The sequence below is a fragment of the Enterobacter cloacae complex sp. HYC033_NIDB genome, from assembly GCF_056673335.1.
Genome location: NZ_CP115123.1, coordinates 2,809,938 through 3,271,310, shown reverse-complemented (window position 1 = coordinate 3,271,310; position 461,373 = coordinate 2,809,938). Strand labels below are relative to the sequence as shown.

Below are 461,373 nucleotides of genomic sequence, written 5' to 3'. Positions count from 1 at the left end.
TCCTGGGAAGGGGATGCCTTTATCCGCAATAAAGAGAGCGGACAGTTCTTTGATGCGTCGAAACTGCATACTCTTGATCACCACGGTGATTTCTTCCAGGTTTCCGGCCCGCTGAATATTGGCCGCACGCCGCAGGGACGTCCGATTGTCTTTCAGGCTGGCGCGTCCGACGACGGTAAAAAGCTGGCGGCAAAACACGCTGACGCCATCTTTACCCACCATGACACGCGGGAAGAAGCCCTGGCTTTTTACCGCGATGTTAAACAGCAGCTGGAAAGTCACGGCCGCCGCGCAGAGGATTTACATATATTCCAGGGCGTCAGCGTGATTATTGGAAACGACGCCGATGACGTAGAAAACCAGTATCAAACTACGGCGGCACTGGTCTCCATTAATGATGCGCTGAATTACCTCGGACGATATTTCGAGCATCACGACTTCAGCCAGTATCCCCTCGACGCGCCGTTCCCGGATATTGGCGATTTGGGCAAAAACAGCTTCCGCAGCACCACCGATGAAATCAAGCGTAACGCCCGTGAGCGCAACTTAACTCTGCGTCAGGTCGCGCTGGAAGCCGCATCGCCGCGCCCGCGTTTTTCCGGCACACCGGAGCAGGTGGCCGATGGTTTACAGGCCTGGTTCGAAGAGAAGGCGGCGGATGGCTTCATCATTCAGGGCGGCACGCCGGACACCTTCCCGCGCTTTGTTGACCAGGTGGTGCCCGTTTTACAGGCGCGCGGCCTGTTCCGCACCGACTATCCCGGCACCACGCTGCGCGAAAGTCTGGGCTTAGACGAGCCCAAAAATCAGTTCACACAACAATAAAAGAGAAAAACGCTATGCAGAAATCATCGCTTATTCTGGCGCTTGCGCTGGCCTTTACCCCTGCCGTCTGGGCAGAGAACGTCAATATTAACGGCACCGGCGTGAGCATTGAGGCCAATAAAACGCCGATCAATACCGCCAAAAACAGCGATGCGATCGCGCAACTGCCGAAAGACTATCGTTTTGCCGTGCCGGGGAAATTTACCGTGGCGGTGGCGGGACTGAATCAACCGCCACTGACGGTCTTTTCCGACGACAACAAAACTCTGCTGGGAAGTGAGGTCGACATCGCGCGTCTGGTAGCGGACAGCCTCGGACTGGAGCTGAACGTGGTGCCCACCTCCTGGGAGGATTGGCCGCTGGGGGTTGCCTCCGGGAAATACGACGCGGCTATCAGCAACATCACCGTCACTAAAGCGCGCAAAGAGAAGTTCGACTTCGCCACCTACCGCAAGGATTCACTTGGCTTCTACGTGAAATCCACCAGTCCGATCAACTCGCTTGTGAAGGCAGAGGATATCGCCGGGCTGCGCATCATCGTGGGTTCCGGCACCAACCAGGAGGCCATTCTGCTGGCATGGAACGAAGAGAATATCAAAAAAGGGCTTAAACCCTTTACGCCGATCTACACCAAAGACGACGCGGCCCAAACGCTGGCGCTTCAGTCCGGACGCGCGGACGCCTACTTTGGTCCGAACGTGATCGGCGCCTGGAAAGCGGCGCTTAACGGTAAAACCAAACTGGTCGGCAGCGTCGACGGCGGCTGGCCGAAGGCGGCGCATATCGCGGTGACGCTGAAAAAAGGCAGCGGCCTGGTCGAGCCGGTTCAAACCGCGCTGAACGGCGCGATCAAGAACGGAGATTACGACAAAGTGCTGAACCGCTGGGGGGAAGGCGTGGAGCGTATCCCCAGTTCCGAAGTTAACCCGGCGGGTCTGGGCGATTAAGGAGGCGCTATGCGCGAACAATTTCGTGACGTTTCGCCGGAAGATGCCGATCTTCAGCCCATTATCGAGGGGCTTTTCGGTGAGTACGCCGCTCGTTACGGCGACTACTTTTCAAAGGATGCGGAAGTCGAGCTGACAGAGTGGTACCTGGCGCCGCAGGGGCTGTTTATCGTCCTGGAGCGCGATGGCGAGATCATCGCCACCGGTGCGTACAAGCCCTTCGACGAACATACCGCAGAGATCAAACGCATCTGGACGAATAAAACGCTGCGCCAGCAGGGGCTGGCCGCGCGCGTGGTACAGGAGCTGGAGCGCCGGGCGGTGCTGGCGGGCTACAGCCGCATCTACCTGACCACGGGGTTTCGCCAGCCGGAGGCGGTGCGGCTCTATCTCAGTCAGGGGTATCAGCCGCAGTTCGATCTTAACCGCGATCCGGAAGAGTATAGCCAGCCGCCGTTCGACGGTCGGCTGCGTTTCACCAAGACGCTGATCCGCGAAGCGCTCAGCAAAACCGCATAAGGAGCGACGATGAGCAACGTTGAAACCATAAAAGTGGTCCCGGCACGTTATCCGCTGCGCGCTGCTGGCGCCGTGGTGGCGCTGTTTGTACTGGCGGTCGTGATCCAGTCCGTGGCCTTTAATCCGCGCTGGGAATGGGCGGTATTTGCCCGCTGGTTCTTCGACCCGGTGATCCTCGAAGGCGTCGGCCAGACGCTGCTGCTGACGTTAATAAGCACCGTACTGAGCGTGGTTATTGGCGGCATGCTGGCGCTGGCGCGGCTCTCGTCATCATGGCTGTTGAGCAGCCTGGCGTGGGGTTACATCTGGCTGTTCCGTTCCCTGCCGCTGATCGTGGTGCTGATTATCCTCTATAACTTCTCTTATCTCTACGACACGCTCTCTCTCGGCGTGCCTTTTACCGGCATTACCTGGGGCAGCTTTGAAACCATCAACGTTCTCGGGCAATTTTCTACCGCCATCGTGGGGCTGACGCTGGTGCAGAGCGCCTATACTGCGGAGATCATTCGCGGGGGCTTCCTTGGGGTCGACCACGGTCAGTATGAGGCGGCCGCTGCGCTGGGTCTGCCGGCGTGGCGTCGCACGGTGCGCATAATTCTCCCGCAGGCGCTGCGCACCATCCTGCCGTCCGGGTTTAACGAAATCATCAGTCTCGCCAAAGGGACGGCGATGGTTTACGTGCTGGCGATGCCGGAACTGTTCTACACGATCCAGATGATCTACAACCGCACCCAGGAGGTGATCCCGCTGTTGATGGTGGGGGCCGTCTGGTATCTGGTGATCACCACCGTACTGTCTGCCATCCAGCATGTTATTGAGCGTGGACTCGCCCGCAGCGAGCGCCGCTCCGCCGTAAACCAGAACCGGGCGACCAGTCGCGCGCGTTCCGTCACCACTTCGCCAGCACAGGAGCCTGTTCATGCAAGCCTCTCCTGAAGGACACATTTCCATTACCGGCGTCAGTAAGTTTTTTGGCCGACATAAAGCGCTCGATAACGTCACGCTTGAGATCCCGCCGGGCTCCGTGACGGTGATCCTTGGCCCCTCTGGATCGGGAAAATCGACGCTGCTGCGCACCATTAACCATCTGGAGCGCGTAGACGAAGGCTTTATTCAGATTGACGGGGATTACATCGGCTATCGCCGTCAGGGTGACAAACTCTACGAGCTAAAAGAGAAAGAGATCCTCAAACAGCGCGTCAACGTTGGGTACGTGTTTCAGAACTTCAATCTTTTTCCGCATCTCACGGTGCTGGAAAACCTGATTGAAGCACCCATCGCGCATAAAAAGTTCAGTAAAAAAGAGGCTGTTGAAAACGCCTACAGCCTTCTGGATGTGGTAGGTCTGCGCGATAAAGCCGATGCCTGGTCGCGTCACCTCTCCGGCGGCCAACAGCAGCGTATCGCCATTGCCCGCGCGCTGGCGCTGCGCCCGCGCGTGATGCTGTTTGATGAACCCACCTCGGCGCTGGATCCGGAACTGGTTGGCGAAGTGCTGGACGTGATTAAAAAGCTCGCCCGTTCCGGCACGACGCTGGTGGTGGTCACCCATGAGATCGGCTTTGCCCGGGAAGTGGCGGACCAGGTGGTATTTATGGTCGACGGTAAAATTGTGGAGCAGGGCAGCAGCGACGACGTGTTAAACCGACCGTCGCATCCGCGAACGCGCCAGTTCCTCTCAAAAGTGCTGTAAGGAGCGCAGATGAAATATGGACTCCTGGCGGGGCTGGTCTTCACGACGGCGAGCCACGCCAGCATTGATTTAAAGGCCAACGAACAGCCGCTGCCGGTGACGGTTGATCAACAGGCAGTGGCGAAAATCCCGGCGAACTATAAATTTGTTGAGCCGGGTACCCTCACGGTGGCGATTTCAGCCCTGAATTCTCCGCCGCTGGCGCTGCTGGCCAGTGATAACCGCACCCGTATTGGCAGCGACCCGGATATCGCCCGGTTGCTGGCGGGCAGTCTGGGGCTGAAGCTGAAGCTGGTGCCAACGGCGTGGGAAGACTGGCCGCTGGGGATCACTTCCGGGCGTTATGACGTGGCGTTGGTGAATATCGCCGTCACCGAGCAACGTAAGGCGAAGTTCGATTTTGCGACCTATCGCGTCGATTCCCTCGCCTTCTCGGTGAAATCCACCAGCAACGTACAGTCGATCACCCGTGCGAAAGATCTGGCCGGTAAAAAGGTGATTGTCGGGTCAGGCACCAATCAGGAACGTATTCTGCTGGGCTGGAACGAAGAGAATAAAAAGGCCGGGCGCGAGCCTGCGTTGCCGGTTTATCTGACCGACGACGCCTCAGGCAATCTTTATATTCAGTCCGGCAGGGCGGATGTCTTCTTTGGACCGCAGTCCGTTTCTGCCTATAAAGCCGCGTTAACCGGCAAAACCCGCGTCGTGGGATTAGGACCGAAGAAAGCCTATGTCGCCACCACAACCAAAAAAGGCAATGGGCTGGTGTATGCGTTGCAGGCTGCGCTGGACGGTGCGATTAAGCGCGGGGAGTATCAAAAGGTGCTGGCGCGCTGGGGGGAGGCGGGCGAAGCGGTGACGTCTTCAGATGTTAATCCGCCCGGGATAACCTACTAATGGTGCTCTACACTTAGGGTTTTCATCCCTGAGGGGGCAACATGATCAAACTCTATGGCGTACCCGGCTGGGGATCGGCAATCAGTGAAGTGATGCTGACTCTGGCAGACATCCCGTATCAGTTCGTCAACGTGGACGGGTTTGACCAGCCCGGCCCGCAACGCGAATTGCTGTTAAAACTGAACCCGCTGTGCCAGGTGCCGACGCTGGAACTGGAAAACGGGGCGATCGTGACGGAAACCGCGGCGATCGCCCTGATGGTGCTCGACAGACGTCCCGACCTCGCGCCGCCCGTAGGGCAGGCCGAGCGCCAGCAGTTTCAGCGCCTGCTCATCTGGTTTGTGGCGAACGTCTATCCCACCTTTACGTATGCAGATTACCCGGAACGCTGGGTTCCTGATGCCCCGGAACAGCTGAAGAAAAATTGCATTGAGTACCGAAAATCGCTCTATCTGTGGTTCGACAGCCAGCTCAGCGCCTCGCCGTTTGCGTTTGGCAAACAGCTGACGCTGCTTGACGTCTATATTGCCGTTGCGCGTACCTGGGGGCCACGTCATGAGTGGTTTGCCACTAACACGCCTAATATTACCGTCGTCGCGGATGCCGTCTGCGCGCTGCCGGAACTGCACAAGGTGCTAAAAGCTAACGATATAATCTGATAACGTGGAACGCTCACCTATAAAAGGAGCCCTGCCCATGCCACACGTTGATATCAAATGTTTTCCACGCGATCTGACTGACGAACAAAAAACGGCCCTGGCGGCGGATATCGCCGAAGCGATCGCCCGTCATCTGAACAGCAAAGATCGCTCAATCTCCGTGGCGCTTCAGGAGGTTCAGGAAGCTGACTGGAAGGCGCAGGTCTGGGATACCGAGATCGGCCCGAAACTGGATGAACTGATTAAGAAGCCCGGTTATTCGATGTAACTTGCCTGCCGGGTGGTGCAATATCACCCGGCGCTCCTCGCTTTTATTCCCTTTCGCAAAAATCGATAATAAAAACCATAACGATTCCGCTACAATTCATCCTTCCGAACAATATTCGTTAAAGCAGCAGGTAAGCACTGCAACTGCACCAGATTAAGTACAAATTAGTAAAAGGATAATTTTTCCATGACAAAATTACCTCAGTTTTCACTCGCCTTTATTCATCCTCGTTACTGGCTCAGCTGGGCAGGCATTGCCGCGCTCTGGTGCACGGTTCAGCTTCCGTACCCGCTGCTGTTGAAAACAGGTCACGGGCTTGGGCGTCTGGCTATGCGCCTGCTTCCACGCCGCGTGGAGATCGCCAGACGAAATCTTGAGCTTTGCTTTCCTGATATGAAAGAGGACGAGCGCGAGCGTTTACTTGAGCGTAATTTTGAATCGGTTGGAATGGGCGTCATCGAAACGGGGATAGCGTGGTTCTGGCCAGACTGGCGCGTACGGAAACACTTCAGCGTGACCGGCTACGAACATATGGAACAGGCGCGGGCGCAAGGAAGGGGCGTGGTGCTCATTGGCATGCATTTTCTCACGCTGGAATTAGGCGCACGCATCTTTGGCATGCTCAACGCGGGTATTGGTGTGTATCGTCCCAACAATAATGCGTTGCTCGACTGGCTGCAAACGCGCGGTCGTCTGCGTTCCAATAAAACCATGCTTGACCGCTATGACCTGAAGGGCATGATCCGCGCGCTGAAGCAAAACGAGATCCTGTGGTATGCCCCGGACCACGATTATGGCAAAACGAATAGCGTGTTTGTGCCGTTTTTTGCCGTCCCGGACGCCGCGACAACTGCCGGGAGCTACATGCTGGTGAAAAGTGCCAGACCGGCCGTGATCCCGTTTGTACCGCGCAGAAAAGCAGATGGCACAGGGTATGAGCTGATTATTCTGGAAGATATTAGCGATACCTTGCAGGGAGGCGACAAAGCGTCGGTGGCCACGCAAATGAACAGAGCGATTGAGCGCGCCGTGATGATGGCGCCTGAGCAATATATGTGGCTGCATCGCCGGTTCAAAACCCGCCCTGAAGGCCAGCCGGACCGGTATAAACGCAAAAAACAGGTCGCGTCTACTGCAAGAACCTTTTCTGCCAGCGATATTTCGGACCGGTCGAGTATCCAGCAGTAGCCCGGCAGGGCGGATGCCGGTGCGCTCCGCCCTTTATAAATCCTGCCGCGCTGGATAGAATTACCGCATCCATATTGACGGGATGCCCCACATGACCGGAAGAGTCGATTATCATCTAGAAAAATACCTCCTCACCGAAGCCGGCGAGCCGGAACGTCTGACGCGCCAGTGGGCCGAGGTGATGCGCGAATGTCATGACCAGAAATCCGGGGCAGAAGAGCGGCTGCGTCTCGCGCTGCTGAATGTGGATTATGTGACCAGCTTTGAGCTTCCCTTCCGGTTACTTCTTACCCGTGCACCGCAGCTGATTGATAGCATCAGAAATGAGTTTCAGCTCAGTCAAAAAAATGTCCTGTTCAATGGGAAGCGGTTTGGCTGCGTCTACAGCCTTAAACGGGATTTGAACGGCATTCCCGATGAATTTACCTACCACCTGAAGACCCGTATTCAGCGGATCGATGCGTCCGGCGGTTCGGAAGTGCCTTACCGGCAAATCGCTCAGCAGGTGAAAGCCCCCCGCGAGCGCCTCCAGCTGGCGCTGGAACAGGGGCTTGCGGTCACCGCGCTTGACGGGCTTTTCTGGTTTGGCCTCCAGCGCATAGCCGCCGAGGTGCAGCGGTTAAGGAAGACCGGGATGAGAATAGTGACGTCCGATACGGAGGTGTTCGACACCCTTACCGGAACAACACGGCGCATTCCGGTTTATCGTCTTGAGGACGCTGCCGCTACTTAGCCTGGAGCAGGATCGCCAGCAGCCCAGGAAAGCGGGCGTCCAGATCCTCTCTTCTCAGTGAGATCATATTCTCGCGCCCCTGCGGGCGCTGCCAGATCACGCCGCTGTCGCGCAGCACGCGCCAGTGGTGAGTCATAGTGGATTTCACCACCTCTTCCGGGCGCAGCGCGTTACAGCTCAGTTCGCTGCCGTCGGCCAGCCTGCGGATAATCGCTAATCGCAGCGGGTTGCCGAGGGCGAACAGCACATTTTCCAACACTATTTGTTCAGGTTCCGGGTGGTTTGGGATCATCGTTTTCCTGCGTCTCGCGTGAGATTGAGCTATATCAACAATAGGTCAACCGTTAAAAAATAGTTCGATAATACTCGTACAATAGGACTATTATAACAAACGAACGAACACGCGACCATCCCGGTCGTCACAAACCATTCATGAAGACTTAAGGAAATATCATGCCCCGACCCATTCCACTCGAACGTTATCGCAACATCGGTATCTCCGCGCATATCGATGCGGGCAAAACAACCACCACTGAGCGCATCCTGTTTTACACCGGGATGAGCCACAAGCTGGGTGAAGTACACGATGGCGCGGCAACCACCGACTGGATGGCGCAGGAGCAGGAGCGCGGGATCACCATTACGTCGGCGGCGGTAAGCTGTTTCTGGCCCGGTATGGACAGAGGCTTTGAACCGCACCGCATCAATATTATCGACACCCCCGGGCACGTGGATTTCACCATTGAGGTGGAACGTTCCATGCGTGTGCTCGACGGCGCGGTAATGGTCTATGACTCCGTCGGCGGCGTGCAGCCGCAGTCGGAGACTGTCTGGCGTCAGGCGAATAAATATCACGTTCCGCGTCTGGCGTTCGTCAATAAAATGGACCGCCCGGGTGCGGATTTCTTCCGCGTGGTGCGGATGATGCAGGAGCGGCTGAAAGCCAATCCGGTCCCGATTGTGATCCCCGTGGGGGCAGAAGAACACTTCACCGGCGTGGTGGATCTCATCAGGATGCGCACTATTCTTTGGGATGATGCGACGCAGGGCATGGCGTTTAGCTATGCGCCAGTGCCTGACGATCTGCTGAGCACCGCCCAGGCGTGGCGAGAAAAAATGGTTTCGGCTGCGGCAGAAGCCAGCGATGAGCTTATGGATAAGTACCTTGAGACGGGCGAACTGGATGAAGCGGAAATCATCAAAGGGCTGCGGATCCGGACTATCTCCGGCGAAATACAGCCCATGCTGTGCGGCAGCGCCTTCAAGAACAAGGGCGTGCAGCGCATGCTCGACGCGGTGATTGAATTGATGCCGTCTCCACTGGACGTGCCCGCTATTGATGGGGTAGACGAATACGGACAGCATGCTGAGCGCCACCCAAGCGATGATGAACCGTTCTCGGCGCTGGCCTTCAAGCTGATGAGCGATCCGTACGTTGGCCAGCTGACCTTTATCCGCGTCTATTCCGGCATACTGCGCAAAGGCGACGCGGTGTACAACCCGGTGAAGGGCAAGAAAGAGCGTATCGGGCGCATCGTACTGATGCATGCCAACGATCGCCATGAGGTGGACGAGCTGCGCGCAGGGGATATCGCAGCCTGTGTCGGGCTGAAAGACGTTACCACCGGTGACACGCTGACCGACCCGAATGCGGTGATCACCCTTGAACGGATGGAGTTCCCGGATCCGGTTATTTCGCTGGCGATTGAGCCGAAAACCAAGGCCGATCAGGAGAAAATGGGGATCGCCCTACAGCGCCTGGCGGCGGAAGATCCGTCGTTCCGCCTGCACACGGACGAAGAGTCCGGTCAGACGATTATCTCCGGGATGGGCGAGCTGCATCTGGAGATCATCGTTGACCGCATGAAGCGCGAGTTTGGCGTTGAGGCGAACATTGGTCGTCCGCAGGTCACCTACCGTGAAACCCTGCGTAAAGCGGTGAAGGATATTGAAGGTAAATTTGTCCGACAGTCCGGCGGGAAAGGGCAGTACGGTCATGTGGTCCTGAGCCTTGAGCCGTTAGCCGCCGGGAGTGGTTTTGTGTTTGAAGATGCCACCAAAGGCGGGGTGGTGCCGCGGGAGTACATCCCGTCGGTGGAAAAAGGCTTGCGAGAAGCCATGAATACGGGAGTGCTGGCGGGCTATCCGGTGGTGGATGTGAAAGCGACCCTGACGTTTGGTTCCTACCATGACGTTGACTCCTCGGAGATGGCCTTCCGCATGGCGGCGATCCTCGGCTTCAAAGAGGGCGCACGGCGGGCGGATCCGGTTATTCTTGAGCCGGTGATGCACGTTGAGGTGGAAACGCCGGAAGAGTACGCCGGGAACATTATGGGCGATCTCTCCTCCCGTCGCGGCCTGGTGCAGGGGATGGCAGAGCAGTACGGCAGTCAGATTATTCGCGCTGACGTCCCGCTGGCTGAGATGTTTGGCTACGCCACCACGCTGCGCTCGATGTCCCAGGGGCGCGCGACGTATACGATGGAGTTCCATCATTTTGCGGAAGCTCCACGGAATGTGGCGGATGAGATTATTGCGAAGCGTGTGAAGTAATAAAAAGCCCTCTTCCTCAGGAAGAGGGCTTTTCTTTTTTGAGGTGCGTTAATCCAGCGCCTTCACCATTTTCCCGCTCGCGACAAACGTGCCCGCTCCCAGATGATGCAGCGTATTCAGTTTATCCCCGTCAAACTGCCAGCGTCCGGCGACAAAGGCGCGTTCATCCGCCGCGGCGGAAACCACTTCGCCAAACAGAGTGTCATATTTCTCTGCCGCAGAGGTTACAGGTAATAACCGGCACTCCATCCACGCCAGACATTTCTCTTCTATAACCGGCAGGCCAAGCTCAGGGCCATAAATAACCGGGATCCCGTAGCAGTTAAATTTATCCTCGTCGCGCCCGCTGACGCTGCCGACCGCCCAGGTCCAGTTGGCTGCCGCCACGCCGGGGATCACAATGCCGAATTTCCCGCTGCGTTCGATCAACTCCCGTGACCACGCGCTTTTGTCTACCACAATCGCGATACGTGGGGGGTCAAATTCCACCGGCATAGACCATGCGGCGGCCATGACATTGCGACGATCGATGGTCTCATCCCGGCTGGTGATGAGCACGGTTGGACCGTGATTCAGAAGGCGGCTGGCGTGACGTAATTCAACAGGGCGAAAGTGGCTCATAGGATCTCCTCATGTACACGATGAGTATGACGAAAAAGCACTTTTACGCATATGCATAAGTGAAAATAGTTTATAAACAGGGGATATCACATCCTGGAGCAAATCATGTCCCCATTTCTGAGTGCTTATTTCGCCCGCACGGGCTGGCAGCAGCCCGTACAGGTTGATATCGATACCCTGCGGGGGCTGCATTTACACCATAACTGCGCGATCCCTTTCGAAAATATTGATGTCGTTTTGCCGCGTGAAATCCATCTGGACGACGGGTGTCTGGTGGATAAACTGGTCACCGCACGTCGGGGGGGGTATTGCTTCGAGCAAAACGGCCTGTTTGAGCGGGTGTTGCGCGAAGTCGGTTTTACGGTGCGCAGCGTGCTGGGGCGGGTTGTGCTGGCTAATCCGTCGCAGATGCCGCCGCGTACGCACCGGTTGCTGCTGGTTGAGCTGAACGGCGAGCGCTGGATCGCCGATGTGGGATTTGGCGGACAAACGCTGACGGCGCCGATTCGTTTGATCGCCAACGAGGAACAGGAAACCCCGCACGGGCGTTATCGTTTGCTGAGCGAGGGTAACGACTGGGTACTGCAATTCCGCCATCACGAGCACTGGCAGTCAATGTACCACTTCGACCTGGCGACCCAGTACTTCAACGATTACGTGATGGGAAACTTCTGGTCGGCGCACTGGCCGCAGTCCCATTTCCGTCATCACCTGCTGATGTGTCGCCACCTGCCGGACGGGGGCAAGCTGACGCTGACCAACTTTAATTTTACCCACTGGCAGAACGGGCATGTGGAGGAGCAGATCCATTTGCCGGATGCGGAGGCGCTGTATAAGCTGATGCAGGCGCGGTTTGGCCTGGGCGTTGATGACCCGAAGCACGGCTTTACCCTGGCCGAGCTGACGGCCGTGATGGCGGGGTTTGATACGCATCCACAGGCAGGGAAATAGCCCGGTGGCGGCTACGCCTTACCGGGCCTACAGCGGCTTGAAACGTAGGTCGGGTAAGGCGAAGCCGCCACCCGACAAAATCAACGGCGCGATCTCACTACCTGATAGCGACGGGTGAAGTACTCAAACGGCGCACTCCACACGTGCACCAGACGGGTGAACGGGAAGATAAGGAAGATCGTCATCCCCAGCACCAGATGCACGCGGAAGATCGGTGCGACGCCGCTCAGCATTTCTGACGAGCCTCCCTTAAACGTCACGATCCCCTGCGCCCAGCCGACCAGCTTCATCATCTCGCTTCCGTCAGGATACTGGGCGGAGAAAGGAATGGTCGACAGCCCAAGGATGCACTGAAGCAGCAGGATACTCATGATGATAATATCCGGCGTGGTGGACGTGGCACGCACCCGCTGGTTGAACAGGCGGCGGATCAGCAGCATCGACCCGCCAATCAGCGTCAGCACCCCGCAAATCCCCCCCGCAATCATGGCTAACTGCTGTTTAACCGCGACGGGTAAAAACCAGGCGTACATCCAGTGCGGGGTTAACATGCCGAACAAATGCCCGAAGAAGATCCCCAGAATGCCAATATGAAACAGGTTAGAGCCCCAGTTCATCCCGCGCTTGCTGAGCATCTGGCTTGACGAGGCGCGCCAGGTGTACTGCCCGTAGTCGTAGCGCAACCAGCTACCGAGGAAAAAGACGGTGGCGCAGATGTACGGATAAATGTCATAGAAAAACACGTTCAGGTAATGTGTCATTTTGGGCCTCCGGCGCTGACGTCCACGTACTGCGGCGCGACGTCCTGGCTAAAGCGTCGTTGATATTGCTGCATCGGCGAGCTGTCGCACGATGTGGCGTTGTCTTCAATAAACTTCACCTGTTCCTCTTCCCACACCGCGTCCAGCGCCTGACGGGTATCATCCCGTTTTTCACCGGACACCTGTTTCGCCACGCTGTCGCTGGAAAGCCGCGTTTCCGCCAGCGTCAGCAGGGCGTCAAACAGCTGGTAATGCGCCACGCCGCGCTGTTTCAGGCGGCCGCCAATCAGCGCCAGGATCGGCGCGACGTTTTGCAGCCCTTCGCGCGCTTCGTCGTCGGTAACGATGCTAAGGTACTCCAGATAGAGCGGCAGATAGTCCGGCAGCTCGCGGCAGTCAAGCTGAAGGCCGGCTTTCTCATACTGGCTCATCAGGTCGACCATCGCCTGACCGCGATCGCGGGACTCGGCGTGAACGTGTTCGAACAGCAGTAGCGAGGTTGCGCGCCCGCGTTCAAACACTTCGCACCATTCGGCCTGCTTATCCAGCAGCGGGGCGCTCAGGTGCTGCTGCGCAAACGGCAGCAGCATGGGCGCGTCCTGTTCCACCAGGGAAAGCGCTTCGTCACGGTTTTCCCACAGCAACTCATCGGGATACTCAATGAGCAGCGCGATGATTTTGAGGATCTGCATTATTCTCCCTCCCCGTGTTCACGCACCTCGGTGATGTTGATCGCGTCAATGCGGCTGCTGTTGAAGAGGTTGAATTTGGTGTCGGAACCGTGGCAGCCGTCGCCAAAGGTGAAGCCGCAGCCGTTTTTCTCCGGGAAGGCGTCGCGCGCCATTTCGCGGTGGCTGGTCGGGATCACGAAGCGGTCTTCGTAGTTGGCAATCGCCAGGTAGCGATACATCTCTTCTACCTGTTCTTCCGTCAGGCCGACCTCTTCGATGGCGCGGGTGTCGGTCACGCCTTCCACGGTCTGGGAACGCTTGTAGTGACGCATTGCCATCATGCGCTTCAGGGCGCGCAGCACCGGCCCGGTATCGCCCGCGCTGAGCATGTTTGCCAGGTACTGGACCGGGATGCGCAGGCTTTCGACCGCAGGCAGCACGCCGTCGCTCTGCGGCAGACCACCCGCGTCCGCGTAGGACTGAATCGGTGACAGCGGCGGCACATACCAGACCATCGGCAGGGTGCGGTATTCCGGATGCAGCGGCAGGGCAAGCTTCCAGTCCATCGCCATTTTGTAAACCGGGGAACGCTGTGCCGCGTCGATGACGTTCTGCGGAATACCCTGTTTCAGCGCTTCCTCAATCACCGCCGGATCGTTCGGGTTCAGGAACACGTCGCACTGACGCTCGTACAGGTCGGTCTCATGCTCGGTGCTCGCCGCCTCTTCAATGCGGTCCGCGTCATACAGCAGCACGCCAAGGTAGCGGATGCGCCCGACGCAGGTTTCCGAGCAGACGGTCGGCTGACCGGACTCAATGCGCGGATAGCAGAAGATGCACTTCTCTGACTTGCCGCTCTTCCAGTTGAAATAGATTTTCTTGTACGGGCAGCCGCTGATGCACAGACGCCAGCCGCGGCATTTGTCCTGGTCGATCAGCACAATGCCGTCCTCTTCGCGCTTGTAAATCGCACCGCTCGGGCAGGTGGCGACGCAACTGGGGTTCAGACAGTGCTCGCACAGGCGCGGCAGGTACATCATGAAGGTGTTTTCAAACTGGCCGTACATCTCCTTCTGGATCTTCTGGAAATTGCGGTCGCGGGCACGTTTTTCGAACTCGCCGCCCAGCAGCTCTTCCCAGTTGGGCCCCCATTTGATTTTATCCATTCGCTTGCCGTCAATCAGCGAGCGCGGGCGGGCGGTAGGGAGGTGATCGCCCTCTGGCGCGCGGTGCAGATCCTGGTAATCGAAGGTGAAGGGTTCATAGTAATCGTCAATCTGCGGCAGGACGGGGTTAGCGAAAATCTTCGACAGCACGCCCATTTTGCCGCCGAGGCGCGGGGTCAGCTTGCCGTGAATACCGCGGATCCAGCCGCCTTGCCACTCATCCTGATCTTCCCAGTTTTTCGGATAGCCGATACCCGGTTTGGTTTCGACGTTATTAAACCACGCGTACTCCATCCCTTCGCGCCCGGTCCAGACGTTCTTACAGGTGACCGAGCAGGTGTGGCAGCCAATGCATTTATCGAGATTCAGAACCATGCCAACCTGTGAGCGTATTTTCATTTTTTCGCCTCCTGTACCTGATCCCGACCTTCGCCGTCCAGCCAGTTAATGTTTTTCATTTTACGGATCATGATGAACTCGTCGCGGTTCGAGCCGACGGTGCCGTAATAGTTGAAGCTGTACGCCAGCTGCGCGTAGCCGCCGATCATGTGGGTCGGTTTCGGGCAGACGCGGGTGACCGAGTTGTGGATCCCGCCGCGCCGTCCGGTTACTTCTGACCCCGGAATGTTCAGGATGCGCTCCTGAGCGTGGTACATCATGGTCATGCCCGGCGGCACGCGCTGGCTGACCACCGCGCGGGCGGTGAGGGCGCCGTTGGCGTTAAAGGCTTCGATCCAGTCGTTGTCCTCAATGCCCAGCTCGCGCGCGTCGGTTTCGCTGATCCAGACGATTGGCCCCCCGCGCGACAGGGTTTGCATCAGCAGGTTTTCGCTGTAGGTGGAGTGAATGCCCCATTTCTGGTGCGGCGTCAGGAAGTTAAGCGCTTTTTCCGGGAATCCGTTCGGCGGGATTTCGCGCATATGGGTAACGCTGCGGGTGTCAATCGGTGGACGATAGGCCACCAGACTCTCCCCGAAGGCGCGCATCCAGGCATGATCCTGATACAGCTGCTGGCGGCCCGAAATCGTGCGCCACGGGATCAGCTCGTGAACGTTGGTATAGCCTGCGTTATAGGAGACGTGCTCGCTCTCAAGGCCGGACCACGTCGGGCTGGAGATGATTTTGCGCGGCTGCGCCTGAATATCGCGGAAGCGGATTTTCTCATCTTCTTTGTTCAGCGCCAGATGAGTGTGATCGCGTCCGGTCAGTTCGCCGAGGGCTTCCCAGGCTTTGACCGCGACCTGACCGTTAGTTTCCGGCGCAAGGGCGAGGATCACCTCTGAAGCGTCAATGGCGGTCTCGATGCGCGGACGACCTTTCGCCGGGCCGACAGGCTTGACGTAGTTGAGCTTGCCGAGGAAATCGACCTCATTCTGGGTGTTCCACGATATGCCTTTTCCGCCGTTGCCGAGCTTGTCCAGCAGCGGCCCAAGGGCCGTGAAGCGCTCGTAGGTTTCCGGATAGTTGCGCTCGACGACTGCAATGTTTGGCGCGGTTTTGCCGGGGATTAGATCGCACTCGCCTTTGCGCCAGTCCAGAATATCAAAAGGCTGCGACAGCTCCCCCGGGGAGTCATGCTGAAGCGGCTGTAGCACCACGTCAGTTTCGGTGCCGAGATGTCCGACGCACACCTCAGAGAAGACTTTGGCGATGCCCTTGTAAATCTCCCAGTCGCTGCGGGACTCCCACGCCGGGTCAACGGCTGCGGAAAGCGGGTGAATAAACGGATGCATGTCCGAGGTATTCATGTCGTCTTTTTCATACCAGGTGGCGGTGGGCAGGACGATATCCGAGAACAGGCAGGTGCTGGACATACGGAAATCGAGCGTCACCAGCAGATCCAGCTTGCCCTCAATGGCGGCGGTTTGCCATTCCACCTCTTCAGGTTTCACGTCGTCCGTTGAGCCTAAATCCTCACCCTGGATACCGCTCTCGGTGCCAAGCAGATATTTCAGCATGTATTCATGGCCTTTCCCGGACGAGCCAAGCAGGTTAGAACGCCAGACAAACAGGTTGCGCGGGTGGTTCTTACCGTTATCCGGCTGTTCGCATGCGAAGCGAATATCACCCGATTTTAACGCCTGCACGGTGTAATCCTGCGGCGACATCCCGGCGGCGTCGGCGCGAGCTTTCACGTGCAGCGGGTTGAGGTTGAGCTGCGGCGCGGAAGGGAGCCAGCCCATGCGCTCGGCGCGGACGTTGAAATCAATCAGGTGACCGGTAAACTTCGATGCGTCTGCAAGGGGAGAAAGCAACTCCTGGGCGGTGAGCTTCTCATAGCGCCACTGGCTGGCGTGGTTGTAGAAGTACGATGTGCTGTTCATCTGGCGCGGCGGACGGTTCCAGTCCAGCGCGAAGGCCAGCGGCAGCCAGCCGGTTTGCGGGCGCAGCTTCTCCTGGCCCACGTAGTGCGACCAGCCGCCGCCGCTCTGCCCGACGCAGCCGCAGAAGACCAGCATGTTGATCATCCCGCGGTAGTTCATGTCCATGTGGTACCAGTGGTTCACACCGGCCCCGAGAATGATCATCGAACGACCGTGAGTTTTGTGCGCCGTGTCGGCAAATTCACGGGCGATTTTTTCTATCAGATAAGCGGGGACGCCGGTAATTTGTTCGCCCCAGGCCGGGGTGTAGGCTTTTATCTCGGCGTAGTTTGTCGCCGCGTTACTGTCTTCCAGACCGCGATCGAGGCCGTAGTTTGCCAGCACCAGATCGTACACGCTAACCACGCGTCTCTGGCTGCCGTCGGCCAGCGTCAGGGTTTTACTCGGTACGCGGCGCGTCAGCACCGGCTCCTGCTTCACGCTGCGGAAATGCGGATTCTCGTTGCCCCCGAAGTAAGGGAAGGCCACGTCTGCCACGCTGTCGTGGGTGATGAGCAGGGAAAGCGTCAGCTCGGTTTCCTGTCCCGCAGCCAGCGACGCCAGGTTCCATTTGCCTTTTTCACCCCAGCGGAAGCCGATGGAACCATTCGGCGCCACCAGATTTCCGGCCACGTCAAAGGCGATGGTTTTCCACTCCGGATTATTGGTTTCACCCAGCCCGTCGGCCAGATCCGACGCGCGCAGCATGCGGCCCGGCACCACGCGACCGTCAGCCTGTTCATCCAGCAGGACCAGCATCGGCATGTCGGTGTAGCGGCGGCAATAGTTGAGGAAGTACTCGCTCGGGTTATCGAGGTGGAACTCTTTAAGGATCACATGGCCCATCGCCATGGCAAGGGCGCTGTCGGTACCCTGTTTGGGGGCCAGCCACTGGTCGCTGAGCTTCGCCACCTCCGAGAAGTCCGGCGTAATGGCGACGGTCTTGGTGCCCTTGTAACGCACTTCGGTAAAGAAGTGGGCGTCCGGGGTGCGCGTCTGCGGCACGTTCGAGCCCCAGGCAATGATATAGCTGGAGTTGTACCAGTCCGCCGATTCCGGCACGTCAGTCTGTTCGCCCCAGGTCATCGGCGACGCCGGAGGCAGATCGCAATACCAGTCATAGAAGCTCAGGCAGGTGCCGCCGAGCAGGGAGAGATAGCGCGTACCGGCGGCATAAGAGACCATCGACATGGCCGGGATGGGGGAAAAACCGGCTACCCGATCCGGGCCGTAGTTTTTGATGGTCCAGACGTTGGCGGCAGCAATCAGCTGGTTAAGCTCTTTCCAGTTTGAGCGGATAAAACCGCCTTTTCCGCGCGCTTTCCTGTAGCTCTGCGCTTTCTGCGGATCGTTTTGAATGGCATCCCAGGCCAGCACCGGATCGGTATGCTGCGCCAGCGCCTCGCGCCAGAGTTCGATCAGCCTGCGGCGTACCAGCGGGTACTTGAGACGGTTGGCGCTGTAGAGATACCAGGAGTAGCTTGCGCCACGCGGGCAGCCGCGCGGTTCGTGGTTAGGCAGGTCAGGGCGGGTGCGCGGATAGTCGGTCTGCTGGGTTTCCCAGGTCACCAGGCCATTTTTGACATAAATCTTCCAGCTACAGGAGCCGGTGCAGTTAACGCCGTGGGTGGATCGCACAATCTTGTCGAACTGCCAGCGCTGACGGTAGCTGTCCTCCCAGTCGCGGTTGGTGTGGTACACCTGACCGTGCCCATCGGCGAAACTGTCGCCTTTTGTTTTGAAGTAACGGAAGCGGTCCAACAGTTTGCTCATGACATTTCTCCTGCTTCGATAGCATGGCCGGAGGGTGAGACATCACGCTCCGGCGAAGAGGTAGTTATTATTTTTGTGAGGATTTGCGGCCGTACACCAGCCAGGTGACGAGCACGCAGACGATGTAAAACACGAGGAAGACTTTCATGGCGCCCACCGGGGAACCGGTCATCGCCAGGGATGTGCCAAAGGCTTTGGGAATAAAGAACCCGCCTACCGCACCGATGGCAGAGATAAAGCCCAGCGCGGCAGCCGTTTCGGTCACCGCTTCATGCTGTGCCTGTTCGTCGCTCCCGCCCTGTTTTTTCACGCGGTCGAGGGTGATTTGGCGAAAGATAATCGCGATCATCTGGAAGGTCGAGCCGCTGCCCAGGCCTGCGGTGAGGAACAGGCCCATAAAGACCAGATAGAAGGCGATAAAACTGCCTGAACCAGACCCGGGGAGCGTCAGGAAAATCAGGGCGCTAAAGATGGCCATAAAGACGAAGTTGATCAGCGTCACCCGTACGCCGCCCAGCCTGTCTGAAATCATTCCGCCAGCCGAACGCGCCAGAGCGCCGATCAGCGGGCCAAAGAAGGCGAGGTGGAGGATATTTACGTCCGGAAACTGGGTTTTCGACAGCATAGCAAAGCCTGCCGAGAAACCGATAAACGAGCCGAAGGTGGCCAGATAAAGCAGGCTCAGCAGCCAGAGGTGAAAGCGCTTAAGCACCGGAAGCTGGCTGGCAATGGACGCTTTCGAGCTGGCGATGTCGTTCATGCCAAAAAACGCCGCAAGGGTAGCAAGAATCAGCAGCGGCGCCCAGATCCACGCCGCGTTCGCCAGCCACATCGTCGAGCCATCCTCCTGGGGGACGCCGTGAACGCCGAGGAAGGTAAACATCGGCAGGAAAATCACCAGCGGCGCAACCAGCTGCATCACGCTCACGCCCAGGTTACCCAGCCCGCCGTTAATGCCCAGCGCGCTGCCCTGTCTGGCTTTCGGGAAGAAGAAGCTGATGTTTCCCATGCTGGAAGCGAAGTTGGCGCCGGCAAAACCGCACAGCAGTGCGATGATGATAAAGACCCAGTAAGGCGTGGCGGTATTCTGGATGGCGATCCCAAGCCAGACACAGGGTACGACCAGGATAACGGTACTTAACACGGTCCAGTAACGTCCGCCAAATATCGGCACCATAAAAGAGTAGGGGACACGCAATATCGCGCCGGAAAGAGAAGGTAATGCCGTTAGCATAAAAAGCTGATCGGTGCTGAAATTAAATCCGACCTTATTAAGATTTACCGCAATAGCGCTAAACAACATCCATACACAAAACGCGAGAAGCAAACACGCCACGGAAATCCACAGGTTTCTACGTGCGATATGTTTCCCTTTATTCTCCCAAAATTGCGCGTTTTCCGGTTTCCAGTTACTCAACAGATGCTGATTACTCTTCTCGCTTTGATGTGACATATCACCCTCTTGCTTACCCAAATGGAGAGAAAAAAGAAGTGAAAACAGAAAGATACCTTTCGGCAGTTTGTAGAAATTTTTGGATGTTATGGGATACATCTGAAAGGATAGATAAAAAAGCGAATCCCTGAGTTTGGAATGGGAATCAGGGTTCGCTTTATGTGTTACTAATTGTAACTATTTGCGGAAATTAATACCCCGATGGGAGTATTAAAACAATTCGAGGGAAATAAGCTTATCCAGATGCTTATTAAATGCCGCGTCGTCCATTTCAGGCATATTTAATACGTATATGCCATCCAGGCCACATACCAGACCAATTAAACGCCAGGCGATATTTTCCGGCTGGTCAGCAAGCGTAAAGGCGTTGGCCTCCGCCCCGGCGCGGATAATCGCGACCGTTTCCTGGTGCCACATCTCCATGGTCAAAACGTAGGCGCCTTTGATATCGCTATCCCGGCTGGCGAGAATTTGCGCCTCCCGCCACAGTCGAATGTAGGGCTCAAACCCGCCGTCATCGCTGCCGAGCATGGCATGCAGGCGCTCACGCCAGCCGGCGTTTTCGCCAACGATTTCAGCATCCAGCAAATCGCGGATCAGCCGGACAAACGCCAGCGACTTAAGCTCGCCCGCCGACGCAAAGTGGTGATGCACCTGCCCGGTGGCGACGCCCGCTTCGGTGGCGATGCGGCGCACGGTCATCGCAGCGAATCCTTCGGTCAGCGCCACGCGCATCGCGGCCTGGAGGATCTCTTCCCGCCGCTCGTCCTTGCTCAGATAACGCATAATTTCTCACTCTCAATGGCAACGAAACGAGTGTAACAAAGAGCTGGACAAGTGTTCAACTTTACGTAGGATCGCATTCTGGACATGTGTCCAGTTTTTAACTGAAAAGGAAATTTATGTTTCGTCAGTGGTTAGCGTTAGTGATTATCGTGCTGGTGTATATCCCGGTGGCGATTGACGCGACGGTGCTGCACGTAGCGGCGCCAACATTGAGCATGACGCTGGGTGCCAGCGGCAACGAATTGCTGTGGATTATTGATATTTACTCGCTGGTGATGGCGGGAATGGTGCTGCCGATGGGCGCGCTGGGCGATCGCATAGGTTTTAAGCGCCTGCTGATGATCGGCAGCGTGCTGTTTGGCCTGTCATCGTTAGCGGCGGCTTTTGCGCCGTCCGCGGGCTGGCTGATTGCCGCCCGCGCGTCGCTGGCGATTGGCGCGGCGATGATCATTCCGGCTACGCTTGCAGGGATCCGCACCCTGTTTATTGACGTGCGGCACCGTAATATCGCCCTCGGCGTCTGGGCTGCCGTTGGGTCGGGCGGCGCGGCGTTTGGCCCGCTGATTGGCGGCATGCTGCTGGAGCACTTTTACTGGGGGTCGGTGTTCCTGATTAACGTGCCGATCGTGCTGATCGTGGTTTCGCTTGCTGCGCGCCTGGTGCCTGCTCAGCAGGGGCGGCCCGAACAGCCGCTCAATATCAGCCATGCCATTATGCTGATTGTGGCGATTTTACTGCTGGTCTATAGTGCCAAAACCGCCCTGAAAGGGGTGCTGTCGCCGTGGATGGTGGCCTGTACGCTGCTTACCGGAGCGGTAATGCTGTTTATCTTCGTCCGTATCCAGCTACGCGCGCGCGTGCCGATGATCGACATGCGCCTGTTTTGCCATCGCATTATTTTAAGCGGCGTGGTCATGGCGATGACCGCCATGATTGCGCTGGTGGGCTTTGAACTGCTGATGGCGCAGGAGTTGCAGTTCGTGCATGGTTTTACGCCGTTTGAAGCAGGGATATTTATGCTGCCGGTGATGGTGGCGAGCGGATTTAGCGGGCCGATCGCGGGTGTGCTGGTTGGGCGTCTGGGGCTGCGCATTGTCGCGGCCGGAGGCATGGGGCTTAGCGCGGTCAGTTTTATCGGCCTGTCGACGCTCGATTTCAGCACCCAACAGTGGCAGGCGTGGAGCCTGATGGTGCTGCTGGGCTTCAGTGCCGCCAGCGCACTGCTGGCATCGACGTCAGCGATCATGGCTGCGGCGCCGAAAGAGAAAGCGGCCGCCGCAGGCGCGATCGAAACCATGTCCTACGAGCTGGGTGCTGGTCTGGGGATCGCCATTTTCGGTCTGCTGTTAACCCGCAGCTTTTCGGCGTCTATTGTACTGCCGCAGGGGCTGAGCGCGTCGCTGACCGATAAAGCCTCGTCGTCCATCGGTGAAGCGATGAAGGTGGCGCAGGAGCTGACGCCGTCGCTGGCCGAGCCGGTGATGACGGCGGCGAAAACTGCGTTCATCACCTCGCACAGCGTGGCCCTGGGCAGTGCGGGAGGCATGCTGCTGATTCTGGCGGTCGGGATCTGGTTTAGTCTGGCGAAGGTCGGAGGGCAGCAGTAATAAAAAAGGCCAGCCGCGAGGGCTGGCCTTTTGAACTAACAGATCTTAGAACTGGTAGGTCAGACCTACAGCTACGATGTTGTCGGTAGCCACTTTGGCATCTTTGGTGAACTGGCTGTCATCCACGAGGTTGATTTTGTAATCAACATAGGTGGACATGTTTTTGTTGAAGTAGTAGCTCGCGCCAACGTCAACGTATTCAACCAGGTCCTGGTCGCCATAAGAACCGATGTCTTTACCTTTGGATTTCAGGTAAGCGATGGACGGACGCAGACCGAAGTCGAACTGGTACTGAGCCACAACTTCGAAGTTCTGCGCTTTGTTGGCAACGTGACCGTTACCGAACGCCGTCATGTTGCGGGTTTCAGAGTAGGTGGTTGCCAGGTAGATGTTGTTCGCATCGTACTTCAGGCCAGCAGCCCAGACTTCTGCGTTTTCGCCACCGGCGTTCAGGTTGCTTGCAGCACGAACCTGACGGTCGGTACGGTCAGATTTCGCGTAGGTCGCACCCACACCGAAGCCGTCGAATTCATAGGTAGAAGAGAGACCCCAGCCGTCACCGTTGGATTCGGTGATCTCTGAACGGTCGTTTTTACCCTGGTACTGAGCAGCCACGTTCAGGCCGTCAACCAGACCAAAGAAGTCGGTGTTACGGTAGGTTGCAACGCCAGTGGTACGGCCGGTCATGAAGCCGTCAGTCTGCGTCCAGGTATCGCCACCGAACTCTGGCAGAACGTCAGTCCACGCGCCGATGTCATAAGCCACACCGTAGTTACGACCGTAGTCGAAGGAACCGAATTCATCGAATTTCAGACCAGCGTACGCCAGACGGGTTTTGTTGCCGTCGGAACCTTGAGCTTCAGAGCGATTGCCCTTGAACTCATATTCCCACTGGCCGTATCCGGTCAGCTGATCGTTGATCTGAGTTTCACCTTTGAAGCCCAGACGAACATACGTTTTGTCGCCGTCGCTACCAGCATCATCAGAAAAATAGTGCAGACCAGTAACTTTGCCGTACAGATCCAGTTTGTTACCGTCTTTGTTAAAAACTTCAGCCGCGTTAACAACGCCAGCTGCCAACATGGAAGTCACTGCCACTGCAACTAATTTAAGTTTCATCTTAAATAATCCTTATAATTTTATTTAGGTATTTCCTAAGCCACCTGAGCGATTTTTAAACGAGGCTTATCGTCAATGGCAGACTATTTTTAAAATTCCGTAGACTGCTTTCAATAATAAGTTTCAAAATATTAAAGATAATTTCAATTAGTGTGATCCTGATCGGATAAATTGCCCTTAAATCGGCCAGTCAGGTTAATATATAGACATAAAGTGATTATTAACCAATCAAGATAATATGGCTGTGAATAGTTGCCGGACGTTTTAGTTTTTTGGTGGGATTAAAAGGGTTTGGCAGGGAATGTCAAAGCATGTGTCAGGATAACCTTTTTTAAAACAGTTGATTATAAATTTCTCGGGAAACCAGAACCTGTTTTTTAAGAGAAATATTCAGAAATAAACTATTGCACTTTGTGCTATATAGCGCGGGAATATTGGCGCTGAATTAATTACCTGCGTTGTCAGTTTATGTCAATTTCCACAACAACTCTGGCTTTCTGACAGCACTCTATACAGAAATTTAATTACTCTCTAATGTTACGAATTATATTCGAGGGTGTGATCACATATTAAAATATTGTTAATATTTTGCCGGGCATATTCGGTACCCGGCAAAAATAAAAATGCTATTTGCGGGTGGCATACCAGCACAGTAACGATCCGGCGCACACCATCAATGCCCCTTGCCAGAATGAGAGTGAAAGCGGAGAACTCAGCAGAATAGCCGCCAGTGCGGCGGAAAGAACTGGCGTGAAATAAGAGACAGCCGCAAGCACCGTGACGTTACCGTGAAGAATACCGATATTCCAGGCGGCGTAGCCAAAGCCAAGCGCAACCCCACACATCAATAGCTTTACCACAATCGGGACGCTGAACACCATTTCGGGCTGATCGCTGACGGCATATTTGACCCACAGGCTCAGGGCGGTCAGCAGGACGAAAAGGGTAATGCCATTTTGCCCTTTGGCATACTTGCTGGTGACGGTGCAGTAGGCGGCCCAGATAAAAGCGCCAGCAAACGCCAGCCCATAACTTAGCGGACTGGAAACGACGTTCTGCATGATGTCATTCAGTTGCAGACCGTTTTCGCCACCTAAAACCCAGCACACACCCAACAGCGAGATGAGAAGCCCAGGGATCACCCACAGGGTGGTTTTTTGCCCGTTGAACAAAATCGCGAACGCAATCGTCAGGCTTGGCCACAGATAATTGACCATACCGACTTCAATCGCCTGTGAGCGCGTCGCGGCATACCCCAGCGACAGGGCCAGGCACATCTCATAGCTGACAAACAGGATGCTGCCCGCAATGAGATAGCGCATGGAAAAACGCCGAAGATCGGGAAAACCCACCGTCACCAGACACAACAGCCCGCTGACGGTGTAAATCATCGCCGCGCCGCCCACCGGGCCCAGTCCTTCACTGACGCTGCGGATGAGACCCACCATGGTGCTCCACAACAATATGGCCGCCAGGCCTGTCAGCGTTGCTCTTTTTCTGTCCATTACCCTGCCAGTCTTCTAAAAATCAAAGGGAAAACTTATAGCATCTATTTGCTACACCTGGCGAATTTTCAAAGAGCCTGTTAACCCGAAAGGATTAGCAAATCGTACCGGCAGTGACTATTAAGGGGGCGAAGTCTGACGACCTTGATTTGACGCAAAAAAAACAGGGGCTTTGCTGTTAGTTTGCGGCGCGAAGTCTTATCAGATAACGAGGACAGCAATGGACGTCAGCCGCAGACAATTTTTTAAAATCTGCGCGGGCGGTATGGCCGGAACAACAGCCGCAATGCTGGGATTCGCTCCCAAAATGGCGCTGGCTCAGGCACGCAACTATAAACTGCTGCGCGCGAAAGAGATCCGTAACACCTGCACATACTGCTCCGTGGGTTGTGGGCTATTAATGTATAGCCTGGGTGATGGCGCAAAGAACGCCAAAGAAGCGATTTATCATATTGAAGGGGACCCGGACCATCCGGTGAGCCGCGGGGCGCTTTGCCCGAAAGGGGCGGGGCTGCTGGACTACGTCCACAGTGAAAACCGTCTGCGCTACCCGGAATATCGTGCGCCGGGCTCTGACAAATGGCAGCGTATCTCCTGGGACGAAGCCTTCTCCCGAATTGCAAAACTGATGAAAGCGGATCGCGACGCCAACTTTATTGAGAAGAACGAGCAGGGTATCACGGTAAACCGCTGGACCTCCACCGGGATGCTGTGTGCCTCTGCGGCAAGTAATGAGACCGGCATGCTGACGCAAAAATTTGTGCGCTCCCTCGGCATGCTGGCGGTTGATAACCAGGCGCGCGTCTGACACGGACCAACGGTAGCAAGTCTTGCTCCAACATTTGGTCGCGGTGCGATGACCAACCACTGGGTTGATATCAAAAACGCTAACGTCGTGGTGGTAATGGGCGGTAACGCCGCTGAGGCCCATCCGGTGGGATTCCGCTGGGCGATGGAAGCGAAAAACAACAACGATGCGACGCTGATCGTCGTCGATCCACGCTTTACGCGTACGGCATCGGTGGCTGATATCTATGCGCCGATCCGCTCCGGTACGGACATCACGTTCCTTTCCGGCGTGCTGTTGTACCTGATCGAAAATAACAAAATTAACGCGGAATACGTTAAGCATTACACCAATGCCGGCCTGCTGGTACGGGAAGATTTCGCCTTCGAAGATGGCCTCTTCAGCGGCTATGACGCCGGGAAACGTCAGTACGATAAATCGTCCTGGAACTATCAGTTCGACGAAAACGGCTACGCGAAACGCGATGAGACCCTGAGCGATCCGCGCTGCGTGTGGAACTTGCTGAAACAGCACGTTTCCCGCTATACGCCGGACGTGGTGGAAAACATCTGCGGTACGCCGAAAGCGGACTTCCTGAAAGTATGTGAAGTGCTGGCTTCCACCAGTGCCGCCGACAGAACCACTACATTCCTGTACGCGCTGGGCTGGACGCAGCATACCGTGGGCGCGCAGAACATCCGTACCATGGCGATGATCCAGCTGCTGCTCGGCAACATGGGGATGGCCGGTGGCGGCGTGAACGCCCTGCGCGGGCACTCTAACATTCAGGGCTTAACCGACCTCGGCCTGCTGTCGACCAGCCTGCCGGGTTACCTGACCCTGCCGTCCGAGAAGCAGACCGACTGGCAAAGCTGGCTTGACGCCAACACGCCAAAAGCGACGCGTCCGGACCAGGTGAACTACTGGAGTAACTATCCGAAGTTTGCCGTCAGTCTGATGAAATCGTTCTACGGCGACGCGGCGCAGAAAGAGAATGACTGGGGCTTTGAGTGGTTGCCGAAATGGGACCAGGCTTACGATGTCATCAAGTATTTCAATATGATGGATAAGGGTGACGTCACGGGGTATATCTGCCAGGGCTTTAACCCGGTAGCGTCATTCCCGGATAAAAACAAAGTCGTTCGCAGCCTGAGCAAGCTGAAGTACATGGTGGTTATCGATCCGCTGGTCACCGAAACGTCTACGTTCTGGCAGAACCACGGTGAATCAAACGATGTCGATCCGGCAGCGATTCAGACCGAGGTGTTCCGCCTGCCGTCGACCTGCTTTGCGGAAGAGGACGGTTCTATTGCCAACTCTGGCCGCTGGCTACAGTGGCACTGGAAAGGTCAGGATGCGCCCGGCGAAGCGCGTAATGACGGCGAAATTCTGGCCGGGATTTACCATCGTCTGCGCGAGATGTACCGCGCCGAAGGCGGCAAAGGCGCTGAGCCGCTGCTGAAGATGAGCTGGAACTACAAGCAGCCGGATCATCCTGAGTCCGAAGAGGTGGCAAAAGAGAACAACGGCGTGGCGCTGGCCGACCTGTACGATGCCAACGGCAATCTGGTGGCGAAGAAAGGCGAGTTGCTCAATAGCTTCGCGCTGTTGCGTGACGACGGTACCACGGCTTCGTCCTGCTGGATCTACACCGGCAGCTGGACGGAGCAGGGTAACCAGATGGCCAATCGCGATAACGCCGATCCGTCAGGCCTGGGCAATACCCTGGGCTGGGCATGGGCGTGGCCGTTGAACCGCCGCGTACTGTACAACCGTGCCTCCGCAGACGTGAACGGTAAGCCGTGGGATCCGAAACGCATGCTGATCGAGTGGAACGGCACGAACTGGACGGGGAACGATATCCCGGACTTCAACACCGCCGCGCCGGGCAGCAACACCGGGCCGTTTATCATGCAGCCGGAAGGGCTGGGACGTCTGTTTGCTATCGACAAACTGGCGGAAGGGCCGTTCCCGGAACACTACGAGCCGATGGAAACGCCGCTCGGCACTAACCCGCTGCACCCGAATGTGGTCTCCAGTCCGGTGGTACGCATCTATGAAGACGACGTGCTGCGTTTAGGTAAAAAGGACAAGTTCCCTTATGTCGGCACCACCTACCGCCTGACCGAGCATTTCCATACCTGGACCAAGCACGCGCGGCTTAACGCCATCGCGCAGCCGGAACAGTTTGTGGAGATAAGCGAAACGCTGGCGCAGGCGAAAGGCATTGCCAACGGCGATCGCGTGAAGGTCAGCAGCAAGCGCGGCTTTATTCGCGCGGTGGCGGTGGTCACCCGTCGTCTGCAAACGCTGAACGTGCATGGCCAGCAGGTGGAAACCGTCGGTATACCACTGCACTGGGGCTTTGAAGGGGTAGCGCAGAAAGGCTACATCGCCAATACCCTGACGCCAAACGTCGGCGATTCCAACTCGCAAACGCCGGAGTATAAAGCGTTTCTGGTCAACATCGAGAAAGCGTAAGGAGCGATTAAATGGCGATGGAAACACAAGACATTATTAAACGCTCCGCGACCAACCCGATAACGCCCGCGCCTCGTGCGCGGGATTACAAGGCAGAAGTCGCCAAGCTGATCGATGTCTCCTCCTGCGTGGGCTGTAAGGCCTGCCAGGTGGCCTGCTCGGAGTGGAACGATATTCGCGACGAGGTGGGGCACTGCGTTGGGGTCTATGACAATCCTGCTGATCTGAGCGCCAAGTCCTGGACGGTGATGCGCTTTAGCGAAACCGACCAGAACGGCAAGCTGGAGTGGCTGATCCGTAAAGACGGCTGTATGCACTGTGAAGATCCCGGCTGCCTGAAGGCATGCCCGTCTGCCGGGGCAATCATTCAGTACGCCAACGGGATCGTCGACTTCCAGCAGGATAACTGCATCGGCTGCGGTTACTGTATTGCGGGCTGTCCGTTTAATATCCCGCGCCTCAATAAAGAGGATAACCGGGTCTATAAATGCACGCTGTGCGTCGATCGCGTCAGCGTCGGCCAGGAGCCTGCCTGCGTGAAGACCTGTCCTACCGGGGCGATCCACTTCGGTACCAAAAAAGAGATGCTGGACGTGGCACAGCAGCGGGTGGATAAGCTCAAAGCGCGCGGCTATGACAAGGCCGGGATTTATAACCCGCAGGGTGTCGGCGGTACGCACGTCATGTATGTTCTGCACCACAATGACCAGCCGGAGCTGTATCACAATCTGCCGAAAGATCCGGCGATAGATACCTCGATCAATCTCTGGAAAGGGGCGCTTAAGCCGCTCTCAGCGGCGGGCTTTATCGCCACCTTTGCCGGGCTGATTTATCACTACATCGGTATCGGGCCGAATAAAGAGGTGGATGACGACGAGGAGGAGCATCATGAATAAGTCGAAAATGATAGTGCGCACAAAATTTGTCGATCGCGCCTGTCACTGGACGGTGGTCATCTGCTTCTTCCTGGTGGCGGTATCCGGCATTTCGTTCTTTTTCCCGACGCTACAGTGGCTCACGGAAACCTTCGGGACACCGCAGATGGGGCGCATTCTGCATCCGTTCTTCGGCGTGCTGATTTTCGTGGTGCTGATGTTTATGTTCGTGCGTTTCGTTCATCACAACATCCCTGACAAGCAGGATATTCCCTGGATTAAAGGGATTGTTGAGGTTCTGAAAGGCAACGAGCATAAAGTCGCGAAGGTGGGCAAATACAACGCCGGGCAGAAGATGATGTTCTGGACCATCATGAGCATGATTTTCGTGCTGCTGGTAACCGGAGTGATTATCTGGCGTCCGTATTTTGCCCAATATTTCCCGATCCAGGTGGTGCGCTACGCACTGCTGATCCACGCGACCTCGGCCATTATTCTGATCCACGCCATCCTGATCCATATGTATATGGCCTTCTGGGTGAAAGGATCGATTAAAGGCATGATTGAAGGGAAGGTGAGCCGCCGCTGGGCGCTAAAACACCATCCGCGCTGGTATCGGGACGTCGAGCGTCTTGAAGCGCAAAAAGAGAGTTCGGAAGGGTTGAAGTAAACCTTGCGCCGTCGGCATTGTCCGGCGGCGCTGCACTTGCGCGGGCAGGAATAACTGACTGGCAGGCTGGCGTCATGTGTTAGTCAATAAGCGATCAATTGCTGCTATAACATCCTGACGAGCGTTACGTAAATTACAAACAAAGTCTTTTGGATTAATTTTCTGGTTATTAATATTGGTTATCATTGGCGAATAAATCAGAAAGGTTTCAAATTCAATATTTACTCCTGGAGCCAGCTGGCTCTGCCATAGCGGTAGCCTGTTATTTCTCGCGAGGGGTACAATGACGCGAGTGGGGAGATCGTCATAATAATCATCCTGGATAAGCATATAATAAGGAAGCTGGTCCCGCGTTGCCGCAGACGTATTACGATAAACATTAAATTGTCTCAGCATTAAAGCACCCTGAAAAACTCATCATCAGTGATAGTTCCATGTTTCTCCACAAACTCATTCATTGCTCGTATAAATGCACGATCCGCTGCTGATAGCTGATGTGATGGTGTCGAGCCTGGCTTAGCATGGGTTGTAGGCTTTGTTGCTGCTTTAGGTCTGGAAGGGGTCGATTCTGCCGTGCGTTTCATCGGTTTCTCCTTTGTTGGTGCGGTCATTATCAACCGCAGCCAACAAAAAACAATACTGTTTCCCCTGGTAATCTACATTATGCGAGCCGTCTTCCAGTAATATCAAAATTGCTCTGCAATATACCGGAAGGGATATTTTGTAGGCTTCACTTTGCCGATCTTGCGTTTCGGTAAATCCACCTTGTCTACGTGAATTTCTTTATAGGGGATCTGGGAAAGCAGATGCGAAATAATATTCAGCCGCACCCGTTTTTTATCTTCTGAGCGCGCCACAAACCACGGCGCCCAGGCGGTGTCTGTCGCTTTAAACATCGCGTCGCGGGCGAGGGTATATTCATCCCACAGATTGAAAGATTTAATGTCCATTGGAGACAGCTTCCAGATCTTGCGACCATCATTAATGCGATCGCGCAGGCGGCGCTCCTGCTCTTTTGGCGTTACTTCAAGCCAGTATTTCAACAATATGATCCCGGCATCGACCATCGCTTTTTCCATTACCGGCGTTCCATCAAGAAATTTTTCGGCCTGCTCTTCGGTACAGAAACCCATGACTCTTTCCACGCCCGCACGGTTGTACCAGCTGCGGTCAAAAATAACGATTTCCCCGGCAGAGGGCAGATGGGGAACGTAACGCTGAAAATAGAGCTGACTTTTCTCTTTATCGGTGGGGGCCGGTAACGCAACAACGCGAAACACCCGGGGACTGACGCGTTCGGTGATGGCTTTGATGACGCCGCCTTTACCGGCGCCGTCTCGCCCTTCAAAAACAATACAGACCTTTAACCCTTTGGCGACCACCCATTGCTGGAGCTTAACCAGTTCAACATGGAGGCGGCGAAGCTCTTGCTCGTACGCTTTAGTTTTGAGCGGCGCGTTTTTAACGACATCATCAACAACATGGGTTTTCTTCTTACTGACCATGGTGGGTCTCCCTTTGTATCCGGTCGCGGGATCGAGGCCGTACTAAGAGTGTAATCGGCCTGAATGAATGGATTAATGTGTCAGAAATCTGATTTGAACTGGTTCACCATACAAGTTTAATCAATAATGCACGCTGCATTTTTTTAACAGTGGTCGCGGTATGAAAAAGACAATTTTTTCGTTAGCACTGGGTACCTTTGGCCTGGGGATGGCTGAGTTTGGCATTATGGGCGTGCTGACCGAGCTGGCTCATGATACGGGCATTTCGATTCCCTCCGCCGGAAATATGATTTCGTTTTACGCTTTTGGCGTGGTGATCGGCGCGCCGATTGTGGCGCTGTTCTCCAGCAAATTTTCGCTGAAAACAACGCTGCTGTTTCTGGTGGCGATGTGCGTCGTCGGTAACGCGCTCTTTACCTTCTCTGACTCCTACGTGGGACTGGCGGCGGGGCGCTTAATCTCTGGTTTCCCGCATGGCGCGATTTTCGGAGTGGGGGCGATAATCCTGTCAAAAATCGCGCCGCCGGGTAAAGTGACGGTCGCTGTGGCCGGGATGATTGCCGGGATGACCGTTGCCAACCTGCTTGGCGTGCCGCTCGGGACGTGGCTGGGACATGAATTTAACTGGCGTTACACCTTCTTTTTGATTGCGGTCTTTGACGCGCTGGTGATCCTGTCTGTTCTGCTGTGGGTGCCTGACATTCACGACACGACAACCACCCGGCTGGCAGAACAATTCCACTTCCTGAAGAAACCGGAACCGTGGCTGATTTTTGCCGCTACGATGTTTGGCAATGCCGGGGTGTTTGCCTGGTTTAGCTTCGTGAAGCCGTTTATGGTCAACGTGTCAGGCTTTTCTGAGGGCGTCATGACCGTGATCATGATGCTGATGGGGCTGGGCATGGTGCTGGGAAATGTCTTCAGCGGCAAGCTGTCGTCACGCTTTAGCCCGCTGCGCATTGCTGCCACCACCGACCTGGTGATTGTGGCTTCGCTGCTGGCGTTGTTTGCCTTTGGCGAGCTTAAAACAGCTTCACTGGTCATGGGATTTGTCTGCTGCGCCGGGCTGTTTGCGCTCTCTGCGCCGCTGCAAATTCTGCTGCTGCAAAATGCGAAAGGCGGCGAGATGCTGGGGGCCGCAGGCGGGCAAATGGCGTTTAACCTCGGCAGCGCAATTGGCGCCTATTTCGGTGGATTGATGATTACGCTCGGCTTTAGCTGGAGCTATGTCACGCTGCCGGCCGCGATTTTATCCTTCTCTGCGATGACCTCTCTGCTGATGTATGGTTATTTATGTGCCAAAAAGCGTCAGGCCAACGCAGGTGCGCTGGCCTGATTACACACTTTGCCCGCTGGTCGCGGGCGCAGAAGGGGACTAAACGAATTTCGCCAGCGGGTCAGCGGCGGCAAAAGCGACCGCTTTGTCTGCTGCTGGCGGGTAAATCAGTTCGTTGGTGATGGCGACTTTGATCTTTTTGCCTTCCTCGCGCACGGATTTAACGCGCTGTTCCCAGCCCTCGGTGTATACCGCGCCCCAGCCACCCAAATCCAGACAGGTGACGTAGTTCACCTGACGGTAAGGGTACGGCTCCAGATTTAACAGGCTGGCCGCCGCGTTGTGTCCGGCGAATTTCCCCAGCTGGATCGCGTGCTGGCAGGTCATCAGCGCCGTGTTGCCCGCATCGTCCGTTTTGGCGTGCGCCATATCACCCGTCGCGTAAACCTCCGGATGCGCAGGAACCTGCAACGTGTCGTTGACGATCAGCCGTCCCTGAGTATCGCGTTCCCCGTCAATTTGCAGGCTGAGGAGGTTAGCTTCTACCCCTGCCGTCCACACTACAGTGGCGCTGGCAATGCGCTCTCCGTTTTTCAGCGTTACGCCGCTGGCATCGATGGCTTCAATTTCACTGTTTAAACGCCATTCAACGCCGAGCGCGTTGCTTGCTTCTTCAATTGTGTTACGCAGCGCCTCGCTATAACGCCCGCCGATGGTTGCACCTCTTTCAACTACGATTACTTTAGTCTTTGTATCAGCGCCGAAGCGAGTACGGAGTCGGGCAGGGAGTTCCGTTGCCAGTTCGATGCCGGTAAAGCCGCCGCCACACACGACCACGGTATTACGCTCCGGGGTGGAGGGGCGCGAAACCAGCGAATCAAGATGCTGCTCGAATAATCTGGCGGAGTCGAGTTGGTCGATATCAAAGGCGTATTCAGCCAGACCGGCAACAGGAGGACGTTTAGTCTGGCTACCGGTTGCGAGGATCAGACGTTCCCAGGCGACGTCAGCAATCGCGCCGTTTGAATCGCGATACAAAACGGTTTTAGACGAGGTATCAATACGTTGTGCTTCGCCCGCAATAAAGGCGATACCCAGCTCAGCAAACAGTTCGGTCAGCGGCGCGACCATCGTCGACACGTTCTCTTCATAAAAGCGTGGGCGAACGCGCAGCTCCGCAACAGGGGCCAGCACGGCAATGCTGAGGCTATTGTTACCCGCCAGAGCAGAAAGGCGCGCGGCGCTGACCGCAGCCCACATACCGGAAAACCCACTACCCACAATTAAAATCTGCTTTTTCATACTCGATCCTTTAGTGCGTCAGGCTGTATGTCTGACATAACTGCCACTATACTTGTCGGAGTTAACTGCGACAACTTCTTTCTGAGTTAAAAATCGTTATAATGCAGCGAACAATGACCCGGAGTGAGCCATGGCATTTTACAGTTCTGGTGTGGAATATGGCATTCATAGCCTGATGTGTATGGTGGATGCAAAAGGCAATGAACGTGAGATGAGCGTCCGGGAGATGGCGGCCTTGCAGGGCGTGCCGTACGACTATCTTGGAAAAATCTTCACCCGTTTATCACGCGCGGGGCTGGTCATCAGCACCGAAGGCAAAGGGGGAGGCTTCCGGCTGGCGCGTCCGGCCGAGCTGATCAGCGTGCTGGACGTGGCGCATGCCATTGACGGCGAGAAGAATATGTTTGAGTGTCGGGAAGTGCGTCAGCGCCTGGCGGTGTTTGATGAAACGCCACCTGCCTGGGTCTGTGACGGCCCGTGTGGGGTGCGCTCGGTCATGGACAGCGCGCAGCAGCGGATGGAAGAGGAGTTAGGACGCCATACCATCCTGGATCTGGCGCGGAAGATGTATCGAAAAGCGCCGGACACGTTCCAGATCGAGGTTCAGGAATGGATTTCCGATCGCCGTTCGTCCACGTGAAAAGCCGGGCAGGGCAGAGCCGCTACCCGGCCACCGCGGTTAAGAACGTAAATCAATCACCATACGGCCACGGATCTGGCCCTGTTCCATTTCTTTGAAGATGGCGTTGATATCTTCCAGTGGGCGCATTGTAACTTTCGGTTTCACCTTACCTTCAGCCGCAAACTGGAAGGCTTCGAGCAGATCCTGACGGGTACCCACCAGGGAACCCACTACCTGAATCCCATCGAGGACCAGACGTGGAATATCCAGGCTCATCGCTTCCGGCGGCAGGCCAACAGCCACCACGCGGCCACCGGCGCGAACTGCGTCAACGGCAGAGTTGAAGGCCGCTTTCGCCACCGCCGTCACCACCGCCGCATGCGCACCGCCGGTTTTCTCCTGAATCACTTTTGCCGCATCTTCACTGCGGGAGTTCACGGTTAAGTCTGCGCCCATGCTGGCAGCGAGCTTCAGCTGCTCGTCATTCACGTCAATGGCGATAACTTTCGCATTGAAGACATTTTTGGCGTATTGCAGCGCGAGGTTGCCCAGACCGCCCAGGCCATAGATCGCAATCCACTGGCCGGGTTTGATGTCAGAGACTTTTACCGCTTTGTAGGTGGTGACCCCGGCGCAGGTGATGCTGCTGGCCGCCGCAGAGTCCAGTCCGTCCGGAACTTTAACCGCGTAATCCGCGGTGACGATGCACTCTTCCGCCATGCCGCCGTCAACGGAGTAACCCGCGTTTTTCACGTCACGGCACAGCGTTTCGTTGCCGGTATTACAATATTCACAGTGGCCACAGCCTTCGAAGAACCACGCCACGCTTGCACGATCGCCTACTTTTAGCGACGTGACGCCAGGACCAATCTCTTTGACGATACCAATCCCTTCGTGGCCGAGGATCACCCCGGTTTTGTCGCCAAAATCGCCATTCTTAACATGGAGATCGGTATGGCAAACGCCACAGCACTCCATCTTCAGCAGCGCTTCACCATGTTTGAGCGCGCGTAAGGTTTTTTCTGTGACATTAACCTGATGATCCTGAGTGACAACAGCAGCCTTCATGTGTTTCTCCTTTCATGACGAGTATCTGCATAGCAGGTCTGATTACCCATTAAGGATTAATACTTTGGCGCTGTAATGCAAGGCAACCGCAACATAATGTCATTATTTGATGCATTTTCGGATTAAGAAAAGGCTGTACCCCTCATAAATTGGGGTGAAAAACACTGGCCCGGCGACGCCACCGCCGGGCTAAGATTTACAGTTGCGCTTCTATTACCTCAATCTCTTTTCGCCATTGCGCCTGTAACTGCGGTTTTTGATGTTTTGGCTTACGCGCCAAATCCTCTTCCAGCAGCGTTTCCAGGGCAACCAGGCGTTCGAGCAGATCGTCAGACGCTGAAGAGGGTGCCTTCGATGCGGCCTTCGACGCTTCAGGTACAACCGGACCGGTGTCCTCACGCAGACGCTCAAACACCGCCTCCGCATCGTGCCATTCGCTCAGCCTGCCGTCCTCAATCAGCCAGAAGCGGTTACAGCTCTGGCTAATTAACTGACGATCGTGGCTCACCAGCAGCACTCCGCCTTCAAACTGTTGCAGCGTTTCCGCCAGCGCCTCTTTGCCTTCCATGTCCAGGTGGTTGGTCGGTTCATCCAGCATCAGCAGGCTATAACGGGCAAGCGTCAGGCCGACGAACAGCAGGCGCGAACGTTCCCCGCCGCTCAGCGTACTGACTTTTTGCCCGTGACGCGCCCACGGGAACCCGGCACTGATGAGCGCCATTTTACGGGTCTGCGGATCTGGCGCGAAAGGCTCCAGCGCATCAAGCAGCGTCGCATCATCTGGCAACTGGTGCAGCGTCTGGTCGTAGTAGCCGGGTGAGACGCGCGGATGACGCTTAAGCCGCTCGTCCGCGATCTCGTCGCGAAAATGTCGCCAGATAAGCTTCAGCAGCGACGATTTTCCGCAGCCGTTACGACCCACAATCGCCACGCGATCGCCGCTCTTCAGCCGCGCGCTGTCGAGAGTAAACAGGTCTGGCAGACCCGGCGCCGGGGGGACGCCGAGGTGAGTCATTTCCAGCAGGCGGTCGGCCCGAAGCGCGTCCCCGCGCAGGGTTAAGGTCCACGGGCTTCCCGCCGTCAGTTCCGTCTGGGTCTCTTTCAGGCGTTCGACCTGTTTTTCCATCTGCTTAGCCTTACGGGAGAGATCTTCGTTGTCATAGACCTTGCCCCAGTTCGCGAGACGCCGTGCGCTGGCCGTGACGCGGTCGATCTCTTTTTGCTCTGCCTTATGGCGCAACGCATCGCTTTCGTCTTTTGCGTCGAGCGCCAGACGGGCGGCAGTGCAGGGAAGGGCAAAGGCGTGCAGCGTTTTATCGCGCAGGATCCAGCTGCCGTTGGTTACCGCGTCCAGCAGTTGCCTGTCGTGTGAGACCAGCACAAAGCTGCCGGACCAGTTTTGTAGAAACTGCTCCAGCCACAGCAGGGTCGGCAGGTCAAGGTGGTTGCTCGGTTCGTCCAGAAGCAGCAGATCCGGATCGCTTATCAACGCTCGTGCCAGCAGCAACCGCGTATGCTGGCCGCCGCTCAGCGTGGCGGAGGTTAACGCCGTTTCCTGCGTCGTGAAGCCCATTCCGGCCAGCAGCGACTCGGCTTTCCAGCGCAAACTGTCGCGCTCACCGATCGGCAGCTGCGCCAGCACCGCATCCAGCATGGTCAGGGGATCAAGAGTCTCCGGCAGATGTTGTTCCACGCGCGCCAGCAGGCAATGCCCCGCCAGTGAAACGGTTCCGGCAGCAGGGGACTGCGTTCCGTCGAGGATTTTCAGCAGCGTACTTTTTCCGCAGCCGTTATCACCCAGCAGGCCGATGCGATCGCCTTTTTTCAACGTAAAGGAGAGAGAGTCGAAGAGCGTGCCGAACGCCGTATCAACGCGTAAAGAATGTGCAGTGAGTAAAGTGCTCATTGTTGCTTACCCAGGAGTTACAGGCATGTTTATGCCTCGTCAAACATCGCTGACGATAACTCAGTAAGCCCGAGAGAAGGGATTTCAGGGGTTGGTGTCTTCGCTCAAGCGGAAGTTATCGCAGCACGATACCGATAACGCTTGAGCTGGTGCGATCACCAAATGTATGTGAAACATTGAAAATTTCACAGTACAGCATAATTGGCCTCCTTATATATTCAGTAGGTTAATGGATGAAGGGAGTGTAGCGGGGGAAAATGGGTTTGGCTAGTGGGAGGTGCCGTATATTCCCCTCACCCTAACCCTCCTCCCCTTTGGGGAGAGGGCTGGGTGAGGGGCAATGCTTAAATAGAAGTACGACGATAGCTACGGTATTCCGGCATCCAGAAGTTATCGTCAATCGCTTGCTGCAACGCATCGGCAGAGGTTTTCACCGCGACGCCTTGCTGCTGCGCCATTTTGCCTACCGCGAAGGCAATTGCGCGGGACACTTTATGAATGTCTTTCAGCTCCGGCAGTACCAGGCCTTCACCGTTATTCACCAGCGGTGAGTGACCTGCCAGCGTTTCGCTCGCGGACATCAGCATTTCGTCGGTGATGCGTGACGCGCCGGAGGCGATAACCCCCAGACCAATACCCGGGAAGATATAGGAGTTATTGCACTGTGCGATGGGATAGAGTTTGTCCTTCCACAGCACCGGATCAAACGGGCTGCCGGTCGCGACCAGTGCCTTACCTTCTGTCCAGGCGATGATATCCTGCGGCGTTGCCTCCACGCGTGAAGTCGGGTTAGACAGCGGCATCACGATAGGGCGTTCGCAGTGCTTGTGCATCTCGCGAATAATCTCTTCCGTGAAGAGGCCGGTCTGCCCGGATACGCCGATCAGAATGTCCGGCTTCACGTTGCGCACCACGTCAAGAAGCGAGAGCACTTCGTTATCCGTATCCCAGTTTTTCAGGTTTTCACGCTTCTGCACCAGTTTGGTCTGGAACGGGAGCAGGTTTGGCATACCGTCGGTCAGCAGGCCAAAACGGTCCACCATAAAGACGCGGGAGCGAGCCAGCTCTTCGCTTAAGCCTTCGCGCTGGGTCTGGGCAATAATTTGCTCGGCGATGCCGCAGCCCGCGGAGCCTGCACCCAGGAAGACAATTTTCTGATAGCTGAGCTGGCTGCCTGCCGCACGGCTCGCGGCAATCAGCGTCCCCACGGTCACTGCCGCAGTGCCCTGAATGTCGTCGTTGAACGAGCAGATCTCATCGCGGTAGCGGTTCAGCAGCGGCATGGCGTTTTTCTGCGCGAAGTCTTCGAACTGCAACAGCACGTCCGGCCAGCGGTGCTTCACGGCCTGGATGAAATCATCAACAAACTGATAGTACTCGTCGTCGGTAATGCGCGGATGACGCCAGCCCATGTACAGCGGATCGTTCAACAGCTGTTGGTTGTTGGTCCCTACGTCCAGCACCACCGGCAGGGTGTAGGCCGGACTGATCCCGCCGCAGGCGGTATACAGCGAGAGCTTACCGATGGGGATCCCCATCCCGCCAATGCCCTGGTCGCCAAGGCCCAGAATACGTTCGCCATCGGTTACCACGATCACCTTGATGTTGTGATTAGGCACGTTTTGCAGAATGTCGTCCATGTTGTGACGGTTCTGATAGGAGATGAACACGCCGCGGGAACGTCGGTAGATCTCTGAGAAGCGTTCACACGCCGCGCCGACGGTTGGGGTGTAAATGACGGGCATCATCTCTTCGAGATGGTTCTGCACCAGGCGGTAGAAGAGGGTTTCGTTGGTGTCCTGGATATTACGCAGGTAGATGTGCTTATCGATTTCGGTTTTAAAGCCCTGATACTGGATCCAGGCGCGTTCCGCCTGTTCTTCAATGGTTTCAACCACTTCAGGCAGCAGGCCCAGCAGGTTAAAGCTGCTGCGCTCTTCCATGCTAAAGGCGCTGCCTTTGTTCAGAAGGGGAAACTCCAGTAAAACCGGACCGGCGTAAGGAATATAAAGGGAACGATGTTTTTTCAGTTTGTTGTCCATGTCACTCACTCTTTTTAAGAAGATCCGTCCCTGACACTGCTGTTTGTCATCTTTCTGGCCTGTGCTACGGGGTGCGGTCGGGCGGTATTATAAAGGAGCTAAATATTAATTACCGCAACACATAAACAAAAACACCACCGGGGTGACCGATGGTGTTGTGGATTTCGTACTGGAACTTACTTGCCTGCCTGACGTTTCCTGCCGGTGGCGTGGGTCACTTGCGTTTCGCTCCCCTCTTCAATAACCACTTTGCGCTGGTTTGAGAGCTTGTAGTTCAGTCCCAGAATGTGGCGTGCCTGACGGTTCGATTTCATATTAACTCCTCAATCCCGTTGATAGTTTTAAGGACAAGTTTGCTCACGCAAACGAAATGTAACCCCTTAGGTTGCAGATCCAGCTTAGCAGGTTTTTACAAAGGTGCATTTTGCCCGCTGACCACATAGTTGATGGTTTGCTGGTAGATGTCACTGAGGATGTCATTGTCTGTGGCTTCCACCCACCTGGTCAGTTCCATCAAAATGTCATCTTCGGTAACAACACCGTGCTCCGCCTGAAGACCCTGCGCAATCGCGTTAACGAGTTCGGGTTGTGCTGCTGTGGTATGTGCCGGGTAATAAGTAAACATGCTGCCTCCGTGTCGTTGTCTGTTTAATGTTACGGCGTGCAAAATCGTAATTCGCATTCAGATTGGCAAATATTTTTGCCGTTGTGGTTCAGATTCGTCCTGGAAATAAAAATATCATCTCCCGTAGCACAGAAATAAAATTCAGGGTTTCCAGCGGCGTAAATTTGTCGTTTTTTCATAAGGCATGGGCGTCGGCCAGCAGATCAATTCCACAATGCTGCCCCAGGGTGTTTGCCCATAGCAGAAAGCATTCCCTTCACCTTTTTCATCCGGAAATGTAAGCGGCTTTGGCGCGGTAAACATCTCCCCGCCAGCAGCGGTGAAAGCGGCTATCGCCTTATCAAAATCATCAACATAGACAGCAAAATGCTGGAGGCCAAAGTCGCTGGCGCGGGCGGGCATTCCCTGTTCAGGACCATGCATTTCGAAAAGTTCTATGCCGGGTCCATGGGGCATAACAAGCATGCGGATGGCGTGAATTTTTGTGCCGGGAAATAATTTTAAGGTGTGCTGCTGGGCGGGCTGATCAATATTATCGGTTTGCGCATCGACAGAATGATATAAAACCTGGGCGTCGAAAGCGCGTTCAAAAAATAGGGTGGCTTTTTCAATGTCGGGCACCGTAATACCGATATGGTCGATGCCCCTTACTGAAGATGGCATAGTTAACTCCTGCTATAAAAAATTTAAATATAGCAGGAGATAATCAGGCTATTACCACTTCATTTCGCCGGTATTCACTTTGGCACTCAGTTCCAGCGAACTGGCTTCCGCCAGATTCGGCCACTGTTTTTTCATTGTGTTGATGACGCCGGTTGACGCTTTATCTGCCGTGAGGGCCTGTTCAAACTGCTGTAGATAGCGACGGGTAAAGTCGATAGCGCCGGTACCTGCTGGCGGTGTCCCCAGGTAGTGGCCCGGAATAACGTGTTCGGGCTTAAGGGCTGCCATGCTATCCAGCGTCTGCTGCCACTGTTTGCGGCTTTCCGGCGTTTGGGTATCTGCCGTCCAGACGTGAATGCCCCATGAGACGCCCGTGCCGCCGAGGATGGTTTTTGCGGATGGGATCCAGACATACGCCGCATAGCTCTCAGGCTCTTCAATATTCACTCTCTCACCGTCAATCATAAAGGTGGTTGAGGCAAGCACTTGCGGCACGTAGAGCTGCGTCGGCGCGCCGTCTTTCATCTGTGGCCCCCAGAAGGCGAGCTTCGCGTCTTTTGTGGCCTTGATATGGTCCACCACCTGTTGCGTGGCGACAACTTTGGCATTAGGGAAGGCTTTCACCAGCGGTTGCAGGCCGAAATAGAAATCCGGATCGCCGGAAGTGATCACGATTTTGTTCAGCGTTTTACCGCTGTGGCGAATTTTTTCTACCAGCGCTTCGCCATCTTTCACGCTGAACTGGGCGTCAAACAGTACCGCCTCTTTCGGGCCAGACACCAGGGTGGAAGAAACGGCAAAAATGCCTTTTTCCTGCGGGTTGTACGTATCAACGGTCAACGGCGCGGCAAAGACGGCCGGAGTGAAAAGGGTTGTCAGCAAAGCAAGGCGGGCGATGGTCATGGTCATCTCTCTGTTCTTCAGGAAAGTCTCTATTGTACGGATCTCTTCATTTGCCAGAATTCCTGAAACAGGAGATGCTTAGTTTCATAAATCGAGCAAATGGAGGTCAAAATGGATCGCGTTATTGCCGCCCAGGTGTACAACCGCATCTGTGAGCTGGGGAGTTTAAGCGCGGCGGCGCGGGCGCTGGGGATCTCCCGTCCGATGGTGAGCCGTTATCTGGAGCAGATGGAGAAGTGGGCCGGGGCGCGGCTGGTGAACCGCTCCACCCGCAAGCTGACGCTGACGGCGGCGGGAGAGAAGGTCCTGCAAAAGACGCGTACGCTCTCGCAAATTTCTCAGGAAATTGAAGATCAGTCAGTGAAGGATTTACCCTCAGGCACGCTTCGCGTCGCCTGCGCGCATTTCACTGCGATGCAGATTATCGCTCCGGTGCTGCCCGATCTGTTGCAGCGTTACCCTCAGCTGCGCATTGAGCTGGATGTTAATAACCATCCGGTAAGCCTGGTGGGCGAGCGAATTGACGTGGCGATCCGCATCACCGATAACCCCGAACCGGGCATGATCGCCCGCCGACTGGGAGAGTGTCGGTCCGTACTTTGCGCTTCGCCGCACTACCTTGCCAGCCGGGGCGTTCCAGAGCAGCTGGAGGACTTAGCACGGCACAACTGCCTGCATTACAGCTTTTTTGCCGGTCAGTCGTGGCGTTTTTTGACGCCCGAAGGGGAGCCGATCACGACGGCGGTCAGCGGCAATCTCAGCGCCAGCATCTCGTCACTGCTGATGGAGGCGGCGATAAACCACTGTGGTATTGCCATGCTGCCCGAGCGCGAGGCCGACGCGGCGCTAAGGCAGGGCAGCCTGGTGCCGGTGCTCAGCGCCTTTACGCCAAAACCAATCGGTATTTTTGGTATTTATCAGTCGCGAGACTATCAGCCTGCGGCGCAGCGTGTGTTCCTCGACGCGCTGGCAAACCACCTTGCCACGCGCTCGGACTAATCTGTCTTCCCTGCAAAATGGATTATGCGTCCTATACTTATCCCTTTGTAAGCCAAAAGGAGAGCAAGAATGACGATTCATAAGCACGGTTCAGCACACTGGTCTGGCGACATCAAACGCGGCAAAGGGACGGTCTCAACAGAAAGTGGCGTCCTTAACCAGCAACCTTACGGCTTTAACACCCGCTTCGAGGGCGAAAAAGGGACCAACCCGGAAGAGCTGATTGGCGCAGCGCACGCGGCCTGTTTCTCTATGGCCCTGTCGCTAATGTTGGGCGAAGCGGGTTATACCGCCGACTCCATCGATACCACGGCGGATGTCTCGCTGGATAAAACCGACAGTGGTTTTGCCATCAGCAAAGTGGCGCTGCAAAGCAAGGTGACGGTACCGGGTATCGATCCGCAGCAGTTCGACGGCATTATTCAGAAAGCGAAGGCGGGTTGTCCGGTGTCGCAGCTGTTGAAAGCCGAAATCACGCTGGATTACAAACTGAACTGATATCTGGCCGGGCAAATGCCCGGCTAACCTTTCACCGCCGCAGGGAAGACCTCGGCAAGCCACGCAATAAACACTCTCAGGCGATGTGTTAAATGCCGACTCTGTGGATAGACCACGTGAAAAGGATACGCCTTAGGACGCCAGTCGCTCAGGATCTCTACCAGCGCGCCCGTTTCCAGATGCGCTCTCGCAGCATAGCCAAACGTCTGAATAATCCCTAAACCCGCCAGCGCCGCGGCCAGGTGTGCGTTGCTTTCATTGACTCCAAGATGGTGCGGAACGCTGATCTCCAGCGGTTCATCCCGATCGAGAAACCGAAACGGGAATGCGCGTCCGGTAACGGGGGAAAGGTAGCTAATCAGCTTATGGCCGTTGCGCAGCTCCTGCGGATAGGCAGGGATGCCGTGAGTCTTAAGATAGCCCGGCGTCGCGCAGGCTATCATCCGGGCGTCACCGATATGCCGGGCGATAAGCGAAGAGTCATCCAGCGGGCCGCCGCGGATCACGCAGTCTACGTTTCCACTGATTAAGTCTACCGGACGGTCGGCTACCCCCAGGTTGATGCGCAGGTCCGGGTAGCGCTGAAAAAAATCCGGCAGCAGGGGGATCAACACGTCCCGGGCGGTTGACCCCCCCACGTCGATACGCAAATGGCCTTTAGGCGTGCAGCACGATGCGCGAAAGGCGGTATCAATGTCCTCTATATCAATTAATACCCGCAGCGCTTTCTCGTAGTATTCCATGCCTTCTGCCGTCGTGACCACCCGGCGCGTAGTACGATGCAGCAGCCGTGTTTCCAGGTGCGCTTCAAGTGATTTTACCAGCTTACTCAGCGTAGCTATCGGCATGTTCAGGGAGTCTGCCGCTCGGGTAAAGCTTCTGGATTCAACCACCCGCGTAAAGGCGCGCATTGCCATTAGCTGATCCACACAGATCTCCTCTGATTATTTCCTGCTGTGAAAATTCATTTTCATTTTTGCCCGTTTATCACGAATCCTGCAAGATCTAAAGTCTGCCTGACGCGGGCAAACGCTCCTCTTTTACATCACAACAGAAGGTTATGAGTATGAATACAACGCTTGCAGGAAAAATCGCTCTGGTGACCGGCGGCAGCACCGGTATTGGTCTCGCAACGGCACAGGAGCTGGCGGCGCAGGGAGCGAAGGTCTATATCACCGGACGTCGTCAGGCCGAACTGGATGCTGCGCGGGCAGACATTGGCGCCGCGGCGGTAGCTATCCGCGCGGACGTCTCCAGAATGGCCGATCTGGATGAGGTTTACGCGCAGATTGCTAAAGAAGAGGGACGACTCGATATTCTGTTCGCCAACGCCGGGGGCGGCGACATGCTGCCGCTGGGCGCCATCACCGAGGAGCAGTTTGACCGGATTTTTGCCACCAACGTGCGCGGCGTGCTGTTTACCGTCCAGAAAGCGCTGCCGCTGCTCTCCTCTGGTTCATCCATTATCCTCACCGGATCGACGGTTTCAATTAAGGGGACGGCGAATTTTAGCGTCTACAGCGCCAGTAAAGCCGCCGTGCGTAACTTTGCCCGCTCCTGGGCGCTGGACTTACAGGGCCGCGGGATACGCGTCAACGTCGTCAGCCCTGGCCCCGTGAAAACGCCCGGTCTTGGCGATCTGGTTCCCGAAGAACAGCGTCAGGGATTATACGATGCGCTGGCGGCCCAGGTGCCGCTGGGTCGCCTGGGCGCGCCGGGCGAAGTCGGAAAAGCCGTGGCGTTTCTGGCGTCCGATGCCGCCAGCTTTATAAACGCCACGGAGCTGTTTGTCGATGGCGGGATGGCGCAAATCTAGCGGTTACGCCAGCAGCGTACGCTTCGGTCTCCGGCTGCGGGCTGAAGCGGCTGCGGCCGTTCGCATCCTTCAGCTGCCAGCGGGCAGCGGTCGCGGAAGTAGCAGCCATCGGGCAGGCGGCGATTACCGGGGAGATCGGTTTTGCGTAATGCCAGATCTTCGTCCAGCGGTTCTCCGGTACGGGGAACGGAGTCAAGCAGCAGCTGCGTATACGGATGCCGTGGCTTGCCCAACACCTGGTCCGCCGGACCCAGCTCCACGATCTGCCCCAGATACATTACCGCCACCCGGTCGCTCATGTGCCGGACCACCGAGACGTTGTGCGAGATCAGCACGTAGGTCAGATTTCGCTGCTGTTGCAGGGCAACCAGCAAATTGAGGATCTGCGCCTGGACGGAAATATCCAGCGCGCTGGTGGGTTCATCCAGCACGATTATGTCCGGATCCGAAGAGAGCGCCCGGGCAATAGCGATGCGCTGGCGCTGTCCACCCGAAAACGCATGCGGCAGGCGGTCAAGATATTCCGCCCGAATGCCCACCTGCTGCGCCAGCGTCTCAGCCAGCTGACGACGCTCCCGTTCGCTGCGGCGTTGCTGTATCCACACCGGCTCGGTAATGATGCGCCAGACGGGTAAACGCGGGTCGAGGGACGAGAGCGGGTCCTGAAATACCATCTGCATACCGCCTGCCGCATTCGCGCGCTGACAGGCACCGGTACTCGGTTTGAGCATGCCCATCAGCAGCTGCGCCAGCGTGCTCTTTCCGCAACCAGATTCCCCCACAACGCCCAGCGTTTCGCCGCGATGGATCCGGAGATCCATGCCGTTGAGGGCGTGTACCTGCTCCGTCACGCGCCCCAGCCAGTTTTTGCGCGCAGGAAAATTCACATGCACGCTATCCAGTTCCAGCAGTACCTCAGACATGGCGTGTCTCCTGTTGTGGGTACCAGCAGGCAGCCTGCTGGCCTTCTGCGCCCGTGGAAATTAAGCGCGGCGTTTCGCTGCATTTCGCTCCGGCAGCAAAACAGCGCTCGCGAAAAGCACATCCGCGCGGGAGGTGGCTGAGGTTAGGCACCGTGCCGGGAATGGCCGGAAGGATCTCGCGCGGTTCACCATTTTCCGGGGCACACCGCAGCAGGCCAATCGAATAGGGGTGTACAGGATGGTGGATCAAAGTCTGCGTGCTGCCGCTTTCGATCACGCTGCCCGCGTACATAACGTACATCCGGTCACAAAGCTGCGATACCACCGCCATATCGTGACTGATAAACAGCACCGACGTCCCGCTGGCGCGCGCTTTGTGTTTCAGCAGACGCAGCACCTGACGCTGAACGGTCACGTCCAGCGCGGTGGTCGGCTCATCGGCAATGATCAGCTCCGGCTCGCAGGAGAAGGCAAGGGCGATCATCACCCGCTGGCGCATGCCGCCGGAAAGCTCAAACGGATAGCGATCCATCACCTGTGCCGCATCCGGGATTTGCATCTCGCCCAGCAGGGCGATCGCCTTCTGCTGCGCGTCGCGGCGGGAAAGCGACTGATGCTGGCGGATCACCTCCACCATCTGCCTGCCAATCCGGCGCGTGGGGTTGAGCGCCGTCATCGGCTCCTGAAAAATCATCGCCACCCTGGCGCCGCGCCACTGACGAAGCTGTTTTTCCGACGCGTTCAGGACATCTTCACCGAGCAGCGTGACCCGTCCATGGTGAATATGGTAACTGCCTTCCGGCAGCAGGCGCATCGCCAGCATCGCGGTAACCGATTTTCCCGAGCCGGATTCGCCCACCACGCCGACAATTTCACCCCGGCCAATCTCCAGCGAGACGTGGTTGAGCGCGTGGACGTCACCGCGAAAAATGGGGAAGCTCAGGTGCAAATCTTCAATTGATAATACGGAATCACTCATGACTGCTTCCCTCCTGATTTGGGATCCAGCAGGTCGCGAAGACCATCGCCAAACAGATTAAACCCAACTGCCGTGATCAGAATTGCCGCCCCCGGAAACGCGCAGTACCACCACTGGTCAAGCACGTAGTTACGCCCCACGGCCACCATCGCGCCCCATTCGGCGGTGGGTTGCTGCGCGCCTAATCCAATAAAGCCCAGCGTGGCGGCCATCAGAATGGCGCTGCCGATATCCAGCGATGCCTGAACGATCAGCGGCGGCAGGGCGTTACGCAGGATATGCCAGCTGATCAGGTGCCAGCGCGATGCGCCAAAGGTGCGGGCGGCCTGTACGTAGGTAAACTGGCGCACCACCAGCGTTTGCCCGCGTGCCAGCCGCACGTAAAACGGAATGCGTACAATCGCAATCGCCAGCATTGCGTTAAACAGGCTTGGGCCGAGCGCGGCGGCTAGCGCCATCGTCAGCACCAGCGAGGGGATGGAGAGCATAATGTCCATGATACGCATAATGATGGCGTCGCCGCGCCCGCCGAGTACGCCGGACAAACAGCCGAGCAGAGAACCGATGCCGCCCGCAATCACCACCACCGCCAGCCCCGCCGTGATGGACTGCTGGCTGCCTACCAGCACGCGACTGAACAGATCCCGGCCTACCTCATCGGTGCCAAACCAGTGCTGGGCTGAAGGCGCCTGCAATCGCGCGGTCAGATCCAGCGCGTTCGGATCGTGCGGGACTATCCACGGCGAGACCACCATCATCAGCAGCATCACGATCATAATCACCCCGCCGATCAGCGTGAGCGGGCTTTTGCGTAACATCCAGAACAGCTTTGCCCAGTTGATGCGCTGTTTGGCGGTGCTGACGGAGACGGGCGTTTCCTGAGTTAACATCATTCGGCACCTCCGCGCCCGATTCGCGGGTCGATCCACAGATACAGCAGATCCACCACCAGATTGACGAAGACATAGGCCAGCGATACCACGACCGCGAAGCCCATGACGGCAGGGAAGTCCAGCGCCTGAATGGAGGTCACCACCCAGGCACCCATTCCCGGCCAGGCAAACACGGTTTCGGTAAGGACTGCCCCATACAGCAGATCGCCCAGCGCCAGCCCGAGCACGGTAATGGAGGGGATCATGGCGTTGGGTAAGGCGTAGCGCAGCACGATGTACCAGCCCGGCAACCCGCTCGCGCGGGCGGTACGAATATAATCCTCGCTCAGTTGCTCCAGCATCGCGGAACGCACCTGACGCGCCACAATACCCAGATGCACAAAGGCCAGGGTCAGGGAGGGTAGAATCAGGTGCTGTAGGGCGTTGAAAAACACCTCGCCGTTGCCTTCCAGCAGGGCGTCCAGCAGATAAAAGCCGGTAACGTGGGCAGGCGGATCGAGCCAGTCGTCCAGCCTGCCGCCGCCGGGCAGAATTTGCAGTTGCCCGTAGAACAGAACGATTACCCCCAGTCCCAGCCAGAAGGCAGGCGTCGAGATGCCCGTCATCGCCATCAGTCGCACCAGGTGATCCAGCCAGCGGTTACGGTACACCGCCGATAAAATGCCCAGCGGTACGCCAATCACCAGAGCCAGCAGCAAAGAGCAGAAGGCCAGTTCCAGCGTGGCGGGGAAAAAGGCTTTCAAATCTTCCGCAACGGGGCGACCGGTGCGAATGGAGGTGCCCAGATCGCCGTGCGCCAGCGCCTCTACATAGCGGCCAAACTGAATATAGAGCGGTTGATCCAGCCCCAACTGCTGGCGGATGCCGTGCACGATTTCATCGCTGGCGCGGTCACCGGCCAGCAGGCGGGCCGGATCGCCGGGGATCAGGTGTGAAATAATAAAAGTAATAATACAGACACCGGCCACCACCAGGATTAACCCCCAGCAGCGCTGGCGCACGATGCTCCAGAACGTCATACACTTCCCCCCGGCGTGGGCCGTTACTTACTCATGGTGGCGATGTTAAAGACCTGCTCAAGCATCGGATTAAAGGTGAAGCCTTTGACCTCTTTGTTCATCGCCAGCTGGTAGTTCTTCTGGAACAGATAAACGTAAGCCGCCTCGTCAATCACCACTTTCTGCGCCTGCTGGTAATCTTTGGTGCGTTCCGCCTGATCGGTGGTTTTCAGTGCCGCCTGCAACAATGCATCGACCTCTTTGTTCTCATAGAATGAGCGGTTACCCGGCAGCCCTTTTTTGTCCGATTCGAACCAGTAGTTCATGAACATGTACGGGTCAGCGAAGTCCGGGCTCCAGTTACCAATCGCAATGTCATAATCACCTTTGCCGACGCGGTCGCGCATGGTGGCGTTCGCCAGTTTCTCGAGCTTGACGTTAATCCCCAGCTTGCCCAGGCTCGCCTGCGTGGAGAGGGCGATAGGCTCCCAGTTCGGGTCGTTATCGGAGTAGAGGAACGTCAGGCTGGCCGGTTTATCGTTGACTTTCTCCAGCGCCGCTTTGGCCTTAGCCTCGTCAAAGCTGTACTGCATGGCGTTCGCATCGAAGCCCCACATGCCCTCCGGGATCGGGCCGCGCATCTGCTTGCCGTTCCCGCTGAGAATGCCTTTCACCATCCCCTGATAATCGGTGGCCCAGGAGACCGCGCGGCGCAAATCCACCTGATTCATCGGAGGCTTACTGTTGTTCAGATAGAGGTAGGTCACCCGCAGGGACGGGTATTCCGCCACGGCCACTTTGCCTTCCTGCTTCAGAGCGGCAAGCTGATCCACCGGCAGGGCATCGGCGATATCCAGATCGCCACGGGAAAGTTGCAGGCGACGCGAGGCGCTTTCACCGATAATCTTCACCGAGACGCGCTTGAAGTACGGCTTTTCACCCGGCCAGTGTGGGTTGGGCACCATCACCAGCTGCTGACCTTTCCGCCAGCTTTTCAGCATAAACGGTCCGGAACCCGCGGTGTTTTGCGCCAGGAAACCGCGCGCGTCGTCGGCGGCATTGGCTTTCAGCACCACCGGGTTGACGATCGACGCGCCGTCATTGGCCAGCGTGTAGAGGAACGGGGCGAACGGCTGGCTGAGGGTGAATTTCACCGTATGTTCATCCACCGCGTCCACTTTCAAATCTTTCGGGAACGCTTCGGAAGGTCCCTGATTAATTTTCAGCAGACGTTCAAACGACAGCTTGACCGCTTCGGCGGTCACCGGCGTGCCGTCGGAGAATTTTGCATTATCTGCCAGGGTGAACGTCCACTCTTTCTGGTCGTCAGACGCCTTCCAGCCCGTCGACAGATCGCCTTCCACCTCCGTGGTGCCAGGCTTGTATTTCACCAGACGCTGGTACGAGGGGTAGGTCACCGTCCAGTCGTTGTTATCGATAGTGACCGCCGGATCCAGCGTTTGCGGATCGGCAGCTTTCCCAATCACCAGCATATCTTTTGGCACCGCCGCCAGCGCGAGAGGGGCGCTCAGGGCGAGCGTAGCGGCAATCAGGGTTGTAAGCAGCGTAGTTTTCATGGCCGGGCTCCAGAATTAGAGTGAGTGTGTGGTCGGATAACAGGCGAACTGGTCATCTAACAGCGGGTAGCTGGCGGCGTTCGGCAGTTCGAAATGCCACCACTCGCTGCTGATGCCCACAAAACCTCCGCCGTACATCACGGCGTTCAGGAGCAGACGATTTCGCTGCGCCTCGGGCGGAACGGAAGGGTGCCAGGCATGAGAACGGTCGTGCATTTCGTCAAACCCGGCGCCCATATCCAGCACGTTGTCGTGTTCATCCATCAGCGTGACGTCAATGGCGGTGCCCCGGCTGTGGTTAGAGCCAATTGCGACATCCACCACGTATTCCGGATTGGGGCAGGCATCCCAGAGTTGCGCCTGCGCCTGCTGGGGGCGGTAGGCGTCGTAAACCACCAGCTTCAGACCGGCCAGCGCGGCGATGCTGATCGCTTTCGCCAGCGCGGTGGCGGCATCCGTATGCAGCAGGCACGCGGCGTGCTGGTAGATCGGGCGGCCGGTGATGTTATCGGCGGTCGCGTATTTCAGATCGATATGCAGCGTGGGAAAGGTTTTCGCCACATCAATCAGTTGACTCTCTTCAGGCATAGCTCCGCTCCTTTAGCGTTCAAATTGACCAAACTCTTGTTGTAGTTGTCGGTTGATTGCCAGACGTTCCGGCAGCGCATCGCCCAGCGCCTCCACAACGCCCGACAGCAGCAGGTTGAAGAGACAGCTCACCGGCGCCAGCGAATCCCAGAAATGGCCGGTATCGGTCTTCACCTGGAGTAAATCAATCGGATAATCCCGCGCCCACGGGCACCAGATATCGGTGATCAGCGCCATCGCCAGGCCTTTTTCGCTCGCCACGCGGCAGTACTGGCGGGCAATGGCGGAGTAGGCGCGGGTATCCGTCAGCACGATATACGGGTTCGCAAAGCCGGAGTTAAGAGACTCCACCCAGCTACCGGAGAGCCCTTCGGAATAGCTCACACGCGGGCGCAGATACTCCAGATGGCTGAAGAACGCATTGGCGATCCCGCGCGTGGACTGGATCCCCAGCACGAAGACGGCGTCGGCATGGGTAAGTTGCTGGACCACCTGCCTGAACGTTTCGCTTTGCGCCAGCTGGTAGACATGGGCAATGGCGTCCACCTCCAGCGACAGGGAGTGCTGAAGGCGACCCGACAGCGGCTGTTGCTGCTTCCAGGAGTCGAGACGCTCGTTAATGCCCCAGGGCTGGTGGGGATCGCGCAGGCTTTTTTTGGCGTCGTCCAGGTTGCGATAGCCCAGCTTGCGCAGAAAGCGTCCGACGGTGATCCCGCTGGTTGCCGTGGCCAGTGCCACGCTCTCTGCCGTTTCAAAGGGGATCTGCCCGACGTGCGCCAGCATCCAGCTTGCCACCCGCTTTTCGCTCGGGGTGAGCTGGCTAAAGGTCGCTTCGATACGGCTCAACACCTCAGGTTTGGTCGTCATACCGCCTCGCTGTTAACTGGCTGTCAAAGGCCGGGATTCTGTTACCGGATTAACAATGCAGGACGCGTGCCATGTTCACATTGCGGCGAAAACGCGCTGTGCAGCAAAGTTAATGCAATATTTGTTTAACAGGTGCTCAACATTTGTGCAGCGTAGTTCACTTTTGGTGCAGTGTCCGGCCTGAGCGGTATCTATTTGGTGAATACGTCAGCCTCTTCACATTTTTTGGTAAGATGAACGCTCTGGGAATAAGAGAGGGAGCCTAACATGGCGAATTTGCCCTGGCGGGTCAGCGTGCGCCTGATGGTTCTCGCAAAAAAAATAGCGATGGTCATCGGGATCATTGTGCTCGTGCTGCTGGCGGTGCGGGTTTATCTTTCGCAGCAGGGGCCGGCTCTGCATCACTGGCACACCTGGCGGGCTGATGAAATGTCCGTGCAGGAGATGGATAACGCGACCTTCGCAGCGTATGTCGCGCGGGAAAACGCCATCTTCACCGCTCTCGACGCTGAGGTGACGGCGAAAGTCACCCCCGCAGAGCGCACGCCGCTGAACCGTTATTACCGTCAAAGCCTGGTATGGCCAGGACACTTTTCCCCGGATGCAAACCGGTCGTTCGTGCTGATGCCTGCCGGAAAGCCACGCGGGGCGGTGGTATTGCTGCACGGTCTGACGGACTCGCCCTACAGCGTCAGGCATCTGGCAGAGAATTATCAAAAGCACGGCTTTGTGGCCGTAGTGCCTCGTTTGCCCGGACACGGCACGGCGCCGGGCGCGCTGACAGACGTTGACTGGGAGGCGTGGCTGGCGGCAACGCGCCTTGCGGTTCGTGAAGCAACACGCCTGACGGGGAACGATCTCCCCCTGCATCTGGTGGGCTACTCCAACGGTGGGGCGCTGGCGATGAAATACGCCCTCGACGCCCTTGATGCGCCTGAACTGCGTAAACCTCAGCAGATCGTGTTGCTCTCCCCGATGATTGGCGTCACGGCGTTTGCGCGCTTTGCCGGATTCGCCGGGCTACCGGCCATGTTACCGGCGTTTGCCAAAGCCGCGTGGCTCAACATTTCGCCGGAATATAATCCTTATAAATATAATTCGTTCCCGGTGAATGCAGCACGTCAGTCCTGGCTGCTTACCCAGGCGCTGCATGAGCAGATAAACCGCGATGTTCATGATCACAAACTGGCGCAGTTTCCGCCGGTACTGGCGTTTCAGTCGGTCATGGATTCAACGGTCAGTACCCGCGCCGTGGTTAGCGGGCTGTTTGACCAGCTTCCGGCAAACGGCAGCGAACTGGTAGTTTTTGATATCAACCAGGCCGGGAGTTTCCGTCCACTGTTCAGGCCATCGTCCTGGACGGCGGTGGCTGACATGCTGCCCAAGGCAAAAAGACGTTACAGCGTCACAATTGTGACCAATGCCAGCCCCGACAGGTTTGATATGGTGACAAAGACGACGCCAGCGGGTAGCACCCGGGAAACGGTGATGCCGCTGTCGGTCGCGTATCCGCAGGAGGTTTATTCCCTGTCGCATGTTGCTATTCCGTTCCCGCCTGATGACGATCTGTATGGCCGCCATCCTGAGGTGAAAAACCACTACGGTATCAGCCTGGGGACGATAGCCCTGTGGGGAGAAACATCGGTTCTGAGCGTTGGCAAAGATGCGCTGATGCGCGTGACGTCGAATCCGTTCTACGATTATATGCAGACGCGGATCGACAGCCGTATCGGGGAGAATTAAGCCCAACGTGGAATAGATTAGGTCACACCGGGGAACTGTGTTAAACAGTACCGTTCAGGCGTATACCCCATACCGGACCCCGTTTCTGTGCTGACAACTCTTATTTATCGAAGCCAGCTGAGCTTAACCTGCACCTCCGCAGCGTTAAGCGCGCTGGTTGAACAGGCCAGGATCCGTAATACGGAGCAGGGCATCTCAGGCATTCTTCTCTCCCGTGGACGTGACGTTCTGCAAATTCTCGAAGGCACGGAACAGAGCGTCATCGCGCTTTTTAACACCATCCGTGCGGATGACCGGCATACCGGCGTGGTGGAGCTGATGCGCGATTACGGCCCGCGCAGACGTTTCGAAGACGTGGGAATGCTGCTGTTTGACCTGGATGTTCAGACCCCGAAAGCGGTTCTGGCGTCGGTTCTGCATTACAGCAAGCTGGAAAGCTATCTGACTTCTGAGGATCGGGTCTTCAAATTTATTCAGACCTTTATCACCGGCAAAACCGCTATCCCACCCGCTTCGGACTATGAGCCTGATAAATGGACGCTTTCGCGAGAGCGCGCGCCGTTTGGTAAAGGGTTAGGTCTGCTGGCGGGACAGCCCTGCCAGTTTGCGCTGCAACCCATTGTCGAGCCGTCCGAAGGCAAAATCAGTTCTCTCGAAGCGCTTATACGCGGAAACGACGGCGGCAGCCCGGAGCATTTCTTCCGTAGTCTCGATCGTGAACAGATTTACGAAGTCGACCTGCAAACCAAAGCCTGGACCTTTGCGCTGGCGCAAAAGCTCGGCATCGGCAGCCACAAACTGGCGGTGAACCTGCTGCCAATGTCGCTGGTTAACGTGCCGGGCGCGGTAGAGTTCCTGGTAACGCAGATCAAAAAGCACAATCTACAGCCAGAGCAGGTGATCATTGAAGTCACTGAGAGCGAGATGATCTCTGGCTTCAACCAGTTTAACAGCGCCATTAAACAGCTGCGCGCGGAAGGGGTTGGGCTGGCGATAGATGATTTTGGTTCCGGCTATGCTGGTCTTTCACTGCTCACCCGGTTTCAACCGGATAAGCTCAAAATCGACAGAGAGATCGTCAGCGATATCCACCTGAGCGGGCCCAAGCAGGCGATTGTGAAGTCGATAATCAGCTGCTGCACCGATCTGGAGATTACGCTGGTCGCAGAAGGCATTGAGAAGATAGAAGAGTGGTGCTGGCTTGAATCCGCCGGTATTCGCCGCTTCCAGGGCTTTTTGTTCGCCCGCCCGCAGCTCAATGGCGTAGGTGATATCCACTGGCCCCATCGGGTGGGTTAAGCAAATTTTCCCTCGCCATATTTCCCCGACACCCTGCCTGTGCTTAAATAGCTAAACCGGTTTAACATGATTTAGCTAAGAAGGTGATATGGAGACGATCTGGGTACTTGGCGATGCCGTGGTGGATCTGTTGCCCGACGGAGAGGGCAAACTGCTGCAATGTCCTGGCGGCGCACCGGCCAATGTCGCGGTAGGGGTTGCGCGTCTGGGCGGCAGAAGCGCCTTTATAGGCCGGGTGGGCGACGACCCCTTCGGGCGTTTTATGCAAAAAACGCTTGCGGATGAGCAGGTTAATACAGAATGGCTGCGCCTGGACCCGCAGCATCGCACCTCCACGGTGGTGGTGGATCTCGATAACGACGGTGAACGTTCCTTTACCTTTATGGTTCGACCGAGCGCTGATTTATTCCTCGACTCTGCCGATCTCCCGCCATTCCGCGCCGGGGAGTGGCTGCACGTCTGCTCTATCGCGCTCAGCGCCGAACCCAGCCGTTCCGCGACGTTTCAGGCGATGTCCGCTATCAGACTGGCGGGGGGATTCGTCAGCTTTGACCCCAATATCCGCGCCGATCTCTGGCACGATGAAGTCGAGCTGCGTCAGTGCCTTGAGCGGGCATTAGCCTGTGCAGATGTGGTGAAAATCTCGGTGGAAGAACTGGCGTTCTTAACCGGAAATGCGCAGGTCCATGAGGGGCTGGCGGCGCTGATGCGCACCTGTCCGGCCAGGCTGGTGCTGGTGACACAGGGAAAAGAGGGCGTCACCGCCTGGCAGAAAGGCGCGTTGACGCACTATCCTGCATCACCCGTGGAATGCATTGATACCACCGGCGCGGGGGATGCTTTCGTCGCCGGGCTGCTGTTCGGTCTGGCTCGTGATGGCCAGGCCCGTCTTTCAGAGGTCATCACGCTGGCGCAGCGCTGTGGGGCGCTGGCGACAACCGCAAAAGGGGCAATGACCGCGCTGCCTTATCATCACGAACTGTAATTCACCTCTCCAGGCCTCCGGTCGGCGGCCTGAATTGTCGCCTCGATCACACTTACTAAAACGGTTTAGCAAAAAACGTTGCCGATCCAAAATTCAACGGTTTAGTATCATCAGCCTAAACCGGTTTAGCAATTTAGCACTTTCACCGATAGTTATTAGGGATGCGACAAAATGTATAAAAAACGCAGACTTGCCGTGATGATAGGCATGCTGGCCGGGAGTACCTCTGTTTTTGCCCAGACGGATATGACACGTATCGAAGCGCGCCTGGCGGCGCTGGAGCAGCGTTTGCAGGAGGCGGAAACCCGCGCGCAGGTTGCTGAAAAGCGCGCAACGGCAGCGGAACAGAAAACACAGCAGCTGGTGGCTGCGCAGCAGGAAGCGCAAACCTCCACACAGGCGGTGGCGCAACGTACCACGGTGCTGGAAGAAAAAGCCGACCGGACAGGCGGTTTTGAATTTCACGGTTACGCCCGTTCCGGCCTGCTGATGAACGACGCGGCCTCCAGCAGCAAAAGCGGCCCTTATCTGACGCCCGCCGGGGAAACGGGCGGGGCCATCGGGCGTCTGGGGAACGAAGCGGATACCTACGTTGAGCTGAATGTTGAGCACAAACAGACGCTGGAGAATGGTGCGACGACGCGCTTTAAGGCGATGCTGGCCGACGGCCAGAAAACCTATAACGACTGGTCGGCAGACAGCAGCGACCTGAACATTCGTCAGGCCTTTGCCGAGCTGGGCAATTTGCCTGACTTTACCGGTGCGCTGAAGGGCAGTACCTTCTGGGCGGGTAAGCGTTTTGACCGCGACAACTTCGACATTCACTGGCTGGATTCCGACGTGGTGTTTCTCGCCGGGACCGGCGGCGGCGTCTACGACGTGAAGTGGAACGATACGCTGCGCAGTAACTTCTCCCTTTATGGCCGTAACTTCGGCAGCGAAGAGGAGATCGACAACAACGTTCAGAACTACATCCTCAGCATGAATCACTTCGCCGGGCCGGTGCAGATGATGGTCAGCGGCTTACGGGCAAAAGATAATGACGACCGTAAGGACAGCAACGGCGATCCGATTAAAACCGACGCGGCCAATAACGGGGTACATGCGCTGGTTGGTCTGCATAACGAGAGCTTCTACGGCCTGCGGGAAGGTTCCGCCAAAACGGCGCTGCTTTACGGCCACGGTCTGGGCGCCGAGGTGAAAAGCATTGGTTCAGACGGCGCGCTGCTGTCAGAAGCCGATACCTGGCGTTTTGCAAGTTACGGTGTCACGCCGCTGGGCGGTGGCTGGCACATTGCGCCCGCCGTGCTGGCGCAAAGCAGTAAGGACCGCTACGTGAAGGGCGACAGCTATGAGTGGGTCACGCTCAATACGCGTCTGATCAAAGAGGTGACCCAGAATTTCGCCCTCGCGTTCGAAGGCAGCTATCAGTACATGGATTTAAGCCCGGAAGGCTACAAGGATCGCAATGCGGTTAACGGTAGCTTCTACAAGCTGACCTTCGCCCCGACGTTAAAGGCGGGCAAAATTGGCGATTTCTTCAGCCGTCCGGAGCTGCGCCTGTTCGCCACCTGGATGGACTGGAGCAGCAAGCTGGATAACTACGCCAGCGATGACGCCTTTGGCAGCAGCGGCTTCAACGCGGGCGGGGAATGGAACTTTGGGGTGCAGATGGAAACCTGGTTTTAACCCTTCACGCTCCCGCATCGCGGGGGCGTTTCGAACACCATAAAAAGAGGTCAGGAAGAGGTATCTATGGATTTTAATCATATTGCGCGCGAGCTTATTCCGCTGCTCGGTGGCAAAGAGAACATTGCCAGCGCGGCACATTGCGCCACGCGCCTTCGTCTGGTGCTGGTCGATGATGCGCTTGCCGACCAGCAGGCTATCGGCAAGGTTGAAGGCGTGAAAGGCTGTTTTCGAAACGCCGGGCAGATGCAGGTGATCTTCGGCACCGGGGTGGTGAATAAGGTTTACGCCGCGTTTATTCAGGCGGCAGGGATTAGCGAGTCCAGTAAATCGGAAGCGGCGGATATTGCGGCCCGCAAGCTGAACCCGTTCCAGCGTATCGCGCGTCTGCTCTCCAACATCTTCGTGCCGATTATCCCGGCGATCGTGGCCTCGGGTCTGCTGATGGGCCTGCTGGGGATGGTTAAAACCTACGGCTGGGTTAATCCGGATAACGCGCTCTATATCATGCTGGATATGTGCAGCTCGGCGGCGTTTATTATTCTGCCGATCCTGATTGGCTTCACCGCCGCGCGGGAGTTTGGCGGCAACCCGTATCTGGGGGCAACGCTCGGCGGCATCCTGACTCATCCGGCGCTGACCAACGCCTGGGGCGTAGCATCCGGCTTCCACACCATGAACTTCTTCGGTCTTGAAATCGCCATGATTGGCTATCAGGGAACCGTCTTCCCGGTGCTGCTGGCGGTGTGGTTTATGAGCATTGTGGAAAAACAGCTGCGCCGGGCGATCCCGGATGCGTTAGATCTGATCCTGACGCCGTTCCTGACCGTCATTATCTCCGGCTTCATTGCGCTATTGATTATTGGCCCGGCGGGACGCGCGCTGGGCGACGGGATCTCCTTCATTCTTAGCACCCTGATTGCCCACGCGGGCTGGCTGGCCGGGCTGCTGTTTGGTGGGCTCTATTCGGTGATTGTCATTACCGGCATTCACCACAGCTTCCACGCCATTGAGGCCGGGCTGCTGGGTAATCCGTCGATTGGCGTTAACTTCCTGCTGCCGATCTGGGCGATGGCGAACGTGGCGCAGGGCGGGGCGTGTCTGGCGGTGTGGTTCAAAACCCGCGATGCCAAAATCAAAGCCATTACCTTACCGTCGGCGTTTTCCGCGATGCTGGGCATCACCGAAGCGGCAATTTTTGGCATCAACCTGCGTTTTGTGAAGCCGTTTATCGCGGCGCTGATCGGTGGTGCGGCGGGCGGTGCCTGGGTGGTGTCGGTGCATGTCTACATGACCGCCGTTGGCCTGACGGCGCTTCCCGGCATGGCGATTGTCCAGGCCAGCTCGCTGCTCAACTATATAATCGGCATGGTGATTGCCTTTGGCGTGGCGTTCACCGTCTCTCTGCTGCTGAAATATAAAACGGACTCTGAATAATGACCTTATCTTCCCGCTGGCCTGCCGTGTTGCAGGCCGTTATGCAAGGCCAGCCGCGTGCGCTGGCGGACAGCCACTATCCGCAGTGGCATCCCGCACCGGTGACAGGGCTGATGAACGATCCGAACGGATTTATCTGGTTTGCCGGGCGCTACCATCTGTTTTATCAGTGGAACCCGCTGGGCTGCGATCATCGCTACAAGTGTTGGGGGCACTGGAGCTCAGCAGATCTGGTGCACTGGCAGCACGAGCCAATGGCGCTGATGCCTGACGAAGAGTATGACCGCAATGGCTGTTACTCCGGCAGCGCCGTGGATAACAACGGCGTGCTGACCCTGTGCTATACCGGCAACGTTAAGTTTGACGATGGCGGCCGCACCGCCTGGCAGTGTCTGGCGGTGCAAAATGACGATGGCACGTTTGCCAAACTGGGACCTGTGTTGCCCCTGCCGGACGGGTACACCGGGCACGTCCGCGATCCGAAAGTATGGTGGCATGACGGGCTGTGGTACATGGTGCTCGGCGCGCAGGATCGACAGCAGCGCGGCAAGGTGCTGCTGTTTACGTCAGCCGATTTACACATCTGGGCGTCCTGCGGCGAAATCGCCGGTCACGGCGTCAACGGACTCACGGACGCGGGCTATATGTGGGAGTGCCCGGATCTGTTTGAGCTTGATGGCACACACGTCTTGATCTGCTGCCCGCAGGGGCTGGCGCGCGAACCGCATCGCTATCTCAACACCTATCCGGCCGTCTGGATGAGTGGGGCATTTGATTATCAAACGCCTGCATTTGCGCACGGCGAGCTGCATGAGCTTGACGCCGGTTTCGAATTTTACGCGCCGCAAACCACGGTGGCAGAAGATGGCCGCCGCATCCTCATCGGCTGGATGGGCGTGCCGGACGGCGAAGAGATGCTCCAGCCTACGCGGGCGCACGGCTGGATCCACCAGATGACCTGTCCTCGCGAGCTGCGCTACCGCGACGGTAAGCTCTGGCAAACCCCCGTCCGTGAGCTGGAAACGCTGCGCGAGGATGAACATCTCTGGCAGGGACGCGCCAGCGATGCCCCGGTGCTGGCGGGAGCGCGTCTTGAGTTCGAACTGAGCGCATCGAGCGTGAACGTGGATTTTGCCGGCGCGTTGCGGCTGATTGTGGATGATGAGGGGATCCGTCTGGAACGCGCCAGTCTGAAAACCACAGACACGCTGACCCGCTACTGGCAGGGCAATGTTCATCATTTACGCGTGCTGTGCGACTGTTCCAGCGTCGAAATTTTCATCAATCACGGTGAAGGCGTCATGAGCAGCCGCTATTTTCCTGACCATCCGGCCCAGGTACGCTTCGAAGGTGCGTCCGATATCACATTACGCTACTGGTCGCTGCGCAGCTGCATGATAGAATAGAGGTTTTGGCAGCCGGATCTAAGTCGTTGTGAGAAAAACAAAACGCGTCACCATTAAAGATATCGCGGAGCTCGCGGGGGTATCAAAAGCCACCGCCAGCCTGGTTCTGAACGGCCGCAGCAAAGAGCTTCGGGTGGCGGAGGAGACACGCGAGCGTGTGCTGGCGATTGCCAAAGAACATCATTATCAGCCCAGCATTCACGCCCGTTCGCTGCGGGACAACCGCAGCCACACCATTGGTCTGGTGGTGCCGGAAATCACCAACTACGGGTTTGCCGTTTTTTCTCATGAGCTGGAGACCCTCTGCCGCGAGGCGGGTGTTCAGCTGCTGATCTCCTGTAGCGATGAAAATCCGGGCCAGGAGACGGTGGTGGTCAATAACATGGTGGCCCGCCAGGTGGACGGGCTGATTGTCGCCTCCAGCATGCTCAACGACGCGGACTATCAAAAGCTGAGCGAACAGCTGCCCGTTGTGCTTTTTGACCGTCATATGAACGACAGTTCTTTGCCGCTGGTTCTCACCGATTCAATTACCCCAACCGCCACGCTGGTGGCCGACATCGCGCGCCAGCATCCGGATGAGTTCTACTTCCTCGGCGGTCAGCCGCGGCTTTCCCCGACGCGTGACCGTCTTGAAGGGTTTAAGCAGGGGCTGCGTGACGCTGGCGTCGAGTTACGTCCGGAGTGGATCATTCATGGTAATTACCATCCGAGCTCCGGCTACGAAATGTTTGCCGAGCTTTGCGCACGCCTGGGCCGCCCGCCAAAAGCCCTTTTTACCGCCGCCTGCGGTCTGCTGGAAGGGGTGTTGCGCTATATGGGGCAACATAATCTGCTGCAAAGCGATATGCGTCTGGCCAGCTTTGACGATCACTATCTCTATGATTCTCTGACCATTCCTGTCGATACCGTTCGTCAGGATAACCGCCAGCTCGCCTGGCACTGCTTTGATCTGATTGGCAAACTGATTGAAGGGGAAACGCCGGAGCCGATCCAGCGTAAGCTGGATGCCACCCTGCAACGGCGATACAAGTCCGTGGAGTGACAGGGTAACGTCTTAGGGTGACATCAATAACTTTAATTAATTAAAGATTGGATTCAGCCGATAACCAAAGGGAAATTATATCCCTGAGGTGTGTTATGTCGTTGAAAAAATCATCCCTGATTATCCTGTTTTCCCTGCTTTTCTTCTTTGTGGCCAGCACTATCACCAGCGTTGGGCTCATCATTAAAAGTAATACTTCGCTGGATAATGTGAACAAAGAAATTCAGGTGGTTCTGTCCATTATTGATCCCATTAACCACAGCCGAACCCTGCGCGTCAGGGTTATGGAGTATGTGAAAATGGTGGAAGCGGGGGACGCCACCGATCTGTCTGCGAAACTGGCCTCGGTTAAAGAGGCGCTGACCAAAGCCGATAGTGCATTTTCGGCGTTTATGGCCTCGCCGCGTTTGCCGGACGAAGCCCCGCTGGTCACTGCCTACCAGGAGGCGTGGCAAAACTACCGTAACCAGGGACTGGCGCCTCTCATCGCCGCTGCCGCCGCTCACGATGTGTCGCGGTTCAACGCTCTTATTCCCGTGGTGTCTCAACTCGATCGCCAATATGAAATTGTGCTCGATCAGGTTCTCTCCGTTCACCAGAAGTACGCCAAAACGCTGAACGAGGATGCGAGCCATAATTTCGTGTCGGGTCTGGTTATTATCGCCTGCATTGCGGTGCTGTTCGTGGTGGTGATCTTCGCCGTCAGCCTGCTGATGAAACGCGTGGTCTTTGCGCCGGTGAACCTGGCGCGCGAGCACTGTCGCCAGATTGCGGCCGGGAAGCTGGACGTACCGGTACCGATCAAGCGTGATTCCGGGAATGAAATCGATCACCTGATGTCCTCGATGGAGCAGATGCGCCAGGCGCTGCTCTCCACCATTTCTCAGGTGCGCGACGCCAGCCACACCGTGACGCATGCGGCGCAGGAAATTGCCTCCGGCAATATCGACCTGGCCTCCCGTACCGAGCAACAGGCTTCGGCCCTGACCCAGACGGCCGCCAGCATGGAAGAGCTGAGCGCGACGGTGGCGAATAACACCGACAACGTTTTCCAGGCCGGTAAGCTGGTGCAGGATGCCGTGAAAAATGCCCATACCGGTGAAGCGGTAACCCGTGAAGTCATCGAAACGATGAATACTATCGCGTCCAATTCGAAGCGTATTGAAGACATCACCAGCGTCATCAACAGCATTGCTTTCCAGACTAATATTCTGGCGCTAAACGCGGCCGTTGAAGCGGCGCGTGCTGGCGCGCAGGGGCGAGGATTTGCCGTGGTAGCAAGTGAAGTGCGCACCCTGGCACAAAAAAGCGCGGTGGCGGCGAAAGATATCGAAAGCCTTATCGCCCAGTCTGTTTCCAGCGTGAAAAACGGTGCACAACTGGTGAATCGTTCGGGAGAGGTGATTGATTCTATTATCAGCTCTGTGAATAAAGTGCATACGCTGATGGAACAGATTTCGGTTGCCTCAGAAGAGCAGAGCCGCGGGATTGGTCAGGTTGGGCAGGCCGTAACGGAGATGGACGGTGTGACCCAGCAGAACGCGGCGCTGGTGCAGCAATCCGCCGCCGCCGCGGCCTCGCTGGAGGAGCAGGCGCAGCAGCTGTCCCAGAGTATCTCGAGCTTTAGTTTGCCTGCTACGGCGTGATGTTCAGAGAGGCTCCTGAGGGAGCCTTTTTAATGTCTGCATGTAGCCGCTGCACAATCTCCTTCAGCCATTACTGTTATCCGTACAAAGCCGCTATCACATAAATTTTATCTTTCCCCGGCAATATTTCTGTTCCTCATCCGTCTACCTCATCAGAGACCATAATCATTCAACATAAACGAGGTACACATGAGAAATTTTGATATGCACGGAAAAGGTCACGGGCGTGGTTTGGGCCGCCATCGTATGGGTAAGGGCATCGTGATTGGCGCAGTCCTGTTCGTGGTGCTTGGCCTGCTGGTCATGTCCCTGTGGAACGCGTTGCTCCCGGCCATCCTGGGGGTTAAAGCCATTGGCTTCTGGCAGGCGCTGGGGATCCTGCTGCTGAGCCGCATTCTTTTCGGTGGGCTGGGTTTCCGTCCTGGTATGTTCGGTGCGCACCGCCGTATGCACGAACAATGGATGAATATGAGCCCCGAACAACGTGAGGCCTTCATTCAGCAGCGTCGGGCGGGATTTGGGCGCCACGGTCATTGCCGGTGGCACGATGGCCGGGATGAAAAGCGAGACGATAACGGTGCGAAAGCGCCGGAAGCCGAGTGAGCGATATGAAAGCCGGTGAGGCGGGGGAATCATTACTGATCTCGGCACTCAATGCCTGCCGCGCGCGGCTAAAAGCCTTCATTCGCGGACGGACTGCGGTTCGTGATGATGTCGATGATATTCTTCAGGAAGTGACCTGGCAGTTGATGAAAGTGGAACAGCCGGTCGAGAACGTCGCCGCCTGGCTGTTTCGCGCCGCACGAAATGAAATGATCGACCGGGCGCGAAAAAAGCACGAGGTTTCACTGCCGGGGTACCTGACAGCAGATGACGAGGACTTTCCGGAGCAGGAGATTGCAGAAACCTTATTCGGCGTACCGCAAACGCCGGAGGAGGAGTATCTCAACATGCTGCTATGGGAAGAGTTGGGGCAAGCCCTGTCGGAACTGCCGCCACCTCAGCGCGAGGTGTTTGAAAAAACGGAATTTGAGGGCTACAGCATGAAGGTACTGGCAGAGGAAACAGGCGACAGTGTGCAGGCGTTATTATCCCGCAAACACAAAGCCGTGCGATTTTTGCGTAGTCGCCTCAAGGATATTTATGAAGCGTTGACAGGGCATTAAACTTCGACCACTCTGAAAAACAATATCTTAGAGGGGGCGTTATGCTTCAACGGTTAGCAAAGAAAAAGGTGCTGTTACTCTCTGCTCTGATGATTTCAGGGCTGGTCAGGGCAGAGGAGCCGCTTCCGGATGTGGTGAAGCACTTCAGTGAACAGCAGGACATCAAAATCATCAAGAAAATTGACGCCCCCGGCGGCGCGCCAGCGTGGCTGGGACAATATCAGGACATGGGCGTGACGCTCTTTCTGACCCCTGACGGAAAGCACGTCGTGTCTGGCTATCTGTATGATGAGAAGGGAACCAACCTCAGCGAAGCCTTTTTCCAGAAAGAGATCTACGCCCCGATGGGCCGCGAGATGTGGAAAAAGCTCAATGCCGCGCATCCCCTGAAAGAGGGCGCGGAGAGTGCCCCGCGCAAAGTCTTCGTCTTTGCCGACCCGTTCTGCCCGTACTGCAAGCAGTTCTGGGCTGAAGCGCAGCCGTGGGTGAAGGCCGGGAAGGTTCAGCTCAACACGCTGCTGGTTGCGTTTCTTAACCCGAACAGCGGGCGTAACGCCTCCGCGATCCTGAATGCGAAAGATCCGGTGTCGGCCTGGAAAGCGTACGAGCTGTCCGGCGGTAAAAAGCTGCCGAAACCTGAAGGAGCGGCGTCCCGGGAAACCGTTGAGATCCTGCAAAATCACCAGACGCTCATGGACAGTCTCGGCGCGAATGCCACACCGGCTATTTATTACCTGAATGAGCAAAACGAACTGCAACAGGTCGTGGGTATGCCAGACGCAAAACAGCTTGAGGCGATGTTCGGACCGAAGCCGTAAAAAGAAAGGCAGAAACAGGACGTTTCTGCCTTTTTTCAGTCAACTACCCCAGCGTCCCCGGAGGTAATTAACTGCCTCCTGCGTCTGAGGCTGGTTAAGATAGTCTTCACGGAACAGGATGGTGCCCTTAACGTCTGGCAGTGAATCGTTGAGGTCGAGCTGTTTTTTCAGCTCCGGTACGCCGCCGTTTATCGTCCAGTCCGGTTCGTTTCTGGAAGGCGCGCCCACTTTGTAGAATGCGATCCCGATATACAGGCGGGTATGGGTCGGTTTCACCACGTCAGCCCACCATTTTGTCAGCACATCGTAACGTGCCGCGTCGCGGGCGAAGGGCCAGTAGATCTGCGGCGCAATGTAATCCAGTAACCCCTGCTGTACCCATTTGCGCGTGTCAGCGTAGGACTCATCGTAGGCTGCGGCGCCGCGCGTGTCCGAGCCTGCCGGGTCGAAGGAGCGATTGCGCCAGACCCCCGCCGGGCTAACGCCAAATTCGACCTCAGGTTTAGCCTGTTTGATCGCCCTGGAGACCTGCACAATTAACTGCTGCGTATTGTGTCGACGCCAGTCCGCTTTTGACGCAAATCCCTCGCCATAGCGCCTGAAGGTCCAGGCATCATTCAGGGGGGAACCCGGCGTCTCGGTGTAAAAATAGTCATCGAACTGAACGCCGTCGACAGGGTAGTGATTCACCACTTCCATCACTACCTGGGTTATCCAGTCCCGCACCTCGGGAATGCCCGGGTCGAGAACAAAACGATCCCCCGAGGTGCGGATCCACTCCGGATGCTGGATGTACACGCTGGAAGGATGAAGCGACGAGGTGCGGTTAAGCGCGGCGATGGTCGACGGCTTCGTGTTGGTGGAAACGCGGTACGGGTTAAACCACGCGTGAACCTTCATCCCGCGCTTGTGCGCTTCATCCAGCATAAACTGGAGCGGGTCGTAACCGGGATCTTCCCCGATAGTCCCCGTCAGGGTATCTGACCACGGCAGGATTTTAGAGGCCCACAGCGCCGTACTGTCCGGTTTTACCTGAAAGAAGACGGTGTTGATCCCAAGTTTTTTCAGCTTATCGAGTTTGTCCGTCAGCGCCTTCTGTTGCTGGGCGATACGCTGGTCCGCGCTACGGCCATTCACCGATGACACGGGAGGCCAGTCGAGACGGGAGACGGTCGCCAGCCAGATCCCGCGCATGGGTTCGTTGGTCTGCTGTACAGGTTTCGCCTGCGGCAGCGGGGTAACGAGTGATTTGGGTGGTTTGGAAGTGCAACTTACCAGTAAAAGCGCGCAGCCAAGCAGCGCGCCAGTCCGTTTTACGTGTCGCATCATTTGCGTGTTAGCTCCTGGGTGTCCGGCTATCCGTCCAGGGATTAAACGCCGGTTCGTCCTGTTCCCCGTTACCGTCATCGTGAAGGGAGTCGAGGTAGAGGGCTTCAACTTCCGCCCGCGCCCATGGGGTGCGGCGCAGGAACTTCAGACTCGATTTAACACTCGGGTCCTTGCGAAAACAGTTGATTTTGATTCGGTTGCCCAGTTCATTCCAGCCATATCGCGCAACCAGCGCGTTTACCTGCATTTCGAGGGTGACGCCATGCAAAGGATCGTTGGAAATATGTGCTGTCATAGGCGTCCGGTAGTCTCATTTTTTATGGGGATGTGATAAACGCTCAAAGGTTACAAGAAAGCAGGGGACGCGGCAATTTCAGCGTGAGGTTCTTCACCCGTGAAGGGTGAAGAAGATTTTCCGGTTAACGCTATTTTTTAAACAGTTCAGGCGCCCATGGCGTCGGGTCTACCTCCATAAAGGGCGCACGCTCAAAGCGGGACTTAAGCGCCCAGGGCACCGTACAGTCGAAAATCGTTTTGCAGGTGATCCCGTTGCCACGAATGGAGGGGCTGTAGTCCGGGGCCTGAGACGGATCGAGCTGGTGTCCGCGGATCCCCGGCAGATGGGTGATGCTGACATCGCCCTGCATACGGGTGGTCATCGCCCACAGGATGTCGTCGCTGTCGAAAATATCCACATCTTCGTCGACGAGAATAATGTTTTTAAGCTCGGAATAGGTGGCTAACGCAATGAGTGCCGCCTGACCCTGACGCCCTTCGTCAGAGGGCTGGCGTTTTTTCACCTGCAATACGCCAAGAAACTTGCCGCCGCCAGCGGTATGCGCATAGACGTTTTGCAGAAAACCGGGGATGGCTTCTTCGACCGCATTACGGATACTGGCCTCCGTTGGCAAACCGGCCAGCGTGGTGTGCTCCTCGCCCGGTCCTACCAGGGTTTGCAGGATCGCCTGATGACGCATCGTGACGGCCTTCACTTTGATTACCGGTAAGGAGGGGTTAGCTTCCCCGCAGTAGCCGGGAAATTCCGGCATCGCGTGCCCGGTGTGGGTATGCTGATCTTCTTCTACACGCACGCCCGGCAGCAGTTCGCCTTCGATGATAATTTCCGCACGCGCTATCGCTTTTTCATTTACGGCCACACCCTGCACCAGCTCTACGGGGGTCTGACGTAACGCGCCGGCGACACCCAGCTCGTTGTAGCCGAAGGGCGTGGTAGGGGCTTCGAAACAGGCGCCAATATAGATAGCGGGATCGAGACCCATATTGATCGTGACCGGCAACGGTTTGCCCGCCTCCTCGGCTTTCTTACGGAACACTTCAATATGGCGGCCTGCGGCAAGGAACATGGAGAGCTCATCGCGCTCCTGCACGCAGAGACGGTGAATAGTGACATCGGTCAGTGAGGCATCTTCCGGATCGCTTGCCAGCACCAGCCCCAGACAGAAGAACGGACCGGCATCTATCGGCGTGTTGGTCGGTGCCGGAAGTAATTTACGCAGATCGAAGTCCGGATCGTCGGCATAAAATACCTGTTCCTGACACGGCGCCTGTGCCGCCGGAACCACAACGGGAGCAATCGGGTTTTTCACGGCCTGGCCGACATGTTTTGCCAGTTCAGAGGGCTCGCAGCCCAACAGGAGCGCCGCCCGCTCGCGGCTGGCGTGCATTCCGACCAGAATACGGGAGTCGGGATATCCCTTAATAGCGTTAAACATCATCGCCGGGCCAATGCGCGTCGGACGTTTTACCGTGCCGCCAGCACCAATATGCCGGTACACACCCGCCAGCTCCGCGTCAGGATCGACCGGATGGCTGGTTTCAAGGTATTGACCTTCATGGCGTTTGAGCAGTTCGATAGCACTTCTGAGATCGTTGATGTGGTTTTTCATATTTCCCTCCTCGGATGAAGGCTTCCATTCTTAACCGGACGAAGAGGGCTATCAATTGCATCATTTATGCTATTTTAATATGAATTTTATTATCAATAATAAAGGCATGGTATGCAGTTTCGACTGATGCGCAATTTCATCGTGGTGGCGGAAGAGCTTCACATGCATCGGGCGGCGGAGCGCCTTAACATGGCGCAGCCAGCGCTGAGCCAGCAGATAAAAACGCTTGAAGATCGTCTTGGGGTCTTGCTCTTTAGCCGGGCGAATCGTCGCCTGACGCTGACGCCAGCCGGTGAGGCATTTCTCAGTAAAGCCAGAGTCGCGATTTTAATGACCGATCAGGCGATTCTGGATGCCAGACAGACGGCCAGAGGGGAACAGGGCGTGCTGAATCTCGGATGTGTTTCAAGTGCGATATTCGACAGTAAGCTGCCCGCCGCGCTGCGGCTTTTACATGAGAAATGGCCCGCCATCAGCCTTTCCATGATGACGGGTAACGTGCAAACCCTTTATACCGGCGTGCAAAGCAACCAACTGGATGTGGCCATTATTCGTGCCCCGTTACCGCTATTGCCTGACGATCTGCAAAGCCGTCCATTTACAACGGAAAAGGCCGTGCTGGCCTTACCTCGTCAACATAGCCTGGCGGGCTCCGCCGCGCTGACGCTTGCGTCGGTGAAAGAGGAGAAGTGGATCGCCCTGCGCGACCCGGAGGGGATGGGGCTGGAGCAATATTTCTATGATGCCTGCCACAGCGCGGGCATACAGCCTGACGTTGTGCAAAATGCCACCGATGTCCCCACGGTGATAAGTCTCGTCTCGGCAGGGTTTGGCATCGCCATGCTGCCGGCTTCAGCGAAGGCGATATGCGTACAAAACGTCGTTTTTGTGGATATTCTTGACCGACTCCGGGAGAGCGAGCTGACGCTGGTTTGCCACCGGATTATTCGCTCTGAGGTCCTGAAAAAATTGATGAGCATCCTCGATCATACCTGACGTCCGGCGGCCTGAAGAAGCTGTTCTCGCAGCCAGCGGTTAGCCGGATCCTGGCTGTTTTTCGGGTGCCAGTACATACCGATGACGATCGGAGGGAGATCCAGCGGCGGCGGAAAAATATCAAGCGTTTGCGTGAACCGTAGCAACATGCGTCTGGGTAGGGTGCAGAGCAAATCGGTACCGGCAACAATCGCAGGCGCCATCGCATAGCTTTGCGTCGACATCACCACGTTACGCTGGTGGCCAAGCCCCGCCAGATGCTGATCGACAAAGCCTGCGAACGGGTCGCCCTCGGATGAAACCACCAGGTGGGAAAGGCTACAATAGCTTTCCAGATCCATCGGTCCCGTACCGCGCGGATGGCCTTTTCGCTGGGCTGTGGCATATTCATCGTCAAACAGTTTGCGTCTGACCCATGCATCGTGCGCCCCCGCATTAACGCCGACATAAATATCCACATCGTCATTTTCCATCTGCGCTGGCAGCAGCGGGGTTTCCGGGAGCGCAAAACGCAGGCGGATGCCTGGTGCTGCGCTGCTAATCTGATTCTGCAACTCTGCCCCCAGCATCAGCGCCGGGTTCTCGTGCAGGGCAATCACAAAGGTGCGGTTGCTGTTCTGCGCGTTGAACGTGGTGGGTTCAAGCATCGCCGATATACCCTGCAAAACCGTCGCGACCTGCGGCCTTAACGCCTCGGCGCGCGGCGTAGGTAACACCCCACGTCCGTGTGGGGAAGGGATAAACAGCGGCTCATCGAACAGGACGCGCAGGCGCGCAAGGCGGGCAGACATCGCCGGCTGGCTGATGCCCAGCCGCGCGGCCGCATGGGTGATATTCTGATCCCTGAGTAACGCATCCAGCGTCAGGATCAGGTCCATATCCATATCGGAGGAGGGCATCTTATTGTGCGTCATAGCTTGCTGCCGTTGTTCAACAGGGAAGGTTAGCCATTGCCAGAAAAGCAGTCACTGCATTACCTGGCTCCTGCATGCGGCTGATCATGACCAGATTTGCGGTCAGCACCTGAGCATTCAGGTTGCGGTAAATCAGTCCGGGTATTTGCACCTGTTGCAGGGGGGCGGGAACCAGCGCCAGACCGAGCCCGGCTGCGGCAAATGCCAGAACGCTTAGCGTACTGTTTGAACGATGTGCCACGCAAAAACCATCCCCGAGCTGCTGCGCCAGCAGCACAGTCAGATTTTCATTGGCGTCATGCGCGTCGTACAGGACCAGGGGATGACCGGCGAGCATTTCAACGGAGAGGTGCGGATGGATGGCTAAGGGATGATCGTCACACATTGCGATTATCATCTCCCAGTTTCCGGTTTTCTGCACCCTGATCTGCGGATCGGCTGTCGTACTGTTATCCGGTGTATAACCGACATCAATATGCCCTGCGAGGATCGCAGCTACCTGTTTCTGGGGAGCGATTTCCTGAATGGTGACTTCTGCATCCGGATGGGTTTTACGGAAGCGACGTACATCGGTAATCATTTTGCCACTAAAAATGGCGTTACCGGCAAAACCGACCCGTACACGCCCTGTCTCTCCCCGTATCGCACGCTGGACTGCCAGACGCGTGTGTTCCATTTGTTCCAGCATCAGTCTGGCTTCGCTGAGAAGAAGCGATCCGGCCTCAGTAAGTTCCACACGACGGCTGGTGCGGATAAACAGCGGACCGCCTAACTCAGTTTCAAGGGCTTTAATCTGCATGCTGAGCGCAGGCTGAACAATATGGAGTCGCTCAGCCGCGCGTCCAAAATGCTCTTCTTCAGCAACAGCCAAAAAATAGCGTAAGTGCCGGAGTTCCATTGCCACCCTGACTCATCATTAAAAATGATTGTTTAGTAAAATATATATATTTGAGTATAAACCGCTTCACGGCCAAACTGAACGCATCAACTCAAACAGGAACCAAACAATGCAAACTCACCAACTGCAAGACCGTCAGGATCTTAACGACCTCATGAATGGCTGGATGCACCGCGACCTGGGCGAATGGGAGCAGCTGCGTAATCTTTTTCATCCGGACGGCACAATCGAAATTACGTGGTTCGAAGGGCTCGCGAGCGATTTTGTCGAGGGTTCCATGCGTATGGGCGCTTCAGATTTGCGCACAAAACATATGATTGGCTCGCCCGTCGTCACTTTTAACGACCGCGGCGACAAAGCGATTCTTGAAACCAATGCGATGATCATCGCTGAAAATATAAAACTTAATATTGGATGCGAATGCCACAATCGTTTCTACGATCTGGCAGAAAAGAGAGAGGGCGTATGGAAGCTGTTCCATCGCCAGAGCATCTACGACATGGGTATTTTCACCTTTCCGCTGGGCCCGGTTGAGATTGATTCAAAAATTGCTGCCAACTATCCGCGGGAATATGCCGCGCTAGCTTATCTGCTGGAACAAAGCGGTTTTCCCCTCGGCCGCGTATTTGCCACGCGTGACAGTGAACTAGAAGCGAATATGAAAGCGAACGCAAAAAAATGGCTGGCTGTCTGACAGGTTGAGCACAGGCCGAACAGATTTCGCCGGCTGGTTAATACCCGGCCGCGGGGCCCTGGGCGTGAGATAGCGGTCCCAGGCTGAAATATTTAGCCTGGGACGCAGAGACTCTCTTATTGGGCGTCCCGGTTGGTATAGGTCACCGGAACCCACGCGTAGCCTTCCCGCTCACCTTTCTTCACATACCCGATCCCGGGGAAAGGCAGATGTGGCGCCGCAATCAGATCTTTGTTTTTCACAAACTCAGCGAACGCTGCGTTGCGTACCCGGGCGGCTCCGTCCTGATCCTCATCGTAAGCAATCGTCACGTTGGGCTGTGGGAACTGAACCGCGGCAACGTGAATGATGTCGCCGACAAAGGTAATTTTTTCACCTTTGCTCTCCAGCGTGTAGAACGCGGACCCTGGGGTGTGGCCCGGGTGAACCGTACCGCTGATGCCCGGCAGAAGCTGTTCCGTCCCGGAGAAAGTCTTCACTTTTCCGGCATCCAGATAGGGCTTTAAGGTCTTGTGCGCGACGTCGAAGTAGTTCTGGTCATAGCCAGATTTTTTCTGGTTCTCGTCGTTAAAGAAGAAATCGATATCCGGTTTGCCGACATACACCTGTGCGCGGGTAAATACGCGCTGACCGTCTTTGACCAGGCCGCCTGCATGATCGGAGTGCGCGTGGGTGATCAGGATATCGGTGATGTCCTGCGGCCTGATACCCTGCGTCGCCAGGCTTTCAATCAGCCGCCCGCCTTTGCCGGGGCCAAAGAGCTGACCGGAGCCGGTGTCCACCAGAATTTTGTGGCCGGGCATAGCGATATAGAACGCGTTAATCGATGCTTCCACCGGATTGGCCTGGAAGTTTTTGGCCAGTAACGCATCGGTATTTTCCGCCGTCGTCCGGCGCAGTAAGGCGTGCAGGTCCTGCGGCACGCTGCCGTCCGTAAAGGCGGTGACAATCGTATCGCCAACCTGAACGCTGTAGCCGCCGGCCTGCTGTTTCACCACATGCTGCGGAACGCTGGCCACCGCGTGGATCGCGGGAAAGAATAAAACCGAACCGGTCAACAGGGTTGATAACGCAAGTTTTTTCACAGTAAACATGATGGGCTCCTCAATAGTAAGTTCATCATAGTTCAACTGAGATTTTTGAGAACAACAGGGAAGTGAATGTGACCTATCCATGGAATGGATAGGTCTGAGAGGATGTTTTACAGTACGCCAGTACCGCCGTCAGAGCACCACACTTGCCCGGAGGCGTATGAGCAGGTATCGGAGGCAAACAGTACATACAGCGGTGCGATTTCAACCGGCTGGCCCGGTCTGCCCAGGGGCGTATCTTCCCCGAACTTCTGAACTTTGGACTGCGGCTGGCCGCCGCTGGACTGAAGAGGCGTCCAGTATGGGCCTGGCGCGACGGCATTCACCCGAATGCCACGCGGTCCCAGCTGCTGGGCAAGAGACTTGGTAAAGGCCACGTTACAGGCTTTGGTCTGCGCATAGTCCACCAGTATCGCGCTCGGTTTAAACGCCTGAACGGAAGTGGTGTTGATGATCACGGCGCCTTCCTGCAAATGGCGCAGCGCAGCTTTGGTGATCCAGAAGGGGGCATAGACGTTGGTCTTAAACGTCGCGTCAAAATCTGCCGTGGTGAGATCGTCGATCGATTCGCAGTACTGCTGGCGTCCGGCATTGTTCACCAGGATATCCAGGCCACCCAGTTCCGCGACGGCTTTTTCCACCAGCGTATCGCAGAACGACTCAACGCGAATGTCGCCCGGAATGGCGACCGCCTTACGGCCTTCAGCCTGAATCAGCGCAATGACCGATGCCGCATCGGACTCCTCTTCCGGCAAATAGCCAATAGCGACATCTGCACCTTCTCGGGCATAGGCGATCGCTACCGCACGACCAATTCCGGAATCACCGCCGGTAATCAGCGCTTTTTTTCCTGCCAGTTTTCCAGACCCGATATAACTTGTTTCACCATGATCCGGTATTGGCTTCATTTCCGATGCCAGCCCGGGGGCCCTTTGCGGTTGTTCAGCAAACGGTGGACGAGGGTAATGCAGCGTGTGATTATTTCCTGTAGACATACCGGCCTCCTTAATAGTGAATTCCAAGATTAGTCGTTAATTAAACGTAAGCGGGCAAAATTGACAAATTCAGACAAATCTATCTTCCGGTAGCGGATATAAAATATTTTCTCAAGCCAGCATGTAATACCAGAAAAGGGCGACCTCATCTTTTTCCGGCAGGGCGTTGTAAAGATAGCGATCGTAACCGCCCAGAATAAATCCATAGTGACGATAGAACAGACAGGCAGAAACATTAACGTTTTGCGTCTCCAGCCGTAACCCGGGCGCATTGAGGCTTCGCGCCCAGACGTGGGTGGCGGACATCAGCTTGTGCGCCGCGCCCGTACGGCGTTTTGAACGCTCCACGGCAATGTAATCCACCGAAATAAATTTATTCCAGTTGCAGGACGCGGTAATAAAACCGGCGATTTCACCGTCATCCGTTTCGGCGATAAGAAATATTGAATCCGGATTAACACAATGATTTTCCAGCGTCTGGAGATCAAGTTCATAGGTTTTTAGATAAGGTTCGGTCAGCGCCTCGATATGCAAATCACCATTGAGAAATGGCTCTCTGGCAATCTCCTCAACCGTGAAAGAAAAATCACAACATTCAAGACGGGCGAGGTCGGTACTTAATCCTTTTCGAATATGCATAGTATTCCTTAAGTGGGAGTAATAAATAGATAATAGACGAAGCGGCATACCCTGCTGGCATAACACTCTGTAGATCCTGGTCTAAGCTTGTATTTCGTTCCGCGTAGAATGTGGTCATTCGAGGACAATGAATGGAATTCAGAACATGTCGCAGGCACTGGGGTGCTGAGTTTATTTCCGATGACGTTGTACGTTTTCGCGTCTGGGCAGAAGGGCAAAAAGATCTTACGTTGCGTTTAACCGATACCGACATTCCCATGGCGGCGGTGGGCGACGGCTGGTTTCAGATTGATGTGCCCGGCGTCAGGCACGGTACGACATATCAGTTTGTTTTACAGGATGGAATGGCGGTGCCGGACCCGGCCTCGCGCGCGCAGCAGTCTGACGTCAACGGCCCGTCGGTGGTGATCGACCCGCGTCGCAGCCTGCCCACTCAGCGGGAATGGCAAGGACGACCGTGGGAAGAGACGGTGATCTACGAGCTGCATATCGGCACCTTCACCGGGGAAGGAACCTTCAGGGCGGCCATCGACAAACTGCCTTATCTGGCCGAACTGGGTATTACGCAACTGGAAGTGATGCCCGTGTCCCAGTTCGGGGGCGCGCGCGGGTGGGGGTATGACGGCGTGCTGCTGTATGCCCCGCACTCGGCTTATGGCACACCGGATGATTTTCATGCCTTCATCAATGCCGCCCACGCGCTCGGGCTTTCCGTGGTGCTGGATATCGTACTCAACCACTTTGGCCCGGAAGGGAACTACCTGCCGTTGCTCTCACCGGCGTTTTTCCATCAGGATCGTATGACCCCGTGGGGCAACGGTATTGCCTATGAGGTTGAGGCCGTCCGGCAATACATCGCTGAGGCGCCGTTATTCTGGCTCTCGGAGTATCATCTTGACGGTCTGCGCTTCGACGCCATCGACCAGATCCATGACGACGCTGAGACCCATATTCTTCCCGAGATAGCGCAACGGATCCGCGACGCATTTCCGGATCGGCATATCCATCTGACCACCGAAGACAGTCGCAACGTGATTTTTCTGCATCCGCGCGATGAACATGGTCAGACGCCGCTTTTCACCGCCGAATGGAATGATGATTTTCACAACGCCGCGCATGTCTTCGCGACCGGGGAATCACACGCCTACTATCAGGATTTTGCCTTTGAGCCGGAGAAAAAACTGGCGCGGGCGCTGGCAGAGGGCTTTGTCTACCAGGGGGAAATCTCGCTTCAGACCGGAAAATCGCGCGGGGTAGAGTGTCGCGAGCAACCTCCTCAGTTTTTTGTCGATTTTATTCAGAATCACGACCAGGTCGGCAACCGTGCCCAGGGGGAGAGGCTTATCTCTCTGGCAGGCGCGGATAAAACGCGTGTGCTGTTTGCGGCGCTGCTTCTGTCGCCCCATATTCCGCTGCTGTTTATGGGCGAGGAGTATGGCGAAACGCATCCGTTCCTCTTTTTCACCGACTTCCACGGCGACCTGGCGAAAGCCGTGCGGGAAGGGCGCGCGAAAGAGTTTACCGGCCATGCCGGGCACGATGAAACCGTACCGGACCCCAATGACGTAAATACCTTTATGCGGTCGAAGCTTGACTGGAACAAGGCAGACACGGAGGAAGGCAGGGCGTGGCTGCACGCTACGCGCGAACTGATTGCGCTGCGTCAGCGCTTTATCGTCCCGCTACTGAAACAGCGGGGCGCCGTGGAGGGTAACGTCCTGCAAACGGCGCTCGGCATGGTTGCCGTGAGCTGGCGTTTCCCGTCCGGTACGCTGTCGCTGGCGCTGAATATCGGCAAAAAGCCGCTCGCCTTACCGAACCTGCCCGGAAAAACGATCTTTAGCTGGCCGGAGGCAGTCGATAACCTGCCGCCAAACAGCATTATTGTTCGCTTAGCTGATGGAGAAGCAGCGCTATGATCCCTTCCTCTACTTACCGAATTCAGTTTCGCAACGGCATGACCTTCGATCGCGTGGTGGACCTGATTCCGTATATGAAAGACCTTGGAATTAGCCATCTTTACGCGTCGCCTGTTTTCACCGCAACCACGGATTCCACCCACGGCTATGACGTGACCGACCCCAACGAAATCGACCCGGCGATTGGCGGGCGGGAAGGGTTTGACCGCATGGCGGCAGCGCTGAAACAGGCGGGGATGGGGCTGATTCTGGATATCGTTCCTAACCATATGTCGACCTCGCTGGAAAACCGCTGGTGGCGCGATGTTATAGAACAAGGCAGGCAGAGCCGCTATGCGGCATATTTTGATATCGACTGGTCCCGACCGCTGACGTTGCCGTTTCTTGGCGACACCTTTGTAGCCGAGCTAGAGCGGGGGGCTTTCACCTTAAAACGTGACAGTGTCACCAACAGCGCAGCGCTGGTTTACTATGATACCGCCTATCCGCTTAATCCCGGCACGTATGCCGAAGGCAAGAGCATCGCTGAGATCCACGAGGCGCAAAGCTGGCGGCTGATGTCCTGGCGGGAAGCGCCGAAACAGCTTTCATGGCGGCGCTTTTTTGAAATCACCGGGCTGGTCGGCGTGCGGGTAGAGGATGAGGCGGTCTTCGCAGACACGCACCGCCTGATCCTTGAGCTTGTTCACGCCGGGGTTGTCGACGGCCTGCGCATTGACCATGTGGACGGGCTTGCCGATCCGCTGGGCTATTTGCAGCGCCTGCGTGCGGCGACCGGACCGGATTGCTACATCACGGTAGAGAAGATCCTCGCCAAAGGGGAACAGCTTCCTCCGGAGTGGCCGGTCTCGGGTACTACGGGCTATGAGTTTATTGCCTCGCTGGCGGAAGTGCTGGTGGATGATACCAACCTCTCGCGACTGGAGACGCTCTACGACGAGACGCTGGGTACGACCGTGGACAGGCAGGCGGAACTTCGCAAAGCCAAAGGGCTGATGACCGATCGTAATTTTGAAGGTGAATTTACCACGCTGCTCAAAATCGCCAGCGAGCTGGCCGGGCATAACGGCGCCGAAGTGGAGCATGAGGATATCCGCCATGCCCTGCGCGAGCTGCTTATCGCGTTTCCGGTGTATCGCACCTACGGCACCGGAGAGGGGCTGACGCCACCGGATGTGGCGCTGCTCAGTCGCGTGGTCGCCAGCGTCAACGCCTCTGAACCCGCTCTCAGCCTGATCGTGCGTATTCTTACCGGCGATCTGCCTGAGGATGACCACGCGCTGGCCTCGCTTTTCCGCACCCGTTTTCAGCAACTGACCGGGCCGCTGATGGCGAAATCGGTAGAGGATACGCTGTTCTTCCGCCATAACCTGGAGCTGGCCCTGAACGAAGTCGGCGCTGACCCGACGCCGCGCGCATTTTCACTTTCCCGTTTTCATCAGGAGATGCGCATTCGTCTTGCCCGCCAGCCCGATGCGCTGCTGGGAACCTCCACCCACGACACCAAACGCGGCGAGGATGCGCGAGCGCGACTATACACGCTGACGGAAGCGCCAGATCTGTGGGGGGAAAACCTGGCGCGCTGGCGGCAGATGAACCAGACGCAGGTCCGATTCCTCAACGACGGCACCGCGCCGAACGCCGCCGACACCTGGATGATCTTCCAGGCGCTGGCGGGCGTCTGGCCAGCCACGCTGTCGCCAGACGATCGTGATGGTCTTAAGTCACTGGAAGAGCGTTTCCTCGGCTTTATTGAGAAAGCCCTGCGCGAGGCCAAGCAGCGTACCGACTGGATCGACAGCAACGAAGGGTACGAGAGCGTGGTGCTGGACTACGTGCGCCATCTGCTCTCCCCGGATAACACCCTGTTCCTGCGTGATTTCAGTGCCGCACTCCAGCCGTTTATTCGGGCTGGGTTAATGAACAGCCTGAGCCAGACGGTGATCAAGCTGACTGCGCCAGGCGTACCGGACATCTACCAGGGCAGCGAAGGGCTTAACTTCAGCCTGGTCGACCCGGATAACCGCCGCGAACCGGATTTCACCGCGCTGGCGGAAAACCTCAGCGTAGCGGATGGAACCATTTTTAACGATGCGCAACGCTGGCGAGAGGGCAGCGTGAAGCAGTACGTCACCGCCACGCTGTTACGGCTGCGGCCGCATTACCCCGCGCTTTTCCGCTACGGCGACTGGCTGCCGCTGAAGGTGACCGGCGAGCGGGAAGAGAATCTGATCGTTTATGCCCGCATAAAAGATGACGAGGCGCTGATCGTCGCCGTGCCGCGTCTGGTGTTTGACGTCACCGACAATGCGATGCTGTGGGCCAATACTACGGTGGCCATACCCCAGGAGCTGGCCGGGAAGCACTACCGGGATCTGTTTACCGGTGAGCGCCGCCTTCTGCCAGAGACGCTGGATTTAACGTCTGAAAAGGGATGTTTGTTGGTTCTGCTTACCTGCGACTAATCGAGGAGAACAAAAATGCCAAAGGATACAACGTTTGAAATTCGGGCCGGTCATGGCCAGCAGTTGGGCGCAAATTATGACGGGAAAGGGGTGAACTTCGCTCTGTTTTCCGCCCACGCGGAGCGGGTAGAGCTGTGTCTGTTTGATCCTTCGGGAAAAACAGAAATAGCCCGCCTGGAACTGCCGGAATATACCCATGAGGTCTGGCACGGCTATGTGCCGGATCTGAAACCGGGGGCGCTGTATGGTTACCGTGTGTATGGCCCTTACGATCCGGAGAACGGTCACCGCTTCAATCCCAATAAGCTGCTTATTGACCCCTATGCCCGTGAACTGGTGGGTGACATTGAGTGGAACGATGCCCACTTCGGCTATGAGCTGGGACACGATGAGCTGGATCTCAGCTTTGATACGCGAGACAGCGCGCCGTTTACGCCCAAATGTAAGGTCATCGACCCCAATGCCGTCGACTGGCAAGACTCCCGCCGACCCGATATCCCGTGGCCGCATACCGTGGTTTATGAGAGCCACGTAAAAGGCTTTACCCAGCTTAACCCGGCTATTCCGCCTGAACTGCGCGGTACGTTTGAGGGGATGGGGCATAAAGCGTCGGTGGAGTACATCAAAAGCCTCGGGATTACCTCGGTCGAGCTGCTGCCGGTTCACTGGTTCCCTGACGATCAGCACCTGCTCGATCGCGGCCTGAAAAACTTCTGGGGCTATAACTCGCTCGGTTTCTTTGCGCCAGCGTCCCGCTATTACGGCCCGGCGGGGATCCAGGGTTTCCGCGACATGGTGCGTGCCTATCATGACGCGGGCATCGAGGTGATCCTCGACGTGGTCTATAACCACACGGCGGAGGGCAACGAGCTGGGGCCAACCCTGTCGTTTAAGGGAATTGATAACTTCTGTTATTACCGCACCATGCCGGATCAGCACCGGTATTACATCAACGACACCGGCACCGGGAACACCGTTAATACTTCACACCCGCGCGTATTGCAGATGGTCATGGACTCCCTGCGTTACTGGGCAGAATCGATGCAGATTGACGGTTTCCGCTTTGACCTCGGGACCATTCTCGGACGTGAGCCGGAGGGGTTCGATCCGCGCGGCGGCTTCTTTGATGCCGTGACCCAGGATCCGGTGCTGTCGAAGCTGAAGCTCATCGGTGAGCCGTGGGATATCGGCCCCGGCGGGTATCAGGTGGGGGGCTTCCCGCCAGGCTGGGGTGAGTGGAACGATAAATACCGCGATACGGTGCGTGAATACTGGAAGGGGGATAACGTCTCTAACGATTTTGCCGCCCGTCTGTTAGGGTCCGGTGATTTGTACGATCTGCGCGGGCGTCGTCCGTGGGCCAGCGTCAATTTTATTACCGCGCATGACGGCTTCACGCTGAACGACCTGGTGTCGTACAACGAGAAACATAACGCCGATAATGGGGAAGATAATAACGACGGACATAACGATAACCGGTCGTATAACTACGGTGAAGAAGGGCCGACGGAGAACCCGGATATCATCGCCACCCGCGAGCGGCAAAAGCGCAACTTCCTCACCACGCTCTTCTTCTCCCACGGCACGCCGATGCTGCTGGCAGGCGATGAGTTTGGCCGGACGCAAAAGGGCAATAATAACGGCTATTGTCAGGACAGCGAAATCTCCTGGGTAAACTGGGAAGGACTCACTGAGAACGACGAGAAGCTGCGCGACTTTACCCGTCGGTTGATTGCCCTGCGCGCGACGCAGCCGCTGCTGCGACGTGAGAACTGGCGCGACGGGCTGGAGATCCGCTGGTTTAACGCCGGTGGCGGACCGCAGCAGTCGGAACAATGGGACGAGGGTTCCACCCTTGGTCTTGCCATCAGCCGTCCCGATCTTGAGCAGGAAGAGGGCGTCTGGCACGACGTGCTGATGCTGTTTAACCCGTTTGAAGGTACGGTGCCATTCCAGATCCCGCAGTTTGGCGAAGGGGGTTGGGTGCTGGAGCTTTCGACGGCGGATGAGGCCCCCACAGGGGAAATCATTACGGAATCCGTCGATTATGAACTGGCCGGGCGGAGTATGACGCTTTTCCGCCGTCCTTAAAGCGAGGCCGCCGCGCGTGCGGCGGTATCATACAGGGAGGAGATCGCGCGGAGTAACTGCGCGGTCTCGCCAATTGATGCTCCCGGAATGCCGCTTTCCGCATGAATGTTGATCAGGCAGGCCTCCCGCACCTCCCGGTACTTCATGCACAGCGCTTTTCCCTCCTCCGTGGTGGAGAAAAAAAGCTCTTTTCCGGCTTTCTCGCTGGTGACATATCCCGCCTTGACCAGCTTTTTCAGCGCATACGTTACCACGTGGGTATCTTCCACGTTCAGCACAAAGCAGATGTCGGCCAGCTTTTTCTTGCGGTTGCGGTGATTCACGTGGTGCAGAAGCGAAACGTCAAAGGCCCCCATATCCGGTTCACCCGCTGCGGTCATGCAGCGCACCATCCATTTGTTAAACGCATTGCTGGTCATGATCAGCGCATATTCCAGCTCTGATAATTCAGCACACCGCTCTGAGACGAGATGACGGGAGGAGACGATTCGCCCGTCCGCAATATCGTCGTGGTTTAACGCCGTCGTCTTTTTGTTTACTGTCATAACGATCCTTCCCCCGAAATGTAAACCCGTCGATAAAATAAGAACATTTTATTGATAAATTGTTTACATGTTTTTGACGTTCAGATATAGCTTTTTAGTGCAGGTTCTGTGGAGCCTGACGCAAAACACAACATCGCGCGCCGTAATGCACCGGCTTCGCTCTGCTGCGAAGTATAAAAAATAGCCGTCGGCGCGCAACGCTCACTTTGGATAGGGTAACGTTTATGGACAGTTCTACACTGTTGCCACTTATCGGGATTCCGGTGGTGGTTATTGGTTTTGCACTGCGTTTCAACCCGCTGCTGGTTGTCGTGGTGGCGGGGCTGGCGACGGGCCTGCTGGTTGGCATGGATTTCGGTATGCTGCTGGAAACCTTTGGCGAAAAGTTCGTGAATAGCCGATCGCTTGCCACCTTCATTCTGATCCTGCCGGTGATTGGCCTGCTGGAGTATTACGGGCTGAAAGAGCGCGCCCAGGCCTGGGTCGCGAAGATCGCCAGCGCCACCTCGGCGCGTATCCTGATGCTCTACTTTGTCGCCCGCGAAGGGACGGCTGCGCTGGGCCTGATGTCCCTTGGCGGCCACGCGCAAACGGTGCGTCCGCTGCTGGCGCCGATGGCGGAAGGGGCGGCCCTGAATGAATACGGCGAACTGCCGCAGCCTATCCGCGACAAAATCAAAGCCCATGCCGCCGCGTGTGACAATATCGCGGTTTTCTTTGGGGAAGATATCTTTATCGCCTTTGGCGCGGTACTGCTGATTGATGCGTTCCTGAAAGAGAACGGGATCGAGGGGATCGAACCGCTGCATATCGGCCTGTGGGCCATTCCGACCGCTATTGCGGCACTGATCATCCATATGACGCGTCTGCTGCGCCTCGACGCCAGCATTCGTCGCGACGTGATGGCCTGGAAAGCAGAGCAGGGTACGCAGGAGATCGCACCATGATGACCCTCATCACCATTAACCGCGTGTATTACCTGATCGGCTTCGTCGTGATGCTGCTGGTTGTGATGACCCTTCGCGACCGCGCTAACCCGAAACGCTATACCACGGCGCTGTTCTGGTTTCTGTTCGGCGGGATCTTCCTGTTTGGCGATCTGATGGTGCAGGAGCTGGGTAAGTCGCTGGCGTATCGCATTATTGGCGGCGCCGTTATCGTGATTGCGCTGCTGGCCGGTTTCGGGCTGGTCGGGAAGGGGCACTATAAAATGTCCACCGAGGAGGAGCGTGTTGCCTCGTCGAACCGGCTGAAAAACTGGCTGTTTTTACCGGCACTGATGATCCCCGTGGTAACGGTCATCGGGACGCTGTTTCTGAAAGGCGTGTCGATTGGCGGCGTTTATCTGCTCGACCAGAAACAGCTTACGCTGGCGGCGCTGTGCGTGGCCTGCGTGGCGGCTATCCTTACCGGCTGGTGGCTAACAAAAGGTACGCCGCTGCATGCGGTGCGTCAGTCGCGTCGGCTGGTCGATACCATTGGCTGGGCGGTGATCCTGCCGCAGATGCTCGCCATGCTCGGCGGGGTGTTTGTGGTGGCGAATACCGGCGAATCGGTACAAAAGGTGGTCAGCCTGTTTGTGAACCCGGACAGCCGCTTCATGCTGGTGGTGATTTACTGCGTGGGGATGGCGCTGTTTACCATGATCATGGGTAATGCCTTCGCAGCCTTCCCGGTGTTAAGCGCCGGTATCGCTCTGCCATTCCTGATTAACGTCCATCACGGTAACCCGGCGCCGCTGCTGGCTATCGGTATGTATGCAGGCTATTGCGGCACGCTGATGACGCCGATGGCCGCCAACTTCAACATTGTGCCCGCCGCGCTGCTGGAGCTAAAAGACAAATATCAGGTTATCAAGATCCAGATCCCGACCGCGTTAACCCTGCTGGTGGTGAACGTGTTCTTAATGTATTTCCTCGTGTTTCGCTAAGGAGCTGCAATGGAATTAACGCAACATCAGGCTGACGCCTTCGCCAGAATGCCGTTGACCTATTTACGTCAGGAATACCCGAACCACATTATGCATCTGCTCAACGATGACGGCGACGTTCTGCCGCCTCGCGAGCTGCACCCGATCTTTTACGGCTGTTTTGACTGGCACTCTGCGGTGCACGGCTACTGGCTGCTGCTGCGCTGCCTGCGTCTCTGGCCCGAACTGCCGTGCCGGGAAGAGATCATCACTCTGTTCGAAGAACACCTGATCGACGAGAAGGTGGCGAAGGAGCTGGCCTATTTTACCGCGCCGTTCCGCGCGTCGTTTGAGCGGCCTTATGGCTACGGCTGGCTGCTGGCGCTGGCGCAGGAGCTGAAACAGTCGTCACTGCCACAGGCGGAGCGCTGGTACCAGACGCTGCAACCGTTAACGCGGGATATTCGCCAGCGGCTGGTGGATTACCTCAGCAAGCTCACCTATCCCATCCGCGTCGGAACACATTACAACACGGCGTTTGCGCTCGCGCTGGGGCTGGATTATGCCCGGGCGGTGACGGATGACGGGCTTGAACAGGCGATCCTGGACGCGGCGACGCGCTTTTATCATACGGACACGCAATATCCGGCGCATTATGAGCCGGGCGGCGACGAGTATATCTCCGGGGCGCTGACCGAGGCGTTACTGATGAGTAAGGTGGTAGAGAATTTCCCGGCCTGGTTCGATGCGTTTCTGCCTGAAGTGGGTGCCGTTTCAGCGCTGATGAACCCGGCTGAGGTAAGCGACCGCACCGACCCGAAAATCGCACATCTGGACGGGCTTAACCTCAGCCGCGCGTGGTGTATGAAGCACATTGCCCGCGCTTTGCCGGAAAACCACCCGGCGCAACAGGCGTTACAGGATGCCGTTGCGCGCCATCTCTCGGCAAGCGTGGAACATGTTGTCGGCAGTCACTACAGCGGCGGCCACTGGCTGGCGAGTTTTGCGCTGCTGGCGCTGGAGTAGCGCTTAGTTATATTTTCGTGCTCATCCTGTTTCCGCAGGATGAGTGATTTTACGCAACCGGCTCGCGCTGACGACGACCGCTACCGCAGAAGCTGCGGCGGCGACCCACAGCGCAACATGAATTGACCTTTCATCTGCGGCCAGCAGAACGGCCACGGCGGCGGCGCCAAGACACTGCCCGAACGTGCGCATAATGGATAAAACACCGGATGCATAGCTCGCATGCTCACGAATAACGTTGGAGAGCATTTCCCGGTTATTGGGACTCTGAAAGCAGCCAAACCCCACTCCGCACACCAGACTCCGCAGGCAGATATCCCACACTGAAGGGCGGTCGGGTAATGTTGCCAGCAGGATCAAACCGACGACAAAAATCATCAGCCCCAGGGTGGATATCGCCGGGGCTGAAATCGTGTCTGCCCACCGGCCTGCATGCGGCGCAATCAGTACGATCCCTAGCGGCCACGGCGTAAACAGCAGGGCAGACAACACCGGGCTGTAGCCGTATTCGCTCTGAAACAGGAAGGGCAGCGCAATAAAGGTGATCCCCTGGCTGACAAAAGCAATCATCGACGTGAAGGCCGCGAGGGTAAAACGTTCATTTTTAAACATCATCGGCGGCAGTAAGGGGTTATCCGCGCGGCGGATCTGCCAGATAAACGCCATGCCGCTCAGCGCAGCGAGCATTGTCCAGCAAAGGCTACCGGGATGATAGTCCTGGAGGCTGTTCGCCGCCATGATCGTCGACCCCAACAGCAGCGCCGACAATATCGCGCCCGGGGTGTCGAAAGGCGCTTGCTTTCGAACCGCATCCCGCGGCAGCGCTTTGACCGCCAGCTGTAAGGCGAGGGTGCCGGGAACAACGTTTATCGCAAACAGCCATTGCCAGCTCAGGGTGTGAAGGATCGTCCCGCCCAATACCGGGCCGATAGCGGAGCTGGAGGCGATGAGCAGGGCGTGCAACCCCAGAATGCGGCCAAGCAATCGCCCGGGAAATACGGACCGCAGGATTGCGGGGGCAATACTCAGCGTCGCCGCGCCGCCGATCCCCTGAAGCACGCGCATACCGATAAGCACTTCGGGTGTATTCGCCAGCGCGCAACCCAGTGATGTCAGGGTAAAGGTCGTCAGACCTGCCAGAAATACGGGGCGATAACCCAGGCGGGCCGCAAGCGCCGCGAATATCGCCAGCGTCATCGCAGCCGCCAGCAGATACCCGTTGGCGAACCAGACGGCAATACTGGCAGGTACCTGCATCTCCTGAGCCATGGAGGGCAGGGCAATGTTGATCATGGTGCCATCAAACACGCCCATTAAGGTGGTGGTCATAATTGCGGCCATCACCCGTGCGCGCGCCGGGCCGGGAAGTCCTTCGTCGCCGGGTTGACTGGAAAAGAGCGTCATTATGTTGTCCTCTGAGAAGAGTGTATGGATGACAAAACTATAAAGATGGCTTTTACAGGGCGGAAGGCGCACCATTTGCACTATATCGTTGCACGAAACGCCTTATCTGAATGTACAGGAATGAGCGCTATGACCGATCCTGATTTTAATTTACTGATTGCACTAGACATATTGCTGAGCGAAGCGAGTGTCGCAGGTGCAGCACGTCGTCTGAACCTCAGCACCTCGGCCATGAGCCGGACATTAAGCAGGTTACGCGACGTTACAGGCGACCCGATCCTGGTGCGCGCCGGGCGTAGCATGGTACTGACCCCGTGGGCCGAAGCGACCCGGGATCGCGCCAGGCGTGCAGTGCACGAGGCGAGGGCGGTATTGCAGCCCTCAACTGAAACGTTCAGCGCGCAAAGTCTGGCGCGTCTTTTTACCATCAGGGCAAACGATGGTTTTGTGGTGGCGTTTGGGCCTGCGCTCATAGCGGCTGTGGCCGACGCCGCGCCGGACGTCTGTATACGCTTCGCGCCTAAGCCGGAAAAAACGTCGCGCTATCTTCGGGAAGGGCTGGTTGATCTGGAGATTGGCGTCCAGAGCAATATGGGGCCTGAAATACGGCTGCAACGGTTGTTTGAGGATCGGTTTGTGGGCGTCGTGCGTAAGGGACACCCGCTGGCTAAGCAGGCAGAAATAGGCGTGAAGGATTATGTCGCCTGGGGCCATGTGGTAGCGTCACCCGAGGGCGCGTTGCACGGTTCCGTTGACGATGCGCTGGCCGAACTGGGGACAAAACGTAAAATCGCGAGCGTCGTACCGGGATTTCCGACGGCGCTGTCCGTGGCGCTGGAATCGGATCTTATCACCATGATACCCGCGCTCTATTTACTCAATCAGCAGGTAACGGACCAGGTACATCTGTTCGAGCTGCCGTTCAAAAGCCGTCGTATTACGGTATCGCAGATGTGGCACCCAAGAATGGAACGCGACCCTGGTCACCGCTGGCTGAGAGAGCAAATTCTTGCGATATGCGGTGTGGAGAGGTCAGACATGATTAAGGGTTCTGTATAGCGATTGCTATACACAGCGCTTATGCTATGCTTGTAAAGCAATTGCTATACAAGAGGTATACCTATGAAATCAGATGTTCAACTCAATCTCAGAGCCAAAGAATCCCAGCGGGCGCTTATCGATGCCGCCGCAGAGATCCTCCATAAATCACGCACGGACTTCATTCTGGAGATGGCCTGTCAGGCAGCCGAGAATGTGATCCTCGATCGACGTGTATTCAATTTTAACGATGAACAGTACGCAGAGTTCATTGACATGCTCGATGCCCCGGTCGCGGACGATCCTGCCATAGAAAAACTGCTGGCAAGGAAACCACAGTGGGACGTGTAACAGCACCAGAGCCCTTATCCAGCGTCCATCAACTGGCGGAGTTCGTCAGCGGAGAGGCCGTGCTTGACGAATGGCTAAAACAAAGAGGTCTGAAAAACCAGGCGCTCGGCGCAGCCCGAACGTTTGTCGTTTGTAAAACGGGCACGAAGCAGGTCGCGGGATTTTACTCTCTGGCTACCGGCAGCGTTAACCATACGCAAGCGACAGGTAATCTGCGGCGTAACATGCCGGATCCCATTCCCGTGATTATACTTGCCCGTCTGGCTGTGGATGTCTCGTTACGCGGAAACGGGTTGGGAGCCGATTTACTCCACGATGCGGTTTTACGCTGTTATCGTGTAGCAGAGAATATCGGGGTGCGGGCGATTATGGTTCATGCACTCACTGAGGAAGCCAAAGCGTTTTATATCCACCATGGTTTCAAAGCATCGCAGACTCAGGAACGGACACTGTTTCTCCGGCTTCCCCAGTAGCGATAGTCGGATCGCCGCACGTAGCGGCGGGATTTTAATGGAATGAATGTTTAGCGCGTCTGGCTGATAAGCTTGCGCCAGACTCTGTTATGCAAAGTAAATAGCAGCATCTTATAGAAAGCGGTAGAGAGGATACAGATACCGCTAAGCCCAAGCATGACAATACTTACCAGCGCCGCGGTCAGACTGACGCCCGGAGAAGAATTACCGCTCAGCGCGGCCAGCAGATAGGCTGCCGTTAATACCAGGCTTAGCACCGCCAGCGTAAGATGTAACCGCACGGCACGCATGCTACCTTTGCCAATCATAAACATCGTCACTCCGTTGATGCCAGCGAAGAGCAGGGCGATCAGCACGACCCACACGAATACGCGCTCTGCTGGCTGGCCGAGTGCGGCGAGTACGCCATACCCCAGCCACAGTTGCGGAATGGCGAAACTGACAATCACCCCGAGCGTACTGACCGCCGCCGGAATACCCATGGTATGTAGTCCCACAGGCTTAACCATATCTTCAGCCAACTGCGTCTTAAGCTGCTGCAACTGTGTCGGGGCGGCATTTTTTATACTGGCGGACACCTCGTTACAATATTGCAGGCGACGGGTTAAAACTTTAAACATTTATATACTCAGCGTTTAGTTAGGTAAAAATGACTGCAGCACACCAACTACATAACGCCCTGACTGGACGGTATTTTGTGGGTTGCGGATAGTCCCTGTGAGTGAACTCCCCACAAAGGCCGATGCGTTGTTGACCGCACTCATTAACTCGCGCTGCAGTGATTTTTGTAACGATTCGCTGGGGAAACGTTTCGGATAAACACCTGCACGGATCGCGGCCTTTACGCCAGCACTGGAGATGCCTGGATTCTGCGCTTTAATAATCTCTTCCGTGATGCGCTTACGCTCGGCACGGCTCATGCTCTGGAACCAGGCGGTAACTTTACCTGAAGATGCCGCTTTCATCAGCTTGTACGTTTCTAAAGTACCTCGTAGCGCGGTTCCTGCCGCAGTCAGCGAAATGACATCCAGAACCGTTGTGGTGGCAACGTACCAGTCCTGGCTGTCGAGCCAGGCAACATCGGAACCATGGTCGTTATGGATAGCCAGCAGACGGCCCGCGCCAATCATGCATTGTGCTCCCGTAGCCAACGAGCCGGACAGGCTAATCGCCGCAATCACGCCGGATCCGCCAGCGGTAAAAGGCACAGCCGCACCAGCACCAAACGCCATGACAAGCGTAACAATCATCGCGCCACAGGCGAAACCGGTTGAAGTGATTTCAGTCGCAAGTGACGGCGTGGTTAACGTCGCCACCACGGCTTTTTCCGCACTGGTTTCCTTAGCATCCGGAATTTTACTGATGACCACATGGCTGACGGTGCTCTGATTCACATCAGCAATGCGTCGTGACGGACGAACCAGCCAGCGTTGCTTGCCATCATCGAAAATGATGCCGACATTGTAAAAGTTACGTGTACAGTCGAGCTGCGCGGCTAGCTTTTTAAAGTCGATATCAGTACCGGCCTGTAGGCCAAGGCTTCGAGAGACATCATAAGAGGGAAGGGTGCTGTCAGGCGACTGCTGACCGGGTAGATTCATCAGAGAGCTCCTTCATCCCGTGAGGACTGTGAATTAGCAGGATAATTTATTGAAAAACTTATGATTCCAACCTTAAGACTTAGATAATAGCAGCGTTAACTCAGCGATCAAATCACAAACTCATTATCACAACAGACCTATGGAGGTTATTTAACATAATATACATTATGCGCACTAGAGATGTAATGGCTCAATAGTAATGTCCGCCTGTGGCTCAATTCAGATGTCCGCGCTATGGTAAGCTTCACTGGTCCGTTTAAACTACCGGGAGGCATATCATGAGCGCAGAAAGCTCAGGAGTGTTTACTTTGAAAGAGATCAACCGGATCAAGATTATACAGGACGTCATTGAACGTCGCATCACAACGCGCCGTGCGGCCGAGCACCTCGGTATCAGCGACAGGCAATGCCGCAGACTTCTTGCCCGTTACCGTGAAGGCGGACCGCTTGGTATGGCCAGCAGACGATGTGGCATGCGTGGTAACCGCCAGTTGCCACCCGGGCTCGCAGATCAGGCTCTGGAACTGATCAAGACGCGTTATGCTGATTTCGGTCCGACTCTGGCGCGTGAAAAGCTCGAAGAACTCCACGGACTGTTTCTTGGCAAAGAAACTGTCCGGCGCATCATGGTGCGGGCTGGCTTATGGGTTCCCCGTAAACAACGTGCCGCAAGGATCCCTCAACCACGGTACCGGCGTCCGTGTACTGGTGAGCTGATACAAATAGATGGCTGTGATCACGACTGGTTTGAAGGCCGTGGCCCGGCCTGCACCGCGCTGGTCTATGTTGATGATGCAACCAGCAAACTGATGGAACTGTTGTTTGTTAAATCGGAGTCCACGTTTTCTTACTTCGAAGCCACGCGGCGCTATATCGATAAGCATGGTAAACCGCTGGCACTGTACAGCGATAAAGCCGGTGTTTTTCGTGTTAACAATAAACACGCCACAGGCGGAGACGGGCATACTCAGTTTGGGCGAGCCATGCATGAACTGAACATCCAGACTATCTGTGCAGAAACCAGTCCCGCCAAAGGGCGTGTAGAACGAGCTCACCTCACTTTACAGGATCGTCTGGTCAAAGAGCTGCGGTTACAGGGCATTTGTTCAATGGAGGCTGCAAATGACTTCGCTGAGGCCTATATGGCTGACTATAACCGCCGTTTTGGCAAAGTACCGCGACATGATTTTGACGTACACCGTGCTGTAGAACATGATGAGGACCTGGGGCTTATTTTCACTGTTCGTGAAAAACGTAAAGTCTCAAAATCGTTGACGATACAATATGATAAAATGTTGTACCTGATTGAAGACAGCGAACTGAGTCGCCGTGCAATAGGTAAATATATCGATGTGTATCACTATCCTGATGGCAGAAAAGAGCTGCGCCTGAACGGTACGCTACTTCCCTACTCTACCTACGACCGACTGTCAGAAATCGACCAGGGCGCGATTGTCGATAACAAGCGTCTTGGCCGAACCCTGGAGTTTATCAGTCTGGTGCAGAGCAAGCGGGATAACACGCGCTCTCAGTCAATTCCCGCTGGAGATGGCCCTTCCCGACGACGGCCAAAGCAGGAAGGGAAGAAATCCCAGCGCTCACTGGATAATGATGACATGCTCGAAGCACTCAAACAGCTTCAGTCACGTTCAGAGGACATTTTTGGTAAAAGAGCCCGCTGATGGTACTCACTGGCCGGACAGTGGTTGCTCACCAGTTGATATTGTCCGGCCAGACCCATGATGTATTATTCATTTCGTTCAGCATCTTTATGTCCTGCTTTTCACGGGCATACTTACCCCATAATGAATGAAAAGAACGAACAATACTGATTAACTGCTTTTTTCTTTGCTCCGGAGATAGGCTGATAAAATAGCAGCACCTGCTGTCAATATTATCCTCAATGAAATTAAAATCAGAGTCTGATGCATATTTTACTGTTAGGGAAGGTGCGAATAAGCAGGTCATTTCTTCCCAAGCTGACTCGCTGATTAAAATTTCGCGGATCTGGGCCGATTTTTTTCCCGCAAACACATCGAATCAGCCTATTTAGGCTATTTTTTCCACCATTTCTGGCGTTATTTCCGGTTTTTACTGAGATCTCTCCCACTGACGTATCATTTGGTCCACCCGAAACAGGTTGGCCAGGGTGAATAACATCGCCAGTTGGTTATCGTTTTTCAGCAGCCCCTTGTATCTGGCTTTCACGAAGCCGAACTGCCGCTTGATGATGCGAAACGGGTGCTCCACCCTGGCACGGATGCTGGCTTTCATGTATTCGATGTTGATGGCCGTTTTGTTCTTGCGCGGATGCTGCTTCAAGGTTTTTACCTTGCCGGGACGCTCGGCGATCAGCCAGTCCACATCCACCTCGGCCAGCTCCTCGCGCTGTGGCGCTCCTTGGTAGCCGGCATCGGCTGAGACAAATTGCTCCTCTCCATGAAGCAGATTACCCAGCTGATTGAGGTCATGCTCGTTGGCCGCGGTGGTGACCAGGCTGTGGGTCAGGCCACTCTTGGCATCGACACCAATGTGGGCCTTCATGCCAAAGTGCCACTGATTGCCTTTCTTGGTCTGATGCATCTCCGGATCGCGTTGCTGCTCTTTGTTCTTGGTAGAGCTGGGTGCCTCAATGATGGTGGCATCCACCAAAGTGCCTTGGGTCATCATGACGCCTGCTTCGGCCAGCCAGCGATTGATGGTCTTGAACAATTGACGGGCCAGTTGATGCTGCTCGAGCAGGTGGCGGAAATTCATGATGGTGGTGCGATCCGGCAGGGCGCTATCCAGGGATAATCGGGCAAACAGGCGCATGGAGGCGATTTCGTACAGGGCATCTTCCATGGCACCGTCGCTCAGGTTGTACCAATGCTGCATGCAGTGAATACGCAGCATGGTCTCCAGCGGATAGGGCCGTCGGCCATTGCCCGCCTTGGGATAAAACGGCTCGATGACAGCGGTCATATTCTGCCATGGCAGAATCTGCTCCATGCGGGAGAGGAAAATCTCTTTTCGGGTCTGACGGCGCTTAGTGCTGAATTCACTATCGGCGAAGGTGAGTTGATGGCTCATGATGTCCCTCTGGGATGCGCTCCGGATGAATATGATGATCTCATATCAGGAACTTGTTCGCACCTTCCTTAGCATAATATCATTCGACGTTGTTCTCTCAGACTCTGTTAATGCTGATTCTATCAGGTATTCAAAGGCATACATGACAGACAGCTGGTTTTTGTCTGTCTGAATATAACCCATTGAGTTTCTGAGTATTGAGGACTGTACCAGGACCAGAGGCCATAAAAGCTCAACACCATAAAGCTTATATGTATCATGTTGATCATACTGATGTTGCTCAACACGACGATTACCTTCCCGTGCTTTACGAATATCATAGGCAAGGGATAACATAAATCCGTCTTTAACTTTAATCAGTGGGCTTTCATCCACGATGTAATGAATGAGTTCATGTAATTCATTCAGGGCTTCTGAATCTCCCCACAGTATAAAACCTGCATTGTTCGGCGTTAACTCGTATCGAAGCATGGGCTCAATCATCCTGTTGTTTCAGTCGGAGGAAAGTCTATCGGCTTTGTTGAATAAATCGAACTTTTGCTGAGTTGAAGGATCAGATCACGCATCTTCCCGACAACGCAGACCGTTCCGTGGCAAAGCAAAAGTTCAAAATCACCAACTGGCCCACCTACAATAAAGCCCTCATCAACCGTGGCTCCATAACTTTCTGGCTGGATGATGAAGCTATTCAGGCCTGGTATGAGTCAGCAACACCTTCTTCACGAGGCAGACCTCAGCGCTATTCTGACCTTGCCATCACGACTGTGCTGGTCATTAAACGCGTATTCAGGCTGACCCTGCGCGCTGCGCAGGGCTTTATTGATTCCATTTTTTCTCTGATGAACGTTCCGCTACGCTGCCCGGATTACAGCTGTGTCAGCAGGCGGGCAAAGTCGGTTAACGTCAGTTTCAAAACGGCTTTGTTGAATAAATCGAACTTTTGCTGAGTTGAAGGATCAGATCACGTATCTTCCCGACAACGCAGACCGTTCCGTGGCAAAGCAAAAGTTCAAAATCACCAACTGGCCCACCTACAATAAAGCCCTCATCAACCGTGGCTCCATAACTTTCTGGCTGGATGATGAAGCTATTCAGGCCTGGTATGAGTCAGCAACACCTTCTTCACGAGGCAGACCTCAGCGCTATTCTGACCTTGCCATCACGACTGTGCTGGTCATTAAACGCGTGTTCAGGCTGACCCTGCGCGCTGCGCAGGGCTTTATTGATTCCATTTTTTCTCTGATGAACGTTCCGCTACGCTGCCCGGATTACAGCTGTGTCAGCAGGCGGGCAAAGTCGGTTAATGTCAGTTTCAAAACGCCCACCCGGGGTGAAATCGCGCATCTGGTGATTGATTCCACCGGGCTGAAGGTCTTCGGTGAAGGCGAGTGGAAAGTCAAAAAGCATGGCCAGGAACGCCGCCGTATCTGGCGTAAGCTGCATCTCGCCGTTGACAGTAAAACACATGAAATCATCTGTGCAGACCTGTCGCTGAACAATGTGACGGACTCAGAAGCCTTCCCGGGTCTTATCCGGCAGACTCACAGAAAAATCAGGGCAGCATCGGCAGACGGCGCTTACGACACCCGGCTCTGTCACGATGAACTGCGGCGTAAGAAAATCAGCGCGCTTATCCCGCCCCGAAAAGGCGCGGGTTACTGGCCCGGTGAATATGCAGACCGTAACCGTGCAGTGGCTAATCAGCGAATGACCGGGAGTAATGCGCGGTGGAAATGGACAACAGATTACAACCGTCGCTCGATAGCGGAAACGGCGATGTACCGGGTAAAACAGCTGTTCGGGGGTTCACTGACGCTGCGTGACTACGATGGTCAGGTTGCGGAGGCTATGGCCCTGGTACGAGCGCTGAACAAAATGACGAAAGCAGGTATGCCTGAAAGCGTGCGTATTGCCTGAAAACACAACCCGCTACGGGGGAGACTTACCCGAAATCTGATTTATTCAACAAAGCCACGTTGTGTCTCAAAATCTCTGATGTTACATTGCACAAGATAAAAATATATCATCATGAACAATAAAACTGTCTGCTTACATAAACAGTAATACAAGGGGTGTTATGAGCCATATTCAACGGGAAACGTCTTGCTCGAGGCCGCGATTAAATTCCAACCTGGATGTTGATTTATATGGGTATAGATGGGCTCGCGATAATGTCGGGCAATCAGGTGCGACAATCTATCGATTGTATGGGAAGCCCGATGCGCCAGAGTTGTTTCTGAAACATGGCAAAGGTAGCGTTGCCAATGATGTTACAGATGAGATGGTCAGACTAAACTGGCTGACGGCATTTATGCCTCTTCCGACCATCAAGCATTTTATCCGTACTCCTGATGATGCATGGTTACTCACCACTGCGATCCCCGGGAAAACAGCATTCCAGGTATTAGAAGAATATCCTGATTCAGGTGAAAATATTGTTGATGCGCTGGCAGCGTTCCTGCGCCGGTTGCATTCGATTCCTGTTTGTAATTGTCCTTTTAACAGCGATCGCGTATTTCGTCTCGCTCAGGCGCAATCACGAATGAATAACGGTTTGGTTGATGCGAGTGATTTTGATGACGAGCGTAATGGCTGGCCTGTTGAACAAGTCTGGAAAGAAATGCATAAGCTTTTGCCATTCTCACCGGATTCAGTCGTCACTCATGGTGATTTCTCACTTGATAACCTTATTTTTGACGAGGGGAAATTAATAGGTTGTATTGATGTTGGACGAGTCGGAATCGCAGACCGATACCAGGATCTTGCCATCCTATGGAACTGCCTCGGTGAGTTTTCTCCTTCATTACAGAAACGGCTTTTTCAAAAATATGGTATTGATAATCCTGATATGAATAAATTGCAGTTTCATTTGATGCTCGATGAGTTTTTCTAATCAGAATTGGTTAATTGGTTGTAACACTGGCAGAGCATTACGCTGACTTGACGGGACGGCGCTTCCCTACCCTCATGGCCGCCTCCCAGGAATCGACCCAGGTGCTTATCGTGGACATAATCCTTTACTCATAAATTTATCTTATTCCATTATTGTACCTGTCGCGCAAAAGTTGCAGAAAAGCCATAAACGCAGGAGAATCCTGTCGGCGGTGAGGATAATAAATATGGTAGCCGTCAAAATATGGACACCACTCGGTCAGAACAGCAATCAGCTTGCCGCTTTTGATATATCCATCTGCAACATACTCGGGAATATAGGCAATCCCCAGCCCGTCTAATGCTGCATCGAGCTGATGAATCGTGCTGTTCGCAATATATTGCCCTTTGACTTTCAGACTGAATTTCTGAGCATCTTTCTCGAATTCCCAGGCGTACAATCCACTCGTATCAGAATAGCGGACGTTAATGCAGTTGTGGTTCAAAAGATCCTGCGGCTTCCTGGGCTTAGCATAACGCTTAAAATAATCTGGTGCAGCAACAACAAGCTGGCGCCAGTTCTGGCTTATTTTTGCGGCAATCATATCATTATTCAGAACATCGCCCGGACGAATCCCGGCATCAAAACGCTGATCAACAATATCTGTAAATCCATAGTCAATGCCGATTTCAATCTGAATATCTGGGTAGCGACTCAGAAAGTCCGGTAATACAGGACGGATCAAATACTGGATAACATCATCTGCCGCCGTGAGGCGTATGACGCCAGTGGGTTTTTCCCTAAGCTCACTCAACCGACTAATAGCATCATCAACCTGTTCCATTAACGGGCCAACTTCGTTAATGAGCCTTTCACCTGCTTCCGTAGTGGAGATACTGCGGGTGGTTCTGGCCAGCAGGCGGATCCCAAGCCTTTCCTCAAGAGATTTCACCGTGTGGCTGATGGCTGAGGGTGTCACACCTATTTCAGCTGCGGCTTTGGTAAAGCTTTTCAGCCTGGCCACTGTTAAAAAAACCTTTAATTCATCCACACGATTCCTCCTCCTCGGTCCCTACTGGAGACGTCAGCGTACCAGTCTGTCATTAATTATCAAATAAATTTCACAAGTAAGTGAAATTTATGTTGATTAATAAATAAAATTCAAAATGGTACTTTATATTCCACGACGTGAATATGTCCTCGTTGTAGTGACGGCTTTTAATTCTGAAAATGAGGTAATCATTATGCAAGATTTTATCTATCATAATCCGGTAAAAATTCTTTTTGGTCGCGATCAAATTTCTGCGTTAGCACAAGAAGTCCCGCAGGGTAAAAAGGTCATGATTGTCTATGGCGGGGGCAGCGTTATAAAACACGGTATATTGAAACGCGTAAAAGAGTCCCTGACAAACACCCTGGTTTATGAGTTTGGCGGTGTAGAAGCAAACCCTCATTATGAAACCCTGATGAAAGCCGTTGAGATTGTCAGAACAGAAAAAATTGATTTTCTTCTGGCCGTGGGCGGCGGTTCAGTGATCGACGGGACTAAATTTATTGCCGCCGCAGCCCTCTACGAAAATGATCCATGGGAGATCGTCAAGAGTTATGGCGGCGTGGTGAAACAAGCTCTCCCTTTTGGATGCGTGCTGACCCTGGCGGCCACGGGTTCAGAGATGAATAACACGGCGGTGATTAATCGGGTGACCACCCAGGATAAACTCTTTTTCACCTCCCCTTACGTTATGCCGAAATTTTCAGTGCTCGAACCGGAAATGACCTACACGCTGCCTGAACAACAAACCGCAAACGGGGTTGTTGATGCCTTTGTCCACGTTCTTGAGCAATACATTACTTACCCGGTTAACGCTAAGGTGCAGGATCGCCTGGCGGAAGGACTGCTGAGCACGCTGAAAGAAGAAGGCCCAGTAGCCCTTAAAAATCCACAGAACTACGACGCCAGAGCTAACATCATGTGGGCTGCGACGATGGCCCTGAATGGAATGTTGAGCGCAGGTGTCCCAACTGACTGGGCTTCTCACATGATTGGCCAGGAAATTACTGCATTATACGGAATCGACCACGCCCGTACCCTCGCTATCGTTATGCCTGCACTATGGCGCTTGTGCAAAAAGGAAAAAGCAGAAAAGCTGGCTCAGTACGGTGCGCGTGTCTGGAATATTCCTGAGTCTGATAGCGAAAAAATGGCCGATGAGGCTATCAATGCCACCGTGGAATTTTTTGAACTGATGGGCGTTAAAACCCGACTTTCTGATTATGGTCTGGGCGCGGAAGATATTTCAGCTGTTATCGGCAAGTTAAAAGAACATGGGCACATCGCATTAGGTGAACATGGAAAAATTACTGCTGAAGTGGCGGAAACAATACTGAACATGGCACTTTAATTGACTAACGATCTACTCTATTAGGCGCTAAGCCTGCGCACCTGGCAGGCTTAATTAAACATTAACGGTATTGCAAAATGCAGAAAATGAATGACACATTTCCCTATATGCCATTAATGGCTTTTGCGATGACCGGATTTATTTGCATCATGACGGAAACTATTCCAGCAGGATTATTGCCAGAAATCAGTAAGGGAATGAATATTTCGCTGGCTAGCGCAGGCCAGTGGGTCACCGTCTACGCCCTCGGGTCATTATTTGCCGCTATTCCGTTAACTATCGTTACCCGGTCGTGGAATCGGAAATATGTCTTATTAATGACCGTAGCGGGATTCTTCATTTTTAATACCATTACCGCACTTTCATCAAATGTTTACCTGACCCTGTTAGCGCGTTTGGGGGCCGGGGCGGCTGCGGGACTGGCGTGGAGCCTGCTGGCGGGGTTTTCACGCCGAATTGTTGAGCCGCTTCATCAGGGTCGGGCTATGGCGATAGCCATGGCTGGGACACCGCTGGCGCTCTCACTAGGCGTTCCGCTGGGAACCTGGCTTGGGCATTATCTTGGCTGGCGCCTGACGTTCGGTATTATGTCAGTACTTTCGCTGTTACTAATGATATGGATCCGTATCAGCGTTCCGGACTCTGCGGGGCGGCTTTGTTGAATAAATCGAACTTTTGCTGAGTTGAAGGATCAGATCACGCATCTTCCCGACAACGCAGACCGTTCCGTGGCAAAGCAAAAGTTCAAAATCACCAACTGGCCCACCTACAATAAAGCCCTCATCAACCGTGGCTCCATAACTTTCTGGCTGGATGATGAAGCTATTCAGGCCTGGTATGAGTCAGCAACACCTTCTTCACGAGGCAGACCTCAGCGCTATTCTGACCTTGCCATCACGACTGTGCTGGTCATTAAACGCGTATTCAGGCTGACCCTGCGCGCTGCGCAGGGCTTTATTGATTCCATTTTTTCTCTGATGAACGTTCCGCTACGCTGCCCGGATTACAGCTGTGTCAGCAGGCGGGCAAAGTCGGTTAACGTCAGTTTCAAAACGTTCACCCGGGGTGAAATCGCGCATCTGGTGATTGATTCCACCGGGCTGAAGGTCTTTGGTGAAGGCGAGTGGAAAGTCAAAAAGCATGGCCAGGAACGCCGTCGTATATGGCGAAAGTTGCATCTGGCAGTTGACAGCAACACACATGAAATCATCTGTGCAGACCTGTCGCTGAACAATGTGACGGACTCAGAAGCCTTCCCGGGTCTTATCCGGCAGACTCACAGAAAAATCAGGGCAGCATCGGCAGACGGCGCTTACGACACCCGGCTCTGTCACGATGAACTGCGGCGTAAGAAAATCAGCGCGCTTATCCCACCCCGAAAAGGTGCGGGTTACTGGCCCGGTGAATATGCAGACCGTAACCGTGCAGTGGCTAATCAGCGAATGACCGGGAGTAATGCGCGGTGGAAATGGACAACAGATTACAACCGTCGCTCGATAGCGGAAACGGCGATGTACCGGGTAAAACAGCTGTTCGGGGGTTCACTGACGCTGCGTGACTACGATGGTCAGGTTGCGGAGGCTATGGCCCTGGTACGAGCGCTGAACAAAATGACGAAAGCAGGTATGCCTGAAAGCGTGCGTATTGCCTGAAAACACAACCCGCTACGGGGGAGACTTACCCGAAATCTGATTTATTCAACAAAGCCAAGTCTATCAGTAAAGAGAATGAGAGATCAAAGTGGTCATTTTAATTGAGCTGGATAACGGACATTTCAATTGAGCCTTGACAAGAGACATGAGGACTCAATATTAATTTAAAACGTTATTGCCAGTCCGGGTCGCTTTAAGAATCGGAGCCCCCCGGAAACGATTAAGAGATCATATTTTTAGTTCTCGCCAGCAGGAATGCCGTAACTGAGGTGGCGTCAGTGATTTTGCCGTCACGTATTAATTGAGCAAAGGCACTAATTTTAATTTTTTTCACCTTCAGGCCGTATTCTTCCTCCTCCAGTTGCTGGCCGGTAAATGTCAGCTCCGTGGCAAGGTAAATATGATAACCCTGGGCTGAATAACCCTGTGCGAGCTTTTGATAACCGACGTACTCCATTTTCCCGGCGCTTAACCCGGTTTCTTCTTTAAGCTCGCCTCTGGCAACGTCTTCAGGTGCAGCGTCGCGAGAACATTCCCAACTTCCCTGAGGGAGTTCTGTGGTTCTCTGGCCCAGAGGGTATCGGTATTGTTCAACCAGATAGATTTCATCATTCTCAACCGGAATGATGACCACGAAATCATCTTTTTCAATGACGGAATAAAGCCCCTCGCTCCCATCGGCTCTCAGAATCCGGTCTTCCTTTAGCGACATCCAGCGGTTACGATAAATCTGTCTCGATTCCAGTGTTTTTATCTCTTTCTTCACGGTAAGCCCCTGATTTCTTTGCTTGTAGCTCTCTAACAGTAACGTTAACGCCTTCACCGTGCAATACATCAACGCTCATAACTGTCGTTACGGTCTTGCGTGTTCTCTACGGCAGTCACCTGCACATCCTTAAAGCGCAACCCATCCACACCGGAAATTTTCCCGAACTCTGACGCGTCAATCAAAATTCCGTCCAGCGTTAACCCGGTCACAGGACGCTCCGGATACCCCTCAATGAAAAATGCCCGCGAGAAATATTTGTTGTCTGAGCGACGCGCCGTCATATTTTTAATCGTCAGTCCGCTGACCGCAGTAAGACCGGCTTCGCCCTCAACACCTTCAGCCAGCTTGCGCCAGTGTTCTGGTTTATCAGATAAATTTCCCCGGTCGCCATAGCTGTACTGCGGAAACCAGTTCAGCTGGATCAGCACCGGAAAACGCACGTCCATAAGCCGTAAATTTTGGACGGTGATATCACGGATAAATCCGCCCCGGTTGCGGGCCGACTTAATGCGAAACCCGACGCCCGTACCGTTAAACGCATTATCTTCTATCAGGACGCGTTCAATGCCGCCTGAGGTTTCGCTCCCCAGCGTGATCCCGGACCCCTTATTCAGCGTACATCCGCGAACCACTATATCCCTTGCGGTACGTGCTTTTTGCGCCGCTTCGCGTCCTCGTCCTGATTTTATGCAGATATTGTCGTCATTACAGGAAACAATGCAGCGTTCAACCCGCACCTGTTCACAGGAATCGATATCAATCCCGTCGGTGCTCGGCCCCGCAGAATTGCTGATTTGCACGCCCTCAACCGTGATATGGCGCGAATAACAGAGGTGCATGTTCCAGAATCCGGACTCCCGACTGGTAAAATCACGCAGCAGAATGCTCTGGCTTTCAAAGACCAGAATATTGCGCGGGCGCTGACAGTCGTAATCAACCACCCAGCGCAATCCTCTGGCGCTGTAATCGCCGACCATGCCGCTGCGCTCGTCATCGCCCCAGAAGCGTTGCCACCAGATAACACCCTGCCCGTCTATTGTGCCTGTACCGGTAATACTGACGTTTTCACAATCGATGATATTAATAATGCCTGCCGGCCAGCGCATATCAATGCCCGCCACCCGGGTGTTTATCAGGGGATAATCAGCCAGATCCTGGCTTCCAACGAGCTGTGCGCCAGCGTCCAGGCGAAGCGAAACACCGCTTTTCAGGAACAGTGCTCCGGTCAGAAAACGGCCTTGCGGAATAACAATGACATCGTTCTGTTGAGCGGTATTTATGGCCTGCTGAATGGCAGACGTTGACAGGCGTTGCGCGGTTGGGTCCGCGCCGCACGTCAGAATGGAGACCGCTTTCATGGCTTGTCCTTAAACAGATGAAAGCCTTAGTCTAGAAATCCGCGTGAAGGATAACCTTTGTCTGTTTGACAGCCACGCGGTCAGGCTGGCAAAAAAACAGATATTTACTGGCTTGCGATCACCGCAACGCCCTTTTCTTTCAGAGCGCTCACCCAGCGTTCATCCGTTGTGTTTTCAACAACCAGCGTATTCACCAGCGACAGGTCGCCAATCACAAACGCCGAGGCCGTGTTGATCTTTTCCGGTGAGGCCAATACCACCGTTTCCGCCGCTCTGCCGGAAAATGCACGTTTGATGCACGCTTCTTCGTAATCTCCGGTGGTCAGCCCGGCCTCAGGATGGACGCCGGTGACCCCCATGAAGAACAGATCCGCATGAATATTATTGATGCCTTCAATAGCGGCCGCGCCGACCGTGACGATGGAGTGTTTATACAAACGACCACCAATCAGGATCACCTCTATGCATGGATGGTCGACCAGCCCCAAAGCGATACCCGGGCTGTGCGTCACCACGGTTATCCGTAAATCGGGTGGTAAGAACGTAATAAGTTCGGAGGTGGTCGTCCCGCCATCAATGATCACCACCTGCCCCGGTGAAATGAGCTGCGCGCCTCTCCGTGCCACGCGTTTTTTTGCATCCATTTTAACGGACTGACGCTCGGCAAAAGGCGCAATCGCTGACGATGCTGGCAGTGCGCCGCCGTGAACACGTTGCAAACGCCCTTCTGCCGCCAGTTCACGTAAATCCCGGCGGATAGTGTCCTCAGACACCGAGAAAAAGAGGCTGAGCGCAGTAGACTGGACCTGACCTTCCGCCTCCAGTTTTTCCAGAATCAACTGTTTACGCTGGCTTGTGAGCATGAATTATTCCTGTTGTTGCACGATATGCCTTGTATTTGCACGATAGTGCTGTTTATGATGCTTACTCTACGAGAGGAGAGCCAAACGTGCAATCAAAACGTGCAGATATACGCATTATCAACAGCGAAACGTTGTCCGACAACTGGTATAACCTGAAAAAATATACTTTTGACCTCCAGCGCAGCGATGGCGACTGGCAGCGACAAGAGCGTGAAGTGTATGACCGGGGGAATGGCGCGACGATCCTGCTCTATAATCGCGACAGCAAAACCGTCATTCTGACGCGTCAGTTCCGTTTCCCGGTGTTTATAAATGGTCACGAAGAGGATCTCATTGAGGCGGCCGCCGGGTTGCTCGATAACCTTGACCCGGAAAGCCGGATTAAGGCCGAAGCGGAAGAAGAAACCGGGTATAAGGTGACGCGCGTAGAGAAAATTTTTGAGGCCTATATGAGCCCGGGCTCGGTTACCGAGAAACTCTACTTCTATCTGGCGGAATATCACCCGCAGGATCGGACCAGCGCGGGCGGAGGCGTTAAAGCAGAGGGAGAAGATATCGACGTACTGGAAATGACGCTGGACGACGCGCTTCGGGGCATTGAAAATGGGCAGATTGTCGACGGAAAAACCATCATGCTGCTCTATCACCTGGCCCTCAAAGGCATTTTATAATCTCACCATTAGCCAGATACCTGCCCCGGCGCAGGTATTTGCCTGTGCTATTCTTGCTGAACACCTCAACATGGAGATGCGAAAATGGCCGACTGGGATCCCTCTCTTTATCTACAGTACAGCGCAGAACGCACACGTCCCGCCGCTGAGTTGCTCGCCCGGGTGCCGCTTGCTGACATAACCTCTGGCGTGGATTTGGGCTGCGGGCCAGGCAACAGCACCGCGCTGCTGAAACAGCGCTGGCCTTCTGCGCAGATCGCCGGCGTGGATAATTCCCCGGCCATGCTGGAGGAAGCCCGACAGGTCCTGCCAGACTGCCACTTTGTTGAGGCGGATATCCGGCACTACAAACCTGACCAGCCGCTCAGCCTGATCTACGCCAACGCCTCACTGCAATGGATCCCGGACCATTACCACCTTCTGCCACACCTGGTTTCGCTGCTCCAGTTAAACGGCGTGCTGGCGGTGCAAATGCCTGACAACTGGCTTGAGCCGACGCACGCCCTGATGCGTGAAGTTGCCTGGGAACAGGGCTACCCCGATCGTGGCCGCGAGCCATTGCCGGGTATCCATGCCTACTACGATATTCTGACGGAAGCGGGATGCGACGTGGATATCTGGCGCACCACTTACTTCCATCAGATGAGCTCTCATCAGGCGATTATTGACTGGGTCAGCGCGACAGGGTTACGCCCGTGGTTACAGGAACTCAACGAAAGCGAGCAGAAAAACTATCTGAAACGCTATCTTGAGCTGCTGGAAGAGCAGTATCCGCTCCAGGAGAACGGGCAGATACTGCTGGCTTTTCCGCGCCTGTTTTTGGTGGCTCAGCGGGTTCCGTAAGCCGGATCAGGAACGCGCTTCCTTGAGCAACTGCTGAATCACGGCCTCCTGCTTGTCATAGCTCCCCTCGCCAAACGCGGTGTAACGCAGTTGCCCTTTCGCATCGAAATAGTAATGTGCGGGCCAGTACTGATTTCCGAACGCGCTCCAGATTTTGTAGTTATTATCCGTCACTACGCGGTACGGCAGCTGCCATTTGTTGACCGCGTTTTTCACTGATGATAACGGCTTTTCCCAGGGGTATTCCGGGGTGTGGACACCAATCACCACCAGACCTTCAGACTGATATTTCTTCGCCCAGTCACGCACATGCGGAAGGGTATGCTGGCAGTTGATACAGTCCCAGGTCCAGAAATCGATAAGCACAACTTTCCCGCGCAAGACCTCAGACGTGACAGGGTCACCGTTTACCCAACCCGTACCGCCGCTTAATGACGGTAGCTGGCTGCCCGGCGTCGCGTCAGCGACCGGTTGCAGTTTCACCTGCGTGGAGGTAGGTTGCGCAAGGCTCAACAGGGCATTTTCCAGCTGGTCGGCAATACCGTTGGCGCCTTTCAGAGCTGAGGTGATCCCGCTGGCGTTGCACGCAACGGCGGCTAACATCATCACTCCCGCTCCCTGACGCAAACGTGCCATCAATGCGGATTTGGCTCTCAGAGGGGTTATCAGCTTACGGCCCCCCGCGACAAGCAGCCCCAGCATCAACGCGCACCCGCTGCCGTAAGCGGCTAACAGCGCTCCGGTTGCGATGGCCGAGTGGCCCGCAATATTAATGCTGAAGATCGCCCCGAGAATCGGTCCGGCACAGGGGGACCACAGCAGCCCAACGGCCAGCCCTGCCAGAAAAGCCGAAACCAGACCGCGTCGCTGCATGCTGTGGGTGTTGAGAACGTTTCCCGCGCTGACCGCCGGGCGGGCAATGCGCTGAGCGAACTGCGGGAAGATCAGGGCCAGGGCGGCAATGCTCAGTACCAGCAGCGCAATCCAGCGACCGATAACGGTGGCGTCAGCGATCCACTCGCTGGCAACCGTTACTACCATCGCCACCAACATGAACATCACAATCATTCCCGCCAGAAGCGCCAGAATGTGTTTGCGCTGCCCCTGAAAGCCGGCGAACAGCAGAGGAATGACGGGAAGCGTGCACGGACTGAGCAGACTAATCATGCCGCCTAAAAAAGCGATTATCATAAACATAACGACCTCACGATACGGTTGCTGCAAAGATGCAGTGAGGTCATTTCATCGTACGAATGTGTTCAGGCCGTGTTTGAAAAGCTGGATTTTGTCTGCCTGCGTATCGGCGCGGGGTGCAGATACACAGGCGTACAATTAACCGCGCGGAAGGATCACGCTTACGGCCAGCCCTCCCTCTGCCCGGTTTGCAAGATGCAATTTCCCGTCAAGCTGGGCGGTGAGCTGCGCGGCAATGGCGAGGCCTAACCCGGTGCCGCCCGTTTCCCGGTTGCGCGACGTTTCAACCCGGTAGAACGGCTGTAACACCGCCTCCAGTTCTGCCTCCGGGATGCCAGGGCCGTTATCCATAATGCGGATCGCTACCTGCCTTTCATTTTCATCAATCTCTATTACCGCGCTATCGCCAAACTTCAGCGCATTATCGAGCAGATTGGTCATTACCCTGCGCAATGCCTGGGGACGAGTGACGATCGGCAAACGCGCATTGCGTGCATGAAACTGCACGTTTTTACCAATGTCCTGATAATCACTGGCGATGCTGTTAACCCACGCATTCAGCTCCAGCTCCAGCGTGGTCTCTTCCAGAGATTCTGATGACCGGGCATAGGCAATCCCCTCCCGTACCAGGCGCGACATATTATCCAGGTCGCTCAGCAGCTTATCGCGGAGTTCGGGCTGATCCGCCATTTCGATCCGCAGCTTCATGCGCGTGATGGGCGTCTGGAGATCGTGAGAAATGGACGCCAGAATCTGCGCGCGTTCACGCAGATAGGTCTGTATCCGCGACTGCATCTCATTAAAAGCGTGCGCTGCCTGGCGCACCTCAACCGGACCTTTTTCAGTCATCGGAGAGTGGGCCGCAGGATCGAGGGAATCAACCGCGCGCGTGAATTGCAGGAAGGGCCGGACAACCTGGCGCACGGCAATCCAGGAGCAGAGCGCGACAAGTAACAGCTGAAGAACCAGCACCACGGGTAACCAGCTGGCGACAGGTGGCATGCGCGGGATCAGATCGATGGTGAGCGGTGCGCCGTCGCGGAGCGTCAGATGGGCCTGAATATGGGAAATCGGCCCTGGCACCGCCGTAAACTGAAGCTGATATTGGGCTGAAAGCGTCTCTTTCAGGGTGCGAATCGCATCCCGCGAGCGCTTGTCCGTTGGCGCGGCGCCTGCCTCGCCGGGGCCAAGGATATAGCGATAATTACCGCGACTGAGCCGTTCCAGCCACTCTGCCCGCTCTTTGGCCGGAAGCCGGTCGAGAATAGCCACGCTGGTCGCCACGTCGTTCTCAAGATTGCCCAGCATAACCGAACGCGCGCTGCGCATTCGCTCAACCATGACCAGCGTCAGGCTGAGCGCGTTAGCCAGCAAGAGTCCAAGCAGCACAATGATCAGCAGCCGGGCCAGTAAGGTGCGGGGCCACAGGGTCATTCATTGGCCTCGACGATGGTCACCGGCATGGTAAAAACGTAGCCTTCGCTGCGAACGGTTTTAATGTAGGCGGGCGTGCGGGCATCTTCATTCAGACGCTGTCGCACGCGGCTCACCAGGAGATCAATCGAACGCTCAAACAGCTCAGCATCACGTCCCTGCGTCAGGTTCAGCAGCTGGTCGCGGGTCAGCACCCGTTGAGGATGATCGAGGAATACGCGCAAAAGGCGATATTCCGCCCCGCTGAGCGCCACAACCATACCCTCGTTATCAATCAGATGACGCGCCACGGTATCCAGCTGCCATTCCCCGAACACCACCAGGCGCCCTGCCTCGGTCACCTGAAGATTAGGCGGCATAGTACGAAAACGACGCAGGATAGCTTTGATACGCGCCAGCAGTTCGCGGGCCACAAACGGTTTCACCACGTAATCATCGGCTCCCATCTCCAGCCCCAGGATCCGGTCCGTGTCCTCGTTGCGCGCGGTGAGCATCAGGATCGGCAGATCCTTATGCCTGCTGCTGCGCAGCTGTCGACACAGCGTCAGGCCATCATCGCCGGGCATCATCACGTCCAGCACCACCAGGTCGATATGCTGTTTGTCGAGCACTACGCGCATCTCTTTCCCGTTCGCCGCGCCAGAGGCGTGGTAGCCGGATTTCACGAGGTAATCGACAATCAGCTCACGAATATCCCTGTCGTCATCGACGACAAGGATGTGATCAATATGCTCCACCGCAGGCTCCCTGATTAAGAGGTAACGGATTGAAAATAGCACATATCAGAGCTTATCCGCGTCGACAACCGCGTTAACAAAGTCCTGCGGATCTTCCTGCGGCGGGTTGTGGCCAACAGTTGCGCCGAAAGTACGGTGCTCATATTTTCCGGTGAATTTCCCCGCATAGGCTGCGGGTGCACGATGTGGTGCCCCGTTGTTACCGCCCTCGATGGTGATGGTCGGCACCGTAATGTTCGGCAGCTTAGCCAGCTTTTGTTCGTAGGCGTGATATTTCTGCTCCCCCTTCTCCAGCCCCAGACGCCAGCGGTAATTACTGAGCGTGACGGCAACGTGGTCCGGGTTATCGAGGGATTTGGCGCTGGCATTGAAGGTGGCATCGCTGAATTTCCAGTCCGGCGAAGCCTGGGACCAGATCAACCGGGCAAAATCGTGCGTATTTTTAGCATAGCCTTCCGCACCGCGTGGCGTGGCGAAATAGAACTGATACCACCACTGAACCTCTGCCTTCGGCGGTAAAGGCTGTTTGCCAATCGCCTGGCTGCTGATCAGGTAGCCACTTACCGAGACCAGCGATTTCACCCGTTCCGGCCAGAGCGCCGCAACGATATCCGCCGTACGCGCCCCCCAGTCATAACCGGCAAACACCGCCTGTTTGATATTCAGAGCGTCCATCAGGTTAACGATGTCTTTTGCCATCGCCGCAGGCTGGCCGTTTCGCGGCGTTTTTTCAGAAATAAAGCGCGTGGTGCCGTACCCGCGCAGGGACGGCACAATGACACGATACCCCTTTGCGGCCAGCGCGGGGGCCACGTCTGCATAACTGTGAATGTCGTACGGCCAGCCATGCAGCAGGATCACCGGTTGCCCCTCTTTTGGCCCGATATCGACGTAACCGACGTTCAAATCGCCAGCGTTAATCTGTTTAACCTGATTAAAGGCCGACGCGTAATCCTTACCTGTCGCTTCTGCCTGACAGGACATCACGGTGCCAAGTGAAACGGTCAGGGCGACGGCTGAGTATGCGAGTTTATTAAACATGATGTTATCTCCGGGTGAGTTCAGTTGGCGGAGATATATCACCATGCGTTTGTATAAAGGATGTGTGCGGATGCGGCTTTATTGCATACCTGTGTATGTATCACAGACGCAGATACAGTGTGATACAAACCCGGTTAAGGGGTGATTCGGTACCGGACGTAATCGTCGGCTTCACCATAGTGGTCATACAGCTTACGCGCCGGATTGTGCATGCGGGTTACCCAGTAGAGTTTTGACCACCCTTCCCGCTTACCCTCATCGATCAGGGCGTCGATAAGCGCTTTACCCGCCCCTGCGCCACGTTCGGCAGCGTCAACAAATAGATCTTCCAGATAGGGGTAAGTTTGGATATCGAAAATTATGTACGTTAAGGTTAATTTTTTGCCATCACGTCATTAATATATTCACAAACAGACTCGCCATTATTGACTGTATGCTGGAGATTCAGCTCCGTTAAGTAGCCGTCTGCCAGATACAAAACCCGGTCTGCAGAGGCTATGGTTTCCGGGCGATGGGCTATCAGCAGAACAGGAAGCCCCAGTTGACGTAAGGTCTGGCTTATCCGGATTTCACTCTCAACATCAAGGTGGCTGGTCGCTTCATCCAGTAACAGGAATCCCGGTTTCTTGTACAACGCCCTTGCCAGCAGAATGCGTTGTTTTTGTCCTCCGGAAAGCCCTCCGCCGGTTTCACCAATCAGCGTCTGATACCCCATCGGCATTGCCATAACATCGCTGTCGATAAGTGCCAGTCTTGCGCACTGGATCATTCGTTCATAATTTCGGTCATCACTGAAAAAAATAATGTTATCTGCTACAGAACCTTTGAAAAGATGGTCATCCTGCAGTACGGTACCGATACGCTGACGAACCTGAAAATAATCCGGATGCGTATGCAATATGCCAAATGCCCTGATCCTGCCCTCATCAGGGATGTGGATCCCAAGGATAAGCTTCACCAGTGTCGTTTTCCCGCATCCGGATTTACCTGTAATGGCAACGACTTCTCCGGGATTGAGTGTCAGCGACACCCCGCCGATTATCGGATTTTCCCCTCCCTTGTGGCTGAAGATGATGTGCTCAAGTACTAGAGGAGCATGAGCATATTCATCCATCTCCCTGCGGGATACAGAAGGAATGTGCGAAGCGTTGTTATGCTCACGAAAAGGCTGTTGCTGAAGGCCTTCTGTCGGGGTCAGTACAATATCAGCCAGTCGTTCGTTGTAAACATCGAGCATACGCCAGGAAAAAAACTTATCAGTCAGGCTACTGATACTGGAAGAAAAACGCGTCTGATAGGATAAATAAGCAACCAGCATGCCGACGGTGAAGGTTCCATTCAATACCTCCCCGGCGCCTTTCCACAAAATGATTGCTGATACCACGCTGCCGGTAAGAGTGTGAGCAATGTCATAGCACATCAGCAGACGGCTCTGACGCAACTGCGTATTTCTGCGGGCAACGTTGAGATTCAGCCAGGCGGCCTCACGATGTGCCGTCACACCGTTAATTCTCAGGCTGAGGATCCCGTTGAGTGTTTCAAGAAAATGCCCGGACTCCTTGGCACCTGCATCCCAGGCATCTTCTGCCGACTGTCGAAGGGACGGATACCACAGTGCCCTCAACACACCATAGAAAATGGCTGCAAGTACGGCGATCAATGTCATTTCAGGACTGTACAGCAGCATCATGCAAAGCGCAGTCACCACGAGCAACACATCCAGAATACCTTCCAGCACTTGCGTAGTCAGCGCCTGCTGGATGGTATCTACCGCCTCAAAACGAGCATTAATACTCCCCTTACTGCGTGCATCAAACCAGGCCAGAGGAAGATGGACCAGATGATGGAAAACCCGTGCTGTCCACTGCATGTTAAAATTGACGGACAGTGTAATACTCGCCCACTGGCGGGCCAGTGACAGCAGCATCTGGGTCAGTGACATCAGCAGAAGCGCAATAATAATGACGGTCAACAAACTCTGGTCGGCAGCCACCAGGACTTCATCAATCACCAGCTGGTTGAGAAGCGGGCTTCCCAGTGTCAGGATTTCGAGTGCCACGGCAAAAACGATAATTCGCGACATTGCCGACAACAGACCCGGTGTTTTACCTGTCAGTTGGCGCAGATGGATTTTTTTCCTTTCATCCCGAGCGGTAAAATCACTGGCTGGCATCAGCTCCAGCGCGACGCCGGTGAAATGTTTTCCAGCATCCTGTAGGGAGAGCGTTACTTTTCCCTTTTCCGGATCATGAATAACCAGCCTGCTTCCGCGAACTTTATGTAGCACAACAAAATGATTCATGTTCCAGTGGAGAATACACGGGAGAGAAAGGGATCTTAGGTCCTCAAGCTCCAGCCGAACTGCCCGGCTGGATAATCCGATACCGGCCGCACATTCAGTCAGTCTCTGCAGGGTCATCCCTTGTGAGCTGATACTGAAACGTTCGCGCAGTGTGGGTAAGTCTGTTTGCAGACCATGCCAGCAGGCCATCATGACCAGGCATGCCAGACCACATTCCGCTGACTCTGTCTGTCGGGTGAGAGGAAGCTGTTTTCTCCCGGTCCATTTAAGTGTATCCATCACAGCTTTCCTTTCAGGCTCCAGAGCGGCTCAGTCAGCCACTCCCACAAATTGCGGGTATCCAGGCTGACATCCCCGTCAAGAACCATGCCGGGGCGCAGGGCTTCCTGTTTCCCATAAGCCAGAATAAAAGTATTTTCAGGTTCAACGATGACGCGGTAATGACCTTCATTCTCCTTCCAGGTCACAGGAGATACGGAGAGTAAATCAGAAGATGTCAGCGTTGTATGGCTTATTTCACGGATAGTCCCGTACTGCACACCAAACTTCTGATAGGGGAAGGCAGAGAACCGCAGGGCAACACGCTGCCCCGCCTGAATAAAGCCAGCATTCTGACTGGTAGCATAGAGTTCTATCTGCAAACGGGCATTGTCGGGAATGAGGGTCATGACAGGTTCAGATGCCCTGACAGACTGTCCCTGTCTGACCAGCACGGCAGCAACGGTTCCGGATACCGGTGAAGTCAGCGTGAAATTTTCCTTACCTGCCAGTTCGTCCTGCTGTTGCCTGATCACCTGCAACTGCCTGTCCATTTCAGCCTTCCGGCTTTCACCCTGAACGATGAGATGGTCAAGGTCGTCTTTAGCAGCCTCCATCGCGGTGTGCAGTTGCAGAAGCCCCTGACGCTGATCCTCAACGTTTTGCTGTGACGTTGAAACGTCAATCTGCTTCTGCTGGTATTCGATATCTGATACGTAATGCGTATCAGCAAGTTTCTTATAGCGCTCCATAACAGACACGGCCAGCGCAGCCTGATGCACGGCAAGTGACAGACGCTTTTCTGCACTTTTAACCTGAGGTTTCAGGGAAACTATTCGCTGTTGTATGGCATGCTGCTGCTGACTGTTGTCACGCAATTCCAGGGTCTGTTGAGAAGTCAGCATTGTAAACTGAGTTTGTAGGGAAAGTCTTATAGCAGCGAGTGTACCTGCCCCCTGTTCGTTGAAATGTTCACCGCTGATATGATAAAGAGTCTCACCGGCAATAATGTGTTGACCTTCTGAGGCGGTCAATTTGGTTACGTAGCCAGCATATTGAGGAGTGATTTTTACCAGCCCGGATGAGGGCATAACGATTCCGGAAAGGTGAGCCTTACGTGTATAGCTACCATAAAGAATAAAGAGTATCAGGCACAGAAATATGAATAACGTTGTGAGTGCGCTTACTGATAAACCGAATGACGCAGGTAAAACAATTTCACCATAATCAGAATCTGTTTGATGATTTAAAGCCTCTTCCCTGAAGATATTCATATCCCAAATACCCTTCAAAAATTTAACGACAAAACAAAAGCATTCATGCACGAATGAATTATAATAGGATAAAAAAGCGCTCTGCTTCTTATTCTAACTATTAATAGCAATATTGACACCAAAAAAAGAATGGATTGATCTAAAATGTTATAATACTGTCCATGCATCAGACAAAAAGACAATGAAGTCAATATACATGGGATAATATACTTTTTATTAAAAATTGAGTGGAAAACACCGAAGATACAGCCCCTGTATATAATCTCCTCATAATATGGGACTACGAAGGTGGCTATTATAAATGCTATAAAACTAATATGGGAAGGTCCATAATGATATAAATTATCCCTGTAAAGATAAACATTATACTGAACCAGCAAAATGACAAACAACACAACAATAGAAAATTTTATTGAAGTTAAATCTCTACTTGGGCGTAATTTAAAACCATCCAACTTCCTTAAGTAAAAAATATACAAGAAAAATGCAATTGAAAATTCCGCAATAAACAATAAGAAAAATGACACATCGAGAGTAAGATAGCGGAGGGTTATGGATGGCGATAACGTAATTATTATTGAGATAACAGACGCAATAAAAAGAACAATTACGTTTTTCTTACTATAAATGAATGGATAGACATGCCTAAAGATTATCATGTTCAACCTATTATTAATTCATATTTTATATAAGAATCAACAAATATGGCTATGATATCGTAATCATTTTTTGATATCATGCACTTTAACTTCAGTGAACATTTGTAATGATTCCATTCTGCAACACAACAATTTTTATCGGAGTGTACTTTATTTACTTTTAAACCTATTCATCAAGTTAACGCCCCATCGAGTTACTGCTATTAATACAATCAACGCAATAAGAAACCTTGATATAATCCCTGGCCGTGATACTTCGTCAAACTCAAGAACTTCAGCGTATTTCAAAAGGGTAAATGCGATAATGAAAAAAAATAAGTAAATTAGGAAATTTAAAAATTGTTTCATGCTTAACCCGATACTTGTGATTACATTAACTTTATCAAAAATAATAGCTCATCATGACTACTTCGAATAATCATTAAATATCGAAACACCTAGAATAACATTCAGTTATAATGAGCTTTTAAATTATTATCACACACAACTCAAATTACTTACCAACGGCATTGTCCGGGGCCGTTGTAATTATTACTTTTATCTTTACTACCACGATCTGAAAAACTATCTTTTGTGCACTGGCCAGCTATAGCTCCACCAATTACCCCAGCGGTCATACCCACTGGCCCCCCAGGAGAGCCGGCGATTAGACCACCGATGATTCCTGCGCCGCATGAGTCAACGCCCTTGTAAATAGAGCCATTGTTTCCTTTTGAATTACCAGGTTTAGAGCTGGTGTTACGACTACCGGCACCTTCATAATTACCGCTTCCATTGCCGCCACTTACTAATGCTATCTCATTAAGGCTTAATGCTCTTATATTCGACATAAATCATCTCCATTTAATTTAGTTTTGCATTTTGTGCTAAAAAAATATCTTACATTACTTAATGTAAAGAAAGTGTATTTATGTAAGCAAATGTAAATAAGCTATTGAACTTCGTAAACCGTAGCTCCATTTGGGAGCAGTTCAGCTCCTGCATGGGCAGGCCTATAACACGAAATCGACCTGGAGGTACGGTAATGTTCAGGCATCTTTTCTGACGTCCAGCGCGCAATCACTTCTGCGTCGTAACAGATTTTACAGCCATGGCGCATCGCTTCGTTACGGACGTGCCAGAGTGTTTCGGCTTCTTCGGGCCTGGCTTTTCTTGGCATTACATACTCCTTTATGGATAAATCTGAATAACAAAAGCACGACCAACTGGAATGTGATATTGATGAAATATCAGAACCCAAACAAATGATAACGCTCAAATATGGAGATCACCGGATGACGATACCCACGCTTACGACAGAACGCTTATTACTTAAACCCCTTGTTGCCGCCGATGCCGTCCAGATCCAGCAACGCTATCCGCGCTGGGAGATTGTCCGCTATATGGTGGCTTCAGTCCCCTGGCCCTACCCGGAAAACGGTGCAGAAAATTATGTCAACAACGTTGCACTGCCCGATATGGCCAAAGGGATTGCGTGGTTCTGGACGATTCGCCGTCGCGAAGCGCCTGACGAACTGATGGGGTTGATTTGCCTGTATGACGTGGAGGACAACAATCGGGGCTTCTGGCTCGCGCCGGAATTTCAGGGCCAGGGATATATGCGCGAGGCGAGTATTGCGGCCACGGATTACTGGTTCAATACGCTCAATAAACCGGTGTTACGCGCGCCGAAAGCGGCGGCCAACAGCCGCTCCCGACGTATTTCAGACAGCAGCGGCATGCGGCTCATCAGGACGGAGAAGAAAGCCTATGTCAGCGGCCTGCTGGATTCGGAGCTGTGGGAAATCACCCGCGACGAGTGGAATGCCCGTCAGGTCAGCTGATAATGCTTATCAGGCATCAGTCTTTCAGGGATATTCTCTTCATCGTTCATCTGCAACAGATCGCGCTCCATCATGTTGCAGATGGCGTCCAGCGGGAGATCGTTATCTTCTGTCCCAAACGGATCTTCCAGCTCTTCCGCCAGCGTGTCCAGCGAGATAAAGGTGTAGGAAATCAGCGCAGAGACAAAGGGCGTCATGTAATGCAGATCCACAACCAGCGCAAACGGCAGCATGATGCAGAACAGATACACCGTCCGGTGCAGGATCAGCGTATAGGCAAACGGGACTGGCGTATTGGCGATACGCTCACAGCCAGCCAGCACGATGGACATATCATTCAGGCGGTTGTTGAGGCTGTGAAACAGAATGTCTGAAAGGTGCCCGCTACGCCGCCGTACGGCCAGCCACTCCCCCATGATCAGCAGGATACGGTTCGCCGGCGAGTTGGCGTCCATCACTTTGCGTAAATCGTCTGGAGCCAGATAGCGGGACAGCTGATCGGCATTGGTTTCTCTGCGCAGGGTCATACGCAGACAGTTAGCAAACGCGATTTGCAGGCGGACAAACTCTCCAAGATGTTTATCATCCGGCAAGGTGTTTTTTACCTCGCGAAACAGCGAGCGCGCCGCTATCATCAACTGCCCCCAAAGCAGACGCGCCTCAACGTAGCGCGAATAACAGGCGTTATTGCGAAATCCCAGGAAGATGGCGATAGCCACGCCCAGAATGCTGAACGGCGCGACGGTAAACCGGATACCCAGCGAGGTGTACCACGGCAGCATGACAATCACGGCGATGGAAAGCAGGAAGTTAAGCAGCAGTCGGGTATAAATTTTGGGAAGTACCGAACCATGCCAGACAAAAATCAGTTGCAGCCAGTGCTGTTGAGGACGAACAATCATAATCAGCTTCAGAAAAGTAAAGAGCGCGGCTATTAAACGTGATCCCCCTCACGGTTGCAAGCATGTTAATAGTTCATTGCATTTTCTGACCTGTTAAGCCTCAACCGCACGGTGCTGCATGTGCTTTTTAAAAAAAGAACGTATAGTATGTTGTAACTAAAAGTAGTCTGTAAAAAACCCGGCCAACGCCGGGCATTATGATTAGCAGAGCGGTTTTACCGCATCGCGCATGCCTTTGCTTAAAATTGCATCCAGATCCAGCACAACCTTGTCTACCAGTCCGTTCACCAGAGTGAGATCCTGTTCCCAGTGCTCGCTCACGCTTAACACTGACGATACCAGTTCACGGGTAGTGACCTGTTTGTCGTGATGTTGCGTCCACAACTGCTGGTAACGTTCAAGCCAGTGCGCATCGTCCTGCACCGGATAGCGCTCACCGTTGCGCTCGGCACGGTAAAATGCAATCAGCGCCGCCAGAGCAAAGGTCAGACGTGCTGGCAGTTTGCCGGTCGCCTTCTGCCCTGCCAGCAGTTGCGGCAGAATGCGGGTGCGGTACTTGGTCATCCCGTTCAGGGCAATCGACAGCAGCTGATGCTTAATGTACGGATTTCGGAAACGCCCCGTTACGGCACTGGCGAAGGAGTGCAGCTCGTCGCGCGGCAGATCCAGGACCGGAATAATCTCCTCATAAATAGCCTTCTCTACGAACGCGCAAATTTCCGCGTCGTTCATGGCTTCCCCTACCGTATCCAGGCCGGCCTGAAAAGCGACCGGAACCAGCGCCGTGTGCGCGCCGTTGAGGATCGCCACCTTACGCTCTTTATACGGTTTGATATCGTCAACAATCAGGACGTTGAGTGGGTATTTATCCAGGCGCAGTTCAGCTGCAAGTGATTTCGGCCCCTGAATAACAAACAGATAGAAATGTTCCGCCGTGTCGAGGAAGCTGTCGTGATAGCCCAGCCCGGCTTCCAGCTCTGCCACCTCATCACGCGGATAGCCGGTAACAATGCGGTCAACCAGCGTCGAACAGAAAGTGTTAGCATCATTCAGCCACGCAATGAATGCCGCCGGCAGCGCCCACTCCTGTGCATAGCGCAGCACCAGTTCACGCAGGGCATCGCCGTTGTAGTCGATGAGTTCGCAAGGAATGATAATCCAGCCTTTATCCGCTGCCCCGTTAAAGTGGGTAAAACGCTCGAACAGCAGACGCGTCAGTTTGGCCGGATAGCTGACAGCTGGCGCATCGTCAAACTTATCCCCCGCGTGATAGCTGATCCCCGCCTCCGTGGTATTGGAGAAGACAAACCGCATGTCCGGGTTATGGGCGAGCTTCAGAAATTCATCGTACTGGCTGTAGACGCTGATTTCACGATTCACGGAACGAATAAGACGCGCATCGCTTACCGCTTCCCCCTGCTCATTCAGACCGCGAATAATCGTTGTATACAGACCATCCTGGGTGCTCAGGGACGGCGGAAAATCGCTCTGGATCGGCCGCACAATCACCACACCGGCATTGAGATTGGTATGCTCGTTTAAGAGGTCGATTTGCCAGTCAACGAACGCGCGCAGGAAGTTACCTTCGCCAAACTGGATGATACGTTCAGGATAGCGCGCACCGGGGAAATCACGACGGTTGAGTGTGTTCACAATGGAGGTCCTTTATGATTAGTCATACAGCCTGATAAGATTGGTGTGATAACTTATCAAAACTTCAGGACCATAACCCCTGTCTGGATCAACTCAGGATGCGATGGTGAAAAATAATCACAGAAATTTATAGAACACCGAGGTCGCCGTCATGTCCCCGTTCGGCATCAGGGCGTAGCGTGGGATCTCCCCCGCCTTTTGCCAGCCTGCTCTCTGGTAAAACGTCTCCGCGCCGCTGCCGGTTGAGGTATCAAGCACCAGTACCGTAAGCGCTTTTTCACGTGCAACCGCCTCCAGGGCTTCCATCAGCGCCATTGCCGCCCCTTTACGGCGCGCGTTCTCATGAACCAGCAGTTTCGCGACATCTGCACGGTGCGGCTGGTTTTCAGGCTGATCGGTGATCAGCTGGACCGTGCCAACCAGCCCCTGCTCCGCATCAAAACAGCCCAGGACTGTACGCTCGTCGCGCCCGACGCTGTCTGCGACGCCGGCCCAGAAGGTTTGGGCTTTCCCGGCAGAAAAAGGCAGCATAAAGCTGACAGAGGCGCCGCCGTTGACACAGTTGACGAGAATATCGTTCAGGGCATCGATGTGGGTGAGGATGTCCTGCCGGGAGAGAGGTTTAATCAGCATGGGAGAGTTCATTGCGCGTCCTTAGGTTGAATCTCTCCACTTTGCTATTAACATTTTTGTAACGCAATAAGCGATGACATAGGATTTCGTTATGTCATTTCTCGCCGTGGTGTTGCCGCTTCATGGCGTACATTTGCGCATCCGCGTGTTTTAGCCATGCCTGCATATCGTTGCGGTGATGATCGAACTCGCTCAGCCCCCAGGAGAACTGTAACGACCAGGGATGCAGCTGACGCGCGTTATACTTTTCCGTTTGTTCCACGAGATACTGCATGGCGATCCAGGCGCCAGGCTCATCGGTATCCGCAAACAGCACCGCGAACTCATCTCCCCCGAAACGTACCAGCAGATCGGCCTCGCGGAACGAGGAACGCATCAGGGCGGCCATAGCTTTCAGAGCTTTGTCCCCCTCCTGATGTCCGAAGCGATCGTTAATGGTTTTGAAATGGTCCAGATCCAGCCAGCCAAGGGTTAATGGTTCTGCCCGACGCTGCGAAACCGACAGTGCAAACTGCGCAAACTGGTTAAACCCGCGACGGTTAAACAGCCCCGTGAGTTCATCGGTTGTGGCCGCGCTAACGGCCGCAAATTCATCCTCTGCCAGCGCGCTGAGATCGGCCAGTACGGCGGCATCCGCCGCGGTAAACTCACGAGGCGCGTAATCAATGAGACACAACGATCCCACGCACGCCCCGTCACGTAAACGCAGCGGGAAACCGGCGTAAAAGCGCACGCCCGGATCTCCCACCACCTGCGGATTATCCGCAAAGCGTTCGTCCAGCAGCGTGTCACTCACCACCAGCGGCGCGTCACCCAGGATCGTATGACCACAAAACGAGAGATCGCGAGGCTGGGTGGCAGGTACCTGGCCGTCGGCAGACTTCACGATCGCGGCGTGGTCATCCACCAGCGTAATCATCGCCAGCGGCACCCTGAAAAAGCGTGTTGCCAGCCGCGTAAGACGATCAAACGCGGGGTAATTGTCGATCTCAAGCAGACCGGACTCGCGCAGAGCATTCATGCGCTCCGCTTCATTCACGGGAATTTGAGGTGCCTTCATAACGTCTCCTGACGCTGAGCATTAGTAAAAGCGTAGCTTAAACAGAGACATTGTCAGTTCAGGAGGCACGATTTACCTCTATGACCAGCCAATGATGGATTACGTTGACGATATACTGTTGTTGCTGCGCACTCAGCGGCACGCCCTGCGGGATAGCGTGCCACTTAGCCAGACAGCCCCGACAGCAGGTTGCCGTGGCATGCTGGGCGATAAAAACCGGATGGCCGCGCATTGGCGTCTGCTTACCGTCATTCACCGGGTGTGCAGGCGCCAGCCGCGCGGCGACAAAATCAGCAGCATGCTTATCGATAGTCTCCGCGCCCTTATCCCAGCAGTATTGCCGCTCTTTCGTCCCTAAATGAAATCGTGAACGGAACGTGGAGCGAGCCAGGCGCGCGAACAGAGGATCTAACGTGGACATCAGTATACGGACCGTCCAAGGCGTTTGGTCAGCTGTTCCAGCGCCGCCACGCCCGCCAGTGAATTTCCGGTCTCGTCCAGTTCCGGGCTCCAGACGGCAATCGCCATCTCGTGAGGGACAATCGCCACGACCCCACCGCCAACGCCGGATTTAGCCGGCAGCCCCACGCGCCAGGCAAACTCCCCGGCATTCTGATACATCCCGCTGGTTGCCATTAAGGCGTTGATCTGCCGGGCCTGCATCGGGGAGACAACGTCCTCGCCCAGATGCGGGGCATGGCCCTGATGCGCCAGAAACAGAAAAGTCTGCGCCAGTTCGACGCAGTTCATCTTCAGCGCGCAGTAATGAAAATAGTTTTGCAGCACCGTGGCGACGTCATTATGAAAGTTGCCGAAGGACTTCATCAGCCAGGCGATGGCGGCGTTACGTGCAGAGTGTTCAAACTCAGAGCGCGCTACCACCGGATCGTAGGCGATGTCCTGCACGCCGGAAAGCTGCCGCACAATCTGGAGCATCCGCTGGCGCGGCGCGCTCAGCCGGCTTTGCAGCATATCGCACACCACCAGCGCCCCGGCGTTAATAAACGGGTTACGCGGCTTACCCTGTTCGATTTCCAGTTGGAGAAGGGAGTTGAACGGCTGACCGGACGGATCTTTGCCCACCCGCTGCCAGATCTCCTGCTCGTCATACTGGCGCATGGCGGCAACGAGGCTAAGCACTTTTGAGATCGACTGAATCGAAAAGCGCTCAAGCGCGTCTCCCGCCTGAAAACGCTGACCGTCGACAGTACAAATGGCGATACCGAGCTTATTACCGCTGATCGAAGCCAGCGCGGGAATGTAATCGGCAACCTTACCCTGCCCCAGTAACGGACGAACCTGCGCCAGAATCTCGTCCAGCATCTCATTATGGATGACCGCAGCCACACTTTGCTCCTTGCCCTCAGGCTAAAACGGGCAGCGAGTATAACAGACGCTGATACGTCACGTCAGGCAGGGAGACGAAAACGCGAGACGGCCTGCAACAAAAGATCGGACTGCTGATGCAGGCGCTCAGAGGCATTTGACGCTTCGCTAACCAGCACATCTGTCCGACGCGATACCTGATTCAGCGCCTGAAGCTGACGGGTCATCTGATGAATGCTGTCCCCCTGATTCAGGGTGGCCAGCGAAATATCATTCAGCAGGCTGCTCAGATTCGCCACCAGCCCGGTGACCTGTTGCAAATTCTCTTCCAGACGGTTTACCACCTGAGAACCTTCTTCAATGCCCTGTAGCGAGTGGTTAATTAGCGCCTGGATGGTTTGCGTAGAGTGACTGCTTTTTCTGGCCAACAGCCCCACTTCCCGGGCAACCACCGCAAATCCGCGCCCCTGCTCTCCTGCATGGGCGGCTTCAATGGCAGCGTTGAGGGCGAGAATGTTGGTCTGAAACGCCACGCTGTCGATCATCGCGACGATCCCGCGCATCTCTGAGGATCGGTCGACGATCGTCTGCATCGAGCCATTCACCGCTGACATCATTTGCTCCCCACCAGCGGCAGCCTGTCGGGCTTCATCCGCGCGCGAGCGGGCGAGTTTTGCATAACCCGTGTTCCCCTCAACGTGGGTTTCGAGTTCGGCGATGTGTGCGGTCACCTCCTCCAGCTCTTTGGCCTGTCGCGTAGACTGCTGATAAAGCTTCTGATTCCCCTGCGCAAGCGATCCGATATTTTCAACCATGGAGGTAGTGGCCTCGCTGACCTGGGTCACCAGTTGCTGGAGCCCGCGCTGCATGGCGGTAATACTGCCGCTGAGCTGGCTGATTTCACGGTTAAAGCGCACAACGTCAGGCGGCGTGCCTGACAAATCCCCTGCCGCAAGCTGGTTAATCTGGATAATCAGACGGCGTAGCGGGGATATCACCCACTTCGCCATTCCGAACCAGACGGCTATGGCAATGGCCAGTAGCACCAGCGGCGCAAACAGGAACAGCCGTTGCAGACCTGAGAGTTGTTCCATGAGCGACTGACGCCCCTGTATCGTCTGCTTCTCACTCCGTTGCTGATAGCGTGCGAAATTGTCATTAAAATCGGTCTGAAACGCCTGGGCGGGTACGGCGAAAAAGAGGTCGATGCTGTTGGTTTTCACCAGCCCCTCTGCCTGCTCTCGGATGGCGTCGAAAAACAGCTGATAGCTGTTAACCAGCCCGTCGTCTTTCGGCGGATTAAGCGCGAGCCAGGCCTGCCATGCCTGCTGTGACGCCGCCAGGGATTTTTGCGCCTCGTCCATCAGGCTATGCCAGCTCCCTTCCGAGCCGGTCTCTTTATCCTGCATAAAGTACACGCCGGAGCGGTTGAGCAGATCGCTTGCGGCCAGCAGAGAAATACGGGCCTGATCCAGCCTGCTCTGCTGCTGCCAGGCCAGCTGATTGCGCTGTTCGTTACGCTGGGCTTGATTCAGGGAGGCGGTGAGCAGGAAGGAGGAAGAGAGTTGCAGGGCGGAGAAAAGGCCAATAATACAAAAGATGCCGGTCAGCAGGCCAAACTGACGAGGGATAAAGCGCGGCGCAAGACGGCGAAAAATTTGCGTTAGGTTCATAATTTTCTTCTGTAACAATACGTTAGGCGCGAGCGAGTCTACGAAACGAAAATGACAGAACCATTACGCAAAAATGACAGGAAACGTGAATTGCCGGGTAGCGGCCTGGCCTTACCCGACAACAAGACTAGACGCGATCCTTCCACACCGTCTGCACATTACAGAACTCATGCAGACCGAAATGAGAAAGCTCTCGCCCGAAGCCGCTCTTCTTCACCCCGCCAAACGCGACGCGCGCATCGCTGGCGCTGTAGCCGTTGATAAACACCCCGCCGCACTCCAGCTCACGCGCGAAGGTTTCAGCCAGCGCATCGTTAGCGGTAAAGACCGTCGCCGATAAGCCAAAATCGCTGTCGTTAGCCAGCTGCAATGCGTGCGCCGCATCGTTCGCGACGGTAATTGCGGCGACCGGGCCAAACAGTTCCTGACGGAAGGCCGTCATCTGTGGGGTGACGTCGCCGAGTACGGTTGGCGCATAATAGTTACCGCTCCCGGCAAGCTTCTCTCCGCCGAGCAGCAGGGTCGCTCCTTCCGCCAGCGTCGCCTGCACCTGCTGATGCAGTTCATCGCGAAGATCAAATCGCGCCATCGGGCCAATATAGTTATCTTCCTCATCCGGTGCGCCCATCTTCAGCGCCTTGACCGCGTCAACAAAGCGTTGGGTAAAGGCGTCCGCCACGCCCGCCTCCACAATAAAGCGTTTCGCCGCCGCGCAAACCTGCCCGGTATTCTGATAACGTCCGGCCACCGCCGCGTTGACAGCCAGATCCAGATCGGCATCGTTCAGAACGATAAACGGATCGGAACCGCCCAGCTCCAGCACGCATTTCTTCAGCGCCGCGCCCGCCTGCGCGCCTATCGCCGCTCCAGCCCGAACGCTGCCGGTTACGGTAACCGCCGCGATACGACGATCGTTAATCGCCTGGCTGACGCCGTCATTCGTCGCGTTCACCCAGCCAAAGACCCCCTCCGGGAAACCGGCATCCGCGAATACCTTCCCGATCAGCTCCGCCGAGCCCAGCACATTAGGCGCATGTTTAAGCAGATAGCTGTTCCCTGCCAGCAGGATCGGCACCGCACCGCGCAGCACCTGCCAGAGCGGGAAGTTCCACGGCATTACCGCAAGAATAGGCCCCAGCGGACGGTACTCAATCACCGCATTTTCGACCTGGGTAGATTCCGGGTGCAGCATCGCCGGGCCATGTTCAGCGTACCAGTCGCAAAGGCTGGCGGACTTAGCCACCTCCGCACGCGCCTGCACAATGGGCTTGCCCATCTCCCGGGAGATAGTCTGCGCCATCTCTTCCGCACGGCTACGCAGCGCCGTACCCAGATCGCGAAGTTTTTGCGCCCGGTGCGCCACGCTTTCGCGTCGCCACTGACGAAAACCGGTATCCGCCTGCGCAATGGCACGCTCAACGTCACCGGACGTTGCCCACGGGTAAGCAGCCAGCGTTTCGCCGGTAGCCGGGTTGACAGAGTGGGCATGGGTAGCAGATGAATAGGTCATGATGTTCTCCACGTAATAACAGTTGATTGATTGTGGCCTACTCTGCTATTTCTTAAAAATGAATAATACTCACCACCTTATTCACGAATCGAGAACGGTATGGACTTAACACAGCTTGAGATGTTTAACGCCGTCGCACTGACCGGCAGCATTACCCAGGCGGCGCAGAAGGTACACCGGGTGCCGTCAAACCTCACCACCCGCATCCGACAGCTAGAAGCGGATCTCGGCGTGGAGCTGTTTATTCGCGAGAATCAACGCCTGCGGCTTTCCCCCGCCGGGCACAATTTTTTGCGCTACAGCAAGCAGATCCTGGCGCTGGTCGACGAAGCGCGAATGGTCGTCGCCGGGGATGAACCGCAGGGATTATTCTCGCTCGGCGCGCTGGAAAGTACCGCCGCCGTGCGCATTCCGGAAAGTCTGGCGCGGTTTAACCAGCGCTACCCGCGCATTCAGTTTGCGTTGTCCACCGGACCTTCCGGTACGATGATTGACGGCGTGCTTGAGGGGACGCTCAGCGCCGCCTTTGTCGACGGGCCGCTCTCGCACCCGGAACTGGAAGGGATGCCGGTTTACCGGGAAGAGATGATGCTGGTCACCCCTGCGGGTCACGCGGAAGTGTCAAAAGCTACACAGGTGAGCGGCAGCGACGTGTATGCCTTTCGCGCCAACTGTTCTTACCGGCGTCATCTGGAGAGCTGGTTCCATGCCGACCGCGTCACGCCGGGAAGGATCCATGAGATGGAGTCCTATCACGGGATGCTCGCCTGCGTGATTGCCGGGGCAGGCATTGCGCTGATGCCCCGCTCCATGCTGGAGAGCATGCCGGGGCATCATCAGGTGGCGGCGTGGCCGCTGGCGGAAAACTGGCGCTGGCTCACTACCTGGCTGGTGTGGCGACGCGGGGCGATGACCCGCCAGCTCGAGGCTTTTATCGCGCTGCTCAACGAGCGTCAGCCACCAGCGCCCAGTTGTTAATGTTGAACGTAGTCCTGGAGTCGAAGGAAAATTTTCCCCTTCATATACAACGTGGCCTGCCCGCCAATCAGCACGCGGTCGCCTTTCAGCTCGCAGCGCAGATCCCCGCCGCGCAAGGAGACCTGGCGGGCCGACATCTGCGTTTTTCCGAGCTTTTCGCTCCAGTACGGGATCAGCATGCTGTGAGCTGATCCCGTCACCGGATCTTCCGGCACCCCTTCCCCCGGGCAGAAGAAGCGGCTGACGAAATCATACTCATCCCCCGGTGCCGTAACGCAGACCATTTTCCCGAGCGGGAGCATAGCCGCGATATCCGGCGTCAGCGCTTCCACCTGCCGCTGGCTGTCGAGCACCACCATGTAGTCACGCCCCACACGCACCTCGTCTGCTGCGTTAATGCCCAGCGCGCTGAACAGCACTGCGGGTGGAGTATCAACAACCTCGGTTGACCACGCCGGGAAATTAAGCGTCAGCCAGTCGCCGCTGCGTTGTACCGTCAGATCGCCGACAAAGCGCGTGGTGAAGGTGATTTCCGTATGCGGATAATCCAGGTATTCGAAAATAACGTGAGAAGCCGCGAGGGTTGCGTGGCCGCAGAGGTTAATTTCATCCTGCGTGGTAAACCAGCGCAGTTCAAACCCGTTATCGGTTCGGACAAAGAACGCCGTCTCTGACTGATTATGCTGCTTCGCCATCTTCAGCAGCGTCTCATCCGGCAGCCACGCTTCCAGCGGACACACCGCCGCCGCATTGCCGCCGAACGCCCTGTCGCTGAAGGCATCTACCAGATAAAAATCAATTTCCTGCATCGTTGGTTCCTCTTAGATTTGTTCAGCGCAGAAATACTGTGCCCTTCAGATACAGTGCCGCCTGCCCGCCCATCCGCACGCGGTCGCCCTTGAGTTCGCAGCGTACGTCGCCACCACGGGCAGAAACCTGGCGGGCAAACATCTGTGTTTTGCCAAGCCGTTCACTCCAGTACGGGATCAGCATGGTGTGCGCGGAGCCGGTGACAGGATCTTCCGGCACGGCCACGCCTGGCGAGAAGAAACGGCTGACAAAGTCGTATTCCCCCTCGTCCCGGGCAGTGACGGCTACTTTATGCTCGCCCGGCGTCATGGCGGAGAAATCCGGATTAAGGACTTCAACCTGCTCGCGGCTTTCCAGTACCAGCACCCAGGCGCGGCCTTTTCGCGCCTCGACGTAGTGGCTGATACCGAGTGCGGTGAGCATCTCCGGTGGCGGCGTCTGTGCCTGCGTCGGGCAGGCCGGGAAGTCCAGCGTCATCCAGTCACCTTCACGACTGACGGTCAGGCGACCAGAGGCGGTGTCAAAATGAAGGCGTGAGTCCGGATAATCCAGTTCGTGAAACAGTACATACGCCGCGGCAAGCGTCGCGTGACCACAGAGATTAACCTCGGTGAGCGTGGTGAACCAGCGCAACTCGATCCCCCCTTTGGTACACACAAAAAACGCGGTTTCTGACTGGTTATGCTGTTGTGCCATCCGCAGTAACGTCTCATCCGGTAGCCATGCGTCGAGCGGGCACACCACCGCCGGGTTGCCGCCAAAGGAGGACGCGCTGAACGCATCTACCAGATAAAAATCAATCTCCTGCATCGTGTTACCGCCTGTTTTTGTTGTGTTGTTCTTTATCTTCGATGAAAACAACCCCGTTCGCTACCGCTGCGTGAAGGTAAATTTTGTGATTCACATCACATAACGGTTGAGTTTTCGCCGTTTAAGGCTTTAAGATCGTCTCCTCATCTTTCAGGCAACGAATCCCAGATATCCCTATGACAACACACACGGTTTCCCGCAGAGTCGCGTGGCTACGCGTGGTCACGCTCGCCATCGCCGCGTTTATTTTCAACACCACGGAATTTGTTCCGGTTGGGCTGTTGTCCGACATCGCCGCCAGCTTCCATATGGAAACGGCACAGGTTGGCATTATGCTGACCATCTATGCATGGGTGGTGGCGCTGATGTCGCTGCCGTTTATGCTGCTGACCAGCCAGATGGAACGTCGTAAGCTGCTGATTGGGCTGTTTGTGGTGTTCATTGCCAGCCATGTGTTGTCATTTATGGCATGGAACTTTACCGTGCTGGTCATCAGCCGCGTCGGCATCGCGTTTGCCCATGCCGTTTTCTGGTCGATCACCGCGTCCCTCGCCATTCGTCTGGCTCCGGCGGGAAAACGCGCCCAGGCGCTGAGCCTGATTGCCACCGGAACGGCGCTGGCGATGGTGTTAGGCCTGCCGATCGGGCGCATTGTGGGACAATACTTCGGCTGGCGCACCACCTTCTTTGCCATCGGCATGGGGGCGCTGATCACCCTGGTGTGTCTGATCAAACTGCTGCCAAAACTGCCCAGCGAACACTCCGGCTCGCTGAAAAGCCTGCCGCTGCTGATGCGTCGACCGGCACTGATGAGCATCTATCTGCTGACCGTGATAGTGGTGACCGCCCATTACACGGCCTACAGCTATATTGAGCCGTTTGTTCAGGTTGTGGCGGGCTTTAGCGCTAACTTTGCCACCGTTCTGCTGCTGATCCTGGGCGGCGCGGGTATTATCGGCAGCATCCTGTTCGGGAAGCTGGGCAATAAGCACGCGTCTGCGCTGGTAAGCAGTGCGATTGGTCTGCTGCTGGCATGCCTGCTGTTACTGATGCCTGCGGCAGGCAGCGAGAGTCATCTGGCGATCCTCAGTCTGTTCTGGGGCGTGGCAATCATGATTATTGGTCTGGGAATGCAGGTCAAAGTGCTGGCCCTGGCCCCGGACGCCACGGACGTAGCGATGTCGCTCTTCTCCGGGATTTTTAATCTGGGGATTGGAGCCGGTGCGCTGGTGGGAAATCAGATCAGCCTGCATGTATCGATGTCGGCCATTGGTTATCTCGGGGCGATTCCGGCGCTGATCGCGCTGATCTGGTCGGTGCTTATCTTCCGTAAATGGCCGGTCGCGATGGAAGAACAGTCCAGCCACGGTTGACGTTTGTTATGCCGGGTGGCGGCTTCGCCTTACCCGGCCTACGAAGCATTAATATCCGTGTTCTTCATCACCGCCAAGATAACGGAATCTTTCATCTGTCATTTTGGTCTGACAATCATAGATACCGATTCTCGTTGCCAGAGGAGTGGTTGCAGAAGACGCATCGCTTTATATTCATAAGAATTATATCCATTGCGAGTAGGCCGGGTAAGGCGAAGCCGCCACCCGGCAACGTTCTCAATGATACGTCTTAACAATCTCCAGCACGCCGTTAATAATAAACTGCACGCCCATACAGACCAGCAGAAAACCCATCAGTCGGGAGATAGCTTCAATCCCCCCCTTACCCACCCAGCGCATAATCGCCCCGGAGCTGCACAATGACCCCCAGACGATAATGGCGATAAGCGCAAAAATGATCGGCGGCGCAACGGTGATAACCCAGTGCGGGAATGTCGTCCCATCACGCACCGTTGAGGCGGAACTGATGATCATCGCAATCGTCCCCGGCCCCGCCGTGCTCGGCATGGCTAACGGCACAAACGCGATGTTGGCGCTCGGTTCGCTTTCAAGCTCCTCCGATTTGCTTTTGGCTTCCGGGGATTCGTGCGCTTTATGCGCCGGGAACAGCATCCGGAAACCAATAAAGGCCACAATCAGCCCGCCAGCAATACGCAGACCGGGAATCGAAATACCAAAGGTATTCATCACCAGTTGCCCGGCATAATAAGCCACCATCATTATGGCAAAGACATAGACAGAGGCCATCATCGACTGCTGATTGCGCTCTGCGCTGTTCATGTTCCCCGCCAGCCCCAGAAAAAGCGCCACCGTCGTTAACGGGTTCGCCAGCGGCAGCAACACCACCAGTCCAAGCCCCACTGCTTTAATCAAATCCAACATAATGCACCGCAGTCCTTATCCTTATTCAACATCGCAATTATAGGGGCAAATCCTCGTCCGGAGCCATCCGACAGCGTAACCATAATTGTCTCGCGTAATTCATAACCCCAGATTATCTGTATGATTTAAAAGCGTACAGAATAAGTTCCTGAAGCGTTTTAGCATTTCGTGGCATCGGCCGATTCATTCAGTTGACTTATACTTGCCTGAGCAATAATATCTGCCGTGACTAAACTACTTGCCAGGGCAACCATTGTGAAAAGCACCAGTGACCTCTTTAACGACATAATCCCACTGGGTCGTCTTATTCATATGGTTAACCAGAAAAAAGATCGCCTGCTCAATGACTATCTGTCACCGCTGGATATCACCGCAACACAGTTCAAAGTGCTGTGTTCCATTCGCTGCGAAGTGTGTATCACGCCGGTTGAGCTGAAAAAGGTGCTCTCTGTCGATCTGGGTGCGTTAACCCGCATGCTGGATCGTCTCGTCTGTAAAGGATGGATAGAACGAAGCCCTAACCCGAATGACAAACGTGGCGTACTGGTGAAACTGACCAGCGATGGCGCGGCCATGTGTGAGCAATGTCATCAATTAGTAGGACAAACACTGCACCAGGAACTGACAAAAAACTTATCGGCAGATGAAGTGGCAACGCTTGAGCTCTTACTCAAGAAAATCCTGCCGTAAACAGAAAAAGAGGTATGACGATGTCCAGACGCAATACTGACGCTATCACCATTCATAGCATTTTGGACTGGATCGAAGATAACCTGGAATCTCCACTCTCTCTTGAGAAAGTGTCTGAGCGTTCAGGTTACTCAAAATGGCACCTGCAACGGATGTTTAAAAAAGAGACCGGCCATTCATTAGGACAATATATTCGCAGCCGCAAGCTGACGGAGATTGCCCAAAAACTGAAAGAAAGCAATGAGCCGATCCTCTATCTGGCGGAACGCTACGGATTTGAATCGCAACAGACCCTGACGCGTACGTTCAAGAACTACTTTGACGTGCCGCCTCATAAGTACCGTATTACCAGTATGCCGGGTGAATCCCGTTATCTGTATCCGCTAAAACATTGCAGTTAATCATCGCCTGTTAAGACGTAACCGAGGAAATCATGAAATTTATCGCCTCCGCCGCCCTCACCTTGCTGGTGCTGGTTTCCGGCCAGAGCTTCGCGGAGCAAACCCCCAATGCGGGGCAGCAAAATAATCGTGACACCATGATTATGCCGTCCACGCAAAACCAGTCGCCCTGGGACTTCAATCACATGGGCGCTGGCAGCGACAAATCCGACGAATTAGGCGTGCCGTATTACAACCACGACCTGTAATTCGTTTTTGCCCCGCTAATGCGGGGCTTTTTTCTGCCTTAACCCCGCACCCGCGTTGCCCGACGCACCCGCAAGCCAAAGACGTTGATATACAGCCCGGCCATAATCAGCCCTGCGCCACACAGTTGCAGCGCGCTGAGCGTTTCATCCAGCAACAGTGCGGCGCTGGCAAGCCCGACCACCGGTACCAGCAGCGATAACGGCGCCACACGCCAGGTTTCATAGCGTCCGAGCAGCGATCCCCAGATACCATAGCCAATGATTGAGGCGACTAACGCCAGGTAGATCAGCGACAAAATGGTCGTCAGGTCGATCTCCACCAGGCTTTTCAACATCGCCTGCGGACCATCCAGAATAAACGACGCGGCCATAAACGGCACGATTGGGATCAATGCGCTCCAGACCACCAGCGATAAGACCGGCGGACGGGTCTCGTGCTGCATTATCAGTTTGTTAAAGATATTGCCGCACGCCCAGCTCAGCCCCGCCGCCAGGGTGAGCATAAAGCCCAGCAGCGCGACATGCTGACCGTTGAGGCTGCCTTCAATCAGCACCAGCACGCCAAAGACCGCAAGGCTAATGCCCGCCAGCTGCTTGCCCTGCAAGCGTTCGCCGAAGACAAATGCGCCGAGAATGATGGTAAAGAACGCCTGCACCTGAAGCACCAGCGAAGCCAGGCCCGCAGGCATACCGAATTTGATGGCGCAAAAAAGAAACGCAAACTGACCAAAGCTGATGGTAAGGCCGTAGCCCAGCAGCAGCTTGAGGGGAATTATCGGGCGGGCAACGAACAGCAGCGCCGGGAAGGCCACCAGCAGGAAGCGCAGCCCCGCCAGCATCAGTGGAGGCATGTTGTGCAACCCCATTTTGATGACCACAAAATTGAGTCCCCACACCACGACAACCAGCAACGCTAACAGCCCGTCTTTCCGCGTCATTTTCCGCCCCTGAATTATTAAAATTTTGTAAACACTTCAAGGTAACAGAAAAAATAGCCTCGCGAGAAGATCATTAATTCTGGTACTGGAGAGAAGCACCTGCGGATAAATTGGGTGCTATACAAGCTGCCGATCCCATGATAATCCTGTAATAACACAACAAAAAAAGCATAAGCATTTGTCGGGCAGGAAAATGAAACCATCAATCAGGCGCTCAACCGCAGCGCTGCTGGCATCGTCATTGTTATTAACAATTGGCCGCGGGGCAACGCTGCCCTTTATGACCATATATCTCACACGCGTGTACGATATGAGCGTGGAGAATATTGGCTATGCCCTTACCGTGGCGTTGACCATCGGCGTGGTGTTTAGCCTGGGGTTTGGCATCCTGGCGGATAAGTTCGACAAAAAACGCTATATGCTGATCGCCATCGTGGCCTTTATCGCCGGGTTTGTGGCGATTCCGCTGGTGAATAACGTGACGCTGGTGGTGCTGTTCTTTGCCCTGATTAACTGCGCCTATTCCGTCTTCTCAACGGTGCTGAAAGCATGGTTTGCCGACGTGCTGACCTCCAGCGAAAAGGCGCGCGTTTTCTCACTCAACTACAGTTTCCTGAACATTGGCTGGACGATCGGGCCGCCGATCGGCACCCTGCTGGTGATGTACAGCCTGCAACTGCCGTTCTGGCTGGCCGCCTTCTGCGCCGCACTGCCGCTCGGGTTTATCCATTTCTTTGTGCAGAAAAGCATAGCCTCAGACAGCCCTGAGGAGAAAATGCCGTGGCAGCCCTCGGTGCTGCTGAAAGACCGGGCGCTGTTCTGGTACACGCTCTCCGGCCTGCTGGCGTCGTATGTGGGTGGATCGTTCGCCACCTGCATTTCCCAGTATGTCCTCGCCGCACATGCGGACAGTGATTTCGCAGAAAAGGTGGTGGCCGTTGTGCTGCCCGTCAACGCGGCGGTGGTCGTCACCCTGCAATACGCGCTTGGACGTAAGATCACCGCCAGCAATATTCGTCCGTTAATGACCGCCGCGACGCTTTTTTTCATCCTCGGGCTGGGCGGGTTTATGCTTTCCGGCGAGAACCTGATTTACTGGGGGATCGCGGCGGCGATTTTCACCCTGGGTGAAATTATTTATGCACCGGGTGAATACATGCTGATCGACAATATCGCCCCGCCGGGCATGAAGGCGAGCTATTTCTCCGCCCAGGCGCTGGGCTGGCTCGGCGCGGCGGCGAACCCGATGATCACCGGGCTCATCCTGACCCATCTGCCGTACTGGTCATTATTTATCATTATGATGGCCGCCATCATTGCGGCCTGGCTGATGATATTGCGCGGGATGCGCGTGAAAAGTGAAGATAGCGTGTCGGGTGGCGCTGCGCTTACCCGACCGACAAAACCCTAATCGTAAGCCGGGTAAGGCGAAGCCGTCACCCGGCAAAACCAACACCCTAGTGGTGCAACATCTCCTCCACCACCTGCTCTTTGTACATCTCATTCGGGTAGTAGGTCGGCCAGTTATCCATCTCTTTCAGCAGCGCCTCGTGGGAGGTGTTGCCCATAAAGATATGGAAGTGTGAAGAGGCTTTCGGCCCGATGATATGGTCGCTGAACTGCACAAACTTAGGCGCCTGGCTCGCGTTATCCTTGCACTCAAACAGGTAGCGCACGCCTTTTTTTCCCGACGCATAGGTCAGAATTTTGTAGCCGCTGTAGTCGTAGCGGCAGCTGCTCACCGTTTTGCCGCGGTGGAATTCCATCACGTTGTTTTCAATGCCGATGGCGTCCACATCCGTCGCGTACCCCTTGCGGTAGTAGGCCTTCACCTCGGCAGCGGATTTTTCTCCCTTCTGCGCTTTCTTTTCGAAAACCGGATCCAGCGAACCATCAAGCAGGAACGGATAAACGGACTGCCAGGTCCCGTCCCAGTCAGACAGCTTCCTGTCCCTGACGTCTTTATCCTCAAAGACGCCGTTTGCCGCCTTCTGTTCCGCCTCTGTCATCTGATGACCGTGCGAATGGGCAAAAAGCGAGCCGCTTACCAGCAGCGTTCCCAGAGTCAGCGCAATTTTTGCAAGTTGTGCAGCCACAGCAAAATCCTCATTCCGTTTTATAAGAATGAGGATGTTATATTATAACATTTCAGATCGCAACCAGCCCGCGAACGCCCTCCTGCTCCATGTTCTCCCCGCGCCCCTGCTGGACGATGCTGCCGCGCGACATCACCAGATAGCTGTCGGCCAGCTCTGCCGCAAAATCATAAAACTGCTCCACCAGCAGGATGGCCATATCCCCCCGGTTCGCCAGGCTGCGGATCACCTGCCCAATCTCTTTAATCACCGACGGCTGAATACCTTCCGTGGGTTCATCCAGAATCAGTAACCGTGGACGGCTCGCCAGCGCGCGACCTATCGCCAGCTGCTGCTGCTGACCACCGGAAAGATCGCCTCCGCGTCGGTGCTTCATCTCCTTCAGCACCGGGAAAAGCTGCCAAATCTCCTCCGGTACGCTCCTTGCGTTTCCCGCGGAGAAGCGTGACAGCCCCATCAGCAGGTTTTCTTCTACGGTCAGACGCGGAAAAATCTCCCGCCCCTGCGGAACATAGGCCACGCCGGACTGCACCCGCTGGTGCGGTTTACTGTGAGTGATGCTCTTTCCCTGCCAGACCACCTCCCCGCCTGTCACCGGGATCAGCCCCATCAGGCACCTCAGCAGCGTGGTTTTGCCCACCCCGTTGCGCCCCAGCAGGCAGGTAACTTCCCCGACGACCGCCTCAAAGCTCACCCCGCGCAGAATATGACTTCCGCCGTAGTACTGATTCAGTTCGCTAACCTGTAACATCACCTCTCCTTAACGTCCCAGATAGACGTCAATTACCTGTTCATTGGCCTGTACCTCGCGAAGCGAACCTTCCGCCAGTACCCGCCCCTGATGCAGCACCGTGACGTGGTCGGCGATGGTCTCGACGAAACCCATATCGTGCTCAACCACCATCAGCGAATGCTTGCCTGCCAGGGTGCGGAACAGCTCGGCAGTGTATTCCGTCTCTGCGTCAGTCATACCGGCAGCGGGTTCGTCCAGCAGTAACAGGTGCGGGTCCTGCACCAGCAGCATGCCGATCTCCAGAAACTGCTTCTGTCCGTGGGAAAGCAGCCCGGCACGGCGATCGCGCTCGCTGCCAAGCCGCAGCAAAACCAGCATCTCATCAATGCGGTCGCGCTGCTCGCCGCTGAGCGTGGCCCGCAGGCTCGCCCAGACGGACCTGTCGGCTTTCATGGCGATTTCGAGGTTTTCCCCTACGGTCAGCGCTTCAAACACGGTCGGCTTCTGGAACTTACGGCCAATGCCCTGACGGGCGATGGCCGCCGGTTCCAGGGCAGTCAGATCGATGGACTGATCGTAAATAGCTTTCCCGCTTTTTGGCCGGGTTTTGCCGGTAATCACGTCCATCAGCGTGGTTTTACCGGCGCCATTAGGGCCAATGATGCAGCGCAATTCTCCGACGCCGATGTTCAGCGAGAGATCGGTCAACGCCTGAAAACCGTCGAAACTGACGTTAATGGCCTCGAGCTGCAACACCGGATCGGTCTGTTCGCGGTAACGGTCGCCCGGTAGCTGGCGGGTAAAGAGTCCTTCAGAGGGCTGCATTAATTCTCTCCCTTACGAAACAGACCGAACACGCCGCGCGGTAAAAACAGCGTCACGGCGATGAAAATCAGCCCCAGAAACAGCTGCCAGTACTCCGGCATCGCCACGGTGAAAAAGCTCTTCGCACCGTTGACCAGCGCCGCGCCAATCACCGGGCCCACCAGAGTGCCGCGTCCACCCAGCGCTACCCAGATGGCCGCTTCAATCGAGTTGGTCGGCGACATTTCACCCGGGTTGATAATGCCCACCTGCGGAACGTACAGCGCTCCCGCCAGGCCACACAGCACGGCGGAAAGCGTCCAGACCAGCAGCTTGAAACCGCGCGGATCGTAGCCGCAGAACGTGAGACGGTTTTCCGCATCGCGCACCGCCGTTAAAATGCGGCCAAATTTACTCTTCGCCAGCGCGTAGCCTGTGCCCAGGGCCAGAAGCAGCAGCACGACCGTTGCGAGAAACAGCGCGATCCGCGTGGTGGTCGCCGTGACGGAAAACCCGAGCAGCGTGGTAAAACCGGTAAAGCCGTTATTGCCGCCAAAGCCGGTTTCGTTGCGAAAGAACAGCAGCATGCCCGCGTAGGTCAGCGCCTGGGTCATGATGGAGAAATAGACCCCTTTGATCTTCGAGCGAAAAGCAAACCAGCCGAAGACCAGCGCCAGCAGGCCGGGGATCGTCACAATTAACACCAGAGCCCAGGCAAAATGCTGCGTTCCCCACCAGAACCAGGGCAGCTCGCTCCACGAGAGAAACGACATAAACGCGGGCAGCCCGTCCCCGGCCGCCTGGCGCATCAGGTACATGCCCATCGCATAGCCGCCCAGGGCGAAGAATATGCCGTGCCCCAGTGAGAGCATACCGGCATAGCCCCAGACCAGATCGAGGGCCACGGCGACAACTGCGTAGCAGAGGATCTTGCCGATGAGCGTCAACATCCACGTAGAAACGGCCAGCGGATGCGTTGCGGGCAACAGCGCGAGAAAAGGCAGCACCAGCAGCGCCGCAACCAGCAGACTGCCGAAGATTTGCGTGGAGCGCGGTGCCCTGCGCGCCAGTGTTAAGGTCAATGGCTGGCTCATCAGTCTGTCACCCTCCCTTTAAGTGCGAATAACCCCTGCGGACGTTTCTGAATAAACAGAATGATCGCCACCAGAATCAGGATTTTGCCCAGCACGGCGCCCATCTGCGGTTCAAGAATTTTATTGAAGATCCCCAGACCAAAGGCCGCCGCGACGCTACCGGCCAGCTGGCCGACGCCGCCGAGCACCACCACCAGGAACGAATCAATGATGTATCCCTGGCCCAGCTCCGGTCCCACGTTCCCCAGTTGGGACAATGCCACGCCGCCCAGCCCGGCAATGCCGGACCCGAGGCCAAACGCCAGCATATCTACCCGTCCGGTGGGGACGCCGCAGCAGGCCGCCATGCTGCGGTTTTGCGTCACCGCCCGCACGTTCAGCCCCAGACGCGTTTTATTCAGAATGAGCCAGGTGAAGAACAGCACCATCAGCACAAACCCGAGCACCACAATGCGGTTCCACGGTAGCGTCAGGTTGGCGAAAACCTGCACCCCGCCGGACAGCCAGGCCGGGTTTGCGACCTCAAGGTTCTGGGCGCCAAAGGTCATGCGCACCAGCTGGATAAGCATCAGGCTGATCCCCCAGGTAGCGAGCAGGGTTTCCAGCGGGCGGCCATACAGATGGCGGATCACCGTGCGCTCCAGCACCATCCCGATACCTGCCGTCAGGCAAAACGCCACCGGCAGCGCCACCACCGGATAAAGCGCCAGCCACTGAGGCATCCACTGCGCCATCACCTGCTGCACCATCCAGGTGGCATACGCCCCGAGCATCAGCATTTCGCCGTGGGCCATGTTAATCACCCCCAGCAGACCATAGGTGATAGCCAGCCCGAGCGCGGCCAGCAAGAGTACCGACCCCAACGACAGGCCCATGAAGGCCTGCCCCAGCAGTTCGCCCCACATCAGCCGGTGCTGAATACGGTCCAGGCTCTCAGCGGCGGCGGCACGTACCCGTGCGTCCGGCTCGGTTTGCGCCCGGGTGAACGGCGTCAGCGTGGCCTGAACGTCCGGATCGTCAGACTGTCCCAACAGTTCAACCGCGTTGAGGCGCGTTTCCGCCTGCGGACTCGCCAGCTGAAGATTTGCCAGCGCCAGCCTCAGCGACTGTCGGGTGACGTCATCCGTTTCGCGGTTAGCCCGCTGTTGCAGAAACCCGAGCATATCCGGCTGGGCGTCACGCTGAAGTTGCCGCGCGGCATGACGCCTTTCGGTGACACTGTCACTGACAAGCTGATGCGTCGCCAGCGCCGTGACGGTTAACACGCGCAGCCGGTTGGTCAGCCGCACGGCTTTGGTCGTTCCTTCGGCGCTCTTTGCCGCGCCCAGGGCAACCATTTCGCCGTCGATGCGGGTAAAAGCCTTCTTCTGGCTGTCGGTGTAGAGGTTCTCCTGTTGCAGCGCTTTAAGCAGCGGCAAACGTGCAGGTTCCGGCGTGGCTGCCCAGCGGGTCAGCATGGCGGTCTGCTGGCTGCGGCTAGCGGCAACGAAATCATCGGCATCCGATGCCTGCACCATCCCTGGCAGCAGTCCGGTAAGCCACACAATCGCAATAATTATGCGCATGGCGTTCATGACGTCTCTCCCTGGTGGTGGCTTAGTTGCTGGCGGTTTTCATCGGCTGGTCAGGTTTTTTGTCATTCCCGGCGATAAACGGGCTCCACGGCTGAGCGCGTACCGGCTGTTCGGTTTGCCAGACGACGTTGAACTGGCCGTTGCCTTCGATTTCACCAATCATGACGGGCTTATGCAGGTGGTGGTTGGTGGCATCCATGGTCAGCGTAAAGCCGGATGGCGCGTTGAACGACTGGCCCGCCATTGCCGCGCGCACTTTGTCCACGTCGGTTGTCCCCGCTTTTTCAACCGCCTGCGCCCACATATGCAGGCCGACATAGGTCGCTTCCATCGGATCGTTGGTGACGACGGTATCGGCATTCGGCAGCTTATGGGCTTTCGCGTAGGCTTTGTAGGCCGCGACAAAAGTCTGGTTGGTCGGGTTATCGACGGATTCAAAGTAGTTCCACGCCGCCAGGTTACCCACCAGCGGTTTGGTATCAATGCCGCGCAGTTCTTCCTCGCCCACCGAGAACGCCACCACCGGCACGTCCGTGGCTTTCAGCCCCTGGTTCGCCAGCTCTTTATAGAAAGGCACGTTGGAATCACCGTTGATGGTGGAGACCACCGCCGTTTTACCCCCCGCAGAGAATTTCTTGATACTGGCGACGATGGTCTGGTAATCGCTATGACCAAACGGGGTGTAGACCTCTTCAATATCTTTATCTTCCACGCCTTTCGAGTGCAGGAAGGCGCGCAGGATCTTGTTCGTGGTACGCGGGTAAACGTAGTCCGTTCCCAGCAGGAAGAAGCGTTTCGCGCTGCCGCCGTCCTCGCTCATCAGGTACTCCACCGCCGGGATCGCCTGCTGGTTAGGCGCCGCACCGGTATAAAAGACGTTTGGTGACATCTCTTCACCTTCGTACTGCACCGGATAGAACAGCAAACCGTTCAGCTCTTCAAAAACGGGCAGAACTGATTTACGCGATACGGAGGTCCAGCAGCCAAACACTACGGCGACCTTATCCTGGCTCAGAAGCTGGCGGGCCTTTTCGGCAAACAGCGGCCAGTTGGAGGCCGGGTCAACCACCACCGGCTCCAGCTTTTTCCCGAGCACGCCGCCTTTGGCGTTAATTTCATCGATGGTCATCAGGGCGACATCTTTCAGGGGCGTTTCTGAAATGGCCATCGTGCCGGAGAGTGAGTGCATGATCCCGACTTTAATAGTCTCTGCGGCCTGGACGCCAAAACTGACGCCCATGGCGACCACGGAGGCGGACAAGGCGAACGCTTTTATAAAGGTACGACGGTGCATATTTTCACTCCTGAAAAAGAAAGCTGTGCGAAGACGTCCGTTACCGCCCGGACGCAGAAAAAGTAACGTCAGTTTCAGGAGAGCAAAAAGGGTGCCAGGTTGCAGAGGCAGGATTTAAACGGGTTCGAAGAGAGGATCTACGGGAAACGACTCAGAATGGTACAGCGCTGCACTGTAATAATGCAGCGCTGTGAACGATGTTACCAGACGTCGCTGGCGATTTGCGTCACCAGGCGAACTTTATCCCACTGCTGGGCTTCGCTCAGGCTGTTACCCTCTTCCGTGGAGGCAAATCCGCACTGTGGGCTGAGGCAAATCTGCTCTTTCGCCACGTAGCGCGCGGCCTCTTCCAGACGCGCTTTCACCCCTTCCGGGTTCTCCAGTTCACCGTGCTTGGTGGTGATTAGCCCCAGAACCACCTGCTGTTTACCCGGGCGCACAAAACGCAGTGGCGCAAAGTCGCCGCTACGGTCGTTGTCGTACTCCAGGAAGAACGCGTCGACGTTCACCGTACCGAACAGCACCTCCGCCACCGGCTCATAGCCGCCTTCGGAAATCCAGGTTGAGCGGAAGTTGCCGCGGCAGACGTGTAGCCCGATGGTCAGATCGTCCGGTTTGCCCTCCAGCGCCTTATTCAGCACCCGGGCATAGGTTCGGGCAAGTTCGTCTGCATCATCACCGCGCTCGCGGATCTGCCGGCGCTGGTCTTCTGAACAAAGGTAGGCCCAGACGGTATCATCCAGTTGCAGATAGCGGCAGCCTGCATCGTAAAAGGCCCGAATGGCATCGCGCCAGGTGGTCGCCAGATCGTCAAAGTAATCTTTCAGATCCGGGTATACCGTGGCATCAATATCCTTGCGGCCACCGCGGAAGTGCAGCACGCTCGGGCTCGGAATGGTCATCTTCGGCTGTGCGTTACCGCTGATGCTTTTGAGGTAGCGGAAATCTTCCAGCATAGGATGATCGCCGAAGCCCAGTTTGCCCGTTACGCGCACGCCATGGGCTTTGGTCTGCACCCCGTTGAACTGAATGCCCTGCTGCGAATCATAACGCTCTACGCCCTGTAGCCCGTCAAAGAAGTCAAAGTGCCACCAGGCGCGGCGGAATTCACCGTCCGTTACCACATGCAGACCGCAGGCGCACTGCTGCTCGACAACATGGCGAATGGCCTCGTCCTCAACCGCGCGAAGCTGACCGGCATCGATCTCACCGCTGGCAAATTGCAGACGGGCCTGTTTAACAGAATCCGGGCGTAAAAAACTGCCGACTACATCGGCGCGGTACGGGGCATGGTGTCGCTGCATGGAAATCTCCTCTGTCTGTCGGCGTTAATTGCCCACAGTGATAATTCATCTCTTGAATATTTAGACTTCTGGATGTCTAAACGTCCTGAAAAGATGTCATACCGGCTCTCCGCCGACAAACGAGAAAATTTCATCTGTGTTGAAATAAATTCATGTTCACAGGGCGGGTGATGAAGATCCTGCAAACGCGAACCGCTCATCTTCCCAGCCGGTCATGCCTCCGAGCATAACCTTGACCGGCAGACCCAGACGCGCCAGCTTCAGCGCCGCCCTGTCCGCCCCGTTGCAGTGCGGGCCTGCACAATAGACGACAAACAGCGTGCCCTCTGGCCACGCTTTCATCCGCTCGGCGGTGATCTGGCTCCAGGGTAAATGCAGCGCGCCGGGCAGATGCCGCCGGGCAAAATGTTCAGGTTTTCCGACAACGTGCAGCAGAACAAAGTCCTGCTCACCGCTGGATACCGCGTGATGGACATCGGCGCAGTCCGTCTCGACGCTCAGACGACGCAGAAAATGCCCCACGGCTTCCTGCGGCTCAGCAGCCGGAAATTCAGTAACATAGCTCATGAATCTTCCTCATTTGTGGTGTTTGTGTTAACACTACTCTATCCCTTACTTCAGCCCATGAATGCGTCCGCCTATGCCAGAAAACAGCAAAAAGATGACAAACTTAAGACATCCCTCGCCGCGCGCGGTCGTGCTGGCATATGACGGTTTATGTACCTTTGAGTTTGGCGTGGCGGTAGAGATCTTTGGCTTGCCGCGCCCGGAGATGGGCGAGGACTGGTATCAGTTCGCCGTGGCGAGCGTGGATGACGGCGAGCTCCGGGCAACGGGCGGGATCCGTATTCTGGCCGATGGCGATCTGGGTCTGCTGGAAACGGCGGATCTGGTTGTCGTACCCGGCTGGCGAGGGCTGGACGAACCCGTACCCGACGCGCTCTGTCAGGCGCTCCGTGCGGCGCATGCCCGGGGTTGTCAGCTACTCTCAATCTGCTCTGGCGTTTTCGTTCTGGCAGCCTCAGGCCTGCTTGACGGGCGGAAGGCAACCACCCACTGGCGCTACACGCAAGCTCTGAAAGCACGCTATCCCGCTATCACCGTGGTTGAGGATGTGCTGTACCAGGACGAAGGCGATATTCTCACTTCCGCAGGCAGCGCCGCGGGGATTGATCTGTGCCTGCACGTGGTGCGCCGGAATTACGGTATTGAAGCGGCAAACTGCGTGGCGTGTCGGCTGGTGATCCCGCCCCATCGGGACGGCTCGCAAACCCAGCAGCTTAGCCGACCGGTGGCTCAGTTGCGGGAGAGCCAGCGCCTGGGCCAGCTGTTTGATTATCTTCACCAGCATCTGGCCGTTTCCCATACCGTCGAATCGCTGGCCCTGCGGGTGGGTATGAGTCAGCGCACTTTTCTGCGCCGTTTCCAGGACGCGACCGGAACAACGCCCGCGCGCTGGTTATTAACTGCACGATTGCAGCGGGCAAAAGATTACCTCGAAAACAGTCGGCTCAGCATCGACAATATTGCGGAACAAACCGGTTTTGGACAAAGCGGCACGCTGCGCCACCATTTCCGGCAGCAATTTGCGCTTTCGCCCGCGCAATATCGCAAACGATTTTCACAGCCGGTACGATAAACGGGCAAAAAAAAACCGCCATAATCTGGCGGTAAATGCTTGCATGGATAGATTTGTATTTTGGTATCTACGCTCCGGTATTCCATACCGGGATGTGGATCATCTGCAATCTACCACTGTGAGCCTCAACGAAGCATAAACGAATCGATTAACCCGCTTTGGTATTAATTTGCAGATAACGCATCAGCCCCTGCTCTGCACTCTGGCGGGCATCATCATTAATCGCTTCGAGATAAAACGCACGAGAGACCCCATACGGCGCCTGCTCGGATGGGTAAACGGCGAACTGGAAGGTTTTGCCCCTCGCCTTATTGGTACAGCCCAGCTCCCAGCGATCTTCACTTACCTGGGTGCTATTACATTCGACACGTCCGTAATCGCTGGTTAAATACGATCCGACACGGCTTTTTGCTGACTGAATATATTCTGGTTCTTCATTTGAATAGATGCTGGCCGCAGCACCCACCGCAACCACTACGCCCAGAAGTGATAGCACGATTATTTTTTTCATTTATTCGATCCAATCCTTAGCCAGAAAAATCTTATTGTAAATGATTTCCCAATAAATCTAGCTTCTCTTTGCATACCAGAAATGGGAGTTTACAACGGCGATATTGCTTTTAAGAATAGTCTTAAGTGAGTTTTATTGCGACCACAATTTTTGACAGTCTATTTTCTCAAATTTAAACAGTCGAATAATTACTCTATGAAATTATCCCTACGATGACCGTAGCGTATTTTCAGGGGATAAAGGATGTTCAGAAAAGAATTTTCGCTACTGCTGGTGATTAGCGCCCTGTTCTCAGGGCAGATTATGGCGGAGCACAAAGGGCATGAATTTGTGTATGTGAAAAACGCCGACCATCAGCTTCGTCATGAAGCTGACAGCGACGAGTTACGCAGCGCGGCTGAGGAGTCTGCGGAGGGGTTGCGCGAGCACCATGCCTGGCAGAAATCGCGCAAACCGGATACCCACTCTGCGGGTTAGCTGCCTTTACGCTTCGGCAGGGTCTTCATCAAATCGTCAGGGCTGACGGAGGCCACAATGCTTCCCGGCGGCGGCATTTTGAAGATGTGATTCTTCATCTTGCCGATAACGTGCATTTCACACGGACGGCAGTCAAACTTCAGCGTCAGCACTTCATCGCCATTCACCAGCTGCATCGGCGTCGCTTTCCAGCTTTTAATATTGCCTTTCGCCTGTTTCGGACAAAGGTTAAAGGCAAACCGCAGGCAGTGTTTGGTGATCATCACCGGCACATCGCCCTTCTCTTCATGCGCTTCATACGCGGCGTCAATCAGCTGCACGCCGTGACGATGGTAAAACGCACGCGCTTTGTGGTTGTAAACGTTCGCGAGGAACGAGAGATGCGTGTCCGGGTAGACCGGCGCAGGCACCGTTTCGGCCTTACGGCTGCCGCGCGGATAGTTTGCCAGCCGTGCTTCATCCAGCATCTCTGCCGTTTCACGGCGGAACTGGTTCAGCAGGCTGTTCGGCACGAACAGCGCGTCCGGCAGATTCACCTCAGTATTGCGCGCGTAATAAATGGTCTGCCCCAGCTTCGCCACGCCATCCTTGAGGTTGCTAAGCGCTTTCTCCGCATTGTTCGCCACCTCGAACAGGCCGTCGAGCGTATGCGTCACGCTGATACCGTCTTCGCAGGTCATGGTCAGGATCAGCTGCTCTTCCCAGCCCCCCAGCGCGATATCCACCGCAATGCGGCGCTCGCTGGAGGTCTTGAGCAAGGCCTGCTGCCAGTTGTGATCCAGGTTACGGTTAAGCGCCGCATTAGGACGGGCTTTATAGAGATCGGCAGGCATTTCGTTCGGCCAGACGCGATAGCGATTTTCGCCGGTTTTCTCCACCGTATTGGCGCGGAAACCCACTACTTCACGTTTGATCATCACGTTGAGACCATCGCCGTTCGCCAGCGGCTCTGTAACCTGAACGTCAAGATGATCTTTCGCCACTTTCAGCACTTCACCCACCGGTAAACCGATAAACTTCGGTGAATCGAACGCGCCAATATCCCCTTTACGGGCATTCACGAAATAGTCCGTGCTGCCGCGGTGGAAGGTCTTGTCCGTCGACGGAATAAAGAAATGCTCTGTACGACCGGCGGACGCGCGCGCCAGGTCACCGCGATCGTCGATGATGGCATCCAGCATCTGACGATAATGGGCGGTGATATTTTTCACGTAGCTCATGTCCTTGTAGCGCCCTTCAATTTTGAAGGAGCGTACACCGGCATCGATCAGCGCGCCGAGGTTGGCCGTCTGATCGTTATCTTTCATCGACAGCAGGTGTTTTTCGAATGCCACCACGCGGCCCTGATCGTCTTTCAGGGTATAAGGCAGACGGCAGGCCTGAGAGCAGTCGCCCCGGTTAGCGCTGCGCCCCGTCTGGGCGTGAGAGATATTACACTGCCCGGAATACGCCACACACAGCGCACCGTGGATAAAGAATTCAATGGTCGCGTCGGTCGCCTGGTGGATATCGCGGATCTGGTTCAGGTTCAGCTCGCGCGCCAGAACAATCTGCGTAAACCCGACGTCCGAAAGAAACTTCGCCTTCTCAACGGTGCGGATATCGCACTGGGTGCTGGCATGCAGCTCAATCGACGGGATATCCAGTTCCAGAACGCCCATATCCTGAACGATCAGGGCGTCAACGCCGGTCTGGTAGAGATCGGTAATAAGACGCTGCGCGGGCTCAAGCTCATCATCATGAAGAATGGTGTTCAGGGTCACGAACACCTTCGCCCCGAAACGGTGGGCGAACGGGACCAGCTCGGCAATGTCGCGCAGGCTGTTGCTGGCGTTATGACGGGCACCGAAGCCAGGGCCGCCAATGTAGACGGCATCTGCTCCGTGAAGAATGGCTTCACGGGCAATGGCGGCGTCGCGGGCCGGGCTTAGCAGTTCAAGATGATGGGAGTGCAGGCGCATACTTCGTCGTTATCCGTTATGGTCAAAATGGCGGCTATTGTAGTCAGAAGTCTGTGCCAGTGAAACCGTTTTGCGACGCTTTAGCGGGGATAATGGATCAGAGAGTGGAAATGCACCGTCCGGGCGCTGCTGTTGCGGTACGCGTGCGGTTTATCGCCGGCAAAACGTGCGCCGGAATCAGCTTGAATCGTCCGCCAGATACCGTCGGTCTGCATGTCCAGAACACCGCTTATCACCACCACGTGTTCAATCACCCCGGCTTCGTGCGGCGTGGACTCGCTCAGCGCGCCGGGCGACAGCGTGATGGAGAAATGGTCAAACTTAAGCTGGTCGTCCCAGGGGAAAAGCGGTTTCACCACCATCGCCTGCTGCTGCGGATCGAACACCGCCTGCGGTTCGCTTTCTGGAGTGATAAACGCCGAAAAAGGTACGTTCAGCCCGGTGGCGATTTTCCACAAGGTAGAGACCGTCGGGCTGGACTCATTGCGTTCGATTTGCCCAAGCATCGCTTTCGACACGCCCGTCTCTTCCGCCAGTTTCGACAGGCTCCAGCCCCGCGCCTGACGCAGCGCTTTCAGTGTGGTTGCCAGGTGTTGAGTGATATCCATAGTTCCTCCCGTTGCGGCTAAGCATACCACTTGTACGCTATAGCGCACAGTGATACCTTATCCCGGACGTTATAACGCACAACGGAGTTTCCATGCGATCGACTGCCTCTCTCTTTCCTGCCGTGCTGGCCGGTTTTGTTGCCGTGCTGGTGGGCTATGCCAGCTCTGCCGCCATTATCTGGCAGGCGGCTGCGGCGGCTGGCGCCAGTACACAGCAAATCGCCGGATGGATGACCGCGCTGGGGCTCGGGATGGGGATCAGCACGCTGGCATTGTCGTGGTGGTATAAAGCCCCGGTGCTGACCGCCTGGTCGACGCCCGGCGCGGCGCTGCTCGCCACCAGCCTGCATGGCGTGACGCTGGCGGAAACCGTCGGGGTATTTATATTCGCGAATGCGCTGATTCTGCTGTGCGGCGTCACCGGCCTGTTTGCCCGGTTGATGAAACTGATCCCGCACTCGCTTGCCGCCGCTATGCTGGCGGGCGTGCTGTTACAGTTTGGCCTGAAGGCATTCAGCAATCTTGAGGGACACATTTTTCTTTGCGGCAGTATGCTGGCCGCCTGGCTGGTGACCAAAGCCGTAGCGCCCCGGTACGCCATTGTCGCCACGCTGCTGGTGGGCGTGTTCGTGGCATGGGCCGGAGGTGACGTTGTCACGAACAGGATGACGTTATCAGTCATCATGCCGGAATTCATTGCCCCTGCGTTCACCTTCACCAGCCTGATCAGTATCGGCTTACCCTTCTTCCTGGTGACCATGGCGTCGCAGAATGCGCCCGGCTTCGCCACCATGCAGGCATCGGGCTATCCGCTGGCGGTCTCACCGCTGATCGTTGCCACCGGCGGGCTGGCACTGCTGTTATCCCCCTTCGGCGTTTATTCTATATGCATCGCCGCCATCACTGCCGCCATCTGCCAGAGCCCGGACGCCCATCCGGATGCCAGTAAACGCTGGCTGGCCGCGGCGGCGGCAGGCGGGTTTTATCTGCTGGCGGGGGTGTTCGGCGGGTCGATTTCCGGGCTGATGGCCGCCCTGCCGCTGAGCGGCATCCAGACGCTGGCCGGGCTGGCCCTGCTCGGCACTATCAGCGGGAGTTTGTATCAGGCACTGAACCATGAAGCAGAACGCGACGCGGCGATCGTTACCTTCCTGATGACCGCCAGCGGCGTCACGCTCCTGGGAATTGGCTCCGCCTTCTGGGGACTGGTGCTGGGAGGGATCTGTTACGCCGTCTTCTCACGCCTTCGCCGCGCGTAACTGTGACGGCGTAATGCCGGTCATGCTGCGAAAACGGTTACTGAAATGGCTGGCGGAGTTAAATCCGCAGGCCAGCGCGATGTCGGTGAGCGGCGTGGTCGTGTGCTGTACCAGCGCTTTGGCCTTCTCCATGCGGCGCTGCATAACGTACTGATGCGGCGCCAGCCCCATCGACTGGCGGAACATCCGCGCAAAGTGATACTCACTGAGTGCGGCCTGGCCCGCCAGTTCCGCCAGGGTTAAGGGTTGTGCAAGGTTTTCCTCGATAAAGGCCAGCACGTTGCGCAGTACAAACGGTGATAACCCGCCGGTCACTACCGGCAGCTTCCACTGTACACTGGAATAGTGCTGGACCAAATGCGTCAGCAATAAGGTCGACGCGGTGCTCAGGGTGAGCTGATTGGCGTTTTGCTGCCAGTCGCAGCCGAGCAAAAACTGGCGATAAAGGGCGGTGATTTTCGGATCGCTGCCGAAGATTTTTTCCTCCAGCGTCAGCGATAGCGGTCGTTTATCCCAGATTTTCTCCCCCACGTCCCGCAGGTGTTCATCGGTGCAGTAGAGGTGCACAAACGACAGGTCGTCACGAATATCCCACGTGGATTCGCTCTCTTCCGGCATCAGACAAAAACGGTCCGGCCCGCCGCCATTTTTCCAGCCACACGGCGTTTTTTGATAGCTTTCATAGCCATCCGCCACGTACAGGCTAAGGGTGTGATGGTTGCTTTTCACCGTGATCGTGTCGTGCTTGTTGTACCACGCCGCCAGTTGAATGCCAGTATTGAGCGCGACGGTTTCCCGCAGCACTGCATTTTGTTGGCGTAACGTTTCAAAGGTGTCGTAAACGAGAGACATGGCCGTAAACAGGTGATTAATCAGACTGTCAGTCTAAGAAGTGTTGCAGCCTGTTACCAGCCATTGTGCGAGAAAAAAGCGCAAGAATTTGCAAGTCCGGCGCAAGACGATGAAAGCCGGCCCCCCCTTCTTTCGCCACACTGTTGTTTTTCGCGGTATGAGAAGAGAGACACCATGAACGCATTACTCTATGGGCTGGTCGTTGTGATCTGGGGCACGACCTGGATCGCCATTTTTTTACAACAGGGGCCGGTTGCAGCGCCGGTCTCCATTTTCTGGCGCTTCGCCGTGGCCAGCGCCACGATGATGATCGTCCTGGTCGCCCTTCGCCGTCTGCGCAGGCTGGCGCTGCGGGATCATCTCTACTGCATGCTTCAGGGCTGCTGCGTTTTCTGTTTCAACTTCTGGTGCTTTTACACCGCCGCCGCCCATATCAATACCGGCCTTGAGTCGGTGATTTTCTCGATGGCCGTGCTGTATAACGCCATCAACAGCTTTATCTTCTTCGGCCAGCGCCCACCCGCACGCTTCTGGACGGCGGCAGCGCTGGGGCTTATCGGGATCATTACCCTTTTCTGGAACGATCTGCTCGCCAGCGGCTGGAGCGCGTCGTTGCTTACGGGCATCGGGCTTTCCGCCCTCGGCACCTACGGCTTCTCGCTGGGGAATATGATCAGCATGCGTCATCAGCGAAACGGGCTGGAAACTATGACCACCAACGCCTGGGCGATGCTGTACGGCACCGTCGTGATGGGCCTTATCGCGCTCTTCAGGGGCGATAGCTTTATGCCGGAATGGACGGTGAGCTATATGGGGGCGCTGCTCTATCTTGCGCTGTTTGGCTCGGTGATTGCCTTCGGCGCCTACTTTACGCTGGTAGGCCGCATTGGTCCCGGTAAAGCCGCGTACAGCACCCTGCTGTTCCCGCTGGTGGCGCTGTCGATTTCAACGGTGTACGAGGGTTACGTGTGGCATCTCAACGGGATCGTCGGCCTGCTGTTGATACTGGGCGGGAATATGGTGATGTTTACGAAGCCGGAAACCTGGTTCCGCCGCCTGCGGACGGCATAAAAAAACGGCCTGCGAAAATGCAGGCCATTTTTTATTAATTTGCTGTCTGATGAACATCAAACATGGTGGCATCCGTCGCCATGTCATCCACAACCTGCTTCAGGGTGCCGAAGCCCATTGGCGTATTCTCGTTCGCCAGCTCTTTCCCTTCACCCTTACGAACAACCTTAATCACTGGTTTGTTCGTGGCCGCATCGATTAACTCACCTTCGAAGAACAGATGCGTATCCATGGTACGATGGCCCGTTGCCATCTGCGTACCCGCAACCAGCAGCGCCACAGGCACCACTTCATAGAACTGCAAACCTTCTTTGTCTGAGCTCACACCCGTGATGGCGCCGCGGAAGATCAGGCTATGTTTGCCCGGCGTCGTCACAATCGGCTTTCGCTGGCCAATCGCGGTTTTCAGTTTGGTATTGGTATAATTCAACAGCTCATCAAGCGTTTTTTGCCCAAGCTGAGTGGTCGGTTTTGGCGTCGGATAATAGGTTATCGGCGTCCAGATAATGCTGTCGTAATTCGCCTCATTATAGGACGGGTCAACCCAACGCAGGGTTGGCTTCCCGGTTGCAGATTTCATCTCCTGCAAGCCGGAGTAATCTTTTAAAAAGCCTGAATATTGATCGGGGGCTGCGACTTTTGACGCACAGCCGGAAAGGGCCAACAGACCAGAAAGCACTGCAACTTTAAAAAAAGTGTGAGTACGCATGATGGTATTCCATGTTATCTGCAAGTATGCACTTGAAGTTATAACAAAAAACCGGGCGATGTGTTGTGGCAAAAAATGACGAAGACAGCACAAATAGCGAAAAAACTGCCCGACCGAAACCGGGCAGTGAAAAATTACTCCTTCAGGTCCACTTGCCAGAACAGGTGCTTGCCGAAGGGATCGATTTCATAGCCCGTGACCTCTTTACGGACTGGCTCAAAAATCGTCGAGTGGGCAATCATTACCGCCGGCATTTGATCGTGCATCATCTGCTGCGCCTGCTTGTACAGCGCCACGCGTTTTTCGCGATCGGTTATCGATTTAGCTTCGGCAATCAGGTTATCAAACGGCTTATAGCACCATTTGGCCGAGTTCGACCCGCCGTTGGCGGACGTACAGGTAAACAGCGGGCCGAAGAAGTTATCCGGATCGCCCGTCGCCGTTGTCCAGCCCATCAGTGCGGCCTGATGCTCCCCGCCCTTCACGCGCTTCAGGTATTCGCCCCATTCGTAGGTCACGATTTTGGTCTGCACGCCCACTTTCGCCCAGTCCGCCTGGATCATCTCCGCCATACGCTTCGCGTTCGGGTTATACGGCCGCTGCACGGGCATGGCCCACAGATCGATGCTTACGCCGTTGGCAAATCCCGCCTCCTTTAGCAGCGCTGTCGCTTTTTCTGGATCGTAATCATAGTCTTTCAGCTCGCTGTCGGCACTCCAGACGCCAGGCGGCAGCAGGTTTTTCGCCGCCGTGCCGGTGCCGTGGAAGACCGCCTCAATGATGGCGGGTTTGTTAATCGCCATCGCCAGCGCCTGGCGCACTTTTACGTTATCCAGCGGCGGCTTTTGCGTGTTAAACGCCAGGAAACCGGTATTCAGACCGGCCTTGCTCATCAGGTTGATGTCTTTGTTAGCCCTCATACGCGGCAGGTCCGCCGGGTTCGGGAACGGCATCACCTGGCACTCATTCTTCTCGACTTTGGCAAAACGCACCGAGGCGTCCGGCGTGATGGTGAACACCAGACGATCCAGCTTCGATTTTCCCTACCAGTAGTCAGGGAAAGCGGTAAAGAGGATGCGGGAATCCTTCTGGTATTGCGCCAGCTTAAACGGCCCGGTGCCAATCGGCTGCATATCAACCTTTTCTGGCGTGCCCGCTTTCAGCATGGCATCCGCATACTCCGCCGACAGAATGGAGGCAAAATACCACGCCAGATCAGCGACAAACGGCGCTTCCGGGTGCGCCAGGGTGAAGCGCACGGTGTGGTCGTCAACTTTATCAATAGCGGTAATCAGGCTGCCGAACTCCAGACTTTCGAAGTTGGAATAACTGCCGTTGGAGACGTTATGGTAGGGATGATTCACATCCTTCTGGCGCATAAACGAGAAAATCACGTCATCCGCGTTGAAGTCGCGCGTCGGCGTGAACAGCTTATTACTGTGGAATTTCACCCCTTTGCGCAGGTGGAAGGTGTAGATCTTGCCATCCTCACTGACCTCCCAGCTTTCCGCCAGGCTCGGCACCAGTTCGGTAGTGCCCGGTTTGAAATCGACCAGACGGTTATAAACCGGTACGGCGCTGGCGTCCACGCTGGTCCCCGACGTATAGAGCTGAGGATTGAAATTTTCCGGCGATCCTTCGGAGCAATACACCAGCGTTTTTGCCGCGACGGTGGAACTGACCGTCAGCGCAGCAAGCGCCAGCGTTATCATTGTGAATGTGCTTTTCATCATTTATTCCTGTCTTTTTAATTCGACGGCTAATTACTTCTTTTGCCATTTCATAAATAACATTAAAGTGATGGCGCAAACACATGAAAAATAAATACAGAAGGAAACACTATGGGCTCAGAACTCTCCAGACAATTAACCCAACGCTTTTTCCGCTATCTCGCCATCACCAGCCAGAGCGACCCGAAAGTCAAAACCCTGCCCTCCACCCCGGGCCAGCACGACATGGCGCGGGAGCTGGCGAAGGAGCTGGAAACGCTGGGGTTAGACGATATTGTGATTGATGAGTTCGCCACCGTTACCGCCGTGAAAAAAGGCAATGTTCCCGGCGCGCCGCGGATTGGTTTTATTACCCATATCGACACCGTCGACGTCGGTTTATCCCCGGATATTCATCCACAAATATTAACGTTTACGGGGGATGATCTCTGCCTGAATAAAGAGAAAGATATTTGGCTGCGCGTAAATGAGCACCCGGAAATTCTGGCTTATCCTGATGAGGAGATTATTTTCAGCGACGGAACCAGCGTATTAGGCGCAGATAATAAAGCGGCCGTCACCGTGGTCATGACGGTGCTGGAAAACCTCACCGCTGAACATAAGCATGGCGATATTGTGGTGGCGTTTGTGCCCGATGAAGAGATTGGCCTGTGTGGCGCGAAAGCGCTGGATTTGAAGCGCTTCGACGTCGATTTTGCCTGGACCATCGACTGCTGCGAGCTGGGGGAGATTGTTTACGAGAACTTTAACGCGGCGGCGGCTGAAATTCGCTTTACCGGCGTCACGGCTCACCCGATGTCCGCCAAAGGGGTGCTGGTCAATCCGCTGCTGATGGCAACGGATTTCATCAGCCATTTCGATCGCCGGCAAACCCCGGAATGCACCGAGGGGCGCGAAGGTTATATCTGGTTTAACGGCATCCAGGCCGGGCAGAACGAAGCGATACTGAAAGCCAATATTCGTGATTTTGACAAAGATGGTTTCGCCGCCCGCAAGCAGCACATTGCCGATGTGGCGGCGCAAATAGCCGCGCAGCATCCCACGGCAAACGTGGAATACCGCATTGAGGATACCTACAGCAATATCAGCAATGCGATTGGCGAAGACCGCCGCGCGATCGACCTGATGTTCGAGGCGATGGAATCGCTCGGCATCACCCCAAAACCGATCCCCATGCGCGGTGGCACGGATGGAGCGGCCCTGTCAGCCAAAGGCCTGCTCACCCCGAACTTCTTCACCGGCGCCCATAACTTCCACTCGAAGTTTGAGTTTTTACCGCTGTCGTCGTTCGAGGCCTCCTGTCGCACGGCCCTGCAACTCTGTCTGCTGGCCGCGCGTTAAGCGGGCTTGCGTGCGAGCATGGTAGCGAAGCGCAGCTTGATACGGTTCCCGTTGGCATCGGTACGGTGGAGTTCCCCTACCTCTTCGTTGTACTTGATCAGCTCCCAGCCTTCGTAGTAGTTGCTCAGTTCACCGGTTTTGAAGGCAAACGGGAAGCCGACTGTGCACGGATAATCCTCCGTATCCATGGCAGCAACGATCAGGTTATAGCCGCCTGGTCTGGTGCAACGCTGCATATTGGCGATAAGACCAGGGATGGTATTCGCTTCGAGGAACATCAACACGACGGTGGAAAGAATAAAGTCGTATTCGCCGTCAAAGGTCAGGTTGTTCAGATCCTTAATCGCCGTTTCCAGATTCGCGATCCCTTCCGCCGCCTTAATGCGCTCGATGTTATCGATGCTCATCGGGTTTTTATCCCACGCCGTCACGTCATAGCCGTTGGCCGCGAGGTAGAGGCTGTTGCGGCCATTTCCGCAACCGAGATCGAGCGTTTTACCCGGCTTAACAATGTCCGCGCTGAGCAGCACCTCTGAGTGCGTGCGGGTCAGCCCATATTTCTCAGTAAAGTAGTTTTCATCGACAGTCATTATTTTTCCTCAGATTGCATAAGCAGTGCCTTATCAGCGCGCACCAGAAGTTTGCCCTGCATCAGCAAGATAAAAGTACGGACCAGCAGCATCGCGATGATGACGTTGGTGAAAATAAACAGGGGAACCGCGAGGGCATGAAAGAACCCTGACGGACTGCTCTGTCCAAGATGTAAACCGGTGGTCGCCAGCGCCGACACCCCGAACGAGAAGCTCCAGAACGACGCGTTAAACGGCTGCGACAGATACCACGGCATCAGACGCAGCATAAACAGGAGTTGCAACAGGCCATAGCCGAATAGCATTTTGGCGAAGGTGTCCGCTTCGCCGCCGTTGACGCTAAACCAGGCGCTACAGGCCACCAGGGCAGGCGCAAGCTGGATACCGAGCGAGGTACGAAGGGCAGCGGGCAGTTCGCCCGCGCTGCGCAGGCGTTGCAAAATGACCGGCTCCAGGCTCAGCCAGGAAAAGACCCCGGCGCCAAGGAACACCAGCCCCGCATCGTGGAAACCCAGCGCACCGCAGGCCATCGCGCTGATAAAATTGTTCGCTACCGTCGGCAGATACAGTCCCGGCGTCGTGGCCTCTTCCGGATGCTTGCCGCGCCACAGCCCGGCGCTTTGCCAGGCGGCATACGCAAGCTGGATCACCACGCCCACGCTAAACAACCCCAGCGCCACCGGGCGATACCACGGCACAAAGCCGATGGCCACCAGCAGCGTGGTGGCAGGAAACAGGCTGACAAAACTGCTCATTACCGGATGCCGCATCTCGGCCAGCACGCTATGTGGAAACCGTACCGCACGGGTAAGAAACGCCACGCTCAGAAGGAACCAGATCGTCACCGCCAGCGCCACCAGGATCTCGCCCGGCCAGCGCGTCACTGGCCAGATGGTGCTGGCATAACGCCAGGCGAACCCCATGCCTATGGTACCGAGGACCATACCGAAATACCTGGCGGGCAAGTTAAGAACGCGTTGGTTTTGGTTATGCATTTTTTTTAAACTTTAAAATGTATTTTAAATGCCATTTTAAGGGGTTTCCTGAGCGGACGCCAGCACTTCGAAAAACCAAAAGTTTGCTACGTTTATTGAAAGGCTTTTCAGGGATAACACGATGACAAAATATCGGCTCAGCAATGAAACGCGTCTCTGGCGCTGGCAGGACGGATCAACGCCGTGCACAACGCCTCTCAGACAAATTATTGCCGTGAAGGATTTTAACGATGTGACCAGCGGGACTAAAGGCGGTTGGGTTGAGGATGAACACGCGCTCGCCCAGGACGGGGATTGCTGGGTTTACGATGAAAACAGCGTGGTGTTTGCCGGGGCCAGGATATCCGGTAACGCCCGCCTCACCCAACCCTGCATCGTAAGCCACCGCGCACACGTTGGCGGCAACGGCTGGCTTGACGCGGCAGAGGTGAGTCACGGGTCGGTAATAAGTGACAACGTCACCATTCAGCACTCCACCGTACGCGGGGAATGCCGTATCGCGGGTGACGCGCGGGTGCTGCATAACAGCCTGGTGATTGCAGCCAAAGGGCTGACACCCGACCGTGAGCAGATCCTGCAAATCTATGACCGAGCCACGGTCAGCCAGTCGCGTATTGTGCATCAGGCGCAAATCTACGGCGATGCCATGGTGACCTGGGCCTTTGTTGAGCACCGCGCCGAGGTGTTCGATCGCGCCATTATTGAGGGCAACGCGCTGAATAACGTCTGGGTGTGCGACTGCGCCAAAGTGTACGGCAACGCCCGTCTGCTGGCCGGTCTGGAGGATGATGCCATCCCGACCGTGCGGTACAGTTCACAGGTCGCGGAAAACGCCCTCGTCGAAGGCAACTGCGTCATTAAACACCACGTATTAATAGGCGGCGAGGCGTGGTTACGCGGCGGGCCGATCCTGATTGATGACAAAGTGGTCATTCAGGGGCGGGCGCGTATCAGCGGCGATGTCCTGATTGAGCATCAGGTGGAAATAACGGACGATGCGGTTATCGAGGCGCTGGAGGGTGAAAGCATTCACGTCTGGGGAGCCAAAGTGATCAACGGCGACACGCGGATCACCCGGACGCCGCTGCTGGGGGCGCTATAGCGGGAAGATTCTGGCGTACAGGTTCACGTCATCGTAGCGACCGTTGAGCATTTCCGCTTCCCGCAAACAACCTTCCAGCGTGAAACCGTTGCGCTGCGCCACCCGGTTACTGCTCTGGTTATCCACGCGACACTTGATCACAAAACGGCGGATCTCGCCGCGCTCAACGTAATAGCGCATAAACGCCTGGAGCGCCTGAGAAAGAATACCCTGCCCCTGATGCGCCTCGTCAAGCCAGTAGCCGATATACCCGGCCTTATTCGCAGGCTCGATCGCGTTGAAGGACAGCACGCCCACCAATTCGTCATTCATAAAAATCAGGAACATTTTGGCGTAACCGCGCTGGTGCAACATCTGGTTGCTCTGCACGTTGCGGCGCGTGTCCTCTTCGCTGCCGACATGCTGCGCCCAGTCGAAGGCGGATTGCAGCCAGGTTTTGTTTTTGATTACGAGGTTATGCAGATCGGTGGTATAGCGCTCTTCGACGGCGCGAAGCTCGATTTCCTGGTTAACGGGGATGATTTCTGAAGACATGGTGCCTCTTAATTGCCGGGTGGCGCTAACGCTTACCCGGCCTACAAATGCGTCCAGAGCAGGCCGGGTCGCCGCCCGGCACAAACCCATAAGGACTAGCGCATGATCCGGTCGTCAACGTAGTTACGTTTGTCCGGCGCGGGCGGGAAGTACTGATACAGCCAGGTCTCGCTGATGGCATCGCCCTGACAGCGCAGGAACAGGCGCATATCCACCGGCTCGGTGGAGTCAGAGGTTGGATACCAGTCAAACAGAATGCGATACCCGTCGAACGGCTCGACGTAGAGGATCTCCACCTGCTTCGCTTCACCGCTGGACAGGGTGATCACCGGCTCAATGCCCTTCGGTGCGGCGGCCTTCAGATCGCCCCCGACGAAATCAATGGCAAAGCGACGGGCCCACACTTTCGGGTAATTTTCACCCGGCGCCCAGCCCTCCGGGAAGCCTCCCATACCGGTACGGGTGGCGTAGACGTTTGCCAGCGGGGAACGCACCGGCGGCTGCGCGCTCCAGTAGAGACGGTATTTGAAGTCCAGCTCATCACCCGCCTGCACCGGTTTCTCTGGCTGCCAGAAGCAGACCACGTTATCGAGCGTCTCGCCGGTTGTCGGGATCTCCATCAGGGCAATGGAACCTTTCCCCCAGTTGTTGCGCGGCTCGACCCACAGGCTTGGTCGCTTGTTATACCAGCCCATGACGTCCTGGTAATGGGAGAAGTCACGGTCAAGCTGCAACAAACCAAAGCCCTTCGGGTTTTTATCCAGGTAGGCGTTAAATTGCAGCTTTTGCGGGTTGTTCAGCGGCCGGCAGATCCACTCCCCGTTACCGCGCCACATCGCCAGGCGGTCTGAATCGTGGATCTGCGGATGAATGGTGTCGCACATGCGGCGTTCGTTGTTGCCGCAGCTAAACATGCTGGTCATTGGCGAGATGCCGAGCTGCTTGATGTCTTTGCGCGCATAGAGATGGTTTTCGACGTCCATGATCACCTGGCTCTTCTCACAGTGGATCACAAACTTATAGGCACCAGTAATGCTCGGGCTGTCCAGCAGCGCATAGACGGTAAAGGTGGTATCACCCGGCTTCACGGTTTCAAACCAGAAGGAGGTGAAATCCGGGAACTCTTCCGGGGTGTCGGTAAAGGTATCCACCGCCAGACCACGCGCGGAGAGGCCGTACTGGTAGGTATCATCCACCGCGCGGAAGTAGCTCGCGCCCAGGAACGAAACGATATCGCGTCGCGCCAGCTCCGGCGCTTTAAAGACGCGGAATCCGGCGAAGCCGAGGTCGCTCTGCCCTTCAAGCTGGCGGGTATCCACGCCCGTATCGCCGTAGCTGAACAGCTCAGGCCGGAAGTGGATCTCACGCGCCTGAGAGGTGGTTTGATCCAGCGAGAACATGCGCACGCGGCGGCGGAACCCCATCCCCATATGGAAGAACTGGGCGTCCAGCTGACGGCCTTCAATGTTGTTCCACAACGACTGTTTCTCATCGTAACGGATGGCGTTGTACGCCTGCGGCGTCATGGTGGCCAGCGTTTCCGGCAGTGGACGCGGCGCACCGCCCCACGCGGTTTTCGCCAGATCGTGCGCCATGGATTGCAGAACAGAGAAGTCAAAGCGACGGCTCTGACCGTCGGCAATGTCGGAGTCAGCAGCATACGCCGCCTGGGAAAACAGAGAAGCAAGGCCAGAAGTGCCGCTCAGGGCAGCCATTGCCAGGGAACCTTTGAGAAAACGTCTGCGATTCATGCCTGAGAAAACGTCCTTATGGTCGTGTGAATGAGTTTCGCGCGCAGCGAAATGACGGCAAGAAAGAACGCACAGCCTAAACAAAAACGGTTAAGAATCCAATTGTTGGCGGGTGATTATCTGAACAAACCGAGAAATATTTTCTGTCGACCAGAACGGCCTGAAAAAGGGGTAAAGTTATGTATAAAAGAGTCCCGGCTGGACATCAACAGCCGGGACCAACGAGGCGGTTATTTTACGCTGACATCGATACCCGGGAAGTACTTATCAGCCAGTTTAGCGATCGTGCCATCGGCACGTACTTTATCAATTGCGGCATCAAGCTGCTTTTTGGTGGCCTCATCCCCCTTACGCAGCCCAAAGCCGATCCCACTGCCGAGGATGGTGTCGTCCGACACCGGTTTGCCGATAAAGCCAAACCCTTTACCCTGCGGCTTACTGAGGAAACCTGCCTGCCCGGCCGCTGACATGACCAGCGAGGCATCGATGCGACCATTCAGCAGATCTCCCCAGGCCATATTCTGATCTTTATAAGACACCACGGTGACACCGTGCTTTTCCCAGTGCTCTTTGGCGTAAGTTTCCTGAATTGAACCCTGAAGAACGCCGATGGTTTTGCCCTTCAGCCCTTCGGGGGTAGCCTCTACCGCAGAACCGGCTTTGCCCACCAGCTGGGAGGGAATGCGATAGATGGGCTGGGTGAAATCAATGCTTTTGCGACGCTGTTCGGTGATGTTCATCGCCGAGTTTATGGCGTCGAACTTTTTCGCCACCAGACCGGGGATCAACGCATCAAACGAGGTTTCAACCCAGCTGCACTTCAGCGCGGCGGCTTTACAGATGGCATTTCCCAGCTCTACGTCAAACCCTTCCAGCTCCCCTGACGCATTGCGGCTTTCAAACGGCGGATATTCCGCTTCCAGCCCGTATCGCAACTCGGTAGCGGCAAACGACGAGAATGAACACAACAGTCCCATGCCGACAACTAACGCGCGTAATTTCATCTCAAATTCCTTAACGTGGTGTAACCCGACAAAGGGCCTGGGCACCTGCCCGTAACGTCGCCTCATCTTTCGCAAAAGAGAGACGGATTAACTTATTGTCCGTGCCATCGGCATAAAACGCCGACAGCGGAATGGTGGCAACCCCGTACTCGACAATCAGCCTTTTCACCATCTCGCTGTCGCGCTCGTCGCTAAAGCCGCTGTAATCCGCCAGCAGGAAGAACGAACCGGCACTTGGTAGCAGCCTGAACGGTGAGTCGGCGAGCAAACTTTGCAGCAGATCGCGCTTGCGCTGATAAAACGCCGCCAGCGACAGCCAGGTTTGCGGATCGGTCATGTGTTCGGCAAACGCGTACTGCATCGGCGTATCGGCCGAGAACATTAAAAATTGATGGACTTTACATATCTCATCCATCAGCTCCGCGGGTGCCACACAATAACCCACGCGCCAGCCGGTGACGTGATAGGTTTTTCCGAAAGAAGAAATAATCACGCTGCGCTCCGCCAGCTGCGGGTGCGTCGCCATTCCGTGGTGCGGTTCGCCATCAAAAACGACGTGCTCGTACACTTCGTCAGACAAAATGATGATGTCGGTGTGGCGCGTCAGCGCTGCCAGCTGGTGCAGATCGGCGGCTGAAAACACCTGTCCGCTCGGGTTGTGCGGCGTATTGACGATGATCATCCGCGTGCGCGGGGTAATAGCCGCCCGTACTTCATCCCAGTTCACGGCAAAATCCGGTACCGTCAGCTTAATGGCAATCGGCGTCGCCCCTTGTAGACGCACAATCGGCGCATAGCTGTCAAAGGAGGGCTCGAAATAGATCACCTCATCCCCAGGATGAACCAGCCCGCTGATGGCTGAGTAAAGCCCTTCGCTGGCGCTGGCGGTCACCAGCACCTCACTCGCCGGGTCATAGCGTGTGCCATAGAGCGTGGCAATTTTGTCCGCAATGCGCTCCCTGAGCGGTTGCAGCCCGGTCATGGAGGCGTACTGGTTATGCCCTGCCTCCATGGCGCGGGTCACGCCGGTGATAAGTTTTGGGTCGCAGGAAAAATTCGGCGCACCCTGAGAAAGGTTGATGGCGTTATGCCGGGCTGAAAGCTGGCCGATAACGGTAAAAATGGTGGTTCCCACATCGGGCAATTTGGATCGTGTCTGCACCGGCGTTTTCAAAGTCATCCTCTGTCCCTTCTCGTGGTGAATGCATAACTATTCAAACAACAACTTCATTGCCGGGACAATCGAATTGTTGTCATAATAGCCATGACAAAAACGCATAGCTAAGGTGAGATATGTCGCGTCGATCATTTCCGCTCAATGCCGTAGAGACGTTCATCGTGACCGCGCGTCACCTGAATCTAACCCATGCCGCCAGGGAGCTTTGTCTGACGCAGGGGGCGGTAAGCCGCAAAATCGCTTCGCTGGAAAGCTGGTTCGGCTTCCCGCTGTTCGAGCGCCATGCGCGCGGCCTGCGTCTCTCCTCTCAGGGAAGCGCCCTGCTGCCTGAGCTGCAATCTGCGTTTGAGCACCTGCTGAACGTTGCTGAACAGGCACGAACGCACCAGACCGTTATTCGTCTGAAAGCGCCTACCTGCGCGATGCGCTGGCTGGTGCCGCGGCTGCTACAGGTGGAGCGCGAACAGCCGGAACTCCAGATTGCGCTGACCACCACCACCGATCATAACGTCAATTTCAAAACCGAATCCTGTGACGCGGCGATTGTGTTTGGGACACACATGAGCGCCGGCGATCTGCTGTTCGAAGAGGCCTTAACCCCGGTGATGAGCCCGGTACGGGCCGGTTCTGCGCTGGAAACTCTCACCTTCCTTCACCCCACGCGGGACAAAACGGACTGGACGCTGTGGCTGGCGAAACAGCCGGGTCCGCCGCCAGCTATGCTCAAAAATCAACACTTCGAAACCATGGATCTGGCCATTACCGCCGCCATTCAGGGGCTGGGCATCGCCATCGCGGATGAAACGCTGGTGGAGGAGGACGTGCGCGCCGGACGGCTGATGCGGCCTTTTGACACAAGCATAAAGACGGGGGCGAGCTACCGGCTGGTATTACGCGACGCACCCTGCCCGGAAAACGGACTGGATGCGTTTCGCGCCTGTCTGCTCAGTCGAGGCTGACGTGGTGTTTCATCACCCGTTTGAAGAGGCTCATACGGGCACGCATGAAGCGGTTTTCAAGCCGAAAACCTGCATGTTTATTCACACCGATACGTAACAGCACGTCTCGCCCTTTCCGGCAGGCGGGCCAGCGCGTGGGCCCTGTCAGGCTATCGCGTGCCCCCGCATCCCGGGCGAAGCTCACCCAGTAGTCCGCCACCTGAGCGGCGAAGGCCAGATCGCGTTCATTTACATACTGCCGCGAGGGTTCCACCTGTCCAAGGGTATCGAACACGTAGGGCACTTCGTTGCCGTGCCAGGCGCCATTGATGTACGTCGCGTGCTCCGCTTCGGCCACATAATCAAACCAGTATCGCCAGCACAGGCCGCCCACCCGCTGCTGCGCCTGCATCACTACGTATCCCATGGTGGTGAAGGCCATGTCGCGGCATACCTGCCTGCCAAGTTCCTCATCGCCCTTCACGCCAGGATAAAGCAGCTTAATCAGCCCCAGGCCAAAGCGCCGCTCGCGGCGAAGCTTCTGGATCTGCCCGGCCAGATCGACCCCGAACACCGACATCACGCTGGCTTCGTCGCTGTTTGACCCAATCATCACCGGTACAGGATGCTGGCGGGCCGCGAAAAAGACGTCGAGCATGGCCTCAGGCAAAACGCAATCCCCCACGATGGGCGCAGGGGCGATATTCAGCGGCGAGGTCAGCGGCCAGAACGCCTCAGGCGGGAGCGCGCGAAGCTGTTCCGCGGTGGCATTGTGCAGGCCGAAATGGGCGGCAATCGCTTCGCCTTTATGCATGGCCTGCCCGCGTGGGGTGTCGGGCAGCGTGTACCCGCTTTGCACAATGGCTTTATGGAACAGTCCTCGCGCAAGCGGAGAGGCCATCAGCGACAGCACGCTGCGCGCGCCGGCCGACTCGCCAAATACGGTGATGTTCTCAGGATCGCCGCCGAACGCGGCGATGTTATCGCGCACCCATTCCAGGGCCTGGATCTGATCGAGCAGCGCAAAGTTATGCACCACGCGCTCTTCTTCCCCCTCCAGCGCCGGATGGGCAAAAAAGCCGAGGTGTCCGAGACGGTAATTGATCGTCACCACCACCGTGCCGCGCTTCGCCAGCGCCCTGCCGTTATACGGAGGCAGCCCGCCAGCGCCGAGGGTAAATCCTCCGCCGTGCAGCCAGACCATCACCGGAAGCGGATCGGCGCGTGCGACTGGCGACCAGACGTTAAGGTACAGGCAGTCTTCAGAGAACTGGCCGGGATCGCCGCCGCCCAGCTCCTGACAGCTTTCGCTGCTCTGCCAGCTGGAGGCGGAGAACGCCGTCGCCGGACGCACGCCATCCCAGCGCGCGGGGGGACGCGGGGAGCGCCAGCGCCACTGGCCTACGGGCGGTGCTGCATAGGGGATGCCGCACCACACGTGGGTATCGCCTTCAGTAAAACCAATCAGTGCGCCCTGGCGCGTTTCAACCACAGGGGCGGAGGGATTTTCCATACCAACCTTCTTTTTCCATCACACCCTTGCAGAGTAACGGTTTCAGAGCAAACCGCAACGCTGTTTGCTGCGCGCTTCCGCCTCCTCGTAAAGCGAAAACTCGTCGTACACCGCACAGCCGAGCGCTGCTTCGAAGGCATTGCGGCTGGCATTGCCGTGGCTGCGCGCCTGCGTTTCATTGCCAAGATTCGACTGGAAGATCCCCGCCGCACTGACGGGCAGAAAATCCTCGTAGGTGATGGGCTGTGCTACAACCCAGCCGCGTTCGATCAGCGGCTGCGGATCGTCGCCGGGACGAAACGCGTGGCGATGCGCCTCACCTGTCGGGGTCAGACGGTAGCGGAAATAAGCCAGCCGCTGACGGCGCAGGAACATTTCGCTGTCCGGGAAGGCGCTGAATATCTCGCGCAGGTGAAGCTGGTGGGTCAGGTTGTCTTTGCCGGTCCCGGCCTGGTTTAACAAGCTGTCGTACAGCTCGCGTCCTTTCGGCGTAAGCGCCACGCCGCGCTGCTCAATCTCACCGAAACGCGCGGTATGGGTGCCCCTGTGTTCTCCTGCGAAAAGCACCGGCTCCTCCAGCGCCTTAAAGCTGGTCTGGCGCAGGAGGATCGGCACCTCGCGGCGCGGCGGGCCTTCAATCAGGATTTTCGGCTCAATGCCGTACTTCGGCATCAGCTCCTGCACCCGGTCGATATCCAGCGTGCGCGGCGTGAGATGGTTGATATGGCACCCCGGGAAACAGACCACGTCGGCAATCAGGCGATGTTCGTTGCTCAGCGCCAGATAGGTTTCCTGATCGACCGTCGCATGGCGATGCCAGCGGAAGGTTTCCAGGGCTTCCTGAACAAATTCGCGCGCCTGTGCCTCGGTAAAGTGTCCCTGCGCATCATGCAGGTCGATCAGTTCCAGGCAGCGCGGCGTAAAGATGTTGCGCCGGGAGAGGATCTCCGCCGCCCTTTCGCGCAGCGCAACGTTTTCAATCAGCTCCAGGCGCAGCAGCGAGGTAAAAATGCGAAACGGATTACGGCAGAGCGCCGCATCGTCTGTCGGACGAAACGCCGTCGAGTGGACGGGCACGCCCGCCTGGGAGAGATCGTAATAGCTGACCGGATACATGCCCATAATGGCGAAGATCCGGCGCAGGGTGGAAAGCTCCTGCGCGGTGCCAACGCGGATCGCACCGTGACGTTCAACATTCAGGCGCGCCAGTTCGTCTGCGTTTGCCAGTTGTTCATGTAAAAGTGGGTTATTTTCCAGAACCGCCAGGTTAACGTCCGCCACCAGTTCCAGCAAGGTGCCGTACTGCGGAACTTCCTGCTGGTACATCGCCGACATAGCCTGCGAAAAGTGTTCCCGAATATCATCAGCCGTGATGGTGTTCGCCATGATGTCATGCCTCCAGTGAATACTACCTGGAGTGTAGAGAAGCCCGTTCCTTTCGTTGGGAAGAATTTACGAATTGTGATCCAGGCAGACGAGTGGTCAAAGCGTGGGCATTTTCGAAAAACGGTTGTAACTCAAACAGATCAAATGTTAAAAATATTTTGCTATCAGGTTATCAAATTCAAACATCTTAACTTGTCACCCGCGTCGCTCTGTTTTTAACATCGCCTATGGAAAAAAATGGTCTGTTCAGTCAGCGCATACGCTTGCGCCATTTGCATACTTTTGTGGCCGTCGCTCAACAGGGAACGCTGGGGCGAGCGGCTGAAACCCTTAACCTCAGTCAGCCTGCACTATCCAAAACGCTGAACGAACTGGAACAGCTTACCGGAACCCGCCTGTTCGATCGTGGCCGTCTGGGCGCTCAGCTTACTCTCGTGGGTGAACAGTTCCTGACGCATGCCGTTAAAGTTCTCGATGCCCTCAATACCGCCGGTCAGGCGCTCAACCGTAAAGAGGAGTCGGCCAGCGACATCGTGCGCGTGGGCGCGCTGCCAACGGCGGCGCTGGGTATACTGCCTGCGGCGATCGGCCAGTTCCACCGTCAGCAAAAGCACGCCACGCTTCAGGTCGCGACCATGAATAATACCATGCTGCTGGCGGGCCTGAAGTCAGGCGAGCTGGATCTGGGCATTGGGCGGATGTCCGATCCGGAACTGATGAGCGGCCTGAATTACGAGCTGCTGTTCCTGGAATCGCTGAAGCTGGTCGTGCGTCCGAATCATCCCCTGTTGCAGGACACCGTGACCCTGAGCCGCGTGATGGAGTGGCCGGTGGTGGTCTCACCAAAAGGAACCGTTCCGCGTCAGAATGCGGAAGCGTTGCTGCAAATGCAGGGCTGCACGCTGCCTTCCGGATGTATTGAAACGCTCTCGGCGTCGCTGTCGCGCCAGCTTACGGTGGATTACGACTACGTGTGGTTTGTGCCGTCCGGCGCGGTGAAGGACGATCTGCGACGCGGCGTGCTTACGGCGCTGCCGGTAACATCGCCCGGCGCGGGAGAACCGATTGGGATCCTGACGCGGGTAGATGCCCCGCTCTCTGAAGGTGCCCAAACGCTGTTAAGCGCCATTCGTAAATCAATGCCTCTCTGACCCTAAACGCAGAACCCGCCGCGAGGGCGGGTCTGTCTTACTCAGAACGTTTCCCAGTTATCACCTGAGACGGCCGCCGCCGGTGTTAAAGGCGCGGATTTCGCTGCGGTTGCAGGGGCTGTAGTCCGTCCAGCCCCTGCCCCGATGAGACGAAACGCGCCAACGGCCTCCGTCAGACGTGCGCCCTGCTCTTCCAGCGAGGCCGCCGCCGCAGAAGCTTCTTCCACCAGCGAGGCATTCTGCTGCGTCACCTTGTCCATCTCGGAAATCGCCTGGCTCACCTGAACAATGCCGCGGCTCTGCTCATCGGACGCCGCTGCAATCTCCAGCATAATATCGGTGACGCGTTTAACCGCCTCGACGATCTCATTCATGGTATTGCCCGCCGCAACCACTTCCCCGGAACCCTGATCGATAAGCGACACAGATTCATTAATCAGGCTTTCAATCTCTTTCGCCGCATTCGCGCTGCGGCTTGCCAGGGTGCGGACTTCACTCGCCACGACCGCAAAGCCGCGTCCCTGTTCACCCGCACGCGCCGCCTCGACCGCCGCGTTGAGCGCCAGAATATTGGTCTGGAACGCGATACTGTTAATCACGGCGGTAATTTCAGAGATCTTCTTCGAGCTGGTGGAAATATTACCCATGGTTTTCACCACGCCGGAGACCATCTGCCCCCCGCGGCTGGCCTTACCGGAGGCATCTTCTGCCAGTTTACTCGCATGATGCGCGTTATCGGCGTTCTGTTTCACCGTCGCGGTGAGCTGCTCCATGCTGGCCGCCGTCTGTTCAATCGCCGCCGCCTGCTGCTCGGTACGGGAAGAGAGATCGGTGTTACCCGCGGAGATCTCGCTGGTTCCACGATAGATCTCCTCCGCCCCTTGCCGCACGGTGCCCACGGTTGTCACCAGCGCGTGCTGCATCGTTTGCAGATCGCGCGTCAGGCGGCCAATTTCGCTGCGTCCGGTCGGTTCGTCCGGCATGGTCAAATCGCCTTTTGCGATATTTTCGATACGCGTAGCGGCTCGCTGGAGCGGGTTTATCACCGTACGGCGCAGCACCACAAAGGTGATCACCGCCAGCGCCAGCGCCAGGCCAAACGCGCCGAACATAAACATCAGCCCCAGCCGGGTGCGGGTGTGAGCCTGTGCCGTCAGCGCGTTGGCGCGTTCGGTGCGGATTTTTATCGCCTTCAGCAGCACCGCGTTATAGGCATCGTCCAGCGGACGCGCGGTCTCATTTTCGTGGTTAATAATGGCTTCAAACATGCCATTTTTGGCATATTTCAGCATCGGCTGCATACCGGCGATGTAGGCGTCATAGCGGGCTTTCAGATCGCCATCCAGCGCTTCATCAGCCGGGGTACGAACGGTGCGCTTCATATAAGCGGCAAATCCATCCTGCGACTGCCTGATGCGGATCTCAGCCTCAGCGATGTTTTGTTTCATCGCCTCCATCTCCGCGATACGGCTGGCCGCACCCGCGTGGATCATGTTGATACGGGCGGTGCGTAAATGGTTGGAACTGTTTGACAGACCGGTGCGCACCTGGATTTCTGCCGTGACATCCTGCTGATCGTTATCGGCCTGGAGCAGGAAATAGCCTGCCAGACCTGAGCTCAATGCAAACAGGAGAATAATGCCACCGAGAATGGAGGAAAACAGCGGAACCAGCCGGATGTGATGCAAGAAACTCAGCTTAGGCTGCGCCTGCATCGATGTTGTGTTGTCCATGACCGTCGACTCTCTTATAGGTAAGATGCGTAATAACACGCCTGTAAAAGAGTCATCGGCACGCCAGGGAATTAAATTACGTCTAAAAGCGCCGGACAGGTCACACTTTAGAGAAGATCAGGGAAGAAATGCCAGCGGAAAAAACCGCTGGCAGAATAATCAGTTGTCGCCGAAATGGATAACGGTGCGAATGGATTTTCCTTCGTGCATCAGATCGAAGGCTTCGTTGATCTGCTCCAGCGGCAGGCGGTGCGTAATGAACGGATCAAGCTGAATTTTACCGACCATCGCATCTTCAACCATGCCCGGCAGCTGAGTACGGCCTTTCACGCCGCCAAATGCTGACCCGCGCCATACGCGCCCTGTCACCAGCTGGAAGGGACGGGTTTTGATCTCCTGACCCGCGCCGGCCACACCGATAATGATGCTCTCGCCCCAGCCTTTGTGGCAGCACTCCAGCGCTGAGCGCATTACGTTGACGTTGCCGATACATTCGAAGCTAAAGTCCACGCCGCCGTCGGTCAGCTCAACGATCACGTCCTGAACCGGTTTGTCGTAGTCTTTCGGGTTGATAAAGTCGGTCGCCCCCATCTCACCTGCGAGCTTAAATTTCTCCGGGTTGGTGTCCACAGCAATGATACGCCCAGCTTTCGCCTGTACCGCGCCCTGGATAACCGCCAGACCGATCCCGCCCAGGCCGAACACCGCCACGGTGTCCCCCTCTTTCACTTTCGCCGTGTTATGCACCGCGCCGATACCGGTGGTGACACCGCAGCCGAGCAGACAGACTTTATCCAGCGGGGCCTGCGGATTCACTTTCGCCAGTGAGATCTCGGCGCACACCGTGTATTCGCTGAAGGTGCTGGTACCCATGTAGTGATAAATGGGCTCGCCGTTATAGGAGAAACGGGTGGTGCCGTCCGGCATAAGTCCTTTGCCCTGCGTGGCGCGCACGGCCTGGCAGAGGTTAGTTTTGCCGGATTTGCAGAACTTACACTCGCCGCACTCTGCGGTGTAGAGCGGGATCACATGGTCGCCGGGCTTCAGGCTGGTGACGCCTTCACCCACTTCCACCACCACACCGCCCCCTTCGTGGCCGAGCACCGCCGGGAATACGCCTTCCGGATCGTCACCAGACAGGGTAAACGCATCGGTATGGCAAACGCCGGTGTGGGTAATTTTGATCAGCACTTCGCCTTTCTTCGGCGGAGCAACATCAATTTCAACGATTTTCAGCGGCTGGCCTGGGCCGAACGCGACAGCTGCGCGAGATTTCATGATGTCTTTCCCTTGTTGTGAGGTGTGTGGGTTTATTTTAGATAAGAGCGCAGCAAATGGCCGACTTCCGCCATCCGCACAGCCCGCTGATCCGGGGTGGTCTCCCCCGTCACCAGCTCATCTTTGAGGTGAATTTCGACCATTTCCCCCATCAGACCATTGGCAGCGCCGCGCACGGCGGCAATTTGCTGCAAAATGGCGAGACAGGGATCGCCCGATTCCAGGGCGCGTTCAAGGGCATCAACCTGGCCCCGAATGCGGCGGACGCGGGTCAGAATACGTTTTTTATCTTCGGGTGAATGCGGCATACGCCCTCCTGATACTATAGGGGGGTATTGTATCTGTTAATACGATTTTATGTAAACATGAAGTTTAGTGTGGGTTTTAAGTAGAGCCGTAGGTAATGTGAAAAATCAGCGTCTGGAGTTAATATTGGTGACTCGCTGATATACCAGAAGTGGGCAATCAGGTGCGTCAGGAGCGAAAAGTAGATGGATAAATCCATTGCAGCCATGCACTGTCCCTTTAAAATTAACGTGTTGGTTGTTCTTGTTATTGAGTGTAATGCAAGTGTGGTACAGATGAAGTCATACAACGTCATTCTTTCTTAAAAATCCTACTTTAAAAGACTTGTGCAATCACACTAACCCCCACTAAAGAACGTAGGTATCATAAGAATACGAAAAAGAATAGACTAATACTGTTGGATATATTTATCTTTGATAACATGTAGCCTGTAGTAAACAAAATAAGTCGAGTGCAGCATGTTCGGACAGAAAACATTGCTGAAACTGGTCCTGATCCGGTTTATCCAAAAGAATTTTTATACACTCTGATAAATATTACTATCACAATTGGGTTTTACATATTGAATTCGGATCACAACGCTTCATCATTAAGGAATGACTAAGTATGAAAAGAATTGTTCTCGCCTCTTTGGTTTTATCTTTTTCGTTATCAGCTATCGCTAATCAATTAAGCATTGATGACCAAATTAATAATGCTTGTGCTAAGGCCTTAAGCGGTGACAAAGAACCTTTGGGTAACTTCCCACCAGATAGTTTTGCTGCAACAGTCAGTCCGAAAGTTAAAGAAGCTTACAACGAAGTTTTAAAATCTCGATCTTCTATTGTAAACGACCTGAGTTTACAGAATGCAACCAGTTGCGCCAACCTGGTTAGAGATAAACTGAAATCAAAAGGTGAGTACACAGAAGAAAAATAATTCCCAGGGTGGAGAAACAGCATTTTTTGTGGAACTGAACGCTTTCTCAATCAGAGTACGTTCTTAAGAAAACATCGACAAGATAGTTCCTCAGCTGTGTTTTCCACCTCTCGCTGGTCCCTCAATACCCTGACATCCCGTTGCCTGATGGCACCCTCCGCAATGACAGCGCCCGCCTAAACAGCACAGACGTTGTTGACGATATTTACGCTTTCGTCTCGTCGTGACCAACCCTATTTAGCTCGAAATGTTAAAAATCCGCACTTATATGGCACAATGTGAACAGAAATAACATTCTCGTCACCTAACATACTCGCTACAAACAAAATGGTGGTGTTAATGATTGTACTAAAGAGCTTTTTATTCTTCGTTGGCGCGGCGGCCGCTTGCGCACTTATTGTACTTTGTCTTTGGGTTGATATGCGGTTTGTCGGCCATGATATTCCGGAATTATCACTGACCGAAATTATGCAGGAAACGGTATTAGCGACTATTGTCTTTCTCCATTTTCGTCTGGCGAAAATGTACGAATCCATGCGTTACTGTAATATTCTGGTGGGCGGATTTTTCCTGACAATGCTAATTCGTGAACTGGACGCGCTTTTTGATCTCATTTCTCATGGGAGTTGGGTGTGGTTCGCGCTGATTACCGCTCTGCTGGCGCTAATTCGCCCCGTTATGCATTTTCGCGCTACCCTGGAACAGCTGGCAAAATATACCCAATCCCCCTGGTACGGTATTCTTTTAAGCGGCCTGCTGGCTGTACTGGTCTTCTCCCGCCTCTTTGGCATGCAGGTGCTGTGGCACGCCATCCTGGAGCATGGCTATATGCGTGTCGTGAAAAACGCCGTGGAGGAAGGTTCGGAATCGTTCGGCTATATGCTGTGCCTGGCTGCATCCCTTGGCTATTACGTTACCTTTCCCGCTCACGCACGACAAAAATAATCTCCTGGTGCTGCGTAGAGAGATGGCGAGGGAAATATTGATCAACGACATTCTTAGGACGTTAGGGTGGCCATGTAAGAAAGACATATCCTAAAAAGGGGCAATCAGGCGTCGATTTCAGCGAAATCTCTCTCACGCCTGAAATCAGCGTCTATCCTTAGACTATCAACAAAAGGAGGCTGGAATGTCTGATTTCGACACTGATAAAAATGCACAATACGCTGGCGATAAAGCCAAAAACAAACTTGATGAATTATCCGGCTCTGCGCAGCAGCAGTTTGGTGAATTCGTTGACTCCCCTAAACACCAGGTGAAAGGTGCAGCGAAAAAATATGCTGCCCAGGCCAGTGATGCCGTTTCGGATGTTACTGAAGCCGTCAGAAATAACCCGTTAACGGGCTTAATCGCTGCGGGTGCGGTAGGTATCGTTCTGGGACTTCTGCTGGGACGTAAATAATTTCAGGCCCTTCGGGGCCTTTCCTTTTCCCCTCTTTCCTGCTCTTTCCCCCCCTATAGTTGATAGTTTTCCTGACAAAAACACGATCCACGTGAAAAGTTGTACAATTTTAATGTACAGATTTGATCGAATAGTATAAATTCAATGCCACTGATGTTACAAAATTGTTTGTTAACGGTGGAAAATTATGCGTCGCAACCATGCTCCCTCTACAGCAGAAAGCGCTATCACCTTGTATTTTAACAAGGATAACGTCCCGACACAGCAGGAAACCCTTGGTGCCATCGTCAGTGAGATCATCAAAGAAAATGTACAACTGAGCAGAATGACAATTTGTACAAAGCTGTTGCGCAGAATTGAAGAATCAACGTTAGACGTTGAGAAAGCGCACTACAACGGTCTGATAGCCCTCTTCTTCGAGCGTTAACCTGAACACTGTTTTTTAACTTACTAAGTTAGTCATGCTGAGTGAGAATAGAGTTCCTGAATGCGATGACTAACCCCATGCTACAGCCTGCCGCGTGTAGCAGAGTGAGATTGAAGCTATGCATAGAACTAAATTTGAACGACTTAAGGATGACCTTATCGGTGAGGCCGTATTATCCATACTGAAAGAGAACGGACCTATTACCTTTGTGTCTCTTGCTAATCGCCTGCGGGCGATGGCTAACGTTGAATCAAATGATGAACGTAAAAATGCATTGATTGCCGCTGAAGATGAAGTGCGCCAGCGTGTAACCGGAGTCTCGCACGATCGGGGAAGAGTGATGGGCGATTATGACATTGGTCGCATGCGATCTCTCTTTACTCACAACACGCTTCTGACCCCAGACAAGAAACACTAATTTTAACCGAAACGGTGACCACCATGAGTAAAGCGATTATGCAGCAGACGTATAATTTTGAAGCCCTGCACGATAAAGGACTGGCGGAACATTTTCTTAATGCAGGAAAGCATCTCAGTGGTGAGGTTGAAGTGTTGGGCTCGGCAATACGCTGTATTATGCTGACCGGTGACAATCTCTCTAATAAAGAGATTATCCTGCAACTGATTCACGCCCTCGAAATTACCGAGGAGCCCGAAGCCTGCGATGTCATTCGAAATACGCTTGAAATTGTTGTCGGTTTTACGCGCGATGATATCTGATAACAGATTACTGCGCTGGTGAGTGACTGTTTTTGCTGGTGGTCGAAGAGTTTCTCTGTCGTACCACCAGCACAGTGACCCCATTAACTAAATAGCCGTACCATTCGATCCAGCTCTTCTTCTTTAACCGCCCGGGAAAGATAATATCCCTGGAAGCGTTTAACCCCTAACGCGACAAGTTTTTCAAATTTTTCTTCGCTATCGACGCCTTCCGCAACGCATTCCCTTCCTGTCATGTCGCTGTATATCTGTATCGCTTTAATAATGCTATAGTCATTGTCGTTAGCAACAAAGTGCTCAACTATATCGCGGTCAAGCTTCAGTCCATCAACATTAATCTGTCGGATGGGTAACATAGCGTAATCTCTGGAAAAGCAATCATCCAGAAACAGCCGACACCCCTCGGCGCGTAAACGCTGGAGAGTGACAGGAATATTTGGGTCCTTTGTTACGTCAATCGTTTCCGCTAATTCAAAGACAAGTTTTCCGGCCCACTGCGGCTTCAGTAACATCTCAACGGCTTTTTTCGCCATTCCCGGCAGCGCGTTCCCGGTAGCCAGCGGAGGCGGAATATTAATCGAGAAATAATATTTCCCATTATATCTGTTGATACCTGATACGGCCGCGTGGATGACTAACGCCGTCAGTTTGAGCCAGATTTCGCCATTTTTTACCCCGTCCAGAAATTGGGCTGCCTTCAGAACCTGACCGTTTTTATGCCAGCGCAGCAGAATTTCAAAGCCTACTCCTTTTTTATTACCATCGGTAATAATTTGATAAGCCGCAAAGATTTCCCGCTTATGTAACGCCTGCAAAATATCTATTTCCGCATCCGAAAATCCCTGCACCTTATTTTTTACTCTACAGACTTCTTCCCTGAAGACACGTGCATCGCTAAACCACACTCTGATAAGATATAATTTACCCAACCCCACTTTTCGATGGGTATAAATGGTTTTATCTGACAACCCTAACCTCGCAGACTGCTCTTTTATCGAAATACCCCGATAAAAATTCAGTAATACGGTTAATTCGCGCTTTGTTAAACCATGCAGGCTTTCCTTACCTTCTTTCTCAGGCCCATCACGCAATAAGCGTGACGAATCGGTATGCACGTCATAAATGTTGTCTGCACAGTCCATTACGTCTGAAATATTCGCTATCCTGATCATCGATAACGATTTGGTATTATTAACGAGACTTCTCAACGTGGCATAAAGCCATCTCTCTGGTATTGCGCCATACAGCGTCACGCTACAAATAACCGGCAGTGCATTCAGCACCGATACCAACCGCTTCAGGCTTTCAAGAAAGGCAGCGACGTCGCGACCAGGAAAAACAGAAATCTCAGGGTGTTGATTTTGCATCATTTTTTGAACATCACCTGAGCAAACTTCATCCTCTTCAAAATGGAGCCGCGTGGTGTTTACGCCACGAGACTTCAGAAGCAGGCTATACCCCTCGAAGGTGAAACCGCAGGCTGAAATAACAAACCGTTGCTTGTAGCACGTACCTTGTATAAAAGGTAAATTTTGAGACATAACCTGCTCCTGAGAATGCCAATAGTATTCTCACCTGTAATTAAAACCAATATTCCCTGTCGCGTTGAATAATTTTATCGCACCCTGCTTGGTTAAGAAACCGTTATCAATGTTATGCACATGAACATCTTTGCGTTAATCAACCGACTCATCCATATGCAGCATAAATATTACTTTCTTTTCATATAACGACAGTAAATATGCACTTCTCAAGGTATAATGAAAATTCCGAAAAAGAAGACCGGACACTTCATCTTATCGGCCCAGACAAAAAGAGAAAATGCTATGGATAATCACATCTCATCCAGGGCTTTGCTACATCGAAGGGATGTCATTAAAAACAACCCGCGATTTGGTGAAGCTATAACAGAACACTACAGAATTAATGATGCCATTTATAAAAAACAACCCTTGTTCTACAAAACGATGCTTCAGGAATCACGCTTCAACATAATACTGTCCATGTGTTGTTTTGTTTTTGGCAATCAGGCTGAGTCAGTTTCAGAGATTAAGGCGCTATGCACCCGCTATAATATCGCCAGCCCTAACAGCGTTATCGCGATCATCACCATACTTAAAACCACCGGGCGAATTAAGACCTGGCGCTGTACTGAAGATCGCCGCAAAACAAAAATCGCGCCGACGGAAAAAGGACTCGATGAGCTTAAACGCTATATGTCCGGGGCGTTTACGCCTGTCAGCATTCTTTATCCGGCATTCAACATTAATGTTAATCTTCTGGACAATGACATTCTGAGGCACAACTTTTTCCGGCGCGCCGCAGAGTACCTTTTCCGCGGATTAACATTCAGGAAAGTGCTTCCGGAGGTGGGTTTATTTATTGATAAGGATGGTGGCCGAATGATTATGCTCTATCTCTATTTGCAGGCCATTAAAAACAAAACAGCACACGGTGCCATAATAGCGTATTCAGCCAGCACGCTGGCAAAAGAATTTTTCGTCTCGCGTATTCACGTCAACCGCATTATCAAATCGGCGCAGGAGGCAGGTTATCTTAAAGATCGCGGCGATGGCCGGATGTCAATTTACCCGGCCTTTATCGAGCTGGTCGAAAATTATGCCGGATTATATTTTGCCTATGTTACACATTACATCAACGTGGTGCCAAAAGAACGACGCCATGCTGTCAACATGACGTCTACACTCTGATCTGACGGGCGTTCGGTTTGCTGAACGCCTTTTTTATCGCTCGCGCAGCGCCTCTTTCGCCTTATTCAACGGTTTCAGCAGATAATCAATGACGGATTTACTGCCGGTTTTGATATCAACCGTGGCTATCATGCCCGGGAACACCGGAAATTCCTTGCCCTGCCTGTTGGTCAGATGGTTACTGTCTGTCCGAATATAAACGCGATAATAATAAACATCCCGTTTCACCTCGTCCTGAAGGGTATCCGGGGAAATCATCGTCACCTCCCCTTCCAGCCCGCCGTAGATCGAGTAGTCATAGGCGGTGATTTTCACCAGCGCTTTTTGCCCGGGATGGATAAACGCGACATCGCGCGGCGAGATTTTCGCTTCTATCACCATCTGGTCATCAAGCGGTACCAGGCTCATCAGTTTGCCGTTCGGCGGGATCACCCCGCCCACCGTCGTCACGTCAATGTCCTTCACGATGCCACGCACCGGTGCATTAAACGTTAAGCGGGTGAGTGAATCTTCGCGCCCTTTCATGACCGAACGCTGCGCTTCCATTTCTGCGTTCGCTTTCGCCAGTTCTTCGCGGGCGCGAACGTAGTACTGGTTTTTCATCTCGGTGATTTTGCTCTCCAGCTCATTTTTTTGACGTTCAAGTCGTAAGACTTCGACCTTACTGGCTGCCCCCTGCGTCACCAGCGGGCGCGTTAATGCCAGTTCACGCTGCACGAGATCCGCTCCCTGGCGTAAACCCGCCAGCCCTTTTTCCAGGCTTTCGCGACGTGACTGATAAAGCGCCGTTTCCTGTTTGACCAGCTCAACGTCGTCATCCAGCTCTGCCGGGAAGACCAGCGCGGTGTCGTTCACCTCGGCATTCAGACGCGCGGCCGTCGCCATCGCAGCGTTTAATCGAGACTCGCTCTCCAGCACGCTGGACTCGGTTTTCGTCCGGTCCAGCTGGGCAAGCTGTTGACCACGCTCGACGATATCGCCTTCACGCACCATCAGACTGTGGATAATCCCCCCTTCCAGGGACTGGATCACCTGCTCGTGGGAGGACGGGATCACCTTGCCGCTGCCCGTCGTGACCTCATCCAGCTGGAACAGGCTGGCCCAGGTAATAAACACCACCAGCAGGGCAAACAGCGACCATGCCACCAGCGACGAACGCGGCAGGCGGGGCTCCTTCAACCGGCTGTTAAAGCGGGAGAAATCATTCATGCCACGCCCTCCGTTTTCAGTTTAACCGTGCGCTGCGGCGCCTGCTGCGGGGCCATTCCGTGCTGGCGTAAAATGGCATCACGAGGGCCATCCATCACCACTTTGCCGTTTTCCAGGACGATGATGCGGTCAACCAGGTCCAGAATCGGCAGGCGATGCGTCGCCACCACCAGCGTCCGGCGCTTACCGAGCCACTGGTGAAGATGCTGGATAAACTGCTTCTCGCTGACCTCATCCAGCCAGGCGGTGGGTTCATCCAGCAGCAGAATATTCGGCGAGGTGATCAGCGCGCGCGCCAGCAGCAGCGCCTGACGTTGCCCGCCGGAAAGCCCCGTTCCGCCCTCATTGATGATGGTATTCAGCCCCATTTTCTGCTTGCGCACAAACTCCAGCGCGCCGCTGTTGACCAGCGCCTGATGGATTTCCTCGTCTGTCGCCAGCGGATTACCCATCAGGATGTTGTCCCGTACGGAGCCGAAGAACAGCCGCGCCTGCTGGCTGAGCAGCTGCATGTCGCGGCGCACGTCGGCCGGGTCAAGATGATTGAGAGCAATATCGTCCAGCAAAATGCTGCCCTGCTGCGGCTCCTGCATTCCCGCCAGCAGATGCAGCAAGGTGCTTTTCCCCGAACCATTCCGCCCGAGCACCGCCACGCGCTCCCCGGCGCGAATGCGCAGTTTGCTGATATTCAGCACGGTGAGCTTCTCTTCTTCGTCGTAATAAAACCCGACGTCGTCCAGCCGGTAATCACCGCGCAGGTGGGCTTTATGCACTTTTTTGCCGTGCTGGGGATCGTCAATCGGGCGCTGCATCAGGTCATCCAGTCCCTTGCGGGCCACCTTTGCCGACTGCCAGCGGGAGAGCACGCCGGAAATCTGCGACAGCGGCGCAATGGTCCGGGACGCCAGAATCGAGGTGCCCACCAGCGCACCGGTGGTCATGTCGCCGCTGATAACCAGATAACACCCCACCAGCAGCACCACGGCGTAGACGATAGACTGCACCTCCTGGGTCCAGGTCAGCAGCAGCCCCGTCAGCCAGCGCTGCTTCATGCCGACGCTCGCGGCAACGTCATTGGTGTTATTCCACTGGTTCTGAAACCGCTGCTCGGCGCGCATCAGCTTGATGTCCTCAAGCCCCTGCACCGCTTCCACCAGCGTGGCGTTACGAATTGCCGATTCACGCATCCCTTCGCTGGAGAGTTTTCCCAGCGGGCGCTGCACCAGCAGGCCGGGAATGAGCAGCAGCGGTACGGCCAGCAGCACGACCAGCACCAGCGGGCCGCCAATCATCCACAGAATGAAGACGAACAGCAGGAAGAACGGCAGATCGGAGATAGCGGCAATGGTGGTGGAAGTGATCAGCTCCCGCACCGACTCCAGCTCGCGGATCTGGGCGATAAACGACCCGGTCGATTTCGACCGTGCGCCGTTTTTGATCCTCAGGGCGTGGGCAAACACGCGCTCGGAAATACGCAGGTCGGCGCGTTTCCCTACCACGTCCGAAATATGCACCCGCAGCATGCGCATGATGAATTCAAACACGATGGCGATCATCACGCCGCCAAACAGCACCCACAGCGTGGCCTCCGACTGGGACGGCACCACCCTGTCGTACACCTGCATGGAAAAGACCATGCCGGAGAGCGCCAGCACGTTGGCGACCAGCGCCACCAGCATTATGTCACTGTAACGACGCCAGTCTTTCAGCGCCAGCTGCCAGAACCAGTTTTTCTCATAGGGTTTGATGTAATCATCCACGCGCGCATCCGGCGTGGACTCCAGGGGACGCAGCACCATCAGCCCCTTTAACCGCGTACCGAGTTCGTCGCGCGTCAGCGTTGTCTCCAGCCCCCCGTCGCCGCTAAACTGCACGCTGACGTTCCCGTCGTTGTCCATACGGTTGATGACCGCAATTTGCCCGCCGGTAAACTCCGCCAGCAGCGGTAAGCGCCAGGGATCGAGCGATACGGCTTCCGCCGCCACCCAACGCATCCCCAGCCCAAGCTGGCGCGCCATCTCCTCCAGCACCAGCTGGCGTGGCGACTGGCTTTCATGGTTAATCGTGACCCGAACATGCTCCGCCGAAAAATCCAGCCGATAATATTTCGCGATGATGAGCATGCCCTGCAACCAGGGTTCGTACTGTGGATGTGTCTTCATAATCTCCGGGTTAACGCAATTCGTTAAAGAAACGCCAAAAGGCCGCGAGGATCCCTCCCCGCGGCGGTGTTTTACGCAATTAACAATTGATGATTCGCCAGCAGCGTCGCCAGATCCGTCTGCACCCCGTTCAGCGTCACCAGCGTGGTCGGCGTGAACTGACCGCCGGTGCCGTCCAGGTCAACCTGGATCTCGGTGTTGCTGCCGTTCTGCACCACGCGGATATAGTCGGCGATGTTGCCTGCGCTGCTGTCCAGCGTCGCCACGCCGTTGACGTAGCTCGCCGAACCGGTGCCGGTATAGCCGCTGTCGGAAAGCAGATCGCGCAGATCGATACGGTCCGTATCCGCCGTCCCTTCCCAGGTGCCGACGGTAAAGCCGTTCACCACATCGCTACCGTTGCCGCCCGTCGCGTCAGACGCGTTGATCAGCTTATAGAGCAACGTATCGTGACCGCCGCTGCCGATGTTGAAGGTGTCGTTCCCGCCCCGGCCTTCGAACTGGTTATCACCGCTGTTGCCGGTGATCACGTCGTCGTAGTCGGAGCCGTTGATGCCTTCAATATTCAACAACCGCGTGGTACCGAATCCGGTGTCCTGCGCCGTTGAGAGGCGCAAATCAACGGTTATCCCAGAGGTGGCATTACGGTAATCCACCACGTCCATGCCGCCGGTATTGCTCCAGGTGTCGTAGTCGGAATGGGTATTCCAGCCGCCGGAGCCGTTATAGGTATAGGTCCCATCCTCTGCGATAAAGGTGTCGTTATACCCGGTACCGGTAAGGGTTCCGCTGTGGCCGCCGGTGGCCGCTTCAGCGGTGAGAACATAACCCTCTTTGCCGTTGCCCGCGTCCAGGCCGGTCCAGGTGACGTTATCCGACACGCCGTTGGTGATCTTCACGATCTCCGCCGAGTAGGTTTCGTTCGGATCCAGCCCGTAGAAACTCACCAGCGCAGAGGTATCGTTCGAGCCAATGCCGGACTGGGCGTTGATGATCTGCGAGGCCACCAGCACGCCCGCAGCGTTATACAGATTGACCGTGTTGCCGTAGAAAGCGTTGATGCCCTCGCTATCGACAATGTGCAGATGCATCGCGGTACCGTCAGCGATCTCCGCATTGTTCTGCACCAGCACCACCTTGCCGTTCTGCTGAGACACCAGCAGATCCTGCGCGCCGTCCCAGTTGTAGTCCACCGCGGCCACACCGGTAACGTTCGCCAGGCCGGAAGCCAGCTGGCTTGAGGTCCAGGTTGAGCCGTAGCCGTTGTTGGTGAACAGGGTCGCCGTCTGTGAGCTGCCGTAGGTGCTGAGCTTGATGATGTCCATCTGCCCGTCACCGTTCCAGTCTACCGCCACCGACAGATAGCCCGCCGAGGCGTTAGAGGCTTCTACCGCGCTCTTGGTCGTAGAAAGCTGTCCTGCACCGTTGTTGTAGTAAATCACCCCGCCGGTGTTGTTGTAGCTGCTGCCCAGGTACAGATCCATGTAGCCATCGCCGTTGAAGTCCGCCCACGTCATGGAGGCCGCCGTGGTGGTATTCGCCGCGTTGGCCACAAACACGTTGGTCAGGTTCTGGCCAATGGAAAGCGTACCGTTCCCGTTGTTGGTAATCACGGTGAGCGAGTACGCCCCGCTGCGGTTGGTGTGCTGCACGATGTCCACGGTACCGTCGTTGTTCAGGTCGACGCCGGAGATTTCACGCCCGGAATCGAACTGGCCGTAGAATCCACCTTCCCCGCCGGTGCCGTCCGGCGACAGAACGCCGTTGGTGTTCACCAGGTAGGTCAGGGAGTCCATACCGGCATCGCCGTACGCCAGATCAAGATAGCCATCGCCGGTTTTGTCGTAGGCAATTACGCCGCCGTACCAGATGGTGGTTCCCATCGCCAGCTGGCTGGCGGTGTAGCTGCTGCCATCGTAGGTCCACATCACCTGCGTAGAGCCCGCGTAGGTGTTCTCCGTCGCAAAGATATCCTGCGTGCCGTTACGGTCAAAGTCAGCTGCCGTCTGGCTCACCACATAGTAGCTACGGGTGTTAGTTAACGTATTCCCGGCATAGGTTGAATCATCGCTGCTGGAATAAGACTGTCCATTAGCGATGATATTCCACAGCCCGCTGCTGTTCATGCCGAGAGTCATGGTTGAGTTGTTGCTGTTCCCCGCAGTGGTCGCCCAGTCGGTATTCACCGAGGTGGTATCGATCACCAGGCTACCGGTTGCCGTACCGGTGGTGTTACCGTTGCCCGCGCTACTCTTCACCTGCGCGGTTACGTCGTAACTCGCCACACTCAGGGCATCGCTGTCCGGGATCTGTAGATACCAGGTATTGTGATCCGGGTCGATTACCACCGCGCCGCCGGTCTGCGACGTATAGGTTTTCCCGTTCACCATCACCACCAGGTATTCCCCGTTCACCAGGTCCGCAGACACCGTGCCATTAATAATTGGCGTGGTATCCGAGGTGGTCTGGGCAGTAATCGCCGCCGTGGTGGTCGGGATGCTGGTATCGACGTTCAGCACAAAGCCATCCGATTCCGTGTAGTTACCGGCTTTGTCGGTGACGCGCAGAATGTAGGTGTGATTCCCGTCGAGCAGGCCGTTGTCCTGATAGGACCAGCTTGCGCTGCCGTTCATCGTCACCTGACCCAGCAAGATCCCGTCCCGGTAAAGCTGCACGATCTCGCCGTCTTCCGGAGCGCGGTTAAGCGTACCGTTGATCAGCGGCGAGGTATCGTCCGTCGCGACTGATGCGCCGTACGTGCCTGTACGTTCACCTTCCCCGTCGGTATAGCTGACCACCGTTCCCACCGTGTCAGGCGGCGTGGTATCAACCGTTACCACCTGCGAAGAGGTTGAGCCGACGTTGCCCGCCTGGTCGATGATCCGCACCTGGTAGGTGTAATCCCCATCTGCCAGATCGCGGGTATCCGTATAGCTCCAGCGCTGGTTAGTGACGGTAGTGTCAATCCAGGTATTACCGCCGTCGAGGCTGATCTGTACGCGCTCGTCGCTGGCCAGCGCGCTGCCCAACGAGCCGTTGATCGTCAGCGAGGTGTCCATGGTGATGAAATCACTCCCGGACTGCCCGGTATCTTCGCTGATGCTGTCAATGGTGATGCCGTACTGCGGCGCCTGGGTATCCACCGTCACGTCCTGCGTGGTGGTGGCCCCAACGTTGCCCGCCTGATCGACAACCCGCACCTGATAGCGGTAGTCGCCGTCGGCCAGGGTGCGGGTGTCGTTATAACTCCACCGGGTGCCGCTTACCGTGGCGTAAACCCAGGTGGTGCCGCCATCCATGCTCACCTGCACATACTCACCCGCCCCGAGTTCGGCCCCGAGCGTCCCGTTGAGCGTGTACGAGGTCGAACTGGTCAGGAAGTCGTTATTGTCGAAGCCGGTATCGACGGTGATGTTATCCACGGTCACCGTAATCGCCGCATCCGGCGCGACCGTATCGACCGTCACCTGCTGATGAGCGCTGGCACCCACGTTGCCCGCCGCATCCACTACGCGAACGTAGTAGTCATAGGTCTGGTTACCCAGCGTGCGGCCGTCCACGTAGTACCAGCTGTTGCCAGTGACGATCACGTTCTGCCAGGTGACCCCGCCGTCGATGCTGATCTGGGCATATTCGCCGTCGGCCAGCGTTGCGCCGAGCGAGCCGTGCAGCGTCAGGGAGGTGTCATTGGTGATAAAGTCGCTGCTGCTCAGGCCGGTATCGTCGCTGATGCTGTCGATAGCGATCGTTTTGCTGGCGTCCGGCGCGACGGTATCAATGGTCACCACCTGGCTGGTAGTGGCGCTGATATTCCCCGCGTCGTCAATCACCCGCAGCTGATAGTTGTAGTCTCCGTCGGCCAGCGTGCGGCCGTCAACGTAGGTCCAGCTCAGGCCGCTGACGCTCACGTCAGTCCAGGTTGCGCCACCGTCGAGGCTGATCTGAGCGTGGTCACCGCTGCCCAGGGCCGCGCCGAGCGTCCCTTTCAGGCTGATCTGGTTGTCGCTGGTAATAAAGTCGCTGTCGGACAGGCCGGTATCCTGCGAGACGGAATCCACGGTAATAGTCGCCGCCGCAGGCTTCGTCAGATCGATTACCACGTCCTGGCTGTCCGTTGCCCCAACGTTGCCTGCATTGTCGATCACACGCACCTGGTACTGGTACGTACCGTCGGTCAGGGTGCGACCATCGGTGTAGCGCCAGGTGGTGCCGGTGACGGTCAGGTCAATCCAGGTGGTACCGCCGTCAAGGCTGATCTGCGCCTTCTCGTTATTGCCGAGCTGCGCGGTCAGGGAACCATTCACCACCACCTGGCTGTCGCTGGTGATGAAGTCATTCGCGCTGAGGCCGGTATCGTTTTGCAGGGAATCAATGCTGATCCCCATCGACGGTGCGGTGAGATCCACGGTAACGGTATGGTTATCGCTGGCGCTGTTGCCGATGGCGTTGCTCACCTGCGCGTTAAACACGTACGAACCGCCGTCCGCCAGCGCGGACACGTCTGCGCTGCCGACCGTATAGCTCCAGGTGCCGTCATTTTGAACGGTAGCCGTGTAGGTTTTACCGTTAAGCATAATGGTCACCGTCTGGCCCGTTGGCGCATCGGTGGTGCCGCTGATAACCAGCGGCGTGCCGTGCTCGGCGGCGTTGACGATATCATCCTGCGCAAAGGTGTTAATGGCGATGGTCGGCACGTCGCCGTTCAGCGTCACGTCGTGCGTTGCGCTGCCCGGGTTACCTGCCTTATCGCTCACCGTAGCCGTAATGGTGTAATCCCCGTCGCTCAGTCCGAGGAAGTCGCGTCCCGGCACGAAGACGGACCAGGAGCCATTCGCCGCCACGGTCGCCTGATAGCTGTGGCCGTTGAAGGAAACGGTCACCGTCTGGCCCTGCTCCGCGGTGGTGGTCCCGCTGATGGTCTGTCCCGCCAGCTGCTCGGCGTTGTTGACGATATCGTCATCGGCCACGGTGCTGATGGTCACGGCTGGCGCGACGGTATCGACCGTTAAGGTATGCGTCGTCTGGCCGTTATTACCCGCCTTGTCGTTCACCGACGCGGTGACCGTCAGCGCGCCTTCGCTCAGGTTGGCAAGATCGGCGGCCGGGACGTCGAGCGTCCAGGTGCCGTCGTTTGCCACAAGCGCAGTGTAGGTTTTCCCGCCCAGCGTGACGGTCACCGTCTGGCCGGCTTCCGCGCTGGAAGAGCCGTGTACGGTGAGCGGCTGCTGGGCTTCCGCCGCATTCAGCACATCGTCGCCCGACAACGTGTTCACGCTAATCACCGGCGCGGTGGTGTCCACGCTGATGGTGTGCGTCGCCGAGGCGCTGTTCCCGGCGCTGTCCTGCGCCGAAACAGAAACCTGGTAGCTCGCGCCGTCGGCCAGGGTGCCCACGTCGGCGGCCGGTACGGTGGTTGTCCAGGAGCCATCGCTCTGGATAGTGGCCGTATAGCTCTTACCATTCAGGGTGATAGTGACCTGCGTGCCGTTAGCAAACTGCGCGCTGGAGCCGTTGATGACCAGCGACGCCCCCGCTTCTGCCGCATTGATCACGTCATCGCCGCTGAGGGTGTTGACGGTCAGCGCGACCGATGCGGTATTTACCACCACGTCATGGGTCTGGGTGCTGCTGTTTCCCGCGCTGTCGGTGATTGTCGCGCTGAGGGTCACGGTGCCGTCGGTCAGGGCAGAAATGTCGCTGGCAGGAACGCCCACGCTCCATTTGCCACTGGCGTCAACGGTGGTGGTGTACTGGTTCGAACCTATCGTGATGACCAGCTTATCGCCGACGCTGGCGCCGGTTGCGGTGCCGCTGACGACCTGCGCCTGCCCGTGCTCAACGCTGTTGATGACGTCATCGCCCGCCACGACGTTAAAGCTGACGGTCGGCGGCGTGGTATCGAGCGTAATCGCTTTGCCCGCGCTGCCCGGGTTACCCGCGGCGTCACTCACGCTCACCTGCACGGTGTAGCCGTTATCCGCCAGAGTGGACAGATCGGCGGCCGGCACGTTAATGCTCCAGACGCCGCCCTGCTGAACCTGTGCGGTATAGCTGTTTCCACCGAGGTTAACGGTTACCGTCTGACCGACTTCAGCCGTGGTGGTGCCGGAAATGGCCACGCCCGCAGCTGCTTCGCTGCCGTTGATCACGTTGTCGCCGGCTACCGTGTCAATGGTCACGGTTGGCGCCGTGGCATCCACGCTGTACTCCCGGCCCGCAGACGCGCTGTTGCCGTTCACATTGGTCACGCTCACCTGCACGCTGGCGTCGCCGTCTTTCAGACCCGCAAGATCCGAGGAAGGCACGGTGGCCGTCCAGTTGCCGTCGGCATCGACTTTGGCGGTGTAAGACTTGCCGCCAAAGGTGATGGTCACGGTCTGGTTCTCTTCCACATTGGAGGTGCTGCCGGACAGCACCAGATCCGCACCTTTCTCCGCCGCGTTAATCACGTCGTCGGTGGCGATGGCATCAATGCTGATCGCCACGGCTGCCAGATCGACGGTGACGTCGTGGCTGATAGAGACCGGATTGCCCGCCGCGCTCTGGCCTGCAACGGTCACGGTAACCGTGCCCGCAGCCAGGGCCCCGACGTCTGCTGCCGGGATCGCCGCGCTCCAGGTACCGTCTGCCAGCACGGAGGCCGCATAGGTTTTGCCATTGACGGTCACGGTGAGCGTAGTGCCTGCCGCCAGTCCGTCGCTGGAGCCGGTGACAATCAGGTTCTGTCCATGCTCGATGCTGTTAATCACATCGTCGCCCGCGACGGTATCCACGCGCAGGCCCGGCAGGCTGGCGTCGATAGTGATATCGCGCTCGCCCGTTCCCGTATTGCCATGGTCATTAGTGACGGTTGCTGACACCGTTAAATCGCCATTGCCCAGCGCGGTCAGGACGGATTCCGGCACGTTAACGGACCAGGTCAGATCGCTCTGCACCGTCGCGGTATAGGTGTTGCCGCCGATGTTCACCGTCACGGTGTTACCGATGTCCGCGTTCGCCACCTTACCGGTAATGGTCTGGCCTGCGGCCACTTCCGCCGCGTTGATGACGTTGTCCCCCGCCACGGTGTTGATGGTGACGGTTGGCAGCGCGGTATCGACAAGCAGGTTCGCCGTAGTGCTGATGCTGTTGCCCACGCCGTTGGTGGCCGTCGCGCTCAGGGTGTAGCTGGCTTCACCGAGGCCTGACAGATCCGCAGCCGGAACCGTCAGGCTCCAGGTGCCGTCTGCCGCAGTCGTCGCCGTGTAGTTTTTACCGTTCAGGGTCACGGTGACCACGGTGCCTTCCGCCAGGTTGGCGCTGGTGCCGCTGACGCTCAGATCCTGGCCTTTTTCAACGGCGTTCAGGACGTTGTCATCGCTGATGGCGTTGAAGCTGACCGACGGCAGACCGGTATCGACGGTCACATTATGCGTGCCGCTGCCGGTATTGCCCGCCGCGTCGGTGACTGACGCAGTGACGGTCACGCTGCCGTCGCTGAGGCCTGAAATCACATTCGCCGGAACGCCCACGCTCCAGTTACCCGCCGCATCCAGCACGGTGGTGTACGACTGGCCGCCGATGGTGACGGTGACAGTGTCGCCCGCCGCCGCGCCGGTGGCGGAGCCGCTGATAATTTGCGCCTGATTGTGTTCAGCCACGTTAATCACATCGTCACCTGCAACGGTGTGGATGGTCACCGCAGGTACGGTGACGTCCACCGTCAGGGTGTGGTCAACCGACGCCGGGTTACCCGCCTTGTCGCTGACTGAGGCGGTGACCGTCACGCTGCCGTCGGTTAATCCTGCCAGATCCGCCGCCGGAACGTTCAGCGTCCAGCTGCCGTTCGCGCTGACGGTTGTGGTGTAATCTTTGCCGTTCAGCGATACGGTCAGCGTCTGGCCTGCTTCGGCGGTACTGGTGCCGGAGATTGCCAGGTCTGACTGAGCTTCCGTGGCGTTCAGGATATCGTCGGTGGCAATCGTGTTGATGGTCACGGACGGCGCGGTAGCATCCACGCTGTACTCACGGCCCGCCGAGGCGCTGTTGCCGTTCACGTTGGTGACGCTCACCTGCACGCTGGCGTCGCCATCCTTCAGGCCAGCCAGATCCGCTGACGGCACGGTGTAAGTCCAGTTGCCGCTGTCGTCCACGGTGGTGGTGTAGATCCTGCCGTTCAGACTGATGGTCACGGTCTGCCCGGCTTCCACGTTGGTGGTCGCACCGGACAGCACCAGATCCGCGCCCTTCTCCGCCGCGTTAATCACGTCGTCGGTGGCAAGCGCATTGATGCTGATGGCAACGGTAGCCAGATCCACGGTCACGTCGTGGCTGATGGTGATCGGATTACCCGCCGCGCTGTCACCGGTAACGCTGATTTTTACGGTGCCTTCCGGCCACGCGCTCACGTCGGCGGACGGGATCGCCGCGCTCCAGGTGCCGTCTGCCAGTACCGTTGCCGCGTAATCTTTACCGTTGACGGTAACCGTCATCGCCGTGCCCGGCGCCAGCCCGTCGCTGGAGCCTGAAACAATCAGGTTCTGCGCGTGCTCGATGGTGTTGACCACGTCGTCACCCGCCACGGTATTCACGCGCAGGCCCGGCAGGTTAGCGTCGATAGCGATCTCGCGTTCGCCGGTGCCGGTGTTGCCGTGGCCGTTGGTGACGGTCGCCGTCACGCTCAGGCTGCCGTTGCCGAGTGCGGTCAGCACGTCAGACGGCACGTTGACGGACCAGGACAGATTATTCTGCACCGTTGCGGTGTAGCTGTGGCCGCCGATAGTCACGGTCACGGTGTTGCCCGCTTCGGCATTCGCCACGGTGCCGCTCAGTGTCTGACCTGCCGCCACTTCCGCCGCGTTGATGACGTTGTCCCCCGCCACGGTGTTGATGGTAACGGTTGGCAGCGCGGTATCGACAAGCAGGTTCGCAGAACTGCTCACGCTGTTGCCAACGCCGTTGGTGGCCGTCGCGTTCAGGGTGTAACTGGCCTGACCGAGACCGGCCAGATCCGCAGCCGGAACTGTCAGGCTCCAGGTGCCGTCTGCCGCAGTTGTCGCCGTGTAGTTTTTACCGTTCAGGGTCACGGTGACCACGGTGCCTTCCGTCAGGTTGGCGCTGGTGCCGCTGACGCTCAGATCCTGGCCTTTTTCAACGGCGTTCAGGACGTTGTCATCGCTGATGGCGTTGAAGCTGACCGACGGCAGACCGGTATCGACGGTCACATTATGCGTGCCGCTGCCAGTATTGCCCGCCGCGTCGGTGACTGACGCAGTGACGGTCACGCTGCCGTCGCTGAGGCCGGAAATGACGCTGGCCGGAACGCCCACGCTCCAGTTACCCGCCGCATCCAGCACGGTGGTATAAGTCTGGCCGCCGATCGTGACGGTGACCTTATCGCCCGCCGCCGCGCCGGTGGCGGAGCCGCTGATAATCTGCGCCTGATTGTGTTCAACCACGTTAATCACGTCGTCGCCTGCCACGGTGTGGATGGTCACTGCCGGAACGGTGACGTCCACCGTCAGGGTGTGGTCCACCGACGCCGGGTTACCCGCCTTGTCGCTGACGGCCGCGGTCACGGTGACGCTGCCGTCGGTTAATCCTGCAAGGTCAGCTGCCGGCACGTTCAGCGTCCAGCTGCCGTTCGCGCTGACGGTTGTGGTGTAATCTTTGCCGTTCAGCGATACGGTCACCGTCTGGCCTGCTTCGGCGGTGCTGGTGCCGGAGATTGCCAGGTCGGACTGCGCTTCTGAGGCGTTCAGGATATCGTCGGTGGCAATCGTGTTGATGGTCACGGACGGCGTGGTAGCATCCACGCTGTACTCGCGTCCCGCAGACGCGCTGTTGCCGTTCACGTTGGTGACGCTGACCTGCACGCTGGCGTCGCCGTCTTTCAGACCGGTCAGATCCGCAGACGGCACCGTGGCGGTCCATTTACCCTCAGCGTCCACCGTGGCGGTGTAGTTCTTGCCGCCGAAGGTGATGGTGACGATCTGGTTTTCTTCGACGTTCGAGGTGGTGCCGGAGAGCACCAGATCCGCACCCCTCTCGGCGGCGTTGATCACGTCGTCGGAAGCGATGGCGTCAATGCTGATGGAGACGTTTGCCAGATCCACCGTCACATCATGGTTGATAGTCACCGGATTGCCCGCGCTGCTCTGGCCTTCAACGTTCACGGTGACCGTGCCTGCGGCAAGGGCACTCACGTCCGCAGAAGGGATCGCCGCGCTCCAGGTGCCGTCTGCCAGCACGGTAGCCGGATAGGTTTTACCGTTTACGGTGACGGTCAGCGCCGTACCCGCCGTCAGGCCGTCGCTTGAACCCGTGATAATCAGATTCTGCCCGTGTTCGATGCTGTTAATCACGTCATCGCCCGCTACGGTGTCCACGCGCAGGCCCGGCAGATTCGCGTCGATAGTGATATCGCGCTCGCCGCTGCCGCTGTTGCCCACGCCGTTCGTGACGCTGGCGGTCACGGTCAGATCGCCATTGCCCAGCGCGGTGAGCACAGACTCCGGTACGCTGACGGACCAGGTGAGATTGTCCTGTACCGTTGCGGTGTAGCTGTGGCCGCCAACAGACACAGTCACGGTGTTGCCCGCTTCGGCATTCACCACTGTGCCGCTAATGGTCTGGCCGGTTGCCAGCTCCGCTGCGTTGATCACGTCGTCGCCCGCCACGGTGTTGATGATGACGCCAGGCAGCACGGATTCCACGTTCACGGTGTGCGAGGTGCTGGAGCTGTTGCCGACGCTGTCCGTCGCGGAGGCCGACACGGTGTAAAGCGCTTCACCCAGTTGCCCCACCTCGCTCGCCGGAACGGTTGTAGTCCATTGGCCATTGGTGTCCACCGTGGCGCTGTACGCTTTGCCGTTGAGCATCACGGTGACCACCGCGCCCGCTGCCAGCCCGGAAGCCGTACCTGTGATGGTCAGATCCTGCGTTTTCTCGCTGCTGTTGATCACATCGTCACCGGACACGGTGTCAATGGTCAGCACCGGCGCGGTGAGGTTGACTTCAACCTCGTGCGTTGTGCTGTTGCTGTTTCCGGCTTTATCGGTCAGCGCCGCGGTGATGGTGTAATCCCCGGCGGCCAGGGCACTCACGTCCGCCGCAGGCACGCCCACGCTCCACCTGCCGGAAGTGTCCAGGGTCGCGGTGTAATCTTTGTTATTGATGGTGACGGTCACCACGTCGCCCGCCGCCGCACCGGTCACGGAACCGGTGACAATCAGCGCCTGCGCATGCTCGGCGCTGTTGATCACGTCGTCGTCGGAAACGGTGTTAATGGTCAGCTGTGGCACCGTGGTATCCACCAGCACATCGCGGTCCGCCGAGGCCGGGTTACCCGCCTTATCCGCGACGGCTGCCGTGATGGTGTAATCGCCGTCGGTAATCGCGCCGATATCCGCAGACGGTACGGTGACGCTCCAGCTGCCGTTCGCCTGTACGGTGGTGGTGTAGTCCACGCCGTTCAGCGTCACGGTCACGGTCTGACCCGCTTCGGCGTTGGAGACACCGTTAACGACCAGATCCTGCTGCGCTTCGGCCGCGTTGATGATGTTGTTGTCGCTGACGATCTCGATGGACACCGTCGGCGCGGTGGCGTCCACGCTGTATTCGCGGCCCGCCGAGGCGCTGTTGCCGTTCACGTTGGTGACGCTGACCTGCACGCTGGCGTCGCCGTCTTTCAGTCCGCCCAAATCGGCAGACGGTACGGTCGCCGTCCAGTTGCCACTGGCATCCACCGTCGCAGTGTACAACTTGCCGCCGAAGGTGATGGTAACGGTCTGGTTTTCTTCCACGTTGGTGGTCGAGCCAGACAGCACCAGGTCCGCGCCTTTCTCAGCCGCGTTGATTACGTCGTCCGAGGCAATCGGATTAATGCTGATGGCGACTGCCGCCAGATCCACTTTCACGTCGTGGCTGATGGAAACCGGGTTACCCGCCGCGCTCTGGCCGTCAACGGTCACAGTGATTGTGCCTGCGCTCAGCGCGCCGACGTCCGCCGCCGGAATAGCCGCCGTCCAGGTGCCGTCCGCCAGCACGGTTGCCGCGTAGGTTTTGCCGTTGACGGTGACCGTCAGCGCCGATCCGCTCGCCAGCCCGTCGCTGGAGCCGGTGATAATCAGGTTTTGACCATGTTCGATGCTGTTGATCACATCGTCGCCTGCCACGGTATCCACGCGCAGGCCCGGCAGGCTGGCATCAATCGTGATGTCGCGTTCGCCGGTGCCGGTGTTGCCGTGGCCGTTGGTCACGCTCGCTGTTACGGTGAGATCGCCGTTACCGATAGCGGTTAAGACGTCAGACGCCACGTTAACCGACCAGCTCAGGTCGTCCTGAACCGTCGCGGTATAGATGTTGCCCCCGACACCGATCGTGACAGTGTCACCGCTCGCCGCGCCGCTCACTTTCCCGCTCAGGGTTTGTCCGGAAGCCACTTCCGCCGCGTTAATCACGTCGTCGGTGGCAACCGCATTAATGGTGACCTGCGGCAGCGCGCTGTCGACCAGCACGCTATGGCTGGTATTCGCGCTATTACCCGCGGTATCGGTCACGCTGGCCGTCACGCTGTAGCTCGCTTCGCCCAGTACCGAGACGTTTGCCGCCGGAACGGTGACGCTCCAGTTACCGCTGGCATCGGTGGTGGCGGCGTAACTGACACCGTTCAGGGTTACGGTGATGCGGGTCCCGTCCGGCTGGTTGCTGGTGCTGGAGATCAACAGGTCCTGGCCTTTTTCGGTCGCGTTGATCACGTCGTCAACCGCCAGGGTATTGATGGCAATCACCGGCGCGGTCAGGGAGACGTCAAACGCGTGCGTCGCGCTGGTGCTGTTGCCCGCTTTATCGGTGAGTGTGGCGGAGATCGTCTGATCGCCGTTAGCCAGCGCGCCCACGTCCGTCGCCGGAACGCCCACGCTCCAGTTGCCGGACGCATCCAGCATCGCGGTGTAGTCTTTGCCGTTCAGGGTCAGGGTAATCACATCGCCCGCCTGCGCGCCCGTCACCTTGCCGGTGACAATCAGCGCCTGGCCGTGCTCGGCAATATTAACAATGTCGTCGCCCGCCACAATGTTGAAGGTAATCTGCGGCACGGTAGTGTCGACCAGCACGGACGCCCCCGCGCTGGCCGGGTTGCCCGCTTTATCGGACACGGTCACCGTGACCGCCGCGCTGCCGTCGGCGATCCCCGCCAGATCCGCCGCCGGAACGTCCAGCGTCCAGCTGCCGTTCGCCTGCACCTGGGCGGTGTACTGATTGCCGTTGAAGGTCACGGTGACCGTCTGGCCTGCTTCGGCAGTAGACGTCCCGCTCAGGGTCAGATCCTGCGCCGCCTCTGCCGCATTCAGCATGTTGTCGCCGCTGATGGTGTTGATGGTGACCGCTGGCGCGGCGGTATCGACGCTGAATGCCTGCGAGGAAGAGGCCGCGTTGCCGTTCACGTTGGTGACGCTGACCTGTACGCTGGCGTCGCCGTCCTTCAGGCCGCTCAGATCGGCAGCCGGTACGGTGCAGGTCCAGTCGCCGTTGGCATCGACCATCGTGGTCCAGGTTTTACCCGCAAAGATAATGGTAACGGTCTGGCCCGCTTCAACGTTCGAGGAGGAGCCGGACAGCACCAGATCCTGGCCTTTTTCTGCCGCGTTAAGCACGTTGTCGTCCGTCACGCTGTTGATGCTTATCGCCACCGGGGCGAGATCGACATCCACAACGGTACCGATATTCACCGGGTTGCCGGAGGTATCCTGCGCGCTGGCGCTGATGGTGAGCGACCCGTCCGCCCACCGGGAGACGTCGGCAGCCGGAACCGCAGCCTGCCAGGTGCCATCCGCCAGTACCGAGGCGGAATAACTCTTGCCGTTGATGGTCACGGTGACGGTGCTACCCGCCGCCAGGTCGGTGCTGGTGCCGGAGATAACCAGGTTCTGCGCGTGTTCAATAACGTTAATAACGTCGTCACCGGCGACGGTATCAATGCGCAGGCCGGGCAGCTGGGCGTCAATGGTGACATCCAGGGAAGACGATCCGGTATTGCCGTGCGCGTTTGTCACGCTGGCCGATACGGTCAGGTCGCCGTTACCGAGCGCGGTTAACTGACTCTGGGTTAACGGCAGGCTCCAGGTGAGATCGTCCTGTACGGTGGCCGTGTATGTCTGCCCGCCGAGGATAATCGTGACGGTATCGCCCGATGCCGCGTTAGAAACCTTTCCGGTCAGGGTTTGCCCTGCGGCCACTTCCGCCGCGTTGACGATATTGTCGCCCGCGAAGTTGTTGAGGGTAACAACCGGCAGCGAGCTGTCCACCAGCACATCGTGCGTGGTAGCGGCGCTGTTGCCCACATTATCGGTGACGCTCGCCATCACGGTGTAATTGGCTTCACCCAGCGCGCTCACCGCAGAAGCGGGGACGGTAACGCTCCAGTTGCCGCTGGCGTCGGTGGTGGCGGTGTAGTTGATACCGTTCAGATTAACGGTGATGGTGGTTCCTTCCGGCTGGTTGCTGGTACCGGAAAGCAGCAGATCTTCGCCCTTCTCTGCCGCATTGATCACGTCATCCACGGCCAGCGTGTTAATACCGATAACGGGCGTCACAGTATTGACCACCACATCCACTGAACTGCTGCCGGTGTTGCCGGATTGGTCGGTCACGGAGACGTTAATGGTCCAGGTGCCGTCCGTCAGCCCCTGAACGACGGACGCAGGCAGGCCGAGGCTCCAGTTGCCTGCCGCATCCACCACGGTGGTGTAGTCCACGTTACTGATGGTGATGGTGACCAAATCGCCCGCCGCCGCGCCGGTGACGGAGCCGCTCAGGATCTGCGCCTGAGCATGGGCCAGCTGGTTAACGGTGTTGGTGTCGGTGACGAAATCGTTGATGGTCACCTGCGGCACGGTGGCATCCACCAGCCCAACGCGGTCCGCGCTGCTGCTGTTGCCCGCCACGTCACTGACGGTGGCCGTCACGGTGACATTGCCATCGGTCAGCGCGCCTACGTCGGCGGCAGGCACGTTCAGCTGCCAGCGACCGTCCGCCTGTACCGTGGTCTGGTAAGATTTACCGTTCAGCGTGACGGTGACCGTCTGGCCCGCTTCAGCGGTTGTGCTGCCGCTGAGCACCAGATCCTGCTGCGCTTCTGCCGCATTAATGATGTTGTCGTCGGTCAGGTTATCAAGCGTAATGGCTGGCGGCTGCGTATCGACGATCACCACGCGTGAGGCGTCCGCGCTGTTGCCGTTGACGTTAGTCACGCTGACGCTCACCTGCGCACGCCCGTCGATCAGCGTTTCCATCGCGCTCGCCGGAACGGTCAGGTGCCAGGAGCCGTCCTGCTGCACCTGTGCAGTAAAGGTTTGATCCGCGAATTTCACCACCACGGTCTGCCCGGCCTCCACGCCCTGCGTCTGACCAGAAAGCGTGACATCCGCACCTTTTTCCGCCGCGTTGAGCATATCGTCAGTGGTTACGGTATCGATGGTGACGGCCACCGCATTCAGGTCAAGCTCGATCGGGTGTTCAGCCGCCACGGTGTTGCCCCAGGCATCTTCCGCGCTGACGCTGACGGTCATGCCTCCCGCCGTCCATGCCTGAAGATCCGCCGCCGGCACGCCAATCTGCCAGTTGCCGCTTGCGTTAACCGTGGTGACGTATTCGACATTATTGATGGTAACGGTGATCTGTGTGCCTTCGGCCAGATGAGTGCTGGAGCCGGTTACGGCCAGATCCTGCTGCTGCTCGATGGCGTTAATCACGTCATCGCCAGAGATCGTGTTCACGCGCAGGCCCGGCAGTTCGGCGTTGATGTTGATATCACGTTCGCCGGTGCCGGTATTGCCGTGCGCATTGGTGACAGAGGCGCTGAAGGTTAAATCGCCGTCGCCAAACGCCTGGAGGTCGGCCGATGGGATCGTCACGCTCCATTTGAGGTCGCTGCCAACCGTTGCGGTGTAGCTCTTGCCGCCCACGGTGACAGAGACGGTATCGCCCGCCGCCGCGCCGGTGACGCGTCCACTGAGGGTTTGGTCAACCGCCGCTTCGGCGTTATTGACCAGGTTATCCCCGGCAAAGGTGTTGACGATCACCTGCGGCAGCACGGTGTCTACCAGCAGATTCGCCTCGGCGGAGCCGCTGTTACCCACGCTGTCGGTGCCGCTGACGCTGACGGTGTAAAGGGTATTCGCCAGATCCAGCACGTCGGAAACCGGCACCTGAACGGACCAGCGACCGTTCTCAACGGTGGCCTGATAGTTAACGTTGTTCAGCGTCACGGTGACAGCGCTGCCGTTCGGCAGATTACTGGTCCCGCTCAGGCTCAGGGGCTGCATGGCCTCCTGCGCATTCAGGACGTTATCCTGGCTGATGGGGTCAAGGGTAAATTCCGGCGGGTTGCCGCTCAGCGTAATGCCGTGCGTCGCGCTGCCGGTGTTGCCCGCCGCATCGGTCACGGAGACCGAAATGCTGTGGCTACCTTCCCCCAGCGCGCCAATGACGGAGGCAGGCACGCCGACGCTCCAGCTGCCGTCCGCCTGGACGGCACCGGTAAAGGTCTTGCCGCCAACGGTCACGGTGACAATGTCGCCCTCCGCCGCGCCGTTCGCCTGGCCGGAAATAATCTGCGCCTGCCCCTGCTCGCTGGTGTTCAGAATGTCGTCGCCCGCGACGGTGTTGATAGTGACCACTGGCGCTGCGGTATCGACCGTGAAATCGGCGGTGGTGGATGACCCGTTACCCGCTTTGTCGCTGACGTTTACCGTCAGGGTGTGCTCGCCGTTAGCCAGCGCCTGTACTTCACTGGCCGGAAGCGTAACGGACCAGCTGCCGTCGCTGCCCACGGTCGCCGTGTGATTTTTGCCGTTCAGCGTGACCGTCACAATCTGGCCCGCTTCCGCATCGGTTTTCCCGGTCAGCGTCAGCGGCTGATTATGTTCAGCCGCGTTGATGATGTTGTCCTGGGCGATCGTGTCGACAGAGATCACTGGCGAGGCGGTATCCACGCCAATCGTCTGGCTGCCGGACACGGTGTTGCCCGCCGCGTCTTTTCCGCTGACGTTGACCGTCCAGGTACCATCGCCCAGCGCCTGTGCGTCGGCAGCAGGCACCTTCACGCTCCATGCGCCGTTTGCCCCCACTTCTGCGGTATAGGTTTTACCGTTGAGCGTGACGGTAAGCGCCGTTCCCTGGGCCAGGTTTTTGCTGGTGCCGGACAGCGTAAAGCCAGCGGCCTGCTCGCTGGCGTTGATCACGTTATCGCCCGCCGTGGTGGCGAGCGTCACGCTGGTATCCGCTGTAGAAACGGTTACGGTAATACTGCCCGCAGAGGTCGATTTACTGCCGTCGATCTGTACGACGGACCAGGTATGTTCCCCGTCGGCCTGGGTCGGGAGTGTTACCGTCCAGGTGCCGTCCTTCGCGACCATGGTGCTGGCGATGGTGCTGCCGCTGCCGTCTTTAACCTGAATGGTCGCGCCCGGCTGCCCGGTACCGCTGAAGGTTGGGGTGTTGTCATCCGTGACCTCTTTTGCACTCAGCACGCCCTGCTTGTCACCCGCGTTGTCCGTCAGCAAAAATGTCGGCGTGGCGCTTTCGACTTCTTTTGTATTATCAATAACCCTGGTTTTGGTTTCGCCATCGCCGCCGTGAGCCAGCAGTGCGCCGATCGCACCGCCCCCTAACGCCGCACCGGCAATCCAGCCCCACGGCGCATCGCTTAAGACGCTTCCCTGCTCCAGGAAAGGTTCAATGCTGCTAATGGGTGCAGCCTGGGCGGTTAATTCGGTGGCGGCAACGCCTGATGCTTCCCCGGCATCGGCAAATGAAATATGCGTCAACGCCTGGTTATCGTTAAATACCAGCTCGGAATGATTATGGGTTTCCGTGTCTTCGACAAAATAATTATTGCAGCGGATCACGCTGCCATCTTTCATATAAATGAGGAGGTCATTCCCCTGGCGGACATAACGCACCACGTCCTGAGCAGAACCCTGAATTTCAATCACGCTCGGTGAGGAAATAGAGACCGAGAGATTCCCCTCTCCGGTTAATTTCGTCTTCTCTGCCGTTTTGCGAATGATGACATCAACAACTTTTGCGGTACTCATATTCTTCTCCTTGCAGGTGCGCGTATTCCTGTGGATATGTCCACCAGAGGGATGTAGCTATCCTTGGGAAAAATCACCCATTATTGTCTGACTTATTTCGCGCAGAAAGGCGCGCCTTTTTTTAACTTAAATCAGGTAATTTCGCGGCAGCGTTTTTCTCTATTCCGATAAGCGGCATGAGATTATCCACCGCAGAGGCGTAATTAATCGCCGCACTCCAGCCATCGTATTCAGCCATTATTTTCGCTGAGGTGGCAGACCAGACATCCTGCTCCACGCTGAGCAGATCGTTAATGCTGCGCTTGCTCAGGGTATATTCATTTTTGTAGACATCGCGGGCGCGCAACGCATTTTCCAGCTGACGTTTCCCGGCTTCCATTCGTCCTCGCGCCCCGGTCCAGTCGGCCTGTGCGACGGAGGCTTTTTGCAGGACATCAAAACGGGCCTGATCAACCTGGGACGATGCCATTGCCCTTGCGCCCTCGGCCTGACGGACGCGCGCCGAGACCGCGCCGCCCTGATAAAGCGGTGCGTCAATATTGAGCTGGATCTGATCATCCCAGTAGGCGCGATTATCAGACTCATAGCGGGTGCGGCCCCCTTTCAGGCTTAAGGTCGGCCAGTGCTGAGACCTGGCGGTTTCTACTCCGTACTGGGCTGAACGCTCCATGTTCTGCGCGGCCATCACCGTTGGGATCAGTGAATAATCAATCCGATTGAGAGAATCCGGCTCCACGGCCAGACCTCCCGGAACCGGTGAATAGCGTTCAGCCTGTATGCCAGTTAATACCGCCAGCCGCGCGCGGGCGCTGTTCAGAGACGCATTATACTGCTCTACCGTCGCCTGCATCCCGGCGATACGGGTGCGGGTCTGAAGCTCATCAGAGGTGGAGCTTACGCCAGCATCGGCGCGGAGTTTTGCCAGCTGCTCAACGTTTTTAAGCGCCTGCACGTTCTCTTTTGCCGCCTGCAACAGATCGCTGTAGCGTTTTACTTCCACATAGCTGAGGGCCGTTTTTTCCGCGACGGCAGACATCGTGCTCATCAGCTGGTAGCGATAGCTGTCACGCTGAGCTGAAGACTGGCTGATGCTGTTATTGGTCTTGCCAAAATCGTACACCAGCTGCGTCAGGCTCACGCCCCAGGCTGCGGAATTTCGCAACGAGCCGCTTGAATCGGTGGTCTGGCTGTGACCCGTACTCCCGTTCAGGGCTATTTGTGGCATCCAGCCACTGCGCGCTTCGTCTATTTGTGCCTGGCCGATCCCCAGTTGCGCTGCCTGCTGGCTCACCGAGGGGTCGCGATCGAGAGCGAAAAGAATACTTTCTTTCATCGTCATTGCCGCAACGGGAGATATCCCCGCCTGGCCGTTATTTGCATTAGCCGCAGTCACCACCAGCGAAATTAAGGTCAGGGAGACAGATAATCTGAGCAACCTGTTATTGCATTTCATCTTCATAATATCCCCCGACTCCAGGTGATAGCCAAATAAATACCCAGGAAGAGGTACAAATAATTCTTCAGAAATCCCTCACCTCTTCTCGATTAATTTGGGCAATAGTTCCCCAAGCCCATTTCAATTGAGATGAGAGCCGTTCAATCTCTTTTTTTCTTTTAAGAATTTACTTAAATATTTATTGATTCGCAGCATAACAAAATGTGATATGAGCAACCACACCCGCAATGTTAATGCGGTGTTACAAATAAGAAAAAAGATGGGGTTTCTGGACAAAACGTTATAAAAGGCCTTTCAGATGAAACAAATAAACCCCCTGTAATATAAAGAAAATTCTAAAATGCCCCGGTGTACATTTTTGCGTTAATTTCACCCCGAATCAGACACAAAGATTTTCAAAGAAATGTCAACTTAAGTAATACACCGAATAAAATTGAATTATTTTACTTTAAAAATAGAAACTAATAGATATATTCACTAATTTATAATTACAAATTAGCTAAACATTCTGGTTAGAGCCAATAATCCGACAGCTTAAGCCAAATTTTCAAGTAAAACATAGCGATAACAACATACCTAAAAGATACATACATGTTTTTGATGACTGATTAATGCGATATCAATAATCACATCATTAAACTGTTTTTGGATAACATCCCGCACCTGTCGCGATTCCCTTTCCTGCAAAATGCTGTAAACTGCGATTTATTGCGACATTTTGCAGGATACTGCCCCATGCATAAAACCGCCAGACAGAAATATGTGCTTGATATCATTACTGAGCAAGGCCAGGCCAGCATTACCGAGCTGGCAGAGCGATTGCAGGTTTCGGCGGACACCATCCGTCGCGATCTGACCGACCTGGAAAAACAGGGACTGGCACAAAAAAACCATGGCGGCGCCATCGCGCTGAATCTCTCGACGATGACCCGAGTAAGCAGGAATAGCTTGCTCCCTGAAATTAAGCAGCGGCTGGGTAAACAGGTTGCGCAATGCGTGCCTGCGGGCTCGACGCTTTTTCTGGACGCCGGAAGCACACTGCTGGCCGTTGCCTCTTTCCTTCAGGGGCCGCTGACCATCATCACCCCTTCTCTTGATATCGCCCAGCAGGTTAGCGATCGGGAAGATATTGACCTGATCCTGCTCGGTGGAAAGTGGGATCAGAAACAACGCCTGTTTGCCGGAAGCGCCACCCTTTCCCTGCTCTCTCGCTACCGGGCGGATATTGCCATCCTTGGCGCATGCGCCATCCATGCCGAACTCGGATTGAGCGCCAGTCAGGAGGCGGATGCCGAAGTGAAGCGTGCCATGCTGGCCGCAAGCCAGGCGCACTGGGTAGTCGCCGACCATCTAAAACTCAACCAGTGCGAACCGTATCTGGTGTCAGGGTTATCCGAGATTCATCAACTGTTTTTAGATCGTCCCTGGGCAGAGCTCGGGGACCATAGCGCCTTGCAGGTTACCGTTGGCGCGCATTAACGTGGAGAAGGTCATGAATAAAGTGAAGACAATGAATATTGCGCTGATCGGGTATGGTTTTGTAGGTAAGACGTTCCATGCCCCGCTGATCCAGTCCGTCGAAGGCCTGAAGCTGGCGGTGGTCTCATCCCGGGATGAAGAGAAAGTGAAACGCGACCTGCCGGACGTCCTCGTTGTCGCCACGCCGGAAGAGGCCATTCAGCATCCGGATATCGACCTGGTGGTTATCGCCTCCCCTAACGCGACCCATGCGCCGCTGGCCACCCTGGCGCTCAATGCCGGCAAGCATGTGGTAGTGGATAAGCCGTTTACGCTGGATATGCAGGAAGCGCGAGATCTGATTGCGCTTGCGCAAGAAAAACAGCGCCTGCTCTCGGTCTTCCATAACCGCCGCTGGGATAGCGATTTTCTCGGCATTAAGCAGGTGATTGAGCAAGGCCGTATCGGCAAGGTGAAACATTTTGAGTCGCATATCGATCGTTTCCGTCCGGAGGTTCGCGTGCGCTGGAGAGAGCAAAACGTGCCCGGCAGCGGCCTGTGGTTCGACTTAGGCCCGCACATGATTGACCAGACGCTACAGCTTTTTGGTCTGCCGCAGTCGGTACAGGGCAACATCGCCACCCTGCGTGACGGCGCGGAGATTAACGACTGGGCGCACGTGGTGCTGAATTATCCGGAACACAAAGTGGTCCTCCATTGCAGCATGCTGGTGGCGGGTGGCGTTGCCCGCTTTACCGTCCACGGCGATAAGGCCAGCGTGGTGAAAGCGCGCATCGATCAGCAGGAAGCCCAGCTGCTGGCAGGCGTCGTTCCGGGTAGCGAAAGCTGGGGTGAAGACAGCGACGCTATGGTGCTGTTTAATGCCCAGGGTGAAGCCAGCGCTATCCCTGCGCCAAAAGGCGACCAGCGGCAGTACTATATAAACGTGCGCGATGCCCTGAACGGCAAGATTGACAACCCGGTCCATCCGGTGGAAGCCCTGGCGGTGATGGCGGTGCTGGAAGCGGCGGTAAAATCTTCGGAAACGGGTTCAACTCTGGAACTTGACTTAACGGCGCAGGAGCGCGCGCAACTGCAATAAGCCGCAAAAAAATGCCCTGCGGGTTAGCAGGGCATTATCGGTTACTGACGCTTTTTCGGCATCATGCGCAGCAGCGTGTTGTCCTTCCAGAAGTAGTGATGCATCAGCGCGGCAAAGGCGTGCAAACCAATCACGAAGTACCCCAGATTCGCCAGCGTTACGTGCCACTCCTTTAGGGTATCCACCAGGTCAAAATTCCCCTCCGCCGCATGCGGCATCGTCAGGCCAAACGCAAACCAGTCATTTCCCCGGTTATACATCATCACCATACCGATCAGCGGCAGCGCAATGAACAGCAGGTAGATTACCAGATGCCCGAGATGGGACAGCCCGGTGATCATCGCTTTTGGTTTCGGTTGAATAGGCGGAGCCGGGAATTTGAGGCGGATAAGCAGGCGCGCCACCATCAGCACCAGGATGCTGATCCCGCAGGAAACGTGGATCATATTAATAAGCGGACGATCGGTTCTTGGGAACCATCCTCTGAACTCCATGGCGCAATAGGCCATAATGACTAACAGAAAAACCAGCCAGTGAATGCTGATTTGCAGACCCGTATATTTTGTGCGCATGTTGTTTCCCGATAAAGAATCATTATCGCGCCAACATAACCACCTTTCCTGAAAATGTGAACCCCCTCGCATGGAGGGGGCTCCTGATTACGACTGCAAATAGACAACCTGCGTCTGCAAATACTCATTCAGACCGTGTTTGCCATCCGCCCCGCCGATACCGGATTTACGCCAGCCTGCATGGAAGCCCTGCATCGCTTCAAAGTTTTCACGGTTAATGTAGGTCTCGCCGAACTTAAGCCCCTTAATGGCTTTCATCGCGACGTTCAGGTCCTGCGTATAAACAGACGAGGTTAAACCGTAATCGCTGTCGTTAGCCATGTTCAGCGCCTCTTCCAGGGTGTCGAAAGCCACCACCGGCAGCACCGGGCCAAAGGTCTCTTCGTGCATGATCGCCATATCCTGACGCACGTCCAGCAACAGCGTTGGGGGGTAAAAATACCCTTTGCCTTCTGCCGCTTTACCGCCAAGGACCACCTTAGCCCCCTCCTGCACCGCGCGGGCCACCTTCTGCTCCACGCGCTCCAGCGCGGCGGCGTTGATCAGCGGCCCCATGGCAATATCCGTTCGCTCAGCCGGATTGCCAAACTGGACGGCTTTCATTGCCTCGCCCAGACGATTCACAAAACGGTCGTAGATCCCCTTCTGGACATAGACACGTTCCGCGCAGTTACACACCTGCCCGGTATTGATGACGCGTGAATCCACAATGGCCTTCACGGCCAGCTCGAGGTCAGCATCCTCCATCACGATGGCCGGGGCTTTACCGCCCAGCTCCAGCCCCACTTTGGTGATGTTTTTCGCCGCCGCAGCCATGATCTTCTCGCCTGCCCCGACGCTGCCGGTCATGCTGACCATCGCCACTTTCGGGTTCCCGGCCAGCTCCTGTCCGACGGTTTCACCCCGGCCCAGCACCAGGTTAAAGACGCCTTTCGGCAGGCCAATCTCATCGACGATTTTGGCAAACGCAATGGCGTTGTTTGGGGTAAATTCGCTCGGTTTGATAACGATGGTGTTGCCGGTGATCAGCGCGGGAGCGAGCTTACGGGCAATCAGGAAGAAGGGGAAGTTCCACGGCAGAATGCCGGTGGTGACGCCCAGGGCACGCTTAAACACCAGAATATTCTCGCCCGGACGGTCACTCTGAATGATTTCCCCTTCATAGCGGCGCGCCCACTCGGCCATATAGTCGATATAGTCAGCGGTAAAGTTCACTTCCACTTCCGCCAGCTGCTGGATCTTGCCGCCTTCGGCCACAATCAGCGCGCTGATTTCACTGACGCGCTCGCGGATCCCGGCGGAAATTTTGCGTAGCCAGCTGGCGCGTTCAATAGCAGGCAGCGCCTCCCAGCCAGCCTGCGCGCGATCTGCCGCGTCAATGGCCTTGCGGGCGTCCTCGGCGCTGCCGTCGGGGATACGGGAAATGACCTCTTCCGTGGCCGGATTGATCACGTCAATCCATGCATCACCCTGCCAGGCAACAAACTGTCCATCAATATACATAGGATGTTGTACGGGTACTGTCATAACCTGCTCCTGTAATCACACTGTTTTTAACAAGTAAACTTAATGTTAAAAACTATAATTACCGGGGCAATTGCCTACTCTATGAGTCTGTTTTTATGAGATATCTCATAAAAGAAACGGGTCAGCCCGTTTCCAAAATCACAAATCGGCAACACAGGATGCCCGTTTGCGTAAAAGATGGCGCAAACGGGCAGAGCATCACAGCAGGGAACGGCTCACCAGCGCGTCGGTGAGAATGACGTCGTTTCGCAAGATCTGCCACGCGGCGTCCACATCGGCAGGGATATCGACATGGGCAATGAAATCACGTCCCGCCGGACCATAGCCGTTGATGTCGTCCCTGAGTCGCGGAAATTCACCCAGCACCAGCGACAAGTAGCGCTCTACCGGCCATAACCCCTCGACCGGGCCGCTAAACACCAGACCGTCGTCGCTGTTTTGCAGCACGGGCGTCAGGCCGGGATGACTCACCCATGCGGGCGATGCGGCCTCGTCGCGGCAAACGCGGGCAAACGTAGCCATTGTGCGACGCTGCATTGTCGGGTCCTGCACCACCAGCACCCGGGCGGCGTTCAGTCCGGATTGTTTCATCAACGCCCGGCTGAAGCGGGCGTTTTCGCCACAGTTGGTCGACTGATCCTCAACGTGAAGATGCTCGGCCGGAATGTTCCAGAATTCACGGGCGATGTCGGCCAGAATAGCCGCCTCAGCACGCCCGGTGGTGGGTATCCTGTTATAGCGGGGGTGTTTCGCAATCGCGGCGTAGAGGAAGGTCGTCGAGTGACCGATCCCGCCGCTGATGATCAGAGGAACACCCTGTTCAGCCGCGATTTTACAGGCAGCATCAATCGCGGGGATCACCGCATTACCCGCCAGAATCACCAGATCAACGGGCTGGTTGTCCTGATAGTCGTCCTGAGCAAGCCACGCCCCAACGGTATTCACGGCGTCGAGGGTTGTGCCAGGCAGACAGGGGAAAAGTGCCATTGTCATCGTTACCTCCTTACAGCATACAGAGCCTTCGATTATCCCCCTTTCTTCGCGTCATGCTATGGCATGAATGCTGAAAAAAAGGGGCCGGGATGTGCTCAAAAAGCACTCACATTTGATTAACATGAGAAAATCGTATTCACTTGAATTATGATTTGCGTCAGCCTTAGAATCATTAGCCCGCTCACAATTCAACTTTTTGAAAGGTAAACCCCGTTATGCGCCTGCCCCAACGCGACCCTTATGCTCCTCGCGAGTGGCAGCCACACGAGAAACCCGCCCTGCTGGGTTCCCCTTCCACCCCGGAACATCCAACGTCGAAACGAATCGCCTATGGCGTGGTCGGCCTGCTGGTGTGTCTGACCGGGGCGCTGGGTAACGCGGTCGTCACCGCCAATCTGCAAAATCTGCAAGGCACCTTTGGCGCCTGGTCGACTGAAATCGCCTGGTTGCCTGCCGTCTATGTCATGACCAACGTCTCCATCAACCTGCTGCTGGTAAAGTTTCGCCAGCAGTACGGTTTGCGCGCCTTTACGGAAGGCTTCCTGGTGCTGTATGTGCTGGTCACCTTTTTCCACCTGTTTGTGAACGATCTCAGCTCGGCGCTGATGGTACGTGCGGCACATGGGATGGTCGCCGCCGCGCTCAGCTCGCTCGGCATTTATTACCAGATCCAGGCCTGGCCCGCGAAGCACCGACTGAAGGCGCTGACCATCGGCATAACCGGGTCGTCGCTGGCGATCCCGCTGGCGCGGCTGTTCTCCACCGAGCTGTTACAGCTTGATGAGTGGCGCGGGCTGTACTTCTTCGAGCTGGGTCTGGCCCTGATCTCCCTGGCCTGCGTGATGGCGCTCAAGCTGCCGCCGGGCGATCGACGCAAGGTCTTCGAGAAGAAAGATTTCATCACCTTCTTTTTGCTTGCGCCCGGCATGGCGCTGCTGTGCGCGGTTCTGTCGTTAGGGCGTCTGGACTGGTGGTTTGAAGCGCCGTGGATCGGCTGGGCGCTGGCTCTCTCGCTGGTGCTGATTGTCTCCGCGATCGTGTTTGAACATAACCGCAACAACCCGCTGCTTAATACCCGTTGGCTCTCCAGCGGCAGCATCGTACGCCTGGGGCTGATCATGCTGCTGATCCGCATCGTACTGGCGGAGCAGAACACGGGCGTCATCGGCTGGCTGCAATATGTAGGCTTACAGAATGAACAGATGACCCATCTGGCGTGGGCTATTTTCGCCGGGATCGTCTGCGGTATCGTCACCAGCTGTCTGACGATTAAGCCCACTAAACTGGCCTGGCCGATTATCACCTCGCTGGCGCTGATGATCGTTGCCTCGCTGCTGGACAGCCAGTCCAACAACCTGACCCGGCCGGATCAGCTTATATTCAGCCAGTTCCTGCTGGGCTTCGGCAGCGCGTTCTTCCTTGCGCCTGCGATGCTGGCCGCCATTGGCGGGGTGATCGCCGATCCGCGCAATCTGGTGAGCTTTTCCGTGATGTTTGGCATGAGTCAGAACCTTGGGGGCCTGCTGGGTTCCGCGATCCTCGGCACCTTCCAGACCTGGCGCGAGAAGTACCATTCCAGCCTGCTGGCTGACCAGCTCACCACCCTTAACCCGCTGGTGAACGAACGGATTCAGCTTTACACCCAGATGTACAAAAGCCTGATTGGCGACAGTTCCCTGCTGGGAACTCAGGCCATTACCCAGCTCCAGACGGTGACGGCGCTTGAGGCAAACATCCTGGCTTACAACGATACTTATCTCCTGACGGCGAGCATTGCCACTGCCACGCTGGTCTGGATTTTATGGCGCTTGCTACGCCTGCGCATCACCGCCCGTATGGCCCTTAAGAACGCCACTGGCAACAAGTAATGACTATTTTTCAGGAGAAGTTATGAGTCAGCAGGATGCCGCCAAAGAGCAGGCCAACACCCGCAAAAATGTGCGCGTCGTTTCCATTTTCACCGCCGCGGCTATCGGCATTGTCGGGGTACTGGTGATCCTTTATGCCTGGCAGCTGCCCCCGTTTACGCGTCATGCCCAGTTTACCGATAACGCCTACGTGCGCGGCCAGACCACGTTCATCAGTCCGCAGGTAAACGGCTACATTACCGAGGTCCATGTTCAGGATTTCGCGCAGGTTAAAAAAGGCGAGCTGCTGTTGCAGATAGATGACCGCATCTATCGCCAGCGCGTCCATCAGGCCGAGGCGCAGCTGGCAATGAAAATTGCAGCCCTGAATAACAACCTGCAACAGCGCAAAAGCGCGGAAGCGGTGATTGCCAAAAACGAGGCGGCGCTGAAAAACGCCCGTGCCCAAAGTCTGAAAACCCAGGCGGATTTGAAACGCGTGAAAGAGCTGACCGCGGACGGCTCCCTCTCCATTCGCGAGCGCGATTCGGCACTGGCCAGCGCCGCCCAGGGGAGCGCCGATATCGACCAGGCGAAAGCAACGCTTGAGATGTCGCGTCAGGATCTACAAACGGTCATCGTCAATCGCGGTTCGCTGGAAGCGGACGTTGAGAATGCGAAAGCCGCGCTGGAGCTGGCGCAGATCGATCTGCAAAACACCCGCATTGTCGCGCCGCGTGACGGTCAGCTCGGGCAGATTGCAGTGCGTCTGGGGGCGTACGTCACCGCCGGGACGCACCTTACCACGCTGGTCCCGCCGCAGCACTGGGTGATCGCCAATATCAAAGAGACGCAGCTGGCGAATTTACGCGTCGGACAGCCGGTGAAATTTACCGTCGATGCCTTAAACGATAAAGCCTATCAGGGCCGCGTGGAGAGCATATCCCCGGCCACAGGGGTCGAGTTCAGCGCTATCACCCCGGACAACGCCACGGGCAACTTTGTTAAAATCGCCCAGCGCATCCCGGTACGCATTGAGGTACTCGGTGAGCCGGAGGCGTACCGGCTGCTGCGTCCTGGCATGTCGGTGCAGGTGACCATCGACACGCGGGAGGCGAAACAATGACGCTTCGCCCGATAGCCGGCCTGCTGATAATGACTATCCTGGCGGGATGCCAGTCGGTAGACGTTGAGCCCGCCAAATCGTCCCTGCACATACCGGCCCAGTGGCGCGCGACGTCGGGGCCAGCCAGCCCGACAGAGCAGCTCTGGTGGCGAAATTTTCACGACAGCAATCTGAATCGCTATGTGGATCAGGCGCTGAAGAATAACAGCGACGTGCTGATTGCCCGCGAGCGGATTAACGAGTACCAGGCCCGGGTGTACGCCGCTGACGGCAGCCTGTTCCCGTCGCTTGACGCGGGCGTGACCGGGACGCGCGCGCGCTCGCAGTCCGCCGCCACGGGGCTTCCGGTATACAGTACGTTGTACAAAGGCAGCCTGACCGCCAGCTATGACGTGGATATCTGGGGCGTAAACCGCAGCACCTCCCGTGCCGCTGAAGCGTCGCTGGAGGCACAAAAGGCGGCGGCTGCGGCGGCTGATCTGACCGTCGCATCCTCGGTGGCCTCCGGGTACGTCACCCTGCTGTCGCTGGACGAACAGCTGCGCGTAACCCAGTCCACACTGAAGTCGCGTGAAGAGGCGTTCAACCTCGCCAAGCGACAGTTTGAGACGGGATACAGCTCTCGCCTTGAGCTGATGCAATCGGATTCTGAGCTGCGCGCCACCCGCGCCCAGGTTCCACTGCTTCAGCACCAGATTGCGCAGCAGGAAAATGCGCTTAGCCTGCTGCTGGGCAGCAACCCGGGTGACGTTGCGCGCGGTGAAAGCTTTGATGCCCTGACGCCGCTGAAACTGCCCTCCCAGCTGCCGTCGACGCTACTGAACCGGCGCCCGGATATCGTCCAGGCTGAACGTCAGCTGATTGCGACGGACGCGACGCTGGCGGCATCGCGCGCCAGCCTGCTGCCGTCGATCAACCTCACGGCCACGGGATCGGTGCAGGATCGCACGCTGTCGGGATTGCTGGATAACCCGCTACAGCTCTGGAGCGTGGGCGGCAGTATTCTTGCGCCGCTGCTGAACCGTCAGGCGCTGAATGCGCAGGTAGATATCTCTCTGTCCCAGCGGAATCAGGCGCTGTATAGCTACGAAAAAACCGTGCGTAACGCGTTTGCTGAGGTGAATGACAGCCTTGATGCCATCACCCGCTATCAGGAACAGCTTACCGAGCTGCTGGCACAGCAGACGGTCGCGCAGGAGACGCTGAGGATTGCGCAAAACCGCTACCGCAACGGATACTCTTCTTATCTGGATGAGCTCGATGCGCAGCGCACGCTGTTCTCGGTGCAGACCAGCGTGGTACAGGTGAAAAACAACCTGCTGCTGGCGCAAATTGATTTGTATAAAGCGCTGGGCGGCGGCTGGAGCAGTGCCTGAAGACATGCCCGGAGGCGCTGCGCTTACCGGGCCTACATTTCGCACCCGACGATACCCTCCAGGGAGTCAATCTATGCAACAACAGTGGTGTTCAGTAGATACTTACATGATTTCTTCGCTTATTCCTGAGGATGAGGTTCTCCAGAGCGTGCTTGAAAACAACAAACGCGCCGGTTTGCCCGAGCACGATGTTGCCGCTAATCAGGGGCAACTGCTGGCGCTGTTTGTCCGCATGACACAGGCGCGTCGAATACTGGAAATCGGTACGCTGGGTGCGTATAGCTCAATCTGGATGGCGCGCGCCCTGCCGCCGGATGGAAAGCTGATTACGCTTGAAGCGGACCCGAAACATGCCGCTGTTGCACGCCAGAACATTCACCTTGCGGGACTCAGCGATCGTATCGAATTGATTGAAGGCCCGGCGCTAAAGTCGCTCGAGAATTTCGGTGACGTCCCTCCCTTCGACCTGATCTTTATTGATGCCGATAAGCCTAACAACCCCGGTTACCTGGAGTGGTCGCTGCACTACTCCCGCCCCGGCACGGTCATTATCGGTGACAACGTGGTACGTGACGGCGAGGTGATTAACGGGCAAAGCGACGATGCACGCGTGCAGGGAGTACGGAAGTTTATCGAGATGACTGGAGATAACCCGCGCTTAACCGCCACTGCGCTGCAAACGGTGGGCATTAAGGGATGGGATGGGTTTACGCTGGCGATGGTGAACGGGTGAACAAAAGCCGGGTGGCGGCTACGCCTTACCCGGCCTACATGTTTTACCGTAGGCCCGGTAAGCGCAGCGCCACCGGGCAACGGTTTTAGCCGGAAATCTGCTCCATCGCCTGCAAGATACGCTTATCCGAAATGGGATACGGCGTTCCCAGCTGCTGAGCGAAGAAGCTGACGCGCAGCTCCTCGATCATCCAGCGGATCTCCCGCACGTCGTCGTCATCGCGACGCGCCGGCGGCAGTTTGTTGAGCCACTGCTGCCACGCCTGCTGCACGTTTTCGACTTTCAGCATCTGCGCACGATCGCGATGCGGATCGACCGCCATTTTCTCCAGACGCTTCTCTATCGCCTGCAAATAACGCAGCGTATCGCCCAGACGCTTAAAGCCATTGCCGGTGACAAAGCCGCGATACACCAGCCCCGCCATCTGCGCCTTGACGTCCGACAGCCCCAGGGCCATGGTCATATCCACCCGCCCCTTCAGGCGCTTATTGATATTGAACACGGCGGTAAGGATCTGCTCGACCTGTTTGGCAATCTCGACCACGGTGTCGTTCAGCTCCGCGCGCACCTTTTCATGAAGCTGAGCAAAGCCCTCTTCCGTCCAGACCGGACCGCCCGCCTCGTGGATCAGCTTATCCACACCGCAGGAGATGCAGTCGTCGATCAGGTCCAGCACCTTACCGTACGGGTTAAAGTAGAGTCCCAGCTTGGCTTTGTTCGGCAGCTTCTCGTGCAGATACTTAATCGGCGACGGGATGTTAAGCAGAAGCAGTCGACGCAGCCCGCGCCACATCATCTGCTGTTGCTCCTGCGGATTGTCAAAGAGCTTAATCGCCACGCTGTCGCGCTCATCCACCAGCGCGGGCCAGGCTTTCACCTTGTAGTTCCCGCGCTTCTGCTCGTAGCTTTCCGGAAGCTGACCAAAGCTCCAGATGTGCAGCCCGCTCTGCTCAATGCCGTCATCGGCCACCGCAGAGAGCGTCTCCTGGACTTTACCTTTCAGCGCCTCTTTCAGCTCCGTCAGAGAACGGCCTTCGAGCAGCTTTTTGTTTTTATCGTCCACCACGCGGAATGTGATTTTCAGGTGATCGGGCACCTGATCCCAGTTCCAGTCGTCGCGGTCGATGGTGGTCCCGGTCATGCGGCGGAACTCACGCTCCAGGGCGTCCAGCAGCGGCAGCTCCAGCGGCGTGACGCGGCCTAAAAACGCTTCGGCGTAGTTCGGCGCCGGCACAAAGTTACGCCGCACCGGTTTAGGCAGGGATTTGATTAACGCAATGACCAGCTCGCGGCGCAGACCGGGGATCTGCCACTCAAACCCGCTCTCTTCCACCTGGTTTAACAGCGGCAGCGGAATGTGCACCGTCACACCATCGGCATCCGCGCCCGGCTCAAACTGATAGGTCAGACGCAGCTTGAGGTTGCCCTGATGCCAGAAGTTCGGGTAATCGAGCTTGCTGACCGACTCCGCGCCCTCTTTGATCAGCATGCTCTTTTCGAAGTTGAGCAGGTCCGGGGCCTCTTTGCTGGCTTTCTTCCACCAGCTGTCGAAATGGCGCGCCGAGATCACATCGTGACTGATGCGCTGATCGTAAAACTCAAACAGCGTCTCGTCGTCCACCAGAATGTCGCGACGGCGGGACTTGTGCTCAAGCTCTTCCACCTCGGCGCGCAGCTTCAGGTTTTCGCGGAAGAAGGCATGACGCGTCTGCCAGTCGCCTTCCACCAGCGCGTGGCGGATAAACAGCTCGCGACTCAACGCCGGATCGATCTGGCTGTAGTTAACCTTACGCGCGGCCACCACCGGCAGGCCGTAGACGGTGACTTTTTCCGTCGCCATCACCGCGCCCTGCCCGCGCTCCCAGTGCGGCTCGCTGTATGAGCGTTTCAGCAGGTGCTGCGCCACTGGTTCAACCCACTCCGGATCGATACGCGCGGCGATACGCCCCCACAGACGGCTGGTTTCCACCAGCTCGGCGACCATGGTCCACTTCGGCGGCTTCTTAAACAAACCGGAGCCCGGGAAGATGGAGAAACGCGCGTTGCGTGCGCCGGTATATTCCTGCTTATCCGCATCCTTCATCCCGATATGAGACAGCAGGCCAGTCAACAGGGCGATATGAATTTCGCGGTACTCCGCCGGTTCACTGTTCACCGGGATACCCAGCTCTTTCACCACCTGGCGCAGCTGGGTGTAGATATCCTGCCACTCGCGTACGCGCAGATAATTGAGGAAATCCACCCGGCACTGACGGCGGAACTGGTTCGAGGAGAGCGCTTTTTGCTGCTCGCCAAGGTAGTTCCACAGGTTCACAAAGCCGAGGAAATCGGACTCTTTATCGTGGAAGCGACGGTGTTTTTCATCCGACGCCTGCTGCTTATCCATCGGACGCTCGCGCGGATCCTGAATGGAGAGCGCCGAGGTGATGATCATCGCCTCGCGCACGCAGCCGTGTTTTTGCGCCTCCAGCACCATGCGCGCCAGACGCGGGTCGACCGGCAACTGGCTAAGCTGGCGGCCCAATGGCGTTAGCTTGTAGGCCGTCGCCTGTTCGTCGGTGGTGATGGCCCCCAGCTCTTCCAGCAGCCGCACCCCGTCCTGAATATTGCGCTTATCCGGCGCTTCCACAAACGGGAAGGCGGCGATATCGCCCAGCCCCAGCGCGGTCATTTGCAGAATAACGGATGCCAGGTTGGTCCGCAGGATCTCCGGATCGGTAAACTCAGGGCGCGACAGGAAATCGTCTTCCGAATAGAGACGAATACAGATCCCTTCCGACACGCGGCCGCAGCGGCCCTTACGCTGATTAGCCGACGCCTGCGAAACCGGCTCAATCGGCAGGCGCTGAACTTTGGTGCGGTAGCTGTAGCGGCTGATGCGCGCCGTACCCGGGTCGATCACGTATTTAATGCCCGGTACGGTCAGCGAAGTTTCGGCCACGTTGGTCGCCAGCACGATGCGGCGCCCGCTGTGCGGCTGGAACACGCGGTTCTGCTCGCTGTTCGACAGGCGCGCGTACAGCGGCAGGATCTCAGTATGGCGCAGATCGCGCTTGCTGAGCGCATCGGCGGTATCGCGGATCTCGCGCTCGCCGCTCATGAAGATCAGAATGTCGCCAGAACTCTCGTTGCCCAGCTCGTCGACGGCATCAAAGATGGCCTGAAGCTGGTCGCGCTCGGTATCGTCCGCCTCTTCCACAATCGGGCGATAGCGCACTTCCACCGGATATGTGCGTCCTGACACCTCGATAATCGGCGCATTGTTGAAATGTTTTGAGAAGCGCTCCGGGTCGATGGTCGCGGAGGTGATGATGATTTTCAGATCGGGACGCCGGGGCAGCAGCTCTTTCAGGTAGCCGAGCAGGAAGTCGATGTTCAGGCTGCGCTCGTGCGCTTCATCGATGATGATGGTGTCGTACTGCATCAGCAGACGATCCTGCTGGATTTCCGCCAGCAGGATACCGTCGGTCATCAGCTTAACCATGGTGTTATCGCTGACGTGGTCGCTGAATCGCACCTTGTAGCCGATGCAGCCGCCCGGCTCCGTTTGCAGCTCTTCCGCAATACGGTTCGCCACGGTGCGCGCCGCCAGACGACGCGGCTGGGTGTGACCGATCAGCCCTTTCACCCCGCGGCCCAGCTCCATGCAGATTTTCGGCAGCTGAGTGGTTTTACCTGAACCGGTTTCCCCCGCGACGATCACCACCTGGTGGTCGCGTACGGCCTCAAGAATGTCCTGTTTCTTCTGGCTGACGGGCAGATTTTCCGGATAGGTAATCTCCGGACGTGCGGCTTCACGCAGCACAACTTTCCCTGCCGCCTGTTCAATCTCGTTGGCCATCTCCTGGTAAATGGCCTGTTGTGCATCAGGATTTTTAACCTTCTTAACGCCGTGCAGACGGCGCGCAAACCGCTGTTTATCGCGCAGCATCAGCGAATCAAGCTTTTGCATCAGCATCGGGAAGGTCAATTTTTGGTGTTCTGTCATAGCGTTAACGGGCAGTGCACTGCCGGATAAAATCTCTTTTTAATGATTGGTATAGAGTACCACATCAGCGCTTTTCGCGCCTTATTCAAAAAATTCGAACATAGGCTTCGATATATTGCGCTATCCCTGTGGCAGGATTGTGAATAAAGTGTCAACAAGCAACGGGGCAACCCCCTCAATCAAATACAAAACAGGAATTTCCCATGAGCAAAGTATTAGTGTTGAAATCCAGTATTCTGGCAGGGTATTCACAGTCTGGTCAGCTGTCTGACTATTTCGTTGAACAGTGGCGTGAACAGCACAGCGCGGATGAAATCACCGTGCGTGACCTGGCGGCAAACCCAATTCCTGTGCTGGACGGCGAGCTGGTTGGCGCGCTGCGTCCGAGCGATGCGCCTCTTACGCCGCGTCAGCAGGAAGCCCTGGCGCTCTCCGACGAGCTGATTGCTGAGTTGCAGGCGCACGACGTTATCGTGATCAACGCCCCAATGTACAACTTCAACATTCCTACCCAGCTGAAGAACTACTTCGACCTGGTGGCACGCGCTGGCGTAACCTTCCGTTACACCGAGAACGGCCCGGAAGGTCTGGTGAAAGGTAAACGCGCTATCGTCCTGACCAGCCGCGGCGGTATTCACAAAGATACCCCTACCGACCTGGTCGCACCGTACCTGACGCTGTTCCTGGGCTTCATCGGCATTACCGACGTGAACTTCGTGTTCGCTGAAGGTATCGCTTACGGCCCGGAAGTGGCCACCAAAGCGCAGACCGACGCGAAAGCCGCTATCGACAGCCTGGTCGCTGCCTAAGTTTTCCCCCTCTCACCGCCCGGTGGGAGGGTTTTTCTTTTCCCCCGTATTTCGTTATCATCCGCACCCACTCTCCAGCCCGGCGGCCTGATGTCTGTCATTATAGATACGTTTATTGCACCACCCTGTCACGACAACATTGAGATCCTCTGGCAGGACGAGCATCTGCTGCTGATCAATAAACCTTCCGGTCTGCTCAGCCTGTCGGGGAAAAATCCGCAAAACCTCGATTCCGTCCACCACCGTCTTGTTCAAACCTTTCCCGGCTGCACGCTGGTGCATCGTCTTGATTTTGGCACTTCGGGTCTGATGGTCATTGCGCGTAACAAAGCGATCAACGCCGCGCTTTGCCACCAGTTCAGTCAGCGCGCCGTGAACAAGGTTTACACCGCCCTGCTGTGCGGACATGTGGAACAGGACGAAGGGACCGTGGATGCGCCGATTGCCAAAGATCCGGCGCTGTTTCCGCTGATGACGATCTGTGCCCGCACCGGTAAGCCCGCTCGCTCCCGCTATCGGGTGGTGGAACGTATTTACCAGGATACGACAATGCCGCTGACGCGGGTTGAGCTTACCCCGGAGACCGGGCGCACCCACCAGCTGCGCATTCACTGCCAGCAGTTAGGCCACCCTATTCTGGGGTGCGATCTGTATGGTGGTCTGGAATGGCCGGGGGCGGAAGAAACGCCCCGGCTGATGCTGCATGCAAGCGCTCTGAATTTTATTCATCCGCTGAGCGGCGAGACGATAAACGCCCGTCACGCCGCGCCGTTCTGAGCGGGGATTACCACATTAAATCGTCAGGGATTTTGAAGTCTGCGTACGGATCGTCTTCGTCCTGCTCTTCCTGACTCAGGGCGCTGTTTAGCACAATGCTGTCCGCATCGCGCTGGGCAATTTTATCCGCCACTACCGCCGGGATAATCGCGTAATCACAGTCGCCATTCGCGTTAATCACCAGTCGGGCAATCGCCAGACGGCCGTTGATCAGCTGGGTTTGCGTCTGCTTATCGACCTCGATTTTTTTGATAAGGTTGCCGTCGGTAAAGTTAAAGGTAATGTTGCCCTTCGCCACGGTGATGCGGTTCATCTCAATCAGCTGCTTCACCTGCGCCCTGAACTCTTTTGCCAGCACCGCCTGTTTTTGCTGTTCGCTCAGCTGCTTATCACGCTCCAGCTGGGCTTTCTTGTTCTCTTCAACAGCCTCTCTCGCCTCGCGAGCCTGGACGCGGGATTTTTTCGCCGTGCGCTGGACCTTCGCCATCTTTTTACTGCTGACTAAGCCCGCTTTCAGCATCTGCTCTTGTAGGGTGAGTTTTGTCATGTTCGTTTAAACCGGTTGGAAATGTCGGGGGATTATACCTGAATCGCGCAGTTCATGAAGAACCCTCATGTTGCAGTGAAATTAAGTCACTTCCCCTGCGCCAGTGGCTCAGGCATAAATTATGCATTGATAACGTTCCGGCAACATGAACTTAGGATGCATAACCAAATGAGTCAGGCTTTCACATTTACCCTTAAGCGCAGTTGCTTTGATGAAAATTATAACCCGTCAGAAAACACGCGTACCACCACCAACTTCGCCAACCTGGCGCGTGGCGAGAAGCGTCAGGAGAACCTGCGCAATACGCTGGTGATGATCAACAACCGCTTTAACGCGCTGGCGAGCTGGGATAACCCGAAAGCTGACCGCTATGCCGTCGAGCTGGAGATTATTTCAGTCGATATGAATATCGGCGGCGATTTTACTTTCCCGGCCATCGAAATTCTGCAAACGACGATCGTGGATAAAAAAACCCACGAGCGCATCGAAGGCATCGTCGGAAATAACTTCTCATCGTATGTTCGTGACTATGATTTCAGCGTCCTGCTGCTGGAGCATAATAAAGACCGGGCCCGTTTCTCCCTCCCCGAGAATTTTGGCGAGCTGCACGGCAATATTTTTAAAAGCTTCGTTCATTCTGCGGAATATCAGGCGAACTTTAAAAAAGCGCCGGTGATCTGCCTGAGCGTCTCCAGCAAAGACACCTATCGTCGTACCGGTAACCACCACCCGGTGCTGGGCTATGAGTACCAGCCGGACGGCGAGTCGCTAACGGAACAGTACTTCGCGAAGATGGGCCTGAAGGTTCGCTATTTCATGCCGGAAAACAGCGTCGCGCCATTCGCCTTCTTCTTCACCGGCGATTTACTGCGTGATTACACCAATCTGGAACTGATCGGCACCATCAGCACCATGGAGACGTTCCAGAAGATCTATCGACCAGAAATTTACAATGCCAATTCCGCTGCGGGACAGTGCTATCAGCCCGACCTGAATCAGCAGGATCACTCATTAACCAAAATCGTCTATGACCGTGAAGAGCGCAGCCGGCTGGCCATTGAACAGGGTAAATATACCGAAGAGCGGTTTATCAAACCCTATAAAACCCTTCTTGAGCAGTGGTCTCAACACTTCACGCTTTAATTTAATACGGATAAAAGGTTCTTTTATGAAAACATTGCTCCCGACATCAACGGCTGGCAGCCTGCCGAAACCCACCTGGCTTGCGCAGCCGGAAACGCTCTGGTCGCCGTGGAAACTCCAGGACGAGGAATTACTGGCAGGGAAACAGGATGCGCTGCGTTTGTCTCTGGATGAACAGATTCGCGCCGGGATTGATATCGTCAGCGACGGGGAACAAACCCGCCAGCATTTTGTCACCACCTTTATTGAACATCTCAGCGGCGTGGATTTTGAGAACCGTCAGACGGTACGCATCCGTAACCGTTACGATGCGAGCGTGCCGACCGTGGTAGACGCGGTGGCGCGCCAGAAGCCGGTGTTTGTTGACGACGCTAAATACCTGCGCCAGCTGACTGACAAGCCGATCAAGTGGGCGCTGCCCGGCCCGATGACCATGATCGACACGCTATACGATGCCCACTATAAAAGCCGCGAAAAGCTGGCCTGGGAGTTCGCTAAAATTCTCAATCAGGAGGCCCGCGAGCTGGAAGCGGCCGGCGTCGACATTATTCAGTTCGACGAACCTGCCTTTAACGTCTTTTTCGACGAGGTGAATGACTGGGGTATCGCCGCGCTGGAGCGCGCCATTGAAGGGCTGAAATGCGAAACCGCGGTACATATCTGTTACGGGTACGGCATCAAAGCCAATACGGACTGGAAAAAGACGCTCGGCTCCGAGTGGCGCCAGTATGAAGAGGCATTTCCAAAGTTACAGACCTCGAAGATCGATATCATCTCGCTGGAGTGCCACAACTCGCGCGTGCCGATGGATCTGCTGGAGCTTATCCGCGGTAAAAAAGTGATGGTCGGGGCAATTGACGTGGCCACCCAGACCATCGAAACGCCGGAAGAAGTGGCCGATACGCTGCGCAAGGCGTTGCAGTTTGTTGATGCAGACAAGCTCTATCCGTCCACCAACTGCGGTATGGCCCCCCTTTCCCGCCAGGTCGCCAACGGTAAGCTGAAGGCGTTAAGCGCCGGGGCTGACATTATCCGTCGCGAGCTTGCCCGCTAACCTTCAGGTTTGCCAGTACAGTGGCGTACCGAATCGCTCAATATAGTAATCAATCACCGCCCTGACGTTCAGGGGCGGATGACGCGCGTTCGGGTAAATCGCCGCAATCGTCAGTGGCTCCGTATTAATTGAACACTCCATTTCCGGCAGCAGTGCCACCAGCTCACCGCTTTTGAGCCGTTCGCTCACCATCCAGTCCGGGAAAAGCACAACGCCCATGCCGCCCAGCGCCGCAATCAGGAGCGTTTCCGCGTTATTGGAAGTCATCAGCGGTACAATGGGATAGTGAACCCACGCCTCGCCCGGCCGCCGGATCAGCCAGCGGTTAGGCCCGGACGAGCCGCGGTAAACCAGACAGTGGTGACGGCTGAGATCGTCCGGCCCCTCGGGCGCGCCATGTTTTTGCAGATAGTCCGGCGAGGCCGCCAGATGATAGAACTGCTGCCCGAACACCCGGGCGTGAAACGAGGAGTCCGTCAGCGCGCCGATGCGGAAGATAACGTCCGCGGCATCACGGTGCGGATCGATAAAATCGTCGGTGAGGGTCAGTTCAATGGAGAGACGAGGGTAACGCGCCAGAAGCCCCGGCAGGCCCGGCGCGATGTGCCTTTGTCCGAAAAAGACCGGGCCATTGATACGCAGCGTGCCCGACGGCTCGCGGGCGCGTTCATCCAGCTCGCGTCGCGCGTCCTCCATATTCACGGCCATCGCACGGGCATAGCGCACAAAAAGATGCCCGCTCTCTGTGGGCATAATCGCCCGCGTGTTGCGGTAGAAAAGCTGTTGCCCGAGGGCGTCCTCAAGCTGGTGGATCACGCGTGAGACCTGCGACGCAGAAATCCCTTCCCGCCTCGCCACCACGGAAAAATTCTGCGTTTCATAAACGTCGATGAAGATCAGCAGCGCGCGAATGCTGATATGTCCGGCATCCATCATTAATGCATTTCCTGCAAAGGTGTTTCCTGCATTATGGCATTTTTCTCAATGATGTTCAGACGTAATCTTCTCCGCCTGGAAAAAGGAGAAAAAGCGTTATGCACATTATTTTAATTTTACTGGTGATTGCTGGTGGCATGGGGCTGTCCGTGGAAGCCGGGCTGCTGGGGCCGCTGGGCGCAGAGGTGGGCGACCTGTGGGCGGCGTTCAGCATATTCAGCGTGGGAACGGGGCTGACGTTTCTGCTGATGCTGTTTTTCAGCCCGCGCAACAGTCCCTCATTTTTTGCGCAGCCTTCATGGCACCTGTTGGGCGGCGTGCTCGGCCCGGTTTACGTCATCATTCTCACCATTGCCACGCCTGCGATCGGCATTGCCATGACGATGATCGGCATTCTGGCAGGCCAGGTTTTTAAAAGCCTGATTATTGACCACTATGGCCTGCTGGGTACGCCGCACCGCAGGATCGATACAAAACGCATTATTGCGCTGGGATTTATAATCGCCGCGCTCATTCTCGTGGCGCAGGGGTAACGTTATGACAGTGATTATGATTATTCTGGCGGTGATTGGCGGCGCAACGCTGAGCATTCAGGCTGCCATTAACGGGCAATTAGGCAGCAGCGTGGGGGTATTTAAAAGCGCGTTTCTGACGTTTTCCGTCGGCGCGCTGGTGACCGCCATGCTGATCTTCTTTTTTGAGCCGAAACAGGCGGTCAGCCTGATGGATGTGCCCAAATGGCAGCTTCTGGGGGCCCTGTGCGGCGTGCCCTATATCGTGATTATGGTGCTCGCAGTGCAGCGCATCGGGACCGCCGTTGCCACGGTAGCGGTTATCCTGGGCCAGCTGGCCATGAGCATGCTGATTGATAACTTTGGCTGGCTGAACAATGAAGCCATTCCGTTTTCAGTGAGCCGTTTCGGGGCCGTCGTCTGCCTGAGTATTGCGCTCTTCTTCATCTACTCAAGCAGTAAACCTCAGCCCGAAGAGGATTAACCGCCCTCTTTGCGGGTAAAGAACAGCGTCACCGTGGCGAAGGTGACGCCAAATTTCTTCATCTCGGTTTTATTAAACAGACGGGTGCTGTCCTGCAAATACATCCAGTCATCAAAGTGCAGCAGCCAGGTTTTACCGTCCGCCTTCACGTTCATGCTGTAGCGCCAGTTAAGGGCATTGCCCGCCGCCTGGCCTGTCGCGACACCTTCTATGTCACCCGCCGTGCCTTCATAGCGATTCTGCCCAACGCGGCGGATATGCCAGACGCGCTGCTGCTTCTCGCCGTCATCGTAGACAAAATGTTCATTCAGGGTCAGCGTATCGCCGATAACATCCCCGGCGATCTCGACGTGAAAACGACGGATCTGCTTACCGCTGCGATCCTGCACCATCCCCCACGCCTCGGTTTTCCCCTGGAAGTAAGTAAAAATATCAAGCCGTGGCTGCTGCTGACGATACTCTGTCACCTCGGTGCTACATCCGGCCACCAGCATCGTCAGGGCAAGCGCCATTAACAGGAAACGTTTCATTGTGGTCCTCCGATTAACTGCTGACGCAGTTCAGGATACTCGCTCAGCCATGCTTCACTCTGCGGCTCCTGCTGCAAAATGCCCTGCGCCTGCCACTGGTCGCGGGTCGCCTCAACCAGGTCGTCACCATCGATGTCCCGGGCATAGGTGATAATCAGCGCATTATCGCCGTCTAACCCTGTATAGCTGCCGTCGGGCGTCAGAAGCTGAGAGGTATAAACGGTAAACGGCCCCCAGACGCTCGCCGATCAGGTAGGCCACCGGCCCGCCCAGGGTCGCCAGTACCGTCAGCAACCAGCCCGGCAAGGTGGTCGTGCGGGTCAGTTGCGTCCAGACGGTGGCAAACATTAGCCACAGCGCCACCATCCATAGCGGCATCAGGGACGCGCCCGTGAACGCAATCAGCCCCGTCAGCGCCCAGAGCGCGTCCAGTAGAGATCAAACCCGATGGCCAGCAGAAATACCTGCCCGTAGCGCTTCACACGCGTTCCGCAGTCAGCTGCACCACGCTGATGGTGCGGGCATTAAACCCGGCTTCACAGTAGCCGAGGTAGTACAGCCACATCCGGCGGAAACGGTCATCAAACCCGAGCTTTTCAATCTCCTGCCAGGCGTGAACGAACCGCTGACGCCAGTGCGCCAGCGTGCGGGCGTAGTCCGGCCCCATATCGAAGAGGTTACGCACCACAAAATCGGTATGGCGGGTCATGAGTTCATTCATGGCGGTGATGCTGGGCAAAAAGCCGCCGGGGAAGATGTAGCGCTGAATAAAATCGACGCTTTTGCTGTAGTCGCGATAGCGTTGATCCTGAATGGTGATGGCCTGAATCGCCATCCGCCCGCCTGGACGCAGACGCGCCTGGCAGGTGCGGAAAAATGTTGGCAGGTAGCGTTGACCGACGGCCTCAATCATCTCAACCGACACCAGCTTGTCGTAGACCCCGGTCAGATCGCGGTAGTCGCAGAGCAGCACCTCAACGCGATCCTGCAACCCTGCCCGGGCGATGCGCGCGGTGGCCCAGTGGTACTGCTCCTGCGACAGCGTGGTGGTGGTCACCCGGCAGCCGTAATGACGGGCGGCATATTCCGCCATCGCCCCCCAGCCAGTGCCAATCTCCAGCAGATGATCGTTTGCCGTGAGCGCCAGCTGGTCGCACAGCCTCCCCATTTTCGCCTGCTGAGCCGCGGTCAGATCCTGCTCGTCCCCGCTAAACAGCGCGCTGGAGTACAGGAGATGTTCATCAAGGAAATGGGCGTAAAAGGCGTTGCCCAGATCGTAATGGGCGGCAATATTTTCCCGCGCCTGCGCGCGGGAGTTGCGCCGCATCCAGTGCCGCAGCCGCTCCACCGGTTTCCCGAGCAGGCGAAACCCTTTTTCCAGCTTTCCGAGGATTTGGCTATTGCGCGCAATCAACTCCAGCAGCGGCGTCAGGTGGGGCGTCTCCCAGTCGCCATCCATCCACGCTTGTGCCGCGGCGAGGCTGCCCCCGGTTAAAATGCGCCAGTAGACGCCTGGAGCAAGTACCTGCACCTCAGCGTGAAGCGCGGCGGAGGCGTCGCCGAACTGGAACGTCTGCGCGCCTTCACGCAGCGTCAGCGAGCCACCGCGCAGGCCATTCAGCAGGCGGAAGAGCAACCATCGCGCGACGCGGACGTTGCGCGGGATATCGGGTTCAAGCGCAAAGACGGGATTGGTCATGAGTGTTCACTCCTGCTGAGGGGATGGTTATGCAGCGGCACGCGCTTCAGCCACAGCCTGAGCGCCTGCCAGTAAATGGCGAAAACGGTTTTGAGGGTCATCAACGGGATCCGCACCAGCAGCGCACGCAGCGCCGTGCGCGTCAGCGGCGCCCGGCGCAGCGTCAGGGTGGCATCAAACACCTTCGTCTCCTGATGGTTTTCGATATGCATGCGCAGCGTGCTGTCCGGGCTGTTGAAGCGCCAGTGGTAGATCATATCCATCGGATTAAAAGGCGAGACGTGAAACGCTTTCTCCGTCGGCGGGGCGTCCCGCCCCGCTACCGCGTAGTAATGTCGTTCATTCCACGGCGTGTTACGGACTTCGGCGAGAACCCAGCGCAGGGTGTCTTCCCCGTCATAGCAGTAGTAAAAATTGACCGGGTTGAAATGAAAACCGAAATAGCGCAGCTGAGTCAGAAGCATGACCCGCCCCGCCGGACGTTCGCCGGTCAGATTTTCCAGACGCTCAAGGACACGCGCTTTGAGCGGCGTGCCCAGCGGGTAATCCGCATCATAAAATGCCGCGGGCGCAACACGGTTACGACGCACGCCGACAGAGGGCAGCGCGTCCAGCTCATCCAGATCGAGCCAGGCCATAAACACGCTGTAGGTAAAGTGGTGCGCTTTCGGCGCAAGCCGACGATGGCGCAATGTACCGTGGTAAAGGCAGCTGTTCATCTTAGTTGCCCTCCCCGGTCGCGATAGCGTTGACCACGTCCAGCGCACTGCGTACGCCATCTTCGTGGAAGCCGTTGTACCAGTACGCGCCGCAGAACCAGCTCCGCTGGCGACCGTTTATTTCGCCGCGCCGGGCCTGTGCTTGCCAGCTTTGCGGGTTAAAAAGCGGATGCTCATAGACAAAGCGGCGCAGCACAAACCGTTCCTCCACCGGCGTTTCCGGGTTGAGGGTGACGCAAAACAGCGGGCTACCCGGCGGCAGTCCCTGCAAGATATTCATGTTGTAGGTGACGCAGGCGCTGGCCTGATCCTGCTCGCTGAGGCGGTAGTTCCAGCTCGCCCACGCGCGTTCGCGCACCGGCAGCCAGCGCGGATCGCGGTGAAGCACCACCTCGTTACGCTGCCAGCCGATATCCCCCAGCACCTCGCGTTCAGCCTGCGTTGGGCTGGCGAGCATCGCCAGCGCCTGAGCGGAGTGGCAGGCGAAGATCACCTGATCAAAAGTGTCTGTTACGCCCTCACGCGCAATATCAACCCCACGATCGTGGCGAATAACCTGCTGCACCGGCGCGTTAAGGTGCAGCGTCAGGCGATCGCCGAGCGTATCCAGCATCGCGCGGATATACTCCCTGGAGCCGCCTGGCACCACGTACCACTGCGGACGATGGGTAATGTCCAGCAGACCGTGGTTTTCAAAAAAGCGTAAAAAGAGCGGCAGCGGAAAGCGTTTCATCTCCTGTAGCGACGACGACCAGATAGCCGCCCCCATGGGCAGGATGTAGTGGCGCGCAAAAAAGGGCGTAAAACGGTGCTGGCGCAGGAACGTTTCCAGCGTGGCGGAACCATCGACTTCGCCCCGGAGCGTCTGTTTCGCCAGCCGGTTAAAGCGCACGATCTCCTTCAGCAGCGTCCAGAAAGCCGGGTTGAGCAGATTACGTCGCTGGGCGAACAGCGACGTCAGCGTGTGCCCGTTGTACTCCAGCCCGCTCTGCGGGTTGTGCACCGAAAAGCTCATCTGCGTTTTTTGCCCGCAGATGCCCAGTTCGCTGAGCAACCCCATGAAGCGCGGATAGGTGCGGTCGTTGTAGACGATAAAACCGGTATCGATGGCAAAGCTGCCCTGCGGCGTGTCGACATCCACCGTTGCGGTATGGCCGCCCGGCGTGGCCTGCGCCTCAAACAGCGTAACCTGATGATGTCCGGCGAGCCGCCAGGCACAGGTTAACCCGGCGATGCCGCTGCCGATAATTGCGATTTTCATGGTCGCACCATCCTGCGCAGCAGTGCGCGCTGAAGTACATCGGGCAGGCCGGAAAGCAGGCGCAGCGCCAGGCTGAACCCGGCGGGAAACGCGATGTGATCCTTCCCTTTTGCCAGACCGCGACGAATGGCGTGGACGGCGTCCACCACGCTGACCCGGCCCGGCATCGGGAAATCGTTTTTGCGGGTCAGCGGCGTGTCGACAAAACCGGGTGAAACGACCGTGACGGCAATCCCTTTCGGTTCCCAGTCGAGGCGCAGCGTATCGGCGAACCAGGTTAACGCCGCCTTGGAGGCGCCATACGCTTCGGCTCGCGGGAAGTGAAGCCAGTGCGCCATTGAACTGACCAGCACCACGCGGTTGCCGGATACCAGCTGCGGCTGCAACGCCGCAAGGCAGTTTACCGGCCCGATGAAATTGGTGGTCATGACCCGCGCCACCAGTTCGGCATCCACCTCGCCGCGGTCGAGATACTCGCAGGTTCCGGCGCAGAGAATCACCGTGTCGGCAGTACAGTCCGCCAGCGCCTGGCGACAGGCGTCCCTGTCTGTCATATCGAACAGGCGCACCGTAATGTTGGGGCTGTGCTGATGCACGGCTGCCAGACGTTGCGCATCGCGCCCGCAGGCAATCACCCGGTAACCATCGTCGGCAAAAGATTTCGCCAGCCCCGCCCCGATGCCCGAGCTTGCGCCGGTGATCAGAACCGTTTTCATGATTTCACTCTTCGCTTCACGCCGCGCACGGCCCAGCCGAGTATCGGGAGATGTTCGTAAATCATCTCTCCGGCATCGTAGTAATCCCGCTGGCGAACAATGCGATCGTCGCGCATGTCTACCACGGAGCAGCCCGGCAGCTGGCGCATTGCCCCCCCGGCGATACGCGGGTGCGACCAGTGCATCATCCAGGTGACCACAAAGCGATCGCCCTGCTGCAACGGTGCATCGACGGTAAAGCGACAGTGCTGGACGTTAGCCAGCAGATGGGTGAAATAGCGCTGAATCGCGAACACCCCGCTGTGTTCGCCAAAGGGATCGATAAGCGTGGCATCGGCGCGATAAATCCCCGCCAGCGCCGAAGGTGGCTGGGTATCCAGCGTGGCGTAGTAATCAACGAACCGACTTATGACGGACGGCAACGTGCTCATGGGTCACATCCTGGGTGTAAACAACGTAGCGGAATCGCATAATTTAAACTTACACAATTAACTTTATTTGTCCAAGTTTGCGCAGATATATTTTTTATTCTTATTATTTTTCAGTTACATGGAATATCACCACGCACAACCATTTTGTGAAAAATATGAATTTCGCCGCCAGGCTGCCGTTTTTTTAGGGATAACCTTAAGGCAAAGGTGCCATTTATCTTCCAGACTTATCCTTTTAATTCATAAGGATGTCACGCGATGAAACATTTACTGATGACGCTCTTTTCCAGCCCGGAATCCTTGTTGCAGGTCATGAGTCACCAGGAAATTATCGAAGCCGTAGAAGATGGCGACCGCATCATCATCGATCAGGATGGAAACGCCTCGGTTAACTACAAAAGCCACGAAGTACGGCAGGACTTTCTGCGCCATGTCAACGCGCTGAAGAGGGCCTGAAATGGGAACGGCAATATTCATGGTATTGATGGTATGCGGGTACTGGTACACCAGCCGCGACCTCTCAACACGGTTTAAAATCAAGCGATCCTTTGGCTGGGACGTCTATTTTCTTGTTGCACTGTATGGCTGTATTTTTGTTCTTCAGGGGGTGATCGCCACCGGCCTGCTGTGGCTGCTGTTGTTCGCCCTCTCCGCCGCCGATAACACGTTCCATTTCACGTCAGCAAAATATGCCGACTGGCAAATTGATTTTATGAACTGGAGCTTCCTGGGGATTCAGGCCCCGGTGGTGGTGATGCTGACCTTCGCGATCCTGTTTTGTCTCTACCGATCGAACTGGGCCGGAAGCGCGCGGCTGGACGGCGATGGCCGGAAAAAATTGTACAAGCGGCTGGCGCAGTCGAGCGGGATTGAACAGCTGCTCTATCAGTGCATGGAGGAAGGTGAACTGGCGCACGTCACGCTGAAATCGCGGCGGATCTATATTGGCATGATCCATACCGCCACGCTGGAGTATGAAAAAACGGCCAATATCGTGCTTATTCCGATGCTGAGCGGCTACCGTGACGGGAAGAACATGCAGCTCTGTATCGAACATAACTACAGCAAATGGTATGCCGAGCATGACATTACGCTCGATTCAGAGCCCAAAAGCGCCATGGATTTTCGCAAAGTGATCATGCTGGATCAGATCGAGAGTATTTCGCTGTTCGATCCGGCAAGCGCCAGCGCGCTGGCGATGCGTGAATAAAAAAATGGCGCCTTATCGCAATAAGGCGCCAGGATTAACCAGGATGAACGCTAAACTTATGGCGTCACAATATTGAACCAGAAGTCAAACTTATCCATGTAACTCAGCATCTCTTCCAGCTTCGCTCCGTCTCCGCTCACCTTCACGTCACCCTTATCCATCGCCTGCTTCAGCGTCTCTTTCTTAAGGATGATGTTGTTCAGCGTGGTGCGGTCCAGCGTGATGGTTGCGTCGGCATCCTTCGCCTGCGCGTTGGCGGTATGGTTCAGCACGCCGTTTTCCAGCTCCAGCTTGTATTTGCCGCCATCCTTACCCAGATCGATGTTAAAGACCGCTTTCGCGTTACCGGCCCGTACCCCGTTGATGTGCACGCCCAGGTAGTCGAAGAACATTTCCGGGGTCATCGCCCGCACGGTATCCGGGCTGGCGGTGTTCGGCGTCGGCAGCTTCTTCACGCCATTACGCAGTTCCTGCGCGCCGGTCAGGTAGAAGTTACGCCAGGTGCCCGCTTCCGCCTGGTAACCTAACTGCTCCAGCGCGTCGGCTTCCAGATTACGTGCCGTAGCGTTCTGCGGATCGGCGAAGACAATTTTGCTGGTCACCTGCGCCACCCAGCGGTAGTTGCCCTGCTGATAGTCAGCTTTGGCTTTCTGCATGATGGCATCGGCCCCTCCCATGTATTCCACAAACTTCTTCGCAGCCTGTTCAGGCGGCAGTTCGTCGAGGGTAGCCGGGTTGCCGTCGAACCAGCCGAGATAAAACACGTAGGTGGCTTTGACGTCGTGGCTGACGGAACCGTAATAGCCGCGGCTCGCCCACTGTTTTTCCAGCGATTCCGGCAGTGTAAATTCAGCGGCGATCTCGTCGCGGGTCAGCCCCTTGTTTGCCATACGCAGGGTCTGGTCGTTGATGTAGCGATACATATCGCGCTGGCCTTTCATCAGCTTGACGATATTCTCGTTGCCCCAGGTCGGCCAGTGGTGCTGCGCAATAATCACTTCCGCGTCCGCGCCCCAGCGCTCAATGGCGGCGTTGATGTACTTAGACCAGGCCAGCGGATCGCGGATTTTCGCGCCGCGCAGGGAGTATGTGTTGTGCAGGGTATGGGTCACGTCCTCTGCGGCTTCGATCATTTTCTTCTCTTTGACATACCACAGCATTTCGGACGGGGCTTCTGAGCCCGGCGCCATCATAAAGTCGTAGGTCAGCCCGTCAATCACTTCCTGCTGGCCGGTATGGGTAATGTAGTTGGTCGGCGGGATCAGGGTCACCGTACCCGCAGAGGTGGTGGTGCCAAGACCCGCCCCCACCTGGCCTTTTGCATCCGGCTTCAGCAGGTTGCCGTACATATAGCTCGCACGGCGGCTCATCGCATTCCCGGCCATAATGTTTTCGGAAACCGCTTCTTTCATAAAGCCTTCCGGGGCGTAGATCTTCACTTTGCCGGACTTCACGTCGGCTTCGTCAACCACACCGCGCAGGCCGCCGTAGTGGTCGACGTGACTGTGGGTGATCACCACAGCGACGACTGGTTTCTTGCCGCGGTTTGCATAGTAGAGATCCAGCGCTTCTTTCGCCGGTTCAGCGCTTAGCAGCGGGTCGATAACGGTGATGCCCTTCTCGCCTTCAATGATGGTCATGTTGGAGAGATCGAGATTGCGGATCTGATACACGCCGTCGGTGACCTTAAACAGCCCGCCAATGTTGATCAGCTGTGACTGACGCCACAGGCTCGGGTTTACCGTATCTGGGGCTTTTTCACCCTCTTTCACGAAATCATATTTCGCCGGGTTCCAGATAACGTTCCCCTGCTCGCCTTTAATCATGTTTTGTGGCAGCGGGGCGATAAAACCTTTATGGGCGTTCTCAAAGTCGGTTTTATCGGCAAACGGTAATTTGTTATACAGGGCGTTATTTGCCTGCCGGGTTGTGGCAGTGGCATCCTGCGGCTGCGCTTCCGCAAACGCGGAAAGCGACAGCGACGTTAACACACCGGCAAGCGCCAGATGTTTAGCAATTAGGGTTAATTTCATTGAATGGCCTCGTAGATTAATTGCGCCGCCTGGATATTTACTGTTGGCGGATAATTTTAATGCGAACTCATTGACGACCATTCTAATCAGAATACTTTCTCATCATAGTCCCATATGGGACTGGTTATTTATCGGTTCGTAATCCGGGGGCTATTGCTGCTATACTCGCTACCACGGCAGACGTTGCGGGGAGAGGCTTAGCGTGAATTTTCAGGATATCCATACCTATTATCAGCAACTCAATATTGGGCAATTCTTTCCGCACATGCTTTGTAAAGGCGAGGCCTTAACCGTTGCCGCAAATAAAAAATTCACCGTCGAGCCTGGCTATATCTATTTTTGCACTGAAGGGTCGCTGACAATATTAATGCCTGATGATGGCCTAAATATTGGCAATACTATCGAGTATATGCCGATAGGGTTAATGGAAAGGTATTGTCCACTGGCGAAGTATGAATATCGCAGCAGTGCGAAGGTGAAGCTGGTGAGAATAGCCTGGGCCGACTTCGACCAGCTATTTTTCGAGGGCGGGTCTGAGCGCATGCAGGCGCTGGCCACCATACTGACCTACATGTCCATTTTCACCATCGATCTGCACAATGAACGCAGGCAGGTCACCAGCTACCAGACCATCAAACCGATGCTCTATCGCTATCTCTATCGGCAGGAGACCCACACGGGAGAGAATGAGGGCCTGGCGCTTTTTATCATCAAGCGCACTAACCTGTCACGCACGCATGTCTTTCGCGTGCTGGCAGATCTTAAAGCCGGGGGCTATATCACCATGAAGCGCGGAAAGCTGGTGTCGATTGACCGCCCCCTGCCGGAAGCGTATTGAGCTCATCTTCACGCCTTGAGCAACGTGCGGGAACGAACGGCCTTATTTATCCCGGCCAGCCGACTTGGGCCGTAAATTCTCATCGAAGACCAGCCGTTTGCGTCCGGGCTCTTCTTCCCGCAGCGGCTCCACCTGATGCAGCGTCTGCTTACAGCGATCCACCAGTACCTGATACTCCCGCGTGCCCTGCTTTTTCCACTCTATTTCCTGCGCGCTTAACTCACGAATCGCTTTCGCCGGACTGCCAAGAATTAAGTGATTCGCAGGCATCTCCGCTTTGGCCTTCACAAACGCCGCCGCCCCGACGATGCTGTTTTCGCCGATCGTCGCCCCGTCCATCACGACCGCATTCATCCCCACCAGCGCATTACGGCGGATAATGCAGCCGTGCAGGATCGCGCTGTGGCCGATATGCCCGTCCTCTTCCACCACCGTGTCCTGCTCCGGAAAACCGTGCATCACGCAGTTATCCTGGATGTTCGCGCCGTCTTTCACCACGATCCGGCCAAAATCACCGCGTAGGCTGGCGTTAGGTCCCACGTAAACACCTTTTCCGAGGATCACGTCGCCAATCAGCACCGCGGTCGGGTGAACATAGCTCTCTTCAGGCACGACCGGCGTCAGACCATCAATTTGATAAACAGGCATACCCTCTCCTTATGTGATATTCAGACCACCAAAACGCTGGTGATAAAGCGTGCCGGGAGCGGGCAGCTCGCCCACGGAGGTTTCCCCCTTCTCACTGACAAACGCCAGGGCTCCCGCCGCCACGCGCTGGTAGATGTTAATACACAGCTGTCGCGCGCTCTGTCCCGCCCAGTGCGCAGGAAGTAACTCCTCCGGCAACAGCGGATCTTTCAGCACCACGCGACGATAAAAATGAATGAGTAACAGCTGGATCTGGAAGCAGCGTTCCGGAGTCAAATCCTCAGGCGGCGCCTCTTTCAGCAGCGGCAGCAGCGGACGGAACGAGTTGATAAACGTTTCGTACATCGCGTTTTGTTCGGTCAGCTGCCAGCACTCTTCCACGCGGGATCGTAACGCCGCGCGTGACAAGGCCAGCGGCGAATGGGCTTCAAAGAAAATGACGTTTTCCGCCACGCCCGCGTCATGCAGCAGAGACTGCACGTCCGCCAGGTTCTGCGACGGCGAGGCCATCAGGCTCGGCGCCAGCGTGCCGAACCCTTGCCAGATGAGCTGTTTTTTCACGTCCGCGAGCGTGGTTTTATCCAGCCCCTCGGAAAGCAGCAGCAGCCATTTACCATCCCACGCCGGCAGTTCCGCACGGTAGATTTTATTTTCCGCGCGGCGGGTCAAACGCAGACCCTTGTCGCTGAGACGGTAAAAGCTGCGACGGCCAATGCGGGAAACGTCCAGCCAGCCCTCTTTGTTGAGGCGAAACAGCGCGGTGCGCACAAAGCGCTCCCCGAAACCCATCCCTTCCAGCAGGGCCGCCAGGCTGCCGAGCCAGATCTCTCCGCCGCGATGGGAAAGCGCATCGCCATACAGCGAGGAGATAAGCGACGTTCCGCTGACGGGAACAGAGCTGACTGCGTGCTGGATAAAGGCATCAAGTTTATTCATGCGATTCATTCTGTTGTTATTTTTTTCCTGGATGAATCATAGCATACGAATCTGGGGTGTACCCTCACCCTAAACCTCTCTCAAAGGGAAAGGGAACTTCATACACCCTCTCCCTTTGGGAGAGGGCTGGGGTGAGGGAAATTCAACCGTTGGCTGCCACTTTACGCAAATCAAACACCCGGCAGGCTTTACCCTCGGAGCGCGGTATACTGCCGCAGTTCACGATCATCACGTCGGTCGAGATCCCCACCATCGATTTAATCCGATGACGCAGCTGATGGCAGACCTGACAGCGCTGTTCATGGGTCAGCGTTAAGCTGCTCTGTTTCAGCTCGACCTTCACCGAAAGTGAATCAAGATGCCCGCGGCGGTTCACCTCCAGCTGATAGTGCGGCGAAAGGTGTTCGAACTTAACGATCTCCTCTTCCAGCTGTGACGGGAAGACGTTAACCCCGCGAATGATGAGCATGTCGTCGCTGCGCCCGCTGATGCGATCCATCCGGCGCATGGTGCGTGCGGTGCCCGGCAGCAGGCGCGTCAGGTCGCGGGTGCGGTAGCGGATCACCGGCAGCGCCTCTTTGGTCAGCGTGGTGAACAGCAGCTCACCCTGCTCGCCGTCGGCCAGCGGCGTGCCGTCATTCGGGTTGACGATCTCCGGGTAGAAGTGATCTTCCCAGATGGTCGGGCCGTCAGCGGTTTCAAGACACTCCATCGCCACGCCCGGCCCCATCACTTCGGAGAGACCATAGATATCCAGCGCGGTAATGCCCAGCCGTTTTTCAATTTCGCGGCGCATCGCCTGCGTCCACGGCTCGGCGCCAAACACGCCGACGCGCAGGGAACAGGCGCTGGCATCGCCGCCCATCTGACGCTCCAGCTCTTCAATCAGGTTCAGGCAGTAAGACGGCGTCACCATGATCATATCCGGCTGGAAATCGCGGATCAGCTGCGCCTGCTTCTCCGTCTGGCCGCCGGACATCGGGATCACCGTCGCTCCCAGACGCTCGGCACCGTAGTGCGCCCCCAGCCCGCCGGTGAAGAGCCCGTAACCGTAGGCGACGTGAATTTTATCCTTCGCGCTGCCCCCGGCGGCGCGCAGGGAACGGGCGACGATATTGGCCCAGTTGTCGATATCATTCTGGGTATACCCCACCACGGTCGGCTTTCCGGTGGTGCCCGACGAGGCATGGATGCGTACCACCTGTTCCATCGGCACCGCAAAGGTATCAAACGGGTAGTTGTCGCGCAGATCCTGCTTGGTGGTGCACGGGAATTTTTGCAGGTCCGCCAGCTCGTTGAAGTCGTCAGGGTGAACGCCCGCGGCATCAAACTTGCGTTTGTACATCGGAACGTTGTTGTAGGCGTGGTGCAGCGTCCACTTCAGGCGCGCGGTCTGCAACGCCTGCAATTCATCAATGGACGCGGTTTCGATCGGATCAAGCTTTGTTGTATTTATCATCGCAGGGTACTCACATTATTGTTCGCTCAAACACGCTCAAGGATCATGGCAATGCCCTGACCCACACCGATGCACATCGTACACAGCGCGTAGCGCCCGCCGCGTCGGTGCAATTCATTGCTTGCGGCCAGCGCCAGTCTGGCACCGCTCATTCCCAGCGGATGACCTAGCGCGATCGCCCCGCCGTTCGGGTTGACATGCTCCGCGTCATCCGGCAAGCCCAGCTGACGCAGCACGCCCAGCGCCTGTGCGGCGAAGGCTTCGTTAAGCTCAATGACGTCCATATCGGTGATACTGAGTCCGGCACGCTCCAGCACCTTGCGGGTGGCGGGCACCGGGCCTAATCCCATCAGGCGCGGCTCGACGCCCGCGGTCGCCATAGCCACAATGCGGGTGCGCGGGGTTAACCCCTGGGCAAGTGCCATCGGCTCGCTGGCGATAATCAGCGCCGCCGCGCCGTCGTTAACGCCAGAGGCGTTCCCCGCCGTCACCACACCGTTCTTACGGAACGGGGCTTTCAGCGCGGCAAGCTGTTCCAGGGTGGTTCCGGCGCGCGGATGCTCGTCCACGCTCACTTCCGTTACCGCACCTTTTTTCCCGGCCACCTGTACCGGGATAATCTCCTGCGCCAGAACGCCATTCTGCTGCGCCCGCGCGGTGCGCTGCTGACTGCGCAGGGCAAATGCGTCCTGATCGGCACGGCTTATATTTAACAATTCCGCTACATTCTCTGCCGTTTCCGGCATGCTGTCAGTTCCGTATTGCTGATGCATGAGCGGATTCACAAATCGCCAGCCGATGGTGGTGTCGAAGATCTCCGCCTGACGCTGAAACGCCGCCGTGGCTTTGCCCATCACGAATGGCGCACGGGACATGGATTCGACGCCACCGGCGATCAGCAGATCGCCATCCCCGGCCCTGATGGCGCGCGCCGCAAAGCCAATGGCATCCAGACCGGAGCCGCACAGGCGGTTAATGGTGGAGCCGGATACCGTCTGCGGCAGCCCGGCCAGCAGCGCCGACATGCGCGCCACGTTGCGGTTATCCTCCCCGGCCTGATTCGCGCAGCCGAAGATCACGTCATCTATGCGCTCCAGATCGAGCTGCGGGTAACGCGACAGCAGCGCACGCAGCGGCACGGCACCTAAGTCATCGGCGCGCACGCTGGATAATCCTCCGCCGTAGCGACCAACCGGGGTACGCACACCCTCACAAATAAATGCGTTACGCATCAGGCTTCTCCTGTCACACTGCCGCCAGTGCGGTGCGATTTCCCGCGAAAAAGAGCGACGGTTTTCTGTTGTTGGTTCTGAATTTCAATGTCGTAGACGCCGGTCAGTTTGCCCTGATGCTTCACCCGCGCGGTGGCGGTGAGCTTATCTCCGGCAAAGCCCGGACGCAGAAAATCGATGGCGCAGCCTGAGGCCACCGCCGCCAGCCCCTGACTGTTGCAGGCGTAGGCAAAGGCGGTATCGGCCAGCGAGAACAGCTGTCCGCCGTGGCAGGTTTTATGCCCGTTGAGCATCTGCGGGGTGATGGTCATGGTCACCACCGCGTAGCCCTCGCCCATGTCGATAATGTCCATCCCCATCGCCTGCGCGCAGGCGTCCCGTTCATACATCGCGCGGGCGTTATGCCAGGCGTTATGACTCATAGCTACTCTCCAGAAGCGCACGCTGGCGCAGCAGTGAACAGGGGCGATAGCGTTCCTCGCCGTAGTGACGTTGCAGATTCTCCAGCAGCGTTAACAGACGCTGCCAGCCAAGGCGCTCGCCCCAGGCGATGGGCCCGCAGGGATAGTTGACCCCTAAGCGCATGGCGGTATCGATGTCTTGCTCGCTGGCGACCCCTTTTTGCAAAGCGTCCAGCGCTTCGTTGGCAATCATCGCTACCGTGCGCCAGACCAGCAGGCCGGGGTAATCGGCAATCTGTACCACCCGTTTCTCCTGATGCTGCAACCAGTAAATGGCTTTCTGCGTGGCGGCGTGCGGGTTGCCCGGTGCGGCGGCTATCACGGCCACATCCCGCTCGATGCGGTCGACCACCACTACCGGGCAGCCGTGGCGCAGCGCCAGCGACTGCGCGGTTTCACCCTGCGTTTCGATCAGCAACAGATCGTCAATTTCCGTGACACCGTCACTTCTTCGCTGTACGCGCATCGGGCTGAAGCTGTCGCTGACCGGGGCGAGCCAGCTGACGGCGGGTTTCTCCTCCAGCCAGCGGTAAACGCCCTGCCCGCTTTTCTTACCCAGACGCCCCGCCAGCACTAGCTCCTGCTGCACCAGCGACGGCAGAAAACGACGCTCCTGCCAGAAGGCGTTAAACACGGAGCAGGTCACGGCAAAGTTGACGTCCTGACCAATCATGTCCGTCAGCTCAAGCGGCCCCATCGGGAAGCCTCCGCCGTCTCGCAGGGCGGCGTCGATCACCTCGGGCGTTGCCACCTGCTCTTCCAGCGCGCGCCAGGCTTCCGAGTAGAACGGGCGCGCCACGCGGTTGACGATAAACCCCGGCGTGGACTGGCAGCGTACCGGCTGCTTTCCCCAGCTCAACGCCAGCTCGCACAGTGCATCGGCCACTTCGGGAGAGGTCGCCAGCCCGCTGACCACTTCCACCAGCTTCATCACCGGGGCAGGATTGAAGAAGTGCAGCCCGGCGACGCGTTCAGGGTGGTTTATCTCCGCCGCAATCGCGGTAACGGAAATGGACGAGGTATTGCTGGCAAGCAGCGTCTGCGGCGGGCAGATCTCTGCCAGCTGGGTAAACAGCGCTTTTTTTACCTCAAACCGCTCGGAGGCCGCCTCGATCACCAGATCGGCTTTCGCCAGAGCACTGATAGTCGTCACCGGCGTAAGGCGGGCGAGGATCTGTTCCCCGGCGTCGGCAGAGAGTTTTCCGCGCGCAACGCGAGAGGAGAGCCGCTGATGAATGCCGTCGATGGCGCGGGAAATCGCCGCTGCATCAATGTCGTACACCAGAACCGGATGACCGTGGCTGGCTGCCACTTCGGCAATACCGGCGCCCATGGTGCCGCTGCCAATGACGGCGACCGTATGGATATTCACCATCTTATTTCCCCGTAAAGTTCGGCGCGCGTTTTGCCAGGAACGCGCTGACGCCTTCCCGGTAGTCGTCGCTGCGTCCGGCCAGACGTTGATAGTCGCGCTCCAGATCAAGCTGGGCGTCGAGGGTATTGGTTTCGGCGGCGTTGATCGCCTGCTTGATCAAGCCCAGGCCAAAGGTCGGCTGCGAGGCAAAATGCAGCGCCATCTGCTGTGCGGTGGCGGAGAGCTGGTCGTCGTCCACCACCTGCCAGATCATTCCCCAGGCCTGTGCCTGCTCGGCGCTGAGCTTATCGCCCAGCAATGCCAGCCCCATGGCGCGGGCGCGTCCGGTCACGCGCGGCAGCAGCCAGGTTCCGCCGCAGTCCGGTACCAGCCCGAGCTTGCTGAAGGCCATCACAAAGCTGGCTGAACGGGCCGCAATCACCATGTCGCAGCCGAGGGCCAGCGTGGCCCCCGCGCCCGCCGCCACGCCGTTAACCGCGCAAATCACCGGCTTCGGCAGTTTTGCCAGGCGGCGCACCAGCGGGTTGTAAAAAGTCTCAACGGACATGCCCAGATCGGGCGCGGGGCCGTTCGGGTCGACGCTACGGTCGTTAAGATCCTGCCCGGCGCAGAAACCACGTCCTGCCCCGGTGATCAGCAGGCAGCGGATGGCGTCATCGCGCTCGGCCTGCTTCAGGCATTCGGAAAGCTGCTGGTGCATGACGTCGTTAAAGCTGTTCAGGCGCTCCGGGCGGTTCAGCGTAATGGTCATTACGCCCTGCTCAACATGGCTCAGAATAGATTCCACAATTAGCGTCCTTTAAAGTCTGGGGTGCGTTTTTGTAAAAAGGCGTTGATACCTTCCCGGCGATCGTCGGTGGCCGCGAGCAACGCAAACAGCTGACGCTCCTGCGCCAGCCCGGCCTGAAGCGGGACTTCCTGCGACTGGCGAAGCGCCTGCTTCGCCGCCTGTAGCGCCAGCGGCGAGTGGCGCGCCATCCGCGCCGCCTGCTTCAGGGCGTACTCCAGCGTCAGCGAGGCCGGATAGACGTCGCTGACCAGCCCGGCGCTGTGCGCCTGAACCGCCGTGATGCTTTCGCCCGTCAGCACCATTTTGCTGGCCAGCGATTTACCCACGCTGCGGATCAGCCGCTGGGTGCCGCCTGCGCCCGGCATGATCCCGAGGGTGATTTCCGGCAGGCCAAAACGGGCGTTATCGCCAGCAATCACGACATCGCAGAGCAGCGCCAGCTCACAGCCTGCCCCCAGCGCGAAGCCGTTCACGGCGGCAATCAGCGGTTTGGTGAAGGCGTTGATCCGCGCCCACAGCTGCGGGCGGATATCGTTCAGGGTGGCGGGCAGGTCTTTCTCCGCCATTTCGTTGAGATCGGCCCCGGCGGCAAAGCAGCGTTCGTTGCCGTACACCACGCAGACGGCGATCTCAGCATCCGCGGCGGCGGCCTCAAGCTGCTCCGCGATTTGCAGGAGCAGCGCATTGTTGAGCGCGTTGCGCGCCGCCGGACGGTTAAGCGTCAGCTGCAACACGCGGCCATGACGGGTGACAATCAGTTCGCTCATGCCATCCCCTTCGCATCAAAATCGACGATAACATCGGCGGTTAACGGCAGCGCCTGACAGCTCAGCACATAGCCTGCGGCCAGCTCGTCCGGCTCCAGGCTGTAGTTGGTCGCCATATCAACTTTTCCGCGCAGCACTTTGCATTTGCAGGTGGCGCATACGCCGCCCTTGCAGGCATAAGGCAGATCCGCCCCCTGACGCAGGGCCGCATCAAGAATGCTCTCGTCGTCCGCCGTCAGGGTGATCTCCCTGTCGCGCCCGTCCTGACGGACGGTGACCTTCTGCCCGTCGGCCTGCACGCTGGCTGTCCGTTTAAAGGCGGTACCCGGCGTGTTAAAGCGCTCAAGATGGATCGCTTTTTCCGGCATACCCAGCGCTTGCAGCGCCGCTTCGGCCTCATCCATCATCGCCGACGGGCCGCAGATGAAGGCTTCATCGTACTGGCGGAAATTCACCAGCGTTTTTGCCAGCGCCTGGAGTTTTTCCCCGTCAATGCGGCCATGGAGCAGATCGCTGTCGAGCGTCTCCTGGCTGAAGATGGCGATCAGCTGCAAACGCTGCGGGTATTTGTCTTTCAGGTCTGCCAGCGCCCGGCGGAACATCATGCTCTGGCTGCTGCGGTTGCCGTAAATCAGGGTGAAGTGGCTGTGGGCTTCAGTGGCCAGCGTAGCGGACATAATCGCCAGCATCGGGGTGATCCCGGACCCGGCGGCAATCGCCAGATAGTGGCCTTCGCGTTCGGCCTGCGGCTGGTAGCCAAAATGCCCCTGGGGCACCATCACCTCCAGCGCCATGCCCGGTTTGATCTCGTCCCGGGCATAGCGGGAAAAACGTCCGCCCTCGATGGCTTTGACCGCCACGCTGAGCTCACCGCACGCGGTGCTCCGGCAGATGGAGTAGCAGCGGCGCAGTTCATCCCCGCCAGGACTGGCTTTCAGGGTCAGATGCTGACCGGGACGGAAGCGGTACGCCTCCTGCAACGCCTGCGGCACCGCGAAGGTAATGGTCACCGCGTCGCGGGTTTCGGGTTCTACTTTTGCCACTGTTAATGAATGAAACGTTGTCATGGCAGCCTCAAATACATTTGAAATAGTCGAAGGGCTCACGGCAGGTATTGCAGCGATAGAGCGCTTTGCAGGCCGTAGAACCAAATTCACTGATAAGCGAGGTATCGGTGCTCGCACAGCGCGGGCAGCTCACCTCAGCGGGAACGTGGGCATGGCAGCTATGGCCGACAGGCGGGCTGATGCCATATTCACGCAGGCGCCTGCGGGCATCGTCGTTCATCCAGTCGGTGGTCCAGGCGGGCTCCAGTTGCAGCACAATATGTACCGGGCTAAAGCCGTTTTCGGTCAGGGTTTCGCGGATCGCCCCCAGCAGATGCTCCGTTGCCGGACAGCCCGAATAGGTTGGCGTGAAGCCGATGACCCAGCCTTCCCCCTGCGCCTTCACGCTGCGCACCATGCCTAAGTCGGTGATGGTCAGCACCGGCACTTCCGGGTCGGGGATCTGGCTTAACAGCGCCCAAATCTGCGGGATTTGTGCAGGCGCGATGTCGACGAGGCGTTGCATGGCGTCCTCCATTACCACTGCTGGCCGGGGTAAACGCGCTGGAGATACTGCATCTCTGCCAGCATCGGCCCGAGGTGTTCAGTATGTAGCCCCTTCTTGCCGCCCGTGCGATACGCCACCTCTTCGGGCACGCGGAGGGTGGCTTCCGCCAGGCCAGCAAACACTTCGCGCTCCCACGGGTCCCGCAGGTCGCGCGGATCAACCGCCACGCCGTCATCAATTAGCGCCAGCTCGACGTCGTCGGCGTCGAACAGTTCAGCCGTAAAGCGCCACAGGCTATCCACCGCCTGCTGCATTTTTTGTGCGGAGGTTTCTGTTCCGTCCCCCAGCCGCACCAGCCAGCCGCGGCTAAAGCGCAGGTGATAGCGCGCCTCCTTAATGGCTTTTGCCGCGATGGCGGCAAGCTGACTGTCGCTGCTATGGATCAGCCGCTCGTAGAGCGCCACGTTCCACGCATCCATCAGATACTGACGGGCAATGGTGTCAGCGAAGCTGCCGTTTGGTTGTTCCACCAGCAGCAGATTGCGGAACTGACGCTCATCGCGGCCATAGGCCAGGGTGTCTTCATCGCCCTTACCCTCCCGTTCAGCGGCGTAGGTCAGGAAATTGCGCGCCTGCCCGAGCAGATCAAGGCCGATATTGGCGAGCGCCAGGTCAATTTCCAGCTCTGGCGCGTGGCCGCACCAGGCGCCCAGACGCTGTGAGAGCACCAGACCGTTGTCGCCCAGACGCAGGGCATAAGCAGATACGTTGTTCATCCCCAACCTCACATATGCTCGATGCCATCAGGGATGGTGTAAAACGTCGGATGGCGGTAGACCTTGCTTTCCGCCGGATCGAAAAACTCCCCGCTCTCTTCCGGCTGGGAAGCGACGATTTCACTCGCCTTCACCACCCAGATGGAACAGCCTTCGCTGCGGCGGGTATAGGCATCGCGCGCGTTTTCCAGCGCCATGCGGTCGTCGGCAGCGTGAAGGCTGCCCACATGCCGGTGCGACAGCCCCTGCTTCGAACGGACAAAAACTTCGTATAACGGCCAGTAAACATTGCTCATGGTTGATTCCTCTTATGCGGCCTGGCGGGCGCGTTGTTTTTCCGCGTGGGCCAGAGCGGCTTCACGCACCCATGCGCCGTCGTCCCAGGCTTTACGTTTTGCGGCCAGACGTTCGTGGTTGCAGATCCCGCGCCCGGTGATCACCTCGTCAAATTCCTGCCAGTCGATTTCGCCGAAGCGGTAGTGGCCGCTCGCTTCATCGAAACGCAGGTCGGGGTCCGGCACGGTCATACCGAGCATCTCCACCTGAGGCACCGTGTTGTCCACGAAGCGCTGGCGAAGCTCATCGTTGCCAAAGCGTTTGATCTTCCAGGCCAGACTGCGGGCGCTGTTTGGGGAGTTGTCGTCGTTGGGTCCAAACATCATCAGCGCGGGCCACCAGAAACGGTTGATGGCGTCCTGCAACATCTGCCGCTGGGCTTCGCTGCCCTGCGCCAGCGCCATGCAGGCCTCAAAACCCTGACGCTGGTGGAAGCTCTCTTCTTTACAGATTTTCACCATCGCCCGGGCATACGGACCGTAAGACGTACGACACAGCGCCACCTGGTTCACAATGGCCGCCCCGTCCACCAGCCAGCCAATGACGCCGATATCGGCCCAGCTCAGGGTCGGATAGTTGAAGATGGAGGAGTATTTCATCTTGCCGTCGAGCATCTTTTGATAGATGTCCTCCCGGGCGCAGCCCAGCGTTTCCGCCGCGCTGTAGAGGTACAGGCCGTGTCCGGCTTCGTCCTGCACCTTCGCCAGCAGAATGGCTTTCCGGCGCAGCGTCGGCGCGCGGGTGATCCAGTTTCCTTCCGGCAGCATGCCGACAATCTCAGAATGGGCGTGCTGTCCAATCTGGCGGATCAGCGTCTTGCGGTAGGCATCCGGCATCCAGTCCTGCGGCTCGATGGCCGTCTCCTGTGCGATGCGTTGCTCAAAGCGTTGTTCTTGCGTCACATAACCACCTTTGTGATTCGTTAAATCACCACAAATAGCAAAATGGTGAATCATTTGGTTTCTTAAAAGTTACACAAAGGTTAAATATAACCCCAAGAAGCGTTTGTTTATTTTGTGACGACGCTCGCAAGCCTTTTGATGAAAGGCCGATAACGCAAGACTTTCGGGTGGTCAGGCTAAGCAATACAGATCACAACGTTAACAATTCATTAAAACTCAGCTTGATTTTTATGATTCACGATCAAACTATTGATAGTGAAATCACGAAACATCTGGAGAGAAGAAATGCAGCAGTTAGCCAGCTTCTTGTCCGGCACCTGGCAATCGGGCCGGGGCCGCGAGCGCAACATCACCCACGCCATCAGCGGGGAAACGCTATATGAAGTGACCAGCGAAGGGCTGGATATGGCGGCCGCGCGCCGTTACGCCATTGAACACGGCGGAGAAGCGCTCCGTGCAATGAGCTTTATCGAGCGCGCCGCCATGCTGAAGGCGGTGGCCAAACATCTGCTGAGCCAGAAGGATCGCTTTTATGCCCTGTCAGCCCAGACCGGCGCGACGAAGGCCGACAGCTGGGTGGATATTGAAGGCGGTATCGGCACCCTCTTCACCTACGCAAGCCTCGGCAGCCGTGAGCTGCCGGACGATACCCTGTGGCCGGAGGATGAACTGATCCCGCTGTCGAAGGAAGGCGGCTTTGCGGCACGTCACGTGTTAACGTCGAAATTCGGCGTGGCGGTGCATATCAACGCGTTCAACTTCCCGTGCTGGGGGATGCTGGAAAAGCTCGCGCCCACCTGGCTTGCCGGGATGCCCGCCATCATCAAGCCCGCCACCGCCACCGCGCAGGTGACTCAGGCGATGGTGAAAGCGATCGTCGAGAGCGGGCTGGTGCCGGACGGCGCCATCAGCCTGATCTGCGGTGGCGCGGGCGATCTGCTGAACCAGCTCGACAGCCAGGACGTGGTGACGTTTACCGGATCGGCCAGCACCGGGCAGAGTCTGCGCGTCCACCCGAATATCGTCGCGCATTCCATTCCGTTTACCATGGAAGCAGATTCTCTCAACTGCTGCGTGCTGGGTGAGGACGTGACGCCGGAACACCCGGAGTTTGCGCTGTTTATCCGAGAAGTGGTGCGCGAGATGACCGCCAAAGCCGGACAAAAATGTACCGCCATCCGCCGCATCATCGTGCCGGAAGCGCAGGTTGACGCCGTCAGCCAGGCGCTGATTGCGCGGCTGGAGAAAGTGGTCGTCGGCGATCCGGCCCAGGAAGGGGTGAAGATGGGGGCCCTCGTCAACGGTGAGCAACGTGCTGACGTGCAGGAAAAAGTCGATCATCTCCTTGCCGCGGGCTGTCAGATCCGTCTGGGTGGTAAAGCTGATTTGCAGGAAAAAGTCGATCATCTCCTTGCCGCGGGCTGTCAGATCCGTCTGGGTGGTAAAGCTGATTTGCAGGCGGCTGGCGCATTCTTCCCGCCCACCCTGCTGTTCTGCCCGCAGCCGGACGAAACCCCGGCCGTCCACGCCATCGAAGCCTTTGGCCCCGTTGCAACCCTGATGCCCTGCCGTAACACCGAACACGCCATGCAGCTGGCGCGGGCGGGCGGCGGCAGCCTGGCGGGAACGCTGGTTACGGCAGATACCCGCGTGGCGCGGCAGTTTATTGCCGGGGCAGCGCGCGCCCACGGACGTATTCAGATCCTCAACCAGGAATCCTCGAAAGAATCCACCGGCCACGGTTCACCGCTGCCGCAGCTGGTGCACGGTGGTCCGGGACGTGCGGGCGGCGGCGAAGAGCTGGGCGGCCTGCGCGCGGTGAAGCACTATCTTCAGCGCACGGCCATTCAGGGCAGCCCGTCCATGCTCGCCGCGATCGGTAAACAGTGGGTCCGTGGCGCGGAGGTGCAGGAAGATCGCGTTCATCCCTTCCGTAAATACTTCGAGGAGTTACAGCCGGGCGACAGCCTGCTGACCCCGCGTCGTACCCTGACGGAAGCGGATATCGTGAATTTTGCCTGCCTGAGCGGGGATCATTTCTACGCCCATATGGACAAAATTGGCGCGGCGGAGTCGATTTTTGGTGAGCGCGTGGTACACGGTTATTTCCTGATTTCCGCCGCGGCGGGGCTGTTTGTCGATGCCGGGGTTGGGCCGGTTATTGCCAACTACGGCATGGAAAACCTGCGCTTTATTGAGCCGGTCAAGCCGGGTGATACCATTCAGGTGCGCCTGACCTGTAAACGTAAAACGCTGAAGAAACAGCGCAATGCCGAGGAAAAACCCACCGGCGTGGTGGAATGGGCGGTGGAGATCTTCAACCAGCACCAGCAGGCCGTGGCGCTCTACTCCATCCTGACGCTGGTGGCGCGCCAGCAGGGTGACTTCTGACCCACCTCTTTCTTGCCGGGTGTCGCTCCGCTTACCCGGCCTACAACTACCTGACCGGGGTGTGATATCCCCCGGTCTTTTTTTAACCTGGCAAGACTGACAAACAACCTGGCAGATGCAGGCAAACGCTTTTCGTGCGCGCCTGTCAGGATAAGGCTGACACAACACAATAAACACAACAAGATGAGGTCTGCGATGGGAAGCAATTCTTCTTTTTCTGCCCGTAGAACGGCACTGGCCATGGCCGTTGCGCTCTGTTGCGCCTGGCAATCCCCTGTTTACGCTCACGGCAGCGAGGCGCATATGGTCCCGATGGACAAAACGCTTCAGGCGTTTGGCGCGGACGTGCAGTGGGATGATTACGCCCAGATGTTCACCATCGTCAAAGACGGTGCCTTTGTGAAGGTCAAACCCGGCGCAAATACCGCCATCGTTAACGGCAAACCGCTGACGCTCCAGGTGCCCGTGGTGATGAAGAACAATAAGGCGTTTATCCCGGAGACCTTTATCAACGATGTTTTTCAGTCCGGTCTTGATCAGACATTCCAGGTTGAAAAAAGCCCCCACCCGTTAAACGCGCTGACGGCTGATGAAATCAACCAGGCCGTAGCCATTGTGAAAGCCTCTGCGGATTTTAAACCCAATACCCGCTTTACCCAGATTGCGCTGGCTGAGCCAGAAAAGGCCAAAGTCTGGGACTTTGTGCTTAACGGCACGGCGGTGGATGCGCCCCGCCAGGCCAATATCATCATGCTTGATGGTAAACACATCATCGAAAGCCGGGTGGATCTGAAGGACAAAAAGATCCTCCGCTGGGAGCCGATCAAAGACGCGCACGGCATGGTGCTGCTGGATGACTTCAATACCGTGCAGCAGATCATCAATGAAAGCCCGGAGTTTGCCGCCGTGCTGAAAAAGCGCGGCATTACCGACCCGAAGAAAGTGATCACCACTCCGCTTACCGTCGGCTTTTTTGACGGCAAGGATGGGCTGAAACAGGAAGACCGCCTGCTGAAAGTGATCAGCTATCTCGACGTGGGCGACGGTAACTACTGGGCGCACCCGATCGAAAACCTGGTTGCGGTGGTGGATCTCGAGCAGAAGAAAATCCAGAAGATTGAGGAAGGCCCGGTCGTGCCGGTTCCGCTCACGCCGCGCCCTTATGATGGCCGCGACCGCGTTGAAACGGTGAAAAAACCGCTGGAAATTATCGAGCCGGAAGGCAAGAACTACACCATCACCGGGGATAGGGTGCACTGGCAGAACTGGGATTTTCATCTGAGCCTGGACTCACGCGTCGGCCCGATAATCTCCACCGTGACCTATAACGACAACGGCAAAAAGCGACAGGTGATGTATCAGGGATCGCTCGGCGGCATGATTGTGCCGTACGGCGACCCGGATATCGGCTGGTACTTTAAAGCCTATCTGGACTCCGGCGACTACGGCATGGGGACCCTGACCTCCCCGCTGGTGCGCGGCAAGGATGTTCCGTCTAACGCCGTGATGCTCAACGAAACCATCCCGGATTACACCGGCGCGCCAATGGAGATCCCCAGGGCGATCGCCATTTTCGAGCGTTACGCCGGGCCGGAATATAAGCATCAGGAATTAGGTAAACCCAACGTCAGCACCGAACGCCGCGAGCTGGTGGTGCGCTGGGTCAGCACCGTGGGTAACTACGATTACATCTTCGACTGGGTATTCCACGAAAACGGCACTATCGGCATTGATGCAGGGGCTACGGGCATTGAAGCGGTGAAAGGCGTGCAGACGAAAACCATGCATGATGCCACCGCGAAGGATGACACCCGATACGGAACGCTGATCGACCATAATATTGTCGGTACCACCCACCAGCACATCTACAACTTCCGTCTGGATATGGACGTGGACGGCATCAACAATAAGCTGGTGGCCATGGATCCGGACGTCAAACCGAACACCGCTGGCGGACCGCGCACCAGCACCATGCAGGTTAATCAGTATGATATTGATACCGAACAGCAGGCGGCGCAGAAGTTTGACCCGGGCACCATCCGCCTGCTGAGCAATACCAGCAAAGAGAACCGCATGGGCAACCCGGTCTCGTATCAGATCATCCCTTACGCGGGCGGCACACACCCGGTAGCGTCCGGCGCGAAGTTTGCCCCGGACGAGTGGATTTATCACCGCCTGAGCTTTATGGATAAACAGCTGTGGGTGACGCGTTACCATCCCGACGAGATGTACCCGGAGGGAAAATACCCGAACCGTTCCACGCACGATACCGGCCTCGGCCAGTACAGCAAAGATAACGAATCGCTGAACGACCAGGATAACGTCATCTGGATGACCACCGGCACCACCCATGTCGCCCGCGCCGAGGAGTGGCCGATAATGCCGACGGAATGGGTGCACACGTTACTCAAGCCGTGGAATTTCTTTGACGAGACGCCAACGCTCGGCAAGAAAAAAGAGCAGAAATAACCCACCGACCGGGCGTAATGCCCGGTTTTTCATCCGCTTACTTGCTGAATTACTCTCCCCGATTATAGTTATTGTTACCTCGCTTAATCCTTTTGCATTTCTTGACACACTTTCACCAGGATTCGAAGTCCCCACAAACAACGTCACAGTTTACTGAGAGGTTTTAGGATGAGAATCAATGAGATCGTCAGGAGTCTCGCGCTGGCGGGATGTTTTATTTCTGCCAGTTCCGCCTGGGCCGCAGAAGCACCTAAGGATGCCACCGCAGCAACGCAACAGGCCAACAACGCACTCTTCAACCAGCTTCCTTTCTCCGATAACACCGATTTTACCAACGCCCACAAAGGGTTTATTGCCCCGCTGCCTCAGGACATTATCAAAGGTGAGCAAGGCAACACCGTCTGGGATCCGCAGCAGTACGCTTTTATCAAAGAAGGCGATAAGGCGCCCGACTCGGTTAACCCGAGCTTATGGCGTCAGTCCCAGCTGATTAACATCAGCGGTCTGTTTGAAGTGACCGAAGGCGTCTACCAGATCCGTAACCTCGACCTGTCAAACATGACCATTATTGAAGGTAAAGAAGGCATTACCGTGGTCGACCCGCTGGTGTCGGCGGAAACGGCCAAAGTCGGGATGGATCTTTACTATAAAAATCGCGGTAATAAGCCTGTGGTCGCCGTTATTTACACCCACAGCCACGTTGACCACTATGGCGGCGTGCGCGGCGTGGTGGATGAAGCAGATGTGAAGTCCGGTAAGGTGAAAATCTACGCGCCCGCCGGATTTATGGAGGCCGCCGTCGCGGAGAATATCATGGCGGGTAACGTCATGAGCCGCCGCGCCAGCTATATGTACGGCAACCTGCTGAAGCCGGATGCGAAGGGCCAGGTCGGCGCGGGTCTCGGCACCACCACCTCCGCCGGGACGGTGACCCTGATCGCCCCGACCAATATCATCGAGAAAGATGGTCAGAAAGAGGTGATCGACGGCCTGACCTATGATTTTATGCTCGCGCCGGGATCGGAAGCGCCTTCTGAGATGCTCTGGTATATCGAAGAGAAAAAGCTGATCGAGTCAGCGGAAGATGTCACCCATACCCTGCACAACACCTACTCCCTGCGCGGCGCGAAAATTCGTGAGCCGTTGCCATGGTCGAAATACATCAACCAGGCGATTGTACGCTGGGGTGATAAAGCCGAAATCATTATGGCGCAGCACCACTGGCCGACATGGGGCAACGACAACGTGGTTAACCTGCTGAAAAGCCAGCGCGACCTGTATCGCTACATCAACGACCAGACCCTGCGCATGGCGAACGAAGGGCTGACCCGTGACGAGATTGCCGCCAACTTCAAACTGCCAAACTCCCTGGCCAATACCTGGGCAAACCGTGGCTATTACGGTTCTGTCAGCCATGACGTTAAAGCGACCTACGTGCTCTATTTAGGCTGGTTTGACGGCAACCCGGCGACCCTGGACGAACTGCCGCCTGAAGAAGCCGCGAAGAAATTTGTGGACTACATGGGCGGTGCGGATGCCATCCTGAGCAAAGCGAAAACCGACTTTGACCAGGGGAACTACCGCTGGGTGGCTCAGGTGGTCAGCAAAGTGGTCTTTGCCGATCCAAATAATCAGGCCGCGCGAAACCTGGAAGCGGATGCGCTGGAGCAGCTGGGTTATCAGGCTGAATCAGGCCCGTGGCGTAACTTCTACCTGACCGGCGCCCAGGAGCTGCGTAACGGCGTGGTGAAAGGACCGACCCCGAACACCGCCAGCCCGGATACCGTGCGCGCGATGACGCCAGAAATGTTCTTTGACTATCTGGCGGTGCACATTAACGGTGAAAAAGCGGCGGATGCAAAATCGGTGTTTAACATCGACCTCGGCAGCGACGGCGGTAAATACAAGCTGGAGCTGGAAAATGGCGTGCTGAACCACACGGCGAACGCCGAAGCGAAAGACGCTGACGCGACCGTGACCCTCAACCGCGATACGCTGAATAAAATCATCCTGAAAGAAGTGACGCTTAAACAGGCGCAGGATAATGGCGATATCAAAGTGACCGGCGATGCCGCAAAACTCGATGCCATGCTCGGTTACATGGATAAATTTGAATTCTGGTTTAACATTGTGACCCCATAAAGGCAGCATTCGCGGGCGGACCTTCCGCCCGCTCAAGGAAAATTTTCTTCAATGGAAAAAAGACATCCAGCCACACCCGAACCCGCGACATGGCCTACCCGTAAATCAATGGTTGTTCACGGGCTGGCCGTGAACCTGCCGTGGCTCGCCTTTGTGAATGCCAGCTTTGCCCTTATGGTCCTGCTGCGCAATTCGCTGTTCGGCCATATCGATGCCCTCCTGCACATCAGCCCCCCGCTGCGGCAGATGATTGACGCCTCCATGCTGGGCGTGGTGATCCTTTCCGTGGCGCTGGTGATCATGGCCTGGCGCCACATCCGCGGCGTCAGCGCCGTTTTGTTTATGTGCAGCCTGCTGTGGTCGATAAGTTGTTACTGGTTTATCAATGTGTTACATCTTCCGCATCCCTGGCCTATATTCGTTACCCTGCTGATGGCCGGTATGACCGCGCTCTATTTTCAGCCGGTGGCGCTGCTCTGCTTCACCGTTCCGCTATGGGTAAGCCTGCCGGTTGCCAGCATGCTGCTGAATCAAGAAATTAATTATCGCTTTGCCGGGCTGTGGGTGGTGTTCACGTTCATTCTCGTGTGCGGGCGCTATATCCTGTTGAGCTGGTTTGAAGAGGCGTGGCGCCGCAATCAGCAGAATCAGCGTTTAATTTCGCGGCTGGATGCGCTGGCCCATCAGGATCCGCTGACGAAAACGGCCAACCGCCGGGCGATGGAGCTGGTGCTGGAAAACGCCGTGGAGCAAGGCAAACGCTTCGCGGTGCTGATGCTGGATGTCGATTACTTCAAACTGTATAACGACACCTATGGTCACCAGGCGGGAGATGCCTGTCTTGCACGGGTGGCAGAGGTGCTGAACACCTCGGTGCGCACGCCAGAGGATGTGGTTTCGCGCTACGGTGGCGAGGAGTTTGTGGTGATCCTCTTTGACTGCGAAGAAAGCGTTGCTGAGAAAGTCGCCGCGCGGATCCAGGCTGGCCTGCGCACCGCAGCCATTCCACACAGCGCGTCGAAGGTGAGTGAATGTGTGACGGCGAGTATAGGCATTGCAGGCTATTCCGCAGGGCTGGCTGGCCCGGAAATCATCGCCCGCGCCGATGCGGCGCTGTACAGGGCGAAAGAGGCCGGGCGGGATCGGTGGTCGCTGTAAGTTACGCCGGGTGGCGCTGCGCTTACCCGGCCTACAAAACCAACCTTTTCCTCCATCCCGTAGGCCGGGTAAGGCGTAGCCGCCACCCGGCGTTTTTTTTAATACCGCACACACACCGACTTGGTTTCACACCAGCCGTCCAGCCAGTCGGGGCCGAAATCGCGCCCGGTGCCGGACTGCTTCATGCCGCCGAACGGCAGGTTGGCGTCTATCAGCGTGTGGCTGTTCACCCACACGGTTCCGGCCTGTAACCTGTCGGTATACGCCAGCGCTTTACTGATATTCTGCGTCCAGACGCTGGCCGTTAAGCCATATTCAGTGTCGTTCGCCAGATGAAGCGCCTCTTCCCCATCGGCCACACGAACCAGATTCACCACCGGCCCGAAGACCTCTTCACGCGTCAGTCGCAGATGATTATCCGGGTTGACCACCAGCGTTGGCGAAACGTAATAGCCTTTGCCGTCTGGCCCCCGGTTCCCGGCGATCAGCTCCGCATTGTGCGCCTTCGCCTCATCCAGGAACGCCTGGACCTTATCGCAGTGGGCGCGCGACACCAGCGGGTTGATAAACGCCTCCGGCGACATGCCCGGCCCGACGCTGAGGGATTTCACGGCCTGTTCAAACCCGCTGACCAGCGTGTCGAACAGCGGAGCCTCAATATAAATGCGCGAGCTGGCCGCGCAGACCTGCCCCTGGTTCAGGAAGCTGCCGGTCATCAGCCCTTCAATCACCCACGCCGGATCGGCATCTTTCAGCACGATGGCCGGGTTTTTGCCGCCCAGCTCCAGCGTCACGCCCGTTAGCGTGTCCGCCGCCGCGCGGGCAATCTGCTTGCCCGTCGCCGTCGAACCGGTAAAGCTCACTTTGGCAATGCGCGGGTGCGAGGTCAGCGCCGCGCCACAGACGGCGCCACTGCCGGTCACCACGTTGAACACACCCTCCGGGATCCCCGCCTCGCTCGCCAGTTCCGCCACCCGTAACAGGGTGAGCGGCGTGGTTTCCGACGGTTTGATCACGATGGAGCAACCTGCCGCCAGCGCGGGCATCACTTTCCACATGCCAATCATCAGCGGGAAGTTCCACGGCACAATCCCCGCCACGACTCCCACCGGCTCTTTACGCGTCCACGCCTGATAACGCGCGCCCTGCGGCAGTGGAATCGAGAGATCGAGGGTTTTACCGGCAATTTTGGTGGTCAGCCCTGCCGTGTAGCGCATCCAGTTCAGGGTGCAGCCCACCTCGAAGGCGCGGGAAATGTTAATCGATTTCCCCTGCTCCAGGGTTTCGAGCTGTGCCAGCTCTTCGCCATGCTGTTCCACCAGATCCGCAAACCGCAGCAGGATACGTTCCCGCTCTGCCGGCAGCCGTCCGGCCCAGCTTCGGGCGACAAAGGCGCGCCAGCCAGACATCACCGCACGATCGACATCATCGACGCTGGCATCGGCGGTAGAGGCAATAACCTCTCCGGTCGCCGGGTTGTAGACGTTCAGACGCTTTTCGCTATCGGATGCCGCCTGACGCCCTTCGATCCACAGGCCGTGCTGGCGATCTAAAAACTGCTGCACGCCCGGCAGGATGGCGACGTGTGATTCGGACATAGGATACTCCTTCGTTATGCTTCGCAGGGTGTGTATGCAGTCTAAGAGGGGATTCGCATTCCTGCTTTTGTCTGTGTGACATTCGCTTTGCCAGCTGTGACAGGGTCCGCAAATCGTGATAATTCCCGCTTATATCGCTGTAACCGTTGAGTGTTCTTTCCTATAGTCAGCCTCGTAGCCCTGACAAAATGCAACATAAATGCAACAATGCGAAAACAGTGACGGTGCAGCGAGAACATCAATGGCGTGTGCAAGCGAACAGGACAATTTTCAGCAGTGGCTGGCGCAAATTAACCAGGTTTGTGGGCATTTTGCGGCACGTCCGTTAGAGGGGGCGTTTCTCGGCGAGCTGGAAACCAGCTACACCCAAAGTCTGAAGCTGAGCACGGTGACCGCCGCAGGCGTTAACCTGTTTCGCACCCGTCAGGAGATCAAAAACGGCAACGATGCCTGGTTCTACACCGTGTTTCAGCTGGAAGGCAGCGCCGGAATCGAACAGGACGACCAGCGCGCGATGCTGAAAGCCGGGGATATCACGCTGATTGACGCCTCCCGCCCGTGCTCCATTTACTGGCAGGAGCGTTCCCGCCAGATTTCGCTGCTGCTCCCGCGACAAATCATTGAGCAACACGCGCGTTTTCAGGAAGTGAGGTGCGCGCTGCCCCTCTCCCGCAGTCTGCCTACCGTACAGCTGAGCTACCGTCTGCTACAGGAGAGCATGGGCAATGCCGATCTCAGCGCCAGTGAAAGCGAAGCGGCGCTTGAGGCGATGGTGTGTCTGCTGCGTCCGGCCTTCCAGCAGCGTGACGAGGTGCTGCCGCGCAAGGAGCGTCAGTTCCGCCACGTTCTGTCCCTGATTGATGATCATATTCAGTCGGAGGCGTTAAGACCGGAGTGGATAGCTTCAGAGAGCGGCATGTCCGTGCGTAGCTTGTACCGCATGTTTGCCGGGAAAGGGCTGGTGGTAGCGCAGTATATTAAGAACCGTCGCCTCGATTTATGCGCTCAGGCGCTGCGTTCCATCAGCGATGACGAAAAGCTGGCGGGGATTGGCTACAGCTGGGGTTTCACAGACCATAGCCATTTTTCCACCGCCTTTAAGCAGCGTTTCGGGGTTTCGCCGGGCGAATACCGCAGGCGTTATCGCTAGCTATTTTTTCAGCCACTTGCCGTTAATTCCCTTCACGTACTCACCCGGCTGCGCGCGGGCCACCAGCTTTTGTCCCGCCATTTTCGCCACCTCGTCGACGGGTAAATTATTACTGTCAGCCAGCTGCTGGTAACTTTCCGTGCGTGCGGCGTTGATACGGTTCACCAGCGCCAGGGTTTCAGCGTCGTGCTGAACGGGCGCAAGATAGCCGCTCAGGGTTTCCCCTACGCGCCCCTGGGCACGCGCATCGTTGAGCGTAAGCGTGGCGGCGTGAACGTTCATCCCCAGCGCCAGTAACATCAGAGCTAATCGTTTCATGACATCCTCAGAACAGATCGCTGCGGGATTTCAGCAGGGCTTCAACGTCTTTATCCACCTTGATATGGATTTCATGCTCGATTTTCACGTTCATGTTGATGGTGATCGGCTCTTTGGGCGCCGCCACTTCAATGCGCGGCGTGCAGCCTGACAGCAGCGCGACGACGGCCACGGTGAGTACACCAGCCCTCTTTTTCATTGTTGTTCCTCACTTTCCTTGCCTGTCGAACCGCGGAGAAGGGGTATCGCCGCATGTTGCTCAAACCATGTTTGCAGATTGTCCCCAAAGCGCAGGCTGCGCCAGAGGGTAAAAATGTTCTCTTCATGGGTGTAATTCAGGTTTACGAAACTGCTTTTGCCTTCGACGCGGCTGGTGCCTTTAATGGCCGCCTGCATGGTTAACACACCCAGATTATCCACATTGAGTTTTGTCCACGACTGCGAAATTTCCATATAGCGGAGCCAGTTGATCGCCGCCCCGGCAACCATGTTGTCTTTCACAATGGCATCCGCCGTGTCCTGGTCGATGCGCAGCGTCATCGGCCCCGGGTTGGTCAGCCAGCCATCTTTAATGATCCATTTTTCATTGTCCAGCCAGAACGGCAGCGCGCCGCTCACCGGGCCGGACATGGCAAACTGCTTCGGATTCACCGCGCTTATCAGTTCGCTGGAGGAAATATTATCCACGCGCAGTAAAGCCGGATCGTGCTGCGGCATTCTCAACTGCTGCATGGTGATTTTCCCGCCGAGCGCTTCCACCTTCACGTTGGTGAGCAGGAGCGGGTTCGCTTCGGTCCAGGGATAATCGCCCTGGAGATCCGCGGTGATATTTCGGGCTGTGACCAGGTTTTTCACCTCGTCGATTCGTAACGTTACCGGCCCGCGCGTGCCCAGCGACCAGGTACCCTGGCTTAAGCGGAACGGAAGAACAAAATCCACGCCGTTGATCTCGTTATCCGGCATCCACGCGCTGCCCGCTTTCAGCACCCCGTGCCCCCCGGCCTCAAACCCCTGATCGGGGGCCGCGGAGAAAGCCACCTGCGCGTACATTTCGCCGCCGCGCAGGGTCATTTTCCAGTCTGGCGGGATCAGCGGCTGAAACACCGTAAGAGACTGTTTTGGCCACCAGGCCTGACCGCGAAGGCGTTCGCCGTCCCAGCGTCCATTCACCTGGACCGGGCCGATGTCGTCCGCATGCAGGTTCCCTTTAAACTGGAACACCGTCGGGTCTGTCCCGTCAACGCTGAAGGTCAAAACGGACGGCGGCAGCACGCTTCCGCCTGAAAAGCTTGTTTGCCCGGCGTTAAGCGCGAGCGCGCCGCTAAAGGTGGGGTTATCCGGGTCCCGCGACCAGCGCACCGGGTGATCCAGCACCAGGCGTGGCTTGCTGACCAGCATCGTGCCGTACTGCAATTTGTCGAAACCCGTAGAAAGATCGGTCAGTTCGATAACGTTGTCGCGCCACTCCCCGGTTCCCCGGACATCCCAGCGCGCGTTCATCGGCGTGAAGTTGCCTTTACCCCAGTAACGCCACTGCCACACACCGTTGTCCGGTAAAAAGTCGTTAGCCTGGCCGTCCAGATGCAGCTCAAAATCGCCCATCTCGTTTTCATGCGCCCGCAGAATGGCTTGCAGGCGGCCGTCCACGCCCTTCTGCGTGAGCTTCACGCCCGCCAGCGGCCAGCGGATCTCATCGATATCCAGCGAGTCGATGATGCGCCCGCGCGAACGCAATAAAGCGCCGGGTTCAAACGTAAGCTGCGGATCGTAAAGGCTGCCGGTCAGCTTCGCCGGGAGTCTGGCATACAGGATCAGATCGTTTTGCTTGGCTTCCCCGCTCAGGTGCAGCGGCATAGCGCTGTTATCCATACTGAGCGAGCCGGGACCGATATTCAGCACCGCGTTGCCCTTACCCGCATCCCCCTGGGTCAGCACGTTGAGCCGCCCCGTGAAGGTGGCTTTCTCCAGCCCCTGCTGCCAGTTATCCACTTTCAGCCCGACGCGTCCGCTCATTGGCACGCCGGAGGCTAACCAGTTCCAGCGTCCGTCGCTGATGGTCAACTGCTGAGCGGTGATCTGCCACGGTAAATCGAGCAGCGGATCGGGGTTGTCCCGCGCCATGACCACCAGCTGGCCCTGATTGTCCTCCCAGTCCAGTTCGGCATCGACCAGCGAGGATAACTGTGGCACGTTAAAGGTCGCGACCGTATGCCCTTTCACCGGCACGCCGTCCGGCACCAGCGGCAGGGTAAATTCACCGACCAGCTTCACGGGCTGCGGCTGATCCGGCAGTTGCACATCGAACTGGCTGATGGAAAGGGTCTGGCCGCGTAACTGCCCCTTAATGCTCACCTGCTCGCCGTTATAGGTGATGTCCTGGCGGGCTGGCGTCAGTGAGGCATGCAGCTCACCCTCCCACTGCTGCCAGGGAGAAAGGGTAAAGCGATGGATGGTCAGCCAGGTGTTGGGCAGGATGGCCTGCCACTGCGCCAGCGTTTTCGGCGCCACCGTAGATGGCGCCGATTGCGGTAATTTGCTCAGGCAGACAGAGTTAAGTTCAAGTGCGCCAATATCCAGATCCCAGCGGCTGGGGTGTGACAGAGTCACGTTTTCCACGCGGGCAATTTCACACTCTTCTACCAGATAGCGGAGATCGGGGATGATCAGGGCGTGACGCGTGAGCCGTGGGCTTTTTTCAAACGCGATGCGCGTTCCAACGGGGAGCCAGATCCCGGCGAGCGTGGGTACCCACTGGGCGAGCGTCATCAGCAGCGTCAGCGGCACAAGAAATAGCAGCAGTAATAGCGCGATTGCGGCTTTGTATTTACCCTTCATGGGCAGTTAATATCCTGATTTTGCGAAAAAAATAAGCCGTTCTTGCCGCTCATTGTCGCATGTTTAGCCAGTCAGTTGAAGGTAATGCCATTTTTAAGAGTAGATGCTCTACAATAATTCATAGAACTTATTGATTTCAATGAATTTTGAAAAATTGTAAGTTAATTTTAAACATGCTAACGTGGTTCCAAAATCACTGGAGAAAGTCTTATGAAACTCGCGGTATATAGCACAAAGCAGTACGACAAAAAGTATCTGCAACATGTTAACGAGACGTACGGTTTCGATCTTGAATTTTTCGACTTTCTGCTAACTGAAAAGACGGCTAAAACCGCCCACGGCTGCGAAGGCGTGTGTATCTTCGTTAACGACGACGGTAGCCGACCGGTGCTGGAAGAGTTGAAAAAACAGGGCGTGAAATACATTGCCCTGCGCTGCGCGGGCTTTAACAACGTCGATCTCGATGCCGCCAAAGAGCTGGGTCTGAAGGTCGTTCGCGTCCCGGCCTATTCTCCGGAAGCCGTGGCAGAACATGCGGTCGGGATGATGATGTCGCTCAACCGTCGTATTCACCGTGCCTATCAGCGAACCCGTGATGCTAACTTCTCTCTGGAAGGGCTGACCGGCTTTACCATGTACGGTAAAACCGCAGGCGTCATCGGTACCGGCAAAATTGGCGTGGCCGCCCTTCGCATCCTGAAAGGATTTGGCATGCGCCTGCTGGCGTTTGATCCGTACCCAAGCGCCGCTGCGCTGGAGCTGGGCGTGGAGTATGTCGATTTGAAAACGCTCTTCTCGCAGTCTGACGTTATCTCCCTGCACTGTCCGCTGACCCCGGAGAACTATCATCTGCTTAACCAGTCGGCGTTCGACCAGATGAAAGACGGCGTGATGATCATCAATACCAGCCGCGGCGGGCTGATCGACTCTCAGGCGGCTATCGAAGCGTTGAAAACGCAAAAAATCGGCGCGTTGGGTATGGATGTGTATGAGAACGAACGCGATCTGTTCTTTGAGGATAAATCTAATGACGTGATCCAGGACGACGTGTTCCGTCGCCTGTCTGCCTGTCACAACGTGTTGTTCACAGGGCACCAGGCGTTCCTGACCGCCGAAGCGCTGATCAGCATTTCGGAAACCACGCTGGGGAATTTGCGTCAACTCGAAAAGGGCGAAGCGTGCCCGAACGCGATAGTGTAAGCCTGGTAAGCCGGGTGGCGGCTACGCCCTGCCCGGCCTGTGGATTGCGTTAATTGTAGGCCCGGTAAGCGCAGCGTCACCGGGCTTTTTGGCTTCAATCCTGCCACGCGCAGGATAGTCTTAGCTGACGTTTGCCGCTCTGCTTTATCCAGTGTCCCGAAACAGGTAATAATTTCGCTTAAATAAGTTTGATTTTTACCTCATATCCCTCGAGGCCTGTCATGGCTTCACGAGCGATAAACTCAATTTCAGACACTTCCTGCCCTGTTTTTTTACGTAACTCTGAAATTTTTTTGGTTATAAGCGCTGAAATTTCTTCTTCTGCCTTTTGCGTCAGTGCGTCAACGTTCATGTTTACCTCTTGCAACCGTTTACTGTTTCCATTCTCCAGCAGGCGACAGCTAACGATTAACTGCCTTTCACCATAACTGTATGTAAAGAGTAGACTATCTGTGTAACGTATGCTGCCGTCGCATTTAATTGCATTATTTGAACAGGGTGTTATTGTCCCAAAGCCTTAGAGCACAAAACAGATAAACATAAGAAAAGTTTTGACTCACACTCGCCCCGCATCAGGGGCATTTTTTTGGCTGTCTGTAAGCAAAAACCCGCCATAAGCGGGTTTTTGTGTTATCCGAGAAAATTATTTAAAGACTTCTGCGACGGCCTGGAAGTTAGGGCCATGCTCGCGGGCAGCGATGATGACGTAGTATTTCCCGCCCTTCTCGTCTGCCAGTTTTGAGAGTTTTTGATGAAGATCTGAAGGTGAAGAAATTTGTCCACCTGAAGCCCCTACAGATACATTACCAAGGTATTCAAGCTTGAAGTGGTGCGCTTCATCCTTGGAAATCATATCTGCCGCAGATGCGCCGAAGCTTGCTACTGTTAAAGCCAATACACTCCCTAATAGTGCTTTTTTCATATCATTCCTCCTGTTGATGAATCTATATATTTAACATTAGCAGCAAATATGTAAATGATTCGTATCAATATTGTAGAAGGATTGAGCATCACGACCAGCCATCACTGACCTGAACAGCGGGTGCAGCAGGTTCATCTACTATACTGACCTGTGCAGTCGTCATTTATCTGCCGGTTGCGCCTGAAGCAATTGAAACTTACCTGTACCATGACCATCAGGAGAACAATATGCACACGAGTAAAACCCTGAAAAGGCTGCTAGCCGTATCAGCAGTTGCAGCAATGTTCAGCACCGTTGGCGTACAAGCCCAGACAACCAGCGCCGCGCAAACTCAAATTGCGGGCCAGGCTCAACCGGACGCCAGACTCAGCTCCGGCGACGAGAAAGCATTGAAGGACATGGCGCAGGCCAATATCAACGAAGTTGCCGCCGCCAGGCTCGCCCTGGACAAGGCCCAAACCAGTGAAGTGAAAACATTCGCCCAGAAAATGGTCGACGATCACGGCGCCGCGCTGACCAAAGTCCAGACCGTTGCCCAGAAAAAGGGCGTGGAGCTGCCGACCGAACCAGACGCCGCGCATAAAGCCCTGAACTCAAGGCTGGAAAACCAGCGCGGTGACGCTTTTGACAAAATGTATATGGAATATGCTGGCGTGAAGGACCACGAGAAGGTGCTGTCGAAGCTTAAGAGCGACGCCAGTAAAATCGACGATCCGGATGTGAAGGCTCTGGCCAACGAGCACACTCCGGTCGTTGAGCAGCATCTGAAGTCCGCCGAGCAGATGTCAACGCGTGCTGGCGCATCAGCCGATAAATAACGCGTCGGTAAAACGACTACTGCAAAATAAAGTGGGGCCCGCAGGCCCCACGCTTATTTCCCCTTCCTGCTGAATTATTCCGGCAAGGCGTAGACCACTACCTGATCGCCCACCTGATCCTTCAGGATCGTATTCCCGCCTGCCACGAAGGCCACATACTGGCGACCTTTATATTCATAGACGGACGGGTTCGCTACCGCCGGAGCTTCGGCCTGATCGGACCACAGCTCTTCACCGCTCTCTACCGAGTAGGCACGCACTTTGGCATCCATTGAAGCACCGATGAAGATCACGCCGCCCGCCGTCACTGCCGGACCACCAATGGTAGGCGAACCCCAGCTTTCCGGCATGAAAAAGCCATACTGCTGGGAGGCGCCAACCGGACGACGCCATTTCACATCGCCCGTGTGCATGTCCAGCGCCACGATTTCACCAAACGGCGGTTGCCAGCACGGCATGCCAAGCCAGTTGCTCGCCACCAGCAGACGCATACCGTACGGGGCGCCTTCCTGTGGGGCAAAGCCGCTTTCGTTGCCGGAGTCTTTGTCTGCGTTATCGTAATCCTCACGGCTGTACAGCTTCACGTACTGGACGATATGCGAGGTGTTTACGATGGCGATCTGTTTTTGCGGATCGAACGCCACCCCACCCCACTGGACGCCGCCGGCGCTATCGGGATAGGTGAGCGTGCCTTCGCCTTTGGTGGTTGGCGGGGTATACATTCCCTCATAGGTCAGGTTATCCCACAGGCGGGAGCACTGGCCGCCACCGACGATATCCGCCAGCTTCCAGATTTCCGGTTTTTTCGACTGGTCGAGCAGCGGCGCGGGTTTGGTCGGGAATGGCTGCGTGGGCGAGAGAACTTCGCCCTGGACCGAACCATCACCCTGCGGAACCGGACGTTCTTCGATTGGCCATACGTCCTCCCCCGTCAGGCGGTTAACCACAAACAGGAAACCCTGCTTGGTGGCCTGCACCAGCGCCGGGATCTGCTTGCCGTCTACGGTGATGTCCATCAGCGTCGGGGCGGAGTTGATATCGTAATCCCAGACGTCGTGGTGTACCCACTGACGTGACCAGACCACTTTACCGGTGTTGATGTCCAGCGCGGTGGTCGAGGTGCCAAGCGGAATAGCGTCTACGCGGTTGCCACCCCAATAGTTGGGAGACGGCGATGAGACCGGGAGATAGACCAGCCCGTTAGCCTCATCGGCGGACATGTGCGTCCAGACGTTGGCGGTACCGGTACGCTTGCGGATCTCTGCCGGGATCGCCTCAAAGGTCCACTCAAGCTTACCGGTCTGGGCGTTGACTGAAAATACGGTGCCCGGAGGGGCTTCGGCATAGGCCCAGTCCTTCCCGGCCCAGCCCACCAGCAGATGGTTGCCGACAACGGTTGGCGGTTGCAGGACAGAGAGCGGATACTTCGCGTTAACGGTGTTCCACTGGTTCAGATCCAGCACGCCGTTGTTCGCAAAGCCGCTGCACGGTTTGCCTGAATCGGCGTCCAGCGCAAAGAGCTTGCCGTCAACGGTGCCCATATAGACCATCTTCTGGCATGCCTCACCTGTCACCGGATTTTTGGCCTGCCAGTAGGAAACGCCGCGATTTTTCAGCACCGGCTGGGTCAGCGCCTTGCGCGACGATTTGGTGTCATAGTGCCACTTCTCTTTACCCGTCCCCGGATCCAGCGCAATCAGGCGATCGAATGGCGTGCCGATGTAGAGCGTATCGTTGGCGAAAATGGGCGTTGCGGACCAGACGGTAGCTGGCGTATCGCCTTTACCGTCCGAGACGTCGCCGGTATGGAACTCCCAGACTTTCGTTAATTTCCCGACGTTATCCGCCGTAATTTGGGTCAGGGGACTGTATTTCTGCGCGTTAAGCTGGCCGTGGAAGCTGTCCCAGGTGGCGGTGCCGGGCACCAGCGGCGTCGCTGGCTGGCTGGCCGAGGCGACTTTCTTTCCATCACCGTTGCCGGTTGAGGCATCGTCGGTGGTTTTTGTGGTTCCGGGCGCCTGCTGATCGGCCGCATCAATGTTCAGTGATTCCTGGGTCCCCTGAGAGGCTTCAGCGGCCTTATCCTGCGCCTGTAGCTCGAGCGGAGCGACCAGCAGCGCCAGCGCCGTCATGCTGACTTTTATGAAGGGATAATGCTTATCGTTGTGCACGGGCGGCTCCTCAGCTTCTGACGGGATGGTTGTAACGAGCGGAATGGCTGCTCAGCATAATCAGACCAATCAGGCCGACCACCATGGCTGCCGTTATGATGTACTGGTGCAGCAGCGCGGCGGCGAAAGCAATACCCGCCAACACCACCAGGGTGACAATAATCAGAAAAACGCGCGCCCCGCGACGCGATGCCGCACCTAACATAAAGGTCAGGATCGCCAGCACTACGCTGGCAATGACCACGCCCAGTGCGCCAATGGTGCCAGTGACGCCGGTAAGCGGCGTCCACCAGGCGTATAGCGCCACCGCAAAGGCTATTATCGCGGTCAGCAGCAGCAAAATGCTACCGACCCGCGAGGATTGAGAATGCAACATACCAGGAAACCCCCTCTAAAATGCAAAATTGACCATTATTAAGGCGTTTTCGTGAATATATACCCCTGCTGCCCGCCGCTATTAAGGGAACGCGACGTGTGGAGCGGCGGCATATTTCACTAAACGTAACTGAGTATAGAAGAGGATTTTCTTATGGGGCGTTTAATAGCAGGCATACGACGTCCTTAACCCCTTAGCCACCATAAAGAGAGCGTTATGTTACAAGACGGTTCGAAAGCTACGAGCGGGTTACGCGATTGTCTACATTATGTTTTTTAATTTCAGGCATAACGGGATAATTTCACGCCCAATAAAATAATTAAATAAGCCCCCCTTCAATATGATGGCGCCTTATGGTACTTAATAAAACGGGGTGTTTATTCTTTAATTAACAGACGTGCAGGCAGGGAAAGTCAGTCGTTATTTGTTCGTTAATTTAACAAATCCCTTTCTTAATTAACCGCCTGTTAAAGCATCGTCAAAGAATAACGATAGTTATTGCAGGCATACACATAAGGTTTTCGGTATGCAACATCAAACCCCTCCCACCCGTGACGTAATGGCGCAGCGACGACTACAGACAGATAAAAACTAAATAAGTCGTCGCCCCTCTAACAACGCGGTAAAATATGATGAATAAAGCCACAACTCTCTCAGCTAATATTACAACACGCTCTAACTGGCACTGGCAGGATAATATCTGGACGCTGGGCCTTTATGGTACAGCCGTCGGAGCGGGAACACTGTTCCTTCCCGTGGAAATCGGCACCCGTGGTCCGGTTATTTTTCTGGTTATGCTCCTGCTGGGGCTGCCGTTATCCCTGATCCCCCATTTACTCCTTTGTCGTGTATATATGCGTGAAGAGAAGACTGAAAACGGCACGTTGCCGATCTTCGGCTCCTTCTTCAGCGGAAGGGGTGAAAAGCTGATCACCCTGTTCTATTGTGTGACCTTCTTCCCGGTAACCCTGGTTTACGGGGTGGCGCTGATTAATGCGCTGAGTAATTTACTGGTGGAGCATCTGCATATTACCGCCATCAGCCGTGGGCCATTGTCGTTTATCGTGGTTGCTGCGCTGTATGTGGTGCTTAGCAAGGGCCGGGACAGAGTCGTGGCCATTATGAGCGCACTGGCGCTGCCGTTCGCGGCATCTGTACTGCTGATCGCCGTATCACTTATCCCGGGATGGCATCTGTCTAACCTGACCGATACGGCCGCTGAAATGAACGCCACGCCGCTGCCGGTAACGCTGAAAAATATCTGGCTGACGCTGCCGCTTATTACCTTCTCGTTTTGCTGCGCGCCTATGGTCTCCCCGCTGAGCTCTTACTACCGGGAGAGGAAAGCGGAGGGTGAGAAAAAGGCACTGTTCGTGATCCGTATCGCCTACTTAGCTATCTTCGCCAGTATCCTCTTTTTCGTGCTGAGCTGCGTGCTGGGGATCCCCCATGACAACTTTGTGCGAGCGAAGGCGGAAAACCTGAATGTGCTGTCGGTGATGAAGGGAAACGGTGATTTCAGCCTGATTTACCACATTGCCCCGCTCATCGCTATCATCGGTATGACGAAATCCTTCCTCGGCGTAGGTCTGTCGGTCGCACAAACGTTTGGCCAGTTGGCTGCCAGCGTATCCGGCAAAAAGGCCAACGCCAGCAAGCGGCTGGCCTCTCTGGCGCTGTTCCTGCTGACCTATGGCATTGTTTATGCCAATCCGGATGTGCTCAGCCTGATTGAAATGTTCTGCGGACCACTGATCGCGGTGATCCTGTTCCTTATCCCGGCGTACCTCATATACACCCGCCCCTCGCTGGCAGAGCTTCGCGGCGTGACGGTGTTTTTGGTCGTATTGGGGGGGCTGGCAACGCTGTCTGCATTGCTCTGGACAATGCTTTAGTCTGAACGCCGTTTGACTGTACCCATATACAGTAGTATTTTACGTTCAGGCTGAATCACATGCGTAATATCCATAAGGTAAACAATCATGTTTGTGGAACTGGTTTATGACAAGCGAAACGTACAGGGGCTGGAGGGAGCCAGGGAAATCATTCTGGCCGAACTGACAAAACGCGTGCACCGGATTTTTCCTGATGCCAGCGTGACGGTTAAGCCAATGCAAGCGAACGGCCTGAACAGCGACGCCAGCAAAAGCGACCGTGAAAAGCTCAACCGCATGCTTGAGGAGATGTTCGAAGAGTCGGACATGTGGTTAATACAAGAGTAACCGGGCGCAAAGCCCGGTTCTGGCTTCGGGAGACAAAGAGCATACAACGTTAACTTTGCGTAATTTCTTCCGCTATCGCGACGTACCGATTTACGCCTCCATGGTTCCCCCAGCATAATCCCACCGATCCAATTGTAAGACATATCCAGCGCGCGCCACATTTTCTTCCTGCCTTGTACTTTCAGTCTGACTGACTGGAGGTTTCTGTGTGTGGCCTTTTATGAAGAATCCGGTTTGGGGTTATTCGAGGTAGCCCGCTGAAATGGAAACGTGAGCAAGCTCATCCGCTATGAACGAGGAACGGACGATCTAAGGGGTGTTCATTTCCTGGCCATTCGTTTGCCAAGAGCAAAGCAGACCATTGGCAGGGGAAGCGTCACTACCAGCAGCATCCATAGCAAAGTATATACTGTGTCCACCCCGTCATTTTGCAGATTGGTATACAGCTTTACCGGTATACCCTGCGGGAAATAAGCAAAGATCATCACGATCCCGAACTCGCCTACCGCGCGAACCCAGGCGAGTGTTACGGCAGAAGCCAGCCCAGGCAATGCCAGGGGTAATGTAAGAAAACGAAAGCGGTTCCAGGGAGAAGCTCCCAACGTTTGTCCCGCTTCAAGAATATTTTTGGGAACAGTGGCAAACGCCGAACGCGACACCACGATAAAATAAGGCAAAGCGCCGTAAACCTGAGCCAGCACAAACGCCGCCGGATTATTTACCAGCGTAGCTCCCAACAGTGAAAGCCAGCGGCCAAACACGCCATAAGGCCCGAAAGCCGAAACCAGCAAAATCCCCATTGCCAGCGGTGGCGTCAGCAGAGGGATCATCACCAGCAGTTCACCGATCAATCGTTTTCGACCCGTGGCTTGTGACAGCCACCATGCCACCGGCATGCCGATAAGAATGATAATTCCGAGTGCCAGCACACCCAGTCCCATAGAGACGGCAATGGCGCTGTCGTCTCGCCAGGCCAGCTTCAGATGATGCCAGGGCGTGACGCTAATCAGCGTGATAAAGGGGATACTTAACAGCAGGATAGCGGGCAGAGATAACCACCCCGCCACCCAGCCCGGTTTTCTTAGCGGGCGTATAAGCTGTCTCCTTTAGGTTCGGCGTAGCCAAACGCTTTGAACAATTTCTGCCCCTCGGCGCTTTGCATGAACGATACGAACTTTTGTCCCTGTTCTACACCATTCGGCGCGTTTTTCAGCACCGCCGCATAGAACACCATTGGTTGAGTGTGCAGAATTTGATCCTGGCCTTTACTGTCTTTAATGGTAAAACTGACGGTGTCATACCACTGTTTCGTCATCGCCGGGTTGCTGAGGTTTATTTCATCCGGCAGCGCGACATACGGCAAATGCGCTGAGCGAACTTCACTCTCGTATCCCGCTGCTGCATCCACCTGACCGCTTTCCAGACGCGCCAGCAGCCCTCCTTCCTGATGAGTCTGCTGTGGGTTTTGCAGCGAGCCTAAAATTTTATCGGTGATGCCCGGCATGTTGTAATACTTTTCCGCCAGCATCAGGCTAAACACAATATTCTGGCCTTTTGGGTCGACATAAGGATCGGTGCGGCCAAATGAGACATCTTTCTGCGTCAGCAGAGTCAGCCACGAGCCGTCTTTCTTTCTGTTGGCCTGTTCAAACTGCGCTGCATGTTTACCCTCAGGACTGTAAGCGACCACCATGCTGGTACTGGCGACAGGGACCGCCTCATCTATCAGCCCGGCGTCTTTGAGAATTTGCATCGGCCCCGGGGTGATGGAGACAAACACATCGGCCTCAATTTTGTGGCTTGCAAGCAGGCGTGCCATCCCGTATGCACCCTGGCCCTGCCCCTGATAGCCGTCGTTATTTGCTCTGGAAAAAGCCGGACCTAACCCCTGGTCCATTACTTTGCCCATGGAACCGGCATAAGTCACCCTGATATCCTTTGCCAGCGCCATGGATGGCATTTGCAGCAGCGCAACCGCCACCAGCGCAACCTGCATTCGTTTCCTGGCCATAAACACCCTCTCGTTATATATTTTTTTATATATCGAATTTTCCAGAAAAATCACCGCAATGACAACCTCCTCAAGCGCGCCGTTGATGCAAGGTTGAATAAAAGGAAATCGGTCTGGGTGGTGCATGGTCAACTTAGTCAGATGTTGTCATCCAAATGTGGGCAATTGTTCATGAAACATGCTGCGTAAACTCCTCGTGGCTTTGCGTAGAAGAATCTTGAACTCATTGTCATCAATGTCTTTTGCACAGTTGTAGCCCAACTCGCTATATAGTTAAATATATAGAGATTAAATAACTTCTGAGGGTTGTATGAATTTGTATATGTTTTATGTCGGCGGAAATGCCGGTAAATCCAATATTGAAGTCCACGACATCCAGTTTGTGGCGGCACGTAAGCCCAATGATGCCTGGCCTGCACTGCGTGAAGCATGGTTTGGTGATAGTGATAAAATTCATATAGACGGCTATAGCCGTATCACGTGGGCCGACGGATACTCTGTCACGCTTTCCCCGGAGCCGCCCCAGTCTACGAAGAGATTATTTTTCGTCAATGCGGGTGGTTACAGGCCGGATACGCTTGCAGAACTGCACGAATATGATCTGTTCGTCGCCGAAAATGCCCGGCAGGCTAAGGAGAAAGCATTACTAACGCTACTTTGCGGTGTCGATCAACAACATAAGGATAATTTAAAAGAGGTTGATGATTGCCTGTTGCTTGAAAAGGTTGGAGGGTTGTTTATTCATCTGACACCCTGCGATACAGGGCACCGCGATCTTCCAGAGTGGCAGGGATATTTACCGATAGGCGCATGAAACTGCATAAAGAGACGCATCGCTTCAGGATGAAACAGGTCCCCTTTTAGTATTGCTCAGGATGCCCCTCGAGTCTGAGGGCGTACTGTTCATTGAATATTTACGCTTTTGCGTCTGGCTGTTTTACTGCATATCCAACATACGTCTTCTTTAACTGATCCAATGTTTCCGGCACCAGGCTCGTCCCCCGTTCAAACCGGCACATTATTCGTTACCAGGATGGCAATGGCATGGCGGCCATCGCCGTGTCGTTGCCGCTGGTGGGGCCGAAGCGCATTTCGGAACAGGTGATGGCCAGGATAGCGATAAGCTGATTAGATCAGAATGTGTAACTCATGCTTACCGAGACGCTACGCGGTTCGCCATAGACGGCAGAGTCATCAAGGTATGAGTAGTATTCGCGGTCGAACAGGTTACGAACGTTTGCCTGCACCGCCAGCTGTTTCGTCAGCTGATACTGCGCGAACAAGTCGACGAGCGGATAGCTGCCCTGATAGAGGCGCTGCGTCTCGCCGTCCGGACCGGTGACATCTTTGTACACCTGATTCTGCCAGTTCACGCCGCCGCCTACGGTCAGATCCGGAAGCGCCGGGACGCGGTAACGGCTGAACACCTTAAGCTGCGTCTGCGGCGCAAAGCTGTTGAAGCGGCCATCTGAATCACGGGCAACATAGCGGGTCGCGCTGAAGGTAAGCTGTAGATTGTCGGTAACGGCACCGTTCACCTCAAATTCCGCCCCTTTGCTCACTGCGCCTTTGGTTGCGCGATAAGCTTGTTCGCTGGATCCATTAACGAATACCCCGCTGATTTCCTCCCCCGCGTTCTCCTGTTCTATGCGGAATACGGCAACGTTGGTGGTCAGTCGACCGTCCATCCAGTCTGCCTTCAGGCCGGTTTCATAATTTTTACCGGTGACGGGAGAGAGCCATGCACCCTCTTTCGTGCGTTTGGTTTGCGGGGCAAAAATTGAGGTATAGCTGGCGTAAGCGGAAAGGCTGTCGTTGATGTCATACACCAGCCCGCCGTAAGGGGTTGTGTTGTATTTACGCATATCGCCGCTGCTGCCATCTGAGCTGTACTGGGTATAACGTGCGCCAACGATTAGCGACAACGGATCCGCCAGCGACAGGCGTGCCGCCGTATACGCCGATTTTTGCCGCACGATATCATCCGCATTTTGATACCAGTCGCCCCACTCCGGCTCGGCCACGCTGCCGTCCCAGCTGTTGTTGAAGATGCCAATCTGAGCACTGTCCATTGGCCCGTCTTTGCTGAAGGTAGCATTGTGCTGTCGGCTATAGTTGGCTCCGGCCATCAGCTGATGTTGACGCCCGAGAAGTTCAAAAGGCCCGCTGGCGTAGGCATCAAAGGCGTCCAGAGTGCGCTTGCCGCGATCCTTACTACCCCAGCCTGATGCGCCTTCTCCGGTGGTGGCGTCCGGATTGCCCATCACATAAAGCAGGGTATCATTGAACGTTTGCTCGCCGTGGGTTCCATTGAAACGCACCGACCAGCCGTTATCCCAGTTGTGGGTGAGGTTAGCAAAAACTTTACGCGACTCAACGGAGTATCCCGTCCAGTCTGCCGAGGTATTGACGTTGCGATCGTAATGGGTACGGCTGCCGTTACTGTACAGGCTGGGTAATCCGCCCCAGGTCGGGTTGGCTGTGTTTGTTTGCTGATAGTCCCAGCCCAGCGAGGCCGTCGTGTGTTCCGTTACATCGCCTTCAATGACGCCATAGAGAAATTTCTTGCGCTTGCCATATCTGTCAAGCCAGCTGTCCTGATCCTGATAACCTGCCACGACGCGCCCACGCAGGCTGCCGTCGGAATTGAGGGGCGCGGAGATGTCGCCCACATAACGCTGTTTGTTCCAGCTTCCGTAACTTGCGCTGACGTTGCCCCTGAAGGTTTTACTGTCGGCACGTTTACGCACCATGTTCACCGTTGCTCCCGGATCGCCAGCGCCGGTCATCAGGCCGTTTGCGCCACGCACAATCTCTATACGATCATAAATGGCAGTATCTTCCTGCGCATCGCCAAAGTTCCACGCGTCGCCCATTGATGTGGGGATCTCATCGTAGGCGAAATTGGTGATTTCAAAGCCGCGGGAAAAGTAGCTGGAACGCTCGCTATCAACCTGCTGCGACGAAACGCCGGTGGCATTGGTAAGTACCTGGTCAATGGTTTGCAGGTCTTGATCCTGCATACGCTGGCGCGTCACGACGCTGACTGACTGGGGGATATCGCGCGGGGTCAGCAGCATTTTGGTGCCTGAACGCGTGGTTTTTACCGCATAATCCTGCTGCGAGTCGGCGCTCCCGTTCCCGTCACCGTAGACAACCATCTCTTGTTCTTGCGTATTTTCATCCGCCTGTGCCGGGTGCATGACGGCGGACATTGCCAGCGCAAGCAGTGAAAGTGAGAAGGAAGCAGGAATTAATCCTGCGGGCGCTTTCGCGCGATTAGCCCTGCCATTAAAAATCATCATGTTACCTGTCTGTTGTTGTCGTTATGTGCAAATCATTCATCCAAATAAGAATGGAAATGATAATTATTTGCTTTATTATGCACAGGTAATTTTGTAAGTTAAATGTAAATAAATGTATATTTATCAAAATCAGCGCGGCTCGCGCATGACAGGAACAAAAAATGAACACATTCCATTGGCTAAAAGGAAAGACATGGGGCTTAAGCATTCTTACCGCGGCGTTAACCCTGAGCGCAACGGCGTCAGCAGCCCTCCCGGATTCGGCTGAGCTCAAGCAGCGCGAACTCGCTGACGGTCTGTATGAGATGGTTTACTCCCCAACGGCAAACGCGTTGTACGTTGCGAGCGCGCAGAGTTTCAAAAACGTCAACGGCGGGGTGCTCTATAAACTGGATCCCACAACGCTTGCCACGCAAGGTGAAACCCACACCGACCTGAAAAACTTCGGCATGGCAGCGGACGATAATGGCAAGGTCTACTACACCACCAACACCCTTGATGGCGGGGTATCGAAAGTGGACGTGCAAAGCGGCAAGGTGCTACAGCGCCTGATGTTTGAAGGCAAAGACAAGGATGGCGACCCGGTTGGTGCGCGTGAAATCCTCTTCCACAAGGGACAACTGTTTATCGGCGGCGTTGCCGACCCTGGGTTTATCTCCGTGGTTGATGCCAACACCATGACGCTAAAAGCCCGAATCGAAAATGCCGGGAAATGGGTGACGGGGATTATTTATTCGCCGCTGACAGACCGCCTTTATGCCGCCAATGGCGGCGGTGAAATTCTGGTGATTAACCCGGAGACGTATAAAATCGAACAGCGCTGGACGCCGGGAGATAAAAAAGCGTATTTGTTCCTGAATATGGCAGAAGATCCGGCCACCGGGCGCCTGTTCGTGACTGATGATTCAAAAGCCAAAACCACACTGGTATTTGATGAGCGCAGCGGGAAAGTTATCAAGCGTCTTAAAGGCGATGCGCTGGGAATAAAGTTTAACGCTGAGCGCAACGAAATTTTCATCACTCAGCGCGAATCCAGGAAGGTGTTGCAGCTTGACGCCGGGAGCTATGCTGTGAAAAACAGCTGGACGTTCACCAGCCATCCCAACAGTCTTCTGGTAACACCGGACGGTAAAACGTTATACGTAACCGTGAAGCAGGACTTCAATGACGACAACACGACGAAAGGCCCGGATAGTGTGGTTCGTATTTCATTAAATTAAACAATATACAGCCATCCTGTGAGGGATGGCTGACTTATAAACGTGGACGCTGAAGCAGTATCTTTAGTCCGGCCAACGGATAAAGTCGGGTTAAAGCGCCAGATGTTCTAAAGTCGCGGGGATCCTTACTGGGTAAAAGTAAAGGTGTAGCTACGTGAAGCTGGCCCCTATCCTCCTGCAAATTTCGCAGAATTAAGGATTCATTTTGGGAAAGAAAAAACCGGGCCTCGCGCCCGGTTCTGTTCCCACACTAAAAAAGCCTTACGCACTCAATCCGCGATTCTCCAGCATCGGTTCGATCTTCGGATCGTGCCCGCGCCAGTTCCGGTAAAGTTCAGCTAAATCAGTGCTGTTGCCGCGGGACAAAATCGCCTCGCGGAATTTCTGTCCGTTCACGCGCGTCAAACCGCCCTGCTCGACAAACCACTGATATCCATCGTCCGCCAGCATCTGCGTCCAGAGATAGGCGTAATACCCTGCCGCGTAGCCGCCGCCGAAGATGTGGGCGAAATAGCTGCTGCGATAGCGCGGCGGTACGGCTGGAAGATCCAACCCCTCCTTTTTCAACGCGGCGGCTTCAAAGGCTTCCACGTCTTCAACGGGCTCCTGAATGCCGTGCCAGTTCATATCCAGCAGCGCGGCGCTCAATAGCTCCGGCATGTCATAACCCTTATTAAACTGGGTCGCATTGAGCATTTTTTCCCGCAGCGCATCCGGCATCGGTTCGCCTGTTTGATAGTGACGAGCAAAGTGCGCAAACACCTGCGGATGGCTGGCCCAGTGTTCATTGATTTGCGAAGGAAATTCAACGAAATCACGCGGTGTGTTGGTGCCTGAAAGCGTGGCATAGCGCTGGCTGGCAAACAGGCCATGCAGGGTATGGCCAAACTCGTGGAACAGGGTAATCACATCATCCCAGGAGATTAGCGCGGTCTGCCCGTTCGCCGGTTTTTGATAGTTGCAGACGTTATAAATCACCGGACGCGCGGCAAACTCATAAGACTGCTCAACAAAATTCCCCATCCACGCGCCGCCCGCTTTGGAATCACGCGCGAAAAAGTCGCCGTAGAACAGCGCCATGCCTTCACCCGTGTGGTCGAAAATCTCCCACACGCGAACATCCGGGTGGTAAACCGGAATATCAAAACGCTCGACAAAGCGGATACCGAACAGCTGCGTGGCGGTCCAGAATACGCCATCTTCCAGCACGGTATTGAGCGCGAAATAGGGTTTGATCTGCGACTCATCCAGCGCGTATTTCGCTGAGCGCACGCGTTCGGCATAAAACGCCCAGTCCCAGGCCTGCACCATAAAACCACCCTGCTCGTCGTCGATGACCTTCTGAATATCCGCCTGCTCCAGCGCGGCCCTGCCGCGTGCCGCAGGAACTATCCCGCGCATGAATTCGAGCGCGGCTTCCGGCGTTTTCGCCATCTGATCGGCAATGCTCCAGCTCGCATAGTTGTCAAAGCCGAGCAGCTGCGCCTGTCTTGCCCGTAACGCGGTAAGCCGACGGATCAGCTCGCGCGTATCGTTTTCGTCGCCTTTCTGAGTGCGTTCCCAGCCCGCGCTGAACAACTTTTTACGGGTCTCGCGCAACGACAGCGCCGCCAGCGCGGGCTGTTGCGTGGTATTCAAAAGCGGGATCAGCCAGCGATCCGTCAGCCCTTTTTCTGCGGCAGCGTGAGCCGCGGCAGCCACCTCCTCCGCACTGAGCCCGTCAAGCTGGTGAACATCGTCCACCACCAGCCCTCCCGCCTTGTTCGCCGCCAGCAGGCGCTGGTTGAACTGGCTGGTCAGGGTGGCGGCTTCGGTATTCAGGGCTTTCAGCTCGGCTTTTTCATCGGCATTCAGACGCGCGCCCGCAAGAACAAAGTGCTGATACATCTCCTCCGTCAGTCGTCGGGATTCGGCATCCAGCGCCTCGCGATCCTGCCAGACGGCTTCCACGCGGGCGAAAAGCGTATCGTTTAGCCAGATATCGTTCGCCAGCCCGGCCAGTTCGGTGGAGAACTGCTCGTCCAGTGCCTGAAGATCATCGTTGGTGTGTGCGGACGTCATGGCGAAGAACACGCTGCTCACGCGTGACAGCATGGCCCCGCTCTTTTCCAGCGCCAGCACGGTATTGTCGAAGTCCGGCGCGGCGCGCTGCGCGATAATCGCGTCAATGTCTGCACGCTTCAGGCGCATTGCTTCATCAAATGCCGGACGATAATGGCTGTCGTTAATCGCATCAAAACGTGGCGCCTGATAAGGCAACAGGCTAATTTCAAAAAAAGGATTGTTGACCGACATCGTTTACTCCTGAGCACGGTATTTCTCCCCAGAGTAGGCCAGCCTGCGCCGGCCTGCAATGGCGTCATACAAATGTTGCCTTAACGACGTGCCGGAGAGCGTGCTATGTTAGTACAACACAAAAAGCGTTGAGGAACAGTGAGATGATTATTTTAGTTACCGGGGCGACAGCGGGTTTTGGTGAAAGCATCACGCGTCGCTTCGTCGCCAACGGACACAAAGTGATTGCAACAGGGCGTCGTCAGGAGCGTTTGCAGGAGCTAAAAGACGAGCTGGGTGACAGCATTCTGACCGCACAGCTGGACGTGCGCAACCGCGCCGCCATTGAAGAGATGATTGCCAACCTGCCTGCCGAATGGCGTGAAATTGACGTGCTGGTCAATAACGCCGGCCTGGCGCTGGGTATGGAGCCTGCCCACAAAGCCAGCGTGGAAGACTGGGAAAACATGATCGACACCAACAACAAAGGGCTGGTGTACATGACCCGCGCCGTGCTGCCGGGCATGGTTGAACGTAACCGTGGCCATATCATTAACATCGGTTCCACCGCCGGAAGCTGGCCTTACGCGGGCGGCAACGTCTATGGCGCGACCAAAGCCTTTGTCCGCCAGTTCAGTCTGAACCTGCGCACCGACCTGCACGGAACCGCGATCCGCGTGACCGATGTTGAACCGGGTCTGGTAGGCGGAACTGAATTCTCCAACGTGCGTTTCAAAGGCGACGACGCGAAAGCGGATAAAACCTATGAAAATGCGAATGCGCTGACGCCGGAAGATATCACCGAAACCGTCTGGTGGGTCGCGAATCTGCCGAAGCATGTCAACATCAACACGGTGGAGATGATGCCCGTCAGCCAGACCTATGCCGGACTCAGCGTGCATCGCGGTTAATATACCCCACCCGGCCTGCGGGCCGGGTATGTGATGGCAGGGAAAAGAATGGTAGTATGTTCAGGTTAACTCTCTGAGAAATCACAACCCATGGCCGCTGAATCGCAACTTAATCCTACCCAGCCCGTTAATCAGCAAATCTATCGCATCTTACGCCGTGATATTGTTCGCTGCCTGATCCCACCGGGAACGCCACTCTCAGAAAAAGAGGTTTCGGTACGTTTTGACGTTTCCCGTCAGCCCGTACGTGAGCGTTTATTAAGCTCGCAGAAAACGGCCTTATTCAGATCCGCCCTCAGCGCGGCAGCTATGTAAATAAAATTTCGCTTTCGCAGGTACGGAATGGCTGTTTTGTTCGCCAGGCCATCGAGTGCGCCGTGGTGCGTCGCGCCGCGTCGCTCATCAACGATAACCAGTGCTACCTGCTGGAGCAAAACCTGCATCAGCAACGAATCGCCATCGACCGCAAACAGTTAAACGACTTTTTCCAGCTGGACGACGAGTTCCACCAGAAACTGGCGCAGATCGCCGAGTGCCAGCTCGCGTGGGATACCGTCGAAAACATCAAAGCTACCATCGACCGCGTGCGCTACATGAGCCTCGACCATGTTTCTCCGCCAGAGATGTTGCTGCGCCAGCATCATGATATTTTCAGCGCGCTGGAAAAACGCGACGTGGAAGCCGTAGATAAAGCGATGACGCTTCACCTTCAGGAAATTAGTGAGTCAGTTCAGTTAATTCGCCAGGAAAACCGCGAGTGGTTCAACGAAGAATAAAACCTCGCCGCCTCCTTTCGGTTGCGGCGAAGTAATTAGCGGACCACTAATACCGGAATAGTGGCGTAGCGCAGAATAGTTTCAGCATTTGAACCCAGCAGATGGGTTGTAATGCTCGGATTTTTTGATCCGATAACAATAACGTCGTATTTCCCCTCTTTGCTGAGCTTGATGATTTCATCGCGTACGTTGCCGAAGCGAACTTCACAGTCAATATTGTCCGGGGACATATCAAAGAGCCGTTTCAGCGCCTTCATCTTCTTATCAGACTCGGCGGTCATATACTCTTCGAACTTCTTAATATCGGCATTGAACCCCCGCAGTAACGAACGGCTGCTGTTAGGGAGAATGTTGACCAGGGTGATCGTCGCGCCTTCCGCCTTCGCGAGGTTGACCGCGTGGCGTACCGCTTTATCGCTCAAATCCATTTCAAACACATCAACAGGCATCAAAATTTTCTTATACATAAGCCTGACTCCTTTTCCGATGAAGGGTTATTTTCTGCCTCCAGAATGACATTGTGGATATAAACAAAGCCTAAACACTTGCACCCGGAAACTATCAATTAAGGAAAATAACTGTCCGCTTTGTAAAGTGGTGTCCTGAACCGTCAACGCCTGCATGAAATAAGAAAAAAGTGTGAGCTTGATCAAAAGCAAATAATTTCGTTAAAGAGAGGCGTATTAATAGTGCCCCGTGAACGGCAGCCGTTGAATTAGCGCCGTAACGGATAAGTACGAGAGGAGAAAATACCATGATGACATACGACCGTAACCGAAATGCAATCACCACTGGCAGCCGCGTCATGATTAGCGGCACAGGCCAGTTCGGCGTGATTAAAGCGATCCACAGCGACGGCCTTAATGCCGAGCAGGTGCGCCGTGGTAAAACGGTTGAAGTCGAAGGATGCGAAGGTAAGTTCGAACCGATTGAGCTGATTCGCCTGGGGATGCACTAAGCTGCGCCCCGACATGCCGCCGCGGACGGCGGCATGTCATCGCGTTAAAGCCGGGAGGCGTACTCAGCAACCGTGGCCTTCGCGCCTTTTTGCAGCAACGTTTGATAGGCCTGCATGACCGCAGCCACAAACACCGCGTCCTTCGGCAGCTCGTTACCGAAAATAGCCTCAATGCCCAACAGCGCGCTAACGCGGCTTTCGCCTTCAGCGCTACCGTTTACCGCCGCCTGAATCACCGCCAGCTGCGGATCGCTCACCTCAATCGCGTTACCCTGCTCATCCACACCGCCGACATAACGCATCCAGCCCGCCACACCCAGGGCCAGCAGCGGGAAGGGTTTCTGGTGGACAAGGTGCCAGCGCACGGAATCGAGCATCCGCTGCGGCAATTTCTGGCTACCGTCCATGGCGATTTGCCAGGTGCGGTGGCGCAGGGCCGGATTGCTGTAACGTGCGATCAGCAGGTCGGCATAGTGAGCTAAATCCACCCCCTTCACTTTCAGCGTCGGCGCCTGCTCTTTCAGCATCAGCGCATGCGCGGCTGCGCGATAATGTTCATCTTCCATGCAGTCGTTAATGTGCTGATAACCGGCCAGGTAGCCGAGATAGGCCAGGAACGAGTGGCTGCCGTTAAGCATACGCAGCTTCATCTCTTCAAACGGAATGACATCAGAAACCAGTTCCGCACCGGCCTTTTCCCACTGTGGACGTCCGGCGACGAAATTATCTTCAACCACCCACTGGCGGAACGGCTCGCAGGCGACACCTGCCGGATCGCGTACGCCGGTCAGCTGTTCAATTTTATCCAGCGTTTCAGCCGTGACGGCGGGCACAATACGGTCCACCATGGTTGACGGGAAGGTGACGTTCGCTTCAATCCAGTCGGCCAGTTCGCCGTCAACAGCGCGCGCGTAGGCGCAGGTGACATTGCGCATCACGTGGCCGTTTTCCGGCATGTTATCGCATGACATCACGCTGAATGCTGGCAGCCCCGCCGCCTTACGCCGCGCCAGCGCTTCAACCACTACGCCTGGCGCAGATTTCGGCTGATGGGGGTTTTGCAGGTCGGCAACGATTAACGGATGATCGAACATCAGTTGTCCGGTTGCCGGGGAGTGGCAATACCCTTTCTCGGTGATGGTCAGGGAAACAATGGCGACCTGCGGATCGCACAGCGCCGCCAGCACGGTTTCAAGGCCGTCGACCTGCGCATGCAGCGCATTTTTGACGACGCCGACCACGCGCGCCGTCCACGCATCGGCAGACATCTCTGCTACGGTATAAAGATTATCCTGTGCCTTCAGATCGGCGATCTGCTGTTCGCCGCCAATCAGGTTAACTTCGCAGTAACCCCAGTCGCTGCCCTGTTCTGCGGCGAGTATATCGGTGTACACCGCCTGGTGCGCACGGTGAAACGCGCCAAACCCTAAATGAACAATGCGTGCCTTGAGGCTGTCGCGATCGTACTGAGGACGCGTTGCCTTCGCCTGTAATAAACGGTTTTCCATGATTGAGACTCGTTAATTATGAACGCTGAGATCCGCAGCCGCTCTGGTGACAGTGCGGCTGCGCCGGTTGACTAAACCAACTAGAATGGCAGTGTCATTACTTTATCCTGCCGATCACAATACTGGTTATGCTGCCATGAACATTGATTTACATTAACTTTCGGCCAAGTGGTGTGATATAAAAATCAAGTTGTGTGACATCTGGCAAAAGATATAAACCAGATCATACAGGGGTGCGCACCGTCTGCTCGCCGGACCGGACCGTCGGCTCACGCCACAACCTGTCGTAGGAATAGCCTGTTAAATCTTCCACGACCCGGCGAGCTTCGGCGGATACGCGTTGGGGAGAGCCGTTGGCTTTCAGGCGATCCAGCTCATCCACAAAGATTTTGTGCGTACGCTTGTTAAGGTTGAATGTCAGAGCCTGCCACAGGGCCAGGATAAGCAAGGCAGCAGTGCCGATGAACATCAGCATTGCGATGGTGTGGATGGCTTCGGTTGGCTGCGTCTGGCTCCCTTTTACAAATCCGCCGCTTTGTAACAGGAGACCCACAATAAAGGTGGCAATAGCGACCGTGGTTTTTCGGGAGAATGTCATTACCGCGGCAAACAGTCCCTCACGACGCTGACGGCTGACCATTTCATCGATATCTGGAATGAACGGGAACACGTTCCACGGTGTAAACTCAAGGACGCAGCGCCCCACCTGATACACCCCGGCCAGAATGACCAGCGTCGAGACGGTATTCAGCGCAGGGATCTGGTACACGGCAAAGAAGCCCCCCAAACAGAGCAACATCAGTGAATAGGCAAATACATATAGCTTTGATGGCCCATATCTGATGATCCCTATACCCGCAATTAACGTGACGGGCAGCCCCACAATACTCATCGACAGCAGCGTGCCTGCCAGTGAGGAAGAGACATTCAGACAGTAGACGCAGAAAAATACAAATACCGTGTTGTAGACATCTTTGCCGGTAAACGACAGCAGATAGATGGCGAGATGTTTCCTGAAGGCCCGGATTTTCAGGGTGGAACCATACTCCTTAAAAAGTCGTCCAAAGGCAGCCAGCTTCTCCCCTGCTGTTTGTGGGCGTGTGTTTTTTTCCAGCCCGGAGAGCATTTCCGGCGTCAACTCGCGTTCCCAGGTCACTTTCCACGAGATGAATACACATACCATAAACAGTACAGCAAAAATAACGCCGTTTATGAGGTAGGCATGGGCGCTGTTTTCCCCGAAATAGCCGATCAGTAATCCGGGAATAAATGTCGCCAGAAACGTCCCGGACGCTGAAAGAAACATGCGACAGGTAGAGAGTTTGGTCCGCTGGTTAAAGTCTTTTGTCATTTCTGACGGTAACGTTTCCCACGGGATCAGTACCATTGCAGCAATAATTTCAAATGCTAGATAGACGGCGAGATAAAAACCGTATGTCATGCCATCAAGCCACAGCAATGCATAGACCAGCATCAACGGTGCACCGATCAGCAAAAAGAAACGTCGGCGACCAAATTTTTTACCAAAATAGTTTTTGTAAAAATGGTCAGTGAAACTTCCCATAAACAAACTAACGATAGCATCGACAATGCGCGCTATAGCAACAATAGACGCCGCTTCAACCGGTGACAACCCAACAAATGTCGTATAGAAGAATAATAACCAAGCGCCGATAACGGTAAAGGCACCGCCGCCCATAATATCCGTTAGTCCGTAGCCGATACTAACCGGAATAGTAATTTTTTTTGCAGTACGAGACATGTTCCATCCCCACTCAGTGAGTAGAATTTAGAATCTGAAATAGTTTTCAGCATTATCATGGCAAATATTTTTAACCATCTTCGTTAGGATGGCGTTATTATCCGGAACTTCACCACGCTCCACCCAGCCACCAATGATATTGCACAAAATACGTCGGAAATAATCGTGGCGAGTATACGAAACCAGACTACGGGAATCGGTTAACATACCGACAAAATTCATTAATAGCCCCTGATCCGCAAGGCTATGTAGCTGGTTTTCCATTCCGCGTTGAGTGTCGTTAAACCACCATCCGGAGCCAAACTGTATCGGCGATTTAACGCCCAATTCCGCAGTCTGAAAATTAGCGATAGTCGTCGCGACAATATCGTTATAGCTGGCGTTGAGGTTATATAGAATGGTTTTGGGCAAAGCTTCAGCCTGCGCCATTGCATCCAGGAGTTGGTTGAGATTGGCCGCAATATTCGACTGATCGGTCAGCGAGTCAAAACCAGTATTACTACCCAAAGAACGGTACATGCGGGAATTATTATTGCGAATCGCACCGAAGTGTATCTGCATTGCCCAGTTATGCTGCCTGTAATTATGCGCCAGCATAATAAAAATGGCACTGTCAAGAATCGCATTATTACGGGCGTCCAGATTTTCACCCCGGCGCTTTCGGGCAAACACGGATTCAACCTGTCTTTCATCTGCTGACTGAAAATGGATCTCCACGGGTCCGTGATCGGAAATTCGGCACCCCATTTCGTGGAACCAGGCAATACGCTGGCTCATTCCCTTAACAAAATCGCTGAATGTCTGGATTTTAGATCCTGTCGTCTCACCTAATCGATCGATAAAGTCGGCAAACTGTTCCGCGTTTTGCGCAAAAACATCGTCCGGACGAAAGGTCGGTAATACCTTAACGTTGAACGTCGCGTCATCACGCAATAATTGATGGTAGCGTAAATCATCAAGCGGAGCATCTGTCGTGCAAATAACTTCTACCCTGGAGCGTTTAATGAGTTCCCTCGGCGTAAAATCAGGCTGCTGCAATAGCAGATTACAGTGCTCCATTATTTCACGCCAGTTATGCCTGCCCAGCGGTTCGTCACAGTTAAAATAGTGGTGAAGTTCTAAATGAGTCCAGTGATAGAGCGGATTTCCATAGCTCGCTTCGACCGTTTCAGCCCATGCCGCAAATTTATCCTCCGCCGGGGCATCGCCCGTAATGTATTTTTCGTCAATACCGTTGGTGCGCATGGCGCGCCATTTATAATGATCGCCAGCCAGCCAGAGTTCGGTAATATTATCGAGATTTTTATTCTCGAAGATATCTTTCGCGTCCAGGTGACAGTGATAATCAATAATTGGCAGCGCTTTCGCGACGTTACGATAAAGTTCAACACCTCTCGCATTGCCAATCATAAAGTTATCGTTAATAAAACTCATGACAGGGCTCCATATTTCCGCTGCTTCGCTGCGGTATCGCTCTGGCGCAGGGGTTCAGCTGCATCTTCCACCAGGCTCAAATCGCGGTCGCGCACTTCTGGCATCAGCAAAGCGGAGACCAGCCCAATCAGCGAGTACGCCACCAGCATCGCCACAATCGGCCACCAGGACCCGGTCATATTGCAGAAGATCCTCGCCAGCACCGGACCAAAGCCTACCGCCACGAGACCGCCCGCCTCTTTGGAGATCGCCATGCGGGTAAAGCGGTTTCGCGAACCAAACATCTCCGCCATGGTGATGTTTTCCAGCGCAAACAGCCCGAGCACCGCAAAGTTATGAATAACGATGATAGAGAGCATAATCACGCCCGGCGCGTAACTCTTATCGACGATAATCGACAGCATCGGGTAAGCCAGAATAATGGCTGAAATGTTAAGGATGATATATGGCAGACGGCGCCCCACTTTATCGGACAGCCAGCCCAGCAGCGGGATGGAGACGAAGCCAAGAATCGAGCTGATCATCAGCGCATCGGTTGGGATCGCCTTATCAAATAACAGCGTCTGTACCAAGTACCCGGCAAGGAAGGTCTGGATAAGCCCAGAGTTACCGGCCTGACCAAAGCGCAGCCCCGTCGCCAGCCAGAACGATTTGCTCTTAAACATCGCGCCGACCGAGGTATCCTGCGCAGCAACCGGCGCAACGGCTTCGGCATCGTTTACCTTCTCAAACACCGGGCTCTCTTTAAGGTTCATACGCAGCCAGATGGCGAAGATCATCACCACCACGCTGGCGAGGAACGGCACGCGCCAGCCCCAGGCAATAAGTTCTTCACGATCGAGGGCAAAGAACATCACGGCCCAGATCGCCGTGGCGCTCAGCGTCCCGCAGTTGGTGCCCATGGCCACCAGCGAGGAGATGATGCCGCGTTTACCCTTCGGGGCGTATTCGGCCAGCATAGTGCCTGCGCCGGAGATTTCAGCCCCCGCGCCCAGCCCCTGAATAATACGCAGCGTCACCAGCAGCACCGGTGCGAAAATCCCGATCTGCGCGTAGGTTGGCAGGACGCCGATTAAGGTGGTGCAGATCCCCATCATGGTGATGGTGATAAACAGCACTTTTTTACGGCCAATTCTGTCGCCCATTCTGCCGAAGATAAATGCCCCGACAATACGCGCGATGTAGCCTGCGCCGTAGGTGCCCATCGCCAGGATCAGCGCCATGGCCGCGGACTGCTCAGGGAAGAAAATTTCATGAAACACCAGCGCGGCGCCAAGGGAGTAGAGCTGGAAATCCATAAACTCCAGGGCGGTGCCCAGCCAGCCAGATACGGCGGCTTTCACCAGATCTGACGTACTTCTTTGAGGTTGTGCTTGAGTCATAATGGCTATCTCTGCAAGGTAAGATGCGTACCACTGAGAGCCTGTCTTCGCAGGCTCTTAACCGCGTGAATTATTATTGGTCGAACGTGAGCAAGACTTTGCAGCACTGCCGCTGGTCTTTTTCAAACAGTTCGATGGCGTCTGTAACGTGGTGATAGTCAAATGTATGGGTGACCAGTTTTTCAGGGTCGATCAGCCCTTTTTCCAGCCAGTCAATGACCACCGGGAATTTGTTGGCATTCAGGCGCGAAGAGAAGATCGACAGCTCTTTGCCGGTGATCCCCTGCTGCACAATCTGGCTCGGGTCGCTGGAGAAGCCCATCAGCACGATGCGCGCCGCCGGAGACGCCAGCGTAATCGCTTCCTGTAAAATGGACGGATGACAGGCAGCATCGATGATTAACGTCGGCTTGATGCCTTTTTCATCCAGCGCGGCCTGTAAAGAATGCTCGCCGTTGTTGAAGACCCAGTCTGCGCCGCTGCGTTGCGCCATCTCCAGCCGCTCATCAATGCGATCCACCACGATGACCTGCTTCACCTTGTAAACGCCCTTCAGCGCCTGCACGGTGACCAGCCCCATCGGGCCTGCGCCGTAAATCAGCGCCACATCCTGTTCGGTGGGTTTCGCCTGCCCCGTCACGTTGGCGGCAATGGTGAATGGCTCAACCATCACCGCGTGGTGGTCAGGGATCGCATCCGGAATGCGCCAGGCATTTTTCGCCGGCACCACGGCGTATTCGCTGAAGCCGCCGTCACGGTGGACGCCCAGCACCACCAGCGAAGTACAAACGTTCGGTTTTCCAACGGAACACGGGTAGCAGTGCCCGCAGCTGATCACCGGATCAACCGAAACGCGCTGGCCCAGTCGGGTGCCCTCCACGCCTTCGCCAACCGCGTCTATTTCGCCAAAGAACTCGTGACCGATTACCCGCGGGTATTTCGCAAACGGGTTATGCCCGCGATAGATATGGCTGTCTGAACCGCAAATACCGGCGAGCTTAATTTTGACGCGGACGTCGCCTGCGCCCGGCAACGGGAGAGGACGCTCTTCAATCACCAGCACATCCGGCTGTTGGATCACTACGCTTTTCATCATTCGCTCCTCGTTTACCAGTTCCAGAGGGTGCCGTCTTCCAGACGAGCCACCGGCAGATAAGCCGGATCGTACGGGTATTTCGCCGCCAGCTTCTCATCAAACTCAATGCCCAGCCCTGGCTTGTCGCCCGGGTGCATATAGCCGTTATCGAAGCGCCAGCTGTGCGGGAACACTTCCAGCATCTGCTCCGAATACCCCATATACTCTTGCACGCCAAAGTTCGGTACCCACAGGTCAAAATGCAGCGCCGCGGCGTGGCAAATCGGCGACAGATCCGACGGGCCGTGTGAGCCGGTACGCACCTGATAAAGTGAGGCAAAGTCCGCAATGCGACGCATCCCGGTGATGCCGCCCGCATGGGTTATGGTGGCGCGGATATAGTCAATGAGCTGCTCTTCAATCAGCTGCTTGCAGTCCCAGATGCTGTTGAACACTTCCCCCACCGCAATTGGCGTGACGGTGTGCTGGCGGATCAGGCGGAAACACTCCTGGTTTTCAGCGGGAGTCGGATCTTCCATCCAGAACAGACGGTACTCTTCAATGCTTTTGCCGAATCGCGCCGCTTCGATGGGCGTCAGACGGTGGTGCATGTCGTGAAGGAGATGTTCATTGAAGCCGAACTGACTGCGCACTGCGTCGAACAGTTTCGGCGTGAAGTCGAGGTATTTTTCAGTGGACCATAGCTGCTCTTCCGGCCAGGCGCCCTTGGTCGCTGGCTCATACGCCAGCCCTTTTCCTTTTGCCATGCCGTAGGTGGTTTTCATTCCCGGCACGCCGCACTGCACGCGAATTGCCTTGAAGCCCATCTCTTTATGACGGGCATAATCTTCCAGCACGTCGTCAATGGTGTGCCCGGTGGTGTGACAATAAACCATCACCCCTTCCCGGGAGGCTCCGCCCAGAAGCTGATAGAGCGGCATGTTCGCGGCTTTCGCCTTAATGTCCCACAGCGCCATATCCACGGCAGAAATCGCTGACATGGTGACCGGACCACGACGCCAGTAAGCGCCTTTATAGAAGAACTGCCAGATATCTTCGATGCGGTGCGCATCGCGGCCAATCAACTGAGGGCACAGGTGATCTTTCAGGTAGGAGGCAACGGAAAGTTCACGTCCGTTCAGCGTGGCATCACCCAGGCCGACAATGCCCTCATCGGTGGTGATTTTAAGGGTGACAAAGTTACGCCCCGGGCAGGTGACAAATACTTCAGCCCCGACAATCTTCATAATCCATTTCCTTACATCGCTCGTTGTGATGCAGGAAATTTACGCAACTACACTACTACCATACAAGTATAATGATCGTAAAATCAGCGGGCGATCACACTATAAGGACGCTTATGCGCGTCCCCAACCGGCCACGATGATCAACATGCCGCACAGGGCAATCAGCGCGCCTGCCCAGTCATACAGGCTTAGCCTGACGCCATCGACAACGCGCAGCCACAGCAGCGCGGTACAGACGTACACTCCGCCGTAGGCCGCATATACCCTCCCGCTGGCGGCCGGATGCAGGGTGAGCAGCCAGACAAAAAGGGCCAGGGACACACCCGCCGGGATCAGCAGCAGCGCGGAAGCGCCCCGCTTTAGCCAGAGCCACGGCAAAAAGCATCCGATGATTTCGCACAGCGCGGTCGCGAAAAAAAGCAGCGTCGTTTTGAACATTTTTCTCGTTTCGTGAGGATTGATTTAGACATCATACGCGATAATGTTCACATCGTTCCCATACCTGCCGCGCGGGTATGACACCCTTTCGGATTGGTGTAGAATCCAACGGGGTAATCCGATTGTCTGCACCCGTTTAAAGGAAACGCTATGACTACATTAAGCAAACGCCTTTGTCTGACAGCCGTACTGGCGCTGTCATCGTTCGCCTTCGCCGCAACGGCATCAGCCGAAACCAGCAAACTCATCATTGAGTCTGGTGACAGCGCGCAAAGCCGTCAGAACGCCGCCATGGACAAAGAACAATGGAATGACACCCGCAGCCTGCGTCAGAAAGTGAATAAGCGCGTGGAAAAAGAGTGGGATAAAGAAGACGTCGCGTTTGATGCCCGCGACAAATGCCAGCAAAGTGCCAACGTCAACGCCTATTGGGAGCCTAACACCCTACGCTGTCTGGATCGTCGCACTGGCCGCACGGTAGCACCGTAATGTCGACGCCGTGTGACGTTAAGCTCCGTCCGCTGGAGCGCGAAGATTTACGCTTTGTTCACCAGCTCGACAACAATGCCAGCGTGATGCGCTACTGGTTTGAAGAGCCTTATGAGGCGTTTGTCGAGCTGTCCGATCTCTACGACAAGCATATCCACGATCAGAGTGAACGCCGGTTTGTGGTGGAGTGCGAAGGTGAGAAAGCCGGGCTGGTTGAACTGGTTGAGATCAACCACGTTCACCGTCGAGCGGAATTTCAGATCATTATTTCACCGGAGCACCAGGGGAAAGGTCTTGCGTCGCGGGCGGCAAAGCTGGCGATGGATTACGGGTTTAACGTCCTGAATCTCTACAAGCTTTACCTTATCGTCGACAAAGAGAACGAAAAAGCGATTCATATCTACCGTAAGCTGGGCTTTATGGTGGAAGGTGAACTGATCCATGAGTTCTTTATTAACGGCGAATACCGTAACACCATCCGCATGTGCATTTTCCAGCATCAGCATCTGGCCGGGCATAAGTCCTCCTCCGCCAGCCTGCTTAAACCCACCGCGCAGTAACCTGCGCGGTTTTATTCTCAATAATATTCAATGCTGTTTTTGATGGTGTACTTGTGCTCAACGGCAGGTTTGACGCTGTCATCGGTGATCACCAGCTCACAGCTCACCGGGTTATTATGGCGATCGTAATCACAGCTCTGCTTTACATTGCCCATCGGTTTATCGTTCAACAGGCTTACCGCCGTATAATCCATGCGCTTGCGCAGATCTTTCGACGGCACCGACTTGACCGATAAACGCTTGTCGCCGGAAACCGTAGTTTTACCCAGCGGGTAGCCGTCGGCGTCATACTGGTACTTCACTTCCATCTCTTTGCTGTGCGCGGCAACCACAAACCCGTTATCGTCGGTGTCCCACGTCAGGCCGGCAGACGGCAGTTCCGCCAGCTGACATTTCCCCTGCAACTTTACCTTCTGCTGCTGGGTTTCCGCATCGACGTAGTAGTTAGCATCCAGCACCAGCGCAACGCCCGTATTAGCGTCGAGATCGTGCAGTTCAAGCGTATCGAAACATCCTTCCGTTGACATCGTGCCGGTCACACGTTTAGAGACTTCACCCTTATCGTTGAACAGCGTCTGGGTAAAATCCTTCACCGGCCCGCGCAGAGGATCAAAGTCAAACTCGTTCGAAAAACTCGCCATCTCCGGCGTAAATGACAGCGGCGCGGTGTTGTTGTCGCATCCCACCAGTACCGTTGCCAGTAGCGTTATCGCTGCGTATTTATTCACATCATTTACCGTTCAAAGAGAGATACAATCATATTAGCAAATACAGCAACTTACATAACAGCACTTCATTTGACACTTTGCGCTGTATAAATCCGTCGTTTGCATTGACGAGACCTGCCAAAGTGGCTACTTTGGGCGCGAAAGATTCCACACTATTATAAAATTAGATTCTTAAATTTTCGGGTTAACATCATGATTTACGACTGTTTTTTATACTATGACGAAGATATGTTGCTCGACATCAGATTACATACTCTCGCTGATGTCGTTGACCGTTTTGTCATTGTAGAAGCAACACACTCTTTTACGGGCATACCGAGAGAATTGCATTTCGATATTACAAAGTTTGCCAAATTCAAAGACAAAATCATTTACGTGCCTTTTGACGCGCAGCCTATTTTAAACCGTGCGGATAATAACCAGGTTGATGCCTGGGCAAATGAAGCAGCGCTTCGCAACTCCATTATGAACGGGTTAAAAGACGCGGCAGACGACGATCTGATTCTGGTGTCAGACGTTGACGAAATCTTCTCTCCCGACACGGTCAGGGCCATTAATCCGCGCGCGCTCTGCACGACTATTCATCAAAACGTGTTCAACTATCAGTTTAATCTCCAGGTTCACAACACGGATGGTACGCCGAGAAAATGTACCTTGCCCCGCGCGACATCCTATTACAACCTTAAGCATTTCTTCCACGGTGAGCCTGAATCTTTCAGAAACTGGAAGCGTGCGCGCAAAGATAAAAACTGGTCATGGTTTAAATGGAACTGGCTAAAAATCAATAATAAAATTGTGAAAGATGGCGGCTGGCATTTCTCATGGGTAATGACTCCAGAAAGAATTTCCGAAAAAATGTCTACCATTTCTCATACCGAATACGATCTGCCGGAATTTAATAACCCGGAACATATTATGAAGGTTATTACCAACGCCGAAGATATCTGGGGACGAGACCGAAAACTGGTCAGGCAAGAGGTATCAAAACGCACCCTGCCTTCTTATCTGGTAGACAATCAGCACCATTACTCGCAATTTATTTTATGACGCTGGCAGGGCTCCAGGACAATTCAGAAAGACAGGTCCAAAAACAAAAGCTTACCCTAACCCTGCTATGCTTACAGTCTACACAGTGAAAAGGAGCTACAGATGAAACGGTTACCCTGGATTACCGCCCTGCTGTTAATGAGTGCTTCACCCGCTCTTCTTGCGGCCCCGGACTCCTGCGAGCGCGTGAAAAGCGACATTCAGCAGAAGATTATCAACAACGGCGTACCGGAGTCTGGCTTTACCCTGAACATCGTCCCGAACGATCAGGCCGATCAGCCGGATGCGCAGGTCGTTGGGCATTGTGCCAACGATACTTTCAAAATTTTGTACACCCGCACCAGTAGCGGCAACTACCCGGTGAGCGGCGCAGGTACGCAAGAGAATGCGCCCGCTGAGCCGCAATGATTTTCCCACTCAATTCCCCTGATTTGACGAGGATTAATATTTAATACCTCTAAATAAGTAACACTCCCCCCATCATTAGCCCGGTTGTAGTCACGGGTGAAAATAATTATTAACAATGATGGGGTGAGTTATGTCCGAAGTTGAACATCACGGCGGTATAAGCCGTCGAACTCTGGTTAAATCTACTGCCATAGGATCTCTGGCGCTTGCCGCCGGTGGGATCGCATTACCTTTTGGTCTGAAAAGCGCCGCCGCCGCTGTGCAGACCGCTATTCAGCCCGCAGAAGACAAAGTCGTCTGGGGCGCCTGCTCGGTGAACTGCGGTAGCCGCTGCGCCCTGCGGATGCACGTTCGCGATGACGAAGTCTACTGGGTTGAAACGGATAATACCGGCGAGGATATTTACGGCAACCATCAGGTTCGCGCCTGTCTGCGAGGCCGTTCAATTCGCCGTCGCATTAATCACCCAGACCGTCTGAACTATCCGATGAAACGCGTGGGCAAACGCGGAGAAGGCAAGTTTGAGCGTATCACCTGGGAAGAAGCGCTGGACACCATCGCCGCGAGCCTGAAAAGCGTGGTCGAAAAATACGGCAACGAAGCGGTCTACATTAACTACTCCTCCGGAATTGTAGGCGGCAACATCACCCGCTCCTCCCCTTATGCCTCGCTGGTCGCGCGCCTGATGAACTGCTACGGCGGCTTCCTCAGCCACTACGGCACCTACAGCACCGCGCAGATCGCCTGCGCAATGCCCTACACCTACGGCAGCAACGACGGCAACAGCACATCGGATATCGAAAACACCAAACTGGTCGTGATGTAATCCGGCGGAAACGCGCATGAGCGGCGGCGGGATCACTTACTACCTTGAGCAGGCGCGCGAACGGTCAAACGCGCGGATGATCGTTATCGATCCGCGCTATACCGACACTGCCGCAGGGCGTGAAGACGAGTGGATCCCGATTCGTCCGGGCACCGATGCCGCGCTGGTGGCAGGTATTGCGTGGGTGCTGATTAATGAAAATCTGGTCGATCAACCTTTCCTCGATAAATACTGCGTGGGTTATGACGAAAAAACCCTGCCGGAAGGCGCACCGGCTAATGGTCATTACAAAGCCTATATTCTCGGCCAGGGTGATGACAAAACCGCGAAAACCCCTGAGTGGGCGTCTCGCATAACGGGCATCCCTGCCGATCGCATCATTAAGCTGGCCTGTGAAATCGGTTCGGCGAAACCGGCCTACATTTGCCAGGGCTGGGGCCCACAGCGTCAGGCTAACGGGGAGCAAACGTCCCGCGCCATCGCCATGCTGCCGATCCTGACCGGCAACGTCGGCATTAACGGCGGCAACAGCGGCGCGCGCGAATCGACCTACACCATCACCATCGAACGCATGCCGCTGCCGGAAAATCCGGTGAAAACGCAAATCTCCTGCTTCAGCTGGACGGATGCCATCGTGCGTGGACCGGAGATGACCGCCCTGCGCGACGGCGTACGCGGCAAAGATAAGCTCGATGTGCCGATCAAGTTCATCTGGAACTACGCGGGTAATACCATCATCAACCAGCATTCCGATATCAACAAAACTCACGACATTTTGCAGGATGAGAACAAGTGCGAAACGATCGTCGTCATCGACAACTTTATGACCTCGTCTGCGAAGTATGCCGATATTGTTCTGCCGGACCTGATGACCGTCGAGCAGGAAGATATCATCCCCAACGATTACGCCGGCAACATGGGATACCTGATTTTTCTCCAGCCGGTTACCGCCCCGAAGTTCGAGCGCAAGCCCATCTACTGGATCATGAGTGAAGTGGCGAAACGCCTCGGACCGGATATCCATCAGAAATTCACCGAAGGCCGTACGCAGGAGCAGTGGCTGCGCTACCTGTACGCCAAAATGGTCGCCAAAGATCCGCTGCTGCCATCCTACGATGCGCTGAAAAAAATGGGTATTTATAAGCGCAAAGATCCTAACGGACATTTTGTGGCCTATAAAAAATTCCGTGACGATCCGGATGCCAATCCGCTGAAAACCCTGTCGGGCAAAATCGAGATCTACTCCAGCAAGCTGGCGGATATTGCGGCAACCTGGGAACTGCAAAAAGACGAAACCATCACCCCGCTGCCGGTCTATACCTCAACCTTTGAAGGCTGGGACGCGCCCGAGCGCAGCAAATTCCCGCTGCAACTGTTCGGTTTCCACTTTAAAGCCCGTACCCACTCCAGCTACGGCAACGTGGATGTGCTCCAGGCCGCCTGTCGCCAGGAGGTGTGGCTTAACCCTGTGGATGCGGAGCAACGTGGAATCAAAAACGGGGATATGGTGCGCGTCTTCAACGACCGCGGCGAAGTGCGTATTGCCGCGAAAGTCACCCCGCGCATCATGCCCGGCGTAAGCGCGATGGGCCAGGGCGCCTGGCATGACGCCAACATGAATGGCGATCGTGTCGATCACGGCTCCTGCATCAATACCCTGACCACGCACCGCCCGTCACCGCTGGCGAAGGGCAACCCGCAGCACACGAACCTGGTGCAGATCGAGAAGGCATAAGGATTAACCGATGACTACCCAGTATGGATTTTTTATTGATTCCAGCCGCTGCACCGGGTGTAAAACCTGCGAGCTGGCCTGCAAGGATTACAAAGACCTGACCCCGGACGTCAGCTTCCGGCGTATTTATGAATATGCGGGCGGCGACTGGCAGGAGGACAACGGCGTCTGGCATCAGAATGTCTTCGCCTATTACCTGTCGATTGCCTGCAACCACTGCGAAGATCCGGCCTGCACCAAGGTCTGCCCGAGCGGGGCAATGCACAAGCGCGACGACGGTTTTGTGGTGGTGGACGAGGATGTCTGCATCGGCTGTCGCTACTGCCACATGGCCTGCCCGTACGGCGCGCCGCAGTACAATGCCGCCAAAGGCCACATGACCAAGTGCGACGGCTGCCACAGCCGCGTGGCGGACGGTAAAAAGCCCATCTGCGTCGAATCCTGCCCGCTGCGCGCGCTGGACTTTGGCCCGATTGAGGAGCTGCGCAAAAAACACGGTCAGCTTGCTGCCGTCGCGCCGCTGCCGTCTGCGCACTTCACGAAGCCGAGTATTGTGATTAAACCTAACGCCAACAGCCGTCCGACGGGTGACACCACCGGCTACCTGGCAAACCCGAAGGAGGTGTGAGATGGGAAGTGGATGGCATGAATGGCCGCTGGTGATCTTCACCGTTTTCGGGCAGTGCGTGGCCGGCGCGTTAATCGTGATGGGCTTCGTCTGGCTTAAGGAAAATGATGACAAGGCCAGCATGCGCATCGTGCGCAGCCTGTTTTTTCTCTGGCTGGTAATGGGTATTGGGTTTATGGCCTCGGTACTGCATCTTGGCTCCCCGCTGCGTGCCTTCAACTCGCTTAACCGCGTGGGCGCGTCAGCGCTGAGTAATGAGATCGCGGCGGGTTCGATCTTCTTTGCCGTGGGCGGTTTCTGGTGGCTGGTGTCGGTTATCGGTAAAATGCCCCCAGCTTTGGGCAAAATCTGGCTGGTTGTCAGCCAGATCCTGGGCATCGTTTTTGTCTGGGCGATGACCCGGGTCTATCAGATTGAGACTGTCCCGACCTGGTATACGGGTTACACCACGCTGAGCTTCTTCCTGACGATGGTTCTGGCTGGTCCTCTGCTGGCCGCGCTGCTGCTGCGCGTTGCAAACGTGACATTCAAAAGTACTCTTGCCGCGTCAGTCAGCGCACTGGCACTTATCGTCTGCGTGGCGGTCGTCGTGTTGCAAAGCAATACGCTGGGGACAATACAGAGTTCCATCCAGCAGGCTAACGCCCTGCTTCCGGATTATGGTTCGCTTCAGGTATGGCGCATCGCGTTGCTGGCGGCGGGTTTAGGCTGCTGGATCTGCCCGCTGATTCGTCGTCAGGAGCCAAAAACGCTCGGCCTGTTTGCAGGTGTCGTGCTGGTGGCGCTGGGTGAACTGATTGGCCGTGGGCTATTTTATGGTCTGCATATGACCGCAGGGTTAGCAATTGCAGGTTAACACAGGTGCGCGGGGCTACCCGCGCGCAAGTAAGGAAAGTTGTAATGAATGACGTCTCACACCGCGAATCGTTCGCGTTCAGCGCCCGGGTACTGGGCGCGCTGTTTTATTTCGCTCCAGACAGCGAGCAGACCGCGCCGCTGGTGAGTGCCCTGACCGCAGGTGACTGGGTTCAGGACTGGCCGCTGGCGGAGGAAAATCTGCTGCCTGTCGCCAGTATGTTTAAGACCCCATCGGATGAAGCGTTGAAAGACGCCTGGCAGCGTCTGTTTATTGGCCCGTATGCCCTGCCCGCCCCCCCGTGGGGCTCGGTCTGGCTTGATCGCGAGTCCGTGCTGTTTGGCGATTCGACCCTCGCGTTGCGTCAGTGGATGCGTGAAAACCATATCGCCTTTGAGATGCAGCAGAATGAGCCTGAAGATCATTTCGGAACGTTGCTGATGCTGGCGGCATGGCTTGCCGAGAACGGTCGCGAAACAGAACGCGACCAGCTTCTTGCCTGGCATCTGCTGCCATGGAGCACGCGTTTCCTTAGCGTATTCGTTGAAAACGCGGCCCATCCGTTCTACACCGCGCTGGGTAAACTTGCCCAGCTGACGCTGGCGGAATGGCAGTCCACTTTGCTGATCCCGATTGCCGAAAAAACGCTGTACCGATAACAGCACCTGGCTTGTCCACCCGTTGTGCAGGCCAGGCTCGCACATTTTTGCTGCAACACAACGTCACAACTGCTACACTGTATATAATTACAGTATACGGGGGTACACAATGGCTGTTGAAACAAAATTTGTTGTCGTAAGAAAAGGTGAAGAAAAAATGACATTTGCCAGTAAGAAAGAGGCTGACGCTCACGACAAACTGCTCGATATGGCAGAAGCGTTTACCGACTGGCTGTTGCAAAGCGGAATGCAGATGGATGAAACGCAGGCGGAGAACCTTGGTCTTTATCTCGCCGAGCAGAAAGAGTCCGTGCAGCATATCCTGCGTACCAGCAAGCTTCCCGAGCTCAATGCTGAAACGGATAAAACAGCATCAGATGCGGACAGCAGCAAAAAAATCCGGGCCGTCAAAGCCGCCTGATCGTCAGAACGTCTCATCACCTGTCCTGCCGCCGCGGGCCGGAAACGGCTCGCGGCTTTATTAAGGTCGGCTGAACCTTATATTCATCAACCGTAACCCTGAAAATACGTCCTGTTATCTTGATTTGTCCGCCTCAACGTTTACGCTGATATTCAGCCTTTTTGCTTCCATGGTTATCATTGTTTTGGCCAGGTCCTTATCGCCCCCGTGCACTTTATCTATCAGATCCTGTACAAGGGTCATCATCAGGAAGTTTTTATTTGCAGGATAGAAATCTGTCGTAGTGATCCGGTTATCCTTCAGGCGCTGATGCGCCACCGTCTCTGTATCTGCGATTATTTCAGCTACTTTCTCATGCATGATCTCGATCTGCTCGAAAACAATGCGGTTAATCATTTCAATCTGTTCTGGCGTAAAATTCGGTTCCATTATTTCCCCTCGTCAGGCGTATGTTAAAAACACGTGAATCACACGTTGGGCGCCTCTGAATGGTGCGGTAAATTATCACACAACTCTTGTAACTCGTTGATCAGCCTGGCCACATGGAAACCGTCACAGACAGAATGATGGACCTGAACGGCGAAAGGCAACAAGACCTTTCCATCCTGGTTATAGTATTTTCCAAACGTGAACATGGGCGCAAAAAAATTCCGCATGTTAGCGACGTTGACGTTAAAACTGCTAAAACTGACCCACGGAATATCCGATATGAAGAATATATTCTCCCGGGATTCTTCTTTAGGCCAGTAAGCAAGGATATTGCCATAGCGGGCAACATCTTCTGCATAAACGCGCTGAAAATGGTGAATATTTCCATCGTAATGACTCCATAACGATGAAAATGTCTCCGTTTCTTTATGGAAAAGGGTATAGCTTGGATGAACCTCATTCCATATTACAAGCTCATCATCCTTCATGGCCATACGGAATTCCGGATGCCGGTTTACGACGTCAGAAATAAGGGAAATAATCGCAGGATAAAATTTCCAGCCAACCTCTTTGATATGCTTTAGCAGCACGGTAATGTCCAGCTGAACCGTTTGGTTAAATGTAGATTGAGCAAAGCCCTGAAATACTTCAAAGTGTTCCTTTCTTGCCCAACGTGATAAGTCAACTACCGTATATTCTGGCATTATTTTTGTCATTTCAGAGCCTTAGTTGAGCTGCGCTATATAAAATAGTAGCGTATCACAAACGTAGGGGCTGTATAGACCGTAGCGAAGAGGCACCCTAAATTTTCAGCGTATCAATCACCGCTCTCAACGCCGGGGATACGTTGCGGTGTGGATAATAGAGGTACAGTCCGTCCATCCGCAGGCTGTAGCGCTGTAAGACGCGTATAAGCGTGCCACGCTCCAGATCGTCAGCCACCAGCTCAACCGGGACATAGGCCAACCCGAGTCCCAGCCGGGCCGCTTCGGCCTCCATGTAGCTGTCGGAAAAGGCCCATTGCCCCTCCGGGCGGTGAGTAACATGCTTCCCGTCCTGAACAAGCTCCCATTGATAGTGGTTACCGTCGGCAAACTGGTAGGCAATGCAGGGATGAGCATCCAGATCGGCGGGCGTCTGCGGGAAACCATAGCGCCGAAAATGCGCCGGAGCGGCAACCACAGCCATCTCCATATCGGGCGTGATGCGCACGGCAATCATTCCTTGTCCCACCTCCGGCCCAAGCCGGACGCCCGCGTCGAATCGCTCGGCAATGATATCCACGAACCGGCTCTCATTCATCAATTCCAGACGGATATCCGGGTAACGCTGTTTGAAGATAGCGAGCTTTGGCAGCAGGCATTTTTCGATGGCGTGCTGGCTGGCATTAATGCGCACCGTGCCGGATGGCGTCTGGCGGTAATGCGCCAGTCTGGTCAGCCCGGTATCGAGCGCATCAAAGGCTGAACCAGCGGTCTGGTAAAGTTGCTCCCCGGCGTGGGTCAGCGACAGTTTGCGCGTGGTACGCACCAGAAGCCGAACGCCCAGCCGCTCTTCCAGCTCGCGAACCGATCGACTGATCCCGGATTGTGCCAGCCCGAGCCGTTGCGCGGCTGCCGTGAAGCTTCCCTCCCGCACCACCTGGATAAACAGATACAGCTCATTGTAGTTTTCCCGCTTCGCCATCATGCCTCATCAATTCATAACAATATGATATTAATCCTAGCAGCCTTTGGCCTCTAATCAGCACTATTCCTGCTAACTATAATGACCGCATTACAACAACACACGGTACCTCTTATGCAAACATTCACCCAAAAACTGTCCGTTGCGCTGCTGCTATGCGCATCATTAAGTGGAGTGACAACAATGAGTTATGCAGAAACACGAAATCCTGCCGCCCCCGTTTCGATGGTGACAACCTGGGATAAGACCTTCGCCGAGAGCAATAAAGTCGACCACCGCAAGGTGACGTTCGAGAACCGATACGGGATCACCCTGGTCGGCGATCTGTACATTCCCAGGAACAGCGGCGACCAGAAGCTGGCGGCGATTGCCGTCAGTGGACCATTCGGTGCGGTTAAAGAACAATCCAGCGGTCTTTACGCCCAGACTCTGGCTGAACAGGGGTTCGTGACCCTGGCCTTCGACCCATCCTACACGGGTGAAAGCGGCGGCCAGCCGCGTAACGTTGCCTCCCCTGATATCAACACCGAAGACTTTAGCGCCGCAGTGGATTTCCTCGGATTACAGAAAGAAGTCGACCGTAACCGTATCGGCATTCTCGGGATCTGCGGCTGGGGCGGTATGGCGCTGAACGCGGCATCCATGGATACCCGCGTGAAGGCGGTCGCCACCAGCGTAATGTACGATATGAGCCGTGCGATGGGTCACGGCGTGGGCGACGGGAAAGATCGTTATTCAGCGGCCGATCGCCGGGCCGTGTTGCAGTATCTGAACGCGCAACGCTGGAAAGATGCTGAAAGCGGCACCTTCGCCCATGGCGGCCACGATATTTATGTCGATGAAAACGGTAAGGTAACGGCAGCCGGGCGTATTCTGCCGGAAGCATTGCCCGCCGATCCGCATCCGGTACTGAAAGAGTTCTATGATTACTACCGTATGCCGCGCGGCTTCCATGCCCGTTCCGTAAACTCCACCGGCGCATGGACCGCGACCATGCCGTTGTCCTTTATGAATATGCCGCTGCTGAGCTATGCCGGGGAGATCACCATCCCAACGCTGATTGTGACCGGTGAAAACGCGCACTCACGTTATTTTGCGGAAGATGCGTTTAAAGCTGTCGGCAGCAAACAGAAGGAACTGGTGATTGTTCCCGATGCGAATCACGTTGATCTCTACGATAACGTCGCAGGGAAAATCCCGTTCGCGCAGTTCGGGCAGTTTTTCAAAACCAGTCTGGATTAATTCTCTTAGCCCCCGGCAATCAGGGGGCTTATCTTCTCTTCGCCGTGAATTACACCTATGTCCACACTGAATCAAACCTCATCCCGTGATGCTGAGCGTGCACACTGGGGCGGTATTTTTGCCATGACCCTGTGCGTTTTTGTCCTCATTGCCTCGGAATTTATGCCCGTCAGTCTGCTCACGCCCCTCGCCAGAGATTTAGGGGTGACAGAGGGGACGGCTGGCCAGGGGATCGCCCTCTCTGGTGCGCTGGCTGTCCTGACCAGCCTTTTTCTTTCCCGGCTTGCCGGGAATATGAATCGCAAACATCTTCTTTCAGGCATGACCGTCCTGATGGCGCTGTCAGGGATCATTATCGCCTTCGCCCCAAACGCTTTGATGTATATGGCAGGCCGGGCGCTGATCGGCATCGCCATCGGCGGTTTCTGGTCGATGTCTGCTGCCACCGCCATTCGGCTGGTGCCTCAGCATCAGGTCTCTCGTGCGCTGGCGATTTTTAACGGCGGCAACGCGCTGGCGACAGTGGTCGCCGCCCCGCTGGGCAGTTATCTCGGCTCGACCATTGGCTGGCGCGGCGCGTTTCTTTGCCTGGTTCCTGTGGCGATTGTGGCGTTCATCTGGCAATATTTTAGCCTGCCCAACATGGGCAGGAACCAGCGGCCGTCGCCACGTAAAAGCGTATTTCGCCTGCTCCACCAGCCTGCGGTTTCGGTGGGTCTGATGGCGTGCGGCCTGTTCTTCATGGGACAGTTTGCGTTATTTACCTATGTGCGCCCCGTCCTCGAAACCGTCACCCACGTCAGTCCTTCCGGCTTATCGCTGATCCTGCTCACTATCGGTATCGCAGGTTTCATCGGCACGCTGATCGTCGCGCTGGTCCTGAATGCCGCGTTTTACCTCACCTTAATGGCCATACCGCTGCTTATGGCGCTGATTGCAGGGGTATTAATGCTCACCGGGGACAGCCTGTGGATCGTGGCCCTGCTGTTAGGTTTCTGGGGAATGCTGGCAACTGCGGCCCCCACCGGCTGGTGGACGTGGATAGCCCGTACGTTACCGGAAGATGCCGAGGCTGGCGGCGGGCTAATGGTCGCGGTGATCCAACTCTCCATTGCGCTTGGCTCAACGGCGGGTGGCGTGGTGTTTGATACCTTTGGCTGGCAGAGCACATTCGCTTTAAGCAGCATATTACTCCTGAGTGCAGGGGGGCTGACTTTTACGACGTCGCGCCATCGGAAATAAGGCATTATATTAACAGGGTTGTTTTATTTAATTACAAAACCTCGCTCACCTCCCGTAGAAATAATAATTAAGCAATATCCTGGTCAGCCAGCGACATCGCTTTGTTAGCTTGAACATTCAGGCAAAGCTCAAACCGGAGGTATTCTTTGCTGATTAAATTAAAGAAAGAACGAACGCATCAGGAGGATCGTCGTCTTGCCCTCTGGCTGGCGACCTCCGCGGGACTGCTGAATGCCATTGCGCTGGGCGCGTTCGGTTTTTTTCCCTCGCATATGACGGGCAATACCTCGCAGCTATCCAGCGAAGTTTCCTCCACCGATCTCAGCGATATTCTTTTCTTTGGTGCCATTATTCTTTCGTTTGTCTCAGGTGCCATCGCTGCGCGGATTATTGTTATCTGGGGGATTATCCATAACGTCAGGCTGGTATTCAGCCAGGTTCTGTTTGTTGAAGGGCTATTACTGGCCGGGGTATCCCTGTACGAAATGTATTTTCACTCCTTCGCCACGAATCAGGAGATTATTATTTTCCTGTGCGGGTTGATGGGAATTCATAATTCTACCTCTACTCAACTATCCGGCGGTCGGGTGAGATCCACGCACATCACCGGCACGCTGACCGATGCGGGCATTTCGCTGGCCTCCGTTATGGTCGCCATGCTGCGCCGGGATTACTCCAAAGATACGGCCGCGCAAAAGAGTCAGCTCAAAACCCATTTAACTACCCTTTTCTCCTTTATCAGCGGCGGGATCGCGGGGCTGATCCTGTTCAGAGAGTTTGGATTCCACGCGATGCTGGCGCTGGGCCTGTTGCTGGTAATCGTCGCCGCCTTCTCTATCGTCCGCATTTCGTGGCGCGTACGCAAGGTGCGCGCCGCGCTCAGTCGACAGGTATAATCAGCACGCCTTATGTGACGTTGTCACATAAGGCGTGCTTCTTTAAGACTATTCTGCCTGCCCACTGACAGCCCTTATGCCATAAGGCTTCACTCAGGTTGTCACTAATTTCATAGGGTTACTGATTTACCCCCTTCGCTGGAACCCTTCCGTTTCGCTTGCTATAGGTGAAGTACCCCTGCCGAAACATGGCATAACAACAGGCAACCGGTGGTTGCTATAACGCATGCGCACAGGGAGACACACCGCAATGCACCCATTACTTAAACGTTCGCTGCTTTTTGTCGGCGCGATTATCGTGGTTCTCGCTCTCCTCACCTGGGGAATAGGACTGGAAACGATTAAGGCGCGCCAGGTTGACCTGATTTACCTCGGGCAACAGCACCTGATTCTGGTCTTTTCATCCATGTTCTTTGCCCTGCTGGTGGGCATTCCAAGCGGTATTCTGCTGAGCCGTCCGGCCGCGCGTGGTATCGCCGAATATGTGATGCAAATCTTTAACGTGGGCAACACCCTGCCGCCGCTGGCCGTTCTGGCACTGGCGATGGTGGTGATTGGCATCGGTGATAAACCGGCCATTATCGCCCTCTTTCTGGCCTCTCTGCTGCCGATTGTGCGTAACACCTATGCCGGGCTGTGCTCTGTTCCCGCGTCGTTGCTGGAAGCGGCAAACGGTATCGGCATGACCAAATGGCAGCGCCTGAGTCAGGTTGAGATTCCAAACGCTTGGCCGGTGATGCTTTCCGGTATTCGCATTGCCACTGCGATTAACGTCGGTACCGCACCGCTGGCATTCCTGATTGGCGCCAGCAGCTACGGCGAGCTGATTTTCCCGGGGATCTATCTGAATGATTTCCCGACGCTGATCCTGGGCGCGGCGGCCACCGCTCTGTTCGCCCTGATTCTGGATACGCTGCTGGCGGCACTGGGCCGATTACTGAGCCCGCATCTCGCGCGATAATTATAACAAGGAGCTTCTATGAGACTGTTTTCCGGGCTGACGGCGCTATGCGCCGCCGCGCTCTTCACCAGCCAGGCGCTCGCCGCGCCGCTGATCCTGGCCACCAAGAGCTTTACCGAGCAGCACATTCTCTCGGCCATGACCGTGCAGTATCTGCAAAAGAAAGGGTTTCAGGTACAGCCTCAGACCAATATTGCAACGGTGATTTCCCGTAACGCGATGATCAACAAGCAGATTGATATGACCTGGGAGTATACCGGCACCTCGCTGATCATCTTCAACCACATCAACAAACGCATGTCGCCGCAGGAATCGTACGAGACGGTGAAACGCCTCGATGCGAAGCACGGTCTGGTGTGGCTTAAACCTGCCGATATGAACAATACCTATGCCTTTGCCATGCAGCGCAAGCGCGCCGAGGCTGAACATATCAATACCATGTCTGAGATGGTGGCAAAGATTGAGCAGATCCGTAAAACCGATCCGGATAACAACTGGCTGCTGGGCCTTGACCTGGAATTTGCCGGGCGCAGCGACGGGATGAAACCGTTGCAGGCGGCCTACAACATGGAGCTGGACCGCCCGCAGATCCGCCAGATGGATCCGGGCCTGGTCTATAACGCGGTGCGCGACGGGTTTGTCGATGCGGGGCTGATCTACACCACCGACGGGCGCGTAAAGGGCTTCGATCTTAAAGTGCTGGAAGACGATAAAGGCTTCTTCCCGAGTTACGCCGTGACGCCAGTTGTTCGGAAAGACACGCTGGAGGCTAATCCGGGGCTGGAGGAGGCGCTGAACACCCTATCAGCCCAGCTCAATAACGACGTTATCACCGAACTGAATAAGAAGGTGGATATCGATCATCAGTCACCGCAGCAGGTCGCCCGTGATTTCCTGCGTAGCAAACAGTTGCTGTAGGAGGCGCTATGGAGACGATTCACTATATTCTCGACAACTGGGACTATCTCTTAACCCTGACGCTGCAACACCTGTGGCTTGTGGCGCTCGCCGTGGGCCTGGCGATTATTATTGGCGTGCCGCTGGGCATTTTAATTGTCCGCCATAAATGGCTGGCAACGCCGGTGCTGGGGATTGCCACCATTGTGCTCACCATCCCGTCAATTGCGCTTTTCGGCCTGATGATCCCGCTCTTTTCGCTGATCGGTCAGGGCATTGGCGCCCTGCCCGCGATTACGGCGGTGTTCCTCTATTCGCTGCTGCCGATTGTGCGTAACACCCACACGGCGCTCGACAGCCTGCCGCCGGGCCTGCGTGAAGCGGGACGCGGCATCGGCATGACCTTCTGGCAGCGTCTGCGCTGGGTGGAAATCCCGATGGCGTTGCCGGTGATTTTTGGCGGCATCCGCACCGCCGTGGTGATGAACATCGGCGTCATGGCGATTGCCGCCGTGATCGGCGCGGGCGGGCTGGGCCTGCTGCTGCTTAACGGTATTGGCGGGAGTGATATTCGTATGTTGATTGCGGGCGCGCTGATGATTTGTCTTTTAGCGATTGTGCTCGACTGGTTGCTGCACCGTTTGCAGGTGGTACTGACTCCGAAGGGGATTCGATAATGATAAAACTGGAAAACCTCACCAAACAATTTTCACAGAAACACGGCCAGACGTTTAAGGCCGTCGACAACGTCAACCTGAACGTGCCTGAAGGGGAAATGTGCGTGCTGCTCGGCCCGTCCGGCTGCGGGAAAACCACTACCCTGAAGATGATCAACCGTCTCATTACGTCAAGCAGCGGGACGATCCTGATTAACGGCGAAGACACCAGCGGAATGGACACTGTGACCCTGCGTCGCAACATTGGCTACGTGATCCAGCAAATTGGCCTGTTCCCGAACATGACCATCGAAGAGAACATTACCGTCGTGCCGCGCATGCTGGGCTGGGACAAAGCGCGCTGTAAATCCCGTGCCGAGGAGCTGATGGATATGGTGGCAATGGATCCGCATAAATTCCTTCACCGCTATCCGCGCGAAATGTCCGGCGGTCAGCAGCAGCGTATCGGCGTCATCCGCGCGCTGGCAGCGGATCCTCCGGTCCTGCTGATGGATGAACCGTTCGGCGCGGTCGACCCGATTAACCGTGAGGTGATCCAGAACCAGTTCCTGGAGATGCAGCGCAAGCTGAAAAAGACCGTGATGCTGGTGAGCCACGATATTGACGAAGCGCTGAAGCTGGGCGACCGTATTGCCGTCTTCCGTCAGGGACGTATCGTGCAGTGCGCCAGCCCGGACGAGCTGCTGGCGAAACCCGCGAATGAGTTTGTCGGCTCGTTTGTTGGTCAGGACCGGACGTTGAAACGCCTGCTGCTGGTCTCGGCGGGCGACGTCACCGACCAGCAGCCTACCATTACGGTACGCGAATCGACGCCGCTGCCGGAGGCCTTCGCCACCATGGATGACAACGATATTCGCGCCATTACCGTGGTTGATGAGCACGGCAAACCGCTCGGCTTTGTGAAGCGCCGCGAAGCGCGTAACGCCAGCGGCAGCTGCGGGGATATTCTGCATCCGTTCCGCATGACCGGTAAGGCCGAGGATAACCTGCGCGTGGTGCTTTCTCGCCTGTATGAGAGCAACACCAGCTGGATGCCGATTGTGGACGAGGACGGACGCTATAACGGCGAGATATCCCAGGATTATATTGCGGAGTATTTGAGTTCAGGGCGTACGCGCCGGGCATTAAATATTCATAGCGAGAGTTAAGCATTCAGGCCGGGTACTGCCCGGCCTTTTCCGCACGCATACCTTTTGCTAACCTCCCGATTTCCCGCCACAATATTGTATCGTCCCCGTTAAATCACGACTTCATGCAACGTCTTCACGCTTACCCCGACATCCGCGCGATGTTTCGTCGTCTCCTGATTGCTACCGTCACCGGCGTGCTGGCGGCGCTGGCCGTTGCGGTGTTCCGCCACAGCATGTATCTGCTGGAGTGGCTATTTCTCAGCAACGAAAGCGGAAGTCTGGTGAACGCCGCAGCCGCGTTATCACCCTGGCGGCGGGCGCTGACGCCTGCGCTGGGTGGTCTGGCCGCGGGAATGCTACTGTGGGGATGGCAGCGCATGACGGCACAACGTCCCCACGCCCCCACCGATTATATGGAAGCGCTTGAGACGGGTGACGGCCAGTTTGATTACGGCGCCAGCCTGGTGAAATCCCTCGCGTCGTTGCTGGTGGTCGCCAGCGGCAGCGCCATCGGCCGTGAAGGCGCCATGATCCTGCTTGCTGCCCTCGCCGCCTCCTTTTTTGCACAACGTTGTACGCCGAAATCCGAATGGAAACTGTGGATCGCCTGCGGTGCCGCCGCCGGGATGGCCAGCGCCTATCATGCGCCGCTGGCGGGCAGCCTGTTTATCGCAGAGATCCTGTTTGGCACGCTGATGCTGGCCTCCCTCGGCCCGGTGGTGATTGCTGCTGTAGTGGCCCTGCTGACCACGCGCCTGTTAAGTCCCGGCGCGAATACGCTATATGATGTCTATCTCAGCGAGATGCTTACGGCGGTGGATTATTTCCTGATCGTTGGCGTGGGTCTGCTGGCTGGCGTTTGCGGCCCGCTGCTGATGTGGCTGATGGCGGCCAGCCACAGGCTGTTTCTGCGTCTCAAACTTTCACCGCCGTGGCAGCTGGCGCTGGGTGGTCTGATCGTCGGGCTGCTGTCGCTGCTGACGCCGAAGGTATGGGGGAATGGCTATAGCGTGGTTCAGGCGTTTTTGCAGTCGCCGCCGCTGCTGTCGGTGATTGCTGGCGTCTTTATTTGCAAACTGCTGGCGGTGCTGGCAAGCAGCGGGTCCGGCGCGCCGGGAGGCGTGTTCACGCCAACCTTGTTTGTCGGTATGGCAACGGGAATGCTGTTTGCGCAGATCTTTGCGCTGTGGTTTCCTGGCTCTGAGACGGCGATCCTGCTCGGGCTGGCGGGTATGGCGACGCTGCTCGCCGCCACAACGCATGCGCCAATCATGTCGGCCTTGATGGTATGTGAGATGACCGGGCAGTATTTTTTACTTCCCGGTTTGCTGGTTGCCTGTGTTGTGGCGTCGGTATTGTCGAGAACGCTACGCCACGACTCGATCTACGGCCAGCATACCGCCGAAAGCCGAGAGATCGATGTAGTGCGCTAATTCGCGCTGCTCGGCGCGGGGCAGATAAGGCAGTTCGCCCACCAGCGGGCCAGGCAGCTTTTTGCTCAGCACATCGATGATTTCAGCGTAGTGCGCAAGGCCCGGGTTAATACGGTTCGCCACCCAACCAATCAGCGGCAGGCCGTCATTAGCGATAGCCTGCGCCGTCAGCAAGGCATGGTTGATGCACCCTTCCTGAATGCCCACGACCATAATCACCGGCAACTGCTCCTGCACCACCCATTCGGAAAGGGGACGTAAATCGTTCATCAGGCTGCGCCAGCCGCCGGTCCCTTCAACGACAACGTGGTCAACCTTTTCACTCAGATTTGCCAGGCCATCAGAAAGCAGGCTGTAGTTGATAAGCCCACTGTGAGCGACGCTGCTTTCCTCTTCGCTTAAGGCGATAGGATTAACGGCATCATAAGGCAGTTCCAGAGACGAGACGCTTTGCAGAACCAGGGCATCCTTATTGCGCAGCCCTTCTGGCGTCTCTTTACTGCCTTTTGCAACCGGCTTGTATCCTGCAACGCGTTTACCGCTTGCCGCCAGGGCCTGGAGTAACGCGCGGGATACGACTGTCTTCCCGACAGACGTATCCGTACCAGTAATAAAGAAACGCTTAAGCATGACTCATTCCACCTCTTGGGTATGCTTCAAAAAATATAAACCAGGTAAATAATTCAGTGGGGAAAGTCTACGGGAAGCGTGCGCTACCCGGCTTGAGATAGCGCAATTTTTCGTACATCTCTGGAAAAGAGTTAGCCCTGAAGCAAACGAATCAGTAACGAGCCGTTGTACATCGCATCTTTTACCAGCGCGGCGCCAGCCATCGTACCCTGGTTGGAAAATTGCGTACTTTCGACCACGATGTTTTTACTGTACGCGGGAAGCGCCTGCTGATTGATGCAGGCGGAAATCGCCGGAAAGAGGATATCCGCCGCCTGGCTGAGCGGGGAGCCGATCAGTATTTTTTGCGGGTTAAACAGGTTCACCATAATGGCCAGAATGCGCCCGACATTATTGCCCACGCCGGTAATAATGTCCTTCGCCAGCAGATCGCCCTGCCTTGCCGCAGCGCACAGTGCCTCAACGCTCAACGGCTGACCGTGCAGCGTGGAGCTCATCGACTGGCTGAGCCGCACCTGCGCCAGCTCCAGCACGCTTTCGACGCTGGCAATCGTCTCCAGACAGCCATGGTTACCGCAGTAGCAGCGTTTTCCGTACGGATCGACCTGCGTATGGCCGATCTCCACCAGGCTACTGCTGCCAGCATGCAACAGACGCCCGTCGGTGATCACACCTGCGCCAACGTTATGATCAATCACCACCTGAATTACGTCGCGCGCGCCCCGGGAGGCACCAAACAATGCCTCCGCCATCGTCCAGGCGCTGATATCATGCTGAATGTAGACCGGCACACCGGTGTGGTTTTCCAGCACGTCGCCCAGCGGCATCTCTTTGACGTTTTCATAAAACGGCATGCGGTGAACAATGCCATTTTCGGTATCAATAATTCCCGGCAGGGTGATCGCAATCGCCGTTAAACGTTCAAGACGCTGCTGGTGACGAATAAAGAACTGGTCGATGTGGGTCAGAATGGCATCGAGAAGTGGTTGCTCTGCATTAAGCGGGAGTTCCAGCCGGTCCTCCACCACCAGCTTGCTGCTGAGGTCGCGCAGCGCGAGGAAGATTTCCCCGCGGCTAATCCGCAGCGACAGGTAGTGCCAGGCTTCCGTTTCCACCACCAGCCCTACCGCCGGACGGCCACGGCTGCCCGGCTCCTGAATTTCTGTTTCCTGAACCAGATGGGCTTCCAGCATTTCGCGGACAATCTTGGTAATACTGGCGGGTGCCAGTTGTGCCAGGCGCGAAAGATCGATACGCGAAACCGGACCAAGCTGATCAATCAGGCGATAAACGGCACCCGCGTTGGTCTGCTTGATCTGATCGATATGCCCTGGCTGACTATCAGCAACCACCTCGTACTCCCTTATTTTCGAGCTTCGAAATAAACTGAGGGCTATGGTGAAGCACTTCAATGGCTGACGTCAAATTTTTACTTAGCCATGTGATTTACTGCACATTTTCGTCCACTTTTCCCTATAAATAATGCCCGCGAGAAGCGGTAATTAATTGTTCTTTGAAACGCTGTGCCGCATGGCTCTGTTCATGATGTTTAGACCACACCAGCCACATCTCTGAGACTGCATCCTGCTCGGCTATCTTCACCCAGCGCATTTCCGCCAGTTGTACCCGTTTAAATGAGGCCGGGAGAATCGATACGCCAAGCCCTGCGGCAACGAGACCAATGATCGTCATGGCTTCCCCCACCTCCTGCGCGATAGTCGGGACAAGGCCATATCGCCGCATCAGACCAAGAATATCGTCATACAACCCGGTACCCACCTGTGGGTCAAAAAAGACAAACGGCTCTTTCGCCAGTTCAGCCAGCGTGACGCTGTGCTGCGCGGCGAGCGGATGATCCCGGGGGATCATCGCCATCAGCGGTTCGCGGAGGATCACCTGCCACGCCAGGGTATCAGGCAACTGCGTGTTACGCATCAGCCCCAGGTCGAGGGATCCTTCGTTAAGCGGCGATATCTGCTCCCGGGTATTTATTTCGCGCGTCTGAATATGCACATCCGGAAAGTTACGGCGAAACGAGGATAGCGTTTGTGAAACAGCGCTGATAAAGGGGGCCGATGAGGTAAACCCGATGCGCAGCTCCCCCGTCTCCCCAAGATAAAGCCGTTCCGCTCTGGCGGCGGCGTCCTCCACCATACTCAGGATCTGCCGGCTATCGGCGAGAAACTGTTTTCCCGCCGCCGTCAGGCTCACGCTGCGGTTGGTTCGCGCCAGCAGACGCGCCCCGACCTGCTGCTCCAGGATCTGGATCTGCTGGCTTAGCGGTGGCTGAGAGATATTCAGCCTTGCCGCCGCACGACCAAAATGCAGCTCTTCGGCGACGGCGACAAAATAGCGCAGATGGCGCAGCTCGATATTCATATTTTTAAAGTATCATTTGAGATTATTAATATATTAGACAGAATATTTACATTTTCCTACCCTAATCTTGTGGTCATACCCGTCACCAGAAACCACGGGGATGTTTATGCAAGGATTATGTGTGAGCCGTACAACGACCGTTGATATCGCGCCGGCCAGCGACATTGATGATTTACCCGCAGCACCGCAGCCGGTTCAGTTTATTAAACGTGGTACCCCCCAGTTTATGCGCGTCACGCTGGCGCTCTTCTCAGCGGGTCTCGCCACTTTTGCCCTGCTCTACTGCGTTCAGCCGATCCTGCCGGTCCTGTCGCATGAATTTGGCGTGTCGCCAGCCAGCAGCAGTATTTCGCTCTCCATTTCAACCGGGATGCTGGCGATCGGTCTGCTGTTCACCGGGCCACTTTCGGATGCCATCGGACGTAAGCAGGTCATGGTAACGGCGTTAATGCTGGCCTCCGTGTGTACCTTGCTGTCCACCATGATGACCAGCTGGCACGGCATTCTGGTCATGCGCGCGCTGATTGGGTTATCCCTCAGCGGCGTGGCGGCGGTCGGGATGACCTATCTCAGCGAGGAGATCCACCCGAGCTTCGTGGCCTTCTCCATGGGGCTATACATTAGCGGGAACTCTATCGGCGGGATGAGCGGACGCCTGCTCAGCGGTGTGTTTACTGATTTCTTTAACTGGCGCATTGCGCTGGCCGTTATCGGCTGCTTCGCCCTCGCTTCGGCGCTGATGTTCTGGAAAATCCTGCCGGAATCGCGCCATTTCCGCCCGACCTCCCTGCGTCCGAAAACGTTATTTATCAACTTTCGTCTGCACTGGCGCGATCAAGGGCTGCCCCGTTTGTTCCTGACCGGTTTCCTGCTGATGGGCTCGTTCGTGACGCTGTTTAATTACATCGGCTATCGTCTGATGCTTTCACCGTGGCATCTTAGTCAGGCATTGGTGGGTTTGCTCTCTGTGGCATATCTCACCGGGACATGGAGTTCGCCAAAAGCGGGCGCCATGACCGCGCGCTTCGGTCGTGGTCCGGTGATGCTGGTTTCCACCGCCGTGATGCTGTTCGGACTGCTGATGACGCTTTTCTCTTCCCTGTGGCTGATTTTTGCCGGAATGCTGCTCTTCTCTGCGGGATTCTTTGCCGCGCATTCCGTTGCCAGCAGCTGGATTGGCCCACGCGCGCGCCGCGCCAAAGGTCAGGCTTCGTCACTGTATCTGTTCAGTTACTATCTCGGTTCCAGCATAGCCGGTACGCTCGGCGGGGTGTTCTGGCATAACTACGGCTGGAACGGCGTGGGCGGATTTATCGCGCTGATGTTGTGCGCGGCACTGCTGGTGGGCGCGAGCCTGCATAAACGACTGCATTAACATTCAGCCCTCTTCGTGTTTAAATCGAGCCGATGCTAATTTTTGTCATCGGCTGATTCAGACACGAGGACTTCATGAAAAACAATAACTATCAACAACTCACCCGCACCTTCCAGCGCCTCTCCCGCTTCTCGCACCTCTCCTCCATCGCCAGCTGGGACATGTTCACCATGATGCCGCCAGGCGGCAGCGCCGCGCGCGGTGAAGCGCTGGCGGAGATGAGCGTCCTGCAACATCAGATCCTGACCGATAAAAAAATGGGTGAATGGCTGGCGGCGGCGGCAGACGAAGATCTGAATGACGTTGAGCAAGCCAACCTGCGTGAAATGACACGCCACTACCAGCAGGCCACTTTACTGCCGGAATCGCTGGTGGAGGCCAAATCGCTGGCGGGCAGCAGGTGTGAACACGCGTGGCGCACTCAGCGTCCGGCCAACGACTGGCAGGGCTTTTCAGCCAACCTGAAAGAGGTGGTGAAACTCAGTCGTGAAGAGGCCCGCCTGCGCGCTGAGGCTAAAGGCTGCACGCCTTACGACGCGCTGCTGGATATCTTTGAACCCGACATGACCAGCGCTCGCCTGGATGTGCTGTTCGGCGATCTGAAGTCCTGGCTGCCGGAGCTGCTGGCAAAGGTTGTGGAAAAACAGGCTCAACGATCGTTCGTTCCGCCACAGGGTCCCTTCCCGACCGCCACGCAGCGCGAGCTGGGCCTGGAAGCGATGAAAATGCTTGGCTTCGATTTTAACGGCGGTCGTCTGGACGTTAGCGCCCACCCGTTCTGCGGCGGCGTGCCGGAAGATGTGCGTATCACCACGCGTTACGATGAAGATGAACTGCTCAGCGCGCTTTTCGGCGTGATCCACGAAACCGGACATGCCCGCTACGAGCAAAACCTTCCGCGAGCGTGGGCCGGCCAGCCCGTTGCGCTGGCGCGCTCTACGGCGATCCATGAATCCCAGAGCTTGTTCTTTGAAATGCAGCTGGGCCGCAGCGACGCTTTCCTGAAGCATCTGCTTCCGGCGGTTCATGCCCGTTTCGGCAGCCAGGCGGCATTCAGCGAAGAGAATTTTATTGCCTGGAACCAGCGCGTGAAGCCGGGCTACATCCGCGTTGATGCGGATGAAGTGAGCTATCCGGCGCATGTGGTGCTGCGCTATGAGATCGAGCGCGCGCTAATCAATGGCGAAATTGAAGTCGATGATATTCCCGCGTTATGGGATGAGAAAATGCAGGCGTGGCTTGGGTTATCCACCAAAGATAACTACCGCAACGGCTGTATGCAGGATATCCACTGGACCGACGGCGGTTTTGGCTACTTCCCGTCTTACACGCTGGGGGCAATGTATGCGGCACAGCTGTTCCATGCCGCCAAAACTGCGCTGCCCGGGTTGCAGGCATCCATTGCCGGGGGCGATTTCTCGGCGCTGTTTGACTGGCTGCGTCAGAATATCTGGCAGCACGGCAGCCGTTTCAGCACGTCGCAGCTCATCACCCAGGCTACAGGTGAAGATCTGAATATCCGCTACTTCCGCGAACACCTGACGTCCCGCTATCTGTAACCGAACGCGCCGGGGGGCCCACCCCGGCGTTGTACATATGGTTACACGCCGATACCAATCACTCACGGAAACCCCGAATTTACAGGGATATAGTTATTTCAACGGCCCCGCAGTGGGGTTAAATGAGAAACCAAATTCGAGGGTATGAAAATGAAAAAAGTATTAGCTCTGGTTGTTGCCGCTGCTATGGGTCTGTCTTCCGCTGCATTCGCGGCTGAAACTACCGCCACCGCAGCGCCTGCGGCATCCACCGCTGCTCCGGCCAAAACGGTTCACCATAAAAAACATCACAAAGCGGCTAAACCAGCGGCAGAACAGAAAGCGCAGGCCGCGAAAAAGCACCATAAAAAAGCGGCAAAACCTGCGGTAGAGCAGAAAGCCCAGGCGGCTAAAAAACATCACAAAAAAGCGGCAAAACACGAAGCGGCTAAACCTGCTGCACAACCAGCAGCGTAAGAGTACAAGCTTAACCGTGCCCTTCGGGGCACGTTGGTAAACCGGCGCTGAACGGGTTTGCGGTCAGCGCCGTTTTTTTATCCGGAGGGCGTATGCTGCGGCGCTATCGGTTTGAGTTCATTCTTATCCTGCTAATTTTATGCGCGCTCATCGCCAGCCACTTTTATCTTTCCTGAATGTAGCACGCTGATTTTACTCCCACTTTCTCGCCGTCGCGTCTATAGTATTTTCATAGGGTTCACTTTTAATAATCATAATTACCCCCACCAGAGTGTGATATGCGTAAATCTGTTGTGTTGTTACTGGGAACGTTCAGCCTTTTTGCTGGCTTTTCACATGCGGATGATGGCGACGATGACGCCATTAGCGCCAAAGAGGTAAAGACGCTGTTTTTTGGTCATGACGATCGTACGCGTGTCACCGATCCTACCGAATCGCCCTGGGATGCCATCGGGCAACTGGAAACCGCCAGCGGCAATTTATGTACCGCAACCCTCATTACACCACGCCTTGCGCTGACGGCGGGTCATTGCCTGTTAATGCCGCCTGAAGGCAAACCGGATAAAGCGATCGCCCTGCGCTTTGTGTCGCAAAAAGGAATATGGCGCTACGAAATTCACGGTATTGAGGGGCGAGTGGATCCGTCGCTTGGCAAACGCCTGAAACCGGATGGCGATGGCTGGATTGTGCCGCCCGGGGCGGCCTCCTGGGATTTCGGGCTGATCGTTTTACGTTATCCGCCGTCCGGGATCACCCCGCTGCCGCTCTTTGATGGCGATAAGGCCGCGCTCACCGCCGCCCTGAAAGCCGCCGATCGAAAAGTGACGCAATCAGGTTATCCTGTTGATCACCTCGATTCGCTGTACACCCATACGGACTGCGTGGTGACGGGTTGGGCGCAAAACAGCGTACTGTCGCATCAGTGCGATACGCTACCGGGTGATAGCGGATCGCCCCTGATGTTAAAAACCGATAACGGCTGGCAGCTGATTGGCGTTCAGAGTTCTGCGCCAGCGGCGAAAGACCGCTGGCGCGCCGATAACCGGGCGTTGTCGGTGACCGGTTTTCGCGACCGGCTGGAAGCCCTGGCGCAGCAGTAGGTCACTCAGGCCAGTTTAATCATGATCATGCCGGCGAGCAGTAATACCAGCCCTATCCAGCCTTTATTGTTTAAACGCTGCCCGAACATAATCCAGCCTGCCGCCAGGGTGGCGGCAATACCGAAGCCCCCCCACAGCGCATAGGCCACGGACAGATCGATGCCTTTCACCGCCTGCGACAGGGCGCTAAACGCCCCCAGAACCGCGGCAATCGATAACAGGCCGTAGGCTTTGCGACGAAAACCGTCGGAGAACTTCAGAAAGACGTTGGCAATAATTTCCAGAACGATGGCGAAAGCCAGCCAGGCCGCGTGGATCCATTCAAACTGCTGCATGGGTCTGCTCCTTCTGCTGTTTTGCCGGTTTGCGTGTACCCGATTTAATCAGCACGATACCTGCGACCAGGGTCGTCAGCCCGGCAATTTTCATTGTCGTCAGGGTTTCATCAAATAACATGACGCTAAACAGCGTAATCAATAAAATACCAATACCTTCCCACAATGCGTATGCCACGCCCAGCGCGATTTTTTTAACCGCAAAAGAGAGGAAAATATAGGAAAGCGTAATCATGACCAGCATCAAAATAAAACCGGTGCTGCCATCACTCACGCTTGCCCATTTCATCGACAAGGTGCCGGTAATTTCAGCGACGATCGCCAGAGCTAATAAAATCCAGTAAAACATGTTTTTTCTCCTGCTTGAGAATATAATCCATCGAGGCTCGCTGCGGACAGCAAACCAAAAAATTGGGAATTAAATCAGTTAGCTAAGCGCATAGCGCTAGCTCAGGCAGAAGACGTGACTATAGCGCGGAACGCCAGTGTTGCTCACCAGAAAGCAGGCAGAGGGAGGTTGAAAACAGAGCAGAGTTGTTTGAAAAATACGTCCTGAACAAATTGTCCATAAAATTACAATTATCCGCGGTGTTGCTTCTCGTCTTTGCGGATGAAAATTGTCCTCGGTAGTTGAACACGCCTGATTTGTATCATAAGCCAGGAATTTACTCAAAGCCTTTTCATTTCTTTACCCAGTCTGTTTGATTTTGGTTAGTTTTTTTAATCCGCTTTCCCCTCTATTATAAATAAAAAACTGTTCAGGAACGTCCATGGCCAAACCTATTATCACCCTCAACGGGCTTAAGATCGTCATCATGCTGGGCATGCTGATGATCATTCTGACCGGCGTTCGTTTTGCGGCCGATATCATCGTGCCTTTTATCCTGGCGCTTTTTATCGCGGTGATCCTCAATCCGCTGGTGCAGCGAATGGTGCGGCTACGCATCCCGCGTGTGCTGGCGATAAGCCTGCTTATCAGTATTATTATCGTTGCGATGGTGCTGTTAGTCGCCTATCTGGGAACCTCCCTGAACGAGCTGGCGCGGACGCTACCGACATACCGCTCTTCCCTGGCGACCCCGCTGCTGCAAATTGAACCCTGGCTGCAACGCGCAGGTATCGAAGTCTCGGTTGAGGAACTGCTTAAATACATCGATCCGAATGCCGCCATGACGATTGTCACCAGCCTGCTGGCACAACTCTCCAACGCCATGACCTCGATTTTCCTGCTGTTCCTGACGGTTGTGTTTATGCTGCTGGAAGTTCCACAGCTGCCTGCAAAGCTCCAGCACATCATGGTGCGTCCGGTAGAGGGAATGGGCGCCATTCAGCGCGCGCTCGACAGCGTTTCACGCTATCTGGTGCTGAAAACGGCCATCAGCCTGGTGACGGGATTAGTGGTCTGGGGGATGCTCGCCGCGCTGGATGTGCGTTTTGCCTTTGTCTGGGGGCTGCTGGCCTTTGCGCTCAACTATATTCCTAACATCGGCTCCGTGCTGGCGGCGATCCCCCCTATCCTTCAGGTGCTGGTTTTCAGCGGTTTGTATGATGCCCTGATTCTGCTGGCAGGCTATCTGGTGATTAACCTTGTCTTCGGGAACATTCTCGAACCACGGATAATGGGACGCGGGCTGGGGCTTTCAACCCTTGTTGTGTTCCTGTCCCTGATTTTCTGGGGCTGGCTGCTCGGGCCTGTCGGCATGCTGCTCTCCGTTCCGCTGACAATTATTGTCAAAATTGGCCTGGAGCAGACCGCCGGTGGACAAAGTATCGCTGTACTGCTGAGCGACATGAGCCATAAGGCCGATTAATTGTCCATCGAGAGCATGGGCTTACCCGTTCTTCCCGCTTCGCGATAGTTGCCCACTGCCCGCTGCCATTCCGACAGCGGGTAGAGGGTGACATCGCTGCACTGGCTGGCGCGCAGTTTAGGCCAGATGCGCCGAAACTCCGCCTGCCACGCCTCAGCGCTCAGCGCGTCCAGATAGTTACGAATGTGAAACCACGCCACGCGCGGCAACGGCCGCTGCTGCCGGAAGGTCTGCCCGGAGAGTAGCCCGTAGCAGACAAAGGTGCCGGTTTCGGGCATCACGCTCAGGATCGTCTCCGCCAGACTGCCGCCCGTGGCGTCGTACACCACCTCCGCTTGCGCGGCGGCAGCGTTGACGGCGGTCGTATCATGTTGCGCAATCGGGACGATCCCCATTTCAGCCAGACGTTGAGCGTGCACGGGCGAACGATGGATCCCGTAAACCGCCTCCGCACCCGCCTGGCGTGCCCATTGCCCGAGCAGAACGGCGCAGTCAGAACCGGCAGCGGTGAGCAGCACCGTTTTCCCGACCGGAGGATAGCGGTCCAGCATCATCTGTGCGGCAAGCGGGTTGATATACGCCCGCGCGGCAAGTAGCGAGTCGACGTCGTCCGGGACGGGAACCGCATACGCCGCCGGGCAGTCGACATAGCGCTGCCAGGTTCCCTGCCCCCGTAACGGCAGGACCCGCTTGCCCAGCAGCGCCGGATAAGCGGCGGGCGTTTCGGTCACTATTCCGACCCCTTCATAACCGGCTATCGCAGGCAGCGGCGTGCGATGGCGATATGCTCCGGTGATGGGGATGAGATCGGAGGCGTTCACCGGGGAAAAAAGCATGCGCACACGTATCTCTCCCGGCTGTCGCGGCGACAATGGTGTAGTTTCCGCTTGCAGTACCGATTCAGGCTCACCAAACCGGCGATACCAGAGGGCCAGATTAAGCATTGCGATCGCGCCATCCCATTTCCGGTGCGACATGTTTCAGGATGGACTCGATCACATGTGCGTTGTATTCCACGCCCAGCTGATTCGGCACGGTAAGTAACAGCGTATCCGCTTCCGCGATCGCTTCATCCTTTTTCAACTGTTCAATCAGCTTGTCTGGCTCTGCGGCATAGCTGCGTCCGAAAATGGCCCGCGTTTTCTCATCCAGATAGCCCACGCTGTCGCTTTCATTGCGGCTTGAACCGAAATACATCCGGTCGCGATCGTCCATCAGGGCAAAAATACTGCGGCTGACCGAAACGCGTGGCTGACGGGTATGCCCTGCCTCAGCCCAGGCCTGTCGGTAGGCACGGATCTGTTTTGCCTGCTGAATATGGAACGGCTCGCCGGTTTCATCATCTTTCAGCGTTGAGCTTTGCAGGTTCATCCCCAGTGTTGCCGCCCATACTGCCGTTGCATTAGAGCCAGCCCCCCACCAGATACGATCGCGTAAGCCTTCTGAATGCGGCTCCAGACGCAACAATCCCGGCGGGTTTGGGAACATCGGCTGTGGGTTAGGCTTTGCAAACCCTTCACCGCGTAATACATCAAGCAGTACCTCAGTGTGGCGGCGCGCCATATCTGATTCGTTTTCCCCTTCCTGCGGCACGTAACCAAAATAACGCCAGCCATCAATCACCTGCTCCGGGGAACCCCGGCTGATACCAAGCTGTAATCGCCCGCCGGAGATGAGATCTGCCGCGCCAGCATCTTCCGCCATATACAGCGGATTTTCATACCGCATGTCGATCACGCCCGTCCCGATTTCAATGCGTTTGGTTTTCGCGCCTATTGCCGCCAGCAAGGGGAATGGCGAACTGAGCTGGCGGGCAAAGTGATGCACACGGAAATAAGCCCCGTCCGCGCCCAGCTCTTCGGCGGCGACCGCCAGATCGATGGACTGTAGCAGCGTGTCAGCCGCGGTTCGCGTGCCGGACTGGGGTGACGGCGTCCAGTGACCAAACGACAAAAATCCGATCTTTTTCATAGTGGAGTATCCTGATAAAGCATTGCGTTATCCCTACTCTACGCATTAACGGATGAGAATAAATGGTGATTATTTAACGGAATGCTTCAAATAAACTGACAGAAATACGCAAATCGCACGCTGCCTTCCCGCAGAGGAGGCATTCTCCTGACATCTCATAATGGGATATAGTGTGAACTATTCTCTTTTTAACAGGTAACATCAGCAATGGCTCTGATCCCCAAAAACTACGCACGGCTGGAAAGCGGCTACCGTGAAAAAGCGCTAAAAATCTACCCCTGGGTTTGTGGACGCTGCTCGCGTGAGTTTGTTTATTCAAATCTTCGTGAACTCACGGTTCACCATATCGACCACGATCACACCAATAACCCGGAAGATGGCAGTAACTGGGAGCTGTTGTGCCTGTTTTGTCACGATCACGAACACTCAAAGTACACCGAAGCGGATCAGTATGGCACCACCGTTGTCGCGGGTGAGGATGCGCAAAAAGACGTGGGTGTCGCCACGTTTAACCCCTTTGCCGATCTCAAGGCGATGATGAACAAGAAGAAGTAATATCGACGGCTTCACTGCCCATACCTGTCGTATGGGCAGTCAGAAAGCCACATATGTTGTATTCCAGTCACAGGTTGAACAATGACACGGCTTTAATATCTGCCTCAGGGTTCACGCGTTTTACTGCCTCTAAAAACGCAGCGAAGTTTTGATTAAACACCGTCAGATTATTATAAAATTGCACCTGTTTTTCACGGGTTCCCTCAAGATAAGTCACAGACCAGATCCGCCTGTTATTTATCACTATCGAGCCTGGTTTAATTTTTATGATAGTCGCCAGCTCAATTTTACGGGTGCTGCTCTTTATAACCTCGTATAAATACTGCTCATCATAAAAGTAGGTTTTACCTGACGAGCCGCCAAACCAGACAGGATGGGTTGAGATTTTTTTCATTCCCCGGCTATCGGCAACGATGCGCGTTGGATGCCGAATACGCCTGACGAAAAAGCGTATCAGCATAATCAGTGCCACAAAAGACAGCACCACAAAAAGAACGTTAATGCTCTCCCGCATATTTCGTTACCTGACATGCATAGTTATAAGTGAAGAAGTATACCCAAATAGTCTGGTCGTGATAATTACCCTTCTACGCCCGTACGCCATGATGCCTTGTTACCCTTGATCTTTGCTATCGATATACAATACTGTATATAAATACAGTATTAATTGACGGTGATCATCATGCAGTTTTTCACGCCATCAGAGCGACGCCGGAGCGTGGCCCTTCCCCTATTCAATGACCCTGTTCCTTACGTTCTGAATGAACGTATAAGCGCGCCCACGAAGGCTCGCGCGTAGTGACCTGTATCGCGACATCTGCGAGCTGACCATGTTTGCACTGTGTGATGTGAACGCTTTCTATGCTTCCTGTGAAACGGTTTTTCGCCCGGACCTGAAGGGACGACCGGTGGTCGTGTTGTCCAATAACGATGGGTGCGTCATCTCTCGCTCCGCTGAAGCCAAACCCTTTGTGAAAATGGGTGAACCGTACTTCAAACAGAAAGATCTCTTCAGGCATCATGGCGTGGTTTGTTTCAGCAGTAATTATGAACTTTACGCGGATATGTCCAACCGGGTAATGAACACGCTTGAAGAGATGTCGCCTCGTAGCGAAATATACTCAATTGATGAGATCTTTTGCGATCTTACCGGCGTGCGTAATTGTCGCGATCTTTCCGATTTTGGGCATGAAATGAGAGCGACCGTACTGCAACGCACCCATCTGACCGTCGGGGTGGGCATCGCACCCACAAAGACGCTGGCGAAACTGGCAAATCACGCGGCGAAACGCTGGCAGCGCCAGACGGAAGGCGTTGTTGATTTATCCAATGTAGATCGTCAGAGAAAGCTGATGGCGGCGCTACCCGTCGAAGACGTTTGGGGTGTAGGACGTCGCATAGCGAAGAAGCTTGAGATGATGGGGATTAAGACCGTCCTGCAACTGGCAGACACCGATATCCGGTTCATAAGAAAACATTTCAATGTCGTGCTGGAGAGAACGGTGCGTGAATTACGGGGCGAATCGTGTCTTGAACTGGAAGAGTTTGCCCCGGTAAAGCAAGAAATCGTCTGTTCGCGCTCGTTTGGCGAACGCATCACGGAATATGACGATGTACGCCAGGCCATCTGTAGTTATGCCGCCCGGGCAGCAGAAAAACTTCGCAATGAGCATCAGCATTGCCGCTTTATCTCCGTATTTGTTAAAACCTCGCCCTTCGCGCTTAACGAGCCATATTATGGCAATAGCGCGTCGGTAAAACTGCTCACCCCAACCCAGGATAGCCGGGATATTATCGGCGCATCAGTTCGTTGTCTGGATGCGGTCTGGAAGAACGGCCATCGGTACCAGAAAGCCGGAGTGATGCTGGGAGATTTTTATAGCCAGGGCGTCGCGCAACTTAATCTGTTTGACGACAACGCACCCAGGAAAAACAGCCAAAAGTTAATGGATGTATTAGACCATCTGAATGCTGAAAATGGCCGTGGCACGCTTTACTTCGCGGGACAGGGTATACAGCAGCCGTGGCAGATGAAACGGGAAATGCTTTCACCCCGCTACACCACCCGCTTTGCGGATCTCCTCACTGTTAAGTGATATTAACAATTGCTGCTAAGTTGTAATTTTCCCCTTGCCGGACCGGACAAATCGGTTATCGTGCCAGGCAACTTTCGCAGCAATAAAAGACAGTGGGATACGCTATGGCGATTTTTGATGGTCACAATGACCTGTTGCTTAATTTATGGCTTCACCATCGCCAGGATCCGGTAACGGCCTTCTTCTCCGGCATTGAGAACGGACACCTCGATTATCCACGCATGCAGCAAGGCGGATTTTCCGGCGGGCTGTTCGCGCTGTTCGTGCCGCCGCAGGAGTATATCGCCCGCATGGCGCCACAATACGCCAGCGAGCCGTGGCAGCCGGTCGACATTCTCTGGCAGCAGTTGACGATCCTTAAGCAGCTTGTCGCACACTCCGATGGCCGGGCACGATTGTGCCTGAGCGCGGCGGATATCGAACGCTGCCGTCAGGATAAAGTGCTGGCGATGGTGGCGCATATTGAGGGCGCGGGCGGTTTTGACGGCGAGGGAGGCGATCTACAGGCTTTTTATGCCGCCGGGGTGCGCAGCATTGGGCCTTTCTGGAACATTGCTAACCGTTTTGGCACCGGCGTTAACGGGGCGTTTCCCGGCAGCCCGGACAGCGGCCCAGGGCTTACCGCTGAGGGTATCGCCCTCATTAAGCACGCTAACGCCCTGAACATGCTGATTGACGTTTCGCATATGAATGAAAAAGCGTTCTGGGATACCGCTCGTCATTCCTCTTCACCGCTGGTCGCCACCCATTCCAACGCCCATACGCTGTGCCCGCAACCGCGCAATCTGACCGATCGGCAGCTACTGGCTATCCGCGACAGCGGCGGCGTGGCAGGCGTCAATTTCGGCAACGCGTTTTTGCGCGCCGACGGTAAACGCGATAGCGATACCCCGCTGAGCACAATCGTTCGTCATATCGACTATCTTATTAACATCATGGGTGACGATCATGTCGCGCTGGGCTCCGATTTTGACGGCATTACGTTGCCTGATGACTTACACGATGTGAGTGGTTTACCGCGGCTAATCAGCGCGTTGCGTGACAGCGGCTATGATCAATTTGTGCTGAATAAGCTGCTGTGGGGCAACTGGCAAAAGGTATTGCAAAATGTTTGGCAACAATAAGTTACGTTGTAAACATTAAGTTAATTCCTTACATCTTTCGGGTTGAGCTTTGCCCTCCTGTGACGCATTATTTGATGACCATCACAAAACTGGCACAAACAATGGCGTTAGTGCTGCATTTTTAAAGAGGAAAAAACGATGTGGAAGAAACCTGCTTTTATTGATTTACGTCTTGGCCTGGAAGTGACCCTGTACATTTCCAACCGCTAATCGCTCTGCCCGCCATCCGTGCGGGCATTTTTGTTTGACTACCTGGCCCATCTTCATGTTTATAAAAGTCCTCGGTTCCGCCGCTGGCGGTGGTTTCCCCCAGTGGAACTGTAACTGCGCCAACTGTCAGGGTTTGCGCGACGGTACCCTTCAGGCGACCCCTCGCACCCAGTCGTCGATCATCGTCAGCGATAACGGCAAAGAGTGGGTGCTGTGTAACGCCTCCCCCGATATCAGCCAGCAGATTGCCCATACGCCAGAACTGAATAAGAAAGAGGTTCTGCGCGGCACGCATATTGGCGGCATTATTCTCACCGATAGCCAGATTGACCACACCACCGGGCTGCTCAGCCTGCGCGAGGGGTGCCCGCATCAGGTATGGTGTACGCCGGAGGTGCATGAAGATCTTTCCAGCGGATTCCCGATTTTTACCATGCTCCGGCACTGGAACGGTGGCCTGATTCACCACCCGATCGCGCCGCTCACCGCCTTTAGCGTGGAAGCCTGCCCTGATTTGCAGTTTACCGCTGTCCCCATCGCCAGTAACGCGCCGCCCTATTCGCCGTGGCGCGACCACCCGCTGCCGGGGCATAACGTGGCGCTGTTTATCGAAAACCGCCGCAACGGTCAGACGCTGTTCTACGCACCGGGTCTCGGTGAACCCGATGACGCCATCCTGCCGTGGCTTAAAAAAGCGGACTGTCTGCTGATTGACGGCACCGTCTGGCAGGACGATGAACTCCAGGCCACCGGCGTCGGGCGCAATACCGGCCGCGACATGGGGCATCTGGCGCTCGGCGATGAACACGGCATGATGGCGCTGCTGGCCTCGCTGCCGGCAAAGCGCAAGATTCTGATCCACATTAATAACACCAACCCGATCCTTAACGAGCAGTCGCCGCAGCGTCACGCCCTTGCGCAGCAGGGAATAGAAGTGAGCTGGGACGGGATGAACATCACGCTTCAGGACTAACTATGCACATTCGCGAAACGCTCTCGCCGCAAGAGTTTGAGCACGCCCTTCGGGCGAAAGGCGCCTACTATCATATTCACCATCCGTACCATATCGCGATGCATAACGGCGAGGCCAGCCGCGAGCAGATCCAGGGCTGGGTGGCGAACCGGTTTTACTACCAGACGACGATCCCGCTGAAAGACGCGGCAATTATGGCGAACTGCCCGGATCCGCACACGCGTCGCAAATGGGTGCAGCGGATCCTCGATCACGACGGTAGCAACGGTCATGACGGCGGTATCGAAGCCTGGCTACAGCTGGGCGAAGCCGTGGGGCTCAGCCGCGAGGACTTAATCAGCGAACGCCACGTGCTGCCCGGCGTCCGTTTCGCCGTCGACGCTTACGTTAACTTCGCCCGCCGCGCCAACTGGCAGGAGGCGGCATGCAGCTCGCTCACCGAACTGTTCGCCCCGCAAATCCATCAGTCGCGTCTCGACAGCTGGCCACAGCACTACCCGTGGATCAAAGAGGAAGGCTATTTTTATTTCCGCAGCCGCCTCAGCCAGGCCAGCCGCGACGTTGAACACGGTCTGGAGCTGGCGAAGCGTTACTGCGATAGCGCGGAAAAGCAGAATCGAATGCTGGAGATCCTTCAGTTCAAACTCGATATCCTGTGGTCGATGCTCGACGCGATGACCATGGCCTACGCGCTACAGCGTCCGCCTTATCACACGGTCACCGACAAAGCGGCCTGGCACACAACCCGACTGGTATAAGCATGCAAAAAAACTCCATCGTCGCCTTTCGTCGCGGCTATCGCCTGCAATGGGAAGCCGCTCAGGACAGCCATGTCATCCTCTATCCGGAAGGCATGGCTAAACTCAATGAGACCGCGGCCGCGATCCTCGAACTGGTCGATGGCCAACGCGACGCGGCGGCCATCATTGCCATACTCAACGAACGGTTCCCGGAAGCCGGCGGCGTGGATGACGACGTCGTAGAATTCCTGCAAATCGCTTATCAACAGAAGTGGATTATTTTCCGTGAGCCAGAATAAACCCGCCGTCAATCCACCGCTGTGGCTGCTGGCGGAGCTGACCTATCGCTGTCCGCTACAGTGTCCTTACTGCTCTAACCCGCTGGACTTCGCCCGGCAGGATCAGGAGCTGACCACCGAACAGTGGATTGAGGTTTTCCGCCAGGCGCGGGCGATGGGCAGCGTGCAGATAGGTTTTTCCGGCGGCGAACCGTTGACGCGTAAAGATCTGCCGGAGCTGATCCGCGCCGCCCGCGATCTCGGTTTTTATACCAACCTGATCACCTCGGGAATTGGCCTGACGGAAAGCAAACTCGACGCGTTCAGCGAGGCCGGTCTGGACCATATCCAGATTAGCTTCCAGGCCAGCGATGAAGTGCTCAACGCTGCGCTGGCGGGGAATAAAAAAGCCTTCCAGCAGAAGCTGGCGATGGCCAAAGCGGTCAAAGCCCGTGATTACCCGATGGTGCTGAATTTCGTCCTGCACCGGCATAATATCGATCAGATCGATAAAATCATCGAGCTGTGCATCGAACTGGACGCCGACGATGTCGAACTTGCCACCTGCCAGTTCTACGGTTGGGCGTTCCTTAATCGTCAGGGGCTTCTGCCGACGCGGGAACAGATTGCCCGCGCGGAACGCGTGGTTGCCGAATATCGGCAAAAAATGGCCGCCAGCGGCAATCTGACCAACCTGCTGTTCGTCACCCCCGATTATTACGAAGAGCGGCCAAAAGGCTGTATGGGCGGCTGGGGGTCGATTTTCCTCAGCGTGACCCCGGAAGGCACGGCGCTGCCCTGCCACAGCGCGCGCCAGCTGCCGGTGGATTTCCCGTCGGTGCTTGAGCAGAGCCTGGAATCCATCTGGTATGACTCTTTCGGCTTCAACCGCTATCGCGGGTTTGACTGGATGCCAGAGCCGTGCCGCTCCTGCGATGAAAAGGAGAAGGACTTCGGCGGCTGCCGCTGCCAGGCCTTTATGCTCACCGGGAATGCGGATAACGCCGATCCGGTGTGCAGCAAATCGCCGCATCATCATAAAATCCTCGAGGCGCGCCGCGAAGCAGCCTGTAGTGATATGAAGATCGGTCAGCTTCAGTTCCGCAACCGTACCCGTTCTCAGCTTATCTATAAAACCCGGGAACTGTAACGATAATGACCACCCGCATCGTGGAACTGGCAGGCGGTTTGCGCGCAACGCTGGTGCATCAGCCGCAGGCGACACGCGCGGCGGCGCTGGCGCGCGTGAGTGCCGGAAGCCATCACGAGCCACCGCGCTTCGCCGGTCTGGCGCATTTGCTTGAGCACCTGCTGTTCCGCGGTAGCCAGCGCTATCAGGGCGATGATCGACTCATGGCCTGGGTCCAGCGCCAGGGCGGCAGCGTCAATGCCACCACGCTGGCTCGCCACAGCGCTTTTTTCTTCGACGTTGCCGCCGATAACCTGTCCGACGGCGTCGCGCGGCTGCGGGATATGTTGCTGGCGCCGCTGCTTTCACCGCATGACATACAGCGCGAAGTGGCGGTCATTGATGCGGAAAACCGGCTCATCCAGCAACATGATTCCGCCAGGCGCGAAGCGGCGGCGCGCCACGCGATGGAAGAACCCGCGGTTTTTCGCCGTTTTCAGGTGGGTAGCAAGGAGTCTCTCGGGCAGGACCCGGTATCGCTGCAAACCGCGTTGCGCGACTTTCATCGTCGCTATTATGTAGCCGGGCACCTGCAATTGTGGCTGCAAGGGCCGCAAACGCTGGATGTCCTGGCCGAGCTTGCCCATACGTTTGCGTCAGGTTTTGCGTCAGGAGGCATGCCTGAAACCGCTCCCCCGTTGCGTCTTAGCGCTGAAGCAGATTATCAGCTGGCGGTGACGGAGCGACCCGCACTGTGGCGTTGTCCGTTAATCCGAAAAAGTGACAACGTCACTTTATTTCGGGAGTTTTTACTGGACGACGCCCCCGGAAGCCTGATTGCCGGGCTACGGGCGCGCGGGCTGGCAGAAGAGGTAGCCCTGAACTGGCTTTATCAGGATGACGATTACGGCTGGCTGGCGCTAACGGTTGATAGCGAACGGCCCGAGGACATTGACCCGCATATTACCCACTGGCTACGGGCGCTACAGCAAACGACGGATGAGCAGCAGCGGCATTATTATCGGCTGGCACAGCAGCGTTTCAGCGCCCTGCCGACGCTGGAGCAGCTGCGCCAGCGGGCATTTGGTTTTGCGCCCGGCGCGGCGCCCGTAGGTTTTTCCGCCTTCTGTGCTGACTTACTGGCGGCGCCAGTCTCGTATCTGGCCTGCAAAAAAATGGAAACCGCTGAAATTATTGCCAGCCAGGGTTTTGCCCTGCCGCTTAGCCATTGGCGTCGCCAGCCGGTTGCAGATGATAGCCCCATCGCGTTTTCCTTCTACCCGCAGACTGCCAGGTATGCTGCGCCAGCCCCGACGTCAGAAGCCGCTCCACTGCTGCATTTGTCGGCGCAGACACAACCGCCGACGCTGATCCTGCGCAGGCCTTTTTATTCGCGCGTGGACAGGTCACAGGGGGTGGCGATGGGCAAACAGTTACGCCCTCTTCTTGCTGAACTGCGCCATATCGACGGCAGCGGCGAGTGGCAAACGGTTGACGGTAGCTGGCAGCTCACGCTGCGGCTTCCTGACGCCGTGGTGACGGCGGAACCCATCATCGGGGCGATAATCGATCGCCTCTCCCACCCCGCTCCGGCGATTACGCCAGTGCCAGAAGGCATTGCCATCCGTGAGCTGCTTCAGCAATTGCCTGAACGTCTGGCATCGGACCCGCCACGGGACGGCTGGCTGGCGGCGTTAGTTGGCGGCAGCGCCGGACACGCGCACGGGTTAGCCCGGCAGCTTGGCCTGCTCCGGACGCCGGTTAACGCTAAGCCGTTGCCGTTAAGCGGTTGTCCCGGCGGGATCGAACACATCCCGCACGCCAGCGCGGATTCGGCGCTGCTGGTGTTTATTCCCCTGCCGCCGGGCGCGTCGCTCGCCGCGCTGCGGATGCTGGCGTTATGCTGCGAACCGCAATTTTTCCAGCGCCTGCGCGTGGAACAGCAGATTGGCTACGTGGTCAGCTGTCGTTATCAGCGTATTGCCGATCGCGATGGCCTGCTGCTGGCGTTACAGTCGCCTGACCGTTCTCCCGTGAACCTGTTGGGTTGCTGCAAACGATTTTTGCGTGAGCTGACGCCGTGCGATGAGGCAGCGTTTAGCGTGTTGCGACAGCAGCTGGCGACGCAGATCCGCTCACCGATGGATGCCAGCGCCACGGCAGTGGCCGCCCTGCGCCAGCGCTATGGTTTGCCGGTGTTAACACCGCAGGCTATTGATGCCCTGCAACCTGACGAGATAATCGCGCTATGGCGCGAGATGACTCGCCGTCGCCGACGCTGGCGGGTGCTTTTCACGGGCTGACCGGAACCGCCGCTTTCTTCCTGTGCGTAGTTTTTAGTCAAAAAAAAGCCCCGTACTATGACGGGGCCGGGCTGCTTATTTCGCTGTTATTTATCCAGCGCGTAGGCAATCACGTAGTCACCACGATCCGGCGACTGACGTGCACCGCCGGCAGAGATCAGAATGTACTGTTTGCCGGTTTTCGGTGATACATAGCTGACAGGTCCGCCCTGGCTACCCACCGGGAGACGCGCTTTCCACACTTCTTCCCCCGTAGAGGAATCAAAGGCGCGCAGGTAGTAATCCTGGGTTCCCGCAATGAAGACCAGACCGCCCTGCGTGGCCAGCGTACCGCCCAGCGTCGGCATACCGACAGGCATTGGCATGCGCATTTTTACCCCAAACGGACCGGTATCCTGAACGGTACCGACCGGCACCTGCCAGACGATTCTCTGCGTTTTCAGGTCAATCGCGGAGAGAGAGCCAAACGGTGGTTTCTGGCACGGAATGCCCAGCGGTGACATGAAACGGTTTTTGTTGACCGAATACGGCGTTCCTTTCATCGGAACAGCGCCCATCCCGGCGTTCACGGCTTCACCGCCCGTGTTTGCCACCGCGCTCTGCGGATCTTGTTTAATCAGCTGGACCCACAGACCCAGACGCATGTCGTTGACGAAGATGTACTGGTTGTTCGGATCCGTGGACAGACTACCCCAGTTCATTCCCCCCAGCGAGCCCGGGAAGCTCAGGGAAATATCGGTTCCCGGCATCGTGTACAGACCGTCATAACGCATTGATTTGAAGCTGATACGACAGGCCAGCTGGTCAAACGGCGTCGCCCCCCACATATCCGATTCTTTCAGGGTTTCCGCGCCAATCTGCGGCATTCCCACAGAGCGCGGCTGCGTTGCCGGGTACTGTTCACGTGGAATATCCGCTGGTTTTACCGGAACCTCTTTCACTTCAGTGAGCGGTTTACCCGTCAGGCGATCAAGAACGTAGATTTGCCCCGCTTTGGTGCCCACCACCACCGCGGGCTTGTTGCCCTCTTTCGTCGGGAAATCAACCAGGCTCGGCTGCATCGGGATATCGAAATCCCAGAGGTCGTTATGCACGGTCTGGTATACCCACTTCTCTTTCCCGGTAGTCGCATCCAGCGCGAGGATTGAGGTGGCGTATTTGTGATCTTCCGGAATACGGTCAGCGCCCCACAGGTCGACAGAGGAACTTCCCATCGGGATAAACACGGTATTCATCGACGCATCCCAGGACATAGGGGCCCAGGAGTTTGCAGAGCTGCGTTTGTAGTGTTCGCCCGGCTTCAGAACATAGTTCGGATCCGGATTACGCGGGTCGAACGCCCAGCGCAGCTGGCCGGTGATCACGTCATAACCACGTATAACGCCTCCCGGCATATCGGTGCTGACGTTATCCGCAACGCGGCCGCCAACGACAACCGTCGTACCCGCCAGCGTCGGGGCCGACGTCAGCACGTAGGTGGGATCTGACGCGTCGCCCATCCCTTCATGCAGGTTAACGCTGCCGTTAGTACCGAAGTCCGGGCAGAACTTGCCGTTATCGGCGTCTAACGCGATCAGCTTACCGTCGATGGTATTCATCAGGATACGGCGCTGGCATGCAGCGCCCGGTGCGACCTGCGCTGGCAGAACCGGCGTGGAGCCGGCTACCGTTGGCTGTGCCAGCGGTTTGGTGGCATCGAAGTACGCCAGACCACGGCAGCGCATCCAGATTGCAGACTTGGCGTTGATTTCCGCTTTCCAGATCTCTTTCCCGCTATCGGCATCCACGGCGATCACGTTGTTATGCGGCGTACAGAGGAAGACACGATCGCCAACCTGTAGCGGCGTTTGCTGATCTTCTGCGCCATTGCCGTCCGGACTTTCCGGTACGTCACCGGTATGGTAGGTCCAGACCGGTTTCAGGTTTTTCACGTTGTCACGGGTTATCTGGTCCAGCGCCACAAAGCGACTACCGCCAGCCGTATTACCGTAGTGATCCCAGTTCTGCTGTTTCGCATCATCTTTTACCGGCACCAGCGGGCGTTTTTCACCGCTAAACGGCACGGTCGGATGGGGTTGAAACATCTGAACAAAGGTGACGCCCATGGCGATAATAAGGACCGCGCAGACCCCCACGGCTCCTTTTGCGCAGGACGGTTTTCCTTCACGTTTACGCAATGCAGGCCAGGTGGCGGCTGCCAGCACCATCAGCCCGGCGGGTACCATTAAACGGGAAACCAGCGGCCAGAAGTCGAGCCCGGCATCGAAAAATGCCCAAATCAGGGTGCCAAGAAACACCAGGGCAAACAGCCCCACGGCAGAGGACTTGCGGCGGAAGAACTGAATCGCAGAGAGCAGAGTGATAACCCCGGCGATGAGAAAATACCAACTCCCCCCCAGGGAAACCAGTTTAAAACCGCCGATGGCAAAAAAGAGCCCCGTTACAAGAAGTATCACACCCACCAGCAGGCACCACGGGCCTAACCAGCCGGATGGGCGGGGATTATTGTCTGACATAAAAATGAATCTCCTGATTACTTTATAACAGCAGGGTTTTATTGACTGCCACGATGCTAAAACCCTGCATAACATCAATTGTTCGTGTGCGAATCATAAATTAAAGTTATAATGTAGACAAAATGTATTCTGTCGGAAGAAAAGAAAATTCACTAAAGTGCAGGAACATAACAAAATAAAAAAATGGGATATCACTCTGTAATTCGCCAATACCAGAATATTTGACCAGTCAGTTCCGGCTTATGCGATGAATATCAGGTTTGCCGACAAGACAGCCCCGATAACGTAAGATTTTTGCATGATGAGAATTAACTTATTGCCTATTAATTAAGCTTCACAAACACGATCAGCTCGCGGATTTCACGATATACGTCACTACACCAAAGATATCGAGCGTATCGTCGCTGCCGACAATAATCGGTGAATAGGCGCTGTTCATGGGGTTGAGTTGAATATTGGGACGCAACTGGAGGCGCTTCACGGTAAATTCGCCCTCTACCGCCGCAATCACGATATCGCCATGCTCAGGCTTGCGGGAACTGTCCACCACCAGCAAATCACCGTTATTGATCCCCCCTTCTATCATCGAGTCACCGGCGGCTTTGACAAAGTAAGTGGAGCTGGGATGGGCGACTAATAACTCGTTTAAATCGATACGCCGCTCTACATAATCCGCTGCCGGGCTGGGGAAGCCGCACTGTACTAAGTCGCTGAAAAGTGGAATAGCAACGATTTCACGCAACTCTGCGGGTCTGAAAAAGATCATGATAAATACCTCCATACTGTTTTTATATACAGTAGTTTTAACTGAGGTATCGATCAAGCCATGTCAGCGTAAGCGGCTGGCTACGCCTTAACCGCTTCGCTTATAACCCCCTATAGCAATGAAGATTATTTGCTTTGTAAATTTTTACGTATGGGCAAGCTTAACGCGTCGTAAAACATCACTATTAAATCACTTACTAATGACTTCTAAATACACAAAACACAACTTAGCTTCACTGCACAATCACTATCCATTGACTTTCTATTTAGACTGACGCATATTTTACAGCACAAATTAACAAGACAATTTTTGGAGGACGTTTTCTATGCCCGCCCGTGATTATCCCGATAAGCGTGTTGCTCGCGGTGTCGCAAAGGAGGCCGAACTCAGGATGTTAAGCGCGCGCATCGATCCTGCGCTGATGGAGTACATCCGCATTACTGCGTATGAAACACGGAAAAGTAAGCAGGAAATCGTGGCGGAAGCATTAGCGCTTCACCGCCAAAGAAGTCAGATTGGATCATGAACAGCAAAAGCCCGAAAAATCCTCCGGGCTTTTGCTGCCATCGGGATTACCCCACCAGCGAATTTAACGTCTCCAGCGCCTCAGGCGGCAATACCAGATCGGCTGCCGCCAGATTTTCACGCAGATGCGCCACCGACGAGGTTCCCGGGATCAAGAGGATATTTGGCGAGCGTTGCAGCAGCCATGCCAGCGCCACCTGCATCGGCGTCGCGCCCAGTGAATCCGCCACCGCCTGTAGTCCGGAAGATTGCAGTGGCGTGAAACCTCCCAGCGGGAAGAACGGCACCCAGGCAATCCCCTGCTGCGCCAGCGAATCGACCAGCGCATCGCACCGCGATTCACAACGTTGTACATGTTCTGTACACACACCACGGAAACCATCTTCTGCGCTTCAGCGACCTGCGAAGCGGTGACGTTGCTCAGCCCAATATGGCGAACCAGCCCCTGCTGTTGTAGCTCCGCAAGAGTGCTCAGCGGCGCGGCAATCGAACCTTCCGCCGGTCCGTGGGTGCTAAACATGATCCGCAGGTTAACCACGTCCAGCACATCCCGCTTCAGGTTACGCAGGTTGTCATGCACCGCCTGCGTCAGCTCCTGCGCGGAAAACGCCGGCAGCCAGGAGGCATCCTCGCCGCGTCGGGCTCCGATCTTGGTCACAATCGTAAGGTCGTCCCGGTACGGATGAAGCGCCTCGCAGATAAGCTGGTTGGTCACATGAGGTCCGTAAAAATCGCTGGTATCAATGTGATTCACACCCGACGCCACCGCTTCACGCAGCACCGCCAGCGCCGCATTTTTGTCTTTTGGCGGACCAAAAACGCCAGGCCCGGCAAGCTGCATCGCGCCATAGCCAAATCGTTTAACCGTACGCGTTCCGAGCGTGAACGTTCCGCTTTTATCTATGCTGCTCATGCTGACCTTCCTTATAAAAAATGATCCGGATTTACAACAGGTTCTGCAACGAAACCATTAGTTAAGCAATAGTAAAATTAAAGTTTAAATTCGCTACGACGATAGTATTGATGTAACCCTGCCTCTTCTCTTACGGATGACCGCCATGCTGAAAAATCTGCACGTGATTACCGGTATTATCTTTGCCCTCACCATATTCTGTCTGCTGCAAGTTGTCACGGGAGGGTTGTTCTACTCTGCCGTTAACAACGATCGTCACAACTTTCAGAACTCCGGGTTACTCAATGCCCAACAGGAGAGCCTGAGCGACAGCGTGAACACGCTGGTGAAAACGCGCGTTACCGTCACCCGCGTGGCGATCCGCTACCTGAAAAACCAGCGCGATCCGGCCTCTCTCGCAGCAATCAACACGCTGTTGGGCACCGCGAACGGTTCGCTGACCAAAGCCGAAGACTATTACAAAAACTGGCAGGCGATTTCGCAGGTGAAGGGCCAGAATGCCGCGCTCACCGAAGAGATGCAAAAAGCCTGGAAGCAAATGCACGAGGTGATGCGCTTGTCCATTGAGTATCTGCGCGCCGATAACTATCAGGCCTATGGCGACCTGGACGCCCAGCAGGCGCAGGATGAGATGGAGGCGGTCTATACCCGCTGGCGCGCTGAAAACAACGTGCTGCTGAAAGCCGCCGCCGAAGAGAATCAGAGCAGCTTTACCCAGATGCAGTGGACGCTGGCGGCGATCTTCCTGACTGTGATCGCCGTGCTGGTGGTGATCTGGCAGGGTTTACAGCACCTGCTCCTGAAACCGCTCAACGCCATCATGAACCATATTCGCACCATCGCGAGCGGCGATCTGACGCAAAATGTCGCAATTACCGGGCGCAACGAGATGGGCCAGCTGGCTGCTGGTCTGCACGAGATGCAGCAGTCGCTGGTGAGCACCGTCAGCGCCGTGCGCGGCAGCACCGATTCGATCTACACGGGCGCAGGAGAAATTGCCGCCGGGAGTAACGACCTTTCCGCGCGAACCGAGCAGCAGGCAGCCTCGCTGGAAGAGACCGCCGCCAGTATGGAAGAGCTGACTGCCACGGTGAAACAGAACTCGGATAACGCCCGTCAGGCGACGCTGCTGGCGAAGAATGCGTCTGAAACCGCCGCTCGCGGCGGTCAGGTGGTGGATAACGTGGTGCGTACCATGAATGACATTGCCGACAGTTCTCAGCAAATTGCGCATATCACCGGCGTTATCGATAGCATTGCCTTCCAGACCAACATTCTGGCGCTCAACGCGGCGGTTGAAGCCGCCCGTGCCGGGGAACAAGGTCGCGGCTTTGCGGTCGTGGCAGGTGAAGTACGGACGCTGGCCAGCCGCAGCGCGCAGGCGGCAAAAGAGATCAAAGGGCTTATCGAGAACTCTGTCAGCCGGGTGAATACCGGCTCGGAACAGGTGAGCGAGGCGGGTGCGACCATGAAAGAGATCGTCGCGGCCGTGACGCGCGTAACCGATATTATGGCTGAGATTTCCTCGGCGTCTGACGAGCAGAGCCGCGGTATAGAGCAGGTCAGCCTGGCGGTCTCGCAGATGGACAGCGTCACGCAGCAAAACGCCGCGCTGGTACAGGAGTCGGCAACGGCGGCGGCAGCGCTGGAAGATCAGTCTGAACAACTACGTCAGGCCGTGGCGGCATTCCGGCTGAACGCTCAGGCATCGCCGGCGGCTCGCCCTAAAAACGTGAAAACGCCCGTACTGCTGCGCCCGTCAGCGGCAGGCGCGAATACAGCTGACGCGAACTGGGAAACCTTCTGAGTGACAGGCGGGCATCTCGCCCGCCTTCCTGATTAGCGGCTGCGCTTGGCGTGGCGCTCCCAGTTATCTCGCTTCGCATCCTCTGACTTACGCAACGAGACATAGCATGCTCCGCTGCCGCCGTGATGCGGCTGCGCTTCGCAAAAGGCCTGTACTTCGTCGAACTCGGTCAGCCAGCGCGCAAGATAGCTGCGCACCACGTTAGGATGCGACTGCTGTTCACGCCCTTTACCATGCACGATGATCAGGTTGCGTAGCCCGTCACGTCCGGCCTGGCGAATAAAGGAATAGACCAGCTGGCGGCATTGCTCCGCAGGCTGGCGTAACAGCGTTAAGCTGGCCTGACGGGAATATTTTCCGGAACGCAGCTTATCAAATACCCCCTGCTGTACCCCTTCGCGCTGGAACATCAGCGGCTCGTCAAGGGGCAACAGTTCCAGAAACCCCAGCGTCAGAAAGTTATCGAGCTGCTCAGTATCTATTTCCTGACGCGCCCGCGTGTTGCGGCTCTGCTGCCAGTGAATATCCGCGCAGCGTTTGAGCGGCTGGACATCCTCCATGGCGTCAAGAAAAAGGGATTTGTCGTCAGGGTTCATGGAAATCCTCCGGCTACATCTGAGTGATGTACTATACCTGCGCCCGTTGCGGGTCTCAATCATCCGGGCACGGGTTCAAATAATGGCTTAAGGAACGGATAATCACAGACGCAATAAATTTAATCCAACCTTAACTTAAATTTCAGCCGTAATTAATTAAATAATTTACGTAAAAAAAATCGTGAAATCAATCACTCAACGTCCTTCTCTTTTAAGAAAAAGCTGTTATAACTGAATAAACCTGCCCAATGGATAATGCATGTAGGATCCGCGAAAGGATGCACGACTGTGTGTACTGTGGAGTCTGTCTGATGTCGGGCAGACTCTATTTTTTTATTGTTGTTATTTTTATTAAATTAATTTCCTGGCTTCCCTTCGAAACTGCGTGATTAATGATTCGGCAAGCGGTGTCTGGCGAGAATCACGACGCTGAATTAAATAATATGCTGCTTTAGGCAGGGTTTCGACAACCGGCAGCATTATCAGACGGTGCGCCAGAAGCGGATCGCAGCCCAGCTCCTGCGGTAAAATGCTGATGAAATCGCTTTGTGCGACGAGGCTAATACAAGAGGAAAAGGTCTCACAGACAACGCCAATTCGCGGTATTTGAGATCGATGGCTAAAAGTATCCTGCAACTGCTTATAATAACTTCCCCGGGGCGTAGGCATCGTCCAGTTATATTGCAGAAGCTCATTAATTGAGGTCGCCCCTGTCGCCGGATGCCCTGCCCGACAAAATACGGCAAAAGGCTTTTCGAACAGCTTTTCAAACGTAAATTCGTGATCGTACGGCCCCTGATAATAGGTATTGATGGTAAAGTCCAGCTCACCCTGACGTAATTCATTAATCATCGACACCAGCTGGCCTTCCATAATCCGGACGTTGACCTGAGGATGCTGCGCATGAAAACGCGTAATGACGGCCGGCATCAGGCTGCGTGAAATGCTGGCTCCCATCCCAATATTGATCTGCCCGGCAAGTTCGCCCTGCCGCTGGCGGATGTCATCCTGCGCTGCACGCAGCTCTTCCAGAATCAAATTAGCGCGGTGATAAAACCCTTCCCCGCACTCGGTCAGCGCGACGCCTTTACTCCGGCGCACAAATAGCTGGGCCGCCATACCCTCCTCCAGCTCTTTAATGGATTTGGTCAGCGCGGGCTGCGAAAGATTAAGCGTCCGGCTGGCGCCGCGAATGCTGCCCTGACGCGCCACTTCGACAAACGCCCTGATTTGATGAAATTTAATCTGAAATGACATAACGAGACCGATAACCGTTGTTTATCAGAGTAAAGAAACTGTCATCTACTTTAATGGAAACGGATGTGCGAGGGTAATTCCTGAACGGTTAAAACTGTGAAAAAACGATTAGTGATAAGTAAAAACTATCACAGCGTGAAGCAGTTCACATATTTTAATGATGACAGGAAAAGATATGAACGCACTGGCGCAGTACATTCAGACATTAGCTCCACAACTGAGCGCATGGCGTCGCGATTTCCACCATTTTGCGGAATCCGGCTGGGTAGAGTTTCGAACAGCTGCGAAAGTCGCGGAGATCCTCGACTCGCTGGGCTACGAACTGGCGATGGGGCGCGACGTGGTCGATGCCGAAAGCCGTATGGGACTGCCCGATGATGCCACCCTTTCGCGAGAGTTTGCCCGCGCCCGGGCGCAGGGTGCGCCGGAGAAATGGCTGGCGCCGTTTGAGGGCGGATTTACCGGCATTGTGGCGACCCTGAATACCGGACGTCCGGGCCCAACGCTGGCGTTTCGGGTAGACATGGATGCACTTGATTTAAGCGAAGCGCTTGACGAAAGTCATCGCCCCTTCCGCGACGGTTTTGCCTCCTGCAATGCGGGAATGATGCATGCTTGCGCGCACGACGGCCACACCACCATTGGTCTGGGGCTGGCGCAGGTGCTTAAGCAGAATGAAGCGCAGCTCAACGGCACCATCAAGCTAATTTTCCAGCCTGCCGAAGAAGGCACCCGCGGCGCGCGCGCCATGGTTGCCGCCGGGGCGCTGGACGGCGTGGATTATTTTACCGCCATTCATATCGGGACCGGCGTTCCGGAAGGGACGGTGATCTGCGGCAGCGATAACTTCATGGCGACCACCAAATTTGACGTGCGCTTTACCGGGGTCGCCGCACACGCTGGCGGTAAACCAGAAGAGGGCCGTAACGCCCTGCTCGCGGCTGCCCAGGCCGCCATCGCGCTGCATGGCATCGCACCACACAGCGAAGGCGCGTCCCGGGTTAACGTCGGGGTCATGCAGGCGGGCAGCGGACGCAACGTGGTTCCGGCTGATGCGTTGCTTAAGGTTGAAACCCGCGGCGAAAGCGAGGCCATTAATCAGTATGTCTTTGAGCGCGCACAGGCGGTAATTACCGGCGCGGCGGCGCTCTACGGCGTAACAGCCGGGGTAAACCTGATGGGGGCGGCGACCTCCAGCGCCCCTTCCCCGGCCTGGGTCGATTATCTGCGCGAACAGGCAAGCCAGGTGCCCGGCGTGACTCATGCCATTGATAAGGTCAAAGCGCCTGCGGGCTCCGAAGATGCCACGCTAATGATGGCCCGCGTACAGCAGAACGGCGGCATGGCCTCGTATATGGTCTTCGGCACCGAGCTGAGCGCCGGACATCACAACGAAAAATTCGATTTTGATGAGCAGGTGATGAACGTTGCCATCGAAACGCTGGCGCGAACTGCGCTTAATTTCCCGTGGACGCGAGGTGTGTAATGCAGGAGAGCTACGCTTTTATCGCCGATGCCATCGACACGCGATGTCAGACGTTTACCGATATTGCCGACGACATCTGGGATCATCCCGAAACGCGCTTCGAAGAGTTCTGGTCCGCCGAACGGCTCGCCAGTGCGCTGGAAGCCGAGGGCTTTGCCCTGACGCGGGAAGCCGGAGGCATTCCCAATGCCTTTATTGCCAGCTACGGCAGCGGCAAGCCCGTTATCGCCCTTCTGGGCGAATACGATGCCCTGGCCGGGCTAAGCCAGCAGGCGCACTGCGCGACGGCGCAATCCGCCACCCCGGGGGCGAACGGCCACGGCTGCGGGCATAACCTGTTAGGCACTGCTGCCTTCGCCGGGGCGGTGGCGGTGAAAAGCTGGCTGGAACAACACGGCGGCAGCGGAACGGTACGATTTTACGGCTGCCCCGGCGAGGAAGGCGGCTCCGGTAAAACCTTTATGGTACGTGAAGGGCTGTTTGACGACGTGGACGCTGCCGTGACATGGCACCCGGAGGCCTTTGCCGGGATGTTTAACGTCAGCACGCTGGCCAATATTCAGGCCGCCTGGCGGTTTAAGGGGATCGCCGCTCATGCCGCAAACTCCCCACATCTGGGGCGCAGCGCGCTGGATGCCGTGACGCTGATGACCACCGGTACAAACTTCCTCAACGAACACATCATTGAAAAAGCGCGCGTTCATTACGCCATCACCGATACCGGCGGGATTTCGCCCAACGTGGTACAGGCCCAGGCCGAGGTGCTGTACCTGATCCGCGCCCCGGAGATGGCCGATGCGCAGCAGATCTACGCGCGCATCGAGAAAATCGCCCAGGGTGCGGCGATGATGACCGAAACCACCGTCGAGTGCCGCTTTGATAAAGCCTGCTCCAGCTATCTGCCGAACCGTACGCTCGAAGCGGCGATGTACCGCGCATTGCAGCATTATGGCACGCCGGCCTGGACGGAAGAGGAACGCGAATTTGCCCGTGAAATCCGCGCCACGCTCACGGCAAACGACCTGCAAAACAGCCTGAAAAACATTGCCGCAACGGGGGCCGAAGAGGGAAAAGCGTTTGCCCGACGCCATCAGGAGACGCTGCTGGTGGATGAAGTTGCCCCTTACGCCATCACCGATAACGTGCTGGCAGGCTCCACCGATGTGGGGGATGTCAGCTGGAAGATGCCTGTTGCACAGTGCTTTAGCCCCTGTTTTACCGTCGGCACCCCACTGCATACCTGGCAACTAGTGGCGCAGGGGCGTACCTCAATTGCCCATAAAGGCATGTTGCTGGCCGGAAAAGTGATGGGCGCGACCGCGCTGCATCTGCTTCAGGATGCCGACCTGTTGCGAAAATGCCGGGAAGAGTTCGAACAACACATAACAGAAAAACCGTACGAGTGTCCGATCCCGCAGGGCGTGACACCGTCACCTTTAAAATAAAAAAACACAACACAACAACACAACAACAGTCCCGAGGAACGCCCATGAGTATGTCTTCCATACCTTCGCATTCCCCATCCGGTAAGCTCTATGGCTGGGTTGAAAGGATCGGCAATAAAGTGCCGCACCCTTTCCTGCTTTTTATCTATTTAATTGTCATCCTGATGGTCGCGACGGCCGTGCTGTCCGCCTTTGAGGTGAGCGTGCGCAGCCCGGCCGACGGCAGTATGGTAGCAGTGAAAAACCTGCTCAGCGTTGAAGGGTTGCACTGGTTTTTGCCGAACGTGATTAAAAACTTCAGCGGTTTTGCGCCGCTGGGCGCCATCCTGGCGCTGGTGTTAGGCGCGGGACTGGCCGAACGCGTGGGTCTGCTGCCCGCGCTGATGGTGAAAATGGCCTCGCACGTCAGCGCGCGTTATGCCAGCTATATGGTGCTGTTTATTGTCTTCTTCAGCCATATCTCGTCCGACGCGGCGCTGGTGATCATGCCGCCGATGGGGGCGCTGATTTTCCTCGCCGTTGGCCGTCATCCTGTTGCGGGTCTGCTGTCGGCGATTGCGGGCGTCGGCTGTGGGTTTACCGCTAACCTGCTTATCGTGACCACCGATGTGCTGCTCTCCGGCATCAGTACGGAGGCAGCCAGCACCATCGATGCGACTATGCACGTCAGCGTGATCGACAACTGGTACTTTATGGCCAGTTCGGTGATTGTCCTGACAATTGTCGGGGGGCTGATTACCGATAAGATCATTGAGCCGCGCCTGGGTAAATGGGAAGGCCGGAGCGATGAAAATCTGGAGACGCTGAGCAAAGAGCAGCAGTTCGGCCTGCGCGTAGCCGGGATCGTCTCGCTGGCGTTCATTGCGGTGGTGGCGCTGATGGTGGTGCCGGAAAATGGCGTGCTGCGCGATCCGATCAAACACACCGTACTGCCCTCGCCGTTTATACAGGGCATTGTGCCGCTGATAATTCTCTTCTTCTTCGTCGTTTCGCTCGCGTTCGGCATCGCCACCGGCAAAATCCGCCGTCAGGGAGATCTGCCGCACCTGATGATCGAGCCGATGAAGGAGATGGCGGGTTTTATCGTGATGGTGTTCCCGCTGGCGCAGTTTGTCGCCATGTTTAACTGGAGCAATATGGGCAAGTTTATGGCCGTGAGCCTGACGGACGCGCTGGAGGCGGCGGGGTTGAGCGGTGTTCCGGCGTTTGTCGGCCTGGCGCTGCTGTCGTCCCTGCTGTGCATGTTTATTGCCAGCGGGTCGGCCATCTGGTCGATTCTGGCGCCCATCTTTGTCCCCATGTTTATGATGCTCGGCTTCCATCCTGCGTTCGCCCAGATCCTGTTCCGTGTCGCCGATTCCTCGGTGATCCCGCTGGCGCCCGTGTCACCCTTCGTTCCGCTGTTTTTAGGCTTCCTGCAACGCTACAGACCGGAGGCTAAGCTGGGTACCTATTATTCGCTGGTTCTGCCCTATCCGCTTATCTTCTTAGGGGTATGGCTGGTGATGCTGGTGGCGTGGTATCTTGTCGGCCTGCCGATTGGACCGGGTGTTTACCCGAGGCTGAACTAAGGAGTACTGATGCTGAGATTACTCGAAGATAAGATTGCGACGCCGCTGGGGCCGCTGTGGGTTATCGCGGATGAAGCGTTCAATCTGCGCGCGGTTGAATGGGAAGAGCACAGCGACCGGATGGTTGAGCTGCTCAACATCCATTATCGCGCCGAGGGTTACGAGCGTATTACTGCCCGTAATCCTGGCGGGCTGAGCGATAAACTGACGGCCTACTTCGAGGGCGATCTCAGCATTATTAATACCCTGCCAACCGCCACGGCGGGCACCCCTTTCCAGCGCGAGGTGTGGCAGGCGCTGCGTAATATTCCCTGCGGGCAGGTGATGCACTACGGTCAGCTGGCAGAACAGCTTGGCCGTGCCGGCGCGGCGCGCGCGGTCGGTGCGGCAAATGGCTCTAACCCCGTCAGCATTGTGGTGCCTTGCCATCGCGTGATCGGGCGCAACGGCACCCTCACCGGCTATGCCGGGGGCGTACAGCGCAAAGAGTGGCTGCTGCGTCACGAAGGGTATTTTCTGCTGTAATTCCCAGGCTTTTTGTGCTTAATTTTCTTCCTGTTAGGTTCATAATCCTTAACCATTCTGTGGAATTTCAAGGAGATGGCAACACGCTGCCGTCTCTTGTCTTTATTGGGGGTTTGCCAGACTTACGTCCTTACCAAAAAGATGTTAAAATTGACCAATATCAATTAAGGCTTGAGCAAACCTATGATCCCGGAAAAGCGAATTATACGACGCATTCAGTCTGGCGGTTGTGCTATCCATTGCCAGGATTGCAGCATCAGCCAGCTCTGTATCCCGTTTACTCTGAATGAGCACGAACTCGATCAGCTTGACAATATCATCGAGCGCAAAAAGCCTATTCAGAAAGGGCAGACGCTGTTTAAGGCGGGAGACGAACTGAAATCGCTCTATGCTATCCGTTCTGGCACCATCAAAAGCTACACCATTACCGAACAGGGCGACGAGCAGATCACCGGCTTCCATCTGGCAGGCGATTTAGTCGGCTTTGACGCCATCGGCAGTGGCCATCACCCGAGCTTTGCTCAGGCGCTGGAAACCTCTATGGTCTGCGAAATTCCGTTTGAGACGCTGGACGATCTGTCCGGTAAGATGCCGAACCTGCGTCAGCAGATGATGCGTCTGATGAGCGGTGAGATTAAAGGCGATCAGGATATGATCCTGCTGCTTTCCAAAAAGAATGCCGAAGAGCGTCTGGCCGCCTTTATCTATAACCTCTCCCGCCGTTTCGCGGAGCGTGGCTTCTCCCCGCGTGAATTCCGTCTGACCATGACGCGCGGCGATATTGGCAACTATCTGGGCCTGACCGTGGAAACCATCAGCCGTCTGCTGGGTCGCTTCCAGAAGAGCGGAATGCTGGCGGTTAAAGGTAAGTACATCACCATCGAAAACGGTGAAGCGCTGGCCATTCTGGCGGGTCACTCACGTAACGTGGCATAACTCTCCCGGATATCTTATGCCAGGTCGATAAATTTTCATGATTATTGATCTGGCAAAAACTTCCCCCCTGTTTCATTCAAGATATATAGGTTACTCTTTTACTTACAGACTGTGGTGACAGTAGTAAGGAGACCTGTATGGCAAAGTATCAAAACATGCTGGTGGCTATCGATCCTAACCAGGACGATCAGCCGGCATTACGACGTGCTGTGTATTTACATCAACGGATTGGTGGCAAAATTAAAGCCTTTTTGCCGATTTATGACTTCTCATACGAGATGACCACCCTTCTGTCGCCTGACGAGCGCACCGCTATGCGTCAGGGAGTGATCAGCCAGCGTACCGCGTGGATCCGCGAGCAGGCGAAATATTACCTGGAAGCGGGCGTACCGATTGATATCAAAGTGGTCTGGCACAACCGACCTTTCGAAGCCATTATTCAGGAAGTGGTGGCCGGTGGGCATGACCTGCTGCTGAAAATGGCGCACCAGCATGACAAACTGGAATCCGTGATTTTCACTCCAACCGACTGGCACCTGCTGCGCAAATGCCCTTGCCCGGTATGGATGGTGAAAGATCAGCCATGGCCTGAGGGCGGGAAAGCCGTCGTGGCGGTGAATCTGGCCAGCGAAGAGGATTATCACAATTCGCTGAACGAGAAGCTGGTGAAGGAAACCATCCAGCTTGCCGACCAGGTTAACCACACCGAAGTCCATCTGGTGGGTGCCTATCCGGTTACGCCAATCAATATCGCCATCGAGCTGCCTGAATTTGACCCGAGCGTGTATAACGACGCGATTCGCGGTCAGCATCTGCTGGCCATGAAAGCGCTGCGCCAGAAATTCAGTATCGATGAGAATATGACGCACGTAGAAAAAGGGTTACCGGAAGAGGTTATTCCGGATCTGGCGGAACATTTGCAGGCCGGGATTGTGGTGCTGGGCACCATTGGCCGGACCGGTATCTCTGCCGCGTTCCTGGGAAATACCGCCGAGCAGGTGATTGACCACCTGCGCTGCGACCTTCTGGTCATCAAACCGGATCAGTATCAAACGCCGGTTGAACTGGACGATGAGGAAGACGATTGACCCCAAAATGAAAGCCCGCCGGTAACGGCGGGCTTTTTTATTACGCTTCGCTCAACCGCTGCGTCGGTGCCTCGTCGCCGGCATTCATCCAGGGCGCGTGCAGAACCATGCTCGGCAGCGCCAGCTTGATCTCCTGCTGGTTCAGCCCCTCCAGAATACGGATATTGATCTCCTGCTGAATATCCATGTACTTGTTGTAGTCCGCCGTATTAACGATATGGACCACCTCGAAGGTCAGGCGATCGCGATCGAAGCCCAGGAAATGGGCGCGGTCAAACTTCGTTTCCCCGACGTCGGTAATGATCTGTTTGACCATATCACCCACTGAACGCAGTTTGTCCGGCGCCGTGTCGCTGGCAACCCCGAAGGTAAAGACGATCCGGCGCGTTTGCATCCGTTTGTAGTTATGCAGCGTCTGTTGCAGCAGAATGGCGTTCCCGCAGACAATCTGCTCCCCGCTCAGGCTGCGGATACGGGTGGTTTTCAGGCCAATGTGCTCTACCGTCCCGGCGACATCGTTAAACACCACAAAATCGCCAATTTCGAACGGCTTATCAAAACCGATGGAAAGCGATGCAAACACGTCGCTCAGGATCGTTTGCACCGCGAGGGCGATTGCAATACCCCCTACCCCAAGGCTGGCAACCAGAGCAGTGATGTTGACGCCCGCGTTAGCAAGAATAGACAGCAGCATCACTGACCAGACTATGGCACGGAGGATAAGCCCCGTGATCACCAGCGTCACCGGGTTTTTATGGCTTCCCGGCGCCAGCATGACGTGACGAAGCCACGACACCACCCCCTGATCCATCCACAGCGCCACCTGGATAGCGAAGACCAGGAACCAGGCGTGGCTCACGGTACCAAAGAGATGATCCGGTAAGTCGACGAAACGCAGGCTGAATAACAGCGCCACGACAAAAAGCAGGAAGCGGCTGGTGCGGTTAAGCATATCCGTCAGGATAAAACGCATCCGGTTGGTGGTGGGGTGCTTGTCGCCCCAGGTAGTGATCCCTTTCTTAACGAAGGCGATCAGACGCGTCAGCAGCCAGTACACCAGCAGAGTCACAAAAACCACCGTGGCGACGCCGATCCAGAAAGATGGCGTCATCATCAGCTCGATGATGTCGAAGCGGGACAAAAATCGCATTACACCTCCTCGTATTACACAAAGGGTAAAGTATAGACAGAGGAGAAAAGCTGGCCGCAGAAATAAGAAAACCGCCCCGGGGGGCGGTTTGTCAGGATGAAGCGCAATTACAGCGCTTTCAGGATCGCATCCACGCTGGCCTTGGCGTCACCAAACAGCATGTGGGTGTTATCTTTAAAGAACAGCGGGTTCTGCACGCCAGCATAGCCGGTGTTCATAGAGCGTTTGAAGACAATGACATTCTGCGCCTTCCACACTTCGAGAACAGGCATACCCGCAATCGGACTACGCGGGTCGTCCTGCGCCGCCGGGTTAACGGTGTCGTTGGCGCCAATCACCAACACGGTGTCGGTGTCGGCGAAATCATCGTTGATCTCGTCCATTTCCAGCACAATGTCGTAAGGCACCTTCGCTTCCGCCAGCAGCACGTTCATGTGGCCTGGCAGACGCCCCGCCACCGGGTGAATACCAAAGCGAACCTTGATGCCGCGTGCGCGGAGTTTCTCGGTGATTTCCGCCACCGGATACTGCGCCTGCGCCACCGCCATGCCATAGCCTGGGGTGATGATGACGGAATGCGAGTTTTTCAGCATCTCTGCGGTGTCTTCCGCGCTGATTTCACGGTGTTCACCCACTTCCTCATCAGAACCGGTTGATGAGCCGTCAGAACCGAAGCCACCCGCGATGACGCTGATAAACGAACGGTTCATCGCCTTACACATGATGTAAGACAGGATCGCACCGGAAGAACCGACCAGCGCACCGGTGACAATCAGCAGGTCGTTGCTCAGCATAAAGCCTGCCGCCGCCGCCGCCCAACCGGAGTAGGAGTTCAGCATGGAAACCACCACCGGCATATCTGCTCCGCCGATAGACGCCACCAGATGCCAGCCGAAGGCCAGCGCGATGATGGTCATCACCAGTAACGCCAGCACCTGCAAGCCTACGCTTTCGGTACGCACGAAGACCACCAGCAGCACAAAGGAAACGACCAGCGCCGCCAGGTTCAGCTTGTGGCGGTTAGGCAGCATCAGCGGTTTGGAAGAGATCTTCCCGCGCAGCTTGCCGAATGCCACAATCGACCCGGTGAAGGTCACCGCACCGATGAAGATGCCGAGGAACACTTCGGTCAGGTGGATGTTCACCAGAATCGGCTCCAGGCCCGGTTCGTGGTACAGGTAGCTGTTGAAGCCCACCAGCACCGCCGCCAGACCCACGAAGCTGTGCAGAATGGCAACCAGCTCCGGCATCTCGGTCATTTCAACGCGTTTCGCCAGACGAATACCAATCGCGCCGCCGATGATCATCGCCACCAGGATCCACGCCACGTTGCCGGTGTCCGGCCCAAAGATGGTGGCAATCAGCGCAATCGCCATCCCGGCGATACCAAAGTTATTTCCCTGCTGAGACGTTTCGTGTTTGGAAAGCCCCGCCAGACTGAAAATAAACAGGATTGCAGCAACAATGTATGCGGCTGTAACTAATCCTCCAGACATATGCTACCCCTTAGCCTTTACGAAACATTTTCAGCATGCGCTGAGTCACGGTGAAACCACCGAAAATATTGATACTGGCGATCAGCACCGCAATGAAGCTCAGGAAGCTGATCCAGCCGCCATGACCAATTTGCAGCAATGCCCCGACCACGATAATCCCGGAGATGGCATTGGTGACCGACATCAGCGGGGTATGCAGCGCATGAGAAACGTTCCACACGACGTAGTAACCCACCACGCAGGAGAGCGCGAAGACGGTGAAGTGGCCAAGGAACTCTTTTGGCGCGACATCCGCCAGCCAGCCAAACAGGATAATAACCAGCGCCATGATGGCGTATTTGCGCCACGGCGACGCAGGTTTTGCTGGCTCCGCGGGCTCTGGCGCCGCTTTCGGCGCAGCCTGAGGTTGAGCGGAAACCTGAATCGGCGGTGCAGGCCAGGTGATTTCCCCTTCACGCACCACGGTAACGCCACGCACCACCACATCATCAAAATCAACGGTAATGTTGCCGTCTTTCTCTTTGCAGAGCAGCTTCAGCAGGTTAACGAGGTTCGTGCCGTACAGCTGAGAGGACTGGGTTGGCAGACGCCCTGGCAGGTCGGTATAACCGATCACCTTCACGCCGTTCGCGGTCGTCGTGACCTGGTTTGGCACGGTATACTCACAGTTACCGCCGTTTTGCGCCGCCAGATCGACAATAACGCTGCCCGGCTGCATGGAATCCACCATCTCACGGGTGATCAGCTTCGGCGCCGGTTTACCCGGAATAAGCGCGGTGGTGACAATGATGTCCACCTCTTTTGCCTGCGCCGCAAAGAGCGCCATTTCCGCCTTAATAAAGGCTTCAGACATGACCTTCGCGTAACCATCACCGCTGCCCGCTTCTTCCTTGAAGTCCAGCTCAAGGAATTCGGCGCCCATACTCTGCACCTGCTCCTTCACTTCCGGCCGGGTATCAAACGCGCGAACAATAGCGCCCAGGCTGTTTGCGGCCCCGATAGCGGCAAGTCCTGCCACACCGGCACCAATCACCATCACCTTCGCGGGTGGTACTTTACCTGCCGCCGTAATCTGACCGGTAAAGAAGCGACCAAACTCATGCGCAGCTTCGACAATGGCGCGATAGCCGGCAATGTTCGCCATGGAGCTCAGCGCATCCAGAGACTGCGCGCGCGATATACGCGGCACGGAGTCCATCGCCATCACGGTGACACCGCGTGCTGCCAGCTTCTCCATCAGCTCCGGGTTTTGGGCTGGCCAGACAAAGCTCACAAGCGTCGTGCCCGCGTTCAGCAGTTCAATTTCACTCTCTTCCGGTGCGTTGACCTTCAGAATGATGGGTGATTGCCAGACCTCAGCACCGTCCACTACTTCCGCGCCAGCCTGAGTAAAGGCCTCGTCATCGAAACTCGCCAGTTTGCCCGCGCCGCTTTCAATCGCGACGGTAAAACCCAGTTTAAGCAGTTGCTCCACCGTTTTTGGTGTTGCCGCTACGCGGGTTTCATTGGCTAACCGTTCTTTTGGTACCCCAATACGCATAGTTTTCCCTTCCATCGGTTTTTGATGATGGTTTGTCGATAATTGCCCACGGTTTGTATCAATTTTCACCATCGAGATATCGACGGAGAATGATTAACCCCGGAAAATAAAACAGTAACAAACTTTCTATAACCTACTGAAAATAGCGCCCGTGATCTACCGCCAGAAAACACTATTTCTTACTTTATCTGTGAAAAATAAGCGATCGGGGTCACTGACAGAGATATTTACCTTAAATTCGCCTTCAGGACCGATAAATCGCGCAAGCGAAGCGGTAAAAACATGATATAGCGCCATAAAAGAACAACTCATTAACATTAAATTAACTTGAAAAGTCATATGCTTAATCAGTTTTGCTTGTGAAACGCCTGTTTTTTCCACATATCACAAAATGTTATCGAATCAGGTCCTTTGGTGAGCACAGGCTGTGAAAAATGCCGCAGACAGCGACGGGTGTTAAATGCCATAATCGGGACCGTCTCAAATTAACAACAACACCAGTACATGGTTTGCGCAAGGCGAAGGATTATTTTTATGAAGCTTAAGAACACACTCCTGGCGTCCGCACTTCTTTCCGCGACCGCCCTGTCTGCGAATGCCGCGACAGAGTTGACGCCGGAGCAAGCGGCAGCGTTAAAACCTTTTGACCATACGGTCATTGTGGGTCGCTATAACTCTATTGGCGATGCCGTCACCGCCGCATCAAAAGCCGCCGATAAAAACGGCGCTGCCTCGTTTTACGTTGTTGACCAGTCCGATCAGGGCAACAGCGGCAACCAGCGCGTGACGATTGCGCTGTACAAAGAGAACGCCCCAAAAGCAGATGAACAGAAAAACCGCGTGATTAACGGCATTGTTGAACTGCCGAAAGATCAGGCTGTTCAGCTGGAACCGTATGACACCGTGACCGTTCAGGGCTTCTACCGCAGCCAGCCTGAAGTTAACGATGCCATCACCAAAGCCGCGAGAGAAAAAGGCGCTTACGCGTTCTATATCGTGCGTCAGGTTGATGCCAACCAGGGCGGAAACCAGCGCATCACCGCCTTCATCTATAAGCAAGATGCGAAAAAACGCGTAGTACAAAGCCCGGATGCCATTCCAGCGGATTCAGATGCGGGACGTGCCGCGTTAGCGAAAGGCGGTGAAGAAGCGAAGAAAGTGGAAATTCCGGGCGTTGCAACCTCGGCGGCACCAAGCGCTGAAGTGGGTCGTTTCTTTGAAACCCAATCCACCAAAGGCGGTCGTTATACCGTTACGTTACCAGACGGCACGAAAATTGAAGAGCTGAACAAAGCCACTGCCGCGCAGATGGTGCCGTTCGACAGCATCAAGTTTACGGGCAACTATGGCAACATGACGGAAATCTCCTATCAGGTGGCGAAGCGTGCTGCGAAGAAAGGCGCGAAGTATTACCACATCACCCGCCAGTGGCAGGAACGTGGTAACAACCTGACCATCAGCGCCGATCTGTACAAGTAACAAAACGGTTTCATAAAGGCGGCGCAGTGCCGCCTTTTTTGTTACTTTTTTTCTGATTTCTGCCACACGTCATTGCATGCATCCTTCACACTCCGTAAAATCCCGCGCCTTAGCGTGATCCACCATTTTTATGCGCCTTAGCGAAATAATTATTCTGGATTTGGACTTTTCATAACAGGAAGCCAATGGAAAAGAAACTTGGCCTGAGTGCTTTAACTGCACTTGTATTGAGCTCAATGCTGGGCGCGGGCGTATTCAGTTTGCCGCAGAACATGGCGGCCGTCGCCAGCCCGGCCGCATTACTGATTGGCTGGGGCATTACCGGTGTCGGGATTTTGCTGCTGGCGTTCGCCATGCTGCTGCTGACCCGTATCCGACCGGATCTGGACGGCGGAATATTCACTTACGCCCGGGAAGGTTTCGGCGAGCTGATCGGCTTCTGCTCCGCCTGGGGTTACTGGCTGTGCGCGGTGATCGCCAACGTCTCCTATCTGGTTATCGTCTTCTCGGCGCTCAGCTTCTTTACCGATACGCCCGAACTGCGCCTGTTTGGCGACGGCAATACCTGGCAGTCCATCGTCGGCGCCTCGGTCCTGCTGTGGATAGTTCACTGGCTGATTTTGCGTGGCGTCCAGACCGCAGCCAGCATTAACCTGGTGGCGACGCTGGCCAAGCTGGTGCCGCTTGGCCTGTTCGTCGTGCTGGCCTTCCTCGCCTTCCGTCTCGATGTCTTTACGCTCGATTTCAGCGGCATTGCGCTGGGCGTCCCCGTCTGGGAACAGGTGAAAAATACCATGCTGATCACCCTGTGGGTGTTCATCGGCGTTGAAGGTGCCGTCGTGGTCTCTGCCCGCGCGCGTAACAAGCGCGATGTGGGACGCGCCACGCTGCTGGCCGTACTGGCGGCGCTGGGCGTTTATCTGCTGGTGACGCTGCTGTCGCTCGGCGTGGTAGCTCGCCCTGAACTTGCGGAAATGCGTAACCCGTCCATGGCCGGGCTGATGGTGAAAATGTTGGGTCCCTGGGGGGACGTGATTATCGCGGCGGGTCTGATTGTTTCCGTTTGCGGCGCCTATCTGAGCTGGACCATTATGGCAGCGGAAGTCCCGTTCCTGGCCGCCACGCACAAAGCGTTCCCGCGCCTGTTTGCCCGTCAGAACAAAAACAGTGCGCCATCGGCCTCTCTGTGGCTCACCAACATCAGCGTGCAGGTCTGTCTGGTGCTGATCTGGCTCACAGGATCGGACTATAACACGCTGCTGACCATCGCCTCCGAGATGATTCTGGTACCCTATTTCTTAGTGGGCGCATATCTGTTAAAAATTGCGACCCGCCCGGCACACTATGCGGTAGGCGTCGGCGCCTGTATTTACGGTCTATGGTTGTTGTATGCTTCCGGACCGATGCATCTGCTGCTGTCCGTGGTGCTCTACGCGCCGGGCCTGCTGGTGTTTATCTACGCTCGCCGTACACATCAGCTTGATAATGCCCTTAAGCGCCGCGAAATGGCATTGATAGGTTTGCTGTTAGTCGCTGCCGTACCGGCAACGTGGATGTTAATGGGATAGCGCCGCCTGTCCCATTGTTGAACTGAAAAGGAGATTACGATGGGACACACGCAGCAACGCCCAATATTGATCACTGGCGCAGGCCGTCGCATTGGCCTCGCCCTCGCCCATCACTTTCTCAATCTTCGCCATCCGGTTATCGTCAGTTACCGCACGGAATATCCCTCCATTGAAGGGCTACGAAATGCCGGAGCAGTCTGCATTCAGGCGGATTTCTCCACAGATGAAGGTATTCTCGCCTTCGCGGACAAAGTGAAGTCGACCACCCACGGACTGCGGGCGGTTATTCACAACGCCAGTACCTGGCTTCCCGAAAAAGCAGGACATTCACTCAGCGAAACGCTCGCCTGCATGATGCAGATCCACGTTAATGCGCCTTATCTGCTCAACCATGCCCTACAGGATTTGCTGCGCGGACACGGCCATGCCGCAGGCGACATTATCCATTTCACCGATTACGTGGTGGAGCGAGGAAGCGACAAACACATCGCCTATGCGGCCAGCAAAGCCGCGCTGGATAATATGACCCGCTCTTTCGCACGCAAGCTGGCGCCCGAGGTAAAGGTCAACGCGATTGCTCCGGCGATGATTTTATTTAACGAAGGCGATGATGCCGAGTATCGTCAGCAGGCGCTCAACAAGTCGTTAATGAAAATTGCGCCCGGCGAGAAAGAGGTGATCGACCTGATCGATTATCTGCTGACCAGCTGTTACGTCACGGGCCGAACGTTTGCCGTGGACGGTGGCCGCCCCCTGCGCTAGTGAAAGCGGCTCCAGAAGAAGATGAGCACCCAGGCGCTGAGGCTCCAGCAGACCACCGCCCCGCCCAGCGCCATGGGCAGACGCAGAAAACCGGTGAAGTACCACAGCGACAGCAGGTAAATAAAATACGGGATGATCGACCACATCCCGAACACAATGGTGGCGCGCAGCGCCTCAATACCCCGCTCAGAGGCCACAATATAGTGCGCGATTAACGCAAAGGTGGGAAACAGCGGGATCAGCCCGGCAATGTAGTAGTTCTTCGTTTTAGCCAGCACCCCAATCAGCAGCACGACCAGCGCACCCAGCGCGGCTTTTATCACCAGCCCCATTCTTTTCCCTTAACAATCAAATAACATTCCCGTGCAGGATAACGGAACTCCGGCTAATTTTGAAAGATTAATGGAAGGTTAAGGTTGCGCGGTGTATGTTGACGTTTTTCGCGATGACAGACGTTGTATGAATAAGATTGTTTATGTTGAAGATGAACCCGAGGTGGGGCAATTAATCGCCGCTTATCTGGGTAAACATGATATGGAAGTGGTTGTCGAGCCTCGTGGCGATCGCGCTGAAGACGTCGTCAACCGCGAAAATCCGGATCTGGTGTTGCTGGACATCATGCTGCCCGGGAAAGATGGTATGACGCTCTGCCGGGATCTGCGCGCGAAATGGGACGGCCCGATCGTGCTGCTGACCTCTCTCGACAGCGATATGAATCATATTCTGTCGCTTGAGATGGGCGCAAACGACTACATCCTGAAAACCACGCCGCCGGCGGTTCTGCTAGCCCGTTTACGCCTCCATCTGCGTCAGCGTGCCAGCGCTGAGCGTGAAGCGCCTGCGCCCTCCTTAACGCCGCATAAAGCGATGCGTTTCGGCACACTTTCTATCGACCCGGTCAACCGACAGGTTATGCTTTCCGGGGAGCTGATTGCGCTCTCAACCGCAGATTTTGACCTGCTGTGGGAGCTTGCAACCCATGCCGGACAAATTATGGACCGGGATGCATTGCTGAAAAATCTGCGCGGCGTAAGTTACGACGGAATGGATCGTAGCGTTGATGTGGCGATTTCACGACTGCGTAAAAAACTGTTGGATAACGCCACGGAACCTTACCGCATCAAAACCGTACGCAACAAGGGCTATCTGTTTGCACCGCACGCCTGGGAAACCTGAAAAAGGAGCAACCAGGAATATTCGAAAAATAACTGACGATGCATCGGAATTGTTATCGATATTCGTCGAAAGTTATCGATTATATGCATCGTCAGTTATGACATATCCTCTGGTCTGATTCCTCTCTCCAGTTCTATTTCGATGTGCATTTTTCGCGTAAACAAAAGTAGCGCTAATGTATTTGATTGCTATAGTACAATATATATTCAGCAGAGCAGGCACCATCATCGATCAAAAATCCGTCACTTAAATGCACATTAGGCTAAAAATGATCTTTACAATTGACTTAATCATTATCTTATCCTTATGAAAACAAAGGGGATAATGGCGAACATATAAATAATATCGATCTTTTTCAATAGCTTACGTGTTTGCAGAAATCTAATTCTCATGCTAAACCTTATACTCTCTCAATTATTTAATGAAAGAGGTATAGCAATGTCATGGAGAGTCATTAGCTCGGTAATTTGTCCTAACACGGGAATCGTTTATTCAAGCATCTTGGGACTCAAGTTCTTGAAACTCATCATTTGGTATGAAAGCGATGTCTATTTGTACCCCGGTGACAGGATATATCCGACAAAAAATGGCGTCTTCATAAATGGTGTTTTCAAGCCTATATCGATATACAACATATCACCTTACAACGAAATGTTGTGGAGTGAAATTAAAAACAAGATGGCCTGCCCATACAATCGAAACCAGCACGAGGAGATATGCACTTACGCGGTGCATTGCAACGCGCGGAAATGCCCGCATGGGTTTGCCACCAACCCACTGATTGTCAGCACAGGTAAATCCAGACATTAGCGAAAATCGGAAATATTGAGATCAAGATAATTAATATTTCTGCTGCACCGCCTTTGTCCGGATAAATCTCCGTGACTACAGCCCAAATGCTCCTGTGGGGACATTTGGGCTGTAGTCACGCCTGGCAACTCTGGCTTCTTGTACCAAATTAATTTTTATTGTGCAATTTTAAGCAAGCCATCCGGAAGGCTAAAATAAAAATTGCTAATTAACCCTGCCCGTGCATTAATGGTCTCGTTAGTCCGATCCAATAATAGTTGGACAAGTTGCATGACAATTCTCATAACCAGGCGCTATCGCTGATATCCCCTCCTTTTGAGTCCACACCTTAGCATTATATGTTTATTAGCTTTTATATCACTTCGGAAATGTTCAAATGGAGTCTTTATGTCATCAAAAATTTTAGGTCTGGTTAAGTGGTTTAAGGAAGATAAAGGCTTTGGTTTTATCTCCCCTGTAGATGGCAGCAAAGATGTTTTCGTGCATTTCTCTGCCCTTCAGGGAGAGAACTTCAAAACACTTTTTGAAGGTCAGAAAGTCGAATTTATCATCGTAAGCGGCGATAAAGGCCCTGCTGCTGCGAATGTAACGCTTTGCGATAAATAATATCAGCACACAGCCGCGTTGACGATGATGTTGCTTCTGGCTCGTGGACTGCACAAGCAGTCTACAATCCGATGCTAACTGCTTGTAAATCAGTAAAGTGTTATTGAGGTCAGGCGGCCGCGAAAAACATCGTCTCTTCCACTTCTTGTATGAGTATTTCTTCAGAGACGCTGAGAGGATTTAAACAAAGCGCTACAGTAGGGACAGACAAGCTGGGCCCCCTTTTGTATGCGAGTGAAACTGTGCTCTGACTCTTTAGCGCAGTTTGGACATGAACATTTGACTAAATAATTGCGACGAAGTTGCGAGTTTTTACGTCCCGACATAGGCTGCTCCTGAATGAAAAGGATTGCCACCATACACGTTAAGGCAGGATATTGCTTGCTTTTATTTCCCAAAGAGAGCAAAAAAAGGAAAGGAGCCACGCTTCTGGAACATTCTTACCTTGCACAATAACAAAGAGATATAGAGTGATATATGAAAAAGGTGATCATTTTTTTTAATGCCAACCCCAGCAAAGTCATTATCGTGCTTAAGGGCATAACGTCTGTACGCCAGACATATCCGGATGGTGAAGAAATTAATCTTCAGATCATGACTGCAAGCTTTCCGTCGTTGACGGGAGATCATAATTCTATCTATGTTGCTTCAGACAGGGAACTTACCTCTCAGGAAATATCTGATGCTGCCAAACAATATTTATAATATTTTCTGTCACTAGTCCGGTTAACAACACAGCATTTATTTCACTCAGAATGAGAAAAATTACAATCCATCATTATTAATGCCTGCAAAATGCAGGCTTTTTTACGACATTGCCCTTTAAATTTAACTATTCCGCATAATCGTGCTGTTCACTTTGCTCCCTCTGTTTCCGAAGAAAGTGTATCATCAACCTTCTTCGTTCCTGTGGTGATAAGGATGTCCACGCAGGGCTGACGAAGTAAAGCCGGGTTCTTAATTGATTGATTTAGCGGTGCTATCCAATGAAAAAGCTGTTTGTGCAGTTTTATCTCCTGCTGTTTGTCTGCTTTCTGGTGATGACCATGCTGGTCGGGCTGGTCTACAAATTCACCGCAGAGCGCGCGGGCAGGCAATCCCTGGACGATCTGATGAAAAGCTCGCTCTATCTGATGCGTAGCGAGCTGCGAGAAATTCCTCCTCATGACTGGGCGCGCACGTTAAAAGAGCTGGATCTGAATCTGTCGTTTGATTTGCGTATCGAACCCATGAAGGATTTTGACTTAGCGCCGCCTGCGATGCAGCGTCTGCGCGACGGAGACATCGTCGCACTGGACGAGAAATATACCTTCATTCAGCGTATTCCACGCAGCCATTATGTTCTGGCCGTCGGGCCAGTGCCCTATCTCTATTACCTGCACCAGATGCGCCTGCTGGATCTCGCTCTGCTGGGCTTTATTGCCATTTCGCTCGCTTTACCTGTGTTCATCTGGATGCGACCGCACTGGCAGGACATGCTGAAACTAGAATCCGCCGCACAGCGTTTTGGGGAGGGTCATTTAACTGAACGCATACATTTCGACAGCGGTTCCAGTTTTGACCGGCTCGGTATTGCCTTCAACCAGATGGCCGATAACATCAACGCCCTGATTGCCAGCAAGAAGCAGCTGATCGATGGTATTGCGCATGAACTGCGCACTCCGCTGGTACGCCTGCGTTATCGCCTGGAGATGAGCGAGAACCTCACCGGGGCGGAATCGCAGGCGCTCAATCGGGATATTGGCCAGCTTGAAGCGCTGATTGAAGAGCTGCTGACCTATGCCCGCCTCGATCGGCCTCAGACGGAGTTGCACCTCAGTACACCGGATCTCCCCGCCTGGCTACAGACGCATATTAACGATGTGCAGAGCGTTAACCCTCAGCGAAAACTGCTGACAGCCATTACCCCCGGCGCGTACGGCGCACTGGACATGCGCCTGATGGAACGCGTGCTGGATAATCTGATGAACAACGCCATGCGCTACAGCGAAACGACGCTGCGCATAGGTTTAGATTTGCAGGGAAGCCAGGCGATTCTGTGTGTGGAAGACGATGGCCCCGGCATTGAGCCGGCGGAGCGTGAAAAAGTTTTTGAGCCGTTTGTGCGCCTCGATCCCAGCCGCGATCGGGCTACCGGCGGCTGTGGTCTGGGGCTGGCAATTGTCCGTTCTATTGCCCAGGCGATGGGCGGTTCGGTTCGCTGCGAAGCGAGCGAGCTGGGTGGGGCCCGGTTCGTCTTTAGCTGGCCGATCTATCACAATCTTCCCCTTCCCGTACCTGCCTGACCTAAACCGCACGCTGGCCTGACCCGGCGTGTTGTGCTATATCAAAAGTATGTTGTAACTAATTAAGGGCTGCCATGGCAACTTACGATCTCATCGAAAGGCTTAACACCACATTTCGGGAAATAGAGCAGGCGTTACTGACCCTCACGGGGCAACTTCAGGACTGCCGCCTGCTGGCCGCCCGCGTCTTTTCTCTGCCCGAGGTGGCGAAAGGCGCGGAGCACGACCCGATGAACACCATTGAGGTGACGCAGCATATTGGCAAGGCGGCGCTGGAAATGACGTTGCAGCACTTTCGTCGCCTTTTCATCCAGCAGCAGTCTGAAAATCGCAGCAGTAAGGCCGCCGTTCGCCTGCCCGGCGTCATCTGCCTGCAAACGGATGCCGCAACGCGTGAAGGAATTGAGGCGCAGATTACGCATATCAATACGCTGAAAGCCGCCTTTGAGAAGATTGTAACCGTTGAGTCCGGGCTGGCGCCGGCTGCTCGTTTTGAATGGGTGCATCGCCAGCTTCCGGGGCTGATCACCCTGAATGCTTACCGCACGCTGACGGTACTGCGCCACCCCGCCACGCTGCGCTTCGGCTGGGCCAACAAGCACATCATTAAAAATTTCACGCGCGATGAGATCCTGGCTCAGCTGGAGAAAAGCCTGAAATCGCCACGAACGGTCGCCCCGTGGTCGCGGGAACAGTGGATTGAACGGCTGGAGCAGGAGTACCACAGCATTGCCTCCCTGCCAGCTGATACCCGTCTTAAAATAAAGCGTCCGGTGAAGGTACAGCCTATCGCCCGCGTCTGGTACGCCGGACAACAAAAGCAGGTGCAATACGCCTGCCCGACGCCGCTGATTGCGCTCTACGATGCCGATCAGGGTGCGGTGGTGCCGGATATCGGGGAACTGCTGAATTACGATGCTGAAAACGTTCAGCATCGCTATAAACCCCAGGCGCAGCCGCTACAGCTGATTATTCCGCGGCTGCACCTGTATGTGGCGCAGTGATTATCTGAGGCTGCCCACCATCGCTTCCGGGCGGACCCAGGCATCAAACTCGGCGTCCGTCAGGTAGCCCAGCGCCAGCGCAGAGGCTTTCAGGGTAAGCCCCTCTTTGTGCGCTTTTTTAGCGATTTCGGCCGCTTTGTCATAACCAATATGGGTGTTCAGCGCCGTTACCAGCATCAGAGACTCATTCAGCAGCTGGCTGATTCGCTCGCGATTAGGCTCAATGCCCACCGCGCAGTGCTCGTTAAAGCTCTCCATGCCATCGGCCAGCAGACGAATCGATTGCAGTACGTTGTGGATCACCATCGGACGATAGACGTTAAGCTCGAAGTTACCCGACGCGCCGCCCATGTTAACCGCCACGTCATTACCCATCACCTGACAGCACAGCATGGTCATGGCTTCGCACTGGGTCGGGTTCACTTTACCCGGCATAATGGAGCTGCCCGGCTCGTTTTCCGGAATGCTGATTTCGCCGATGCCGCAGCGCGGGCCGGAGGCCAGCCAGCGCACGTCGTTGGCAATTTTCATCAGCGAGGCCGCAAGCCCTTTCAGCGCGCCATGGGTATGCACCAGCGCATCACAGGTCGCCAGCGCTTCGAATTTATTCGGAGCGGTAACAAACGGCTGCCCGGTGATCTTCGCCAGCTCTTCGGCCACGCGCACCGCGTACTCGGGATGGGTGTTTAAGCCAGTGCCCACCGCCGTCCCGCCGAGCGCCAGCTCCGCCAGATGCGGCAGGCTGTTGTCGATATGCTTAAGATTGTGCTCCAGCATTGCCACCCAGCCGGAAATCTCCTGACCAAGCGTCAGCGGCGTGGCGTCCTGAAGGTGCGTACGACCAATCTTAACAATGTCGCGGAAGGCCTGCGCTTTCTCGTTAAGCGTAGATTTAAGCACGTTGAGCTGCGGGATAAGCTGCTCGCGGATTGCGATGACGGCCGCCACGTGCATGGCCGTCGGGAACACGTCGTTGGAACTCTGGCTTTTGTTCACGTCATCGTTCGGGTGGACCTTGCGCTCCATGCCGCGCACGCCGCCAAGAAGCTCGCTTGCGCGGTTCGCCAGCACCTCGTTCATGTTCATGTTGCTCTGGGTGCCTGAGCCGGTCTGCCAGATGGCAAGGGGGAATTCGTCGGGATGTTTGCCCGCCAGCACTTCGTCGGCGGCATTGATGATGGCGGTGGCTTTATCGGCATCCAGCAGGCCCAGAGCCTGATTGACTTTGGCGGCAGCGCGTTTGGTCAACGCCAGCGCCTGGATTAGCGAGACGGGCATTTTCTCTGTCGAAATGCGGAAATGCTCCAGCGAACGCTGAGTTTGTGCGCCCCATAGCTTGTCGGCCGGGACGTCAATGGCGCCCATGGAGTCTTTCTCGCGGCGATGCATTGTCATTACTTACTCCTTGATAACAAAGATGGGATTGCTCACATGCTTAAGAGATAAGTATTGATGACTTCTGAGAAACGTTATGGCGCTTTGTGCGCTCTTTTTGATGTCGGGTGGCGGCTGCGCCTTACCCGACCTACGAGAATGCAGGCCGGGTAAGCGTCAGCGCCACCCGGCAATTTACAGAATTACTTCACACACGCCGAACACTGGGAAGACTGGATCTGTTTGAAGAAGTCGTTACCTTTGTCATCCACGAGGATGAACGCCGGGAAGTCTTCCACTTCAATTTTCCAGATCGCTTCCATACCCAGTTCCGGGTACTCCACGCACTCAAGGCTCTTGATACTGCCCTGCGCCAGCACCGCTGCCGGGCCACCGATGCTACCGAGGTAGAAGCCGCCGTGCTTGTGGCACGCGTCCGTCACCTGCTGGCTGCGGTTGCCTTTCGCCAGCATGATCATGCTGCCGCCGTTTGCCTGCAACTGGTCGACGTAGGAGTCCATACGGCCCGCCGTGGTTGGGCCTAACGAGCCGGAAGCATATCCATCAGGCGTTTTTGCCGGGCCTGCGTAGTAGATCGGGTGATCTTTAATATACTGCGGCAGCCCTTCGCCGTTGTCCAGGCGCTCTTTCAGCTTCGCATGGGCGATGTCGCGGCCCACGATAATCGTCCCGTTCAGGGAAAGGCGCGTTGAAACCGGATACTGCGAAAGCTGCGCGAGGATCTCTTTCATCGGACGATTCAGGTCCACGCGAACCGCTTCCCCCTCGCCCGCTTTACGCAGTTCTTCAGGAATATATTTGCCCGGGTTGTTCTCCAGCTTCTCGATCCAGATGCCGTCGCGGTTGATCTTCGCCTTGATGTTGCGATCCGCCGAGCATGAGACGCCCATGCCCGCCGGACAGGAAGCACCGTGGCGCGGCAGGCGGATCACGCGAATGTCATGCGCGAAGTATTTGCCGCCAAACTGCGCGCCCAGGCCCAGATTCTGCGCTTCGGCCAGCAGTTCCTGCTCAAGCTGCACGTCCCGGAACGCCTGACCATGTTCGTTACCTTCCGTTGGCAGGGCATCGTAGTATTTGGTTGAGGCCAGCTTAACGGTTTTCAGGGTGCTTTCGGCAGACGTACCGCCAATCACAAACGCGATATGGTACGGCGGGCAGGCCGCGGTGCCGAGGGTGCGCATCTTCTCGACCAGATAATTCTTCAGCTTGCCCGGGGTAAGCAGCGCTTTGGTTTCCTGGTAAAGATAGGTTTTGTTGGCTGAACCGCCGCCTTTGGCGATGCAGAGGAATTTGTACTCGTCACCGTCGACGCTGTAGAGGTCAATCTGCGCAGGCAGGTTGGTGCCGGTGTTCACCTCTTTGTACATATCCAGCGCCGCGTTTTGCGAATAGCGCAGGTTGTCTTCGGTGTAGGTATTGTAAACGCCGCGCGCCAGCGCCGCTTCGTCACCGCCGCCGGTCCAGACGCGCTGGCCTTTTTTACCGGTGATAATCGCCGTGCCGGTGTCCTGGCAGGTCGGCAGAATGCCTTTCGCCGCGATATCAGAGTTACGCAGGAATTGCAGAGCAACGTACTTATCGTTCTCACTGGCTTCCGGGTCGCTCAGGATATCAGCAACCTGCTGCTGATGCGCCGGACGGAGCATAAAGGAAGCATCATGGAAGGCTTGCTGCGCCAGCAACGTCAGCGCCTGCGGGTCAACTTTGAGGATCTCCTGCCCTTCAAACTCAGAGACAGAAACGTAATCGCGGGTTAACAGGTAATACTCGGTCTGATCCTGACTGAGGGGGAAAGGATCCTGATAATGGAAGGGTTTATTCGACATTGTTCTCTCACTTACTGCTTCGGTCTGTTTATTCAGGGCAGATGTTCCGCTGCCCGGCTTAAAAGCGAGTCAGCTTATCCTACACAATTTTTTAACAAAAACTGAGACTAGTACGACTTTTTACATCCGCAGGTTACTTCCATTCGGTTTATTGCTTTAATACGCGGAGTTAATTCCACATATGAATCAGGGCTTGATAATGCAAAAACTCATCAACTCAGTGCAAAACTACGCCTGGGGAAGTAAAACTGCGTTAACGGATCTCTACGGTATCGCCAACCCGGACAACCTGCCGATGGCAGAGCTGTGGATGGGCGCGCATCCGAAGAGCAGCTCAAAAATTGAAGATGCCAGCGGCCAGGTTCGCAGCCTGCGTGACGTCATCGACGCCGACAAAGCCGCACTGCTCGGCGATAAAGTGGCGAATCGTTTTGGTGAGCTGCCGTTTCTCTTCAAGGTATTGTGCGCCGACCAGCCGCTCTCCATTCAGGTTCACCCGAACAAAAAAGCCTCTGAGCTGGGCTTTGCCAAAGAAAATGCCGCCGGTATTCCGTTAGACGCCGCAGAGCGTAACTACAAAGATCCTAACCACAAGCCGGAACTGGTTTTCGCCCTTACCCCTTTCCTGGCGATGAATGCCTTCCGCGAGTTTTCCGAGATCATCTCCCTGCTGCAACCGGTCGCCGGGGCTCACAACGCGATCGCCCATTTCCTGGAAAACCCGAACGCAGAAGCCTTGAGCGAGCTGTTTGCCAGCCTGCTGAATATGCAGGGCGAGGAAAAATCCCACGCGCTGGCGGTGCTGAAAGCCGCGCTGAACAGCCAGCAGGGTGAGCCATGGGACACCATTCGCGTAATTTCCGTGTTTTATCCGGACGACAGCGGCCTCTTCTCTCCGCTGCTGCTGAACGTGGTGAAGCTCAACCCGGGCGAAGCAATGTTCCTGTTCGCTGAAACCCCGCACGCCTACCTGAACGGCGTGGCGCTGGAGGTGATGGCTAACTCCGATAACGTACTGCGCGCGGGCCTGACGCCAAAATACATCGACATCCCTGAGCTGGTTGCCAACGTGAAGTTCGTGGCAAAACCTGCTGCGGAGCTGCTTACGCAGCCGGTGAAAAACGGCGCAGAGCTGGACTTCCCGATTCCGGTTGACGATTTTGCCTTCTCGCTGCATGACCTCAGCGCAGACGAAACCGCCATTGCACAGGAGAGCGCCGCGATCCTGTTCTGTGTGGAAGGCGAAGCGACGTTGCATAAAGATAGCGAGCGTCTGGTGCTCAAACCGGGTGAATCCGCCTTTGTCGCGGCCAACGAGTCGCCTGTCCGGGTGAGCGGCACCGGTCGCCTGGCGCGTGTTTTTAATAAGCTTTAGGGACTTACTGAATTTTTTAACAACTCTTGCTAAGCTAGTAACAGGCGTTGTAACACCAGGCGGTTTTAACCGCCTGGTTTCATTTTAGGGATAATCGCAATGAAAAAATCGGTCGTAGCGGTAGGAGTGATTGTTGCTTTAGGCGTGATCTGGACGGGTGCTTCCTGGTATACCGGGAAACAGCTGGAAAGCCGTCTGGCAGAGATGATGGCGCAGGCAAACAGCGAGATTAAGCGCAGCGCGCCTGAAGCAGGTCTGGAGCTAAGCTACCAGAACTACCAGCGTGGCGTGTTTACCAGCCATATGCAGGTGGTGGTGAAGCCGGTTGCGGGTAATCAGAACGCCTGGCTGAAACCGGGCCAGAGCGTGGTACTGGATGAAGTGGTCAGCCACGGTCCGTTCCCGCTGGCGCAGTTGAAAAAGTTTAACCTGATCCCCTCTATGGCATCCGCCAGAACCGTACTGGTGAATAACGAGGTGACGAAGCCGATTTTCGATATGGCGAAAAATGAGTCGCCGTTTGAGATCAATACCCGCATCAGCTATGCCGGTGATACGCATTCCGACATCGACCTGAAAGCCCTGAATTACGAACAAGGCACCGATAAAGTCGCCTTCAGCGGCGGTAATTTCCAGCTTGATGCCGATCGCGACGGCAAGAATGTCTCCCTGACCGGCGATGCCGCCAGCGGCCTGGTAAATTCAGTCAATGAATATAACCAGAAGGTTCAGCTTACCTTCAACAACCTGAAAGCCAGCGGCAATAGCCGTATGACCGATTTTGATGAGCGTATCGGCGACCAGAAACTGAGCCTCGATAAGATCGCCATTGCGATCGAAGGCAAAGAGATGGCGGTGCTGGAAGGCATGGATCTGGACGGTAAGTCTGACGTCTCCAAAGACGGTAAAAGCATCAACACCCAGCTGGATTACAGCCTGAAAAGCCTGAAAGTACAGAATCAGGATCTGGGTACCGGTAAGCTGTCTCTGAAAATCGGCAACATTGACGGCCAGGCGTGGCATGAATTCAGTCAGAAATACAGTAAAGAGAGCCAGGCTCTGCTGACCGATGCCGCCCTGCAACAGAACCCGCAGGCGTACCAGCAGCAGGCGATGACGGTGCTGTTTAATAACCTGCCGATCCTGCTGAAGGGCGAGCCGGTGATTACCGTTGCGCCACTGAGCTGGAAAAACGGCAAAGGCGAAACCAACTTCAACCTGTCGCTGTTCCTGAAGGATCCGGCCGCTGCGACCGGCGAACCGCAGACCCTGGCGCAGGAAGTTGACCGCAGCGTGAAATCGCTCGACAGCAAGCTGACCATCCCGATGGATATGGCGACCGAGTTCATGACGCAGATTGCGAAACTTGAAGGGTATGGTGAAGAAGATGCAGGGAAACTGGCAAACCAACAGGTGAAAGGCCTGGCGGCGATGGGCCAGATGTTCCGCATCACGAAGGTGGAAGACAACACCATTTCCACCAGCCTGCAATATGCTAATGGCCAGGTGACGCTCAACGGCGACAAAATGCCGCTGGAAGAGTTTGTCGGCATGTTTGGTATGCCGACGCTGGGCATTCCGGCACCGGCTGAACCGGCAGCGCCGCCGGCAGTACCGCAGCAGTAAACGAAAAACCCCTCGCATGAGGGGTTTTTTATTGCCGGGTGGCGCTGACGCTTACCCGGCCTCCGATCCTGAGCCGTTGCAGGCCCGTGCAAGCAAAGCGTTTACTTCACCGTCACTAACCGCGCAGCCACAATCTGATGCCCGGCCTGCACGTCCGTATTTTCAATGCGCTGCATGATCCTGTCTGCCAGGGTGTACCCCATCTCACGAGCCGGCGTCGTCGCCCAGACGATGGGGAGATCGTCTAATGCATTTTCACCGACATCCGCAAACGCCCCCAGCGCCACCTGATGGCCGAAGAACGTTTCTACCCCGCCCTCACCGCTCTGGCGTCCGGCGCGGATCAAACCGAACCACGCCCCCATCGCAATGACGTCGTTATAGCAAATCACCGCGCTGATCGTCGGGCTGTTGCGAAGCAGCGTGCCGATGGCTTCCGCGGCTTTTTTCTGGCTGGATTCACACTCCACCACCCATTCGCTGTGAAACGGCAGGCCGTATGTGATGAGCGTGGAGCAGTAACCGCCCACCCGCTCGGCACGCGTCAGGGACGAGCTTTTACCGCCGAGCCAGGCGATGCGCTGATGGCCGCGATGAATAAGATGCTCGGTCAGCATTTGCGCGGCCTGCATGTTATCTGGCCGAAGGGTATCGGCTTCGTCGAGATAGCTGGCGCGCGAGGCAAACACCAGCGGTACGCCTTTCTGCGCCGCGCGCTCACACAATTCACTGCCCACGCCGGACGCGCCGGCCACGATCACCCCATCCACCCCTTGCGTCAGCAGCATATCCAGCCTGGAGAGCAGCTGCTCCGGTTCGCGCCCACCGTGGAGCAGGAAAACCATTCGCCCCTGCGCTTCAAGCGACTCGGTAAGCCCGGCGGTCAGTTCTGCATAAAACGGCGACGTGAGGTCGCGAACGATCAGCCCTATCACCCCGCTTTGCCCACCGCGCAGCGCCGACGCCTGGCGATTACGCACAAAGCCTAACTGCTCAACGGCCTCGTTGACGCGCTGACCCGTTGCAGGAGAGATGCGCCCCTTCCCGCTCAATACCAGCGAAACGGTGCTGACGGAAACCCCCGCCGCCAGCGCGACATCGTTGATGGTGATCTTTTTCGCTACAGCCATGTGGTGGCGTGACTCCTTGATAATGAGATCGCTAAAACGTTTTATCAATACGTTATCTTTATACTACCAGTAAAAGCCTGAGAATGTGATTTAGCGCGCACTAAAGTTTGATAAAACGTTTTATCTTCTCGCCCCATCGAGGTCGTTAAATCTCTTTCTACCATTTAAGGAGTCGTTTTATGACGACGAAAGCAGCACAAAAAATATCGCTGTGGGAGTTTTTCCAGCAACTGGGTAAAACCTTTATGCTGCCCGTGGCGCTTCTCTCTTTTTGCGGGATCATGCTGGGGATCGGCAGCTCGTTAAGCAGCCACGACGTCATTACCCTGATCCCTTTCCTCGGAAATCCGGTACTTCAGGCGATCTTCATCTGGATGAGCAAGGTCGGCTCTTTTGCCTTTAGCTTCCTGCCGGTAATGTTCTGTATCGCCATTCCTCTGGGTCTGGCGCGCGAAAATAAAGGCGTGGCGGCGTTTGCGGGCTTCGTTGGCTATGCGGTCATGAACCTTGCGGTTAACTTCTGGCTGACTGCCAAAGGGATCCTGCCCACGACCGACGCGGCGGTACTGAAAGCCAATAACATTCAGAGCGTGATTGGTATTCAGTCCATCGATACCGGGATCCTTGGAGCCGTGATCGCGGGGGTGATTATCTGGATGCTGCACGAACGCTTCCACAACATCCGCCTGCCCGATGCGCTGGCCTTCTTCGGCGGGACCCGCTTTGTGCCAATCATTACGCTGGTTGTGATGGGTCTGTTTGGTCTGATCATCCCTCTGATTTGGCCGATTTTTGCCATGGGGATCACCGGTATCGGCCGCATTATCAACGGCGCGGGTGATTTCGGCCCGATGATTTTCGGTACGGGTGAACGTCTGCTGCTGCCATTTGGTTTACAGCATATCCTGGTTGCCCTGATCCGCTTTACCGAAGCCGGCGGTACCATGGACGTTTGCGGTCATTCCGTTAGCGGCGCGCTGACCATCTTCCAGGCCCAGCTGAGCTGCCCGACCACTCACGGCTTCTCTGAAAGTGCGACGCGTTTCCTCTCTCAGGGTAAAATGCCTGCCTTCCTCGGCGGCCTGCCAGGCGCTGCGCTGGCGATGTACCACTGTGCCCGTCCGGAAAATCGTCATAAAATTAAAGGCCTGCTGATCTCCGGCGTTATTGCCTGCGTGGTGGGCGGTACGACAGAACCAATCGAGTTCCTGTTCCTGTTCGTAGCGCCGGTACTGTACCTCATCCACGCCGTACTGACGGGCCTGGGCTTTACCGTGATGGCTGTGCTCGGTGTGACCATCGGTAACACCGACGGTAACGTGATTGACTTCGTGGTCTTCGGTATCCTGCACGGTCTGTCCACCAAGTGGTATCTGGTGCCGGTTGTGGCCGCCATCTGGTTCGCGGTTTACTACGGGATCTTCCGCTTCGCCATCACCCGCTTTAACCTGAAAACGCCTGGCCGCGATACCGATACGGCCACCAGCGTTGAACAGGCGGTAGCTGGTACCGTTGGGAAATCCGGATATAACACGCCGGCTATTCTGGCGGCGCTGGGCGGTGCGGATAACATTACCTCTCTGGATAACTGCATCACCCGCCTGCGTTTGTCGGTGGCGGACATGTCCAAAGTGGATACCAACGCACTTAAAGCTAACCGGGCTATTGGGGTGGTACAGTTAAATCAACACAATTTGCAGGTCGTCATTGGCCCGCAGGTACAGTCAGTGAAGGATGAGCTGGCAACCCTGATGCGAACCGTCGAAGCCTGATGCCTCGCCCCCCTCGTCATGAGGGGGTTTTACTTTACGGAGCACCGTCATGTTTGATTTTTCTACCGTCGTGGATCGACACGGCACCTGGTGTACCCAGTGGGATTATGTCGCTGACCGTTTTGGCGCTGCCGACCTGCTGCCCTTCACCATCTCTGATATGGATTTCGCCACCGCCCCCTGCATTACCGATGCGCTGCACCAGCGAATAAACCACGGGGTGTTTGGCTACAGTCGCTGGAAAAATGACGAATTTCTGGCCGCCGTGGCGCACTGGTTCCGGCAACGCTTTAACAGTCAGATTGATACCGAAACCGTGGTGTATGGGCCGTCGGTCATTTATATGGTCTCGGAGCTGATCCGCCTCTGGTCCTCGCCTGGCGACGGCGTGGTGGTCCATACCCCGGCTTACGATGCCTTTTATAAAGCCATCGAAGGCAACCAGCGTACCGTTGTTTCCGTGCCGATGCAGAAAACAGCGCATGGCTGGGAGGGCAATATGGCCGCGCTGGAAGCGGCGCTGTCAAAACCGGAAAACAAGGTGCTGCTGCTGTGTAGCCCGCAAAACCCGACCGGCAAAGTCTGGACGCGGGAAGAGCTGACCACAATGGCGGCCCTGTGTGAACGTTATGACGTAGCGGTGATCAGCGACGAAATTCATATGGACATGGTATGGGGCACGCATCGTCATACCCCGTGGAATGAGGTTGCACGCGATAAATGGGCGCTGCTGACCTCGGGTTCCAAAAGCTTCAATATTCCGGCGCTGACGGGTGCCTGGGGGCTTATCGCCGATGACGCCAGCCGTAGCGCCTATCTGAATGCATTAAAAGGTCGGGACGGACTCTCTTCCCCTTCCGTGCTGGCGCTGACCGCGCACATTGCTGCCTACCGACAGGGAGAACCCTGGCTGGACGCGCTGCGGACCTATCTCGAAGAAAACCTGCGCTACATTGCTGACGAACTGAATACTGCATTTCCGACACTCAACTGGCAACCGCCCGAGGCCACCTATCTGGCATGGATCGATCTTAGCCCACTCGGTATAGATGACAAGACGCTGCAAAACGTGCTGATTGAACAGCAAAAAGTGGCCATCATGCCGGGATATACCTATGGGGATGAAGGTAAAGGCTATGTGCGTCTGAACGCTGGCTGTCCGCGTAGTAAACTTGAACAGGGCGTTCAACGCCTTATCGCTGGCATCAACACTCTGCTGTAAATCATTTGCGCAACGGAATATTCCCTTGCGCAAATAGCTTTTTACCCCGTTTTGTTTTTATAATATGGCGCACTTTAACCAGCAAAGAGTGCGACCATGATTGATACACGCCTGCCTTTAACTGATATTCACCGCCACCTCGACGGAAACATTCGTGCCCAAACCATTCTCGATCTTGGTCGCCAGTTCAATTTAACCCTCCCTGCCGAAACGCTTGAAACCCTGATCCCGCATGTTCAGGTCACGTCGAACGAACCGGATCTGGTGAGTTTTCTGAGCAAGCTCGACTGGGGCGTGAAGATGCTGGCCTCGGTCGATGCCTGTCGCCGTGTCGCCTTTGAAAACATCGAAGATGCCGCGCGTAACGGCCTGCACTATGTTGAACTGCGTTTCTCCCCGGGCTATATGGCGATGACCCACAACCTCCCCGTAGCGGGCGTGGTTGAAGCGGTCATTGAAGGCGTGCGTGAAGGCTGCAAAACCTTTGACGTTCAGGCGCGTTTGATCGGCATTATGAGCCGTACCTTCGGTGAAGCGGCCTGTCTTCAGGAGCTGGAAGCATTACTGGCGCATCGCGACCAGATCACCGCCATCGACCTGGCCGGTGACGAGCTGGGCTTCCCGGGCAGTCTGTTCCTGTCTCATTTCAACCGCGCACGTGATGCAGGATGGCATATTACCGTTCATGCGGGGGAAGCCGCGGGGCCGGAAAGCATCTGGCAGGCCATTCGTGAGCTGGGTGCGGAACGTATAGGTCATGGCGTGAAAGCCATTGAAGATCCCGCGCTGATGGATTTCCTCGCCGAACAACGTATTGGAATCGAATCCTGCCTGACCTCCAATATTCAGACCAGTACAGTGGCGTCGCTGGCGCAACACCCGCTGAAAACCTTCCTCGAGCACGGGGTGCTGGCTTCGCTGAACACGGACGATCCGGCGATTCAGGGCGTGGATATTATTCACGAATACAACATCGCCGCACCACAGGCCGGGCTGAGCCGCGAGCAGATCCGTCAGGCGCAAATCAACGGGCTGGAGATCGCCTTCCTGACGCCTGAAGAGAAACAGGCGCTGCGCGATAAAGTTGCTCAGTAGTCCTCTTTACTGCCGGGTGGCGCTGCGCTTACCCGGCCTACGAAAGCGTTTGGCACTTATGCCAGACAGAGCGTTGCGCGATGTTTGGCAGATTCGATCCCGAGCTCGATCAGCTCCATAATCTGGATTGCCTGGCTTGCGGGAACCGGATTTTCACCTGAACCGTTCAGCGCGTCACGAATGGCGGCGTAATACGCTGGATAGTTCCCCGGCAGGGTCAATACCGTCTCTTCAACCAGTACCTCCCCCTCCGCACGCGTCACCACCCCGTCGCGCATGTCGTAGCCCCAGTCCTCCTGCGGTAAGCGTTCGCCATTTTTGAGGCGCTCTTCCTGCGGATCCAGGCCGAACTTCACATAGCTGCCGCGCGCCCCGTGAATGATATAGCGGGCCGATTCCGCCGCCGCAAGCATTGTCCCGTGCAGCACAATGCGCCGCTGCGGATAACTCAAAATGGCATGGAAATAGTCGGTGGTCTGCGCCCCCGGCCTGAGCTGCGCTAAATCGACCGTCATGCTCACGGGCAAACCAAACAGATGAACGGCCTGATCGAGAAGATGCGGCGCTAAGTCATACCAGATGCCGCTACCCGGTCCCGCCTGCTCGCGCCAGCGATCTCGCACCTGCGGACGATAACGATCGAAGTGCGACTCAAAAAAGGCAATTTCGCCGAGCGTGCCTTCGTTTATCAGCGCCTTAACCGTCAGGAAATCGCTGTCCCAGCGCCGATTTTGAAAGACCGATAATAACCGACCCAGACTTCGCGCCAGCGCATCCAGCTCGCGCGCCTGTGACAACGTCACGGTGAAGGGCTTATCGACAACAACATGTTTCCCTGCCTCCAGCGCCGCTTTCGCCAGGGGGAAATGAGTGTCGTTAGGAGTTGGAATGATAATAAGGTCAATATTAGGATCGTTAAACAGATGCTTAGGCTCCGTTACCACCGGCACGGCTGGCCAGTCGGCGCGGACCTTAGTCTCATCGCTGCTTGTGATAGCCGCCAGTTCCATTCCCGGCGTGCCGGCAACCAGCGGTGCATGAAAGGTTTTGCTTGCGTACCCGTAGCCAATAAGACCGACGCGGATGTTTTCACTCATCGTTTGCCCCCTCGCTGTGCGCTTATTTATCACTGGCCTTGTGCTTAACGCACAGATTAATAATGTGCCCTGTGAGTTAAAATAGCATCTCGCGACAGCGTTTTTTGTTACCTCGCATTAAAGTGTGTATATGGGTTCGAGGAATCGTTCCCAAAGCGCTTGCTCTGGCGAAAAGGGCGCTGTAACATTTGTAATCTGTATTTATGGATAAATTACAAACACAAATTATGTCGTCAATAATTAATCGAATCATTGAATTAGCGGGATGGATTGTCCTTGGGGTTTCAGTCGTGTTGCTCGGCATCGCCAGCCATATCGATAACTACCAGCCGCCGGAGCCTGTTACTGTCGCACAACAAAAGTAAGCCGTGTCGTCATAAAGCGTGACACATTACGTCATGGAACGTATTGCCAGCCGTAATGAACGGGGTTACCCTTCTCTTCCAGGCATCTGCTGATGCCTGATTCTTCGCAAAGAAAACTCCTAATTTCGTCGCGTTACCCGAGTGGACAGTTTACGTCTTTATTAATCCGTTTATTATTCGAACGCATTACCTTTATGGGTATTACCCTTTTATATGGAAACTTATTAACATGACAGTTCAGGACTATTTATTAAAATTTCGTAAGATCAATTCCCTTGAAAGCCTGGAAAAACTGTTTGACCATCTGAACTACACGCTGTCGGATAATCAGGACATCATCAATATGTACCGCGCTGCTGACCATCGTCGCGCCGAACTGGTCTCTGGCGGTCGTCTGTTCAATGTGGGGGAAGTGCCTAAATCCGTATGGCGTTACGTTGTATAAGAAAGTAGCCTTCGGCGTGAAATGTTATATACTCTCCGCCCTGCAAATTTCTGTATAACATTTCGCGCAGACTATGGGAGAGCGTATGACCGCATTGCCTGGAGAGAGAATTGGGGGCTGGTTAATCGCCCCGCTGGCATGGCTGCTGGTGGCATTATTAAGCGCTTCGCTGGCGCTGTTGCTATACACCACCGCACTGGTTACGCCTCATGCTATCCAGACACTGATGTCCCAGAGTGCGCTCAATATTGCAACGTGGTTTGTGTCGTTCGTTTTCGCGATCGCGATGTGGTACTACACGCTGTGGCTGACTATCGCCTTCTTCAAACGCCGCAAAAACGTGCCAAAACATTACATTATCTGGCTGCTGGTCTCCGTGCTGCTGGCTGTCAAAGCATTCGCTTTCTCGCCAGTGTCTGACGCGCTGGCGGTTCGCCAGTTACTGTTTCCGCTACTGGCGACGGCGCTTCTGGTCCCTTATTTCAAGCGTTCGACGCGCGTTAAGAAGACCTTTGTCAACCCGTAATAACCTTACAGTTAACCTGTTGTGGCCTGTTGTCGTTTATCCGATAATAGGCGGCTATTTTATTTCAGGCTAAATAATGACCGATTACTTACTGCTCTTTGTCGGAACTGTGCTGGTTAATAACTTCGTACTGGTGAAGTTCCTTGGCCTGTGCCCGTTTATGGGCGTCTCCAAAAAGCTGGAGACGGCAATGGGCATGGGGCTGGCGACCACCTTCGTGATGACGATGGCCTCCATTTGCGCATGGCTGATTGATACCTGGATCCTGATCCCGCTCGACATGCTCTACCTGCGCACCTTGTCCTTTATTCTGGTCATTGCGGTTGTGGTGCAATTTACCGAGATGGTGGTGCGGAAAACCAGCCCTGCCCTGTATCGCCTGCTGGGCATTTTCCTGCCTCTCATCACCACCAACTGCGCGGTGCTGGGCGTGGCGCTGCTCAATATCAACCTTGGGCATAATTTCCTGCAATCGGCGTTGTACGGTTTTTCCGCGGCGGTCGGTTTCTCTTTTGTTATGGTCCTGTTCGCCTCGATTCGCGAGCGTCTGGCCGCGGCGGATATTCCCGCGCCGTTTCGCGGTAACGCCATCGCTCTGGTGACCGCAGGTTTAATGTCTCTGGCCTTTATGGGCTTTAGTGGTCTGGTGAAGTTGTAATGAGTGCTATCTGGATTGCCATCGCGTCCATCAGCGTACTGGGACTCGTCTTTGGCATTATTCTGGGTTATGCCTCCCGCCGGTTTGCGGTGGAGGACGATCCGGTGGTTGAAAAAATTGATGAACTTTTACCGCAGAGCCAGTGCGGGCAGTGCGGCTACCCTGGCTGCCGCCCTTACGCTGAGGCGGTGGGCGTGCAGGGCGAAAAGATCAACCGCTGCGCACCGGGTGGCGAAGCGGTCATGCTTAAAATAGCTGCCCTGCTGAACGTCGATCCCCAGCCTGTCGACGGCGATGAACAGGCCCAGGAGCCCGTTCGTGCCCTTGCTGTCATCGACGAAGCCAACTGCATTGGCTGCACCAAATGTATTCAGGCGTGTCCAGTTGACGCCATTGTGGGCGCAACGCGCGCGATGCACACCGTTGTGGCGGATCTGTGCACCGGCTGTAATCTCTGCATGGCGCCCTGCCCGACGCAGTGTATAGAACTACGCCCGGTTGAAACGACTACTGAAAGCTGGAAGTGGGACCTTCAGACCATTCCGGTTCGCAATATTCCTGTGGAACAACATGCTTAAGTTATTTTCTGCCTTCAGAAAAGAGAAGATCTGGGATTTCGACGGCGGCATTCATCCGCCTGAGATGAAATCGCAGTCTAACGGCACGCCGCTGCGCCAGATCCCGCTGGCGACCCGTTACGTTATGCCCCTTAAACAGCATATCGGCGCGGAAGGTGAACTGTGCGTGAAAGAAGGCGATAGCGTTCTTCGCGGCCAGCCGCTGACCTTTGGTCGCGGACGGATGTTGCCGATACATGCCCCGACTTCCGGTAAGGTGGTGGCTGTTGCCCCCCATACCGTTGCCCATCCGTCGGCGTTGTCTGAGCTGAGCGTGATCATTGAAGCCGATGGTGAAGACCGCTGGATCGATCGTGACGGCTGGAGCGACTACCGTTCCCACAGCCGTGAAGCGCTGATTGAACGCATTCATCAGTTCGGCGTGGCGGGTCTGGGAGGCGCAGGCTTCCCGACCGGCGCTAAGCTTCACGGCGGCGGCGATAAAATCGAAACGCTGATCATCAACGCCGCCGAGTGCGAACCGTACATCACCGCCGATGACCGTCTGATGCAGGACTGTGCCGCGCAGGTGGTGGAAGGGATTCGCATTCTTGCGCATATTCTGCAACCCCGCGAAGTGCTGATCGGTATTGAGGACAATAAACCGCAGGCCATTTCGATGCTGCGTGCGGTACTGGCGGACAGCCACGATATCGCCCTGCGAGTGATCCCGACCAAATACCCGTCCGGCGGGGCAAAACAGCTGACGCAGATCCTGACCGGCAAACAGGTCCCCCACGGGGGCCGTTCGTCCGACATCGGCGTGCTGATGCAAAACGTGGGAACCGCCTACGCGGTGAAACGTGCGGTGATTGACGGCGAGCCATTGACCGTGCGCGTCGTCACGCTGACCGGTGAGTCCGTCTCCCGTCCCGGCAACGTCTGGGCGCGTCTGGGTACGCCGGTGCGTCATCTGCTGGAACAGGCTGGCTTCTGCCCGGGTAGCGATCAACTGGTCATTATGGGTGGCCCGCTGATGGGCTTTACCCTGCCGTGGCTGGATGTGCCGGTGGTGAAGATTACCAACTGCCTGCTCGCCCCTTCCCCAACGGAGATGGGCGAAACGCAGGAAGAGAAAGGCTGCATACGCTGTAGCGCCTGTGCGGACGCATGCCCGGCAGATTTACTGCCGCAGCAGTTGTACTGGTACAGCAAAGGCCAGTTGCACGATAAAGCCCAGGCGCATAACCTGGCTGACTGTATTGAATGCGGTGCCTGCGCCTGGGTCTGCCCAAGCAATATTCCGCTGGTGCAATACTTCCGTCAGGAGAAAGCCGAAATCTACGCCATCTCCATGGAAGAAAAACGTGCCGCTGAAGCGAAGGCCCGCTTTGAAGCGCGTCAGGCGCGACTGGAGCGCGAGAAACAAGCCCGTCAGGAACGCCATAAGCAGGCTGCCGTCCAGCCTGCGGCGAAAGATCAGGATGCCATTAACGCAGCCCTGGCCCGCGTGCGCGAGAAGAAAGCCACCGCCGCCCAGACGGTTGTGATCGCTCCGGGAGAAAGACCGGACAACAGCGAAGCGATTGCGGCTCGCGAAGCGCGTAAAGCCGAAGCTCGCGCGCGTCAGGCGGAGAAAGCGCAACACGCCAAACCGGAAGCCGACATCGACCCGCGTAAAGCGGCGGTGGAAGCGGCTATCGCCAGGGCAAAAGCCCGTAAGGCCGGTCAGCAGACAGTGGTGGTTGAACAGGAAGCGACGGATCCGCGCAAGGCGGCCGTTGAAGCCGCTATCGCCCGTGCCAAAGCACGAAAAGCGGCACAGGTTCAGCCTGCCGAAGAGAGTGAAGCGCCTGTCGACCCGCGTAAAGCCGCCGTTGAAGCGGCCATCGCCCGTGCCAAAGCACGAAAAGCGGCACAGCAGGACGAACGGCCTGCGGCCGCCAACGACGATCCACGCAAAGCCGCAGTCGCCGCCGCGATTGCGCGCGTTCAGGCAAAGAAAGCCGCGCAGCAAGCCGTTAACGAGGATTAAATGGTTTTCAGAATTGCAAGTTCCCCTTATACCCATAACCAGCGCCAGACATCGCGTATTATGATGCTGGTGTGCCTGGCCGCGCTGCCAGGTATTGCCGTACAGTGTTGGTTTTTCGGCTGGGGTACGCTTTTCCAGTTAGTTCTGGGTTGCGCCAGTGCCGTCGCAGCGGAAGCAGCGATCCTGAAGCTGCGCAAAATGGAAGTGACTCGCATCCTGAGCGATAACTCCGCCCTGTTGACCGGCCTGTTGCTGGCCATCAGCATTCCCCCGTTCGCCCCGTGGTGGATGGTGGTATTGGGAACGGTGTTTGCGGTGATCATCGCCAAGCAGCTGTACGGCGGGCTGGGCCATAACCCGTTTAACCCGGCGATGATTGGCTACGTGGTACTGCTGATCTCCTTCCCGGTACAGATGACCAGCTGGCTGCCACCGCATGAGATCGCCGCCACCGTCCCCGGCTTTATGGATGCCCTGCACGTTATCTTTACCGGCCACACCGCGCTGGGCGCAGATATGAACGCGCTTCGCATGGGCGTGGACGGCATCAGCCAGGCCACCCCGCTCGATACCTTCAAAACCTCCCTGCGTGCCGGACACAGCGTGGAGCAGGTGATGAAATCGTCTATTTACAGCGGCGTACTGGCGGGTGCTGGCTGGCAGTGGGTCAATCTGGCCTATTTGTTGGGCGGCGCGTTCCTGCTGCAACAGAAGGCGATCCGCTGGCATATTCCGGTGAGCTTCCTGGTGACGCTGGCCGTCTGCTCGACGCTCGGCTGGGTCATCTCACCTGAGTCACTGGCCAGCCCGCAGCTCCATCTGCTCTCCGGCGCGACCATGCTCGGGGCATTCTTTATTCTGACCGATCCGGTCACCGCGTCTACCACCAACCGTGGTCGTCTGATTTTCGGCGCGCTGGCGGGCTTGCTGGTCTGGCTTATTCGCAGCTTTGGCGGTTATCCGGACGGCGTGGCATTTGCCGTGCTGCTGGCTAACATCACCGTTCCGCTCATCGACTACTACACGCGGCCACGCGTGTACGGTCATCGCTAAGGGTCACGCCATGCTAAAAACAATGCAAAAACACGGCGTTACGCTGGCGATCTTCGCTGCCGCCCTCACCGGGCTGACCGCGCTGGTAAATGAACTGACGAAAACTACCATTGCAGAGCAGGCAATGAAGCAGCAAAAGACGCTGTTCGATCAGGTGATCCCATCCGACCTCTACGATAATGACCTGCAAAAAAGCTGCTTTGTCGTGCAGGCTCCGCAGCTCGGTAAAGGACCCCATCGCGTTTATATTGCCCGCAAGGGCGATAATCCCGTGGGTGCCGTCATGGAAGCCACCGCGCCGGACGGTTACTCCGGTGCGATTCAGCTGCTGGTTGGCAGCGATTTTTCCGGCACCGTGCTGGGCACGCGCGTGACGGAACATCACGAAACGCCGGGCCTTGGCGACAAAATTGAAACACGCTTAAGCGACTGGATCTTACACTTCGCCGGTAAGATGATTCATGGCGAAGACGATCCTGCTTTCGCGGTGAAAAAAGATGGCGGCGAGTTTGACCAGTTCACGGGTGCCACGATTACCCCGCGCGCGGTGGTCAACGCCGTCAAGCGCGCCGGGCTGTATGCCGAAACGCTGCCCGCGCAGATCAATCATCTTTCCACCTGTGAGGAGTGACCATGAGCCAGGTTAAAGAGGTTATCGTCCAGGGTCTCTGGAAGAACAACTCCGCGCTGGTACAGCTGCTGGGGCTGTGTCCGCTGCTGGCGGTGACGTCTACCGCCACCAACGCGCTCGGGCTGGGGCTGGCGACCACGCTGGTGCTGACCCTGACTAACTTTTCCATTTCTGTTTTGCGCCGCTGGACGCCGTCGGAAATCCGTATTCCGATCTATGTCATGATCATTGCGTCGGTGGTCAGCGTGGTGCAAATGCTGATTAACGCCTACGCATTTGGCCTGTACCAGTCGCTCGGGATTTTCATTCCGCTTATCGTGACTAACTGTATTGTCGTAGGCCGCGCTGAAGCCTTTGCGGTGAAAAACAATCCGGCCATATCCGCGCTGGATGGTTTTTCCATCGGCATGGGCGCGACTGCCGCCATGTTCGTTCTCGGTTCTCTGCGTGAAATTTTGGGCAACGGTACGCTCTTCGACGGTGCGGACGCGCTGCTTGGCGGCTGGGCGAAGTCGCTGCGTATTGAGGTGTTCCATACGGACACTCCGTTCCTGCTGGCCATGCTGCCGCCTGGCGCCTTCATTGGCCTTGGGATGATGCTGGCGTTAAAATACCTGATTGATGAAAAACGTAAACGCCGCGCCGCTGAGCGCAGCGTACAGGAAGGGATCCCCGAGAAAGCAGTATGAATAAAGAGAAACGCATTGCGATCCTGACGCGCCTGCGCGATGAGAATCCTCATCCTACGACAGAGCTGAACTTTAACTCGCCGTTTGAACTGTTGATCGCGGTGCTGCTCTCTGCACAGGCGACGGACGTGAGCGTCAACAAAGCCACGGCCCTGCTCTACCCTGTCGCCAATACGCCGCAGGCCATGCTGGAGCTGGGCGTTGAAGGTGTGAAATCCTATATCAAGACCATTGGCCTGTTTAACAGCAAGGCCGAAAACGTCATTAAGACCTGCCGGATCCTGCTGGAGCAGCACGGCGGTGAAGTCCCGGAAGACCGCGCTGCGCTGGAAGCGTTGCCGGGCGTCGGGCGTAAAACGGCAAATGTGGTGCTGAACACGGCGTTTGGCTGGCCGACCATCGCCGTAGATACCCATATCTTTCGCGTCTCTAACCGTACCCGGTTCGCGCCGGGTAAAAACGTGGAAGAGGTGGAAGAGAAGCTTTTAAAAGTGGTCCCGGCGGAATTTAAGGTGGACTGCCACCACTGGCTGATCCTGCACGGACGGTATACCTGTATTGCCCGTAAGCCACGCTGCGGTTCCTGCATTATCGAAGATCTCTGCGAATACAAAGAAAAAGTCTATCCCTGAGCGTAAACCACCTAACTTCTTACCTGTTCAAGCCCTTAATATTAACAAGGGCTCTGATATCTTCCCGATTGACCATAAATTGCCCTCTCTTTCTCCTTAACGCATTGTCGATTCTTCGGTCATTTAACACTCAAAGAGGTTAATAGTTTTTTCATCACCAAAAATTTCTATACATCTGTGATCGCGATCACTCTGATAACCTGATGTTGGATTTTTGTTGTTAAAACCCGCCCAACCCCTTTGTCAGACAAGATTTCATCGATTCCATACCGCACATAAGACCAGTCATTTTTCAGAATATGGGCTATATCACTGCCAATCACCCAAAATAGCAGAACATATCGCCATACAGCCGTTGAACAGGGTCGTTTACAGTGAAAAAAACCATCAATTTTGAACGGATGAGATTTAACGCTGTATAACATTTGCATGAACCGATGATTATACCGCCAGAGTTATATGTAACAGATTATTACAAACGTATTGCCAGATGGGGCTGGATAGTGAACATTACCCGCCGTTTCCCCTCCCAATATAACTATAAAGCGGATGGACTACGGTCATCACGCTATGAACACCCCCGTTAATATGGGATGTAAAAAAAGAGGTATATGTGTCTACTGCAAACAATAAACCAACAGATGAGAGCGTAAGTCTTAACGCTTTCAAACAGCCTAAAGCGTTCTATCTCATTTTCTCGATCGAATTATGGGAACGTTTTGGCTACTACGGCCTGCAAGGGATCATGGCGGTTTACCTGGTTAAACAGCTGGGTATGTCTGAAGCCGATTCCATCACGCTGTTCTCTTCCTTCAGCGCCCTGGTGTATGGCCTGGTCGCTATCGGCGGCTGGTTAGGCGATAAAGTCCTCGGTACTAAACGAGTCATTATGCTGGGCGCCGTTGTTCTGGCGATTGGCTATGGGCTGGTTGCCTGGTCCGGGCACGATGCAGGTGTGGTTTACATGGGTATGGCTACCATCGCGGTAGGTAACGGCCTCTTCAAGGCGAACCCGTCTTCCCTGCTCTCTACCTGCTACAGCAAAGATGACCCGCGTCTGGACGGTGCATTTACCATGTACTACATGTCCATCAACATCGGTTCCTTCTTCTCTATGCTGGCAACCCCATGGCTGGCCGCCAAATTCGGCTGGAGCGTAGCGTTTGCGCTGAGCTTCGTGGGTATGCTGATCACCGTTGTGAACTTCCTGTTCTGCCGTAGCTGGGTTAAAGACTATGGTTCAAAACCAGACTTCGAACCCGTGCACATGGGCAAACTGCTGGCAACCATCGTCGGCATCGTGATCCTGGCCGCTGTTGCCACCTGGCTGCTGCATAACCAGGGCGTAGCACGTGCCGTACTGGGCGTGGTTGCGCTGGGTATCGTGATTATCTTTGCGAAAGAAGCCTTCGCGATGCAGGGTGCGGCACGTCGTAAGATGATTGTGGCGTTCATTCTGATGCTGGAAGCGATCATCTTCTTCGTTCTGTACAGCCAGATGCCAACGTCTCTGAACTTCTTCGCTATCCGCAACGTTGAGCACTCCATCCTCGGTATCGCGTTCGAGCCGGAGCAGTATCAGGCCCTGAACCCGTTCTGGATCATGATTGGTAGCCCGATTCTGGCCGCTATCTATAACAAGATGGGCGACCGTCTGCCTATGCCGCACAAGTTCGCTATCGGTATGGTGCTGTGCTCTGGCGCATTCCTGGTGCTGCCGCTGGGGACGAAATTCGCGACCGACGCGGGTATCGTGTCTGTTAACTGGCTGATCCTGAGCTATGCGCTGCAATCTATCGGTGAACTGATGATCTCCGGTCTGGGCCTGGCGATGGTTGCGCAGCTGGTCCCTCAGCGTCTGATGGGCTTCATCATGGGTAGCTGGTTCCTGACCACCGCTGGCGCGGCTATCATCGCAGGTAAGATTGCGAACCTGATGGCGGTACCAGACAACGTTACCGACCCGCTGGTTTCCCTGAATGTCTACGGCACCGTATTCATGCAAATTGGTATCGCGACCGCCGTGATTGCCGTGCTGATGCTGCTGACCGCACCTAAACTGAATCGTATGACCCAGGACGACGACAAATCCGCTAAAGCGATCAAAACCGCGAACGCGTAATGTCATCGGGAAACGACTGAACAGAAGCCGCTAATTGATTAGCGGCTTTTTTTTTATCCGAACGCGCACTAACATAGCTGGAACCTCAGCAAAAAGGAGTTACCGATGAAACTGTTCTATAAACCGGGCGCCTGCTCTCTTGCTTCCCATATTACGCTTCGCGAGAGCGGTAAAGATTTCACGCTGGACGGCGTTGACCTGATGAAAAAGCGTCTGGAAAACGGGGATGACTTTTTTGCGATTAACCCAAAAGGCCAGGTTCCGGCCCTGCTGCTGGATGATGGCACCCTGCTGACCGAAGGGGTGGCGATTATGCAATTCCTGGCGGACAACGTACCGGATCGTCAGCTCCTTGCCCCCACCGGCAGCATTGCGCGTTATAAAACGCTGGAGTGGCTGAACTATATTGCCACCGAACTGCACAAAGGCTTTACGCCCCTGTTCCGCCCGGACACGCCGGAAGAGTACAAACCTACCGTGCGCGCGCTGCTGGAGAAAAAGTTGCAGTACGTTAACGACGCGCTGAAAGACGACCAGTGGATCTGTGGCTCGCGTTTCACCATCGCCGATGCCTATCTGTTTACCGTTCTGCGCTGGGCGCGCGCGGTTAAGCTGAACATGGAAGGATTAGACCATGTCGCATCGTATATGACGCGCGTGGCGGAGCGTCCTGCGGTGGCAGCGGCGCTGAAAGCGGAAGGGTTGAATTAACCGAGCGGCCTGGATTGCCGGGTGGCGCTGACGCTTACCCGGCCTATAAATTCCGTAGGCCCGTGCAAGCGCAGCGGCGCCGGGCGTTTTCTAAAGCTGCGTTGCGCTAAAATAGTGCTCCGGCTTCGCGATGCGATCCTGCGCCGCGACGACCTGGAGCTCATATTCCTGCATCGTCTTCGTCGCAATCATGATTTCATAAACGGCTGCGGTGACGTGCTCCAGCGCATCGCGCAGGCTCGCGCCCTGCAATAGCTTCACCAGCAGCAAACCGCTGGTCACATCCCCGACCCCGACAGGCTGACGTGCACCGAAATCCACCAGCGGTCGACTGATATGCCAGGCTTCATCCTTCGTCACCAGCAGCATTTCAAAACGGTCCTGGCTCAACCCTGCGCGTGCCAGGTGCTTAACCAGCACAATCTCTGGCCCCTGGGCGATCAGCTCGCGAGAGGCGCTTACAGCCTCTTCTACGCTGTTGACCGGATGCTCGCACAGGATCTCAAGTTCAATCAGGTTGGGGGCAATAATATCGCTGGCGGGCAATGCATGACGGACATGAAACTCCGCAACACCCGGCGCTACGATGCAGCCTTTTTCAGGATGTCCCATTACCGGATCGCAGAAATATTTCGCCGCGGGGTTTGCCGCTTTCACCTGGCGCACAATGCCGAGGATATGTTCCCCCTGCTCCGCCGAACCCAGATAGCCGCTCAGTACGGCATCGCAGCGTTTAAGCTGGTCGATATCCGCAATCCCCTGAACGATTTCCGTCAGATGCGACGGCGGCATTACGCAGCCGGTCCATTTACCGTATTGGGTGTGATTCGAGAACTGGACGGTATTGAGGGGCCAGACGTTAACGCCGAGGCGGCGCATCGGGAATTCCGCAGCGCTGTTGCCAGCATGTCCAAACACAACGTGGGACTGAATGGCGAGGATGTTCTTCATGTTGTACTTACCAAACCCTGTCAAAACAAAAGGGGCGTGGTTTCCCACGCCCCTGCATACTTTTAATTACTTCCAGCAGACCAGGCAGTAATTTTTCTTACCGCGACGCAGCAGCGTGTAGCGACCATAGAGACGGTCGTTCTCGGTAAAGGTGTATTCCGGATCGGCCTGTTTTTCGCCATTAATGGTGATCGCGTTAGAGGCGATGGTTTTACGCGCCTGACCGCGAGACGGCTGGAGCTCGGAGTCCACCAGCGCCTGCATCAGATCGGCGCCTTTTTCCATCTCAACCATCGGCACGCCATCCTGCGCCAGCTGTTCGAAATCCGCTTCGCTTAAATCGCTCAGGGTTCCGTTGAACAGGCTAGCCGTAATGCGCTTCGCCGCCGCCAGACCTTCTTCGCCGTGAACCAGTTTAGTCACTTCGTCCGCCAGCACGTACTGGGCGCGTGGTGCTTTACCGCTGTTCTTGTCTTCTTCTTCCAGCGCATTGATTTCTTCGATATCCATAAAGGTGAAGAACTTCAGGAAGCGATAAACGTCGGCATCCGCCGTGTTGATCCAGAACTGGTAGAACTTGTACGGGCTGGTTTTCTTCGGATCCAGCCATACCGCGCCGCCTTCGGTCTTACCGAACTTGGTACCGTCGGCTTTGGTGATCAACGGCACGGTCAGACCAAACACCTGATTCTGGTGGAGGCGACGGGTCAGATCGATACCGGAGGTGATGTTACCCCACTGGTCGGAACCGCCAATTTGCAGAGAGACGCCGTGCAGTTTGTTCAGGCAGGCGAAGTCATACCCCTGCAACAGGTTGTAGGAGAATTCGGTGAAAGAAATACCCTGATCGTCACGGTTAAGACGCTGCTTCACTGCTTCTTTGTTAATCATCTGGTTAACAGAGAAGTGTTTGCCGATGTCACGCAGGAACGTCAGCACGTTCATGCCACCAAACCAGTCGTAGTTGTTCGCCGCAATCGCAGAGTTGTCACCGCAGTCGAAATCCAGGAACGGTGCAACCTGTTTACGGATCTTATCCACCCACTCCTGCACGGTGTCTTCGGTATTCAGCTTACGCTCAGCGGCTTTGAAACTTGGGTCGCCAATCAGACCGGTCGCGCCGCCAACCAGTGCGACAGGCTTATGGCCGGCCATCTGGAAGCGTTTCAGGCATAACAATGGAACAAGATGCCCCAAATGCAAGCTGTCAGCGGTGGGATCGAAGCCGCAATAGAGCGCGATCGGGCCTTGCGCCAGTCGCTCTGCTAACGCTTCCTCGTCCGTCACCTGGGCCACGAGGCCCCGCTCTTGCAATTGTTTAATCAAGTTACTGCTTGCCATCAAATTCTCCATGTATAAACGACTGCACCTTTGCCGGTACACGACTTTTCGCCTGATGCGAAAGGACCATAGAATAAAGCGCCAGCGCGGTGTGCGCTAGCGCTTAAATCAACAAATTTTGGGGATTACGGGGCCAGTCTGTCGATTTTCCAGCCACCGTTGTCGCGCTGGTATAAAAAGCGGTCGTGGAGACGGTGTTCACCGCCCTGCCAGAACTCAATCTGTTCAATGGGGATGCGGAACCCGCCCCAGAAACTCGGCAGCGGTACTTCACCCTGCTGAAACTTCTGTTTGAGTTCGAGGAATTTACTCTCCAGCACGCCGCGGGCTGAGATTCGGCTGGACTGTTTAGAGACCCAGGCGCCGATCTGACTGTCGCGCGGGCGGCTGTGGAAATATTTTACCACTTCGAGCGTAGAGAGGCGCTCCGCCTTGCCGGTGACCATCACCTGGCGCTCCAGCATATGCCACGGGAAGAGCAGGCTAATACGCGGATTATTTTCCAGGTGATGCGCTTTACGACTGCCAAGGTTGGTGTAGAACACCAGCCCTTTCTCGTCATAATGCTTGAGAAGAACGATGCGTTGATACGGCTGACCATTTTCATCAACCGTGGCAACGACCATTGCCGTCGGGTCAGCCAGTTTCGCTTCGCAGGCCTGCTTCAGCCAGCGTTCAAAAAGCACCAGCGGTTCGGCGGGAAGATCCTGGCGGCGCAGACCGCCTTTGGTGTATTCACGGCGCAGATGCGCAATTTGCTGTAGTTCGTCGTTATCTGACATGGCGTTAGCTGAAAGTGAGATTGGGTGGCGCTATTGTGCGCGCCCCCTTCAAAAATCTCAACGCTTCGGATTTTCAAGCTGACAATTGTTCAGCACAATGCGGTCACGCTTGTAGACGGTGGCGCTGTCGCCTTTCGACCAGAAGACGTAGATCCCGTCTGAGTAGCGCGCACCGGAGGCCGACATTCCCTGCTTCAGCGTTAACAACTTATTGTCATAAACAAAGCTGGCTTCCTGATGCGGGTTGTTCAGCTTCACCGTCAGCGGTTTTTCATCACAACGATATTCCAGCGTATCGGTTTGCATACGCTCAACGAACTGGTTATAGACGCTGCATCCGGTCATAAGAAAAGGTACAGCAATGAGAAGAAGTTTTTTCATGGGCAGATTCCGAAGACTATCCTGGTCCTGGAGGGCCTAACCGCCCTCCTGTTTTTCCCTATTTTACGGGTTACGCCTCCCGCTGAATTTCAGTTAACTCTGATTATGGCGCGGGTTTGCGGGGAAAATGGCCCCAAGGACGCTCGCCTCCCGCGCACCGGTTACGGAGGGTAAATTCCCCGGCAGACCGGCAACCGTACGCCAGGCAAGCCAGGCGAAGGCCAGCGCTTCCATATCGTCTCCGCTGATCCCGGCTTCATCAGTGGTCGTGACTTCGGTGCCCGGCAGCAAGGCGGCGAGGCGTGCCATCACCAGCGGGTTGCGGCTTCCGCCTCCGCATACCAGCAAGCGCTCACATCCGCCGCTCAGCAACACCTGTTCAGAGATCGACACCGCGGTGAGCTCCGTCAGCGTAGCCTGCACATCCTGAGGCGCAAGGCCGGGGAAGCGCGCCAGCTGACGTTCAAGCCAGCCGTAGTTGAAATATTCCCGCCCCGTGCTTTTCGGCGCGGGCAGAGCAAAGAAAGGATCGCTTAACAGGGTTTGCAGCAAGGGAAGGATCACTTTCCCCTGGCTGGCCCACTGCGCGTCTTTGTCGTAGGCTTTACCGCTCTGACGCCAGATCCAGGCATCCATCAACATATTACCGGGTCCGGTATCGTACCCCCGCACGGGCTGCCCGGGAATAAGCATCGACAGGTTGGCGATCCCGCCGATGTTCAGGACCATCCTGCGCTCTACCGGGTGCGCCAGCAGCGCCTGATGAAATGCCGGAACCAGCGGCGCCCCCTGCCCGCCGAGGGCCATATCGCGACGACGGAAATCACCCACCACCGTCACGCCGGTTTTTGCCACAATCTGGTTGTTATCGCCAATTTGCATCGTGTGCGGCGCCTCGCCGACAGGTTCATGCCAGACGGTCTGCCCATGGCAGCCTATTGCCACGATATCCTGCGGGTGGAGTCTTTCCTGCTGCATCAGGGCCAGTACCGCATCAGCAAACAGCGCCCCCAGACGCACATCCAGTTGTCCCAGTTGGGAAAGCGTCAGCTGTTGCCCCTGGCAGATGTTCAGGATCTCTTCTTTTAACGAGACAGGAATTGGCCAGGTCAGGCTTGCCTGCTGCGCCACCATGTTTTCATCAATGGCGGCCAGAACGACATCCACACCGTCAAGACTGGTACCAGACATCACACCGATATAGCGACCCGATTTCATGCGCTTTCCTTACGTTACATGGGCTAAGTGCAAACACTCCATCATAAATAACGCGGCTTTGCTATGCGGTGATAATAATTTTTAACAATCTCAGACCTGTAGCACAGGCGATGTTTGTTTATGTCCCGTTAAGCCCTGTTCGGGTAAAATTTATCTATTCGGCATGCAAAGATATGAACTGTGGTCAGGAATGCCATATAATTTAGCCATAACGGATGCCCCAACCGGGCGTTTTTTGGTGAACAGGAGAGTCAAATGATTTTACGTGTACTGGGCGTTTCGCTGATTGGTTTAACACTGGCGGGTTGTGTGAATGACAGTTCACTCTCCGGCGACGTATATAGTGCTTCTGAAGCTAAACAGGTACAGAACGTGACATACGGTACTATCGTTAATGCCCGTCCTGTTCAGATTCAGGGTGGCGATGACACGAACGTGGTGGGCGCAATCGGTGGTGCTGTGCTGGGTGGTTTCCTGGGTAATACCATTGGCGGCGGCACCGGACGTTCTCTGGCGACCGCAGCGGGCGCAGTTGCAGGCGGCGTAGCGGGTCAGGGCGTTCAGGGTGCGATGAACAAAACTCAGGGCGTTGAGCTGGAAATCCGTAAAGACGATGGCAGCACCATTATGGTTGTGCAGAAACAGGGTAACACCCGCTTCTCTGCTGGCCAGCGTGTTGTTCTCGCAAGCAACGGCAGCCAGGTCACCGTCTCCCCGCGCTAATATCCTGATGGATGTGGTCTGTTCAGACCACATCCATTTAACAAAATCATCATTCACAACAATATATTTGCACAATACATTCACGCAGTGAATTATTCATTTCATCTGTTCTTGTCCGGGCGCAAAGTATTTTTTATTTCCCTCCCTTAGACTCTTCGCAATCTCTTTTTCTTTTTTATTTTTTAAGTCTCTATGCTTGCGATCTGTCGATTTGTAAAGAACCGCTTTGTGGCCTTCGCGCTTGGGTGCATTGTTATCATTGCCGTATTACAAGGTTTTTTTATAAAGCTTGTTGAATGGGTTCCTTCGTTTTCACCTTTGTTTTTCCCTACGCTGACGATATTTCTTCTGGTGTTCCATCTGTTTATTGCCTGTTTTATGGCAATGAAATACTGGTGCGACAGAAGGCGATTATATCTTGTTCCCATTGCCCTGGCCTTTGCCGGCTCAGCGTTACTGATGGTGGGGACACTGTCCAGCTTCCCGGCCTGGCTTGATCTCTATCAGTTCAACGTGGCGAACTATAATGACGCCATGATTTTCTATATGTTCCGCCACTTTTTAATGGCGGTGCTGATAATCATCTCGGCCTTGCTGTATACCCTGCGTACGTCCGCTCTCTCACGCGGCGCCCATCTCGCCGTTGTGGCCGGGACGGTGCTTTTTACCGGCTGTATGCTTGGGCTGGCATTTTTCTATTCCAGTCATTCCACGCTGCTCACACTGGATCTGGTAGACAATGAAACCCGACAGTTTATGGTTCTGTGGAGCCAGGCGATCAATATCATTTTGATTGTTCTGTGGGTAGTAACATTAATCACGTTGATGGTCATTACCCGCGTGAGGAATTTGTTTTGGGTCGGCGGCAATTTTTTATGCGTCTGTTATATCGTCACCCTGCTCATGCTATTGTTAGGCGGACACGCTGAAGATATTTCATGGTACCGGGCACGGTTATTCGAAACCGTCGCTACGTTAATCATTATTTTCATCTTACTTTCCGACGTATTTAATTTGTATCGTGACTCGCATGTAAAATACCAGCAATCTTATCAAAACTCGATCCGCGATCCCCTCACCCGTCTGTATAATCGCAGCTATTTCTATGATTCATTAAATCACGCGCTGAGTACAGCAACGATGGCGCACCCGGTATCGGTGGTTGTAAGCGATCTGGACCGTTTCAAGCGCATTAACGACTGCTACGGCCATTTGCAGGGGGATAAGGTTTTACAGTTTGTCTCAAACCTGTTGACCGATTCAGTGCGACCGCAGGATATCGCGGCGCGGATCGGCGGCGAAGAATTTGTGCTCATGCTGACAAATACCCCTTCCGATCTTGCGCAACAGGTTGCCGAACGCATACGTCTCAAATTGAGCGGTTTCGACAATGTCAGCAGCGGCGGTTATCTTCCGGAACCGATTACCATCAGTATGGGGGTATTCACCGCTACCTCGCCGGAAACCAGCGCTGAAACCTGTGTGGAAAGCGCGGATAAAGCCATGTACGAGGCAAAAGAGACGGGGCGCAACCGGGTAGTGGTGTTCAAATCATGACAGAGGCCTTGCACGAGCAAGGCCTGTAAACAACGTCAGTCACGCGACTGTAAATCGTGGATGTTTTGCTCAAGACGGGCGATGAGTCCGATCAGCATCTCCAGCTCAGCGGGGGAAATACCGGCCAGGATCTCCCCTCGCGTTTTACTGATGACGGTTTCCATCTCAGTGATAATCGGGGCCGCTTTTTCCGTCAATTTGATCCGCTTGGCGCGACGGTCGCTGGCGCAGGTTTGTCGGGAGATGAGTCCCTTCTCTTCCAGCTGGTCAAGGGTACGCACCAGAGACGGCTGCTCAATACCAATCGCTTTTGCCAGTTGGATCTGTGACTGATCGGGCGGAAGCTGATGGATGTTATGCAGCGTAACCCAGTGCGTCTGTGTGAGTTCCAGAGGTTTCAGGCGATGGTCAATCAGAGCACGCCAGATGCGTACCAACCTTGCCAGATCAGAACCTAATGGCGATTCCAATTTCATCTCCTTATAATTAGCTTGCTAAGTGATTATAGTGATTTTAGAATAGTTTGCAGTATTTGTATTGCCAAAACAAATGCAATCACGGTATTCATCATTCCTTAAAGGATGATTTACACTGAATGGTAATGCGCCATCGCATTGAAATCTGCCAATGTGGCCCTCATTCCACCGCAAAGGATCGCTGCTTGTGACGTTGTTTTCCTTCTCCGCAGGGTTACCCCTCCAGGATCTGATTGTTGGCGCATCGGTCTACTTTCCGCCACTGTTTAAAGCCGTGATGGTCGGTTTTGTGATCTGGCTCATTGCGCATCGTCTGCTGCGAGACTGGATGTATTCCGGTGAAATCTGGCACCCGATGTTAATGGATCTCTCCCTGTTTACCCTCTCCGTCTGTCTTGGCCTTGCCGTGTTAACCGTGTGGTGAGAATAGCATTGAAAACGTTAAAATATTTTTCCACTCTTTTCGTTTTAGCGCTGGCGGTGATGGCCGGCTGGTGGCTCTGGAATTATTACATGCAGTCGCCCTGGACGCGTGACGGCAAGATCCGCGCGGAACAGGTCAGCATCACGCCACAGGTGTCCGGCAGTATCAGCGCGCTTCTGGTGAAGGACAACCAGTACGTTCATGCGGGCGATGTGCTATTCCGTATCGATGAGACCCCTTTCCACATTGCGGTGCTTAATGCCCAGGCGCAGCTCGCAAAAGCTCAATCAGATCTGGCAAAAGCCAATAACGAAGCCGAACGCCGCCGCCATCTGTCGAGAAATTACATCTCTGCGGAAGATCTCGATACCGCCAATATCAATGTAAAAGCCATGCAGGCCAGCCTGAAGGTTGCAGAGGCAACGCTGAAACAGGCCGAGTGGCAACTGACCCAGACCGTGGTCAAAGCCCCGGTGGATGGATGGATCACGAGCCTGTCTACCCGTGTGGGTGATTACGCCACCACAGGCCAGCCGGTCTTCGCCCTGGTCGATAGCCACTCTTTCTATGTTGTAGGTTATTTTGAAGAGACCAAGCTGCGCCATATCCGCGAGGGTGCGCCTGCCCGGATCACGCTTTACAGCGGCGCAGAAACGTTACAGGGTCACGTTAGCAGCATAGGTCGGGCAATATACGATCAGAGCGTGGAAACCGATTCTGGCCTGGTGCCTGACATCAAACCCAACGTCCCGTGGGTGCGCCTGGCTCAGCGGGTGCCTGTTCGCGTCGAGTTTGATCAAATGCCGAAAGACATTACCCTGGTCTCTGGCACAACCTGCACCGTCGCCATCGGATCGCGATGATGAACCTGGGGGCTTTCTCCTGGCGCAATACGCCGTGGATAAAAGCGACACGGCCGCAGTGGCGTTACGCGCTGCGCAACGGCATCGCCATGTGCCTTGCGCTTACGGTTGCCTATTATCTGAATCTGGATGAGCCTTACTGGGCGATGACCTCTGCGGCGGTCGTCAGCTTCCCTACCGTCGGGGGCGTTATCAGCAAAAGCCTCGGGCGCGTGGCGGGTAGCCTGCTGGGGGCAACCGCCGCACTGCTTCTTGCCGGCCATACCCTGAACGATCCCTGGCTCTTTCTGTTAAGCATGTCGGCATGGCTGGGGCTGTGTACCTGGGCCTGCGCCCATTTTACCAATAACGTTGCCTATGCGTTTCAGCTGGCGGGTTACACCGCGGCCATTATCGCCTTTCCGGTCGTCAACGTGCTGGATACCACCGAGCTGTGGGATATCGCCCAGGCACGCGTGTGTGAAGTGATGGTCGGCATTCTGTGCGGAGGCGTCATGATGATGATCCTGCCCAGTACCTCAGATGGCACTACGCTTATCACCGCCCTTAAAACGATGCACGCACGTTTGCTGGAACATGCCAGCCTGCTCTGGCAGCCTGACAGCAGCGATGACATCCGCCTCGCGCACGAAAAGGTCATCGGCCAGATCCTGACCATGAACCTGTTGCGCATCCAGGCTTTCTGGAGCCACTACCGTTTTCGTCGCCAGAACACGCTTCTGAACTATTTACTGCACCAGCAATTGCGGATGACGAGCGCGATCTCAAGCCTTCGCCGGATGTTGCTGAACTGGCCTGCACCGCCAGCCCATACCCGGGAGATTATCGAGGCGCTGCTCGCCGCTCTTGCGCGTCCGGATGCCGATATCTATACCGTGGCCCGCATTATCGCGCCGCTCGCCCCAACGGATGAATATGACTACAGGCACCGTGCCTTCTGGCAGCGTCTGAACTATTTCTGCCGCCTGTATCTGCGCAGCAGCCGCTGGTTAAAAGCCGTCGAGAATGCCACGCCCGTCACCGAATTTTCCGTTCCCGGTAGTCCTGCTCTGGCGCGCCATACCGACGCAATGGAGGCGCTGTGGAGCGGTTTTCGTACGTTTTGTGCGTTGACGGCCGTGGGCGCATGGGCCATCACCACGCAATGGGATGCGGGCAGTGCGGCCCTGACGCTTGCGGCAATCAGCTGCGTGCTCTATTCCGTCGCCGCTTCCCCCTTTAATTCCCTTACGCTTCTGCTGCGTACGCTGGTACTGCTGTCGCTATTCAGCTTCGTGGTGAAATTTGGTTTGATGGTGCAGATAACCGACCTCTGGCAATTTCTGCTGTTTCTCTTCCCGCTATTAACCACCATGCAGTTGCTCAAACTGCAAATGCCTAAACTGGCCGGTCTGTGGGGTCAGTTGATTGTTTTTATGGGCTCATTTATCTCTGTAACGAATCCACCGGTTTACGATTACGCTGATTTTCTCAACGACAACCTGGCGAAGATCCTCGGCGTGGGGCTGGCGTGGCTGGCTTTCGCTGTGCTACGCCCGGGCTCGGACGCGCGTAAAAGCCGCAGGCATATTCGGGAGTTGCGCAGGGGTTTTGTCGATCAGCTGAGCCGCAGGCCGCATCTGCGCGAAAGCGAGTATGAATCGCTGGTTTACCATCATGTCAGCCAGCTGAACAACAGCCAGGATTCACTCTCCCGTCGCTGGCTGCTGCGCTGGGGCGTGGTGCTGTTAAACTGTTCGCACGTGGTGTGGCAACTGCGCGCCTGGGAGACGCGTTCCGATCCGCTGTCGCAGGTCCGTGATAACTGTATTTCCATGCTCCGAGATGTGATGAGCGAGCGCGGGGTGCAGCAGCGCCCCCTGAGCGTCACGCTCGCCGAGCTTCAGCGTATTTGCGACGCGCTGGCGCACCATCATCAGCCTGCGGCCCGCGATCTGGCGTCCATTATCTGGCGGCTGCACTGCTCCCTGTCACAGCTTGAACAGGCGCCGCCACCCGGAACGATTGGCGATCAGATCACCCCGCAGGCATAGCGCGCCCCGCCGCCGCCAAGCGGTTTAGGCTGATCGGACATGTTATCGCCGCCCACGTGGACCATCAGCGCCTTGCCTTTGACCTCGTCAAGCTTTTTGAGTCGTGGCGCCACAACCGGATCGGTGGCTTTACCATCGTTATTTACCACCAGCACCGGCAAATCGCCGAGGTGCCCCATCCCTTCCGGGCCTTCATGCTTACCGGAGTTGTGCGGGTCGAGATGCCCCCCTGCGGCTTCCGCAGCTGTTGGTTTCCCCTCTTTCATCGCGGGTTGACAGCTGCCTTTGGCATGAACGTGAAAACCATGTTCGCCGGGTGGAAGAGCCTTGAGATCGGGAGCAAATTCCAGCCCTTTATCGGTTTCGGTGATTTTCACCGTCCCGATGGACTGGCCTACCCCCTGAGAAGTGACGAGATTCATTTCAACGTCCTCGCTGGCTGCCTGCGCACCTGCACAAACAACCAGCGTGACCATTGCCAGAGCAAAACGCTTCATAAGACCTCCACGGGTTATTTTTTGCACCTTAAGTCTATACCAGCGGCGCAGATTTCACCGGAAAGTCAGGTTCAGGCGTGCTCAGGGTACGTCGTAGCCCAGCGCCGCCTTGCGGATGCGGAACCACTGCTGACGCGTCATATCCAGCTCCTCAGCCACAAGCGCAGCGCGGACGCGCTCAATTTTGCCGGAGCCAATAATTGGCAGCGGTTTAGACGGCAGGCACAGGATCCAGGCGTAAACCACCTGCTCGATACTCTCCGCATTCAGTTCGCGCGCCACCGTTTCAAGCTCGTTACGCAGCGGCTGGAATGCCTCATCGTTAAACAGGCGGCCGCCTCCCAGACAGGACCATGCCATTGGACGGATGCGCAGCTGTTGCAGTTGGTCGAGCGTGCCATCCAGCAGCAGCGGCTGATGAACAGGCGAGATCTCCACCTGATTCGTCGCCAGCGTAAACGGCAGGCGAGACTGCAATAGCGCAAACTGTGCCGGGGTGAAGTTAGACACGCCAAAATGGCGCACTTTGCCGCTCTGGTGCAGCGTCAGGAAGGCTTCCGCGACCTCATCCGCATCCATCAACGGATCGGGTCGGTGGATCAGCAGCAGGTCGATACGATCGGTGGCCAGGTTAATCAGTGACTGCTCGGCGCTTTTAACGATATGCGCGCTGTCAGTGATGTAATGCCCAAGCGCATGCTCCGGTTTTGCTGTGGTGGCAATACCGCATTTGGTCACAATCTCCATACGTTCACGCAGCGCCGGCGCACGCTTCAGCGCTTCGCCAAAGGCAGCCTCGCACTGATAGCCGCCATAAATATCAGCGTGATCGACGGTGGTGATCCCGAGATCGAGATGCTCTTCTATAAAGTCCGCCAGCTGGACCGGAGACATATTCCAGTCCATAAGGCGCCAGTAGCCCATAACAAATCGGGAGAATTCCGGGCCCTGCGGGGCAAGGGTAATACGCTGAACCATAACATTTTCCTCAAGGAAGTCATGTCACCAGTATACGCAATTACCCTGCTAAAACAGTGAAGGTTGCTGAGGTTCTACGCTTTCAACCGCTTTGTTTGCACGAATTTTACGCAGCAGACGCTGTCGACAGAGCCGTAAGACCTCCTGCTTTTGCGCGTCGCTGAAATTTTGCCAGTTAAAACGTTCATCGCGCGTGCGCATGCAGCCACGACAGTATCCTCGTTCATCTACCTGGCAAATACCCCGGCACGGGCTCTGGACAGGGAAAAACTCCAGTTGCTCTGCCACACCTACCTCCAGAACGTCATTATTCCCTACAGTGAAGACCCTAAATGGCTTGCATGCAAGGATGTCCGCCACAAACAGAGCATTAAGGTTTCGCTAATCTTCCCTTCTTATACTCGCCGCATTGATATAACGAATGGTCTGGTCATCATGTGGTTCACTAAAAAGTTACACTGTAACGATATAAAATTTACTCTGGGCTGTGCACTTTTCTTCACCGTACTGAATGCACTGTTTATCCAGCGCAGCTGGTCAATCATTGCGCCTGCGCATCTGCACGATCTCCTGTTTGCTGCCAGCGTGCCGCTGGTGCTGTTCTGCGGCTGGGTGATTGTCTTCAGCCTGCTGAATATTCCCTTTGTTCGCAAGCCGCTCATGATTGTCCTGACCCTGGGATGCGCCGCCGCAACCTGGTTTATGTATACCTATGGCACGGTTATCGATCAGAACATGATTGTGAACGTGTTCGAAACTAATTCCCAGGAAGCGACTGCCCTGGTGACGCCGCAGATGATCCTGTGGCTGGTCGTTGCGGGTCTGGTTCCATCGATTATTTTAGCCCTGACGCGCATTCGCACCGGAAAATGGTGGTATGCCCTCCTGACGCGTGTCGCCGCTATGCTGGGTGCGCTGCTGGTGATCATCCTGGTCGCGGCGGTGTTTTATAAAGACTATGCTTCGCTGTTCCGCAATAACAAAAGCATCGTCAAAATGGTCACCCCGGCGAATTACGTGAGCGCCGTGGTGAAATACAGCAAAATGCGCTGGTTTGCCGGCGACCAGACGCTGGTCCGCATTGGCGAGGATGCTCATAAAGGCGCGCTGATTTCCAGCCAACGCAAGAAAACCGTGCTGATTGTGGTGGTGGGCGAAGCCTCCCGCGCCGCAAACTACTCGTTAAATGGTTACCCGCGTGAAACCAACCCCGAGCTGAAAAAGCAGGATGTCATCAACTTCCCCCAGGCCTCCTCCTGTGGCACGGAAACCGCCGTTTCCGTCCCCTGCATGTTCTCCGGCATGACGCGGAAAAAATATGACGCGGACCTCGCCCATCACCAGGAAGGTCTGCTCGATGTACTTAACCATGCCGGTTTCAACCTGCTGTGGCGCGACAACGACGGCGGGTGTAAAGGCGCCTGCGACCGCGTGCTGCACACGGACATGACCCAGTGGAAACTGGATCAGTTCTGTAAGGACAAATCCTGTATCGACGACGTCAACCTCTACCGTCTGGACAACGTACTGGATGGAATAAAGCAGGATACGGTTCTGGTTATTCATCTGATGGGCAGCCACGGTCCGGCCTACTACAACCGTTATCCGGACAGCTTTCGCAAGTTCACCCCAACCTGCGATACCAATGAAATTCAGGATTGCGATCATCAGTCGCTGATCAATACCTATGACAACACGATTCTGTATACCGACAGCGTCGTCAGCCGAACCATCGACGCGCTGAAAGCCCGGCAGGCCAACATGAACACGGCGCTCATTTACCTCTCCGATCACGGTGAATCGCTGGGTGAGAGCGGAATTTACCTGCACGGTACGCCGTATATGCTGGCCCCGGAGCAGCAAACGCATATTCCGTTTATGTTCTGGCTCTCCCCGGATTATGCGAAAAACTTCGGCGTAAACACGGATTGCCTGCGTGACCATGCCGCAAAAGAGGCGGTTTCACAGGACAATTTATTCGCCACCGTTCTGGGCATGATGGACGTGAAATCTGCGGTTTATCAGCCGCAGCTGGATATTCTGTCGCAATGTCGTCGCTAAGCGGGCTTGCATTAGACCGAACGGTCTATTAGAGTAAGGGCATGAGCAGACACACTGAACACGATACACGAGAACATTTGCTGGCTACCGGCGAGCGCCTTTGCATGCATCGCGGGTTTACCGGTATGGGGCTGAGCGAGTTGTTAAAAACCGCTGAAGTACCTAAGGGATCGTTTTATCACTATTTTCGATCCAAAGAGGCGTTTGGCGTTGCCATGCTGGAGCGGCACTACGCCAGCTACCATCAGCGCCTGGCAACCCACTTCGCCAGCGGTGAAGGTGACTACCGGGATCGTGTTCTGAACTACTATCAGGAAACGCTGACGCAGTTCTGTCAGCAGGGCATCATCAGCGGCTGCCTGACGGTAAAACTGTCTGCCGAAGTGTGCGATCTCTCCGAAGATATGCGCACCGCAATGGATAAAGGGGCCAGCGGCGTTATTGCCCTGTTGGCTCAGGCGCTGGAGAGCGGGCGCAATGAAAAAACGCTCTCCTTCTCCGGCGATCCGCTCACGCAGGCACAGGTGCTCTATTCCCTCTGGTTAGGCGCCAACCTGCAAGCAAAAATGTCTCGCAGCGCCGTGCCGCTCGAAAGCGCGCTGGCGCATGTGAAAAACTGTATTACCGCGCCTGGCGTGTAGCCGGCGTTTTTATTTACCCTTTTACTAGTCGACTGGTCTACTCAGGAGCCGTTATGTCCGCTGAAAAGCTGTTTACCCCACTGAAAGTGGGTGCCGTTACTGCCCCAAACCGCGTGTTTATGGCCCCACTTACCCGTCTGCGCAGCATCGAGCCGGGCGATATCCCAACGCCATTGATGGGTGAGTATTACCGTCAGCGCGCCAGCTCGGGCCTGATTATCTCCGAAGCCACGCAGATTTCTGCCCAGGCAAAAGGCTACGCCGGTGCACCGGGTCTGCACAGCCCGGAACAGATCGCCGCGTGGAAAAAAATCACCGCAGGCGTGCATGCTGAAGATGGCCGTATTGCGGTTCAGCTGTGGCACACCGGTCGTATCTCACACAGCAGCATCCAGCCTGGCGGTCAGGCGCCGGTTTCTGCCTCTGCCCTGAACGCCAATACCCGCACTTCCCTGCGCGATGAAAACGGTAATGCGATCCGCGTCGACACCACCACGCCACGCGCGCTGGAGCTGGACGAGATCCCGGGTATCGTGAATGATTTCCGTCAGGCCGTCGCCAACGCCCGGGAAGCGGGCTTCGACCTGGTTGAGCTTCACTCTGCGCACGGTTACCTGCTGCATCAGTTCCTGTCCCCGTCTTCCAACCAGCGTACCGACCAGTACGGCGGCAGCGTTGAAAACCGCGCGCGTCTGGTGCTTGAAGTGGTGGATGCTGTCTGTAATGAGTGGAGCGCAGACCGCATTGGTATTCGTGTCTCCCCGATCGGTACTTTCCAGAACGTCGACAACGGTCCGAACGAAGAAGCAGACGCGCTGTATCTGATTGAAGAGCTGGCGAAACGCGGTATCGCCTATCTGCACATGTCCGAGCCGGACTGGGCAGGCGGCAAGCCTTACAGTGAAGCCTTCCGTCAGAAAGTGCGCGAGCGCTTCCACGGCGTGATTATCGGGGCGGGTGCGTATACGGCAGAGAAAGCCGAGGATTTGATCGGTAAAGGCCTGATCGACGCCGTGGCCTTTGGCCGTGACTACATTGCTAACCCGGATCTGGTTGCCCGTTTGCAGAAGAAAGCCGAACTGAACCCGCAGCGTCCTGAAAGCTTCTATGGCGGCGGCGCGGAAGGTTATACCGACTACCCTTCACTGTAATCCCGCTTTGTACATTGATAGCGGCGACCTTTCGCCGCTATACTAAAACATCGTTTCTGTTCAAAAAGATAATCCATTCCACTGGTTAATGAGGAAATTATGCGCCTACTTCACACCATGCTGCGCGTTGGCGACCTGCAACGTTCCATCGATTTCTACACTAACGTTCTGGGCATGAAGCTGCTGCGCACCAGCGAAAATCCGGAATATAAATACTCCCTGGCGTTTGCCGGTTACGGCCCGGAATCTGATGAAGCGGTCATCGAGCTGACCTACAACTGGGGCGTGGACAGCTACGAGCTGGGTACGGCTTACGGCCACATCGCGCTGGAAGTGGATAACGCCGCCGCAGCCTGCGAACGTATCCGCAGCAATGGCGGTAACGTCACCCGTGAAGCCGGTCCGGTTAAAGGCGGTACCACCGTAATTGCGTTTGTGGAAGATCCGGACGGTTATAAAATCGAACTGATTGAAGCCAAAGACGCTGGTCGCGGTCTGGGCAATTGATCCCGCAGGGCGCACTATGCGCCCGTTGTTTTGCTGCATCCCCTCTCAAAATTTGCCATAATGCGCACTGCTTTTTCCCCCTTGTAAGAGACCCTGATGTCCGATAACGCTCAATTTACCGGTCTGTGCGACCGTTTTCGTGGTTTTTATCCCGTTGTCATTGATGTAGAAACAGCCGGATTTAACGCTAAAACCGATGCGCTGCTTGAGATTGCCGCCATCACGCTGAAGATGGATGAACAGGGCTGGCTTGTACCGGACACCACGCTGCATTTCCACGTTGAACCCTTTGAAGGGGCAAACTTACAGCCAGAGGCGCTGGCCTTTAACGGTATCGATCCGACAAACCCGCTGCGCGGGGCGGTAAGCGAATACGAGGCGCTGCACGCCATTTTCAAAATGGTGCGCAAAGGCATGAAAGAGAATGACTGTAGCCGCGCCATCATGGTGGCCCACAATGCCACCTTTGATCACAGCTTCACTATGGCTGCCGCCGAGCGTGCCTCGCTCAAGCGTAATCCATTCCATCCGTTTGTGACCTTCGACACCGCCGCGCTGAGCGGCCTGGCGCTGGGGCAAACCGTGCTCTCTAAAGCCTGCATCACGGCGGGTATTGCGTTTGACGGCACCCAGGCGCATTCCGCGTTATACGACACCGAGCGTACGGCGGAGCTGTTCTGTGAGATCGTCAACCGCTGGAAACGTCTCGGCGGCTGGCCGCTGCCGATGGGCGACGAGGCCGATCTTCAATCGTAGGTTGGGTAATCAATAGCCCCACAGGCAAAAAAAAGCGACCAACATAATGTGGTCGCTTTTTTATATCCGCAGAAAACTTACTCTGCGTCCGGCTCTTCGGTTTTATACTTCGCCGCAGTCTCTTTGATCAGCTGTTGCAGTTCGCCGCGCTGATACATTTCAATCAGGATGTCGCATCCACCGACCAGTTCACCATCAACCCACAGCTGTGGGAAGGTCGGCCAGTTGGCGTATTTTGGCAGTTCAGCACGAATGTCCGGGTTTTGCAGGATATCAACGTAAGCAAAACGCTCACCACAGGCGGACAGCGCCTGAACCGCTTGCGCGGAGAAGCCGCAGCTTGGCAGCTTCGGAGAACCTTTCATGTACAGGAGAATCGGGTTTTCAGCGATCTGGCGCTGAATTTTTTCAATAGTGGTGCTCATGTCTTGCTTCCTTTAACTTCTGTTACGGCATCAGTCTGACATTGTAGCGGGTCAGGCCGACATCGGAAAATAACATTTTTGTCACGTCTAATTATTTTATCGCTTATCGCATAAAGTTGCATTGCTAATGTCGTTTATCCCCAGACGGGGTGCGGTTTTGCTTAAGGAGCGAACAGGAGTGCGTCAGAATGGTGAATTTTTTTGCACTTGCTAACGAAACATAATTTTTGAATGAAAAATGCTATTAACTTCTTCTGATTTTATGGATTAGAATCGACAGGTTTTGTAAATCTCACGCGGGTATGCATTGTGGCCTGCATTTATCAGGGGACTGCCCAGTGGCGCGGATAACTAAAATCTCGATGACGCTCTGTGCTTTACTGTTTACCACACTCTCATTTACGCCAGCGGCGAACGCCTCTGAACAGGCGCGGCATTCTGCTGTACAAAAATCGCATCTGGCAAAAACCACAGAACGTAAGAAAAAAACCACCAGTAAAACAGTAAAGAAGAAAACCACCGCTCAGACCAAAAAGACCGCCTCCAGTAAACCCAAAACTCTCCGTTCCGGCACGCACAAAACCACCCGCACGACCGCCAGCCTGGTGAATGAAAAATGCACCGTGCGCAAAGGCCATAAAACGAAATGCGCAAAAGTGACGAAGCTGGCTGACGTGCATAAAGCGCGTATGCAGAAAGCGCAAAAAACGGCGATGAACAAACTGATGGGGCAAATAGGTAAACCGTATCGCTGGGGTGGCACCTCTCCGCGCACCGGTTTTGACTGTAGTGGGCTGGTTTATTATGCCTATAAAGATCTGGTGAAGTTTCGCATTCCACGCACCGCCAATGAGATGTACCATCTGCGCGACGCCGCGCCTGTAAACCGTGGCGAACTGCAAAATGGCGACCTGGTGTTCTTCCGCACCCAGGGACGCGGTACGGCCGATCACGTTGGGGTGTATGTGGGTAACGGTAAATTTATCCAGTCACCGCGCAGCGGTCAGGACATTCAGATCACCTCTCTCAGCGAAGATTATTGGGTGCGCCACTATGTGGGTGCGCGCCGCGTGATGACGCCAAAAACCATTCGCTAAACCCTGCCCTGCCGCCTCCATGGCAGGGTAAGTTCCTCTTTTGCATACCCTTTCAATTTGCTATTCTGTCCTTGTTATCTGTAGGGTTATTGGCAACGTATAAAACTATAAGGAGAGAAGCAATGTCGTTCGAATTACCTGCACTACCGTATGCAAAAGACGCCCTGGTCCCGCACATTTCCGCGGAAACCCTGGAGTACCATTACGGCAAGCATCACCAGACCTATGTCACCAACCTGAACAATCTGATCAAGGGCACCGATTTTGAAGGCAAAACGCTGGAAGAGATCGTGCGCAGTTCAGACGGCGGCGTATTCAACAACGCCGCACAGGTGTGGAACCACACCTTCTACTGGCACTGCCTGGCCCCCAATGCAGGCGGAGAACCTACCGGTGAGCTGGCGGCAGCGATTAACGCCGCGTTCGGCAGTTTCGCGGATTTTAAAACGAAGTTTACTGACGCAGCCGTTAAAAACTTTGGCTCCGGCTGGACCTGGCTGGTCAAAGAGGCTGATGGCAAACTGGCTATCGTTTCCACTTCTAATGCGGGTACCCCTCTGACCACCAGCGCCACGCCGCTGATGACCGTGGACGTATGGGAACACGCCTATTACATTGATTACCGTAATGCGCGCCCGAACTACCTGGAACACTTCTGGGCACTGGTTAACTGGGAATTTGTTGCGAAGAACTTCGCCGCGTAAGAGACACGCAGAAGGGGCAGCCCTTCTGCGTTTTTGTTTATTCCGCCGTACACACCGCTTCAGGCTGTTTACGACCAGACATCATCACCAGCAGCAGGCCGAGTGCAGCAATGATCGCCCCCATCACCGGCACAAAGCTGTAACCCAAACCACCTGAGATCACCGCCCCGCCCGCTGCGGCCCCCAGCGCATTGCCCAGGTTAAACGCACCGATATTCACCGACGAAGAGAGCCCCGGCGCTTCGTGCGCAACGCGCATTACACGCATCTGCAACGGTGGCACCACGGCAAAGGTTGCGGCGCCCCACACCACCATGGCAATCGCGGCACCCACTTCGTTACGCGCCAGCCACGGAATCGCCACCATGATGACAATCAGCAGCGTTAAAAAACCTTTCAGTGTTCCACTGACGGAGCGGTCGGCAAATTTCCCGCCGAGATAGTTGCCAATCGAGAACCCGACACCAATCAGCACCAGCATCGCGGTAACAAAGAGTGGCGTTGCGTGGGTAATGTCGTGCAGCACCGGGGAGATATAGGTGTAGAGCGTAAACATCGCCCCGGCCCCCAGTACCGTGGTGAGCAGCGCGGACAACACCTGAGGACGCATCAGCACCGCCAGCTCTTTACGTACTTCCGGACGTTCTCCCGCACTTCCTTTCGGCAGTGAGAAGAACAGCGCAACCATCGCGACCACGCCCAGTCCGGCGGTTGCGAGGAAAGACATACGCCAGCCGATGGCTTCTCCCAGCCAGGTGGCAGCGGGAACGCCGCCGATATTAGCGATGGTGAGGCCCATGAACATAGTGGCTACCGCGCTGGCCTGCTTATGTTTTGGCACCACGCTGGCGGCAACAACCGAGCCCAGTCCGAAGAAGGCGCCATGGTTGAGGCTGGTCAGAATGCGCGAAAGCATCAGAGTGGTGTAATCGGGCGAAATCGCGGAAAGCACATTTCCGAGAGTGAAAATCGCCATCAGGAAAATCAGCGCATTGCGGCGAGCGCGGTGGGAAAGCAGCAGCGTCATCAGCGGCGCGCCCACCATCACGCCAATCGCGTAGGCGCTAATTAACATACCGGCCGCAGGAATTGAGACGTCCACACCCCGGGCGATAACAGGCAATAACCCCATAGGGGAGAATTCAGTGGTGCCAATCCCAAAGGCGCCAATCGCCAGGGCCAGCAGGGGAAAATTGATTTTCATGAAGAGACTCCGGATACCGTGCCATAACCCGGCACAGAACTAAGAAGTCAAAAGCATGACATCAATCACAAAAAATGAGAAGTTAACATTTTGGCAAAAGATTTTTGCCGGAGAGGTAACAATAGCGGCAAGAGAGGGAGAAAGTTCTCCCTCCGCCTGAATCAGTGCAGTGCAGCGGTTAAACCACCGGCAACAATCAGAGCAAGAACAACAATGGTGGTAAACAGCGAAAACTTCAGATCGGTACTCATCAATTTTTCTCCTTTTATTCACCCTACGAAAAGTGAGCTTGCTCATTTTTACACAGTTCAGGTCAAAAATCTTCCAGGATTTAAACGGATATCCACTTTACCTCTTCCCCTTTTCATCAAGATAGGACAAAATTCCACGCTAAATTTATTAGCGTACCGGCCACTGACCCCCTCCTGACGTCCTGTGTCGTTTTCCCGGCGTGTCGCAACTCATGTTTGCGTGATAAGGGTGAGAGAAGGCAAACGTTTACCTTCAATTTTTTCAGGAGCTTAGGATATGGTCTGGAGTGACATTTAATGGCAACAATTAAAGACGTAGCAAAACGCGCAAACGTTTCCACTACAACCGTATCACATGTTATTAACAAAACGCGTTTCGTCGCTGAAGAGACGCGTAATGCCGTCTGGGCGGCAATCAAAGAACTGCACTACTCGCCAAGTGCCGTCGCCCGCAGCCTGAAGGTTAATCACACCAAATCGATTGGCCTGCTGGCCACCAGCAGTGAAGCGGCCTACTTTGCTGAAATCATCGAAGCCGTTGAAAAAAACTGCTTCCAGAAAGGCTATACCCTGATTCTGGGCAACGCGTGGAACAACATTGAAAAACAGCGCGCTTACCTGTCAATGATGGCGCAAAAGCGCGTCGACGGCCTGCTGGTAATGTGTTCTGAATACCCTGAGTCGGTCCTTTCCATGCTGGAAGAGTATCGCCACATTCCGATGGTGGTCATGGACTGGGGCGAAGCGCGCGCAGACTTCACCGACTCCGTTATTGATAACGCCTTTGAAGGCGGCTACATGGCGGGGCGTTATCTGGTAGAACGCGGTCATCGTGAAATTGGCGTGATCCCGGGTCCGCTGGAGCGTAACACCGGAGCTGGCCGTCTGGCCGGTTTCATGAAAGCGATGGAAGAGGCGCTGATCACCGTGCCGGAAAACTGGATTGTTCAGGGCGACTTCGAGCCGGAGTCGGGCTATCGCGCCATGCAGCAGATCGTCTCCCAGCCGCATCGCCCTACCGCGGTGTTCTGCGGCGGCGACATCATGGCGATGGGCGCGCTCTGCGCGGCGGATGAACTCGGCCTGCGCGTCCCGCAGGATATCTCGGTGATCGGCTATGACAACGTGCGCAACGCCCGCTTCTTTACCCCGGCGCTGACCACCATTCACCAGCCGAAAGATTCGCTGGGTGAAACGGCCTTCAACATGCTGCTGGACAGGATCGTCAACAAGCGTGAACAGTCCCAGTCCATTGAAGTTCACCCGCGCCTGATTGAACGCCGTTCCGTTGCGGACGGTCCGTTCCGCGACTACCGTCGTTAATCTCATTACGGGGCCAGCTATGCTGGTTCCCGCAACCACTCCCGGTTCAGCGTTTCGCTGTCGCCCAGATAATCCAGCAGCCAGGCCATGGCGGGCGAGACGTCGTTTTGCTGCCACGTCAGACAGCACGCGGCATCCGGGAAGGGGTTTTCCAGCGTCAAGGCCACCCACTCTCCCGCATCGATGCGCGGGCGCGCAAAATGCACCGGCACCATGCCAACGCACAGCCCCGCGCTCAGACAGGTGGCCGACGACTCCCAGTCCGGCGCGACCACGCGGCGCTGATTATCCAGCAGCCAGGTAATGCGCTTGGGCAGCGAGCGGGAGGTATCTTCCAGCACCAGCGAGGGCCAGTTGCGTAAGGTGTCATCGCTCAGCGGACCTTCCAGCGCCGCCAGCGGGTGATCGCGCGCGACCACGCAGGTCCAGCTCAGCATGCCCATGTCGCGAAACGCGTAGCGCCCCCCAACCGGGATCGCCTGGGTTGCACCAATCGCCATCTCCGCCCTGCCGTCCGCCAGCGCATCCCAGACGCCGTTGAACACTTCCTGCGAAACACGCAGTTCGACGTCGGAAAAATGACGATAGAAATCGACGATCATCTGCCGGGTCCGCTCCGGCTTAACGATGTTATCCACCGCGATAGCGAGATGCCCGCGCCAGCCGTTGGCGATCTGCTGGCACTGCTCACGGGTGATCTGCATTTTTTTGATAACAGACCGCCCTTCCTTCAAAAACCACGCTCCGGCAGGCGTGAGCTCCACGTCGCGATGGCGCCGCTCGAACAGCGGGACCGCCAGCCACGCTTCCAGCTGGCGCACCGTATAGCTGATAGCCGAGGGAACGCGATGCAGCTCCTGGGCGGCACCGGTAAAGCTGCCGTTACGCGCCACGGCATCAACCACTTCAAGGGAATAATCTGACCACATCTTTAGCCTGCAAATTTTTTGAACGCACCCGCCAAATATTAGCGTTTCACAAGCCGCTTTGCACTCCCTACACTCTGCGCCAACGTACACCTGCCTCCTCAGGAGAAAAAAGTGCAACCCAGGAAAGGATTTTTAGTCTGGCTCGGCGGCTTAAGCGTGCTGGGCTTTTTGGCAACCGATATGTATCTGCCCGCGTTCGCCGCGATGCAGGAAGATTTGCAAACCCCTGCCGCCGCCATCAGCGCCAGTTTAAGTTTGTTCCTTGCTGGCTTTGCTTTTGCGCAATTGCTGTGGGGGCCGCTCTCGGATCGTTTTGGCCGTAAGCCCGTCCTGTTGTTGGGGCTGGCGATTTTTGCCGTAGGCTGTCTGGGCATGCTGTGGGTCCGCGATGCCGCCTGGCTGCTGGCGCTGCGCTTTATTCAGGCGGTCGGCGTCTGCGCCGCAGCGGTGACCTGGCAGGCGCTGGTGACCGATTACTACCCCGCCTCGCGCACTAACCGCATATTCGCCACTATTATGCCGCTGGTCGGCCTGTCGCCGGCGCTTGCCCCGTTACTGGGCAGCTGGATCCTGGCGCATTTCGACTGGCAGGCCATTTTCGCCACGCTCTTTGCTATTACGCTGGTCCTGATGCTGCCTGCTTTCGGGCTTAAACCTGCGCATAAAAAAGAGACGCATCCGGACGCAAAGCCCATCACCTTTACCTCTTTACTGCGGTCGAAAGCCTATCGCGGTAACGTGCTGATTTATGCTGCCTGCTCTGCCAGCTTCTTTGCCTGGCTAACCGGTTCGCCGTTCATTCTGCATGACATGGGCTACAGCCCGGCGGCTATCGGCCTGAGCTATGTACCACAGACCATCGCCTTCCTGGTGGGTGGCTATGGCTGTCGCGCCGCGCTGCAAAAATGGGAAGGCCAACAGATGCTGCCCTGGCTGCTGGTGCTGTATGCACTAAGCGTGATTGCGACCTGGGCTGTCGGCTTTATACCCGGCGCCGGGCTTGCAGAAATTTTGATTCCGTTCTGCGTCATGGCGATCGCTAACGGGGCTATCTACCCTATCGTTGTAGCCCAGGCGTTGCGTCCATTCCCGCAGGCGACAGGCCGCGCTGCCGCGCTGCAAAATACCCTGCAACTTGGCCTGTGCTTCCTGGCAAGTCTCGTGGTCTCGGCGTTGATTGCAACCCCGCTGCTCACCACTACCAGCGTGATGCTGGTCACCGTTGCGCTGGCGGGTTTGGGCTATCGCATGCAGTCCTCAGCCCATCGCGAGCAGAGTGAAAACGCGCAGACAGAAACGTCGCACGCCTGATTGCGCGGGAAACTATGTTAAATACCAGTGATTAGGTTGCTAACAATTTTCTGTTGAATCACCAAATTTTGCGGCCTATACTAAATTTGGTTCGATTAAATACGATAAATATTAAGTGTTAACGGGAGCCGGAGCGCTCCCGTTTTACCATGGAAGGCATTTCGGCAAGGGTTATCTCCCTTCCTCTGTTCTACGTCGGATATTAGCCTCGCGGGCATTTACCGTGAGATTTCTCACAAACCAAAAAAGCGTCTACGCTGTTTTAAGGTTCTGATCACAGCAAGGTGATGGAGAAGCTATGAGTTCATCGTGTATAGAAGAAGTCAGCGTTCCGGACGATAACTGGTCCCGGATCGTCAGTGAACTGTTGGGACGTGCGGGCATTACGATTAATGGCTCATCCCCCTCCGATCCCCAGATAAAGCATCCCGATTTTTTCAAACGCGTGTTACAGGAGGGGTCGTTAGGGCTGGGTGAAAGCTATATGGACGGCTGGTGGGAGTGTGAGCGGCTGGATATGTTCTTCTCCAGCGTATTACGCGCCGGTCTTGAAAAACAGCTCCCTCGTCATTTCAAAGATACCTTACGCATTGCCTCCGCCCGCCTGTTCAATCTGCAAAGTAAAAAACGGGCGTGGATCGTCGGTAAAGAGCATTACGACCTGGGCAACGATCTGTTCAGCCGTATGCTCGATCCTTTAATGCAGTACTCCTGCGGATACTGGAAAAAAGCGACGACCCTGGAAGAGGCGCAGCAGGACAAGCTGCAACTGATCTGCGATAAATTGCAGTTACAGCCCGGTATGCGTGTGCTGGACATCGGCTGTGGCTGGGGTGGTCTTGCCTGGTTTATGGCGAAAAATTACGGCGTCAGCGTAGTCGGCGTCACGATTTCCGCTGAACAGCAGAAGATGGCGCAGGAACGCTGTCTGGGTCTGGATGTTGATATTCGGCTTCAGGACTACCGCGACCTGAACGAGCAGTTCGATCGCATTGTTTCCGTAGGTATGTTCGAGCACGTGGGGCCGAAGAACTACAAGACTTACTTCGAGGTCGCCGATCGTAACCTGAAGCCTGAGGGAATTTTCCTGCTACACACCATCGGCTCTAAACGCACCGATAACAATGTGGATCCCTGGATCAACAAATATATCTTCCCGAATGGCTGTTTACCCTCTGTTCGCCAGATTGCGAACGCCAGCGAACCGCATTTTATTGTGGAAGACTGGCATAACTTCGGCGCAGATTACGACACCACCCTGATGGCCTGGCATGAACGTTTCCAGGCTGCATGGCCTGAAATCGCCGACAACTATTCGGAACGATTCAAACGGATGTTTAGCTATTATCTGAATGCCTGTGCGGGCGCGTTCCGTGCGCGGGATATACAGCTGTGGCAGGTGGTGTTTAGTCGTGGGATTGAGCACGGTCTGCGTGTGGCTCGCTGAAAAAATAACCCCGGTTAACCGGGGTTATTTTTTATTCTTCTTCCATGGTTTTAATTATCGCCGCCTCTTTCGCCGCCAGTACGCGCTCAACGGTATCCACGACCGCCTGGGTCTGGGGATCAATTTCGATATTTACGCGCTGCCCCAGTTTTTTTGCGCCAAGCGTAGTACGTTGCAGCGTTTCAGGAATTAAATGCACGCAAAAACGCGTTGGCGTCACTTCACCGACGGTCAGACTAATCCCATCGATGCCAATAAATCCTTTATAAAGGATGTATTTCATTAATGACGGATCCTGCACCTTAAACCAGATTTGACGGTTATTTTCCGAGGTCACGATTTTCGCCACTTCTGCGGTGGTCATAATATGGCCCGACATCAGATGCCCGCCAATCTCATCGCTGAATTTCGCCGCGCGTTCAACGTTGACGATATCTCCCACCACCAGCTCACCCAGGTTAGTGATACGCAGCGTCTCTTTCATTAAATCAAAGCTAATCTGGTTACCGTTAATTTCGGTCACCGTCAGGCAGCAGCCGTTATGCGCTATCGACGCCCCGGTTTCAATGCCGTCGAGCATATATTCAGGCAGCTCAACTACGTGAGTGCGGAAATTCGGTTTTTCATCAATGGACACCACTTTGGCAGTGCCCTGCACAATACCAGTAAACATGCTTACAGCTCCTGTTCATTCCGAACGGCGATGACACCGTATAATCCCACCACAATAACAGTTGAAAAAACAGGTTGCCAGTGATGCGCAATTTCTGGCGATTTTTTCACTAGATAATTAGTTAAACCCCGCTACAATAGCTGGCATCCCTCTGTTTTTTCTTCTTGCTGCCAGTAACGGCGGCCTTTTTAGTCTCTCAAATAACTACAATACAAAGGTGTTCACGTGCAGAAGTATATGATCGAAGCGCGTCAGTTATTGGCACTGGCCATACCGGTGATCGTCGCGCAGGTAGCCCAAACCGCAATGGGATTTGTGGATACGGTAATGGCCGGTGGTTACAGCGCCACCGATATGGCCGCCGTGGCGATCGGAACCTCAATCTGGCTTCCGGCCATTCTTTTTGGTCACGGCCTGCTGCTGGCGCTGACGCCGGTTATCGCGCAGCTTAACGGCTCCGGTCGACGCGACCGCGTGGCCCATCAGGTGCGCCAGGGCTTCTGGCTGGCCGGGGGTGTCTCCGTCCTGATTATGATCGTCCTGTGGAACGCCGGGTATATTATTCGCGCCATGCATAATATCGACCCGGCGCTGGCGGATAAGGCGGTCGGTTATCTGCGCGCCCTGCTCTGGGGCGCCCCCGGCTATCTGTTCTTCCAGGTGGCACGTAACCAGTGTGAAGGGCTGGCAAAAACCAAGCCGGGCATGGTGATGGGCTTTATCGGCTTGCTGGTGAACATTCCCGTGAACTATATCTTCATTTACGGTCATTTTGGCATGCCGGAACTCGGCGGCGTGGGCTGCGGCGTGGCAACGGCTGCGGTGTACTGGGTGATGTTCGGCTGTATGCTCACCTATATTAAACATGCGCGATCCATGCGTGACATTCGTAACGACGCCTCGTTCAGCGCACCTGACTGGACGCTCATGACCCGTCTCATTCAGCTGGGGTTACCCATTGCGCTGGCGCTGTTCTTCGAAGTGACGCTGTTTGCCGTCGTCGCCCTGCTGGTCTCGCCGTTAGGGATTATTGATGTCGCAGGACACCAGATCGCCCTGAACTTCAGCTCTTTGATGTTCGTCCTGCCGATGTCCCTGGCTGCCGCGGTGACGATTCGCGTGGGCTTCCGTCTGGGGCAAGGCTCGACGCTGGACGCGCAAACGGCAGCCCGCACCGGCCTCGGCGTCGGCGTCTGCATGGCAGTCTGTACCGCGCTCTTTACCGTGCTGTTGCGTGAGCAAATTGCCCTGCTCTATAACGACAACCCGGAGGTAGTGACCCTGGCCTCGCATCTGATGCTGCTGGCGGCCATTTATCAGATCTCTGACTCCATCCAGGTGATTGGCAGCGGTGTGCTGCGTGGGTATAAAGATACGCGTTCCATCTTCTTCATCACCTTTATCGCTTACTGGGTGCTGGGTCTGCCGTGCGGGTACATTCTGGCGCTCACGGATCTGGTGGTGGATCGCATGGGGCCAGCCGGATTCTGGATGGGCTTTATCATCGGCTTAACGTCTGCGGCCATTATGATGATGCTGCGTATGCGCTTCCTGCAACGTCAGCCGTCTGCGGTAATTTTGCAGCGCGCTGCACGTTAATAACACAGTAGCCGCCGCCTGGCGGCTACTTTCTCTTCACTTTGCGCGGTAATGAAGCAATCGCGTGAAATCAGAGAGAAAAATGCATTTTCCCTCTTGCCACCTTGGGGCTGTGCCGCTAATATTCGTCCCCGTTGTCACCGACAACACAATGCGTTCATAGCTCAGTTGGTTAGAGCACCACCTTGACATGGTGGGGGTCGTTGGTTCGAGTCCAATTGAACGCACCATTCTGCGTCTGTAGCTCAGTTGGTTAGAGCACCACCTTGACATGGTGGGGGTCGATGGTTCGAGTCCATTCAGACGCACCAATCTGTTTTCTCGCACATTTCATTCCCGTTCAGCCTCATGCAGAGGCAGCAAACCTTTTAAGCACATCGAAAGTGACCTCCAGCCCGCGCGTGCAGCGAAAGAGCGGAATGGCATAAGTCCCATCAGGTTAGCAAAACGCCCGGCGTTTGCCGGGCGTGAAAACAACGTCAATCAATGATTACGGCTTATGTTCAATCGCCGGGTTGTTGTTGATGGCGATGCGCTGCGGTTTCTCTTCTTCCGGGATATCCTGGTGTAATTCAATCGCCAGCAAGCCGTTTTCCAGCGAAGCGCCGGTTACTTTCACATGCTCCGGCAGACTATAGCTGGCCCGGAAGTCGCTGCGGCTGATACCCCGATGGATCCACCCTTCTTCGCCGTTTTCGGTTTTCTCTTCTTCACGTTTACCGCTGATATTCAGCTGACCGCCAACGGTTTCAATTTCCAGTTCGCTCTCTTTCCAGCCCGGCACGCTCAGCGTCAGTTCATAGCGGTTATCACCCACCCGCCGGATATTGTAAGAAGGCGTGGAGGGCAACGGCGTACTGCCGGTTAGCTGGCTAAAAAGGCGATCGATACGGTTAAAACGGTCCGCAAACAGAGAGTCGGAGAGATCGTTCAACATGGGAAAAGCTCTCAGAGTCATCATGTACCTCCTGAACAGTAAAAAAGAATATTCAAAAAGTTCATGTCTTACGGGCAGGTATTCCTTACCCGCTTTCTATATGAGGTTACCGCACAATATTTCAACCTCAGGAGCTGCAAAATGTAGCTGGAACTTAAAAAACGCAACGGGCCGTTAAGCCCGTTATTCGTTACATCATCGCAGTTCTATCACTCTCGCCCGCTCAGCCTGCTTTCGGTAGTGGTCATATCGCTCCCGGAACCATGCCTGCTGTTCATAATTCATATTGCCGGTCACGGCATCGATATCAACTGGCTGGCCCAGGGCGTACATACGGGCAAAACTGCGTGCCAGAAAATCAAAATTCTTTAATGCGTTTATATCTTGTCGCTTCATTAGCATATCCCTCCAGTCATTGTGATTACTGTTCAAGGTCATATGCTTTTCTGATCTCAGTATCCGCCCGAAAAAGATCGTTTTTTGAGCGATGCGTGCGCATCCATCTGCCAGTGTTCACATTTCAGGAACGACAAAACTCTTCTGCCCTGGTCATAATTTTCCCTCCCTTTTATCAATCATGCAGAAAACATAAACGCCAGCCATGCAGTAAGTTCGCCATGTAGCCGGAAGGTGCGAACGGCATGCTTTAATGCCAGACGCTGTAACAGGTCGCCCAGCGCGTTCAGGTGGGTTTCCACCTGCAAGCGTCTTATCAGTTCGAATAACAGACAAAGAACGTTTACACTGGCGGATTAATACTGATTTCCTGAACAAACGGGTAAATGGGTGAATCCGGGCTTGTTGGCCATATAGAGAAGGGCGCATGTAGGTTGCCGCGGTTGTGTATCGAACTGCGCATTGTTTTCTACAACACGCTGCTCCTGGCCTTTCACGGCTGTTTTCTTTTTCGTCTGCGCTTGCCTGGCGGAGGGGGAGGGTTTTACCTGCCGGGGCAGTTCGGAGGCACCATAACCTGAACAGAATCGCTTCGACTGGCTCAGACTTCCGTCATTGCAGACAAAACGACCATCCGATGTACAGTGTGCTATGCCATCTTTTGAGCCCGAGCAGGGCTGTCTTCCACGGGCGGCATCAGCCTGCATGTTAAAAAGTACACTGACCGTAAGATGGAGAATTCTCCTGATAAAATCAGCTGGTTCTCCTCACTGACGCTGTGCAGGTCAAGCCCGCCGGCGAAGTTACCGTACTTTTTAACCCCCATCACATACAGATAATCGTTAAACCTGGGACCAAACAGTCTTTCCTTTCAGAAATCAGGCAGAATCATATCTAATCAGCCAGGGTCAATTGAATTGACCTTCCCATAAGTTCAGGAAGGGGCGCAACATCCCCTCTTCAAAACGTCTTAATTTTTTCCTTCATTGAATGATTTAACCTTTCTCCTGCTACGCTTATTTTATGGTTCAGAAATGCAGGAACGCTTTCGATGAAAAAAATCGCCATTATCGGCTCAGGTCCAACAGGGATTTATACCTTTTACTCACTTCTTAACAACGCAGCACCGCTTTCGATCACCGTGTTCGAAAAGGCAGACCAACCCGGTGTCGGGATGCCCTACAGCGACGAGGATAATTCCCGGCTGATGCTGGCGAACATCGCCAGTATCGAAATTCCGCCCATTTTTATTACCTATCTCGACTGGCTCAAACAGCAGAGTGCGGCCCATCTTGCCCGCTATAACGTCGATAGTGAGAAACTGCACGACCGGCAATTCCTGCCGCGTATTCTGTTGGGTGAATATTTTCACGATCGGTTTCTTGCCGTCGTTGCTGAGGCGAAAAAGTCTGGCTTTCATGTCGAGGTGCACCCCAACGCAGAAGTCACGGATATTAAGGCTGATGCAGACGGCGTGGCCCTTTCAGTGAACGATGCCCCTTTCTCAAGGCGGTTTGATCTTGCGGTTGTTGCCACCGGCCACGTCTGGCCTGATGAAGATGAAACCACCCGCGCATATTTCCCAAGCCCATGGTCAGGGCTGATGGACGCGGAGATCCGAGCCTGTGAGGTGGGGATCATGGGTACTTCCCTCAGCGGGCTGGACGCTGCAATGGCGGTTGTGATGCAGCATGGCCGGTTTAGCGGGGAGCAGTTCGTTGTCAATAAAGGCAGCGAAGGGCTAAAAATCACGCTGATGTCCCGCACGGGCGTTCTGCCGGAGGCCGACTTTTACTGCCCTATCCCTTATGAACCGCTGTCCGTGTTAACGGAGTCTGTGGCGGAAAGTGAAATCGCCAAAGGCCCGGACGGGCTGCTTGACCGCATCTTTGCGCTGATGGTGAAAGAGCTCGAGCTGGCCGATCCGCGCTGGTGCCAGGCGATATCGCTCGTTACGCTGAATGCCGACACGCTTCGTGATGTCTGGTTTGAGGATCGTAAAAAGCATGGCCCTTTCACCTGGGCCGAAGCGAATCTGAAAGAAGTGGAGCGCAACAAGCGCGAAAAACGCACCGTTGCCTGGCGCTATACCGTGCTTCGTCTGCATGAAGTGGTTCAGGCCATCGTCCCTTCACTCAGTGAGCGTGACAGAGAGCGGTTTAAATCCGGTCTGGAGCGTGTGTTTATCGATAATTATGCCGCCATTCCACCGCAGTCTATCCGCCGTTTACTGGCGCTGCGCGAGGCAGGGATCATTAGCGTGGTCGCACTCGGTGATAATTACGACCTGGATATCGGCAGCGATCAGACCGTCATCACCACGGCAGAAAAGCGTTACCGCTTCGACGTGTTTATTGATGCGCGCGGGCAAAAGCCACTCAGAAACAAGGACATTCCCTTCCCCACCCTGCGTAAACAGCTTGCGGAAACCGGCGATGACGTCCCGGACGTGGGGGAAGACTATACGTTGCTGGCGCCTGCATCACTGCGGGGGCGCATCGCTTTTGGGGCGATCCCCTGGCTGATGCACGATCATCCCTTTGTTCAGGGTTTGTCTGAGTGCGCTGAAATTGGTAAAGCGATGGCGAAAGCGGCTGGAAAACCTGCGACAGGCGTGCGAAGGAAGTTACCATTCATGGAATTTTAACAGAGCTTCCCTGCCCTGCGGGGTCGGGTTACTCGAAGAAGACGTCCGGGTTTTCCGACAGCGACACGAACGATTTAGTGTTCTTGTCCAGGGCAAGGATTTTGCCGCTTTCAATGTCATATACCCAGCCGTGCAGGCGAATGGCGTTGTTGCGCAGGCCTACCGCCACCGACGGATGGGTCTTGATATTGCTCAGCTGCGCAAAGACGTTCTCCTGCACCATCGCATTCACTTTATCGATTGGCTTATCCCAGGTTTTCTTCTCAACCACCGCTTTTGCCGCATCAGAATAGCGCAGCCAGTGGGAAACGGCCGGCATCGGCTCCAGATCGGCGTTGTCAGCAATCGCCTTCATTGCGCCGCAGTTGGAGTGGCCGCAAATAACGATATCGGTCACGCCCAGGGCAACAACAGCATATTCGATGGTCGCAGAGACACCGCCAGGCTCCGGCCCGAACGGAGGCACAATGTTGCCCGCGTTTCGAATGACAAAGAGCTGTCCTGGCTCCTGTTGCGTAACCAGTTCCGGAACCAGACGGCTGTCGGAGCAGGAGATGAACAGCGCTTTGGGATTCTGACTGGACGCTAAACTACGAAAAAGCTCTTTACGTTGCGGGAAAATCTCTTTTTGAAAGCTGAGAAAACCTTCAATGATATGTTGCATAGCCATTTCTCTTTTATCTGTTTTAATTTAGGTATGATCGCGATCACACTCGTAAAATTTAACCACCGCGCCTTAGCGGAGACAAGCAATATATTTCTGGCCCGACCGCTGCACGATCTCATCCGCGTTCGCCAGGATGTTCTGCCCTTCAAAGGCCCCGTACAGGCGCTGGTACGTTTTCCCTGTCAGTCGGCCAATCACCGACTCAACGGTGCGGGCAGGCAGCGGCAGCATATTCGGATAACTCCACATAAACGACACGGCGTCCTTACCGGGCGTAACCTGCAAAATATCACCGGCCAGCAGCACGCCGTCGCCTGACTGCCAGTGCAGCACCGTGCCGCCTGCAAAATGCCCGCCCAGCCGCAGAAGAGTCACCAAAGGCATAATCTCCAGGGCGTCCTCCTCCCAGAAGCGTATCGCCGGGCTGTCACGCATCACCCACTGCCGATCGCTGGCGTGCAGGTAGATCGGTGCGTTAAACGCCGCGGCCCACTCTTGCATGGTGGTGTAGTAATGCGGGTGCGAAATCGCGATCGCGCTGATCCCCCCGAGCGCGTCAACTAACGCTCTGGTCGCCGGGTCAAGATTGGCGATGCAGTCCCACAGAACATTGCCCTGTGGCGTACGCAGCAGAAGCGCCCGCTGGTTGATGGCAAAAGAGGGAACAGTTTTGATGCTGAACAGCTGCGGCTCCAGCTGTTGCCATTTGTTGGTGTGCGTGGTCGTAAGGCTGTCGAAGTCCGTCCATGTCTGGCCCGTCACCGGGACATACTGGCGCTCATCGTCGCAAATCGGGCAGTTTTTGGGCTGTTCATCGTAAGCGGTACCGCAGGTTTTACAGAGTGTAATCATCGGCTTTCCTCAGCAATAAAGCACTGAGTATGGCAGGGATTATCCATATGTGCTGAGGGGTGCCTGGCCCGCTTTTTTTGACTTATACTGTGCCAGTATCAAAAACTGAATAACGCAGGTGGCACATGGAAATTGATCTCGATAACTTAGTCTTTAACGGGCTGGATGAAGCAGAAGAGCGCAACGCGGAACGTCTCGACGATGCGGATAAAAAAGCCCAGGCGATTGTCGCCGATAACGACTGCGGCGATGCCTGCAAGATCTGAAGAAAAAGCACCGGGCTCCTCGGTGCTTTTTTTTTATGAATGCCTTTTGCTACCCGCTATCAGATCTCCGGCGTTTTGCTAAACCCGGTCAGCATCAGGATCAGGCTTTGGGGAGATGACCCCGTCTCAAACTGATAGTGATTTCCCTGACGATCGCCGCCGATATACCACGAAATGTCGGTTTTCCCTTCTGCCAGCGCCTTGCGCACCGCTTTATCCACGTCCACCATCCGGTATTCGCGGGAGTGGTTCAGGTACAGCACCGCATCCGAGCGATAGTTGCAGGACGGTCGTGACTGCCAGCTCACGGTGGCCGGTTCCCAGTCGTTACTCGCCGGATAGAAGAAGATTTGATCCGCGCCGTCAGTTTCCACTTTCCCGCCATAAATTCTCACGCGGTATTTAAACTGGGCAGGATCCTGTCCGGCAGGCAGCGGAGGAATGTTGAACTTCACCAGCGACAATGTTTCGCTGTTTTTCGTGCGTCCACCGTTCTTCCAGTTATCCTGCACCAGTAAGACCTGGGGATCGGGCTGTGAAAGTGCGGGTTCCATGCTGCTGAGCCAGACGTTGGCCTTCGCTTTTGAATAACCATACGGTACGGTGGTGCCGCAATCCATTCCGCGGTTCATGCACAGGTCGGTCATAAAGCGCGCGGCATCTTCCGTCCAGCCGTTCATGAAGTCAGCATGCGCCGTATACAGGCTCCCCCACCGCTCTTCACGCTCACTGCCATGCATGATGGGGTCGAGGGAAAGCTGGACTTTGCTGGTATCCAGAGAGCTAATGGTCGGAAGCACGTATGCAATATTCATGTTCACCGTCGGGATCTTCACCGGGAAGGCGGACGGACATTGTCCTTTCGTATCGTAGGTGGCGTTAGCCAGGCCGTGGGCGGGCTTCAGGTTGACCCCGTCCCAGCAGTTCGGGAACTGAATGCCGATATTAAACTGCACCGCATCCTTCGCCTTGCGTAAGCCGCAGACTTCACCCGTTCTGGTGGTGTAGCCCTTGCCGTTGGCGCATAAAAAGGTGATATGCGGATTTGGCGCAGTGCCGTGGTGATCGCCCGCCAGCAGCGACAGCCCCGCCGGGAACGGGTGCAGCGGCCAGGCGTCAACGTTCGATGCCTGATAATAGGTTTTTTGATAGGCGGGTTTGACCACCGTTCCGTCCGGTAATTTTAGCGACGGAGCCCAGTAGGCCGAGCTGTCTGCTTTGTTATCGCAGGTGGTCTTTTCCTGGGCACGCAGCGATTCACGGCTGGAGTAAGCATCCGTGTGCACGTTACCAAAAAAATCGTGCAGCATAGCCTCGTTGGGCATGCCGAACATCATAATGGCATCATCGCCGAGGGTGTGGGAATAACTGCATACAACATGCGCCTGTGGACCAGCGTGTGCCGCCTGCATGGCAAGCAGAAGTGCGGTGGCAGAAAGCGCGGGGGTTAATACTGTCCGTTTCATTATCATCTCCATCTGTGAAAGGAGATAGTGGTAACAAAACGGCCATCATTTACCGAGGATTAGCCTGGGTATTTTTCCCCTCATCCTCCCTTTACAGACACCACGCACAGCTCATTCCAGTACATTTCGCGCGTCCGGCGCAGTTCAGCGTGACGTTTTATCATGGAACCACTCCGGGTCGATGTTGGCTACGTCCACGCCATACAGGCTGGCGACAGGCAGTATTGACTCAAGAACACGTTGCGCGCTGTTCTCCGCATTCATTGGTCGGGGCGCAAAAAACCGCCGTAACGTGCTTATCCATTTTTTCATCGTCATTACCCCTCTTGCTTAACCTGTACTCAGTTAAACACCCAAATTGCGCCGGGGGGAAATATCAAAATCCACTGTCGATGTGCAGGATCTGCAAATAGCGCCCCGCCGTCTGCTCTCTTCTTTAACACCTTGTTCACTCATGCTTTTTTTCTCATAGCAAAGAACGATTTCTTATTTGGCGATAGCTTTCCCTTATGGGAGCGTAACGGGGTAAAACAAAAACAACGGGATGGCGTATGACTATGGCTGCAAAAATGAAAGGGTTTAAAAAACGGGCGCAGGTTCTGGGATTAGTGGCAGCCTGGGGCCTGGTTTCAGCGCAGGCGCAGGCCGATCGGCTGGCGGATATCAAGGCAGCAGGCGTGGTGAAAGTGGCCACGTTTGATGCTAATCCACCCTTTGGCTCGATTGATGCCAAAACGCATGAGATCGTGGGTTACGACGTGGACTTCGCCAAAGCGCTGGCGAAATCGCTCGGCGTCAAGCTTGAACTGGTCGCCACTAATCCGGCTAACCGTATTCCGCTGCTACAGTCCGGAAAAGCGGATCTCATCGTGGCGGATATCACCATCACTCCGGAACGCGCACAGGTCATTGATTTTTCGACGCCTTACTTTGTCACCGGTCAGCAGTTCCTGGTTCCGGCAAAATCACCGGACAAGCTTGATGACTATAGCCGGGCACGCATTGGCGCCGTAAAAGGTACGACGGGTGAACAGGCGCTGCACCAGCGTTTTCCGCAGTCCCGCGTCCTCTCTTACGATGATATCCCGCTGGCGCTGACGGCGCTGCGCAATGGCAACGTGCAGGCCATTACCCAGGACAGCACCATTCTGGCCGGTCTGCTGGCGCAGGCGCCGGATAAAGCCGACTTCAAAATCCTGCCCGACCTGCTCAGTAAAGAAGAGATTGGCGTGGGGGTGAAAAAGGGTGAGACGGCGCTGCTGAAAGCCGTTAACGATGAGCTGGTAAACCTGGAGAAAAACGGCCAGGCGGCAAAAATCTATGACGTCTGGTTCGGTCCAGGCACCCCTGCTCCACAGCCTCGTAACTTTAAAATAGAAGCCCGGTAATATGCTCTCAGGTTTATTTTCACACTCCGCGGCCAATGCCGCGGATTTTTCACGTCTGGAACAGGCCAGCGTTGAGTTTCGCCATGTGGACAAACGCTACGGCGACCATCCGGTTTTAACCGACATTAACCTCACCATCATGCCGGGTGAAGTGGTTGCCATTCTCGGCCCTTCGGGTTCCGGAAAATCGACCCTGATTCGGCTTATCAACCAGCTTGAGAGCCTGAGCGGCGGGGAGATTCTGATCGACCACAAGCCGACCGGACAGCTTTCCGGCAGCAGGCTACGTCAGTTACGCAGCCGCGTCGGGTTTGTGTTCCAGCAGTTCAATCTCTATGCCCACCTTACCGCCAGTCAGAACATCACCCTGGCACTTGAGCACGTTCACGGCTGGAAACCCCTGCCCGCCCAGGAGCGCGCGCTGGCGCTGCTGGAGAAGGTCGGCATGCTGGAGAAGGCGCACCGCTATCCTGCTGAACTTTCCGGCGGACAGCAGCAGCGCGTGGCGATTGCCCGTGCTCTGGCCTCGTCGCCGCAAATCATTCTCTTTGACGAGCCGACGTCGGCACTCGACCCGGAGATGATTGGCGAAGTGCTGTTGGTGATGAAAACCCTTGCGCACAGCGGGATCACCATGATTGTCGTCACCCATGAGATGCAGTTCGCCCGGGAAATTGCCGATCGAATCGTCTTTATCGACGGTGGACACATTCTGGAAACCGCGCCCCCGGCGCAATTTTTCAACCAACCGTCGCATCCGCGTGCGAGGCGGTTCCTGCAAAAAGTGCTGGATCCGCTGCATCAGGAGCAACCGTAATGCCCGCTCTGGACTGGCAGGGGGTGCTGGCCGGACAGCCCCTGCACTGGATCCTTTCCGGATTTCTCACCACTCTGTGGGTGACGCTGGCGGGGATTATGCTGGCCAGCCTGCTCGCCTTGTTCTTTATGCTTTTGCGGCTTTCCGGGGGACGTTTCGGGACAGTGATCGTCAGCGGCTGGGTATCGCTGTTTCGCAATACGCCGCTGCTGGTACAGCTGCTGTTCTGGTATTTCGCCGCCTGGAACGGGTTGCCGCAGGGGCTGCGTGACGCGGTGAACGCAGACCACAGCTGGTCCATTCTGCCCGGTGACGTCTGGTGGTTTACGCCCGAGTTTTTATGCTCCGCCTGGGGGTTAGGCGTCTTTACCTCGGCGTTTTTAATCGAAGAAGTGGAATCGGGACTGCGTTCCGTGCCTGCCGGGCAACGGGAGGCGGCGCTCGCCCAGGGATTTTCCTCATGGCGTCTGTTTCGCTACATTCTTCTGCCACAGGGACTCGCTAACGCCTGGCAGCCCGTCGTTGGCCAGTACCTTAACCTGATGAAGCTCTCCTCGCTCGCGAGCGGGATTGGCTTCGCCGAACTGACCTACCAGGTTCGACAGATAGAAAGTTACAACGCCCATGCACTGGAAGCCTTTACCGTCGGTACGGTGCTCTACTTGCTTACCGGGATAGTGACGGGAAGCGTGCTGGTGCGCCTCGGCCCCCATTCAGGGAGGAAAAATCATGATCCCCGGATTTAACGTTATTGTCGAAAACCTGGACTATCTGCTTTGGGGACGTGCGGCTGCGGGAGAACCCGGCGGCGTACTGCTCTCACTGCTGATGGCCGCAGGCGCCGCCGCGCTTGCCCTGCCCGGCGGGATTGTGCTGGCTTGCGTCGCCTGGCGCTATCCCGGCGTGGTGCGCAGTGCGCTGTTTGCGTGGGCAGAGTTGATTCGCGGGATCCCCCTGATCTTCGTGATATTCTGGATGTGGTATCTGCTGCCACTGATAACCGGCAGGGATCTCCCGGGCGCGACGACCGTCACGCTGGCGCTGGCCTGGTTTACCGCGGCTGCGGTGATGCATTCGGTGTTAGCCGGACTGAGAGCCCTGCCGTCGGGCCAGAATGAGGCCGCGCTTTCTCAAGGGTTCAGTACGCAGCAAACGCTGTGGCGCGTGCTGCTGCCGCAGGCGCTGAGAAATATTCTGCCGTCGCTGGTGGGGATTTTTATCAGCCTGCTGAAGGATACGTCGCTGGCGTTTATCGTGAACGTTCCTGAACTGACCACGGTGGCGGGACAGATCAACAACCGGGTGCAAATTTACCCGGCGGCCATTTTTATCTTCACGGGTGTGATCTATTACCTGCTCTGCTGCTCGCTTGAGCTGCTCGCGAAGCGCTGGCGAGTTAGCCGGCCAGCGCTTTAACCACCGTTTCCATCGCTTTGGTGGTCAACTCACTGCGCTTAACGCGCTGGTTCGCCAGCGCGGTACGCAGAACGCCCGCAATGACAATATGTTTCGGCTCCTGCCCTAAATCACGCATTTCGAGAACGACCTTGCCTACCACCCGACACATCTCCTGGTAAAGCGCTTCGTCTTTGGTCACATTGCCCATTGCCATCACTCCGTTGCCCTAAACCGTCAGCTTAAATCATTCGTCGGCTGGATACAAAAAAGAAGCCCGGCGTGTTGTTCGCCGGGCTTCGTCTGGAAAATCAGGAGTTTAGTTGTTTACCGGGATGACCGCTCCTTTGTATTTGGTGCGGATCCAGTCCTGAATCTCTTTGGAGTGCAGCACGTTCACCAGCGCGACGATATCCTTCTTCTTCTCGTCACCGCGATGAACGGTAATGATGTTGGCGTACGGGTTATTCTCACCGCTTTCAACCGCAATTGGATCGTGCACCGGATCCAGACCGGCATCAATTGCGTAGTTGGCGTTGATCACCACCGCAGCACCTTCGTCGTTGTTGTACATCTGCGGCAGCAGAGATGCCTCAACGTTAGGGGTGAATTGCAGCTTTTTCGGGTTCTCCACGATATCGCTGATGCGCGCGGTCACTTTATCGATGCCTGGCTTCAGCTTGATCACGCCCTCTTTTTCGAAGATGGAGAGAATACGCCCTTCCTCGGACACCGCATCACGCATGATGATTTTGCCGCCTTCCGGCAGATCCTTCAGCGATTTGTATTTTTTCGAATAGATACCGATCGGCTCAATGTGGATTGCGCCCGCACTGACAAAATCATAATCCTTATCGCCCGCGTGATCTTTCAGGACGCTGTTCAGGTAAGGGATGTGCTGGAAATAGTTGGCGTCAATGTCATGCCCCGCCAGCGCCGTGTTTGGCAGAATGTAGTCCTGGAATGGTTTAATCTCCAGATCGATCCCCTGCTTCGCCAGAATCGGCTTAGCCTGCTCCAGAATTTCCGCGTGCGGGGTGTTGGACGCCCCCACGGTGAGCGTGTCCGCCCAGGAGGCAAAGCTCAGGGCACTCAGGGTTGCGGCGGCGATCAGTGTCAGTGTCTTTTTCATGATGTGGTTCCTGTGTGTATTTATTAGCGTTTATCTAACAGTGAAGTAATGGCATCGCCGCAGAACTGGATAATGAACACGATGATCAGAATGGTCACCGTTGCCACCAGCGTGACGTCACCATGGTTGCGCTGGAATCCTTCCAGATAAGCCAGATTTCCCAAACCGCCGGCACCTATCACCCCTGCCATTGCGCTGTAGCTCACCAGCGCAATCAGCGTCACCGTCATACCTGAAACCAGTGCGGGTGAAGATTCCGGCAATAAAACCCGAAACACTAACGTGCTCAGCCGCGCGCCCATCGAGCGCGTGGCCTCAATGACTCCTTTGTCTACTTCTCGCAAGGCAATCTCGACCAGACGGGCGTAGAACGGTGCCGCGCCCACAATCAGGGCGGGCAGCGCAGCGTTAGCGCCAAGAATGGTCCCCACAACGGTCTTGGTGAACGGGATCAGCAGAACGATAAGAATGATGAACGGAATCGAGCGGAACACGTTCACCACAATCGACATCACGCTGTAGACCGTGCGGTTGTGGAATAACCCGCCGCGGGCGGTTAAAAACAGCGCCAGACCGAGCGCGATCCCCAGGACAAACGTTGCCACGCCGGAAAGCGCGGTCATGTAAAGCGTCTCCTGGGTTGCAGCCCAAAGCTGATCCCACTTCAGGTGCGGAAAGAGTTCTTCAGCCATGCTTGATTACCTCGCCTTCAATATCGCTTTGCTTCAGGTCGGCGAGGATATTGTTCAGTTGTTCGTCCGATGCCACCACGTGCACCCAGAGCTGCCCGAAAACACCGTGGGCGGTTTGCGTCATTTTGCCGTGCAGGATGTTAAACGGCAGGCCGTAGCGCAGGGTTAGTTCACCGACGATCGGCCTGTGCGTGCTGTGCCCGGTGAAGGTCAGCCTGATCACCGTGCCTTCCAGATCGTTTGCCAGTTCGGTATTGAAGGTCTCTTCCTCCACGTACTGGCTCACCTGGCGGACAAACTGCCGGGTGATCGGCTGCTGCGGATGCGTAAACACGCTCAGCACGTCCCCCTCTTCCACCACCTTGCCGTTTTCCATCACCGCCACGCGGTCGCAGATTTTGCGCACCACGTGCATCTCATGCGTAATGAGTACGATGGTCAGGTTAAAGCGACGGTTAATATCCAGGAGCAGATCGAGGATCTGATCGGTGGTCTGCGGATCCAGCGCCGAGGTGGCTTCGTCACACAGCAGTACGTCCGGATGATTGGCCAGCGCGCGGGCAATGCCCACACGCTGTTTTTGCCCGCCGCTCAGCTGCGACGGGTAAGCATTCTCGCGCCCCTTCAGGCCGACCAGCTCCACCAGTTCGGCAACGCGAGCCTGAATTTGCGCTTTTGGTACACCGGCAATTTGCATTGAAAAGGCGATGTTTTCCTTCACCGTGCGCGACCAGAGCAGATTAAAGTGCTGGAACACCATGCTGATTTTCAGGCGTGCCTGACGCAGCGCTTCTCCTTTCGCGGCGGAGATATCCTGGCCGTTAATGGTGACGCTGCCGACGCTGGGCTTTTCCAGACCGTTCAGCAGACGGATCAGCGTACTTTTCCCGGCCCCGCTGTAACCGATGATCCCGTAAATCTGTCCCTGCTCTATCGTCAGGTTGACGTTATCAACGGCTGTCAGCGCCTGTTTCCCGTTGTCAAAAACCTTCGAAATATTGCTGAGTACGATCATTCTTATTTCTTATCCGTTTCGCATATAGCGGTTTAGCAGTATGGATGTCCAAAAGATAGTAAACAGCCGTTATCAGCTTTTAAATGACCAAAAAAGAATTTCTTATAATTCTGCGGAATAAGCAGCGAACTCGCGGGTGAAAAGCATTTAGATGAATATCAGCAATAATTATCTGCCATTTGCATATCAGGTCTCACTCACCCGACGAAATCGGCTAATTTTGCAGCACTTTATGCGGATATAGCCATCCTCACATCCGGACAACTTTACGTCTTGCTGTCTTTCCATCTGAAAACACAAGGATTATTCCTTTCCGTTCTAAAACGCAGTGAAACGTTCTTTATTGAGAAAATTTCATGGTTCTATCATCCGGTCATCACCTCTTCACAGGACATGACCATGACGCTTTACCACTCCGTCACCGAACTGATTGGCCGCACGCCGCTCATCCAGCTGCACAAACTGGATACCGGCCCCTGCTCGCTGTTTCTGAAGCTGGAAAACCAGAATCCCGGCGGCTCGATTAAAGACCGCGTCGCGCTGTCGATGATTAACGAAGCCGAGCGTACGGGCCAGCTACGGCCCGGCGGCACCATTATTGAAGCCACGGCGGGGAACACCGGTCTGGGGCTGGCATTGATTGCGGCGCAGAAGGGCTACTCGCTGATCCTGGTGGTGCCGGACAAAATGAGCCGCGAGAAGATTTTCCACCTGCGGGCGTTAGGGGCGCAGGTCGTGCTGACCCGCTCGGATGTGAATAAAGGGCATCCGGCCTACTACCAGGATTATGCCCGGCGGCTGGCGAACGAACTGCCAGGCGCGTTTTATATCGACCAGTTCAATAACGCGGCCAATCCGCTGGCGCACCGCACCACTACCGCACCGGAACTGTTTGAGCAGCTTGACGGCCAGATCGATGCCATCGTCGTCGGCGTGGGGTCCGGCGGTACGCTGGGCGGCTTACAGGCGTGGTTTGCAGAACATTCGCCGCAGACGGAATTTGTGCTTGCCGATCCGGCCGGGTCGGTGCTGGCGGACCAGGTTGAGACCGGACGCCATCACGATGCCGGATCGTGGCTGGTTGAGGGGATTGGCGAAGACTTTATCCCTCCGCTGGCGCACATCGAAGGGGTTAACCGCGCCTGGCGCATTACCGATCGCGAGGCGTTCACCACCGCCCGCGATCTGCTAAAAACGGAAGGGATCCTGGCAGGCTCCTCCACCGGCACGCTGCTGGCGGCGGCGCTGAAATATTGCCAGGCGCAGACTACGCCAAAGCGTGTGGTCACCTTCGCCTGCGACAGCGGCAATAAATACCTCTCGAAGATGTTCAACGACGACTGGATGCGTCAGCAGGGGCTGATTTCGCGTCCGCAGGCAGGCGATCTCTCGGACTATATTGCCCTGCGCCACGATGAAGGCGCGACGGTGACTGCCGCCCCGGACGACACGCTTTCCACCGTACTGGCCCGCATGCGCCTGTACGACATCTCCCAGCGGCCGGTGCTCGATAACGACAAGGTCGTCGGCATCATCGACGAGTGGGACCTGCTGCGACACATCGGGGGAGATGCCGATCGCTTCTCACTCCCCGTGACGGCAGCCATGACGCGTCAGGTCGAATATCTGGATAAGCAGGCCCCGGAGAGCGCCCTGTACGCCATCTTTGACCGTGGCCTGGTGGCGATTATTTATGACGCAGATCGCTTTCTGGGTCTGATCACCCGCAGTGACGTACTCACCGCCTGGCGTAACCGCCTGACGAAATAAAAAGGAGCAAAAGATGAAAAACCTGGCCACCCTCAGCGTTCACAGCGGTGAGTATCACGACCCGCACGGCGCCGTGATGCCGCCGATTTACGCCACGTCGACGTTTGCGCAACCGGCACCGGGTGAACATACCGGCTACGAATACTCCCGGAGCGGCAACCCAACCCGCCACGCGCTGGAGACCGCCATCGCCGAACTGGAAGGCGGCACGCGCGGGTACGCCTTCGCGTCAGGGCTGGCGGCCATTTCCACCGTGCTCGAACTGCTGGATAAAGACAGCCATATCGTCGCCATTGACGACGTGTATGGCGGTACGTATCGCCTGATCGAAAACGTGCGCAAACGCAGCACCGGGTTACAGGTGAGCTGGGTTAAGCCGGACGATGTAGCCGGACTTGAGGCCGCCATTCGCCCGGACACCCGCATGATCTGGGTGGAAACGCCGACGAACCCGCTGCTGAAACTGGCCGACCTGGAGGCCATCGCGGACATTGCCCGGCGCCATAATGCGATCAGCGTGGCGGATAATACCTTCGCCTCCCCGGTCATTCACCGGCCGCTGGAGGCGGGGTTCGACATAGTGGTCCACTCCGCCACTAAATATCTCAACGGTCATTCAGACGTGGTTGCCGGGCTGGCTGTTGTCGGGGCGAACAAGGATCTCGCGGAGCGTCTGGGCTATCTGCAAAACGCGGTTGGCGGCGTTCTGGATCCGTTCAGCAGCTTCCTGACGCTGCGGGGGATCCGCACCCTCTCACTGCGCGTTGAGAAGCACAGCGCCAACGCGCTGGCGATTGCGCAATGGCTGGAGCAGCATCCGCAGGTAGACCGCGTGTTCTATCCCGGGCTGGCGTCACATCCCCAGTATGCGCTGGCCCGCAGACAAATGGCGCTGCCGGGCGGCATGATCTCCGTTGTGATTAAAGGCGATGCGCAACGCGCGACAGAGGTGATCCGGCATCTTACGCTCTTTACCCTGGCGGAAAGCCTGGGCGGCGTGGAGAGTCTGGTGAGCCAGCCCTACAGCATGACCCACGCCTCCATTCCACTGGCGCAGCGTCTTGCGAACGGCATTGTGCCGCAGCTTATCCGCCTGTCGGTGGGGATTGAGGATGCGAAGGATCTGATCGCCGACCTTCAACAGGCGCTGGAAAAGTGAGCAAAAAACGGCGGGCATTGCGCCTGCCGTCATAAGATGACATTAGGCCTTAACGCCTTGATAACAAACTTATGTGAATCTGCACAGATTGTTTTTGAAACGCTGTTTCCATTTTCCTTTTAACTGTAAATCAGCGTATAATGCGCGCCAAATCCCTGGTGAATGGTTTCAGCGCTTGGAATACAAAAAACAACGTACAACTTCTCCTCTCCTTCGTTGGGCTGGCACTCAGGCACACTTTCTTCTGCACGCTCATTTGATGTCACCTATTCTTAGTGCGTGTCATATACTCTTTCGCAACACAGGTTTGACTCCGCGGCGGTGCGCCCCCGGAGCGAGATTTCCATATCCTTCCCAACTTAAAGACTAAGACTGTCATGAAAAAGACGAAAATTGTTTGTACTATCGGCCCGAAAACCGAATCCGAAGAGATGCTGAGCAAAATGCTGGACGCCGGCATGAACGTGATGCGTCTGAACTTCTCCCACGGCGACTATGCTGAACACGGTCAGCGTATCCAGAACTTGCGCAACGTGATGAGCAAGACCGGGAAAAAAGCGGCGATCCTGCTCGACACCAAAGGTCCTGAAATCCGCACCATCAAACTGGAAGGCGGTAACGACGTTTCCCTGAAAGCGGGCCAGACCTTCACCTTCACCACCGACAAATCCGTTGTAGGTAACAACGAAATTGTTGCTGTGACCTATGAAGGCTTCACCAGCGACCTGTCCGTTGGCAACACCGTGCTGGTGGATGACGGCCTGATCGGCATGGAAGTGACCGCGATCGAAGGCAACAAGGTTATCTGTAAAGTGCTGAACAACGGCGATCTGGGCGAAAACAAAGGCGTTAACCTGCCGGGTGTGTCCATTGCACTGCCAGCGCTGGCTGAAAAAGACAAACAAGACCTGATCTTCGGCTGCGAACAAGGCGTGGACTTCGTTGCTGCCTCCTTTATCCGTAAACGTTCTGACGTGGTTGAGATCCGTGAGCACCTGAAAGCGCACGGCGGCGAAAACATCCAGATCATCTCCAAGATCGAAAACCAGGAAGGCCTGAACAACTTCGACGAAATCCTCGAAGCGTCTGACGGTATCATGGTTGCGCGTGGCGACCTGGGCGTTGAAATCCCGGTTGAAGAAGTGATCTTCGCGCAGAAGATGATGATCGAGAAATGTGTTCGCGCGCGTAAAGTGGTTATCACCGCAACGCAGATGCTGGACTCCATGATCAAAAACCCACGCCCTACCCGCGCTGAAGCAGGCGACGTGGCGAACGCCATCCTCGACGGTACCGATGCCGTTATGCTGTCTGGCGAATCTGCAAAAGGGAAATACCCTCTGGAAGCGGTCAGCATTATGGCGACCATCTGTGAGCGTACCGACCGCGTGATGAAAAGCCGTCTGGATTACAACAACGACAGCCGTAAACTGCGCATCACCGAAGCCGTGTGCCGTGGTGCGGTAGAAACCGCTGAAAAACTGGAAGCCCCGCTGATTGTCGTGGCGACCCAGGGTGGTAAATCTGCGCGTGCCGTGCGTAAATACTTCCCGGATGCGACCATTCTGGCGCTGACCACCAACGAAACCACCGCGCGTCAGCTGGTGCTGAGCAAAGGCGTTATCCCACACCTGGTGAAAGAGATTGCCTCTACCGATGATTTCTATCGTCTGGGTAAAGAAGTGGCGCTGGAACTGGTTGATTGTGGCCTGGCTCAGAAAGGCGACGTGGTGGTTATGGTTTCTGGCGCGCTGGTTCCAAGCGGCACCACCAACACTGCATCTGTCCACGTGCTGTAATATTTCACGAACAAATTATTGTTTTGTTAAAAAGCGTCCTTCGGGGCGCTTTTTTTATTCCCGCCTTTAACCAGAACTATTCAAAAAGCAAATCGGGTTTTTCTATTTAATCGCGATTTATCTAAGATGAATCCGATGAAAAATGCCTTTTTTAACATAGCTTTTTCGTCAAAATTGCCGATTTCGTTGCTTCTTTGAGCGAACGATCAAAAATAGGCGTAATCCCATCAAAAAAATATTCTCAACCCAAAAAACTTTGTGTAATACTTGTAACGCTACATGGAGATTAACTCAATCTAGAGGGTATTAATAATGAATCGTACTAAACTGGTACTGGGCGCGGTAATCCTGGGTTCTACTCTGCTGGCAGGTTGCTCCAGCAACGCTAAAATCGATCAGCTGTCTTCTGACGTTCAGACTCTGAACGCTAAAGTTGACCAGCTGAGCAACGACGTGAACGCAATGCGTTCCGACGTTCAGGCTGCTAAAGACGACGCAGCTCGCGCTAACCAGCGTCTGGACAACCAGGCTACTAAATACCGTAAGTAATAGTACCTGTTAATAAAATGGCGCACATTGTGCGCCATTTTTTTTGCCTTCGTCAAACCTCTACTGAAGCGCTTTCTCTCCCTCGCCTTCCGCCACCGCCGCTGAGACACGACTGTTCTGTACCGACAGGACAGAATTGCTGGCTGAAGAACCACTGCCTGCTGACACGGCAACCGGGATCCCCGCTCTGCGCGCCAGGGCCTTGTCGATTTGCGTTTTATCGCTACCTGACTCCGCTGCAAAGGCGGTAAACGCCGCCGAGTGCGTGAACGGCACCGTCTGTGGGTTTTCGCCCTCAGCCTGCGCCAGCGGCCTGTGCACCTCGATATAACGTTTGCCGTCCGGCTCGACGGAGAACTTCACCGGCTCATTGATGATCTGCACCCGCGTGCCGACGCGCACTTGCTCAAACAACGCTTTGATATCGGGCGCGTTCATCCGCATACAACCCGAGCTGACCCGCAGCCCTACGCTGTCCGGCGCGCTGGTGCCGTGAATAAGATATTCCCCATTCCCGATACCCAGACGAAGCGCAAAGCGCCCCAGCGGGTTATTTGGCCCTGCGGGTACCACAGGCGGCAGTTTAATGCCCTGGGCCAGTGAGCGTGCTCTGATGCCCGCTGTGGGGGTCCAGGTAGGGTTAGGGATTTTCTGACTCACACGGGTGGTGCTGACCGGTGTTTCCAGCCCAAGCTGACCAATACCCAGCGGATAGACCTGCACGATATTTTCGCCAGGCGGATAGAAGTAAAGACGCAGCTCCGCCAGATTCACCACAATGCCCTCACGCTCGGTGTCCGGCAGTAGCATCTGGGAAGGGATGGTAATGACCGTTCCTGGCGCAGGGTTCACCGGAGCAATGGTATTATTGGTTTCAAGGATCAGCTGTGCGGCGGTATTAAAGCGACGAGCGATAGACTGAAGTTTATTGTCACCTTCCTGAATGGTGTATGTCTGGTTTTGCCCAATCAGGCGGCTGCCTGCGGGCGGTAAAGGATAATCAACCGCCCAGGCTGAATTAACAGCACTGAGCGAACCAAGGAGTAATAGAGTTATTAGAGATGCGCGCTTCATGCTGAGATTCCTTATTCACTGACCAAACGTCAGAAAGCTGAAAAACCAGCGAGGTGGAAACCACCTCGCGAAACAGAATGAATGCTGTTCTGTCAGTTTAGCTAAGGATTGCGGCTTTGGCGCGTATGGCGCGGATCATCGCTTCCAGTCCCTGGGATCGGGACGGGGTGAGGTGCTGGGTTAAGGCCATTTTTTCAAACCACGGGCGAACGTCAAAGGCGACAATATCCTGCGCCGACATCTGGTGATAAAGAATAAATACGACGGCAATAAGCCCCTTCACAATGGCGGCATCGCTGTCACCCTGTAATTGAATTACGCCTTCGTCCGTCTGCTGCATCAGGATCCAGACCTGGCTCTGGCAGCCCTGAATGATGTTGTCCGGGTTATGCGCCTCTTCGCTGAGCGGCGGCAGGCGCTGACCCAGCTCGATGATATAAAGGTATTTCTCTTCCCAGTTTGCGCAACGCCCAAAGTTGCGCAGCAATTTATCTCTGTCCGGCAAATCTGCCATCTCTCGCCTCTCCGTTAGCCAAGCAGCTGGTGAATACGTTTTAGTCCCGCCACCAGTCTGTCGACCTCTTCCGTTGTGTTGTACATCACCAGCGATGCGCGGCACATAGCCGGTACCTGATAATACGCCATCAGCGGCATCGCGCAGTGATGCCCGGTACGCACGGCGACGCCGTAATTATCAAGGAAACTGCCCACATCATAGGCGTGATGCTTGCCGAGGTTGAAGGCTATCACACCCAGACGGTCAGCAGGGCCATATAAGGTCAGTTCCGGGACGCTGGCCAGCTCCTGCAAGGCATAATGCATCAGCTGCTGTTCGTACTCCTGAATCGCCGCCAGCCCCGTTTCAGTGACGTAGCTAATGGCCGCGCCCAGCCCGATGATCCCGCCCGTGTTGGGCGTACCCGCCTCGAAGCGCCAGGGCGCACGGGCGTAGGTTGTGCCGTCCGTCAGGCTGACGGTGGCGATCATTGACCCGCCCCCTTCCCACGGCGGCATGGCCTGGAGAATGTCCTCTTTCACATACAACACGCCGATGCCCGTCGGGCCATACAGCTTGTGCCCGGAGAAGACGTAGAAATCGCAGTCCAGAGCCTGAACGTCAACCGCATGGTGCATCACCGCCTGGGCGCCATCAATCAACACTTTCGCACCAACCTGATGGGCTTTGTCGACGATCAGCGCCACCGGATTTTCCGTCCCCAGCACGTTTGAAACGTGGGTCACCGCCACCAGCCGCGTTCTGTCGTCCAGCAGGGCGTCCAGCTTTTCCAGCTGGAGCGTGCCGTCTTCATTCAGGGGGATCACCCGCAGTTGCGCCCCCACACGCTCACAGAGCATCTGCCAGGGCACGATGTTGGCATGGTGCTCCATCTGGGTGATGATGATGTTATCCCCCGCGTGCACCTGCGCATTGCCCCAGCTGTTAGCCACCAGGTTGATCCCTTCGGTGGTGCCGCGCACGAATACCAGCTCTTCCGGCGAACGCGCGTTGAGGAAGGCCGCAACCTGCGTGCGCACGTTTTCCATGCGCTGGGTCGCCTCGGCGCTCAGGGTGTGGATCCCGCGATGTACCGCCGCATAACCGTGGCGGTAAAACTCGGCTTCCGCATCCACCACCTGATTTGGTTTTTGCGCGCTGGCCGCACTGTCGAGATAGGCCAGCGGCAGACCGTTCACTTCACGGGTCAGTACCGGAAAATCTGCCCGGACTTTCTCTACGGGAAATGTCATGCTTCGCCTCCAGGCAGACGCTGACCGATACGGGCCAGCACCTGCTGTTTAAGTCCGCCATCGGGCAGCGCTTCCGTCAGCTCAGCCGCAAAGGCGTAAATAATCATCTTTTGCGCGGCCTGCTGGTCTATCCCGCGCGAGCGCAGGTAGAACATCTGCTCATCGTCAATACGCCCGACCGTCGCGCCGTGGCTGCATTTCACGTCGTCCGCATAGATTTCCAGCTGTGGTTTGGTGTCCACCTCTGCCAGACGTCCCAGCAAGAGGTTGTTGTTGGTCATCTGCCCGTCAGTTTTGATGGCGTGCTGCGCCACGTTGATCAGGCCGTTAAACACCGCACGTCCTTTGTCGCTGACGATGGTTTTGTGCAGCTGACGGCTGTTGCAGTAGCCTTTGTTATGCTCAAGCCAGGTGCGCGTGTCGCACACTTCTGACTTCACCGGCATCGCCAGGCTGTTAATACGCAGCGTAGTGTTTTCACCGTTCAGCTGGGTGCTGGTATTGTGGCGCAGCACCGCGCCGCCAAGCAGGAAGCTGTGGCTGTACGCCGCGGCATCCTGGCCCAGCAGAATATCGTTGTGGGCGAAGTGGTGACTGAGCGGATTCTCAAACGCCAGCTTGATGTGGTGCAGCTGGGCATTGGCCGCCACGTTCATCGTCAGACGCGAACCGGTAAAATGACGGGTGTCGTTAAGGCTGACGTAATGCTCGATCACCGTCGCCTCCGCCCCTTCTGCCGGCTCAAGATGGTGGCGATAGTGGGCGGTGTTAATCTCATCACCCTCAACGCCCTGGGTGATATGCATCAGCAGCAGCGGTTTCGCCGGGCGCTGGTTACGCTTAACGCGAATATGGGTGACAGATTGCGACAGGCTCTCTGTCAGGTGCAGGAAGACTTCAGGCTGAACGGGCGCGTTCAGCGACTGACGTTCATCGTTAATGACGATATCGAACCCGCTCTCCTGCACGCTGTCGCTCAGCTCCGCACGGAACAGACCGTCGACAAACACCAGACGCACGGCATCCACGGTCAGCGCCAGCATGTCGCGCTGATCGGGGCTGACCTGCGCCAGACGGGTGACAAACTCGCCGTTCAGCAGGCCATCCAGCGGGGTATATTTCCAGTTCTCATGTTTACGCGTCGGTAAACCGAGACGCAGCATCTGCTGGAGATGGTGCTGAGCCTGTTCAGAGCGCGCTCCACCCTGCGCTTCAAACAGCCGGTGCCACTGCTGAAGTGCATTACTGCTGTTCGGTAAGCCAGCCATAACCCTGCTCCTCCAGTTGTTTAACCAGCGTAAAGTCACCGGATTTCACAATGCGTCCCTGGTAAAGCACGTGGACATAGTCCGGTTTGATGTAGTCCAGAATTCGCTGATAGTGAGTCACGATGATAAATGAGCGGTTGCCGTCACGCAGGGAGTTCACCCCGTCGGCAACGATCTTCAGGGCATCGATATCCAGCCCTGAATCGGTCTCATCGAGAATGCACAGCGCCGGTTCCAGAACCGCCATTTGCAGAATATCGTTACGTTTCTTCTCACCGCCGGAGAAACCCACGTTTACCGAGCGGGTCAGCAGATCTTCCGGCATTTTCAGCAGCTTGATCTTCTCTTCCATCAGATCCTGGAAGTCAAAGCGATCCAGCGCCTCAAGGCCGCGATACTTGCGCACCGCGTTCAGCGCGGTTTGCAGGAAGAACTGGTTGCTGACGCCCGGAATTTCCACCGGATACTGGAAGGCCATAAAGATGCCCTCGCCGGCACGCTCTTCCGGCGACATCTCCAGCAGATCTTTGCCGTTAAACTCAACGGAGCCGCTGGTAACTTCATAATCTTCGCGTCCTGCCAGCGTCGCTGAAAGCGTACTTTTCCCGGAGCCGTTTGGCCCCATGATGGCGTGAACTTCACCCGGTTTGACGTCAAAATTGAGGCCACGCAGGATCTCTTTCTCTTCCACGCTAACCTGTAAATCTTTAATGCTTAACATGTGCTTTCCTTAACCGACGCTGTGTTCAAGACTAATGGCGAGGAGTTTCTGGGCTTCAACGGCAAATTCCAGCGGCAGTTCAGAGAACACGTCCTTACAGAAGCCGTTAACGATCATTGAAATCGCATCTTCTTCACTGATCCCGCGTTGCAGGCAGTAGAAAAGCTGATCTTCACCAATACGTGACGTAGTTGCCTCATGCTCAAGCTGGGCGCTGTTATTGCGGCATTCGACATACGGGAAGGTATGCGCCCCGCAGTCCGCGCCAATCAGCATGGAGTCACACTGGGTGAAGTTACGCGCGTTGGTAGCCGTCGGCATGATTTTCACCAGCCCGCGATAGCTGTTCTGGCTGTGACCGGCAGAGATCCCTTTGGAGATGATGGTCGATTTGGTGTTTTTACCGATGTGGATCATCTTGGTGCCGGTATCGGCCTGCTGATGACCGCTGGTCAGCGCCACGGAGTAAAACTCACCGATGGAGTTGTCGCCGCGCAGAATACAGCTCGGGTATTTCCAGGTAATGGCGGAGCCGGTTTCTGACTGCGTCCAGGACATTTTGCTGTTTTCGCCTTCGCACAGCGCACGCTTGGTGACGAAGTTCAGAATACCACCGGTGTTGCCGTCGCCCGGGAACCAGTTCTGTACCGTAGAGTACTTCACTTCCGCATCTTTATGGATGATCACCTCCACCACTGCCGCGTGCAGCTGGTAGCTGTCGCGCACCGGCGCCGAACAGCCTTCGATATAGCTGACGTAGCTGCCTTCATCGGCCACCAGGATGGTGCGTTCAAACTGGCCGGTTTTTTCCGCATTGATGCGGAAATAGGTCGAGAGCTCCATCGGGCAGCGCACGCCTTTCGGCACGTAGATAAAGGTACCGTCTGACGCCACCGCCGCATTCAGTGCCGCGAAGAAGTTATCGTTACTCGGCACCACGGTACCAATGTACTTTTTCACCAGCTCCGGGTGATCGTGAATGGCTTCACCAAAGGAACAGAAAATGATCCCCTGCTCCGCCAGTTTTTCACGGTAGGTGGTTGCCACCGAGACGGAGTCAAATATGGCGTCTACCGCCACCTCTTTGCCTTCGCGCACGGGCACGCCGAGCTGATTAAACGCTTCTTCAACTTCTTTGCTCAGGAAGCTGTTCTCCGCGCCGGTTTGCTGAACAGCACCAGGTTGCGAGGCGCAGGTGTCATCACAGCTGCCGCAGGAGGGCGCAGAGTAGTAACTGTAATCCTGATAGTTCAGCTTATCGTAATGCGCTTTCAGCCAGTGGGGTTCTTCCATCTCCAGCCACGCGCGGAATGCGCTCAGGCGAAACTCCAGCATCCACTCCGGCTCGTTACGTTTCGCCGAAATGGCGCGCACGACCTCTTCGTTGATGCCTTTCGCCAGCTCATCGGTTTGCAGCTGCGTAAAGAAACCCTCTTTATAGTTGAGGTGTCCGCCGCTCCAGGTGTTTACATCACTCGTTGCTTCAGTATTACGAGACATAGTACCGCCTATACCCCAAAGCTTTCGCCGCAGCCGCATTCGTTCTGGGCTTTCGGGTTATGAAATTTGAATAACTGGTTTAAACCTTCCCGAACGTAGTCGACTTCGGTTCCATCGATAAACGGCATCGCCTGTAGCGCGACGTATAACTTTGCACCGTCGGTTTCAAAGACCAGATCGTCCTTTTCAGGTTCGGTTACGGTATCCAGCACGTAGCCAAATCCCGCGCAGCCAGTCTGCTTAACGCCTAAGCGTACGCCGAGGATGTCGGGATTTTTTGCCACCAGCTCATGAATATGCGCCGCCGCCGCGGGCGTCAGCGTTAAGCCACGCCAGGCAAAATCGGCCGGATTGAAGGTTTCTGAATGCAGTTCCATAGGTCCACCTCATCTGATAAGCCACCAGGGCATAACACCATGTTAGTGATAACGATTATCACTTCAACCCCCTGCGAGCAGGGGCTTTGGGCTAAACCGCCCTTTTTGGCTACTTTCATTAAGCATAGACCCTGTGACGGGATGCGGATGGGATGGTTAGATTTGTTCAATGTATTGATAAATAATGCATTTCATAAGAAAGGCGGTAAGGTGACGGGCAATGATAAAAATTGTATTGGAAATACCTATTTTTGAGATAGCTATCTTCCAATAAGAAAGCTGACTCGAAAAGACAAAAAGGCCCTGACGGACCCCTTAACATCAGTGATGGAACGAAACGGCGAAACCCTGTTCACGCCAGTGGTCGAGCTGCTCCTGCTGACGAGGCGTAGGCGCTTTACCGGTCCAGACGAAGATTTTTTGCCCGGGGAAGAGTTCAGGACGTGGAGAATCAATCGGCTCAGCCAGCACGTCGATATGCCAGCCTTTGTAGGCAAGACGGGCCGCTTCCAGCCACAAATGCGTACGGTCGTCGCACTCCCACCCAATAAGCAGCGCATCCTTACCTGCTTTTTTTCGCGACTCACCCAGGCTTGCAACGGCAAACTCAATCAGGACACCGTCCAGCAGGCTCGCCATGTGACGCACCGTATTCTGGTCCTGGTTCATTCGCTGCCGCACAGGGGTGATGATGTTATCTATCAGAACATCCATCGCATGGTCACGGCGGAACTCGCCGATTTTGGCGCGCAGTTTTGCCGGACTGGCATAGCGCAGAACGGTTAACATCTCTTCCTGAAAAGATGCCCAGTTCCCCTGAGTCATTACTTCTGTATTTTCAAGAAGCGCTTTTACTTTACCGACCGAAACACCCGTTTTCATCAGGCGTTTGATCTCTTCGATACGCAGGATATCTTCATCGTCAAACTGACGATGACCCCCTTCGCTTCGCTGCGGCTTCAACAATCCATAACGGCGCTGCCAGGCACGCAGCGTAACGGGGTTGATACCGCATCGTTCGGCCACTTCGCCGATACTGTAATAGGCCATTAACTCCCTCACGCACAATACTTCCATACCTAACCAAACCAACCTTATCAGATTGTACAAATCATTTGTATAACTAACTCCTCGTTCTGAGACAAGTGAATGGCTCAACGAACCACTCACTCGTTAATGTATTGTTGTATAAATTTAGCCGTACGTACAGGTCACTTTTAAGAGTTACGTACAGGTTTTTATAAATCGTACTTTTTCTCGGGCCAGGCAATCGCCGGTATGCCCCCCAGGCGCGGGCTGGCGAAAAGGTGCCCCTGGAACTGAGAAATCCCGGCAGATTCCAGCCACATCCACTCTTCAGCCAACTCTACGCCTACCGCACAGAACAGAATTTCCAGGGACGCGCAGCATTTAATAATTGACTGAATGATCGCCTGACGCGGGCCGCTCTTGTGCACGTTGGCAATCAAATCACGGTTGATCTTGATTCTGTCCGGCTGAAACTGGGCCAGCAGTTGCAGACCGGCGAATCCCGCGCCAAAGTGATCGATGGCCACGCTGATCCCGGCGCTTTTAAGCTGTCTGACCGCGCTGGTGAACTCTTCGAAGCGCGAGATCGCCTCGCTCTCGGTGAACTCGACCACAATTTGCTCCGGCACAAAACCGTTCGCCTCAATTGCCGTCAGTAAAAAATCGACGGCGCCAGGAACATTGACCAGCGTCATCGGCAGCAGATTAATGGACAACGTTTGAGTCTGTAGGCCCAGCGCGCTGGCCATCGACAAAGCCACCTGTTTACTCTTCAGATCCGATTCGTACAGCGCCTCACGCGACAGGTTGGCAAAATAGCTTTCCGGGGACTCACCGGACGGCGTGCGGATCAGGGCTTCCCAGGAAACTACCTGCTGCATAAACGGATCGACGATAGGTTGAAATGCGAAACTACAGTCCGCGCCCTTTGCCACTACTGTCGGCTGGGAGGATAACGGCGTGTTTTCGGTGACAAACTCCCAGGCGTCAGCCGGAGGCAGCTCAAAGTAGTTGGCTTTTTCAGTGGCCTCAACGAAGGTGCGGAAAAATTGCAGGGCGCGATCGTTATAGGTCAGCTGATAGCGGGTTGTGCCTTTATCAAGAACCTGTTGCAGCACTTCGTCGGTATCGTACTGACGAAGGTCAAAGAGCTCCATACCCACGTTGCCAAAACGTCTTGAAGGCCCGTGATCGCTTAACAATTCGACCACGTTGTGATGCCGTGGGTCACGGCAGATGAGCTCATAGATCTCCTTAACGTTATCAGCGGGCCCTTCAAGTAACTGAAAAAAGTGTGTGCCGTTAAACAGCAAAATCCCCGTCACATCGAACTGGCGATTTCTACAATTTGCAGCAGCGACCATGTCTTCCAGCGCTTTCACTGGAACGTCCTCGCAGATATGACTGCGGTAAATGATGGTTGTGAGCATGCTAATCCTGAAGATTGAAGGGGTGACCACGAAAACACGTGGGGAAAACTCTGTTATAGCACATTAATTGCCCAACAAATAATTTACATCTCAACGATTTACATGGCTTTTTTGCGTCATTTACGGGCTTGTACAACTCTGCGACGCCGCTTCGGATTGTACAATATATCTTGTGAATCCCGCAGTAAATCGTATAAGAATAAGCGTCTGATAAATAATGATTTTATAAAATATATTATAAAATATTTAAAAAATTGTACATTTTAAATGTACAGATTTGAAAATTATGTATACCTTAAATGTAACGTTACTGATTACGAAAATTTACAGGAGCGAAACATGCAGCAGAACGGACACCTCGCAGACTCGGCAACAGCGATTGCGCAGTATTTCGAAAAAGCCGCGCTTCCAACCCAACAGGAAACATTGGGTCAGGTTGTTGTTGAAATCCTTAGCGACGGGCGAAATCTGAATCGCAAATCGCTCTGCACAAAACTGTTGAGTCGCCTTGAAAAGGCCAATGGCCCGGAAGAGGAACATCATTATCACATGCTTCTTGGCCTGCTCTTCGAACGTTAATGTCATGAACAGCAGTGATGCGGACAGACTGATCGACAAGCTTATTGGAGAAGCCGCTCTTTCACTTTTGAAGGAGCGCGGTCCCGTGACGACCGAGGGATTGGTTCAGCGTCTGCGTAACATGCAAGCATATGAAACGGATCCCCAGCGGCGGGAGACATTAGCGCGAGTGATAGCTGAAATCAGCTCTGGCACGGTCGCTTTTAAAGGTCGCAGAACCGCACAAGGACGAATACAGAGAGAGGGATCTCTCAAAAATAACCGAGACAATGTAGTGCCGTTATTTGGAAATGGAAAACCGTCCGATCCTAAAAAGATACATTGACTACAACTTTACAGCTACGGTGAGAACAAATGAGACAAAATATTCAGCTTCAACCCGAATACCACTCCGCCTTTTTAGATAGCGCGTTGTCGGAGTATTTCCGTCACGCAGGCGATCGCTTTGCTGAAGAGTCTGCCATTTTTTCGACTGCGGTTCGTTGTGTTCTTGCTTCCGAAGGTCATTTGACCAACAAAGCGATCATTCTCTGGCTAATCCAGACGCTGGAATCCACCGACGATGTCGTTAAGGCGGATGTGATCCGCAAGACGCTGGAAATTGTCGTCGGTTACACCATGGACGATCTTTAACGCCTCCCCCATCCCTGCGGATAGCGTGTCATCGTCAATTGTGACGAACATACTGACGATGACACACCCTCTCTCCACAAACGCCCTGTTAATCAAGAACGCTGAATGTGGCATGGATCCTGCTTAGTCCGCTAAGGGACTGGGCTTTCCAGTAAACATTGCTTCATTTCTTAACAGGTCTGTTATTGATGAAAAAAATCGCCAGCGTCTGCCCCTACTGCGGTGCAGGCTGCAAACTAAACCTCGTCGTAAAAAATAACCGCATTATCCGTGCCGAAGCCGCTGATGGCGTAACCAATCAGGGCACGCTTTGCCTGAAAGGGTTCTACGGCTGGGACTTTCTTAACGACACACGGCTGCTTACCCCCCGTCTGACGCAGCCCATGATCCGCTACAGCAAAGGCGAGGCCTTTACCCCTGTTACCTGGGAAGAGGCCATTCGCTATACCGCTCACAGGCTTAAAAGCATCAAAGAACAGTATGGCCCTCGGTCCATTATGACTACGGGTTCCTCACGGGGAACGGGCAATGAGACCAACTATGTGATGCAAAAATTTGCCCGAGCGGTGCTGAATACTAACAACGTCGACTGCTGCGCCCGCGTCTGTCACGGTCCGTCCGTTGCCGGTTTACAGGAGACCCTCGGCAACGGCGCCATGAGCAATTCCATTAACGATATTGAAAACTCAAAATGCCTGCTGGTATTCGGCTATAACTGCGCCGACTCTCACCCCATCGTCGCCCGACGCGTGCTTAAAGCACGTGAAAATGGCGCTAAAATCATCGTCTGCGATCCGCGTCATATTGAAACGGCACGCATTGCCGATCTTCATCTTCAGCTAAAAAATGGCAGTAACATGGCGCTGGTCAATGCCTTTGGCTATGTCCTGCTGGAAGAGGAACTGTACGACAAAAACTACGTTGCCCGCTTTACCGAAGGGCTTGAGGCGTACCGGCTGACGGTAAAAGATTACGCACCCGAGCAGGTTGAACATCTGACGGGGATCCGCGCGCGGGATGTTCGTCAGGCAATGCGCATGTTCGCAGCGGCGCCTTCAGCAACGGTGATGTGGGGGATGGGCGTCACGCAGTTTGGTCAGGCGGTCGATGTGGTGAAAGGTCTCTCCAGCCTGGCGCTGCTGACCGGCAACCTGGGCCGCCCTGCCGTCGGCGTGGGTCCGGTTCGCGGGCAAAATAACGTTCAGGGTGCCTGCGATATGGGCGTTCTGCCCAATATGTTCCCCGGCTACCAGGACGTCACTGACCCGGCGGTCAGACTGAAATTTGCCGATGCGTGGAAAATCAATGTCAACCGGATGGACGATCGCGTCGGGACGCGTATCACCGAAGTGCCGCATCTCGCGCTGGAAGGAAAGATCAAAGCGTATTACATCATGGGGGAAGATCCGCTTCAGACAGAAGCCGATCTGGGACTGGTCCGCCGCGGCTTTGAGGCGCTCGATTTTGTGGTGGTTCAGGACATCTTTATGACCAAAACGGCAGAGGTGGCTGACGTGCTGCTCCCTGCTACCTCATGGGGAGAACACGCCGGCGTGTTCACCTGCGCCGATCGCGGCTTCCAGCGTTTCGGCAAAGCCGTTGAGGCCAGCGGCAACGTGAAGCGCGACTGGGAGATCATCAGCCTGCTGGCCACGGAGATGGGCTATCCCATGCATTACGAGGATAACCAGCAGATCTGGGACGAAATGCGCGAGCTGTGCCCCCTCTTCTACGGCGTGACCTACGAAAAAATGGGCGAGATGGGCCATGTGCAGTGGCCTTGCCCATCCCTCGATCATCCCGGCACCCCCTACCTGTACAAGGATAATCAGTTCGACACCCCTACTGGCAAAGGACAGCTATTTGCCGCCCCCTGGCGCGCCCCGGCGGAGACACCGGATGCGGATTACCCGCTGGTACTGTGCACGGTGCGCGAAGTGGGTCACTACTCCTGTCGCTCAATGACCGGGAACTGCGCGGCGCTGCAAAGCCTGGCCGACGAGCCGGGCCGGGTGCAAATGAACCCGGCCGATGCGGATGAACGGGGGATTGCCGAGGGCCAGCTGGTCTGGGTACGTTCACGCCGGGGTAAAGTGATCACGCGCGCCAGCATCAGCGAGCGCATCAATGCGGGAGCAATCTATATGACCTACCAGTGGTGGATTGGCGCCTGTAATGAGCTGACGCAGGATAATCTCGACCCGATCTCCAGAACGCCGGAAACGAAGTATTGCGCCGTGCAGCTGGAGGCGATCGAGGACCAGCGCTGGGCGGAGGATTTTGCGGCTTCCGCATACCAGACCATGAAGACGCGGTTGATCGCTGCGGTTAATGTTTAAATGCATTGCCGGGTAGCTATCGCTGCCCGGCCCGCTATCCGCTGCCGTTTTAGGCTATTTGTTGTGCATAATTATTTTCCAGGTAATCGCGAAGCAGGTTCGGACGGCTCTTTTTCTCCATCAGCCTTCTCAACAGTACGATCAGCTCGTAATCGCTTCGCAGATTAAATTTCTGCATCATCATATATTTATGGGTAAAGACCGTTTTTTCGCTCATCTTCAACGCGTTCGCGGTCTGCACCACCGACAGCCCCCGGTAAAAATTGACCATAATACGAATCTGTTGCCGGGATAATCCTTTATGCTGGCAGTCGAAACAGGTCTTTTTATTCAACGTGTAACCTGGTAATTGCGTCCTGAACCACGCGATAAACAGAACGCCGCTAATACGATCAAGCGACGCCCGGCGCGGAAGAAAAATAATGTCCTGAAAGCAGGAAGGCAGCGCCGAAAAACGCAGCTCATCGTCGACGAGACCTATCACAATTCCTTTTTGCCGGGCCAGTAACTCCGGAAAACAGGTCAGCGTTTCCCCCTGACATAATGAAAGAACAATAATATCGGCCTGGCTGACGTTTTCATTGGTCAGCGCCAGGTGAAATGTGATGGAGCGATGAAAGTTATGCTTAAAAAAATCGTCGAAAAAGCTCTGTAGCCCAGCCTGAAAAAACAGATCCGTTTCCTGAATCAGAATATTTAACATAGTTCACACCAACGTCTTTAAAAAAGGCTTATCACCGGCATTTAGTTGTACTGTATCGTCATTACCACAACCGCGCTGATGCTTCCCGGCGTGGCGCCTCCCGGCATGGATTTTACCGAGGCCAGCATAGCCAATGTCGCGGTTCTGTCCGCGGCAATGGTCTGGGTCATGCTGGAGCCTGTTCCTTTGAGCGTACCGGTTTGGGCATCGCGCATGGCTATCGCCACATGCGTGGCCGAACCGCTGTTCATAAAATAGTCCGCGCCCGCCTCAGGATCGGGGCTGCCGGTGAAAGCGACGGTCACACTCTGCGTTCCCGTTGGGCACTGGGTAAACAGCAGACTGAAAGGCACCGGATCCGATGTTGAGCCCGGCGTCGCCATATTGGTTGCCTGAATATTGCCCAGGTTGACATCGAGACTGTTGCTGCCGCCATTAAATATGCACGGCGACGCAACGATATTTCCCGTCACACCGATGTTGACGCTATCAGCGGAGCATACCTTCCCGCTGAGTAAGGCAAGTAACAGCAGTGTCCTGCATCTTATTTTCATCTTCTTACCTGCTACTGGTAGGTCACATTAAGGGTGGCGGAGGCATTCGCTGAACCTGACTCCACGCGGGTTAACGTCTGGTAATATCGGGCCGTTAATGGCAACGTCTCTTGCCCCCCGGCAGACTGCCGCAAGAATAGTCGGCTGTTCATCACCAGCGGTGCACCGTTATAGATAAGCTGCACCCCCACCCCTTTCGCAGTGCCGGCATTTCCCTGCCCGGTTAAGGCCATCACGCTGGTATTGGCGCTGTCCGGGTTCTGTATTCCACTGAGCGAGACCGTAATATTGGTTCCGGCGGCGCAGGTCAGGCCCAGGTTTTGCGTGTTCTGTGCTCCCGCTGGCGTGGTGCCCACCGTGGAGCCGAACGCCGAGGCGGGAATATCCCCTATCGGAAACGTCAGCTGGGCCGTATTCACCGTGCACGCCAGCGCATTGATGGTGCCGGAGGTGAGCTGCGTGGTCAGACCGTCACGGTAGAGGCCATCGCTTCCCTGTAGCGTCACGACGCCGATCGTCCCCGGCGTTAATGCCCCCGATGAGACCGGCCCCGTCACCACCAGCTCAATCCTCCCGCCGTACCAGTCCACATAGGAGGTCTGCGCATTGTACGAGAACGTATTGCTCGGGTTTTCAAAATAGCCGTTGGAAGAAAAGCGTATCCCTATCCCGCTGACGTTCGTGTTGTAAACATGGTTGCCGTAGCTGCTCAACGTGGCGCCGTTGTAGCGCAGGCTAAATCCCAGCATCAGCGGATTCGTACACCCGGTAAGATAGGAGCCTGTGGCTGACGCCGCGCCAGAAAATACCACCGTGCCGACAGGCGCATCGCGCTGCACGTTGATCGTCCCCACGGACAGGGTGGAAAGCTGCGGGGTGATGGTGGTGCAGGTACCGGCACGAGCCATATTTGCCGCCGCGAGCAAACAGAGCAGCAGCATCGCGTTAAGACATTTCATGTTAGCGTTCCTGACGGCAGGTGGCGCGCATATCAGCGATCCCACCGTACGTTGAGTGATTCGGCAGCGTGAAATCAGCGCGGCATTGCTGACTGGATTGACTTCCCCATGTAGCGACTAACGTTCCCTGCTCGCGCATCCCGGTTAAATAGACCTGACCGCGATCGCCGACAATAAAACTGCCGCTGTCATCACCTACAAGGGTGACCACCGCCCCAAACGGAACGGCGCGGTCGTTGTCGATCAAGGTCATCAGCACCCGGCGACCTGACTTCGGCAGATAATCGGCTCTCACCACCGCTCCCCGCGTCGGCGTCACCGTGCGAGTGTTGATCTCCAGCTCGACATCGTCCGGCATCGTTTCCGGGTCGAGGGTGAGATCGTTTTTCCGGTAGACAGAAAGGTTGCTCACGACCGTATATCCGCGAAAATCTGTCCGTACACCGGGCTGATTGCGGATATCCACGTCGTGGGCGCCAGGGGCTTTGATTAAGACGCTGGTCTCCCCCAGCGGCTGGGAAAGCGTGATGCCATCAGCATGGGCGAGAATGCCGCCTTGCAGCCCGTAATTCAGGCGTTCACTGTTTTTGTCATAACCATAACCTGCCGTGACTTCGCCATAGGTGCCTTTGTAGTCCGCGTTAACATTGCCGGTATAGCCCACACCCTCTGTTCCGTATCCCTGCTGTACGTTCCAGCTCAGGGCACGGTTCTCGAGCGCTACCCCGTTCAGGCCGACGTTATGCGTCGTCCCGTTATTCCCGCTGGCGTTCATGCCATAGTTAGCCCATGTCTGCGGCAAAAATTTATCCAGCGGAATGCTGACGTTGAACGCCAGAAGCTGGTCATGGTCAGCGTTTTTTTGGCTGTCGCGGGTTTCTGACGCTGAGCGGACATTTTTGCTGTAAGTCCATGTCAGGCCATAGCTGATGTTGTGCCAGTAGTTGCTATAGCCGACGCTCCACGAAGCCATCGACTTACCGTCATTCCAGTAATCTTCCCGCGCCGCACTGAGGGTAAGCGCGCCCAGGTTGTCCCCCAGCGTCTGGCTCATCGTCAGCTCGGCACGGTTACGTCGCCTGTCATGAAGCGCGCTGCTGTCGCCGTAAGAATCGAGGACGTCCTGCATCCCGTAATAGCCGCGGGTCGAGTAGCGATACCCGGCAATCGAAAAGTTGGTCCCGGTATTGATAAAATTCTTGCTGTATCGGGCCCGCCACGACTGACCGTTTGTTTTCGCGGCATGCTCCGGCGTTGACCAGCCCTGAGTGACGTCTGCGGATACAGCCCCGAGATCGCCCATATTCTTGCCCACCCCCAGAGCCGCCGACTGGTACTTATCTGCCCCCTGGACGCCGCCATAGGGCGTAATACCGTGAGGGAGGCCGTAAATTCCGGTCAATTGCCCGAAGGGGGTTTTCTCCACGCTACGGTTATACGAGCGATACTGCCCGGCGGTAAGGGCATATTTCAGGCGCCCCTCCCGTTGCAGGACCGGCAGCGAAGCGTACGGCAGGGTGAAATGTTGCTCACTACCATCAGCTTCGACGATCGTGACATCAAGATCGCCCGCGCCGCCGGTGGGATACATATCCGCGATCTCAAACGCGCCCGGTGCCACATAGCTTTGGTAGATTTGATAGCCATTCTGACGCACCACGACCTGCGCGTTAGTTCGCGCAATACCGCGCACCACCGGCGCATAGCCTTTCAGGGAATCCGGCAGCATATCGTCGTCGGACGCCAGCTGGACACCGCGAAACGGCATGCTGTCAAAGACATCGGCAGGCGCGGAACTGTCTCCGAGCGTAAGCTGGGCTTGCAGGGGAATAATCGCGCGCTGCATCAAGGTATAGACGTTGTCCCACTTATCCTGGCCGGACGCATCGCGGGACCAGGTGGTGTAGTTGCGTAACCGCCAGGGACCGACGTTGATCCCCGGCCGCAGGTTTGCATACTGGCTGTCGCTGCGGGTGCCTGCCCCGCTTCTTGCCCGGCTGTTTGCCCCACTCAGGCTGTAGTTGAGCATGGCCGCGGTAATGCCTTCATCCCACATATCCGGCGGAACGTAACCTCTCGCTGGCAGGTCTATAGCCGCCTGTGGAATGCTAATCGCCAGACGCTGGGCGCCAAACTGAAAATCCGCGCTGGCCTGTGGGATCGCCCTGAGATCGGCGCATTCACTTTCCCCGGCGGCGAGCTGCGGGAAAAGCGCCGTTTTCACGCCCCACGCTTTTAACTGCCCGATACTCAGGCACGGCTGCAACGTTTCACTGCCGTTAGCATCCTTCACTGCCATAAAACGAATATCCCGCGTTTCCAGCAGCCGATCGTCAAGAATAATATCAACGTGGTATGTCCCGGGCGCCTGCGAGCCGGATTCAAAGGCAGATAAATCCGCTTTTCCCATTCCGGGATTATCCAGCTCTACCAGTTCCGTATTAAACGTCTCACTGGCATATAATATGGGAGAGACACCAGCAAGCGCGAGGGCAATAAATATTGCCAGGCGCGCAGGCTGCATTGTATTCAATGCCGTTGTCATGACGAACACCTGATTAACGCGTAAGGATCACAAACTGGCCCGGTGTAATTCGCCAGGGCTGCCATAATCGTTAATGACTTTAAACGTCAGCGTATTGCCACTGGTTCCGTTCGGTAACGGAAAACGGGCTGTGCCTGAAGGCATCACGTACGTGACATCGTCAAGTTTCTTATTACCCAACGTAATTTCATTGAAATTGATAACGTACGGCGTAGGGTTATTAACCTGAAGGGTATTTCCCGCACGACGCCAGGTTAATTTATTGGCTTGCTCCTCGGGGGTAGACGCACGAAGAGTCTCTGGTCGATAAATTAATTTGATGCGCGTTTTGACGGCAATTTGCAGCGAGTTCATCTGCTTTGAGGCTGAAGGAATAGCTTTAATGTTCAGCCAGAATAAACTCTCCCGCCCCTGAGGCAGTGAGCCGGTCATGACAATACGCTCAAGGTTCTTTTGCCCGCCGTCCAGCCGATACAGTGGTGGCGTAATAATAAAAGGCGCTTTACCCGATTGTTCATCCTGAACATCTATCCACGACTGGATTAAATAAGGAACATTATCAGGATTAGTAATACCTATTGACGCCTCTTTTTTAGTCCCATCAAAAATAATACGGGTGCCGCCAATAATTACTCCTGCACTGACGGATGTTAACGTCAGCGGTAACAGCGCCATAGCCAGGCCCGTTGTCGTGATAAAACGCATTTTAATACCTCATAAAACAAGGGGCCGGGCGGCCCCCTGCTGATTACTGCAATGACTTAGTTGTATACCACTGAGAAGTTTGCGACCGAGTTAGCCGGGCCCGCGGTCACGGATGCCGCGGTGGAGATATACTGCGCGTAGAAGTTCAGCGTATTATCAGCCGTACTGCTGAGCGGGTAAATATAGCTGTTGCTGCCGTGCAGCGGCAGATCGGCTTTATCTGCCGTCATCAGGTTAATCGCCACCCCGGTGGCCGCCCCCGCCACGGACGTATCAATCGCCAGCAGGCTGGCGTTGGTTAAATCCGGCGTGCCGTCAAAACGGACTTTTGCATTGGTGACCGTTACCGGACAATTTTTCAAAATAATATTGAATTGCGTCGCAGCCGTTCTCGCCCCGGTTGTCGGGAATTCCGTTTTATAATAATCGCCTAATACCACCACCTGATTCTGGGATGCCACATCAACGTCGCAGGCAGAATCCAGAATATTCCCGTTAAAATTAACGGTACCGGCCGCTGCGAATGCATTGGTCATGGTGAGTACAGAACCTGCCGCTAACATTGCCATCATCAATTTTGTATTCATAATTTTATATCCCGTATTACTTTATTTATTACCGACATTCAGTTGCAGAAACAAAAGACCTTCCGACGAGTCAAAATTTATACAACTCTTTTTCCGCATACAATCAATTTTGAGGTCTAGCTGTAGACCCTCTTTTAACAATTACAAAACATATTCACTCGGAAACACCTTAAGAATAATGGCCAAAGTCTACTTTTAGACCTGAATAAAAAAGGTTTCAATTTCAATTAATTAAGACTCAAAAAAAAGCGAGTCTATAATTAGACTCGCCGCAAACATTCCCTGATCTGCTGGTTTTTAAGATAATTCTTTATGCCGATCAAAAAATGATCGCATCAGTCAGTGAGGTTTCACATGAATACCCGTTTCGCGCCTGAGTCAGATATTGATAAGTCAATAGTGCTCGGCGCTAAGCCTTTTAAGCACATTGAAAAAATAATCGATAATGTTTTGCCGCATGCGGAGAGAAGCATTATTGCCAGAGGAGAAATTATCCATTATTGCTCCGGCGATACCCGTCAATGCTTTTTACTGTTGCATGGCAGCGTGGCGTTGCACCGTCGCGGGGACGGTATCGTCTTAAATTCTGAATCCGCGCCATTTATACTCGGCGTGAGCAGCCAGTTATCGTCTGAACACCTGTACGTCAGAGCGCTGGAAACTTCAGAGGTGGCCAGCGTTTCGCTGGCGTGTTTCAATCATGTTGTCGCACAACAGAATTTATGGGAGCACTTCTCAAACCTGCTGATCTATACCGCATCGCGCGTCTACGAACATTGTGCCCAGATATCGCAAATGTCGGCTTATGACATTATCCGCTTTCAACTGGTTGAGTTAATGCAGGAGCCGGAAGCCATAAGACAAAACATTACTGCCGCAGCCTATATCAAAAGCCGCACCTATCTTTCACGCAGCGGCATTATGCGGATCCTCGCGGAGTTGCGGACGGGGAAATACATCACCATGGAGCGTGGCGTACTAGTTGAGATCCATCACTTACCCCGTAAGTACTGAGGCTGTATTTATCTCTGGAGAAGGTGGAAAAGAAGAGCGACACTATAGAGAGTACAGTCTCTTTCCAGGTTAACGCTATGTCTTCTGACAAACCATCGCATCGCGGCTCTCCCTATGCTCAGGAACTGATTTCTCATTTACAGCCGCACTGCGCCACGCATAAAACCGATCCCGGCGAGCAACTTGATCTCCAGGTTGAAGGGCAGAGCATGTGTTATTTAATTCTTGATGGCACGGTCGCCATATACAGAAGAAGCGACGACATGATGCTTTCAACGGCGCGCAGTCCCGCCCTGTTTGGCCTCGCTAACCTGACGGACATTTATTTTAATGACTACCTCCGAACGATAACGCCTTGCCTGATTGGTGTGCTCACGACCGATCGGGTGGCTCAAATTATCAAAGAGAAGGCGCTGTGGGGGCTGCTTTCTAATCATCTGATGTTTGTCTATAACCGCCTCTATCACAACGTTATGCCGAAAGGCGCACCAACCGCGTACGAGATGATTCGCCAGCAGCTCGTGCTGCTGATGCAGGAAGATGACAGCTACCGACGCAGCGTGACGGCGGAAAGGTATATCAGGGATAAAACCCATCTTTCCCGCAGTGGCGTAATGCGGATCCTGGCTGATCTGAAAACGGGAGGGTTCATCGAAATGGAAGAAGGCCGGCTGATTAAAATTAACAAACTGCCTGCCAGATACTGAATGTCAGACACAAAAAAGGCCGCGCTTGCGGCCTTTTCTTCACTGCTTAATGGACGTGAACGCCCAACCGCCAGGCAAAGTAGATCTCTTCTTTCAGTTCGTTTGAAGAGAGCGCCAGCAAATCCGTAAATTCCAGCTCAAGCTGTTTCAGCTTTTTCAGGTACTGGGCGGGAGACAGATTGCTTTTATCGCGACGTAAATATTCAATTGCCAGCTGTGTTGGGGTTATTTCAGTATCCATGATGTCCTCGCTTATGTTCAAAACGTGACCAGTATATCACAATCAGGTGGCTAATTTTTGACCAAAAACAAGACATCCGGAAACTTTACACAACGGCCGTCGTCAGCCTGGATGAACAACACAGGCGATCCTGCTCGTCCAGAATATCAATCTGCCACACCTGATGACGGCTTCCGGCATGCAGCGCCCGGCAGACGCCGCGCACGCGTCCGCTGCGAACGGAGCGGATGTGGTTGGCATTGACCTCCAGACCCACCACCTTCTGCTCTCCTTCCGTACACAGGTAGCCCGCCACCGACCCCAGCGTTTCGGCCAGCACGACGGACGCGCCGCCGTGCAACAGGCCAAACGGTTGATGAGTACGGTTGTCTACCGGCATCGTCGCTTCCAGTTCGTTGTCGCCAATGCGCGTGAACTGGATATCCAGCAAACCGACCATGTTCTCCGCGCCCATGGCATTTAAGGCCTCCAGCGTGACCGCACGTTTCCAGATCATCCGATAATCTCCAGTAAAGCCTGCAATGGATGGCGGACGCCGTTACCTTCCACCCGTTTCACCTGGCTGCGGCAGGAGTAGCCCGTCGCCAGACAGCGGTTGCGTGGCAGGCGCTGCATCGCCTGATGCCACGACAGCTCGTAAATGCCGAGCGAATTAGCGTGGTTTTTGACTTCATGGCCGTAGGTTCCGGCCATACCGCAGCAGCCCACGTTAACGCTTTCCAGCTTCGCGCCAAACCGGGCAAAGATAGAAGCCCACTGGGCAGGCGCCGTCGGCAGCGCCGTCACTTCGGTGCAGTGCCCAAACAGATACCAGGCTTCTCCACTCACCTCCTGAGTGGGCGTTTGCGTCAGCACCGCAGGCAGCCACTCGTGCACCAGTAAGACCTGAAAATCACCGCGCTTATCGCCGAGCGTCTGCTTATATTCATCCCGGTAACAGAGCACCAGCGCCGGATCGACGCCCACCATCGGCATACTGAGCTGCGCCACGCGATTCAGAAAATCTGAAGTTTTCTGCGCGGTTTTCGCAAAGCGGGTGAGGAAACCTTTTATGTGCTGCGCCTTGCCGTTCGGCGAGAACGGCAGCACCACCGGCTGGTAGCCGATTTTCTCGGCCAGTCGGACAAAATCGGCCACCACCTGGGCATCGTAATAGCTGGTAAACGGATCCTGCACCACCAGCACCACCTTCGCTTTCTGCTCAGGGCTTAATGCTTCCAGTTGTTCCAGGGTCATGTTCGCCGAGCGGTGCCCCACCAGCCGACGCTGGAGCGATGGCACCGACAGCAGCGGCAGATCCACCATGCCGATATGTTTTTCTGACAGTTTGCGCACCAGCGGCTGGTTGATAAAGAAGTTAAAGGTTTTTGGCGCACGGGCCATCAGCGGCGCGTAACTCTCCACCGTCGCCACCAGATGATCGCGCATCGGGCGCAGATAACGCGTGTGGTACAGCTGGAGGAAGCGGGAACGGAATTCCGGTACGTCAATTTTAATCGGGCACTGGGTTGAACACGCCTTGCACGCCAGGCAGCCGGACATCGCCTCTTTCACCTCATGCGAGAAATCGTATTCACCTTTGTTCGCATGCCAGCTGTTGCGGGTGCGTTCGATAAGCCCGCGCAGGCTGGCGCGTTTTTCCGGCAGCTCCTGTTCCAGCTTGAGCGGGTCAACGCCGCGGTCGGCCAGCAGGCGCAGCCATTCGCGCACCAGCGTGGCACGCCCTTTCGGGGAATGAATGCGGTTGCTGGTGATTTTCATCGACGGACACATCGGGCTTTTCACATCGAAGTTGAAGCACAGCCCGTTGCCGTTGCACTCCATCGCGCCGCGCCAGGAAGCGCGTACCGCAATCGGAATTTGTCGGTCATAGGTGCCGCGCTTGACGGCGTCCACCTGCAACATCGGCGCATCGATGCCCTCCGGCGGGCAGATTTTTCCCGGGTTGAGGCGGTTATCGGGATCAAAAGCGGCTTTCACCTTACGCAGCTCGGCGTAAAGTTGTTCGCCAAAAAACGCCGGGCTGTACTCGGCGCGGAATCCTTTGCCGTGCTCGCCCCATAACAAGCCGCCGTATTTGGCCGTGAGGGCCACGACCTGGTCGGAGATCTCCTTCATCAGGATCTCCTGCTGCGGGTCGCACATGTCCAGCGCCGGGCGCACGTGCAGCACACCCGCGTCCACGTGCCCGAACATGCCATAGCTCAGACCATGGCTGTCGAGCAGCGCGCGAAACTCCACAATATAATCAGCAAGGTGCTCCGGCGGCACGCAGGTATCTTCCGCAAACGGAATAGGCTTCGCCGCCCCTTTCGCGTTGCCGAGCAGCCCCACCGCTTTTTTACGCATCGCGTAGATTCGCTCGATGCCGGAGAGATCGTTACACAGCTGCCAGCCAATGACGCCGCCTTCCCCCTGGGCAATCAGCTCGTCCAGACGCTGGCAGAGCGTGCTTACCTGGCTCTCAATCAGCTCTGCGTCATCCCCGGCGAACTCGACGATGTTCAGGCCGAGCATCTCTTTATCCGGCACGTCGGTAATCAGTTCGCTCACCGAATGCCAGACGATATCTTCCCGGGCCAGGTTCAGAACTTTTGAATCGACGGTTTCCACCGACAGCGCCCGCGCCTCCACCATAAACGGTGCATTACGCAGCGCGGAGTCAAAGGAGTTGTATTTGACATTCACCAGACGGCGCACCTTTGGCAACCGGGTGATATCCAGACGCGCTTCGGTGATGAAGGCCAGCGTCCCTTCTGACCCGGTCAGTACGCGGGTAAGATCGAACTGGCTCAGATCGTCATTAAAGACATGGCGCAGATCGTAGCCCGTCAGGAAGCGGTTAAGCTTCGGGAATTTGTTGAGGATCAGTTCGCGATTTTCGCGGCAGCGCTCCAGCACGGTACGATAAATCCGTCCGCTGGTGGTGCTCTCTTTTGCCAGCGTTTCAGCCAGTTCGATCGGCATCGGTTGGGTATCGAGGATATCGCCCCCCAGCAGCACCGCCCGCACACCCATAACGTGATCGGAGGTTTTGCCGTAGACCAGCGAGCCCTGCCCCGAGGCATCGGTGTTGATCATCCCGCCAATGGTCGCGCGGTTACTGGTGGAAAGCTCTGGCGCAAAAAAATAGCCGTAAGGTTTCAAAAACTGATTCAGCTGATCTTTGATCACCCCCGCTTCCACTCGCACCCACCCCTCTTCCGGGTTGATCTCAATGATGCGGTTCATATAGCGGGACATATCAATGATGATGCCCTGGTTCAGCGCCTGCCCGTTGGTACCCGTCCCGCCGCCGCGTGGGGTAAAGACCAGGGTGCTGAAACGCTCCTGCGACGCCAGACGGGCGATGAGCGCCACATCGGCGGTAGAGCGCGGGAAAACGACGGCATCGGGAAGAAGCTGGTAAATACTGTTATCGGTCGCCATCGTCAGCCTGTCGGCATAATCGGTGGCGGTGTCACCTGTAAAACCCTGTTGCTCCAGTGCCTGCAAAAAATTAAGCACCAGCTGAACGACGCCCGGTGCCTGAGAAATCTGTGGGATCATTGCTGTCGACCCTAATGAGAATAGTGTGAAATCGTTTGCGTTGTGTCTGGAAAGTTTTATCACATTTTTTTCTTATGTGCTTCGTAGAATTACGGGCAAAATCCGCCTGTCAAAAATCGCTGAAATCACTAATGATTAGAGAGATGCGGTTTATATTCCCATCAGCCTTGCTGGTGTTCATTTAAGGAAAGTTTCGTTTATGGTCAATCTTCGTCAGCCCAGGGATGTCGCGCAGATACTGCTGTCGGTGCTGTTCTTAGCCATTATGATTATTGCGTGTCTGTGGATTGTTCGTCCTTTCGTGCTCGGATTTGCCTGGGCCGCGACCGTCGTCGTCGCAACCTGGCCTTTACTCTTACGTTTGCAGAAACTGCTGTTTGGTCGCCGCGGCCTGGCCGTGCTGGTGATGACGCTGCTGTTGTTCCTGCTGTTTATTATTCCCATTGCACTGCTGGTTAACAGCCTGGTTGACAGTAGCGGCCCGGTTATTCGCGCGGTCACCAGCGGTGATATGACGCTGCCGGATCTCGCGTGGCTGAACAGTATTCCTGTTGTGGGCGCAAAACTGTACAGCGGCTGGCACAGCCTGCTGGAGATGGGCGGTAGCGCCCTGATGGCCAAAGTGCGTCCGTACATCGGCACAACCACCACCTGGTTTGTGGGGCAGGCTGCGCACATTGGTCGCTTCATGATGCACTGTACGTTGATGCTGGTCTTCAGCGCCCTGCTGTACTGGCGCGGCGAGCAGGTTGCGCTGGGGGTACGTCATTTCGCCACCCGACTGGCAGGTAAACGCGGCGATGCGGCCGTGCTGCTGGCAGCCCAGGCCGTCCGCGCGGTAGCGCTCGGCGTGGTGGTCACAGCGCTGGTGCAGGCTGTACTTGGCGGAATCGGGCTGGCAATTTCCGGCGTACCTTATGCCACCATTTTCACCGTCGTCATGCTGATGACCTGTCTGGCTCAGCTCGGTCCGCTGCTGGTGCTGGTTCCCTGCATTATCTGGCTTTACTGGACGGGGGACACGACCTGGGGCACGGTGCTACTGGTCTGGAGTTGCGTGGTGGGCACCATGGATAACGTGATCCGTCCCCTCCTCATCCGCATGGGCGCTGACCTGCCGCTGATTCTGATCCTGTCCGGGGTGATCGGGGGGTTAATTGCCTTCGGCATGATTGGCCTGTTCATCGGTCCGGTGCTGCTTGCGGTAACCTGGCGTCTCTTCTCCGCCTGGGTGCATGAAGTGCCGCCGCCGGGAACCGACCCTGACGTCATCTTAAGCGAACTTGAAGAACTGGAAGATAAGAACGCGCAGTAAGAACGTAGGCCGGGTGGCGCTAACGCTTACCCGGCTACACTCTCCACAGCAATACTTAAACGTTGCTAAACTATTTATTCTCTGCACACTGGTCAGACCCGCCTTTTTCTGCCTAAAACCGTCATTCTCTTCAAGAAATCTTTACCTGCCTTTAACTATTGAGACGAATCCGATCGACTCAAAATCCTGGCATGCCTACTATTAAGACACGGTTATAAATCAACACCTTGATTTATAAGCATGGAAATCCCCTGAGTGAAACAACGAATTGCTGTGTGTAGTCTTTGCCCATCTCCCACGATGGGCTTTTTTTTATCCTTTTTACGCCCGTGTAATGTCACAGCGGCTGAGCATGCGCCATTCCCCCGCCAGCTCCCGCGTCTCCCCGGTTACCAGCACGTTCACCGCCTCGCGAATATCCGCCGAGGACGCGCCAACCTGTAGCTCAAATTCCCCTGGCTCGATAATCCGCTTCCCGTCCCGGCGGGTGAAATTAAACATCTCCACCGGCAGGGTAAAGGTCAGCGTGGCGGTTTCTCCCGGTGAAAGCGTAACGCGCTGGAACGCTTTCAGCTCCTGAAGCGGACGCACCTGCGTGGCGACCTTATCGCGTACGTACACCTGTACCACTTCGCTGCCGCTGCGCTCGCCGGTGTTGGTGATATCGACGCTTAACGCCACCTCTCCGTCGATCGGGACGCGGCTTTCCGCCAGGCGGGCCGCGCCCCAGCGAAACTGCGTCCAGCCGAGACCGTAACCGAACGGGTAAAGTGCGCCGAAATGGAACGCAAACGGCGTGCCGCCGCTTTTCAGCTTGTGGTTATAGTAGTACGGCATCGCCCCGGCGTTTTTCGGCACGCTCACTACCAGCCTGCCCTGCGGCTCCGCGCGGCCGGTTAAGACATCGGCAATCGCCCAGCCCCCTTCCTGCCCCGGCGCCCAGGCCATCATCAGCGCGGCCACCTTCTCTTCCAGCCCCTGAAGGTTATAAGGACGCCCACCCGTCATGACGACAATCACTGGCTTACCGGTTGCCACCAGCGCCTCCAGCAGCTGTTGCTGCACGCCCGGCAGATCCAGCGAATCGGTATCCGAACCTTCCCCCACGGTGCCGCTCTGGAATAGCCCGGCGAGGTCGCCCACGCAGGCCACCACCACGTCACTCTCTTTTGCCGCGCTCACGGCGTCGGGGATCAAATCCGTGCGTTGTGAAACCGGCGATTGCTGCATCGGCTTACCGCCGCTGTCGCCCGGGAACACCGGTGCGCCCGCCATCCGTTTTTCGATAATGTGACACCCTTTGGCGTAACGTATCTGTGATGCGCCAAGGTACTGTTCCAGCGCCGCGCGCGGGGTAGTCACCTGCGAGGTCTCTTCAACCATATCGCTGATAATCAGGTGAACCGGGAAGCTGTAGCCGCTCAGTAACGCCAGTGGATCGTCCGCCGTCGGCCCCACTACCGCTACACGGGGTTTTCCGCCGAGGGGCAAAATGCCGTTATTTTCCAGCAGCGTGATCGATTTTGTTGCCACCTCGCGCGCCACCTGCCGGGTCGCCTCATTCTGCAAATCGATACCTTCTTCGTCGGCGTACGGTTTTTCAAACAGCCCGAGACGGAATTTTTCACGTAGCACGCGCGCCACAATCTCATCCACTTTCGCCATTGAGATGAGCCCACGCTCTACCGCTTCCGCCAGATGACGCGCGCAGTCATCCTTCGGCAGTTCCACGTCCAGCCCGGCGTTAAACGCCAGCGCCGCCGATTGTGCTGGATCGTGAGAAATCCCGTGGTGTTGGTGCAGCAGGCTGACGCCGCCGTAATCCGCCACGATAATGCCGTCGAAGCCCCACTGTTCACGCAGCACGGTGGTGAGCAGAAAATGGTCGCTGTGCCCTGGCTGATTATCAATGTCGTGATAGGCTGGCATCACCGAACCGGCGTTGGCCAGCTTTACCGCCATCTCAAACGGCAGCAGGAAGGTATCGTTAAGCTCGCTGAAACCGAGATGGACCGGCGCATGATTGCGCGCCCCTTCGCTGAAGGAGTGGCCGACGTAATGTTTCAGGGTCGCCAGCAGATCGCGCTTATCGCCCTGCAACCCCTTCACGTACGCCGTCGCCATCACCCCTACCAGCCACGGATCTTCCCCAAAGGTCTCTTCCGTCCGTCCCCAGCGCACATCGCGCGAGACATCCAGCACCGGGGCCAGCCCCTGCTGGCACCCGACGGATCGGGCCTCTTTGCCAATCTGCTCCGCCGCCCGCTGCACCAGCGCCGGGTCCCAGGTAGAACCGTAGTTCAGCGACGACGGGAACAGCGTTGCATCTTTGCACAGCAGCCCTACCAGACACTCTTCATGAAACAGCGCCGGAATGCCGAGCCGGGTCTCCTCCATCATCATGCGTTGCAGGCGGTTGGCGGCACGCACGCCGGTTTTTGCATCAACAATGTGCGTGCCGAGCGGGCGGGTGATCTGCCCGACGCCCAGCTTCAGCCTTTCGCTGAGGGACGCCTGTTCACTCACGCCGGCGAATTCATCGCTCAGATCGCTGCGTTCGCGGTGGTTGCCGTGTTCATCAAGGATCAGCCAGTACGCGTGCATCTGGGCAAATTTCTCTTGCGGCGTCATACGCGCCAGTAAATCAGCGACACGCTCGTGTACGGAACGTCCCGCGTCCTTGTAGATCGCAGTCATGGTTTACTCCTGTAGTGCGGATTGGGTTGCCGGGCTGAGCTGCCCCGTATCGTTTCGACTATCGCGTTTGCTGGCCAGCTCGCGGGCGATGCTGTCCACCAGTCGGCTGTTAAGTTTGTAGATGGCAAGGAGCGCCACCATGCAGAGGAACAGCGCGCAGGGGATCAGGGTGAACAGGGCATTGATGGTTGCGAGAACGTGAGGCGCCTGGTTTGCCTGACCCGGCGCGTAATCCACCATGCCAAGCACCCAACCGACCACCGCCCCGCCCAGCGCCAGCCCAAATTTGATGGCAAACAGGGCGGTAGAAAAGACCAGCCCGTCAAGGCGGCGGCCGCTACGGTGTTCTTCGTAGTCCACCACATCGGAGAACATGGTCCATTGCAGCGGCGTGGTCAGGTTCTGAATAAAACTAAACACAATATTCAGACCGAATATCAGCCACACCTGTGAAGGCGGAATGAAGAAAATCAGCGCGCCAAAAATAACGAAAGAAATAATGGTCCACTGATAGGCACGCACCCGGTCAAATTTCCCCAGCAGACGTTCAGATAATAATGCGCCGCTTAAGGAGGCCACCATGCCGGAAACAATAAAGGCAAAAACCAGTTCCGGACGTAACAGAACATAGTTAACGTAATACATGGTCGCAGAGCCACGCGTCACGACGGCGGTTAACAGTAAAATATTAAACAGAAAAACAATTCGCCACTGGCTATTGGCGGCCAGCAGTTTTAAATCCGTCAGCATCGAGCCGGAGGTGTCATTGCGCGGCGAGTAACGCTCCCGGGTCATAAAGAAGCAGCAGAAGAATAAAACAATACCCAGCAGCCCCATCAGGCTCATGGCATAGAAATAGCCTTTTTGCACATTCCCCTGGCCTAATAATGAGACCAGCGGCAGCGCGATGACCGTTACAATCAACCCGCCGATAAACGACAGGCCAAAGCGCCAGGATTGCAGCGAGTGGCGTTCGCGCGGGTCGAGCGTCAGCGCACCGGGCATGGCACAGTATGGGACGTTAATCGCGGAATAGATTAGGCTCAGGATGGCATAGGTTACGCAGGCATAGACAATTTTTGCCGTCGCCCCGGCATCCGGGACGTAGAAGGTAATCAGGCAGCTCACGCCAAACGGAATGGCAAACCAGAGCAGCCAGGGACGAAAACGACCGTGGCGGGTCTGAGTGCGGTCCACCAGCGCGCCAATGCACGGGTCGACAAACGCATCGACCACGCGCACCACTAAAAACATGGTGCCCATAATGGCGGCAGGCAAACCGAATACGTCCGTATAGAAATAAGCGAGAAATAACGTTGCCGTTTGCCAGACCAGCGCGCTGGCCATATCGCCGAGGCCATAACCTATTTTATCTTTGGTACGTAACACAGAGGAGATTGTCATTGTTATTTGCCTTTTTATCAGGTTAAAACGTATTTCAACCAGTCGCGCATCATCCCGACGGATGTACGCGGTAAGGCTCAAGTATTAGCAACGCCCTGCCCGCTAACAATTGTCTAAATTAACAGATAAATTATGATATTTGGTTTTTTGCTTTATTTGTGATGGCGAGCATATTCGCAGGAAAATAAAAAAGGCAAGGACTGATATCCTCGCCTTTTTCAGGTTATGCAGGTTTTACTTGTTCAGCTCTGCCAGGCTCAGCCAGGTCTGCACCACGGTGTCCGGGTTCAGGGAGAGGCTATCAATCCCCTCATCCATCAGCCAGGCCGCAAAGTCTTCATGGTCAGAAGGACCCTGCCCGCAAATGCCGACATATTTACCCTGTTTCTTCGCCGCGCGGATGGCCATGGAGAGCAGCGCTTTCACCGCCTCGTTACGCTCATCGAACAACTCAGAGACGACGCCGGAGTCGCGGTCCAGGCCGAGCGCCAGCTGCGTCATGTCATTCGAGCCAATGGAGAAGCCATCGAAGTGCTCCAGGAACTGCTCGGCCAGCAGGGCGTTGGACGGAATTTCACACATCATGATGATCTTCAGCCCGTTCTCGCCGCGCTTCAGCCCCTGACGCGCCAGCTCATCAACCACCGCTTTCGCCTGATCCACAGTACGGACGAACGGGATCATGATTTCCACGTTGGTCAGCCCCATGTCATTGCGCACGCGTTTTACCGCCTCGCACTCCAGCGCGAAGCAGTCGCGGAAGCTTTCCGACACGTAGCGTCCGGCGCCGCGGAAGCCCAGCATCGGGTTCTCTTCTTCCGGCTCGTAGCGTTCACCGCCCACAAGGTTGGCGTATTCGTTGGACTTAAAGTCCGACAGACGCACGATCACGCGTTTCGGGTAGAAGGCCGCGCCGAGCGTGGCGATCCCTTCCGTCAGACGACCAACATAGAACTCTCTCGGCGAGTCGTAACCCTTCATCATCTCGCGGATTTCGTTTTGCAGTTTTGCGTCCTGGTCGTCGAACTCCAGCAGCGCACGCGGGTGCACCCCGATCATACGGTTAATAATAAATTCCAGACGCGCCAGGCCCACGCCTTCGTTCGGCAGGCAGGCGAAGTCAAACGCGCGGTCCGGGTTACCGACGTTCATCATGATCTTCAGCGGCAGGTCCGGCATGGTATCTACGCTGGAGCTTTTCACGCTGAAGTCGAGGATATCGGCATACACGTAGCCGGTATCGCCTTCGGCACAGGAGACCGTCACCTTCTGATCGTCCTTCATGCGCTCGGTGGCATCACCGCAGCCGACTACCGCCGGGATCCCCAGCTCACGGGCGATAATAGCCGCGTGGCAGGTACGGCCGCCGCGGTTGGTGACGATGGCAGCCGCTTTTTTCATGATCGGTTCCCAGTCCGGGTCGGTCATGTCGGTCACCAGCACGTCGCCGGGCTGAATGCGGTTCATCTCGCTGATATCGTGGATCACTTTCACCGGACCGGCACCGATGCGGTGACCAATTGCGCGGCCTTCCGCGACAATTTTGCCCTGCGCGTGCAGGGTATAGCGCTCCATGACCTGACCACGTGAACGGACGGTTTCCGGACGCGCCTGCACGATAAAAAGCTTGCCGGTGTGTCCGTCTTTCGCCCACTCGATGTCCATTGGACGGCCATAGTGTTTTTCAATCTGCACCGCCTGCTTCGCCAGCTCTTCCACTTCGGCGTCGGTCAGCGAGAAGCGATCCCGCTGCTCCTGCGGCACATCTTCAATGGTGACCTGCTTGCCATGCTCTTGCGTCGGAGCATAGATCATGCGGATTTTTTTCGAGCCCATGGTGCGGCGTACCACTGCCGGACGGTTAGCCGCCAGCGTAGGCTTGTGCACGTAGAATTCGTCAGGGTTCACCGCCCCCTGCACCACCATCTCGCCCAGACCCCACGCAGAGGTGATAAAGACCACCTGGTCGAAGCCGGATTCAGTGTCGATAGAGAACATCACGCCGGAAGAGCCTACGTCGGAGCGCACCATGCGCTGTACGCCTGCGGAGAGCGCGACGCCGCGATGGTCATAGCCCTGATGCACGCGATAGGAGATGGCGCGGTCGTTGAACAGGGAGGCGAAGACGTGCTTCACCGCCACCAGCACCGCGTCATAGCCCTGAACGTTCAGGAACGTTTCCTGCTGACCGGCGAAAGAGGCGTCCGGCATATCTTCCGCGGTGGCGGAAGAGCGCACGGCAAAGGAGGCCTGCGCGTCGTCAGCGGAGAGCTGGTTGTAGGCGTCATGGATGGCTTTTTCCAGTTCCGGCTGGAAAGGTGTGTCGATGATCCACTGGCGGATTTGCGCGCCGGCTTTGGCAAGCTCGGTGACATCATCAATATCCGTTTTATCCAGCAGGTCGTAAATGCGCTGGTTTACACCGCTCTGGTCTAAAAACAGGTTAAACGCATCGGCGGTTGTGGCAAACCCGTTAGGTACGGAGACACCCATACCGGACAGATTTGTAATCATTTCACCCAGGGAGGCATTTTTGCCCCCAACTCTGTCTACATCATTCATGCCGAGTTGGTTATACCAAAGCACCAGCGGTGACGAGCCATTGTTGGACATCGAAACAATCCTTTTGTGATATTTGATCGGAGTAAGAAACACCTGACTACGTATTTATACTGGCATATTTATTTCCGCTAAAAAAACGGTGAATCGTGTAAGCAATTTAAATTTTCAACTTTTCGGACAGTTTCCCGGCACTCGCTAACCCGATGATTCCTATAGATTCCGGCAAAAACCATAGAAATAAAGCCGCTATTCGAAAAATGAAATCCACTTTTCAGGAAAATCAAAAACACCATTTCATTTTAAATTCAGATAAGTTCTTTGCTGTGAAATTAACTTTTTTAATTTATGCTTTCAGGCAATTACGTACGCTATTCAGGGTGGATAAAATGGATAATGCTGTCGATCGCCACGTTTTTTATATTTCTGATGGGACGGCGATTACCGCCGAGGTGCTGGGACACGCGGTGATGTCGCAGTTTCCGGTATCGATAAACAGCATCACGTTGCCGTTCGTGGAAAATGAGAGCCGGGCCAAAGCGGTCAAGGACCAGATCGACGCCATTTACCAGCAGACCGGCGTTCGTCCGCTGGTGTTCTATTCCATTGTGATCCCTGAGATCCGCAACATCATTTTGCAAAGCGAGGGCTTCTGTCAGGACATCGTGCAGGCGCTGGTTGCTCCCTTGCAAAGCGAGCTGAAGCTCGATCCGACGCCGATCGCCCACCGTACCCACGGGTTGAACCCCGGCAACCTGACCAAATACGATGCGCGTATTGCCGCCATTGACTACACCCTGGCGCACGACGACGGGATCTCGCTACGCAATCTCGACCAGGCGCAGGTGATTTTGCTCGGCGTGTCGCGCTGCGGTAAAACCCCCACCAGCCTTTACCTGGCCATGCAGTTTGGCATTCGCGCCGCCAACTACCCCTTTATTGCCGATGATATGGATAACCTGGTGCTGCCCGCCGCGCTCAAGCCGCTCCAGCATAAGCTGTTTGGGCTGACCATCAACCCGGAACGACTGGCAGCGATCCGCGAAGAACGTCGCGAGAACAGCCGCTACGCCTCGATGCGCCAGTGCCGAATGGAAGTCTCCGAAGTCGAAGCGCTGTACCGGAAAAATCAAATTCCCTGGCTGAACAGTACCAACTATTCAGTAGAAGAAATTGCCACCAAGATCCTCGATATCATGGGGCTGAATCGCCGCATGTACTAATATGCTAGTACATTAATCCAGTTTCAGTTATTATCATGCCATCCTCGGGGCGACGTGCCCCGAACTTGAAATCAGCAGGGATTGGTTTAAGGTGATGGCCATCACTTCCCGGTAGTCTGCCGATGAAGCAAAAAATTTCTGAGACATTCCATGAACAAAACCGACGAACTGCGCACCGCGCGCATTGATAGCCTGGTCACACCGGCTGAACTGGCCCGGCTGCATCCCGTATCCGCCGAGGTGGCGGACCATGTGACGGCCTCCCGTCGCCGCATCGAAAAAATTCTCAATGGTGAAGACAAACGTCTTCTGGTGGTGATTGGCCCCTGCTCCATCCACGACCTCGACGCGGCAATGGATTATGCACAACGCCTTCAGACGCTGCGCGGCACGTATCAGGATCGCCTGGAGATCGTGATGCGTACCTACTTTGAAAAGCCGCGTACCGTCGTGGGCTGGAAAGGATTGATTTCCGATCCCGATCTGAACGGTAGCTACCGGGTGAATCACGGTATTACGCTGGCGCGCAAGCTGCTGTTACAGGTTAACGAGCTGGGCGTGCCAACTGCCACCGAATTTCTGGATATGGTGACCGGACAGTTTATTGCCGACCTCATTAGCTGGGGCGCGATTGGCGCACGTACCACCGAAAGCCAGATCCACCGTGAAATGGCGTCGGCGCTTTCCTGCCCGGTGGGCTTCAAAAACGGAACGGACGGCAATACCCGAATTGCCGTAGATGCCATCCGCGCGTCACGCGCCAGCCATATGTTCCTCTCCCCGGATAAAAACGGCCAGATGACCATCTACCAGACCAGCGGCAACCCGTTCGGACATATCATTATGCGTGGCGGTAAAAAACCGAATTACCATGCAGAAGATATTGCCGCCGCCTGCGAAACGCTGGCGGAATTTGACCTGCCGGAGCATCTGGTGGTGGATTTCAGCCACGGCAACTGTCAGAAACAGCACCGCCGCCAGCTGGACGTCTGCGAGGAAGTTTGCCAGCAGATCCGCAGCGGCTCGACCGCGGTGACCGGCATTATGGCGGAAAGCTTCATCAAGGAAGGTACACAGAAAATTGTTGCCGGACAGCAGATGGTGTACGGCCAGTCGATCACCGACCCGTGCCTGAGCTGGGAAGACAGCGAGCTGCTGCTGGAGAAGCTGGCTTCAGCCGTGGACACACGCTTTTAAAATCCTGCCGGGTGACGCTGCGCTTACCCGGCCTACGGTACGTGCCCTTCTCCCTCTCCCCGTGGGAGAGGGTCGGGGTGAGGGCATCAGACCGCACCTCTCCCCCAAATTTGATCCCGTCACACAATTTTCACAAAAACGCTTGCCGTGAATTTGCAGTTTATTGATAATGATTATCATTGTTACATTGATTGTTATTTATAAACATTATGTCACCTACCGATAACAGCGCGGCAACGCCAACAAAAACACACACAGCACCGTCCCCTGCTCCCACCGATCGCCGAATCGACAGCAAAAGCCTGTTGGGTGAGGAGGGACGGGTCATTATCGAGCATGACGGCCAGCACTACCTGCTGCGCCAGACCAATGCCGGAAAACTGATCCTGACTAAATAAACCAGACAACACATTCGCCAGCCACCCAGGTGATCCCCAGGCAGCCAGCGCTTTTCAATTCTTATGGAGAGTTGCTATGCCACACCTGCAATCCGCGTCTTTACGCCCGTCTCTTCTGGCGCTGGCGATTGTCAGCACCCTGCCGGGCGTTACGTTTGCCGCCGCAGACGAGATCACCGTCACCGCCACCGGCAATGCCCGCAGCGCCTTTGAAGCCCCCATGATGGTGAGCGTGATTGACGCCACCGCGCCGGAAAACCAGACCGCCAGCTCCGCCGCCGACCTGCTGCGCAAGGTGCCCGGTCTGACGCTGGATGGCACCGGGCGCACCAACGGTCAGGACGTTAACCTCCGGGGCTATGACCGCCGTGGCGTGCTGATACTGGTGGATGGCGTGCGCCAGGGCACTGATACCGGACACCTGAACAGCACGTTCCTCGATCCGGCGCTGATCAAACGTATTGAAGTAGTACGTGGTCCTTCCGCCTTGCTGTACGGCAGCGGCGCGCTGGGCGGCGTAATTTCGTATGACACCGTCGACGCCAACGATCTGCTGGATGCAGGTAAAAACAGCGGCTATCGCGTATTTGCTACCGGTGCAACGGGCGATCACAGCATCGGGATGGGTGCCAGCGCCTATGGCCGCACCGATACCCTGGACGGTCTGGTCTCCTGGTCCAGCCGCGATCGCGGCGACATTCGCCAGAGTGACGGCGCGAGGGCGCCAAATGACGAATCCATCAACAATATGCTGGCGAAAGGCAGCTGGAAAATCGATCCGGCGCAGACGCTGAGTGGCTCCCTGCGCTACTACAACAACGACGCGCAGGAGCCGAAAAATCCGCAGACCACGGATGCCAGCAGCAGTAACCCGATGACCGATCGTTCCACCATTCAGCGCGATGCACAGCTTGGCTACCGCATTGCGCCAGCCGGAAACGACTGGCTGAACGCCGATGCGAAAATTTACTGGTCCGAAGCGCGGATCAACGCCCAGAACATCGACGCCAGCGGCGAGTTCCGTAAGCAGACTACCAAAGGCGGCAAAGTGGAAAACCGCACCCGCCTGTTCAGCGACTCCTTCGCCTCGCACCTGCTGACCTACGGCGGGGAATACTATCGTCAGGAGCAACACCCTGGCGGCGCGACCACTGGCTTCCCGGACGCGAAAATCGACTTCAGCTCCGGCTGGTTGCAGGATGAGATCACCCTGCGCGACCTGCCGGTAACGCTTCTCGGCGGGACGCGTTACGACAACTACCGCGGCAGCAGCGACGGTTACGACGACGTGGATGCGGATAAGTGGTCATCACGCGCCGGGTTAACCGTGAGTCCAGCCGACTGGCTGATGCTGTTCGGCTCTTACGCCCAGGCCTTCCGTGCGCCAACGATGGGCGAGATGTATAACGACTCGAAGCACTTCTCTATCGGCAGCTTCTACACCAACTACTGGGTGCCGAACCCGAACCTGCGTCCGGAAACTAACGAAACCCAGGAGTTCGGTTTTGGGCTACGTTTTGACGATCTGCTGCTCGCCAACGACGCGCTGGAGTTCAAAGCCAGCTACTTCGACACCAAAGCGAAAGATTACATCTCCACTACCGTCGATTTTGCGGCGGCCACCACCATGTCCTATAACGTACCAAATGCCAAAATCTGGGGCTGGGACATGATGGCGACCTACGCGACCAGTCTGTTCAACCTGGACGTGGCCTACAACCGCACACGCGGGAAAGATACCGACACGGGCGAATACATCTCCAGCATCAACCCGGACACCGTCACCAGCAAGCTGGATATCCCCGTGGCGCAAAGCGGCTTCTCCGTGGGCTGGATCGGCACCTTCGTCGAACGTTCAACGCACATCAGCAGCAGCTACAGCGAGCAGCCTGGCTACGCAGTGAATGATTTCTACGTCAGCTATAAAGGTCAGCAGCAGTTCAAAGGCATCACCACCACCCTCGTGCTGGGGAACGCCTTCGACAAAGCCTACTGGTCACCACAGGGCATCCCGCAGGATGGCCGCAACGGCAAAATCTTCGTCAGTTATCAATGGTAATTCCCTTCGGGGCAACGATTCAGAAGGATAAGATTATGGGTCACTACACACGCTGGCTTGAGCTTAAAGAAGAACATCCGGGTAAGTACGCCCGTGATATCGCTGGATTAATGCACATCAGCGAAGCAGAGCTGGCATTTGCGCGCGTTGGACACGACGCCTGGCGGCTGCGCGGTGAAATCCGTGAGATTCTGGCAGCGCTGGAGTCGGTGGGGGAAACCAAATGCATCTGCCGTAACGAATACGCCGTTCACGAACAGGTCGGGGCGTTTACTAACCAGCACCTCGGCGGCCACGCCGGGCTGGTGCTGAATCCGCGCGCGCTGGATCTGCGTTTGTTCCTCAACCAGTGGGCGAGCGCGTTTCACATAAGTGAAACGACCTCCCGCGGCGAACGTCAGAGCATTCAGTTCTTCGATCATCAGGGCGACGCTTTACTGAAGGTCTACACCACGGATCGCACCGACGTTGCCGCCTGGGGCGACGTGCTGACCCGTTTTATCATTGCCGATAACCCCACTCTGGCACTGAAGGCTGTCGATGCCCCTGCGCATTCCGACGGTGCTGATGCAGGCTCGGTGGAGAAAGAGTGGCGCGCCATGACCGATGTGCATCAGTTCTTTAGCTTACTGAAGCGCCATAACCTGAGCCGCCAGCAGGCGTTTCGTCTGGTGAGTGACGATCTGGCCTGTAAGGTGGATAACAGCGCGCTGGCACAGCTGCTGGAGACGGCGCGACAAGACGGAAACGAAATCATGATCTTCGTCGGCAACCGCGGCTGCGTGCAGATCTTCACCGGTGTGGTGGAAAAACTGACGCCCATGAAGGGCTGGCTGAACATCTTCAACCCAACCTTTACCCTGCATCTGCTGGAGGAGACTATCGCCGAGACGTGGGTAACGCGCAAGCCTACGGCGGACGGACACGTTACCAGCCTGGAGCTGTTTGCTGCGGACGGCACTCAGATCGCCCAGCTCTACGGGCAGCGTACCGAAGGCGAGCCTGAGCAGAGCCAGTGGCGCCGCCAGATTGACGCCCTGACGCCAGAAGGGCTGGCCGCATGAAAAACTGGTTCGCCCTGCTCTGCGCCCTGCCGCTGGTCGCCGTCGCCGCGCCGGAGAGAATTGTCGCCCTCGGCGGCGACGTGACGGAGATCGTCTACGCCCTCGGCGCGGAGTCTTCTCTGGTTGCGCGCGACAGTACCAGCCAGTGGCCGCAGGCGACAAACGCGCTGCCTGACGTGGGGTATCTTCGCCAGCTGAATGCGGAGGGGATTTTGTCCGTACGCCCGACGCTGGTGCTGGCAAGCGACCAGGCGCAGCCCTCTCTGGCGCTGAAACAGGTTGAACAGAGCCACGTCCGGGTGGTTACCGTTCCCGGCACGCCTGACCTGCGCGCGATTGACGAAAAAGTACGGGTGATAGCTCAGGCGACGCATCATGAGGCGCAAGGGGAAACCCTGCGCAACTCGCTGCGTCAGGCGCTGGCGGCACTGCCCTCAACACCGCTCAACAAGCGGGTGCTGTTTATCCTCAGCCACGGCGGAATGACCGCAATGGCGGCCGGGCAACAGACCGGCGCGGATGCGGCAATACGCGCCGCCGGGTTGCAGAACGCCATGCAGGGCTTTACCCGCTATCAGCCGCTTTCCCAGGAGGGGGTGATGGCCAGCCAGCCGGATTTGGTGGTGATTTCGCAGGACGGCCTTAACGCGCTGGGCGGCGAAGAAAATCTGTGGAAACTGCCCGGCCTGGCGCAAACGCCAGCGGGACGAAGCAAGCAGGTGCTGGCTATTGATGACATGGCCCTGCTGGGCTTCAGCGTCCGCACGCCGAAAGCCATACAACAGCTGCGTGCCAGAGCGGAGCAACTGCCCTGATGTCCCGGCGCATCACGTTATCGTTATGGCTTCTGGCGGGGTTGCTTACCGTCATGACGTTCATGGCCACCGGTTTTGGGGCGTTACGCCTGCCGGTGAACGTGCTGTGGAGCGGCAGCGATGAGACGCTACGCCAGATCTGGCTTACCATCCGTCTGCCCCGCGTACTGCTGGCGCTGGTGATTGGCGGATCGCTGGCGCTCGCCGGCTGCGTCATGCAGGGGCTGTTCCGCAATCCACTGGCCGACCCGGGCCTGCTCGGGATCAGCAGCGGTGCGGCGCTGGCCGTCGCCCTGTGGGTGGTGCTCCCGCTCTCGCTGCCCGCGCTGGTGATGCTTTACGCCCCTATGCTGGCGGCATTTCTTGGGGCGCTGGCAGCCACTGGCGTGATCTTCCTGCTCAGCAAGCAGCGTGACCCCTCTCTGTCACGTCTGTTGCTGGTGGGTATCGCCATCAATGCCCTGTGCGGTGCGGCAGTGGGTGTGCTTTCGTGGGTCAGCAATGACGCCCAGCTGCGTCAGCTTTCACTCTGGGGAATGGGAAGTCTTGGTCAGGCACAGTGGTCAACGCTGCTCGCCGTGACCTCGCTGATGGTGCCTGCCGTTCTGGCGATCTGGCGTTGTGCCAGCGCATTAAATTTACTGCAACTGGGTGAAGAGGAAGCGCATTACCTTGGCGTGGACGTTGCCTTTGTACAGCGAATATTACTGTTATGCAGCGCCCTGCTGGTCGCTGCGGCTGTCGCCGTCAGCGGCGTGATTGGCTTTGTCGGACTCGTGGTGCCGCACCTGATGCGCATGTGGCTAGGCGCCGATCACCGGGCAACCCTCCCCGGCACGGTACTCGCGGGCGCTTTACTGCTGCTGGTGGCGGATACGGTCGCGCGCACCCTGGTCGCTCCGGCAGAAATGCCGGTCGGCCTGCTCACCAGTATCCTTGGCGCTCCCTGGTTCTTATGGCTCATTTTTCGTCGTGGAGAACAGCATGGCTGAACGTTATACGGCTGAAAATCTTACTTTTACCCGGTCTGGCCGCACGCTGACAGATAACGTTTCGCTGTCACTGTCGCAGGGAGAGCTGGTTACATTGATCGGCCCCAACGGCGCGGGGAAATCCACGCTGCTGCGGCTGCTGACCGGCTACCTGAAACCCGACAGCGGCGGCTGTTCGCTGGCGGGAAAAGCGCTGGATGAATGGCATCCGCAGACGCTGTCCCGCTATCGGGCAGTGATGCGCCAGCAGTCTCAGCCTGGATTTGACTGGCAGGTGGAGGAGATCGTTGGAATGGGGCGTGCGCCCTGGACGCGTCACCCGGAACCGTCGATTGTGCGTGAGGTGTTGCAGCTGACCGGTTGCCTGCCGCTGGCCGGCAGGCGTTATCATGCCCTCTCCGGCGGCGAGCAGCAGCGCGTCCAGCTCGCCCGCGCGCTGGCGCAGCTGTGGCGTGACGGAACGCCGCGCGGCTGGCTGTTTCTCGACGAACCCACTTCAGCGCTGGATCTCTACCACCAGCAGCATCTGCTGCGCCTGTTGAAATCGCTGACCCGTCAGGGCCATCTTCACGCCTGCGTGGTGCTGCACGATCTCAATCTTGCCGCATTATGGTCGGACCGGATCCTGCTGTTACACAACGGCAGGATTGTTTCTCAGGGCATACCGGAGACGGTTTTGCAGGCCGACGCGCTGGCACACTGGTACGGTGCGCAGGTGCACGTCGGCAGACATCCGGCGCACGCCGCACCGCAGGTTTTTCTCGCCCCTTAGCTTGAGCAGCTCACTTCCAGCCGCTTGCCCCAGTCCGGCGGGCGGCTGACATAGTCATCCTCCCGGTCGGCAAACGGCGTGCGCAGGGCGATATGCAGCCGATGCAGCTCGGTATAATCCCCCTGCTCTGCCTGCTCAATGGCCCGCTGCGCCAGCCAGTTGCGCAACACCATCGCCGGGTTAACCGCCTTCATCCGCGCCTGGCGGGTATCGTCATCAATCTGTTCCTGCTGTAAACGCGTCCGGTAAACGGCAAACCAGTCATCAAACGCCTGACGATCGATGAACTCGTCGCGCAGCGGTGACGCGGCGCTCTGCTGCGCGGTCTGGCTCAGCATACGGAAGGTTCGGGTATAGTCGCTGCCTTCACGCACCATGATGGCAAACAGCCCATTCAGCAGCGCGTTATCGCCTTTTTCCTGGGTCATCAGCCCCAGCTTGTTGCGCATTAACACACCATATTCCCGCAGCAGGATCTCCTGATAGCTGTCCAGCGCATCGTTCAGGGCATCGACGTCGATAAACGGCGACAGGCTTTGCGCAAGCCGCTGAAGGTTCCACAGCCCCACCGCAGGCTGGTTGTCGAAACGGTAACGCCCCTGATAGTCCGAATGATTACAGATGTAACCCGGCTGATAGTCATCAAGAAAGCCGTACGGACCGTAGTCAAACGTCAGCCCTAACAGGGACATGTTGTCGGTATTCATCACCCCGTGGGCAAAGCCGACGGCCTGCCAGCGGGCAATCATTGCGGCAGTGCGCGCGACAATATCACGGAACCAGAGAACATAGCGGTCCGGCTCGTTTTGCAGGTGCGGCCAGTGACGGCGAAGGGCGTAATCGGCAAGCTGGCGGACCTTATCCGGCTCGCGGCGATAGTAGAAGTGTTCAAAATGACCGAAACGCAGATGGCTTTCCGCCACGCGGATCAGCATCGCCCCCTGCTCCATCGTTTCCCGGGCCACCGGCGTGTCGCTGGTGACAATGGACAGCGCGCGTGAGGTGGGGATCCCCAGGGCATGCATCGCCTCGGAAGCCAGACCTTCACGGATGGTTGAACGCAGCACCGCGCGGCCATCCCCCATGCGTGAGTACGGGGTTAGCCCTGCCCCTTTCAGGTGCCAGTCGAGCGTTTCGCCATTCGGCAGAAGCTGTTCACCCAGCAGGATGCCGCGGCCATCGCCGAGCTGTCCCGCCCAGACGCCAAACTGATGTCCGCTGT

At 55.8% G+C, this 461,373-nt stretch carries 421 protein-coding genes, 2 tRNA genes, 1 other RNA gene and 12 pseudogenes (2 of these 436 running past the window's edge); 213 read left to right on the top strand and 223 right to left on the bottom strand.

Translation table 11 applies throughout. The features are described from left to right. The 9 genes and pseudogenes from O1721_RS15720 to O1721_RS15680 all read left to right on the top strand — a co-directional run. A pseudogene (locus tag O1721_RS15720) lies at positions 1-1,772 on the top strand (NtaA/DmoA family FMN-dependent monooxygenase); it begins 492 nt to the left of the window's first position. Positions 1,773-1,781: 9 nt separating this feature from the next. Beyond that, positions 1,782-2,291: a GNAT family N-acetyltransferase gene (locus O1721_RS15715; protein WP_015570459.1), complete on the top strand. Its 510-nt coding sequence runs from the start codon at positions 1,782-1,784 to the stop codon at positions 2,289-2,291. A 9-nt stretch (positions 2,292-2,300) separates the two neighbouring features. Beyond that, the gene (locus O1721_RS15710) at positions 2,301-3,227 is read left to right on the top strand and encodes an amino acid ABC transporter permease (protein WP_032648401.1); all 927 of its coding nucleotides are present in this window, start codon (positions 2,301-2,303) and stop codon (positions 3,225-3,227) included. Continuing rightward, positions 3,211-3,984: an amino acid ABC transporter ATP-binding protein gene (locus O1721_RS15705; RefSeq protein WP_017693375.1), complete on the top strand. Its 774-nt coding sequence runs from the start codon at positions 3,211-3,213 to the stop codon at positions 3,982-3,984. Before O1721_RS15710 ends, O1721_RS15705 begins: the two co-directional genes overlap by 17 nt. A 9-nt stretch (positions 3,985-3,993) precedes the next feature. Beyond that, a complete protein-coding gene (locus tag O1721_RS15700) occupies positions 3,994-4,881 on the top strand; it encodes a transporter substrate-binding domain-containing protein (protein ID WP_017693376.1) in 888 nt (295 codons plus the stop codon). Between the two features lie 41 nt (positions 4,882-4,922). After that, positions 4,923-5,540, top strand: coding sequence for a glutathione S-transferase family protein (locus O1721_RS15695; RefSeq protein ID WP_032648398.1), 618 nt, complete (start codon positions 4,923-4,925; stop codon positions 5,538-5,540). A 37-nt stretch (positions 5,541-5,577) separates the two neighbouring features. Next, positions 5,578-5,808, top strand: coding sequence for a tautomerase PptA (pptA, locus tag O1721_RS15690; protein WP_003857012.1), 231 nt, complete (start codon positions 5,578-5,580; stop codon positions 5,806-5,808). A 186-nt stretch (positions 5,809-5,994) separates the two neighbouring features. After that, positions 5,995-6,996 carry a Kdo(2)-lipid IV(A) acyltransferase gene (locus O1721_RS15685; protein ID WP_032648397.1) on the top strand — a complete coding sequence of 334 codons (1,002 nt, stop codon included), beginning with the start codon at positions 5,995-5,997 and terminating at the stop codon, positions 6,994-6,996. 91 nt (positions 6,997-7,087) lie between these two features. Then, positions 7,088-7,729: an ECs1377 family protein gene (locus O1721_RS15680; RefSeq protein ID WP_032648396.1), complete on the top strand. Its 642-nt coding sequence runs from the start codon at positions 7,088-7,090 to the stop codon at positions 7,727-7,729. Here O1721_RS15680 and O1721_RS15675 read toward each other — a convergent pair. Then, a complete protein-coding gene (locus tag O1721_RS15675; RefSeq protein ID WP_000612740.1) occupies positions 7,722-8,021 on the bottom strand; it encodes an ArsR/SmtB family transcription factor in 300 nt (99 codons plus the stop codon). The two genes, O1721_RS15680 and O1721_RS15675, sit on opposite strands and share 8 nt — an antisense overlap. A gap of 161 nt (positions 8,022-8,182) precedes the next feature. On the opposite strand from O1721_RS15675, the gene fusA reads away from it, so the two are divergent. Next, the gene (gene fusA, locus O1721_RS15670) at positions 8,183-10,282 is read left to right on the top strand and encodes an elongation factor G (RefSeq protein WP_032648395.1); all 2,100 of its coding nucleotides are present in this window, start codon (positions 8,183-8,185) and stop codon (positions 10,280-10,282) included. A gap of 48 nt (positions 10,283-10,330) precedes the next feature. On the opposite strand, the gene O1721_RS15665 is transcribed toward fusA, so the two are convergent. Then, a complete protein-coding gene (locus tag O1721_RS15665; RefSeq protein ID WP_032648394.1) occupies positions 10,331-10,903 on the bottom strand; it encodes a flavin reductase family protein in 573 nt (190 codons plus the stop codon). 105 nt (positions 10,904-11,008) lie between these two features. Between O1721_RS15665 and nhoA the strand changes: the two genes are divergently transcribed. Next, the gene (gene nhoA, locus O1721_RS15660; RefSeq protein ID WP_017382294.1) at positions 11,009-11,854 is read left to right on the top strand and encodes an N-hydroxyarylamine O-acetyltransferase; all 846 of its coding nucleotides are present in this window, start codon (positions 11,009-11,011) and stop codon (positions 11,852-11,854) included. An 80-nt stretch (positions 11,855-11,934) separates the two neighbouring features. On the opposite strand, the gene narI is transcribed toward nhoA, so the two are convergent. From narI to O1721_RS15630, 6 genes are all read right to left on the bottom strand, one after another. Further along, entirely contained in the window at positions 11,935-12,615 is a 681-nt protein-coding gene (gene narI, locus O1721_RS15655) for a respiratory nitrate reductase subunit gamma (RefSeq protein WP_015570467.1), read from the bottom strand. Then, the gene (gene narW / locus O1721_RS15650) at positions 12,612-13,307 is read right to left on the bottom strand and encodes a nitrate reductase molybdenum cofactor assembly chaperone (protein ID WP_006810721.1); all 696 of its coding nucleotides are present in this window, start codon (positions 13,305-13,307) and stop codon (positions 12,612-12,614) included. Before narW ends, narI begins: the two co-directional genes overlap by 4 nt. Next, entirely contained in the window at positions 13,307-14,851 is a 1,545-nt protein-coding gene (gene narH / locus O1721_RS15645; protein WP_032648393.1) for a nitrate reductase subunit beta, read from the bottom strand. The genes narW and narH overlap by 1 nt, the downstream gene beginning before the upstream one ends. Next, positions 14,848-18,588, bottom strand: coding sequence for a nitrate reductase subunit alpha (locus tag O1721_RS15640; protein ID WP_032648392.1), 3,741 nt, complete (start codon positions 18,586-18,588; stop codon positions 14,848-14,850). The genes narH and O1721_RS15640 overlap by 4 nt, the downstream gene beginning before the upstream one ends. Before the next feature lie 67 nt (positions 18,589-18,655). Then, a complete protein-coding gene (locus O1721_RS15635; protein WP_003857034.1) occupies positions 18,656-20,041 on the bottom strand; it encodes a NarK family nitrate/nitrite MFS transporter in 1,386 nt (461 codons plus the stop codon). A gap of 210 nt (positions 20,042-20,251) precedes the next feature. Next, positions 20,252-20,827 (bottom strand): TetR family transcriptional regulator, encoded by a 576-nt coding sequence (locus O1721_RS15630; RefSeq protein ID WP_015570471.1) that lies wholly within the window; start codon positions 20,825-20,827, stop codon positions 20,252-20,254. Positions 20,828-20,943: 116 nt separating this feature from the next. On the opposite strand from O1721_RS15630, the gene O1721_RS15625 reads away from it, so the two are divergent. Further along, a complete protein-coding gene (locus O1721_RS15625; protein ID WP_032648391.1) occupies positions 20,944-22,434 on the top strand; it encodes an MFS transporter in 1,491 nt (496 codons plus the stop codon). A gap of 45 nt (positions 22,435-22,479) precedes the next feature. On the opposite strand, the gene ompC is transcribed toward O1721_RS15625, so the two are convergent. Both ompC and yddG read right to left on the bottom strand, forming a co-directional pair. Further along, positions 22,480-23,553, bottom strand: coding sequence for a porin OmpC (gene ompC, locus O1721_RS15620; RefSeq protein ID WP_003857040.1), 1,074 nt, complete (start codon positions 23,551-23,553; stop codon positions 22,480-22,482). A gap of 626 nt (positions 23,554-24,179) precedes the next feature. Continuing rightward, positions 24,180-25,058 carry an aromatic amino acid DMT transporter YddG gene (gene yddG / locus O1721_RS15615; RefSeq protein ID WP_032648389.1) on the bottom strand — a complete coding sequence of 293 codons (879 nt, stop codon included), beginning with the start codon at positions 25,056-25,058 and terminating at the stop codon, positions 24,180-24,182. Positions 25,059-25,278: 220 nt separating this feature from the next. Here yddG and fdnG point away from each other — a divergent pair, with 220 nt between their 5' ends. Genes fdnG through fdnI form a run of 3 tightly spaced genes read left to right on the top strand, consistent with a single transcriptional unit; the run spans position 25,279 to position 29,871 of the window. Further along, positions 25,279-28,326 (top strand): formate dehydrogenase-N subunit alpha, encoded by a 3,048-nt coding sequence (gene fdnG, locus O1721_RS15610; RefSeq protein ID WP_116298894.1) that lies wholly within the window; start codon positions 25,279-25,281, stop codon positions 28,324-28,326. 11 nt (positions 28,327-28,337) lie between these two features. After that, complete coding sequence (gene fdxH, locus O1721_RS15605) at positions 28,338-29,222, top strand: formate dehydrogenase subunit beta (RefSeq protein ID WP_015570476.1); 885 nt, start codon at positions 28,338-28,340, stop codon at positions 29,220-29,222. Continuing rightward, positions 29,215-29,871, top strand: coding sequence for a formate dehydrogenase-N subunit gamma (gene fdnI / locus O1721_RS15600; protein ID WP_032648385.1), 657 nt, complete (start codon positions 29,215-29,217; stop codon positions 29,869-29,871). Before fdxH ends, fdnI begins: the two co-directional genes overlap by 8 nt. 72 nt (positions 29,872-29,943) lie before the next feature. Here the strand turns inward: fdnI and O1721_RS15595 are convergent, their stop codons facing one another. The 3 genes from O1721_RS15595 to ppk2 form a co-directional block, all read right to left on the bottom strand. Then, positions 29,944-30,267, bottom strand: coding sequence for a CcdB family protein (locus O1721_RS15595; RefSeq protein WP_015570478.1), 324 nt, complete (start codon positions 30,265-30,267; stop codon positions 29,944-29,946). After that, positions 30,267-30,455 (bottom strand): hypothetical protein, encoded by a 189-nt coding sequence (locus O1721_RS15590; protein ID WP_111533351.1) that lies wholly within the window; start codon positions 30,453-30,455, stop codon positions 30,267-30,269. The genes O1721_RS15595 and O1721_RS15590 overlap by 1 nt, the downstream gene beginning before the upstream one ends. A 102-nt stretch (positions 30,456-30,557) precedes the next feature. After that, on the bottom strand, positions 30,558-31,376 hold the full coding sequence (gene ppk2 / locus O1721_RS15585) for a polyphosphate kinase 2 (protein ID WP_032648383.1): 819 nt from the start codon (positions 31,374-31,376) through the stop codon (positions 30,558-30,560). A gap of 160 nt (positions 31,377-31,536) precedes the next feature. On the opposite strand from ppk2, the gene araJ reads away from it, so the two are divergent. Further along, positions 31,537-32,712 (top strand): MFS transporter AraJ, encoded by a 1,176-nt coding sequence (gene araJ / locus O1721_RS15580; protein WP_032648381.1) that lies wholly within the window; start codon positions 31,537-31,539, stop codon positions 32,710-32,712. A gap of 39 nt (positions 32,713-32,751) precedes the next feature. On the opposite strand, the gene O1721_RS15575 is transcribed toward araJ, so the two are convergent. Then, entirely contained in the window at positions 32,752-33,954 is a 1,203-nt protein-coding gene (locus O1721_RS15575; RefSeq protein WP_017382309.1) for an NAD(P)/FAD-dependent oxidoreductase, read from the bottom strand. A 130-nt stretch (positions 33,955-34,084) separates the two neighbouring features. Here O1721_RS15575 and O1721_RS15570 point away from each other — a divergent pair, with 130 nt between their 5' ends. Further along, positions 34,085-34,594, top strand: coding sequence for an RrF2 family transcriptional regulator (locus O1721_RS15570; RefSeq protein WP_015570482.1), 510 nt, complete (start codon positions 34,085-34,087; stop codon positions 34,592-34,594). 39 nt (positions 34,595-34,633) lie between these two features. Here the strand turns inward: O1721_RS15570 and adhP are convergent, their stop codons facing one another. From adhP to O1721_RS15535, 7 genes are all read right to left on the bottom strand, one after another. After that, positions 34,634-35,644, bottom strand: coding sequence for an alcohol dehydrogenase AdhP (gene adhP / locus O1721_RS15565; protein ID WP_006810706.1), 1,011 nt, complete (start codon positions 35,642-35,644; stop codon positions 34,634-34,636). Positions 35,645-35,840: 196 nt separating this feature from the next. Beyond that, positions 35,841-37,550 carry an ABC-F family ATP-binding cassette domain-containing protein gene (locus O1721_RS15560; protein WP_032648379.1) on the bottom strand — a complete coding sequence of 570 codons (1,710 nt, stop codon included), beginning with the start codon at positions 37,548-37,550 and terminating at the stop codon, positions 35,841-35,843. 344 nt (positions 37,551-37,894) lie between these two features. Beyond that, positions 37,895-39,592 carry an NAD-dependent malic enzyme gene (locus O1721_RS15555; protein WP_006810704.1) on the bottom strand — a complete coding sequence of 566 codons (1,698 nt, stop codon included), beginning with the start codon at positions 39,590-39,592 and terminating at the stop codon, positions 37,895-37,897. Positions 39,593-39,768: 176 nt separating this feature from the next. Next, positions 39,769-39,906, bottom strand: a complete 138-nt coding sequence (gene sra / locus O1721_RS15550; protein ID WP_000841561.1) for a stationary-phase-induced ribosome-associated protein — start codon at positions 39,904-39,906, stop codon at positions 39,769-39,771. Positions 39,907-40,001: 95 nt separating this feature from the next. Further along, a complete protein-coding gene (bdm, locus tag O1721_RS15545; RefSeq protein ID WP_015570485.1) occupies positions 40,002-40,217 on the bottom strand; it encodes a biofilm-dependent modulation protein in 216 nt (71 codons plus the stop codon). A 141-nt stretch (positions 40,218-40,358) separates the two neighbouring features. Further along, complete coding sequence (locus O1721_RS15540) at positions 40,359-40,880, bottom strand: VOC family protein (protein ID WP_023296661.1); 522 nt, start codon at positions 40,878-40,880, stop codon at positions 40,359-40,361. Positions 40,881-40,931: 51 nt separating this feature from the next. After that, the gene (locus O1721_RS15535; protein ID WP_023296660.1) at positions 40,932-41,783 is read right to left on the bottom strand and encodes a Vmh family MBL fold metallo-hydrolase; all 852 of its coding nucleotides are present in this window, start codon (positions 41,781-41,783) and stop codon (positions 40,932-40,934) included. A 111-nt stretch (positions 41,784-41,894) separates the two neighbouring features. Here O1721_RS15535 and O1721_RS15530 point away from each other — a divergent pair, with 111 nt between their 5' ends. Together O1721_RS15530 and O1721_RS15525 are read left to right on the top strand one after the other, a co-directional pair. Next, positions 41,895-42,782, top strand: a complete 888-nt coding sequence (locus tag O1721_RS15530) for a LysR family transcriptional regulator (protein ID WP_023303768.1) — start codon at positions 41,895-41,897, stop codon at positions 42,780-42,782. 69 nt (positions 42,783-42,851) lie between these two features. Continuing rightward, complete coding sequence (locus O1721_RS15525; protein WP_003857069.1) at positions 42,852-43,280, top strand: OsmC family protein; 429 nt, start codon at positions 42,852-42,854, stop codon at positions 43,278-43,280. Positions 43,281-43,303: 23 nt separating this feature from the next. Here the strand turns inward: O1721_RS15525 and O1721_RS15520 are convergent, their stop codons facing one another. After that, complete coding sequence (locus tag O1721_RS15520; RefSeq protein WP_032648376.1) at positions 43,304-44,209, bottom strand: LysR family transcriptional regulator; 906 nt, start codon at positions 44,207-44,209, stop codon at positions 43,304-43,306. A 137-nt stretch (positions 44,210-44,346) separates the two neighbouring features. Here O1721_RS15520 and O1721_RS15515 point away from each other — a divergent pair, with 137 nt between their 5' ends. Beyond that, positions 44,347-45,096 (top strand): SDR family oxidoreductase, encoded by a 750-nt coding sequence (locus O1721_RS15515; protein WP_032648374.1) that lies wholly within the window; start codon positions 44,347-44,349, stop codon positions 45,094-45,096. Here O1721_RS15515 and O1721_RS15510 read toward each other — a convergent pair. The 7 genes from O1721_RS15510 to O1721_RS15480 are packed head-to-tail and all read right to left on the bottom strand — an operon-like array spanning position 45,093 to position 51,921. After that, the gene (locus tag O1721_RS15510; protein WP_015570491.1) at positions 45,093-46,019 is read right to left on the bottom strand and encodes an oligopeptide/dipeptide ABC transporter ATP-binding protein; all 927 of its coding nucleotides are present in this window, start codon (positions 46,017-46,019) and stop codon (positions 45,093-45,095) included. The two genes, O1721_RS15515 and O1721_RS15510, sit on opposite strands and share 4 nt — an antisense overlap. Next, complete coding sequence (locus O1721_RS15505) at positions 46,012-46,998, bottom strand: ABC transporter ATP-binding protein (protein WP_032648372.1); 987 nt, start codon at positions 46,996-46,998, stop codon at positions 46,012-46,014. Before O1721_RS15505 ends, O1721_RS15510 begins: the two co-directional genes overlap by 8 nt. Continuing rightward, positions 46,995-47,891 carry a D,D-dipeptide ABC transporter permease gene (ddpC, locus tag O1721_RS15500; protein WP_032648370.1) on the bottom strand — a complete coding sequence of 299 codons (897 nt, stop codon included), beginning with the start codon at positions 47,889-47,891 and terminating at the stop codon, positions 46,995-46,997. The genes O1721_RS15505 and ddpC overlap by 4 nt, the downstream gene beginning before the upstream one ends. Further along, positions 47,888-48,910, bottom strand: a complete 1,023-nt coding sequence (locus O1721_RS15495; RefSeq protein WP_032648369.1) for an ABC transporter permease — start codon at positions 48,908-48,910, stop codon at positions 47,888-47,890. Before O1721_RS15495 ends, ddpC begins: the two co-directional genes overlap by 4 nt. A 23-nt stretch (positions 48,911-48,933) precedes the next feature. After that, complete coding sequence (locus O1721_RS15490) at positions 48,934-50,466, bottom strand: ABC transporter substrate-binding protein (RefSeq protein ID WP_032648367.1); 1,533 nt, start codon at positions 50,464-50,466, stop codon at positions 48,934-48,936. A 15-nt stretch (positions 50,467-50,481) separates the two neighbouring features. Further along, the gene (ddpX, locus tag O1721_RS15485; RefSeq protein ID WP_032648365.1) at positions 50,482-51,054 is read right to left on the bottom strand and encodes a D-alanyl-D-alanine dipeptidase; all 573 of its coding nucleotides are present in this window, start codon (positions 51,052-51,054) and stop codon (positions 50,482-50,484) included. Positions 51,055-51,066: 12 nt separating this feature from the next. Then, the gene (locus O1721_RS15480) at positions 51,067-51,921 is read right to left on the bottom strand and encodes a MurR/RpiR family transcriptional regulator (protein ID WP_023303764.1); all 855 of its coding nucleotides are present in this window, start codon (positions 51,919-51,921) and stop codon (positions 51,067-51,069) included. Between the two features lie 267 nt (positions 51,922-52,188). On the opposite strand from O1721_RS15480, the gene O1721_RS15475 reads away from it, so the two are divergent. From O1721_RS15475 to dsbG, 11 genes are all read left to right on the top strand, one after another. Then, positions 52,189-53,664 (top strand): alpha/beta hydrolase, encoded by a 1,476-nt coding sequence (locus O1721_RS15475; protein ID WP_032648363.1) that lies wholly within the window; start codon positions 52,189-52,191, stop codon positions 53,662-53,664. Positions 53,665-53,751: 87 nt separating this feature from the next. Then, complete coding sequence (locus tag O1721_RS15470; protein ID WP_032648361.1) at positions 53,752-54,963, top strand: diguanylate phosphodiesterase; 1,212 nt, start codon at positions 53,752-53,754, stop codon at positions 54,961-54,963. 88 nt (positions 54,964-55,051) lie between these two features. Beyond that, the gene (locus O1721_RS15465; RefSeq protein WP_032648360.1) at positions 55,052-55,948 is read left to right on the top strand and encodes an aminoimidazole riboside kinase; all 897 of its coding nucleotides are present in this window, start codon (positions 55,052-55,054) and stop codon (positions 55,946-55,948) included. A gap of 171 nt (positions 55,949-56,119) precedes the next feature. Further along, the gene (locus O1721_RS15460; protein ID WP_023303760.1) at positions 56,120-57,637 is read left to right on the top strand and encodes a carbohydrate porin; all 1,518 of its coding nucleotides are present in this window, start codon (positions 56,120-56,122) and stop codon (positions 57,635-57,637) included. 66 nt (positions 57,638-57,703) lie between these two features. Next, positions 57,704-59,074, top strand: a complete 1,371-nt coding sequence (locus O1721_RS15455; protein ID WP_003857085.1) for a sucrose-specific PTS transporter subunit IIBC — start codon at positions 57,704-57,706, stop codon at positions 59,072-59,074. After that, the gene (locus O1721_RS15450) at positions 59,074-60,480 is read left to right on the top strand and encodes a sucrose-6-phosphate hydrolase (RefSeq protein ID WP_032648357.1); all 1,407 of its coding nucleotides are present in this window, start codon (positions 59,074-59,076) and stop codon (positions 60,478-60,480) included. The genes O1721_RS15455 and O1721_RS15450 overlap by 1 nt, the downstream gene beginning before the upstream one ends. A gap of 28 nt (positions 60,481-60,508) precedes the next feature. After that, the gene (locus O1721_RS15445; protein WP_023303758.1) at positions 60,509-61,525 is read left to right on the top strand and encodes a LacI family DNA-binding transcriptional regulator; all 1,017 of its coding nucleotides are present in this window, start codon (positions 60,509-60,511) and stop codon (positions 61,523-61,525) included. 95 nt (positions 61,526-61,620) lie between these two features. Further along, the gene (locus O1721_RS15440; RefSeq protein WP_023303757.1) at positions 61,621-63,171 is read left to right on the top strand and encodes a methyl-accepting chemotaxis protein; all 1,551 of its coding nucleotides are present in this window, start codon (positions 61,621-61,623) and stop codon (positions 63,169-63,171) included. A gap of 189 nt (positions 63,172-63,360) precedes the next feature. Then, positions 63,361-63,774 carry a hypothetical protein gene (locus O1721_RS15435; protein ID WP_015570500.1) on the top strand — a complete coding sequence of 138 codons (414 nt, stop codon included), beginning with the start codon at positions 63,361-63,363 and terminating at the stop codon, positions 63,772-63,774. Positions 63,775-63,779: 5 nt separating this feature from the next. Beyond that, on the top strand, positions 63,780-64,337 hold the full coding sequence (locus tag O1721_RS15430; RefSeq protein ID WP_152818925.1) for an RNA polymerase sigma factor: 558 nt from the start codon (positions 63,780-63,782) through the stop codon (positions 64,335-64,337). A gap of 41 nt (positions 64,338-64,378) precedes the next feature. Next, positions 64,379-65,155 carry a thiol:disulfide interchange protein DsbG gene (gene dsbG, locus O1721_RS15425; protein ID WP_032648353.1) on the top strand — a complete coding sequence of 259 codons (777 nt, stop codon included), beginning with the start codon at positions 64,379-64,381 and terminating at the stop codon, positions 65,153-65,155. Positions 65,156-65,194: 39 nt separating this feature from the next. On the opposite strand, the gene O1721_RS15420 is transcribed toward dsbG, so the two are convergent. From O1721_RS15420 to O1721_RS15410, 3 genes are all read right to left on the bottom strand, one after another. Further along, positions 65,195-66,484, bottom strand: coding sequence for a glycoside hydrolase family 10-like protein (locus tag O1721_RS15420; protein ID WP_032648351.1), 1,290 nt, complete (start codon positions 66,482-66,484; stop codon positions 65,195-65,197). A gap of 7 nt (positions 66,485-66,491) precedes the next feature. Continuing rightward, entirely contained in the window at positions 66,492-66,779 is a 288-nt protein-coding gene (locus tag O1721_RS15415) for a VF530 family protein (protein ID WP_000123965.1), read from the bottom strand. Positions 66,780-66,909: 130 nt separating this feature from the next. Beyond that, a complete protein-coding gene (locus O1721_RS15410; protein ID WP_017382330.1) occupies positions 66,910-68,391 on the bottom strand; it encodes a UbiD family decarboxylase in 1,482 nt (493 codons plus the stop codon). A gap of 111 nt (positions 68,392-68,502) precedes the next feature. On the opposite strand from O1721_RS15410, the gene O1721_RS15405 reads away from it, so the two are divergent. Continuing rightward, positions 68,503-69,387: a LysR substrate-binding domain-containing protein gene (locus O1721_RS15405; RefSeq protein ID WP_017382331.1), complete on the top strand. Its 885-nt coding sequence runs from the start codon at positions 68,503-68,505 to the stop codon at positions 69,385-69,387. On the opposite strand, the gene O1721_RS15400 is transcribed toward O1721_RS15405, so the two are convergent. Together O1721_RS15400 and O1721_RS15395 are read right to left on the bottom strand one after the other, a co-directional pair. Further along, entirely contained in the window at positions 69,378-70,301 is a 924-nt protein-coding gene (locus O1721_RS15400) for a LysR family transcriptional regulator (RefSeq protein ID WP_032648348.1), read from the bottom strand. The two genes, O1721_RS15405 and O1721_RS15400, sit on opposite strands and share 10 nt — an antisense overlap. Before the next feature lie 16 nt (positions 70,302-70,317). After that, positions 70,318-71,199 (bottom strand): LysR substrate-binding domain-containing protein, encoded by an 882-nt coding sequence (locus tag O1721_RS15395; RefSeq protein WP_017382333.1) that lies wholly within the window; start codon positions 71,197-71,199, stop codon positions 70,318-70,320. Between the two features lie 109 nt (positions 71,200-71,308). On the opposite strand from O1721_RS15395, the gene O1721_RS15390 reads away from it, so the two are divergent. Beyond that, positions 71,309-71,893: a nuclear transport factor 2 family protein gene (locus O1721_RS15390; RefSeq protein ID WP_015570507.1), complete on the top strand. Its 585-nt coding sequence runs from the start codon at positions 71,309-71,311 to the stop codon at positions 71,891-71,893. A gap of 116 nt (positions 71,894-72,009) precedes the next feature. On the opposite strand, the gene O1721_RS15385 is transcribed toward O1721_RS15390, so the two are convergent. The 3 genes from O1721_RS15385 to O1721_RS15375 all read right to left on the bottom strand — a co-directional run bounded on the left by O1721_RS15385 (position 72,010) and on the right by O1721_RS15375 (position 74,618). Beyond that, positions 72,010-72,987 (bottom strand): MBL fold metallo-hydrolase, encoded by a 978-nt coding sequence (locus tag O1721_RS15385; RefSeq protein WP_017382334.1) that lies wholly within the window; start codon positions 72,985-72,987, stop codon positions 72,010-72,012. 107 nt (positions 72,988-73,094) lie between these two features. Next, on the bottom strand, positions 73,095-73,979 hold the full coding sequence (locus O1721_RS15380) for an SDR family oxidoreductase (RefSeq protein WP_022651207.1): 885 nt from the start codon (positions 73,977-73,979) through the stop codon (positions 73,095-73,097). Between the two features lie 111 nt (positions 73,980-74,090). Continuing rightward, a complete protein-coding gene (locus O1721_RS15375; protein WP_032648345.1) occupies positions 74,091-74,618 on the bottom strand; it encodes a GNAT family N-acetyltransferase in 528 nt (175 codons plus the stop codon). Positions 74,619-74,749: 131 nt separating this feature from the next. Between O1721_RS15375 and treZ the strand changes: the two genes are divergently transcribed. The 3 genes from treZ to glgX are packed head-to-tail and all read left to right on the top strand — an operon-like array spanning position 74,750 to position 81,093. Next, positions 74,750-76,537: a malto-oligosyltrehalose trehalohydrolase gene (gene treZ / locus O1721_RS15370; RefSeq protein ID WP_045325019.1), complete on the top strand. Its 1,788-nt coding sequence runs from the start codon at positions 74,750-74,752 to the stop codon at positions 76,535-76,537. Then, a complete protein-coding gene (gene treY, locus O1721_RS15365; protein ID WP_032648342.1) occupies positions 76,534-79,002 on the top strand; it encodes a malto-oligosyltrehalose synthase in 2,469 nt (822 codons plus the stop codon). Before treZ ends, treY begins: the two co-directional genes overlap by 4 nt. 15 nt (positions 79,003-79,017) lie before the next feature. Next, positions 79,018-81,093, top strand: coding sequence for a glycogen debranching protein GlgX (gene glgX / locus O1721_RS15360; RefSeq protein ID WP_032648340.1), 2,076 nt, complete (start codon positions 79,018-79,020; stop codon positions 81,091-81,093). Here the strand turns inward: glgX and O1721_RS15355 are convergent. Beyond that, on the bottom strand, positions 81,090-81,638 hold the full coding sequence (locus tag O1721_RS15355; RefSeq protein ID WP_017382340.1) for a winged helix DNA-binding protein: 549 nt from the start codon (positions 81,636-81,638) through the stop codon (positions 81,090-81,092). The genes glgX and O1721_RS15355 overlap by 4 nt on opposite strands. Positions 81,639-81,862: 224 nt before the next feature. On the opposite strand from O1721_RS15355, the gene O1721_RS15350 reads away from it, so the two are divergent. Genes O1721_RS15350 through O1721_RS15340 form a run of 3 tightly spaced genes read left to right on the top strand, consistent with a single transcriptional unit; the run spans position 81,863 to position 84,573 of the window. Next, positions 81,863-82,585 (top strand): DUF969 domain-containing protein, encoded by a 723-nt coding sequence (locus O1721_RS15350; RefSeq protein WP_032648338.1) that lies wholly within the window; start codon positions 81,863-81,865, stop codon positions 82,583-82,585. Then, a complete protein-coding gene (locus O1721_RS15345) occupies positions 82,582-83,568 on the top strand; it encodes a DUF979 domain-containing protein (protein WP_017382341.1) in 987 nt (328 codons plus the stop codon). Before O1721_RS15350 ends, O1721_RS15345 begins: the two co-directional genes overlap by 4 nt. 9 nt (positions 83,569-83,577) lie before the next feature. Beyond that, entirely contained in the window at positions 83,578-84,573 is a 996-nt protein-coding gene (locus O1721_RS15340; protein WP_017382342.1) for a DUF2891 domain-containing protein, read from the top strand. A 21-nt stretch (positions 84,574-84,594) separates the two neighbouring features. Here the strand turns inward: O1721_RS15340 and O1721_RS15335 are convergent, their stop codons facing one another. Next, complete coding sequence (locus tag O1721_RS15335; protein WP_032648336.1) at positions 84,595-85,977, bottom strand: MFS transporter; 1,383 nt, start codon at positions 85,975-85,977, stop codon at positions 84,595-84,597. Between the two features lie 129 nt (positions 85,978-86,106). Here O1721_RS15335 and O1721_RS15330 point away from each other — a divergent pair, with 129 nt between their 5' ends. The 3 genes from O1721_RS15330 (at position 86,107) to O1721_RS15320 (ending at position 87,839) form a co-directional block, all read left to right on the top strand. Then, complete coding sequence (locus O1721_RS15330) at positions 86,107-87,036, top strand: LysR family transcriptional regulator (RefSeq protein WP_032648334.1); 930 nt, start codon at positions 86,107-86,109, stop codon at positions 87,034-87,036. A 63-nt stretch (positions 87,037-87,099) separates the two neighbouring features. Then, positions 87,100-87,366: a type II toxin-antitoxin system TacA family antitoxin gene (locus O1721_RS15325; RefSeq protein WP_003857131.1), complete on the top strand. Its 267-nt coding sequence runs from the start codon at positions 87,100-87,102 to the stop codon at positions 87,364-87,366. Then, a complete protein-coding gene (locus O1721_RS15320; protein ID WP_003857133.1) occupies positions 87,354-87,839 on the top strand; it encodes a GNAT family N-acetyltransferase in 486 nt (161 codons plus the stop codon). Before O1721_RS15325 ends, O1721_RS15320 begins: the two co-directional genes overlap by 13 nt. A gap of 50 nt (positions 87,840-87,889) precedes the next feature. On the opposite strand, the gene O1721_RS15315 is transcribed toward O1721_RS15320, so the two are convergent. Beyond that, on the bottom strand, positions 87,890-88,459 hold the full coding sequence (locus O1721_RS15315; protein WP_032648331.1) for a hypothetical protein: 570 nt from the start codon (positions 88,457-88,459) through the stop codon (positions 87,890-87,892). A 15-nt stretch (positions 88,460-88,474) separates the two neighbouring features. Beyond that, complete coding sequence (locus O1721_RS15310; RefSeq protein ID WP_032648329.1) at positions 88,475-89,440, bottom strand: Ssp4 family T6SS effector; 966 nt, start codon at positions 89,438-89,440, stop codon at positions 88,475-88,477. Between the two features lie 278 nt (positions 89,441-89,718). Here O1721_RS15310 and O1721_RS15305 point away from each other — a divergent pair, with 278 nt between their 5' ends. Beyond that, complete coding sequence (locus O1721_RS15305; protein WP_001567368.1) at positions 89,719-91,122, top strand: ISNCY-like element ISKpn21 family transposase; 1,404 nt, start codon at positions 89,719-89,721, stop codon at positions 91,120-91,122. 28 nt (positions 91,123-91,150) lie between these two features. Here O1721_RS15305 and O1721_RS15300 read toward each other — a convergent pair. From O1721_RS15300 to O1721_RS15285, 4 genes and pseudogenes are all read right to left on the bottom strand, one after another. After that, a pseudogene (locus tag O1721_RS15300) lies at positions 91,151-91,381 on the bottom strand (DUF6904 family protein); the annotation flags it as partial. Continuing rightward, a complete protein-coding gene (locus tag O1721_RS15295; protein WP_309148664.1) occupies positions 91,356-91,550 on the bottom strand; it encodes a hypothetical protein in 195 nt (64 codons plus the stop codon). The gene O1721_RS15295 and the pseudogene O1721_RS15300, both read right to left, overlap by 26 nt. Beyond that, positions 91,532-92,512, bottom strand: a complete 981-nt coding sequence (locus tag O1721_RS15290; RefSeq protein WP_000019445.1) for an IS5-like element ISKpn26 family transposase — start codon at positions 92,510-92,512, stop codon at positions 91,532-91,534. Before O1721_RS15290 ends, O1721_RS15295 begins: the two co-directional genes overlap by 19 nt. Positions 92,513-92,584: 72 nt before the next feature. After that, positions 92,585-92,983, bottom strand: a pseudogene (locus tag O1721_RS15285) (DUF6904 family protein); the annotation flags it as partial. A gap of 74 nt (positions 92,984-93,057) precedes the next feature. Here O1721_RS15285 and O1721_RS15280 point away from each other — a divergent pair. The 3 genes and pseudogenes from O1721_RS15280 to aph(3')-Ia all read left to right on the top strand — a co-directional run. Continuing rightward, positions 93,058-93,429, top strand: a pseudogene (locus O1721_RS15280) (IS5/IS1182 family transposase); the annotation flags it as partial. 31 nt (positions 93,430-93,460) lie between these two features. Next, a complete protein-coding gene (locus tag O1721_RS15275; protein WP_013815099.1) occupies positions 93,461-94,429 on the top strand; it encodes an IS5-like element IS903B family transposase in 969 nt (322 codons plus the stop codon). Positions 94,430-94,589: 160 nt separating this feature from the next. Next, the gene (aph(3')-Ia, locus tag O1721_RS15270; RefSeq protein WP_012695470.1) at positions 94,590-95,405 is read left to right on the top strand and encodes an aminoglycoside O-phosphotransferase APH(3')-Ia; all 816 of its coding nucleotides are present in this window, start codon (positions 94,590-94,592) and stop codon (positions 95,403-95,405) included. Positions 95,406-95,541: 136 nt separating this feature from the next. On the opposite strand, the gene O1721_RS15265 is transcribed toward aph(3')-Ia, so the two are convergent. Beyond that, entirely contained in the window at positions 95,542-96,435 is an 894-nt protein-coding gene (locus O1721_RS15265) for a LysR family transcriptional regulator (protein WP_012695469.1), read from the bottom strand. A 193-nt stretch (positions 96,436-96,628) separates the two neighbouring features. Between O1721_RS15265 and O1721_RS15260 the strand changes: the two genes are divergently transcribed. The 3 genes and pseudogenes from O1721_RS15260 to O1721_RS15250 all read left to right on the top strand — a co-directional run bounded on the left by O1721_RS15260 (position 96,629) and on the right by O1721_RS15250 (position 99,438). Beyond that, a complete protein-coding gene (locus tag O1721_RS15260; RefSeq protein ID WP_021243026.1) occupies positions 96,629-97,786 on the top strand; it encodes an iron-containing alcohol dehydrogenase in 1,158 nt (385 codons plus the stop codon). Positions 97,787-97,872: 86 nt separating this feature from the next. After that, positions 97,873-98,439: pseudogene (locus tag O1721_RS15255) on the top strand (MFS transporter); the annotation flags it as partial. 30 nt (positions 98,440-98,469) lie between these two features. Beyond that, a complete protein-coding gene (locus O1721_RS15250; RefSeq protein WP_022652343.1) occupies positions 98,470-99,438 on the top strand; it encodes an IS5-like element IS903B family transposase in 969 nt (322 codons plus the stop codon). A gap of 220 nt (positions 99,439-99,658) precedes the next feature. Here O1721_RS15250 and O1721_RS15245 read toward each other — a convergent pair whose 3' ends face one another. The 3 genes from O1721_RS15245 to O1721_RS15235 all read right to left on the bottom strand — a co-directional run bounded on the left by O1721_RS15245 (position 99,659) and on the right by O1721_RS15235 (position 102,428). Further along, on the bottom strand, positions 99,659-100,273 hold the full coding sequence (locus O1721_RS15245; RefSeq protein ID WP_065420578.1) for an NUDIX domain-containing protein: 615 nt from the start codon (positions 100,271-100,273) through the stop codon (positions 99,659-99,661). Continuing rightward, positions 100,273-101,565 (bottom strand): glycoside hydrolase family 28 protein, encoded by a 1,293-nt coding sequence (locus O1721_RS15240; protein ID WP_032648327.1) that lies wholly within the window; start codon positions 101,563-101,565, stop codon positions 100,273-100,275. Before O1721_RS15240 ends, O1721_RS15245 begins: the two co-directional genes overlap by 1 nt. Positions 101,566-101,669: 104 nt before the next feature. Further along, complete coding sequence (locus O1721_RS15235; RefSeq protein ID WP_015570520.1) at positions 101,670-102,428, bottom strand: DeoR/GlpR family DNA-binding transcription regulator; 759 nt, start codon at positions 102,426-102,428, stop codon at positions 101,670-101,672. Between the two features lie 86 nt (positions 102,429-102,514). On the opposite strand from O1721_RS15235, the gene O1721_RS15230 reads away from it, so the two are divergent. After that, entirely contained in the window at positions 102,515-103,099 is a 585-nt protein-coding gene (locus tag O1721_RS15230) for an NUDIX hydrolase (protein ID WP_017382349.1), read from the top strand. 84 nt (positions 103,100-103,183) lie between these two features. Further along, the gene (gene tam, locus O1721_RS15225) at positions 103,184-103,942 is read left to right on the top strand and encodes a trans-aconitate 2-methyltransferase (protein WP_032648324.1); all 759 of its coding nucleotides are present in this window, start codon (positions 103,184-103,186) and stop codon (positions 103,940-103,942) included. A 6-nt stretch (positions 103,943-103,948) separates the two neighbouring features. Here the strand turns inward: tam and O1721_RS15220 are convergent, their stop codons facing one another. From O1721_RS15220 to O1721_RS15180, 9 genes are all read right to left on the bottom strand, one after another. Further along, positions 103,949-105,139 carry a cytochrome c biogenesis protein/redoxin gene (locus tag O1721_RS15220; RefSeq protein ID WP_032648321.1) on the bottom strand — a complete coding sequence of 397 codons (1,191 nt, stop codon included), beginning with the start codon at positions 105,137-105,139 and terminating at the stop codon, positions 103,949-103,951. Between the two features lie 135 nt (positions 105,140-105,274). Further along, positions 105,275-106,570 (bottom strand): ATP-binding protein, encoded by a 1,296-nt coding sequence (locus O1721_RS15215; RefSeq protein ID WP_032648319.1) that lies wholly within the window; start codon positions 106,568-106,570, stop codon positions 105,275-105,277. Next, complete coding sequence (locus O1721_RS15210) at positions 106,567-107,307, bottom strand: response regulator (protein ID WP_022651194.1); 741 nt, start codon at positions 107,305-107,307, stop codon at positions 106,567-106,569. Before O1721_RS15210 ends, O1721_RS15215 begins: the two co-directional genes overlap by 4 nt. A 45-nt stretch (positions 107,308-107,352) precedes the next feature. Then, the gene (locus O1721_RS15205; RefSeq protein WP_032648316.1) at positions 107,353-108,348 is read right to left on the bottom strand and encodes an alpha/beta fold hydrolase; all 996 of its coding nucleotides are present in this window, start codon (positions 108,346-108,348) and stop codon (positions 107,353-107,355) included. Positions 108,349-108,482: 134 nt separating this feature from the next. After that, positions 108,483-108,710 carry a GNAT family N-acetyltransferase gene (locus O1721_RS15200; RefSeq protein ID WP_254909581.1) on the bottom strand — a complete coding sequence of 76 codons (228 nt, stop codon included), beginning with the start codon at positions 108,708-108,710 and terminating at the stop codon, positions 108,483-108,485. Positions 108,711-108,721: 11 nt separating this feature from the next. After that, positions 108,722-110,929 (bottom strand): peptidase domain-containing ABC transporter, encoded by a 2,208-nt coding sequence (locus tag O1721_RS15195; RefSeq protein ID WP_032648315.1) that lies wholly within the window; start codon positions 110,927-110,929, stop codon positions 108,722-108,724. After that, complete coding sequence (locus O1721_RS15190) at positions 110,929-112,182, bottom strand: HlyD family secretion protein (RefSeq protein ID WP_032648313.1); 1,254 nt, start codon at positions 112,180-112,182, stop codon at positions 110,929-110,931. The genes O1721_RS15195 and O1721_RS15190 overlap by 1 nt, the downstream gene beginning before the upstream one ends. A gap of 14 nt (positions 112,183-112,196) precedes the next feature. Then, positions 112,197-112,841, bottom strand: coding sequence for a CPBP family intramembrane glutamic endopeptidase (locus O1721_RS15185; RefSeq protein ID WP_072026012.1), 645 nt, complete (start codon positions 112,839-112,841; stop codon positions 112,197-112,199). Positions 112,842-113,338: 497 nt separating this feature from the next. After that, positions 113,339-113,671: a hypothetical protein gene (locus O1721_RS15180; RefSeq protein ID WP_071524110.1), complete on the bottom strand. Its 333-nt coding sequence runs from the start codon at positions 113,669-113,671 to the stop codon at positions 113,339-113,341. A gap of 444 nt (positions 113,672-114,115) precedes the next feature. On the opposite strand from O1721_RS15180, the gene O1721_RS15175 reads away from it, so the two are divergent. Next, positions 114,116-114,664: a GNAT family N-acetyltransferase gene (locus tag O1721_RS15175; protein ID WP_023303733.1), complete on the top strand. Its 549-nt coding sequence runs from the start codon at positions 114,116-114,118 to the stop codon at positions 114,662-114,664. Here the strand turns inward: O1721_RS15175 and O1721_RS15170 are convergent. The 8 genes from O1721_RS15170 to sad form a co-directional block, all read right to left on the bottom strand. Next, positions 114,652-115,566: a bestrophin family protein gene (locus O1721_RS15170; protein ID WP_003857155.1), complete on the bottom strand. Its 915-nt coding sequence runs from the start codon at positions 115,564-115,566 to the stop codon at positions 114,652-114,654. The genes O1721_RS15175 and O1721_RS15170 overlap by 13 nt on opposite strands. A gap of 201 nt (positions 115,567-115,767) precedes the next feature. Further along, positions 115,768-117,219, bottom strand: coding sequence for a tagaturonate reductase (locus O1721_RS15165; protein WP_032648311.1), 1,452 nt, complete (start codon positions 117,217-117,219; stop codon positions 115,768-115,770). A 117-nt stretch (positions 117,220-117,336) separates the two neighbouring features. Next, positions 117,337-117,864: a GNAT family N-acetyltransferase gene (locus O1721_RS15160; RefSeq protein ID WP_032648309.1), complete on the bottom strand. Its 528-nt coding sequence runs from the start codon at positions 117,862-117,864 to the stop codon at positions 117,337-117,339. Between the two features lie 82 nt (positions 117,865-117,946). Beyond that, positions 117,947-118,912 (bottom strand): sensor domain-containing diguanylate cyclase, encoded by a 966-nt coding sequence (locus tag O1721_RS15155; protein WP_023296617.1) that lies wholly within the window; start codon positions 118,910-118,912, stop codon positions 117,947-117,949. A 58-nt stretch (positions 118,913-118,970) separates the two neighbouring features. Next, positions 118,971-119,333 (bottom strand): DUF4186 domain-containing protein, encoded by a 363-nt coding sequence (locus tag O1721_RS15150; protein ID WP_003857163.1) that lies wholly within the window; start codon positions 119,331-119,333, stop codon positions 118,971-118,973. Further along, the gene (gene glsB / locus O1721_RS15145; protein WP_003857165.1) at positions 119,333-120,259 is read right to left on the bottom strand and encodes a glutaminase B; all 927 of its coding nucleotides are present in this window, start codon (positions 120,257-120,259) and stop codon (positions 119,333-119,335) included. The genes O1721_RS15150 and glsB overlap by 1 nt, the downstream gene beginning before the upstream one ends. A 62-nt stretch (positions 120,260-120,321) precedes the next feature. Continuing rightward, complete coding sequence (locus O1721_RS15140) at positions 120,322-121,911, bottom strand: methyl-accepting chemotaxis protein (protein WP_032648307.1); 1,590 nt, start codon at positions 121,909-121,911, stop codon at positions 120,322-120,324. A 127-nt stretch (positions 121,912-122,038) separates the two neighbouring features. Then, a complete protein-coding gene (gene sad, locus O1721_RS15135; RefSeq protein WP_032648305.1) occupies positions 122,039-123,421 on the bottom strand; it encodes a succinate-semialdehyde dehydrogenase in 1,383 nt (460 codons plus the stop codon). A 99-nt stretch (positions 123,422-123,520) separates the two neighbouring features. Between sad and ptrR the strand changes: the two genes are divergently transcribed. Continuing rightward, complete coding sequence (gene ptrR / locus O1721_RS15130; RefSeq protein ID WP_017382364.1) at positions 123,521-124,399, top strand: putrescine utilization regulator PtrR; 879 nt, start codon at positions 123,521-123,523, stop codon at positions 124,397-124,399. Here the strand turns inward: ptrR and O1721_RS15125 are convergent. Together O1721_RS15125 and O1721_RS15120 are read right to left on the bottom strand one after the other, a co-directional pair. Continuing rightward, positions 124,396-125,208, bottom strand: a complete 813-nt coding sequence (locus tag O1721_RS15125) for a PhzF family phenazine biosynthesis protein (protein WP_032648302.1) — start codon at positions 125,206-125,208, stop codon at positions 124,396-124,398. The two genes, ptrR and O1721_RS15125, sit on opposite strands and share 4 nt — an antisense overlap. Before the next feature lie 22 nt (positions 125,209-125,230). Continuing rightward, complete coding sequence (locus O1721_RS15120; protein ID WP_032648300.1) at positions 125,231-126,019, bottom strand: PhzF family phenazine biosynthesis protein; 789 nt, start codon at positions 126,017-126,019, stop codon at positions 125,231-125,233. A gap of 176 nt (positions 126,020-126,195) precedes the next feature. Here O1721_RS15120 and O1721_RS15115 point away from each other — a divergent pair, with 176 nt between their 5' ends. Continuing rightward, positions 126,196-127,392 carry a sugar transporter gene (locus O1721_RS15115; protein ID WP_023296611.1) on the top strand — a complete coding sequence of 399 codons (1,197 nt, stop codon included), beginning with the start codon at positions 126,196-126,198 and terminating at the stop codon, positions 127,390-127,392. Positions 127,393-127,629: 237 nt separating this feature from the next. Here the strand turns inward: O1721_RS15115 and O1721_RS15110 are convergent, their stop codons facing one another. Then, positions 127,630-128,295 (bottom strand): MarC family NAAT transporter, encoded by a 666-nt coding sequence (locus tag O1721_RS15110; RefSeq protein ID WP_032648298.1) that lies wholly within the window; start codon positions 128,293-128,295, stop codon positions 127,630-127,632. A gap of 255 nt (positions 128,296-128,550) precedes the next feature. On the opposite strand from O1721_RS15110, the gene marR reads away from it, so the two are divergent. From marR to marB, 3 genes are read left to right on the top strand one after another with little or no spacing between them, the layout of a single operon-like run. Then, positions 128,551-128,985, top strand: a complete 435-nt coding sequence (marR, locus tag O1721_RS15105; RefSeq protein ID WP_017383983.1) for a multiple antibiotic resistance transcriptional regulator MarR — start codon at positions 128,551-128,553, stop codon at positions 128,983-128,985. A gap of 20 nt (positions 128,986-129,005) precedes the next feature. Continuing rightward, positions 129,006-129,386, top strand: a complete 381-nt coding sequence (marA, locus tag O1721_RS15100; RefSeq protein ID WP_001303241.1) for an MDR efflux pump AcrAB transcriptional activator MarA — start codon at positions 129,006-129,008, stop codon at positions 129,384-129,386. A gap of 32 nt (positions 129,387-129,418) precedes the next feature. Then, positions 129,419-129,634, top strand: a complete 216-nt coding sequence (marB, locus tag O1721_RS15095; protein ID WP_015570538.1) for a multiple antibiotic resistance protein MarB — start codon at positions 129,419-129,421, stop codon at positions 129,632-129,634. A 38-nt stretch (positions 129,635-129,672) separates the two neighbouring features. On the opposite strand, the gene eamA is transcribed toward marB, so the two are convergent. Then, a complete protein-coding gene (eamA, locus tag O1721_RS15090; RefSeq protein WP_032648296.1) occupies positions 129,673-130,572 on the bottom strand; it encodes an O-acetylserine/cysteine exporter in 900 nt (299 codons plus the stop codon). A 193-nt stretch (positions 130,573-130,765) separates the two neighbouring features. Here eamA and ydeE point away from each other — a divergent pair, with 193 nt between their 5' ends. Next, positions 130,766-131,983 carry an efflux MFS transporter YdeE gene (gene ydeE / locus O1721_RS15085; RefSeq protein ID WP_032648294.1) on the top strand — a complete coding sequence of 406 codons (1,218 nt, stop codon included), beginning with the start codon at positions 130,766-130,768 and terminating at the stop codon, positions 131,981-131,983. A gap of 46 nt (positions 131,984-132,029) precedes the next feature. On the opposite strand, the gene zinT is transcribed toward ydeE, so the two are convergent. From zinT to O1721_RS15045, 8 genes are all read right to left on the bottom strand, one after another. After that, positions 132,030-132,668 (bottom strand): metal-binding protein ZinT, encoded by a 639-nt coding sequence (zinT, locus tag O1721_RS15080; RefSeq protein WP_017693437.1) that lies wholly within the window; start codon positions 132,666-132,668, stop codon positions 132,030-132,032. 52 nt (positions 132,669-132,720) lie between these two features. After that, positions 132,721-133,419, bottom strand: a complete 699-nt coding sequence (gene urtE, locus O1721_RS15075; protein WP_032648292.1) for an urea ABC transporter ATP-binding subunit UrtE — start codon at positions 133,417-133,419, stop codon at positions 132,721-132,723. 9 nt (positions 133,420-133,428) lie between these two features. Beyond that, positions 133,429-134,226, bottom strand: a complete 798-nt coding sequence (gene urtD / locus O1721_RS15070) for an urea ABC transporter ATP-binding protein UrtD (RefSeq protein ID WP_015570541.1) — start codon at positions 134,224-134,226, stop codon at positions 133,429-133,431. Further along, positions 134,226-135,299, bottom strand: coding sequence for an urea ABC transporter permease subunit UrtC (gene urtC, locus O1721_RS15065; RefSeq protein WP_015570542.1), 1,074 nt, complete (start codon positions 135,297-135,299; stop codon positions 134,226-134,228). Before urtC ends, urtD begins: the two co-directional genes overlap by 1 nt. After that, positions 135,299-136,873 (bottom strand): urea ABC transporter permease subunit UrtB, encoded by a 1,575-nt coding sequence (urtB, locus tag O1721_RS15060; RefSeq protein ID WP_015570543.1) that lies wholly within the window; start codon positions 136,871-136,873, stop codon positions 135,299-135,301. Before urtB ends, urtC begins: the two co-directional genes overlap by 1 nt. A gap of 22 nt (positions 136,874-136,895) precedes the next feature. Next, positions 136,896-138,167 (bottom strand): urea ABC transporter substrate-binding protein, encoded by a 1,272-nt coding sequence (gene urtA, locus O1721_RS15055; protein ID WP_015570544.1) that lies wholly within the window; start codon positions 138,165-138,167, stop codon positions 136,896-136,898. Between the two features lie 200 nt (positions 138,168-138,367). Continuing rightward, positions 138,368-139,471: a cobalamin-independent methionine synthase II family protein gene (locus tag O1721_RS15050; RefSeq protein ID WP_015570545.1), complete on the bottom strand. Its 1,104-nt coding sequence runs from the start codon at positions 139,469-139,471 to the stop codon at positions 138,368-138,370. A gap of 156 nt (positions 139,472-139,627) precedes the next feature. Beyond that, entirely contained in the window at positions 139,628-140,038 is a 411-nt protein-coding gene (locus O1721_RS15045) for a rhodanese-like domain-containing protein (protein WP_015570546.1), read from the bottom strand. A gap of 73 nt (positions 140,039-140,111) precedes the next feature. Between O1721_RS15045 and ftrA the strand changes: the two genes are divergently transcribed. After that, a complete protein-coding gene (gene ftrA, locus O1721_RS15040; RefSeq protein ID WP_032648290.1) occupies positions 140,112-141,110 on the top strand; it encodes a transcriptional regulator FtrA in 999 nt (332 codons plus the stop codon). A gap of 148 nt (positions 141,111-141,258) precedes the next feature. Here ftrA and O1721_RS15035 read toward each other — a convergent pair whose 3' ends face one another. After that, positions 141,259-141,621, bottom strand: a complete 363-nt coding sequence (locus tag O1721_RS15035) for a hypothetical protein (RefSeq protein ID WP_015570547.1) — start codon at positions 141,619-141,621, stop codon at positions 141,259-141,261. Positions 141,622-141,864: 243 nt separating this feature from the next. Between O1721_RS15035 and O1721_RS15030 the strand changes: the two genes are divergently transcribed. Continuing rightward, entirely contained in the window at positions 141,865-142,098 is a 234-nt protein-coding gene (locus O1721_RS15030; RefSeq protein ID WP_015570548.1) for a DUF2554 family protein, read from the top strand. Here O1721_RS15030 and O1721_RS15025 read toward each other — a convergent pair. Further along, positions 142,095-144,059, bottom strand: a complete 1,965-nt coding sequence (locus O1721_RS15025; RefSeq protein WP_479953148.1) for a peptidase U32 family protein — start codon at positions 144,057-144,059, stop codon at positions 142,095-142,097. The genes O1721_RS15030 and O1721_RS15025 overlap by 4 nt on opposite strands. An 80-nt stretch (positions 144,060-144,139) precedes the next feature. Then, the gene (locus O1721_RS15020) at positions 144,140-144,667 is read right to left on the bottom strand and encodes a helix-turn-helix domain-containing protein (protein ID WP_032648287.1); all 528 of its coding nucleotides are present in this window, start codon (positions 144,665-144,667) and stop codon (positions 144,140-144,142) included. A gap of 92 nt (positions 144,668-144,759) precedes the next feature. On the opposite strand from O1721_RS15020, the gene O1721_RS15015 reads away from it, so the two are divergent. Beyond that, positions 144,760-145,926 (top strand): benzoate/H(+) symporter BenE family transporter, encoded by a 1,167-nt coding sequence (locus O1721_RS15015; protein ID WP_032648285.1) that lies wholly within the window; start codon positions 144,760-144,762, stop codon positions 145,924-145,926. On the opposite strand, the gene O1721_RS15010 is transcribed toward O1721_RS15015, so the two are convergent. Continuing rightward, positions 145,906-146,778 (bottom strand): helix-turn-helix domain-containing protein, encoded by an 873-nt coding sequence (locus O1721_RS15010; protein WP_032648282.1) that lies wholly within the window; start codon positions 146,776-146,778, stop codon positions 145,906-145,908. The two genes, O1721_RS15015 and O1721_RS15010, sit on opposite strands and share 21 nt — an antisense overlap. 174 nt (positions 146,779-146,952) lie before the next feature. On the opposite strand from O1721_RS15010, the gene O1721_RS15005 reads away from it, so the two are divergent. Then, positions 146,953-147,849 (top strand): DMT family transporter, encoded by an 897-nt coding sequence (locus O1721_RS15005; RefSeq protein WP_023303719.1) that lies wholly within the window; start codon positions 146,953-146,955, stop codon positions 147,847-147,849. Between the two features lie 34 nt (positions 147,850-147,883). On the opposite strand, the gene O1721_RS15000 is transcribed toward O1721_RS15005, so the two are convergent. Next, the gene (locus O1721_RS15000) at positions 147,884-148,558 is read right to left on the bottom strand and encodes a DUF3313 domain-containing protein (RefSeq protein ID WP_003857221.1); all 675 of its coding nucleotides are present in this window, start codon (positions 148,556-148,558) and stop codon (positions 147,884-147,886) included. A gap of 134 nt (positions 148,559-148,692) precedes the next feature. Continuing rightward, positions 148,693-150,288, bottom strand: a pseudogene (locus O1721_RS14995) (ABC transporter substrate-binding protein). Positions 150,289-150,399: 111 nt separating this feature from the next. Here O1721_RS14995 and pepT point away from each other — a divergent pair. Continuing rightward, complete coding sequence (pepT, locus tag O1721_RS14990; protein ID WP_015570554.1) at positions 150,400-151,629, top strand: peptidase T; 1,230 nt, start codon at positions 150,400-150,402, stop codon at positions 151,627-151,629. Here the strand turns inward: pepT and tehB are convergent. Continuing rightward, a complete protein-coding gene (gene tehB, locus O1721_RS14985) occupies positions 151,626-152,219 on the bottom strand; it encodes a tellurite resistance methyltransferase TehB (protein ID WP_015570555.1) in 594 nt (197 codons plus the stop codon). The two genes, pepT and tehB, sit on opposite strands and share 4 nt — an antisense overlap. Beyond that, positions 152,219-153,214: a dicarboxylate transporter/tellurite-resistance protein TehA gene (tehA, locus tag O1721_RS14980; protein WP_032648278.1), complete on the bottom strand. Its 996-nt coding sequence runs from the start codon at positions 153,212-153,214 to the stop codon at positions 152,219-152,221. The genes tehB and tehA overlap by 1 nt, the downstream gene beginning before the upstream one ends. 121 nt (positions 153,215-153,335) lie before the next feature. On the opposite strand from tehA, the gene ydcK reads away from it, so the two are divergent. After that, positions 153,336-154,316, top strand: coding sequence for a YdcK family protein (gene ydcK, locus O1721_RS14975; protein WP_479953145.1), 981 nt, complete (start codon positions 153,336-153,338; stop codon positions 154,314-154,316). Here the strand turns inward: ydcK and rimL are convergent. The 4 genes from rimL to O1721_RS14955 all read right to left on the bottom strand — a co-directional run bounded on the left by rimL (position 154,311) and on the right by O1721_RS14955 (position 158,785). After that, entirely contained in the window at positions 154,311-154,850 is a 540-nt protein-coding gene (gene rimL / locus O1721_RS14970) for a 50S ribosomal protein L7/L12-serine acetyltransferase (protein WP_032648274.1), read from the bottom strand. The two genes, ydcK and rimL, sit on opposite strands and share 6 nt — an antisense overlap. Positions 154,851-154,945: 95 nt before the next feature. Further along, positions 154,946-156,601: a glucan biosynthesis protein D gene (locus O1721_RS14965; RefSeq protein WP_017384001.1), complete on the bottom strand. Its 1,656-nt coding sequence runs from the start codon at positions 156,599-156,601 to the stop codon at positions 154,946-154,948. Positions 156,602-156,831: 230 nt separating this feature from the next. After that, complete coding sequence (locus O1721_RS14960) at positions 156,832-157,605, bottom strand: ABC transporter substrate-binding protein (RefSeq protein WP_003857237.1); 774 nt, start codon at positions 157,603-157,605, stop codon at positions 156,832-156,834. A 10-nt stretch (positions 157,606-157,615) separates the two neighbouring features. Then, positions 157,616-158,785, bottom strand: coding sequence for a pyridoxal phosphate-dependent aminotransferase (locus O1721_RS14955; RefSeq protein WP_017384002.1), 1,170 nt, complete (start codon positions 158,783-158,785; stop codon positions 157,616-157,618). 113 nt (positions 158,786-158,898) lie between these two features. Here O1721_RS14955 and O1721_RS14950 point away from each other — a divergent pair, with 113 nt between their 5' ends. Further along, positions 158,899-159,741, top strand: coding sequence for a LysR family transcriptional regulator (locus tag O1721_RS14950; protein ID WP_032648271.1), 843 nt, complete (start codon positions 158,899-158,901; stop codon positions 159,739-159,741). On the opposite strand, the gene O1721_RS14945 is transcribed toward O1721_RS14950, so the two are convergent. Both O1721_RS14945 and hglS read right to left on the bottom strand, forming a co-directional pair. Then, entirely contained in the window at positions 159,728-161,233 is a 1,506-nt protein-coding gene (locus O1721_RS14945; protein WP_032648269.1) for a carboxylesterase/lipase family protein, read from the bottom strand. The two genes, O1721_RS14950 and O1721_RS14945, sit on opposite strands and share 14 nt — an antisense overlap. 42 nt (positions 161,234-161,275) lie before the next feature. Further along, positions 161,276-162,619 carry a 2-oxoadipate dioxygenase/decarboxylase HglS gene (gene hglS, locus O1721_RS14940; protein WP_032648267.1) on the bottom strand — a complete coding sequence of 448 codons (1,344 nt, stop codon included), beginning with the start codon at positions 162,617-162,619 and terminating at the stop codon, positions 161,276-161,278. Between the two features lie 227 nt (positions 162,620-162,846). Here hglS and O1721_RS14935 point away from each other — a divergent pair, with 227 nt between their 5' ends. Then, positions 162,847-163,770 carry a LysR substrate-binding domain-containing protein gene (locus O1721_RS14935; protein ID WP_015570563.1) on the top strand — a complete coding sequence of 308 codons (924 nt, stop codon included), beginning with the start codon at positions 162,847-162,849 and terminating at the stop codon, positions 163,768-163,770. Between the two features lie 41 nt (positions 163,771-163,811). On the opposite strand, the gene O1721_RS14930 is transcribed toward O1721_RS14935, so the two are convergent. The 3 genes from O1721_RS14930 to O1721_RS14920 form a co-directional block, all read right to left on the bottom strand. Then, positions 163,812-165,503 carry a methyl-accepting chemotaxis protein gene (locus O1721_RS14930; RefSeq protein WP_032648265.1) on the bottom strand — a complete coding sequence of 564 codons (1,692 nt, stop codon included), beginning with the start codon at positions 165,501-165,503 and terminating at the stop codon, positions 163,812-163,814. A 159-nt stretch (positions 165,504-165,662) separates the two neighbouring features. Next, on the bottom strand, positions 165,663-166,781 hold the full coding sequence (locus O1721_RS14925) for an S-(hydroxymethyl)glutathione dehydrogenase/class III alcohol dehydrogenase (RefSeq protein WP_017693450.1): 1,119 nt from the start codon (positions 166,779-166,781) through the stop codon (positions 165,663-165,665). A gap of 32 nt (positions 166,782-166,813) precedes the next feature. Continuing rightward, positions 166,814-167,089: a metal/formaldehyde-sensitive transcriptional repressor gene (locus O1721_RS14920; protein ID WP_003857256.1), complete on the bottom strand. Its 276-nt coding sequence runs from the start codon at positions 167,087-167,089 to the stop codon at positions 166,814-166,816. 604 nt (positions 167,090-167,693) lie between these two features. On the opposite strand from O1721_RS14920, the gene O1721_RS14915 reads away from it, so the two are divergent. From O1721_RS14915 to O1721_RS14890, 6 genes are all read left to right on the top strand, one after another. Then, entirely contained in the window at positions 167,694-168,005 is a 312-nt protein-coding gene (locus tag O1721_RS14915; protein ID WP_032648262.1) for a hypothetical protein, read from the top strand. A 339-nt stretch (positions 168,006-168,344) separates the two neighbouring features. After that, on the top strand, positions 168,345-168,950 hold the full coding sequence (locus O1721_RS14910) for a hypothetical protein (protein WP_032648260.1): 606 nt from the start codon (positions 168,345-168,347) through the stop codon (positions 168,948-168,950). Between the two features lie 184 nt (positions 168,951-169,134). Beyond that, entirely contained in the window at positions 169,135-169,407 is a 273-nt protein-coding gene (locus O1721_RS14905) for an ElaB/YgaM/YqjD family protein (protein ID WP_003857263.1), read from the top strand. Positions 169,408-169,594: 187 nt separating this feature from the next. Further along, positions 169,595-169,834 carry a regulatory protein YcgZ gene (ycgZ, locus tag O1721_RS14900; protein ID WP_032648258.1) on the top strand — a complete coding sequence of 80 codons (240 nt, stop codon included), beginning with the start codon at positions 169,595-169,597 and terminating at the stop codon, positions 169,832-169,834. Positions 169,835-169,952: 118 nt separating this feature from the next. Further along, a complete protein-coding gene (locus O1721_RS14895) occupies positions 169,953-170,252 on the top strand; it encodes a hypothetical protein (protein ID WP_023296588.1) in 300 nt (99 codons plus the stop codon). A gap of 23 nt (positions 170,253-170,275) precedes the next feature. After that, complete coding sequence (locus O1721_RS14890) at positions 170,276-170,554, top strand: biofilm development regulator YmgB/AriR family protein (RefSeq protein WP_044596271.1); 279 nt, start codon at positions 170,276-170,278, stop codon at positions 170,552-170,554. Between the two features lie 83 nt (positions 170,555-170,637). Here the strand turns inward: O1721_RS14890 and O1721_RS14885 are convergent, their stop codons facing one another. Beyond that, positions 170,638-172,095, bottom strand: a complete 1,458-nt coding sequence (locus O1721_RS14885) for an EAL domain-containing protein (RefSeq protein ID WP_032648256.1) — start codon at positions 172,093-172,095, stop codon at positions 170,638-170,640. 285 nt (positions 172,096-172,380) lie between these two features. Between O1721_RS14885 and O1721_RS14880 the strand changes: the two genes are divergently transcribed. Continuing rightward, a complete protein-coding gene (locus O1721_RS14880; protein WP_032650020.1) occupies positions 172,381-173,265 on the top strand; it encodes a hypothetical protein in 885 nt (294 codons plus the stop codon). A 33-nt stretch (positions 173,266-173,298) separates the two neighbouring features. Here the strand turns inward: O1721_RS14880 and O1721_RS14875 are convergent, their stop codons facing one another. The 4 genes from O1721_RS14875 to O1721_RS14860 all read right to left on the bottom strand — a co-directional run bounded on the left by O1721_RS14875 (position 173,299) and on the right by O1721_RS14860 (position 196,172). Next, complete coding sequence (locus tag O1721_RS14875; RefSeq protein WP_032648254.1) at positions 173,299-174,474, bottom strand: HlyD family type I secretion periplasmic adaptor subunit; 1,176 nt, start codon at positions 174,472-174,474, stop codon at positions 173,299-173,301. Then, positions 174,471-176,636, bottom strand: a complete 2,166-nt coding sequence (locus O1721_RS14870; RefSeq protein ID WP_032648253.1) for a type I secretion system permease/ATPase — start codon at positions 176,634-176,636, stop codon at positions 174,471-174,473. The genes O1721_RS14875 and O1721_RS14870 overlap by 4 nt, the downstream gene beginning before the upstream one ends. Before the next feature lie 71 nt (positions 176,637-176,707). Beyond that, on the bottom strand, positions 176,708-194,713 hold the full coding sequence (locus O1721_RS14865; RefSeq protein ID WP_032668897.1) for an Ig-like domain-containing protein: 18,006 nt from the start codon (positions 194,711-194,713) through the stop codon (positions 176,708-176,710). A gap of 121 nt (positions 194,714-194,834) precedes the next feature. Beyond that, positions 194,835-196,172, bottom strand: coding sequence for a TolC family outer membrane protein (locus O1721_RS14860; RefSeq protein ID WP_032648249.1), 1,338 nt, complete (start codon positions 196,170-196,172; stop codon positions 194,835-194,837). Positions 196,173-196,904: 732 nt separating this feature from the next. Here O1721_RS14860 and O1721_RS14855 point away from each other — a divergent pair. Together O1721_RS14855 and O1721_RS14850 are read left to right on the top strand one after the other, a co-directional pair. After that, positions 196,905-197,648, top strand: coding sequence for a DeoR/GlpR family DNA-binding transcription regulator (locus O1721_RS14855; protein WP_015570569.1), 744 nt, complete (start codon positions 196,905-196,907; stop codon positions 197,646-197,648). Positions 197,649-197,661: 13 nt separating this feature from the next. Next, the gene (locus O1721_RS14850; RefSeq protein ID WP_032648247.1) at positions 197,662-198,729 is read left to right on the top strand and encodes an oxidoreductase; all 1,068 of its coding nucleotides are present in this window, start codon (positions 197,662-197,664) and stop codon (positions 198,727-198,729) included. Positions 198,730-198,770: 41 nt separating this feature from the next. Here O1721_RS14850 and cybB read toward each other — a convergent pair whose 3' ends face one another. The 3 genes from cybB to O1721_RS14835 all read right to left on the bottom strand — a co-directional run bounded on the left by cybB (position 198,771) and on the right by O1721_RS14835 (position 201,821). After that, positions 198,771-199,301, bottom strand: a complete 531-nt coding sequence (gene cybB, locus O1721_RS14845; protein ID WP_015570570.1) for a cytochrome b561 — start codon at positions 199,299-199,301, stop codon at positions 198,771-198,773. A gap of 87 nt (positions 199,302-199,388) precedes the next feature. After that, the gene (gene aldA / locus O1721_RS14840; RefSeq protein WP_032648245.1) at positions 199,389-200,828 is read right to left on the bottom strand and encodes an aldehyde dehydrogenase; all 1,440 of its coding nucleotides are present in this window, start codon (positions 200,826-200,828) and stop codon (positions 199,389-199,391) included. 198 nt (positions 200,829-201,026) lie between these two features. Continuing rightward, positions 201,027-201,821, bottom strand: coding sequence for a YdcF family protein (locus O1721_RS14835; protein WP_017384495.1), 795 nt, complete (start codon positions 201,819-201,821; stop codon positions 201,027-201,029). Positions 201,822-202,036: 215 nt separating this feature from the next. Here O1721_RS14835 and O1721_RS14830 point away from each other — a divergent pair, with 215 nt between their 5' ends. From O1721_RS14830 to O1721_RS14815, 4 genes are all read left to right on the top strand, one after another. Next, positions 202,037-203,689 carry an MFS transporter gene (locus O1721_RS14830; protein ID WP_023303698.1) on the top strand — a complete coding sequence of 551 codons (1,653 nt, stop codon included), beginning with the start codon at positions 202,037-202,039 and terminating at the stop codon, positions 203,687-203,689. 22 nt (positions 203,690-203,711) lie between these two features. Then, a complete protein-coding gene (locus tag O1721_RS14825; RefSeq protein WP_017693458.1) occupies positions 203,712-204,794 on the top strand; it encodes an HlyD family secretion protein in 1,083 nt (360 codons plus the stop codon). Then, positions 204,791-206,170: an efflux transporter outer membrane subunit gene (locus tag O1721_RS14820; RefSeq protein ID WP_032648243.1), complete on the top strand. Its 1,380-nt coding sequence runs from the start codon at positions 204,791-204,793 to the stop codon at positions 206,168-206,170. The genes O1721_RS14825 and O1721_RS14820 overlap by 4 nt, the downstream gene beginning before the upstream one ends. Before the next feature lie 73 nt (positions 206,171-206,243). After that, entirely contained in the window at positions 206,244-206,903 is a 660-nt protein-coding gene (locus O1721_RS14815; RefSeq protein ID WP_017693460.1) for an O-methyltransferase, read from the top strand. An 85-nt stretch (positions 206,904-206,988) separates the two neighbouring features. On the opposite strand, the gene hrpA is transcribed toward O1721_RS14815, so the two are convergent. Next, on the bottom strand, positions 206,989-210,891 hold the full coding sequence (gene hrpA / locus O1721_RS14810; RefSeq protein ID WP_032648241.1) for an ATP-dependent RNA helicase HrpA: 3,903 nt from the start codon (positions 210,889-210,891) through the stop codon (positions 206,989-206,991). Positions 210,892-211,094: 203 nt separating this feature from the next. Between hrpA and azoR the strand changes: the two genes are divergently transcribed. Together azoR and O1721_RS14800 are read left to right on the top strand one after the other, a co-directional pair. Continuing rightward, positions 211,095-211,700, top strand: coding sequence for an FMN-dependent NADH-azoreductase (azoR, locus tag O1721_RS14805; RefSeq protein WP_017693462.1), 606 nt, complete (start codon positions 211,095-211,097; stop codon positions 211,698-211,700). 90 nt (positions 211,701-211,790) lie between these two features. Further along, positions 211,791-212,477 (top strand): RluA family pseudouridine synthase, encoded by a 687-nt coding sequence (locus O1721_RS14800; RefSeq protein WP_023296572.1) that lies wholly within the window; start codon positions 211,791-211,793, stop codon positions 212,475-212,477. A gap of 7 nt (positions 212,478-212,484) precedes the next feature. Here O1721_RS14800 and O1721_RS14795 read toward each other — a convergent pair whose 3' ends face one another. Further along, a complete protein-coding gene (locus O1721_RS14795; protein ID WP_017384500.1) occupies positions 212,485-213,024 on the bottom strand; it encodes a DUF2058 domain-containing protein in 540 nt (179 codons plus the stop codon). A gap of 168 nt (positions 213,025-213,192) precedes the next feature. Here O1721_RS14795 and O1721_RS14790 point away from each other — a divergent pair, with 168 nt between their 5' ends. Next, positions 213,193-214,167 (top strand): DUF1852 domain-containing protein, encoded by a 975-nt coding sequence (locus O1721_RS14790; RefSeq protein WP_023296571.1) that lies wholly within the window; start codon positions 213,193-213,195, stop codon positions 214,165-214,167. 25 nt (positions 214,168-214,192) lie between these two features. Beyond that, positions 214,193-215,221 carry a methionine synthase gene (locus O1721_RS14785; RefSeq protein WP_003857302.1) on the top strand — a complete coding sequence of 343 codons (1,029 nt, stop codon included), beginning with the start codon at positions 214,193-214,195 and terminating at the stop codon, positions 215,219-215,221. 3 nt (positions 215,222-215,224) lie between these two features. Here the strand turns inward: O1721_RS14785 and O1721_RS14780 are convergent, their stop codons facing one another. Continuing rightward, positions 215,225-216,157: a LysR family transcriptional regulator gene (locus O1721_RS14780; protein WP_032648237.1), complete on the bottom strand. Its 933-nt coding sequence runs from the start codon at positions 216,155-216,157 to the stop codon at positions 215,225-215,227. A gap of 98 nt (positions 216,158-216,255) precedes the next feature. Here O1721_RS14780 and O1721_RS14775 point away from each other — a divergent pair, with 98 nt between their 5' ends. Both O1721_RS14775 and O1721_RS14770 read left to right on the top strand, forming a co-directional pair. Continuing rightward, complete coding sequence (locus tag O1721_RS14775; RefSeq protein ID WP_003857304.1) at positions 216,256-216,690, top strand: DMT family transporter; 435 nt, start codon at positions 216,256-216,258, stop codon at positions 216,688-216,690. A 4-nt stretch (positions 216,691-216,694) separates the two neighbouring features. After that, entirely contained in the window at positions 216,695-217,153 is a 459-nt protein-coding gene (locus O1721_RS14770) for a DMT family transporter (RefSeq protein WP_023296569.1), read from the top strand. Here O1721_RS14770 and O1721_RS14765 read toward each other — a convergent pair. From O1721_RS14765 to O1721_RS14730, 8 genes and pseudogenes are all read right to left on the bottom strand, one after another. Next, positions 217,150-217,683: a DUF3833 domain-containing protein gene (locus tag O1721_RS14765; protein WP_032648235.1), complete on the bottom strand. Its 534-nt coding sequence runs from the start codon at positions 217,681-217,683 to the stop codon at positions 217,150-217,152. The two genes, O1721_RS14770 and O1721_RS14765, sit on opposite strands and share 4 nt — an antisense overlap. Positions 217,684-217,706: 23 nt before the next feature. Continuing rightward, positions 217,707-217,919, bottom strand: a pseudogene (locus O1721_RS14760) (hypothetical protein); the annotation flags it as partial. Next, positions 217,909-218,115, bottom strand: a pseudogene (locus O1721_RS14755) (DUF2878 family protein); the annotation flags it as partial. The pseudogenes O1721_RS14760 and O1721_RS14755, both read right to left, overlap by 11 nt. A 46-nt stretch (positions 218,116-218,161) precedes the next feature. Beyond that, positions 218,162-219,382 (bottom strand): SAM-dependent methyltransferase, encoded by a 1,221-nt coding sequence (locus O1721_RS14750; RefSeq protein ID WP_032648234.1) that lies wholly within the window; start codon positions 219,380-219,382, stop codon positions 218,162-218,164. Continuing rightward, entirely contained in the window at positions 219,379-220,101 is a 723-nt protein-coding gene (locus O1721_RS14745; RefSeq protein ID WP_032648232.1) for a DUF1365 domain-containing protein, read from the bottom strand. Before O1721_RS14745 ends, O1721_RS14750 begins: the two co-directional genes overlap by 4 nt. A 1-nt stretch (position 220,102) precedes the next feature. Continuing rightward, positions 220,103-221,362 (bottom strand): NAD(P)/FAD-dependent oxidoreductase, encoded by a 1,260-nt coding sequence (locus tag O1721_RS14740; RefSeq protein WP_023303690.1) that lies wholly within the window; start codon positions 221,360-221,362, stop codon positions 220,103-220,105. After that, entirely contained in the window at positions 221,359-222,078 is a 720-nt protein-coding gene (locus O1721_RS14735) for an SDR family NAD(P)-dependent oxidoreductase (protein ID WP_032648229.1), read from the bottom strand. Before O1721_RS14735 ends, O1721_RS14740 begins: the two co-directional genes overlap by 4 nt. Beyond that, complete coding sequence (locus O1721_RS14730; protein WP_017384507.1) at positions 222,075-222,509, bottom strand: nuclear transport factor 2 family protein; 435 nt, start codon at positions 222,507-222,509, stop codon at positions 222,075-222,077. The genes O1721_RS14735 and O1721_RS14730 overlap by 4 nt, the downstream gene beginning before the upstream one ends. A gap of 258 nt (positions 222,510-222,767) precedes the next feature. Here O1721_RS14730 and O1721_RS14725 point away from each other — a divergent pair, with 258 nt between their 5' ends. Together O1721_RS14725 and O1721_RS14720 are read left to right on the top strand one after the other, a co-directional pair. After that, on the top strand, positions 222,768-222,965 hold the full coding sequence (locus O1721_RS14725) for a hypothetical protein (protein ID WP_003857318.1): 198 nt from the start codon (positions 222,768-222,770) through the stop codon (positions 222,963-222,965). A 1-nt stretch (position 222,966) separates the two neighbouring features. Next, positions 222,967-223,719 (top strand): hypothetical protein, encoded by a 753-nt coding sequence (locus O1721_RS14720; protein ID WP_017384508.1) that lies wholly within the window; start codon positions 222,967-222,969, stop codon positions 223,717-223,719. A gap of 56 nt (positions 223,720-223,775) precedes the next feature. On the opposite strand, the gene O1721_RS14715 is transcribed toward O1721_RS14720, so the two are convergent. Beyond that, positions 223,776-225,752 carry an alkyl/aryl-sulfatase gene (locus O1721_RS14715; RefSeq protein ID WP_032648226.1) on the bottom strand — a complete coding sequence of 659 codons (1,977 nt, stop codon included), beginning with the start codon at positions 225,750-225,752 and terminating at the stop codon, positions 223,776-223,778. A 202-nt stretch (positions 225,753-225,954) separates the two neighbouring features. Here O1721_RS14715 and O1721_RS14710 point away from each other — a divergent pair, with 202 nt between their 5' ends. Next, complete coding sequence (locus O1721_RS14710) at positions 225,955-226,590, top strand: helix-turn-helix domain-containing protein (protein ID WP_023296565.1); 636 nt, start codon at positions 225,955-225,957, stop codon at positions 226,588-226,590. A 42-nt stretch (positions 226,591-226,632) separates the two neighbouring features. Here O1721_RS14710 and paaY read toward each other — a convergent pair whose 3' ends face one another. From paaY to paaA, 13 genes are all read right to left on the bottom strand, one after another. Further along, the gene (paaY, locus tag O1721_RS14705; protein WP_006810541.1) at positions 226,633-227,238 is read right to left on the bottom strand and encodes a phenylacetic acid degradation protein PaaY; all 606 of its coding nucleotides are present in this window, start codon (positions 227,236-227,238) and stop codon (positions 226,633-226,635) included. Between the two features lie 9 nt (positions 227,239-227,247). Further along, positions 227,248-228,183, bottom strand: coding sequence for a phenylacetic acid degradation operon negative regulatory protein PaaX (gene paaX, locus O1721_RS14700; RefSeq protein WP_015570588.1), 936 nt, complete (start codon positions 228,181-228,183; stop codon positions 227,248-227,250). Between the two features lie 133 nt (positions 228,184-228,316). After that, entirely contained in the window at positions 228,317-229,633 is a 1,317-nt protein-coding gene (gene paaK / locus O1721_RS14695; RefSeq protein ID WP_032648224.1) for a phenylacetate--CoA ligase PaaK, read from the bottom strand. Between the two features lie 26 nt (positions 229,634-229,659). Beyond that, a complete protein-coding gene (gene pcaF, locus O1721_RS14690) occupies positions 229,660-230,865 on the bottom strand; it encodes a 3-oxoadipyl-CoA thiolase (protein ID WP_032648222.1) in 1,206 nt (401 codons plus the stop codon). Continuing rightward, on the bottom strand, positions 230,865-231,287 hold the full coding sequence (gene paaI / locus O1721_RS14685) for a hydroxyphenylacetyl-CoA thioesterase PaaI (protein ID WP_015570592.1): 423 nt from the start codon (positions 231,285-231,287) through the stop codon (positions 230,865-230,867). Before paaI ends, pcaF begins: the two co-directional genes overlap by 1 nt. Continuing rightward, a complete protein-coding gene (gene paaH / locus O1721_RS14680) occupies positions 231,277-232,701 on the bottom strand; it encodes a 3-hydroxyacyl-CoA dehydrogenase PaaH (protein WP_032668908.1) in 1,425 nt (474 codons plus the stop codon). Before paaH ends, paaI begins: the two co-directional genes overlap by 11 nt. Before the next feature lies 1 nt (position 232,702). Next, positions 232,703-233,491, bottom strand: a complete 789-nt coding sequence (gene paaG / locus O1721_RS14675; RefSeq protein ID WP_087654018.1) for a 2-(1,2-epoxy-1,2-dihydrophenyl)acetyl-CoA isomerase PaaG — start codon at positions 233,489-233,491, stop codon at positions 232,703-232,705. After that, on the bottom strand, positions 233,491-234,258 hold the full coding sequence (gene paaF / locus O1721_RS14670) for a 2,3-dehydroadipyl-CoA hydratase PaaF (protein WP_015570595.1): 768 nt from the start codon (positions 234,256-234,258) through the stop codon (positions 233,491-233,493). Before paaF ends, paaG begins: the two co-directional genes overlap by 1 nt. Beyond that, the gene (gene paaE / locus O1721_RS14665) at positions 234,255-235,325 is read right to left on the bottom strand and encodes a 1,2-phenylacetyl-CoA epoxidase subunit PaaE (protein ID WP_032648217.1); all 1,071 of its coding nucleotides are present in this window, start codon (positions 235,323-235,325) and stop codon (positions 234,255-234,257) included. The genes paaF and paaE overlap by 4 nt, the downstream gene beginning before the upstream one ends. A 7-nt stretch (positions 235,326-235,332) precedes the next feature. Continuing rightward, positions 235,333-235,830: a 1,2-phenylacetyl-CoA epoxidase subunit PaaD gene (gene paaD, locus O1721_RS14660; protein WP_032648215.1), complete on the bottom strand. Its 498-nt coding sequence runs from the start codon at positions 235,828-235,830 to the stop codon at positions 235,333-235,335. An 11-nt stretch (positions 235,831-235,841) separates the two neighbouring features. Further along, positions 235,842-236,588: a 1,2-phenylacetyl-CoA epoxidase subunit PaaC gene (paaC, locus tag O1721_RS14655; RefSeq protein ID WP_015570597.1), complete on the bottom strand. Its 747-nt coding sequence runs from the start codon at positions 236,586-236,588 to the stop codon at positions 235,842-235,844. A gap of 8 nt (positions 236,589-236,596) precedes the next feature. Further along, positions 236,597-236,884, bottom strand: coding sequence for a 1,2-phenylacetyl-CoA epoxidase subunit PaaB (gene paaB, locus O1721_RS14650; RefSeq protein WP_003857353.1), 288 nt, complete (start codon positions 236,882-236,884; stop codon positions 236,597-236,599). A 12-nt stretch (positions 236,885-236,896) separates the two neighbouring features. Continuing rightward, complete coding sequence (gene paaA / locus O1721_RS14645; RefSeq protein ID WP_032103760.1) at positions 236,897-237,826, bottom strand: 1,2-phenylacetyl-CoA epoxidase subunit PaaA; 930 nt, start codon at positions 237,824-237,826, stop codon at positions 236,897-236,899. A gap of 285 nt (positions 237,827-238,111) precedes the next feature. Between paaA and paaZ the strand changes: the two genes are divergently transcribed. The 4 genes from paaZ to O1721_RS14625 all read left to right on the top strand — a co-directional run bounded on the left by paaZ (position 238,112) and on the right by O1721_RS14625 (position 245,986). After that, on the top strand, positions 238,112-240,217 hold the full coding sequence (gene paaZ, locus O1721_RS14640) for a phenylacetic acid degradation bifunctional protein PaaZ (RefSeq protein ID WP_032648213.1): 2,106 nt from the start codon (positions 238,112-238,114) through the stop codon (positions 240,215-240,217). A gap of 195 nt (positions 240,218-240,412) precedes the next feature. After that, complete coding sequence (gene tynA / locus O1721_RS14635; RefSeq protein ID WP_023296556.1) at positions 240,413-242,686, top strand: primary-amine oxidase; 2,274 nt, start codon at positions 240,413-240,415, stop codon at positions 242,684-242,686. Between the two features lie 168 nt (positions 242,687-242,854). Further along, positions 242,855-244,828, top strand: a complete 1,974-nt coding sequence (locus tag O1721_RS14630; RefSeq protein ID WP_023296555.1) for an alkyl/aryl-sulfatase — start codon at positions 242,855-242,857, stop codon at positions 244,826-244,828. 51 nt (positions 244,829-244,879) lie between these two features. Then, positions 244,880-245,986 (top strand): GGDEF domain-containing protein, encoded by a 1,107-nt coding sequence (locus O1721_RS14625; RefSeq protein WP_032648211.1) that lies wholly within the window; start codon positions 244,880-244,882, stop codon positions 245,984-245,986. A 98-nt stretch (positions 245,987-246,084) separates the two neighbouring features. On the opposite strand, the gene O1721_RS14620 is transcribed toward O1721_RS14625, so the two are convergent. Next, a complete protein-coding gene (locus tag O1721_RS14620; protein WP_032648209.1) occupies positions 246,085-247,584 on the bottom strand; it encodes an aldehyde dehydrogenase family protein in 1,500 nt (499 codons plus the stop codon). A 241-nt stretch (positions 247,585-247,825) separates the two neighbouring features. Here O1721_RS14620 and feaR point away from each other — a divergent pair, with 241 nt between their 5' ends. Continuing rightward, positions 247,826-248,734 carry a transcriptional regulator FeaR gene (gene feaR / locus O1721_RS14615; protein WP_032648207.1) on the top strand — a complete coding sequence of 303 codons (909 nt, stop codon included), beginning with the start codon at positions 247,826-247,828 and terminating at the stop codon, positions 248,732-248,734. Here feaR and O1721_RS14610 read toward each other — a convergent pair whose 3' ends face one another. From O1721_RS14610 to O1721_RS14600, 3 genes are read right to left on the bottom strand one after another with little or no spacing between them, the layout of a single operon-like run. After that, a complete protein-coding gene (locus tag O1721_RS14610; protein WP_006808832.1) occupies positions 248,735-249,052 on the bottom strand; it encodes a YdbL family probable chaperone protein in 318 nt (105 codons plus the stop codon). It lies immediately after the preceding gene. A 7-nt stretch (positions 249,053-249,059) separates the two neighbouring features. After that, on the bottom strand, positions 249,060-249,251 hold the full coding sequence (locus tag O1721_RS14605; RefSeq protein WP_003857369.1) for a YnbE family lipoprotein: 192 nt from the start codon (positions 249,249-249,251) through the stop codon (positions 249,060-249,062). Further along, a complete protein-coding gene (locus O1721_RS14600) occupies positions 249,248-251,887 on the bottom strand; it encodes a YdbH family protein (protein ID WP_032648205.1) in 2,640 nt (879 codons plus the stop codon). Before O1721_RS14600 ends, O1721_RS14605 begins: the two co-directional genes overlap by 4 nt. Before the next feature lie 210 nt (positions 251,888-252,097). On the opposite strand from O1721_RS14600, the gene O1721_RS14595 reads away from it, so the two are divergent. Then, complete coding sequence (locus O1721_RS14595; RefSeq protein WP_017384525.1) at positions 252,098-253,087, top strand: 2-hydroxyacid dehydrogenase; 990 nt, start codon at positions 252,098-252,100, stop codon at positions 253,085-253,087. Positions 253,088-253,265: 178 nt separating this feature from the next. Here the strand turns inward: O1721_RS14595 and O1721_RS14590 are convergent, their stop codons facing one another. Continuing rightward, positions 253,266-253,439: a GnsA/GnsB family addiction module toxin gene (locus O1721_RS14590; RefSeq protein WP_006808842.1), complete on the bottom strand. Its 174-nt coding sequence runs from the start codon at positions 253,437-253,439 to the stop codon at positions 253,266-253,268. A 291-nt stretch (positions 253,440-253,730) separates the two neighbouring features. Further along, positions 253,731-254,009 carry a YdgH/BhsA/McbA family protein gene (locus O1721_RS14585; protein ID WP_003857380.1) on the bottom strand — a complete coding sequence of 93 codons (279 nt, stop codon included), beginning with the start codon at positions 254,007-254,009 and terminating at the stop codon, positions 253,731-253,733. A 227-nt stretch (positions 254,010-254,236) separates the two neighbouring features. Here O1721_RS14585 and O1721_RS14580 point away from each other — a divergent pair, with 227 nt between their 5' ends. Next, complete coding sequence (locus O1721_RS14580) at positions 254,237-254,827, top strand: DUF4142 domain-containing protein (protein ID WP_032648204.1); 591 nt, start codon at positions 254,237-254,239, stop codon at positions 254,825-254,827. A gap of 74 nt (positions 254,828-254,901) precedes the next feature. On the opposite strand, the gene O1721_RS14575 is transcribed toward O1721_RS14580, so the two are convergent. Beyond that, positions 254,902-256,998 carry a pyrroloquinoline quinone-dependent dehydrogenase gene (locus O1721_RS14575; protein ID WP_032648203.1) on the bottom strand — a complete coding sequence of 699 codons (2,097 nt, stop codon included), beginning with the start codon at positions 256,996-256,998 and terminating at the stop codon, positions 254,902-254,904. Positions 256,999-257,008: 10 nt separating this feature from the next. Beyond that, positions 257,009-257,374 (bottom strand): hypothetical protein, encoded by a 366-nt coding sequence (locus O1721_RS14570; RefSeq protein WP_032648202.1) that lies wholly within the window; start codon positions 257,372-257,374, stop codon positions 257,009-257,011. 632 nt (positions 257,375-258,006) lie between these two features. On the opposite strand from O1721_RS14570, the gene O1721_RS14565 reads away from it, so the two are divergent. Then, positions 258,007-259,269: an amino acid permease gene (locus O1721_RS14565; protein WP_020480531.1), complete on the top strand. Its 1,263-nt coding sequence runs from the start codon at positions 258,007-258,009 to the stop codon at positions 259,267-259,269. An 87-nt stretch (positions 259,270-259,356) separates the two neighbouring features. Then, positions 259,357-259,596: a DinI family protein gene (locus O1721_RS14560; protein ID WP_003857390.1), complete on the top strand. Its 240-nt coding sequence runs from the start codon at positions 259,357-259,359 to the stop codon at positions 259,594-259,596. A gap of 320 nt (positions 259,597-259,916) precedes the next feature. Here the strand turns inward: O1721_RS14560 and O1721_RS14555 are convergent, their stop codons facing one another. Both O1721_RS14555 and O1721_RS14550 read right to left on the bottom strand, forming a co-directional pair. After that, a complete protein-coding gene (locus O1721_RS14555; RefSeq protein ID WP_032648201.1) occupies positions 259,917-260,663 on the bottom strand; it encodes a molybdate ABC transporter permease subunit in 747 nt (248 codons plus the stop codon). Between the two features lie 14 nt (positions 260,664-260,677). After that, positions 260,678-261,592 (bottom strand): extracellular solute-binding protein, encoded by a 915-nt coding sequence (locus O1721_RS14550; protein WP_032648199.1) that lies wholly within the window; start codon positions 261,590-261,592, stop codon positions 260,678-260,680. A 325-nt stretch (positions 261,593-261,917) separates the two neighbouring features. On the opposite strand from O1721_RS14550, the gene O1721_RS14545 reads away from it, so the two are divergent. Continuing rightward, on the top strand, positions 261,918-262,421 hold the full coding sequence (locus O1721_RS14545; protein WP_023296544.1) for a DUF1543 domain-containing protein: 504 nt from the start codon (positions 261,918-261,920) through the stop codon (positions 262,419-262,421). Positions 262,422-262,740: 319 nt separating this feature from the next. Here the strand turns inward: O1721_RS14545 and fhuE are convergent, their stop codons facing one another. Then, entirely contained in the window at positions 262,741-264,909 is a 2,169-nt protein-coding gene (fhuE, locus tag O1721_RS14540) for a ferric-rhodotorulic acid/ferric-coprogen receptor FhuE (RefSeq protein ID WP_032648198.1), read from the bottom strand. 164 nt (positions 264,910-265,073) lie between these two features. Between fhuE and O1721_RS14535 the strand changes: the two genes are divergently transcribed. Further along, positions 265,074-266,132, top strand: coding sequence for a YncE family protein (locus O1721_RS14535; protein ID WP_017384534.1), 1,059 nt, complete (start codon positions 265,074-265,076; stop codon positions 266,130-266,132). Positions 266,133-266,393: 261 nt separating this feature from the next. On the opposite strand, the gene dcp is transcribed toward O1721_RS14535, so the two are convergent. Then, positions 266,394-268,427 carry a peptidyl-dipeptidase Dcp gene (gene dcp / locus O1721_RS14530; protein ID WP_032648197.1) on the bottom strand — a complete coding sequence of 678 codons (2,034 nt, stop codon included), beginning with the start codon at positions 268,425-268,427 and terminating at the stop codon, positions 266,394-266,396. A 143-nt stretch (positions 268,428-268,570) separates the two neighbouring features. Between dcp and ydfG the strand changes: the two genes are divergently transcribed. Together ydfG and O1721_RS14520 are read left to right on the top strand one after the other, a co-directional pair. Next, positions 268,571-269,317, top strand: a complete 747-nt coding sequence (gene ydfG / locus O1721_RS14525; RefSeq protein ID WP_015570609.1) for a bifunctional NADP-dependent 3-hydroxy acid dehydrogenase/3-hydroxypropionate dehydrogenase YdfG — start codon at positions 268,571-268,573, stop codon at positions 269,315-269,317. A gap of 90 nt (positions 269,318-269,407) precedes the next feature. Further along, positions 269,408-270,093: pseudogene (locus O1721_RS14520) on the top strand (GntR family transcriptional regulator). A 35-nt stretch (positions 270,094-270,128) separates the two neighbouring features. Here the strand turns inward: O1721_RS14520 and O1721_RS14515 are convergent. Continuing rightward, positions 270,129-270,560, bottom strand: coding sequence for a universal stress protein (locus O1721_RS14515; RefSeq protein WP_015570611.1), 432 nt, complete (start codon positions 270,558-270,560; stop codon positions 270,129-270,131). A 287-nt stretch (positions 270,561-270,847) separates the two neighbouring features. On the opposite strand from O1721_RS14515, the gene ydfZ reads away from it, so the two are divergent. Then, the gene (ydfZ, locus tag O1721_RS14510) at positions 270,848-271,051 is read left to right on the top strand and encodes a putative selenium delivery protein YdfZ (protein ID WP_003857405.1); all 204 of its coding nucleotides are present in this window, start codon (positions 270,848-270,850) and stop codon (positions 271,049-271,051) included. A gap of 44 nt (positions 271,052-271,095) precedes the next feature. On the opposite strand, the gene O1721_RS14505 is transcribed toward ydfZ, so the two are convergent. The 7 genes from O1721_RS14505 to O1721_RS14475 form a co-directional block, all read right to left on the bottom strand. Continuing rightward, positions 271,096-272,559: a mannitol dehydrogenase family protein gene (locus tag O1721_RS14505; protein ID WP_032619752.1), complete on the bottom strand. Its 1,464-nt coding sequence runs from the start codon at positions 272,557-272,559 to the stop codon at positions 271,096-271,098. Between the two features lie 223 nt (positions 272,560-272,782). Continuing rightward, on the bottom strand, positions 272,783-274,321 hold the full coding sequence (locus O1721_RS14500) for an MFS transporter (protein WP_032668917.1): 1,539 nt from the start codon (positions 274,319-274,321) through the stop codon (positions 272,783-272,785). A 27-nt stretch (positions 274,322-274,348) separates the two neighbouring features. Further along, positions 274,349-275,755, bottom strand: coding sequence for a glucuronate isomerase (gene uxaC / locus O1721_RS14495; protein WP_032648195.1), 1,407 nt, complete (start codon positions 275,753-275,755; stop codon positions 274,349-274,351). After that, positions 275,752-277,137 (bottom strand): MFS transporter, encoded by a 1,386-nt coding sequence (locus O1721_RS14490; protein ID WP_479953116.1) that lies wholly within the window; start codon positions 277,135-277,137, stop codon positions 275,752-275,754. The genes uxaC and O1721_RS14490 overlap by 4 nt, the downstream gene beginning before the upstream one ends. 73 nt (positions 277,138-277,210) lie before the next feature. Continuing rightward, positions 277,211-278,230, bottom strand: a complete 1,020-nt coding sequence (locus O1721_RS14485; protein ID WP_023296536.1) for a Zn-dependent oxidoreductase — start codon at positions 278,228-278,230, stop codon at positions 277,211-277,213. 14 nt (positions 278,231-278,244) lie between these two features. Continuing rightward, positions 278,245-279,459, bottom strand: coding sequence for a D-mannonate dehydratase ManD (gene manD / locus O1721_RS14480; protein WP_017384541.1), 1,215 nt, complete (start codon positions 279,457-279,459; stop codon positions 278,245-278,247). Positions 279,460-279,570: 111 nt separating this feature from the next. After that, positions 279,571-279,897, bottom strand: a complete 327-nt coding sequence (locus O1721_RS14475) for a YnfA family protein (protein WP_003857412.1) — start codon at positions 279,895-279,897, stop codon at positions 279,571-279,573. Between the two features lie 150 nt (positions 279,898-280,047). Here O1721_RS14475 and O1721_RS14470 point away from each other — a divergent pair, with 150 nt between their 5' ends. Next, positions 280,048-280,386, top strand: coding sequence for a DUF1283 family protein (locus O1721_RS14470; RefSeq protein ID WP_006808856.1), 339 nt, complete (start codon positions 280,048-280,050; stop codon positions 280,384-280,386). Beyond that, positions 280,386-280,946 carry a spermidine N1-acetyltransferase gene (gene speG / locus O1721_RS14465; RefSeq protein ID WP_003857416.1) on the top strand — a complete coding sequence of 187 codons (561 nt, stop codon included), beginning with the start codon at positions 280,386-280,388 and terminating at the stop codon, positions 280,944-280,946. Before O1721_RS14470 ends, speG begins: the two co-directional genes overlap by 1 nt. 17 nt (positions 280,947-280,963) lie before the next feature. Here speG and O1721_RS14460 read toward each other — a convergent pair whose 3' ends face one another. Next, on the bottom strand, positions 280,964-281,674 hold the full coding sequence (locus O1721_RS14460) for a YnfC family lipoprotein (RefSeq protein ID WP_017384542.1): 711 nt from the start codon (positions 281,672-281,674) through the stop codon (positions 280,964-280,966). Positions 281,675-281,866: 192 nt separating this feature from the next. Here O1721_RS14460 and O1721_RS14455 point away from each other — a divergent pair, with 192 nt between their 5' ends. The 7 genes and pseudogenes from O1721_RS14455 to O1721_RS14425 all read left to right on the top strand — a co-directional run bounded on the left by O1721_RS14455 (position 281,867) and on the right by O1721_RS14425 (position 288,254). Further along, positions 281,867-282,721, top strand: coding sequence for a glycosyltransferase family 17 protein (locus O1721_RS14455; protein ID WP_003857421.1), 855 nt, complete (start codon positions 281,867-281,869; stop codon positions 282,719-282,721). Between the two features lie 102 nt (positions 282,722-282,823). Next, positions 282,824-283,129: a DUF1161 domain-containing protein gene (locus tag O1721_RS14450; protein WP_003857424.1), complete on the top strand. Its 306-nt coding sequence runs from the start codon at positions 282,824-282,826 to the stop codon at positions 283,127-283,129. Between the two features lie 130 nt (positions 283,130-283,259). Then, positions 283,260-285,690 (top strand): annotated as a pseudogene (ynfE, locus tag O1721_RS14445) (selenate/tellurate reductase subunit YnfE). Between the two features lie 10 nt (positions 285,691-285,700). Continuing rightward, entirely contained in the window at positions 285,701-286,318 is a 618-nt protein-coding gene (locus O1721_RS14440) for a DMSO/selenate family reductase complex B subunit (RefSeq protein WP_017384545.1), read from the top strand. 1 nt (position 286,319) lies between these two features. Then, entirely contained in the window at positions 286,320-287,174 is an 855-nt protein-coding gene (locus tag O1721_RS14435; RefSeq protein WP_032648194.1) for a dimethyl sulfoxide reductase anchor subunit family protein, read from the top strand. Between the two features lie 44 nt (positions 287,175-287,218). Beyond that, the gene (gene dmsD / locus O1721_RS14430) at positions 287,219-287,833 is read left to right on the top strand and encodes a Tat proofreading chaperone DmsD (RefSeq protein WP_015570619.1); all 615 of its coding nucleotides are present in this window, start codon (positions 287,219-287,221) and stop codon (positions 287,831-287,833) included. Between the two features lie 109 nt (positions 287,834-287,942). Next, positions 287,943-288,254, top strand: a complete 312-nt coding sequence (locus O1721_RS14425; protein ID WP_017384548.1) for a YebG family protein — start codon at positions 287,943-287,945, stop codon at positions 288,252-288,254. Positions 288,255-288,368: 114 nt separating this feature from the next. On the opposite strand, the gene O1721_RS14420 is transcribed toward O1721_RS14425, so the two are convergent. From O1721_RS14420 to O1721_RS14410, 3 genes are all read right to left on the bottom strand, one after another. Further along, on the bottom strand, positions 288,369-288,683 hold the full coding sequence (locus tag O1721_RS14420) for a hypothetical protein (protein ID WP_032648192.1): 315 nt from the start codon (positions 288,681-288,683) through the stop codon (positions 288,369-288,371). 38 nt (positions 288,684-288,721) lie between these two features. Further along, positions 288,722-289,399 (bottom strand): type A chloramphenicol O-acetyltransferase, encoded by a 678-nt coding sequence (gene catA / locus O1721_RS14415; protein ID WP_032648191.1) that lies wholly within the window; start codon positions 289,397-289,399, stop codon positions 288,722-288,724. 85 nt (positions 289,400-289,484) lie between these two features. Beyond that, positions 289,485-290,369, bottom strand: a complete 885-nt coding sequence (locus tag O1721_RS14410; RefSeq protein ID WP_017384550.1) for a LysR family transcriptional regulator — start codon at positions 290,367-290,369, stop codon at positions 289,485-289,487. Positions 290,370-290,483: 114 nt separating this feature from the next. Here O1721_RS14410 and O1721_RS14405 point away from each other — a divergent pair, with 114 nt between their 5' ends. The 8 genes from O1721_RS14405 (at position 290,484) to clcB (ending at position 298,847) form a co-directional block, all read left to right on the top strand. After that, entirely contained in the window at positions 290,484-291,611 is a 1,128-nt protein-coding gene (locus O1721_RS14405) for an alpha/beta hydrolase (RefSeq protein WP_045324851.1), read from the top strand. A 57-nt stretch (positions 291,612-291,668) separates the two neighbouring features. After that, positions 291,669-292,853 (top strand): MFS transporter, encoded by a 1,185-nt coding sequence (locus O1721_RS14400; protein WP_032648186.1) that lies wholly within the window; start codon positions 291,669-291,671, stop codon positions 292,851-292,853. 146 nt (positions 292,854-292,999) lie between these two features. Beyond that, a complete protein-coding gene (locus tag O1721_RS14395) occupies positions 293,000-293,749 on the top strand; it encodes a YoaK family protein (protein WP_017384553.1) in 750 nt (249 codons plus the stop codon). 250 nt (positions 293,750-293,999) lie between these two features. Next, positions 294,000-294,710 carry an osmoprotectant ABC transporter permease OsmY gene (osmY, locus tag O1721_RS14390; RefSeq protein WP_032648184.1) on the top strand — a complete coding sequence of 237 codons (711 nt, stop codon included), beginning with the start codon at positions 294,000-294,002 and terminating at the stop codon, positions 294,708-294,710. An 18-nt stretch (positions 294,711-294,728) separates the two neighbouring features. Continuing rightward, the gene (gene osmX / locus O1721_RS14385) at positions 294,729-295,628 is read left to right on the top strand and encodes an osmoprotectant ABC transporter substrate-binding protein OsmX (protein ID WP_017694085.1); all 900 of its coding nucleotides are present in this window, start codon (positions 294,729-294,731) and stop codon (positions 295,626-295,628) included. 8 nt (positions 295,629-295,636) lie between these two features. Continuing rightward, positions 295,637-296,284 (top strand): osmoprotectant ABC transporter permease OsmW, encoded by a 648-nt coding sequence (osmW, locus tag O1721_RS14380; RefSeq protein ID WP_006808875.1) that lies wholly within the window; start codon positions 295,637-295,639, stop codon positions 296,282-296,284. Then, a complete protein-coding gene (gene osmV / locus O1721_RS14375; protein ID WP_032648182.1) occupies positions 296,284-297,432 on the top strand; it encodes an osmoprotectant ABC transporter ATP-binding protein OsmV in 1,149 nt (382 codons plus the stop codon). The genes osmW and osmV overlap by 1 nt, the downstream gene beginning before the upstream one ends. A gap of 104 nt (positions 297,433-297,536) precedes the next feature. Further along, complete coding sequence (gene clcB, locus O1721_RS14370; RefSeq protein ID WP_032648179.1) at positions 297,537-298,847, top strand: voltage-gated ClC-type chloride channel ClcB; 1,311 nt, start codon at positions 297,537-297,539, stop codon at positions 298,845-298,847. Here the strand turns inward: clcB and bioD are convergent. The 3 genes from bioD to O1721_RS14355 all read right to left on the bottom strand — a co-directional run bounded on the left by bioD (position 298,782) and on the right by O1721_RS14355 (position 301,856). Further along, on the bottom strand, positions 298,782-299,477 hold the full coding sequence (bioD, locus tag O1721_RS14365; RefSeq protein ID WP_015570628.1) for a dethiobiotin synthase: 696 nt from the start codon (positions 299,475-299,477) through the stop codon (positions 298,782-298,784). The two genes, clcB and bioD, sit on opposite strands and share 66 nt — an antisense overlap. Positions 299,478-299,608: 131 nt before the next feature. Beyond that, complete coding sequence (gene mlc, locus O1721_RS14360; protein WP_003857451.1) at positions 299,609-300,829, bottom strand: sugar metabolism global transcriptional regulator Mlc; 1,221 nt, start codon at positions 300,827-300,829, stop codon at positions 299,609-299,611. 121 nt (positions 300,830-300,950) lie between these two features. Then, positions 300,951-301,856: a LysR family transcriptional regulator gene (locus tag O1721_RS14355; RefSeq protein WP_017694088.1), complete on the bottom strand. Its 906-nt coding sequence runs from the start codon at positions 301,854-301,856 to the stop codon at positions 300,951-300,953. A 121-nt stretch (positions 301,857-301,977) separates the two neighbouring features. On the opposite strand from O1721_RS14355, the gene O1721_RS14350 reads away from it, so the two are divergent. From O1721_RS14350 to O1721_RS14330, 5 genes are all read left to right on the top strand, one after another. After that, complete coding sequence (locus tag O1721_RS14350) at positions 301,978-303,231, top strand: MFS transporter (protein WP_017384556.1); 1,254 nt, start codon at positions 301,978-301,980, stop codon at positions 303,229-303,231. 74 nt (positions 303,232-303,305) lie between these two features. After that, positions 303,306-304,790: a carboxypeptidase M32 gene (locus tag O1721_RS14345; protein ID WP_032619769.1), complete on the top strand. Its 1,485-nt coding sequence runs from the start codon at positions 303,306-303,308 to the stop codon at positions 304,788-304,790. A gap of 150 nt (positions 304,791-304,940) precedes the next feature. Beyond that, on the top strand, positions 304,941-305,246 hold the full coding sequence (gene asr, locus O1721_RS14340) for an acid resistance repetitive basic protein Asr (RefSeq protein ID WP_003857459.1): 306 nt from the start codon (positions 304,941-304,943) through the stop codon (positions 305,244-305,246). 92 nt (positions 305,247-305,338) lie between these two features. Continuing rightward, positions 305,339-305,422 (top strand): small membrane protein YdgU, encoded by an 84-nt coding sequence (ydgU, locus tag O1721_RS14335; RefSeq protein WP_057979992.1) that lies wholly within the window; start codon positions 305,339-305,341, stop codon positions 305,420-305,422. Between the two features lie 102 nt (positions 305,423-305,524). Then, positions 305,525-306,346 (top strand): trypsin-like serine peptidase, encoded by an 822-nt coding sequence (locus O1721_RS14330; RefSeq protein WP_003857461.1) that lies wholly within the window; start codon positions 305,525-305,527, stop codon positions 306,344-306,346. 5 nt (positions 306,347-306,351) lie between these two features. Here O1721_RS14330 and mdtI read toward each other — a convergent pair whose 3' ends face one another. From mdtI to O1721_RS14315, 3 genes are all read right to left on the bottom strand, one after another. Next, positions 306,352-306,681: a multidrug/spermidine efflux SMR transporter subunit MdtI gene (gene mdtI / locus O1721_RS14325; protein WP_003857463.1), complete on the bottom strand. Its 330-nt coding sequence runs from the start codon at positions 306,679-306,681 to the stop codon at positions 306,352-306,354. Beyond that, the gene (gene mdtJ, locus O1721_RS14320) at positions 306,668-307,030 is read right to left on the bottom strand and encodes a multidrug/spermidine efflux SMR transporter subunit MdtJ (RefSeq protein WP_015570633.1); all 363 of its coding nucleotides are present in this window, start codon (positions 307,028-307,030) and stop codon (positions 306,668-306,670) included. The genes mdtI and mdtJ overlap by 14 nt, the downstream gene beginning before the upstream one ends. A 118-nt stretch (positions 307,031-307,148) precedes the next feature. Then, complete coding sequence (locus O1721_RS14315; protein ID WP_006808891.1) at positions 307,149-307,319, bottom strand: protein YdgV; 171 nt, start codon at positions 307,317-307,319, stop codon at positions 307,149-307,151. Positions 307,320-307,451: 132 nt separating this feature from the next. Here O1721_RS14315 and O1721_RS14310 point away from each other — a divergent pair, with 132 nt between their 5' ends. After that, the gene (locus O1721_RS14310) at positions 307,452-308,492 is read left to right on the top strand and encodes an AI-2E family transporter (RefSeq protein ID WP_015570634.1); all 1,041 of its coding nucleotides are present in this window, start codon (positions 307,452-307,454) and stop codon (positions 308,490-308,492) included. Here O1721_RS14310 and O1721_RS14305 read toward each other — a convergent pair. Together O1721_RS14305 and O1721_RS14300 are read right to left on the bottom strand one after the other, a co-directional pair. Further along, complete coding sequence (locus tag O1721_RS14305) at positions 308,489-309,436, bottom strand: zinc-dependent alcohol dehydrogenase family protein (protein ID WP_017384558.1); 948 nt, start codon at positions 309,434-309,436, stop codon at positions 308,489-308,491. The two genes, O1721_RS14310 and O1721_RS14305, sit on opposite strands and share 4 nt — an antisense overlap. Next, complete coding sequence (locus O1721_RS14300; RefSeq protein WP_017384559.1) at positions 309,429-310,463, bottom strand: LLM class flavin-dependent oxidoreductase; 1,035 nt, start codon at positions 310,461-310,463, stop codon at positions 309,429-309,431. Before O1721_RS14300 ends, O1721_RS14305 begins: the two co-directional genes overlap by 8 nt. Positions 310,464-310,670: 207 nt before the next feature. Here O1721_RS14300 and yajD point away from each other — a divergent pair, with 207 nt between their 5' ends. Then, entirely contained in the window at positions 310,671-311,018 is a 348-nt protein-coding gene (gene yajD / locus O1721_RS14295) for an HNH nuclease YajD (protein ID WP_006808895.1), read from the top strand. Positions 311,019-311,085: 67 nt separating this feature from the next. On the opposite strand, the gene O1721_RS14290 is transcribed toward yajD, so the two are convergent. Continuing rightward, positions 311,086-311,532: a hypothetical protein gene (locus tag O1721_RS14290; RefSeq protein ID WP_017384560.1), complete on the bottom strand. Its 447-nt coding sequence runs from the start codon at positions 311,530-311,532 to the stop codon at positions 311,086-311,088. A gap of 316 nt (positions 311,533-311,848) precedes the next feature. Here O1721_RS14290 and O1721_RS14285 point away from each other — a divergent pair, with 316 nt between their 5' ends. The 8 genes from O1721_RS14285 (at position 311,849) to pqqF (ending at position 319,871) form a co-directional block, all read left to right on the top strand. Next, a complete protein-coding gene (locus O1721_RS14285; RefSeq protein ID WP_032648176.1) occupies positions 311,849-313,114 on the top strand; it encodes a Y-family DNA polymerase in 1,266 nt (421 codons plus the stop codon). Positions 313,115-313,218: 104 nt separating this feature from the next. After that, positions 313,219-314,238 carry a dipeptidase gene (locus tag O1721_RS14280; RefSeq protein WP_023303647.1) on the top strand — a complete coding sequence of 340 codons (1,020 nt, stop codon included), beginning with the start codon at positions 313,219-313,221 and terminating at the stop codon, positions 314,236-314,238. Between the two features lie 138 nt (positions 314,239-314,376). Next, positions 314,377-314,448 carry a pyrroloquinoline quinone precursor peptide PqqA gene (pqqA, locus tag O1721_RS14275; RefSeq protein WP_002905689.1) on the top strand — a complete coding sequence of 24 codons (72 nt, stop codon included), beginning with the start codon at positions 314,377-314,379 and terminating at the stop codon, positions 314,446-314,448. Between the two features lie 55 nt (positions 314,449-314,503). After that, positions 314,504-315,421, top strand: a complete 918-nt coding sequence (gene pqqB, locus O1721_RS14270; RefSeq protein ID WP_023303646.1) for a pyrroloquinoline quinone biosynthesis protein PqqB — start codon at positions 314,504-314,506, stop codon at positions 315,419-315,421. 2 nt (positions 315,422-315,423) lie between these two features. After that, positions 315,424-316,179 (top strand): pyrroloquinoline-quinone synthase PqqC, encoded by a 756-nt coding sequence (pqqC, locus tag O1721_RS14265; protein ID WP_003857506.1) that lies wholly within the window; start codon positions 315,424-315,426, stop codon positions 316,177-316,179. Between the two features lie 2 nt (positions 316,180-316,181). Continuing rightward, the gene (pqqD, locus tag O1721_RS14260) at positions 316,182-316,460 is read left to right on the top strand and encodes a pyrroloquinoline quinone biosynthesis peptide chaperone PqqD (protein ID WP_003857508.1); all 279 of its coding nucleotides are present in this window, start codon (positions 316,182-316,184) and stop codon (positions 316,458-316,460) included. Continuing rightward, a complete protein-coding gene (pqqE, locus tag O1721_RS14255) occupies positions 316,447-317,589 on the top strand; it encodes a pyrroloquinoline quinone biosynthesis protein PqqE (RefSeq protein WP_022651046.1) in 1,143 nt (380 codons plus the stop codon). The genes pqqD and pqqE overlap by 14 nt, the downstream gene beginning before the upstream one ends. 5 nt (positions 317,590-317,594) lie before the next feature. Next, positions 317,595-319,871, top strand: coding sequence for a pyrroloquinoline quinone biosynthesis protein PqqF (gene pqqF / locus O1721_RS14250; protein WP_032648173.1), 2,277 nt, complete (start codon positions 317,595-317,597; stop codon positions 319,869-319,871). A gap of 86 nt (positions 319,872-319,957) precedes the next feature. Here the strand turns inward: pqqF and O1721_RS14245 are convergent, their stop codons facing one another. Together O1721_RS14245 and O1721_RS14240 are read right to left on the bottom strand one after the other, a co-directional pair. Continuing rightward, positions 319,958-322,387: a glucose/quinate/shikimate family membrane-bound PQQ-dependent dehydrogenase gene (locus O1721_RS14245; RefSeq protein WP_032648171.1), complete on the bottom strand. Its 2,430-nt coding sequence runs from the start codon at positions 322,385-322,387 to the stop codon at positions 319,958-319,960. 346 nt (positions 322,388-322,733) lie between these two features. Then, positions 322,734-323,153 carry a translesion error-prone DNA polymerase V autoproteolytic subunit gene (locus O1721_RS14240; protein ID WP_003857514.1) on the bottom strand — a complete coding sequence of 140 codons (420 nt, stop codon included), beginning with the start codon at positions 323,151-323,153 and terminating at the stop codon, positions 322,734-322,736. A gap of 325 nt (positions 323,154-323,478) precedes the next feature. On the opposite strand from O1721_RS14240, the gene O1721_RS14235 reads away from it, so the two are divergent. After that, positions 323,479-323,679, top strand: coding sequence for a hypothetical protein (locus O1721_RS14235; protein WP_003857516.1), 201 nt, complete (start codon positions 323,479-323,481; stop codon positions 323,677-323,679). Positions 323,680-323,725: 46 nt separating this feature from the next. Here the strand turns inward: O1721_RS14235 and O1721_RS14230 are convergent. Next, positions 323,726-324,591: pseudogene (locus O1721_RS14230) on the bottom strand (aldo/keto reductase family oxidoreductase). Between the two features lie 145 nt (positions 324,592-324,736). Here O1721_RS14230 and tcp point away from each other — a divergent pair. Beyond that, positions 324,737-326,398, top strand: a complete 1,662-nt coding sequence (gene tcp, locus O1721_RS14225; protein WP_032668923.1) for a methyl-accepting chemotaxis citrate transducer — start codon at positions 324,737-324,739, stop codon at positions 326,396-326,398. A 32-nt stretch (positions 326,399-326,430) separates the two neighbouring features. Here the strand turns inward: tcp and smrA are convergent, their stop codons facing one another. Together smrA and O1721_RS14215 are read right to left on the bottom strand one after the other, a co-directional pair. Next, on the bottom strand, positions 326,431-326,994 hold the full coding sequence (gene smrA / locus O1721_RS14220; protein WP_003857522.1) for a DNA endonuclease SmrA: 564 nt from the start codon (positions 326,992-326,994) through the stop codon (positions 326,431-326,433). A 351-nt stretch (positions 326,995-327,345) separates the two neighbouring features. Beyond that, positions 327,346-328,251: a LysR family transcriptional regulator gene (locus tag O1721_RS14215; RefSeq protein WP_032648168.1), complete on the bottom strand. Its 906-nt coding sequence runs from the start codon at positions 328,249-328,251 to the stop codon at positions 327,346-327,348. 175 nt (positions 328,252-328,426) lie between these two features. On the opposite strand from O1721_RS14215, the gene O1721_RS14210 reads away from it, so the two are divergent. The 6 genes from O1721_RS14210 to uspE all read left to right on the top strand — a co-directional run bounded on the left by O1721_RS14210 (position 328,427) and on the right by uspE (position 335,302). Then, entirely contained in the window at positions 328,427-329,737 is a 1,311-nt protein-coding gene (locus O1721_RS14210; protein ID WP_032648166.1) for a M20 family metallo-hydrolase, read from the top strand. Next, on the top strand, positions 329,737-331,182 hold the full coding sequence (locus O1721_RS14205; protein ID WP_045324855.1) for a M20 family metallopeptidase: 1,446 nt from the start codon (positions 329,737-329,739) through the stop codon (positions 331,180-331,182). The genes O1721_RS14210 and O1721_RS14205 overlap by 1 nt, the downstream gene beginning before the upstream one ends. Before the next feature lie 44 nt (positions 331,183-331,226). Beyond that, positions 331,227-332,753, top strand: coding sequence for a p-aminobenzoyl-glutamate transporter (abgT, locus tag O1721_RS14200; RefSeq protein ID WP_032648162.1), 1,527 nt, complete (start codon positions 331,227-331,229; stop codon positions 332,751-332,753). Positions 332,754-332,762: 9 nt separating this feature from the next. Continuing rightward, positions 332,763-333,278: a methylated-DNA--[protein]-cysteine S-methyltransferase gene (ogt, locus tag O1721_RS14195; RefSeq protein WP_015570643.1), complete on the top strand. Its 516-nt coding sequence runs from the start codon at positions 332,763-332,765 to the stop codon at positions 333,276-333,278. A 183-nt stretch (positions 333,279-333,461) separates the two neighbouring features. Beyond that, positions 333,462-334,214: a fumarate/nitrate reduction transcriptional regulator Fnr gene (fnr, locus tag O1721_RS14190; RefSeq protein ID WP_000611906.1), complete on the top strand. Its 753-nt coding sequence runs from the start codon at positions 333,462-333,464 to the stop codon at positions 334,212-334,214. A gap of 137 nt (positions 334,215-334,351) precedes the next feature. Further along, positions 334,352-335,302: a universal stress protein UspE gene (gene uspE, locus O1721_RS14185; RefSeq protein ID WP_006808916.1), complete on the top strand. Its 951-nt coding sequence runs from the start codon at positions 334,352-334,354 to the stop codon at positions 335,300-335,302. Positions 335,303-335,342: 40 nt separating this feature from the next. Here uspE and O1721_RS14180 read toward each other — a convergent pair whose 3' ends face one another. The 3 genes from O1721_RS14180 to pntA all read right to left on the bottom strand — a co-directional run bounded on the left by O1721_RS14180 (position 335,343) and on the right by pntA (position 339,488). Next, a complete protein-coding gene (locus tag O1721_RS14180) occupies positions 335,343-336,452 on the bottom strand; it encodes a mechanosensitive ion channel family protein (protein WP_017694101.1) in 1,110 nt (369 codons plus the stop codon). A gap of 107 nt (positions 336,453-336,559) precedes the next feature. Then, positions 336,560-337,948, bottom strand: a complete 1,389-nt coding sequence (gene pntB, locus O1721_RS14175; protein ID WP_003857541.1) for a Re/Si-specific NAD(P)(+) transhydrogenase subunit beta — start codon at positions 337,946-337,948, stop codon at positions 336,560-336,562. A gap of 10 nt (positions 337,949-337,958) precedes the next feature. Continuing rightward, a complete protein-coding gene (pntA, locus tag O1721_RS14170; protein ID WP_032648158.1) occupies positions 337,959-339,488 on the bottom strand; it encodes a Re/Si-specific NAD(P)(+) transhydrogenase subunit alpha in 1,530 nt (509 codons plus the stop codon). Between the two features lie 534 nt (positions 339,489-340,022). On the opposite strand from pntA, the gene ydgH reads away from it, so the two are divergent. From ydgH to folM, 3 genes are all read left to right on the top strand, one after another. Further along, positions 340,023-340,967: a DUF1471 family protein YdgH gene (gene ydgH / locus O1721_RS14165; RefSeq protein ID WP_032648155.1), complete on the top strand. Its 945-nt coding sequence runs from the start codon at positions 340,023-340,025 to the stop codon at positions 340,965-340,967. A gap of 185 nt (positions 340,968-341,152) precedes the next feature. Beyond that, positions 341,153-342,535 carry an amino acid permease gene (locus O1721_RS14160; RefSeq protein ID WP_003857548.1) on the top strand — a complete coding sequence of 461 codons (1,383 nt, stop codon included), beginning with the start codon at positions 341,153-341,155 and terminating at the stop codon, positions 342,533-342,535. A 39-nt stretch (positions 342,536-342,574) separates the two neighbouring features. Further along, positions 342,575-343,297, top strand: a complete 723-nt coding sequence (gene folM / locus O1721_RS14155) for a dihydromonapterin reductase (protein WP_003857550.1) — start codon at positions 342,575-342,577, stop codon at positions 343,295-343,297. Here folM and O1721_RS14150 read toward each other — a convergent pair. Further along, positions 343,294-343,629, bottom strand: a complete 336-nt coding sequence (locus tag O1721_RS14150; protein ID WP_015570648.1) for a GlpM family protein — start codon at positions 343,627-343,629, stop codon at positions 343,294-343,296. The two genes, folM and O1721_RS14150, sit on opposite strands and share 4 nt — an antisense overlap. Before the next feature lie 127 nt (positions 343,630-343,756). Here O1721_RS14150 and rstA point away from each other — a divergent pair, with 127 nt between their 5' ends. The 3 genes from rstA to O1721_RS14135 all read left to right on the top strand — a co-directional run bounded on the left by rstA (position 343,757) and on the right by O1721_RS14135 (position 345,889). Then, entirely contained in the window at positions 343,757-344,473 is a 717-nt protein-coding gene (gene rstA, locus O1721_RS14145; protein WP_015570649.1) for a two-component system response regulator RstA, read from the top strand. Positions 344,474-344,863: 390 nt separating this feature from the next. Next, on the top strand, positions 344,864-345,283 hold the full coding sequence (iraM, locus tag O1721_RS14140) for an anti-adapter protein IraM (RefSeq protein WP_015570651.1): 420 nt from the start codon (positions 344,864-344,866) through the stop codon (positions 345,281-345,283). 387 nt (positions 345,284-345,670) lie between these two features. Continuing rightward, positions 345,671-345,889, top strand: coding sequence for a cold shock domain-containing protein (locus tag O1721_RS14135; RefSeq protein WP_017384577.1), 219 nt, complete (start codon positions 345,671-345,673; stop codon positions 345,887-345,889). A gap of 161 nt (positions 345,890-346,050) precedes the next feature. On the opposite strand, the gene O1721_RS14130 is transcribed toward O1721_RS14135, so the two are convergent. Beyond that, positions 346,051-346,215 (bottom strand): YnfU family zinc-binding protein, encoded by a 165-nt coding sequence (locus tag O1721_RS14130; protein ID WP_213083756.1) that lies wholly within the window; start codon positions 346,213-346,215, stop codon positions 346,051-346,053. A 151-nt stretch (positions 346,216-346,366) separates the two neighbouring features. Between O1721_RS14130 and O1721_RS14125 the strand changes: the two genes are divergently transcribed. From O1721_RS14125 to tus, 3 genes are all read left to right on the top strand, one after another. Next, positions 346,367-346,594, top strand: coding sequence for a hypothetical protein (locus tag O1721_RS14125; protein WP_017384578.1), 228 nt, complete (start codon positions 346,367-346,369; stop codon positions 346,592-346,594). Between the two features lie 281 nt (positions 346,595-346,875). Next, positions 346,876-348,174 carry a two-component system sensor histidine kinase RstB gene (gene rstB, locus O1721_RS14120; RefSeq protein ID WP_032648153.1) on the top strand — a complete coding sequence of 433 codons (1,299 nt, stop codon included), beginning with the start codon at positions 346,876-346,878 and terminating at the stop codon, positions 348,172-348,174. Between the two features lie 74 nt (positions 348,175-348,248). Further along, positions 348,249-349,178, top strand: coding sequence for a DNA replication terminus site-binding protein (tus, locus tag O1721_RS14115; RefSeq protein ID WP_032648151.1), 930 nt, complete (start codon positions 348,249-348,251; stop codon positions 349,176-349,178). Here the strand turns inward: tus and fumC are convergent, their stop codons facing one another. Continuing rightward, the gene (fumC, locus tag O1721_RS14110; RefSeq protein ID WP_032648149.1) at positions 349,179-350,573 is read right to left on the bottom strand and encodes a class II fumarate hydratase; all 1,395 of its coding nucleotides are present in this window, start codon (positions 350,571-350,573) and stop codon (positions 349,179-349,181) included. It abuts the gene before it with no gap. A 182-nt stretch (positions 350,574-350,755) separates the two neighbouring features. Further along, positions 350,756-352,402, bottom strand: a complete 1,647-nt coding sequence (gene fumA / locus O1721_RS14105) for a class I fumarate hydratase FumA (RefSeq protein WP_479953102.1) — start codon at positions 352,400-352,402, stop codon at positions 350,756-350,758. A gap of 199 nt (positions 352,403-352,601) precedes the next feature. Here fumA and manA point away from each other — a divergent pair, with 199 nt between their 5' ends. Together manA and O1721_RS14095 are read left to right on the top strand one after the other, a co-directional pair. Beyond that, positions 352,602-353,777, top strand: coding sequence for a mannose-6-phosphate isomerase (manA, locus tag O1721_RS14100; protein WP_032648147.1), 1,176 nt, complete (start codon positions 352,602-352,604; stop codon positions 353,775-353,777). Between the two features lie 99 nt (positions 353,778-353,876). After that, a complete protein-coding gene (locus O1721_RS14095) occupies positions 353,877-355,403 on the top strand; it encodes a YdgA family protein (protein WP_032648145.1) in 1,527 nt (508 codons plus the stop codon). Between the two features lie 101 nt (positions 355,404-355,504). Here O1721_RS14095 and O1721_RS14090 read toward each other — a convergent pair whose 3' ends face one another. Continuing rightward, on the bottom strand, positions 355,505-356,533 hold the full coding sequence (locus O1721_RS14090; protein ID WP_032648143.1) for a Mal regulon transcriptional regulator MalI: 1,029 nt from the start codon (positions 356,531-356,533) through the stop codon (positions 355,505-355,507). 179 nt (positions 356,534-356,712) lie between these two features. Between O1721_RS14090 and malX the strand changes: the two genes are divergently transcribed. The 3 genes from malX to add all read left to right on the top strand — a co-directional run bounded on the left by malX (position 356,713) and on the right by add (position 360,622). Next, positions 356,713-358,305 carry a maltose/glucose-specific PTS transporter subunit IIBC gene (gene malX, locus O1721_RS14085; protein ID WP_023324552.1) on the top strand — a complete coding sequence of 531 codons (1,593 nt, stop codon included), beginning with the start codon at positions 356,713-356,715 and terminating at the stop codon, positions 358,303-358,305. Between the two features lie 49 nt (positions 358,306-358,354). Next, positions 358,355-359,527: a MalY/PatB family protein gene (locus O1721_RS14080; protein ID WP_032648141.1), complete on the top strand. Its 1,173-nt coding sequence runs from the start codon at positions 358,355-358,357 to the stop codon at positions 359,525-359,527. Between the two features lie 96 nt (positions 359,528-359,623). Beyond that, a complete protein-coding gene (add, locus tag O1721_RS14075; protein WP_479953099.1) occupies positions 359,624-360,622 on the top strand; it encodes an adenosine deaminase in 999 nt (332 codons plus the stop codon). Positions 360,623-360,678: 56 nt separating this feature from the next. Here add and O1721_RS14070 read toward each other — a convergent pair whose 3' ends face one another. Beyond that, positions 360,679-361,719, bottom strand: a complete 1,041-nt coding sequence (locus tag O1721_RS14070; protein WP_479953096.1) for an oxidoreductase — start codon at positions 361,717-361,719, stop codon at positions 360,679-360,681. 239 nt (positions 361,720-361,958) lie between these two features. On the opposite strand from O1721_RS14070, the gene blr reads away from it, so the two are divergent. The 12 genes from blr to gstA all read left to right on the top strand — a co-directional run bounded on the left by blr (position 361,959) and on the right by gstA (position 372,143). Further along, on the top strand, positions 361,959-362,084 hold the full coding sequence (gene blr, locus O1721_RS14065; protein WP_151884424.1) for a division septum protein Blr: 126 nt from the start codon (positions 361,959-361,961) through the stop codon (positions 362,082-362,084). Positions 362,085-362,313: 229 nt separating this feature from the next. Then, positions 362,314-362,529 (top strand): transcription modulator YdgT, encoded by a 216-nt coding sequence (gene ydgT, locus O1721_RS14060; protein ID WP_000217941.1) that lies wholly within the window; start codon positions 362,314-362,316, stop codon positions 362,527-362,529. Positions 362,530-362,614: 85 nt separating this feature from the next. Then, complete coding sequence (locus O1721_RS14055; protein WP_017693547.1) at positions 362,615-363,055, top strand: DUF2569 domain-containing protein; 441 nt, start codon at positions 362,615-362,617, stop codon at positions 363,053-363,055. 76 nt (positions 363,056-363,131) lie between these two features. Next, positions 363,132-363,713 carry an electron transport complex subunit RsxA gene (gene rsxA, locus O1721_RS14050; protein ID WP_000133206.1) on the top strand — a complete coding sequence of 194 codons (582 nt, stop codon included), beginning with the start codon at positions 363,132-363,134 and terminating at the stop codon, positions 363,711-363,713. After that, the gene (gene rsxB / locus O1721_RS14045) at positions 363,713-364,291 is read left to right on the top strand and encodes an electron transport complex subunit RsxB (RefSeq protein ID WP_032648133.1); all 579 of its coding nucleotides are present in this window, start codon (positions 363,713-363,715) and stop codon (positions 364,289-364,291) included. Before rsxA ends, rsxB begins: the two co-directional genes overlap by 1 nt. Continuing rightward, complete coding sequence (rsxC, locus tag O1721_RS14040) at positions 364,284-366,305, top strand: electron transport complex subunit RsxC (protein WP_032648131.1); 2,022 nt, start codon at positions 364,284-364,286, stop codon at positions 366,303-366,305. Before rsxB ends, rsxC begins: the two co-directional genes overlap by 8 nt. Beyond that, the gene (gene rsxD / locus O1721_RS14035) at positions 366,306-367,358 is read left to right on the top strand and encodes an electron transport complex subunit RsxD (protein WP_015570666.1); all 1,053 of its coding nucleotides are present in this window, start codon (positions 366,306-366,308) and stop codon (positions 367,356-367,358) included. A 10-nt stretch (positions 367,359-367,368) separates the two neighbouring features. Further along, positions 367,369-367,989, top strand: a complete 621-nt coding sequence (gene rsxG / locus O1721_RS14030) for an electron transport complex subunit RsxG (protein ID WP_017384591.1) — start codon at positions 367,369-367,371, stop codon at positions 367,987-367,989. Positions 367,990-367,991: 2 nt separating this feature from the next. After that, positions 367,992-368,678: an electron transport complex subunit E gene (locus O1721_RS14025; RefSeq protein ID WP_003857592.1), complete on the top strand. Its 687-nt coding sequence runs from the start codon at positions 367,992-367,994 to the stop codon at positions 368,676-368,678. Further along, entirely contained in the window at positions 368,675-369,310 is a 636-nt protein-coding gene (gene nth, locus O1721_RS14020; RefSeq protein ID WP_015570668.1) for an endonuclease III, read from the top strand. The genes O1721_RS14025 and nth overlap by 4 nt, the downstream gene beginning before the upstream one ends. 613 nt (positions 369,311-369,923) lie before the next feature. Next, complete coding sequence (gene dtpA, locus O1721_RS14015) at positions 369,924-371,432, top strand: dipeptide/tripeptide permease DtpA (RefSeq protein WP_003857596.1); 1,509 nt, start codon at positions 369,924-369,926, stop codon at positions 371,430-371,432. Between the two features lie 105 nt (positions 371,433-371,537). After that, a complete protein-coding gene (gene gstA, locus O1721_RS14010; RefSeq protein WP_003857598.1) occupies positions 371,538-372,143 on the top strand; it encodes a glutathione transferase GstA in 606 nt (201 codons plus the stop codon). 90 nt (positions 372,144-372,233) lie between these two features. On the opposite strand, the gene pdxY is transcribed toward gstA, so the two are convergent. The 5 genes from pdxY to anmK form a co-directional block, all read right to left on the bottom strand. Next, positions 372,234-373,094, bottom strand: coding sequence for a pyridoxal kinase PdxY (gene pdxY, locus O1721_RS14005; protein ID WP_015570669.1), 861 nt, complete (start codon positions 373,092-373,094; stop codon positions 372,234-372,236). A 66-nt stretch (positions 373,095-373,160) separates the two neighbouring features. After that, positions 373,161-374,435: a tyrosine--tRNA ligase gene (gene tyrS, locus O1721_RS14000; RefSeq protein WP_017384594.1), complete on the bottom strand. Its 1,275-nt coding sequence runs from the start codon at positions 374,433-374,435 to the stop codon at positions 373,161-373,163. Between the two features lie 125 nt (positions 374,436-374,560). Beyond that, positions 374,561-375,217 carry a pyridoxamine 5'-phosphate oxidase gene (gene pdxH, locus O1721_RS13995; protein ID WP_032648127.1) on the bottom strand — a complete coding sequence of 219 codons (657 nt, stop codon included), beginning with the start codon at positions 375,215-375,217 and terminating at the stop codon, positions 374,561-374,563. Between the two features lie 57 nt (positions 375,218-375,274). Beyond that, positions 375,275-375,598, bottom strand: a complete 324-nt coding sequence (gene mliC, locus O1721_RS13990) for a C-type lysozyme inhibitor (RefSeq protein WP_015570672.1) — start codon at positions 375,596-375,598, stop codon at positions 375,275-375,277. 93 nt (positions 375,599-375,691) lie between these two features. Continuing rightward, entirely contained in the window at positions 375,692-376,816 is a 1,125-nt protein-coding gene (gene anmK / locus O1721_RS13985; RefSeq protein WP_022650944.1) for an anhydro-N-acetylmuramic acid kinase, read from the bottom strand. A 255-nt stretch (positions 376,817-377,071) separates the two neighbouring features. On the opposite strand from anmK, the gene slyB reads away from it, so the two are divergent. Beyond that, complete coding sequence (gene slyB / locus O1721_RS13980) at positions 377,072-377,539, top strand: outer membrane lipoprotein SlyB (protein ID WP_003857604.1); 468 nt, start codon at positions 377,072-377,074, stop codon at positions 377,537-377,539. A gap of 192 nt (positions 377,540-377,731) precedes the next feature. Next, complete coding sequence (locus tag O1721_RS13975; RefSeq protein WP_032648125.1) at positions 377,732-379,096, top strand: sensor domain-containing diguanylate cyclase; 1,365 nt, start codon at positions 377,732-377,734, stop codon at positions 379,094-379,096. Between the two features lie 35 nt (positions 379,097-379,131). Here O1721_RS13975 and slyA read toward each other — a convergent pair whose 3' ends face one another. Continuing rightward, positions 379,132-379,572, bottom strand: a complete 441-nt coding sequence (gene slyA / locus O1721_RS13970; protein ID WP_006808997.1) for a transcriptional regulator SlyA — start codon at positions 379,570-379,572, stop codon at positions 379,132-379,134. Between the two features lie 187 nt (positions 379,573-379,759). Between slyA and O1721_RS13965 the strand changes: the two genes are divergently transcribed. From O1721_RS13965 to O1721_RS13955, 3 genes are read left to right on the top strand one after another with little or no spacing between them, the layout of a single operon-like run. Next, the gene (locus O1721_RS13965; RefSeq protein WP_003857607.1) at positions 379,760-379,996 is read left to right on the top strand and encodes a DUF1656 domain-containing protein; all 237 of its coding nucleotides are present in this window, start codon (positions 379,760-379,762) and stop codon (positions 379,994-379,996) included. Positions 379,997-379,998: 2 nt separating this feature from the next. Then, on the top strand, positions 379,999-380,859 hold the full coding sequence (locus O1721_RS13960; protein ID WP_479953886.1) for an efflux RND transporter periplasmic adaptor subunit: 861 nt from the start codon (positions 379,999-380,001) through the stop codon (positions 380,857-380,859). Beyond that, positions 380,859-382,892, top strand: coding sequence for an FUSC family protein (locus O1721_RS13955; RefSeq protein ID WP_026080711.1), 2,034 nt, complete (start codon positions 380,859-380,861; stop codon positions 382,890-382,892). Before O1721_RS13960 ends, O1721_RS13955 begins: the two co-directional genes overlap by 1 nt. On the opposite strand, the gene sodC is transcribed toward O1721_RS13955, so the two are convergent. From sodC to O1721_RS13940, 3 genes are all read right to left on the bottom strand, one after another. After that, a complete protein-coding gene (gene sodC / locus O1721_RS13950; RefSeq protein WP_023303563.1) occupies positions 382,871-383,389 on the bottom strand; it encodes a superoxide dismutase [Cu-Zn] SodC in 519 nt (172 codons plus the stop codon). The two genes, O1721_RS13955 and sodC, sit on opposite strands and share 22 nt — an antisense overlap. 81 nt (positions 383,390-383,470) lie before the next feature. Further along, a complete protein-coding gene (locus tag O1721_RS13945) occupies positions 383,471-384,367 on the bottom strand; it encodes an aldo/keto reductase (RefSeq protein ID WP_017693550.1) in 897 nt (298 codons plus the stop codon). Positions 384,368-384,415: 48 nt separating this feature from the next. Further along, positions 384,416-384,655: a DUF1289 domain-containing protein gene (locus tag O1721_RS13940; protein WP_032619785.1), complete on the bottom strand. Its 240-nt coding sequence runs from the start codon at positions 384,653-384,655 to the stop codon at positions 384,416-384,418. Positions 384,656-384,802: 147 nt separating this feature from the next. On the opposite strand from O1721_RS13940, the gene eptA reads away from it, so the two are divergent. The 5 genes from eptA (at position 384,803) to rnt (ending at position 389,483) form a co-directional block, all read left to right on the top strand. Continuing rightward, the gene (eptA, locus tag O1721_RS13935; protein ID WP_032648122.1) at positions 384,803-386,428 is read left to right on the top strand and encodes a phosphoethanolamine transferase EptA; all 1,626 of its coding nucleotides are present in this window, start codon (positions 384,803-384,805) and stop codon (positions 386,426-386,428) included. Positions 386,429-386,469: 41 nt separating this feature from the next. After that, positions 386,470-387,069, top strand: coding sequence for a TetR/AcrR family transcriptional regulator (locus O1721_RS13930; protein ID WP_017384602.1), 600 nt, complete (start codon positions 386,470-386,472; stop codon positions 387,067-387,069). A gap of 53 nt (positions 387,070-387,122) precedes the next feature. Then, on the top strand, positions 387,123-388,220 hold the full coding sequence (gene nemA, locus O1721_RS13925) for an alkene reductase (protein ID WP_023299948.1): 1,098 nt from the start codon (positions 387,123-387,125) through the stop codon (positions 388,218-388,220). A gap of 99 nt (positions 388,221-388,319) precedes the next feature. Beyond that, positions 388,320-388,727: a lactoylglutathione lyase gene (gene gloA / locus O1721_RS13920; protein WP_032648120.1), complete on the top strand. Its 408-nt coding sequence runs from the start codon at positions 388,320-388,322 to the stop codon at positions 388,725-388,727. A gap of 96 nt (positions 388,728-388,823) precedes the next feature. Further along, the gene (gene rnt / locus O1721_RS13915; protein ID WP_003857625.1) at positions 388,824-389,483 is read left to right on the top strand and encodes a ribonuclease T; all 660 of its coding nucleotides are present in this window, start codon (positions 388,824-388,826) and stop codon (positions 389,481-389,483) included. Between the two features lie 77 nt (positions 389,484-389,560). On the opposite strand, the gene grxD is transcribed toward rnt, so the two are convergent. Further along, complete coding sequence (gene grxD / locus O1721_RS13910; RefSeq protein ID WP_003832760.1) at positions 389,561-389,908, bottom strand: monothiol glutaredoxin 4; 348 nt, start codon at positions 389,906-389,908, stop codon at positions 389,561-389,563. A gap of 338 nt (positions 389,909-390,246) precedes the next feature. Between grxD and O1721_RS13905 the strand changes: the two genes are divergently transcribed. Further along, the gene (locus O1721_RS13905) at positions 390,247-391,005 is read left to right on the top strand and encodes a C40 family peptidase (protein ID WP_017384605.1); all 759 of its coding nucleotides are present in this window, start codon (positions 390,247-390,249) and stop codon (positions 391,003-391,005) included. A gap of 122 nt (positions 391,006-391,127) precedes the next feature. Next, positions 391,128-391,709: a superoxide dismutase [Fe] gene (gene sodB / locus O1721_RS13900; protein ID WP_032648117.1), complete on the top strand. Its 582-nt coding sequence runs from the start codon at positions 391,128-391,130 to the stop codon at positions 391,707-391,709. A gap of 37 nt (positions 391,710-391,746) precedes the next feature. Here sodB and O1721_RS13895 read toward each other — a convergent pair whose 3' ends face one another. Both O1721_RS13895 and cydH read right to left on the bottom strand, forming a co-directional pair. Continuing rightward, the gene (locus tag O1721_RS13895; RefSeq protein ID WP_017384607.1) at positions 391,747-392,913 is read right to left on the bottom strand and encodes an MFS transporter; all 1,167 of its coding nucleotides are present in this window, start codon (positions 392,911-392,913) and stop codon (positions 391,747-391,749) included. Positions 392,914-393,074: 161 nt separating this feature from the next. Further along, positions 393,075-393,164, bottom strand: a complete 90-nt coding sequence (gene cydH / locus O1721_RS13890; RefSeq protein ID WP_003857632.1) for a cytochrome bd-I oxidase subunit CydH — start codon at positions 393,162-393,164, stop codon at positions 393,075-393,077. 297 nt (positions 393,165-393,461) lie between these two features. Between cydH and purR the strand changes: the two genes are divergently transcribed. Next, entirely contained in the window at positions 393,462-394,487 is a 1,026-nt protein-coding gene (gene purR / locus O1721_RS13885; protein ID WP_003857634.1) for an HTH-type transcriptional repressor PurR, read from the top strand. A 17-nt stretch (positions 394,488-394,504) separates the two neighbouring features. Here the strand turns inward: purR and punR are convergent, their stop codons facing one another. Then, a complete protein-coding gene (gene punR, locus O1721_RS13880) occupies positions 394,505-395,416 on the bottom strand; it encodes a DNA-binding transcriptional activator PunR (protein WP_003857638.1) in 912 nt (303 codons plus the stop codon). Positions 395,417-395,527: 111 nt separating this feature from the next. On the opposite strand from punR, the gene punC reads away from it, so the two are divergent. Then, complete coding sequence (gene punC, locus O1721_RS13875; RefSeq protein ID WP_023296385.1) at positions 395,528-396,727, top strand: purine nucleoside transporter PunC; 1,200 nt, start codon at positions 395,528-395,530, stop codon at positions 396,725-396,727. Between the two features lie 298 nt (positions 396,728-397,025). Next, positions 397,026-398,174, top strand: a complete 1,149-nt coding sequence (gene cfa / locus O1721_RS13870; RefSeq protein WP_017384609.1) for a cyclopropane fatty acyl phospholipid synthase — start codon at positions 397,026-397,028, stop codon at positions 398,172-398,174. A 31-nt stretch (positions 398,175-398,205) separates the two neighbouring features. On the opposite strand, the gene O1721_RS13865 is transcribed toward cfa, so the two are convergent. Further along, entirely contained in the window at positions 398,206-398,847 is a 642-nt protein-coding gene (locus tag O1721_RS13865) for a riboflavin synthase (RefSeq protein ID WP_015570688.1), read from the bottom strand. Between the two features lie 225 nt (positions 398,848-399,072). Between O1721_RS13865 and mdtK the strand changes: the two genes are divergently transcribed. The 3 genes from mdtK (at position 399,073) to O1721_RS13850 (ending at position 400,757) form a co-directional block, all read left to right on the top strand. Beyond that, the gene (gene mdtK, locus O1721_RS13860; protein WP_032648114.1) at positions 399,073-400,446 is read left to right on the top strand and encodes an MdtK family multidrug efflux MATE transporter; all 1,374 of its coding nucleotides are present in this window, start codon (positions 399,073-399,075) and stop codon (positions 400,444-400,446) included. 153 nt (positions 400,447-400,599) lie between these two features. Then, positions 400,600-400,676 (top strand) — tRNA-Val (locus tag O1721_RS13855). A gap of 4 nt (positions 400,677-400,680) precedes the next feature. Beyond that, a tRNA-Val gene (locus tag O1721_RS13850) sits at positions 400,681-400,757 on the top strand. A gap of 179 nt (positions 400,758-400,936) precedes the next feature. Here O1721_RS13850 and O1721_RS13845 read toward each other — a convergent pair. The 4 genes and pseudogenes from O1721_RS13845 to O1721_RS13830 all read right to left on the bottom strand — a co-directional run. Then, on the bottom strand, positions 400,937-401,407 hold the full coding sequence (locus O1721_RS13845; RefSeq protein ID WP_026080712.1) for an Hsp20 family protein: 471 nt from the start codon (positions 401,405-401,407) through the stop codon (positions 400,937-400,939). A gap of 171 nt (positions 401,408-401,578) precedes the next feature. Beyond that, the gene (glgS, locus tag O1721_RS13840; protein ID WP_032650012.1) at positions 401,579-401,779 is read right to left on the bottom strand and encodes a cell surface composition regulator GlgS; all 201 of its coding nucleotides are present in this window, start codon (positions 401,777-401,779) and stop codon (positions 401,579-401,581) included. A 179-nt stretch (positions 401,780-401,958) separates the two neighbouring features. Continuing rightward, positions 401,959-402,081 (bottom strand): hypothetical protein, encoded by a 123-nt coding sequence (locus O1721_RS13835; RefSeq protein WP_254909560.1) that lies wholly within the window; start codon positions 402,079-402,081, stop codon positions 401,959-401,961. A gap of 276 nt (positions 402,082-402,357) precedes the next feature. Then, positions 402,358-402,486, bottom strand: a pseudogene (locus O1721_RS13830) (YdcA family protein); the annotation flags it as partial. A 344-nt stretch (positions 402,487-402,830) separates the two neighbouring features. Between O1721_RS13830 and O1721_RS13825 the strand changes: the two are divergent. Next, positions 402,831-404,426 carry an FAD-NAD(P)-binding protein gene (locus O1721_RS13825; RefSeq protein ID WP_032648112.1) on the top strand — a complete coding sequence of 532 codons (1,596 nt, stop codon included), beginning with the start codon at positions 402,831-402,833 and terminating at the stop codon, positions 404,424-404,426. Positions 404,427-404,454: 28 nt separating this feature from the next. Here the strand turns inward: O1721_RS13825 and O1721_RS13820 are convergent, their stop codons facing one another. Together O1721_RS13820 and O1721_RS13815 are read right to left on the bottom strand one after the other, a co-directional pair. Beyond that, positions 404,455-405,090 carry a carbonic anhydrase gene (locus O1721_RS13820; protein ID WP_015570694.1) on the bottom strand — a complete coding sequence of 212 codons (636 nt, stop codon included), beginning with the start codon at positions 405,088-405,090 and terminating at the stop codon, positions 404,455-404,457. A gap of 72 nt (positions 405,091-405,162) precedes the next feature. Continuing rightward, a complete protein-coding gene (locus O1721_RS13815; protein WP_032648110.1) occupies positions 405,163-405,945 on the bottom strand; it encodes an MBL fold metallo-hydrolase in 783 nt (260 codons plus the stop codon). 125 nt (positions 405,946-406,070) lie between these two features. On the opposite strand from O1721_RS13815, the gene O1721_RS13810 reads away from it, so the two are divergent. Beyond that, positions 406,071-406,211, top strand: coding sequence for a hypothetical protein (locus O1721_RS13810; protein WP_032648108.1), 141 nt, complete (start codon positions 406,071-406,073; stop codon positions 406,209-406,211). Positions 406,212-406,270: 59 nt separating this feature from the next. Here O1721_RS13810 and O1721_RS13805 read toward each other — a convergent pair whose 3' ends face one another. Both O1721_RS13805 and O1721_RS13800 read right to left on the bottom strand, forming a co-directional pair. Next, positions 406,271-407,677 (bottom strand): DUF1996 domain-containing protein, encoded by a 1,407-nt coding sequence (locus O1721_RS13805; RefSeq protein WP_032648106.1) that lies wholly within the window; start codon positions 407,675-407,677, stop codon positions 406,271-406,273. 144 nt (positions 407,678-407,821) lie between these two features. Further along, positions 407,822-407,989 (bottom strand): hypothetical protein, encoded by a 168-nt coding sequence (locus tag O1721_RS13800; protein ID WP_032648103.1) that lies wholly within the window; start codon positions 407,987-407,989, stop codon positions 407,822-407,824. A 245-nt stretch (positions 407,990-408,234) separates the two neighbouring features. Here O1721_RS13800 and O1721_RS13795 point away from each other — a divergent pair, with 245 nt between their 5' ends. From O1721_RS13795 to O1721_RS13780, 4 genes are read left to right on the top strand one after another with little or no spacing between them, the layout of a single operon-like run. Next, positions 408,235-409,065 carry an ABC transporter substrate-binding protein gene (locus O1721_RS13795; protein WP_045324865.1) on the top strand — a complete coding sequence of 277 codons (831 nt, stop codon included), beginning with the start codon at positions 408,235-408,237 and terminating at the stop codon, positions 409,063-409,065. A 1-nt stretch (position 409,066) separates the two neighbouring features. After that, a complete protein-coding gene (locus O1721_RS13790; RefSeq protein ID WP_032648101.1) occupies positions 409,067-409,882 on the top strand; it encodes an amino acid ABC transporter ATP-binding protein in 816 nt (271 codons plus the stop codon). Continuing rightward, positions 409,882-410,628 carry an amino acid ABC transporter permease gene (locus O1721_RS13785; protein WP_032648100.1) on the top strand — a complete coding sequence of 249 codons (747 nt, stop codon included), beginning with the start codon at positions 409,882-409,884 and terminating at the stop codon, positions 410,626-410,628. Before O1721_RS13790 ends, O1721_RS13785 begins: the two co-directional genes overlap by 1 nt. Continuing rightward, a complete protein-coding gene (locus O1721_RS13780; RefSeq protein ID WP_015570700.1) occupies positions 410,612-411,298 on the top strand; it encodes an amino acid ABC transporter permease in 687 nt (228 codons plus the stop codon). The genes O1721_RS13785 and O1721_RS13780 overlap by 17 nt, the downstream gene beginning before the upstream one ends. Here O1721_RS13780 and fumD read toward each other — a convergent pair. The 4 genes from fumD to O1721_RS13760 form a co-directional block, all read right to left on the bottom strand. Further along, complete coding sequence (fumD, locus tag O1721_RS13775; RefSeq protein WP_003857676.1) at positions 411,279-411,488, bottom strand: fumarate hydratase FumD; 210 nt, start codon at positions 411,486-411,488, stop codon at positions 411,279-411,281. The genes O1721_RS13780 and fumD overlap by 20 nt on opposite strands. Before the next feature lie 108 nt (positions 411,489-411,596). Next, positions 411,597-412,409: a MetQ/NlpA family ABC transporter substrate-binding protein gene (locus O1721_RS13770; RefSeq protein ID WP_003857677.1), complete on the bottom strand. Its 813-nt coding sequence runs from the start codon at positions 412,407-412,409 to the stop codon at positions 411,597-411,599. A gap of 23 nt (positions 412,410-412,432) precedes the next feature. Next, a complete protein-coding gene (locus O1721_RS13765; protein WP_017384621.1) occupies positions 412,433-413,101 on the bottom strand; it encodes a methionine ABC transporter permease in 669 nt (222 codons plus the stop codon). Beyond that, positions 413,094-414,116, bottom strand: coding sequence for a methionine ABC transporter ATP-binding protein (locus O1721_RS13760; protein ID WP_032648098.1), 1,023 nt, complete (start codon positions 414,114-414,116; stop codon positions 413,094-413,096). The genes O1721_RS13765 and O1721_RS13760 overlap by 8 nt, the downstream gene beginning before the upstream one ends. A gap of 399 nt (positions 414,117-414,515) precedes the next feature. Between O1721_RS13760 and O1721_RS13755 the strand changes: the two genes are divergently transcribed. From O1721_RS13755 to lpp, 5 genes are all read left to right on the top strand, one after another. Next, positions 414,516-415,886 carry a pyridoxal-phosphate dependent enzyme gene (locus tag O1721_RS13755; RefSeq protein WP_032648096.1) on the top strand — a complete coding sequence of 457 codons (1,371 nt, stop codon included), beginning with the start codon at positions 414,516-414,518 and terminating at the stop codon, positions 415,884-415,886. A 13-nt stretch (positions 415,887-415,899) separates the two neighbouring features. Further along, the gene (locus tag O1721_RS13750) at positions 415,900-417,045 is read left to right on the top strand and encodes a trans-sulfuration enzyme family protein (RefSeq protein WP_032648094.1); all 1,146 of its coding nucleotides are present in this window, start codon (positions 415,900-415,902) and stop codon (positions 417,043-417,045) included. Positions 417,046-417,118: 73 nt separating this feature from the next. After that, positions 417,119-417,415: a protein YnhH gene (gene ynhH, locus O1721_RS13745; protein WP_418249934.1), complete on the top strand. Its 297-nt coding sequence runs from the start codon at positions 417,119-417,121 to the stop codon at positions 417,413-417,415. Between the two features lie 7 nt (positions 417,416-417,422). Then, positions 417,423-418,844, top strand: a complete 1,422-nt coding sequence (gene pykF, locus O1721_RS13740) for a pyruvate kinase PykF (RefSeq protein ID WP_003857687.1) — start codon at positions 417,423-417,425, stop codon at positions 418,842-418,844. 312 nt (positions 418,845-419,156) lie between these two features. Further along, complete coding sequence (lpp, locus tag O1721_RS13735) at positions 419,157-419,393, top strand: murein lipoprotein Lpp (protein ID WP_001082307.1); 237 nt, start codon at positions 419,157-419,159, stop codon at positions 419,391-419,393. A 60-nt stretch (positions 419,394-419,453) separates the two neighbouring features. Here the strand turns inward: lpp and ldtE are convergent, their stop codons facing one another. From ldtE to O1721_RS13690, 9 genes are all read right to left on the bottom strand, one after another. Beyond that, complete coding sequence (gene ldtE / locus O1721_RS13730) at positions 419,454-420,467, bottom strand: L,D-transpeptidase LdtE (protein WP_032648093.1); 1,014 nt, start codon at positions 420,465-420,467, stop codon at positions 419,454-419,456. Between the two features lie 97 nt (positions 420,468-420,564). Then, entirely contained in the window at positions 420,565-420,981 is a 417-nt protein-coding gene (sufE, locus tag O1721_RS13725; protein WP_015570705.1) for a cysteine desulfuration protein SufE, read from the bottom strand. A gap of 14 nt (positions 420,982-420,995) precedes the next feature. Continuing rightward, a complete protein-coding gene (sufS, locus tag O1721_RS13720; protein ID WP_032619799.1) occupies positions 420,996-422,216 on the bottom strand; it encodes a cysteine desulfurase SufS in 1,221 nt (406 codons plus the stop codon). Next, positions 422,213-423,484, bottom strand: a complete 1,272-nt coding sequence (gene sufD / locus O1721_RS13715; RefSeq protein ID WP_479953078.1) for a Fe-S cluster assembly protein SufD — start codon at positions 423,482-423,484, stop codon at positions 422,213-422,215. The genes sufS and sufD overlap by 4 nt, the downstream gene beginning before the upstream one ends. Further along, complete coding sequence (gene sufC, locus O1721_RS13710) at positions 423,459-424,205, bottom strand: Fe-S cluster assembly ATPase SufC (RefSeq protein WP_003857736.1); 747 nt, start codon at positions 424,203-424,205, stop codon at positions 423,459-423,461. The genes sufD and sufC overlap by 26 nt, the downstream gene beginning before the upstream one ends. Before the next feature lie 9 nt (positions 424,206-424,214). After that, positions 424,215-425,705 carry a Fe-S cluster assembly protein SufB gene (gene sufB, locus O1721_RS13705; protein ID WP_003857739.1) on the bottom strand — a complete coding sequence of 497 codons (1,491 nt, stop codon included), beginning with the start codon at positions 425,703-425,705 and terminating at the stop codon, positions 424,215-424,217. 8 nt (positions 425,706-425,713) lie between these two features. Continuing rightward, positions 425,714-426,082, bottom strand: a complete 369-nt coding sequence (sufA, locus tag O1721_RS13700; RefSeq protein ID WP_003857741.1) for a Fe-S cluster assembly scaffold SufA — start codon at positions 426,080-426,082, stop codon at positions 425,714-425,716. Positions 426,083-426,403: 321 nt separating this feature from the next. Next, a complete protein-coding gene (locus O1721_RS13695) occupies positions 426,404-427,132 on the bottom strand; it encodes a MerR family transcriptional regulator (RefSeq protein WP_015570709.1) in 729 nt (242 codons plus the stop codon). A gap of 188 nt (positions 427,133-427,320) precedes the next feature. Then, a complete protein-coding gene (locus tag O1721_RS13690; RefSeq protein WP_015570710.1) occupies positions 427,321-428,541 on the bottom strand; it encodes a diguanylate phosphodiesterase in 1,221 nt (406 codons plus the stop codon). 339 nt (positions 428,542-428,880) lie between these two features. On the opposite strand from O1721_RS13690, the gene ycgZ (O1721_RS13685) reads away from it, so the two are divergent. The 4 genes from ycgZ (O1721_RS13685) (at position 428,881) to fdhF (ending at position 432,092) form a co-directional block, all read left to right on the top strand. Next, positions 428,881-429,120, top strand: coding sequence for a regulatory protein YcgZ (gene ycgZ, locus O1721_RS13685; protein ID WP_017384632.1), 240 nt, complete (start codon positions 428,881-428,883; stop codon positions 429,118-429,120). A 4-nt stretch (positions 429,121-429,124) separates the two neighbouring features. Further along, positions 429,125-429,445 (top strand): hypothetical protein, encoded by a 321-nt coding sequence (locus O1721_RS13680; RefSeq protein ID WP_032648090.1) that lies wholly within the window; start codon positions 429,125-429,127, stop codon positions 429,443-429,445. Between the two features lie 29 nt (positions 429,446-429,474). Continuing rightward, positions 429,475-429,753 carry a biofilm/acid-resistance regulator YmgB/AriR gene (locus O1721_RS13675; RefSeq protein WP_003857748.1) on the top strand — a complete coding sequence of 93 codons (279 nt, stop codon included), beginning with the start codon at positions 429,475-429,477 and terminating at the stop codon, positions 429,751-429,753. A gap of 188 nt (positions 429,754-429,941) precedes the next feature. Further along, positions 429,942-432,092: a formate dehydrogenase subunit alpha gene (fdhF, locus tag O1721_RS13670; RefSeq protein WP_032648089.1), complete on the top strand. Its 2,151-nt coding sequence runs from the start codon at positions 429,942-429,944 to the stop codon at positions 432,090-432,092. Between the two features lie 49 nt (positions 432,093-432,141). Here fdhF and O1721_RS13665 read toward each other — a convergent pair whose 3' ends face one another. The 6 genes from O1721_RS13665 to O1721_RS13640 are packed head-to-tail and all read right to left on the bottom strand — an operon-like array spanning position 432,142 to position 438,145. Continuing rightward, a complete protein-coding gene (locus O1721_RS13665; protein WP_032103715.1) occupies positions 432,142-432,795 on the bottom strand; it encodes a helix-turn-helix transcriptional regulator in 654 nt (217 codons plus the stop codon). Positions 432,796-432,836: 41 nt separating this feature from the next. Next, positions 432,837-433,349 (bottom strand): fimbrial protein, encoded by a 513-nt coding sequence (locus O1721_RS13660; protein WP_032648086.1) that lies wholly within the window; start codon positions 433,347-433,349, stop codon positions 432,837-432,839. Positions 433,350-433,360: 11 nt separating this feature from the next. Then, a complete protein-coding gene (locus O1721_RS13655) occupies positions 433,361-434,308 on the bottom strand; it encodes a fimbrial protein (RefSeq protein ID WP_032648084.1) in 948 nt (315 codons plus the stop codon). A gap of 1 nt (position 434,309) precedes the next feature. Continuing rightward, positions 434,310-436,853, bottom strand: a complete 2,544-nt coding sequence (locus O1721_RS13650; RefSeq protein ID WP_032648083.1) for a fimbria/pilus outer membrane usher protein — start codon at positions 436,851-436,853, stop codon at positions 434,310-434,312. Positions 436,854-436,880: 27 nt separating this feature from the next. After that, positions 436,881-437,558, bottom strand: coding sequence for a fimbrial biogenesis chaperone (locus O1721_RS13645; protein WP_032648080.1), 678 nt, complete (start codon positions 437,556-437,558; stop codon positions 436,881-436,883). Positions 437,559-437,614: 56 nt separating this feature from the next. Continuing rightward, positions 437,615-438,145: a fimbrial protein gene (locus O1721_RS13640; RefSeq protein WP_015570717.1), complete on the bottom strand. Its 531-nt coding sequence runs from the start codon at positions 438,143-438,145 to the stop codon at positions 437,615-437,617. A gap of 354 nt (positions 438,146-438,499) precedes the next feature. Here O1721_RS13640 and O1721_RS13635 point away from each other — a divergent pair, with 354 nt between their 5' ends. After that, complete coding sequence (locus tag O1721_RS13635; protein ID WP_032648078.1) at positions 438,500-439,159, top strand: winged helix-turn-helix transcriptional regulator; 660 nt, start codon at positions 438,500-438,502, stop codon at positions 439,157-439,159. A gap of 77 nt (positions 439,160-439,236) precedes the next feature. After that, positions 439,237-439,866, top strand: a complete 630-nt coding sequence (locus tag O1721_RS13630; protein ID WP_032648076.1) for a helix-turn-helix domain-containing protein — start codon at positions 439,237-439,239, stop codon at positions 439,864-439,866. A gap of 46 nt (positions 439,867-439,912) precedes the next feature. Here the strand turns inward: O1721_RS13630 and O1721_RS13625 are convergent, their stop codons facing one another. The 3 genes from O1721_RS13625 to ydiJ all read right to left on the bottom strand — a co-directional run bounded on the left by O1721_RS13625 (position 439,913) and on the right by ydiJ (position 443,656). Then, on the bottom strand, positions 439,913-440,107 hold the full coding sequence (locus O1721_RS13625; protein WP_003857766.1) for a YdiH family protein: 195 nt from the start codon (positions 440,105-440,107) through the stop codon (positions 439,913-439,915). A gap of 85 nt (positions 440,108-440,192) precedes the next feature. After that, on the bottom strand, positions 440,193-440,603 hold the full coding sequence (gene menI / locus O1721_RS13620; protein ID WP_023296356.1) for a 1,4-dihydroxy-2-naphthoyl-CoA hydrolase: 411 nt from the start codon (positions 440,601-440,603) through the stop codon (positions 440,193-440,195). Then, positions 440,600-443,656, bottom strand: a complete 3,057-nt coding sequence (gene ydiJ, locus O1721_RS13615) for a D-2-hydroxyglutarate dehydrogenase YdiJ (RefSeq protein WP_032648074.1) — start codon at positions 443,654-443,656, stop codon at positions 440,600-440,602. The genes menI and ydiJ overlap by 4 nt, the downstream gene beginning before the upstream one ends. 199 nt (positions 443,657-443,855) lie before the next feature. Between ydiJ and ydiK the strand changes: the two genes are divergently transcribed. Together ydiK and rprA are read left to right on the top strand one after the other, a co-directional pair. Then, complete coding sequence (ydiK, locus tag O1721_RS13610) at positions 443,856-444,971, top strand: AI-2E family transporter YdiK (RefSeq protein ID WP_015570721.1); 1,116 nt, start codon at positions 443,856-443,858, stop codon at positions 444,969-444,971. A 208-nt stretch (positions 444,972-445,179) separates the two neighbouring features. Further along, positions 445,180-445,287: antisense sRNA RprA (rprA, locus tag O1721_RS13605), an RNA gene on the top strand. A gap of 5 nt (positions 445,288-445,292) precedes the next feature. Here the strand turns inward: rprA and O1721_RS13600 are convergent. The 3 genes from O1721_RS13600 to ppsA all read right to left on the bottom strand — a co-directional run bounded on the left by O1721_RS13600 (position 445,293) and on the right by ppsA (position 451,685). Further along, a complete protein-coding gene (locus O1721_RS13600) occupies positions 445,293-447,668 on the bottom strand; it encodes a glycoside hydrolase family 3 N-terminal domain-containing protein (RefSeq protein WP_032648072.1) in 2,376 nt (791 codons plus the stop codon). Positions 447,669-447,671: 3 nt separating this feature from the next. Beyond that, positions 447,672-449,072, bottom strand: coding sequence for an MFS transporter (locus O1721_RS13595; protein WP_032648070.1), 1,401 nt, complete (start codon positions 449,070-449,072; stop codon positions 447,672-447,674). A 234-nt stretch (positions 449,073-449,306) separates the two neighbouring features. Then, on the bottom strand, positions 449,307-451,685 hold the full coding sequence (gene ppsA / locus O1721_RS13590; protein WP_017384643.1) for a phosphoenolpyruvate synthase: 2,379 nt from the start codon (positions 451,683-451,685) through the stop codon (positions 449,307-449,309). 335 nt (positions 451,686-452,020) lie between these two features. Here ppsA and ppsR point away from each other — a divergent pair, with 335 nt between their 5' ends. The 8 genes from ppsR to O1721_RS13550 all read left to right on the top strand — a co-directional run bounded on the left by ppsR (position 452,021) and on the right by O1721_RS13550 (position 460,151). Next, entirely contained in the window at positions 452,021-452,854 is an 834-nt protein-coding gene (gene ppsR / locus O1721_RS13585) for a posphoenolpyruvate synthetase regulatory kinase/phosphorylase PpsR (protein WP_017384644.1), read from the top strand. Between the two features lie 150 nt (positions 452,855-453,004). Further along, positions 453,005-454,051, top strand: a complete 1,047-nt coding sequence (gene aroH / locus O1721_RS13580; protein WP_032648068.1) for a 3-deoxy-7-phosphoheptulonate synthase AroH — start codon at positions 453,005-453,007, stop codon at positions 454,049-454,051. Positions 454,052-454,260: 209 nt separating this feature from the next. Beyond that, positions 454,261-454,449 (top strand): hemin uptake protein HemP, encoded by a 189-nt coding sequence (gene hemP / locus O1721_RS13575; protein WP_015570723.1) that lies wholly within the window; start codon positions 454,261-454,263, stop codon positions 454,447-454,449. Positions 454,450-454,525: 76 nt separating this feature from the next. Next, the gene (locus tag O1721_RS13570; RefSeq protein ID WP_032619820.1) at positions 454,526-456,508 is read left to right on the top strand and encodes a TonB-dependent hemoglobin/transferrin/lactoferrin family receptor; all 1,983 of its coding nucleotides are present in this window, start codon (positions 454,526-454,528) and stop codon (positions 456,506-456,508) included. A 35-nt stretch (positions 456,509-456,543) separates the two neighbouring features. Next, complete coding sequence (gene chuS / locus O1721_RS13565; protein ID WP_032650010.1) at positions 456,544-457,572, top strand: hematinate-forming heme oxygenase ChuS; 1,029 nt, start codon at positions 456,544-456,546, stop codon at positions 457,570-457,572. Next, positions 457,569-458,387 (top strand): heme/hemin ABC transporter substrate-binding protein, encoded by an 819-nt coding sequence (locus tag O1721_RS13560; RefSeq protein ID WP_017384647.1) that lies wholly within the window; start codon positions 457,569-457,571, stop codon positions 458,385-458,387. The genes chuS and O1721_RS13560 overlap by 4 nt, the downstream gene beginning before the upstream one ends. Continuing rightward, on the top strand, positions 458,387-459,379 hold the full coding sequence (locus O1721_RS13555; RefSeq protein WP_032619823.1) for a FecCD family ABC transporter permease: 993 nt from the start codon (positions 458,387-458,389) through the stop codon (positions 459,377-459,379). The genes O1721_RS13560 and O1721_RS13555 overlap by 1 nt, the downstream gene beginning before the upstream one ends. Beyond that, a complete protein-coding gene (locus O1721_RS13550) occupies positions 459,372-460,151 on the top strand; it encodes a heme ABC transporter ATP-binding protein (RefSeq protein ID WP_015570728.1) in 780 nt (259 codons plus the stop codon). Before O1721_RS13555 ends, O1721_RS13550 begins: the two co-directional genes overlap by 8 nt. Here O1721_RS13550 and selO read toward each other — a convergent pair. Next, a protein-coding gene (gene selO / locus O1721_RS13545) for a protein adenylyltransferase SelO (RefSeq protein ID WP_032648064.1) crosses the window boundary here: on the bottom strand, positions 460,148-461,373 show its 3' portion. 217 nt of this gene lie beyond the right edge of the window; 1,226 of the gene's 1,443 nt are visible here — the last part of the coding sequence; the start codon falls outside the window, past its right edge; the stop codon is at positions 460,148-460,150. The two genes, O1721_RS13550 and selO, sit on opposite strands and share 4 nt — an antisense overlap.

What these genes read in the sequence shown, in the direction of transcription:
- O1721_RS13630 (WP_032648076.1), top strand. Translation starts at nt 439,237, where the DNA reads ATGTCTTCTGACAAACCATCGCATCGCGGCTCTCCCTATGCTCAGGAA.
- glgS (WP_032650012.1), bottom strand. Translation starts at nt 401,779, where the DNA reads ATGAAGCGACAAGATATAAACGCATTAAAGAATTTTGATTTTCTGGCA.
- O1721_RS15000 (WP_003857221.1), bottom strand. Translation starts at nt 148,558, where the DNA reads ATGCGTACTCACACTTTTTTTAAAGTTGCAGTGCTTTCTGGTCTGTTG.
- osmX (WP_017694085.1), top strand. Translation starts at nt 294,729, where the DNA reads ATGAGACTGTTTTCCGGGCTGACGGCGCTATGCGCCGCCGCGCTCTTC.
- yajD (WP_006808895.1), top strand. Translation starts at nt 310,671, where the DNA reads ATGGCTCTGATCCCCAAAAACTACGCACGGCTGGAAAGCGGCTACCGT.
- O1721_RS14890 (WP_044596271.1), top strand. Translation starts at nt 170,276, where the DNA reads ATGAGTAAAGCGATTATGCAGCAGACGTATAATTTTGAAGCCCTGCAC.
- O1721_RS13895 (WP_017384607.1), bottom strand. Translation starts at nt 392,913, where the DNA reads ATGAAAATCAATTTTCCCCTGCTGGCCCTGGCGATTGGCGCCTTTGGG.
- O1721_RS15240 (WP_032648327.1), bottom strand. Translation starts at nt 101,565, where the DNA reads ATGAAAGCGGTCTCCATTCTGACGTGCGGCGCGGACCCAACCGCGCAA.
- O1721_RS14475 (WP_003857412.1), bottom strand. Translation starts at nt 279,897, where the DNA reads ATGTTCAAAACGACGCTGCTTTTTTTCGCGACCGCGCTGTGCGAAATC.
- sufE (WP_015570705.1), bottom strand. Translation starts at nt 420,981, where the DNA reads ATGGCAGATTTGCCGGACAGAGATAAATTGCTGCGCAACTTTGGGCGT.
- O1721_RS13955 (WP_026080711.1), top strand. Translation starts at nt 380,859, where the DNA reads ATGAACCTGGGGGCTTTCTCCTGGCGCAATACGCCGTGGATAAAAGCG.
- slyB (WP_003857604.1), top strand. Translation starts at nt 377,072, where the DNA reads ATGATTTTACGTGTACTGGGCGTTTCGCTGATTGGTTTAACACTGGCG.
- O1721_RS14055 (WP_017693547.1), top strand. Translation starts at nt 362,615, where the DNA reads ATGACCGCATTGCCTGGAGAGAGAATTGGGGGCTGGTTAATCGCCCCG.
- O1721_RS14215 (WP_032648168.1), bottom strand. Translation starts at nt 328,251, where the DNA reads ATGTCATTTCAGATTAAATTTCATCAAATCAGGGCGTTTGTCGAAGTG.
- fdhF (WP_032648089.1), top strand. Translation starts at nt 429,942, where the DNA reads ATGAAAAAAATCGCCAGCGTCTGCCCCTACTGCGGTGCAGGCTGCAAA.
- O1721_RS14425 (WP_017384548.1), top strand. Translation starts at nt 287,943, where the DNA reads ATGGCTGTTGAAACAAAATTTGTTGTCGTAAGAAAAGGTGAAGAAAAA.
- O1721_RS14740 (WP_023303690.1), bottom strand. Translation starts at nt 221,362, where the DNA reads ATGAAAATCGCAATTATCGGCAGCGGCATCGCCGGGTTAACCTGTGCC.
- O1721_RS14600 (WP_032648205.1), bottom strand. Translation starts at nt 251,887, where the DNA reads ATGAAGGGTAAATACAAAGCCGCAATCGCGCTATTACTGCTGCTATTT.
- O1721_RS15530 (WP_023303768.1), top strand. Translation starts at nt 41,895, where the DNA reads ATGGATCGCGTTATTGCCGCCCAGGTGTACAACCGCATCTGTGAGCTG.
- paaC (WP_015570597.1), bottom strand. Translation starts at nt 236,588, where the DNA reads ATGAACAACGTATCTGCTTATGCCCTGCGTCTGGGCGACAACGGTCTG.
- O1721_RS15570 (WP_015570482.1), top strand. Translation starts at nt 34,085, where the DNA reads ATGGCATTTTACAGTTCTGGTGTGGAATATGGCATTCATAGCCTGATG.
- pepT (WP_015570554.1), top strand. Translation starts at nt 150,400, where the DNA reads ATGGGCTCAGAACTCTCCAGACAATTAACCCAACGCTTTTTCCGCTAT.
- fdxH (WP_015570476.1), top strand. Translation starts at nt 28,338, where the DNA reads ATGGCGATGGAAACACAAGACATTATTAAACGCTCCGCGACCAACCCG.
- tus (WP_032648151.1), top strand. Translation starts at nt 348,249, where the DNA reads ATGGCAACTTACGATCTCATCGAAAGGCTTAACACCACATTTCGGGAA.
- O1721_RS14180 (WP_017694101.1), bottom strand. Translation starts at nt 336,452, where the DNA reads ATGCGATTTTTGTCCCGCTTCGACATCATCGAGCTGATGATGACGCCA.
- clcB (WP_032648179.1), top strand. Translation starts at nt 297,537, where the DNA reads ATGCAACGTCTTCACGCTTACCCCGACATCCGCGCGATGTTTCGTCGT.
- O1721_RS15505 (WP_032648372.1), bottom strand. Translation starts at nt 46,998, where the DNA reads ATGAGTGATTCCGTATTATCAATTGAAGATTTGCACCTGAGCTTCCCC.
- O1721_RS14765 (WP_032648235.1), bottom strand. Translation starts at nt 217,683, where the DNA reads ATGAAACGTTTCCTGTTAATGGCGCTTGCCCTGACGATGCTGGTGGCC.
- O1721_RS14605 (WP_003857369.1), bottom strand. Translation starts at nt 249,251, where the DNA reads ATGAAAAAGAGGGCTGGTGTACTCACCGTGGCCGTCGTCGCGCTGCTG.
- O1721_RS13865 (WP_015570688.1), bottom strand. Translation starts at nt 398,847, where the DNA reads ATGTTTACTGGTATTGTGCAGGGCACTGCCAAAGTGGTGTCCATTGAT.
- O1721_RS15710 (WP_032648401.1), top strand. Translation starts at nt 2,301, where the DNA reads ATGAGCAACGTTGAAACCATAAAAGTGGTCCCGGCACGTTATCCGCTG.
- O1721_RS15355 (WP_017382340.1), bottom strand. Translation starts at nt 81,638, where the DNA reads ATGACAGTAAACAAAAAGACGACGGCGTTAAACCACGACGATATTGCG.
- ydgH (WP_032648155.1), top strand. Translation starts at nt 340,023, where the DNA reads ATGAAGCTTAAGAACACACTCCTGGCGTCCGCACTTCTTTCCGCGACC.
- asr (WP_003857459.1), top strand. Translation starts at nt 304,941, where the DNA reads ATGAAAAAAGTATTAGCTCTGGTTGTTGCCGCTGCTATGGGTCTGTCT.
- O1721_RS14610 (WP_006808832.1), bottom strand. Translation starts at nt 249,052, where the DNA reads ATGAAACGATTAGCTCTGATGTTACTGGCGCTGGGGATGAACGTTCAC.
- O1721_RS15125 (WP_032648302.1), bottom strand. Translation starts at nt 125,208, where the DNA reads ATGCAGGAAATTGATTTTTATCTGGTAGATGCCTTCAGCGACAGGGCG.
- O1721_RS15245 (WP_065420578.1), bottom strand. Translation starts at nt 100,273, where the DNA reads ATGTATTGCACGGTGAAGGCGTTAACGTTACTGTTAGAGAGCTACAAG.
- O1721_RS15400 (WP_032648348.1), bottom strand. Translation starts at nt 70,301, where the DNA reads ATGACGCACAATAAGATGCCCTCCTCCGATATGGATATGGACCTGATC.
- ycgZ (WP_032648258.1), top strand. Translation starts at nt 169,595, where the DNA reads ATGCGTCGCAACCATGCTCCCTCTACAGCAGAAAGCGCTATCACCTTG.
- pcaF (WP_032648222.1), bottom strand. Translation starts at nt 230,865, where the DNA reads ATGCGTAACGCATTTATTTGTGAGGGTGTGCGTACCCCGGTTGGTCGC.
- treZ (WP_045325019.1), top strand. Translation starts at nt 74,750, where the DNA reads ATGGAATTCAGAACATGTCGCAGGCACTGGGGTGCTGAGTTTATTTCC.
- O1721_RS14895 (WP_023296588.1), top strand. Translation starts at nt 169,953, where the DNA reads ATGCATAGAACTAAATTTGAACGACTTAAGGATGACCTTATCGGTGAG.
- tam (WP_032648324.1), top strand. Translation starts at nt 103,184, where the DNA reads ATGGCCGACTGGGATCCCTCTCTTTATCTACAGTACAGCGCAGAACGC.
- O1721_RS14285 (WP_032648176.1), top strand. Translation starts at nt 311,849, where the DNA reads ATGTTTGCACTGTGTGATGTGAACGCTTTCTATGCTTCCTGTGAAACG.
- O1721_RS15640 (WP_032648392.1), bottom strand. Translation starts at nt 18,588, where the DNA reads ATGAGCAAACTGTTGGACCGCTTCCGTTACTTCAAAACAAAAGGCGAC.
- O1721_RS14410 (WP_017384550.1), bottom strand. Translation starts at nt 290,369, where the DNA reads ATGGCGAAGCGGGAAAACTACAATGAGCTGTATCTGTTTATCCAGGTG.
- O1721_RS14420 (WP_032648192.1), bottom strand. Translation starts at nt 288,683, where the DNA reads ATGGAACCGAATTTTACGCCAGAACAGATTGAAATGATTAACCGCATT.
- narH (WP_032648393.1), bottom strand. Translation starts at nt 14,851, where the DNA reads ATGAAAATACGCTCACAGGTTGGCATGGTTCTGAATCTCGATAAATGC.
- O1721_RS15465 (WP_032648360.1), top strand. Translation starts at nt 55,052, where the DNA reads ATGGAGACGATCTGGGTACTTGGCGATGCCGTGGTGGATCTGTTGCCC.
- treY (WP_032648342.1), top strand. Translation starts at nt 76,534, where the DNA reads ATGATCCCTTCCTCTACTTACCGAATTCAGTTTCGCAACGGCATGACC.
- O1721_RS14280 (WP_023303647.1), top strand. Translation starts at nt 313,219, where the DNA reads ATGGCGATTTTTGATGGTCACAATGACCTGTTGCTTAATTTATGGCTT.
- tehA (WP_032648278.1), bottom strand. Translation starts at nt 153,214, where the DNA reads ATGCATAACCAAAACCAACGCGTTCTTAACTTGCCCGCCAGGTATTTC.
- O1721_RS14750 (WP_032648234.1), bottom strand. Translation starts at nt 219,382, where the DNA reads ATGACCAATCCCGTCTTTGCGCTTGAACCCGATATCCCGCGCAACGTC.
- O1721_RS13795 (WP_045324865.1), top strand. Translation starts at nt 408,235, where the DNA reads ATGGCTGCAAAAATGAAAGGGTTTAAAAAACGGGCGCAGGTTCTGGGA.
- O1721_RS14130 (WP_213083756.1), bottom strand. Translation starts at nt 346,215, where the DNA reads ATGTCGGGACGTAAAAACTCGCAACTTCGTCGCAATTATTTAGTCAAA.
- O1721_RS14910 (WP_032648260.1), top strand. Translation starts at nt 168,345, where the DNA reads ATGATTGTACTAAAGAGCTTTTTATTCTTCGTTGGCGCGGCGGCCGCT.
- yddG (WP_032648389.1), bottom strand. Translation starts at nt 25,058, where the DNA reads ATGGACAGAAAAAGAGCAACGCTGACAGGCCTGGCGGCCATATTGTTG.
- O1721_RS13975 (WP_032648125.1), top strand. Translation starts at nt 377,732, where the DNA reads ATGCTTGCGATCTGTCGATTTGTAAAGAACCGCTTTGTGGCCTTCGCG.
- narI (WP_015570467.1), bottom strand. Translation starts at nt 12,615, where the DNA reads ATGACACATTACCTGAACGTGTTTTTCTATGACATTTATCCGTACATC.
- adhP (WP_006810706.1), bottom strand. Translation starts at nt 35,644, where the DNA reads ATGAAGGCTGCTGTTGTCACTCAGGATCATCAGGTTAATGTCACAGAA.
- pntA (WP_032648158.1), bottom strand. Translation starts at nt 339,488, where the DNA reads ATGCGTATTGGGGTACCAAAAGAACGGTTAGCCAATGAAACCCGCGTA.
- O1721_RS14455 (WP_003857421.1), top strand. Translation starts at nt 281,867, where the DNA reads ATGATTTACGACTGTTTTTTATACTATGACGAAGATATGTTGCTCGAC.
- O1721_RS15175 (WP_023303733.1), top strand. Translation starts at nt 114,116, where the DNA reads ATGACGATACCCACGCTTACGACAGAACGCTTATTACTTAAACCCCTT.
- gloA (WP_032648120.1), top strand. Translation starts at nt 388,320, where the DNA reads ATGCGCCTACTTCACACCATGCTGCGCGTTGGCGACCTGCAACGTTCC.
- O1721_RS14505 (WP_032619752.1), bottom strand. Translation starts at nt 272,559, where the DNA reads ATGGAAAACCGTTTATTACAGGCGAAGGCAACGCGTCCTCAGTACGAT.
- O1721_RS15375 (WP_032648345.1), bottom strand. Translation starts at nt 74,618, where the DNA reads ATGCATATTCGAAAAGGATTAAGTACCGACCTCGCCCGTCTTGAATGT.
- O1721_RS15160 (WP_032648309.1), bottom strand. Translation starts at nt 117,864, where the DNA reads ATGAACTCTCCCATGCTGATTAAACCTCTCTCCCGGCAGGACATCCTC.
- O1721_RS14965 (WP_017384001.1), bottom strand. Translation starts at nt 156,601, where the DNA reads ATGAATCGCAGACGTTTTCTCAAAGGTTCCCTGGCAATGGCTGCCCTG.
- paaD (WP_032648215.1), bottom strand. Translation starts at nt 235,830, where the DNA reads ATGCAACGCCTCGTCGACATCGCGCCTGCACAAATCCCGCAGATTTGG.
- sufA (WP_003857741.1), bottom strand. Translation starts at nt 426,082, where the DNA reads ATGGAACTGCATTCAGAAACCTTCAATCCGGCCGATTTTGCCTGGCGT.
- O1721_RS14950 (WP_032648271.1), top strand. Translation starts at nt 158,899, where the DNA reads ATGTCGCGTCGATCATTTCCGCTCAATGCCGTAGAGACGTTCATCGTG.
- O1721_RS14485 (WP_023296536.1), bottom strand. Translation starts at nt 278,230, where the DNA reads ATGAAAAGCGTAGTGATCCAACAGCCGGATGTGCTGGTGATTGAAGAG.
- dmsD (WP_015570619.1), top strand. Translation starts at nt 287,219, where the DNA reads ATGAATGACGTCTCACACCGCGAATCGTTCGCGTTCAGCGCCCGGGTA.
- O1721_RS13550 (WP_015570728.1), top strand. Translation starts at nt 459,372, where the DNA reads ATGGCTGAACGTTATACGGCTGAAAATCTTACTTTTACCCGGTCTGGC.
- O1721_RS14960 (WP_003857237.1), bottom strand. Translation starts at nt 157,605, where the DNA reads ATGAAATTACGCGCGTTAGTTGTCGGCATGGGACTGTTGTGTTCATTC.
- O1721_RS15410 (WP_017382330.1), bottom strand. Translation starts at nt 68,391, where the DNA reads ATGAAAAACCACATCAACGATCTCAGAAGTGCTATCGAACTGCTCAAA.
- rsxC (WP_032648131.1), top strand. Translation starts at nt 364,284, where the DNA reads ATGCTTAAGTTATTTTCTGCCTTCAGAAAAGAGAAGATCTGGGATTTC.
- O1721_RS14955 (WP_017384002.1), bottom strand. Translation starts at nt 158,785, where the DNA reads ATGACTTTGAAAACGCCGGTGCAGACACGATCCAAATTGCCCGATGTG.
- fumC (WP_032648149.1), bottom strand. Translation starts at nt 350,573, where the DNA reads ATGACAATGCATCGCCGCGAGAAAGACTCCATGGGCGCCATTGACGTC.
- O1721_RS14775 (WP_003857304.1), top strand. Translation starts at nt 216,256, where the DNA reads ATGCACATTATTTTAATTTTACTGGTGATTGCTGGTGGCATGGGGCTG.
- O1721_RS15415 (WP_000123965.1), bottom strand. Translation starts at nt 66,779, where the DNA reads ATGACAGCACATATTTCCAACGATCCTTTGCATGGCGTCACCCTCGAA.
- araJ (WP_032648381.1), top strand. Translation starts at nt 31,537, where the DNA reads ATGAAAAAGACAATTTTTTCGTTAGCACTGGGTACCTTTGGCCTGGGG.
- O1721_RS15185 (WP_072026012.1), bottom strand. Translation starts at nt 112,841, where the DNA reads ATGATAATCTTTAGGCATGTCTATCCATTCATTTATAGTAAGAAAAAC.
- nth (WP_015570668.1), top strand. Translation starts at nt 368,675, where the DNA reads ATGAATAAAGAGAAACGCATTGCGATCCTGACGCGCCTGCGCGATGAG.
- O1721_RS15490 (WP_032648367.1), bottom strand. Translation starts at nt 50,466, where the DNA reads ATGAAAACTACGCTGCTTACAACCCTGATTGCCGCTACGCTCGCCCTG.
- abgT (WP_032648162.1), top strand. Translation starts at nt 331,227, where the DNA reads ATGAGTATGTCTTCCATACCTTCGCATTCCCCATCCGGTAAGCTCTAT.
- O1721_RS15235 (WP_015570520.1), bottom strand. Translation starts at nt 102,428, where the DNA reads ATGCTCACAAGCCAGCGTAAACAGTTGATTCTGGAAAAACTGGAGGCG.
- O1721_RS15050 (WP_015570545.1), bottom strand. Translation starts at nt 139,471, where the DNA reads ATGCAGCGACACCATGCCCCGTACCGCGCCGATGTAGTCGGCAGTTTT.
- O1721_RS15590 (WP_111533351.1), bottom strand. Translation starts at nt 30,455, where the DNA reads ATGAAACGCACGGCAGAATCGACCCCTTCCAGACCTAAAGCAGCAACA.
- gstA (WP_003857598.1), top strand. Translation starts at nt 371,538, where the DNA reads ATGAAACTGTTCTATAAACCGGGCGCCTGCTCTCTTGCTTCCCATATT.
- rsxA (WP_000133206.1), top strand. Translation starts at nt 363,132, where the DNA reads ATGACCGATTACTTACTGCTCTTTGTCGGAACTGTGCTGGTTAATAAC.
- ppsR (WP_017384644.1), top strand. Translation starts at nt 452,021, where the DNA reads ATGGATAATGCTGTCGATCGCCACGTTTTTTATATTTCTGATGGGACG.
- O1721_RS14595 (WP_017384525.1), top strand. Translation starts at nt 252,098, where the DNA reads ATGAAACTCGCGGTATATAGCACAAAGCAGTACGACAAAAAGTATCTG.
- O1721_RS15390 (WP_015570507.1), top strand. Translation starts at nt 71,309, where the DNA reads ATGCAAACTCACCAACTGCAAGACCGTCAGGATCTTAACGACCTCATG.
- O1721_RS13760 (WP_032648098.1), bottom strand. Translation starts at nt 414,116, where the DNA reads ATGATCGTACTCAGCAATATTTCGAAGGTTTTTGACAACGGGAAACAG.
- O1721_RS13600 (WP_032648072.1), bottom strand. Translation starts at nt 447,668, where the DNA reads ATGACTGCGATCTACAAGGACGCGGGACGTTCCGTACACGAGCGTGTC.
- O1721_RS13845 (WP_026080712.1), bottom strand. Translation starts at nt 401,407, where the DNA reads ATGATGACTCTGAGAGCTTTTCCCATGTTGAACGATCTCTCCGACTCT.
- tehB (WP_015570555.1), bottom strand. Translation starts at nt 152,219, where the DNA reads ATGACTGTCGATGAAAACTACTTTACTGAGAAATATGGGCTGACCCGC.
- O1721_RS14580 (WP_032648204.1), top strand. Translation starts at nt 254,237, where the DNA reads ATGCACACGAGTAAAACCCTGAAAAGGCTGCTAGCCGTATCAGCAGTT.
- O1721_RS14560 (WP_003857390.1), top strand. Translation starts at nt 259,357, where the DNA reads ATGTTTGTGGAACTGGTTTATGACAAGCGAAACGTACAGGGGCTGGAG.
- O1721_RS13815 (WP_032648110.1), bottom strand. Translation starts at nt 405,945, where the DNA reads ATGATTACACTCTGTAAAACCTGCGGTACCGCTTACGATGAACAGCCC.
- rstB (WP_032648153.1), top strand. Translation starts at nt 346,876, where the DNA reads ATGAAAAAGCTGTTTGTGCAGTTTTATCTCCTGCTGTTTGTCTGCTTT.
- paaY (WP_006810541.1), bottom strand. Translation starts at nt 227,238, where the DNA reads ATGCCTGTTTATCAAATTGATGGTCTGACGCCGGTCGTGCCTGAAGAG.
- O1721_RS15540 (WP_023296661.1), bottom strand. Translation starts at nt 40,880, where the DNA reads ATGCCATCTTCAGTAAGGGGCATCGACCATATCGGTATTACGGTGCCC.
- O1721_RS13770 (WP_003857677.1), bottom strand. Translation starts at nt 412,409, where the DNA reads ATGAAAAAGACACTGACACTGATCGCCGCCGCAACCCTGAGTGCCCTG.
- O1721_RS15310 (WP_032648329.1), bottom strand. Translation starts at nt 89,440, where the DNA reads ATGAATCTACCCGGTCAGCAGTCGCCTGACAGCACCCTTCCCTCTTAT.
- ydgT (WP_000217941.1), top strand. Translation starts at nt 362,314, where the DNA reads ATGACAGTTCAGGACTATTTATTAAAATTTCGTAAGATCAATTCCCTT.
- O1721_RS15555 (WP_006810704.1), bottom strand. Translation starts at nt 39,592, where the DNA reads ATGGACAACAAACTGAAAAAACATCGTTCCCTTTATATTCCTTACGCC.
- O1721_RS14545 (WP_023296544.1), top strand. Translation starts at nt 261,918, where the DNA reads ATGAATTTGTATATGTTTTATGTCGGCGGAAATGCCGGTAAATCCAAT.
- sufS (WP_032619799.1), bottom strand. Translation starts at nt 422,216, where the DNA reads ATGACATTTCCCGTAGAGAAAGTCCGGGCAGATTTTCCGGTACTGACC.
- O1721_RS13765 (WP_017384621.1), bottom strand. Translation starts at nt 413,101, where the DNA reads ATGGCTGAAGAACTCTTTCCGCACCTGAAGTGGGATCAGCTTTGGGCT.
- uspE (WP_006808916.1), top strand. Translation starts at nt 334,352, where the DNA reads ATGGCAAAGTATCAAAACATGCTGGTGGCTATCGATCCTAACCAGGAC.
- O1721_RS15350 (WP_032648338.1), top strand. Translation starts at nt 81,863, where the DNA reads ATGGACAGTTCTACACTGTTGCCACTTATCGGGATTCCGGTGGTGGTT.
- O1721_RS15525 (WP_003857069.1), top strand. Translation starts at nt 42,852, where the DNA reads ATGACGATTCATAAGCACGGTTCAGCACACTGGTCTGGCGACATCAAA.
- O1721_RS13560 (WP_017384647.1), top strand. Translation starts at nt 457,569, where the DNA reads ATGAAAAACTGGTTCGCCCTGCTCTGCGCCCTGCCGCTGGTCGCCGTC.
- ycgZ (WP_017384632.1), top strand. Translation starts at nt 428,881, where the DNA reads ATGCAGCAGAACGGACACCTCGCAGACTCGGCAACAGCGATTGCGCAG.
- O1721_RS15515 (WP_032648374.1), top strand. Translation starts at nt 44,347, where the DNA reads ATGAATACAACGCTTGCAGGAAAAATCGCTCTGGTGACCGGCGGCAGC.
- osmW (WP_006808875.1), top strand. Translation starts at nt 295,637, where the DNA reads ATGGAGACGATTCACTATATTCTCGACAACTGGGACTATCTCTTAACC.
- tcp (WP_032668923.1), top strand. Translation starts at nt 324,737, where the DNA reads ATGCTGAAAAATCTGCACGTGATTACCGGTATTATCTTTGCCCTCACC.
- fumA (WP_479953102.1), bottom strand. Translation starts at nt 352,402, where the DNA reads ATGTCGAATAAACCCTTCCATTATCAGGATCCTTTCCCCCTCAGTCAG.
- O1721_RS13595 (WP_032648070.1), bottom strand. Translation starts at nt 449,072, where the DNA reads ATGACAATCTCCTCTGTGTTACGTACCAAAGATAAAATAGGTTATGGC.
- ppk2 (WP_032648383.1), bottom strand. Translation starts at nt 31,376, where the DNA reads ATGGTCAGTAAGAAGAAAACCCATGTTGTTGATGATGTCGTTAAAAAC.
- O1721_RS15420 (WP_032648351.1), bottom strand. Translation starts at nt 66,484, where the DNA reads ATGATGCGACACGTAAAACGGACTGGCGCGCTGCTTGGCTGCGCGCTT.
- marA (WP_001303241.1), top strand. Translation starts at nt 129,006, where the DNA reads ATGTCCAGACGCAATACTGACGCTATCACCATTCATAGCATTTTGGAC.
- rsxB (WP_032648133.1), top strand. Translation starts at nt 363,713, where the DNA reads ATGAGTGCTATCTGGATTGCCATCGCGTCCATCAGCGTACTGGGACTC.
- eamA (WP_032648296.1), bottom strand. Translation starts at nt 130,572, where the DNA reads ATGACGCGGAAAGACGGGCTGTTAGCGTTGCTGGTTGTCGTGGTGTGG.
- O1721_RS14070 (WP_479953096.1), bottom strand. Translation starts at nt 361,719, where the DNA reads ATGAGTGAAAACATCCGCGTCGGTCTTATTGGCTACGGGTACGCAAGC.
- O1721_RS14405 (WP_045324851.1), top strand. Translation starts at nt 290,484, where the DNA reads ATGCAAACATTCACCCAAAAACTGTCCGTTGCGCTGCTGCTATGCGCA.
- feaR (WP_032648207.1), top strand. Translation starts at nt 247,826, where the DNA reads ATGGCGTGTGCAAGCGAACAGGACAATTTTCAGCAGTGGCTGGCGCAA.
- fumD (WP_003857676.1), bottom strand. Translation starts at nt 411,488, where the DNA reads ATGGGCAATGTGACCAAAGACGAAGCGCTTTACCAGGAGATGTGTCGG.
- O1721_RS15450 (WP_032648357.1), top strand. Translation starts at nt 59,074, where the DNA reads ATGACCTTATCTTCCCGCTGGCCTGCCGTGTTGCAGGCCGTTATGCAA.
- O1721_RS14730 (WP_017384507.1), bottom strand. Translation starts at nt 222,509, where the DNA reads ATGAGCACGTTGCCGTCCGTCATAAGTCGGTTCGTTGATTACTACGCC.
- ddpX (WP_032648365.1), bottom strand. Translation starts at nt 51,054, where the DNA reads ATGCCTGAAGAGAGTCAACTGATTGATGTGGCGAAAACCTTTCCCACG.
- ydgU (WP_057979992.1), top strand. Translation starts at nt 305,339, where the DNA reads ATGCTGCGGCGCTATCGGTTTGAGTTCATTCTTATCCTGCTAATTTTA.
- O1721_RS15665 (WP_032648394.1), bottom strand. Translation starts at nt 10,903, where the DNA reads ATGAGCCACTTTCGCCCTGTTGAATTACGTCACGCCAGCCGCCTTCTG.
- bioD (WP_015570628.1), bottom strand. Translation starts at nt 299,477, where the DNA reads ATGCTTAAGCGTTTCTTTATTACTGGTACGGATACGTCTGTCGGGAAG.
- O1721_RS15440 (WP_023303757.1), top strand. Translation starts at nt 61,621, where the DNA reads ATGTCGTTGAAAAAATCATCCCTGATTATCCTGTTTTCCCTGCTTTTC.
- O1721_RS15560 (WP_032648379.1), bottom strand. Translation starts at nt 37,550, where the DNA reads ATGAGCACTTTACTCACTGCACATTCTTTACGCGTTGATACGGCGTTC.
- O1721_RS14625 (WP_032648211.1), top strand. Translation starts at nt 244,880, where the DNA reads ATGGAAAAAAGACATCCAGCCACACCCGAACCCGCGACATGGCCTACC.
- O1721_RS13780 (WP_015570700.1), top strand. Translation starts at nt 410,612, where the DNA reads ATGATCCCCGGATTTAACGTTATTGTCGAAAACCTGGACTATCTGCTT.
- O1721_RS15220 (WP_032648321.1), bottom strand. Translation starts at nt 105,139, where the DNA reads ATGTTTATGATAATCGCTTTTTTAGGCGGCATGATTAGTCTGCTCAGT.
- O1721_RS15680 (WP_032648396.1), top strand. Translation starts at nt 7,088, where the DNA reads ATGACCGGAAGAGTCGATTATCATCTAGAAAAATACCTCCTCACCGAA.
- O1721_RS13790 (WP_032648101.1), top strand. Translation starts at nt 409,067, where the DNA reads ATGCTCTCAGGTTTATTTTCACACTCCGCGGCCAATGCCGCGGATTTT.
- O1721_RS14745 (WP_032648232.1), bottom strand. Translation starts at nt 220,101, where the DNA reads ATGAACAGCTGCCTTTACCACGGTACATTGCGCCATCGTCGGCTTGCG.
- uxaC (WP_032648195.1), bottom strand. Translation starts at nt 275,755, where the DNA reads ATGAGTTTTATTAACGATAACTTTATGATTGGCAATGCGAGAGGTGTT.
- sodC (WP_023303563.1), bottom strand. Translation starts at nt 383,389, where the DNA reads ATGAAGCGTTTTGCTCTGGCAATGGTCACGCTGGTTGTTTGTGCAGGT.
- O1721_RS14440 (WP_017384545.1), top strand. Translation starts at nt 285,701, where the DNA reads ATGACTACCCAGTATGGATTTTTTATTGATTCCAGCCGCTGCACCGGG.
- glgX (WP_032648340.1), top strand. Translation starts at nt 79,018, where the DNA reads ATGCCAAAGGATACAACGTTTGAAATTCGGGCCGGTCATGGCCAGCAG.
- O1721_RS14025 (WP_003857592.1), top strand. Translation starts at nt 367,992, where the DNA reads ATGAGCCAGGTTAAAGAGGTTATCGTCCAGGGTCTCTGGAAGAACAAC.
- urtA (WP_015570544.1), bottom strand. Translation starts at nt 138,167, where the DNA reads ATGCACCGTCGTACCTTTATAAAAGCGTTCGCCTTGTCCGCCTCCGTG.
- O1721_RS13750 (WP_032648094.1), top strand. Translation starts at nt 415,900, where the DNA reads ATGAAAAACCTGGCCACCCTCAGCGTTCACAGCGGTGAGTATCACGAC.
- O1721_RS15460 (WP_023303760.1), top strand. Translation starts at nt 56,120, where the DNA reads ATGTATAAAAAACGCAGACTTGCCGTGATGATAGGCATGCTGGCCGGG.
- O1721_RS15205 (WP_032648316.1), bottom strand. Translation starts at nt 108,348, where the DNA reads ATGTTTAATAAACTCGCATACTCAGCCGTCGCCCTGACCGTTTCACTT.
- O1721_RS13640 (WP_015570717.1), bottom strand. Translation starts at nt 438,145, where the DNA reads ATGAATACAAAATTGATGATGGCAATGTTAGCGGCAGGTTCTGTACTC.
- O1721_RS13755 (WP_032648096.1), top strand. Translation starts at nt 414,516, where the DNA reads ATGACGCTTTACCACTCCGTCACCGAACTGATTGGCCGCACGCCGCTC.
- O1721_RS15315 (WP_032648331.1), bottom strand. Translation starts at nt 88,459, where the DNA reads ATGTTTAAAGTTTTAACCCGTCGCCTGCAATATTGTAACGAGGTGTCC.
- O1721_RS14235 (WP_003857516.1), top strand. Translation starts at nt 323,479, where the DNA reads ATGCCCGCCCGTGATTATCCCGATAAGCGTGTTGCTCGCGGTGTCGCA.
- O1721_RS15260 (WP_021243026.1), top strand. Translation starts at nt 96,629, where the DNA reads ATGCAAGATTTTATCTATCATAATCCGGTAAAAATTCTTTTTGGTCGC.
- ydfG (WP_015570609.1), top strand. Translation starts at nt 268,571, where the DNA reads ATGATTATTTTAGTTACCGGGGCGACAGCGGGTTTTGGTGAAAGCATC.
- O1721_RS14135 (WP_017384577.1), top strand. Translation starts at nt 345,671, where the DNA reads ATGTCATCAAAAATTTTAGGTCTGGTTAAGTGGTTTAAGGAAGATAAA.
- paaK (WP_032648224.1), bottom strand. Translation starts at nt 229,633, where the DNA reads ATGATAAATACAACAAAGCTTGATCCGATCGAAACCGCGTCCATTGAT.
- hglS (WP_032648267.1), bottom strand. Translation starts at nt 162,619, where the DNA reads ATGGCGAACACCATCACGGCTGATGATATTCGGGAACACTTTTCGCAG.
- O1721_RS14565 (WP_020480531.1), top strand. Translation starts at nt 258,007, where the DNA reads ATGAATAAAGCCACAACTCTCTCAGCTAATATTACAACACGCTCTAAC.
- O1721_RS15010 (WP_032648282.1), bottom strand. Translation starts at nt 146,778, where the DNA reads ATGTCTCTCGTTTACGACACCTTTGAAACGTTACGCCAACAAAATGCA.
- O1721_RS14920 (WP_003857256.1), bottom strand. Translation starts at nt 167,089, where the DNA reads ATGCCGCATTCACCCGAAGATAAAAAACGTATTCTGACCCGCGTCCGC.
- O1721_RS14785 (WP_003857302.1), top strand. Translation starts at nt 214,193, where the DNA reads ATGAAAACATTGCTCCCGACATCAACGGCTGGCAGCCTGCCGAAACCC.
- O1721_RS15335 (WP_032648336.1), bottom strand. Translation starts at nt 85,977, where the DNA reads ATGACGCTCTTTTCCAGTCAACCCGGCGACGAAGGACTTCCCGGCCCG.
- ydiK (WP_015570721.1), top strand. Translation starts at nt 443,856, where the DNA reads ATGGTCAATCTTCGTCAGCCCAGGGATGTCGCGCAGATACTGCTGTCG.
- O1721_RS14835 (WP_017384495.1), bottom strand. Translation starts at nt 201,821, where the DNA reads ATGACAATGGCACTTTTCCCCTGTCTGCCTGGCACAACCCTCGACGCC.
- O1721_RS14125 (WP_017384578.1), top strand. Translation starts at nt 346,367, where the DNA reads ATGAAAAAGGTGATCATTTTTTTTAATGCCAACCCCAGCAAAGTCATT.
- pqqB (WP_023303646.1), top strand. Translation starts at nt 314,504, where the DNA reads ATGTTTATAAAAGTCCTCGGTTCCGCCGCTGGCGGTGGTTTCCCCCAG.
- O1721_RS14795 (WP_017384500.1), bottom strand. Translation starts at nt 213,024, where the DNA reads ATGACAAAACTCACCCTACAAGAGCAGATGCTGAAAGCGGGCTTAGTC.
- smrA (WP_003857522.1), bottom strand. Translation starts at nt 326,994, where the DNA reads ATGAACCCTGACGACAAATCCCTTTTTCTTGACGCCATGGAGGATGTC.
- paaZ (WP_032648213.1), top strand. Translation starts at nt 238,112, where the DNA reads ATGCAGCAGTTAGCCAGCTTCTTGTCCGGCACCTGGCAATCGGGCCGG.
- O1721_RS14735 (WP_032648229.1), bottom strand. Translation starts at nt 222,078, where the DNA reads ATGAAAACGGTTCTGATCACCGGCGCAAGCTCGGGCATCGGGGCGGGG.
- O1721_RS13805 (WP_032648106.1), bottom strand. Translation starts at nt 407,677, where the DNA reads ATGAAACGGACAGTATTAACCCCCGCGCTTTCTGCCACCGCACTTCTG.
- O1721_RS14860 (WP_032648249.1), bottom strand. Translation starts at nt 196,172, where the DNA reads ATGAAGATGAAATGCAATAACAGGTTGCTCAGATTATCTGTCTCCCTG.
- O1721_RS14470 (WP_006808856.1), top strand. Translation starts at nt 280,048, where the DNA reads ATGACTACATTAAGCAAACGCCTTTGTCTGACAGCCGTACTGGCGCTG.
- paaX (WP_015570588.1), bottom strand. Translation starts at nt 228,183, where the DNA reads ATGAATCGCATGAATAAACTTGATGCCTTTATCCAGCACGCAGTCAGC.
- O1721_RS14345 (WP_032619769.1), top strand. Translation starts at nt 303,306, where the DNA reads ATGAAAAACAATAACTATCAACAACTCACCCGCACCTTCCAGCGCCTC.
- paaI (WP_015570592.1), bottom strand. Translation starts at nt 231,287, where the DNA reads ATGAGTCATAACGCCTGGCATAACGCCCGCGCGATGTATGAACGGGAC.
- cfa (WP_017384609.1), top strand. Translation starts at nt 397,026, where the DNA reads ATGAGTTCATCGTGTATAGAAGAAGTCAGCGTTCCGGACGATAACTGG.
- O1721_RS15305 (WP_001567368.1), top strand. Translation starts at nt 89,719, where the DNA reads ATGAGCGCAGAAAGCTCAGGAGTGTTTACTTTGAAAGAGATCAACCGG.
- O1721_RS15695 (WP_032648398.1), top strand. Translation starts at nt 4,923, where the DNA reads ATGATCAAACTCTATGGCGTACCCGGCTGGGGATCGGCAATCAGTGAA.
- O1721_RS14915 (WP_032648262.1), top strand. Translation starts at nt 167,694, where the DNA reads ATGAAAAGAATTGTTCTCGCCTCTTTGGTTTTATCTTTTTCGTTATCA.
- ogt (WP_015570643.1), top strand. Translation starts at nt 332,763, where the DNA reads ATGCTGAGATTACTCGAAGATAAGATTGCGACGCCGCTGGGGCCGCTG.
- O1721_RS14090 (WP_032648143.1), bottom strand. Translation starts at nt 356,533, where the DNA reads ATGGCTGTAGCGAAAAAGATCACCATCAACGATGTCGCGCTGGCGGCG.
- O1721_RS15190 (WP_032648313.1), bottom strand. Translation starts at nt 112,182, where the DNA reads ATGAATATCTTCAGGGAAGAGGCTTTAAATCATCAAACAGATTCTGAT.
- hemP (WP_015570723.1), top strand. Translation starts at nt 454,261, where the DNA reads ATGTCACCTACCGATAACAGCGCGGCAACGCCAACAAAAACACACACA.
- catA (WP_032648191.1), bottom strand. Translation starts at nt 289,399, where the DNA reads ATGACAAAAATAATGCCAGAATATACGGTAGTTGACTTATCACGTTGG.
- O1721_RS13680 (WP_032648090.1), top strand. Translation starts at nt 429,125, where the DNA reads ATGAACAGCAGTGATGCGGACAGACTGATCGACAAGCTTATTGGAGAA.
- O1721_RS15195 (WP_032648315.1), bottom strand. Translation starts at nt 110,929, where the DNA reads ATGGATACACTTAAATGGACCGGGAGAAAACAGCTTCCTCTCACCCGA.
- mliC (WP_015570672.1), bottom strand. Translation starts at nt 375,598, where the DNA reads ATGAAAAAACTTCTTCTCATTGCTGTACCTTTTCTTATGACCGGATGC.
- O1721_RS13625 (WP_003857766.1), bottom strand. Translation starts at nt 440,107, where the DNA reads ATGGATACTGAAATAACCCCAACACAGCTGGCAATTGAATATTTACGT.
- azoR (WP_017693462.1), top strand. Translation starts at nt 211,095, where the DNA reads ATGAGCAAAGTATTAGTGTTGAAATCCAGTATTCTGGCAGGGTATTCA.
- O1721_RS15675 (WP_000612740.1), bottom strand. Translation starts at nt 8,021, where the DNA reads ATGATCCCAAACCACCCGGAACCTGAACAAATAGTGTTGGAAAATGTG.
- fnr (WP_000611906.1), top strand. Translation starts at nt 333,462, where the DNA reads ATGATCCCGGAAAAGCGAATTATACGACGCATTCAGTCTGGCGGTTGT.
- paaH (WP_032668908.1), bottom strand. Translation starts at nt 232,701, where the DNA reads ATGGTGAATATCCATACGGTCGCCGTCATTGGCAGCGGCACCATGGGC.
- O1721_RS15110 (WP_032648298.1), bottom strand. Translation starts at nt 128,295, where the DNA reads ATGTTGGATTTGATTAAAGCAGTGGGGCTTGGACTGGTGGTGTTGCTG.
- urtB (WP_015570543.1), bottom strand. Translation starts at nt 136,873, where the DNA reads ATGAACGCCATGCGCATAATTATTGCGATTGTGTGGCTTACCGGACTG.
- ompC (WP_003857040.1), bottom strand. Translation starts at nt 23,553, where the DNA reads ATGAAACTTAAATTAGTTGCAGTGGCAGTGACTTCCATGTTGGCAGCT.
- O1721_RS14865 (WP_032668897.1), bottom strand. Translation starts at nt 194,713, where the DNA reads ATGAGTACCGCAAAAGTTGTTGATGTCATCATTCGCAAAACGGCAGAG.
- O1721_RS13645 (WP_032648080.1), bottom strand. Translation starts at nt 437,558, where the DNA reads ATGCGTTTTATCACGACAACGGGCCTGGCTATGGCGCTGTTACCGCTG.
- O1721_RS14870 (WP_032648253.1), bottom strand. Translation starts at nt 176,636, where the DNA reads ATGAAGACACATCCACAGTACGAACCCTGGTTGCAGGGCATGCTCATC.
- O1721_RS14300 (WP_017384559.1), bottom strand. Translation starts at nt 310,463, where the DNA reads ATGAAAAAGATCGGATTTTTGTCGTTTGGTCACTGGACGCCGTCACCC.
- O1721_RS13800 (WP_032648103.1), bottom strand. Translation starts at nt 407,989, where the DNA reads ATGAAAAAATGGATAAGCACGTTACGGCGGTTTTTTGCGCCCCGACCA.
- O1721_RS15395 (WP_017382333.1), bottom strand. Translation starts at nt 71,199, where the DNA reads ATGGAACTCCGGCACTTACGCTATTTTTTGGCTGTTGCTGAAGAAGAG.
- O1721_RS15030 (WP_015570548.1), top strand. Translation starts at nt 141,865, where the DNA reads ATGTTCAGAAAAGAATTTTCGCTACTGCTGGTGATTAGCGCCCTGTTC.
- speG (WP_003857416.1), top strand. Translation starts at nt 280,386, where the DNA reads ATGTCGACGCCGTGTGACGTTAAGCTCCGTCCGCTGGAGCGCGAAGAT.
- O1721_RS14080 (WP_032648141.1), top strand. Translation starts at nt 358,355, where the DNA reads ATGTTTGATTTTTCTACCGTCGTGGATCGACACGGCACCTGGTGTACC.
- O1721_RS13660 (WP_032648086.1), bottom strand. Translation starts at nt 433,349, where the DNA reads ATGAAAATAAGATGCAGGACACTGCTGTTACTTGCCTTACTCAGCGGG.
- O1721_RS15595 (WP_015570478.1), bottom strand. Translation starts at nt 30,267, where the DNA reads ATGCTGAGACAATTTAATGTTTATCGTAATACGTCTGCGGCAACGCGG.
- O1721_RS15455 (WP_003857085.1), top strand. Translation starts at nt 57,704, where the DNA reads ATGGATTTTAATCATATTGCGCGCGAGCTTATTCCGCTGCTCGGTGGC.
- O1721_RS15495 (WP_032648369.1), bottom strand. Translation starts at nt 48,910, where the DNA reads ATGACGTTCTGGAGCATCGTGCGCCAGCGCTGCTGGGGGTTAATCCTG.
- sra (WP_000841561.1), bottom strand. Translation starts at nt 39,906, where the DNA reads ATGAAATCGAACCGTCAGGCACGCCACATTCTGGGACTGAACTACAAG.
- slyA (WP_006808997.1), bottom strand. Translation starts at nt 379,572, where the DNA reads ATGAAATTGGAATCGCCATTAGGTTCTGATCTGGCAAGGTTGGTACGC.
- nhoA (WP_017382294.1), top strand. Translation starts at nt 11,009, where the DNA reads ATGTCCCCATTTCTGAGTGCTTATTTCGCCCGCACGGGCTGGCAGCAG.
- O1721_RS14095 (WP_032648145.1), top strand. Translation starts at nt 353,877, where the DNA reads ATGAAAAAATCGGTCGTAGCGGTAGGAGTGATTGTTGCTTTAGGCGTG.
- aldA (WP_032648245.1), bottom strand. Translation starts at nt 200,828, where the DNA reads ATGACAGTACCCGTACAACATCCTATGTATATTGATGGACAGTTTGTT.
- O1721_RS15215 (WP_032648319.1), bottom strand. Translation starts at nt 106,570, where the DNA reads ATGACCCTGTGGCCCCGCACCTTACTGGCCCGGCTGCTGATCATTGTG.
- O1721_RS13810 (WP_032648108.1), top strand. Translation starts at nt 406,071, where the DNA reads ATGGAAATTGATCTCGATAACTTAGTCTTTAACGGGCTGGATGAAGCA.
- rnt (WP_003857625.1), top strand. Translation starts at nt 388,824, where the DNA reads ATGTCCGATAACGCTCAATTTACCGGTCTGTGCGACCGTTTTCGTGGT.
- O1721_RS14305 (WP_017384558.1), bottom strand. Translation starts at nt 309,436, where the DNA reads ATGCTTAATCTGGCCCTCTGGTATCGCCGGTTTGGTGAGCCTGAATCG.
- O1721_RS15115 (WP_023296611.1), top strand. Translation starts at nt 126,196, where the DNA reads ATGACAACACACACGGTTTCCCGCAGAGTCGCGTGGCTACGCGTGGTC.
- tynA (WP_023296556.1), top strand. Translation starts at nt 240,413, where the DNA reads ATGGGAAGCAATTCTTCTTTTTCTGCCCGTAGAACGGCACTGGCCATG.
- O1721_RS15385 (WP_017382334.1), bottom strand. Translation starts at nt 72,987, where the DNA reads ATGTTTACTGTGAAAAAACTTGCGTTATCAACCCTGTTGACCGGTTCG.
- O1721_RS14770 (WP_023296569.1), top strand. Translation starts at nt 216,695, where the DNA reads ATGACAGTGATTATGATTATTCTGGCGGTGATTGGCGGCGCAACGCTG.
- O1721_RS13930 (WP_017384602.1), top strand. Translation starts at nt 386,470, where the DNA reads ATGAGCAGACACACTGAACACGATACACGAGAACATTTGCTGGCTACC.
- ppsA (WP_017384643.1), bottom strand. Translation starts at nt 451,685, where the DNA reads ATGTCCAACAATGGCTCGTCACCGCTGGTGCTTTGGTATAACCAACTC.
- O1721_RS13555 (WP_032619823.1), top strand. Translation starts at nt 458,387, where the DNA reads ATGTCCCGGCGCATCACGTTATCGTTATGGCTTCTGGCGGGGTTGCTT.
- O1721_RS13650 (WP_032648083.1), bottom strand. Translation starts at nt 436,853, where the DNA reads ATGACAACGGCATTGAATACAATGCAGCCTGCGCGCCTGGCAATATTT.
- O1721_RS14150 (WP_015570648.1), bottom strand. Translation starts at nt 343,629, where the DNA reads ATGGGGCTGGTGATAAAAGCCGCGCTGGGTGCGCTGGTCGTGCTGCTG.
- O1721_RS14875 (WP_032648254.1), bottom strand. Translation starts at nt 174,474, where the DNA reads ATGAATGATTTCTCCCGCTTTAACAGCCGGTTGAAGGAGCCCCGCCTG.
- add (WP_479953099.1), top strand. Translation starts at nt 359,624, where the DNA reads ATGATTGATACACGCCTGCCTTTAACTGATATTCACCGCCACCTCGAC.
- O1721_RS13820 (WP_015570694.1), bottom strand. Translation starts at nt 405,090, where the DNA reads ATGCAACATATCATTGAAGGTTTTCTCAGCTTTCAAAAAGAGATTTTC.
- O1721_RS15170 (WP_003857155.1), bottom strand. Translation starts at nt 115,566, where the DNA reads ATGATTGTTCGTCCTCAACAGCACTGGCTGCAACTGATTTTTGTCTGG.
- mdtJ (WP_015570633.1), bottom strand. Translation starts at nt 307,030, where the DNA reads ATGTTTTACTGGATTTTATTAGCTCTGGCGATCGTCGCTGAAATTACC.
- narW (WP_006810721.1), bottom strand. Translation starts at nt 13,307, where the DNA reads ATGCAGATCCTCAAAATCATCGCGCTGCTCATTGAGTATCCCGATGAG.
- menI (WP_023296356.1), bottom strand. Translation starts at nt 440,603, where the DNA reads ATGATCTGGAAACGTGCGGTCACGCTGGAGGCCTTAAATGCCATGGGC.
- O1721_RS15045 (WP_015570546.1), bottom strand. Translation starts at nt 140,038, where the DNA reads ATGAGCTATGTTACTGAATTTCCGGCTGCTGAGCCGCAGGAAGCCGTG.
- rimL (WP_032648274.1), bottom strand. Translation starts at nt 154,850, where the DNA reads ATGTCTTCAGAAATCATCCCCGTTAACCAGGAAATCGAGCTTCGCGCC.
- ydcK (WP_479953145.1), top strand. Translation starts at nt 153,336, where the DNA reads ATGACAAAATATCGGCTCAGCAATGAAACGCGTCTCTGGCGCTGGCAG.
- O1721_RS13570 (WP_032619820.1), top strand. Translation starts at nt 454,526, where the DNA reads ATGCCACACCTGCAATCCGCGTCTTTACGCCCGTCTCTTCTGGCGCTG.
- ydeE (WP_032648294.1), top strand. Translation starts at nt 130,766, where the DNA reads ATGAAACCATCAATCAGGCGCTCAACCGCAGCGCTGCTGGCATCGTCA.
- O1721_RS15480 (WP_023303764.1), bottom strand. Translation starts at nt 51,921, where the DNA reads ATGACGACCAAACCTGAGGTGTTGAGCCGTATCGAAGCGACCTTTAGC.
- O1721_RS14500 (WP_032668917.1), bottom strand. Translation starts at nt 274,321, where the DNA reads ATGTCTCGTACTGCAAAAAAAATTACTATTCCGGTTAGTATCGGCTAC.
- O1721_RS14205 (WP_045324855.1), top strand. Translation starts at nt 329,737, where the DNA reads ATGCAGGAGAGCTACGCTTTTATCGCCGATGCCATCGACACGCGATGT.
- pdxH (WP_032648127.1), bottom strand. Translation starts at nt 375,217, where the DNA reads ATGTCAGATAACGACGAACTACAGCAAATTGCGCATCTGCGCCGTGAA.
- pykF (WP_003857687.1), top strand. Translation starts at nt 417,423, where the DNA reads ATGAAAAAGACGAAAATTGTTTGTACTATCGGCCCGAAAACCGAATCC.
- O1721_RS13675 (WP_003857748.1), top strand. Translation starts at nt 429,475, where the DNA reads ATGAGACAAAATATTCAGCTTCAACCCGAATACCACTCCGCCTTTTTA.
- O1721_RS15475 (WP_032648363.1), top strand. Translation starts at nt 52,189, where the DNA reads ATGGCGAATTTGCCCTGGCGGGTCAGCGTGCGCCTGATGGTTCTCGCA.
- fhuE (WP_032648198.1), bottom strand. Translation starts at nt 264,909, where the DNA reads ATGATTTTTAATGGCAGGGCTAATCGCGCGAAAGCGCCCGCAGGATTA.
- O1721_RS14905 (WP_003857263.1), top strand. Translation starts at nt 169,135, where the DNA reads ATGTCTGATTTCGACACTGATAAAAATGCACAATACGCTGGCGATAAA.
- marB (WP_015570538.1), top strand. Translation starts at nt 129,419, where the DNA reads ATGAAATTTATCGCCTCCGCCGCCCTCACCTTGCTGGTGCTGGTTTCC.
- O1721_RS15635 (WP_003857034.1), bottom strand. Translation starts at nt 20,041, where the DNA reads ATGTCACATCAAAGCGAGAAGAGTAATCAGCATCTGTTGAGTAACTGG.
- O1721_RS15700 (WP_017693376.1), top strand. Translation starts at nt 3,994, where the DNA reads ATGAAATATGGACTCCTGGCGGGGCTGGTCTTCACGACGGCGAGCCAC.
- O1721_RS15330 (WP_032648334.1), top strand. Translation starts at nt 86,107, where the DNA reads ATGACCGATCCTGATTTTAATTTACTGATTGCACTAGACATATTGCTG.
- ptrR (WP_017382364.1), top strand. Translation starts at nt 123,521, where the DNA reads ATGGACTTAACACAGCTTGAGATGTTTAACGCCGTCGCACTGACCGGC.
- chuS (WP_032650010.1), top strand. Translation starts at nt 456,544, where the DNA reads ATGGGTCACTACACACGCTGGCTTGAGCTTAAAGAAGAACATCCGGGT.
- O1721_RS15345 (WP_017382341.1), top strand. Translation starts at nt 82,582, where the DNA reads ATGATGACCCTCATCACCATTAACCGCGTGTATTACCTGATCGGCTTC.
- manD (WP_017384541.1), bottom strand. Translation starts at nt 279,459, where the DNA reads ATGAAGATTGTCGGGGCTGAAGTATTTGTCACCTGCCCGGGGCGTAAC.
- ldtE (WP_032648093.1), bottom strand. Translation starts at nt 420,467, where the DNA reads ATGAAGCGCGCATCTCTAATAACTCTATTACTCCTTGGTTCGCTCAGT.
- O1721_RS14355 (WP_017694088.1), bottom strand. Translation starts at nt 301,856, where the DNA reads ATGAATATCGAGCTGCGCCATCTGCGCTATTTTGTCGCCGTCGCCGAA.
- sufC (WP_003857736.1), bottom strand. Translation starts at nt 424,205, where the DNA reads ATGTTAAGCATTAAAGATTTACAGGTTAGCGTGGAAGAGAAAGAGATC.
- urtE (WP_032648292.1), bottom strand. Translation starts at nt 133,419, where the DNA reads ATGTTACAGGTTAGCGAACTGAATCAGTACTACGGCGGAAGTCATATT.
- osmY (WP_032648184.1), top strand. Translation starts at nt 294,000, where the DNA reads ATGCACCCATTACTTAAACGTTCGCTGCTTTTTGTCGGCGCGATTATC.
- pqqC (WP_003857506.1), top strand. Translation starts at nt 315,424, where the DNA reads ATGCACATTCGCGAAACGCTCTCGCCGCAAGAGTTTGAGCACGCCCTT.
- ydfZ (WP_003857405.1), top strand. Translation starts at nt 270,848, where the DNA reads ATGATGACATACGACCGTAACCGAAATGCAATCACCACTGGCAGCCGC.
- O1721_RS14945 (WP_032648269.1), bottom strand. Translation starts at nt 161,233, where the DNA reads ATGGAAAATCCCTCCGCCCCTGTGGTTGAAACGCGCCAGGGCGCACTG.
- paaF (WP_015570595.1), bottom strand. Translation starts at nt 234,258, where the DNA reads ATGAGCGAACTGATTGTCACCCGTCATGGCCGCGTGTTGCAGCTGACG.
- dsbG (WP_032648353.1), top strand. Translation starts at nt 64,379, where the DNA reads ATGCTTCAACGGTTAGCAAAGAAAAAGGTGCTGTTACTCTCTGCTCTG.
- O1721_RS14400 (WP_032648186.1), top strand. Translation starts at nt 291,669, where the DNA reads ATGTCCACACTGAATCAAACCTCATCCCGTGATGCTGAGCGTGCACAC.
- O1721_RS14800 (WP_023296572.1), top strand. Translation starts at nt 211,791, where the DNA reads ATGTCTGTCATTATAGATACGTTTATTGCACCACCCTGTCACGACAAC.
- O1721_RS14245 (WP_032648171.1), bottom strand. Translation starts at nt 322,387, where the DNA reads ATGTCAGACAATAATCCCCGCCCATCCGGCTGGTTAGGCCCGTGGTGC.
- O1721_RS14490 (WP_479953116.1), bottom strand. Translation starts at nt 277,137, where the DNA reads ATGACTCAAGCACAACCTCAAAGAAGTACGTCAGATCTGGTGAAAGCC.
- lpp (WP_001082307.1), top strand. Translation starts at nt 419,157, where the DNA reads ATGAATCGTACTAAACTGGTACTGGGCGCGGTAATCCTGGGTTCTACT.
- O1721_RS14630 (WP_023296555.1), top strand. Translation starts at nt 242,855, where the DNA reads ATGAGAATCAATGAGATCGTCAGGAGTCTCGCGCTGGCGGGATGTTTT.
- O1721_RS13635 (WP_032648078.1), top strand. Translation starts at nt 438,500, where the DNA reads ATGAATACCCGTTTCGCGCCTGAGTCAGATATTGATAAGTCAATAGTG.
- sufD (WP_479953078.1), bottom strand. Translation starts at nt 423,484, where the DNA reads ATGGCTGGCTTACCGAACAGCAGTAATGCACTTCAGCAGTGGCACCGG.
- aroH (WP_032648068.1), top strand. Translation starts at nt 453,005, where the DNA reads ATGAACAAAACCGACGAACTGCGCACCGCGCGCATTGATAGCCTGGTC.
- O1721_RS14535 (WP_017384534.1), top strand. Translation starts at nt 265,074, where the DNA reads ATGAACACATTCCATTGGCTAAAAGGAAAGACATGGGGCTTAAGCATT.
- mdtI (WP_003857463.1), bottom strand. Translation starts at nt 306,681, where the DNA reads ATGCAGCAGTTTGAATGGATCCACGCGGCCTGGCTGGCTTTCGCCATC.
- O1721_RS15625 (WP_032648391.1), top strand. Translation starts at nt 20,944, where the DNA reads ATGTTTCGTCAGTGGTTAGCGTTAGTGATTATCGTGCTGGTGTATATC.
- O1721_RS15035 (WP_015570547.1), bottom strand. Translation starts at nt 141,621, where the DNA reads ATGAAAAAAATAATCGTGCTATCACTTCTGGGCGTAGTGGTTGCGGTG.
- O1721_RS15405 (WP_017382331.1), top strand. Translation starts at nt 68,503, where the DNA reads ATGCAGTTTCGACTGATGCGCAATTTCATCGTGGTGGCGGAAGAGCTT.
- pdxY (WP_015570669.1), bottom strand. Translation starts at nt 373,094, where the DNA reads ATGAAGAACATCCTCGCCATTCAGTCCCACGTTGTGTTTGGACATGCT.
- O1721_RS15005 (WP_023303719.1), top strand. Translation starts at nt 146,953, where the DNA reads ATGAACGCATTACTCTATGGGCTGGTCGTTGTGATCTGGGGCACGACC.
- O1721_RS13655 (WP_032648084.1), bottom strand. Translation starts at nt 434,308, where the DNA reads ATGAAATGTCTTAACGCGATGCTGCTGCTCTGTTTGCTCGCGGCGGCA.
- O1721_RS13665 (WP_032103715.1), bottom strand. Translation starts at nt 432,795, where the DNA reads ATGTTAAATATTCTGATTCAGGAAACGGATCTGTTTTTTCAGGCTGGG.
- O1721_RS14620 (WP_032648209.1), bottom strand. Translation starts at nt 247,584, where the DNA reads ATGTCCGAATCACACGTCGCCATCCTGCCGGGCGTGCAGCAGTTTTTA.
- urtC (WP_015570542.1), bottom strand. Translation starts at nt 135,299, where the DNA reads ATGAGCCAGCCATTGACCTTAACACTGGCGCGCAGGGCACCGCGCTCC.
- pqqF (WP_032648173.1), top strand. Translation starts at nt 317,595, where the DNA reads ATGACCACCCGCATCGTGGAACTGGCAGGCGGTTTGCGCGCAACGCTG.
- ftrA (WP_032648290.1), top strand. Translation starts at nt 140,112, where the DNA reads ATGCCAGAAAACAGCAAAAAGATGACAAACTTAAGACATCCCTCGCCG.
- rsxD (WP_015570666.1), top strand. Translation starts at nt 366,306, where the DNA reads ATGGTTTTCAGAATTGCAAGTTCCCCTTATACCCATAACCAGCGCCAG.
- O1721_RS14930 (WP_032648265.1), bottom strand. Translation starts at nt 165,503, where the DNA reads ATGGACAACACAACATCGATGCAGGCGCAGCCTAAGCTGAGTTTCTTG.
- O1721_RS15535 (WP_023296660.1), bottom strand. Translation starts at nt 41,783, where the DNA reads ATGACCATCGCCCGCCTTGCTTTGCTGACAACCCTTTTCACTCCGGCC.
- O1721_RS14820 (WP_032648243.1), top strand. Translation starts at nt 204,791, where the DNA reads ATGACGCTTCGCCCGATAGCCGGCCTGCTGATAATGACTATCCTGGCG.
- O1721_RS15120 (WP_032648300.1), bottom strand. Translation starts at nt 126,019, where the DNA reads ATGCAGGAGATTGATTTTTATCTGGTAGATGCGTTCAGCGCGTCCTCC.
- O1721_RS15325 (WP_003857131.1), top strand. Translation starts at nt 87,100, where the DNA reads ATGAAATCAGATGTTCAACTCAATCTCAGAGCCAAAGAATCCCAGCGG.
- paaE (WP_032648217.1), bottom strand. Translation starts at nt 235,325, where the DNA reads ATGACAACGTTTCATTCATTAACAGTGGCAAAAGTAGAACCCGAAACC.
- cydH (WP_003857632.1), bottom strand. Translation starts at nt 393,164, where the DNA reads ATGAGTACCGATCTGAAGTTTTCGCTGTTTACCACCATTGTTGTTCTT.
- O1721_RS14435 (WP_032648194.1), top strand. Translation starts at nt 286,320, where the DNA reads ATGGGAAGTGGATGGCATGAATGGCCGCTGGTGATCTTCACCGTTTTC.
- folM (WP_003857550.1), top strand. Translation starts at nt 342,575, where the DNA reads ATGGGACACACGCAGCAACGCCCAATATTGATCACTGGCGCAGGCCGT.
- O1721_RS15140 (WP_032648307.1), bottom strand. Translation starts at nt 121,911, where the DNA reads ATGAACCTAACGCAAATTTTTCGCCGTCTTGCGCCGCGCTTTATCCCT.
- O1721_RS14570 (WP_032648202.1), bottom strand. Translation starts at nt 257,374, where the DNA reads ATGTTGCATTCTCAATCCTCGCGGGTCGGTAGCATTTTGCTGCTGCTG.
- hrpA (WP_032648241.1), bottom strand. Translation starts at nt 210,891, where the DNA reads ATGACAGAACACCAAAAATTGACCTTCCCGATGCTGATGCAAAAGCTT.
- O1721_RS15430 (WP_152818925.1), top strand. Translation starts at nt 63,780, where the DNA reads ATGAAAGCCGGTGAGGCGGGGGAATCATTACTGATCTCGGCACTCAAT.
- O1721_RS14790 (WP_023296571.1), top strand. Translation starts at nt 213,193, where the DNA reads ATGAGTCAGGCTTTCACATTTACCCTTAAGCGCAGTTGCTTTGATGAA.
- O1721_RS15015 (WP_032648285.1), top strand. Translation starts at nt 144,760, where the DNA reads ATGCGATCGACTGCCTCTCTCTTTCCTGCCGTGCTGGCCGGTTTTGTT.
- ddpC (WP_032648370.1), bottom strand. Translation starts at nt 47,891, where the DNA reads ATGATGTTAACTCAGGAAACGCCCGTCTCCGTCAGCACCGCCAAACAG.
- O1721_RS15340 (WP_017382342.1), top strand. Translation starts at nt 83,578, where the DNA reads ATGGAATTAACGCAACATCAGGCTGACGCCTTCGCCAGAATGCCGTTG.
- O1721_RS14880 (WP_032650020.1), top strand. Translation starts at nt 172,381, where the DNA reads ATGGATAATCACATCTCATCCAGGGCTTTGCTACATCGAAGGGATGTC.
- O1721_RS15155 (WP_023296617.1), bottom strand. Translation starts at nt 118,912, where the DNA reads ATGAAGGCACCTCAAATTCCCGTGAATGAAGCGGAGCGCATGAATGCT.
- O1721_RS13825 (WP_032648112.1), top strand. Translation starts at nt 402,831, where the DNA reads ATGAAAAAAATCGCCATTATCGGCTCAGGTCCAACAGGGATTTATACC.
- O1721_RS15685 (WP_032648397.1), top strand. Translation starts at nt 5,995, where the DNA reads ATGACAAAATTACCTCAGTTTTCACTCGCCTTTATTCATCCTCGTTAC.
- O1721_RS14825 (WP_017693458.1), top strand. Translation starts at nt 203,712, where the DNA reads ATGAGTCAGCAGGATGCCGCCAAAGAGCAGGCCAACACCCGCAAAAAT.
- O1721_RS14590 (WP_006808842.1), bottom strand. Translation starts at nt 253,439, where the DNA reads ATGAACGTTGACGCACTGACGCAAAAGGCAGAAGAAGAAATTTCAGCG.
- purR (WP_003857634.1), top strand. Translation starts at nt 393,462, where the DNA reads ATGGCAACAATTAAAGACGTAGCAAAACGCGCAAACGTTTCCACTACA.
- O1721_RS15705 (WP_017693375.1), top strand. Translation starts at nt 3,211, where the DNA reads ATGCAAGCCTCTCCTGAAGGACACATTTCCATTACCGGCGTCAGTAAG.
- sufB (WP_003857739.1), bottom strand. Translation starts at nt 425,705, where the DNA reads ATGTCTCGTAATACTGAAGCAACGAGTGATGTAAACACCTGGAGCGGC.
- O1721_RS13695 (WP_015570709.1), bottom strand. Translation starts at nt 427,132, where the DNA reads ATGGCCTATTACAGTATCGGCGAAGTGGCCGAACGATGCGGTATCAAC.
- O1721_RS15715 (WP_015570459.1), top strand. Translation starts at nt 1,782, where the DNA reads ATGCGCGAACAATTTCGTGACGTTTCGCCGGAAGATGCCGATCTTCAG.
- osmV (WP_032648182.1), top strand. Translation starts at nt 296,284, where the DNA reads ATGATAAAACTGGAAAACCTCACCAAACAATTTTCACAGAAACACGGC.
- O1721_RS15630 (WP_015570471.1), bottom strand. Translation starts at nt 20,827, where the DNA reads ATGCGTTATCTGAGCAAGGACGAGCGGCGGGAAGAGATCCTCCAGGCC.
- pptA (WP_003857012.1), top strand. Translation starts at nt 5,578, where the DNA reads ATGCCACACGTTGATATCAAATGTTTTCCACGCGATCTGACTGACGAA.
- O1721_RS14330 (WP_003857461.1), top strand. Translation starts at nt 305,525, where the DNA reads ATGCGTAAATCTGTTGTGTTGTTACTGGGAACGTTCAGCCTTTTTGCT.
- O1721_RS15435 (WP_015570500.1), top strand. Translation starts at nt 63,361, where the DNA reads ATGAGAAATTTTGATATGCACGGAAAAGGTCACGGGCGTGGTTTGGGC.
- O1721_RS14290 (WP_017384560.1), bottom strand. Translation starts at nt 311,532, where the DNA reads ATGCGGGAGAGCATTAACGTTCTTTTTGTGGTGCTGTCTTTTGTGGCA.
- cybB (WP_015570570.1), bottom strand. Translation starts at nt 199,301, where the DNA reads ATGCGCACAAAATATACGGGTCTGCAAATCAGCATTCACTGGCTGGTT.
- malX (WP_023324552.1), top strand. Translation starts at nt 356,713, where the DNA reads ATGACGACGAAAGCAGCACAAAAAATATCGCTGTGGGAGTTTTTCCAG.
- O1721_RS14830 (WP_023303698.1), top strand. Translation starts at nt 202,037, where the DNA reads ATGCGCCTGCCCCAACGCGACCCTTATGCTCCTCGCGAGTGGCAGCCA.
- sad (WP_032648305.1), bottom strand. Translation starts at nt 123,421, where the DNA reads ATGACCTATTCATCTGCTACCCATGCCCACTCTGTCAACCCGGCTACC.
- O1721_RS14855 (WP_015570569.1), top strand. Translation starts at nt 196,905, where the DNA reads ATGCATAAAACCGCCAGACAGAAATATGTGCTTGATATCATTACTGAG.
- O1721_RS14850 (WP_032648247.1), top strand. Translation starts at nt 197,662, where the DNA reads ATGAATAAAGTGAAGACAATGAATATTGCGCTGATCGGGTATGGTTTT.
- O1721_RS15575 (WP_017382309.1), bottom strand. Translation starts at nt 33,954, where the DNA reads ATGAAAAAGCAGATTTTAATTGTGGGTAGTGGGTTTTCCGGTATGTGG.
- O1721_RS13785 (WP_032648100.1), top strand. Translation starts at nt 409,882, where the DNA reads ATGCCCGCTCTGGACTGGCAGGGGGTGCTGGCCGGACAGCCCCTGCAC.
- fusA (WP_032648395.1), top strand. Translation starts at nt 8,183, where the DNA reads ATGCCCCGACCCATTCCACTCGAACGTTATCGCAACATCGGTATCTCC.
- O1721_RS14885 (WP_032648256.1), bottom strand. Translation starts at nt 172,095, where the DNA reads ATGTCTCAAAATTTACCTTTTATACAAGGTACGTGCTACAAGCAACGG.
- anmK (WP_022650944.1), bottom strand. Translation starts at nt 376,816, where the DNA reads ATGAAATCGGGTCGCTATATCGGTGTGATGTCTGGTACCAGTCTTGAC.
- O1721_RS14935 (WP_015570563.1), top strand. Translation starts at nt 162,847, where the DNA reads ATGGAAAAAAATGGTCTGTTCAGTCAGCGCATACGCTTGCGCCATTTG.
- O1721_RS14210 (WP_032648166.1), top strand. Translation starts at nt 328,427, where the DNA reads ATGAACGCACTGGCGCAGTACATTCAGACATTAGCTCCACAACTGAGC.
- O1721_RS15290 (WP_000019445.1), bottom strand. Translation starts at nt 92,512, where the DNA reads ATGAGCCATCAACTCACCTTCGCCGATAGTGAATTCAGCACTAAGCGC.
- manA (WP_032648147.1), top strand. Translation starts at nt 352,602, where the DNA reads ATGCAAAAACTCATCAACTCAGTGCAAAACTACGCCTGGGGAAGTAAA.
- pntB (WP_003857541.1), bottom strand. Translation starts at nt 337,948, where the DNA reads ATGTCTGGAGGATTAGTTACAGCCGCATACATTGTTGCTGCAATCCTG.
- rsxG (WP_017384591.1), top strand. Translation starts at nt 367,369, where the DNA reads ATGCTAAAAACAATGCAAAAACACGGCGTTACGCTGGCGATCTTCGCT.
- O1721_RS15180 (WP_071524110.1), bottom strand. Translation starts at nt 113,671, where the DNA reads ATGTCGAATATAAGAGCATTAAGCCTTAATGAGATAGCATTAGTAAGT.
- O1721_RS15380 (WP_022651207.1), bottom strand. Translation starts at nt 73,979, where the DNA reads ATGTCTACAGGAAATAATCACACGCTGCATTACCCTCGTCCACCGTTT.
- paaB (WP_003857353.1), bottom strand. Translation starts at nt 236,884, where the DNA reads ATGAGCAATGTTTACTGGCCGTTATACGAAGTTTTTGTCCGTTCGAAG.
- O1721_RS13945 (WP_017693550.1), bottom strand. Translation starts at nt 384,367, where the DNA reads ATGGTTCAGCGTATTACCCTTGCCCCGCAGGGCCCGGAATTCTCCCGA.
- O1721_RS14725 (WP_003857318.1), top strand. Translation starts at nt 222,768, where the DNA reads ATGAAACATTTACTGATGACGCTCTTTTCCAGCCCGGAATCCTTGTTG.
- O1721_RS14550 (WP_032648199.1), bottom strand. Translation starts at nt 261,592, where the DNA reads ATGCAGGTTGCGCTGGTGGCGGTTGCGCTGCTGCAAATGCCATCCATG.
- urtD (WP_015570541.1), bottom strand. Translation starts at nt 134,226, where the DNA reads ATGCAGCCCTCTGAAGGACTCTTTACCCGCCAGCTACCGGGCGACCGT.
- grxD (WP_003832760.1), bottom strand. Translation starts at nt 389,908, where the DNA reads ATGAGCACCACTATTGAAAAAATTCAGCGCCAGATCGCTGAAAACCCG.
- ydiJ (WP_032648074.1), bottom strand. Translation starts at nt 443,656, where the DNA reads ATGATCCCACAGATTTCTCAGGCACCGGGCGTCGTTCAGCTGGTGCTT.
- O1721_RS14715 (WP_032648226.1), bottom strand. Translation starts at nt 225,752, where the DNA reads ATGAAATTAACCCTAATTGCTAAACATCTGGCGCTTGCCGGTGTGTTA.
- O1721_RS14815 (WP_017693460.1), top strand. Translation starts at nt 206,244, where the DNA reads ATGCAACAACAGTGGTGTTCAGTAGATACTTACATGATTTCTTCGCTT.
- O1721_RS14720 (WP_017384508.1), top strand. Translation starts at nt 222,967, where the DNA reads ATGGGAACGGCAATATTCATGGTATTGATGGTATGCGGGTACTGGTAC.
- dcp (WP_032648197.1), bottom strand. Translation starts at nt 268,427, where the DNA reads ATGTCGGTCAACAATCCTTTTTTTGAAATTAGCCTGTTGCCTTATCAG.
- O1721_RS14450 (WP_003857424.1), top strand. Translation starts at nt 282,824, where the DNA reads ATGAAACGGTTACCCTGGATTACCGCCCTGCTGTTAATGAGTGCTTCA.
- O1721_RS14515 (WP_015570611.1), bottom strand. Translation starts at nt 270,560, where the DNA reads ATGTATAAGAAAATTTTGATGCCTGTTGATGTGTTTGAAATGGATTTG.
- O1721_RS14585 (WP_003857380.1), bottom strand. Translation starts at nt 254,009, where the DNA reads ATGAAAAAAGCACTATTAGGGAGTGTATTGGCTTTAACAGTAGCAAGC.
- O1721_RS14925 (WP_017693450.1), bottom strand. Translation starts at nt 166,781, where the DNA reads ATGAAATCTCGCGCAGCTGTCGCGTTCGGCCCAGGCCAGCCGCTGAAA.
- sodB (WP_032648117.1), top strand. Translation starts at nt 391,128, where the DNA reads ATGTCGTTCGAATTACCTGCACTACCGTATGCAAAAGACGCCCTGGTC.
- O1721_RS14240 (WP_003857514.1), bottom strand. Translation starts at nt 323,153, where the DNA reads ATGATCTTTTTCAGACCCGCAGAGTTGCGTGAAATCGTTGCTATTCCA.
- O1721_RS15510 (WP_015570491.1), bottom strand. Translation starts at nt 46,019, where the DNA reads ATGTCTGAGGTACTGCTGGAACTGGATAGCGTGCATGTGAATTTTCCT.
- O1721_RS15025 (WP_479953148.1), bottom strand. Translation starts at nt 144,059, where the DNA reads ATGCGCCTGCACTCCCATCATCTTGAACTGCTAAGCCCGGCCCGCGAC.
- O1721_RS13690 (WP_015570710.1), bottom strand. Translation starts at nt 428,541, where the DNA reads ATGCTCACAACCATCATTTACCGCAGTCATATCTGCGAGGACGTTCCA.
- pqqD (WP_003857508.1), top strand. Translation starts at nt 316,182, where the DNA reads ATGCAAAAAAACTCCATCGTCGCCTTTCGTCGCGGCTATCGCCTGCAA.
- eptA (WP_032648122.1), top strand. Translation starts at nt 384,803, where the DNA reads ATGTGGTTCACTAAAAAGTTACACTGTAACGATATAAAATTTACTCTG.
- nemA (WP_023299948.1), top strand. Translation starts at nt 387,123, where the DNA reads ATGTCCGCTGAAAAGCTGTTTACCCCACTGAAAGTGGGTGCCGTTACT.
- iraM (WP_015570651.1), top strand. Translation starts at nt 344,864, where the DNA reads ATGCTAAACCTTATACTCTCTCAATTATTTAATGAAAGAGGTATAGCA.
- bdm (WP_015570485.1), bottom strand. Translation starts at nt 40,217, where the DNA reads ATGTTTACTTATTACCCGGCACATACCACAGCAGCACAACCCGAACTC.
- tyrS (WP_017384594.1), bottom strand. Translation starts at nt 374,435, where the DNA reads ATGGCAAGCAGTAACTTGATTAAACAATTGCAAGAGCGGGGCCTCGTG.
- rstA (WP_015570649.1), top strand. Translation starts at nt 343,757, where the DNA reads ATGAATAAGATTGTTTATGTTGAAGATGAACCCGAGGTGGGGCAATTA.
- O1721_RS15020 (WP_032648287.1), bottom strand. Translation starts at nt 144,667, where the DNA reads ATGGATATCACTCAACACCTGGCAACCACACTGAAAGCGCTGCGTCAG.
- O1721_RS14160 (WP_003857548.1), top strand. Translation starts at nt 341,153, where the DNA reads ATGGAAAAGAAACTTGGCCTGAGTGCTTTAACTGCACTTGTATTGAGC.
- O1721_RS14780 (WP_032648237.1), bottom strand. Translation starts at nt 216,157, where the DNA reads ATGATGGATGCCGGACATATCAGCATTCGCGCGCTGCTGATCTTCATC.
- punR (WP_003857638.1), bottom strand. Translation starts at nt 395,416, where the DNA reads ATGTGGTCAGATTATTCCCTTGAAGTGGTTGATGCCGTGGCGCGTAAC.
- O1721_RS14310 (WP_015570634.1), top strand. Translation starts at nt 307,452, where the DNA reads ATGGCCAAACCTATTATCACCCTCAACGGGCTTAAGATCGTCATCATG.
- fdnI (WP_032648385.1), top strand. Translation starts at nt 29,215, where the DNA reads ATGAATAAGTCGAAAATGATAGTGCGCACAAAATTTGTCGATCGCGCC.
- O1721_RS15150 (WP_003857163.1), bottom strand. Translation starts at nt 119,333, where the DNA reads ATGTCCACGTTAGATCCTCTGTTCGCGCGCCTGGCTCGCTCCACGTTC.